We start from the raw sequence: 423,728 nt of genomic DNA on the forward strand, positions 1-423,728 counted from the left end.
TGTTGTTTCCGTAGATTAATGAACCTGCTACTGGTTCGCGGATGCCGTCGATGTCTACGGGGGGAGCGGCGATGAAGGCGATGATGAAGCAGGTGGTTGCTGCTAGTAGGGTGGGGATCATGAGAACGCCGAACCAACCGATGTATAAACGGTTGTTGGTGCTGGTGATCCACTCACAGAATTTGTCCCATACGTTGGCGCTGGAGCGCTGTTGTAAGGTTGCTGTCATGGTTTTATAAGTGCGTTTGGTTGTGAATGAATTAGGTAGGCAAATTTGCTTACCTATGTTTATTACATTAGAAGCAAAATTGATATTTGTAAAGAAATATTACATAGGTATTAATTATGAGAGTGATTCATTTACGTGATGAATCGCATCTCTAAACGCGATTCATCAGGTTTTATCAACCAGGGGGCCAGTTCAACTGCCGTCCTCCTAGGATATGCAGATGTAAGTGAGAAACAGTTTGACCACCGTCATCACCAGTATTGATGACAACGCGATAACCGTTTTTCAATCCAGCTTCTTCGGCAACACGTTTAGCGGTTAACAAAAGATGCCCTAACAGAGCATGATCCTGAGATTCGGCATCAGATAGTTTGACAATGGGTTTTTTAGGAATAACTAGGATGTGAATCGGCGCTTGCGGATGGATGTCTTTAAATGCCAGCGCTAAATTATCCTCATAAACAATGTCAGCCGGAATTTCCCGCCGAATAATTTTGCTAAAAATCGTGTCTGTGGTTTCACTCATGCCAATTTACCAATTCATCTGCTAGAGATTCTAAAGGTTTAGGGCTGTAGAAGAAATGCTTGCCAGAGTTTGGAGTGCATCAATTGTGGGCATCGATGCCGTTAAAGTGGGTGTGGAAGTCGATATATCAGGGGGACTACCAGGAATTGTTGTCTTAGGATTACCAGATTCAGCGATTCAGGAATCTAGAGAGAGAGTCAAGGCAACACTGAAGAATGCAGGCTTTGCCTTTCCGATGCGAAAGATTGTGATTAATTTAACTCCAGCTGATTTACGCAAGGAAGGCCCCTGTTTTGATTTACCAATTAGTGTGGGAATTTTAGCGGCTTCTGAGCAAGTTAGTGCTGATTTGTTGGGAGATTATCTATTTTTAGGGGAAGTTTCTCTGGATGGGACTCTAAGGCCTGTGGCTGGCGTCCTACCGATCGCTGCTAATGCTCAAAAGATGGGAATTGCAGGTTTAGTTCTTCCTGCTGATAATGCACAAGAAGCTTCAGTAGTGCAAGGATTAGCTGTTTACGGCTGCAAACATCTGTCTGATGTAGTTAATTTTTTAAGTAATCCAGGACGTTACAAACCTGTGCAGATGGATGACACTGTAGAGACGTTACATATAACGTCTCTACATTCCGCAGATTTACAAGATGTGAAAGGACAAGCTCATGCTCGACGTGCTTTAGAAATTGCTGCTGCTGGCGGACATAATTTAATTTTTGTGGGGCCGCCTGGTAGTGGCAAAACGATGCTAGCGCGACGCTTACCAGGAATTCTGCCGCCTTTGTCATTTGCTGAATCTTTGGAAGTGACTCGTATTCACTCGGTGGCTGGTTTATTGAAAAATCGCGGTTCATTGGTACGCGATCGCCCTTTTCGCAGTCCGCACCACTCAGCATCCGGGCCATCTCTGGTCGGTGGTGGTACTTTCCCACGTCCTGGAGAAATCTCATTATCTCACCGAGGTATTCTTTTTCTTGATGAACTCACGGAATTTAAACGCGATGTGCTGGAATTTCTGCGCCAGCCTTTAGAAGATGGCTACGTAACGATTTCCCGCACTAAACAATCAGTAATGTTTCCCGCTCAGTTTACTTTGGTGGCGAGTACCAATCCTTGTCCTTGCGGTTACTATGGCGATACCATTCAACAGTGTACTTGTTCACCACGACAACGTGAGCAATATTGGGCAAAGCTTTCTGGGCCGTTAATGGATCGAATTGATTTGCAAGTGGCGGTGAATCGCTTGAAACCAGAGGAAATTACCCAACAACCTACAGGAGAAGCATCAATATCAGTGCGTCAACGAGTACAACAAGCACGCGATCGCGCAATTACTCGTTTCCAAGAAGAAGTAAATCTGCGTTGCAATGCCCAAATGCAAAGTCGTCATCTCCAAAAGTGGTGTAAGCTTGATGACGCTAGTCGCAATTTATTAGAAGCAGCAATTAGAAAATTAGGTTTATCAGCAAGAGCTAGCGATCGCGTTCTCAAAGTAGGGCGTACTATTGCAGATTTAGCTGGAGAAGATGAGCTAAAAGCCAATCATGTGGCGGAAGCAATCCAGTATCGCACAATCGATAGAATGCAGTAAAAGCATAGACTCTACTAAATTCTTCCTCAAGGAAGCTACACAAACACCCTTGGGATGATGACACAACTTATGAGATCAGTATCAAATATATCAGGAAGTAAGCGAAATTCCCTGAGAAGGAGACTGATTGGATGAGTTTGCAGGCAATTTGGAAGTTGTTACAAGAAACATTTAAGGAATGGAATGAGGATAAAGCCTCACGATTAGCGGCAGCACTTGCTTATTACACGATTTTTTCTATCGCACCGTTGCTAATTATTGTAATTGCGATCGCAGGCGCAGTATTTGGAGAAGAAGCAGCTAGAGGCGAAATTGTTCAACAAATTCAAGGTTTAGTCGGCAGAGACGGAGCAGAGTTTATCGAAACAGCCATCCAAAATGCTAACAAACCACAGACAGGAGCGATCGCCTCCATCATTAGTTTTTTAGTTTTGATATTAGGTGCTACTGGTTTATTTACCGAGTTGCAAGATTCCCTTAACACAATTTGGGAAGTAAAACCTAAACCTGAACGCGGTATTGTCAACATCTTTCGCCAACGCTTTTTATCATTCACAATGGTTATAGGTATTGGCTTTTTGCTTTTAGTATCACTGGTAATTAGTACAGCATTAACAGCGCTGGTGACATACTTTAGTAACATGATACCTGGTGTTGATTTCATATGGCAGATAGTCAACTTTATCGTTTCCTTTGCTATAACTACATTGCTGTTCGGATCAATATTCAAAGTTCTGCCAGATGTCAAAATTACTTGGAGTGATGTTTTAATTGGATCTGTTATTACTTCAATTTTGTTCTCAATTGGTAGGTTTTTATTAGGACAATATCTAGGTAATGGTAGTTTTGGTTCAACCTACGGCGCTGCTGGTTCACTGGTAGTTATCTTAGCCTGGGTTAACTATGCCGCGCAGATTCTTTTCTTTGGTGCAGAATTTACCCAAGTGTATGCCAGAAGATACGGAAGTGGCATAGTCCCAACTAAGAATGCCATGCCTATCTCAAATAACACTAAACCCAATGATAATAACCAGAAGGAACAGCCTCCTTCTAATAAAAAGCCATCTTCTAGCTTGATTAACCGCTTAATCCGGTATTTTCGCAAACCCAAGCGTTCAAAACAAAAAAGGAAAAATCAACGATTTTAATTACTAAATGCTAGATATTGATGTTTCCCTAATCGGTGAATATTGAATGATTCAATTTCTTGCAAAATTTAGTTATGTGATCAAATCACAGATAATCTCATCCCGGATTTTGACCAAAACTTTATTCCAGAATGAATAAAATAATCGCTAATGGAAAAATGGTTGTTTATTGATTGGCAGGCTATCTTTATTCCTAGCATCAGTGTTTTTGAGTTAATTATACGCGGGTCGCTAGTCTACTTGGCGCTGTTCTCAGTGCTACGTGTGCTTCCTAGCCGACAACTAGGAACCCTAGGAATTACTGATTTACTTGTAGTTGTGTTATTTGCAGAAGCCGCCCAAAATGCAATGGCTAGTAACTATACATCGATTACGGAAGGCGCTATTTTGGTAGGAACTGTGATTTTTTGGAGCTACTTACTTAACTGGTTAGGCTATAAACTACCTCAGTTTCAGCGTTTTCTCAATCAACCACCACTGCTGCTGGTAAAAAATGGTCGGATGATTGAGCGCCATCTCCAAAAAGAATTGATCACCGAAGATGAGCTAATGAGCAAATTACGTCAGCAAGGTGTGGAATTTTTGGCTGAGGTAAAGTTTGCATATATGGAGGCTGACGGTAGCATTAGTATCATTACATCTGATTTAAAAACTAGTTCCATAGCTAAGCCAAAAGCAGAGTTAAAAAGTGATGTACATTAATTAGACTGTAAAATATGACGGTTGTATTCTGTGCCGAACTGTGATTGAGCGTTATACTTTGCCTGAAATGGGTAATCTGTGGAGTGAAGCCTATAAGCTAAAAACTTGGCTGCAAGTAGAAATTGCTGTTTGTGAGGCTCAAGCTGAACTAGGTTACATTCCATCTCAGGCGGTTGAGGAAATTAAGACCAAGGCAGATTTTGACCCGAAACGGGTGTTAGAAATTGAGGCTGAAGTCCGTCACGATGTAATCGCTTTCTTGACAAATGTCAATGAATATGTCGGTGATGCAGGACGCTATATTCACCTGGGTTTAACCAGTTCGGATGTGCTGGATACGGCTTTAGGACTACAATTGGTTGCCAGTCTGGATGTGTTGTTGCAACGCCTGGAAGATTTGATTAAGGCGATTCGCCACAAGGCACAGGAACATCGTCATACAGTAATGACTGGCCGATCGCATGGAATTCATGCTGAACCAATCACCTTTGGTTTCAAGCTGGCTGGATGGTTGGCAGAAGTGTTGCGACACCAAGAACGCCTGAAAATTCTGCGCGAAACTATTGCTGTAGGTAAGATTTCCGGTGCGGTGGGAACCTATGCCAATATTGAACCACGTGTGGAAGCGATCGCCTGCCAAAAACTCGGACTCAAACCCGATACGGCCTCAACACAAGTCATTTCCCGCGATCGCCATGCCGACTACGTGCAACAATTAGCCTTAGTAGCGGCATCCATTGAGCGCTTTGCCGTAGAAATTCGCAATCTGCAAAAAACAGACGTTCTGGAAGTTGAAGAATTCTTCGCCAAAGGTCAAAAAGGCTCCAGTGCCATGCCACATAAGCGCAACCCCATTCGTTCCGAACGGCTGACGGGAATGGCGCGACTTGTCAGAAGTCATGCCGGTGCAGCTTTAGAAAACATCGCACTTTGGCACGAGAGAGACATTTCTCACAGTTCTGTAGAACGGGTGATTTTGCCAGATGCTTGCATTCTGACGCACTTTATGTTGGTAGAAATAACCGATTTGGTGAAAAACCTGCTGGTCTATCCTGAGAACATGGAACGAAATCTCAACTGCTATGGTGGTGTCGTCTTCAGCCAGAAAGTGCTACTCGCTTTGATAGACAAGGGAAGCAGCCGCGAAGAAGCTTATGCGATCGTCCAGCAAAACGCTCATGCTGCTTGGAACAAGCCAGAAGGCGATTTCCATGATTTGGTTAGTAAAGACCCACGTGTTACCCAAAAGTTGTCTCCAGCAGAAATAGAGTTGTGTTTTGACCCCCAGCAACATCTACGGCATTTAGAAGAGGTTTACAAAAGACTAGAAATTTGAGATTAATTTGCTTGTAGTGAGCGCTTAAGCGCTTAAGCGCTCACTACTAACTTAAGACTTATCTTAATTTGTGCTGGAAAAATTACAAACAATGGGTAGTATAAATAACAAATCTTGGCTTATTTGTTAGCCTTTAGGATGCCCTGATGATTGAAATCCTAGCAACACTTTCTGCTTCTGCGGCAGCAGGAATGAGAATAGGCATACCTCTGCTGATTATTGGACTGTTGCAGGGCAGTAACTTTTGGTCGCAAGTTCCAATCTTATCTCACATTTCCCCACCAGTCTTGTTAGGCTTGCTAACTAGTTGGTCGTTAGTTGAATTATTTGCCTCAAAAAAGCTAGTGGGGCAGAGAGTAATCCAACTGATTCAATTATTATTATCTCCCCTAGCAGGGGCAATTATGGGGTTAGCAGTAGCTTCGGCAACAGCAACGCCAAACTGGCTAATTGCCTGTATTGGGGGTTTGTTGGCTTTGGTACTCCAGCTAGTTCAAGTCGGTTGGTTCTATCGTTTGCGTGGCTTACCATTGTGGGCAGTCTTCCTTCAAGATACCTTGGGTGTTGCTCTAGTGCTTTTTGCCTTTGATGCTCCGTGGCAAGGAGGATTAATTGCTTTAATCCTGCTGTGGTTTGCAGTTCGTAGTGCTAAGCAGTGGTATGACTGGTATTGGCAAAAGAAAAGTTAAGAATGAGCATCCGTGGCAAGTTGAAAACGAGTACTTGTTGTTAATGAGTTAAGAATAGTGAGTCGAATAGTTTTAACAACGATTGGTAGCCTTGGCGACCTTCATCCTAAAATTGCGATCGCATATTGGTGCTGATGGTTTGTGGCGGGTAACTTATGTAAAAGAGGAATTTCGCTCAAATAATTTAGAATCTGTGCGGCGGTTGGGAACCAGAGGATATCAGCAAAAATCAGGATGGCAGTGGTTTTGATATGTATTTCATCCCCTTTTATTGTGGTGTAGAACAAAATGGATATAGGTTTGTAGACCAGCCAGCGAACAAAAACGGGAGATACTGCTATGACAGCACTTACATTAAACCTCAATTCTGTAATTAAACTGACAAGAGAGCAGTTTTATCAATTATGTAAAGAAAATCCCGATTTAAAATTAGAACGCAATGCCCAAGGAGAGTTGATTATAATGCCACCTACGGGAGGGGAAACAGGAAAAAGTAATTCTACTATTAACGCTCAAATATGGTTCTGGAACGATCAAAATCAATTAGGCGAAGTTTTTGATTCATCAACTGGATTTACTTTACCTTCGGGGGCTGACCGTTCTCCTGATGTTTCTTGGGTAGAAAAATCTCGTTGGGATGCTTTGAATAAAGAACAAAAAGAAAAATTTATTCCTCTATGCCCTGATTTTGTTATCGAGATACTTTCACCTAATGACAGCTTGAAGAAAACTCAAAATAAGATGCAAGAGTATATCGAAAATGGTTGTCGTCTAGGTTGGTTGATCAACCGAAAGAAACAGGAAGTAGAAATTTATCGTCCAGGACAAGATGTGGAAGTTTTAAAATTTCCTCAAACTATTTCCGGGGAAAGTATCTTACCTGGTTTTGTACTCAATATACAACGAATTTGGTAAAAGTTCGTAGTGTAAACTTCTGTCATCATATACTTATAAAAAAGATAAGGACTAAAGTCTTTACTATAAACGTTTACTAAATAGCAATAAACCAATGACAGACCATCGGCTAATTGAAGGCTTTATTCCCATACGTGAAATTTCTATTGAAGCAGCATGAGAAAAATAGACCTCTTGCAAAAGTATGTATATTTTTACACTTTTGGGGAAAAGGAGAGAGGTTAAAGGGAAAAGGGACTCACAACCTTTACCCTGATTTTTGCAATAAGTCTAATCTATTAGAAAAGGTCATATTTATACACTACATTTATGGTATGCAAGACGACCTTATGACTATCAGAATTGAAGTGCAGGCAAATACGCAAGATAAATTTGATCTAAACTCGATACATAATGCTATTGAAGAACGACTAGATGAAATGGATATTCAAGCTTCTACACGTTTGGAATAAGAAAGACGTTCTTGCTATTAACTACACTTTGTGCAGAAACTTCCTATATGGCAGTGAGGAGCTAGGAGTTAATTATTAGAAACTCCTAACTCCTCAAAGCTTTTACAACAGTCCAATCATGTGCAGCAGACCTTGGCCAGTAATTAGCTCAATGATCAAAGCAATGAAGCCCAGCATGGCAATACGACCATTCCATACTTCAGCGCTAGTAGTCAAACCCCATTCCCAACGCTCTTGGGGATACATTTTCACCCTTTTCTTCATTTGAGCAGCTTGGGAAAGCTTGAAACTGGGGTTTTTCAGTGCATCAATCACTAAGTCTGCCAGTGCATTAATAAATACTGGATGAGTGTTGGGAGCAGGTACGCGACGGAAGTTGTGAATTCCTGATTCTTCAGCTACTTCCCGATATTCAATATCAATTTCTTGTAATGTCTCGATGTGTTCTGAAACAAAACTGATGGGGACGACAACCAAATCTTTAACACCTTGTGCGCCTAGTTCTTTCAGCGCATCCTCGGTATAAGGTTGGAGCCATTCTACTGGGCCGACGCGACTTTGGTAAGCCAAGGTGTGGGCGTTAGGTCGATTGAGGGTCTGCATAATCAGCGCAGTACATTCCTCAATTTCTTGCTGGTAGGGATCGCCTGCTTCTTCAACGTAGCTTTTAGGAACACCGTGAGCGCTGAAAAAGATATGAACCTCATCGGGATTAGGAAACTGATCAAGTTCTTGAGCTACGAGTTCCGCCATCGCTTGCAGATAACCTGGTTGCTTGTACCAAGAAGGAATGACGGTGTATTCAATGCGTTGAAGTTTAGGGTCTTCTTGCCAAAGTTTTTCTAAAAGCCGGAAGCTAGAACCACTAGTACTGATAGAAAATTGGGGGTACAGTGGCAGAATCACTAGACGTTCGATGTTATCTTGGGTAAGTTGAGCGATCGCTTCTTCGGTATAGGGATGCCAATAACGCATTCCCACGTAAATATTGGCTTCTTGCCCCAAATCACTTAACTGTTCTTTTAGGGCTTCTCCTTGCGCTTCTGTGATCCTTCGCAGTGGAGAGCCGCCGCCGATTTGTTTATAGTTTTCTTGGGATGTTTTGGTTCGCCGCGAGGCAATGAACCAAGCTAAGGGTTTTTGCAACCAGCGAAATGGTAGGCGAATAATTTCCGGATCAGAAAATAGGTTATATAAAAACGGACCGACATCCTCTAATTTGTCGGGGCCACCGAGATTGAGTAATAAGACGCCTACACGACCCATAGCAATTATTTTCCCCAAATCTTATCAGCTTTTTTACTAATGTTAACAATATATCTTTATTAAATAAAGTTAAACGGGGAGGCAAGATGCAATGGCAACAATATTAAGAGACTGGAGTTACCAATATCAGTGGTTATATGATGCAATCTCACGTTTAGCAGCCTTAATTGTAGGTGGTGAAGCCCGTTTTCGGGAACTAGCTTTACAAGGCTTAACGATTCACTCAGATACTCAGATTTTAGATTTGTGCTGCGGTAGTGGGCAAGCGACGCAATTTTTAGTGAAATATTCAGAAAATGTAACGGGATTGGATGCTTCGCCCAAGTCTTTGCAACGAGCGCGGCGGAATGCACCTGAAGCTGACTATGTGGAGGCTTTCGCGGAGGAGATGCCGTTTGCAGATCATCTATTTGATGTGGTACATACCAGCACTGCATTACACGAGATGCAACCTGAGCAATTGCGAAAAATTATTAAAGAGGTTTATAGGGTATTGAAGCCAGGAGGGATATTTGTGTTGGTGGATTTTCATGCTCCTACTAATCCTGTCTTTTGGCCTGGATTATCACTGTTTTTGCTGTTGTTTGAAACACAAACAGCTTGGCAGTTGTTGAAAACTGATTTAGCTGAATTGTTAACTGAGACTGGGTTTGAGGTAGATAAATCAACTTTGTTTGCAGGTGGAAGTCTGCAAGTCATACAAGCGTGTAAATAGAGAGAAGGGCAGAGGGGTAGGGGGGCAGAGGAGCAGAGGGGCAGGGGGCAATGAGAAAATTATTGACTCTTGACTCTTGACTCTTGACTCCTGACTCAGCACTCATTTCTCCACTCCCCGCATCGCCAACAAAGCCGTTCCGTAAGCTGCTTCTGTATAAACCGACACTGCTACAGGAACTTGCAAATGACGTGCTCTAATTGCAGTCCAAGTGTCATTTGCCGCGCCACCCCCAGCAGTATAAACACGGCTCAACTTGTCAGCGCCCATTTTTTGCAATAATTCATACCCTTGTGTCTCTATACGGGCGATGCTTTCTAGTAAACCATGCAGAAATTCAACGGAATTATTTGGGCGTGTTTCCAAGCGTGGGGGCAGATTGGGGTCGTTAATTGGAAAGCGATCGCCTACTTTCAACAATGGATAATAATCTAACTCGCTAGCTTTTGATCCATCAATTTCACGGCTAAGGCTTTCTAACTCAACATCACTAAAGAAGTGCTTGAGTACTGCACCCCCTGTATTAGAAGCACCGCCAGTTAGCCACAAATCACCCAATCGATGACTGTAAATTCCATATCGCGCATCTTCAATACAAGTATGACTCAAAAGTTTTAGTACCAACGTTGAACCCAAGGAAGTCACTGCCTCACCAGGCAATTTTGCACCACTGGCCAGAAAAGCAGCAATACTATCAGTCGTACCAGCACATACCAGGCAATCATGACGCAAACCAAATTTAGCTGCAATTTCAAAACGCACTTCACTAATTGGAGTACCAGGAGGTAAAACTTTAGGTAGCTGAATTGATAGTTGCATCTTTTCCAGCCATTCCGGGTATTTTAACTGTTCCACGTCATAACCCAGCTTTAAAGCATTGTGGTAGTCACTAACACCTAAATACCCATGCAAAAGAAACGCCAGCCAGTCGGCTTGATGTAGAAAATATTTAGCTTCGTTAAAAGAGGGTAATTGCCTCATCCACAAAAGTTTGACAAGGCTGGAGGTGGCGCTTAACACGTTATGATTGGGGGGTGCTACGCTCCTCAACTGCTCTCGCATAGATGAACCCCGCGCATCGTCATACAACAGTGGTGCATCTACAGGCTTACCAATAGCATCACATACCAACACTGTAGAGGATGTACCATTGATTGCGATCGCCCTAATTTCTCGCCGCAATTCTTGAGGTATTTGCTCTAAAAGCTCAAATAAAGCTTTCTGCCAAAAGTCTGGCATGTCACAGATAGATGAATCCTCAAAGGCATAACGTACCTCAACCTGGATACAAGCTTCATCGTCAATCACTATACCGCGTGCGCCAGACGTCCCGAAGTCGATACCCAGATACATATCCATGAGTTTGATAAATTTTGCTAATAAAGAATAACTGGTGACTACAGATTAAATAACTGCTTTTGTTGCATCTTGTAACAAGATATTCCCCAATCTTGGCAAAACAAGGAAAAGTAGTAAACGAACTGTTCAAAATCTATTCAGTTTAGGAGGTTTCAAACCATGCCTATTTTAGATACTTTGTACCTCGCTCAAGTGTCTTCCATATCAGATACTCAAGTGTACATCGCTTTAGTTGTGGCGCTGATCCCAGGAGTTTTGGCTTGGCGGTTAGCTACAGAACTTTACAAATAACGCCCAATGTAAAACGGTTATAAAACCAATCATCCTGGCAGTACGGGGTGCATCCAGACACTTGTGGCTTTATGTCGTAAGTTATGCTGAAAAACTTGCACGTACGTAGGCCAGGTTCTTTTTAAAATCATGCGATACGTGTAGCAATTTCCAAAAAATGAAGTAATATGGCTGCTAAATCAAGCAGTAATTAGTGCCAGGGTGCTTTTTACCGTGCTTCCCTTGACTCAGAGAGGCTTTTTTTAGCATCATGAACGCGATTCAACCGTCCAGACCCCCAGTAAAACCTATACAAAAACGTCGGGTTGTTCCTCGACCAAAGCGCCACCTTCGTCAACGTTCTTACCAAGTAATGGCACTGGAAGGTACAGCAAAGATAGCGGTTAACCTTGTAATTACAGCAGCAGCAGCGTCCGCCCTAGCGCAACTTTTACCTTATCACTGGTTACAGCAAGGCAAGTTGCGAGAAATCCAGACTGAAGTCAAGCTGATGGAAGGACGTGTCAATAATCTACAGGCGCAATTTAGCCGTAACTTTGATCCGCACCAGGCTAAAAGTATTATGCAAGAACAGAGCTACCGTTTCGACCCTAATCAGCGTCGGATTGCTTTTCCTAAAGAGACGACAGAAGTTGAATCAACAGAGTCATCACCCTAAAGAAAATATTAAATTTGGATTTGAAGTTGTTTAGGTTTCTGTGATTCTGGCTACGTATGTAGCGTTTCCCAGCCGACTGAGGTATAAATCTATCTGTGGTTAATTATTTCTTCTGTGTATATCATTGAAGTGAGAACCGCTATAAGCTGGGTGTAATTTATATAATTGCTAATAAGTAATAGTTAGTAGCTAATTTTTGAGTAGCTATGCAGTTATCATCTATTAGCCATCAGCGATAAAATGTCACTGTGCTACCGCAGTTCAAAACCCATAGACGCAGTTAAGCCGTGTCCCCGTAGCTTATCTCGTAAGGGTACAGCTCAGTCTCTCCAATTTAAAATCCAAAATAAAGAATCACTTTTTTGAATCTTGAATGCTTAAAGAGGTTAATCTACGAGTTGGAATGCTGAGGAGATAGCAGCTCGTTGAGCCAACTTTCGAGTTGTAAATGCAAGCGATAACTAGTAACATCCCTACTGTTGTCAGCGCAGGACAGTTGAGTAAGAGCGCGATAATAATCAGCGATCGCAAAATTCCAGTCACCCCAAAGATGATAAGTCCTACCGCGTTCTGCCCAAATATGACCTTCTAGTTGACCAAAAAGCAGTGCTATCTCAAAATTCTCAATAGCTTCTTCGTATTGCCCTAAGTCACGTAAGGTAATACCTCGGTTAATCCACGCCCGAACATGGCTAGGATTCAAGTCTAGCGCCTGATCGTAGTCGGCGATCGCTGCTGCTAATTCACCACAGGCTGCGTAGTAATTTGCCCGATTATTATAAGCACTAGCCAACTTGGGATTAAGTTGTAGTGCGGTGTTGTAGTCACAAAACGCTTTTTGTGTATCACCACTTTGAAAATAAATCAGCCCGCGGTTGTTGTAATCAACAGCATTGTGAGGACGGCGGTGAATTAGTTGGTTTAAGAGTGCGATCGCCTCAGTATAATCTCCTTGTTGAGCTGACCTCAAAGCACGAGAGCGTAAGTAACTGTCTTTTGAAGCAGATTCGCCGCTACTGTTTGCCCCATTCTTTTGAAGATTATTTGTATGATTTGTAACAAATTTATAATAGTCACTTTGCGGGACACCAGAAGCTAAAAATGAGTGATTATTCATATTATCTTGCCTGATTTACCTACTCTGTGAAATCAAACTGTAGTTTTTTCCGGCTCGTGGTTTTACCACTTTCTTAAACTTATAAAGTATTTTTCACTACTTAAAACCTATCTTAATGCTGAGTTTAATTGCTCAAATTAGTTGAGGTCTTCGCTGCACATAAACAATTGATCCTCCAACCTAGTAATAGATACTTCATCCCCAAGTTGAATTCCAGAAATAGCAAATATCAATCTTAAAGACTAGTCAATTAGTAAGAGCGACAACTTGGTAGAATGCCAACAAGCCGTTCATTAGAGATTGAAAAGAGAACACAGGGGCAAGGGAACACGGAGAATGCAAAAATCATCTCTGTGCTTTCCCTAGTCTCCCTAACCACGCCAGTTAAACACCACTACCCTATGGGATCTCTGTGCAACATGGTGGATCCTATCTACTGAATTTTAATTTTTTAAGTTTTGAGAATTTTTCTTATGACAACTACAATTTCTTATCCCAATGCCCCCGATTTAGCAGCTGATGATTATATTGCGATCGGCTTGGCGACTTGCTTCGTCAAGGAAGATGGAGAAGTTCATCAAATCGAAGTTATAGAACCTATCCCCTCCGCAGCTTTGGAAGCACTGTTAAAGGGCATTCCTACGTCCTATAAGCTGGCTTTTGCAACAACTTTGGGAGATGTACTAGACAGCGATACACTGCACTTACCAGATGGTTTTCCAGAGTCGGCTCAGTTCGGGGAAGAATTTGTACCACGAGCGTTTGCAGCAGCTCGTACCTACAAGCGTCGTGAATCTGCAAAATCTCTGATTCCCTTGGGTACAACCTACTCTGAGTTTAAGTATTCCATTGAGCGCAAACGAGTGCTAAATGCTGCTAGAGTTGTTACCAAAGAAGACAACGTTAAGCAGCATTCCCACACTCACAAAGTTCTTTAGTTCTAAGTAATTATGCTGAAACTATATGGCGGCGCTCGTAGTCGCGCATCAATTGTTCACTGGTATTTAGAGGAACTAAAAGTTCCTTACGAATTTGTCAAGCTGGATATGCAAGCAGGTGAACATCGGCAACCTGAGTATTTAGCAATTAACCCCATTGGTAAAGTGCCAGCAATTGTTGATGGAGACTTTAAACTTTGGGAATCAGGAGCAATTTTGCTGTATCTTGCCGATAAGTATGGTAATCCAGTTTCGCCAGAGGAGCGGGCTGTATTTTCTCAATGGGTATTGTTTGCCAATGCTACTCTTGGCCCAGGGATTTTTACGGAAGCAAATCGGGAGCGGGAAATGCCCATCTTGTTAACTGCGTTAAATAAAATTCTCGGACAGCAACCTTTTTTACTGGGCAATGAATTTACTGTTGTTGATGTGGCAGTGGGGTCTATCCTGAGTTACATTCCCATCATGCTGAATCTAGACCTCAGTTCTTACCCAGCCGTGTTGAACTATATCAGGCGAATGTCTGAGCGTCCGGCATTTCAAAAGAGTATTGGTGCAAAGGCATAATTAATTGATGGAATTGGTGGGCAATTGCCCACCCTACAGATTTTTTAACGATAATTTGTAAACTGCAAAGCAACAGGGAAGTCTTCTTGCTTTAGCCGCTGGATGACAGTTTGTAAGTCATCTTTATCTTTGGCAGAAACCCGCACAACATCGCCTTGAATTGAGGCTTGTACCTTTTTGAATTCGTCGCGAATCAATTTGGAAATTTGCTTGGCAATTTCCTGGCTGATACCTTTTTTGAGTTTGATTTCTTGACGCACGCGATTACCGCTGGCCGATTCAACTTTGCCAAAATCAAAGATTTTTTGGGACAGATTCCGCTTGGCGGCTTTTTCCCGCAGGATGTTGTGGACAGACTCTAAGGTAAACTCGCTGTCGGTGCTAACATTAATGCTTTGTTCAGCTAACTCGACAGTAGTTTTAGTATCTTTGAGGTCGTAACGGCTTTTAATGTCACGCGCAACTTGGTCAACAGCGTTAACCAATTCTTGTTGGTCAAAGTCGCTCACAATGTCAAAGGAATAAGTAGAAGCCATAGCAAATGTTGGATTATTTAGATGTTGGATTTTGAATAGGGACTAAGATATAGGCGTTGGCAATAATCCCATTCCCCAGTCACCCTTCTCTACGAGAGGCTGCGCCAAAGGGTTCGCAGTCGCCTGGGTCGGGAAACCCTCCCCGAAGTTTGGAGCGGAGGCTTCCTCCGATCCAAACTTCTCTTCGCAGCGATGTCTCACCAGTCCCCAATTCCCAGTCCCCAATTAACTAGTGGCTTGGATGATGCTCAGAAGGATAAGAGTGCCAGAGCTCAGAGAGCCAATGGCAAACATGAGCGATCGCAAAAGGGGTATATTCACAATATAAAAAATCGAGTATAACAAGCGAGCTGCAACAAAGGCGATCGCAGCCACGGCTGCTGTAGAAGAATTTACACTCGTTACATAAGCCATTAATGCAGCTGCGGCAAAAATCATAAATGCTTCAAAGGAGTTCTGATGTGCCCAGGTAGCTCGTTGAGCGTATGGTGGCAATTTATCAAACATAGCGCGAGGAGCAGAGGTATCATACCCAACACGCGCACGGGCATAACCTACTACCAAAAATGGTAGATATATCAAAACGGCAGCAGCAGCAATAGAATACAAAAAAATTATCATTAGTTATTAGTCATGGGTTACTAGTCATTGGTCATTAGTCATTGTCATTGGTCAAACACATAGACACACCAGCGGTTTCCCGCAGGGTAAGACAAAAGACAAATAATAAATGACTAATCAAAGTAGAAAAGCGTCACCACTTTTCTTTGTTCTTCTGCATCTTGGCAAGTTTGCAATAGAGTGCGACTGTCGTGAAATGCAAAGCAGATTAGTTGCTGGCAGCGGGAAACAATCTCCTTATTGCACAGGTAACTAGCTTCAGCAAGGGACAGATTATCATTACTGGGATTTTCCACTAAATGCATTACCTGTTCTAGTTGCTGGCGCGATTCCAAAGGCTGGCGTTCCAAGCTTTGGGGTAGGATTACCGTTAACAAATTGGCATCAGCCCGCATAGCTCCCTTGATGGCAGCTGAATTAGTACCGATAGCCCCGGAGGTAATGACCCGATTCCCTGACAAAACGAGGGCATAGGTCATCATTTCAATTAGATTCTGATGTGTAATCGGCACATGGCGAGAACCCAGCAAGGCAATTCGTTTAGAACCTGTTTGCTGGATTGTCGCTAGTTCTTGCGCTAATGTATCGAGGTTAATAAGGTCTATTGACTGGCTCAATGATGAACATAATCAGATTAAACGACCCAGATATTTTACCAAACAGCGTGTAGGTGCGAAGCCAACCTGAGTTAGACAATGCTACAATTTCTCGATTGTTCTGCTCAGTAACCGGATTGCTTGGTCACACCAAGTCAGCCAATACGTTTCATAAGCAATGCCATTCAGCAGAGTTAGATACTGAAACCTTGCAGGTTCTGGCAGTTCTTGCGGATTCTGAAAATAACGCTGTTCTAAATTTTTGTAAGTAGACAATTTTTCTTGATGGGCTTTTTGATGATGCTCTAGCTCCGCCAAGATAATCTGGCTAGGAGCAATATACCCAGCAAAGATTTTAACAAGTAAATCATCTTTAATCGGTGTGGGTTCACAAGGTTGAGCAATCCACTCTTTTAATTGCTGTGCTCCCAAATCTGTAACTCTGTAGAGCTTTTTATCTGGGCGTGCCACTTGGAGAATCGTCTCGCAACTAATCCACCCTTGATCTTCTAGCTTCGACAACTCTCGATAAATCTGCTGGTGACTTGCTGACCAGAAAAAGCCTACAGAGCCATCGAATCGCTTTGCTAAATCATACCCACTACATGGAGCTTCAACCAAAGCAGCCAGTATTGCGTGCGCTAAAGCCATAATTTTTAATTCACTACTTGACTTATGCAATTAATTGCATAACAATATTTATATTCAACTAGTTGCATATTAAACTAAAACAGTAAGGAGTCAATAGTATATGCCTCAAGTAATACCAGGGCGATTTACTGCCGAGATTGACGAACCCTTTGTCATATTTTTGATTGGGATGCGAATCAATAAATTTTTTGCTTTCTCCAAATGGATTCCCACAGCGAGGGCGATGTCACCGATGCTACGCAGCCTTCGTCAGAATCCAGACAAGGGGTTTTTAGGGGGAGAAACGTTTATCTACTGGCGAGGCGTGGGATTGATTCAGTATTGGCGATCGTTCGAGGATTTGGAGCGTTTTGCTAGAAATCCATCTGAAACACATCTAGAAGCTTGGCAAAGGTTTAATCGAGCTATTGGTGCTGATGGCAGTGTCGGCATTTGGCACGAAACTTATTTAATCGAGCCGGGAAGATATGAGGCGATTTATGGTAATATGCCTGTTTTTGGGTTAGCTGCTGCAACTAAGCACGTTCCAGCTATGGGGCAAAGAGAAACAGCACGCCGTCGCCTAGGAGGTGACAACGTGCCAGCTGTACCCTCACCGCCAACAGAGCCTTTTGATAACTGAGCATGGATGCTCTCAATTGTTTGAATTGATTGGGCTAAGGTAAGGCTGCTGCGGGAGTTAGACCTAATTTAGATAACAGGCGGTCAATGTCAAAATGCTCACTCATCAACTGGCGAATGCACTGAACTTTAATTGGCTCGTGGACACGCACTTGACCAAAAGTGCGATCAACGATTTCGACAGTGGTGAGGGTATCGAGGTCAACAGACAAAATGGGGATTTCTAGTTCTTCAGCGCGACTGAGAATGAATGGGGGAGGTGGTAGTTGCCCGGTGAGGATCAGGCATTGGGTAGAAGTTTCCAAAGCAGCTTGCTGAATTTCCACGCGATCGCCCCCTGTCACCACTGCCATATTCCGGCGTTTGCGGAAATACTTGACAGCAGAGTTGACATTCATCGCGCCAATTGCTAGACTTTCCACCATCAAATCCAGGCGATCATTGCGACACAGAACATCGGCATTTAACTGCTTTACCAGTTCGCCAACGCTGACGCTGCGGAGCAAATCACTGTTTGGCAGCATTGCCAGCACAGGAATACCCTGCTGTTCCAAAAACGGGCGCAAGAGAGTGTCAACGGCTTCCAGTTGTTTGGTGGGGATATCATTGATCACAACACCAATCAAGCGATCGCCCACACGCTGTTTCGCAGATAATAGTGCCTCAACTGAAAGCAGCGATTTGTAACGGGCTACTAAAAGCACAGCAGCATCCAATACCTCAGCCACTTGCAGCAAAGACAAGTCAAACAAATTGCCTTCTGACAAATCGCCAGGCCCCTCTAGCAAGACCAAATCTCCTCGGCACATTTGCAAATATTGCCGGATGAGGGACTGCTGATAATCGGTTTTGTCTTCGCCGTATAAGCGTTTTTGCACATTGGCTTCATCTAAAGCCAGCATTATGGGTGCAATGCGGTTTTCCGGCAGATTGAGACTAGAAGCAATGAACTGGACATCTTCCTCAATTACGCTTCCATCAGATGCATTTAAACAAGTACCTAGCGGTTTACCGTAAGCAATGTCCAGTCCTTTTTGCTGTAGCTGATGAGACAAACCCAGAACAGTTGCAGATTTACCGCTGTAAGTCTCGGTTGATCCAATCAGCAAATATTTAGGGGATTTTGGCACACATGCACTCCTAATTTCAAAAGTCAGAAGAACCCAGTTCGGTGTTTACTAATTCTAGTTTGTTCTGGCGAAAGCCTTCTGCTCTGCAAACCGGGAGTAGAATGGAACTTTCATTAATCAAGAAAGCGATCGCTTCAGAATTTCCCAATGTTTAAGCCACCATACCTATATGGGCAGCGACGATATGCCAAGTTCCGCTCGAAGAGACAGCCCAAACTCGCGTGAAACGAAAGTCACCATTTGCAGGGCTGCCATTATAACTACCAGACAATTGCATTCGGACTGAAATGATCGCCACCTCTCCATGTATTTGAATATACTGCTCAGAAGGTTTCAACTCGTGTATCTTAATCAAACCGGATTCATGGGCGGCTAGATCATCTTGTTTTCCTAATAATTCTCCAAGATGACTGATGATGATAATTTCGGGGGCTAGTAGTTCATTCAAAACGCTGACATCAGAAGCAAGCATTGCCTGTCTGAGCTGTTTTTCGACGTTGATAATCTGAGTTTCAACTGTTTCAGTCATGGTGCTTCTAACTTGAAAATCAACAAACTTGCCTTGCGATCTCACCCCGACCGAGGACTCGCGGTATAACTATTAAATCTGCTTGCTCTGTAGATTCTTTCTAGTAATTTCTTAACAAACCAAATACAGCAGCAAACACCATACACCAAAAAAACTTTTTAGTTCTTCCATAACTACTTAAAAAAGTAATATGATACATTGCTTTTTTAAGTAATGATGAATCACAGGAATTGGAGTTAGTTGAGAGGTTACAGGTTACAGATGGTCGGAAATAATCTGTCCCTTATAACCTGTACTCTATTCCCTTATTCTTCTATACGCAGTAGTTTGCGGTAAAACCCTTGTGAAAAATCAGTTATGCGATGGCGCTTATAGTTGTCCATAAGTTCAATTAAAAAATTAATAAACTCGAAACTGGCCATCATCAGTTCGTAGTTAAGGTCAGCATTACCATCAAACTGAACTCGGCAACGCGTCAAGTCTGACGGTAGAGTTGCAACATTCCAGGTAGCAACAAAGGGAATATGCTCACTGGCTTCTATTTTTCGATGCCCTTCCAAGACACCTTTTTGATAAAGACTGATGGCATAGGGTAAGAAATTGCGCCTAGCGCCCTGAATGTAAGGTAAGTAGACACTAGCTTGTTGTTGAGTGGCTGGCTGGATTTGCTCTATAGACATTGTTGAATATTCCTCAAGTTATTTGACAACTGGGGATATTAGTAGTTCTCAATAGTGTTCCCAAAAAATGTGTATTTGCACACAGCCCAGGGAAGAGAGTAGAGGAGTACAGAGAAGTTCGATCAGAACTTCGCAGGTGGCATAGAGGCAGGGAGTAAATAAATACTGACTTTTAGCTCTTGACTTTTGATACCAATGACTAATTACTGAAGTTACTACTAAGAAATATAAAAATGTCGGTTACAATAAGGCTTGCATTGGCTTTTATCGAAGCTAGGGGTAATGACGCTAAAAACCTTCGCTGAAAAACGATGGGTATTGTTATTACTTTATATCCCAACAGCAAGCTACTGCTACCTTGCTATAACTTTGCCTAACCCAGATTTCCCAATTAATGGGCGACTTTACTAGGTTTATCGTGATTTTAGGAGGTAAACAATTATCACCAATCTCACGAAGGTTAAAAGTTTGTGAAGGTTGCAAAACTTGGTGTTGTATAATTTCTAGCTTCTTTATGGGTGTAGACTAATACTGCTTTTTGCATCAAGTAACCTATGCCAGCGAATTCCTGGCCCGAAAAAGATTCTTACAAAGAGCTTGATCCGCTCAACTCCTTGTTGTCTGACCTATCAGCAGATGAGGAGTCAATGATAGAGACAGATACCGTGTCTCTAACATCCCGGTTTCAAGGTCGTAGACGTAAAGCCGCTCTAGTTTTGACAATCGTCTGGAGTGGCACGATCGCACTGCATTTAGCTTCTTGGGGTTCTATATTTATCTTGGGATTAACCACCATTTTAGGACTTCATGCCTTAGTGGTAGTGTTTACCAGACCTCGCCATTATCCTAAAGAAATGCAAGGAGATTTGCCTTATGTTTCTTTATTAGTGGCAGCAAAAAACGAGGAAGCGGTAATTGCTAAATTAGTCAAAAATCTCTGTAATCTGGAATATCCAGATGGGCAGTACGAAGTATGGATAATTGATGATTACAGCACCGACAGCACGCCACAGTTATTAGCAGAACTGGAGCAGCAATACGACCGACTTAAGGTACTTAGGCGCTCAGCCGAAGCAAGTGGCGGCAAGTCGGGGGCTTTGAATCAGGTACTCCCCCAGACAAAAGGCGACATTATAGCAGTGTTTGATGCTGATGCCCAAGTGACACCAGACTTATTACTACAAGTAATACCTTTATTTCAAAGAGAAAAGGTGGGGGCGGTGCAGGTGCGAAAAGCGATCGCCAACGCCAAAGAAAATTTTTGGACTAAGGGTCAAATGGCAGAAATGGCACTTGATACCTGGTTTCAACAACAGCGGACTGCCCTTGGTGGAATCGGCGAACTACGGGGCAATGGTCAATTTGTGAGACGCTCAGCTTTAGATAGCTGCGGTGGTTGGAATGAGGAAACCATCACCGATGATTTGGATTTGACAATCCGCTTGCATTTGGAGAAATGGGATATTGAATGTGTGTTCTATCCAGCGGTGCAAGAAGAAGGAGTGACGACGGCGATCGCACTCTGGCATCAGCGTAACCGTTGGGCAGAAGGCGGATATCAGCGCTATTTGGATTACTGGGGTTTGATTCTCAAAAACCGCATGGGAGGGCACAAAACCTGGGATCTGTTAATGTTTATGCTGATTATGTATATCTTGCCCACAGCAACAGTACCAGATTTATTAATGGCGATCGCCCGGCATCGTCCCCCAATGCTCACTCCAGTAACTAGCTTATCAGTCACTATGTCAATGGTCGGGATGTATACAGGTCTGAAGCGGATACGTCAAGATCAGAAATTCCAGGTTTATACGTACTTTCTGTTGCTGCTTCAGACACTACGTGGTAATTTATATATGTTGCACTGGTTATTGGTTATGAGCAGTACCACAGCCAGGATGTCGGTAAGACCAAAGCGGTTGAAATGGGTGAAAACTGTGCATACGGGGACTGAGAATTAGGGACTGACGACTGGGGACTAGGCAAGAAGCAGAGGAGCAAAAGAATAATTTTCTTTCCCAATACCCAGTTCCTAGTCACCAATGCCCTTTTACTCGTCATCAACTTCTGATTCCTCTGCCCACTCAGGTGTAGTCATGGAGTCAGAAAATTCTGTGGTATCTTCTGTGAAGCGGATGACTTGTCCGTTGAAAAATTCTGCTAAGCGCTGAGCTGCGATCGCTACTTCGTCAGGTTCCCAATTAGCAGGGGGTGTTTGGGGTTGCGCTTGCGGCAAAGTTTTTATTGCACTTCCACCATTTATCGCCATCGGCTCAGTTATTGTTGATGCTTGCTTGGCTGGTTGCGGTACTGGTGCTGGAGGCGGGATTTGACTGTCGTAACTGGGAGTAGGTGGTTGCTGAACACGAGTAGAGTCTTTTGGTAGAGGCTCTTTTCTGGCTGAGGTAGAGGTCGAAGAAATTCCTTTTTCTAGATTTACCTTGACTTCATGTTGGAAAGTCTGCTGAAAAGCCGCCACAATCATCGGTAGATCAGATTTAACTTTTTCATACCATACTTGTTTGACCGCAATACAAGCTACAGCACCATCAAACTCAATGAGATGGCACATTTGACGTAGCAGTTCTCGCCTTGAGATTGGCTGGAGGTTAGTAAGCACCTGTTGCCAAACCTGAGTTAAGTCATATTGTGATGTCTCAACCACTTCTGAGATTACTGGTTCAATTCTTGCAGGTGGCGGAGGAACAGATACAGGTTCTAGGCTTGGTAGTGATGAGTTACCAGCATTGTGATTTGTTTGCGGCTCATCTGGGAGAGATGAAGTTACAGGGTGATTTTGGGCAACTGCTAGATGATGGTTTAGGGATGCAGAATTGTGATTTGTTTGCGTCTCATTTAAAGGCAAAGAAGAGACTGCGTGATTTTTAGCAACTGCTGGAGGAGATGAAGATACAGCAGGTGTATTGACTCGCGGTGAAATACTTGAGACTTGTGGCTGAATATTCGTTGCACTGGGTAACAATCCGAGTAATGTTACCTCTAACCATAAACGTGGCTGGGTGGTGTTTTTAATTTGTACTTCAGCTGTTCGCAGGTGTTGCTGTCCCGCCAAAATTGCACTCATGTCCAACTTTTTGGCAAACTCAACCAGTGCTGTCCAGGTTTGGCGAGTGCAAGCAACTAAATCGTGGCGGTTAGGTGCAGTTTGAGCAATCAGTAAATCGCGGTAGAATGCGGCGAGATTTTGGAGAATAGTTAACGGTTCTCGACCAAGATCTAGGATTTTACGGGTGCAGTCCAGAACGGCTTCTGGATTATTTTGAGCGATCGCATCTAAAAGCGCTAGTAAGTCCCGTTCGCTGACTGTACCGACTAAATCCCAAACTCGGTCTGGTGTCACCTCACCCGAAAACAAAGCTAATTGATCGAGTAGACTTTCAGCATCCCGCAATCCTCCCTGAGCAATTTGCCCTACCAAGGTAACAGCGTCAGGCGAAATAGTAATGTTTTCTTTAAGAGCGATCGCGCTTAAATGTCTCACCATCGCTTCTAATTGAATACGTCTAAAATCAAACCGCTGACAGCGCGAAATAATAGTTGGTAATACTCGCTGGGGATCGGTTGTCGCCAATACAAAAACTACATGCCTCGGTGGTTCTTCTAGTGTTTTTAGTAACGCATTGAATGCCTGGGTACTGAGCATGTGGCATTCATCTACCACATAAACCTTGTAGCGACACTGCACAGGAGCAAACTGCGCCTTTTCAATTAGTTCGCGGATGTTATCGACACCAGTATTGCTGGCGGCGTCGATTTCAATTACATCTAGGGAGTAACCCTTGGTGATTCCCTGACAAACATCGCACACGCCGCAGGGTTCAGCAGTAGGCTTGTCACTTTTCAAACAATTGAGAGATTTGGCCAAAATGCGGGCACTAGAAGTTTTCCCTGTACCTCTGGGGCCAGTGAACAAATAGGCAGGGGCGATTTTGGCTGTACGAATTGCGTTGGTGAGGGTGGTAGCGATCGCCTCTTGGCCCACCAGTTCAGCAAAACTCTTGGGGCGATACTTGTGGTGCAGGGGTTCGTAAGACATGGAGAAATTGACTTCAATGCCTTTTAACGTGTTGATTAGTAGCACCGAGTCGAGTTTGGTATTGCACTATTTTAACTAATTCCACCAGAAGTCTGCCGCTATAAATATACTCACTTGGCGCTGCTTTGTAGATGTTGTCATACCCTAGAAGAGATCAGGAAATTTCCGTCTACACATTTTATTGACGGGAGTAAGGTTATGATACATTGCGATCGCTACAATCTTAGGGTAAGCAATACTCAATGGTGCAGCAAATGCTCAGGCGGCTAGTTCAGTGGCTCAAAAGGCTTTTTCAACGCTTGTTTGGTAAAAAACAGACTGCCTCGAAAGTTAGGAGGGATGTGCAAAGAGAACCAGCACCACCTCTAACTGATACAGATTTGGAATTTCTTTTCAATGAACTTCTACAAGGAGTACATCAGGCAAGAGGACAAGCGTGGGCACTGAAGTGGCTGCATAATATTGAACATCGCATTCCAACTGAACGGTGGGTCGAATGGTTACGGCGCTTTGGTGAAAGATTGCTAGCATCACCCACGCCTAATAATGAAATAGCTGCGCGGTTGGTGCAACTGGGCGAGTTGAGCATCGGCGAAATCGGAGACGTTGCCTATGATATTGGTATGCAAATGCTGACGCGTAATCAAAGCGAACCAATTTGGGAATACGAAGGCCCAGATCATCTCAGCATGATGCCGCTTGAAGAAACCTCACCAGTAATCACTGAGATAGATGGTACAGAAAACCTACCAGAGGAAGAATACCAAAGCGTCACCCTAGAAGAATTATTTATGATGTTGCAGCAAGATGAGAACTTACGCCAGCAGATGGCCCAACAACTAGCAATTGAGACAGATGATCCACAAATTATTGTCGATGCATTGTTGAATCAGTTCTATACTGCTGGCCAATCAACTACAGAGCAAACAGAAACTTGACCAAATCGGTGAACGTTTAGGAGTGCTGAGTTAGGAGTGCTGAAGCGCAGTAGCGAGGCGTTTAGCCCGTCCTGAGTCAGTATTTATTCTCCCCCTGCCCTCTTGCCCCCTTGCCCACTGCTCCCCTGCTCCCCTCAGCAGGACGACTACTAATTAAGTTTTGTGTATTTTTTGCCAGTTATGATGACAGCGTTGTCCATATATAGTGGGTTTTTACGTAATTCATGATTTTTTTAACACAACGATGGCTACAATCTAGTAGAAACAAAATCCAAGAGTGCGGCAGATGCTCAGGCGGCTATTGCATTGGCTTAATAGATATTGGAAGCGCCCCTTTGGCAGTAAGCAGACTCGTTCTCTAAAGGGTGCAAGGCGGCACAAGCTCGTAAGATCACTACCAGAACTAACCAATGCGGATCTGGAACAATTGTTTGCCCAGTTGTTGGAAGGCGTGCATCAAGAACGAGGACAGCAATGGGTATTGAGTTATCTGCGGCGATTAGAAAATCGCGTTCCGGCTGAGCGCTGGATAGATTGGTTGCAGATGTTTGGCGAAAAATTGCTAAATTCATCTACACCAAATCATCAGTTAGCAACGCGGATGGTGCAATTGGGTGAATTAGACGTTGGTAGAATAGGCGACCTTGCCTATGACATTGGTACACGGTTATTAATGCAAAACTTACCCGCAGAAAACTTACTACCTATAGAGTATGAAAACCATGAGGCGCAAGATAGTGTCGCAACCACTATGCCTGAAGATACCCTGTCTAGCTCTCCTGGGCAAGAATTGATCCGGAACTTGGGCGAACAATCATGGGAATATGATGAGCAGGATGATGTTGTCGAAACCATAGCGCCTGAAGAAATCCTGCCAACATCTCCTGGGCAAGAACTGATTCGCAACTTAGGCGAACAGTTATGGGAATATGATGATCAAGTTGCCGAGACAGTAGCATCAGCACCAGAAAACACTGCTGTTGAGGAAAGATTGACCGATAACTTGGAAAAAGTAAGAGGGGAGTATGAACAGAAAGATGCCCAAACTACAGAACCAGCAGGTTTCCTCGTCCCAGCACAAGAAGATTCAATCACCAACTTAGGCGAACTCAGGTGGGGATACGAAGAAGAGAATACCCCAACTACAAGATCAACAAAAGCAGCAAATCTCATTACTCCCACTGAGCCAATCTGGGATAACTCATTGGTAAATTTAGAACCAGATGTAGCGTACACTTTAGATGAGTTGTGGATAAGGTTAGATCAGAGTACGAATTTAGTCCAACAACTGGCTTCTAATCTGGCAATTCAAACAGGCAATACCCCAAGTATAGTTGAGCGACAAACTCATCAATCAAATGCGGTTGCACCAGATCAAGCATGGTTTTACCAAGGTCTTCAGCAAGCTAAAACTGGCGATTTGTTGGGAGCGATCGCCTCTTACGACAAAGCTATAGAACTTCAGCCAAATTATCACGAATATTGGTTTAATCGAGGCTTAACGCTATTTCATTTAGAACGTTTTACCGAAGCGATCACGGCCTACGAAACAGCCATAGAACTGAAACCCGATTTTTACAAAGCTTGGCACAAACATGGCGGAACTCTGGGAGAATTAGGAAACTTTGAAGAAGCGATCGCCTCGTTTGATAAAGCCATAGAAATCAAGCCGGATTATCAAGAAGCTTGGTCTAGTCGGGGTTTAGCACTGCTGAAATTAGGATGGTTGAGAGAGGCAATTTCTAGTTATGACCAAGCCCTAAATCTGCAACCAGAAGACCAAGAAAACTGGTATTACCGGGGTATCGCCTTGGCTGTAGGCGAGCAATATGAAGAAGCGATCGCATCTTACGACAGAGCGCTAGAACTTCAACCGGAATTCCACGAAGTTTGGATAGACCGGGGTGTAGTACTGTTTAATTTAGGGAAATGGTCAGAAGCGATCGCCTCTTGGGACAGAGCGCTCTCAGACCAACCCGACTTCTACTTAGCTTGGTTTAACAGAGGTATAGCTTTAGACAACTTGGGACGCCGTGAAGAAGCGATCGCCTCCTATCGCAAAGCTATAGAAATTAAACCCGACTTTCACTTGGCTTGGTATAACCAGGCGATCGCCCTGTTTCATTTAGAACAATATGCCGAAGCGATCGCCTGCTATGACAGCGCTTTGCAAATCAAACAGGACTATTGGGAAGCTTGGATTGGTCGAGGAACTGCTGCGGGACATTTAGTTAATCCCGACGGGAGTACCGCCCTGCAACAGGGTGGCTATGAGGGAAAATTAGCCAGCTACGAGGAAGGATTGAAACATCTGCGCCCAGATACCCACCCAGAAGGTTGGGGTAGATTGCATCTGGCGATCGGCAATACTTACTACGAACAAGGAAAGAAAAATCCTAAACCCCGCGATGATTGGCGCAAAGCTGTAGCTGAATATCACCAGGCGTTGTTAACCCTCACATCAGAAGATTTTGCTCCGTTGCATCTGGAGGTTTTGCAATCTCTGAGCAAAGTGCTTGTGGGTTTGGGACAAACAACACAAGTACCAGAATTACAACAACGCGGCACAGATTTATTGCAACAATTGCTAAGTGAAGCAACTCGCTCTGATGAAAGTAAAAAACAACTAGCTTTGAAATTTTCAGGCTTTGGTCAATTAGCAGTTGATTTAGCTGTGGAGTCGGGCGATTTAGTCGAAGCTTGGGAAATGGCAGAACAAGGCAAAAATTCTTGTTTAAACTGGCTACTTTTTGGTTGGAGTAACGAGATTTCCTCACTCAATTATGGTGCAGTTCAACAACTACTCAATCCCACAACAGCAATTGTTTACTGGCATATCAGCCCAGCTGCCTTACACACTTTCATTCTCAAAGATGGAGCGCCATCACCAATTTTACTCTTTACACCCATACAAGATGTAGGAACAATATCTTCAGGTGAAACTGCTGTACGTCTCAATGAATTGCCCCTACCCGAAGCGGCGCGACGTTTAGTTGAATTTGAAGATTGGCTGGAAGATTGGCATCAACAATACCAGGGATATAATACCGCTCAAGATAAAGAAAGTAAAGCTAAGCATTCTTGGCGAGTGGATATGGAACAAAAGCTGTTGCAGCTGAAAAACATCCTGAATATTTCCACAATTGTACAAGAACTTGAAGGTGTCACCCAACTGATTTTAATTCTCCACCGCGACTTGCACAGATTGCCTATTCACGTACTTTTCCATCTCTCTTCTCCATCTCAGGAAGAGTTACCGAATATGGGGGCGAATTTTACAATTACTTATTTGCCTAGCGCTCAAGTAGGTTTATCAATCAAAACCGAAGATATTAAACAGTGGCATAATCAGTTGTTACTTAGTGTTGAATATCCCGATAGTGTTGGTTATTCTCAACTTAAGTTTGCTAAACTTGAATCTGAAATTGTTAGTCAGATGTTCGATAATACCCAGCGAATCCAGGGAACACAAGCCACAAAAAATATTGTAGAAAATGCTTTTGCTGATTACAACATATTTCATTTTACTGGTCATGTCACTAACAATTTGAGTGAGCCTAAAAAATCAGCATTGGTCTTAGCAGGTGAAGACAAACTAACTTTAGAAGAAATCCATCAAAAAAATCTCGCAAGTTTTAACCTTGTTACCCTGTCTGCTTGTGAAAATATAAGTACTATTAACCACAATATCAGCACTGAATATGTAGGTTTAGTCAGTAGTTTTCTGAGTGGAGGAGTTCCTCATATCGTTAGTACCCTTTGGACTGTAGAATCATCTGCTAGCGCCTTGGTGATGATAGAGTTTTACCGAAAGTTACAGCCAAATAAATCGGCAACTACTGCCTTAGCAGAAGCAACAATATGGCTGAAAGAACTAACTGCTGGAGAACTGACAAAATGGTATGAGGATTTATTGAATAATCTGCAACCAGAGGAGTTAAGAATTAAAGCTTACTTGGCAACCCAGTTATATAGAAGTAGTAAAATGGTATTAGAGAAAAAGCTTTATAATCATCCTTACTACTGGGCAGCATTTATAATCACGGGTAAGCCGAATTAAAGTTTTTAGATGTTAAATAGCGGTTAAAAATTTGAAAACTGTTAAATTTAATCGTGTTAAATTCTTCCAGTCTCAAATGTGATAAAGAATAATCTCCACCTATATAACTTTACAGAATATTACGCTATGTTAAATATTCCTGTTGTGTCACCACAGGCTAGCAATAAACATGAAATCAAAAAAAATAACGAAAACCAATAAAAGACACTATTTATATGTATTATTTTAGACAATATATCTAAAATAAACTACAATCTAAACTTTTAATTTTTTTGTTCATTTAAAATTAAAATTTGAAAAGTTTTCTCCTATAACTTTTGAGAGAGACAAAACTTATTCCAAGAGGCTGATGAGAATTAGAGTAAAAAATGTAGAAATGGTATTATTACATTTGTACATTTGTGAAGAAATAGTTTTTTCTTATAACCTATGGAAAGCCAAGTACAACAATCAGAATTCGTCGATGTTACCTCACCAAAGAGTATGACAATGGTTCAAACTTCAGAACCAGGAAATTTGTCAACACTACCAAGTGCTAATAAATCTAGCGATAAAGCGTCAGAAATAGGCAGAAAAATTTCTAACTTTTTGGAACGCTTACCGGAATACGTAGTCAACTTCTTCAATGAATACAAGTTACCAGTTATTAGCTTTGCTTTGCTTGTGGTGGGGGTTACTGGACTCAGGGTACTATTGGCAATAGTAGATGCAATAAATGATATTCCGCTTGTGTGTCCATTTTTTGAGTTGATTGGAATTGGTTACGTAACTTGGTCTGTTTTTCGCTATTTTCTCAAAGCTTCTACTCGCCAAGAATTAGCCGCAGAAATGCGCTCTATTAAAGAGCAAATTGCAGGCGAAAATGTCTCAGAGCCAATGAGTTAAACGTAGCATGGTAGTGACTAAAAAAGTTTGTACTTTTTTGCAAAGTTTCTCTGTATATAATTGCTGCGAAATCTGGTTGAAAATGGCAGTCAATAAAGCATGTCTACCTTAGAAGCTTGGTAAATGAGCTGGGTTGACGTGCTTTTGTATCTGTTTTATTGAAAGTAGATTACTAATTGCGATCTCGCCATATCTGCATTTAGCTGCTTCGTTTCAGGATAGTGTTTTGCTCACTAGCAATTTGCAGAAATTAGGTTTTGGGTTTTAGTCTCGAATTTTGGCATTGCTGATTGAGAAGATGGATTTTGTCTCACACAGAGGCGCAGCGAAAAGTATGTAGCAAGTGGCTTCTGGCGATAGCGTAGCGGTAGCGAGTCATCGTACTACGCCTTGCTTGGTCTTGTAGAGAAGGACTCATAGACGCGGTAGCGGCTTGCCCCAGGGTAGGACGCAAAGAGAAGCAAGAAATCAGAACTTACGCACTCAGATCCCCCAACCCCCTTTTTAAGGGGGCTTTACACGTTCCCCCCTTAAAAAGGGGGGTTAGGGGGGATCAGGGTTTCAGGCTTCAGTGCGTAAGTCCTAGAAATGCTTAACTGAACTGTATTGAGATATAGCCGTAGTCACATAGGTTATGACTGTGTTGATTGCAACAGAGCAATAAGGCAACTAGGTTTATACGGGCTAAACGCCCCGCTACTGCGCTTCAGCACTAGTACCTCAACAGATTAGGAAATGCTATATATGATTCTGACTTAAGAAAGACGCTAAAAATATTATTAAATTACAAAATATTTTTATTAATTTATAGTATAGGAACTCCCTTCAATGGGTGAAACACAAAGTTTAATTGAATTTAAGTTGTTTGCTCCTCGGAATCAGGGAGCAAATTTAATTGGGTATTTTTCTAGTTGGCAAGAAATACCAATGCAAAAGGGTGAAGATGGGTATTTTCGGACTCAAGTAAAACTAGAAGACGGCGTTTATGAATACAAGTTTCGCGTTCAAAGCAAAAGTCCAAATTTTGCACCTGATGAATGGGTAGATGTGATTGACCCCAACACAACAGATGTTAATGAACAAAAAAAACTTGGACTATTGCGGATAAAAGATGGGCAACGCATTGTTGATACTTACATTTGGCAGCACGACGAAACATCGTTACCTGATAATCGAGAATTAGTTATATATGAAATGCACGTTGCAGATTTTACAGGTGATGAGGTTGATCCAGACAAACGAGGTAAATATTTAGGAGTAATTGAAAAGTTAGATTATCTCTGTGAATTGGGAATTAACGCAATTGAATTAATGCCAGTCAATGAGTACCCTGGTGATTATAGCTGGGGTTATAAAGTGCGTCACTTCTTCGCTACAGAATCTAGTTATGGTTCAACAGAAGATTTAAAGCAGTTGATTGACGAGTGTCATGGTAGAGGCATTCGCGTTTTCATGGATGGAATTTATAACCATACAGATGAAGAATGCCCTTTAATGTTGATTGATCAGAATTACTGGTACTATGAACATAAACATTATCCAGAAGACCCAGATAATTACTGGGGCCCAGAGTTTAACTATAATAATTACGATGAAAAATTAGATGTTAAGCCTGCATGGAAATATGTTGGGGACGTAGTGCAATTTTGGATTCAGGAGTATCACATTGATGGAATTCGTTTTGATGCAGTCAGCCAATTAGCTAACTTTGAATTTTTAGACTGGCTGGCTAAGCAAGCGAAAAACCACGCAGCACCCAAGCAGTTTTATAATATTGCCGAACGTATTCCCGATACAAGTACTGTAGTCAAGCCAGACGGCCCCCTAGATGCTTGTTGGCATGAGAGTTTTCACTACTTTATAGTGCCACTGATTTGTGGAGAAAAATTTGAATTAGAACAACTCAAGCAGGTTTTAGATCCCAAACAGCAAGGATATGCGATCGCCCTAAATGTGATAAATTATTTGGCAACCCACGATCGCCAGCGTCTATTTCGAGAATTAGGCAATCATGGTGTCTTTGATGCAGCTGCGTTTGGGCGAGCGAAGTTAGCAGCCATCCTCTTAATGACAGCGATGGGTATACCAATGCTGTGGATGGGAGAAGAGTTTGGCGAACACCAACCCAAAAGCGAAAGTGTGACTAAGCCGCAGAAAATTACTTGGTCTTTGTTGGAAGACAAGCAGAATCGAGATTTACTTGAGTTTTACAAAAAACTTATTGCTTTACGCAAAGAAAATTTAGCCCTGCAAAGTGACAATATAGAATTTTTCCACGAAAACACCGATGCTAAAGTGCTAGCGTACGCCCGCTGGGATGAGCAGGATTCTTATGTTGTCGTCGTAGCAAATTTCTCCGACCAAAATTTAAATAAATATGAAATTTCAGACTTCCCAACAGCTGAATACTGGCGAGACTGGTTTGGGAACTGTGAAGTAGAAGCTGGGGAGGATTGTCTAATCACAAACTTGCCAAGTTATACAGCCAAGATATTTGTTTCTCAGTAGTAGCAACAAAGTTGATTCCACATCCAGCTTGAGGGCTGTGATATTATGGGAGACTGCTGCATACATTTAGAAAACTAGAAATTAAATCGATCATGGCTCTGACGCAACTGCGAAAACAGGAAATAATCTCCAACTACCAAGTTCACGAAACCGATACCGGCTCTGCCGAAGTCCAGGTTGCCATGTTAACTGAGCGTATCAACCGCCTCAGCGAACATCTCCAAGCAAACAAGAAAGACCATTCTTCCCGGCGGGGACTTTTAAAGCTAATTGGTCAGCGCAAGAGTCTTCTAGCTTATATCCAGCAAGGAAGCCGGGAAAAGTATCTAGCTTTAATTGCTCGTCTCGGTATTCGTGGATAGGAGCGAAAGCTTATGTCTACTGAAGAATCTGAACGCAGTCGCTTGCCTTTTGAACCAAATAAAAAGCGCCAAAAACCCGCAAAAACTCAAAATAAGCCCCCAGCAAAGTTAAAGACTTCTGAGGAACAGGCTCGCAAGCAACCGCCTTACACCAAAGAAGAAATGACAATCCCCCAAGTCGTCAGTCAACGGATGATTCGACGAGTGGCTGGATTCTGTGGTATCCCAACAGCTTTGGGCATTACTACCCTAGTTGTCAGCTATCTACTTGCCATCTACTCTGACATCACACTACCTCCCATCGCCGTGTTGTTGGTCAATATGGGATTATTTGGTTTGGGGGTGTTAGGGATAACTTACGGCGTTCTCTCTGCCTCTTGGGATGAAGAAAGAGTTGGAAGTCTAATGGGTTTTGGCGAATTCAGCATCAATTGGGGACGAATGGTGGCAGTTTGGCGCGAAACTCGGCAAAAGAAAGTATAGTTACCAGCGCTCAGGCATCAATTAACTGCGAGATTGGGTAAATTTTAAAGTGAATGTTGAAGTTGAAACCTTATAACTTCAACATTGCTAATTAAAATTTTATAATTATTTTTGTACCCAATATTCAGTTACTAAGTATTAAAGTGACTGAGCGCTGTATCTTATTTTAATTATTTGTAATTAAGCAGATAGGCAACAATAAAGTTATGCCTCTTTACTAAAGAATTTACTTTAATAATTAGGAACTTTCGTATGATTGTCGTAATGAAAAGTGGTTCCCCTGAAGCGGAAATAAATCGCATTAGCGAGGAACTGACCAGCTGGGGATTAACACCAGAAAAAATTGTTGGTCAACACAAAGTAGTGATTGGTCTAGTAGGTGAAACCGCTAGCTTAGACCCGCTACAAATTCAGGAAGTTAGCCCCTGGATTGAGCAAGTATTGCGGGTAGAGCAACCTTACAAACGGGTTAGCCGCCAGTTCCGCCACGGGGAAGCTTCTGAAGTTGTGGTTGACACTCCCAATGGAGTAGTTGTATTTGGTGAACACCACCCTTTGGTAGTCGTTGCAGGCCCCTGCTCCGTAGAAAATGAAGAAATGATTGTAGAGACGGCGCGGCGCGTCAAGACAGCTGGAGCAAAATTTTTGCGGGGTGGGGCATACAAACCCCGAACTTCTCCTTACGCCTTTCAAGGACATGGCGAGAGTGCTCTGGAATTATTGGCGATCGCACGAGAAGTCAGCGGACTAGGTATTATTACAGAAGTGATGGACGCCACCGACCTAGATAAAATCGCAGAAATTGCTGATATCATCCAGGTAGGCGCAAGGAATATGCAGAATTTCTCCATGCTGAAAAAGGTGGGAGCGCAGTCCAAACCAGTTCTCTTGAAGCGGGGAATGGCGGCTACCATTGAAGACTGGTTGATGGCAGCAGAGTATATTCTGGCAGCGGGAAATCCCAATGTAATTTTATGTGAACGGGGAATTCGCACCTTTGATCGCCAGTATACTAGAAATACACTGGATATATCAGTAGTACCAGTGTTGCGAAAGCTAACTCACCTGCCAATCATGATTGACCCCAGCCACGGCACAGGCTGGTCTGAGTTTGTACCTTCAATGGCAATGGCTGCGATCGCAGCTGGCACTGATTCCCTGATGATTGAGGTTCACCCCAATCCCGCTAAAGCCTTATCCGATGGGCCGCAATCTTTGACACCAGACCGTTTCGACAACCTGATGCCAGAATTAGCAGTGATTGCTAAAGCAGTAGGACGCTGGCAACAACCAGCGGTGGCGATCGCTTAAAATTCGGTGAGTAACTTCATTTATAAAGCTAATTAAGGAGCATCTATCATGCTAGATGCTTTTTATAATTTTGGTTAGAACAGACAACATCTTGCACCAAGAGCTAATTAAATCTACTAGTTTATATGAAACTTGAGAACTAACCCCAGGCAATAACAATAAAAACGGCAATTAGCGAAACCAAACCAAATAGAATAATTGAACCAACAGTAATGGTCATCAGATTATACGAGCGAATTGGTCTATATAAATAGTCATTTCGCTTCAGTGATTGAACCGCCACCAGGTATATAAATATAGCTATAATTAACAGAAAAATGCCTAAAGCAATTACACTCAAACCAATGATGTGAGTCCATCTTGCGTTAATAACTGTACTATTATCAGGAAACGCTTGATGGAGCGCACTAAAAATCCGATCAAAAGCAATACCAAATCCAATCAAAGATAAGCAATTCTGAATCCAGCTTGTTAAGGTTCGTTCAGCAGCAGCGCGATTGCGCTCTTTAGCTAATTCGTTAGTGAGATTAGTGAGTTTCTTGAAAGGGTTAGAACTCATGAGCAGCTTTTTGGACTGAGCAGAATTGATAGCAAACGTAAGAATTCCATAAGCAAAATTAAAAAGTTGCCTTTACCAAAATCCCCACAAATGCAAAAATACCAATGCAGACTAGTGCGATCGCAACAGTCAATCCCAAAGAGCGGCGAGGGTTATAAAGATATTCCTCGTGACTCTGGATATGACGTAGTTCTTTACCGTGTTCTATTGCTGCAACGATCATGGCATACGTACCCAGAATAATAAAAGCAATACTCAAAATACGAGAAAGACGCACAGGATTGATGTTTTTAGCCACTTCCAAGCTATAGACAGCACTCACTATCGCATCAATCCCAAAGCCAAAGCTGATTAGGGTAAGACAGGTGCGAATCCATGCCATCAAAGTACGCTCAGCCGCAGCTCGGTTGCGCTCTTTGGCAAGTTCAGCTTGAATATTAATTGGTTTGCGAGTAGGGATAGGATCATTCATTTTGAATCAGCTAAATTTTAGCAAATTTCCTCACATTTTATCTCTCATGAAAACATAAATATAATCTATTAAATATTGGAAGAATTAATTTCAGTTTGAATTAATTATTATAGAGATTTAGTAACTGTATAACTTATTTTTTTTATCTATATTTTGTCAATTTACGTCCTACTTAAACTCTTTTGTAGACTTTGAACCAATACTGTGTAATAAATATTAACGTATGCGTTAAAACAATTATGAAGTTACTGATTTACTTTGTAACAACCGTAACAAAATCGATGTCACTTAATAAAGGAAAATCTGTTTGATAATCTGCAAACACCTGCATAATTTTTTGACCTTCGAGCGATCAATCAATACAATACCCATGTGCATGAGAAGCTTTACCTAGGCTGTCATGCAACAACATTGAGGAATGCACAATGTCAAATAGCCCAGGGTTGTATATTCTACTAGTTAGTGTTCACGGTTTAATTCGCGGTAACAATTTAGAATTAGGACGAGATGCTGACACCGGCGGACAAACGAAATATGTGCTAGAACTCGCTCAAGCCTTAGCCGCAAATCCACAAGTAGAGCGTGTAGACCTAGTAACCCGTTTAGTTAACGATCCAAAAGTTAGTCCTGACTACGCCCAACCTCTAGAAATTCTTTCTGACAAAGCTAGAATTATTCGCCTTAATTGCGGCCCGCGTCGCTATCTCCGCAAGGAAGTTTTGTGGCCACATTTAGATAACTTTGCAGACGAGTTACTCAAGCACCTACGCCAAATTGGAAAATTACCCCATATAATTCATACCCATTACGCCGATGCTGGATATGTGGGTTGTCGGGTTGCTGGTTGGTTAGGCATACCACTTGTGCATACTGGTCACTCTCTCGGACGTGTGAAACAACAACGACTGTTAGAACACGGAACCAAATCGGAAACTATTGAAAATAATTTTCATATTAGTACCCGAATAGAAGCCGAAGAAACTACGCTGGCGAGTGCATCATTGATCATTGCCAGTACTCATCAAGAAGTGACGCAGCAGTACGGTATTTACGACCACTATCAGCCAGAACGCATGGTTGTTATTCCTCCTGGGGTAGCCTTAGAACGCTTCTACCCAGTCCCAAAAAATTGGCAGGAACCACCCATCTATGAGCAATTAAAAAGATTTCTCATAGACCCTCAAAAGCCAATTATTATGGCGCTTTCTCGTGCAGCGATGCGTAAAAATGTTGGCACTCTTGTTAAAGCCTATGGCGAAGATTCACAGTTGCGTCACTTGGCTAACTTAGTCCTCGTGCTAGGAAACCGAGATGACATCACCACGATGGAATCAGGCCCGCGCCAGGTACTTACAGAAATCTTCCAGCTGATAGATCGCTACGACCTTTATGGATACGTTGCTTATCCCAAGCATCATAGCGCCGACGAGGTGCCTGAGTTATATCGATTGATGGCCAAAACACGGGGAGTTTTTATCAACCCGGCATTAACCGAGCCATTTGGTTTGACCTTAATTGAGGCTACAGCTTGTGGCGTGCCAATTATTGCCACATCAGATGGTGGGCCGCGAGATATCCTAGCGGCTTGTAATAATGGGATGCTAATTGACCCTCTCAATATAAAACAGATCCAAGATGCTCTAAAAATAGCGCTAACTGATACAGAACAATGGCAACGTTGGTCTACTAATGGCTTGAATAGTGTGCAACAACATTTTTCTTGGGATAGTCATGTAGAGAAATATCTTGAACAGGTGTTGCAATTGCCGCAACGACGAGTCCAACCTCGACTCAGTCCCCTACCAAAAGCTCCAGCAGCCGACCTACCTGATTGGAATGTACCTGATAAAAACCGCTTACCAACCGCAGATCGTTTTCTCGTTTGCGAAATCGATAATACTCTATTAGGCGACCAGGAAGCTCTGCAAAAATTAATCGAGCAACTGCGTAATAAAGGCAACAATATCGGTATGGGAATTGCTACTGGGAGAAACCTGCAAAGTTCTTTACAGATGTTAGAAGAATGGCGGTTCCCAATGCCAGATTTACTAATTGTTTCGACAGGTAGCGAAATCTACTACGGGCCTCAGATAGTCACAGATACGAACTGGCAAAGACACATTAGTTACCATTGGCAAGCTGACGCTGTTCGCAAAGCCATGGAGGAACTGCCTGGAGTGGCAATGCAACCCCCGGAAGTCCAAGGTAAGTTCAAACTTAGCTACTTTATTGATGAAACCAAATCAATCAGCTTTAAGGAAATCATGCGTCATCTGCGACGGCATCAACTCCACGTTAAAGGCATATACAGCCATAATATGTATCTTGACCTGTTACCAATCCGAGCTTCCAAAGGAGACGCCATTCGTTATTGTGCCTTGAAGTGGGGATTGCCAATCAAACGTTTTTTAGTGGCAGGTGCATCAGGTAATGATGAATCAATGCTGGCTGGGAATACGCTAGGTGTAGTTGTGAGCAACTACAGTCAAGAAATTGAAAAGTTACGTAATTATCCACAAGTTTACTTTGCTCAAGGACAGTACGCATGGGGAATTTTGGAAGCACTAGATCGCTATGACTTTTTTGGTACTCTATCTCACACAGAATCGGAAATGATAGCAGTGTAAAAAAATTTTCACTTTAACTCGCCAAACTTGGGACTCCACCAGCCTTTCGCTGTAGTGAAATAAACTGCATCTTGATGCTTTCGGTCATTCCGGGACTGAGGATCAGAACACCGGAGCATTGTTTTGCTCTGTCCTTCTTTGGCGTAGCTATACTCCTCCAAGGGTTTCTTACATACTGGACAGGGATATTTTGTGAGCTTGACTGGAAGCTTTTGAGGATTTTCACTCTTAGCTGCCTTAGATCGAGGTGGTTCCCAAGTTTTGTTGAGATCGCTCCAAAATAAGACAGTATCTTCACAGCCGCTAATACATTTGAGAAAGTATTTCTTTTTGACCTTAGTGCTGGGAATTTTGGCTAGAAAGTTGTTGCATTGTTGGCAGCGAGTCTTAGAAGTTTCATATTTGCGCTCTCCTACTGGTGAAGCTTTTTTGGGATCTGAGGAACTAATAACCACAGTCTTGGCTTTTGCTAAAGCTGGCGCAAAGTAATTTTGATTCCAATCTGTAAGGTAATGCTGCCAAGAGTGTTTTCCTTGGGCGATCGCATCTAGGGCATCCTCCATCTTGGCAGTAAATTCTGCCTCCAGCAAATCCGGTAATGCCTTGACCAAAAAAGCATCAACTTCTAACCCCAAAGTTGTTGGTTGTAAATGTTCTTTTGTTAACTGCACATAACCACGATTTTTGAGAGTTGAGACAGTTGGTGCATAGGTACTAGGGCGACCAATTCCTTTACGTTCCATTAGCTGCACCAGTTTGGGTTCACTGTAACGGGGTGGTGGCTGTGTCTGTTTTTGCTCATGTCCGGCATTTTCCAGAGTGAGCGCCTGCCCTTGCTGCAAGGAAGGTAGAATCGTATCTTTACTGAGGTTATTCCAATACCGAGCATAACCAAGAAACTCTACCACTTGCCCACGAGCAAGCCACAGCAAAGAACCAGATTGAGTAATCACTTGAGTTTTACGCAGTTGAGCAGCACGACACTGAGAAGCAACTGCCCGTTTCCAAATCATGACGTATAAATTAAATTCCGAAGCCGAAAGTTCCTCTCGCAATTCGGCTGAAGGACGAAATACATCTGTGGGGCGAATCGCTTCGTGTGCTTCCTGCGCTGTTTTGGCACTGCGATGTTTAGCAACCTGCTGCGGTACATTTTGCGGATCATGCTGTTCCAACCACTGTTTGACACTGGCACAAAACTCTGGACTCAGCATTACTGAGTCTGTCCGCATATATGTAATTAATCCTGCCTCATACAGCTTTTGGGCTAAAAGCATGGTTTGATCTGGAGCAAATCTCAGCTTTGAACCGGCTGCTTGTTGAAGAGTGGAGGTGGTAAAAGGTGGAGGTGGTTGGCGAGGAACAACTTTTCCTTCAACCTGAATTACTTGATGAGGATAGCGCCGTGCTTCCTCAACTAAGCGTGTTGCTTCTGCTGCCGAAAGAATCCGTTTGGACTCTGGTGCATCCTTGCTATTACTCGCTGCATCATCATGAGCTTCTACTTCTTGCTCCGGTGCATCTGAGCGAGTATTTACCGTTCCTTTGTAAAAAGCACGGAACCCCAGAGCGTAATCTACCCAAACACTCCAGTAGTCTTGAGGGACAAAAGTCAAAATCTCTGTTTCTCGCTGACAAATTAGGTGTAATGTTGCACTTTGAACTCTTCCAACACTTTTAGCCCCGTTGTTTAGCGCCCAGACTAGGGGGCTTCCTTTGTACCCAACCAACTTGTCCAGACAATCTCGGCACAATCCCGCACCTACCAAGTTGAGGTCAAGCTTTCTCGGATTGGCGATCGCTCCTCGAACCGCTGATGCGGTAATTTCAGTATAGATAACTCGTTTGGGTTCTCTTAAACCCAGCACCTCTTTAAGATGCCAAGCGATGGTTTCTCCTTCCCGATCTGGGTCGGTTGCTAATACAACCTCATCAACCTGCTTGGTAACTGCCTTTAGTTGCTGAATCGTTTCCTTGGCTCGTTGATCACGAGGGACATAATTGCATCGTATACTCCTGCCATCCATAGTGAAGCCTAATGAAGACTCACCCTCATCACTGAGTTCTCGGATGTGTCCACAACTGGCACGCACAATCCACTCTGAACCCAGAATTTGACTGAGCTTTTTGACTTTACCAGGAGATTCAACGACTAAAAGGCGTTTCGGCATAGCACCTGCTTTTTGGGATGTTAGATAAAAGTAGGTAATTAACTATTTATAGTACACTTTAGTATTTATGTACTACAAAAAACACGTTTTTATGACCTAGAATACCGATTCAGTATTCAAGATAGGGGCGAGAAAAACCGATTATTTCGTAGAGACGTTGCAATGCAACGTCTCTACAGTCAATGAGAATTGGTCGTTTTACCGAAAATAAATCGGGTTTTTGCAATTACTGAATCGATGCTCTAGGATAAGAAAAAAATATCCGAATTCCCAGGTTAATACTGTAATATTTAAAACTTAGTATTCGATTTTTAAACTTACCATGCAATAGACATCTATGAGCAAAAGTGTTTATTAATATTGTCCGTAATGCGTGCGAGGCAGTTACAGCTGGAGATGTCGTCAAGTTGCAAGTAAATGGCTCTCTAGCAGATCAAGTCTCCATTCATGTCAACAATGGCGGAGAACCTATTCCCGCAGAAGTTCTTGCTAAGCTTTCACAGCCGTTTTTCTCTACCAAACCTTGTGGCACTGGACTAGGACTTGCTATTACCAAACGCATGGCGTTGCTGAATCCAGGTATGAATCTATCTCACGCAGAGACGCAGAGGCGCAGAGAGTAAGAGTTTAAGATGTTAAGTTTTTAAATTTCATACTTCAATTCAGCAATGCCATTTTATTTAATGTTTACTTGAACACTGCTAATATATTTCACTATGCCGGAAGGGAAAGAAATGGCGCAAGGGAAAATATTGCTGAAACCTGGCACTTTGTGGACAAGTGTTAAAGAGCGAACTAAACATGCTTTGCAATGCGGAGCACTGCTGTCAATACCAACAGAGTTTGAATTTGTAGAACAGGATGAAGTACGCTTTTTGGTGCGAATTTTATCCAATCTTGCTCGTAAGGATGCAGCTAAGCAGAAACAGAAAAAACAAACTGTTTCCTCTGGCAAAGACTTCAATCCATTTCTTCCCTACGAGGAGGATTTGTTTGTTGCGGATATTTCCGATACTCATGTATGTATTTTAAATAAATTTAATGTTGTTGAATATCACTTACTAATTATTACTCGTGTCTTTGAGGAACAGGAAAGCTTACTCACGGTAGAGGATTTTGTAGCTATGTTGGCGTGTTTGGCTGATTTCGATGGTTTAGCATTTTACAATAGTGGCAAAATTGCAGGTGCTAGTCAGCGACACAAGCACTTACAAATTGTACCTTTACCACTGACACCATCAGGAGTGCAGATACCCATTGAACCGCTCTTAGCATCGGCAAATCAGGACTTGATCGCAACTATACCAGTATTTCCTTTTGTACACGCTTTTGCAACTATAAACCCCCATTGGGTAAAGTCTCCGTTAACAACGGCTGAGGCAACTTTGGAGTGTTATCACAAGTTATTACGTGCTGTGGGTTTAGATGCAGTTGATGGCAAATCTGGTGCTTACAATCTTTTAGTGACGAGAGAATGGATGTTGATTGTACCGCGATCGCAAGAGCATTTCCTGTCTATATCTGTTAATTCATTAGGATTTGCGGGTGCTTTGCTAGTACGAAATGAGCAACAAATGCAGATTCTCAAAGACCAAGGGCCAATGACTATACTCAAGAATGTTGCTTTCTCAACTTAATAGGCGATGCTGTTGGTTTAGATATTGTATTACCACAAAGACACTAAGACACTAAGAATTTAAAGAATCAGGCGTTGAATGCCGTCTTTGATGAGAGGAACATTGAAGTTGATTAGTAGACCAAGACGATAACCAGAGAGCTTCAGATATGTCAAAAGCTGGGCTTTGTGAACTGGAATGAGTGCTTCTACAGCTTTAAGTTCCACAACCACAGATTGCTCAACTAGCAAATCCAGCCGAAAGCCACCATATAAAGTATTAAAACCACGAAGACACGAAGACACAAAGTTAACTTTCCTCTTGGCGACGGTGGTTAGCAGCTTGTAATAACAGAGATTCGGCAAAAGCGATCGCATCTGTTGCAGATTTACCACCAGCTAACTGCGCTAGTTCTTCCCGGCGAGTGGTTAAATTATCTAAAGTAGTGACTCGCACAACGGTACGCTGTTCACCGTTACCATTGTTAGCTTTTTTACCCTTACTTTGATTGATAGTTTGCTTATCCACACGGAAATGACGGTCTGCCATTGCAGCAACTAAGGGCTGGTGGGTAACACATAATACTTGATTGCGCTGACTCAGTTGATGTAATTTTTCGGCGATCGCCTGGGCTACTCGTCCCGAAACCCCGACATCAATTTCATCAAATACCATTGTCCCAGCAGTACTGGCTTGAGAAAAACAAGCTTTCAGTGCTAGTAAAAAGCGGCTCATTTCACCACCAGAAGCAATTTCTGTCAAAGGTTGTAGCGGTTCTCCGGGGTTAGGACTAAATATAAAAGTAATTTTGTCTGCTCCTGTAGCAGTTGGAGAAGTAGGCAGAATCTCTACTTGAAACTGTACCTTTTCCATCGCTAGGGGTTTGAGTTCGGACAGCAATCGTGATTCTAAATTAGCAGCAGCTTGACGACGTAATTGAGTTAACTGATCGCTGGCTTGGGTAAGTTTTTCAAAACACGCCTTTTCTTGCTGTTCCAAATTTTCGATAGATTGTTCACTATCGTTTAGTTCCGCTAATTCTGCTTGGATTCTTTGGTAGTAGGCGATCGCTTCTGTAAGAGTTGGGCCATACTTGCGGCAAATTTGTTTTAATTCCTGAATTCTTTCTTCTACTTCCTCCAATCGCTGAGGATCGGCTTCTAAATCTTCTCCATAAGCATTAATCTGTCTTCCCACTTCCATCACCGCAGTTTGAGCGTCTCTCACCAAATCCAACAGCGGTTGCAGTTGAGCATCGTACTCCACCATGTCATTTAATGTAACTTCGCTGTCACCTAACAAATCAGCTGCGGCTGGAGTTTCATGATCATTTTGATACAAAGCCTGGTAAACTTTGTAACTCATCTGTTGCAAATCAACGACATGATTCAGGCGTTCCCGTTCTTGCGCCAATTGTTCCAATTCATTAGGTTCGCTGAGGTTCGCGGCTGCCAATTCTTGAACTTGATAGGTGAGTAAGTCGAATTGTTGTAAACGTTCTCGTTCTGATGTCCGGCGTTTTTCTAGTGCTAGATGGGCTTGTTGGTAAGAAGTGAAGCTAGTGGCTACCTTTTGGCGTTGCTGCATCGGGGCATTACCGCCATATAAGTCTAACCAGTCGCGGACTTGGGCTGATTGTCCCACTTGTACAGTTTGACCTTGGGCTGTGATTTCTACCAGGCGATCGCGTAGTCCACCCATAATCTGGCGATTTACCAACACACCATTTACCCGCGATCGACTGCGGATATTACTAGCGGTGGCTGTGATTTCCCGGCTGATAACTACGGAATTCTCATCGAGCAAATCAATTTCCTGTTCGCTCAACCAAGCAGTTAAGGGGGGATTTGAGGTGAAGGTGGCTTCTACCATTGCCCGACTTGTCCCAGTACGGATCACTCGACTGGAGACTTTACCGCCCAAAACAGCATCAATCGCATCTAGGATAATCGACTTTCCGGCGCCGGTTTCACCTGTCAATACATTTAATCCAGCGCCAAATTCTAATTCCAGTTGGTCAATCAGAGCAAAGTTTTCAATCCGTAGGCAAAGCAACATCAAGCCTAATTCTCCGTGAGGGCAGATGCCGAATACTTCTAACTTACAGGACAATAAGTATAATCTTTCATCAACTAGCAATACCTACTACTATTGGACTAATACATCCATTGATAAGTTTAGCAAACCTCTTGATATTGGGAGCTGGGAAGAGACAAGGTAGAGACTTGTTCAATGATTCCTCCTTGTCCCCAATCCCCAGTTCTTCATCATATTGTTACAATACTTAACATGATCGTTCTGACCGGTGGCTTTCTTCATGATTGTTAAGACACTTCCCCCTAGTTCCCGACCGATTCAGGAAGACAGTCGTGGCGGCACAGACCGCCCAGACGAACTGTATGATACTGAAGTAGTTCCACAAAATGGTACACAGACTTTAGTCGTGAGATCGCCAAGACTCTTGGCTACTCAAAATCTCACGACAATAGCCGAACCTGAGACGCGTTACGATCCCGTAGAGATAAAGGCGTATTACCAAAATAGACCCCTGCAAGTTTTGCGGCGGATTTTCGCAGTTTTGGGGCCAACGCTCTCCTTAGCTTTTGGACTGTGGTGGGATAGCCGTCGGGGAATTGTCGTCAAAAATGACCGCCGCCGAGCCAATCAGCTACGAGAATTGCTGACACAACTGGGGCCTGCTTACATCAAGATTGGACAAGCTTTGTCCACTAGACCAGATTTAGTTCCTCCCGTGTACTTGGAAGAACTAACTAGGCTACAAGACCAATTACCGCCTTTTCCCAACGAAATAGCTTACCAGTTTATCAAAGAAGAATTAGGAGCGCCTCCAGAAGAAGTTTACGCCGAACTTTCGCCTCAGCCAATTGCGGCTGCCTCCTTGGGACAAGTCTACAAAGGTAAGTTAAAAACTGGTGAGGAAGTCGCCGTTAAAGTACAACGCCCCGACTTAAGAGAGCGGATCACTATTGACTTGTACATCTTGCGCCACCTCGCTGCCTGGGTGCAGAGAAAAGTCAAACGAGTACGGAGTGACTTAGTTGGTATCTTGGATGAATTGGGCGATCGCATCTTTGAAGAAATGGATTACATCCATGAGGGCGAAAACGCCGAGCGTTTTTTCCAGCTATATGGACATATAAAAGACATATATGTTCCGAAAATATACTGGGAATACACCAATCGTCGTGTCTTGACGATGGAGTGGATTAACGGCACAAAATTAACCCAGACAGAAGAAATTCGCGCCCAAGGTATAGATGCTCGTTATTTGATTGAAGTGGGTGTGCAATGTTCCTTGCGCCAGTTGCTAGAACATGGATTTTTCCACGCCGATCCTCACCCTGGTAATTTATTAGCCATGCCTGATGGTAAATTGGCTTATCTCGACTTTGGGATGATGAGTGAGATTAAACCACCGCAGCGTTATGGTTTAATTGAGGCGATCGTCCACGTCGTTAACCGTGACTTTGAAGGTCTAGCAAAAGACTACGTTAAGTTAGATTTCTTATCTCCAGAAACAGACTTAACACCAATTATCCCAGCTTTTTCGAGAGTGTTTGCTGATGCTCAAGGAGCCAGCGTAGCCGAACTCAATATCAAAAGCATCACTGATGAACTATCGGCTTTAATGTATGAGTATCCTTTCCGTGTACCTCCCTACTACGCTTTAATTATTCGCTCTCTGGTAACGCTGGAAGGTATCGCCATATATATAGATCCCAACTTTAAAGTCCTTAGTGAAGCTTACCCCTACGTTTCTAAACGCCTGTTAACCGATCCTGCACCGCAATTAAGAGCATCGCTACAGGATTTGTTGTTTAAAGATGGGAGATTCCGCTGGAATCGTTTGGAAAACTTGTTACGTAATGCCCGTAATAGCCAAGACTACGACTTAAACTTGGTGTTGAATCAGGGAATAGACTTTTTGGCTTCCGAACGCGGCGCTTTTATTCGTGACAAGCTAGTAGATGAATCTGTTAATGGACTCGATGCTTTAGGTAAAAACGTTTTGCATAACTTCACCTATTTGCTGCGGGAACGGGTAGGCTTGACAGCAGTCAACGCAACTCCTGCGGCGACAGTCGAGCAACAACAAACCTTGGAGCATATTAAACGTATCTTGACTATTCTCCAAGAAACTCGTGGCTTTGACCCAGCACAACTTGCACCTCAAGTTGCTCAGTTATTGGTAAATCCAGGTGTGCAGCGTTTGGGTCAACAAGTTGCTAGCCGCTTCACGCAAAAAGCTGTAGCAAGGTTAATTCGACAATTGTTGGCGGCATAATAATTCGTCATTCGCAATGACGCTCGTTCCTCTCTACGAGATGCTGCGCGTAGCTTGCTTCCCCGTAGGGGTACGCTACCGCTTCGCTCTAAGCGAAGCTATGCCGCAGGCTTTACGTAATTTGTAATTAGGGGTTTTAATTACGAATTATTGGGTGAAAGAGATGCAAGAGCGCTTTTTGCTTCATGCTTCATCTTTGTGATAACCATTTTTATCGCGTTTTAGGGTTTCCTCTAGGGCTTGAATTTGTTCCCGACGGGCTTCTAATTCCAAGGAACGACGCGCCAAGTCTTGGTTTTGTAACGTCAGAGATTGTCGCCAATGTTCCGCTCGCTCGGCTTCTTGCTGCAAGAATTCTGGAGTAATGCCGGTCGTGAGGTAATTTTCTATTAGACCGAGTACCCAGCCGGTAGCGTCTTCTATTCTTTCAATATCGCCTGTAGGGGAAAGTTCTACTAAAACAAGTAATTTCTCACTCATGGTGTTTCCTTTGCCCAGTAAAATGAAAGCCTCTTCTGGAATTATGACCCAGAAGTTTTCGGCTTCCTGACGCGCCAACAAGCGTAACTGGTGTTGGTCTAAAAAATCGTTTTTACGCACCTGGGCTAGATATAGCATGACAGTCGTGCTCCAATTCAAAATTCGTCTAGGAAAGTTGAGTGAGACAGAAACCGACATCGCCCAACTTTCCACAAAATTAAAAAAGATTTTTAATTTATTTTTTGGGGATAGTTAATTTGTAATGGGTAATTGGTAATCAAATTATGAATTATTAATGATGAAGTATAAATCTAATTCATAATTCAGCATTTATAGTTCATATTTTTACTTTTACCCATTGCAACTATCCTAAACTACGTAGTCAATGCCTACACCAGCCCCTTGAGGCGATCGCGCAAAATTTCTGCTTGTTTTTCAGCTTCTACTAGAGCGTCCCGCGTTGCTTGCACTACATCAGCAGGTGCTTGTTCAACAAACTTAGGATTGCTTAATCTGGCACGTAGCCCGTTAATTTCTGCTTCTACTTTGCTGATGCGTTTTTGCAGTTTGGCACTGACTGCTTCGATATCTACCACACCAGCCAGGGGAATTAGCACTTGGATTGTACCAATTACACCAGCGATCACATTTTCCGGTTCTTGTAGTTGTTGTGATTCTGTCTGTGGGAAGAACTGTCTCCAGAACTTTTGTCTAGCTTCTGTACTCAATAAATTTTGGCTTACAAACCAAGCTGTGTAACCAAAACCAATTATTTCAAAGAAAGTTCCTACAACAGGAATATCATCAATTGCATTCCCCGCAGCTAAGCCCAACCTAGCAAAGACAATCCCCACAATAATCAAGCCAATTGTCTTCAAACCCTTCTGAGGTTTTTTAGCAGCAACCGTTTGACTCTGTGGTTCGGCGGTAATGGTTAAAGTCTCGACCTTAGCCAAATCTTTAATGTAAGATTGTCCCGCTGTAAGGATTTGCTGTTCTTTTTCGCTTGCAGTTTGCAAATTTGCTGTCACTTTTACCCCTGGCTTGATATCCGCCTCAGCTCGTAAGTTCCGAATTGTGCGGATAGTACCAATCAGCAATTCAAACTGTTCTTCTAGCGCTATATTAATTATGTTTGCATCTATCTGGGGATAGATTTGCAATGGTAAAGTTTGCTGAGCATCTGCTGGTTGTTGAGTGAGAGTCTGCCAAATTTCTTCGGTAATGTGCGGCATAAAGGGATGAAGTAGTTTCAAAATCCCTTCCAGCACGTAGGCGAGGGTTTGCTGTGCTGCCTTTCGGGATGCGGGATCTGCATCGTTTTGGAGGCGAGATTTAACAAGTTCAATATACTGGTCGCAGAAATCACCCCAAATAAATTCGTACAATCCCTTGGCTGCTTCCCCTAGACCGTAGTTGTCAATGTAATTAGTGGTTTGCTTAACAACTTGATGATACCGCGAGAGAATCCAGCGATCGCTCAATTCGTTGCTGAATGGTTGACCCAATTGTTGTGGCGTCTGTCCATCCAAATTCATCATCACAAAGCGGGCGGCATTCCACAACTTATTAGCAAAGTTACGGGACGCTTCCACTGAAGATGATTCATCCTTTTTGCGATCATACTCCAACCGGATATCTTGACCTGCGCCAGCTACTTCTCTAATTAGGGTGTAGCGCAGGGCATCAGTACCATATTTGTCAATCAATAACAGCGGGTCAATGCCATTACCTTTGGTTTTAGACATCTTCTGACCTTTTTCATCCAACACCAAGCCGTGGATGTAAACTGTTTGGAAAGGCATTTCACCCGTAAAATGCCCACCCATCATCGTCATTCTGGCAACCCAGAAAAAGATGATGTCAAAGCCTGTTACCAAGGTAGTGGTGGGGTAGTAAGTCGCTAAATCTTGAGTTTGTTCCGGCCAGCCCAAAGTCGAAAACGGCCAGAGTCCAGAAGAAAACCAGGTATCTAGCACATCTGGATCTTGTTCTAACTTGACATTTTCCCCAAAATGTGATTTGGCTTTTTCCCAAGCTTCAGCTTCATTTTGCGCTACGACAAACGGTGTGTTATCGGTAATTTGCCCACCCGTTTCACTCACAGCATACCAAGCAGGGATTTGGTGTCCCCACCACAGTTGGCGAGAGATACACCAATCTTTGAGTTTTACCAGCCAATCACGATAGACCTTTGTCCAGCGCTGGGGGACAAACTCTGGAGAATTTTTCTGGTCGAGGAATTCTAGAGTTTTGTCAGCTAGGGGGCGAATTTTGACAAACCACTGAGTAGAAAGGAGGGGTTCAATGGGTACTTTACCGCGATCGCTATGAGGAACGCTATGCTTATAATCTTCTATCTTCACCAAAAAGCCATCTGTTTCTAGGCGAGAAACCACATTCTTTCTAGCAACAAAGCGGTCTTGTCCTTGAAACTCCTGAGCATTTTCGTTGAGCGTGCCGTCTTTATTCATAATATTGATCAACGGCAGATTGTGACGCTTACCCATTTCAAAATCGTTGAGGTCATGGGCAGGTGTCACCTTCACGCAACCTGTGCCGAAAGTGGGGTCAACAAATTCATCGCCAATGATGGGAATTTCTCGGTGTAAAATTGGCAGAGTTACAGTTTTGCCAATTAGGTGTTTGTAGCGATCGTCATTGGGATTAACTGCCACCCCAGTATCGCCCAGCATTGTTTCTGGTCGAGTTGTCGCCACCTCCACATAGCCAGAACCGTCCGTTAGGGGATAGCGGAAGTGCCAAAGATTACCATTGACCTCTTGTGTTTCCACCTCCACATCAGACACAGCCGACTGAGTAGCCGGACACCAGTTAACCAAATACTCACCACGATAAATTAAGCCTTCTTCATAAAGGCGAGCAAATGCTTCTACAACAGCTTTGGATAAACCCTCATCTAGGGTAAACCTCTCCCGTGACCAGTCTACCGATACGCCCAAGCGTCGCAGCTGATTAAGAATAGTTCCCTCAGACTCCGCCTTCCACTGCCAAGCACGTTCTAGGAATTTCTCGCGTCCTAACTCGCTACGAGTTTTCCCCTCTTTCTTGAGTTGCCTTTCCAGCATCGTATGCACAGCAATACTGGCGTGGTCAGTTCCGGGCAGCCACAGGGTATTACACCCCTGCATCCGGTGGTAGCGTACGAGGGTATCAATCAACGCACTCTCAAAAGCGTGACCCATGTGCAAACTGCCAGTGACATTAGGCGGTGGAATGACGATGCAATACGGTTCACCACCTTTGTTGGGGTCAGCTTTGTAAACTTGGTTTTCTTCCCAGAATTTTTGCCATTTGGCTTCTGTGGAAAAGGGGTCGTAGAGGCTGGGGAGATTGGGGATATTTGCGGACATGCGGGGCAAACTAACTATGGAAGGACTCTAATAAATTTTGCCACAGGGTTGGAGAGGGTTTGATGGGAACGAACCGCAGAGGCGCAGCGTTTCGCAGAAAATGACGCAAAGTACACAAAGGAAGAGGAGGAAGGTAAGATGAGGCAACCAAGTGTTCAACTAGAAAACTTGGCTTATGGGGTGATTGGGGCGGCGATTGAGGTACATCAAGTACTAGGGGCTGGGTTTTTGGAGGAAGTGTATCACAAGGCGCTTAGAGAAGAATTTCTGATGCGCGAGATACCTCATAAGTTTGAGCATCGAGTACAAGTACACTACAAAGGTCGTCCCCTAGGTGAAGGCAAATTAGATTTTTTGGTTGGAAACTCTCTAATTATTGAATTAAAAGCTGTGCAAAATTTAATTCCCATTCATGAAGCTCAAGTCCTCTCCTACCTTAAAATGACTCATTACTCCCTAGCCCTCCTCATCAACTTTAACGTCCCCCTCCTCAAAGACGGCATCAAACGTATTATCCTCTCTTCTTAATCTTCTTTGCGCCCTTTGCGTCCTTTGCGGTTCGTTTACCCAATCTATGCAAAACCAAACAACCTCTCCTTTTACTTTCATCCCCACCCTATACTTCGCCTCCGGCATACCCTACGTCATCATCAACACAGTTTCCGTTATCTTCTACAAAAAACTAGGAATAGATAACACTCAAATCGCCTTATGGACAAGTTTCCTCTACCTACCCTGGGTCATCAAAATGTTTTGGGGCCCAATTGTCGATATCTACTCTACCAAACGCAAATGGATACTTTATACCCAATTTGCCACATTCTGCTGTTTAGGTTTAGTAGCTTTCTGCTTACAACTACCAAATTTCTTTTTCATCTCCCTCACAGCATTGACAATAGGAGCATTTATTTCCGCAACTTATGATATTGCCACAGATGGCTTTTACCTACTAGCTTTAAACCCAGAACAACAAGCCTTCTTTGTTGGTATTCGCTCACTTTTTTACAGACTTGCTGTTATCTTTGGCTCTGGAATTTTAGTAGTCTTAGCTGGTCAGCTTGAGGTATCTCTCAACAACATTCCTTTAAGCTGGACTCTAGCTATTGGCTTCTCATCTTTAATTTTAGCAATACTTTTTGTCTTCCACCGCCTAATCTTACCTTTACCTGAATTAGATCACCAAAGGCAATCACAAATTACAGAAAAGATACCATTTTGGTCAATTATTACTTCATATTTTACTCAGCCTAAAATTACAGCTATCCTAGCATTCATCTTGCTCTACCGGCTTGGCGAAGCAATGCTTGTCAAGATGGCCTCTCTATTTTTATTGGACAAACCAGAAGTAGGTGGCTTAGGTCTATCAACATCAGATGTTGGATTAGTTTACGGAACATTTGGAGTACTTTCCTTAATTTGCGGCGGTATTTTAGGAGGATTGCTGATTTCTAAATATGGGTTAAAAAAATGTCTATTCCCTATGGCTTTAGCGTTAAATTTACCTAACGTGTTCTATGTATATATGGCTTACACAAAACCGTCACTTACATTAGTGTATCCTTTGGTTTCTTTAGAGCAATTTGGATATGGTTTTGGGTTTACAGCTTTTAGTGTTTATTTAATGTATATTTGCCACGGCGAATATAAAACTTCTCATTTTGCTATATCTACTGGCATCATGGCTTTAGGTATGATGCTTCCAGGATTAGTTAGTGGTTATCTGCAAAAAGCACTTGGATACCCATTATTTTTTGTCTTAGTCTGTTTACTCACTATTCCTGGTATGATTGCTCTCTTTTTTATTCCTTTAAAAGAAGAATCGAAGTATCAAAATAATTAATATTAATCCAGTTTATGAGTTATGTTTTGGGAATAGATGGCGGCGGTAGTAAGACTGTTTGCGTGTTGATGGATGATTTGCATAAGATACTAGGTCGCGGTGAAGCAGGCCCATCTAATTATCAGAGTATAGGCATTAAAGCAACTTTACAATCAATTGAATCTGCTATTTATTCTGCTGTAAATCAGGCAGTAGAAATTACAAAATTTATAAGAGTTGAAGCGATATGCTTAGGTTTAGCAGGTGTAAGCCGTGTAGCAGATATCGAAGTAGCAAAAGGTTTAGTTCAACAGTTACAAAATAGCAAAATTTTGCCTATGATCTGGGCATTAAAACCATCTAATATTGTTATTTGTAACGATGCCTTGATTGCTTTAGTGGGTGGAATTGGTCATGATGTGGGAATTGTAGTTGCCGTAGGCACTGGTTCGATAGTTCTCGGACGAAATCATCAGGGGAATACCAAGCGAGTTGGCGGCTGGGGGTATATTTTAGGAGATGAAGGTAGTGCCTATAAAATTGCTGTTGCTGGTATGCAAGCAGCATTAAAAGCTCATGACGGGCGTGAGATACCAACTAATTTGATAGAAGTTTTTAAACAGTATCTTGGTTTGAAGAATATTGAAGATTTAATAGAAGTAATATATCGGCGGGGATGGGGAGTTAAACAGATAGCTGCCTTAGCACCAATTATAGATTTTGCCGCAGCGGAAGGAGATGAATCAGCTAATAAAATTATTGATGATGCCGTGCAAGATTTGGTAAAAGCGACTTCTACAGTAATTGATACTATTTTTATTTATGACTCAGCATTAGAAGTAGTCACAACTGGAAGTGTATGGAAGGGAAGATCCAAGATACATGAGAGATTTGCAGCATTTCTTATTAAGAAGTTTCCTGATGTAAAAGTGATTTTTCCGAGGTATGAACCTGCTTATGGTGCTGGTTTATTGGCGTTGCATAGGCTAGTGGAGTAAGGAAAATGAGAAAGCGATGTCTGACAACAAACCCCCAAATAAAAAAATTTACGTATAATACTTTGACTGAGCAGTCAAGACTTTATACTTAGATGTAACTGCGATCGCACTTGCTTGATTACTGCTAAAATTTGCAGAATGCGAGAACTTTATCCAGCGCTCAAACCTTATTTAGAAGATAGTTTACAGGTTTCCGACCTTCATACTATCCATTTTGAAGAGTCTGGCAACCCATTAGGCCAGCCAATCGTTTTACTGCATGGTGGCCCCGGTGGTGGATGTCCACCCTTTTATCGACAATATTTTCACCCAGAAAAATGGCGGTTAGTCATGTTTGATCAACGTGGTTGTGGTCAAAGTACACCCCATGCTGAACTACGAGAAAACACCACTTGGGATTTAGTAAATGATATTGAAAAACTGCGCGAACATTTAGATATAGAAAAGTGGGTCGTCTTCGGTGGCAGTTGGGGCAGCACTTTATCATTAGCCTATAGTCAAACCCATCCCTCTCGATGCGCGGGATTAATTCTTCGTGGCATCTTTATGCTGAGACAAAAAGAGTTGCGATGGTTCTATCAAGAAGGTGCTAGCTATATTTTTCCTGAAGCCTGGGAAGAATATTTAAAACCAATTCCCATTGCTGAGCGGGATGATTTGATTACTGCATATTACAAACACTTAACCAGTCCAGATTTAGAAATTCAATTGGCAGCAGCACGTGCTTGGTCAATTTGGGAAGCTAGTACAAGTAGACTTTTTTTAGATCCAGATCTCATGCAAAAGTTTGGTGAGAGTGAATTTGCCTCAGCTTTTGCGCGAATTGAATGCCATTATTTTATTAACAAGGGATTTTTTGAAACAGAAAATCAATTACTTTTAAATATCGACCGCATCCGCCATATTCCTGCTGTAATTGTTCAGGGACGTTATGATGTAGTTTGTCCGATGATATCAGCTTGGGAATTACATCGCGTTTGGCCGGAAGCAGAATTTATTGTAGTTCCTGATGCCGGACATTCCATGAGTGAACCAGGAATTACTAGTGCCTTAATTGAGGCAACTGATAACTTTTAACTCCTAGTTTGGAAAGTGCTGAGTCAAGAGTCAAGGGTCAAGGGTCATTAATTATTCTCTCCCTCTGCTCCCCCTGCTCCGGTTGTTGAGCGGCTTGTCCTGAGCGTACTCCTACGGGGAAGCAAGCTAGGCGTAGCGTCTCGTAGAGAAGCCAGCCGTTGGTGTTGGCAAAGCCTCTCGTAGAGAAGCCTCCCATAGGGAAGGAAGTCGAAACACTGCTTCCCTGTCTCCTAACTCATAACTCCTGACTTCTGCTGACTGCTAACTTCTAAAGGCAAGAAAATAGTCAACACTTCGCCATAGTGTGGACGCTGGCGTACAATGAGTTTTCCGCCGATCGCCTGAAAAAGATGCTTAGTGGCAGCAATATTTAAACTAATCGTACCTGTTTCCGGTTGGAACATCAGCAGTTGACCAAGAGCTTTACGAATTGGCGGCGGTGCGGGTGTAGCAGGTTTACTTGTGTCTTTGCACTGGAGAGGCGATAGTTGTAACTTTAGTTGATCTCCGGCTGGGATAACCTGAACTTGAATATGGCTACCAGATGGTAAACTGCGGGTAAAATTCTCCATCAAACCAGTGAGTACCTGATCTAGCATGGTGGGATTGCTCACCACCGTCGGTAGTTGTTGAGGTAAAACAACATCCAAAGTCAAGTTTCGCCGATGTGCTGCTTGTTGCCAACGGGGGATGCTCTGCTGTAACACTTGATCCAAAGACATTGGTGTGAGTTGAGTTCTTGAAGATTTTGTTGAGGCAGAAGTTTCCAGTTCCGCGGCTTTAAACAGCAACTCCATCCGGTCAATTTGCTCAGTACACTCGTGATCAATTATCTCTAAGCGACTCAGCACATTTGCAGGTAAGTCCCGCCGTTTCAGCAGTAGGCGAGTCATGGTACGAATCGTTGTTAAAGGGGTGCGAACTTCGTGAGCAAAGGCTTGGAGCAATTCGACATCAGGACGAGGAGAGGAGTGAGAGGAGAGGGAGACAGGGGGAAGAGGAGAAGGGGGGACATTCCCGGTGTCGGCTTCTGGTTCTGGTAATTGTTGAAGTAGTAATTGACTAAACTGGATTACAGTACGGTAATCTGGTGCGACTGGGCAATACTTTTGTACTAGTGTATCTAAATCGACAAAAAATTCTGGATTAGTCAGCATGACCCGCGCTCCTAGTGATCGCCACGCCTGCTGTACTACTTCTGGCTCAAAGGAAAATGAAAACGTTTTTTTGCCGTTTCTGTGTTCTGCTAAAACTAGCACTAATCTAAATTTTTCTGTAAAAACTAAGCAAAACTGCTCAGACGCCAATGGATCGGCAGGTAATAAACCGAGTACCGATTCTTGAGGAGCTATTTCATCTACAGTTGCGTTGGCGTAGCCTACCGCAGGCATTGCAACTGGCATTTGAAATGGCATTAGTGCCAAGGGGTTAAATGGTTTTGCTGTAAAAGTTACCGTCTGCAAGCTTTGAGTCAATTTTGGCTGACTAAACAGGGGTGCTGGTGCAGTTAAAACTAATCCTTGGGTGGCGTCAGGTGAAACAGTTGCTAAAGTATTTAATAGCAGATGTTCTGTCGCTGCTAGGCTAATGCGCCATTGTTGCTCTGCTTTAGCAGATGAACATTCAACCACGCTTGATTGACTTTCGGCTAAAACTTCACTCAGACTCGGCAATATCCATTGGTACACAGATTTTCACCCCTTGACTCAACAGCGGCTAACAGCATATAGGGTAGGCATTTCACTACTACTTATGAGGTTATAGTCATTTGTGTACTCGTGACAGTCGTAGAACCGAACAATTCGGGCGCAATTTCCCCTGTTATTAATCATTAGTCCAAAGTTCATTGAAAGCGGCGCTAAAGCTCCTCTGTTTGTGAGCATGGGACATGGGGCATGTTTTTTGATTAAAAATGCTAAAATCGCTCCAGCACTAATGCTTTCAGGCATCTTTGATGACTTTCGACGTTCCCGAATCCCTTATTTTCGATACCGCGCTTTCAGTAGCCGGGTTAACTGACTATATCCGCCTGCTGTTAGAGCAAGATGAGCAGCTACGGCAAGTTTGGGTTACTGGCGAAGTTTCTAGTGCTAACCACCATCGCAGTGGGTTATTTTTTACGCTGCAAGATACTGATGGAACAGCAGGAATTAAGTGTGTGGTGTGGAATAGCCAAGTAACAAAACTCGCGCAAATGCCGATTCCTGGTGAGCAGTTAATTATCTTGGGTAGTATCCGAGTATATCCACAAAGGGGAGAATATCAGTTATCAGTTTGGCAGGCTTTACCCGCTGGTGTTGGTTTGCAAGCGTTGCGTTATCAACAACTGAAAAATCGCTTGTTAGCTGAGGGGTTGTTTGACGCTCAAAGAAAGCGATCGCTCCCAACCCACCCCCAAACGATCGCCGTCGTCACTTCACCGACTGCTGCGGCTTGGGGTGATATTCAAAAAACCCTCAAGCAAAGGTATCCCGGTTTACACGTTTTATTTTCTCCCGCTACAGTACAAGGCGAGCAAGCACCAGAATCTATAGTGAAAGCAGTTGAGCGGGTAGAACGAGATGGACGCGCCGAGGTGCTAATTTTATCGCGGGGAGGTGGTGCAGTTGAAGAATTAGCTTGCTTTAATGATGAGCGGGTGGTGCGATCGGTTGCTAATTGTTCGATTCCGGTAATTACTGGTATTGGTCATCAACGGGATGAGTCTTTGGTAGATTTAGTTGCAGATGCGTGTGTGCATACACCAACTGCGGCGGCGGAGAAGGTTGTACCGGCACTCTCAGAGTTGTATGCTGAGCATCGGCAGCGAGTTGCGGCTTTGCATCACGCGATGCTTTTCTCTGAGGAAACTGCTCTTAATCAACTGCAAGTGTTACGCAACCGTTTGCGACGTTTGCGTTTAGATCGACAAGTGCAGCAAGAGGCGCAGCAGCTAGCTTGGAAGCGTCAGCAATTGGTGCAAACGACAATGGGGCGATCGCAGCAAGCAACACAACATTTAGAAATGTTGCGGCAAAAGTTGGCAAGTCTTGACCCGAAAGCAGTCTTACAGCGTGGTTATGCGGTGGTAAGACAGGAAGATGGGGCGATCGCTCGTTCTGCTGCTGAGTTGGCTGTGGGGCAAGATTTGTTGATTCAATTGGCACAAGGTGAGGTTAAAGTGAAAGTTACGGAAGTTAAGAATTAATTCGCCGCCATCGCGCAGCGTCTGTCTGCGACACGCTGCGCGAACGTAAAGAAGGATGCCAAGGGTTGAATGGTTAAACGTAAGAGTGCTGCAAGTTCTGATTCAATGGAGGGTTGGAATTATGAAGCTAAGGTGGTAGAAATAGAAGCAATCATTGCTCGCATTGAAGCGGGTGAGTTGGAACTTGCAGAGGTGTTTGACCAATTTGCGAACGCTGTTGAGTATTTACGTCAATGTGAAACCTTTTTGCAGCAGCGACAGCAGCAGGTAAATTTGTTGATGGAAACGTTGAGCGATGAGTAGAGATATTCTAGTTACTTTTCAACCAGCGATTATTCTATTTGCTAAAACTCAATTAAGCTGCTAAAACTTGGATTTCTTCAAGTTGATTAATTACTACGTCTGCACCTTGGACATTCTCTGACTTACCTACCCAAGTGATACCAATACAACCTGCGGCTTTGGCGTTACGCGTCATTTGCATGTCCCCAACAGAATCTCCTACCATCAATGTAGCGCCCGGTTCAACCCCTAAAGCTTGACAAGCTTGCAAAAATAGTCTGGGGTCTGGTTTACTCGGCCCCTCATCTACTCCCATCTCCAGCTGGATGTAATCACTTAATTGGTGATCTGCAACAAACTTACGCACTTCCTGAGTTGTCGCCGCTGAGAGGATGCCAAGTTTGAGTCCTCTTTCCCGGAGATATTTCAACACCTCCAAGCTACCTACAAACAGAGGTGAAGGAGTTCTTCCAATGTATTTTTCAGCTTCATCCAAAGCTTGACGAGCTATTTTTAATGACTCAAACCATCCCCTACCAGTTTCAGCAATATATGCCGCAGCAGCAACTTCAGTTTCACGACGACTCGCCACCGAGATTAAACCCGCTGGATCTAAATTATTAGCATTGATGCCGAATGCCATTAATAGGGGTTCGCCAATTCCAGGAATTTGAGCATCTATTAACCGTGCTGCTTTTTGTGCGAGCGATCGCAAATACGTTTCTGAATCTTCTAGAGTACCGTTTTTATCAAACAAAATTGCCTGGATATTTGAAAACGTGATCTTTCCACATTTAATAGTTACCAAAAGATTCTACCCCGCTGATTAATTTATAAGGTTTTATTCCTAATTTTTAACAATTTTATATCATAAAAAAAGAGGGTAAATCCCTCTTTCTACTATGTTTTGATACTTTTAATTACAGACAAGTAAAACTATAAATGTATTACTCTTCAATAGCTACTGGAATTTCTTCTTCAGTTTCGGTTGCAGTTGGAATTTTTTCAATAGCTACTGGAATTTCTTCTTCAGTTTCGGTTGCAGTTGGAATTTCTTCAATAGCTACTGCTGAAATATTTTCTTCAGTTTCGGTTGCAGTTGGAATTTCTTCAATAGCTACTGCTGAAATATTTTCTTCAGTTTCGGTTGCAGTTGGAACTTCTTCTTCAACTTCTTCCATTGCAGATGGAATATCTTCTTCAGCGATAGCGTCAGCTTCCGCAGGTGCAGCAGGTGTAGCTGTAGTACCTTGCTGTTTAGCTAGCAGCTGTTCCCGATACTTAGCAGCCATTTCTTCGGCTTTATCATAAACCAAATCGCGGTTCTTAATCATGTCACCGGGTTCTGGTTCTAACTGCTTGGTAGAAAGGGAAATTCGACCTCTCTCTGCATCTAAGTCAATGATCATCACTTTTACTTCATCATTGACATTGAATACGCTGTGAGGTGTATCAATATGTTCGTGAGAAATTTCAGAGATGTGCAGTAGACCACTGACACCGCCAATATCAATAAACGCACCGTATGGTTTGATGCCACGAACCGTACCAATTACTACTTCGCCGACTTCCAAGCGGTTCATCTTGCGCTCAACTAACGCCCGACGATGAGATAGAACTAGGCGGTTACGTTCTTCGTCTACTTCTAGGAATTTTAATGGTAGTTCTTCACCTACCAATTCTTCTTTAGGTTTGCGAGTGCTGATGTGAGAACCGGGGATAAAGCCACGTAAACCCTCAATTCTTACCAATGCTCCCCCACGATTGGTAGCAAACACGCCAGAACGGACAGTCGCATCTTCTGCTTGTAACTGCCTTACGCGCTCCCAAGCCCGCATGTATTCAATACGGCGAATGGAAAGGGTTAATTGACCATCTTCGTTTTCATCGGTGAGAATGAAAAATTCTCGCGTTTCGTTCGACTGTAAAACTTCTTCCGGGCTGTCTACCCGGTTAATAGACATTTCCTGTATAGGTATATATGCTGCTGTTTTAGCACCAATGTCAATCAGAGCGCCGCGCGGCTCTATACTGAAAACTGTTCCTGGCACTATATCACCAGGGCTAAAATGATAGTCGTATTTGTCAAGTAGAGCAGCGAAATCTTCGTGAGTAAATCCAATTTCTGTAGCGGTTAAATTCTGATTGACCATGCTGATTTGTTCCCGGTTCTAGTCTCCGTAAAGGTTGTGTAACAAGCGCTATGTATATGCAAGCGTCTTTATGGTAGTCTACACTCACATCTTTTTCCATCCTAGCGCACAAAGGCTAGTATTAACACATAATAACTCCCAGATGGAAAATTATATCACATATCAAATGATTGCTCGTTGGTTAGTAGTTAGTAGTTACAACTAAACAAACGACCAAAAATGACATAAATAAAAATATCCGCTGCTACAACAATTAATAGCAGCGGATATTTATAGATTCGCTTAAAAATTTGGCAATAGAGAATTATTTATCTTTCTTTTCAAAGCGGGGGGGTTCGCGAAATGCGATCGCAAAAAAGAGAACTCCTATTGCCAAGGTCAAAATCAAAATGTATGCAACGCTTTCCATATTACAAGTTCCTACCTATCCAGCCAGTAATGATATTGTACCAAGCTAGGGGATTAGGTATTGGGTATTGGGTACTGGGTATTGGTAAAGAGCTTTTTCCCCAATCCCCAGTCCTCAGTCCCCAATAATTAGAGAGCTTCCTTCCGGCGGGTTGACTTATCACCCACTTTCTGGAACAGACCCCACTCTACTTGTTCTTCTAGATCCGCATCAACACCAGCAAACACGTCTCGGTAGATTGTCCGAGCGCCATGCCAGAGATGACCAAAGAAGAATAACAGAGCGAATACGGCATGTCCGAAGGTAAACCAACCTCTAGGACTGGTGCGGAATACACCGTCAGAGTTCAAAGTTTCCCGGTCAAATTCAAAGATTTCACCGCCTTGAGCCTTACGAGCATATTTCTTCACATCAGCCGGCTCTGTAAAGGTTTGACCATTCAGATTACCGCCATAAAAGCTAACGGTAACACCAGATTGCTCAAAGCTGTACTTAGATTCTGCCCGACGGAAAGGAATATCAGCGCGGACAACTCCATCCGCATCAGTCAAGATTACTGGGAAAGTTTCAAAGAAGTTGGGGAGACGACGCACGGTCAATTCCCGTCCTTCCGAATCTTTGAACACTGCGTGTCCTTGCCAAGACTGGGCAATACCATCACCCTTGTCCATAGCACCTGTACGGAATAGACCACCTTTGGCAGGGCTATTGCCGACATAATCAAAGAAAGCTAGTTTTTCAGGAATCTGCGACCAAGCTTGAGAAAGAGTTGCACCTTGGGCAACACTAGTTTGGACGCGGCGCTCTATTTCCTGACGGAAGTAGCTTTGATCCCATTGGTAGCGGGTAGGGCCAAATAGTTCAATGGGGGTGGTAGCGTTGCCGTACCACATAGTACCCGCTACGACAAAAGCGGCAAAGAATACTGCGGCAATACTGCTAGAAAGTACAGTTTCAATGTTCCCCATCCGCAGGGCTTTGTAGAGCCGTTCGGGGGGTCGTACTGTGAGGTGGAATAAGCCTGCAATAATACCAACAACGCCAGCAGCAATGTGGTGAGCCACAACGCCACCAGGGTTATATGGGTTAAACCCATCTGGGCCCCATTCTGGTGCTACTGCCTGGATGCTGCCAGTGACTCCATAGGGGTCAGAAACCCACATTCCCGGGCCAAATAGTCCGGTAAGGTGAAAAGCACCAAAACCAAAACAAAGTAGACCAGATAAGAACAAGTGAATGCCAAACATCTTTGGCAAATCTAGGGCGGGTTCACCAGTCCGAGGATCTCTAAAGAGTTCCAAATCCCAGTAAACCCAGTGCCAGACGGCAGCTAGGAATAATAGACCTGAAAGAACAATGTGAGCTGCGGCGACGCCTTCAAATGACCAGAAACCTGGGTCGGTTGCTGGGCCACCAGTAACGTTCCAACCACCCCATGATTGGGTAACGCCTAAACGTGCCATGAAGGGCAGCACGAACATTCCTTGTCGCCACATTGGATTGAGAACAGCATCGCTGGGGTCAAAAACGGCCAGTTCGTACAGTGCCATTGAACCAGCCCAGCCTGCCACCAACGCTGTGTGCATCAAGTGTACAGAAATCAGTCGCCCCGGATCGTTCAGAACTACTGTATGTACTCGGTACCAGGGTAGTCCCATCGACTACGCTCCTCCTCGATGAGTTAGTTTACAAAGCAATTTTCTTACTGAGGCTATAAGTAACGAAAGCCGTCACTCATAAAACTCTCTCTTGTTTTTTGTTATTGCCACCAGAGTCTTACCACAACTTAGTCTTAATAAGTTAGACAGTGTGGGTAGTTTGGCAACGCTTTACTCGCTTCGGGAGTTATACCCCGTAGGGTAGCCATCGCCAAGCAAAAATGAGAATGTTTTAAAAAGTGTAACTATTGATGGAACTGTTTGCAAGCGTGTAAATTGATGCGATCGCGTAGCATGTTCCTGATATTTCGCTACCCGTCCCAGTTCAAGATCTAATTTGCGTATGTTTACGGGGATGATTAAAGGGAGGCAGAGGGGCAGAGGAGCAAGGGGGAAAAGGTGAGGCCAGTGCTGCGGGAGGGTTAGCCAGACCCAGGCAATTGGCGTTAGCGTTCGCATCTCGGAGAGAGGAACGAGCGTCCGTAGGAGCGTCACCCGAAGGATTAAAGGTTAAGGGGATGGTTTTTTCCTTTACCCTTTCCCTTTCCTCAATGCCCCATCTCTCACTGAACCACTGATTGAATATTTTGCAAATGACACTTCGTCTCAGCCGTACCTAGGCGTTCAATTACCTGTTCGGCACTCATTAGACGCTTAAGTACTACTTGACCAATGGTCTTACTGGCGATTACTGGTGTTGTTGGCTTCACTTCAACGGTTAAAATAGCCTCTTCGACTCGATAAAGCCATAACAATTCGTTTTGTTCTACTAAGCAAATATTCATTCGCTGAATATCTGGTTGGCGTCGCCATGCAGTGATTTGCCAGAGTCCATCAGACGCCCATACTCTGGCAACTGTCCATCCCTCAGATAGAAAGAAATACTTCACGGTCTTAATCCCACTATGTTAGACTTTCAATCTGTTGTTCACAATATATATCGCGATCGCTTCAATCACTGATGTATAAACACGATATTTGTAAGTAAAGTCATGCAGCCGACGCTCTCTATGAGAAACTGTCTTGTGGATGACACTGCGTTGATTTGAAGAAATCTGAGTACCGGAGGCTGGCGCTCAGAAACTCGGATTAAAAAAGTTTAGGCAAGTGTCCGTGGCGTCTACGCCCAAGCAAGCTGCAACAGGCAAAATTTTAATGTAAATTACTTGGGTTACGGTCAAAGCTTAACAAAGCTATTCCCCAGTAATTATGAATTTACGATAAATTTAATTAATATTTGAGATTTTAATAAATAAAAATGTTTACGTGCTCAATAAATATAAAACTCTATATTTTTGTCAATGTTTTTTTGTAACAAAATAGTACTATCTCCTAATGGGAATAAGCTTGACTAGGAATTTTAATATCCACGAAAAATCTTTGATTTAGACATCTAAACTCTATAAATAAAATAGTGTAGAAAAATTTCTCTCTACCAAGGGCAAGTTATATTTATTTCTACGTATCTGCTTACCCCCAGGTATTACTGAAATTAATTGTAAAAATTTAACATGATGGACAAAAACATAATATAATTGCTGACCGCTAATTTCAAAAATCTTGATGATATGACCTGGTTTTCCTTGTCCGTAAGACAGTGGGGTCGGATTACACAATTCCTATCTTTGTTCTGTCTATGTTTATTGTTAGTTGTAAGTTGCGCTCCTCGCCCACAGACAACTACCTCACCTTCTGGTTCTGTGAGTAGCCCTACAGGTGACGGTCGCATTACTGTAGGTACAACAGCGAAGCCGAGAACCCTCGATCCGGCGGATGCTTATGAGTTGGGATCTTTGGGTTTAGTATTTAATATGAGCGATCGCCTCTATACTTACGAACCAGGAAGCACCGAAATAAAGCCTCAACTAGCTACAGCGTTACCAAAAGTAAGTCAAGATAGTTTAACTTATACTATCCCCCTACGTAAGGAAGTAGTTTTCCACGACGGGACTCCCTTTAACGCCAAAGCAATGGAGTTTAGTATCCAGCGCTTTATCGAAAATAAGGGTAAACCTTCCTTCTTACTTGCTGATACAGTGGACTCAGTGAAAGCCACAGGTGAGTCTGAGTTAACAATTAAGTTGAAAAAGCCTTTTGCTGCCTTTCCCTCACTGTTAGCGTTTTCTGGAGTATGTGCAGTTTCGCCCAAAGCTTATGAAATTGGCGCGGGTAAATTTAAGCCAAATATTTTTGTAGGGACTGGGCCTTACAAGTTAGCGCAGTATGGCACTGATTCACTACGATTTGATGTGTTTGACAAGTATTGGGGAGAAAAACCAGCTAACAAAGGTATTAACGTCCAAATCCAGACTAGTCCAGTTAATTTATTTAATGCCTTCCGTACAGGTGCAGTAGATGTAGCTTATTTATCTCTGCAACCAGATCAAATTCGCAGCTTAGAGGAAGGTGGTAAGAAAGGGGATTGGCAAGCGATCACGGCGCAAGGTAGTGTAGTAAGTTATTTCGTGTTGAACCGGAATCAAAAGCCTTTAGATCAACCAGAAGTTCGAGCTGCGATCGCCTCAATGATTGACCGTCCACTAATTATGCAGCGAGCTTTGTATGGTCAAGCTGATCCACTTTACAGCATGATTCCCACTACGTTTAATGTTTCCCAGCCATTATTTAAAGATAAATATGGTGATGCTAATTTGGATAGGGCAAAACAATTGTTAACTACTGCTGGTTTCTCTAAAGAAAATCCCGCAAGAGTACAAATTTGGTATCCTTCTAGTTCACCTACTCGTAGTTTGGCAGCACAGATACTTAAATCTCTTGCTGATACAAAGATGGATGGAATATTACAATTTGAAGTTACCCCTGCGGAAGGCCCTACTTTCTTCAAAGATATTTCTAGGGGTTTATATCCAGCAGCTTTGCTTGATTGGTATCCAGATTTTTTAGATCCAGATAATTATGTACAGCCATTTTTATCTTGCCAGAAAGGGTCAGATGCTAAAGGATGCGAAGATGGAGGCAGTCAAACTCAAGGTTCGTTTTACTATAGCGAAACTGTAAATAAGCTAATTGACCAGCAACGCCAAGAGCAAAATCCTGAAGCACGGAAGAAAATTTTTACAGAAATTCAAACGCAGGTAGCTAGTGACGTTCCTTATGTTCCTCTATGGCAAAACAAAGACTATGTATTTGCCCAAAAAGGCGTTAGCAATACACAACTTGACCCCACTCAAAATCTGATTTACAAGACAATTAAAAAGTAGTCAATAGTCATTTGTCCTTTGTTTTACAAGACTTTTCCTGATAAGCATTTCTTATATTCTTGGTGCTTTGGGAAAAGTTAAAGGGTAAAAGGTGAGAGCTAAATTTCAGCTTTCCCTTTTTCTCTTTCCTCGTTAACCGAAAGGTATTGCTTTGTTTTATTCATGACAAATGACAAATAACAAATAACAAATGACAAATAACTGAAATATGTCTCGCTCTAAAGCTTTACAATATTACATCGTCTCTCGTTTACTCTTAGCGCCACTTCAGTTGTTAACGATCATCACTATCGTATTCCTTTTATTAAGAGCAACACCAGGAGATCCCGCAGATGCAATTCTCGGCGGACGTGCGCCAGAAGCGGCTAAAGAGGAATTGCGAAAACAATTGGGTTTAGACCTTCCACTGTGGTTACAGTACTTGAATTATTTAGGAAACATACTGCGCTTTGATTTAGGAACTTCTTTAATGAGTCGAGGACAGTATGTTTGGGACATAATTGGGCAATATTTTCCAGCGACGGTGGAATTAGCTGTGTTTAGTATGGCGGTTGCACTTATCGTCGGAATTTTGGTTGGTACTCTTTCGGCTTCTCGTCCTGGAACATATTTTGATGTAGGCGGGCGATTGTTTGGGATAATCACATACGCACTTCCGATGTTTTGGGCGGGAATGCTTTTGCAGTTGATTTTCTCAGTACAATTGGGTTGGTTTCCCAATTCCAACCGTTTTCCGCCAAATCTTCCGGCTCCTTCTCCTATCACTGGGTTGTATACAATTGATAGTTTGTTGAGTGGTAACTTCAGTCAGTTTTTCACATCTTTGCACCACCTCGCCCTTCCAAGTCTTACCCTAGGAATTTTGCTCAGTGGGATTTTTGAGCGGATTGTGCGAGTGAATTTAAAACAGACCTTACGAGCAGATTATATAGAAGCAGCTAGAGCTAGAGGCATAGCTGAAAACAAGATTTTAGTCTCCCATGCCTTAAAAAATGCCTTAATTCCAGTAATTACAGTCTTGGGATTAACTTTTGCTTCGCTCTTGGGTGGGGCGATTTTGACAGAGGTGACATTTTCTTGGCCTGGGTTAGCCAATCGACTGTATCAAGCCATTAGCGATCGCGATTATCCCACAGTCCAGGGAGTACTAGTATTTTTTGGTGCGATCGTTGTGAGCGCCAGCATTTTGATTGATATTTTAAATGCTTATGTAGACCCACGAATTCGCTATTAGCAAAAATGGGTACTGGGTATTTAGTATTATGTGTTATGAATAATCCCCAGTTCCCAAACAGATAAAATCAAGACTAACTCCTAGACTGAATTTGCTTGACTAACTCGTAAAAAGGTTGCCAGTTATCTTCTTGAGCAATCGCTTCCCAAGTAGATTCAATTACAGGTCTGAGTAAAACTGTTTTGGGATTTTGATCAGCTAGAGTTTGAGCAATTACATCAATGCGATCGCAATCAAAACCATTCAAAATTTTATGGTATAGTATGCACCAATTATCAAAAATTGCTGATGCCCCTGGTACTGGCACAATATCTGAATTATTCAGTACAAAACCGGGTTCATCGCGCCATTTAGATGAAAAAGTGCGAGCCATCTCATAAAAAAATTGGTGATAACCAACTTGGCTATCTTGCAAAAATTCAACTGTTAGATTTACAAGCTCATTAGCTTCTGGATTTTGCAATTGCTCAAAACCCAACTTTTTCAACATCAAGGAACTGTATTCAGCATAATAATACTCATCAAAACTTGCTAATCCAGCTTCCAACTCACCTTTATCAATAATTGCCTTTAAAGGTTCTTGAAGCATTTCTAAATTCAACTTGCAAATACTTGGTTGATGGCTGTAACAGTAGCGTCTATAGTAGTCAAAATATGCAGCGGTAAAGTACGGGTCATAAGTAGGAATAAACGCATAAGGGCCATAGTCAAAACTCTCTCCTGTAATTGACATATTGTCAGTATTTAGGACTGCATGACAAAAACCCGCCGCCATCCACTGTGCTGCAAGTTTCGCAAATCGTTCAACTAATTCAGCGTAAAACAAAACATATTTATCTTGTTGGGCGTTTAAGTGTGGGTAATATTGCTCAATTACGTGGTCTAGCAACTTTTTAGTTAAATCTGGACGCTGTAAATAGTGCAGTCGCTCAAAAGTGCCAAACCGAAGATGAGAACTACTCATTCTGACCATCACACATGAGCGAGTAGGTGAAGGTTCATCACCCCGCCAAAGGGATAAACCTGTTTCAATCATAGTTAGACAGCGGGAGGTACGTACTCCCAAGTAGTGAAGTGCTTCCGCTGCTAAAACTTCCCGCACCCCGCCTTTGAGTGTGAGCATACCATCACCACCACGGGAGTAGGGCGTCCTACCCGAACCTTTCGTACCAAAGTCGTACAATTCGCCATCACTAGCGCGTACTTGCCCGTAGAGAAAGCCTCTGCCATCACCCAACTGCCGATTATATTCACCAAATTGATAGCCGTGGTAACGTAGTGCTAATAAGGGTTTGCGCCCTTGAAATTTGCCAAAGGCTATGATGAAATCTTCGTCTGTGACTGCTTCGGGGTCTAGCCCTAAACGAGGTAGCAGTGCATCGTTACGCCAACGCAAGATGTGTTGAGGAAATTCCGCCGCTGCAACTTCGTCATAGTAGTCATCGCCTAGAGATTCCAAGGCGCTTTCGTAGTTGAGGGTAAGAAAAGGATTGCTAGAATTCTTGTAGTTTGGAGTTTCAGCCAGAGTCATTACGAGCAAAGCTTAATTCATTCTTCCTTTAATACTACCTCTGGCATCGGCATCAGCATAGACGAAGAAAGCGACCCATATCTCAAATATGGCAGCGCCACCATCATAATCGGAACGCATAATGAATAAAGTTTTGCAATTAAAGAAAAACTTGACTCAATTAGCAATTTTAGACGCTACATTTCAAGTTTTTGGCTCAGAATTACACCAGTATCAACTCAATTCTTGCTTGAGTGACACAGATATTCAAAAGTTTGAATCCAAATACGATATCACGCTACCCAGTGACTATCGCAACTTTCTATTAGAAGTTGGCAATGGTGGTGCTGGGCCTGGATACGGTTTATACAGACTGCCAGGAATTGAATATGAAAATGTCATTCCAGAAACACCATACCCAAAAAAATCTGAATTTTTCTCTCAACCATTTCCTTTAACACAGGCATGGAACAATTTGGATTTGATTACTGAGAATAAAGGTGGTTCTTTTGTACCCAAAGATGCTTACTTTAATGATCGATTTACTCAGGGTACTCTTACCATTGCAAATTATGGTTGTGGAATTTATGCGATGTTAGTCATTAACGGAGAACAACGCGGAAAAATCTGGATAGATGACCGTACCAATGATAATGGAATATATCCCGCTTGTTTAAGTTTTTGTCGTTCTTTTCATGACGCCGATACTGATGATTTTCATGCAGATAGTAATGAGGAGGTACCTTTGAGTTTTTATGATTGGTATGAAGACTGGCTTAATCGAAGTTTGCATCAAGTTCGCCAGTCTTAATACTGAATTTTTTAGTTTTTAATAGGAGTGCTGAGCGCTAAGTGAGGAGTCAAGGGTCAAGAGTCATTTGTATTTTATTATTCTTCCCCTGCTTCCCCTGCTCCCTCTGCTATTTCTTCTAAATACGACAATACTGCAAACTAAATGCATCAACTTAGTTAATATTGATCTGGTTGCCAGTTAGGATTTATAAGACTTGTAAGGATATGATCTTCCCATTGTCCATTAATCAACAAATAGTCTCTAGCGTATCCTTCAATAACAAAACCGAGTCTTTTGAGCACATTACCACTGCGGCGATTATGAGGCATGTAATTTGCCATGATGCGGTGAAAATTTAATTCTTGAAATACATATTGAGTTGCTGCTTTTAGCGCCTCTGTCATATACCCTTTACCTTGTTTAGCTTCGGCAAGACTATATCCCACATAGCAAAAATGAGCTGCTCCTCGGATAAAATTACTAAAATTAACAGTTCCAATAATGACAGTTGGATTTTTTTTTGTGTAAATAAATAGCTTTAATGATTGGTCATTAATAAATTCTATAAAACTACTTTCTACCTGATAATGCCAATACTTTTCAGTGAAAAAACTATCAGCCCAATGAGGGTAAAATGGAGTGAGATAGGTTTTGTTATCAGTGAAATATTTAATGATTTGGGGGATATCTTCTAGGATCGGTACTCGTAATAATAGGCGATCGCTGGTAATTATTGGCAGTTCTGATCTCATAAACCCCATCTCATCAAGCATTGGTCAAAGTTTGAGGGGAAGACTAATTTGAAAGGTTGAGCCTTGACCAAGTATACTCTTTACGGTGATTTGTCCCCCGTATGCTTGCACAATTTGTTGAGCGATCGCAAGTCCGAGTCCAAAGCCGCCTGTTTGGCGAGAGCGAACGGTGTCTACGCGGTAGAAACGATCAAAGATATGCGGCAAATCAGTGGGGGGAATGCCAATACCATTGTCGATGATCTGAATCACAGCCCGGTGGGACTGAGTAAATAGACGCAATTGTACTTTACCACCCGTTGGCGTGTATTTTAAGGCATTACTCAGTAAATTGATTACGGCTTGTTTTAGCAAGTTGGCGTCAGCTTGTAGCATGACGGGTTGCTCTGAAAGTTGAGTGCTGAAATAGAGGTTTTGAGCAGAACATTGAGTGATAAACTCTTGAGCAAGCGATCGCAGCAGTTCGTTCAAATCAACGGGTTTTAGTATGGTTTCCGCAAGCGATGCATCATAGCGCGAAAGAAAAAGCAGATTATTAATTAGCGTACTCATGGACTTAGCAGTTTCCGCAATCTTTTGCAACCGAAATCGTTGCTCAGATGGGTCTTCGGGCGGCATTAGGGCAACTTGGGCATTGCTCAATACTGTTGCGACAGGTGTACGTAGTTCATGAGAAGCATCGGCTGTAAACCGCTGCAATTGCTGATAAGCACGGAGGGTTGGTCGCATTGCTAATCCGCCCAAAAACCAACCTGTAATCCCAATCACGCCAAATGTAACGGGAACACCCAAAGCAAAAAACAAGCGAGCTTGATTCAAGCTGCTGCGTAGGGAATTCATCGGAACTGCTGTTTGGAAGTAGCCAACCAGCACCTTATCTTGTAAAACGGGAAGAGTAAGTTGGCGAACCCAGGTTGTTGTAGTGGGGATATCTGAGCTAATTGGCGCTTGCACGGTTTTAAATCCGGGTTTTGTGGTCAACTGTTTGCCACCCGATGAACCAATAAACTGTACTATTTGTTTGTTAGCGTTATACCACCGAGCATATATCAATCCGCCATTCAAAGATCCCCCATTCTCTAGACGAGTCTGGCTGCGCTGATTTTGCCATTGACTTTGATAAAGCGAGTACTGAGTTTTGGCAGCAAAGGCTTTACTTTGTGAAAATAGTTCGTCATCAAAAAACCGCAACTGATCTTCCACATTCAGACAGTAACCTACTCCTGCAAAAGCAAATAAAATTCCACCCATTGACAGGGCAAACCAGTGAGCCAGATTACGGCGACTACGATCAAACACTTTGGGGACTGGGGATTGGGGGTTGGGGAGTGGGAGCAGAGGAGCAGAGGGGAATTGGGAGAGAAAATTGCTTGACCCTTAAAAATTCATAATTATGTAACAGAAAAGGAACTGTTACCCCACCTGAAACAGCGCTGGGATGTGGAGGCAGAGGAATCAAACCCTTTTTAATTATGAATTATGAACTAATAATTATTAATTATGTTGACTCTTGACCCTTGACAAATGACAAATGACAAATGACTAATTTGGCGGATTCAATCGATAACCCATTCGATGCACCGTTTCTATCCAATCTTTAGCATCAACTGTTTGTAGACGTTGGCGCAGACGGCGAACCAAGGTTGTAACTGCGTTACTTTCGGGTTCGTCTCCCCAACTCCAAATGGCTTGCTCAATTTGGTGATGAGATAAGACTTGGCGGGGATGACGCATCAAATATTCCATCAATTGAAACTCACGGCTGGAAAGTTGAGTCGTTAACGAACCACGTTCGATTGTCAAATTGGATAAATGAAGTTGCAAATCGTCCAAGCTGAGTATATCGCCTTGCCACATTGGCGATCGCCGTCCCAATGCCCGCACTCGTGCCAACAACTCCAGCACATCTACAGGCTTTACTAAGTAATCATCGGCTCCTGCATCCAAACCCGTTACTTTATCCAAAACTGTATCTTTTGCCGTCAGCATCAGCACAGGAGCCAATTTACCAGCCTGTCGATACACCTGACAGATTTCTACTCCACTAACCTTAGGCAACATCCAATCTAGAATCAATAAGTCATAGTCTTTGCGAAAAGCAAACCATTGCGCTGTTTCTCCATCTTCAATCGCATCCACTGTATGCCCCACTTTCAACAATGCTGTCCGCAGTGGCTCTAGCTGCGATGGGTCATCTTCCACCAGTAAGATCAACATCCCATTTGCTCAGCTTGCTGTGATTTCTGCTTCTCTAATTCTAAGATTAAGCTAAAAGAGTGACATAGAAGTGACAGTAAACAATGCTGAGTGCTGAGTTGGTAAATAAGTGAGCAATTAACCCCATATTTTTTATGCGCCAACTTAAAATTTTTCAGGTGTTGCGATCAATCGGCTTTGTGTTTTGGTTGTCCTTACCATTGGTTGGGTTGGTGTTTTGGATAGGGAGCGGCTTTGTGGGAGATCGGATTTTGAGCCGCACCTACGACAATAACAAATACCTGCAAGCGGATAAGCAATCGGCACGGCAAATGATGAAAAGAATAGTGGCGATTAAGGTGGAAATTCGGCAACAAGATGGCGTTTCCCTGGTGAATGTAAAAACGGATAACTCAGTCCTTAAAACCATCGCGTTTGAGTTTCCAATAACGGAGCCGAGCCAACTTGAAACTACCCTCAGTCAAGAGTTGGGCTTACCACGCGATCGCATTAAGGAACTAATTCGTTATTAAGCGCTTAATTAAGTCTTCTACTTACTCGTTTAATTTATACAAAAGTATCACAATGTAACTAAAGTTACCGTTACAAAAACTGTAACAGTCCAGTCTTTCTATCACCGCAAATGCAATAGTTAACAATTGATGCATGATTAGCGTCAATCTTGAGTTGCAAATCAAAAAGCTTTGGCAAGCGAGGTGGTAGAATGAATCGGCAAAAATTTAGTGGTATGAAAGAAAATTTCCTGCAAAGACGTTACGGTGTTAGTCTGGGAAGACGTTACGTTTTAGCAGCTGCAAGTGTTGTCTTATTGGGTGTATTAGGGTGTTCTCAGGTCAATAATAGTACAAATGCCCTTGCTCAATCTGGTTCGCCTCAGCCAGAATCTCCATTGCCCAAAAAAATAGTCAACTCTAATCCAAAGATTGTTGACGCTAACAATAAGTTTGGCTTCAAACTCTTTTCAGAAGTTCAGAAAAACGATAGTACTGAAAAGAATGTTTTTATCTCACCTACGAGTGTAGCGATCGCTCTAGCCATGACATACAACGGTTCTAGCGGCTCGACTCAACAAGCAATGGCAAAGACCCTAGAATTACAGGGTATGAATTTGCAAGAGATTAATTCTTCTTACGCAGCCTCAAAAAAGCTTCTAGAAAACCCAGATGCAAAAGTTCAGATAACTATTGCTAACTCCCTTTGGGCAAACCAAGATGCTAATTTCCAGCCAGACTTCCTCCAGAGAACTCAGGATTTTTATCAAGCAAAAGTCAGCAATTTAAACTTTAAAGATACCGCAGCAGCCAATACTATCAATAACTGGGTCAATGAGAATACACGCGGAAAAATCAACAAGATTGTGGAAACAATTGAACCAGACCAGGTACTATTTTTGATTAATGCCATATATTTTAAAGGTAATTGGAGCCAAGAATTTGATAAAAGCCAAACTACTCAACACCCTTTTTACTTAACATCTGGCAGGCAAAAACAACACCCAATGATGTCTCAAAAGGGTGACTACAGATACTATGAAAACCAACAATTTCAGGCAGTTAGTTTACCTTACGGTAAAGATGCTAAGGTCAGCTTTTATATCTTTCTGCCTAAACAGAACTCTAATCTCAAAACCTTCTATCAAAACTTGAATGTTGAGAACTGGGAAAAATGGATGACTCAGTTCAACAAACAAGCAGGTTTTATTCGCTTGCCTCGTTTTAAAACGGACTATGATGTTACGCTTAACGATGCACTGAAAGCTTTGGGTATGGAGGAAGCTTTCAGTAGTAAAGCTAACTTTTCTGGCATGGGTAAAAATTTTGCCATTAGCCAGGTTCAGCATAAAACTTTTGTTGAAGTGAATGAAGAAGGCACCGAAGCTGCTGCGGCTACTTCAGTGGCAGTAGAGGCGGTATCTTTGAGACAGCAACCACAACCATTTAAAATGATCGTTGACCGCCCCTTCTTCTGTGTCATTAGGGATAATCAAACAGGGAACATTTTATTTATGGGTTCAATTTTTGAGCCGCAGTCATAAAGTCAAAATTCCTTCATTATTAAATTGCATCTTTAAGGTAATGTCGCTTCAGAAACGCTCAAAGAATTTTTGGCGTCAGCTTTTGAGGACTCCCCTGCTGCGACGGGTGCAGCTATCTCCTCAGTGGCGCTATCGTTCGTCTGGCTGCTTAACGGCTCAGGACGTAGAGCGCTTAAAGCAGTCTTAATCACAACAGCCGTAGGTACTGCCACAATTACACCCAAGAGTCCACCAATTCTCGCCCCTGTTAAGACTGAAATGAGAATCCAAACAGGGTTTAAACCAGTAAAACTACCTAAAATACGAGGGGCAATTAAGTTTTCGAGAATTTGCTGTACGATTACTGCTGCCACCAACACCCGCACCCCCATTGAGAAATCTTGCAGTGCCACTAATAGGGTAGTCATAGCGATACCTACAGAACCGCCAAAGGGAACGAGAGCCATGATGCCAATAGTTAAGCCAAACAGCAGACCAAATGGCACTTTCAGCCACAAAAATGTCGGAATCAGGGCTGAGGCCATACAGGTAGATAAAATCAACTGGGTGATGAAGAAATTTTGAAAGCTCAGGCGCACTGTTCGAGAAAAAGGATCTCGAAATTTAGTGGGTAGCCATTCAACTAAACTTTCCCACAGTTCATCTCCATGCTGTAAAAGATAGAAAGTCAAAACCATCGTCAAGAGAAAATCCAACAGGCTAGTGACTGTGACTACAGCCAGATTTAAAACTTGTCCGGCAATCGCCTGCAATTGTCCCTTGACGCGATCATTGATTTGCACTACCAAGGCATCAAGGTTAATCGGTAAACCAAAAATCTCAGCTTTCTCGTTTAATAACATTAACTGAGAGCGTCCAGAGTCAATTAACTCCGGTAAACGAGCCACTAGTTGCTCAGCTTGAGTCAGGGCTAACGGAAAAAGGGTAACACCCAAAGCCAATAAAATCGATAAAGCCAACAGAAATACTAAAATAGCAACTTGCTCTCGCCTAGCACCGTGATGCTCCATCCAGCTCACGGGGTAGTTGAGTAGAAATGCTAGTACTGAGGCTCCGACTAAAATGACTATTAGAGAATGGAAGTAATTAAAAATTGCCGAAATTGCCCAACTATTGAGAACTAGCAACGGAGCGAATAAAGCGATCGCCCCGATTCGCGCTATTGGTGTGAGTGTTTGCCACCAGTCGAGAAGCTTGCGTGTCTGCATTTTGAGCTGATTGCGGGATAGAACTAAATTGAATCCTTCTTTACAGCTTATTATCTCTAACTACATGAATCTCTTTCATCCTTCTAGTTTAGGAGTTAGACTAAGCCAAATGGAAAATCTTGAACCAAAAGACACAAGAGACTTGCTCTCCAGTACCCAATCACGCCACTTGCTTTACGATGTAGGGCGACAGGAACGCAGTAGCTCCTCAATCCCTAATGAAGACGCAAATACCTCAAAAATACAGTTAATTTTGTATTTGATTCCGGTTATTGGCTTTTTCCCATCCCTGTGGACTCTCTATCGCCGTCAGGGAAGCCGGGAACAACTTGCCACTAGTCGTCTGTCTATTACTTTGGCATCAGCTTGGCTCTTGGGATACCTATTGTTAGCAACCGGAGCAGCAACTTCAGATTTATTCACACTGCGTCTATTCATCCTTAATAGCTTTCTCACTTCTGGTTACTTTTTAATAAGTGTGTGGTTAATTATTCGCCTGCTCCAAGGTAGATCTAAGCGCTTACCTGGGTTTAGCAACTTTGCTGAACGTATGCTAGGCAAGTACTTGTCTTAATTAATTTGCAGAATTCACGGTATTTTTACTCATCTTTTTGCAAATCACGGATGATTTCCCATGTAGCTGGTCAAATCCAGTTTATTATTGCCATACTTCAATAAAAACATTTCTAGATTTGCCCAAAAAAAGAATAAATGCTGCTATAAGTGTTTTGGTTGAAACAATAGGGAAAAAGTTAGCACTAATAATTAAGAGTTAGCTATTATGGGTTGATTTATCTACATATTTTGAGTCTGTAAATTTACCGAATTTGATCAGTAAGTGTGAGGAAGTTTGTGACCATTCAAAGAAGTTCGGCAGAAGAAAACCAATCGGGAAAAGCCTCAAAGTCCAGCAAGAAAAATTCCCAGAAATCAAAATCAGGACGTTGGCTGTGGTTTTGGGTAGGTATGAGCGGGATTGCAATGGTGTCAGCAACAGCAGGGGCACTATTGGCAGTATCTTTGACTAGTACCCCTTTGCAACAAGCTCAGCTAAGTCCACAGGAGGAGGCGGTATTTGATAGCGATCGCATCTCTGGAGGTGGACTGCGATTTTCGGAATTAACTCGCCCAGTCAATCTTTTAGTTATGGGGATGAGCGTACTCCCACCAGATGTCCAAAACCCTCCCACCGAAACCCAAAATCTCGGATACCTGCCCCAGGTAAACTCCTTTGATGGTCTTGCCGATGTCATGCTCTTGCTGAAATTTGATCCAGAGACTAAAAAAGTAGTCATGCTCTCCATTCCCAGAGATACCCGTACAGAAATAGAAGGGTATGGAGTCAAAAAAATTAATGCTACCAATATTGATGGCGGGCCAGCTTTGAGTGCTAAAACTGTCAGTAATCTCTTGGGTGGGGTGGGAATTGATCGCTATGTCAGAATTAACGTTCTGGGAGTTGCCAAGTTAATCGATGCTTTAGGTGGGGTAACAGTGTTCGTACCCAAAGATATGAAGTATCAAGATGATTCTCAGCATCTATATATCAATTTGAAAGCAGGCAAGCAACATCTCAACGGTGATCAAGTACTGCAATTACTACGGTTTCGCCATGACGAATTAGGAGATATTGGGCGGATTCAGCGGCAACAAATGGTGATGCGTGCTTTGATGGATCAGACGCTCAACCCCGCTACTGTGGCGCAATTGCCGAAAGTTCTCGACGTAGTTAAAGAACATATCGACACCAATTTGACGGTCGAAGAGTTAGTCGCGCTAGTGGGTTTTGGAGTGCGAACAAATCGCTCTAATATGCAGATGCTAATGCTACCAGGTCGTTTTAGCGATAAAACTGAGTATGATGCTAGCTATTGGCTGCCAAACAACGATAATATTGCCAAACTCATGGCTCAGCATTTTGGTTTAGAATCAGAGCAAGGACAGCAGATGGTTGATCCAGCTTCTTTGCGAGTAGCAATTCAAGATAGCACAGGTGGCGATCGCTCTAACCTCCGACCATTAATTAGAGCTTTGGAAAAAGCTGGATATCGTAACATCTACGTGTCTAAACCTTGGGGTGAACCTTTAGAAGAAACTCACATTGTCGCCCAACAAGGAGATGGCGACAGCGCCGAATCAATTCGTAACACTTTGGGATTCGGTGAGGTGCGAGTGGAAAGTACTGGCAATATTGGCTCGGATATCAGTATCCAAGTGGGTCAAGATTGGTTGCAACAAAAAGCTATCTTTGACAAATCTACTAACCCTTAAGTTTTGTCTCTACTGGACATTAAAATTAGACTCTTGCTGTGGGGAAAAGGGGAATGGGAAAGGGATTGAATTTTTTCCTTTTCTCTCTTACCACTTCTTGCAAAAGTACCTTTTGCAAGAGGTCTATTATCTAATATCAAAATTTGTAAACAAAAAGGCGTGAGGTTTTCCTTACGCCTTTATCTTACTCACTTATTAAAATATCATTTATTGCTGTTATCGCATCAGCATCTACCAAGCATCAGCTTTACCTTCTTTGTAAGGTTCACCTGTAAAAGGTTGTACCCCAATTACAGGATAAGCATCATCAGTAGGGCCAAAAATCCGCATAAAGGCTTCAGAAATATACTGGATTATGCTAGCAAGCATTTTGGAAAAAGCCATAATATTAGACTCCCTTGTTGAGCCAATTTAATTCTGATGTATATACTTTAGTTCTAATATTCTTGGCTAGCTATCACTCTCAACAAATTGAGAATCTCTGCAATGTTTATTCAGATAACTTTGTAATACTTTAAATTGTCAAAAAGTCACATTTTTCTCTTTGATTATACATGATATGCCATGCCCACAGTAACTATCTGGTGAATAAAAGTTATACGCTAAGGAAATCAATACTTCCTGGGACATAGTGATATTAAACACACTGAAAAATATCCTAGGTTAAATGCCCAATACTTCTTTAATTTAGATTGGGGAGATTTGTGGAATTTTGACCATGTGCGATCGCACCTCATATCACTGTCCCAAAGCCTGATTTATTCGTCGTTCACTCTGATTATTTCAATGATTTTTTGAATTGATTGTTCACCAGATGCTTTAACTACTATTCTAGATGGAATAAAACTCTGGTCATCATATTCGGGACAAGCCTCATAGCTGGTTATCTTGCCTTGTTTTGCCAGCCTACCTACTTCTGCATCAAAAGCCTTTTTCTCTGCTGCCGCTGGCGATGAGACGTAAACAACGTTAATTTCAGCATCATCCCCACCGAACTCAATCGGGAAGAGATATAGCTTCTCTAATTCTCCAGCTTGGTAGGCTGCAACTGCTGCCTCACGAGAATTGACTCTTTCAGCAATTGATTGAGTGAGATTTGGCTTGGTTGACAACTGACTTAATGTCACCTGATCGAACGTTATGAAAACGAGAGTTGAACCTGTTGGACATCGATACCCACCCTGTGCCTCACAAAGCTTGCAGGCAAGTGCTGTAAACTCCCAAGCTTGGTTTTCTGTACAACTGAGCTTCTGGGTAGTGAGATATTCAATACCATGCTTCTCTCCATAGGTTCTGACTTGACGTGCATGTTCCTGTAAAGCAGAGATAACGGATGGATGGTTCCAACCCCACAACCAACTGCTGTCTATTGTGTTGTAAGTGCCGATAATCTGCATTGAACATCTGGCAGTAATACCATCTGGACGAGTGAAGACAACCGTACCAGCGTCTTGATCGATGTCCCATCTCGACTCACCGAGCCGCCAAGCACTATTGTGAGCTTCTGTTTTTAATCGCAATTCCTCCATACTCTGCTCAACTAAAGTATGAAACTCTGAAAAATTATCCGATTTTCCTGCGCCAAATAGCTTATTGAAAAAATTCATATCTCTAGCTGTTTAAGGACATCCTGCCATTATTTTGCACAGTGATCTCATGTAGAACAAATATTTTGGCAATCAACATCTATGTCTGACAAGCTAAATCACGCAGCTTATTGCCGAAACTAACTATTAAGCAATATTAAATAATTGATTAACTTAGTATTAGTTTATCTGTAAATATACTGTTTTACAGCAATATCTCAGATAGGTTCTTTAGTAGTTGACATTATTTATGGTAAATCCTACCATAAACAAAAGAAGCATTCTTGTAAGGAAGCTCTTGCATGACAACTTTCCCAGATTTGGACTATGTATATACCAGTGATCAGCAACAGCAAAGCCATCAGAACCAGGAGATGAACCTATCTGCGGATGACTACAGCCTGCTGACTGACCTTTACCAGCTGACGATGGCAGCTTGTTATACTGGCGAAGGTATAGAACAACGGCGGGCAAGCTTTGAGTTGACTGTTAGGCGCTTGCCAGAGGGTTTTGGTTATTTAATTGCAATGGGGCTAGCACAAGCTTTGGAATATTTGGCAAAATTCCGCTTTAGTCCCTCTCAAATCGCTGCTTTGCAGGCGACAGGAATTTTTGCTCATGCTGGCGATCGCTTTTGGTCATTGCTAGCAGAGGGACACTTTACCGGGGATGTTTGGGCAGTACCGGAAGGGACAGCCGTGTTTGCAAATCAGCCAATATTGCGAGTAGAAGCACCACTTTGGCAAGCGCAACTAGTAGAAACTTATCTATTAAATACCATCAACTATCAAACTTTGATTGCCACAAGGGCAGCAAGATTGCGTGATGTTGCAGGAGAGCAAGCAACACTCTTAGAATTTGGCACAAGACGGGCGTTTAGTCCCCAAGCTTCTTTATGGGCAGCGCGGGCGGCTTTGGCAAGTGGTTTAGATTTTACTTCCAATGTGTTAGCAGCGCTACAACTCGGACAGAAGCCAAGTGGTACGATGGCACACGCTTTAGTGATGGCGCTGTCAGCAATAGAAGGATCTGAAGACCAGGCTTTTACTGCTTTCCATCGATATTTTCCGGGTGCGCCATTGTTGATAGATACTTACGATACAATTGCTGCTGCCCAGCGCTTAGCTGAAAAAGTAAATTCTGGGGAAATGAAATTAACGGGAGTCAGGTTGGACTCAGGAGATTTAGTTACCTTGTCAAAACAGGTGCGATCGCTCATTCCTGATGTGCCAATTTTCGCTAGTGGTGACTTAGATGAGTGGGAAATTGCCAGGCTAAAAGCAGACGGAGCCGAGATTGATGGTTATGGATTAGGGACGCGACTAGTTACAGGTTCACCTGTGAATGGAGTTTATAAACTCGTTGAAATAGATGGTATTCCAGTCATGAAACACTCTAGTGGCAAAGTGACTTATCCAGGGCGCAAGCAGATTTTTCGCTCGTTCATAGCAAATAAAGTCAAAGCTGACAGGCTGGGACTAATGAGTGAAAGTTCCCTTGAAGAACAACCTTTGTTGCAGTTGGTAATGCAGGATGGTCAACGGATGCAACCGCTAGAGAGTTTGGCAGCAATTCGCCAACGTAGTGCTGCCTCAGTTGCCAGTTTGCCACAGGAGACACGGCATTTGAGGAATCCTGTGGGGGTGCAGGTGGAAATTTCTACCATGTTGCGGGTTTTGACTGAGGAGACTAAGAAACGAATCGCATTCGCGCAGCGTCTCGCAGAGAAGGACGCAAAGTTAAGATGATCAGAATTGCATTATTTGGTACTAGTGCTGATCCACCAACTGCTGGACATCAAGCGGTTCTGAGTTGGTTATCTGAGCGTTATGATCGGGTAGCAGTTTGGGCAGCGGATAATCCATTTAAGTCGCATCAAACGCCTTTAGAACATCGCGCAGCAATGTTGCAATTGTTAATTGCGGATATCGATGCGCCACGGCACAATATTGCTTTGGAGCAGGAATTGAGTAGCTTTAGAACACTGGAAACAGTGGAGAAAGCGAAAATGAATTGGGGTGAGGATGCCGGGTTAACGTTGGTAATTGGTTCAGATTTACTGAGTCAATTACCACGTTGGTATCGCATTGAAGATTTGTTACAGCAAGTGCAACTACTAATTGTGCCGCGACCGGGATATGCGATAGATGAGTCTAGTTTGGAGGCAGTGGAAAAGCTGGGAGGAAAGATTGCGATCGCCTCTCTTACCGGACTAGATATTTCCTCAACAGCGTATCGCGAACATGGAGATTCTGAAGCCCTCCCACCCCCTGTAATTGCCTATATTCATCGAGAGCATTTGTACAAGTGCCAGGACGCAACCAAAAAAAGATTTCAACTGCGCTAAACCAACAACTTTTGGCCGATTTCAAGGTTGGGGTTGATAATGTAATTTTTTCTGTAGATACTGCACAAAATCGGCTGTTAGTTCTATTAGTAATGCGACAGCAAGAACCATTTTTAAATCATTGGAGTCTTCCCGGTACTTTGGTGCGTCCAGGAGAATCTTTAGAGGATGCTGCCTATCGGATTATGGCGGAGAAAATTCGAGTAAAAAATCTTTATTTAGAACAACTGTATACCTTTGGGGGCCCCAATCGCGATCCACGAGAAGCAATCGATAGTTATGGTGTGCGTTATCTATCAGTTAGTTACTTTGCTCTTGTGCGATTTGAAGAAGCAGAATTGATCGCCGATCGCGTTGCTGGTATAGCTTGGTATCCAGTGAAACAAGTGCCGCAATTAGCTTTTGATCATAATGAAATTCTGGCGTATGGACATAGACGTTTACGAAATAAGTTGGAGTATAGTCCGGTAGCTTTTGAAGTGTTGCCAGAAATGTTTACCTTAAACGATTTATATCAGTTATACGCCACAGTTTTAGGGGACAATTTTTCCGATTATTCTAATTTTCGGGCGCGTCTACTCAAGTTAGGTTTTCTATGTGATACCGGAATTAAAGTATCACGGGGTGCTGGTCGTCCGGCTAGTTTATATAAGTTTGATGCCGAGGCTTTTGCTCCCTTCAAAGATAAACCTTTGGTGTTTATTTAATAAAATAACCTCTTCGCAAAGTCAAAAGTCCAGAGTGACTTATTTAGAGACTTGACTAATGACTCTTGACAAATGACCAATGACTAATGACTAATGACAAACAACATGAAAATTGCGATCGCTCAAATTAATCCGACAATTGGTGACTTACCAGGAAATGCCCAAATAATTTTGGAAATGGCACAACGGGCAGCTGCAAAAGGTGTGCGTTTGTTGTTGACGCCAGAACTTTCTTTGTGTGGCTATCCACCAAGGGATTTATTGCTAAATCCCAGTTTTGTGGAGGCAATGGGTATTACCTTACAACAGTTAGCCAGAGATTTGCCACCTAAGTTAGCTGTTTTGGTGGGAACTGTTGAACAACATACAAAAGCCCACATAACTGGTGGTAAAACATTATTCAATAGCATAGCTTTATTAGAGAATGGTCAAGTCAAACAATTCTTTTATAAGCGGCTTTTACCTACTTACGATGTCTTTGACGAAAACCGCTATTTTGAACCAGGGTTGCAAGCTAATTATTTCACCCTAGATAATATCCACATTGGCGTAACTATTTGCGAAGATTTGTGGAATGATGAAGATTTTTGGGGCAAACGTAGTTATGCTGTGAATCCAATTGCTGACTTAGCAATTTTGGGTGTGGATTTGATTGTCAATTTATCTGCGTCACCCTACAGTGTTAGCAAACAGCAGTTTCGAGAAACATTGCTTAGTCATAGTTCGGTGCGTTTTCAACAACCAATTATCTATGCTAACCAAGTTGGCGGAAATGATGACTTAATTTTTGATGGTCGTAGTTTTGCCTTGAATCGTCAAGGAGAAATTATCTGTCGCACCCGTGGATTTGAAACGGATTTAGTATTAGTTGAATTTGATGAAGCCCAGCGGGATTTGCAGTTAGGTTCTGTGACACCTGGATATGAATCAGAAGATGAAGAAATCTGGCAAGCTTTGGTTTTAGGAGTGCGAGATTACGCCCGTAAGTGTCGCTTTTCTAAAGTAGTGCTGGGTTTAAGTGGGGGAATTGACTCTGCATTAGTAGCAGCGATCGCAACTACTGCACTCGGTAAAGAAAATGTCCTGGGTGTGCTTATGCCTTCCCCCTATAGTTCTGAACATTCGATCAGCGATGCTTTAGCTTTAAGCGAAAATTTGGGGATAAAGACCAATATTTTACCGATTGGGAATTTAATGCAAGGCTTTGATCAAACCTTAGCCGACTTATTTGCAGATACCGAGTTTGGACTAGCAGAAGAGAATATACAATCCCGAATTCGGGGTAATTTATTAATGGCGATCGCAAATAAATTCGGTTATCTCCTGCTATCTACTGGTAATAAGTCAGAAATGGCAGTTGGTTACTGTACTCTCTACGGCGATATGAATGGCGGTTTGGCGGTAATTGCTGACGTTCCCAAAACCCGCGTTTATTCACTTTGCCATTGGTTAAATCGCAATAGCGAGATTATTCCGCAAAACATTCTGACTAAAGCACCCAGCGCTGAACTCAAACCTGGTCAAGTAGATCAAGACTCTCTACCGCCCTACGAAATTTTGGATGATATCTTGCAACACCTGATTCACAACCACCAATCAACACCACAAATTGTTGCAGCTGGACACGACCCAGTGATTGTAGACAGAGTAATCCAGATGGTTGCGCGTGCTGAATTTAAACGGCGACAAGCACCCCCCGGATTGAAAATCACCGATCGCGCCTTTGGTACAGGTTGGCGAATGCCTATTGCTAGTAACTGGGTTGCTGTCAAAAATGCTTACCAGATAAAAACAGTTCCTAAGCCTACCTTAGTCTGCTGGGATGGACAAGATGCTCATCCGCGAATCAAGTAATTAGACATCTGGCAAAAATCCTGGTTGATTTGGAACCACACATGTAGACGCGTTGTAGCTTCCCGCAAATACACCGTTGAACACAGCGAAAAGTTATGTAGGCAAGTTTCCCAACCTAGGAAACTTTTCAAGACAGATAATTCATCGGTGTATATCTGCGGTTGACGAATCCATAATCACCATATTTTGCCTAAGTACAAAATTTCTTAAATTCGTAGTGCAATTTAAAAACTCTGCGTTTACACGTTCGCGCAGCGTTTCTGTGCGTTTCAATTTAAACCCTCAATTCGCCACAGTTTTATGCAAAGCTATACTAAGTATCTTGAAACTAATTCATTTCTTTTTTGAGTTTATTTTAGACAAAATATTAACTTTTTTAGAGTGTATAGTCAAAATTTTGACATCTTCTCCTGTATAAGAGTATAGTTTCAAACAACATCAATCTCCAAAATGATGTTTGTACCTAGGAGTAGATAAATGAAGACAGGTGCAATATGAAACTACAAGATTTTTTGGGAAAAGAGGAAAAATGGGGATTTGAGGCGATCGCTCAAGATACAGATTTAACTCGTCAGATTCAAATTCTGTTAATTGGCTTGGGTCTCTTAGAACCTCCAGCTGATGGCAAGTTTGGCCCAGTTTCGGTAGCTGCCCTCAAAAAATTTCAAGACTTAACAAAGACTGAAGAAAGCGAATTTTTGGGAGCAGTTACAGCTAAAAAACTGATTGAAACTAAACCAGAGGAACTACCTAAACCACCTTTAAAATTAGGCAGTGACATTGCCAGCAAGATTATTAAATATATGCAGGCAAAAAATTATCAGGTGTTTACCAACCTTAAAGAATACAATATTGTTTACATAGAAGGAATCAATGAAAACTGGAGCCTCAACAGTGATCCACCCAATCAATTTAATGATCGGCGGATTGTTATTGAAGTAGTAGATGGTATTCCCAAAATTGTGAATCACTGGCAAGCTACCACTGAACCAGGTAAATACTATACCTTCAACCCCATGAATTCTGGAGGAGCTGCCAGAATTAAATTTGGGCAATATAAAGCTTGGGCTGTGGGGTGGCACGGTAATGCAGATCGTCATCAAGCATTAGTGCAAGTTGCGCCCATCACTGTTCACCGAGATTTCAACAAAGACTTTCAGCGAACTGGCGACAAACTTGATACAGGCCTTTTCTTAGTAAATCAACACTGGGGTTATGATGCGCCTGCAAATGATATCAAGAATGCCAGTGCAGGTTGTTTAGTAGGACGTAGGCGTGAAGGACACCGAGAGTTCATGGCGATCATTAAACAAGACCGCCGTTATGTAGCCAATAATGATTATGTTTTTTATACTACAGTAATTTCTGGAGATGATTTATTGAAGACATTCCCACGATAAGGTAACGGGTAATGGGTAATTAGCAGCTAATCCATTACCTATTACTAGCCAGCAGCTTGGGAGAACGAAACTATGCCCTTTGTGACGCTTTGTGGCGCTTTATCCACCAGCCCATAATCCCAGCAACTACTGTACTTGCTACAGTAAAAGGTTCGGGAACCAGTTCGCTTCTACCAGATGCAATGTTAATTTCTTCACGTTTTGGAAAAGAATATAATATCTTGCCTGGCTCTAAAATTATTTCAACTTCATTGTAGGAAAAACTCGGAAAGTCAAGGTTAGGTATAGTTGCCCCTACAAAATTTTGTGTATCAAAAGTTAAGTTAAATAATGCTGAATTAATGTTGTAAGCATTAATATCTTCTAACTTTTGATAGAGGAAGTTAAAAGCAAGAACATTACTAAAAATATCGCCACTAATCGCCAAGGAATTTGCATAGAAAGATTCGTTATTGGAAGCTAATGTGTATACAAGACTCCCCAAAGAGTTTCGTAAATTAAAATTCCAATTTGTCACACTCCCTTCATCATCAAGTTCACTTATTTCAAAAGTCCCATCAAAAAAACCATTTTGCAACTGCGAAGCTATTCCTCCCTGACTCACAATAGCTTGTGGGGCAAATTTTCCTGAAACCCTGAATTGTGCAGCACTAACGGGAGCAATCCCCATACCACTCAACATAACAACTCCTAGGGTTGCGCTTGTAGTTGCCATTGATAATTTCATGAGTAGATTAATAGTCATTGATTTGATTTCTCCAAAACAAAAGTACACAAACTACAGCAATGCGTTAGCCTTTCAGCAGCTAGCAATGCCAGGAAATGCACCCTGATTAGTTGAAAAATCACTTATTAACAGTATTTAAGTAAGTAGAAATAATTAAATAGAAAATGTTTTTTAGCTTGTAGTTGTCGCTGTCTTCGCTAATATACCAACTACAAATAATGCCTACCTATTTAGATACACTGTCTAAGTTGAGTGCTTCCGCCGAAAGTATTTGTATGTCGGTCAAATGCTGTGTAATTCTATGGTAAACAACGGCAAATATTCTAAACTTATGATTTTTTTGAACTCTTATTCATTATCAAAATGCCAGTAACGTTTAAAAAAAGCAACAGATATCAAAGTTCTTTATAAAAAACATACATACTATTTATAATTTTTTTATCTATAGAATTAATTTGCTAATAACTTATAGCAGGAGCCTAATGAAGCTTTATACCTTGATATTTATTGCAGATGTTTTGTATAAAAATTCAAGCAATCATATTTCTAAATAATAACTATTTTTGTCTTCTTAACGTATTTATGTACACAGCAGGCTAGCAAGGAGCGATCGCATCTGACACAATAATCTTACTGTGACTAATCAACTTTTTGAGCCAAGAGATAAATGACTACTGCTGTCTTGCTTGAAAATATTTACAAGTTCTACAACAACGTCCCTGTAGTGAATGACCTCTCATTCACCATTGAAGCCGGGGAGATATTTGCTCTACTTGGCCCGAACGGTGCGGGTAAATCAACTACAATTCGGATGTTAACTACACTGACAAAACCGTCCCAAGGACGGATAGAAGTCGGTGGTTATGATGTAATAAATCAAGCCATACTGGCAAAACAGACTATTGGCGTAGTCTTGCAACAAACTAGTGTAGATACTGATTTAACCGTATGGGAAAATATGGAGTTGCATGGGAGACTACATCACATAGTCAACCCGCAGCGACAGCAACTAATTCGTCAATGGCTAGAGTATGTTGAGTTAGCAGACAGACGCGATGATTTGGTAAAAACCCTGTCTGGAGGTATGAAACGACGCTTACAAATAGCGAGAGCTTTATTGCATCAACCGCAAATTCTGTTTTTGGATGAACCAACGGTAGGATTAGACCCTCAAACCAGACGACGCCTTTGGGAAATTATTCGAGATTTGAATAAGCAGGGAATGACGATGCTACTCACGACGCATTACATGGATGAGGTGGAGTTTTTGTGTGATGCTTTTGGTTCTACTCAGCCAGGACGCATCGGTATTATGGATAGCGGTAAACTGATTTCCTTGGGAACGCTAAAACAGTTGCGCTCTGCTCACGGTGAAGGTTTGGTAATGAAGCAGTTGGGTATTACCGAAGCGGAAAGTGATAGCGCACGTAGCTGGGAATATCTGTTTTTCCCTTCTTTGGAAGAAGCGAACAACTATTTGAATGAACAGCCCGATAAAACCGGAATGATGGCGCGTTCCTCTAACCTGGAAGATATTTTTATGGAATTAACGGGACGCCAGTTAGATTAAACCTCATCTTCCTAACTGTCTAAGCATGGCTTCTACTCTGTCTACACCGTCTGGATCATTACGTCGCTTGTATAAGTCACGGGCTTTTTGAAGCATGCTGCTCGCTTGTTTGGTTTGTCGTCGCTGTTTATACATCGACCCCATCAACTCGTAAGTCTGGGCATTGTTTTTATCTAGGTTGACTGCTTGCTCGTATGCCCAAGCGGCTGCACCATAGTCTCCTAAACGTGATTGCGTCACACCCAATCCTAAATAGGCATTAACGTTGTTGCGATTTAGTTGTATAGCACGACGATAGCCTTCTTTTGCTCCAGCCGTGTCTCCCAAATTGGCTTTGATATAACCCACCGCGTAATAAAAATCACTATTGTTGGGGTTGATGGCAATAGCACGACGATAAGCAGTTAAAGCGGCTCGGTAATTTCCTTGTTGAGCGTATAAGTAACCAATACCAGAATGAATTTTGGCATTCTTAGGAGCTAGGGTAGCTGCTTGTTGATAAACAGCGATCGCGCCACCATAATCGCCAGTATCTACTAACCTCCGTCCGTCCTCTAGTAGTTGCTTTAACTCTGGGTTTCTGGCTTGTACCACCAATACTTGAGCCTGTGCGATCGCTGGTATAGTCACAGCAAAACATCCTGATAAGAGAACACTAAATACTAATGATTTCGGCTTGTACACAGTAAATTTCCCGATATTGTAGTGAATTTTTTTCTTGTACATTAAAACAAAAATATTGAGCTTTGAAAACTGTATTTATTCGCATTTATGAAATGTTAATAATTCATCCTATCTTTATCCTTGTTTACAGACAGTAATATCTTCAGAGTTTTTACTGAAAGATTCAGTATAAGGTATAAACAATCAAGTATATCCTCCAAGTTGGTTCAGGGTTCTGCCAAAAATATACTTTGTTTAGCCAGTAGTTATACTTGCTATCTGGATCAACTCAATAGGTATCTCACTTACTTTTAGATAGACGAGACGCTTATCTATAAAAGTATTCAGCATTCATTCTTGTTGATGATTCATGTTGATTATTTAACTTAATAATTTACTAACTCTGTATCCAATTTTTCCACATTTTTAATCATTTATACCTGATCATTTTTTAATCATTAAACGATAAGATAAATCCAAAAAGCAAAATGTTCCTTTAAATTCTAAATCTTTGCTCAAGATGACTCTAAAAATGAGATTATAGTGACAAGACTAATTTCCAATTTTATGGAATAGTGTTGATAAAATCTGTCTGCTTCTATACTCATCGAAGGCATCATCTCTACAGATCAAGTCTAGTAAGCCAGGCTTGATTGAGATTTTTAAATTTGCACAAGTAAATTTTGTATGTGCGATCGTGAGTTACAGTTGCTCAAGAATTTTTATAAACACTTGACAAAAACATCAACTTATATAACGTTTATGAGGCTAAATCGTGATTATAACTACTACTGATGTGATTCAAGGAGCCGTTATTGACTCATATCTAGGCATTGTGACGGCGGAAGTAGTTTATGGTAGTAATTTTCTACGAGATTTTTTAGCTAGCATTCGAGACATTATCGGCGGGAGAACTGCTAGCTATGAACGTCTATTTGAACAGGGTCAAAGAAAGGCATTAGAAGAATTAGAACAACGGGCACAACGTTTAGGAGCAAATGCTGTGATCGGTATTGAAATTGATACTGGCACAATCAATATTGATCAGTCAGGAGTTTTACTGCTGATTACTGCTACGGGCACTGCTGTGAAGATGCGTTAATCTTTATCTTTGTTTTCTAATTAGTTTGTTTTTAGTTTTTATGAAAAATATCTACGTTTCCCATCTATTCAGAATTAAAAGTGATTTGCTACAGCAGTTGATAAGTGTATTTAAGTTTGCAAATTTATATGAAGAAAATATAAAAAGCTAAGATGAACTTAAAGTTAAACTGAAAGTTTTTAAATCCATATAGATAATGGTTATTCCTAGAGATATAGTTATTAATTATTTCTATTGATAGATGTTAAAACTCCTGATAACAATTTATTTTTGAACAATGAGCATTAATGTACAAAACAAAGAAAGTTTGCTGAAGTCAGCAACGGAGAAAATAGACTATGTCATACGCAAATAGGGTAGGAAATTCCGATGTTGTTCCTCCTGACCCTGTGGTAGTGGGTCGAGTAGCTGAATATCATGATCTTGTTCGCTGGGGGCCGATTATTTCTGGTCTACTGGTTGCATTAGCCACTCAATTAATTTTGAGCGCTATTATTGGTGCAGTTGCAGCCGGTACTGTTGAAGGTTCAGGTGCGCCTAGAACAATTGCACCTGATGCTGCTGGTAATGCAGGGCTTTGGTCAACAATCGCTTTGTTGATTTCTCTGTTTACTGGTGGTTGGGTTACAGCTCGTGCTTGTGGGCCGATGAACCGCAACACAGCGCTTCTCAACGGCGCGATTCTTTGGGCCACTACTTTGGCTGTTAGTTCATGGCTACTTGCAAGCGGAGTATCGGGTGCTTTCGGTGTTGCTGCTTCCAACGCTGGGGAAGTGATAAACCAGGTACAACAGCAAGGTGGTGTTAATGTACCACAAGCAAACGTAACTGCCCAACAAGCTCGTGAAGCAGCAGCTAATTTACGTTCAGGATTGTGGTGGTTTGTGTTCGGTTCCTTGCTAGGTTTAATAGCGTCAATGATTGGAGCCGTAACTGGCGCTCGCAGTCCACGTGCTAACACTTATAACACTTAAAAATCGCCTGGAAATGCAAATTTTACGAATTTTAAAAGCACCTTTGAGGAGGTGCTTTTTTTATTTAAACTTAACATTACCATTTGAGATATGAAGCTTCGATTCCTTGCTCTCTCCTAATCTTGCCATCTTTTTCAAACCAGTCAATTACTTGCTTTGCTGTCAAATCCTCAATGGCAGTATTGTACTCTTGAGCAATATGCTTCAAAAGCTTCAGTGATGAAATCGTCAATCTTGTTAAAAACTTTTCTGGAGAAGACAACAAAGCGGTGTCTACTTTTGCTGATTCGTCCAGGGTTAAAAACTGTGTTGACGGTTGCTGTGATGGTAAATCCATAAAATAAATTTTATCTAAAACTTAGAGGTTCATAAGTAATAGGTAATAGCTAATTAAGTAATAGTTACCACTTAGTTATTACCTGTATCCTAAACTGGATATGAACACGAATTTAGTCATTACACTTTTGCTTTCGAGCTTGCACCAAATAGCCACAACGATGTTCGCCGTTGATAATCCAGTGGGTACGCTCGATTGTACAATCTGGTAGGACGGCGGCAAACATTTCTAATTCATGACCGCAAATGCTGGGAAAAGACTCGGCAACGTTGGAAATCGCGCAGTGATGCTCAGTTAAGATAAAGCGATCGCCTAGCTTGTCCCCAGAATCACTTTGTGAGGAATCAGTGTCTACAGAGTGACACTCTGCCATAAAACCTTCAGCTTTTCTGAGTTCGACTAACTTGCCAACACGCTCTTGTAGTGAACCGTTACCCAAGCGATCGCGGTATTCTTGAGCTTTACGTTCCCACTGTTTTCGTAAAATTGAGCTAACTTGGTCACGCCCTACGGTTTCTGCTAATGTATCTAGCAGAGAAACGGCAAATTCGCCATAGCGATCGCCATAGTTACCGTTCATTGTCCGTTGCAGGCGATCGCGTCCCTGACGACTCAGGTGATAAACGTGCTGCGGACGCCCCATCCCTCGAACTTCAGGTCTTTGTAACTCGGCACTTTGAGTTTTATGTGCCTGCACCGACGAGTACAAAACTAGCTCCTCCGCCTCTAAATCCTTGAGATGGCGACGAATTGCTTGGGGGCTAACATCTAAAACTTCGGCAAGCTCAAAAGCCGTTGCTTGTGAGCGTTTCAGGAGATATTCTAGGATATCTTGCTTAGTTGAGGACTGGTGAGTAGTCGCCATGTTCTCTGCGAGACGTTCCGCGAACGTCCCAAAAATTTCTGGAAAAATTTGACTTTAACAACATTGTTGTTGTTAATTTAGCGTAAAATGAAGATACATTAAACAACATAGTTGTTGTTTTACTCTCCACCACCATTCTAACAGCCGTGTAACCATTCCGTAACGCGAGATGGGAATCGGCTAAATCCAAACCCGTCTTCCATCCTTAAAAGGCAGGCAGCGCGTTCCTTTAGTTTCCAAAGTTGTAGCGACTGCCATAGAGATTCAACCGAACACAGAACGTAAGAGACTATTACCGATGAGTGCCACTGTCAAAACCTTAGTCAACCAACCCTACAAGTACGGCTTTGTCACCGACATTGAGGCCGACACTATTCCGCGTGGACTAAACGAAGACGTTATCCGCTTGATCTCCGCTAAGAAGAACGAGCCAGAGTTCATGCTGGAGTTTCGCCTCAAAGCTTATCGTCAGTGGCAAAAAATGACAGAACCAACTTGGCCTAGTGTCAAGTATCCACCAATAAATTATCAAGATATCATTTACTATTCAGCTCCGAAACAAAAAAAACCAAAGCTGAACAGTTTAGATGAAGTTGATCCAACCCTCTTGGAAACATTCGAGAAGTTAGGCATTTCTCTGTCTGAACAGAAGCGACTGTCAAACGTCGCCGTTGATGCGATTTTCGATAGCGTTTCCGTTGCCACAACTTTTAAGGAAAAACTGGCTGAAGATGGAGTTATTTTCTGTTCAATTTCCGAAGCACTACAAGAACACCCAGAACTAATAAAAAAATACCTGGGTAGTGTTGTTCCGGTTGCAGACAACTACTTTGCTGCCTTGAACGCCGCCGTATTCAGCGATGGTTCCTTCGTCTATATTCCTAAAGGGGTCAAATGTCCGATGGAACTGTCTACTTACTTCCGCATCAACTCAGGTGATACAGGACAATTTGAGCGGACTTTGATTATTGCCGAAGAAGGTAGCTATGTTTCCTACTTGGAAGGTTGCACAGCGCCAATGTACGACAGCAACCAACTGCACGCCGCCGTCGTGGAACTTGTTGCCCTCGACAATGCTGAGATTAAATACTCCACCGTGCAAAACTGGTATGCTGGAGATGCTAACGGGAAAGGCGGTATTTACAACTTTGTCACCAAACGCGGTTTGTGTCAGGGCGTAAATTCCAAAATTTCCTGGACTCAAGTAGAAACAGGTTCAGCAATCACTTGGAAATATCCCAGCTGTGTGTTGGTAGGTGATAACTCTGTGGGTGAATTCTACTCGGTAGCGCTGACAAATCATAAGCAGCAAGCCGATACCGGCACTAAGATGATTCACGTTGGTAAAAACACTCGCAGTACAATTATCTCTAAAGGAATCTCCGCGGGTAACTCTAGCAATAGCTACCGGGGTTTGGTGAAAGTAAATCCGAAAGCGCAAGGGGCAAGGAACTATTCTCAGTGCGACTCTATGTTGATCGGGGATAACGCCCACGCGAATACTTTCCCCTATATCCAAGTGCAAAATAATACTGGAAGAGTGGAGCATGAAGCTTCTACTTCCAAAATTGGGGAAGATCAGCTGTTCTACTTCGCTCAACGCGGCATTTCCTCAGAAGATGCAATTTCAATGATGGTTAGCGGTTTCTGCAAAGATGTTTTTAGTCAACTCCCGATGGAGTTTGCTGTGGAAGCTGATAAGCTGTTGAGTTTGAAGTTAGAAGGCAGTGTCGGGTAATGTTGAAGGTTTACCTCTGTGTCTTTGTGTCTTTGTGGTGAAGTGAACCACTAAGACACAAAGGCACAAAGAAACAAGAGAAGAGAGAGAATATGATTAGAGAAAATAGTGGAGTTGTGCTGTCAGTCAGAGATTTGACGGCTACAGTTAATGGGACACCGATTCTTAAGGGTTTTAATCTTGAGGTACGTTCCGGTGAAATCCATGCAATTATGGGGCCGAATGGTTCTGGGAAGAGTACCTTTTCTAAGGTATTGGCTGGGCATCCGGCGTATGAGGTGACTGGTGGTGAGATAATTTTCCAAGGACAAAATCTGCTGGAATTGGAACCAGAAGAACGAGCAAGATCTGGCGTATTTCTGGCGTTTCAATATCCGCTAGAAATTCCCGGTGTCAGCAATTTGGATTTTTTGCGAGTGGCTTACAATTCCCGCCGCAAGGCACAGGGTTTAGAGGAATTGGATGCCTTTGATTTTGACGATCTAATCGAGGAAAAGCTGGATGTGGTGAAGATGAATCCCGCTTTCCTCAGCCGCAGTTTAAATGAAGGGTTTTCTGGTGGCGAGAAGAAGCGCAACGAAATTCTGCAAATGGCGCTGCTGGAACCGAAATTAGCAATTTTGGATGAAACTGATTCAGGTTTGGATATTGACGCTCTTAAGATTGTAGCAAGCGGGGTAAATCAGTTGGCAAGTCCAGAAAATGCCACAATTTTGATTACTCACTATCAACGCTTACTTAACTATATTGTTCCTGACTACGTGCATGTGATGGCAAACGGGCAGATTCTTCTGTGCGGCGGTAAGGATTTAGCACTAGAGTTAGAATCTCGTGGTTATGACTGGATTTTGAAAGATGCTGCAACTGAGGTCGGTGTGTGATGACTATTCAAGTATCTCCTAGTCCCATTCCTAACTCTGATGCCGTCAGTTTGACATCTATGCTGGATAAAGATGTTTATCTAACTGGATTGTTAGAGCAGGTAATAGCAACAAAAACAGAGGGTTGGTTGCAGGAATTACGCGATGGCGCTGCTAATTGGGTACGTCATTCAACTATTCCTACCACTCGTGAGGAAGAATGGCGATTTACTGATTTGTCATCTCTGCGACAAGTTCAGTTTCAGGTAAAGGCGCAATCAATACCAGCCGATATTTCGGCGCTGATACCAGAAGCTATTAACAGCCGTTTGGTGTTTGTTAATGGCGTTTATGCGCCTGAGTTATCAGCAGTTGCAGATTTGCCTGATGGTGTTCTGGTAAGTAATTTAGCTGGGTTGTCTGAATCTGATCAGGAGCGTGTTAGGCAGTATTTAGCTCAAGCTGAAGGAGCGCAGGAAGTATTTACTGCTCTAAATACGGCTGGGATAACTGATGTAGCTGTGGTGTGGGTGGCGAAGAATGTAGTAGTTGAGACGCCTATTCATCTGCTGTTTATTTCGGATGCTGGTGAGATACCGACGATTTCGCAGCCGCGTTGTTTGGTGGTGGCGGAGATGGGTAGTAGTGTGACGTTGGTTGAAGAGTATACGAACCGCAGCGGAAAGTCTGAGCGCCGGCTTCCGGCGAACAGAACTTTCCAAGACAGAGGCGCAAAGAGCGCGGAGAAAGAAGAGGTTTATCTCACCAATGCGGTTACAGAGATTTGGGTTGGTGATAATGCCCAGGTGAGTCACACTAGGGTTGAGTGGGAAGGTGCAGAGGCTTTTCATATCGGGAAGACTGCGATCGCTCAAGCTCGTGATAGTCGATATACTTGTCATGCAATAACTTTAGGTGCAAAGCTATCACGGCACAATTTAGAGATTTTGCAAACTGGTGAGCAAACAGAAACTATTCTCAACGGTTTGACGATGATCTCTGGTAAGCAGCTGGCGGATACTCATAGTGCGATCGCTCTTAATTATCCTCACGGTATAAGTAAGCAATTGCATAAGTGTATTGTAGGCGATCGCGCTCATGCGGTGTTCAATGGCAAAGTTTTTGTTCCTAAGCCGGCGCAGTTGACTGATGCAGCTCAGTTAAATCGGAATTTGCTGCTATCATCTAAAGCCAGAGTTGATACTAAACCTCAATTGGAAATTACGGCAGATAATGTTAAATGCGCTCACGGTGCTACTGTAAGTCAGTTGGAGGATGATGAAATATTCTATCTGCAAAGCCGAGGAATCGATGAAAACGATGCTCGCAATTTGTTAATTAACGCTTTCGCGGCCGAAGTTATCAACAAAATACCAGTTCCATCTTTGCAAGAAATCCTGTTAAGTACTGTCAATAGTCTGAAGTCTCTACTTAATGACTAATGACTAATTATTAATTACTATTTCATTACCAATGACTTTCACTCCTACAAAAACCCTTGCCGATAAAGTTCGCGCTGACTTCCCGATATTGCGTCAGGAAGTCAATGGGAAACCTTTGGTTTATCTCGATAATGCTGCGACATCGCAAAAACCTTTGCTGGTATTAAATACCCTGCGGGATTACTACGAGCAATATAATGCTAACGTGCATCGGGGCGCTCATACCCTCAGTGCCAAAGCTACTGATGCTTATGAAGGTGCGCGAGACAAAGTTGCCAAATTTATTAATGCTGCATCGCGTCAGGAAATTATTTACACCCGCAACGCAACTGAGGCGATTAACTTAGTAGCCTATAGCTGGGGAATGAATAATTTGCAGCAGGGCGATGAAATTATTCTGTCGGTGATGGAACACCATAGTAATATTGTACCGTGGCAGTTTGTGGCACAAAAGACGGGTGCCGTATTGAAATTTGTGGGACTGACACCAGAAGAAACTTTTGATTTAGAACAGTTTAAGAAGCTGATTTCTAACAAAACCAAATTGGTTTCAACTGTGCATGTTTCTAACACTTTGGGTTGTATTAATCCAGTGCAAGAAATTGTTGCGATCGCTCACCAATACGGTGCTAAAGTTTTAATTGATGCTTGCCAAAGTGTCCCTCATATACCTGTTGATGTGCAGCAGATAGACTGTGATTGGTTGGTTGCTTCCGGTCACAAAATGTGTGCTCCAACTGGGATAGGATTTTTGTATGGCAAGTTGGAATTGTTGGAATCTATGCCACCGTTCTTTGGTGGTGGTGAGATGATTGCAGAGGTATTTTTAGACCATTCTACTTATGCAGAATTACCGCATAAATTTGAAGCTGGTACACCTGCAATTGGGGAAGCGATCGCTCTTGGTGCAGCAATCGATTATCTTAATAACATAGGTATGGATAAAATCCACGCCTACGAAGCAGAATTAACAGCTTATTTATTTCAACAATTAGAGCAAATTCCTCAAATTCGGATTTACGGCCCTAAACCGAATGCTCAAGGAGAAGGTAGAGCAGCTTTAGCTGCATTTACAGCGGGAGAAGTCCACGCCAATGATATATCTACATTATTAGATCAAGAAGGCGTTGCTATTCGTTCTGGGCATCACTGCACTCAACCATTACACCGTTACTTAAGTCTTGCTGCAACCGCACGAGCAAGTTTATCTTTCTACAACACCCACGAGGAAATTGATGTTTTCATCAAAGCGTTGAAGGAAACCCTTGACTTTTTTGCTGGTTTTTCAAGTTAAATATAGACAATGTTTAGATGCTAATTGTGCCAATTATAGTTACTTATAGTTGGCATAATTTAACTACCTGGGTTATTTACAGGAGCAGCTAAAATGTCATACAGTGATTTCACTCTAGACAAAGTTAGAAAAACTTTTAGTCTAAACTATTGCTGATAAAACTGATATATTTGTTTGCATCTTTACCTGAAATAGAGTGTCCACTATTACTTGCAGAAGTATTGCGTGAAAGTGTACCTTTAGCTCTTGCTACTAATACTGAAAAAGCTCGTTCAGAGATGATTATTGCACCTATTTTAATTGCTATTAGAAAATATTTGAATAATCAAATAAGTTTATTTTCAGGCATAGATTTTAGTGTTGATATAGCACTAGGCTTAAATGGAAATTGCGATTTTATTATTAGCCGTTCACCAGAATTACTAATTCTTAACGCACCAGTTGTCACAATTGTAGAAGCTAAACAAGAAAATATCAATGCAGGATTAGGTCAGTGTGTAGCGGAGATGTTAGCAGCTAAATTGTTTAATGAACGTGAGGGCAATAATATTCAGACAATTTATGGTACTGTTACCACTGGAACTAACTGGAAGTTTTTGAAGCTGATTGGACAAGTAGTTGAAATTGACTTGAGTGAATATTATATTAGTGACATAGATAAAATTTTAGGAATTTTATCTAACATCCTGACGGAAGAAGTATTTGAATATGCTTGTCAAGTCAACGCCTGCTGAACAAAGAACAGTGCTACATAACATTAGCTGGGAAACCTTTGAAGCCTTGCTGAGAGATACAGGTGAAGATAGAGGTTCTCGGTTTGCTTATGACTGCGGCACTTTAGAAATTATGACCCCACTTTTTGAACATGAAAACCCCAAAATTCAATTTGACCGCTTTATATTCGCTTTAGCTGAAGAAGTGGGAATAGAAATTAAAAGTGCTGGTTCTACAACACTAAAGCGTCGATTAGCACGTCAAGGTATAGAACCAGATAACTGCTACTACATACAAACTGAATCGAGAGTCAGAGGTAGGAGAACGCTAAATTTAGAAAATGATCCGCCGCCTGACTTAGCAATTGAAATTGACATTACTAGCAGTTCAGTTAACAAATTTGGTATTTACGCAGCGTTAGGTATAACTGAACTTTGGACATATGATGGACAAAATTTAAAATTTTATCAGTTGGTAGAGGAGCAATATATTGAGTGTAAGTTTAGTATTGCTTTTCCTTTTGTATCGATGAGTGAGATAAGCAGATTTATCGAGCAAAGTAAAAACATGGGGGAAATTGCTTTGCTGAAAACTTTTCGAGCTTGGGTGAGGGAGAAGATAGGATAAGTTAGTAAATATTTTTACTATAAATACTGGATGTAACCATTAAAATATAAATAAAATTTTATTTTTTTTGTTGAATATTCTATGTTGAAGTTCACCTTTAAAAGTTGTTGTCTCACCTGGTTGCAGCAGGATATTCTTTACAAAGACTTTATTGGATTCACAGCGATCGCCCAACAACACTCAACTCAAAGCATCTGGATCTATACCCAACCTTCGTAATTCTTCCGCCAGCCTTTGAGCACGTTGTTCAGCATTAGTGGCGCGTTGTTCAGCAACACTAGCCCTTTCTTCTGGTGTCAGATATCTGACTCCTTGTACGTCATACCAATACAACCAGTCCCGCGTGATTCCTTGATAGGTTCCACGTTCATAACCAATAGCTAAACCCACCTCGTTTAACCAAACAGGATTTCCTGGCTGCAATACATATTCACCATTCTCTAAGCGATAAACTTCTAAGGGCGGTTTTTTGCGACGTTGGGGATTATAGATAACGTAATATAAAATCTCCATCTCAGCATAAAGTTTCTTTTTGCTGGTGTATTCACTACGTCGCCTGTGGGAAACAACTTCTAGCGCCATAATTGGCATCACCTTTTCTTCCCACAACACATAACTTAAGCGCAAGTTCTCATCAAAAACTCGCTTGACTCCCAAACTCAAAAATCCATCTGGCACAATTGGTGGTTGTTCAGGATCGTAGTAAATACCCATATCAACGCCAAAAAACCAATCCATCCGGCTTGCCCATATCCAAGCCAAAATAGCTTTGAGCAAACTAGGAATCAAATCTTGTAGTTCATTATCCACAGGTTCATCGTCAGAGTCAGGCAGATCCTCGGCTGAGGGCAAGCAGTGTAATGGGTTGTAATTTAGCATGGTAGGAGCGATCGCTAAAAGTTAACGCAGATTCATAATATTGATAACATTTATCCACCTCTGACTTTTTCTTGCGATAATTCCCAATGGGGACGCGCTCTCCACTGGTTAGTCAAAGGGGGATAGATGACAATCAAGCGGTTGCTTTTAATTGTAATGACGCTGATAGCGATCGGTTCTTCTGGTGTTTCTTTATTTAGCAGTTGGCAAGAACCTCAGTTCCAAAGCCGCCTGGAACTTTACCAAACAAATATCGGACTGCAAGCACAAGCGTGGCGAGCAGAAGGTAGTAACAACGATAATTTACAAGGAATTCAAGAAGCAATACTGGGCGATAAACCTCTAGAAAACGCTACGAAGCAGTATCAGGAGGCGCGTAAATCTGTTCAAACTAATTTGGACAAAGCCAAAAACCAACTGACAAAATTGAGTTCTCAATCTCAGGCTACTCCCACACCTCCTAAACCTCTACCGGAAGTCCCTCCTGCGACTAATAGCTCTCGCCCAATCCAACAGCAACAGATAAAGCAGTCACTTCAACAACTACAAAAATTGCTGGGCGAGTTGGACTTGCGGCTGGGAATTTTACAAGCACAGCAAGGACAAACGAATACAGCCCTTAAAACTTGGACGGATTTGCAGCAACGCTCAGATATCAATCCAGAATTTAGGGAAACAGCAGCCGTGTTGCTCGGATTGTGGAGTAATTCCCCCCGTCTTCTACCAAATGCACAACAACTGATTCAAAAGAATTTAGAAGGTTGGTTTCGCGCTACTGCTTTGGTTCAACTATACCAACTCCAGCAACGTCAAGAAGCGCTATCAGCAGTAAAAGCCGCAGAACAAGAAGCCGCAACCCAAGCTTTGTTTAAATTAGCAATTATTGGCATTATCCCCACATTGGCAGCTTTGATTGGGATGATGCTGCTAATCTTTTTAGTTGGGCAGCGCTTAGTTAAGGGAAAAGCCGCTTTATTGGCTCAAAATGCTGATGTAGCTTGGTCTACGCCTTGGGATGGAGAAACGATTTTACAGGTTTTCGTCCTAGGCTTTTTCTTGATGGGGCAACTTTTTGTACCCTTAGTTTTGTCTTTGATCCCCATCCCGCGTCCTGTTGCTAATGTGCGAGTTCAGGCTGTTTATGTCTTAGTTAGTTATTTGCTAGTGGCGTCAGGGGCGCTGTTAGTACTGTATTTCTCCATTAAGCGGTTTTTTCCATTACCAGAATTCTGGTTTCGTTTTCGATTCCAAGGCAAGTGGTTTTTGTGGGGACTGGGGGGCTATTGCGCGGCTTTACCCATAGTTGTGGTAGTGTCGTTGATTAATCAACAATTATGGCAAGGACAAGGTGGTAGTAATCCTTTGTTGCAGCTGGCCTTAGAAAGCCGAGATAGTGTAGCACTTGGTATATTTTTCTTTACAGCTGCGATCGCAGCTCCATTTTTTGAAGAACTTCTTTTTCGCGGCTTTTTGTTACCTTCCCTAACTCGTTACTTACCCGTCTGGGGAGCAATTCTTGTAAGTAGTTTGCTGTTTGCCATTGCTCATCTGAGCTTGTCGGAAATTCTGCCACTGACCGCATTGGGGATCGTGTTGGGAATAGTTTACACGCGATCGCGCAACCTCTTCGCTCCCATGCTCCTCCATAGCCTTTGGAATAGTGGTACATTACTGAGTCTATTTCTTTTGGGAAGTAGTAGTAATTAATACTTTGTATCACTGTTGCCAAAAATTAAAATATCTGATTTTATCTGCATATGTAGTAACAATTTACTGATTATAATTAGTAATAAGTATCATGAATGCTAAGTTAGCGCCAAATACGCTAACGACAAAAGCAACTCAAACAATGCTGTTAAATAGATAGATAACTATCTAACCAAGTACTTAGTCTTATCTAAGTAAATTTAACCATTGTCAGAATACTATTGCCTTGTCAAGCTATTTGTGAATTTTGTAATTTATATGGATTGCAAATTCTGTTTGCACTCATGTAAATCGGAATAGGCAACCTAAGAGGAAGTGACAGATTAAAGATACATCTTGCGTATCTATGTTTGTACTTCCTACAAAGGCTATTCTTCTAATTGCTACAACCTCAAAAAAAAGTCCGGAAATAATACTGATGGACTTGTAGACAGTGGCAGAGAATTTTTGCCATCTTCTCAAGATACTCTTGCCTGAAAATCGGCAAAACTGTTATACCAAGGTTTGCGATTAAATCTACAAACAGTCACATAGAAGTGCAAGAGTTTCAAGCGATATCAGACGTTTTTTTCTGTCCCATTTACTCAAAGTTAACTTTTGAATAGTGGCACGCTGGGTTTGATAGTTTATTTTAGGCTTTTAGGACATCCTTACTCCTGCAAAAAAGTGAAATTATATTCAATTGGCAAATATATTTACTTGCTTGCATCAAAATGAAAAATTTAATTTTATACCTCACTTATCAAGGAGCAGCAATCAGATGGCAAATCTTAACCCTAGTCACCCTACCAAACAACTTCTAGCTGGATACTGTGGAATTATCTTCGGTGGTTTTGGTGTTCATAAATTTATTTTAGGATACGCCCCAGAAGGCTTCATCATGTTAGCGATTTCTGTAATCGGGGGTTCTTTTACCTATGGTTTTGCCCTGATAATTATGCAACTTGTTGGTTTGATTGAAGGTATGATCTACTTAAATAAGTCTCATGAAGAATTTGTTGATACTTACTTTGTGAATAAGCAGGGCTGGTTTTAACAAATTCAAAACTCAAAGTCGTTAAAACAAATAGTAGTAAGTATTCTTAATATTTATAATCTTTAATGTTTATCAGCTATGTAATTTACTTGAGGGGACGACACATATTAAGAGACTTCTTGCAACAGTAACCGCTACCTGAAGTTATAGTTATACTTTTAGGTATAAAATTATGCTCATCTTTAAACCTAAACAGCTTGCCTGGGCCATGTTTTTGTTATTGGGCTTAGGATATTTCAGTGCAATGTCTCATTTAGAAATTAACTATTTCTTAAAAAGCCTGATTGTCTTTATGCCAATACAGGTTGGAGCTATTGTTTATGTGACTTATCTGCGCTGGAGCGATCGTTGACGCTCAGCTAAAATTCCATAACTTAATAAAGTTAATATAGTTTACATTCAGTCGTAGTTCGATATTTCGCCTACGCTCGAATTAGAGACGCTTTTCGCAGGCGTTGAATTTTCGTAGCGAACCTAAACACTTGCCATGCAACTTGTCCCAAAAACTAAGCTTGCCCCAGAAGATGCCCCAATCCCAGAGAAAATCATTCTGGATGTTGGGGGGATGAAGTGTGCTGGGTGCGTGAACGCAGTAGAGCGACAGCTAACCCAACATCCAGGAGTTAAAAGCGTCTGTGTAAACCTGGCGACGGAGGTAGCAGTTATAGAGTCGGAAGTTGGTACGGTAGACGCCAATGCACTGGCCAAGGGATTGACAGCCGTTGGCTTTCCGACTCAACCCCGAATAGCTAGCGGCAATCTAGCAGATGAGACATCTGCCTTACAAGATCCAGCAGAACGACAACGCCAAGAAATGCGTTCTTTACTGAGGCAGTTGGTGATTGCTGGGATACTGCTAGTATTTTCTGGAATCGGACATTTTGGTAGCTCAGTGCTGCCAGTGTTGAATAATATCTGGTTTCACTTTGGACTGGCAACGGTAGCGCTGCTAATTCCTGGTCGCCCTATTTTAGTAGATGGCTGGCTAGGTTGGCGGCGAAATGCACCCAACATGAACACCCTAATAGGATTGGGAACGTTAACAGCTTACGTTGCTAGTGTGGTGGCACTGCTCTTTCCCCAGATGGGTTGGGAGTGCTTCTTTGATGAACCAGTAATGATGCTGGGTTTTATTATTTTAGGAAGGACATTAGAGCGACAAGCTAGAGGTCGCGCCGCCGCTGCATTTAGGCAATTGCTGGCACTTCAGCCACAGGTAGCCCGCTTGATTGCCAACCCAGAAAAAGTAGAAGCGGGGTCTTCTAGTGTAGAAATTCCAGCTGAACAAGTGCGTGTTGGTGAATGGTTGCAGGTACTACCAGGAGATAAAATTCCCGTTGATGGAGAGGTGGTAGCTGGTCAAACAACGGTCGATGAGTCAATGCTGACTGGGGAAGCAATGCCAGCGATTAAGCAACCAGGAGATATGGTGACAGCAGGGACGCTAAACCAGTCAGGAGCGATCGCTATCCAGACAACGCGCACCGGAAGTGATACAACTTTAGCTCAAATTGTCGCCCTGGTAGAAGCCGCCCAAACCCGGAAAGCTCCAGTACAGAAATTAGCAGATACCGTAGCTGGTTACTTTACTTATGGAGTGTTGGCAGCTGCAATGCTGACATTTACCTTTTGGTACTTTTTCGGTACTCACCTCTGGCCTGATGTCACTATGTCTGGTGGCATGGAAATGGCTCATCACTCCTCACTCATTATTCCCCACTCACCACTCCCCACTCACTACTCCCCACTTTTAGTCAGTTTAAAACTAGCGATCGCAGTTATGGTAGTCGCTTGTCCCTGTGCTTTGGGACTTGCCACACCAACAGCCATTCTTGTAGGGACTGGTATGGGTGCAGAACGGGGCCTGTTGATCAAAGGCGGCGATGTTTTGGAAAGAGTACATCAGCTAAACACAGTAGTATTTGATAAAACTGGCACTCTCACCACAGGTAATCCTACAGTTACGGATTGTCTGCTAATTGGCGAAGTAGGGAAGTGCGAGAGTGGAACACAAGATGATGCCTTAAGTATTTCTCCCCTTCACCCCCTAACTTCTTCTGCCCTCCTCCAACTAGCAGCAGCAGTAGAAAGCGGCACTTACCATCCCCTGGCAAAAGCTATTCAGCAGGAAGCGCAGCAGCGACAGTTACCTATCCTGGATGCTACGAACTTTCACACGGAACCAGGGCTGGGGGTTTCTGCTGTGGTCAAGGATACATGCGTACTTTTAGGAAACTGGGACTGGTTAAGTTGGCACGGAATTGCTATTAGCGAAACTGCACATCAACTGGCACAAGAGCTAGCAGCAGATGGTAAAACAGTCGTTTGTGTGGCCGTTGGAGGAACTTTCGCGGGACTAATTGCTGTTCGTGATACCCTCAGACCAGATGCCCAAGCTACCGTAGACAAGTTACGCCAGATGGGTTTACGGGTAATGCTGCTTAGTGGGGATAGATTAGAAGCAGCTAGTACTATTGCTAAACAACTGGGGATAGATAGCACTGATATAATCGCAGGTGTTCCCCCAGCTAAAAAAGCTGCTGCAATTGAATCTCTACAAAGAGAAGGAAAATGGGGAACTCCTCACGGGCTACACCCCGCTACGCTAACAGCACTTCCCACACAGCACTCAGTAGTTGCAATGGTAGGTGATGGTAGCAATGATGCTCCAGCTTTGTCTCAAGCAGATGTAGGAATTGCTTTACACTCAGGAACGGATGTGGCAATAGAAACTGCTGAAATTGTCCTAATGCGGAATTGTTTAACTGATGTAGTCGAGTCAATTACGCTAAGTCGTGCCACTTTCAACAAAATTCGCCAAAATTTATTCTGGGCTTTTGCATATAATACAATTGGTATTCCTCTAGCAGCGGGTGTTTTGTTGCCTAGTCTGGGTTTTGTCCTTAGCCCATCTGGCGCCGCTGCGTTAATGGCTTTTAGCTCTGTTAGCGTCGTCACTAACTCAGTGTTATTACGGCTGTTAGCGCGTCATTCGTAAAATACTCTCTTGGAGGTAAGATTCCCAAAAAATTTTAGTTATTTCCATTTACAGGTCAAACTGAGTCCCTCGTTAGGTGTTAAGCATCTCACAAAACCTGTTGAGACTCCTCCCAGAGATATTGTAGCCACTGGAGTAGAACATAGTTGCTCTACTCTTTCAAGATAATATGCAATTTCAAGGCTTATTTAGATTAGTACCACAGACTATAGTGCGCGAGAATGGCAGGAAACTATACTAAACAAATCTTGATTAATCACAGTTCAACCGATTTTAGCAACGATTTGTCAATGGCAGCAGAAACCAATGAAAACCATCTATTGATTATTGAAGATGATCAAGGTCGCAAAGAATTTTCTCTAGAGCAGCCCGTCTATTCTATAGGTAGAGACCGCGAGTGTAACATCCGTTTGATGTCGCAGTTTGTCTCCCGCCGTCATGCTACATTAGTGAGATTGCCAAGAGAGCATAATAGTCCCAGCTATTATTACCGAATTGTAGATGGCGATGCTAAAGGGAAGCCTAGTTCTAACGGTTTGATGATTAATGGGCGCAAGATGTCAGCTCACGATCTCAAAAATGAAGACGAAATCGTTTTTGGCCCCCAAGTACGTGCTATTTATTACTTGCTAAAAAATACTCAGCGTTCGGGGCAAACTGATTCTAGTGAATATGACATTACATTAATAAACCCCGGTATGACCGAGGATATAGAGGACTGACGACAACATACTTGAATTGTTTTATGCTGAGTTTAGGCGATCGCAGCGGCTAGTTTTAGACATTAGCTGCCGCGATCGCCTTTACAGTAAGCATTAATAGTTATTGCAATTATCCTGCAAGACTTTCAATCAAATGCCAATGGCGGCTATTTTCAATTGCCTGTTTGACGAATTCAAACATTTGTCGGCAATGATTATCCAGTTGGAGTGGCAGTTCCTCGTTTTTAATCACAATACTCATCCGGGTTTCGGTTTCCGTGGCTGTTGATTTATCAACTAGTACTTCCACTTTGACTAATTTGGAAAAGGAAGCGCTACCAGGAATCTCACGAGCCATAATATAATCGCCCATGTAGTATTGAATATCAAACTCACAGTCCTGTAAAAGTTCTACAAGTAACGGCTGGAGATGGTTAACCGGAACAGAAACAATAAATGAACAAGTATAGCGAGCCATAAAAGCCCCACACCATGCAACACTCCGTCCATCCTATAATAGTTCGTGAAAAAGAAGATAGATATAATTAACTACTTCATTTTGTAAGCTTTTACCCTGACTAGCGAAACTACTTTAATGTCAACTAGTTGAGCCTTGTAACTCAGTTAAGTCGTCTAGTCTATGATAATAGCAGGTAGCGAATTTCTGGTTTGAACAACATCTAGATTAATACTGTCTTAAACTAAAAACTGTGGCTAATTATCAGTCTGTCAATTTTATTGTTAACTAGCTCAGCAATAATAACTTGGCTAGTTGCATCGAAGTAATAATTAACTTTAAAGTTACGCTTTAACCAAAGTCTGTCTACCCGCTTAGAATTTTTCTGTTATTGTAGTAAACTACAGCGCAGTCTAAAATTCCACTGATTACAGAACTTGGCATTGTAGATTTAACCACTAACAACTAACGCGACATAGCTAATAGCTAGTAAAATAATGGTTTGGGCAAAGGTGCATTATGAAAGTAGCAATTACTGGAGCGACAGGATTCGTTGGTAGTCATTTAGTACAACGACTCCACGGGGAAGGTCATCAAATACTTGTGTTAACTCGGAATACTGCCTTTGCCCACAAGGTTTTTCCATCTGATGCATTTCCTAATTTAGAAATTGTTGCCTATACACCAACTGCGTCTGATACTTGGCAAAGTGCGTTCGCTGGTTGTGATGGTGTAGTGAATTTAGCAGGAGAACCCATCGGAGAAGGACGCTGGACACCGGAACGCAAACAAGCAATCCTCAATAGCCGTAAACTAGGTACACAAAAAATAGTAGAAGCAATAGCTAATGCCAATCCCAAGACGGCAGTCGCTACAAGGGGAGAAACCCCCGCAACGCACTGCCTTCCCAGTGTATTAGTCAACGCTTCGGCTATTGGCTACTATGGCACTAGTGAAACCGCAACTTTTGAGGAAACCAGTCCCTCTGGTAACGATTTTCTTGCCCAAGTCTGCCAAACTTGGGAAGCAGAAGCGCAAAAAGTAAAAGAGGCTGGTGTGCGACTGGTAATTCTACGTTTTGGTATTGTCCTAGGCAATGGTGGTGCTTTGGGCAAAATGATTACGCCTTTCAAATTGTTTGCCGGTGGCCCTATTGGCAGTGGCCAGCAATGGTTCTCATGGATTCACATAGACGATATAGTTAGCTTAATTCTGCAAGCTTTAACCAAATCAGAAATGGAAGGTGTATATAATGCTACTGCCCCTAACCCTGTTCGGATGACAGATTTAAGCCAAACTTTGGGGCAAGTGATTAATCGTCCTTCTTGGTTGCCTGTCCCAAGCTTTGCTATTGAGGCACTTTTGGGAGATGGAGCAATAGTAGTTTTAGAAGGTCAAAAAGTCCTGCCAAAACGCACTTTAAATAGTGGATTTAAATACCAGTATCCCAATTTACAGCCTGCATTGGCAGAAATTCTTAAATAGAGTCAATAGTTAATAGTAGACCTCTTGCACAAGTCAAACAGTTAGACATGTCATTGTGTTCGCGCAGTGTTCCCGTAGTGGAACGCAGTGGAGAGTATCCCTGCGGGGAAGCAAGCTACGCCTTGGTTCTGCTCAGAATGAATCTCACAGATGTTTCGCTCCGCTCAACATGAAATTTTAAGCATTTATGCAAGAGGTCTAGTCTAAGAGTTTTTAACTGTTGACTATTGACTAGAGAGAAATTTTCTTGAAACCCAACTGATAATACCGCTGAGAATAGCACCACCCATCAGGATGCCAATAGCTGGGTTAAATACAGGTTGCCAGAGTTTGTGCCATAAATCCAGACCTAAGTTGATTCCAGCCGCATTACCAATTACTGCGATCGCTAACCAGCCAAAGCCAAATAAAACTAGAAAAACATCTGCAACTAAAACCAGGTTTAGCCAGTTTAACAATTTATCTTTCATTTTCAACTTGCATAAAAAATTACAATGGGCAATAAGAAATAGGAATTTGATCATAATTCCTATTTCCTATTCCCAATTCTTAATTATTCTTCAAACAGCCACTTTTTGACTTTTACCAAACTCTGCCAATCTGGTTTTCTACTTAAACCATCTTCAATACTGTTTTTGATTTCATGCTGCCATTCTGGGTTGACAAAAATTAACTGTTGTGCAAAATCAATATGTTCCCGCAAACCTTTTTGTCCTGTTTCCAGCATTGCTAGAGCGAGATTAACTCTGGCTTGTGGGTCTTGTGGATTTAACTTTACTGCTTTTTGTGCAGCTTTGTGAGCCAAGCTAGGTTTGTTATCGAGTAGATATAACCACGCCAAACAAATCCAAGCCGAACTAGTTTTAGGAGCGCGATCGCACACTTCTTTAAACACAGGAATTAAAGAATCTGCTGCTTCTCCAGCTTTATAACGTTCTAAACCTGTATCAAACAAGGATTCAACTGTTTGAGTCATAGTAAATTAGTCATTAGTTATTAGTCCTTAGTCATGAGCCAAATACAAACAAAAAGTGACAAATGACAAAGCGCAAAGTCTGAGCGGAAGCTTCCTCCGCTCAGAACTTTGCAAGAGAGGACAAATGACAATATTACACACCAAACGACTTCCCGCAACCGCAAGTTTGATTGGCATTGGGGTTAGTAAATTGAAAGCCGCCTCCAATCATGGCATCGCTATAATCAAGCATTAAGCCATAGAGATATAATAAACTTTTGCGATCGCAAATAATTTTGAAACCCTCATAGTCAAAAACTTCATCCTGAGGGGTGATCCTGCTTGCGTCTTCAAAGTCCATCATGTAAGACATCCCAGAGCAGCCACCTTGACGCACTCCTACGCGTAAGCAGAGGTCTTTACCTTGCCTATCTTGGAGTGATTTTACCTGGCGCAATGCTGCTTCGCTCAACTGAATTCCGCGTTGTTGAGGCTGAGTTGCTTGTATCATCTGCTTTTTCAACTCCTTAAGTAGTCTAATTAGTAAACTTTGTAGGCTTTTTATTGCCTCTGGGTTGCTTTTGGTGTTTTTGTATTCATTCTAGCGGTATTGACAGCGCTAGATGCCAAATTGTAAACACTCCGTCAAAAGCAGCCAAAGATTTTTATTCTAGAATTGAGAGATTCGGTATTTTCGGAGTTCACAGCCTTGCAGCAACCTGAGCAGCAACCACCCTTCAGGAGCAGCCAGGAAAATTTCATCCGAGGCTAGCCATTCCCCCAAAGTTTACGAACATATTGCTTCTTTTGATTAACTTACTTTATGACAAGTTTTAATCGCTCTACCAGTCGTCGGTTGAAGAAACTAACTCAAATTCCTTCTGTGTGGGAGGGCGATCGCCGTCCGTTATCATCATCACCAACCCAACCGAAAGACTCGGAGGCAAATGGTGAATGCATTCTTTGGGTGGATGGCTCGCAAGGTATTGTCCGAGGAATGGACGTGATCGCTCCAGACATTGGGCCAGAAGCAATTGTTCGCACTTTAATGCGAGCAATGGAGCATCCCCACAGTCCAGCCAAACCCGCTAGACCTCAAAGAATTGTGGTGCGAGACCGCGAGATCCAATTTTACCTGCGCGGGGTACTCCAAGATTTGGATATCGCCATTGATTACGCACCCGAATTACCTTTAATTGATGAACTATTTCGTGGGTTTTCGGATATCCTCGATAGCCAAATCCCCGATTTGCCCCCACAGTATGCACAAATCTTACGAGATAAAGCTTTTGCAATTTGGCAAGCAGCTCCTTGGGAATTTTTAGAAGAACAGCAAATCTTGTCAATCGAGATCAATAAGTGGGATGTTGGTACACTCTACGCCTCGGTGATGGGAATGCTGGGGATGGAATATGGCATTTTGTTTTATCGCTCCGAAGATTCGTTGAAGCGTTTTCGCGCAGCAGTTTTAAGAGATGACGAATCAACCCAGCGTTTGGAAGAAGCTTTTCTCAAGCAAGATTGCTTGTTTCTGACTTTTGAGCAAGCCGACGATACTGACGAAGATGAAGATGAAATTGATGACTTAGCAGATTTGCCATTATCAGAAATTGACCCTACTTTCGGCAATATCCATCCCTTAGAAGGACTACGGTCTGTTTTGTATGACGAAGAAGCACTTGTAGTTTTAGTTGCTTTAGAAAGCCTAAGCCGCTTTCTTCGCGATCATCGTCGTCAACTTCATGGAGCTACCTTTCCCACCCTTAGCCGTCGCTATCGCATTTCTATCCCGCAGTCAGAAGAATCAACTAAATCAGTCTCTATTACTGTCTCTACCATGCCGCAAATGGCAGCAGAACTAGAGGAAATGGCTGGCTTTGGTGTCGAAGCTCAGGAAATTGAGGATTCTGACTCGCCAACGTTCCGCTCATTACGAGATGACTTAATACCAGAAGATTCATTCCTGAGTTTGGGTGTGGTTTCATGGGAGATGTTGGAGTATTTATATAAGGGAGTTAATTGCCATAAAGCTGGTGAAATCAAACAAGTCGGTGACGGCTTACCCGTGATTTTAATTCAGACTTCCCGGCCTAAAGCTAAGACTGTAATTGAAAATCTTGAGGCAGCTGGTGGGCTAAAAGCAATTTGCTTTAATCCCGGCGCTGATCCCTTTGATAATAATCGTTACGACCTGGGTTTATTACAAACTCAAAATGACGAATTGTTCCTGTTCGGTGAATTTTTAGATGATGATCCAACTCATGTAGAAGCTCGGAAAAAGTGGAATCAGCGGTGTAAAAATACTAAGGGATACTGTGGTTTAATCATTGCTAAGGGGCTGACGGGAGCTTCTCGTGGCAATCCCCAGTTGAAAGATATGATGGCTTTGTTTGAAGCGCGATCGCTTTCACCCAAAGATTTAGGCGTCGGCACGCTCCAACTTATGCCCCAACTTCAATTTGAATAATTGTCCACATAATAACCACGAGATCAACTTATAATTTAGACAAATCGCAGTTTGTAGCTTTTAATAAACGCCTGAAGAAATGTTCCTAGATAATCTTCAGGCATTTTAGTAAGTATTAATCTCAAATTCGAGATAAATTTATACTACAAGCTCGCATAGTTGTAGTCATCATATCAGATTGCAACTAGCTGGGTATTTTGAGCAATATCCGCTCGCTTTGATAGTGCTTATTCCATATTTTAGTTGACTTTATCTTAATTTCATGAAGTACCTGTGTTCCCATATTTTTACACCAACTTCTACCTTGTTTCATTAGTATAAATAAACACTAAAATACTTAAAATATTTCTCCAAAGGTCAATTTGTTTAACTTTAGCTGATGCAATTAGATATTTAAATCTTTTGTTTAATAAATTTTTGATATCAGCATCTTGTTATATATCAATATTGTTAAGCAGAAGTTGAAGTGAATATCTCTTTCTTTGTAATTACTTTATAAAGGAGGATAAACAATAAAATCTAGCCTTTTAATGAAGATTATTTAAAGCACTTAAATAATAGCTATAATGAACACACTCCCGAAAACATTGAGGTGTGTAGTACTTTTTATAGGTAGCTTTGCCAATAAATATAAATTGCATATCAAAAGTTGATCGGCAGTAACTTCAAGTCAATTTTAGGTATAAGAAATTAGAGCAATGTCGAATTTTTAGCACAGTAATGGGTAAGAAAGTATTTACAAAGTTCTAAATCAATGAATCCGACAATAAGTCTGAGTAAAGTAAGTTTCCAACCAGAAATTTGCAAAATAAACAAATTGTTCGTTGGGCTTAAAAGAAATTGTATCGTTAGAGGGAGGAGAAAGAATAGTCTAAAAATTAAAAGTATCTTTACGTGGAATTAGAGTACAAGTTTTGAATCAGATATTATTTGTGCAAATGCAGGGGTAATGAGAAAATAGTACACCAACTCTAACCTCTAGTTGATGTCGCTGGCTAAACACCTACATCAATCACTTTCGCTCTAGAGCGATCACTTTGGCTACTTTCAAATGATTAATGACTATCTACGTATACCATTGCAAACTGGGAGTCAACAGTTAAACACGAGAATAGTTCTGAAGCTATACTTTCAGATTTTTTAGCAGATGTTCTCCTCAGGGGTTTTTGTCAAACTTGAGCGAAAGAGAAGATCAAATGCTTTTGATGAAGAATAATTTTGGAAATATTGATTGAGTTAATAGTATGTATCTCAAATTAACTTATAAAATTTAATTGTTAGGCTTTACTCATCTTATTGCTAGGGTTATTATCTTCAAGAGCAAGTATGTGTTCTTTCTCTTGTGACAAAAATAACAAATAAACTGTAGTTTTTAGATTACGAAATGATGAATAATTTGACAAACGGAACAACTTTGATATTAATACTATTACTTGTTTCCTGAGACAAACTCTGATAATCTAATCGTTTTCCTCTTTAGTTAGACCTCTTCTGACGACCTTAACATACATCAAATAGCATGATAATGACAAATAAAAAATGGGCCGTAAAACGTATAACTGTCAATCTGGCAACACAGGAAGCGGAAAAACTGGAAAAATATTGCCAGCAAACAGGTAGACCCGCAACCGATGTTATTCGTGAATTGATTAGAAGTTTGCCTGTCTCCGACGACAGCAAAGATGGAAGTAAGTAGAAAGGTGTTTTCAGGGTGTACCAAATCACTGCTTTCCTACAAAAAAAATAGCCATAACATCTGTTTTGAGTCCGTCTTTATAGACCAGAGTTTGTCTGACTGACTACAGACGCGAGAAACATCGCGTCTGGTCAATTGTTAGAACGACAAAGAGTCGTTAAAGGGTTTTAGTATCGAAATTACCATGCCTTGATACGCTAGTAGAGTTGATACGAATAGCAAATTCCGACACCAACCCAGTTACAATCTGTAAAGAAGCTGAAAAGGAACGACGGAATGCGCGTTGCAATCATAGGTGCGGGGCTGGCGGGACTAGCGACCGCAGTGGATTTAGCCGATGCTGGCTGTGAAGTACAGATTTTCGAATCTCGTCCGTTTATTGGTGGTAAAGCCGGCAGTTGGGTTGATGGGAATGGCAACCATGTTGAAATGGGGTTGCACGTATTTTTTGGCTGCTACTATCAGCTGTTTGACTTGATGAATAAAGTGGGGGCACTCAAAAACTTACGCCTCAAAGAACATCGCCACACTTTTATCAACAAAGGGGGACGCACTGGTGCTTTAGATTTTCGCTTCCTGACTGGTGCGCCTTTTAATGGGTTAAAGGCGTTTTTCACTACTTCTCAACTTTCATTGCAAGATAAATTGCAAAATGCGATCGCTTTGGGTACTAGTCCGATAGTTCGTGGCTTAGTAGACTTTGAAGGGGCAATGAGAAACATCCGTAACCTAGACAAAATCAGCTTTGCTAACTGGTTTCGTAGTCATGGCGGTAGTGAGGGTAGTATTAAACGCATGTGGAACCCCATTGCCTATGCTTTGGGATTTATTGATTGCGACAATATTTCTGCCCGTTGTATGTTAACAATATTCCAGTTGTTTGCAGCCAGAACTGAAGCCTCTGTACTGCGAATGCTGGAAGGTTCTCCCTATGAGTACTTGCATAAGCCCATCTTGGAATATCTGGAAGCTAGAGCAACCAAAGTTTACACACGCCGACAAGTGCGGGAAATTCAGTTTACTGGGACAGGGGAACAAACCCATGTCACAGGCATAGTAGTTGCCGAAGGTGACACGGTAGAAACTATAACCGCTGATGCCTATGTCTGTGCTTGTGATCTGCCAGGGATTCAGCGCGTTCTACCCCAAGAGTGGCGTCAGTGGTCAGAATTTGACAATATTTACAAACTAGATGCTGTACCTGTCGCAACCGTGCAGTTAAGATTCGATGGTTGGGTGACAGAACTGTACGATGGAGAGCAGCGTAAACAACTAAATCAGGCAGCTGGGATAGATAATTTGCTGTATACAGCCGATGCCGACTTTTCTTGTTTTGCCGACCTGGCTTTGACTAGTCCTGCTGATTATTATCGCCAAGGACAGGGGTCATTATTGCAACTAGTGCTGACACCGGGAGATCCTTTTATTAAACAAAGTAATGAAGCGATCGCTCAGCATGTCCTCAAGCAAGTGCATGAACTTTTCCCCTCGTCACGAGAGCTAAATATGACTTGGTACAGTGTGGTAAAACTTGCTCAGTCTCTCTATCGGGAAGCGCCAGGTATGGATGTATACCGTCCTAATCAAAAAACACCAGTGAATAACTTCTTCTTAGCAGGTAGTTATACGCAACAAGACTACATCGACAGCATGGAAGGAGCGACGATTGCTGGAAGGCTTGCGGCAAAGGCGATTTTACAGAGTGTGAAGAGTTAACATGCGTTGTGTTAGACGCCAAGAAGGCCAAAGAGGAAAAATAAAGAATGTCAGATTGGTTAGAGCATAGTGTGCAGGTGGAAGTAGAAGCTCCCATAGACCTAGTATGGGGCTTGTGGTCTGATTTGGAGCAAATGCCCCGCTGGATGAAGTGGATTGATTCAGTAAAGATTTCGCCAGATAATCCAGATATATCTCTTTGGAAGCTTAGTACTGGAGGTTTAGAATTTAACTGGAAATCTCGTATTCTCAAAGTTATTCCCAACCAAATTATTCAATGGGAATCTGTTGATGGCTTACCGAATCAGGGAGCGATTCGCTTCTATGATCGCCACAATAATAGTATTGTCAAAATGACCGTTTCCTATGCAATTCCCGGTATTATTGGCAAAATTATGGATAACTTATTTTTGGGACGAGTAGTGGAATCGACAATTCAAGCTGATTTGGAAAGGTTTAAAGAATACGCTTTAAAAGCGAAATCTAACTAACGACGGTAGGGATATCTACGTCTTGACAAAACTACTCAAAAAACTGTAGTGCGTTCCCATCAGATACACTATTGAAAAAATACTTAGTATTTGAATCTGAAACTACGCAACATTATAAACTGTTGGTTCTGGAAGTGGATCACCTACAGCTTCATAGGCAATAATTAGAGACTCTAAAGCTTCAATTCCATTTTCTACAGCTGTTTCGTAAGTATTTCCATGAGTCCGCCAGCGTTGCCCTGGAAAATCGGGGAATCCTACCAAGAAGCAATTATCTTCCTCTGACCATTGAATAACCATTTGGTACTTGAGATTACTCATCTTGTTTCTTGCCTTCTACTTCCTCAATTGCCCGTTTCACTTCCTTTTCTTGGTAGCGTTTAGCATCTGCTCCATCTTTGCCTGAAATTGTAATTTTTCCAGCATATAAGCAATGCACCCAGTTAGTATGACTTCCTTTACCTGGGATCTCTGTAAAGCCCGCTTGAGAGAGCATTTGCTTCAGTTCCCGGATTTTCTTGGGCATTAATTGTTTAGATGATAAAAGATGCGATCACCACTTTCAAAACTTTCATTCACAACTTTCAAAAATTTACCCTTGTAGTTTTCCTCGGATTGACAAGCTACCAAGTTGGATCGCTAAACAGATTAATCGTCAATTCTTCACGTCCTGCTGGGACTGCTGTGATACAAGCGCGGATGATATCTCCATCTTCTAATTCCACGGTGCAAGCGTGACACGACCCCATAAGACAGCCAGTGGGAATAGACACCCCAGCTCGATCTGCTACATCCAATAGGGCTTCTCCCACTTCGGCATCAACAGTGACATCATCTGGTAAAAAGCGGACGCGAACAATCATCAAATACTAGCCTAGCTTAGCTGTTATGCATTTAACTTGTGTACTGACTTGTAAAGGTTGTCCCTTGTCATTAGTCATTTAGATTTACAAAACACAAAGGACTAATGACTAATGACGGTCTTAAGGAAAAAATGTGCAATTTTGACGGACTCTAGCTTAAGACAAAAACGGAGTTAAATCCAAATGACTTTCAACTTCAGTAGCTAGAGAATCCAAAATATGCTCTCTTTGTTCCCGGTAGTTAGAAACACCCGTAGGCAAAGATTTCAAACCCCGCTGTTGACGGAGACGATTTAACCAAGCACGTCGCCAAGGGCCATTGTCAAAAAGCCCGTGGAGATAAGTACCCCAAACTGATTGACAACTATCCACTAACCCTAAATTAACATCGTCAAATAAAGGTTGGAAAGCTTGGCTATCTGCTTGTTGTTCTATGCGCGATCGCCCTTGATGGATTTCAAATCCGGTTACTGGCAAGCCCTGTTGAGGATAATTCGAGCTAACTTGGCGCTGACGGGCTATTTTTTGTCCGGTGATTACGGTTCTGATTGGTAATAGATTTAACGCTTGAAATCTCCCAGCTTGTCCCTCTATCCCTTCTGGGTCAGCGATGATTTGACCCAGCATTTGGAAGCCTCCACAAATACCCAAAACTGTTCCACCAGAGGCAGCATAGTGTTGGATCGCTTCTGCCATACCGCTTCTTTGCAGTAATAGCAAATCAGCGATTGTGGTCTTGGTTCCTGGAATGATCACAGCATCAGGGTGTCCCAAATCTTGCTTGGGACTAAGGTATTTCACTGAAACTGTGGGTTCTGATTCCAGTGGGTCAAAGTCAGTAAAGTTGGCAATTCTCGGTAAGCGGATGACAGCGATGTTGAGGTCGGTTTGGACTTTATTCGATTGACGTTCTAATAAGTCCAAAGAGTCTTCCGCTGGAAATACTTGTTCTAAGTATGGTATGACACCAACAACGGGGATACCTGTGCGTTCTTCTAACCATTTTATCCCTGGTTCTAGGAGCGATCGCTGTCCTCGGAACTTGTTAATTACCACACCCTGAATTAGAGCGCGTTCTTCTGGTTCCAGTAATTCTAAGGTTCCTACTACGTGAGCAAAAGCACCACCTCGATCAATATCAACTACTAGTATGGTTGGCGCATTCAAATGTTTGGCTACCCGCATATTAGTTAAGTCGCGGTGCTTGAGGTTAATTTCTGCTGGACTACCCGCACCTTCACAAACCAGTAAATCAAATTCTGTTCCTAAATGCTGTAGCGATTCTTCAATTGTGCGCCAACCTATTTCAAAATATTGCTCGTAGTAATCGGCTGCACTGACTTTGCCTACAGGTCTGCCTTTGATTATAACTTGGGAAGTCATATCTCCTTGAGGTTTGAGTAAAATTGGGTTCATTTCTACCCAAGGGATGACTCCAGCCGCCCAAGCTTGCACCGCTTGGGCATAGCCAATTTCTCCACCACTAGCAGTAACATAAGCATTTAAAGCCATATTTTGACCTTTAAAAGGAGCCACTCGCCAGCCACGCCGTGACAGAATTCGACAAATAGCTGTAGTTAAGAGTGATTTCCCTGCATGGGATGTTGTCCCCACCACCATAATTGATTTCATAGGTCAGTCAGTATCAGTTTTTCAAGCTAAGCGTTGAAATAAAAGGGGTGAACGGTAATATGCAATCCGCTTGCCAAAGTTAAAAAGTTAGGGAAGGTTCCAGAGGCAAAATTTGAAGCATTCAGCCTCTTGTTACCTCATCTCTCTTCTGTAACCTTCCACACCTCACGAATCATAGTTAACAGTAAAGATTTCATGAAGGGGGTTGACGCTTCCGTATATATTGTTCCCTTTTACTCCCTTATCCTAACCTTCACTTTATCAATTCTATAAGGGTAGTCTAAACCAACGAATTACAGCATTGTATAAGCGATCGCTCCAAGAAGGAGTACGCCAATTTTTTCCTTGATATTGTTCTACCAATTGGCGACCTAGGGGAGTGAGGCGAAAACTATCTGTAATTCCCTGTCCATCAACTTCTCGCCGCAGTACCCCCACTTGGATCAACCACCCCAAGGCGTTGTCAGATGCCAATTCTGATAAAGGGCGTTTAGTATAGCCCTGTTTGATACCATTTTCCAGGGCGATCGCATTCAATGACACACTCTGATGTCCCATCACTTCAAATAAATGTAGATTGAAGGGTGAACATACTAGCGATCGCTCGGCTCTTTCTACTGTGCTACGAGGATAGACGAAAATTTTCGGTTTTTGGGAATCAACAGCAGGCATTGGGGACTGGGTATTGGGGACTGGGGACTGGGAAAGAGTTTACTTAATTCTTAATTTTCAATTCTCAATTGAATATTGATTTAAAAATATGTTTGTTATTGTTTTTGCTACCTCGTTTCAGAAAAATCGTTTTTCTGAAAATAGTTATGCTGTTTTATTGCAATTATATTTAATCATTGTAAATTATTGTAAAATTTCAAGTGCATCAATAATCTCAAACAGGAAAGGTTCATTATGCCTCTAACAGTTGGTACGGATGCACCTGCATTTACCGCTAAAGATACTAACGGCAACACTGTCTCATTATCTGATTTTGCGGGTAAGACGGTCGTTTTGTATTTTTATCCCAAAGATGACACGCCAGGTTGCACCAAACAAGCCTGTAGTTTTCGGGACGCCCAGTCTGAATATCAAGGTAAAGATGTTGTAGTGCTGGGAGTCAGTGCAGATGATGAAGCCGCTCATCAGGCATTCACAGCAAAATATAATCTGAACTTTCCCCTACTGGCAGACACCGACAAATCCCTCATCAAAGCTTTTGATGTAGATGGCGGCGGTTATGCTAAGCGCGTCACCTACGTAATCGATCCCAACGGCAAAATTATCCATGTTGATGCCAGTGTCAACACAAGCACCCATGCTAAAGATGTTTTAACTACACTTGGGCTGTAGGTTTTTACCTGATAATTTAGATATTCTTTTTTGTCAGCCTAACTTCAACCCCAACCCTTTTGAGAGGTTGGGGTTTTTAGTTTAAATTCAATTGCCTGAAGGCTGTATAATCGCTGGTGGTGTAGCTGACGGCAATGTAATTGTTGGCGAATTTGGTGTAGGCTGCTGCTGACCTTGAATTCGTTGTTGTTGCCTTTTTTTAAACTCTACTGCTGCTGAGTCTAATTCTTGGTTCTGTTGTTCAGAATTCCAGTTGATAGCCCCAAAATTTGCCCGATGAATCAGGTCAAACATATTGAAATCACCTGAGTTCCGGGAAAAAGGATCAGTATTTTGATCTGAATTACCGCCACCGGGAAAGGAATCCACCTGGTTGATTTGAGCCAAGCTAGGTTGAGCTGTGAGCAAGGAGACAAAACCAACTCCTGCCACAGTTGCTACAAAAAGCTTGTTTACTAGTAAAAATGGTTTTTTCATGGAGTTTTGACCTTAAAAACGCTTTAACGCAATCATGCTTCCATCTTAAGCAAGAGTCCGCCGTAGTTGGGGTTGAATGCTCAGCAAGGCGACAAGGGCAAAGCCGAGCAAAATCAGTAACGCTCCGCCAAATGTAACATTACCCCAAGGAGCCTGCATTACAACACTACCTAATTCCCAATTGGTGTGGAGATAGAGATAGCGAATTGGTTCAATAGCGTAGCTTAGGGGATTAAGAGTAGCTACAATCTGTAACCACTTAGGCATGAAGGATAAAGGAGCTAAAGCAGTACTAGCGAATAGCAGCGGTAGAGTAGAGACAAAAATTACCGCGATTAGTTCAATGTGACCGGGTAAGGCAAAAGCTAAGCCTAGAGAAATGGCTGTTACGCCTAAAGCGAGGAGGAAAACAATTAGGGCGATCGCACCTAAACCCGCTGCATCCGGTAGACCAGCCCCTAAAAACGCTGCTGCTGCTACAATCACGGTTGCTTGCAACAAACTTTGGCTAATAATAAAGATTGCCGAAGCAAACACAATTGAAAACCGTGATGCGAGAGGAGCCACTAGCAAACGATTCAAAAAGCCAAACTCTCGGTCAAACATTACAGGTAATCCAGCATTCAGTGCTCCAGCAAATGCCGTAAAAACAATTATGCCAGCGGCTAAAAACTGACCGTAATTTGTCGTATTACCAAATATACCCTTGGGAGCATTTTGGAACAAAGCACCAAATAGCACCAACCACATCACTGGCTGAATGATTCCAGCAACCAAAGACGAGGGACGGCGTTGCAACTGAATAAACAAGCGACGAGTTAAAGCCAGCGTCTCTTGGACTAATTCACCAAAAAAATTGTGAGGAGCATTAGCATCCGCTTGGGACGATGCTATTGGCTGCCAATTGATATCAGATTTAGGAGTAACACTCATAGTAATTTTAGATTTTGGATTTTGCGGAAAGTCTGAGCTAAGGCCTCCTTAGATCAGAACTTTCCAAGACAGATTTTGGATTGGGTAATAGGGATTGCGTGGTAATTCCCCAATCCCCAGTTCCTATCTCATATTCTGCTTTTTTTCAGCTTTAGGATCGCGAGTCGCAACTGCTGCTAGTTCCGCATCCATGAGCGTGCGTCCCGTAGCAGCGAGGTAAACATCATCGAGACTAGGACGAGATTGAGCAATGCCAAAAATGGGCAAGCCAGCAGCATTTAATGCTTGCTGTATGCTAATGAGAACATCATTTTGGGGTGTTACTACCAAGTTAAGGGAATTACCTTGAGCACTGTTGATAATCACCTCTTGGACAAACGGCAAAGGTTGCAGGAGGTTTTTGGCTTTTTCCGCTTCTTCAATGGGAGAAAACTCGCGGATTCGCAAAGTGATGCGATCGCCCCCTACTTGATCTTTCAATTGTGAGGGTGTACCAGCTGCAATTACAACGCCACGGTCAATAATTGCTACGCGATCGGCTAAGGCGTCAATTTCTTCTAAATAATGGCTGGTAATCAGTACTGTTGTTCCAGAAGCGCGTAACTTCCGCAAGAAATCCCATACTACAAAACGGCTTTCTATGTCAAGCCCTACCGTTGGCTCATCCAGCACCAAAACATCTGGTGCATGGAGCAATCCGGCTGCCAAATCAAGACGCTTGCGTAAACCACCAGAGTATGTTCCTGTCTTTTTATTGGCGTATTCTTGTAAACCAAGTAAATTCAGTACTGTATCAATACGCTGTTTGGCTACTGCACTTGGGAGGTGATAAAGTGCTGCTTGCAGTTGCAGTAATTCTCTTCCAGTTAGCACTTTATCTGGTGCAACTTCCTGAGCTACGTAGCCTAGCCTTTGTCTTGCCAGTCTAGGTTTATCTAACACAGAAATACCAGATACTTCGATTTTGCCAGCATCCGGTGTGGTGAGAGTACACAAAGCACGCAGAGTTGTGGTTTTGCCAGCACCGTTGGGGCCGAGTAAACCAAAGATTTCTCCTGGTTCTACCTGAAAGGAGACATCTTTGACGGCGACTACAGTACCGTAATGCTTTTGCAGATTTTGAATTAAAACAGCGGGAGCCATGACAGCTAATCCCTAACGATACAAATCTCAACAAAGTCTATCTATATTGTAGTTGAGTAGTGTTATGTGAAGCGATCGCTTAGATACTGCTTCTCAATCTTATGGCTCGGTTTGAGGTAATTTACTAAATCATTTTGGCTGTTGAAATCCCACAGCGCCTCCCGAATCTCTTTAGAATCTCCAAAACTTACATGGCTCTAATTTGTCCAACAACTTCTATTTTGTTTTTTCTATTAACTCGTAATACAACTGATTCTCCAGATTCGGGGTAAATATCGCTGGCGATCGCTCTAATATTAACCTCGTGGGTAATCATCACAATTACACCCGGAGTGTTACGGTTATTCAAAATCAACTGACGCACTTGTGCTGTTTGCTTAAATTCTGTTGTGTGATCAAGAAAAAAAGAATTTAGGGGCGGAAAAGGCTCAACTGCACCCAAATTCATCAGTTTTGCTGTCTCCAAGCAGCGACACCACTGGCTCGATAAAACTCTAGAAACTTGAATATTCCTATTTTTAAAAGCTTTTCCAGTTCGTATTGCCTGTTTTCTACCTTCATCTGAGAGGTTTCGTTGCGTAGAGCAATCATTGAGTCGGAAATCAGGCGGATCACCAATTCCTGGCGCTAAAGCATGGCGCATGAGTACCACATAGCCTCTTCCCTGCTGAAGAACAGACCAAATCGCTGCTTTAGAACTAGCAGAAACATCAGTTGTAGAGGGTGAGGCTGAATCTTGGTTCGGGAACAGAGATTGTTGAGGTTGCTCTACAGGTGCTACAGCTTGCTTTTGTTTATCAGGATTATATAAACGTTTGAGTATTAAGGACAGTGCCACAGCACCCAAACTAAAAATAATATGGCGACGCGTCATGATATAGTGTTACTTAGAAATACAGATGAATGATAGCGTACTACAAAAAAGCAAGAAACTTCTCACCCTAGCACCGCCTATCCCAATCGTTTCAGAAGCTGCAAAACTTCATCCAACTTGTGACAACGGGGAAATAGGGAAAATGTTTGTGGTAAGTCGTACTGTAGAGCGTCTGTTAGAGGATGTTTGAGAAACAGGCTTGACCGAAGAAGCAGAGGGGCAGGAGGGGAGCAGAGGGGAAAGAAGAAATATCCTCTGCAAGGGTAGATGGGAATGTATTTATTATTTATGGAGAAAAAAAATTGTGTCGAAACACGTAGTGCGAGACACAAAGCATCCTTGTATCAAGCCCTAACATTTATGTATGGGGTTTCCCCTCCGCTCCTCCTAGACTCTTGCTCACGTTACTCAGATGGCTTAATTCTATTGATGATTTCTTGAATGATTTCTACGTTTTCTGCTGACTGTAACTTTTGCGCTACATTTAAAGCTTCGTGCAAATAATTTAAACCTTCCTTAGACTTTCCTTGTATCGCTAAGAGTTGACCTAGTGATCCTAACGTTGCTGGTTGCAATTCTAGATAATTAATATTTCTCTGAAAATCTAGAGTTTTGATGAAAAGATTAATTGCTTCTTCAATATAACCATTCTCAGCTTCAGAGTTTGCTAAATTATACTGTCGAATTGCTTCATCTTGCTGCACAATATATATAATTTCTGGAATTTTCTCTATTACTTCCAACTCTTGTTGTTGGTTAATAGATAGAGCAGTTTGCAAATAGTTAATTCCTATTTTATAGTTGCCTTGGGCGGCTATGACTTGACCTATAAATACTAAAATTATTGATTGCCACTCTATATAACTATTATCTCTAGCAATCGACAGACATCTTTCAGCAAGCGAGACAGCTTCTTCAGCTTCTTGTTCTTTTAACTTATCTTGAAATAATTGATACAGCTTTGCAATTTCTTCATTCAGTACTTCATCAAGAAATGGTTGCATTAATTCCTTGCCTGGAAAATTTAATTCTTGAGACATTTTTATAGCTTTTCTAAGCTTTTCTAATCCCGTCTCAAAATCTCTTTCTATCAAAAGCTGTCCCATCAAGAACAATATCGCTGCTTGTCCTTGAATATGACATATTTCTTCTGCAAGCTCTAAAGCTTGCACGCAAATGTCAAGCGCTTCTGCAATACAATCCTGGCTGGCTCTTTCTTGTGCTACTTCACCCAATATATTTACCTTCTTCCATTTGGCATTGATAATTAATACTTGGACTCTCTCTGTATCCTGAGTACCAAAGGTCTGATATATACTTAGTGATTCTTTTAAATAAACTATAGCTTGGTCAATTTCTCCTTGATGAGTTAGTAATTCACCAAGTAATTCCAATATTCCTGCTCTATTTTGCAAATTAAGAGTAAGCTTGCTTATTTCAAGGGCTTGCTGAAGAAAAGCTCTCGCCTTCTCAAAATTCTTCTGCTTACTGTAAACAAATCCAAGTTTTCTTAGTACTGATGATTGACCCTCAAGATTACTGGTATTATTATTTAGTTCAAGAGCTTTCTCTAGCTTTGGTAATGCGTCACTTAAGTTATTCTGATCAATTAAAATTGAGGCTATCCACTTTAAAGCATCTGCTTGACCTTCAGTATTACCTATTGACTCATCAATTCGATATGATTCCTCAATTAATTCAATTGCTTTGCTAAAGTCTTGTTGCTTACTGTATAAAACTCCTAGCTCACGCGTTGTTGTAGCCTGACGTTTAATATTTTTATTAATTTTATGTATCTCAAGAGCTTGCTTGTAGAGTATTAGAGCTTGTTCTAGTTGTCCCATTTCAGAATAAAAAGTAGCAAAATTGTGCAATATATCTGCCTTAACCCAAGTGTCATCATTTATATCTAATAGTCGATTAATCTCTTGATAAATTGCTTGTACTTCTTTAATTCTTCCCTCCTTAAATTTGGACATTGCTATATTATTAAGGAGAACTATCTTATCCCGAATATTAGTACTACTATTGGTAACCTCAAAAACTTCAGAAGAAATTTCATTCCAAGCATCTAGTTTTCCAAGCTCAACTTGAAGAAGTGCTATATTATTTTGTATAGCAGCTATATGGTGACTATTACTGCCTTGTTTAGCTAGCTCATAAGCGTCTTGATAAATCCGCAGTGCCTCTTCCCTTTTTCCTTGATTGTGTGTAATACCAGCTAGTAATCCTAATGACTTGGCTTTTCCTGCCTTGTTGTCAAGTTTTTCATCAACTTCAATAGCTTGACGACATAATTCAAGGGCTTTTTCATTATTGCCTTGACTTGCATACAAATCTGCAAAATCATGAAGTACAGCAGCCCTCTCTGCTTCACAGTATTCTGGTAATAAATCTAATGCAAGTTGGTAGTGCTGAAGGCACTCATCAACTTTACCAAGTTTCTCTTCTGCTTTGGCTAGACAATAAAAAAGTCTTGGTGAAGCTATACCATGCATAAGGGTTAATTGACATAGTTGAGCAACTGCTCTGTATTGCCCCTTTTTATTCCATCTCATTCCGAGCATAAAATTAGCTCTCAAAAGTATTTCTAACTCTTTACCTTCCGAAGCCAGTCGATATATTTCTAAAAGCCTTATCTCAGAGATTCTTACACTTACCAAATCGGTAAGCTCTCCGCTCATATCATTAGTAGTACCTTGAAGAATCTCGAATAACCAGAATTTTTCGAGATGTTGAGCAGCTGTGCTGTAAAGAGCTTCTGAATCTTTTGGAAAATCTAGTAATGCTTCTAAGATACGTGGAACTCGATAGAGAGTTTCACCTTGGAAATTGCTAACTTCTAACAAACCAAGGGATATAACGTGAGGAATATAATCATCTAAATTGAAAACTTTTGGACAAACGGCAGTAATAGCAGATTTAGGCACTGGCAATTCATAAACTAAAGAGAATGCCAGCATTCGTCTAAGGTTGACTGGTTGTTGCTTGAGCAATTCCTCTGCAAGAATGCTTTCGCGGAATTCATCAGCAGCTTTTTCTGTTCGCTCTAGTATCTGAGCATGATTTACCTGCTCTGCTTGCAGAATTTTGTTTAGCCATTCCAACAAACGAGGGTTTCCGTCAGCAATTCGTCGAGCTTTAAATTGGAGTTCTGGATTAATTTCTGACTTAGAAGAAAATGAAGACAGCCGATTACATTTCTTCTGCAAATCTGCTCCACTCAGGGCTGTCAACAGTTCTCTATGTAAACGATGATTAAGTTCTGAGACTTGAAAATCATAGCGACATGTGATGATAAGGCGGTGAGGCAACCGAGACTGAGAAATAGCTTTTAGTAAGGACAAGAGTGCTTCTACTGCCTCTGGTTTTAAGACCTGTACACCATCAGGTCTAATCTCTATATTTGCTTCAAAATCATCAAGCACAAAAATAAATCTCTGCTCTGCTTGGTTTAGCCCTTCGCGTAAAAAATTAGTTAGACATTGAGTTAATGCTAACTTTCCTTGCAATATCTCTTTTCCAGCCTCTGAAGTGCATTGTTCAAAAAGCTGTTTTAGAAGCTTGTCTTGATCCAGTTCTCTGTAAATAAATATCTTGTCATAACTTGGTAGGCGTTCTAATAATCTCGCTGCTACTGTACTTTTCCCTACGCCACCCAAGCCATGTAAGATAACTCCTAACTTTGTCGATGATCTGAGGCCCTTTAAGCTATACTGCAATACCCTTCGTCTGCCAACAAATTCTTGTGGTGTTGCTACTCGAACTTTGCCATCTGGATCTAAAAACTGTTCATGAATAGGTTCATTAGGTATCCAAATTTGATCGCCTAAAGGCTCTACAAAAGCTTCTGGACATTTTCCTCGAACGTACAGCCTAAGTAAATGCCAGTCTGCAAAATTCTCATTCAGTAAATGCTGATATGTACTGGCAAGAGCTTCTGAGAGTTTATAGCCTGCGGCTAGTTTACTGTAAAGGTAAGTTGCAGTTGCTGTAGCTGAAACATCTAAAACAGGTCTGCCCCAACCTAATACTGCTCTACATCCCTGTTCAACCAGAGAAGCAGCTAGCGACGGTATTACTCCATCGCTTAGTGCTTCTCCTGTGCGACAACCGGACAAAAATACTAACTGTGGTAGACGAAATCGTAGAGCTGCTGCTATCTCTTCGACTTTAGCTGCATGACGCTCTCCAGTTTCCGTCTCCGTTACAAAGTATGGCTGGTTGTTTTGAATAGAAGCATGACCAGTAAGATGGAACACATCAAACGGTTCACGATAGCGACTCCAAAGCTTTCCCAACTAAGCAATACAGCCACTTTCTTCGACTCGCAGAACCAATGGTAGATCCTGAGTCGCTGACAAAATTTGCGCTTCTTCCCTTTCAAAGTCTAGTTGTGACTCAACATTTTCAGGAGCAGTAGCCATGAACAAAATTCGTAAAGGTCGCTCTTGAGCCAAGCTTTCCTGCACGGGGGCATCTACCCATCGCACTGGCACTACTACTGGATTGGTACGTTCCACAAGAAACTGAGTACCATCATGCAGAATTTCCCAAGGTAAGTAACTAAGGCTTTGACTGCTATCAATCGCCAGAATCAGACCTTCCTCTGTACAGTTAGCGATCGCTTGGCTTAACCATCTTCCATGTGCGTCTAACCAAAAGAACAACTGCTGCCCCATTCCCTTTAAGTCAGGTAGCGGCATGTAGTAACTTCCTTTTGCTTGCTTAATTAAGTCTTTGATCGCAGATAAATTAAGTTTCTGTGTTTCATATTTAGCAGGCTGTTGCAGTGCGTATCGTAGCTGAGCAAAGCCACTTTCAAGTAACTTCAGCTTTATATAAAGAGTCTGCACTTTATTTACTTTTCTAAAGCTTTGAGGACTTCATAAATTTCCCCTATTGTGGCATCTTCCATCACAACTCGACCACTAGACCCAATAATCACTACGTCAAATTGCTTGTCTGCATGAGATTGCTTATATTCCTGATACCACTTGCGAATTTGTTCAGCTATGGCGATACCACCTCCTACAATTCCAACAATCGTACCTATCACTGCTAAAGTCCCTTCTTTATGGGGAGAATGTTCTGATGTTAGTACCCAACTTCACTCTAGTCCTTCAATTGTGAAGAGTTCTTCGGCCGCAGTATTTGCATATTGACTTTCAATTGAAATTTAATTTCTGTCATAGGTTTACCTAATCTGTATAAATAGTGCTGACAACCTTACCTAACTGGTTTGACAACATAATCATCTGCTACTCATCATCACTAACTGAACTTTCCGCTTCCCAAGGGTCATTAACTTTGGTAAATTCATCGGATGTGGGAGATTCAGAAACTATTATAAACTCAGTATCTTTTTGATGATTATTTCCCCATTCATCTAAAACATCTTTAATCAAAACTTCTTGCATCCAAATTTTGGCAACAACAGTCAGTGGTAACGCTAGAAATAATCCTAAAAAGCCAAAGAAAGTGACGAAAAATAACTGAGCAATTAAAGTCACCGCTGGTAGCAATGAGACTTGATGTGCCATAACGATGGGTGTGATGAAATTGCTCTCAACCTGTTGAATAATCAAGTAGAGAATCAAGACAGCAACAACTTTCCAGGGACTATCTAACAAAGCGATCGCCATTGCTGGTACTACACTTAACGTCGGCCCCAAGTTGGGAATTAAGTTCAAAAATCCTGCTAAAATCCCTAAAGCGAGTGCTGCCTTCACACCCAAAACTGATAAGCCAACCACGCTCATCAATGCCACTACACTCATAGCAATGAAAGCGCCAGTTATCCATCCTTCTAAAGAGACTTCACATTGATTTAAAATTCCTTCTACCCGCCGCCGATAAAACGAGGGAAACAGTCGTACAAATACTTTTCGGTAAGCTATGGGGTCAGCTAAAATCATCCCAGTTAAAACCAGCACTAGCAAAACCTTAAGCAGGACTTCCAATGAGCCAGAGACAAAGGCAAAAGAGTTTCCTAGCGCCCGATTTATAATGGGCTGTGCTTGTTGAATGAGGCTGTTAATATCCGGGATGTAGGGAACTAACTGGTTAGGAATACGAGTTCTGAGTGCGTCTAGCCAATTATTAAAACGCTCAAACCCCTGTGGGACTCGATACGTTAGTTCTTGGAACTGCTGTGCAAAAGGTGGCACAATTAGCCAGAAAAAACCTGCGACGCCAGCAAAAAAGATAGCTACTGATAGCAAGACGGCGAATCCGCGCGTCATACCTGAACGTTGGAACCGTTTTGCTAAACGATTTAAGGTTGTGGCTAATACAACTGCGGCAAACATCAGCAAAAGCACTTCCCGAATTTGCCACAATATGTATAAAGAAAGAACTATGGCGATTAAACCGATCCATTGACCAAGGTTCACAGACTAACTCCCAATAATTGGCGAGATGCAATTTCCAGACAATTCAGCTAGGTTAGCCGATTTTAGCAACTTCAGTCTAGATAGTTTGAGTCAATTTTGTTTCTGTCCTTGGAATCGCCATAGTAAAGCGATCGCTACAATCACTGGCGGCAATAAAACTATAATCAGTGCGTTACTCGCCGTTGCCGGAATTGCTAAACTCGGAGCTGCATACTTAATCAATAGTGAGAGCAAAGCTGAGAGTAGAAGCAGTTTCAGAATAAAATCCATTTTATTTTCTATAAAAGTACGGCAATACACATTTTTCTGTAGTGTATACACTAATTCGGACTGCACTGTCTAGTTTTTACAATAGGTTTAACCAATACAAACCTTTCCAAACCACAACTGCCACAATCAATATTTAAGCAACTATTAAGTTTGTTGCTTCACAATACTTAGAAAAATAAATATTACATTCCCTAGTTTCTAATAGTTTCCCATAAAACCTTAGTTATTTGTCCTTGGCAATTTGTAAGAACAAAGGACTAATGACGGGAGACAAAGGACGACTTCAAATTTGGAGGGTACATCAAAATGCCTGTTGAAACTAATAACAAAAGCCAGATCAAACCGCCCAAGATGCGGCAGTTTGGCGGTAGCTTCCTAATTTTACTGACTCTTTTGTTACTGCTTAACTTTATCGTTCCGAGTTTTTTTGGCCCCCAATCGCCACAAGTTCCCTATAGTACGTTTATTGCTCAGGTAGAAGCAGGTCAAGTAGATCGGGCAATTGTGGGTGGCGATCGCATTCAATATTCACTTCATAGCCAAACCCCAGATGGCAAACCCAGCGAACAGGTATTCGTTACTACACCTGTAGCCATTGATCTAGATTTACCCAGAATTCTCCGTGAACATAATGTTGAGTTTGCTGCACCACCGCCAAACCAAAATGGCTGGATTAGTACTTTAATTAGCTGGATTGCTCCACCGTTAATTTTCTTTGGTATTTGGGGCTTTTTAATGAGTCGTCAAGCTGGTGGTCCCGCTGCTCTAACGGTAGGTAAAAGCAAAGCCCGGATTTACTCTGAAGGTAGCACCGGTGTAAAATTTACTGATGTAGCTGGCGTAGATGAAGCCAAAGCCGAACTAGAAGAGATTGTTGATTTTCTCAAAAATGCTGGTAAATACACCAATTTGGGTGCAAAAATACCCAAAGGTGCGCTGTTGGTAGGGCCTCCAGGAACAGGTAAGACACTGCTAGCAAAAGCGATCGCAGGTGAAGCTGGTGTTCCCTTTTTTAGCATCTCTGGCTCAGAATTTATTGAACTATTCGTTGGTGTAGGTGCTGCAAGAGTCCGCGACTTATTTGAACAAGCCAAACAACAAGCTCCCTGTATCGTTTTTATCGACGAGTTAGACGCACTCGGTAAATCTCGCGGTGGTGCTGGTGGTTTCATAGGTGGTAACGATGAGCGAGAACAAACCCTCAACCAGCTACTTACCGAAATGGATGGCTTTGATGCCAATACAGGTGTAATTATTATCGCCGCTACTAACCGTCCCGAAGTCCTCGACCCTGCCTTACGCCGTCCCGGTCGATTTGATCGCCAAGTTGTAGTCGATCGCCCTGATAAAATCGGTCGTGAAGCAATTCTGAAAGTTCATGCCAGAAATGTCAAGTTGGCTGAGGATGTCAACTTAGGCACTATCGCTATTCGGACTCCTGGCTTTGCTGGCGCAGATTTAGCCAACCTGGTAAATGAAGCCGCACTATTAGCAGCAAGGCAAAATCGCCAAGCTGTGACAATGGCAGATTTCAATGAAGCCATTGAGCGCTTGGTTGCTGGCTTAGAAAAACGCTCTCGCGTCCTGAATGAAACCGAGAAGAAGACCGTAGCTTATCACGAAGTTGGTCACGCGATTATCGGTGCATTGATGCCCGGTGCTGGTAAAGTCGAAAAAATTTCCGTTGTACCCCGTGGCGTCGGAGCCTTGGGTTATACAATTCAAATGCCAGAAGAAGACCGCTTTTTGATGGTGGAAGATGAAATTCGCGGACGCATTGCTATTCTATTGGGTGGACGTTCTGCTGAAGAAATCATTTTTGGCAAAGTATCTACTGGTGCAAGTGACGATATTCAAAAAGCCACTGACTTGGCAGAACGCGCTATTACTCTCTATGGAATGAGCGATAAACTTGGGCCTGTGGCGTTTGAGAAGAGTCAACAGCAGTTTATCGAAGGTTACAGCAACCCGCGTCGTGCTATCAGTCCCAAGGTGGCTGAAGAAATTGACCGCGAAGTCAAGTTGACAGTGGATAATGCTCACCACATTGCCTTGAGTATTCTGCAATATAACCGCGATTTGCTAGAGCAGACCGCAGAGGAACTGTTGCAAAAAGAGATACTTGAAGGTTCTCAACTTAGAGAACACCTCAACCAAGCCAAAGCACCGGATGAAATGGCAGAATGGTTGCGAACAGGTAAGTTATCAGAAGATAAACCGCTGTTGCAAACACTTTTGGTCTAACAATTTTAGTTGAAATTGAAAAGCGATCGCTTTTGAAGTGGGGCGATGCCTTCTCTACAAGACGCTGCACGAACGGCGGGCTTTCCTGCGGAACGCTACGCGAACGCCTACGCTTTTTTCTAGACTCGAAAAAGTTACTTTTGCTCTAGAAATGGTTCCGCTTTCATTTGAATCTCAACTCAAACTCAACCAGCCAAAAATCTGTTCAACCGTCAATTCCAATTCGATACCCTCCAGGATGGGTAATTTATTAGCAGCCTCGTATAATTCCACTCGCTGTCCAGGAAATATCTCTAGCACACTTTCATCTTCTGGGTTGATTAACCAGCCTAGTTCAGTGCCATTGCGCGAACAATGTAATAACTTACTTAACACTTTTTTTAACTTTTGGTCTGGGGAAAGAATTTCTATTACCCAGTCAGGATGAATTTCAACGCGATTAGCAATTCTGCCAGATGAAGTTTTAGGGATTCTATCCCAGCAAAACATTGCCACATCAGGGACGATAGAAGCACCGCCAAAAGTGCAGCGCAGTTCTGGTAAAGCGTAAGCAATTTTTTTGCTTCTAGCTATGCCGTTAATTGTTTCGCAAAGAGTAGCTTGAAGCAAACTATGTTCACCTTGAGGCATAGGTTTTTGAATAATTTCCCCGTTGATAAAGTCTGATGCTGGTTCAGTTTCCGGCGATTTGAGGAAGTCGTCTAAAGTTAGTTGGGGTTGAGTTGCGATCGCCATAAGCAAATAGCATAGAGGGGATAGTTTAATTATGTGGGTTAGCGATCACCTACGGGGGAGCAAGCTACGTCTGGCATCCTTCGTTTCTGATAGGTGCTAGAAATTATATTTTGGGGAAACCCACGAGGCGATGAACTTGGACGGATACATCAGGAAAGGCTAGAGAGGCAATAGTACCTGTAGGAGGGTGTTAGATTTCAAGCAAAGGCGCAGAGAGTTTTTAAAGTTTGTTGTCCACGAGTAAGTAGCTAGGCATAAATAAATTAAAGTTTGTAGTCGGGACTTTAGTCCTGATAATCCTTGTTTTGAGCGATAAATCGCTCACTACGAACTAGGATTTTATTTTATGTTAATTATGCGTACCTACTTATTAAAGGCTTATTAATGCAGATCAAAGGCTTATTAATCAAGTTCAAAGGCTCATTAATCAAGTTCAAAACTAGGAAATTTTAACTTCGTTGCCAAATTTTAATTGTTTTATCCAAACTGCCGCTAACCAACATCTCGCCCGAAGCAGTGAAGGCTAGTGCTGTAACTGTGTTGGCGTGTCCAGTAAAAGTACCCAGCAGTTCACCTGTTTGTAGATGCCACAGCTTGATAGTTTGATCAGCGCTGCCACTGGCTATAATTTTCTCATCGGGACTTAAAGCGATCGCATACACTCGATCTCTATGTCCCTTAAGAGTGGAAATCAATTCCCCTGTATCCAACTGCCAAATTTTAATGGTTTTATCCCAGCTACCACTGACGAGCAATTTAGCATCTGCACTCATAGCCAGAGAGCTAACAATATGAGAATGACCCATGAGGGTGCATAGTGGTGGTGTATCCTTGAGAATTTTTCCTGGTGCTTGGGGTAAGGTGTGCCAGACTTTGATTTTGCGGTAACTACCCGTGACTAGAGTTTCCCCATCCTGGCTTAAAACTAGGGAGTGAGCAGCGGTATCATCTAAAGAGAGAGCGATCGCTACTCGACGTTGCATCAAATCCCAAAACAGAATTTTCCTGTCATCTCCACCAGTCGCTAACATCCTGCCATCTGGAGTAAAGGCAACACATCGCACTATCCCATTATGCTTGTGCAGGATATCTATTAAGTCTAGTGCGCCTACATGCCAAATCTTTATTGTGGAGTCTGCACCGCAACTTACCAAAGTCTGTCCATCGGAACTAAAAGCCAAAGAATTCACTTCATCCACCAGCCCAGACATCACCCAAGGATACTCAGACAATGTATCTATTAATTCACCCTTGCTTAAATCCCATAGTTTCGTCTCTCCAAGACTGCCACTTGCCAATATGGGCATGGTTTTGCCATTCTTACACCCAGAATTGAAAGCAAGACAATTAATTCCTCTGTTGTGACCTTTCAAAGTTTGCCAGCATTCCCAGTCACCTACTATACATTTAAGTGAATGCTCTGGTGGCAAAGTCTGAATTGTCTCAGCCATTATCCTCTCATTAATTGCTGGTATTAGTGGCGCAGCTTTTTTAGTGGTAAGTGATTCTAAATACCAATTCAATCCCCCTGCATACAATAAGTTACTCGGATAGATGTAAAGTTTTGGTTCAGTAAATTCAACTTGATTCGCAGGTAAAAACCCAGTGATTACAGTTTGTTTTTCGTAGCCTAATTTACCTGCAAATGGATAAAACAAGCATAAGAAAATTAATACTTGGTGATTTTTTAAATCCTCTTCAGTAACCGACCATCTAATTTTGTTTTTCTTAATACCGTTAAAACTTTCTCCATCAGCAACGCAAACTTGAATACTCAGCTGAGGATTATCTTTAAGCACGTAAGAAAATTTACTTTCGCCGCGCAAATTGCCCTCATCATCTAAAATTATGTTTCGCAAGCTGTCTTGTGGCACTTTTTTTACCAATTTACCCAAGCGTTCAGTCATCACCTGTTCGACCACTTGCTCTCGCAAAAGATAATCTTCTGCTTGCTGCTGGAAGTATTTGGAAAAGGGTATCGTCCAGTCAGGAGGTTCAGGATACTCAGGCGGCGTAGGCGGCGGATTTTTGGCCAGAATTTCTGCTTGTTGGCGAGAAAATTCCAGGAGTTTTGCCAATGGCTCTCCCCAAAATGCCATAATTTCAGTGTGGCAACCTTTGACTTGACTTTCTAGCAAAGATAAGTCGTAAGTCTTGGGTTTTCTCACACGTTGAAGGAAGTCAGCTTGTTGAGATCTTAATAAGCTAATCCAATCCATCTGCATTCCTACAGCACAATATTGCATACCTACGGTAAGCTACACCATCGCAATTACTCAAGTCCATAACCTTTAGTTAATTAAAAATCTAGTAATTTTAACAGTCTAATAAAACACAGCTAGTAGCATACATTGACAGCAAAGATACACCTGAATAGGACTTAGGCATTTCATTAACTAATGCAGCTGAGATATGGATAATTAGATGATGTTAGTCAATTTTATCGAACCTGGACAACGAGATACTGTTTTGTTTCTACAATTTCAGGACAAATATCTCGCTTACTCAACGTTTCCTGTCTCAGTGATTTATAAATAACAGTAGCGTTAACTACTATCCTCTAAAAACAGTTCTATCTGTAAAGGAGAGGATGATTTGCGAGTGACTCCAAAGGTATAGCAAAGTGGGGAGTGCTGTTAGCGGTAATATGCAGAGGCATATTTAGCAGAGTATGACAAAATTCCTACATCAAAGTAGCCTGCTGCATCTAATGCTTGACGAATTGCTCCCACTCTGGAATCATTATGCCGGAAGATGCAACAAAAGTCGCTCCAGCGGTTGCTTGCGAAACTGCCATTTTCACTAATACTTCGACAGTAAGGTCATTTAAGATGATGCCTTTTTCATCCACTAAACCATCGTTAGCGATCGCATCACTCTCAACAAAGCACAGCACCATCACCCTTAACAACGAGTGCCAAGCTAGTAACTTCACTGAGAAACTCTCACGCAAGGTGCTTCATTAGCCGAGGGAGGATCAGGGAAAATTGCTAAAGTGTGATATCCGGGATTACTTTTTTCGTATATCACCCGAAAAGTATACAGCTTGGTTTTACCTTGTTTTTCGGTAACAACTGTTAAAAGTGTATTGTTAGTAGCAGGAAGTCCAGGAATATTGAGTTTTTGAATTCGTCTAAGTTGCATGACATTCGCTGCTGAATTTTTACAATCTCCTACATTAGTATTACGGTCTTGACCAAACTGCATACATACCGGGCCATCAAAATCTATAGTTACCTGTGATGGATCGTTTAACCAAACTTTTTTAATTACTTCTCCAGCCTGAATAAAACTTAAGTTTGTTCCTTGCTGATACGAAATATTAATGGTAGGTGTTGCTCCTCCTAAACCTTGTGCTTGACAAGAAAACATGGAACGGAGAACAGCATTATTAGCTATGGCGCGGCCTGCCAGTAATAACATAGCAGCTGAGAAAAGCAAGGAAGCTAGATGTAAGAAATAAGAATTATTTGGAGACTTTCCTGGTAAGTTTATATTGTTTTTCATGGATGCAACTTAGTATCACTCACTACTCCTAAAACTGTATAGATTGATTGACATATATTTCAACATTTTTGCCAGCTGCCACAAACCAAACGTTAGTACGTTGCATCATTTGAGAAATAGCCTGTTGATTGCGTTGTGCAATTTGAGGAACTACAGTGTTCATCCCACCTTCTAGCAACCCTGCCAAAATGTTACGTCTGTTGTCGCTACTCTGAAAGCAATACCTATCTCTGTAAGTTTGATTATTAGAATTCTCGTTAGAATTAGTATTAGTATTAGTATTAGTATCTAGAGTAGGAGTATTAACACATTCGACTCTGGTATCAGGACGATTTAATACCTCTCCTACTTTACCAACAGCACCTAGGGCAAATAGTCCTATATCCATCCCCGTAATTGCTCCTCCTTGATTGGGAAATTGCTGTGCTAGTAAAGGTCTACCTTGGGGAGCGCGAACAATTAGGGCATTTTGCGGTAGGCTCCTTTCTGTGGGAGTACCATTATTTTTTACGATAACTTTGACTATATTTAGCTGTAATAAACCCTGTTCGGAAATAGAACGAACTTCAGTTAATAACTCGGTATTGGCAGGTAGCGCGATCGCACCATCTACAGCTTTGAGTGGTTCTTTCAAACGCACAACAAATACATTTTTGTTTTCGTCGTTGTCGTCGTTGTTTCTTGCTTTAGTAGTTTCTCCAAATACAGCTGTTGCTAATACAGCTTTGACGCTAGTCCCTACTGCTACGGATTTTTGGCTCTGTTGTTGTCCTTGGTTGGCTACAGAAGGCTCCTGGGGTGGTGTTTGGTTAGGATTGGGGTTTGGTGGCTGTTGCGCGACTTGGGTATTTTGTGGAGGTTCAGAGGTAGCTGCCATGACATTAGGTTTATCACTGACATTTACCTGACCATAACTACCCAACTTTGCTAACCTTGACCACTCATCAAGTGGGTTTGGTGGAGGTGGTGGAGTTACATTGACGGTTGGTTGCACAACTGGTAATGGTTGAGAAACAACAGGTCTTTGTGGAGGAGATGGTACTGTGACTACACGAGGCACATAAACTGTTCGTACTGGTGCTGGTGTTGTTTGTGGTACTACCTGCGGTCTATTTCTGGAAGAAACTGCTGGTGGCTGTAAAGCTACCGCAGGCGTTGGTTTTGTCGTTCTGAGCTTTTGTTGTGCCGCTTTTACCAACTCAACTTGTTCAGTCAGAGCTAACTTTGTTTTGAGAGTCTCTACTTCTGCTGCTAGATTTTGAGAAGGAGATTCATTTACAGGTTGCGATCGCACTTGGGGAGGAATCTCACTTTGTGGTTTTTGATTACCACTATTCATCAGCTGGGATAAAAACCCGCCAGCTAACAAAACTATAGATAAGGTAGCCATCCCCACTAAGCCTAATTTAGCAAAGGGGTTAGATGAGAGGGGTTGCTTAGTCTGAACTTCTTGCGGCTGTTCAGGTGACGGCTGTATAGCAGGTTCTTCTACTTCTTGGATGCTAGGAGGAGCTTCTTCAAAGCCAACCAATCTTGCCATCCGCGATTCCCAATCTAGAGATTCTACTTCTCGTTGGCGATCGTCGGTAGTTAAAGTAAATAGATTTTGTGCAGGAGTTTCTGATGGAATTGAATATCGAGTCATAGTACAACTTATGTTTTAATTGACAGAACAATTTTTATCTTGAATTTCACAGACATTATAAATTTCTAGTCTAGCTTCACCTAGGCGATAAGCTGCCAAGTGTAACGGAATTGCTGCATTTGGTAGTGAAGTTGCTGGTTGGTTTATTGCTCTGACTAAAATTTGTTTATTAAATGAAATTGATTTTCCTAGCTTATCAGAACTACTAAAAACTAATTGATTGGCAAGTATCTCCACTTTCCACTGTCCCTCACCTATCTTTGTCGGTTGAGAAACTCTTTGGATTACTAATACATTTTCAGTTCCTCTATTTACAGAGTCAAATTGACTCTCTGGGTTTAAATTAGTAAGTTCTAACTGAAATTTTTGCTTAAAATCTTCAGCTACCAATTGAGAACTGATGTCCCAGACTGTTTTTGGCGGTTGTTGCTGCGACCAGGTAAGCATTAAGCTCATACTTTCACCGACAAAGCGCCGAATAGTCTCTGGTTGTCGCTCTAAATTTTGTTGGGGGTCTACTGTGATGGCGCGACCATCAATAAGTTGCACTAAACTTTGAGGTGTGAGTTGCTGACTTAATTGCTGCAACATAGACCCGTGAAATACTAGTAACAGTAAGGTTAACAAATGTAAACCAAATGTTCCTACTGCCAACAGTGGTAAAAAGCTATTTTTCTTGTTTTCGGGTTTAAGTAATTGCATTAATAATTATCTATATAAATTACAATATTTTCAATTTTGAGAACCGATTATCTTAAGAAATTATCAGGCTTTTTTATAGTTCCGCATTGCTTTAATTGTTCTTCGTTCAGGTTGTTATATTCGTCTAACAAACATAAATTGCGAATTTCGTAAATTTCTAGTTTATCAGTCCGAATACTATAAATTGCTTTTTGGAGGGTAGTGGCATTGTTGGCTTGTGGATTAGCGAAATAATCGACTGAACGCACAAGTAAATCTTTATTGAAAGGCGTGATAATTCTTCTATCATCAGCTTGTTTATTTTGAATTAAATCAGCTACCATACCCACGCGCCACTTACCTGGGGCAATTTTTTTTGGTGGATAAACCCGTTTAATAACTAACTGTGATGTCATAGCTTGGCTGGGATTTTCAGAAAACACTTCTGGCGGTGTTATTTCTGCAATTGTGCTTAAAAAACCCTTGCGAAAATCTTCTGATAAGGCAAAACTAGCTATCCAACTACTGGTGCTAATTTTTTGGCTACCGCCTTGTGTTGTTCTAATTAGTATTCCTAAATCTGATTTGGGGTTTGCGACTTCTTCAATAGTTTGTGGTGGTAGATTTCCAGACCAGTTAAACACCGATATCATCGTTTTACTGATGAATTGGCGAATTGCTTCTGGTTCTCGTTCCAAATCATCAGTAATAGCTACTGATTTACCATCTATCAATTGCACAAAGTTGGGAGGTTTTCTTAAACTGAGTTGGCGAATTTTAATCCCTTGGAATAGGAATAAAAGTAAAACTAGTACATGCAAACTGAAGGTAGCGATCGCAAAAGCTGTTAATATACTTCCTGTTCGTTGTCTTTTTTCCAGTAACCGTACCATTTACTCATCTCCCAACCCAACAGTGAGCGCTTATTTAACTTGTACTTAGTGATGAACTAAAATGCTTCTCACGACTGAATTTATTTTTAATTACTTATCAATCTTCCCCAGTTAAAGACTTATATTCTATCTTTCACTAGAGAAGCCGTATTGCTAATAGCATTAAAGACTGCAAACCCCCCAGCCGCAGCCACTAATAAAGATAAAATCGGAGCCAAAACTCCCAGAAAAATTATGAACCACATTAAGTCTGGATCAACATTAGCATTTTGCCCAGGCCCATTAACAATAACTGCGGCAGTTAGCACAGCAATAATATTAAATGAAATTTTAGCGATACCAATAGATAAAAATCCGGTAAGCCATGCAAAAATCGGTTTACCAGCTACAGGTAGCAAAGACCCACCTACAGCCAGCGGCCCTAAAGTTGCTATCAATAACATAGTCGCTTCTATTAAATTCTGGAAGGCATATTGTAAAGAGACTAAAAAATTCTTGATGCTCGTTTGGACTGTAGAACCCAGTAAAGAATTAAATGCGTTTTCAGATACATTGCCTGTGTTATATGTAATCTGATTTACCTTATTTTCTAGTCTATCTATCCAAGTTCTATTACCATATAAATTTCTGTATTCTTGCCAAAGTTCATTAGCTTTTTCTGAGGCTTTGACAAAACATTTATTTTGTTGTTCGCCAGTAAGTGACTGACAAGGACGCAGCAAAGAACCTGCCACTTCTTCAGCAATACTCATATTCAGTGCTTGCTGGTAAATTTGGTCAGTGTTTGTTGTTACTAGTACTTGCTGATTCACAGCATTTACCAAATTCCGTACTCCTAATGTTAAATTAGAAAGTATGCTTCCATTGCCTGAGTTACTTAACAGTATTACCACCAGGAAAGGCCAAATCAAAGCTGATATAGGGCGGGCATATTCGCTATATATCAAATCTTTGAGGAATTGTAGCATAAAAAACAGCAAGGTTCCTACTGCAAAGAACACACCCAGATTTGTCAGTGCTCCATACAAGTTATTACTGGTATTATTTTGTAATAAATCCAGCCATTGATTGTCCCAACCTTCGGCAATACTTTGGGCAGTTGTAGCACCATTACCGAGAATTTCATCTATGCCTATTTGGGCAAAAATTGGTAAAGTAGCAAGCTGCATTTTGATAGTGGCTGTTTTTAAAAGAAACAAGTTTTCCGTAGTTAAATGGGAATCGGGATTGTTGATTTTGAATTCTAATTATCAATTCTTGTCCCAAACAAATCCATTTGAGAAGTAGCTCGCAAAAGTCGCGCCGCTTCTGTAGATGTATCTACTCTCCGAGCACGATTTTCCTCTTCCATTTGTTGAGAAATATTGGCTAAGTTTAAGTTTGAGTATTGCAGTGCTTGATTTGTTTGTAATGTCTGAGCAAATGTTTCAGCTACAATTTTTGATTGCTCCTGTTGAATTTTAAGGCTTTGCAATTGGTTAGCATTGAGTAATTTTGACAAACTCGAAATAGCATTATTCACAGGATTGGCTTTACCAATGATATTGCTAATTTGACTGAGTAAATTGTCGCTTTCGTCTTCTGCTTGTTCAGCAAATAATGCAATATCTCTTAAAGATTTTTCTGTATCGATTAATTTCGTTTTTGTCCGAATCTGCCCAGCTTCTCCTAAAAGCCCTGCCACGGCTCCACGGGTAATTAGACGATTGATTTCATTGCTAACTAAATTTGAGCGGACTACTGAATTATTCTCAAAGCGGTCTGATATGGAGTTGATAAAAATATCATCACGAATTCTCTGTCCAGCAGTGATTGGATTAGGTATATTCAATTCTCCTGTAGCATTAGTAATAGCACTTCTACTTTGTGGTTCTACAGGCTTTAAGTTTTCGCTCAAATTATTTTGCAGGTAGTTTTGCAAATCTACAGAATATGATTGAAAATCAGTCCAAACTTCACCTACTTGTCCAGTCTCGCCTAATTGTGCCATTACTGGTAGGATTGCTAGGGATAATAAAGTAAGAGTCAAAACCGTAGTTTTTTGCATATATCTGTGTTTGGGAACGGTGGACAAATTTGTTGAAATTAATAAATTTATTTTTTGCTCACGCAGAGGCGCAGGAAGGAGTTTTAAGTTAGGACTTTGGTAATATGTTTAATACAGTATTGTGCAAATAACATAACTTTTGGCTTTGTTCATCTGTGATTAGTTATTTATGTAGCTTACTTAAGTGAGAACCGCTATAAGTTTTAGAGAGGCTGTTAACTACTACGTAGTGTAGCCACTAACTGACGTGCAAATGTAGAAATTGCTTCATATTTATCGGTGTGAAGTTGCATCATTTGACTGCGCGCGGCTTGTTCATAGGGGTTATTAGCAACTGCTGCTAATTGTTCATAACCTGGATAGTAGCGACAAAATGTATAAATACCGTTATCATCTAACAGCCATTGACTATAAATGCCTTCTTTGCGGGGGAAAAAGCTTTCTGAGGCATTACGAGAAATAATGTTGCGGGGATATTTTAAGATATCTGCAAAACTATCTACTGCAACTGGCTGAATGCGTCCAATCAATCTTGTTGTCAAGTTTTGCAAAATTTTAGATGCAGCTTTGGATTTGGCGATGGTATCAGGGTCTTGTGCTGATAAAATAACTCTGATGCCAGCTTTAGCGCCGTTGGCACAAACTCTGCCAACTAAGTCAGAAATTTGCTCGAATTCAAATAAAATCGGTGCTTCGTCGATGAAGAATATGGAAGCTGGACTGCTTAATGCACGTCGTAACGCCGCTGAATAGGCGCTTAAAGATAGTACTGCTGCATCTTCATTATCTGATAGGTTTCTGAGAGCAAAAACCAAAAGTTGGGCATCGGTAGGAAAGCTAGATGGTGCAGAGATGGCTTGTCCGACGCGACTAGAAAGCCAAAACCGCAAGCGCAGCTGAATTTGGCTTAAGGCGTCTTCAACTCTCCCACTTACAGAATTTAACTGTAGATGTTCTGGTGAACAGAAATAGAGAAAGTCTTTTAAGGTAGGGGTTTTTGGCCAAGCCGCAGAACCAAATCCCCCTGCTATTGCTTTTCGATATCGCTCTTTGATACCCTCATCTGCAAAGAAGGCTTCTAAAGCCAAGTTGAGAAGCGATCGCACAGTTTGCGATAGAATCTGATTCTCAGCAGATGACCCTAAAACCATTGTCATCAAAGCTGATTCTAAAAAAGATATATAATCGAGTGTGCGATCGCGTTGTTGTTCTGGATCAAGCGATCGTAGATCTGGCTGTTCAAACAAATTATTCGATTGTTTAGAGATATCAAAATACGCCCCATTCCCCTCCATAAACTCTGTATAGTCAGTAAAAGTCGATGTTCCATCAGGTTTGGGGAAGTCTAACGCCACTACAGGAATACCATGCGCCAAAGCCTGAGTTAAAATCCCTGATACTAACACCGACTTCCCAGCACGAGTTGTTGCAAACAGCGCTAAATTTTTATGTTGGTTAAATAAATCTAGATGTATCGGTGTTCCGCCTTCTTCCGCAATCAACTCGAAGCCTTGATTATCACCTTTTTTAGTTAGTACTAAAGGCATTAATCCTGGAACTTCACTTGTTAAATATAGTTGGCGACGATTGAAAGGTTTTGCTAACAAACCCTCCCAAACTATTGGTAAAGTTTGCAGCCAAATTTTCCATGCATATTCTGTTTCCCTAATCACCCGTGCTGGACGTTGAAAACAGTTTTCAATATATCTTGTCGCTTCCTCTAATTTTTCTATACTTGGACGATGTACTAAAATCGCTATACCTGTATAAATAGGTACTGCACCTTCATATAATTGCTCTTGTGCTGCTACGGATTTTTTTAACTTTAATTGAGCGTTAACATCAATTGTTTTACTTTTTTCTTGAGCCATGATAGTAGTCATATTTGACTGCTTCAGCACTCTTTGCAAGGTAGTTTTCACAAATGCTGGATTTGCAGTAGTTAATTCACAAAATACTTCTGTATCTACTACCGTTTCCCTTGCTAGCAGTTCCCATATATAACGCAACTGAGTGGATTTATTTGACCAACCTCCGGGTTTTTCTAAAAATGTCATTACGCCAATATAGCGATTCTTCACATTAACCCAACGACGGTCAGCACAAGGTATACCAGACTCCAGCAGCAAAGTTGTACTATGGATATTTTCTATGAGTAATTTACTACTTGCTAAGTCTGAATTGACTTTTTCATGTAGTCCATTTTCATCTAAAGTAATCAATTGGGGAATATCTATTGGCTGCGTATCATTAAATCTTCTCCAGGTTTCCTCCCAAAGTTCATTAGCAGTCAAAGGCTTGATATCCAACCCCATTTTATTAGCTAAAAGTTGCTCCCAACGGAGAAAACCTTGTTTATAAGCATTAGTGATGATAGTTTCGAGGCGCTGGTATTCTACTTCTGATAGTTCGCCTTTGAATTTCAACCACCATGATTCAGCTTTTGCTAAAAGTCTCTCTATCCAATCATCAGCATTAGTATTGGTAGACTCAACAGTATAAGTGACATAAATACGCAAAAATTTTGGCTTACGAATTCCAGAAATAGTCAGTTCTTTGACTCTGGCTCGTTCTGCCATCAACAAATATTTTATATCTCGTGATGGCGCATTTTTTATCAATGATGCAAGTTCTTGCTGGCGGTTTTTATCTGAACTAAAAGACCCCAAATGTAGCGTCATTCTTTCATCGCTAGGGATATCTTTTAAACCCGCTTCAATATTATTGACAATTGTATCGATTTGTTCAGATCTTAAAGTGGTATGGATACCTCGACATTCAAAACCGAAGACGAAGCAAAACCTATCTTTTTGTGTTCCTTTCGTCAAAGCGTAAGCGCCAATATCACGTCCATTTAGTGAGACGCGCAGCATTGTCGCTAAGTGTAAAGCGTCTTCAAATGGTGTTAATCTAGTTTCATTTCCTGCGATATCGACGCTTTTTTTTCCGATTTTTTGCTTCATGGTTAACTTCCAGCAAGCTTTGATAACGAGCAAAGCCTCTTGTCCAAGTGGGAACACCTACAAATTTGCTTAAAAAACTCCAACTCCTACCACCAGTTAATATCCACCAAGTCCCCATTCCCCAACCAGCAATTAGTACTGTCCATAACCATTTTTGAAACTCCTCTTGGAAAATCCCCCCAAAAATTCCGTTGATGATAAAGTATGAAGTTAGGGAGATTAGCGTCCAAGGAAGAATTTGATCGGCAGGTATTGGGCCTAATGAAGGTTGGCTTCCTAGAATTTGATTGACTGGACGAAATTCTTGTTCACGCTCTTGAGACATTGCAAATAACTTAGTTATTCTTCCTCTGAAAGAATAGAAATGAATTATCTACTGCTATCGCCTATCACAAAACCTGTGAGTACATCAGCAATGGTAACAGCAACAACGACTAATAGGGGAGTTCTGGCAATACTTTGCCAATCTTCATCTTTACGCACTGCGTTAATCACACCAATTAGGGCAACGGCTATATAGAGTAGATAAAGTGCCCGTAATACGTTGAATATTAAACTCACTGCTGCTTGGGTGTTACTGTTAGTTGTTGCACCTTGGGTTAAAGTATTTTTAAAAAAATCTTCAGCTTTCTTAAAAAATTGCGCTTGTGCAGGGGATGCAAAATAATCTAACCAAAACAAACTTAAGATAACGGCTACTGCTAAGATTTGTAATGGGATGAGCGATCGCTTGGGTAAATTTACCTGCTGACCAATTTGCTGCACAATTACTGTAATTAAACTACCAACTAGTAAACAAAAAAGCAGAATCGGACTTTTCAGGCTGATAACGCTTACAAGTACAGCACAAGCAATTAAAAAAGGTACAGATTCAATCAGAATAGCCAGACATGATTCTACTGTCAGTCTCAACTTATGGGATTTTTTCACCGCACTACCAGTTAAAGCTTTGAAAAAGTTACTCTCATGAGAACTTTGTCTAGACATTTGCCAATTTCCCTACAATGTATTATAATTATACGTTGATTTTAGTGTTACAACTATCACAATCTAACACGATTTAACATTATTTTTTAATCAAATTATGAACTTGCAGTAAAAAATTTTATACATAACTATTAATCTTGATTGAGTTAAGTTAAGAAAATATTAACGTTTATTTAATAAGCAAAACTTTAATAAATTGGCTTTCAAACATCGACTTAAAATTGCTACAATTTAAGCGATTAATTGCCTCAATTACAGGTTATAAGTTCAGTGATCATTCAAAAGTTATTAACAATAAAGACTAATTGACATATAAAATAGCAAAGCGATTTGATCTAAATGTTTAAAAATTAAAGTCTTGATTATGTTGGCGCTGTAAGCGTTGACGCGTTTTAACAAAACTCCCGAAATATATGTTGGTTTTTAACTGAACTGTATTAAATTATAAACCGAACCTATTCCTCTCCTATTTGCGCGTATAACGATGCTTTACCCCAATAGGAAAATATTCGGGATCACCTGTTGGAGCTAATGCAACTTGTGGCATTTGATATTCTGAGGGAACGTAGTTAGCAAACTCGCTGTTAAGACGCACTAGCTGCGAGAGTATGGAGAATGCTATGGTTTGCTGCTTATCTTCATTACCCTCCACCCCCGGTGCTAACTCCACAACCACAGATAAAAATCGATTTTTGTCAGCATCTTCTCTTACCTGCAACACAAATTTACCCGTCACCCATTCTTGAATTACTGGTTGCTCTAATCCTACTGTGACATTTTCTGGGTATATATTCGCTCCAAAGTAGGAAACTGTAAAGTTAGAGCGTCCGAAGACATAGACGAAAGGTAGCGGATGAATACCTCTGGGTGAGTTTTGAGTATAAGATTTAGTGACATCTGTGGATGAGTGTTTTAATCCTTCATTTTGTAACGCTGCAACGGGATCAAATCCCCATTGTGCCAAAAACTGGATCATGGCATCGTAGCTAATTAACCCACCAGTATCTAAGATGTCATAACGGATCAAGGGTATGCCATTATCGCCAGAAAACAGTAATGCCCTATCTTGAACTTCAAAATAGCGACTTATGGGATCATACTGTAGCAGCGTAGGTAAACGAGATTCCCCGAATAAAGCTCTAGCTGCATCTGGATTGTCTGCTAAAAAACGGCGAATGCAGATACTTAAGGGTGTTTCATTACCCAATACACCCGCATCCGCAGTACCGTAGAGTGATGCAAAATCGTAGCAGGGATTTTGGGAACCAACTCTTTCGCCAACTAAACTACGCCATTCTTCGCTGAATACCTCTCCCGCCATAACTAACTTAATCTGATTTTGCTGCCACTCTACACCACGAGCAATACCAGTATCAATAACATCTTTCAGAAATGGTGGGTATCCCAACAATACAACTTGCTCGAACGCTGAGCCGAGTTCTTGCACAACCCGCAAGATTTCTTCTTTGTTGTTACCAGGAGTAATTACAGTGATAGGATAACCTTTGCTGGCAAGATAGCGACAGCAATTAGTAGTGAACATCCCACCTACCCAAGTGCCTAAAGTGAAACAAATCACAGCTAGGGTACGTCTAGTATCTGCATAAAAACTGTCGTGAAAAATCTGCTCAAAGCGTGTAGCGATTTGCAGTTCATCTGTAAAGAAACGGGGCCAAAATGTTGGTTTACCTGTGGAACCAGAGGAAGCGGCTATCATATCGCACGCTTGCAACTGTCCGTGACGGCACAAGTCAGCCAGAGGATAACGCAGTATATAATTTTCTTTGGCGATCGCAGGAAGTTTCTGAAACTCCTCCAAGCTTTGAATAGCAGTCGGATTAATTTCTCTTTCTGCCAAAAAAGCCTTGTAAGCGGGTACATTAGCAGCCACATCGTGAAATAAACTCAAAACTGCTGCTTCACCTGGGGTATCTAAATGCTGTTGTAGTAACGTTTCTAAGGGGGTAGACAAAAAATCTTCAAATGCTCTAATTACTCGCTGCTGTTGTGATTTGCAGTTCATGACACTTATTGCTCATCCTGAAGTAAAACTAACACCACCGTTACTTGCTCTCAGTATTTTAGCGATTGTCCCGTCCTCTCAAACCTCATTTCCTAAATAAGGCAAACAAACTCTCCCCCAGTGCAGTTGTTCGGAAAGAACCGATAATCTGACAATAGTCAAAAGCCATAAGCCAAAAGGTTTCTTGACTCTTGACCCTTGACCCTTTTCCGTAAATCAAACTGCATCCGTTGTAGTAACTTATAAAAACCTAATTCATCCTTCAGCACCATGCAGGTTTATTGCAGTAAACAACACACAAATAATGGTAGTAACCGCTTTTGTACCCATTGCGGTGAGCCATTACCTCTTGCTGTTGGGCAGGTTGTGGATAATCGCTATCAAATTATACGTCAACTAGGGCAGGGCGGCTTTGGACGCACTTATTTGGCGGAGGATAGAAATAAATCCAATCAAACATGCGTGCTGAAGGAATTTGCACCCCAAGTACAACACCAGCAGGATTTACAAAAAGCTAAAGAGTTATTTGAGCGAGAAGCAAGTGTGCTGAAGAGACTCCAGCATCCGCAAATTCCGCGTTTTCACGCCTCGCTACAAGTGAAAATCGGTAGTAAAGACTTTTTCTTTTTGGTGCAAGATTATGTAGATGGTGATAATTTTGACCAATTATTAGAGCAGCGACAGAGCCAAGGAAAAACCTTTAGTGAAGAAGAAGTAGTTACCCTACTGCAACAGATTTTACCCGTGCTATCCTACATCCACTCACTAGATGTAGTTCACCGTGATATCTCTCCCGATAACTTGATTTGGCGGCGTTCTGATAATTTACCAGTGCTGATTGATTTTGGTGGTGTCAAACAATTACCAGCTTCACAAGGGTTTTGGCGCACCAAGTTGGCAGTAAATCACACTTTGTTAGGTAAAAAAGGCTACGCACCAGAAGAACAGCTACGCCAGGGAAAAGTATTCATTAATAGCGATTTATACTCTTTGGCGGTAACATCACTAGTGTTGCTCACGGGTAAGGAACCGCAAAAACTATACGACAGCTTTCAGGGAATTTGGTACTGGGGAAAGGAAATCAACGTCAGTCCCAAATTAGAAACTGTGTTAAAAAAGATGTTGTCTTATAAACCGAGCGATCGCTATCAACGAGCCGATCAAGTTCTGAAAGATCTACCATCACCAAATGCTACCAAACCTTCAGCCACTCATACTACCAAACTTAAAACGATGGTAGTGTCTCCTGGACGACAACGCGCTAGTGCGATCGCTAGTAAAATCCACAATAAGACGCAAGCAATTACTAAAGCGATACCTCTGCCGGTTTGGATTCGTCCTTTTGCTGTTAGTCTTGGGGGGACTGCTTTGGTTGTCTTAACTGGTGCAGGTACTTGGGCGGTGGTAAATGCAGTCATTCGCAGCGTAACTTCCATCACCGTACCATCAATCTCGTTACCACAAATCCCCCAGTTACCCAATCCTCTTAGTCAACCAGTGAGCGACAGAAACACAAGTCGCAACCCCCAAGAAATTTTCAGCCGTCGTCAACAACTAGAAATTCCAGAAGTATTTTTTACACGCTTAGTAGACAATTTATTTTATACTAGTAAGCCCGAATTAAAGGGACGTAGCCTCACCCCTAAATCCGAAGACGCGGCTTTACGCGATGAATGGTACGGTATTGCTGACAACTTGTTGAATAAACTAGAACAAGCTAATCTCAGTACGTCAGCACGTCGAAAACTCGGAAGTTATAGTACAAAAGATTACGATAATTGGAGACGGCAAGCACGTGCAGGGCAGTTTGGAGACTATACCATCAGTCAACTAAATAAAGATACAAATGAAAAATTTGAGCAGTTGTTTCCCGACCAGCGGCGTGAGAAACTGAGTCAACAAACTTTGGTTCAAGTTTGGTATGCGATCGCAGCTGATCAAGTCAATAAAGTTCAATCTGACAAGTAAAGGGACTGGAGACTAGGGACTGGGAACAGAGAATAATTCAATAACCCTTGACAAATGACAAATGACAAATGACAAAATTATATTGTTCCAAAGGACACGAAAATTCCCCAGGTAGTCGCTTTTGTCTCCAGTGTGGTGAGCAGTTGGATACGCCCGTGAGTTATGGTATCAAACCGGGATTAACTTTAGGCGATCGCTATGTAATTGTGCGTCAAATTGGTCAAGGGGGATTTGGACGTACATATTTAGCCGAAGATGTCAACCGCTTCCGCGAACTTTGTGTTTTAAAAGAATTCTCTCCTCAAGTTCAGACTGCTTACGTTGTCCAAAAAGCTGGAGAACTATTTGAGCGAGAAGCAAGCGTTCTCTACAAGCTGCAACATCCCCAAATTCCCCGCTTCCGGGAACTGCTACGCATCAACTTACAGGGCAAAGAATACCTGTTTTTGGTGCAAGATTATGTAGAAGGGCAAACTTATAATTCTTTATTAAATGACCGAATCCAGCGGGGTTTGCGGTTTACAGAAGCGGAAGGACGCCAGCTGTTACAGCAAATTTTGCCAGTTTTGGATTACATCCACTCACTTGGTGTCATTCATCGGGACATCTCCCCAGATAACTTAATTCTTCGCAACGTTGACCAACTTCCAGTATTAATTGACTTTGGCGGTGTCAAACAAGTAGTAGCAACCGTAGCTTCCCAATATTATCAACCTGGCGAAGTTGCGCCTCCTCCATCACCAACCCTATTGGGTAAAGTAGGATTTGCTCCCCCAGAACAGATGCAAACGGGGATGGTGTCTCCCCACAGCGACTTGTATGCTTTGGCGGTAACGGTGCTAGTTCTACTGACAGGGAAGCAGCCGCAAGACTTAATTGATACTTATACCCTATCCTGGCAGTGGCGACGAGAAATTAGTCTGAGTTCCAATTTGGGACAGGTATTAGATAAAATGCTATCTCCTAGACCGAGCGATCGCTACCAATCAGCCCGCCAAGTATTAGAAGCCTTAACTGCACCCCCAGTTAGCTACGCCCCAACTCAATATCCCACCCCACCAGAACCCACCTCTGGTACTGTCGCCATCTCTCCCCCTCCGCCCCCCCGCCCCTCTGCCCCTCTGCCCCCTCCTGCTTGGTGGACACCAACAAAAACCTTTCTCGCAACACTAGTATTGATTAGCACCGCTGGACTAGTTTGGTGGGGAGTCAGTAGAAGCAATCGCAATCCAGAGGAAATTAAGCCTACACCAACCGCAACTGTTACCCAGCCAGTTGATCCCTTGGCGAATTATTCACCAGCAGAACGTCAGCGCAAAGAAGAATTAAGCGATCGCCGTCAACAATTGGGTATTAACGAGAACTTCTACGTGAATTTAGTAAATCAAGTCTTCTGGGACACTAACCCCAGTTTACGAGGACGCACTCTCAGCGATGGGCCCGAAGATGAAAGTTTACGGGCCCAATGGGATAAAACTGCCGCCGAATTACTAGAAAAGCTCGCCTCACTGAGTGCCAACGCGCGCAGGCAACTGGGAACTTACACAAATGCTGAACGCGATCGCTGGAAAGTGGAAGTTAACCGAATTAACGTTGGTAGTCGTTCTCTATATGATTTGGGTGATGCTGCCTTCTTCAGCAAATTTCCTGAGCAGCGTGGTAAAAATTTCCAAAACCAGTCTATCGGACAAGTTTGGTATGGGTTTGTTAGCGATAAACTCAGTGCTATCCTCGCTGGTAGCGCTTTCCAGAAACTTGTCTTTGATCAAGGCGCAACTAGCAAAACAGTCAGCGGTACTCTCAAAGCCGGTGATGGTAAAGTTTTCATTGCTGAACTTGCCAAAGAGCAATCTATGGAATTAAAGCTACAAGCAAATTCCCAAGTTTTGCTCTCAGTCTATTCCCCTTCTGGCAAAATCGCATTTTTGGAAGATTCTAAACAGCGTACTTTGTCAACTAAATTACCAGAATCGGGATTTTATGAATTTGTCGTCGTCTCTACAGCATCAAAACCGATAGATTATCAACTCAGCATCACAGCGCAAAGTCCCGCACCTCTCCCTACGCCTACACCAACTCCGACGGAAACTACCACGCCTACACCTACACCAACTCCTACAGAAACCGCCACACCCACGCCTACACCTACTGCTGAGATAACGCCTCAGAGTAATTAAACATTAAAAATATAGTCCATCAAGCTCGGAACTCGGAACTTCGTGCTCAGAACTCAAAACTTCGTGTTCGTAACTCGGAACTTCGTGCTCAGAACTCAAAACTTCGTGTTCGCAACTCGGAACTTCGTGCTCAGAACTCGAAACTTCGTGCTCAGAACTCGGAACTTCGTGCTCAGAACTCGGAACTTCGAGATCAACGCCAGAAATATTAACCTCTTAAAGAGAATTACTTAGATATTTTCTGTACTCCCGACACTCGCGCCTTAACTTTCGGAAATTAAAAAATAAATCCACGCCTTTGCTGCTTAGTCTTGGCGTTTTTTTTAACTATTAAGGGACTTCCAAGTAAAAAAATACCCAACTATAGCAGTCCTAAATCATTTGTGAAAATTATATATCTCTTTTTTCTTTCTTCCCTTTGTGCCCTTAGCGTACTTTGCGGTTCGTTTTTTTATTTATATTTTTCACGAATCAAATAGAACAGCTATATTTATTGTGATATGAGTGTCTCGTCCGTCCTATGAACTGAGCAGGGTAGAAGCCTACTCCATAAAATTAGATAATTTATTTGTTGGAGTTACCTAACCATGATGTAACTACCAGTTTTGGTAAAGGCTACTTCCTAATCGAAATCTGTCGGTAAATCTGGTTGACGGTAATGCTGAAAAATTCGGTTGATTTGTGCTGGTGTTACACGTCCAATTGAAAGTTCTGGTAACGCATCTTCAGGAAAGAAACCCACTTCCTCAGTTTCAATACTCGGTGATGGAGAACCGCCGATAATTTCGCAGTGAAAAAACAACTTATAGACATAAAACGGAAACGGTGGATGTCCTTGTTTGTCTCTGTCGTAAACTGCCAGTAGTTTGATAGCGCGTGTTTGATATCCAGATTCTTCAAATACTTCTTTAACAACTACCTCACTGGGAGACTCGCCAACATCAGCCCATCCACCAGGTAAAGTCCAGCAGCCGTCAGATCTTTCCTTGACTAACAAGATAGTATTATCCTGAAAAATTGCTCCCCGCACATCAACTTTAGGAGTTGCATATCCTACTTCACGAGCAAACAAATCAAGGACATAATTGTGTTCGACATTTGAGTAAGTCGCCATAATTTCCGTTGCGATCGCCCGCAATTGTTTATAGCGTTCAATATCAAAAACACCCTCAGAATACGTTAGACCATTTTGGGCGATCGCTTGTAACTTTTGCGCCCACTCCAGCCATTTAGGTTCCATATATTTTTCTCAGGATTGGACATTGGGAAAAGGGAAAGGGTTAAGGGGGAAAGGGAAAAACCATCCTCTTAACCCTTTCCCTTTAACCTTTTCCCCCTCTTAAGAGTCCCCAATCCCTACTTACGCTTCATCTAAAGCCGCGATCCCAGGCAATACCTTGCCTTCGAGCAACTCCAAGCTAGCGCCGCCGCCGGTGGAGATGTGGCTCATTTGATCGGCTAAACCAACCTTTTCCACAGCCGCCACCGAGTCGCCGCCACCGATGATCGTGGTTGTACCAGTTTTGCTAATATCAGCGAGAGTATGAGCGATCGCTTCTGTACCCACCGCAAACTTATCAAACTCAAACACACCCATCGGGCCGTTCCAAATCACCGTTTTACAATCAGCAAGGGCATCTTGGAAGACTTTTACAGAGTCGGGGCCAATATCCAAACCCATCCAACCATCAGGGATGTTCTCAATACTAACGGTTTGAGCATTGGCATCTGGAGCAAAGTTATCTGCCACTACCACATCTGTGGGAAGCAATAAAGCAACACCGCGTTCTTTCGCCTTGGCTTCCAAAGACTTCGCCAGTTCTAGCTTGTCTTCTTCCACCAAAGACTTACCAACATTCAAACCACGAGCTTTGTAGAATGTAAAAATCATCCCACCACCGATGATCAACTTGTCGCACTTCTCCAGCAACGTTTCAATCACGCCAATTTTACTAGAAACTTTGGAACCACCGATAATTGCCGCCAAAGGACTTTGGGGATTTTCAATCGCGTTTTGCAGATATTGCAATTCCTTCTCAACCAAATATCCAGCCACAGAAGGACGCAGGAATTTAGTCACACCCTCAGTGGAAGCATGGGCGCGGTGTGCAGTGCCGAACGCATCATTTACATAAAAATCCGCATTAGATGCCAATTTTTTGGCAAATTCTGGGTCGTTCTTTTCCTCTTCCTTGTAAAAGCGGACATTTTCTAGTAGCAGTACTTGCCCATTTTGCAACGCTCCCACTTTGGCAGCAACATCATCGCCAATACAGTCATCAGTCTTAACGACTTCTTGCCCCAACAACTCCGAGAGGCGCTTGGCAACCGGGGTTAAGCGCAGTTTGTCATCCACACCCTTGGGACGACCAAAATGGCTTGCTAGAATGACCTTAGCTCCCTTCTGCGTCAAATCTTTAATAGTTGGCAGAGCGGCGCGAATGCGAGTATCGTCAGTGATGTTACCTTGGTCATCCACAGGCACATTAAAGTCAACCCGCACTAAGGCGCGTTTTCCAGATACATCGGCGGCAGATAAATTTGCTAAAGTTTTTTTGGACACACCAAACCCTCCTGATTGCCTTTTTGTTATTGTTTTGAAAGTAGAACCATCCAGATTTTACCGGAGTCAGGGGTGCAGAGGAGACACAGATGTTCAAGACAGTATTATTTCCAATCGATCAAAGCCGGGAAGCGCGGGAAGCTGCTGACGTAGTTACCAATGTCGTGCAAAAGTACGGCAGTCGCCTAGTACTGCTGTCTGTAGTTGAAGAACCTTCCCCAGAGGAGCCTAGTGCAGATCCAATGGTGTCACCAGAGGTAGTAGCCAAACTGCTAGAAAATGCCCGAAATTTATTTTCTCAGCAAGGAATTCAAGCCGAAGTTTTAGAACGACAGGGCAAACCAGCGTTTACCATCTGCGATGTCGCCGATGAAATCGAGGCAAATTTAATTATCATGGGTTGTCGGGGGCTAGGTTTAACTGAAGAAGGCGCAACTGATAGTGTTACCACGCGCGTGATTAACCTTTCCCCTTGTCCAGTATTGATTGTGCCTTGAAAAACTTGTAGCGTGCGTTAACGCAGTGTAACGCACTGCCAAAAACTACTTTGATGACTTTATTGTTTATTTGGCAGTATCAAAGTCATCTAGCAGCAATATCGGTAATTCTGTGATGCGCCTGAATGTAACATCATTGGTTAAAAAAGCTTCACAGCCTGTAGATAAAGCTACGGCAATTTGAAAAGCATCAGGTAATTGTAGATTGTATCTGGCTCTCTTTTGAGCAGCATCTATTGCTAGAGTTTCGTTAGCAAATGGCACAAATTCAATGTTGTCATTGTCAGTCATCAGCTCAATAAACTCTTGCTGTAATTCCGTTTGTCCCAAACGATAGGGTTGAACTAAGCATTCAGCTAAAGTAATAGGTGAAACAACACCTATCAGCGGCGTGTTATGAAGTGGCTCAAACACTGTTCTAACCAAACAAAAGTATTGTGGGTATTGTTCCACAAAGTAAATAACTGGTGCTGTATCCAGAAATAAGCGCCTCACACCTTGTAAACTGTAGGTAATGTTCACTCTTCTTTCCCTGATTGCTTTTCGGCAATTTCTAAATCAGGGAACTCCCCACGCCTTATGCGAGTGACATATTCTTGAGCATCCATTCCTCCCATAAGATTGGGTGCTATTCCCGCAAACTCCATCAAGTTGCGGCTTGGTTTCCGCTTGATTTCGCAACGTTGCAGCTTTTGAGTTAGATAGGCAATTAGCTGCAATTGTTCGTCGGGTGTGAGTTGTTTAGCAAGTTCCTTAACTTCGTTTAATTCTTTAGACATTTTATAATTTGAAGTATCCTTACTTTATTTAATATTATCAATTGATTCTTAATCTCCTGTTGCATCTTCCTCATACTGCTGGACGATTGACTCGAATTAATTTACCTTTTAAGCTTTCTTCCGCAGAAATAGCCTGATTAATGCGAATTGCTAGTTGTTCAAAATCTGGGTCTTCTGTGCAGATAATTATGCCAGCATGGTTTGCTTGTAACCGATGCAATCGAATAAAATCACGGCGATTGCGTGTCAAAACTGCTCGCTCATTATTCGCAGCGAAAGCTAATACATTTTCATTAGGAATCCTTAGATTTGCATTCCCTGCATTCATAGCTGTTAATACATCATGACCAAAAATGCGTAGAAATTCCACCACTGGTAATGGGAAGTTTTCATCTGTATAAAGACGTGCCAATTTTTAATATTCCAAATTTTAGAGCATTACTTCCTCATTTTCTCGGATTGCTTGTTCAATTTCTTCTAGGTTTGCATCCGCATAAGCCCAAGCATTTACTAAGTCAGCGGCGGTAAGATGGGGAAATGCCTCTAAAATACGAGCATCACTCATACCCAAACGGCGATCATTCACTAACGACCAAACTGGAATGCGAGTGTTTGCAATACAGGCATCACCACCACACACGCCAGGAGTTTTGGTAATTCCTAGTGAACCGTTGCTTAAAGTTTTAGTCAATATTTGTATTGCCTCTGCTTTCTCAGTTAGATTTAATGCCTGAAGTTGTGTTTCTAATTCTTTAAGTGTCATAGTTAATATTGCCTTGACTATAAAGTTAATCTATTAGCTATATCCGCTGCCGATGCTTTTCAATTTTCTGTTATGGTGCCGTCACCCCAACTTCTCAAATAACTCCGCTAACACTACATTAGAAAACAAAAACCCTTGGGGATCACTCAAACGCAACCTTCCCCTCACAACTTCCACCCAACCTTTTTCAAAATAAGGTTGCAAACACTTGTAAATCTCCTCTACCTTCTGTTCCCCAAACTTTTCTGCTAACGTCGCCAAACTCACACCTTCCGCTAAACGCAACCCCAACATTAAAGTTTCTAACAATACTTCCTCTGGAGGAGTTACTTCACAATCAATCACACCACCAGCTTGCACCCATTGGTAATACTCCTTAGTCTTACGCGGACGAGTAAAGCGTTTCCCTTCTACATAACTCGCTGCACCCATACCAAAGCCATAATAAGGGCGATTTTCCCAATAAACCCGATTATGCTGACACTGATGGCTAGGCTGGGCATAATTGGAAATTTCATAATGTTCATAACCTGCACCAGTTAAAACTTGCTGCGCCATTTGGTACATTTTGACTGTGGTTTCATCCGTTGGTAAAGGATTATCACCAGGCTTGTAGTAACGACTAAACGCTGTCCCAGCCTCAATGGTAAGGTCATATATGGATATGTGAGTTGGTGTTATTGCTACCGCTTTTTCTAAAGAATTCTGCCATTGATCTAAAGACTGATGCGGTAAGCCAGAAATCAAGTCTAAACTAAATTCGGGAATCTCAACTTGGTGGATTAATTCCACAGCTGCAAAAACATTATCAACCGAGTGCGATCGCCCCGCAAGTTGCAATAATTTTTCCTGAAACGCCTGTACACCCAAACTCACCCGGTTCACACCTAAGTTACGATAGCCTGCTATATGTGCTAAATCAAATGTGCCTGGGTCGATTTCCATTGAAATTTCTGCCGTAGGAGCAACACCAAAACGCTCCTCAAGTGCTCCCAATATACGTTGCAACTGCTCTATTGATAGCAACGAAGGAGTACCACCACCAAAGAAAATTGTCTTTAAGGGTTGACCAAAAGCAGGTGTAATGGCAATTTCTTGACACAATACCTCAACATATTGGGAAATCGTACCAGATGTTTCGCCTCGCAAGCGATCGCCCACAACAGACACAGGGAAATCACAATAAAAGCACCGCCGTCTGCAAAAGGGAATATGTACGTAAGCAGAACTTGCAATACCAAAAACACTAACTTTTTGACTCATTTTGAGAAAGAATTAAATTAACCCAATTACTAATTACAAACAATGAAAATAAATAGTTTGTTTACGATTTTTTATCGTTTTACAACAAAACAATGAAAAATATTAAGATAAAACTCTTTAGTTATAATGATTGCAGATATTGCCTGCCTAAACCCTTAGTGTAAGTCAATATTGAACTGATTAATCTATCTTACCGATGAGATAAAAAATACTTGAGTCTATCGGTTAACACAGTTGCAGGAAACCAAGACAACCATGCTTGACGCCATTATTATTTTCTCATTTATCTTAGCAGCGTCGGGAATAGGGTTCTACAGCATTGAACTGCTACCGAATGGAACCCTAGACCGAGTGACGAATCTCGAAGCTTTACGTTTAATTGTTGCTGTTTTTGCCGCTATAATTGGCGGTGCGATCGGGCTGAGTTTCCAGACGACATATCGTCGTTTAGAGGCACAAGTCCGAGAAATGCCACTTGAAATGATCTTAACTCGTGCCATTGGTTTGGTGATTGGGCTATTGTTAGCCAACTTAATGCTAGCACCGTTATTTTTGCTACCTATACCCGCGGATTTCGGATTTATTAAGCCGCTAGTGGCAGTTGTTGGCAGTATTATACTTGCCGTCACCGGCATGAATTTGGCAGATACCCACGGACGCGGCTTATTGCGGTTTATTAATCCCAACACGGTAGAAACGATGGTAGTGGAAGGGACGCTAAAACCTGCCAATACCAAAGTTTTAGACACCAGCTGTATTATCGATGGTCGTATTGAAGCACTATTAGAAACAGGCTTTCTGGAAGGGCAAATCATTGTACCGCAGTTCGTTCTCCAAGAACTGCAACAGGTAGCTGATGCTAGCAAAGACCAAAAGCGGGTACGGGGACGGCGAGGGCTAGAGATTCTCAACCGAATTAGGGAAACTTACCCCGATCGCATCCTGATCAACGCAGTTGACTACGACGATATTCCCACAGTTGATGCAAAGTTAGTGCGCTTCGCTCAAGAAATCAGTGGCACACTGTTAACCAATGATTACAACTTATCAAAAGTTGCCAGTGTTCAAAAAGTGCCTGTTTTGAATGTTAATGATTTAGTGAACGCCGTCCGTCCTAGCTATTTACCTGGTGACAACCTTGACCTAAAGATTCTCAAGGAAGGTAAAGAACCAAGTCAAGGTATTGGCTACCTAGATGACGGCACAATGGTTGTTGTTGAGGAAGGTAGTAGTTATGTGGGTGGTGAATTACGAGTAGTAGTCACGAGTGCTTTACAAACTACAGCAGGACGCATGATTTTTGCCAAACCTCAAGCTTCTGCATTGGCATAAGGCAAATGCCAGGTAAGATTAGAATAAAATTATGCGTACGCGCAGCGTCGGCGCAGCTATCGGTGCAGTCAACCTGCACCGATTATTTATTTGGACTCACCAGACTCAGTTACTTGCAAATACTGTAACTGCTCAATTGATAGCCCTGTCAATCTTGCTATCTGTTCTAATGGTATACCAGTATTAAATAGATTACTTGCCACTTCAAGTAAAGCTTCAGCTTTTCCTTCAGCCCTCCCTTCAGCTCTCCCTTCTTGTAAAATATCTTGATAAATTGCTGACTCGCGCATAATATCTGACCTCAAAACTCGTCTGATAACCTCTTTATCTAATACTAGACTAGCTAAAATCGCCGTGGAAGCAGCAATATTACTTTGAGTTCTTGATTCTGTAATACCATTAATTTCACGTGCTACTTCGTTAAGTATAACTTCTGTATCAATGGTACTACTTAGCACCGCCAAAGGTAAAAGTCCAGGTGTTCTCAGAAATACTTCGGTTGGTTGTTCCCAAAGTCTAATAACTGAAAATTCATGGCGCGTTCCAGAAATTGTAAATGTATTTTGCTGCACCAAATCTGAATTTGTCTGCTTGAGGTAAATTACGACTTGATGCATTGCTTTGTCTGGAAAACGACGATATACTCGCAATCGATAGTCAATCATCCGAAAAGGAATTTCTACATCGACTTGGGTTTGAAATTCCAAATGTAAGATATTTTGCTTCGACTGTAGCAGAATTAGAGCATCAGCGCGAATGGGTTCAATAGATAATTCTTTTGGACTTAGTTCAGTTAAAGTAATGGGTTTACCTAATAACCAAGTGGCAAAGTCACTGGAGAAATTTTCAGCTAAAAATTTGCAGATATTGTCAAACATTTGAAAATTTTACCAAACAGCTCTCTCATTTGCTATTTATCTGGAATTATTTAATCCAAATATTTATATATTCTAATTTTCATAAATTTCTAATGGTAAATTATCTGGATCCCTAAAAAAAGTAAATTTTTTATCTGTGATTTCATCAATTCTGATATTTTCTACCTCGATCCCGTGGGATTTTAAGTAAAAAACAGTTTGCTCAATATCATCAACTTTAAAAGCAAGATGTCTTAAACCACAAGCTTCTGGATTGCTGGCTCGTGGCGGAGTATTTGGGAAGGAAAATAGCTCTATTTGAGTATTTTGTGCAACTTTTAAATCTAATTTATAAGAATTTCTCTCTGCTCGAAAAGTCTCTTGAATAATCGAAAAACCTAAAACTTCTACATAAAAATTTTTTGAGCGTTGATAGTCAGAACAAATAATAGCTACATGATGAATGCCAGTTGTTTTCATGTGTACTTCTCAAGCTACCAATCATTTACCTGTAGCACTTTTAGCAGAGCTTTGCTAGTTTTTGCAAGATAAGGGCTTTAACAAAGTGCTAATGTTGAAAATGCAAACCTTGATGCCACCAGTTTTAATGTAGATTCAGATCAGAACTGCTACATTTTGGCATAAAGCAATATACGACAATGATTTTCGTAAGGAGCTAGGGTTACTTCCATGAAATTAGATCGGATCACCAGCAATCCCAATCGCATGAATGGACAGCCTTCTATTCGTAATCTTCGCCTTACCGTTCGTCGGGTGATTGAGTTATTAGCTACCTACCCTAATCGAGAAGAACTGCGCCAGGAGTTTCCCGAATTAGAAGATGAAGACATTTAGCAAACCTTAATCTTTGCATCTTCCTACTTGGACGATCGCATCATTGAACTACCTAACCGCTATGAAACTGTTGTTTGATCAGGAATTACCATGAAAATACTTTACACGCTTACCGTTAATCAGCAACGCTGGATTACTATTCCTGTAAAACGGTTTTTGATACAATTCTAGTTTTTTTGCGATCGCTTTCCGAAAGTTCTTCACCAGCTTGCAGGCGAGTAGCAGAAGTTTGCAATACTGTGGCTGCGCTTGTATCTCCTATTTGGAGAGCGGTTTTAGCAGCTGTTTGCAGTAATGTTGCAGCGCCGATGTGATCGCCTTGTTGTAATTTCGCCTCGGCTAGCTGGGTTTGCCGATACTTGGCTAATGTCAAAATAGATTGTTGCACTTGGGAATCAGTTGCAGGCTGATAAACCCGAACCACATTCGCATACACTGGCATAATCGGGGAAAGTATGCCTTGTTTATTCTCTGCTGGGTCAGCATAGCGAATTTGAAGATGCCCAATTACCTGTTTACCTTCTGGTAACTGTCCCAGATAAATATTAGCCAAAACTACCCGTTTCATATCCTTCATCAAATCTCCCAAGCGCACCGCAAAGCCTCCATCAGCTTCTTGTTGCACTGGTAACTCAATTGTGTCTGGAGCAACTTGAGCAATGGGTTTAAGTTCTGCTAGTCGGACATTGGGCACTAAAGACAGTAACAGGTAGGCATTGGTTAGCCCAACAGACTGAATGCGTTTAAATAAACGGCTAAACTGCTCAACTGCTTGTTCAGGACGCTCAATGTGGGCTAGAGTACCACCACTGACATCGGCGATTTTTTCTAATAGATCCTGATTCCAGCTATTACCAAATCCCAGAGTGTTAATAGTGAGGTTGAGCTTAGCAGCCTTTTGGGCAAGTTCCAGGCAACGCTTGTGATCATCTGCCCCAATCTCCCACTTCCAAATCCGCAAGCTGCTTTCACCATGACCATCAGTTAGAAGAAATGCCTGGGAAACATTCCCCTTTGTACCCTTCATCAATTCTGTGATCCCCAACGCCAAACCATCAGCAATTACCGTGCCGCCGCTAGCATTCAGCTTGCTTTTTATTTGAGATTTGATGTCTTCAGGGTCTAAAACAATTTGGTTAGGGATAATGACTTCAGTAGAACCAGCAAAAGCGACAACTGAGATGCGATCGCCTACTTTCAACCGATCTATTAATCCTTCTACTGCCTGGATTACAGTTTTAATTGGTTGCCCATGCATGGAACCACTCTTATCCAGAATTAAGCAGAGGTTGAGTGGCAAATTTTGGTCAAGTTCACCAGCGATCGCCGAAATCGAAATTGCCAGTTGACGTTGGCTACTCGCTTGAGATACATCAACATTCGTATCATTTAGCGCCGATAGCAATTTAACTTTCATTTAGTAGGAGGGGTATCTTGCAACACAGTTTTTGAGACAATCCGAGTTTTCTTGCGATCGCTATCGGATAAATCTCCACCAGATTGTAACTGTGTGGCAGAAGTTTGCAACACTGTTGCTGCCCCTGTATCTCCCATTTGCAGCGCGGTTTTGGCAGCTGTTTGCAACAAGGCGATCGCACCGGTGCGATCGCCTTGTTGCAATTTCGCCTCAGCTAACTGGGTCTGTCGATACTTAGCTAATGCCAAAATAGATTGTTGTACCTGGGGATTGAGGTCTGCTTGGTAACGCTCAACTACATTTGCACAAACTGTAATATTTGGCGTCAATAAATTTACCTGGTTGGCGGCTGGGTCATCGTAGCGGACTTGCATATTAGCGATCGCCTGTCTACCTGTTGGCAATTGTCCCAGATAAATATTAGCTAAAATTACCCGTTCTACATCTTTCATCAAATCTCCCAAGCGCACAGCAAAGCGTCCATCTGCTTCTTGTTGCAGTGGTAACTCAATTGTGTCTGGGGCAACTTGAGCGATGGGTTTAAGTTCTGCTAAGCGAACATTAGGCATTAGGGAGAATAGCAAATAAGCATTAGTCAATCCCACCGTTTGCATCCGGCTAAACAGGCGACTAAACTCTTCGATTGCTTGATCAGGTTGTTGAATGTAAGACAAAGTACCTAAGCCCGCATCAGCAATCTTTTCTAAAATATCTTGGTTCCAGTTATTACCAAATCCCAAGGTGTTCAACGTCAAATTATAGCTAGCAGCCAATTGGGCAAATTTTAAGCAGCGATTATTATCACCGTGTTCATTTTCTCCATCAGTTAATAAAAATGCTTGAGAAACAGTGTCTTTTTTTCCCTTCGCCAACTCTTCGATGCCCAAGCGCAATCCTTCATCGATCGCAGTTCCACCATCGGCAGTTAGGCGATTGATTTGCTGTTTAATGTGTTCTGGGTCTTTGATGCTTTGATTGGGTACTAAGACTTTGGCACGGTGATCGAAAGCTACAACACTCAGGCGATCGCCACTCTTGAGTCGATCAACTAGACGAGTCGCTGCTTTTTTGACATTTTCTAGCGATCGCCCATTCATCGAACCACTATGGTCAAGAATTAAGCATAAATTAAGTGGGACTTTGCGATCCAGAGTTTCGGCAATCGCCGAAATCGAAATTCCCAACTGACGTTGACTGCTCAGTTGATTCGCATCTAAATTACCATCATTCAAGGCAGGCTGCAAGCTAACCTTCATAACCCAAAGTTCCTATCCGGAATATACATATTTATCAATAACTTCAAAGCACAACTTTAGCGCTACGGAAAACTTATCCAACACAAATACATTAATATATTCAGAATATCTTAGAAGCCAAGCATTGGTAGATGCTAAGTCTTCTGAAGCATTAGGGAGAAATCCACACCTTGAAGAGAGCGAGCATCGCGCTAGGATGTATTACAGTTAACGGCATAGTTTCAGGCGATCAGTTGCTATGGACATTTCCCCCATCAAGGCTGTTCAAGCCCCATATTACGGCGATAATTTCTACCGGACACCGCCGCCAGATTTACCTTCCCTCTTACTGAAGGAGCGAATTGTCTATCTGGGAATGCCCCTGGTGCCTGCTGTCACGGAATTAATCGTCGCTGAACTGCTGTATTTGCAGTCCGACGATCCCGAAAAGCCGATTAAAATCTACATAAACTCTACCGGCACCTCCGGTTACAGTGGCGAACCCATTGGCTTTGAGACTGAAGCCTTCGCCATTTTTGACACAATGAAATATATCAAGCCTCCTATCCACACCATCTGCATCGGTTCCGCGATGGGTATGGCAGCGATGCTTCTCAGTGCTGGCACAAAAGGTTGCCGCGCCAGTCTGCCCCACGCCTCTATTATCCTGCACCAGCCCAAGAGCTACGCCCAAGGTCAAGCAACGGATATTCAAATTCGGGCGAGGGAAGTTCTGGTAAATAAAGGAGCGATGATTGATATCCTGAATCGCACCACCGGACAGCCTCCAGAAAAAATTACCAAAGACATGGATAGGTTGTTATATTTAACACCCTATGAAGCCAAGCAATACGGACTAATTGACCGAGTTTTTGAAAAAGAAGAACTCGCCAATCCCCCACTACCCGCCAGTGTTCTTTAAAGAGTCAAAGAGTCAATAGTCAATAGTCAAAAAACTTTGGACTGTGAACTTTGGACTATTGACTAAATAATTAATTACAAACGGAGTCACGAAAATGCCTATAGGCGTTCCTAAAGTTCCTTACCGGATGCCCGGAGGGCAATACACAGATTGGATCAGCATCTATGATCGCCTTTACCGGGAACGGATTATTTTCTTGGGGCGAGATATTGATGATGAAATTGCCAATCAAATTATCGCTGTGATGTTGTATCTGGATTCAGATGATCCAGGTAAGGATATTTATTTATACATCAATTCCCCCGGTGGGATGGTTACTTCTGGCATGGCTATTTTTGACACCATGCAACATATCAAATCAGATGTAGTAACTATTTGCGTAGGTTTAGCTGCTTCAATGGGGTCTTTTCTACTAGCAGCTGGCACCAAAGGCAAACGGATGGCATTACCTCACTCGCGGATCATGATTCACCAGCCTTCTGGCGGTACTCGTGGGCAAGCAACTGATATCGAAATTGAAGCCAGAGAGATTCTGCGGATTCGTCACCAGCTCAATGGGATTTATGCTGATAAAACAGGTCAGACCATAGAAAAGATTGAGAAAGATATGGACCGTGACTTTTTCATGTCTGCCGAAGAGGCTAAGGAATACGGTTTAATTGACCGTGTGATTGAAGAACGTCCGTAGAATTGGGGCAGGGGGAGTAGGGGAGGCAGGGGAAGCAGGGGAGGTAAAGGAAGCAAAATAATAATATTACTTACTACTGACTCCTACTCTTGACTCTTAACTTTTGCCTCCCCTTCCCTAGACAAACTGTCAAAACTGAACTTTAAATTAGAAAATTAGTCTTTATAATTAACAGTCCTGGCTTTAAGCTAATAGCTGGGTATTTGATAGCTGATAGCTCAAGATGGATCTTGGAGATTGCTACCGTTTATTGGGTTTAAGGTCGGGGGCCTCATTTGCTGACATCAAAGCGTCGTATCGACGACTGGCGCAGCAATATCACCCCGATATTAATCCAGATGACAAAAAGGCGAAAGATAAGTTTATTGCCTTAACCGAGGCTTACAAGCTCTTGCTGACAGTAGTACTGCCAGAGGAAATAACTAAAGAGTTAAATAAGTCATCAACTTTTGAGTCTGATGATGTCAAAGCAACGCGTCGGGAAAAAGCACCAGTAACAACGGTGACACCCCAACAGCAGCCAACATCAAAGCCGCCTAATCTTTTGGAAATAGAACAGCGGCTAAAGTGGAAGACTTATGAGCAACTACAGCGGTTTTTGCAAGAAAGACGGTTTCCACAAGCGATCGCCCTAGCAGAAGCTTTAGCAGAAAGATTATCAGAAGATGCGGAAGTACGCCAATGGCTGGCAGTTGCCTATCAAATTTGGGGACGGGCGCTAATTGCTGAAAACCAACTACTCAAAGCCAGAATTTATCTCAAAAAAGCCCTAAAGACAGATCCCCATAACAAAACCCTCTGGCATGAGGTACAGCGTGATTTTCAGCGCTTAGAGCAGATTTTATAATTAAAGTATATAAATTTTCTTAAGAATAGGGCAGGTTCAGAAAAGCTTTTTTGCTAAATCTATTTTGAGGATCTATGAAAGATTGTATTAGTTGTTTTAATACTCAATATTCATATTCTCATTTTTCGATGAATTATTAATTATCGATTATGAATTATTTTGACTGAATATTATGCCCAGAACTTAAGTTCTGGGCTAATAGATCAAATCCACGAAATGTGGACTGAAATTTTCCCTTTGACAGAGTTTAGCCATCGACATTGCTTAAAATCTTATATTTAGTCCATTAAGCGTGGATTTTAGCTATTAACCTGGAAATAAATTCCAAGGCTCTCTAGCAACGAAGCGGAAGATTTAAAAGATGTTGGTAATGACAAGGGCTAAAGCATAGGGAATTCTTAGTTCCCTTATCTTCAATTACGGAAACTTCTCTTACGCTGTCTGTGCTTAGCAACTTCTTTGCGTTTACGTTTTTGCTCTGGTGTTTCAAAATGACGATGCTTTTTCATATCTGAAAAAATCCCAGCTTTGGAGACTTGCCGCTTAAATCGACGCAAGGCTGACTCGATTCCTTCATTTTCGCCCACAACTATTTGGGTCATTTTGTCTCCTACTTAAATTAGGTATTTGGCAATGTTAACTTATCCAGTAGACTGGAGCGTAAAAAGGGCAGACAACAAGCCTGCCCTGAAGACGTTAAAGTTAAATTTTTTATTTCAAACTTTAGTAACGTTGAGAGTATCCTCCACCGTTGTTCCCCCGTTTACCCCCAGAGGAACCTCTGTCTTCACGTGGCTTAGCCTTGTTAACTTTGAGGTTGCGTCCCATCCACTCAGCACCATCAAGAGCATCAATGGCAGCAGTTTCTTCGGCATCTGTACCCATTTCCACAAAACCAAAGCCCCGTAGCTGACCTGTTTCACGATCAGTAGGTAGCTGAACCCGCTTTACAGAACCATATTCTGCAAACACAGCAGTGAGAGTATCCTGTGTAACCTCGTAAGACAAATTGCCTACGTAAATTGACATAGATTGTTTCCAAAATCAGAGGTTTGTAGAGATTTAGATTTCGGGGAAAAGCCTGTAAATACCAAAAGGTAGAAGCCTATTAATACTAAAAACAAAAGCTACAACCGAATTTTTTTCTCATCTACTACCTTAGCATAGCATCCAGTTTTCACTCACCGTAACATATTAAGCATTAGACGAAAACTACTGCCAAGCTTCAAATTAACTTTAGTATTTTTTTATCCAGCAAGAATACAAGTCCAGGTATATTGTGAAATTCTGTCTAGCTAATTACCCGTAATATTTGCAATCCCACTCCCAATCCCTCTCTTTAGTAAAAAGACGGGGTGGGATAATTTTTTTTATGGGCAATTAGGCCATAACATGACTCGTCGGTCTATAACGCTTATGTATTAGCGCCCATACACCCCTAAAATATAAAACTGCTCTGGGGCAGATTCAGAGCAGTGTTGAAAAAGAGGAGTTTTACATAGGGGCTTCATGGTTTTGATGCCCCATTTCAGGTATAAACAATTCGATACTATAGTGCTATACAGCTTTGTTTAAGCAATATCCGGAAAAAAGCGAAAAGAAAATTTTAAAAGTAGCGTTGCATTAAGCTTGGAAGGATTCTCAATGAATGATATATCTGTAGTATCCTCATCGATTTGGTGATTCAAGCAATTATTGACTGCATTTTGGTAAAGCTTATTATCAAAATGCAGTTTTTTTTTATTATGGAGTAGCTGTTTATAGCGCAACCGAACTATATTGCTCTAACTTATATTTTTTAATCCTGCGATCACTTGTTAGTTTTGCTGTAAAGCAATAACACAGAGGAGATTAGTTTTAGATCTCATATATCAATTAATACTTGTAATTATTTGAGTAACATTTGGTTAAGTTTCATCAACTTGATTGTATCTATTTTTATGATTTTCACGTCTAAGTATTTAATAATCATGAATCAACTGTTTTTGAGTTAGATGCATGGCAATTCCTTTCTCATAATAAGCTGCTTCATTAATGAATATGGGATAAATAGTGGATGCTCCATCATAAAAAATATCTTTCCCTTCAAAAGTCAGAAATACTGGATCACCTGGATTCAACGGTTCATAATCTCTAAATTGAAGCTGAGGATGAATCATGGCTTCAATTTCTCCGTGTTCATTCCTAGGATAATCAATGACACCAGTATACTGATAAAGTGTAAACGTGCTGTTTTTCTGCAAGATTTTTCCTTGATTGTATGCTTCAAAATAGTCCAAAACTGCATAAACAAGTTGCTCAGTTTGTCGAAATAATTCAGCATCTAAAACACCTTGAGGCACAGCACCAACTTCTATAACAAAACCCAATTCGCACATAGAACGGAGAAAGCCACTTCCTCTAAGTTGCTGATGAAAATATACTTTTACTAAAGGGTTTATTGAACTCAGATAAGCTGCTAACTGTAGTAATAAAGGATGCATATTACTCAGGAGAAGACTTAACCCCATATTGGCAGTTGTGCTGTGCAAATCAATAATTACATCTACGAAAGGCTGATTTTGTGGGTGTAGCAACTGTTGAATTTCTTTTGCTCGTATATCTTCGTAACTTGATAGTAATGAATTTTGCAAACCTTGATGAGTGAAGCAACGATTTAAATCTTTGTCAATGTATCGTCTACCTTTTTCGATGGCTTTAGGATTGCCGAGTAATACCAATGTTTCAAAAGTTGATCTATTGATTAAATTTGGATACTGCTGAAATTTTTTGACTAAATACACTCCTGTTAACTCATTACCGTGGCTTCCTCCAATGATCGCGGCTCGGTTGATGTGAGTCATAAAAACCTCGTGTGTAAAAATCTTATAAAAAAAGTGCAATACTTCTGCCAGTTTTTTGGGAATGCATAACTGCACAGACGTGTGTGTTAGTGCTAAAGAGTTCTATCACCCACCCTTTAGTATGTTGTAAGTGAAAAACTTTAATTTAGTAAAGGTCACTCGTTTGATGAAATAGGCGATATGAAGTGAGGCACTTTTCACTGTCTATCACTTCTTGTAACAATTACAATAAACAAAATGCTACTATATGTCCAATATTTTTTTGATGACTAAAGTATATTTTAAAAATATAGTAGTCATTATGATAGAACTTCGACATCTACGATACTTTATCGCTGTGGCTGAAGAATTAAACTTTAGCCGTGCGGCTGAACGCTTGCATATTGCTCAACCACCTTTGAGCCAACAAATCCAAGCGTTAGAAGCTAAATTAGGACTACAACTATTTGAACGGAAAAAACGTCCGCTACAGTTAACTACTGCGGGACAAGTCTTTTTAACAGAAGCACGTTTAGTGTTCCTTCAGTTGGAGCAAGCAATTACCTCCGCGCAAAAAGTTAGCCGGGGTGAAATTGGACGCTTAGTGGTGGGAACTAATAGTTCTTTTGCTAACAGCATTTTGCCAGATATTTTGCAAGTTTTTCGCCCTTTGTTTCCAGAGGTGATACTGGTATTGCGTGAAGTAAGTTCTTCTCAGCAGGTAAACCAACTACGCGATCGCCAAATTGATATTGCTTTTGAAAGTTTGCCTAATCCCAATTGCTACGACAGCGCTTTAAATTTTCTACCGATTTTACAAGAGCCTTTGATTATTGCTTTGCCAGAAACGCACCCTCTAGCAGCCCAAACCGAAATTCCACTCAAGGCACTGGCAGAAGAACCTTTTGTTTTACCTCCACCCGACTTAGTACCATCATACAGTCAGATTATTAACCTTTGTCAGCAGGTGGGCTTTTCGCCGAAAGTTGTACAAGAAGCAACATGGATGGTGACTGTACTCGGCTTGGTTGCAGGTGGAGTGGGTGTAACATTGCTTCCTGCAAATGCCCAAAACCTACAGCGAACTGGAGTTGTCTACAGACCAATTCAAGGACAAAATTTAACTCTACAATTAGCTGTGGTGTGGCGGCGCGATGATTCATCTGTAATTTTGCATGAGTTTTTAGAAGTGACAAAAAGTGTAGCGCGACAAAAATTTAACTAACTTCTGCTAAGATGTTTCGCTCCGCTCAACATGACAATTTACAGCAATATTTCATACCTTTAAATTAATCTCATTAGCTATAAACTTAAGCACCAAAAGTTTGCTTCATCTCCGAAAGCAAATTTGATATATACTCCCCGCGAATAATAGAACCATGCATTGTTGCAAGATATTTAATCGGTAGCTTTTCTACTGCCTCAATTCCGCGAGTGAAGCTTCTGCCTTCAGACATGAACCCAACTTTTTGCTGAAACTTGATAATGGATTCTGTAAGATCTTTTTCGGTAACAGGCTCCTCAAATTGACCAGGGTGAGCTGCAAGATCGGAACAAAAAAGAATTTTTTCTTGCGGTTGATAAAATATACAACTCTCCCATCCATGAGGAAAATGGGGAGTCTCAATAAGTATAATCTCTCTTTTGCCCAAGCAAAGAGCTTTGTTGTTCTTAAGAACTGTTGAGGGTCTCAATGCAAAATCATCTATGTTCGATTTATTAAGACGACTCACAATTATTTCTGCTTGCGGAGCTACTTCAAGCCACTGATTAAGGGAGCCGCATTCGTCAGCCTCAAGGTGACTGAAGGCAATATATCGAAGCTTTGAAGCGTCGCACACAGATGAGACAAGTTCATATACTTGATCAAACCACTCTGCTCGACCCGTATGAATGAGCATAGAATGTTCATCAAGGATGAGGAATTGACTAAAAACAAATTTTTTATCATTTGATACAGAGAGCTTATATATACCATGAACTATCTCATCAATGCGCGTGAACTTAGCCTTGAGACGTGTAAACATACTTTCTTATTAAGGTATTCAAAAAATATACGTACTTTTTTACTATAGAATTAATAAAGGTCAAAATGCTTTAGAAGTGAACAAGCACAGCCATTTGAATGCAACTACCTCCTGAAACTAAATAAATATTCAAGTTTTCCTAGATAACATTAAATACTAACTCATATTAATAACTATACAAATTATATGTCTTTGGAAACAAGACTATAGCTATACAAATTTGATTTAATTAATCAGTCAAACTAATTAAATAGTAATCAATATTCCTCACTAAGTAGCTAGTTGTCAGTCAGGCGGATGTAGGGCTTTATCCAAGATAACAATTTAATATATAAAATTTAGTAATATCAAAAAAATATATGTTTTAGTAAGAAAGCTAAAGGAAAAATATTTTATTTCACTCTAAATATTTTTTATAAATGCATAGAACAGAATTACAATACCAACAACTCGAAACTCATAAAATTACTATATATCTCTTTACAAAGAGAACATCTTATGTATTAAATATATTAACGGCTTTTGGTCATTTAAAATTTTTGACGATTATCTTTATATGGCCTGCACAGACGCTAAGCAGCTTTGAGTAAAGCATCGCTTGCTTAATATTGGACAAATCAAACGTTAATGCCTAAGAATCTCCATCTCATATTTAATACTTCCTGTCAATACCTAAGTTTTACTTAAATCTCTATTAAAACTTCATCATGTCAATAAGCATTTATACATAAAGTTCATACTTTTTTTGATATGAATATTAAGTAATTAACTGAAAAAATGTAAGGTTTTTTATTAACTTAGTGATGATTAGTTTCATATTAACTATGTTTATGAGATTAATCTTGATCAAAAATCACACAATTACTATATTTATCTCAAAATAATGCAACTCTATACACCTATTGAAATCGAACAAATCCAACAGGATATTCCCCACTTAATTGAAATCATGGAGTGGGTTAAAAATTTTTTAGGAAGGCATCATCCTGATTTAGGTAGGCCTGGGCCAGTTTGCCCTTTTGTGCCTCACGCTCTCAAATCAAACAGTATTCAAATGGCGGTTATTCGTGCAAAAAATTTAGATTCACAACAATTAGAAGAGATTGTTAGACGTTACCGGGATATTTTTCTAGAGATAGCTCCAAAAGAGAAAGAATTAGCTTTAAATAAGGCATTTTTACTGATTTTCCCTGATGTTCAAATTCAGGAAACCTCTAATCTAATTGATGGGATTCAGCAAAAACTTAAACCCTCGTTTGTCGAGTCAGGACTGATGATTGGGGAATTTCATAAGCGGAATGAGAGTTCTGGACTGCACAACTCAAATTTCCGTCCGCTTCGTAGCCCGATTCCCTTACTGGCTATCCGTTTTATGGTTGAATCTGATCTGCCTTTTCTTTTAAGTCCAGATAGTCCATACTTACGTATTAGGTATCTCGAAGCTTATTTAAAGCATTTTGCTCATCAGCTAATAGATAAAACAAAGTTAAACGCTGCTTATCAAGCATTAGCATTAGCTAAAGAACAACTGAAGGAAGAAAGTTTAGTGAAATATTGACATATATAAAATGAGTATCACAATTAGAGATTCAGAACATAAAGAAAATATTCAGTTAGATACCTTGACTCACTTCATCGGCAGTCAAGTCATACAGGAATTGAATTACACTCAAATACTTGATTACCAGAATTTGTGCATTCATCAAATGTTTGAGATTCAGGTAGAGCGATCGCCTGATACAATCGCCGTAGTATTTGAAAACACCCAACTTACTTATCGTCAGTTAAACCAGCGAGCAAATCAGCTAGCACATCACCTACGTACCTTGGGCGTTGAACCAGAGGTACTGGTTGGTATTTGTCTAGAGCGCTCTTTAGAAATGATCATCGGACTGTTGGGAATTCTTAAGGCTGGAGGAGCGTATGTACCTTTAGACCCGGCATATCCTTCAGACCGCTTAGCCTTTATTTTAGAAGACACTCAAATACCAGTAATGCTGACCACACAGCAATTGGTAAAAAGCCTAGCTACTCATGGAATACAAGTCGTTTGTCTAGATTCAGATTGGGAAATTATCACCCAGAATAGCCAAGAGAATCTGTTCTGTAATGCTACACCTGATAACCTGATCTACACAATCTACACTTCCGGCTCTACAGGACAGCCCAAAGGTGTCATGATTCCTCACCGTGGGATCTACAACCAACTCGAATGGCGGCAAACAACCTTTAAATTAACTTCAGCAGACAAAGTTTTACAGACCATTTCTTTTAGCTTCGACCCTTCGGTATGGCAGATATTCTGGCCATTGTGCTTCGGAGCGCAATTGATTATGGCTCGCCCTGGTGGACATCAAGACACCGCCTACCTCGTTAAGCTGATAACCGAACAGCAAATCACCGTCATTGGTTTAGTACCTTCAATACTCCGTGTATTACTGGATGAGCAGGGAATTGAGAATTGTCAATCACTCAAACACATTACCTGTGGTGGTGAAGCTTTACCTGTCGAACTTATAGAGCGTTTCTTTACCAAATTGAACTTAGATAATGTTCTATATAATTGCTATGGCCCGACAGAAGCCTCCATTGATGCAACTTTCTGGAGATGTCAGCGCGGCAACAATTATATTATTGCTCCTATTGGTTGCCCCATTACCAATACACAGATTTATATCCTAGATGAGGATTTACAGCCTGTACCTGTTGGTGAATCTGGGGAATTGTATATCGGCGGTGCTGGACTTGCTCGCGGCTACCTCAAACGTGCTGACTTGACCAAAGAAAAATTTATTCTCAACCCTTTCAGTAAAGAGCTAGGAGCGCGACTGTATAAGACTGGTGACTTAGCGCGTTATCTGGAAGATGGCAACATTGAATATATTGGTCGCCTTGACTCCCAGATCAAAATCCGAGGCTTCCGCGTCGAACTAGGCGAAATTGAGGCAGTACTATCTCAACACCCCGCCGTGCAGCAGTCTGTGGTGACAGCACGAGAGGATGTCCCTGGAGATAAGCGCCTAGTAGCTTATGTTGTTCTCGACTCTGAGCAAGCAGCTACTATTGATAGACTACGGCATTTTCTCAAACAGAGATTGCCCGACTATATGGTTCCTTCAGCATTTGTGATGTTGGAAGCCTTGCCAATGAATCCTAACGGCAAAGTAGACCGCCGTTCTTTACCAGAACCCCCTCAAACCAGACAAGAAATAGAAGCAATTGTCGCTCCTCGCGATGAGGTGGAACTCCAACTAGCAAGCATTTGGGAAAAAGTTTTAGGTATTGAGCCGATTGGCGTCAGAGATAACTTTTTTGATTTAGGAGGGAACTCTCTGCTAGCTTTGCGCCTGGTTGCACAAGTTGAGAAAGCCTTTAAGAAAAATTTACCCCTAGCTACGTTTTTCCAAAATCCGACTATTGAGCAACTAGCCAGAATTCTGTGCCAATCAGGATTGCCAAAATCCTTATCCTATTTAGTACCAATTCAACCCAATGGTTCCAAACCACCTTTATTTTTATGTCAAGGTGTTAGCTTATATCAACCTCTAATTTCTTATTTAGGTTTAGACCAACCTGTTTATGGGTTGATAGCAGAGGATGGGCAAGGAAGACCAGTTTATTTAAATCGGATAGAAGAATTAGCAGCTCACTATATTGAAGAGATAAAAACTCTCCAGCCTGAAGGCCCTTATCTTCTGGGAGGTCTATCTTTTGGAGGTGTTATAGCATTTGAAGTTGCTCAGCAATTGATCTTACAAGGTGAGCAGGTAGCTTTATTAGCTTTATTTGATTCCTGTCTACCAGGCGCACAAAAAGTATTACCAATGCCAATGTACAAGAGGCTTTCGCATCACTTGAATCAGTTTTTACAAATTGGCCCTACTTATTTCTTAGAAATGCTCAAGCGGAAAATGAGCATTTCTTATGGAAAAATTGCTTTAAAAAATGAGTTTTTTAGGATTAAAAATCTCGAACATCTAATTAGGCGAGAGGCATACAACCAAGGAGTAAAAAAATATTCAATCAACTACGTACCGCAAATTTACCTCGACCGTGTGACTCTGTTCAAGGCTATTGATAGGGATATTACTAACGTTGAGGTTGTTGAAGTTGAGCCGGGACTGGGTTGGACTAAGTTGGCGGCTGGAGGATTGGAGATCCATGAAATTCCTGGTGATCATCATGGTATTTTGAAAGAGCCTAACGTCCAGTTGTTGGCTGAAAAGTTGAGGCTCTCCATAGACAAAGGTATAAAGTAGCTATTAATACTATTAGTTAAAGCATAGGAATAGTGTAACGTTATGATTACAGCTACTCCTCGTATGCTCTATATTAAACCTGTTACATGAGTATTTGTCTCACGCAGAGGCGCGGAGGCGCAGAGAGAATGAGGAGTTTTAAATCCCAAAACATCAATTTTATCTCTTGTTTATGCAACACCATCTACGAAACACTTGGTATCGCAGAACGGATTGTATTAATAAAGTTTTGAGCATAACGCTGCGTGGAGAAATCGCAGGCACGTTGTCGCGCTGCTAGTCCGACATCTTGGGCAAATTCTTGCTCATCAAGATAGCGGAGAATGGCGATCGCTAATTTATCCGCATCGCCGTAAGGTGTTAATAGTCCATTAACGCCGTCAGTAATAATCTCAGTCGGCCCCCCAGCATTACCAGCTATAATCGGTTTACCCAATGCCATCGCTTCAATAATCACAATTCCAAACGGCTCTTTATCTGATGCATGTACAAATACATCCATCGCCTGTACCCATTCTGGGATGTTACGCTGTAGCCCAGCCATGATCACTCGCTCTTTCAACCCTAAAGCTGCTATTTCTGCTTTTAAAAATTCCTCATAATCTGGTTCCAAATCGTGCTTACCGCCAACCACTACACAATGGGCATCGGGATATTTTTGCAAAACTTGGGGCATTGCTTGTACCAATACGTGCATTCCCTTCCATCGTTGCAATCGCCCAACAATTCCAATCAACGGCCCATGCAATGGTAAGTCTAACTTGCGGCGTGCTTCTTCAGCAGAAGGTAAAGCAGCAGGCTCGAATCTGTCTAGGGCGACACCAGGATAGACTAAAGGTGTTGGTCTGTGGGGCCAAATCTGCGCTTGTGCTTGCTTGCCATCTTTAGAGAGGGTGACGATCGCACGAGCGGGTATTAAAGTAGCAAGTCGTACTAACCAAGTTTTATCACTAGGTACTTCTAGTTGATACCACACAGCAGGCAACCCCGCTAGCATCGCCGCTAAACCCCCAGATATATGAGTGATCCACATCCAATTAACAATCATATCTGCACGTTCGCGGCGGGCGATCGCAGCTATCTGAAAAACAGCGGTAATAAAACGGTGAACTTGGCGTAGACGACCGCTTTTGACAATTCGCGTATCAATGCCGAGGGACTTTACTTGTTCTACCATCGGGCCGTCTTCCAAAAATATCACCAACCACTCGACGCCAGCATTACGTCCTTGATGCATCAAGTCCCAAAGCATCATTTCACCGCCGCCTTTTTGCTCGGCTAGTGGCATCACAACTATAACTTTCATAATCTATATCAATCCTATTTAAGTTGTAAGATTTGGTTTTTTAACGAACCACAAAATAATTGCAAAATTCAGATTCCCAACTTCTTAAAAAAGTCGTGAATTTTGATGTTGATAATACTTATGTGCTGCCATAGTCATGGCTAAAAAGCCCCAAAGAATCATGCCTGCTACACTCAACATGCCACTACCAATAAGTAGCTGTGTGGAAGCACTAATACCAATAGCACGGGCAGCACTGACAAAACTATCAAAACGGGCTTCACTATATTGACTAACACTGAAAAGCATCAAGATTAATCCACCCATGTAAGGTATGGCTCCGAACCAACCTAGGGTGAAAAACATATCTAAAATGCCACTGTCAATCACAACAACTTCTATTTGACCGGTTTTTTCGTTCACCTTCCAAATATTTCCTAAACCACTACCTAGAGCATTGGAAAGGGCTAGGCTAAGGTTTCTGTCATAACTCCCCGATCTATCTTTAAAACTGCCATCTTCTTGAAGATTATAAAAAGTTTCCAACCGACTACCAATAACTGTAGAAAGTGGTTCAATAGTTGCTAAGGGGATAACACACATTGCCATCACTAGAATTATTGTAATTAGGCGCATTTGAATACGAGCTTTAACTGAACCCATAATCATAATTACTCCTAATAACCAACCGCCCCAGTTAGTACGCGCTTGTGCTAGCAAGAACGACAAGTAGCCAACAGCTGAGGCAGGAAAAATTAATTTTCCCGAACTGGTAAATAACAACAGCAATCCAGCTTGCATGACGGAGCCAAACGGCCCGACTGAGTGCAATGTGCTCCATACGCGCATCCCAAAAGGTACTGGATTTCCCGAACTGGTAAACAGTTTTGACTCGATCAGCCAATACCGATCCCACTCAGGAGCTACCACAAATTGATATATGCCATAAGCTCCTGTAATTAACACGCACCAAAGAAATGTGCGCTGAATATTCTGGCGATAACTGGGATAATCTCGCCAGTTTGTGAATAAGTGAAAAGCGAAGATAATTGGACTTAGCCAATCCAGAAGACCACGCGCTACAGGAATCGGTGAGTTGTAAATTAGTCCTACCAAAAAGCCATAGAACACGCCGACAAAACCCAAAATAAAAGGTAAGCCACCCTGACGATAAGCACCAGGAAGGTTGCGTAAGAAGCTCCCTATAGTTACAAACACCACTAAATAGGGGGCGATGAGCATCTGACGGGTAGGATCCCAGCCAACTCGATAGTCAACTAGGCGAGTAGCTAAGGGCGTGAGAAACCATATCCACCACGTAAAGCCGATGTAGAGAATGGGATGCCGCAAGTATAAAAATACGGCTACAAGTAAAGCTGTTACTGGATAAATTAGGCGCAATAAGGCAGCAGCGCCAGCAAAATAGCAAGCTACAGTTACGAATAGAAAGCCCAGGATGACAATCCAACCTTGTGGCGATCGCTCTTTAGGAGAAAAGTTTTCTTTTAAAAAACTATTGAAAAGTATCTGCTTGGAAATCACTATACATCTCCACCATGCAGGTAGTTGATTGAAAAGTTGAAAGCGCCTTGAGGATTATGCTGACTACAAGTGAAATTTCACTCTTAAGCACTTCAGTGCTTACTACAAACCATTGCTCATTTTGAATTGCCGATATGCTTGCCAACGCCCACGCCAGGATGCTAGCAACTTTTTACCTGCTAGCTGACCTTGACTGGGTAAAAGTCTTAGCCATTGTACTAAGCCCAAACTATCGCGTGTGCCAACTAATACGGCCCAGAGCAAAAAGACGGCACGGCGGATAGACGGCAGATGTTCTAATAAAACTAGAGTTTCGTTATGAACTAAATTAATAAAGGCAATTTCATTAAAGTTGTTTCGCTGATCTTCATCAAAACGTTGAGCTGGATAGTGATCTACAGCTACCTGGGGGTCGTAAATTATCTGCCAACCAGCCCGTTTGAGAGTCAGAGTGAATGCCATTTCAAAGTGTACTTGTGCCCCTGTACCTCGCATCCGCTCATCAAAGCGCAATTGTCCGTACGCCTGAGTACGAAAACTCATGTTCACGCCCTTGAGAATATCGACTTTGCGGGGTTCTCCAATTCCCAGGTGATGGTTGCCAATCACTCGCCCAAACCACTGCAACTGCCCGACTACTGGGCGGGAATCGTCTTCTAGCTTGCTACCGTGGTGTATCCAGTCACGCCCACCCACGCCACCGATGCGACTATCACAGATAAAGTGAGCGGTGATGCGCTCTAACCAATCTGGGTGAGGTGCGGCATCATCATCAGTAATTGAAACAATATCGCCCTCTACTGCTGCTAGCCCAGCGTTGAGGGCTGCTACTACTCCCGGTTGCGTTACCTTCACAATATGTAGTGGCAGGTTGTGCGCTTTGTATTGATCGAGAAATTGCCGTGTTTCTGCATCCGTGTCACGCACAACTACTATCACCTGAGAGGCTGGTTTAGTTTGCTCCTGTAGCGCCGAAAGGCAACGGCAGAGATCTAGAGGACGGCGATAGGTCGGGATGAGAACGGTGTTCTGCATTGCTTAACTCCTCGAATAGATCCACATAAGTTTGCGCCATAGTAGTCCAGCTATGTTGTTCTGCTACAGAGCGAGCTGCTTGACCCATCTGCTGCATTAAGATGCGTTCGCCCTTGGCGTTGGCGGAGCCATCGCTCACTAACGACAACAGTGCTGCTGCTAAAGCATCGGCATCGTCTGAGTTGGGCAAGACGACTCCACATTCTGGTGTCACTAATTCTGCACCCCCTGTTGCAGTGGCAGTAATTACAGGCAATCCAGAGGCGAGTGCTTCTAACAATACAAGTGTGCAAGCTTCATAACGGGAAGGAAAAACGAATAAATCTACTGCTCGCATAATTTCGGCGATATCACGTCGATATCCGACAAAATGCACGCGCTCAGTTAATCCTAGGGATGCTGCTAGTTGGGGAAAGGGGCTACCTTCGGTGTTACCCACCACTACTAAATGTAAATCGGGAACTTTTACTAAGGCGTGCAACACAGTATCTAAGTTCTTCCTGGGTGTGCGGATGTCTCCGGCAAATAATGCTAGGGTGACATTTTCTGGGAGTCCTAATTTTTGGTGAGATGCCGTACCAGGAGCAAATTCTTGTAAATCAACTCCATTGACTATTACCCGAATTCGAGAACGGGGAACGCCAATATCAACTAATTCCTGCGCTACTTTTTCGGATACAGCTACGACGACTTTCGCAGTTTGAAAAGCTTGCTTTTCCCAACGGGCATTTAAAGCGGTAAAAAGCCACTGGTAAAGACCATATAAATCTCGGCGATTGCGGGAAATATGAACAGGCGATCGCAACCATGAACTATGGACAAAATGTACGGCATTCACATCAGCGGCAGCCATACTAATCGCCCCATTAACTTTGACTAAATCAATGCCACGAGATTTTTTTAACAAATCTGCGCTTTTTTTAGCAAAGATGAAATTACGAATTAATTCAGTAGGATAACCATTAACTGGAATTTTTATCCAATTAACTTGGCTATCATTTTCTAGTTCTGGCGCAATTTCACTTGCTAATAATGTCAGGTGATGACCGCGATGAATTGCTTCTTTGGCAACTTCATAATTTACTCGACCTTGACCATCACCTCGTTTAACTTTATGAGTAACGATACATAGTTTCACGTCCCACCTCTACCAATATCTGAAGTTTAATCAACTCAATTATTTCGATATTTCTAGTAGTTTACTTACCAAGAGTTGCGGAGTAAAGCTGAGAGTGAGCGCTGCTAGAGTTCGCAAATTAAATCTTTGTTTATTCAACACTTGCCAAAAATAAGGGCGTGCGGCTGTTGTCTGATTAATTCGCAGTAAACCAATTCCCAAAGTAGTATTAGCAGCTAACCATTGTTGTTGAAAGTACGTTTTAAATTCTTGTAAACGCGTGTCTTCCATAAAAACTTTGTAGCAAAACATTTCGCTTTTAGCTTTGCGAATTTTGGCTTGCACATCTCGACCACCACTAAGCATGGTGTCAGTTTGTTCATGGACACGATATTGCGTGAGTCTTTCTGGATAATAGTAAGCAGCACGCCCAGATATACAGCAGAGATAAGTTAAATATAAATCCCACATTCCGCCAACTTCTGAAGGAATACTATCCCAATCAATAACATCATTGCGAATCACGCAAGCAGCAGCGGTGGCTATGCTTTTATTTATTAGCCCAATCTTAAAGAAAGATTGATGAATGCCTTGTACGAGTTTGTCTCGTTTATAAGCGCGTGTATTTTCTTCAGTTCCAACATAATCAATGTTGCTATATGCATCTATGATGTATTGATCACAAAAAGCCAGAACTAATTCAGAATTTTTTTCTAGAATTGGCACAAGCTTTGCTAAAAAGTCTTCATTCCACATATCATCATCATGCAGGCTAGCAACGTATTTACCTTGGGCCATTTTGAAGCCATGCTGCTGATTAGCGAACATACCGACATTTTGTGGTTGCCTCCACAATTTGATGCGTGAATCCCCAAAAGATTCAACAATATTTTGGGGATTTTCTGGGCTACAATTATCAGAAACAATAATTTCAATATTTTGATAAGTCTGTTTAACAGCACTAGCGATCGCTAGCTTAAGATATTCTGGTCGATTATAGGTTGGAATAATAACACTGACTAAAGGTTGTTGACATTCTTGATTCGATAACATGTTTGTACTCTGTATTTTGTCCGGTAAAAGTTATCCCCCAAAACAGCCAATTTGGCTTGATTTATTTTAGTAGCTTAGTTACTTCAAATAGAAAAATCATATATGATTTTTTCATAAATCTCTTGTAGATGTTTTACATGAACATCCATTGTAAGTTCTTTCATCAAAAAAGCATGACCTTGTTCGCCAATCTGGCGACTTTTTTGATAATCTGTGTCCAATTCATTGATAGCCTCAGCCAGCTTTTTAATATCATTAGCTGGAACAAGAATACCTGTTTCTCCATCTTTTAAGTGTTCTGGAATACCTCCAACTGCACTAGCAATTACAGGTCGATAACGAGCATAAGCTTCAAGAGTAACAAGTCCAGCAGGTTCAGGCCAAACACTAGGAAATATGACTGCAAAACACCGTTGATAAAGTGTATTTAATTTATCACCCTCACACCAACCGTGCCAAGTGATCCGGTTATTCAATCCTAGTGAACTAGCTAATCTTTCTAATCGAAGCTTATCCCATCCTTCACCTGCGATATCAAGATGAATTTGCGGATTTGTATGTACTAAAGTTTTTAGCAACCATTCCAGGCCTTTGTCAGGTACAATCCGCCCAGCAAAAAGAATTCTATGATTTTGATGAATTTCTAAACTTAGGGGTTTTGTGCCAATTTGAGGTACTGAAGTCCCACAACGCAGAGTAATAATTTTCTCAGATGGCACACCGTTTTTTATCAACTGTCCCCGGACATAATTGCTATTAGCAATAACTGTAATTTTTAGATTATTTAAGATATTTAACACCTGCTGAGAGTGCTGCAATTCCTTAATCACTTTTTGAGGTCTGCGGCTACCACAGCCATCTACTACTTTGCCCCAAGTACATCTCAAATATGAGAAATTTCGCTCACAAACTACACCCTGACCTGCTAAATATTTTGTGCCACTAGGACAGTAGGTTGAATGATTATGAACAGTGAAGACTGCGGGACATTTACCTGTAAGTCCTAATAATAAATCTGGACTGTGAATGTGGACGAGTCTAAGCTGGCTTTGGTCAATATTCTGAAGAGATTTGAGAACGCGATCGCTTACACCAGGTAGGCGATAATTAATTAGAGACGTTAAATAAGTTTCAGCTCCTCCACTACCACCAACATCAAAGCCAGAACATTGGTAAATTAATCCTTTTTCAAAATTTTCCTGTGTTAATTTTTTCTGGTTTTGTCCCGTATATGTTACTAAGTTCGCCATTATTACCCTACACTTATTTTCAAACTCAAATAGATATTATTAATTAGTATCTAGTATTTCAGTTGAGCAATTACTGAATTCTAAATGTTTGTCGCACCTGTTGCTTATAACCAGGAATTTTATAGGCAACAACTGGAGTTCGATATAACTAAGTTTCTGTTGGAGAGCAGTTCGATCAAACATCAGGTGAAAATCAGAAATTGCTGCTGCTAGTTGAGCAATTACTTTGCTCATTACCTCTGTACCTGTGGGTTCAACTAACCACACTCCAGGCTTATCTTGTAAATAATTCCAGTTTTAATTTTAGGTACTGCTACCAAAATTGGGTAATTTGTCATTAAATATTTGTAGTAGCGTGGCAAGGCTAAAATGTTGCAATAAATTTTCTTGTAGTGTGGTCTTCTAGCCAGCACCGGACGTGCGAGACGCCCATCCCACAAGAGGAAAGCTAATGCACTATTTTAGCTGTGCCACGCCAGTAGGTTTTACATCAAATACGTCGGCTATAAGTTCCATCGGGACGATTTGCTGATTTGTTAGCTAATCTACTCGACTCACTTCATACTGCATCTGGTGATATTTCCAAAGCTTACCTTGAAGCTCAAGTAGTTCTTGATAGTTACCCTGTTCTACGATCCGTCCTTGTTCTAGCACCACAACCTTATCTGCTTTGGCGATGGTAGAGAGACGGTGAGCGATCGCAATTACTGTTCTACCAATAGATAGCTTTTCTAATGAATCTTGAATTAAACGCTCAGATACAGAATCTAATGCACTAGTTGCTTCATCCAAAATCAAAATTTCTGGGTTCCTTAGTAAAGCCCGTGCAATAGCAATTCGCTGTCTTTGTCCTCCAGATAATCTGACACCCCTATCTCCTAATTGAGTGTTAAAACCTTCGGGCATTTCTAAAATAAATTCTAGTGCATTCGCTAGTTTAGCAGCTTCCTGAATTTCATCTTTAGTGGCTTCTGGAGTACCGTAAGTAATATTCTGCCAAACAGTAGTGTTGAAAATAAAAGTATCCTGACTGACGACAGCTATTTTATGACGTAAGGAGTTAATTTCAAACTTCCGCACATCGACTTCATCGATATAAATATTTCCCTCTGTAGCATCGTAAAATCGGGGAATTAAATCGGCAAGTGTTGTTTTACCAGCACCAGATGCTCCCACTAGCGCTGTCATTTTTCCCTTTTCAAGAGTAAGAGTAATATTATGTAGCACTAAATTCTGATTATCGTAGCCAAAATCTACAGACACTAAATCTATTGATCTTTTTAAACCCTTAAACTTAATTTTGCCATTTTTAAAGTAATATTGATTATCACTTTTCAACAGATTTTTAATATTATCTGCTGAGCCATGTAAAGTACTGAGAAATGCTCTTGTACCATTAATATCTTGGACGAACGGGACGAAGCGAAATAACACAAAGAAAAAGGTTAGCAAGGAAGCAACTTGTAGCGTTCCATTGCTAACAAGGCTGGTGAACGCCAAAATAATCATCCCGACTAATACTGTAGTCGCTACCCCTTCAGCAATTGGTTTGACAAGTGTCCAGGTAAACACAACTTTAGTAGTAGTACTTACTACCTTGTCGCTAGCTTTGTAGTAACGCTGACGCTCAAATTCTTGAGTACTATAAGAGTGAACAGTGCGAATACCATTAATAAATTCTACGGCTGCTGATGTAAAATTAGCGTTAGCAGTTGTCATGCCAAAACTTGACTCTCTAACTCTGGCATTCAAATTAGACAACCCCACGCCTAAAAGGGTAAACAATAATGCTGAAATCAGTGTCAGTTGCCATGATATTAAAAACATTGATATTAAGTAGACAAAAGTTGTCAGTCCTCTAGTCACTAAAAAGGCTCCGCCACTGAAACTCTGTCTTATCCTTTCTATTTCTGTGGTAATTGTGTTAATTAGATCACCCGAACGAGTTTTAGCAAAATAACTTAGCGATAAGGCTTGTAACTGCTCAAAAATTTGCTTACGTAAGCGATCAGCAAGATGTAGTTGAGATAATTCGGTGTAAACTTGAGAAAAATAATTGAAGGTTGCACGTAACCAAGTACTCAATAAAATTAATATAGAGACGCGGTACAAACGATTAACGGCCGATGTCTTAGCTCCCAAAACCCAAATATCAAACCAGTCTATTCCTGTCTGGACAGGTTGGGCATCAGGACTAGTTAAACTCTGCAAAAATGATAGTAAAAAGCCAATGCTTACACCTTCAAAAGTTGCCGCTAAAAATGAAAATATCAAGGCAAGTATAGCAATCTTACGAAAGTGCTTAAATTCTCGTAAAATCAAATAGTTGTTCTGCCAGAAGCTAGTGGCTTTGAGCCAAGTTTGGAGTGGTCGAGATTGGAAATGCATGGATTTTCAACAATAGTTTCAGAAATTAAATAGACATTTGTAGATGCTATGCAAATATTTTTGCAGATATAGTGCGGTAAATGAACTAATCAATTACCGCACTAAGTCTTAATAGTTATTTTTGCAGAATTGAAAAGAGGAAGAAAAACTTGAGCAGATTGTAATTAGCCCTAAAGCGCCAACTACGAACTTTTAGGAGCAAATAAATTACAGTGTTGAGCTATCTAAATGCAACAGGTTGGGCTGTGTATCTATCTCCCATGAACCAGTAATTTCTGATAGTTTATTTAGCTGGCGTTTTCCTTGTAAACTCAGCTGCACTGCTTCTTCTAAAGTCCAAGAACGAGATCCCATCAAACTCATTTCACCGCGCAATACATTCAATAATTGGGGCAGATTATCCAGATCATATTTACGCATCCAATGTCCTAACGGTGTTATTTTATGCTTTGCAGTTGTGCAAAACTTGATTGCTTGAAAGAGTTTACCCCGTTCTCCAACATGCCACTCACGAGAAAAAAGTGACTCTGGCGAATCAAATTGCATCAACACAACCAATATCAGCATAATTGGACTCACTAATAGTAGTAATACTAAAGCAGTCATCCAATCAATTAGTCGTTGCAACCAGTTCAAGGGATAGCTACCTTTCGGCAGATTGCCAGGACGGATGCGTAAGAATATTGGCTTATGAGCTTGCTCACACGCATCTGCCCAAAACCTCAGCAAAGTCTCACCGAGTTTTGGATCTATACTCACCAAATTTACTGGAGAATGTTTTAAACAATCTACTAATAATTGCTCATTATCTAATGAAGGTAGATATGGTTGTTTCACTTCTCCACAAGGTTTTACCACCAGCTGACCCCGCCGCCACTGAAGCGTGCAGCGTGAGGAGGGATTAACTTGGTGTTGCTTGGTAACATTATAAAAGTTCTGTAGAGTTGGAATTATTGAAGTTGTCATATGTCTTTGGATTTATACAATAGTGAATTGCTGAAGTGTTATCAAAGACTATCAAGATCAAAGACTCAGTTTGAATCCTTTTCGCCCCGAAAAGCTGTCGATAATTGTGTGCAAAATATGCTATTTTTGCTTGTCCTCTAGGCAAGTACACATCTTGCATAATGATGCTGGTTTCAAGAGATACTAAGCAGATAAATAACAATAAACGTAACTGAAAAGCTTGGCAGGAGATTAGGTATTTCCTCCTAGAATTAATGATAGTGGGGAGATACAGAGGAAGTTCACCTGATTACTTTATTGCTTTATACCTACATTTAATTGCGCTTATCTACTTATTTCAATTGGTCTAACCAAACCAGTTTACTCTTGCTTCCTAGTTTTCTTTTGGAAGAGGCTTTAATCTCTAGAATATAAGACTATGTAGGAATAACTAATGCTCAAATAAATTCTTTATTGACTCTTTAAATAAATAGCAATTTCTTTAGATAATTATAAAGCTGTTATAAATATACTTACATTTTTATGATAGTAATACAACTAAATTGTGACACTAAAAAAGTTTATTTATTACAAATAATTTAATTAATTAATTTTTAAACAAGTCATTGTAGAAACATAATATATTGTGCCCCTACTGTGTTGCTTTTGTATTCTATTCAGTTGCCAACTGCTATATGTGCGATCGCATCCCAACTAGTGCGATCGCACAATCTACAAAATATGCCAGAGTTTGACACCAAAGGCATCCACTCCAATTAAAAATCCTCTAAAAGCACGATATGTTATGTGGAAATAATCTAACTATTTTTCCACAGCTTGTTTGAGGGCTAATCGTTGTTGTTTTGCATAAGGTACATAAGTATGAGCAGTGTTTGATACTCCATCTGCCACAACCCCAATTAGGTTTAATCTGCTCAGCATAGTTGTAGCTTGGGCTAGCTGGGTTCGCGTCACGCCACCAATGCTTGCTACCAGTACTACACTACGACAAGATGATGCGGTGAGCATAGCATCTACCAAGCCGAGAACTGGAGAAGCATCTATGAGTACCAGATCATAGTTATCCTCGAATGTTGCCATCAATTGCATCATCCGAGGGGAACTCAAGAGATTAGCTGAATCAGCAGGTGTTGGGCCGGCGGTCAAAATATCGATGTAGGCTGAGCCTGAGTACTGAATACTAATCTGGTTGGGTAGAGTGACATCACTCGCCAATAGAGTTGAAAGTCCCTGTTCATTGGGAAGATTAAGCTGTTTGTGCAGACTAGGATCTCTTAAATTGGCATCAATTAACAGTACTCGTTTGTGCAAACGAGCAGCACTCATTGCCAAACCCAATGCTAAAGCTGACTTACCCTCATCGGGCAAAGCCGAGGTGATCATCAAAGACTTTAAGCTGGTTACAGAATTTAAAAGTTCAATATTTTTATAAATTAGATCCAGTGATTCCCAACGCGGTGGGGATTGCAACACCTGAATTGTCCAAGGTGCGAGAACTTCTGGCTTGCCAAAAGGCAACTTGATCATTGATTCTCTAGTTTTGGCAGGCGATAACTTGGGAGTCGTACCCAACAACGGCAAAGCAACCTGCTTCTCCAACTCAGCAGTGGTATGAACAGCATCATCAGCTGCTTCTCGAATAAAGGCAGCAACACTTCCTAACATTAAGCCAACCACTGCACCCAACAGAAGATTCTGCTGGAGGTTAGGGCCCAACTTTGCACCTATTTGAGGATCTTCTACAACTTCCCAATTAAATCCACCCTTGGAAAGTTCTTGCCGCAATTGCTGCTCTGCTCTTAAAAGTTGCTCCAACCTTTCACGGCTAAATTGTAATTGCGGTAACATGCGATTGTAATAAGCCAACAGAGGAGGAAAGCGTTTGAGTTCCAAGCGCAGCTCGTTCTGTTTCTGTGTCAAAGTTTGATCGCGAGCGCTTAAAGCAACTATAGTTGTCTGCGTTTCTACTAGCTGACCAGCAAGGCTGAGGTCAATTTCACCGAGCTGTCCTTGTTCAAGAAGAGATTGTCCAGCAGAGAATGCACCTGTAGGCTGTTTGCCTAAAGTCCTTCCTACTTCTTGTTGCAATAATATTTTCTGGCTTTGAAGTTGTTCCTTGAATTTTTGTACACTCGGAGTCTCATCAGTGAAACGTAAGCGTTCTTGTGCTAGAGCCAGTTCTGTTTTTTGGATTTCGTTCAGTAAGCCTTGATAACGAGTAGACTGACTAAGACGAGAAGAAACTAGAGCGTTTTGTGGAGAACGGTTAAGTTGTTCTTCCAAAGATTTTTGACGTGCAAAAGCCTCTTGATACTGAGAACGAGTTGTCTGTCGCTCTTGCTCAATAGTATTTAAAGCTGTCTCAATTGCTTTAGCTTGTGACTCTGGATCGATTAAATTTTGGTTTCTGCGAAAACGTTGTAAGTTTGCCTCAGACGCGTTTACTTCTTCACTAGCTTTACTCAACTGTTCCCTGATAATTTGCAGACCTTTCTGCAAACGCGAATCCTGCTGTTGTTTGTTGTATTCTAAATAAACTTGCCGAATTGCATTCAGAACTTTTTGTGTCTTCTCTGGATCTATATCGATATATTCAACTTGAAATATTTTAGTAACGACATTATCTTCTTTAGTTCTTAATTGATTTAAGACCAAAGAACTTTTAATTTCAGCTGTTGTTATATTCGGATAGTCAGACTGAAGCTTATCAACCGCTTTTTGAATAAGTCCAGAACTCTGCATCAAGTTAAGCTGGGTCGCCGTATCAATTACAACATTAGAGTCGGTAAACTGATTTTCTGGCCCAATTCCTTCTTTCTTCCCTTGATAATTAGGTTCTATTAGCAGTTGCATCGAACTTTTATAAGTAGGATGTGTCCTAGAAGTTACTATACCTGCAATAGCAATTGAACTAATAAATACTGCTAAAAACCAGGGAAATCGCCGCACAAGTATTGCAAATAATTGTCCGTAGCCTGGTTCAGTTTCGGGGGCTGTAGTTATATGTGGATTTAGACTATTTTGAATCACTTTTATTATCCTTCTCTTCTCTTTGTGACGCTGCCGAAGTTCTGAGCGGAGGCTTCTACGGCTCAGACTTCTGTTTGCGTAGCTTGCTTTGCCGTAGAGGTACACCCAATAAATCAAATGAATGACTGATGCACGCCACGCGTTTGACCAATAATTTTCTCGACTTTACTAAAGAATGCTTTTTCAGAAAAATTTGTCACTGCATGATTACGGATATGATCGTAATTCCAAGTGATTTTTCCTGCTTCTAGTAAAGCAGCTTGCAAAGATTCGGGTGTCTGTCTTTTAAAGAAGACCCCTGTTTCTCCAGGTATTTGAGTATCTAATACTCCACCTGCGCCATAGGCGATGACTGGTGTTCCACTAGCATTAGCTTCTACTGGAACTAAGCCATAGTCTTCTAAAGCTGCAACGATAATAGATTTAGCTTTAGAAAATAAGTTTTTGCGTGTTCCATCACTTACGTGTCCTAAGAATTCAATGTTATCTAATGCTTTGGACTTTAACCGTTCTTGTTCTGGCCCGTCACCTGATATTAATAACCGCCACCCTAACCAATTAAAAGCTTCGATGATTATATCAAGACGTTTATAGCTAATCATTCTAGCTGAGGCCAGATAATATTCATCTTTTATATCCGAAAAAACAAAGTTACTAGTATCAATTGGATAGTTGACTACAATTGCGGGTTTACCATAAATACTTTGAATGCGCCGGGCGACAACACTCGAATTAGCTATGTACAAGTCAGGTTCCTGAGCATAAGTCAGGTCTACGTTTCTCATTAATTGGAAAATATATTCGATTAAAGGAGCAAAGTATCGATAGTCTCCGTATTCCCGTAAATAAGTTTCTGTGTCCCACAAAAAACGGGTGACATTATGACAAAAGCAAATGTGGCGGGCATTTGGGCGTTTGCGTACTGCTTTTGCGAAGCTGGTACTACTACTGATAATCAAATCGTACTCTTGCAGATTCAATGCTCGAAAAGCCGGGAAATATAGGGGAGCAATCAGCCTGAAATACTTTGCTGCACCTGGAATCTTTTGCAGAAAAGTTGTGTTAACTACACGCTCACCTACATCAATAGTTTTTTGGCGATCATACAAAGATGTGAAAATATCGGCTTCGGGGTAGCGCTTACATAGCAATTCAAACACGCGCTCTGCCCCACCGAGCTGGGTTAAATAATCATGGACTAGAGCAATTTTCATTAATCTTACCTAAAGTTATAATAAAGCTTTTTTGAAAGTTATCCAATAAGTTACTATCAACAAATTTAGTATTGATTAGAATAACTTTCTCAGAAGTAGATGTAATTAAACTTTGTTTGTAACGAGCAATTTATTGCTCTAGATAAGGTTTGAAAGAGTTAAAACTCTTCCTACTAGCTCTCGTTTAATTCAGCACTTTTACTTATTAGACTTCTTGCAAAATTCCGAAAATTATTAGTGTCATTCTGACCAGAACGTAGCGGAGGGTATCCCTACGCTTAAGCAAGCTAAGCCTTGGTTCCGCAGGAAGGAATCTCCGAGATGTTTTGCTCCGCTCAACATGACAATTTAAGCATTGATGCAAGAGGTCTATTCTTTAGGAGGATATTTGAGAAGTAACAAATATTTCTTAGATACCCACAATCAATTTAAAAATGAGGGTTAATAGATTATCAAAGCATTTGGTGTTTTACCAGCAACTTTTCAAATATCCTCTAAATCTTGCTAGAAATACCTACACTGGTACTATAAAACATTCACAATCTATTGATGATTGAGACCAAAATATTAGATAATAGTAGTAAACCCTTTTCTGAGGATAATGACATCATAAGTTTTTGATAAACTTGTTCTGATTTGAGAGCAGGTAGTTAACTCTTGTGATGACCACACATGAAAAATAGTTACTACTAATATCTATAAAAGTCTAGAATTTACCCAACTGCTGCCAGAATTTTTTCTGAAGCAAAATAAGCGTTTTGCTCAGTTCGTAGTTGGTCACAGAGTCTACCTTTGGGCAATTCTACATCTTCGTAAGTGAGGACTTGATCCTTAAGAATATCTCGCTTCAAACGACATCCTTCAGCTAAACCAATTGGTAGAAGATTTTGTTCTTGGACGATGTGGGAATTTTCACATTGTCCGTAGGTCATGTAGTAACCGATGCCGTCTAAGGTTTCCTCTGCTTTTAGGTCGATTTTGGCAGTGGTGACAACATCCACGAGAGGGCCAGCCAATGGAGACATAACAGCATCTTGGAACAGGACAGCACGCGCGACAGATAGTGGAACTTCAAAATGACAGAGGTGATAGGGAGTATAGAAGCTGTAAAGAGGGCCTTCACCTAGTTTGTACAAGTTGAGGTAGTGGCGTTGCTTGGGGTCATCGTGAGTAGCAAATACATACACGCCAGGCCCAGGTTTTGCTCCAACTACATAATCGACGATACCGCCTAGTTGCTTGAGTTGTTCAACATCGTACAGATGGGTCATTTCTTCAACATAACCGCTGAAGTCATATCCCAGCATCCCGCGTTTGGCGACTTTCATACCTGTGGCATTGGCAACGATCGCCTGCTCAAAGGAGATTTTTGTTCCGTCGGCAAAGCTAGCTACCATGTGGGGTTTTTGACCCCAACGCTTGGCAAATGCTTCTTGGGTGGTGGGATTACGATAGGGGTCTTGAAGTCCTTTAATGTTACCGCACAATAGCGGAGTTAAACCAATGCTTTTCACAAATCGGTAAAGATTCATTTGCACTCCTGGCTGATCGCCATCACAAGCGCTGAGAATCACTCCAGCTTTATCGGCATACACTTTGAGGATAGGGCCGATAGTGCCGTCGAGTTCGGCATTCATCATAATCACATGTTTGCGATGGGCGATCGCTTCTAACACGATATGAGCGCCAAACTCTACAGCACCCGTGACTTCGATTATGGCCTCGATTCCTTCGGCGCGGCAAAGTAAGTTGGCATCTTCTGTGACGGCACACTTGGAAGAGGCGATCGCATCTTCTAGTTCGCTGACACTAGCAACAACTTGAATCTCCTCAATTCCTGCTTCTGAATAAGCTTGCTTGGCGGCGTCAATCCCACGGTTAGAGATAGCAACTAACTCCATCCCCGGAACTGAATTGACAATCTGATTGGCAATTCCTCGACCCATAAAGCCAGCACCAATCATCCCTACTTTGATGGGATTCCCTGCTGCTGCGCGGGTTTGTAAGGCGCGATCGATAATAATCATTAACTAAATTCCTTTATAGAACTGTTTGTTGGTATACCAATTCTCTATATCAGTTATCAGTTATCAATTAATTCCTATAAATCAAGAAAACTGATAACTGTTTAGTGTTCACTTATTAGCTATAACTACTAACTGATTGTTTGCTAGATTCAGTGAAAGATGCTTGTTGTTTCTGTCTATGGTTTTCTATCATTTGCTCCACAGCATTTCGGTAAGCCTCAGCAAACTTTTCTTTGGTATGATTTTCTCTTGCATATTCCCATGCTTTACGGGACATTAGTTTTAAGTCTTCTCCAGGTAAATTGGCAATTTTTCTAACTGTTGCCTTAATTTCTTCAAGAGAATAGTTCTTTAGAATTACACCAAAATCGTGAACATCTACACCAGACTCGTAGGTTAAAATCGGAATTAACCCGGCTTGCAGACTAGTTATTACGGCTCCTGCCTGCCCCTCAGAAACAGAAGGATAAACAAGTCCTAAACAGTTATTTGTAATTTCTAAAAACTCAGGACTGCTAACATCAACCCAACCATGAGTATGAATATTTGGTGTTTCATACAACTCTTTATAGAATGCTTTTTCAAATTCTTTGTCGTTACTGACAGGGCCGCAAACCGTTAAGTGGTATTCTGGCATTTGAGCAAAAGCATCTAAAACTAAGTCTAATCCTTTGAGAACTAAAGCACTACCACCAAACCACAGAAAACGCTTTCTTATCGCTTCAAAGTCTTTCTTGTCGGGACAGGGATAAACGTGTGACGAAGAAATAGGAATACGAAACATCGGTTTGTTAGCGTATTTAAATGTATTAACTGTGAAATCGTTGCCCAACACAGTAGCATAATCGGCATATTCAATTCCCAAGTTAGGCGTTTCAAACCGCTGCGGACGTAAAGTAATACCTCTACGCTGTTGTAGTTCTAAAAGCCTGTTACATTCAGCCGCATTGCGAAACACCATATTAGCAATGTCAACGTGAAAAATTTTGATGCAATCTTTATTAAGTAATGGTGTAAGTGCTTCTAGCCGATGACGTAAATCAATAAAAAATGCGTAGTCTTTTTGAGGAACGAATTCATCATTGTGGAATTGGATAACATCAACGCTATAACCAAGGTCTAAAAAAGTTTGCGCGATGAGCAGACACTCCCAATTCCAACTTTGGTCATTGGGCACAGGTTGACCTGGTTTTAACAAGAATGGTTCAATTCGATAAGAAAGAAGTACATTTCCTTTAGAAGGTTGGTTTGGTTTTAGGGAAACAACCTGCAACGTTTTGATGTAATTGATGCGAGTGTTTACCTTTTTGATCAAAGAAGAGATAGAAGTAGCAAGATGAGATATAGTATTGTTTGGCATTTTGTATTTTCCAATTTTATTAGACTCAATAAAGAGGATTTAGCAACTGCTTTTCAGTTTTTAATTGCCAAATGAAGATGATAAAAATAGAGGGCGATCGCAAACTATTTAAAAGCTATATTTATCTGGAACTTGTACCTCCAACAGTCATCATTCTCAACAAAGGCCAATTTAAATCTTTCTCAGAAATTTCAGTCACATCTAGAGGCCAATCAATATTAAAAAATGGGTCGTCATAGCGTAGACCTTTCTCATACCCAGGCGTGTAAAATTCACCCACTTGATAGACAACTTCAGTCTCATCCACGAGTGCTTGATAGCCGTGAGCAAACATTTCTGGAACATATAAGGCGCGGTGGTTGTTTGCTGTGAGTTCTACACCGATGTGTGATAAAAAAGTTGGCGACTCAGGACGCATATCAATAATTACGTCATAAATAGCACCTTTAGTACAGCGAATTAGTTTCGTTTCTGCTGCTGGGAGAGTTTGATAGTGCATTCCCCGCAGAGTACCTTTTTTGTAGTTAAAAGATAGGTTACATTGAGCTACTGTTGGCTTTAACCCGTGTGCTGCAAATTCTTGAGCGCAGAAAGTCCGCGCGAAAAAACCACGGTGATCTGGCTTTTCTTCTAAATCAATGATGAATGCGTCTTTGAGTGCGGTTTCGGTGAATATCATAGATAACAAGGGTTAGTATTAACAAAAACTTGGCAATTAATACACTAGCGGCTATTTTCTAGCTGTTGCTTTAACTCTATTCTGGGATAAGTATCATCCCAGTATTGAGTACAAAGGTCTGGGCGTTCTGGAGGATTAGCTGTATAACAAAAAAATAAAGCTGAGCGGTCTTCTGTGCGTACTGTTCCGTGATGGAAAGCATTTTTTGTATCTACAATAATGACTGTTCCTGCTGGCCCTGTACAGGATTTCCAAGCTGATTTGGGAATGACTTCTTTTACTTGTTCATCATTAATACCTAAATAGCTTGACTTCAAAAGCTTGTAGTAAATTCGCCAATAATTCAAACTAAATAAGGAGGTTAAGGAACGCGGAATGTATTCAAAAGGCCCGGTCTTTTCATCAACATCATTTAAGTAAATAAAGATTTTGATAATCCGGCGGTCTTCTGCATCACTATGCCAAAGCAGTGTACCAAACTGATTATCGCTCTTGAAATCTTTGCGTAAGTGTACACCGTGAAAAGTAATAGGAAGACCAATATAATTTTCGATGATGTTGAGTAGTCTTTTCTCCCTTCCCCAGGTAGAGATTTCTGGTAAACCTGTAACTGTGTAAATTTGCGGCCACTTTTTATCTAGATGTTCGTTATTTAACTCTTCCATCTGAGATAATTGCACGTAAGCAGTTTTGAGCAGTTCGGAAGTAGAATTTAATCCTAATTCGGCAAGTGTTGTGATATAAACGCCGTCTTTTTTAAGAGCATTAAGAATTAGGCGATCGCTTTCTTCCAATGCAGGCAAATTAGCAGCATGTTTCAAAACAGCTAATCTATAAACTAACTCAGATCCTAGTGAAGCTATTTTGTCTTTAATGTTGTTAAGCATGGTAAAATCACTTTGTTTTTAATGCAGCTTTAGTACCAAAACGTTTATTATTAGCTCGCATTTCTTGAGTAGATGTTTCACTAGCTTCGGAGATTTTAAACTCTTTAAAAGCCATGAGATCAAATGCTGAAAAGCTAACTAAAGCTAAAAACGGAATGACTATTTTAATAGCAGACAAAGGCCATCTTCTTAAAGCACCTAAGAAGACTTTTAAATTTACTTCTTTACCATTTTGCAAAAGCATCCGCCTGCAAAACTGCTTAGAATATCCACTCTCCTCCAGTTTTAAAATCACTTCCGGTATATGTTTGTATTGCATTAATAGTGCAGACTTGGGTTCTTTCTGCCAATAACTCACACCGACAATACATTCCAAATAAGTCTCTTTAGTAACAATTACACTACCATTAGCTGCACAATAACCAGCTAAATAGGCCAAAGATATCCAGTTATTCTCAGCATCTTGCCAAATTTGTAGAGCGCGTTTTACTAAGTCGGTGCGGTACACCGTAGCAGTCAAAAATATAACTGCACCAACACTTTTAGAAAAACAATGCTCAAATATTGCTTTACCATCACCACAAGCATCTTCGCTATCAACATCAAACCAGCGATTATCAACTATTGTTGGTGGATGTACTGGTTCTCCAGTAATTTTATTCCGGCCAGAAAAGTTGAGAAACAGTAATGATAAATCTTCGTGTTGCTTGAGTTTGTCGATGACATAACTAACGGCTCTTTCCTGAATTGGGTCATCATCGCCAATTGTCCAAACGTATTTTGTTGTTGCAGAGTTGAGGCAATAAATAATATTTTTAACTACGCCTAAATTTTTAAAGTTTTTATTTATTTTAAATGTGATTGAACTAAGTTGAGTTTGCCACTTTTTTATGACATACTGAGTATTGTCGGTAGAACAATTGTCAGAAACCAAAATTTCACAATCAGACTCAAAACCTTTAATAGCCTGAGTCAGCCATGCTAGCTGTTTATCAAGTAACTCGGCACGATTATAAGTAGGGATGGCAATGGTTAGTAATTTATTCATGGTGAGAAATAAAAATCAGTTTTTGTAGAGTTCGCTATACTTTGCAGTCAGATGTAATATCTTAATTTTCAATAGAAAAGCATCGTTCATAAACTACTTCATCTGTTGATGTACTCAGCCAGGAAAAATTTAAAATTAATAGTGCTAAATTACGATTTTTTTAGTTATTTACCAAACAGTTCTTTTATGAATAATTTCAACTAAAGAAGCAGTGTAAATTTTTACTTACACTGCTTTTATTTGCAAATTACGATACTACGGATAGCAAATCCCGTACAGGTAACGAATAAACTTGAACTTCAGGAATTGGCACTACAAACTGTCCACCCCACTCGCTAATAAATGCCATTTGTTCCATAATTTCTTCCTTGAGATTCCAAGGTAAAATTAGTACATAATCTGGTTTAGTTTCGCGGATTGTGTCTGGATGAAAAATGGGAATATGAGTTCCAGGTAAAAATAATCCCTGTTTATAGGGATTGCGGTCTACTGTGTAATCGATGAAATCTTTACCAATACCACAGTAATTGAGTAACGTATTACCTTTAGCAGGCGCACCATAACCGGCAATTGATTTACCCTTGGCTTTAGCCGCTAGGATAAAACTTAACAGCTTGTGCTTTGTCTCTTTGACTTTTTCTCCAAATGTAATGTAAGTTTCTATCTGGTGTAATCCAGCAGCAATTTCTTTTGCTTTGATTTGGCTAACTCGTTCGCTAATTATGGGATTATCAGCATAGTCATGTTTGGCGTAAATTCTTAAAGAACCGCCATGAGTTGATAATTCCTCCACATCAAAAAGTTTTAAATTGTGCGCTGCAAAAATTTTTTCTACAGTGAGGAATGAAAAGTAAGAAAAATGCTCGTGATAGATAGTGTCAAACTGATTTTGTTGAATGAGTTGTAAAATGTGAGGAAACTCCATTGTCAAGATACCATTCGGCTTGAGAAGGAGTTTTATCCCGGCGATAAAATCATTTAAATTTGGAACGTGAGCTAAGACATTGTTGCCTACTAAAAGATCAGCTTGTTTTCCTTGTATAACTAGTTCTTTAGCGGTTTCAACTCCAAAAAACTTGTTTATACTAGGAATACCTTTTTCTTGGGCTACCTTGGCTATATTCGTTGCTGGTTCTATTCCTAAAACTGGGATTCTTTTCTCTACAAAATATTGCAGTAGATAGCCGTCGTTGCTGGCAATTTCAATAACTTGAGTGTGATGATTTAAACCAAACTTTTCTACTATCATATCGGTGTAAGCCTTGGCGTGTTTTAGCCAAGTTGCCGAGTAAGAAGAAAAGTAAGCATAGTCACCAAAAATCTGATCTGGAGTTTCAAACTGTTCTAATTGAACCAATAGAGTATCTTCTGAGATATAAGCGTGGAGTGGATAAAATTTCTCGGCACTATTTAGCTGTTCCGCTGTTAGATAAGCGTTGGCTAAAGGTGACATCCCTAAATCAACAAACGTATGGTGTAAATGTTGACGACTAAAACGACATTGTGCAATTACCATAAATTAAAGTCTCGCTAAAGGAAAACAACTTGATAGATGAGATAAATCCGAATCAAATATTGTTGATTCGGAAATTGGCATCTGTTTATTTACTACTATTAGGCTACTTTAACTACTTTTTTTCCAAAAGAAATCTTGGTCAATTTGCTCAGTACGAATTAGATACTCTAGCTGCTTTAAGCGTGTAAATCCTCTAAATAAGAAAGTATCTTCAGCCATATCTATTTGATTGAATAAATCAAATAACTGTTGAGCACCGGACTGGGCATTCCAATCACACTTAAATCCGGGTAGTGTTGTGTTGATTTTCTCGAAGGAGACTCGATAACTGCGGTTGTCTGCACCGTTGTCACCAAAGGACAATTTGCAATTTGGGAAAATAGCAGCAATAATCTCAGCAATTTCTTTGACGCGATAGTTGTTCGCTGTATCTCCCACGTTGAAGATTTGATTATGTACAATATCTCGTGGCGCTTCTAAAGCGCAGACTATGGCTTTGCAAATATCCAATGCGTGGACTAATGGACGCCAAGGTGTACCATCACTGGTCATTTTGATTTGTTTTGTAGTCCATGCCAAGCCTGCCAAGTTGTTTAAAACAATATCAAAGCGCATTCTCGGAGAAGCACCAAAGGCTGTGGCATTCCGCATAAAGGTAGGAGAGAAGTCATCGTCGGCTAATAGTTGGACATCCCGCTCTACTAAAGTTTTACATTCTGCGTAGGCTGTTTGGGGATTAATAGGAGATGCTTCTGTGACATCACCTTCGGTAGCAACACCGTAGACACTGCACGAAGACATATATATGAAGCGGCGCACACCTATGGCTTTAGCTAGGTTAGCTAGACGAACTGAACCTAGATGATTAATTTCGTAAGTGATATTGGGTGCTAACTGTCCGGTGGGGTCGTTGGAGAGTTCTGCCATGTGAACTATTGCTTCCACGCCTTGCAAATCTTCCGGTGTGATGTCACGGATATCTTTGTTGAGGGTTTTGGCTGTCACTTCAGTACCGTTGTACAGCCAACCAACTTTATAGAAACCAGTATCGATGCCGAGAACTTCGTGTCCTCGTTCGATTAACAGAGCAGGTAATAACGAACCAAGATAGCCTTCTGTTCCGGTTACTAATATTTTCATTGTTGTCAAATTCTCTGTATTGATGAGTTCAATTCCATTCGGCTGAGCAATTACTCTGCGGGTACACCAGCCGCAATTGAGTAAGGAGGAATGTTTCTATTGATGACTGCTGCGACAAATTGTGGCATCATGTATGGCTTGTTACCCCATGACTCCGCTAACTGCAACAAATCCTTTGGTAGAGACGTTGCAATGCAACGTCTCTACAATGGTCTATCTGTCACATACTTTTTTTTAATTGGTATAACTTCTTGTGGGAATTTTGTGGGGTCTAATACCAACACCACTACTTTCAATTGAGATATCAGTAATACCGGAAAGTTTCACATATATATATGTCAATGCAAACGGTTTTGTATAACTGATAAAAAATTGGAGGATATAGTTACTTTTGCAAGCAGAAATCAGCAGCGATCGCATTTCCTGATAGTGTAGATGTTGAGATTCAAAGCTGAGTTATTTTGAAGTTGCGATCGCTTGTTCCTAATTCTACTTGCATCCACCCAAGAAGCACAAGCAACTATCTCTTAAGCTACTACAGTCTCTAAATGTAACGGTTGAGGAATTTGTGCCACAATCGCTTTACCAATTTCTAAAGAAGATGTCGCAGCAGGAGAAGGAGCATTGCAAACATGGATGGAGTTTTGACCTTGAACAATCAAAAAGTCATCCACCAAAGAACCATTGTTCATCAAAGCCTGAGCGCGGACTCCCGCATGGGTGGGAACTAAATCCTCTGCTTGCACTTCTGGAATTAGTTTTTGCAAGCTGCTGACGAAGGCGGCTTTACTAAAAGAACGAATGATTTCCTGAATGCCTTCATCAGCGTGTTTGGCTGCTAATTTCCAGAAACCGGGATAGGTTATGACTTCCAGAAAATCCCCTAAGTTAAAGTCGGTTTTTTGATAACCTTCGCGCTTCAGGCTGAGAACTGCATTTGGCCCTGCATGAACGCTGCTATCAATCATCCGAGTAAAGTGAACACCCAAAAAGGGAAAATCTGGATTAGGAACCGGGTAAACTAGCGTCTTGACTAGATAGCGTTTTTCTGGGACAAGTTCGTAATATTCTCCCCGGAATGGTACAATTTTCGCTTGAGGGTCAACTTGACCTAACTTGGCTATGCGATCGCTATGCAATCCTGCACAATTAATCACAAAGCGCGTTTCAAAGCTACCATTCTTTGTTTCTAGTACCTGATTTTTACCACTTGGGGAGATTTTTAGAACCTTTGTATTGAGGTGTAAATCTCCACCTTGTTGATGAATTAACTCAGCGTATTTCAAACAAACTTGCTTGTAATTAACAATACCAGTTGAGAATACTCGAACTCCACCTACACATTTCACATGAGGTTCAATTTCTTTGACTTCCTCTGGGCTGATTCTCTGGACTGCTATGCCATTTTCTAAGCCTCGCGTGTAAAGCTTTTCCAGGCGTGGTAGCTCTTGTTCTTCTGTGGCAACAATTACTTTACCGCAAACTTCATGCTCAATTCCATGCTCTTGGCAGAATTCTACCATCGAGCGACTACCGTCACGACAAAATTTAGCTTTGAAACTCCCCGGCTTATAATAAATACCAGAATGAATCACTCCACTATTATTACCGGTTTGGTGAAAGGCCCATTGGCTCTCTTTTTCTAATACTAAAATGCGTGCATTGGCATAGCGTTTGCCTAAAGCTAATCCTGTGGAAAGTCCGACTATTCCCCCGCCTATAATCGCAAAATCATACATTAGTACTATCGCACCTGAAGCCAGAGTATTGAAGTGTTTTATGCAGATAAAATTTACTATTATCTACCATACTTTCCAAGGAGCCTGACTGTTCTTCCATAGCTCCTCTAGATAGTTTTTATCACGTAAAGTATCCATCGGTTGCCAAAAACCATGATGTTTGAAAGCAGATAGCTGTTCCATATCAGCTAGCTTCTCTAATGGCTCTTGCTCCCAAATAGTAGAATCATCAGCAATTAAGTTAATTACTTCTGGTTCTAGGACAAAATAACCACCATTAATCCAAGCACCATCACCTTCAGGTTTTTCCCGAAAGCTAGCAATTTTAGTTTGCTCATTTCCTAAAGAAATAGCACCAAAACGCCCTGCTGGCTGAACTGCGGTGAGTGTTGCCAAGGTATTTTGTTCTTGATGAAATTTAATTAGTTCTGTGATATTTACATCACTGACACCATCACCATAAGTGAAGCAAAAAGTGTCATTACCAACATGTTCGCTAATGCGCTTTAAGCGTCCACCTGTCATTGTGTTATCACCCGTATTCACTAAGGTGATTCGCCAGGGTTCAGCATAACCAAAATGTACATTCATCTGATTAAATCGCAAATCAAAGGTAACATCTGACATGTGTAAGAAGTAGTTGGCAAAATACTCCTTAATTATGTAACCTTTGTAACCGCAACAAATAATGAAATCATTAATGCCGTGGGCAGAGTAAGTTTTCATTATATGCCATAGAATTGGTTTGCCACCAATTTCAACCATCGGCTTGGGTTTGATACTAGTTTCTTCACTGAGGCGTGTACCAAGCCCTCCAGCCAAAATCACCGCTTTCATGCAATTACCTCGGAGATTTGCAGGTAGATTATTATTTGACTTTTACGATATGAAGAGGATGCACTTGGATAGAGAAAAATTGATTTCTAATTTATTTTTCTCCGTAAATAATCTAACGAAGATTTTATTCAAAATTATGAAGGAATGATAAATTAAAATCTTTTGTCTGTGAAAGCTTTATAAATATATATAAACCGGAAAATTTTATATTAATTGAAATACAAAATCTATCTCAAAAACAATCAGGGTTAGCTGAAGCTAACCCTGATTAGGACTGATTTTTCTCAATCAAAACCCATATTTACTAGTAACAAAATTTACTTTTTGTTGTTAGCTTTTTCTAACATACTTGAGCTTTGGAATAAACTGTCACATTTGTTTTCTACGACTACGCACATATGGCTGAGTGCTTGCTGGTAATTATCCATATCGTCCTGCTCAAGAGAGATTTTAGCAGCTGTTTGTAAATCCTCAATAGCTTGCGTACGGTTTTGGTTAGATTTAGTGCCACTATATTGTGAAAGTTCATAACGAACCATACCTCGTTTGAGATACACTTTCGCTAGCTTGGGATTGAGATTTAGTGCTTGGTTAAAGTTGGCTATTGCTTCTTTGTATTCTTGAGCGTAATCGCTGCTATATTGGGCGATTTGATAATAGGCAACACCGCGCTGAAAGTAAGCTTCTGTTTTAGAGGAATTGAGGTCTATTGCTTCGGTAAAATCTGCAATGGCTCTTTTATAACCTTTTTGAGAATCACCGCTGTATTTGGCAATTTGAGCGCGGACAATACCTCGCCTGATTAAAGCTTCTACTTCATTACTGTCAAGGCGTAGGGCATTATTAAAGTCTGCGATCGCCAGGTTATACTCTTTGTCAGGGTCGTTACTATATTCAGCGAGCATATAGAGAGCATTTCCCCGATTCACAAAAGCTTTTATTTCTTTAGGATTGATTTGTAGAGCTTGGCTATAGTCAGTACGCGCTCCTTCATAGTCTTTCAAGTTGTAGCGGGCATTACCCCGATTGACGCGAGCTTTCGCATTTTTGGGATCTTTTTCTATTGCTTGGCTAAAGTTTTCAATTGCTAGATCATAGTCTCGCACTTTGTAAGCAGCATGACCCTGTTTATAATAATCTGCGAAGCTGAGAAGATCTTTTTTAATTGTTTGAGGAGGCTTTAATGTTTGTTGAGTATAAGCATTTTGGAAAACAAACGGACGAGTAAATTTAATCATTACGTCCAAATATCCCAAAACACCAAAACCCAGCAAGCAACAAATAATCGGGTATAATTTTGGTCTTCTGGAAGGTTGATAAGGCGCAACACTTTGGATAATTGGCTGCCAATAATTGACTGCGTGCGTCGGTATGCCTGGCTGTGGTGAACGTGGAGTTTGATTGTAGCGTCTTTTCGATTTGATTCGCGGTTGTAGATGTTCTCTACTTTCAATAGCCCGATGGGATGGAAAGGGGTCACGTCCACCTAATCGCGATGTCCGTTCACACCAGGGACAGCTTTGCAGATGATTGTTGTAGCGATGCTGGGGATTTACAGTACAGCTAATCAGGCTATCTTCGGCTTCAGCTAGTGCCGATAGCCAGGTTTGAGCGCTGGGGCGCAGGTGTGGGCTGTTATGACTTTCTTCAAAACAACGCACAAATAATTCTTGTAAGCTGGGATGGAGAATTTCCCAAGCGGGTGCAATTGGGGTAGGCAGGTAAGGTACGCGTCGCTGTTTACTGTAAGTGAAATGTCCAGATGCAATGCGTGCTTCATAGGGCGGTGGCTCAACAGCGCCTTGAAAAATACCAGAAAATGGGTGCGTGCCTTCCATTAATAGTTGAAATACCAGCACTGCTAACCCAAATAAGTCGTGGGAAATTTCGCGATCGTGTTGGGCAAAAGTTTTATTCTGTAGTTCTGGTGGGGTAAACTCTGGTTTACCCACTGAGCAGCGGTAAACAATATTGTTGTTTGGGTCGCGTACTTGGAAAGAGTCTGTGTCTACCAAGGTGACGAGTGCTGTGTCGCTGACGAGGATATTTGACTCATTCACATCGCCAACGCAATATCCACTAGCGTGTAGAGCAGCGAAAGCCGCCGCTAGGTTCCGAGCCGTGCGGAGTAGGTACTGATAATTGAATAAAGGACAGTGTTGGCGACGGGTTCTGGGGTTGTAAAAGTCGATGATTGGACGCATCCCCTGAATGCGTGGCATTAAGAATCCGATGACGCCACCGCTGCCATCTGCCGATCGCAATAAAACTTCTGGCCAAGCGATGGAGATATGCCCTAAACTCGCTGTAGGGTTTTCCGGCGGGTTGGCAAGCATCGCCTGGAGTTTGTCAGCATGGGCAACAGTTGGCTTGTGATAAATCTTTGCCACCATATTGCTATCGGATGGCAGTGCATAGACACAAGCTTCACCGCCACGCCCCAGACTGACACTGAGGTTGAGAATTTCTTGCTTAGGAAGACAACGTAGTACCTGCATGGTGAATTACCGCTAACGGGAGTTGTTTAAAATGCCAAACACTAAACTATTGCTCATGAGTCGCTCAATGCAGCAATAATGAGTGTTAAATCGTCATCAGTGCGTTGCGTAATCCGCTCTGAGCGTAAAAAGCTTACCAACTGTTCTTTTGCCACGGTCTTATCTTCAGAATTCGCTACAAACTCAAACAGAGGAAAAAAGAACGGTTTATGAGGTTCACTAACAACCATATTCAAAGCCAGCATTTGTAGTCCGTCGGTAAGGACACCAACATTGATTATGTCTTCACGCCATAATCTCATCTGCGCTGTATCTAAAGCACTGGCCGAAGTCAAAAAAGTGGTTTCGTTGATGTATTCGCCGCTGTCAGGCATGGTAAGTGCGAGGAGGTTGCCCATGCTATCTTTGGCTACGGCTAAACCATCACCTATCTGTGCCACAGCCACAACTTCTGGCGTGGCAACCAGAATAATTAAGGTAGTTGCTAAATCTTGAGGTTGTTTCTGACAAGCAGCCGCCTCATCTTCCACAGCTTTTTTGGCGGCTACCATCGCCTCGCTCAAGAGCGATCGCACATTGGTATCATCAGTCAAGAACTTCCGGGTGACTTGTTTGATGGAAATGCTTTCTATTGCTGTTTCCACAGCAACCATCGCCCCCACTTTCCCCTGGCTGGCTGAACCTGCACCATCTGCTGCCGCTATGACTAAAACATTATCTGATAATATCTGCCAGTGGTGAGCATCTTGACACAACTGCTTGTTCTTTAAGTGGCTTGTACCACATACAGACGCAGCTACTACCCGCCATTGAGCAATCTGTTTTGATGTGTTCATAGATTTTATTCCAACAGCCCGCTGTCGTTAACATCAAGCTGCCATCTTTAAATTAAACAGCCCCCCAGCCAATTGGTGGTAGTGCCACCTGTTCGTCTACCTGTGAGTGAGAAACAGCTGACATACTAGCTGACAGCCAGACAAACATCTCAATAAAGTTTAGACCTTTGAGTTTTAGAGGAGTACGCACAGTAATTTGATTTAAGCGCGTCATATTCGCATTTTCTACACCGACAGTAAAAAAAGCTACGCGTTTGTTTGCTTCATCTCCTTGTAGGCGCTGCGCTGCTTGCTCTACCACATTATCTTGCTCACCCTGTGGCTCTCCATCAGTAATCATAAAGACCCAAGGACGATAGTAAGCAATGCCGTTAGAACGATACTGAGATTTGCGCTCTTGAATTATGTCCAAAGCTTTATGAATTCCCGAACCCATCGTAGTTAGTCCCTGTGCTGTCAAAATGGGGGGATTGAATTGATCAGCAGTCACAAAATCTTGCACTACGTTGACATTGCTATCAAAGGTAACTATCGCTACCTCTACCCGTCTTGCTGCCAAAGAATTTTTTACTAATTCATCTTTCAGACTCAGCAAACCCTGATTTAAAGCCTCAATCGGCTCTCCTTGCATTGAGCCAGATGTATCTAGTAGTAGCACGCACGGACAACGCGGTTCTGGATTTTCCGCAAACTCCACAACTTCATCAAGTCTTAATGTATCATGCATAACTTCTTGTGTTATGTTATAGTCCAAAGCTTTATTGACCTCGTTCTCAAAGTATATAGTTTTTGATGCCGACACAACTACAGATATGATGTTTGGCAGCAGATACTTTAATTTTTATTAAACAGAATATTTTCACAAGAATCTCTACATATTTAAGGAACTCTTAATCACAACTAGACTGCGTTTAATAAATAAAGAATTTATCAGGAGCTAACATTACCTGTTGTAGTGGATCTACCAAAAATTCTATCTCTTCATAACTAGGATACAATAAATACGTAAATTTTCCTAGATAAGTTTTTAAAGATTTCATGTAGTAAAACCTCCATTTTATATAAAAGTAATTAATCCTAATTAAGACTATCAGACTTCAAAGTATACTCACGTAACTGTGTGAACTTTACATCAAAATTGCTTAGTAAGTAACTGGGGCGTAAATAAACATAATTGTTAAGGACTTGAGTTAATAGTTATCGTTAGGGAGGGCAACTGACAACTAAACTGACGCCCGCTGAAATAGTCATGACTAATATTTACATTTTTTGTGTCCACTTAACTTAACTTTTCAGACTTGTTGTCAAACGTGCCGAATGTAACAAAAAAGTTATAAAAATTATAATTTGTAATATATATACATATTTTAAAAAATAATTTGTGTCTAGAGAAATATTAAAAAGAAGAGAATACTTCATAGCCGATATTTCCCATTTACAAATATTTAGTCGCTGATCCGCAAAAAATCGAAAAATATGAATAACTCAGGTACATTTACTAAATTACGTCCTCAGAGTTTGTTAAAACAGTTATTTAATTGTTCTGAGAGTATTTGTTTACAAGTATTTAGCAACTCAGTTTCCTGGTGGATTTATTTAGAGCAAGGCAAAATAATTTATGCTACCCATTCAGTTGAACCCTTTGATCGACTAGAACGTCATTTGCGTCGCCTCAGCCATCAAATTCCATCACTTACTAATGAAGTTCGTGTTCAATTACGTCTGATGTTTGAATCAGATACACATAGTCAAGTAGTAGAACATGAGAGTAACTCTAGAAATCAGCCTCCTGAATATCAAGCTATACAATGGCTTGTTAGTCAACAATATCTACATTCTACACAAGCAGCAGTACTGATTCCAGAATTAGTTAAAGAAGTGCTTGAATCATTTTTACTGATCAAAGAAGGTACTTATGAACTAACAGAACCACTTAATAGAATGCCAATCATTTGCAGATTGAATGTAGAAAATATTTTAGAACGCTGTCAAGCACGATTAGAGAGTTGGAAGTCTTTCGAGCCTCAAATTTCTTCTCCCTATCAACGTCCATATCTGTTAATTACTGGTAAACCTGCTAAACAAAACTTACCAGACCTCCAGCCAAATTTAACTAACTGGATGAAGGGTTTCAGCCTACGTCATCTTGCTGTGATTATGAATCAAGATGAAATCGAACTTACTCACAATTTATACCCTTACATCATCCAGGGAGGAATTATATTGCATGAGCCAGACCCACCATTTGATCAGTTACCAAATACATTGGAAGAATTTGCACAATCTTCTAAATTGATAACATTAGTTAATCAGAAATCAGTTAATGTTGCAGAAGAACTAAGTACCGCTAATACCAAAGCTTACCCAGATATTCTTGAAGAGAATAAAATTCCTATTGAGCGAGTACCACAAATTTCTAAATCTTTAAAAGAAAACATTCAGAAATTAACAATAACCAATAATATAAATCCTACTCCTGAAAGAGTAACTGCTACTACTGTAACTAGCAAAAAAACCTACAAAATTGTTTCTGTAGATGATAGTCCTACAATTCTCAAAGAAATTAGCCGTTTCTTAGAAAATGAAAACTTTTCTGTTGTGACGATTAACGAGCCACTAAAGGCTGTGATGTCGATTATTAGGCACAAGCCAGACTTAATTTTGTTGGATCTTAACATGGTAGGAATTGATGGATACGAGTTGTGCCAAATTATACGAAATAACTCGCTATTTAAAGAGATACCCATTATTTTTGTAACAGGTAACAAGGGGTTTGTAGATAAAGTAAAAGCAAGATTAGTAGGAGCATCTGGATATCTCACTAAACCTTTTACTCGCGCAGAATTATTAAAAATAGTCTTTATGCATCTGACTTAGCCCTTTCAAAGTGTAATGTATTTTTCTTGGTGTCTTGGCATCTTTGTGGTTCAAAAGTCAATTTTGGAACCACCCTCCGGGTGATGCCTCCGGCACGCCTGCCGTAGGATGCCCAAAGGGCTGTAAGGCGAACACCAGTCGCCTACAGCGCTGGTTCACTAAGGCACTAAGACACGAAGGTAAACAGCCGAAAATTCGGGAATATGTACATGGCTATTAATCTAGAAATCGACGAAAACTTAATTCAGGAAGCCCTCGAACTGGGTGGTAATCGTACTAAGCGTGCCGTTGTTGAAGAAGCATTGCGAGAGTATGTGCAGCGTCGAAAGCAACTGAAAATAATAGAACTATTTGGCACGATTGAATACGATGATGATTATGATTACAAGCAACAGCGCCAGAGAGGATGAAAGTCATTGTTGATACTTCAGTTTGGTCTTTAGCTCTCAGACGCGCTAGCAAAGCTGACGACTCACCTTATATTGCATTGTTTCATGAATTAATTACGGATGGTCGAGTTGCTTTGCTGGGTGCTGTCCGGCAAGAGGTACTTTGCGGAATTCGTCACGCTAACCAATACAATCGGCTTAAAAATTATCTCCGCGCATTTCCAAATCTTGACTTAGATATTGAAGACTACGAACTTGCTTCTGAGTTTTATAATACTTGCCGACACAATGGCATTCAGGGTGCAAACACAGATTTTCTCATTTGTGCCGCAACCGTTCGGAGAAATTTTAGTATCCTGACTACGGACAACGATTTTAATAATTTCAGTCAGCATATTCCCATAACTTTAGTTGAATACTAGGTTTAAGTTGATCAGATAATTGATACAAGTTATTTTTTAACGTAGACCCAGAGCGATCGCAGCCTACTGCCAAGACGCCAAAAACCCAACACAAAGATAGCAAACAGAGATTATTCTGGCAGTTCAACGTAGTAGGATTGTTCAAGTGGAAGGGTGTGTCTTGCGGGATGAGTAGCCATCGATCGCTAATTGACACCCTAAAATTAGAGCAAAAGACGATTTCAAAAACCAGCACACTCCATGCGTATTTCTCTAAATTGGCTGCGAGAACTAGTAGAGATAAAACTGAGCCACGAAGAATTAGCCGAAACCCTAACAATGGCTGGGTTTGAAGTAGAAGATATTGAAGATCGCCGCACTTGGGCAAATGGCGTTGTTGTGGGAAGAGTGGTTGAGCGTCAACCCCACCCCAACGCTGATAAATTGAGTGTTTGCCAAGTAGATATCGGTGCAAATGAAACTTTAAATATTGTCTGTGGTGCTTCCAATGTGCGGGCAGATATTTATGTGCCAGTAGCAACTACAGGTACTTACCTGCCAAACATCGATTTAAAAATTAAACCTGCAAAACTGCGTGGCGTCCAGTCTCAGGGGATGATTTGTTCTTTAAAGGAACTCGGTTTACCTACCGATGTAGACGGAATTCATATTTTTCCTCAAGAAATGCCATTGGGTAGCGACGTGCGTCCATTGTTGGGTCTAGATGATGTAATTTTAGACTTAACTGCCACAGCTAATCGCGCTGATGCTTTGAGTATGGTAGGTGTCGCGCGAGAAGTTGCAGCTTTGACAGATGCAAAGTTGAGCATTCCTGAACCGGGTGAGGTATCGATTACCAAAGGTACTGGACATTTAGCTTTAAAAATCTCCGATCCGCAAGCTTGCCCTGCCTATATTGGTACAGTAATTGAACAGATCAAAATTGCGCCATCTCCTGATTGGTTGCAACAGCGCTTGCGGGCGGCTGGAGTCAGACCAATTAATAATGTAGTGGACATTACTAACTATGTTTTGTTGGAATGGGGACAACCACTACACGCCTTTGATCGCGATCGCCTAAAATCAGTTGCAGGTGAAAAAAGTTTAACCATCGGTGTTCGCTTCGCCACAGTTGGGGATACCCTCAAAACGCTGGATGGACAAACTCGCACCCTCACAACCCAAAATTTGTTAATCACCGCTAATGATCAACCTGTTGCACTAGCAGGAGTCATGGGCGGAGAAGAAACGGAAGTGCATGAAGGTACTCAAAGCCTAGTTTTAGAAGCAGCGTTGTTTGATTCTGTAGCAATTCGCCGTTCTTCCCGGAGTGTGGGGTTAAGAAGTGAGGCTTCTGGTAGATACGAACGAGGAGTTAACCGGGCTGAGTTGGAAGTAGCCAATCGCCGCGCCTTGGCGTTGATTAGCGAGTTAGCCCAAGGCGTGATTGTCCAGCAGGAAATTGCCGATACCCGCCCCGATCCATCTACCTGGAGTCGTTCCATTGTACTGCGCCTAGACAGAGTTAATCAAATTCTCGGCCCAATCGACTTGGCAGAGGATACAGGAGAACTGGAAGCAAAAGATATTGAACGGATCTTGACTGCACTGGGATGTCAGTTAACTCCTTCAGGAGAAGGTACTTGGTCTGTTTCCGTACCGCCTTATCGTTACCGTGACTTAGAACGCGAAATCGACCTGATTGAAGAAATTGCCCGTCTCTATGGCTATAACAAGTTTTGCGATACCCTACCAGACAAATCGGAAGCTGGTTATCTGCCTTTAGATCAAGAACTGATTCGCAAGTTACGCGCATACTTGCGGGCGGAAGGATTGACAGAATTAATCCACTACTCTTTAGTTAAACCAGGGGAAACCGGACAGATAGTATTGAGTAACCCTTTATTTGTAGAATATTCGGCACTACGAACTGATTTAATTGCTGGGTTAATTGATGCTTTTCAATACAATTTAGAGCAGGGTAATGGTTCTCTCAATGGCTTTGAAATTGGGCGAATTTTCTGGCAAGAAGACGGTTTACAAGAAGGAGAAGCGATCGCTGCTATCATTGGAGGCGATCGCACCGTTGGCAAATGGTCAAAAAGTGGTCGTGAGCAACCCCTAAACTGGTTTGAAGCCAAAGGCATTTTAGAAAGTGTATTTCGACAACTTGGTTTGCAAGTAGAATATCAACCCGATTGCCGTGATGAACGCTTGCATCCAGGATGTACCGCCTCACTCTGGGTAAGAGGTAACAGACTAGGGATTTTTGGACAACTCCATCCCCAAGTGCGACGCGAAAAAGGCTTACCAGATTCAGTCTACGTTTTCCAGCTAGATGTAGATGTGCTCTTGGATTATATGGAGCAAGATGAAATCCTCACTCCGATATTCCATCCTTATTCCACCTATCCAGCTAGCGATCGCGATATCGCCTTCTTCGCACCAGTCAAAATCTCAGTCGCCGAAATTGAAAAAGTAATTAGCAACGCTGGTAAAGGACTACTAGAATCAGTGGAATTGTTTGATCAATATCGCGGCGAAAATGTCCCACAAGGACAACGAAGTTTGGCATTTCGGTTAATCTATCGAGCCAGCGATCGCACCCTCACCGAAGCTGAAGTTGAACCAGTTCACAATCAAGTCCGCGAAGCTTTGGTAGAAAAATTCGGCGTTAACTTGAGAAGTTAATAGTCACGAGATTTCTAGTTCCCAGGCTGAGATAGACCATGTAGAGACGTTGCAATGCAACGTCTCTACTCTTAACACAATATATTCTTAACTAATAGTACTAACAAAAATTATGACTAAATATATCCTCTGGGGAACTTACTGCGAAGACGTTTTGGAAAAGCGCACCCCTTACCGTCAAGCACATTTAGATGGATTAGCAAAACAGAAAGAATCTGGTGTGCTAATTACTATTGGCCCTACCAAAGATGTCACCAAAGTTTTTGGAATTTACGAAGCTGAAGATGAAGCCACCATCCGTAATTTGATTGAAAATGACCCTTATTGGAAAAATGGCATCTGGACAGAATATTTTGTCAAAGAGTGGATTCAGGCTATTTAAAAATCATATAGTCCGTTAATCAGCAAAACTTATCAGTCTAGAGATTCTCAAATTCACGCCTTTAGTAGATGCAATTGGAGTTTTATTAGTGTCATCATAAGAGTGCTATCAAACAAAAATCGTTGCTGTTATCTAGACTAAAAATCAGATAAGATCATCTGCGATGATCGCAACAACTCCGATTTTTCTCCAAGTGTTTGAATTTTTAAGAGGGTTCTACCATGAATCGAATTCTAAAACGTGCGCTTTTACCTGGTATCATGGCTGCAAGTTTAGCTGGTGTCACCTTAGTTCCTGTTAAACCAGCTGCCGCCGATGACCAAGTACTAAGAGATGCAGCCATTGGAGCTGGTACATGTGTGGTAACTGGAGCTATTAGAGGACGTGGCACAGTATTACGCAATGCTGCCAAATGTGGCGCTGCTGGCGCTGCTGTTAATGGAGCCAATGGGCTAAGACGCAATCCCAAAAAACGTAGCTTAGGTCAAGATGCCGCAGTAGGTGCAGGCGCTAGCGCCGCAACTCGTGCTGTCCTTGGTGGTCGTGAAGATACCGCTGGTGATTTACTTGATGGTGCAGCAGCCGGTGCAGTCATCAATATCCTCACCAAATAGAAAATAATTTGTAATTCCACATTGGGAATTTAAAACCTCCCAAACCTCGTTTCCAGTCTATGACTGGAAATGCTCTCTATAAGGCTCTGCTGCGAATTCAAGAGGCGGAGCCTCGCAAACAAACACAGATGAACGCATATAATTAACCGATGTTTATCAATGTTCATCTGTAGTTCCTTTTTTACTTATGCGCATTTTTGCAAGAAGTTTATTAAACACCAATCTCTTTGATTAACTTTCCTGCATATTCATAACGATGTACTGGAATTAGCTAAAAATCTAACAGTAATCGCGTTTGATAGCGGAGAATATCTAATTGACTATTTAGTGATTCTAATTGTGCTAGTTTCTGCTTGGCATAGCGAGCAATAATTAAAATCTCTAGCAAATCATACAATTTATTTGTCATTCTATCTCCTAAATTGAATTTATGAGATTTAGGTAGGCGATTGAGAATTGGAACATACCAATGAATCAAATCATAGGTCTTTTGAATAATCGGTAATTCATCCATTATTGTTTTGGGAAGGCTATCAATTAGAAACTCGGTTTGTTGGATAATTGACATCCTAAATCAAATGCGCTAAGCTTGAATAATACATTATACAAAATTAACAAGCAGTAAAAACAAGCTCATAACAACTGCTAACTATTCTCAAAAAAAAATTAGATCGCTCCGCTCTGCTTCGCTTACAGAGGGCAAAATAAAGAAGGGAAAAAGGGCAAGAGTACAAAGGGCTAGTAAGTCCTCGCCGTACCACCGCACACCACCCGAAACCCGATGTCGTCGTAGTCGATGTCTGGGTTGCCCCTGCCGCGATAAGCAGAACGGCAGTATCCAGGACTGTAGTCCCAAGAACCACCGCGCAGCAGCCGATAATGATTATCATTGCTACTACCACTTATTAGCCAACTTAGTCCGTTATTTGGCGCACCCTTGTAACTATCGTGCCAATGGTCAGCACACCACTCCCATACATTACCGTGCATATCGTATAAACCAAAGGCGTTAGGTGGAAAACTGCCTATTGGCGTCGTTTTACCTAAAGATTGACCTTTTGGTGCAGAGGCGTATGTATTGGTTCCGTCGTAATTTGCTAACTCCGTCGTAATTGTCTCACCAAAATGAAATGGTGTTGTAGTCCCAGCACGACAGGTATATTCCCACTCGGCTTCGCTGGGCAAGCGGTACTCGCGTCCTGTCTTCTTGGAGAGTCTTTTACAAAACTCTATAGCATCATACCATGAAACGCCTTCTACAGGAAGGTTATCACCTTTAAAATGAGAAGAATCTGGTTTAAGTTCCCGCTCGACTTTAGCTAAAGAAGCGACTGCTTTCCATTGGGCTTGAGTAATTGGATATTTCCCCATGAAACAGTCTCTAACGCTGACTTGGTGTTGAGGACGTTCATCGTCACTACTTCCTTTCTCATTTTCTGGTGAACCCATCAGAAACGTCCCACCAGGAATAGCAACCATATCCAATGCGATACTATTTCCCAAATCTTCAGTGAAATATCTAGCTTGACTATTTTTTCTCTGAGTTTCCTGTCCCTGAGCGTTAACGGTGATAACCTCAAATTCCAAAAATGGCAGCGCTTTTTCTATTCTACAAACAGCAAATTTTCTAGCTAGTGCAGATAAAATTTCTTTGGTATTTGCAGAAGAATTTGAATACCACAAACGAAACAGATACCCTAGTGGCGTTCCCCCTACATTTCCCCAAATACTAATTTGCACCCCCAACCCAAAGCGCCCTTGAGAATATTGCAGCCAAAGTTGTTCTAAAGTTTGAAGAGATTGACAATCAATCGACTCTATTGCAGCAATATCAAGCTCACGTTCTCTTTCTCGCCTAGCCATTTTAAATATTACTAACTCTGTTTCTTGGCTGGCTTTTTCCCACTCTGCTGCTGCGAGGTAATTGACAAGCTTGCTGAAATCATTAGGAACTAAAGCTCTAACTATTCGTATACCTTTTTTTGTGCTGCTTATATCGCTTGCTCCTATCGTCCAACATTCTAATCTCTCTCTAGCTGGATGCTCTTTAACTTCAGTTGCAGTCGGTAATCTATAATAATAAGCAGCCTTGTTCTCATCTTCATTCCTAATTAGCAATGGAGCATTTACACTGAGCCAAGTGCAAAACTCCAAAGCATTCTGATAGCTAATGCCAGTAATTATATGTTTAGCATTGCCAGACTGGAAACATTTTGTTGAATTTAACTGGTCGTCAAGAAAAAGTTGATATTCAGCATAAGTAATATAATTGCGGTCTATAAAACATCTTCCATCAACGTCTAATAACTGATTCAGCCGACTGGATAGTTTGACTTTAGCAGCTATTTGAGCAATTTTTTGGTCTGAAGATTCTAAGCCTTCTTCTAGGATTTTAGTGAGTTTATTTTTAGTTTCTTTTTCTACTTTATTCGGATTCTCTTGTAAGCAAGAATACGCTAGAGTTAAAGACTTAACTTCTTCTTGTCCATACTTTTGCCAACGTTGAAGGGCTTCTAGAATCAGTCTAGTTATATTATTTACATCACTCAACCCAGCATAAAGATAAATAGTCTCCGCCCACTGAGTCACATGGAAATTTTGAATTAAAATATTTTCTTGTTTTAATTTTTCTACCTGAACAGCGGCTAAATATTCTTGAAAACTCAAATGAGCAAATTCATAACTCCCCTGTTCTTTTTCGACAAGTAAGCCAACATCATTTTTAATAGTCTCTAGCCATTTTTCAGGGGTAAGCGTATTCCCTGCTTCTTGCTCTAATTTGTCTTTAATTAGCAATTTACCTGCTTCTAAGGTGAACTTTTGAGTTCCCCGCTGCATCAAATTTAGGGCAATTAACTGGAATATCGACTGATTTTGTTGGGCATTGAGAGGCAGCCGAATTCTTTTAACACTTGGTCTTCTACCTAACAAAACATCACAAATTTCTTTATACAGTTCAACTCTTTTGCCTGGCAAAGTATAGTCTAAGTAGTGAACTGTCGCAATCATCGTCACCAGCAACGGGTTGCTTGCCATCTTGCGGATAGTTGGATTCTGAAGTAGTGCTTCTATTAGCTCGTCCGCTTCTTGTTGAGCTTCTTGTTGCACCGTCAGCGATTTGCGTCCTTGTTTCTGAATTTTTGTTTGCAAATACCAGCCTTGGATAAATTGCTTCATCTGCGCCAGAGTAAAAGGCTGGACTTCTAGCACTGTATTCACCTTCTCACCCAAAATTTCGCTCTCGCTTTCATAGCCGTGGCGACGAGAGGTAAGAATAAAGGTAGATTTAGGATATTTCCCCATTTGCTGCGTCACCCATCGGCTCACAGTAGAACGTTCGCTATCATTGGCGACTTCATCCAATCCATCCAACATCACCAAACACATACCGTTATTTAAGCGGTTCTCGAACCAATCAGTAGGTAAATTGACTTTCGCAAGCAGAGGTAGAAGTTTGATTTGCTCTTGAATGAGTTCGTTAAGACTAGGAGGTTCTGGCTTGATGAGCATTTCGCGCACATCCCGCAAACGCAAAAGCACAGGAATCAAGTTAGGAGCTTTATACTTGCGGTAAGCTTTGCGAGCGTAGGTTAGAGTAATGTACTGTAGGAGGGTAGTTTTACCTGAACCTGATGGTGCAAGTATGGCGATACATCGTTGCTGAGAATTTGGGGTTAAGAAATGCCAAATTTCATTACCTTGTTGGGTATCTGGTTGATTTTTTGCAGTAATCCCTCCAGAGATATTCCGGTAGCTTTCACTCGCTACTTTGAGCGGAACAAATACATCTTCTAGATTCGGTGTCGTTGGCGCAAGATTGAATCCTTCAGTTTTCAACGCAATATACTTATCTATTAAGCTTTCATAATATTTGTTCTGAAACTTGGACAGCTTCCAACGCAGTTTGTTAGGTAACTTGTCAGCTTGTGTCAAAACAAATTTTGCCGTTGTCTTACCGCGTTCATTGACTCCTGCTTCCATTTCTTGCATGAAGCCTTCGCTGAACTTAGCCCATAGAGACAAGCCAGCAGTTACCGCCGCTGAGATAATAGCATTTTTGCCTTCACCATTGAGGAGAAAATGACCCGTAGTCGCACCAGCAACACCTGTAGGAAACTATTTGACTAATTCAGTAAGCCATTTTGGTGATTGCTGCATTGTTAAACAACCGGGTTAATAAAATTTAGGAGTGAGCCAGGGTTTTTACCTAAATCAGCCCAAAAATTCGTATATTTACCATATTATAAAGCTAAAGTCTCCATAAACTGCTTAAATAAATATGATTGCACTTACCAAAGCTGAGTATTGATCACGGATGTGGAAAATTTGTAATTGATAAAGTGCGTAGTTTACCGCCGTAGGTATTGCTCTCTCAAAACTTTCCCTAAAACTAAAAATTTCCGAGAAAAATAGACATTGTTCGTAGTTAACACTAAAGCGCTAACTACGAACCCATCAAATCAACAGTATCTTTAGCCCTTCAAAGCCTTTCTAAAATTTCGACGATAGGATTGATTAGTAATAAACAAAGCTGGCCATAACAAAGATAAACCAATGCGATTAGGCAAACTTGGACTAAAATTAGTCCGTTCAAACCCACGCCAAAACTTCCAAACGCCACCAAAGTAAACTACTATCAAACCAAAAATAATTAATTTACCCATTCCCATCAACTCCGTTAGTAACTGACAGAATTTAAACTAAGTTTTTCTACACCATACTGAGAAGGCATGGCTAAACCCTTCAGTCTTCGACATCCGAGTCAGTTGACGATACATTCTCCTAATTCCAGTGTAAAGTAGCCTTACGCATCACAGCCAGTTAGTATTTAATCAACAGAAGTCTCCAGAACTTACGCACTCAGATCCCCCAACCCCCTTAGAAAGGGGGCTTTAGACGTTCCCCCCTTAAAAAGGGGGGTTAGGGGGGATCGGGGTTTCAGGCTTCAGTGCGTAAGTCCTAGTCTCTATCGTCAGCATAGAACACGAGCAAAAGAAAGGCTAATCAGAGACTAAGTAAAAGGGCTTAATTAAATCAGAGCTAGTAGTAAGCGGCTCTAGCCCTTAAGAATCTTATATATAGCTATAGAGCGATAAATCGCTCACTACGAACAAAAGTTTTATTTTATCTTAATTTGTAGCTTTGTAATAGCTCTTGACAAATGTCAATAATTTAGTAACAATAGGAAATTGTCGCTCAAAAACAAATACCAGCGGAACTGGCGGAATTGGCAGACGCGCTAGATTCAGGTTCTAGTGCCGCAAGGCTTCCGGGTTCAAGTCCCGGGTTCCGCATATCAATTTTGGATTTTAGATTGCCGATTTTGGATTAATCTAAAATCTCAAATCCAAAATCTAAAATCGTGTTGACCAGTTTACAGAATTCCCTAGTCAAACAAATCCGCAAACTGCACTCTACCAAAGAGCGGCAGAAACAGCAGTTATTTTTACTAGAAGGGACGCACCTGTTAGAAGAAGCTTGCGCGGTTAATTACCCGCTAGTAGCGGTGTGTTGTACCCCAGATTGGCAAGCAGCCCATCCCTCACTGTGGCAAGAGGCTTTGAGCCGATGCGATCGCGCAGAAATCGTTAGTGAAGAAGTTTTAGATGCGATCGCTACAACAATCCAACCAGATGGTGTAGTTGCAACGGCAAAACGGGATGCTCGCCAAACTCAAGTGCCATTTACTGGTATAGTCCTAGCTTTAGAAACTATCCAAGATCCAGGTAACTTGGGGACGATGATTCGCACGGCGGCGGCGGCTGGAGCATCGGGGTTATGGGTAAGCGAAGATAGTGTAGATCTAGACAACCCGAAAGTTTTACGTGCTTCTGCTGGACAGTGGTTTCGTCTAGCAACGGCGGTAACTGAAGATTTAAAAGCTACAGTTGAACAAAGTCGGCAAGCTGGAATGCAAGTAGTGGCAACTATGCCCAGTGCAACTTTGACTTATTGGGAAGTGGACTGGCAAAAACCCAGTTTGATTTTACTGGGTAACGAAGGTGCTGGTTTATCGGCAGATTTAGCAGCGATCGCAGACAAGCGAGTAAAAATTCCTCTAAGTCCAGGAGTAGAGTCTTTGAATGTAGCGATCGCAGCCGCTTTAATGCTGTATGAAGCCCAGCGGCAAATGACTGCTAAGCAATAAATTGTAACTTTTTACTTCTATTTAGATTTTGTTTTTTCTTCCAGATATTGTTCAATATCAGCAACAGCGTCCTCAAAAGCCGCTAGATCAATTTCTGTCAAATTTTCCAATAGTTCGGGATCATTGGTACTATCAGTATTCAATTCTGGTGTTTCTTCATCCTCAGTCGGATTCTCTTGCAAAATATCCTCCAATTGATCGAGTGACTGAAAAAAATCTTTCGCGGCGGCGTGGCGATGTGTTTGCTGACTTTGCTCCATAATCTTGGCTTGAGAATCTTGAATTTTATCGCGTAATCTTAATTTGCAGTTCCTACTTGAAATTTTGCATACATAACATCATATTCGTAGTTATCTGCAAAGAGTCAGGTACTACTTTATCAACTTTACACACTAAAAGGCTTGACAGCAAAATCAAGAGTCAAGAGTCAAGGGGAGCCAGTGCCGTGGTGTTAGCGTAGCGGTAGCGACTGTGCGTAGCGTCGGCAGTCCGGTCTTCTCCCTTCGCGTAGCGTCTCGTAGAGAAGGGGAGACGCCCGCCGTAGGATGCCCAAAGGGCTGTAGGGCGATAGCGTTCGCGCAGCGTCTCGTAGAGAAGCGGTAGCGAGTCATCGAGCGTCTGGGGGTTTCCACGCCAGTTGCTACCCTACGGGAACGCTAAGAGCGAACAAGTCGGCAGAGCCGCAAGGGCGCACTGGCTCCCCAGGAGGAACTGCCGTTAGCGCAGCGGTAGCGACGTAGGAGCGTCAAGGTTTCCCGCGCCACTTGCCACAACGGGGGGAACCCCCGCAAGGCAGTGGCTTGACTTGAGGCGACTGACGTTCAAGGGTCAGTAGCTATTCCCCTTGTCTCTCACCCCCCCACTCCCCCACTCATCTGCCAATATCTGAGTGTTGGATTTGCAAAAATTTGTCTAACATCACACTGGGAATTGGTCGCGGACGCATTATTTTGGCATCTACCCAAACCCACAACGCCTCAGCAGCGACTAACAAGTCCTCTTGATTGTGTTTGCGAATTTCGTAACGTCGGAGAGCACGCGTACCACGCATATCCTTCAACCAGGTAGTGACTTCCAGGGTATCACCTGCCACGGCTGGGCGCAGATAGTCAATTTCTACCCGCCGCATGACAAATACGCCGCCTAATTCTTGGTATACATTCAAATTTAAGCCCAAATATTCTGAGTGTTCAACGGCTGCTTGTTCCAAATAGTTTTGGTAAACAGCGTTATTGACATGACCAAGAGCGTCCATTTCATAGTGTCGAACGCGCAGTAAAGTCTTGAATGCTTGCATGGGTTAGTTGGTATGCGGCGCTGTTTCAGTTTATATTAGTTTTTCTATCTTCGTGTTCTTGCCACGTCTAAATTAGTTCTGGCGCTCTTTAAGGGACACACCATTGAGATATTGGTTCAATTCTCGCCTGCTGCATCAATTCCAATACTTGCGATTGATTACAACCGTAGGTAGATGTTAACAATTGCTCTCCTTGATTTTTTGCCTCATTAGCAGATACACCAAAGGTGATAATTTCTTCGTCTTGGTTGCCCGTAATCCTATCAACTGGAATGATACAGATATATTGCGGTTCATTATGTCTTATTTGTTGCACCATTGCTCACCCACCAATTTTGCTGAGAATAACCGTTTACTTTCAATATATTCATAACCGCAGATTACAACATTTATGAAAATAAATTTATGTACATCTTGCGTCATTTTGTAATTCGATTAATACAAATTTCTTTACAAATTAAGACAACGTTAAGAATCTTTTCAAAATTAGAGAATTTTAGAAGTGTAAACAGTTACTCATGGGAAAATAAAGTTAAACATCAACAAATATCTTTTTGTAAATTTCTGTTTTGTATTCAACAAGAGAATGCGCCTATGGAAACGCGTTTTCCATTATGAGATTGATTGATTTAAATGTTTGTTAATTGGTTTTAAGGTGTGAGTCCGAATAAGTAAACTCGCGGCTACAAGAAATAGGCTTGCGATGGGCTACGCCCCGCCATAGGCGATCGCGCTGCGCGTATCTTACTACGAGGGGTTTTAAAGTCAAATAGCCTATAGTCTCAAATATTAACTTTACTTTACTTAGTGCAGGCTTGATTAATCGAGTCTTGTACAAACTTACTAAAAATTGGAGGTTATAAAATGGCAGTACGAAATAACTTAGTTAGCAATTTATGGCAGAGAGTGCGACAAGATTCTGTGAGTTGGGGATCTTTAGCTCTTTGGGTTACTTCATTAATTGTACTTTTAGTAATGCTAGCAATGTTTTCTAACGCTTGATCTCAGCAAGATTATTTTAGTTTCTGGGCAGCAGCCTAGGAACTAAATTCTGATGGACTGTCGTCTCTATAAAACGAAACTTGAGACATATCAACTTATGAACTGCAAAATGGCAACAGTCATAATTTTAGCTATTAGTGGCTTAGTTTCTTCTGTTAAAGCTCAAGAATCTCCTAATAAGACTCCAGTCAAATCAGATCAAGTTGTGAATGCTTGCGTTCAAAACCATGCCCAGACTTTACCAAATCCCTTTAGCGATGTGCCATCAGACCATTGGGCTTTTAAAGCAGTCATGACTATGCACTACTGTGGAGCTTTTCGCCAAGCGACACCACCTGCTTTACTTGAGAAGCTTCGACCTACCGAAAGCCAGCAGCAACCACAGAGAGAATACAATAACAAAAGATAAAATTTGATTCCTGACTTTGTATAAAAAGAAGTATTCAAGAAAGATAGAAAAGAATCCACAAATATAGTATCTTGGCTGCGATCGCGTAAATTCAAACGATTAAAAATACTTGTGCAGTTACACAAATTAGCCGGCTAATTCATCCACAGCTTGGGGTTAGCCGGACTAATCTTCGTATATTCTGTAATCAATAGATCAGTTAAGCAACTATCAACTCAGAATCGTTTTCTGAAGGTACACCATCCTGAACTAAAGAACGGGTTTCGCCGTTGCGTTGGAGAAGACCGCCAACCATTGCTAATAAAGCATTTACTTTGCGAGTACGCCACTCATCCACCAATTTTTGCACTTGAGTAGCAGGCATCCGCCGCATCATTGCTTCGTAAAGATAAGCTGCATGACCAGTTTCATCTTGAGCAACACTTAACATTCCTAACTTGAGGTTGCGAGCGGTTGGCTCATCGTCAGGTAACACATTCGCCATACGAGTAAAGTCTTTGCTCGCATCCAACTCCAGAATGTAAGTGCTAGCCATAAAAACATCCCAGTCAATGGCAGCCGGTTTTAGCTGTTCTGGGGTGTAACCTTGAAAGAATGCGGCAAAGAATGGACTACGCTGCTGTTGTGATTTATTTGCAGATGTGGTTTGGGGTTGACGCTTGAAATCTATAACTTGTTTATTTAGCTGTTTTAAGGCGTGGGCAAAAATTTGACCATGCCTAGTTTCGTCTGATGCATGTTTTGCTAGTTTCTCTGCTAGCCATGTATCGCCTTCGGCGGCGGCGCGATCGCTAAGTGCAGACAAAAACGGCACAGAGCCAGATTCCGCCAACTGAAACCCCGCCAGAACGTTGGGGCGAGTTTTAGAGTCGCGGATCTGAGCAGCTGAGTAATAAGCCACAGCACCCGAACCTGCTAAATGCATGACATAAGTCAAGAAATTCATGAAAGATTCCCGCTGACTGTTGGAAGTTTACATTTCTTATACTATTCTGCCTTTTCTATTCGGTTAAATTCGGTTATTCAGTGACGAGATTGTATTTGAATTAGATCTTAAGTAAAACTTTCTGCTTATACAGGTAAAGAACTCTGGCTAACTGTTTGCTAATTATCGGTGGCAGTATGTCAACACCTAACAAAAAGATATTTTCATTTTGCTACTATCATCCCTCAGAGGTAGTTTGGTGAGTTTGGATGGAGAAATCAACTAAGCAAGTACAATTTTGGCTTTGTGCAACTATCATCCTGTTGGGTTTGATAGGCTGCGATCGCCTGGTTGGTAATTCTGGAAACGTGGTTGAGCGAGTTAGTGATGGCGACACTTTGGTAGTGAGAGACACCAATGGTCAAAATGTCACCGTGCGCTTTGCTTGTGTTGACGCGCCGGAAGTAGCCCATTCTAACAGGGAAAAACAAAGTAGACGCACTAGCGATCGCAATCAATTTACTTGGGGTGTGAGAGCGCAAGAACGGGTGAGGGAACTGGTGAGACAAGGAGGCGATCGCGTTAACTTGAATATCACAGATAGCGATCGTTATGGAAGGCAAGTTGCAGAAGTCCGCCTGAGAGATGGGACTCTTGTGCAAGAAGTGTTAGTGCAAGAAGGTTTAGCAAAGGTGTATCGTCCTTATTTAAATAAATGTCCCAGTAGAACCTTAGTGCAACAAGCAGAAGGTGAGGCGAGACAACAACGGCTTGGTGTTTGGGGTGATTCTAGGTTTGTTAATCCTTGGGAGTACCGCAGTTTTAATAAGATACAAAAGTAAGATGCGTAATGCTTACCATTATTAGACCTCTTGCGAAATTCCAAAAATCAGGAATGTCATTCTGAGTGTAACGCAGTGGAGAGAAGAATCTCACTCAGATGTTTCGCTCCGCTCAACATGACAATTTAAGCATTTATGCAAGAGGTCTATTGTTTGTAGTAGGTATTATTCAGATCATACTTATACTATGCGTCACATTTTTTGACGACTTGTGGCTATGGTTTTGACGCTGATTTAGAAGCGTTACTAAATAACCAAGATACAAGATTAGGAATTGTTGCAGCCCCAAAAGAAAACAGCGCAATAATTGCATCACGAGGTAAAACGCCATCTAACCAGCTACCCTGGATTCTGGAAACAGGAAAATCTTGATCTAGACCGATTTGAATCTGTTTTGTTCTCCCAGAAAAGCGGGCTTCTATGCCTTTTTTAGGCACAATTTGCAGATGACGTATTAGTTGAATATTTAGAGGTGTATCAGGATTTTCTCCCATGACAAATTGATTTTGTTTAATTTCTTGTTCCTGCCCTACCATGCGAATTTTGCCTTCTACAATAGTAGAAACATCTAAGTCATCTCTGAGATCGCTGCCATTTCTATCTACATCTATAAACTGAACATTTTTGGTTTTTATCTTGCCTCTAAACCATTGTTCTGATTCATATTTGGCAGGTTTGGCTAAGGTAATATAAATATCGTTATTTTGGGGAATCTCTAAATTGAATTCTTGATTATCTGGATTTAAAATAAATTCTAGAGGTGTTTGATTATCTAGTTGGTTTTGTAAATTTGAATCTAGTAATTCATAACCTTCTACTATAATTTTGATTGATTGTTCGCCTAAATAGAGTTTTAATAGATTCGGGTTGTTTTTTAGGTCTAGTTTAGGGTTTCGCTGTAGCGAAAAAGCCAACTGATTACGATAAAAATCATAATTTAACTCAGTTACTTTTGTATTCGGTTGTAGCCGCAGTTCATTCAATTCGATTTCGCTCGTTACTTCGGGATTAGCTGGAGCAATAATCCATTTACTTTCGCGGTCTTTGAGTTGGATTTTTAACGACTTTGACTGATTAAGTTGGGGTAATAATTGACTTTGAAACTTGCCTGTGAAAGTTAAGGTTTGGATGCCTTCACTTTCCAGTTCTTTGATGCCACGAATATTTTCGATAAAACGTTTGGGTTGCTGTCCATTATAGACAAAGCTCATTTCTTGAGAAATGATATTACCTTCAAATGTATGAGTGCCAGGTGCGATCGCAGCAAAGGTAACGAGAGTCAAAAATAAAAGTAACAGCAATACCAAAAATAATTTTTGATGCTTTGAGATAGTCTTGAGTAAGCGCTTTAACGCTGAAGCACTAACTATAAACCCAGCAACTAGATATCTTTTCAGAGAATTCAACCATTGGCGAATCTTGATGAAGTCGGGAAATTGTTTGGCTTTTTGCCGAGATGCCATGATTTATTTCAACCAATTTGGGTTATGTTCAAATACAATTCGCCTTTCGATGCGATCAGGATGTTTATCTCTTCGCTCAATCTTAGCAACGTAGTGCAGTTCATAGCGCCCAGATGGGGCATTACCATCCCAGGTAAAAATAGTTTCACCGTTTTTAAGGTTAAGGCGGGAAGTTCTATAGATTGATTTTTTACCTTGGGTGAGGATTTCAAAGGTGGTAAATTTGACTCGACTCTCGGAATAAAAGACAAATTCATACTTACCAGAAGTTTGTCCCAGGATGACTGGAACATAGACAGGTTGAGATCCAAAGCTATAGGATGCCAAAGCACGGAGTTTTTTTGCTGGTATTTGGGCTTGCCTGAGAACGTAAGTATCCCAGCTAAAGCTAAAACGCGAACCATTATCAGACAGTAACAAGTCATCCATTTGATAGTGATAATTAGCGTCCAATGATTTCACTTTTATTTGAAGGTTTTTACCACTATTTATTTGGGGAATTTGTAGTGTGAGAGTTTTGCCGAAACTGGCAAGGTTGCGGGTAGCAATAGAAATTAAGCTCAAGCTATTTCCGCTTATTGGTTCTTCTTTGATACCTTCGCATCGGTCGGGTGATTTGCGGCGGATGTAATCGGTAGATTGGGGGTCCCCTTCAGGGCAATAAGCAGCAGCCGGAAGATGACTGACGCTGAGGATTAATAGGCTGGCAAGAATAATTTTATAATTCATAGCTTGTTTAAGGAATGCTCCAGGTAAGCAGTTGTTTTTGAATTTCAGACATAGGATAAGCGAAATCTCGGTCTTCACCTTTTTTACGGGCAAAGACAATACCTAAAAGTTGATTTTGCGAGTCAAGCACAGGACTGCCAGAATAACCAGGTGTGAGTGCAGCTTGAGATATTTCTAATTGCTGGTTTTGATAGTTACTGATTTGTCCTGATTGCATAGACCAAAATTTATCTTCACGCCTTTCAGCAGAATGACCGATAATCCGAATGGGCATTTTCGAGGCGATCGCAGTTGAGGAGATGGGTAAAGGCTGGATATCTTCTGGCAGATTATCAGTAACTTCCAAAACGGCTAAATCGAGTTGTTCGTCAACAGAAGTCACTTTGAACAATTTGGCATCTCGCCGCATTCGCACTCGGTTGGGTGGCGGTGAACTGAAAAATTCAACTTGAATATTTTTACCCTGCTCATTGCCATCAAAAATGATATGACGATTGGTGAGGATTAATGTCCGGTTGGCTTCTCGCTTAATAACTATACCAGTACCACGCTCAAATCCCTGGCGTTCACGGCTACTAGAAACAGAAAAATCTGCAGTGATAAGTACTACAGAACGCTTAACGGGTACGTTTAGATCATCTTTAGGCAACCATTGGCGATCGTCTTCTACACTACCTAGTTTATTCTCTTGCTCTATCAATAACCGCTCTGCTTCTCTATAGTTGTTACCCGAATAGACAAAATTGGAGTCAAGGTTTTCTGCTTTGTCAAACTGTTCAATGGCTTCTTTTAGTTCTCCTTTTAGTTGGAACACCAAACCCAAGCCATTATGAGCAAGAGTGTGTTCATTTGGGGAAATTGTAGAATCATCTTTTGGTAATTTAAGAGCTTTTTGGATGGTAGCTACGGCGGCATCGAATTTATTCTGTCGTAACAGCGAAAGACCTAAACCGATGTAAGCCTTAGCAAAGTTGGGGTTGAGTTGAATTGCTTTTTGGTAGGCAGCAACTGCTGCATCTAATTTATTCTGCTGGCTCAGGGCATTGCCGAGATTGCTGTAAGCATCAGCATAGTTAGGGTTGAGTTGAATTGCTTTTTGGTAGGCGGCAACTGCTGCATCTAATTTATTCTGGTCACTCAGAGCAATGCCGAGATTGTTGTAAGCAGTAGCATAGTTAGGGTCGATTTGAATTGCTTTTTGGTAGGCAGCAACTGCTGCATCTAATTTATTCTGGTCTTTGAGGGCATAGCCAAGATTGTTGTAAGCCTTAGCATAGTTAGGGTCGATTTGAATTGCTCTTTGGTAGGCAGCGACAGCAGCATCTAATTTCTTCTGGTCATAAAGCGCAATGCCGAGATTGTAGTAAGCAGTAGCATATTTGGGGTTGAGTTGAATTGCTTTTTGGAAGGCGGCAACTGCTGCATCTAATTTCTTCTGGTCACTCAGGGCAGCACCAAGATTGTTGTAAGCATCAGCATATTTGGGGTTAAGTTGAATTGCTTTTTGGAAGGCGGCAACTGCTGCATCTAATTTCTTCTGGTCATAAAGCGCAATGCCGAGATTGTAGTAAGCCTTAGCATAGTTGGGGTTAAGTTGAATTGCTTTTTGGAAGGCGGCAACTGCTGCATCTAATTTATTCTGGTCATAAAGCGCAATGCCAAGATTGTAGTAAGCATCAGCATATTTGGGGTTAAGTTGAATTGCTTTTTGGAAGGCGGCAACTGCTGCATCTAATTTCTTCTGGTCTTTGAGGGCAATGCCGAGATTGTAGTAAGCCTTAGCATAGTTGGGGTTAAGTTGAATTGCTTTTTCGTAGGCGGTTACTGCTGCATCTAATTTATTCTGGTCACTCAGGGCATTGCCGAGATTGTAGTAAGCATTAGCATAGTTAGGGTCGAGTTGAATCGCTTTTTGGTAGGCGGCAACTGCTGCATCTAATTTCTTCTGGTCACTCAGGACAGATCCGAGATTGTAATAAGCAATAGCATAGTTAGGGTCAAGTTGAATCGCTTTTTGGTAGGCGGCAACTGCTGCATCTAATTTCTTCTGCTCATCAAGCAAATTGCCGAGATTGTTGTAAGCAAAAACATAGTTAGGGTTGAGTTGGATTACTTTTTGGAAGGCGGCGACAGCAGCATCTAATTTATTCTGATCTTTCAGGGCAATGCCGAGATTGTAGTAAGCAAAAGTATATTTAGGATCTAGTTGAATCGCTTTTTGGTAGGCGGTAACCGCAGCATCTAATTTCTTCTGGTTACTCAGCACATTGCCCAGACCGTTGTAAGCAGTAGCTAAGTTAGGGTTGAGTTGCAAGGCTTTTTGGTGAGATGCTAATGCCTCCTCTAATTTACCTTGAGCATTTAGCACATTCCCTATACCAACGTAAGCTTCCGCATCATTAGGATTGAGTTCTAACGCTTTCTTGTGCGCTCCTAATGCTGCATCTATTTTCCCCTGTCGCCGCAAAGCATTCCCCAAATTGTTATAAGCTTTGCCATTATTTGGTTCAAGTTGCAAAACTCTACGCCAAATCGTCTCGGCTTGGGAGTTGTTACCGACGACTTCGGCAGCTTCGCCTTGTTGAAATAGCTGTTCAATACTATTTTGAGCGACTACAAACTGGGGTGTCGTAGCTAGAGATAGAGTTAAAAATAAAGTAGTAAATATACGGTTGTGCATAATAATGCTAATAAGTTCTCAGATTTTACCAGGACTTACCCGAAAATCGCCAAAAACCGGATAAATCTTTGATACATCCGGATAAATCTTTAATACATACTCGTGAATGAACCTCAGAGCTTTGTGAATGAACCTCAGAACTTCGTGAGTGAACCTCAGAGCTTCGTCGATGAACCTCAGAGCTTTGTGAATGAACTTCAGAGCTTCGTGAGTGAACCTTAGAGCTTTGTGAATGAGTCTTTAAACTCCGTTAATGAGTCTTTGATACTCGTAAATGAACCTCAGAGCTTCGTCGGTAAACCTCAGAGCTTTGTAAATGAGTCTTTGATACTCATGAACGAGTCTTTGAACTCCGTCGATGAACCTCAGAGCTTCGTGGACTATGATATTTTTCTTAAAGTTTTATTTATTACATCGAAAAGCGATCGCATAAACTAAGATACAAGGTTGGGTTTCATTCCGCTCGTCGAATTTTTACCCCTTCTAGACGGGGTTATATGGCTAAATTATTAATTTTTACTAGCCTTGATAATTTCTTCTCTTTCGATTTCTGTTTTCATATTTAAAGCCAGAAATGTTGAATGTAGTTACATTCTATTGTAGTGACAGTAGTCTGGGAGCAGGGCGATCGCTACAATTGAGATAGTAGACTTCAGCCACAAAACTATGCACATCCCCTTAACTCCAGAACTCGAACAGTTGATTTACGATAAGGTCAACAGTGGTCGCTACCCCTCTGCTGGTGAAGTCATTCGAGAAGGATTAAGATTATTGGATGAACGCGATCGTCTTGCTGAAAAACGTTTAACAGAACTAAAACAGAAAATTCAAATCGGTATTGAAGAGTTAGATCGAGGTCTAGGAATTGATGGAGATACTGTATTTGTAGAGTTAGAGTTAGAAATTCAACAAGCAGAAGCGCAAATCCAGTTAACCGAGGAATCTGCATGAGTCGGTACATCTTCGCTCCTACCGCCAAGCAGGATCTTGCAGAGATTAACCGCTATTTGATCAAATTTAGTCCTGCTGCGGCTAGACGGCTGAAAGAGAAAATACAACGACAGTGCAAGCTGCTAGTCGATTTTCCGGCGATGGGAAAAAGGCTGATAACCTCCAATCAGGGTTAAGAAGTTTTCCTATAGAAGACTATGTAATTTTTTATCGTCCATTAAACAACAACATAGAAATTGTCCGCATTGTCAGCGGCTATCGTGATTTAGAAGTTCTGTTCTCAAGCGAAGAATGATCAATCATCTTCTTAATTACGAATTACGCTTAACCGGATTCATCCACACTTCTAAGCGACTAAACGCCTGTGAAGAAAGCACCGTCAAACATAAATAAACCACCGCTACAGCCGCGTAAATTTCAAAGGCGCGATAGTTATCTGCGACAATTAACTGTCCTTTGCGTACCAACTCTTCAAATCCAATTACAGAAACTAAGCTCGTATCTTTTAACAAACTAATAAACTCATTACCCAACGGTGGAATCATCCGCCGAAAAGCTTGAGGAAAAATCACGTAGCGCATAGTTTGCACAGAACTCAAACCTAGTGATTCTGAAGCTTCTGCTTGTCCTACTTCAATTGATTGAATCCCTGCGCGGACAACTTCAGCAATATATGCAGCGCTATTCAAACTTAAGGCAATTACCCCAGCAGCTAAGCGATCAAAGGTAAAAGTTAAACCAAGTTCTTGCAAAATTGCAGGTAATCCAAAGTAAATCATAAAAATCTGCACTAGCAAAGGCGTTCCCCGGAAAAAATCCACATACGCCCGCGCCAGCCAACGCACAGGTGCAATACGAGAAAGGCGGACAATTCCAATCAAGGAACCCCCAACTAAACCCAGCACCACAGAAAGTATTGTTAATTGCAGCGTCACCAAAGCACCCTGTAATAGAGCCGGAAGAGACTGCACAATCACGCCAATTGAGGTAAATATTCTAGGTGCATCAGCGCCAGTCTGATTCTCAAATGGCGATTGAGCTGGTAATGATGGCGGCTCAGCATTAAACCATTTTTGGTAAATTTGGGAATAAGTGCCATTTCCCAGCACCCTATCCAAACCATTATTTATCAGTGCCAAATAAGGCGAGTCTTGAGCTGTAGCAATCCCATAAAACTCCTCTGTTAGCAGTTGCTCTACTACTTTAATGCCCTTGAGATTGCCCGTATTAATGGCATATAAAGTAACTGGTGCATCATTAATTACCGCATCCACATTACCATTGAGCAATTCTTGCAGAGCTAAAGGTGCAGAATCAAAGCTGCGGATTTGCACACCGGGAATACTCTTAGCTTTTGCAGCGCCAGTTGTGCCAATTTGTACTGCAATTTTTTGATTGTTGAGACTATCAAAGCCAGTAATATTTTGATTATCTGCGCGGATTGCGATCGCCAACCCAGCCTTAAAATAAGGACGGGAAAAAGCAACAGACTTCGCCCTTTCCTCTGTAATCGTAATCGAACTAATCGCCGCATCTACCGTCTTGCCTTGCAAAGCTGGGATAATGCCATCAAAAGGCAGACTTTGAAAATCCACTTTGAAGTTAGCAGCAGTTCCTATTGCATTCATCAAATCAAAAGAAAAACCCTGCAACTCACCATCTTTACCTTGAAACTCAAAAGGTGGAAAAGCTGGTTCCGTAGCAACCCGCAGAGTCTTCCCTACACTAGAATTCACACCACAGCTAACCAATAACAAACAGCTAAAACCTACAACCACAAACCAGCGCAGCCAACACCCAAAACCAAATTTAGCCATATTATTTTCTCTTTCCCTCTGCGCGACGCCAGTTGCTACAACGCGGAGGCAGCCGCGTGGGCGGGTTTCCCGACTTGAGCGGACTGCCGTGGGAACCCGCGCAACGCACTGGCTCCTCTGCGGTTCGTTAAAAACACTACAATCAACTCTAGAGCAGCTTGACAGATGCAATGAACAATACCACCCCCGCCATAATTTTTGAAACTATCGAAAAAAACTTTGGTTCCCTGAAAGTCCTCAAAGGAATCACAGGCGAAATCAATCGGGGAGAAGTCGTTGCAATTATCGGTTCCTCCGGCTGTGGGAAAAGTACCCTACTACGCTGCTTCAACCGCTTAGAAACCATTAACAACGGGCGCTTAATAGTCAACGGTATCAACTTATCTCGACCTACAGTTGACTATAGCCAACTGCGGCAACTGCGGACACAAGTAGGCATGGTTTTCCAGCAATTCAATCTGTTTTCCCATCTTAGTGTCTTAGAAAATATGACACTCGCTCCCCGTAAAGTCCTGGGTAAAACACCGAAAGAAAGCGCCCAACTCGCAGGATTATATCTAGAAAAAGTTGGCTTATTTGACAAAGCCTCTAGTTATCCCGAACAACTTTCTGGAGGACAAAAGCAACGAGTAGCCATAGCCCGTAGCTTGTGTATGAACCCCCAAATCATGCTATTTGACGAACCCACCAGCGCCTTAGATCCAGAACTCGTCGGCGAAGTTCTGCAAGTAATGCAACAATTAGCAGCCGAAGGCATGACAATGGTGATTGTCACCCATGAAATGCAATTTGCAAAAGAAGTAGCAAATCGGGTGATATTTTTAGATCAAGGTATTGTAGCAGAACAAGGCCCAGCTAATGAAGTTTTGAGCAATCCGCAAAGCGATCGCCTACGTCTTTTCCTCAGTCGCCTCAACGCCAGATAGAGGAGCAGGGGGAGCAGGGGGAGAGAATAATTAATAACTCTTGACTCTTGACTCATCACTCAGCACTGATTCAAAGATATTCGCGCAAGAAATCAAAGGGGTCGTCTTCCCAACATGGTTCAGGTGTCAGCCATAGCAAATTGCTGTTGATGTCGGCTTCAATTTCATCACCGTCGTCCCTGTCAAATAGATCTACCAAAACTTTCCAATCACGATCATTCAGGGACATTAACGATGGGGCATATACCTGTAGATTGTTTGAGTAATTCACGCGCGAAATTATAGTTGACTGCCGCAAAAGATTAGTCTCACGGTTTGTAAATCATCATATTCTAGCTTTGACTAAGAAGTAGTCAGGAGCCAAGAGTCAAGTTTCCTTGGCAGATTACTAGTGTATGATCGAACAAGGTCATTCGGTTCTGGTGGGGGTCAGTCACCAGAGGTAATGGGGAAAGTTCGGTGCAAATCCGCCGCTGTCTCGCAACTGTGAACCAATTTGAGATTTGAGATTAGCGAACTAAGTAATCGAAAATTGAGTAAGTCAGGATGCCCACCGAAATAGACTTATCAGTTCTACACATCTGCGAGGTACAGATGACTGCTGCTGCAAATATTTCTACAACCAGTTGCTTGGTTGATAGTTACCATAGTTTATTTGTTTGTAAAACTTGTGCCAGTGTATGGGAAAATGGAGAGCGCTTAGGTGAAAGTGGTGGTCAAAAACTACTACAGCAGCTTCAGCACCTTGCACAAGATTGGGACTTACGAAATAAATTCTTAATTAAAGAAGTTGAATGCATGAGTGCTTGTAACCGTTCATGCGTCGTCGCTTTTGCTGCTAAAGGCAAATTAACGTATCTGTTTGGTGATTTGGCAATTGATGGCAGTGCATCCGCTGTGCTGGAATGTGCTAGTCAATACTATGCCAATCCTGATGGTTTACTGCCTTGGTCAGAGCGACCGGAACTTCTGAAAAAGGGGATTTTAGCCAAGATTCCGTCTATACCCGTAGAGAAAGTTAACACAACAGAAATTTAATCAATAAGACTGAGGACTGAAGTAAGGTTGAGGATACACGTTACAGATTATTCCCTATCACCTGTAACTTGTCACCTCTCCCTTAATCTCCAATGCCTAATAAACTGCAAAAAAACTTTCATCAATCAAAATGATGAGAAGCACACAGAAGTTATTGCAGCGGCTTGGGTTATTGCCTCAGTAAAACGCAGAGAAAACATTATGATGCGTGTTTTGATTCTCGGCGGAACGGGAGAAGCAGCAGAACTAGCTGCAAGAGTGGCTACTATCCAAGGGGTAGAGGCAATCACATCTTTAGCAGGTCGTACTAGTGAACCGTCAGTGCCGTTAGGCGATCTGCGGATTGGGGGTTTTGGTGGTGTGGCTGGACTGGCTAGCTATCTTCGTCAGATGGGAATCGACTTACTAATCGATGCAACCCATCCTTTTGCTACTCAGATTTCCTTCAATGCGGCGGCGGCTGCAACTGAAGTTGGAGTACCCCGTCTGATGTTGATTCGCCCTCCTTGGGAAAAGGTAAGTGGCGATCGCTGGATCGAAGTTGACACTATTGAAGCTGCCGCCACAGCCCTGCAAGACCAAGCACAGCGGGTTTTTTTGACAGTTGGTAGGCAAGAACTAGCTGCCTTCGCACACCTGAAGGCAATTTGGTTTCTGATGCGAATGATTGAACCACCTACCCCCGATGCCTTGATACCGCCAGGAGTGGTACTGTGCGATCGCGGCCCCTTTGCCGTCAATAAAGAGAAGGAAATCCTGATTCACAACAACATTGATACCATTGTCAGTAAAAATAGTGGTGGCAATGCAACTTATGCCAAGATTACCGCAGCGCGGGAACTGGAACTGCAAGTTATTATGGTGAATCGTCCAGCCATACCACCAGGTGAGCAGGTGAAGAATATTGATGATGTGTTGGCGTGGCTGCTTGAAAAATTGCACGGCTCGCTTGGAACTTGAAACTTCGTGCTCGGAACTCGGAACTTCGTGCTCGGAACTCGGAACTTCGTGCTCGGAACTCGGAACTTCGTGCTCGGAACTCGGAACTTCGTGCTCAGAACTCGGAACTTCGTGCTCGGAACTCGGAACTTCGTGCTCGGAACTCGGAACTTCATGCTCGGAACTCGGAACTTCATGCTCAGAACTCGGAACTTCGTGCTCGGAACTCGGAACTTTTAAAATTTACAAACAAATTACTAGGACTTACGCACTGAAGCCTGAAACCCCGATCCCCCCTAACCCACGCCAGTCGCTCCACTTGGGGAGACCCCATCGCATGATTGCGTCTCCCCTTCTCTACGAGACGCTACGCGAAGGGAGAAGACCGCGCTGGCTCCCCTTAAAAAGCTACGGTGTACACACAAGTCTTTTAGAGTTGCCCTACAGGCTTTTGATCCCCCCAACCCCCCTTCAAAAGGGGGGCAAAAACCTCTCAAAGTCCCCCTTTTGAAAAGGGATTTAGGAGGATATACAACGATTTTGGTTTTGTACACAGATGTGTGTACACCGTAGCCTTAAAAAGGGGGGAACGTCTAAAGCCCCCTTTCTAAGGGGGTTGGGGGATCTGAGTGCGTAAGTTCTGATTACTTATTCTTGATTTGATCCATAAATAAATAATGGTGCAGGTATCTTTTTGTGGAGCTAGATTCTTGCTCTATACCCTCATACCCCTATACTCTTACACCCCGTCCAAAGGATTTGGTCACTGTTTTACAGCTATCCATTGCGTAACAGGTGTCATTGCTCGCCAGCCCAAAAATTTACCAATAGGTTCCGCTCTTTGAATGGCAATACGGGTTAAATTGCCTCCAACTTGTTCACGCCATTTAAATAACGTTTGCTCGCCCTCTACTGTCACAACATTTGCTACTATACGTCCACCCGATCGCAGTGCTTGCCAGCAGACATCGAGAAGTCCCTCTGCTGTCACCCCACCACCAATGAAGATAGCATCGGGTGTAGGCAAGTCTTTGAGAGCATTGGGCGCTTTATCTTCAATAATTTGCAGGTTTGGAGTACCTAAAGCTGCGGCGTTGTCAGCAATGTAACCCAGCCTGGACGAGTTTTGTTCGATCGCGATCGCCCGACACCGGGGATGACTCCGCATCCATTCGATAGAAATGGAGCCGCAACCCGCACCGACATCCCACAGTAGTTCTCCAGGTGTGGGAGCTAAGGTTGCTAAGGTAATTGCCCTAACCTCGTGCTTGGTTAGCTGTCCATCGTGCTGGTAGGCATTGTCTGGTAGTCCTGGTAGTCTGGGTAAAGGGACAACCCCAGCATCGGCAATACAATTAACTGCGATCGCATTGAGAGTAGCGAGTTCACCACTCCAGGATACAGCCGTATCTTCAACAATCCGTTCCTGACTGCCGCCCATGCGTTCTAATATAGTAATTTTGCTACTACCATAGCCGCGATCTATCAAGAGTTGGGCAACAATTGCGGCTGTATCCTTACCTTCACTCAAAATCAATAGCCGTGCTCCAGGATAAATGTATGACTGGAGCAAAGAAGGTGGACGACCATTCAAACTTAAGGTTTCCACGTCAGTTAAAGACCATCCTAATCTGGCACAAGCAAGGCTGAAGGTTGAAGGTGCAGGGACAATCGTCATTTCAGACACAGGAATTCGCCGCGTTAAAGTGACACCGATGCCGTAGCACATAGGATCGCCGCTTGCGAGTACGCAGATTGACTGACCCCGACGGCGGATGATTTCATCTACCGAGGCGCTAATTGGCGAAGTCCAAACTATTTTCTGACGTTGGTCATCTGTGGGCAACATTGCTAAATGGCGATCGCCTCCCACGAGGATTTCAGCTTGAGCAATTAGAGAATGAGCGATCGCGCTCAATCCCTGTAACCCGTCTTCGCCAATCCCTACAATAGAAAGCCATTTTCGTGTCATAATTAGCAAACTTTTCCCAATAAAAATAGGCAAATTTCACGCATATTATCGGAAAAACTTATCAGAATTTAGCTTAACCAAAAAATAATGTAGTATTTGACATCAAACCCGTCCCTGCTAAATTTGTGGAGAAAATTGAGAATGCACCTTCGACAAGTTTTTACTCAAGTGTGCCGTACTTTGTTCTTAACTTCGCTACCCCTTACACTTGTAGCTTTTATTCCGTCAGCAGCACAAGCGGCAATCTTTAGCCGCATATATGCCTTCGGTGATAGTCTTTCTGACACAGGTAATTCCTTTGATATCACCGAGAAGACCATACCAATTACTATTCCTCCCAGCGAACTGGGATATTTTAAGGGGCGGTTTGCTAATGGCCCTATATGGTTAGATACTCTAGCAGCTAAATTAGAAATTCCGTTACCCCCAATATCTCGCTCTGTGGGAGGAGCTAGTCCTACAGGTGTTAACTTTGCTACCAATGCGGCAACCACAGGAGATGAGAACACTTTCCCTCTTCCTCTAGATGGTTTCGTAGGTTTACAAGAGCAGGTTGCTCAATTTAAACAAGACAACACTACTGTAGATCCCGAAGCGCTTTACGTCTTGTGGGCTGGTGCAAACGATTATTTGGGTGGTGGTGTAACAGATCCAACCCAGCCAGTTACAAATTTGTCTAATGCAGTCACGACACTTTTTGACGCAGGCGCTCGCAATTTCTTAGTCGCAAATTTGCCATCTTTGGGTGCTACACCAATTGGTCTGCGTCGGGGCGACCAAATTTCTAATCAACTGAACCAATTGACTGCGGGGCACAATTCAGTTTTTTCTCAGGCTTTTGGACAACTGAGTAACTTACCTGGAATTAACTTAAAAACCCTGGATGTAGGTTCCCTGTTTAATACAGCTATCAAAAAGCCAGCAACTTTTGGTTTTACGAATGTAACTTCCCCTTGCTTAGCTAACTCTCCTTTGTTTAATCCCATCTCAGCAGACAACCCGATCTCAGTCTGTGATAATCCAGATGAATATCTGTTCTGGGATGATCTTCATCCTACAAGCGCTGCACATAAAGCTCTTGGAAACCTAGCTTTTGAAACCCTGACAAATCAATCTCAGCCTGTTCCTGAACCTTCACTTATATTGGTTGAGCTAGCATCTGGCGTCTTCCTTGGAACCAAGCTAGTTCGGAAGTGGAAACAAAAAAAAGTAATGGTTCGTTCATAGTAAATGGGCGAATGTCCCTGTAATAGAAACCTATCAAAACTTAGCTTGATTAATAAAGAGAATTCATGCTCAGCTTTAGCTATTAGCCTAGGAATTCATTCCTAGGCAGCTATTTTAACTATTAATCTGCATTACTCTTGTTTTTAGCGGCATCAATCATTTGTTTTGACTGATCTACTCCATGCCAAACACCATCGTATTTGGCTAAAGCTAAAGTGTAATTTCCTGTACCACAAGCTACATCTAGATATAAGCAATCTGATTTAAGTTGAAGGTAATCAGCTAATTGCTTAGCAATTTCAGGGTCAGCATGGCGAGTTAGGTCGTAGCCTTTGCCAATTTGCTCATAAACAGCCATTTTTTGAGTCGCTCAAATATTTTCTAATACATATCTTAATTAACAATTAGCTTATCAAGTTGATTCAAAATATAAAGTGTTCAACGTTCTAACTACCTTCTCATGCTAGATTACTAAAGCCTGGTGTTGGGAAACTCCGGTGAAATTCCGGGACTGTGCCGCAGCTGTGATGGGATTACCCAAGTCAGAATGCCAACCCCAGGGATGTCCTAAAGCCATACTCATTGTCTACTCCCTGCGTAGCACGGGGAAGGAGTTATAGTCTTGTTATCTGGTGCCACTTGTCCTGGCTTGTTTTACTCGACACCTGCCGAAGACGGTATATTATCTCGGATCAGAATACCAGGCGGAATTCTTAATAGTCTACAGTGCCGGGCGATCGCAGATATAGCAGACCATCACGGCGGTGGTTATGTGGACGTGACTAATCGCGCTAACATACAAGTCCGCGAAATCCACACGAAAATCAACGCTCAAGTTCTTAAGCATTTACAGGATATAGGACTAGGTTCTACTAATACTGCTGTAGACCACATCCGCAATATAATGACTAGTCCCACTGCTGGTATCGATCCACAAGAATTGATCGATACCCGCCCTTTTGTTCAAGCCTGGGATAATTATATTGCCGCACATCCTGTCCTATCGGGACTGTCTGCCAAATTTAGCGTTTGCTTCGATGGTGGTGGCATAGTTTCAGTACGCGATCGCCTAAACGATATCACCTTTGCTGCTGTTTTAGTTGATGGTAGTGTTTACTTCCGCCTCTATCTCAGTGTAGGTACAAAGGGAGCACTAAGCGATGTGGGAATTTTGTTGCCACCAGAGCAATGTTTGCAAGTTTTGGCAGCTTTGGCTAATGTTTATCTGGCTCATATTGACACTACAAGCAAGCGCAAGCAACGTCTGCGAGAGTTGTTGAATACTTTAGGTTGTGAAAATTATCTCCAGGAAGTCCAGCAAAGTCTGCGTTTTCCTCTTTTTTGCATTCAAGAGTGTCAAAATCAAATCACACCTGCCAAATATCAGCATATCGGCATCCATCCCCAGCGTCAGCAAGGTTTATTCTATATTGGTGTCGTGCTGCCACTTGGACGACTGGAAAGCGCTCAAATGTGGGGTTTGGCTGATTTGGCAGAAAAATACGGTAATGGAACTTTCAGACTGACTCCCTGGCAGAATTTGCTCCTCACTGATATTCCTCAGCAATGGGTTGTCGATGTGCAAAGTAAACTTGCTTTGTTAGGATTAGATTCCTCGGTAACTAACATTAAGAGTGCATTAGTTGCTTGTTCTGGCAACAAGGGCTGTGCCGCTTCTGCCACTGACACTAAAAGACACGCCTTAGCATTAGCAGAGTATCTCGAAACACGCCTTACACTGGATCGACCAGTCAATATCCACTTCAGCGGTTGCGAAAAATCCTGCGCCCAGCACACTAAGAGTGATATTACCCTGCTCGGTGTCAACGTTGAGGTGGATAATGGAACTGTGGAGGGTTATCACGTTTATGTTGGTGACGGTGATAATAACCAGAAATTTGGTCGTGAACTTTACCAGTATGTGACTTTTGAGGAACTACCTGCACTATTTGAGCAGATGCTAAAGACGTATGAAATCCAACGCAGGAATTCCGACGAATCCTTTGGGGAATTTGCTAATCGGTATGCAATTGCTCAATTAAAACAGTTATTCCCTAGCCAAAATTCTAATTCTCAAATCCAATGCCCGACTACATCCGAGATGCCAATGAAATCTACCGTAATTCCTTTGCCATTATCCGGTCAGAAGCGAACCTAGATGTTCTACCAGTGAATGTAGCAAAAATTGCTGTACGTTTAATTCATGCCTGTGGAATGACGGATATTGTTACCGACTTGGGATATTCGCCAACAGCGGTACAGTCTGGGCGGGCAGCACTGGCAGCGGGAGCGCCAATTTTGTGCGATTGCCGGATGGTTGCCGAAGGCGTTACTAGGCGGCGGCTGCCTGCAAATAACCAAGTTATCTGCACCCTCAACTATCCTGAAGTACCCGAACTTGCTCAGCGTATGGGTACAACGAGGTCTGCTGCTGCTCTGGAATTATGGCGATCGCATCTAGAAGGAGCAGTGATAGCAATTGGGAATGCACCCACAGCACTGTTCCGGCTGTTAGAAATGCTGGATACGGTCGTGACTAAACCTGCTGTAATCTTGGGCTTTCCTGTTGGATTTGTCGGTGCAGCAGAATCGAAAGCAGCATTGGCAGCAGACAGCAGAAATGTACCATTTTTAACATTACATGGACGGCGCGGCGGTAGTGCGATCGCAGCAGCAGCAGTTAACGCCTTGGCAACAGAGGAAGAATAAACATGAAAAGCAAAGGTCGTCTCTACGGAATTGGTGTAGGGCCAGGTGATCCAGAACTGTTGACCCTGAAAGCGCTGCGGCTATTACAGGCTGCTCCCGTAGTCGCCTATCAATCAGCAACAGACAAAGAGAGTATAGCGCGGGCGATCGTCGCGCAGTATTTAACTGGCCATCAAATTGAGGTAGCTTTCCACCTACCCCGTGCCTTAGAGCCAGAAAAGGCACAGTCCATTTACGATAAAGAAGTTCAACCAATCGCTGAACATCTCGCAGCAGGGCGAGATGTAGTGGTGTTGTGCGAAGGAGATCCGTTTTTTTACGGTTCCTTTATGTATGTTTTCACACGTTTATCTGAACAGTACGAAACGGAAGTTGTCCCTGGAGTTTCCTCACTGATGGCTTGTCCGGTAGCCTTGGGCGTACCCTTCACCTATTACACAGATATTCTGACAGTTCTACCCGCCCCACTACCAGCAGAAGAGTTAATTACACATCTACTAGCAACCGACGCAGCGGCTATTATGAAGTTGGGTCGCCATTTTACGAAAGTGCGGGATATCCTGCATCAGTTAGGATTAGCATCACGGGCAAGATACATTGAGCGGGCGACAATGACACAGCAAAGAATTGTACCCCTGGATGAAGTTGACCCAGCAGCAGTGCCTTATTTCTCGATGATTGTAGTGCCAAGCAAAAATCGACTGTAAGGCTTTGGTGAAACATGAGCATGATTAGTCATCTTAAATATGGTGGCAGCCAAATGAACGCGTCAAAATAGAAGACACAGCCTTTAATAAAGACTGGGTATTGGTATTACTTGGGTATTGGTCAAGGGTCAAGGGTCAAGAGTCAAGAGTCAAGGGTCAAGGGTCAAGGGTCAAGAGTTAGGAGGCAGAGGGGAAAGACTTACTGCAACTTCCCCCAGCTCCCCTGCTCCAATCCCCAGCCCCCAAAATTAAGGAGTTTACTAACAGTGGTATTACAAGTACAAACAAGCACCTACGAAGCTAAAACTCAAGAAATTGCTAAACAACTTCTAGCAGCAACACAAGAAAATCGCTCATTTTTTGCTTCTCTGCGCGATCAAATGCGCTGGGATGATAAATTACTAGGCTGGGCGATGAGTAATCCTGGGTTGCGGGTGCAGCTATTTCGTTTTATAGACACACTGCCTGCTTTGCATAGCAAATCAGAAATTGCCTCACATTTACAAGAATATTTAGGAGATGAATCTGTAGAATTACCAGCAGCTCTGAAGGGAATGCTAAACTTTGCTAACCCGGACTCCATGCCGGGGCAAGTTGCTGCTACAACTGTTGGCACAGCGGTAGAGACTCTTGCTCATAAATATATCGCTGGCGAAAATATTAAACAAGTCATTAAGACAGTTGAACGACTGCGAAAGGAAAAAATGGCTTTCACCATTGACTTGCTTGGTGAAGCGGTGATTACCGAAGCCGAAGCGCAGTCTTATTTAGAACGCTATTTAGAATTGATGCAACAATTAGTGGAAGCATCAAAGAATTGGTCAACTATCCCGGCTATTGATGAAGCAGATGGCGAACTGCTACCAAAGGTTCAGGTTTCTGTGAAGCTAACGGCGTTTTATTCCCAATTTGACCCATTAGATGCTAAAGGTAGTGAAGAAAAAGTTAGCGATCGCATCCGTACTCTGTTACGTCGTGCTCAAGAATTAGGCACAGCTGTGCATTTTGATATGGAGCAATATGCCTACAAAGATATAACTCTCGGTATCCTGAAAAAACTGTTACTAGAAGAAGAGTTTAAGCAACGTACAGATATTGGCATCACAATCCAAGCATATCTGCGTGATAGCGAGCAAGATGCTGAAGATTTGATTGCTTGGTTGAAACAGCGTGGTTATCCTCTGACAATCCGCTTGGTAAAAGGCGCATATTGGGATCAAGAAACTATCAAAGCAGCACAGAAACATTGGCCACAGCCAGTTTACAATGACAAAGCTGCAACAGATGCTAACTTTGAAACCATTACTCAGTTATTGCTGGAGAATCATCAATATGTGTATTCTGCCATTGGTAGCCATAATGTGCGATCGCACTCTCGCGCCATTGCCATAGCTGAAAGTTTAAATGTCCCCCGTCGTCGCTTTGAAATGCAAGTTCTCTACGGCATGGGCGATAAAATTGCAAAGGCATTGGTTGACAGGGGTTATCGCGTCAGAGTTTACTGTCCTTATGGTGAGTTACTACCAGGGATGGCTTATCTCATCCGCCGTTTGTTGGAAAATACGGCTAATAGTTCTTTTTTACGGCAAAATCTAGAAAACCGACCAATTGAGGAATTGTTAGCACCTCCAATGTTGCAACAGTCTCCCCCTGCTCCCCTCTCCCTTTCTCCCCCTCTTTCCTTCCTCGGTGTGGCGGATACGGATTATGCGGAGGAGGAAGGGAGAAGGAAGGCGATGCAAGCTTTTCAAGAGGTTCGCCAACAACTTGGTAGAACTTATTTGCCGTTGATTAATGGAGAGTATGTTGATACGTCGGCAGTTGTTGATTCTCTCAATCCTTCTAATTTTAGTGAGGTAATTGGGAAAGTTGGATTGATTAGCGTTGGACAAGCAGAACAGGCTATGCAAGCTGCTAAAGCGGCCTTTCCTGCTTGGCGCAAAACACCAGCTAAGCAACGCGCGGATATTTTGCGGAAAGCCGCTGATTTGATGGAACAACGCCGGGAAGAACTTTCAGCTTGGATAGTTTTAGAAGTTGGAAAACCAGTTAAGGAAGCAGATGCAGAGGTTTCTGAGGCAATAGATTTTTGTCTTTATTATGCCGATGAAATGGAACGGCTAGACAAAGGTGTAAATTACGACATACCAGGCGAGACAAACCGTTATATCTACCAACCACGGGGTATTGCTGTGGTGATTTCTCCCTGGAATTTCCCGTTGGCGATCGCCTGTGGAATGACTGTCGCAGCCTTGGTTACAGGTAATTGTACTCTTCTCAAACCTGCTGAAACATCCTCTGTAATTACTGCCAAACTTACAGAAATCTTGATAGAGGCAGGTATCCCTAAAGGTGTATTTCAATACGTACCCGGTAAGGGTTCACAAGTTGGCGCTTACTTGGTAAATCACCCCGATACTCATGTGATTGCTTTTACAGGTTCTCAAGAAGTGGGATGTAGAATCTATGCAGAAGCAGCAACATTGAAGCCTGGTCAAAAGCACATGAAACGGGTGATTGCTGAAATGGGTGGCAAAAATACCATCATTGTGGATGAAAGTGCTGATTTAGACCAGGCGGTTGTGGGAGTGGTGCAGTCAGCATTCGGTTATAGCGGACAAAAATGTTCTGCTTGTTCGCGGGTAATTGTGCTGCAACCGATCTATGATGCCTTTGTGCGGCGGTTAGTGGAAGCGACAAAATCCTTGAACATTGGAGAAGCAGAGTTACCTAGCACGCAAGTTGGCCCAGTGATTGATGTTAATGCCCGCGATCGCATCCGCGAGTATATTGAGAAAGGTAAGGCAGAAGCGCAATTAGCACTGGAGTTACCAGCACCAAATCAAGGGTATTTTATCGGGCCTGTCATCTTTACGGAAGTACCGCCAAATGCAGTAATTTCCCAACAAGAAATATTTGGCCCCGTTGTTGCAGTAATTCGGGTGAAGGATTTTCAGGAAGCTTTAGTAGTTGCTAACGGTACAAACTATGCTTTAACTGGGGGACTTTACTCCCGCACACCTTCGCACATTCAACAGGCGCAGACAGATTTTGAAGTCGGGAATTTGTACATTAACCGCACCATCACAGGTGCTATAGTTGCACGGCAACCCTTTGGTGGATTTAAACTTTCTGGCGTTGGTTCTAAGGCAGGGGGCCCTGATTACCTGCTACAATTCCTCGAACCGCGCACAGTCACAGAAAATATTCAGCGTCAAGGTTTTGCACCAATTGAAGGTGTAGATTCATAAATTTTTTGTGCCTTTGTGCCTTTGTGGTTCAAATTATTTTTACCACAAAGTCACGAAGACACAGAGGTGCAAGTAAATCAGAAATCATTTTCTCTCCTCTTCTTCTAGAGCCGCTGAATTTGGCAGAAATAAAGTGAACTGACTACCTTCTCCCAAAGTCGATGTCACTGTCACATCTCCACCATGCAAACGTGCTAATTTGCGTGTCAAGGCTAAACCTAATCCAGTCCCTTCATACTGACGATTTAACTGACTATTAAGCTGTTTAAAGGGTTCAAACAGAAATTGAAACTGACTTGAGTCAATACCAATTCCAGTATCTAAAACTGTAAACGTCATCCCTTGGGCTACTTTTTTGACTACCAGGGATACGTGACCTACTGAGGTGAATTTAATCGCATTTGTAAGCAAATTGAGGAGCATTTGCTTGATGCGCCGTTCATCGGCGATGCAAATATCGGCTTCTTTATCAACTTCACACGTGAGTTGCAATCCTTTTTCTGAGGCGCGATCGCTCACTGTTAATATGGCATAATTACATAACTCTGCTACTGATACAGGTAACAACAACAGGTCTTCTTTGCCTGCCTCTACCTTAGATAAGTCAAGGATATCGTTAATCAGTGCTAGAAGGTGTTCACCACTACTATATATACAACTTATATATTCTTGCTGCTTGTCATTCAGAGAGCCAACCATTTCTTGTTGTAGCAACTGCGACAAGCCCATGATTGCATTGAGAGGCGTCCGTAGTTCGTGGCTCATGGTCGCTAAAAATTCACTTTTTGCCCGACTACCGGCTTCTGCTGCTTCTTGAGAAGTACGCAGCTTCAATTCTGTTTGCTTGCGCTCAGTAATGTCCTCAATCATCGCCAGAAACAACTCCGGTTCACCATTTGTACCTGGAATGACAGAAACAGAAATATGAGTCCAAACCAAGTTACCATCTTTATGCAAGCAGCGTCTTTTCATCTCAATACGATTAGCAACAAGCTGCTTTCCATCGCCCTTGGTGTCTCCCCTTGGCAGAAGTTCCGATACTTGGAACCCAACCCTTGTACTTTTCTCTGTATCTACACGAATTTCTGATACCAGTTGTTTGTAAAGTTCTAAATCTCCCCTTTGGATTACGATGTAATCTGTAAAGCTTTGACCGTATAGTTCTTCTTGGCTATATCCCAGGATCTCGCACAGCGCCGGATTGTTATCAACTATCTGTACTTTCATATCTATAAGTGCAATACCGATAGAGGAGCGCTCAAAAATCGCCCGAAATTGTGCCTCACTCTGTCGCAGTGCTTCGTGTACAGTCTTTTGCTTGCTTGCTTCTATGGCCAGGGTCACGAAATCTGCAATCGAGTCAGCAAAGTTCTCTTCCTGCAAAGTCCACTGGCGAAAGTCGCCCACATGTTCATAGCACACTACACCCACCAAACGCTCCCCTAACCAAATCGGTACATCTAATAGGGATGTGATGCCTAACACAGAAAGATGAGATTTGGATAATTCTTGAGTCCTGATATCATTTTTGATATCATACACAGCAATATTACATTCCTCTTCTAAAGCCTGAAAATAAGTAGGATAACTTGCCTTCAAGAGCGACATACCAGATGTATGCTCTTGAGTACACATATCATACAAATCGATACATTCAATTTTTGAGCGGTCTTCATTATATAACCACACACCAACCCGCTTCACTAAGAGTGTCTGAGCAGCTGTTTCTGTGATTTCTCTTAACGCCGCATTCAGATTGCCTTGTTGAAATGTCTTGCTCTTTGCAAGTTGTACTAGCGTCTGGCTCTGTTTTCGCCGACTCCGACCATTTTCTCTTATTTGTAAAGCCTCTTGGGCTTGCTTACGCTCTGTAATATCTCTAACCGCCACCATTTGCATTGGTTGCCCCTGGGAAGAAATAATTTTGCCTTGTAGCTCTACAGGAAAAGTAGAACTGTCTTTTCTAACTACAATTACTTCATAGGGTTTTTCATAACCGGAAAGTATTTTTTTTCTAAATAAATCTTGTGATTTTAGAACAACGAGTTTTAAAACCCTCTTACCAATCAGTTCTCTAACTTCATAAGCAGTTATTTTTGCCAAACTACGATTGGCATCTAAAATAATTTCACAGTTATGTAATATGATACCTTCAAAACCTGCTTCACATAGACAGCACAGGCGGGTTTTAGCATCATACAGGTTAAATAAATGTAAAAACTGTTGTTCGGAACTCCCGTACACTTGAGCAACAGTTATGTCTTATTCCTGGTGTTGAGACAGTTGTTACTGGATGGCACATAGCAACCTCTGTTGCAATAGTTGAGGTCTTGTCTGGCTTTTGACTGAATGTTTCTCTGTCTTCAAGCTAACAGTTTGCCAGCCGCAGACTTTATCTTTGACATTATTGATGAGCATAATTACTAAGTTGAGAGCATTGTCACTAATAGAGTAAAACAGCTTTACAAAAAAGGCTAGGGAAAAAAGCTGTTTCACATGCACCTGATGAAAAACGTATATTCTCCCATAAATGGAAAACAATATTTTATAAAGCTATAAATTTAGTATAAAAATTAGTCACAAACAACAGTTTGGCAGCTGCCACCACGACCAAGACTATTGCAGGGGAAGCGGGAGTATTTTTTATCCAGCATTAAGCATCAGTAGTTAATTAAAAAATTATCTTTATGGATTCAAATATTTTTGTAGTTTTAAAACTCAGAAGTCAAATTATTTAATACTTTAATTACTATTCTAACACGAAAATTATTGAAAAACTGAACATTTCATCTTTAAATATTAGTTATTTTAATCTGTGTAATTGCAATAAGCATTTTTTTTAAGCTAACTATACTGCTCAACTTAATGGCATTAGTTTTTCTCTCATCATAAGTTTATGCTAGCTCCAAACAAAAATCCGCAAATATACCATGTGTTCTGTTAGGTATTTAATTTTATTCTGGTTATTTAAGAAAGGAAAAAGTGGAAGACAGTGATTGCATGGACGAAGTTGAAAAATCTGATTCTTGAGTTGAGTGAACGGTTAGGATTTCTACTAAAAAAACTAGCTTGCTAATTGGGCATATATTACAGGAGGATTTGAGGAACAGGCATGTCAGGAAATGAGCGGGAAAAAATACGCCACTTGTTGGTCGTCCAAGACCCGCAAGGGGAGCGAACTATCCCCTTGAAAGAGGCTACTTATTCTCTTGGGCGGCACAGTGGGAATGCGATCGTCCTCCGTTCCCGGTCAGTATCTAAGCAACATGCCATTTTATTACGGGTAACTCTTCCACAGACTGACCAATATGGCTTTCGGGTTATTGATGGCAACTTCAACGGCAAAGGGAGTACTAATGGCTTATTCGTGAATGGTTCTAAATGCTCCTACCATGACCTCAAACATGGAGACGTTATTGTATTTGGCGATAATCAAGCTCAGGCCAAATATTATGCGATTTCTAACCTATCAGAAAAAGCATTTTCTGAATCTTGTCAAGTTGATGACCTATCTGGTTTCCTGTCGGAGCAAGCTAATCCCGTTAATCCTTTTCAAACCCTAGTTGTCGATCCTAGCTTTGAAGGAGCTAGCGATACAGCCTTAGCTCGCTTAGCATCCTTTCCTGAACTTATCCCCAATGCGATTATCGAGACAGATTTAGAGGGGACAGTCACTTATCTCAATCCAGCTGCATCTCTCAAGTTCCCCAAACTTAGGGAAACTGGTAAGCAGCACCCCATTTTGGCAGGACTTTTGAGTGCGGTTAAGAATTTAGAAAAAAATTCTTTTGTTCGGGAGGTAGAAGTTGGCACAGAAGTTTTTGAACAATCCGTTCACTACCTTCCTGAAAGTGATTTAATTAGAACTTTTATTGTTAGAGATATTACTGAGCAAAAGCAAGCTGAAGCAGAACTACATCAGCGCGATCGCTTGCTACAGGCAGTTGCAGAAGCCGCCAATTATTTGCTGATGGAAATGAATTACGAGACAGCTATTGATAAAGCTCTCGCTACTTTGGGCGAAGCTGCCAAGGTTGATCGTGCCTACTTTTTCCAGAATCATCCCGATCCTGATACAAGAGAGATGGCAGTTAGCCTGCGATTTGAATGGACGCGTCTATCGATTCAACCTTCTCGTCACCATTGGCAGAATCAAGCCTATCAGGTTTCTGGACTAGCTCGCTGGTACACTGCTCTCTCTAGCGGACAGTCCATTAGCGGACTCAGCCAAGAATTTCCCGCAGTCGAACGAGAACATCTTACCCGCGATGGGATACAATCTCTGCTCTTGGTTCCTCTGCGGTTAGATGACGAGTTTTGGGGTTATATCGGTTTGGCAGACTGTACCTGTGAGCGTCATTGGTCAAGGCACGAAGAATCCACGCTCTTGACGATGGCCGCTAGTATCATTGGTGCGCGGCAACGTCAACAGGTGGAGGAGAAAATTCGCTATCAGGCCCTCCATGATCTGCTTACAGGCTTGCCCAATCGTCTGTTATTTAACGAGATGCTTGCCACAACATTACCCAACGCGCGGCGGAATGGCGACAGTTTAGCTGTGATGTTCCTCGACTTGGATCGTTTCAAGGTAATTAATGATACTCTAGGGCACACGCTGGGAGATCAATTGTTACAAAGGGTGGCTCAAAGATTGAGAGACTCCCTTAGAGGCGGAGATACCCTTGCTCGTTGGGGAGGGGACGAATTCACTATTCTACTGCCGCGAGTGAATCATATCGAAGAGGTAGCCCAGGTTGCTCAAAGAATGTTACAAGCTTTAGAGAATGTTTTTCCTCTCCAAGGGCACGAACTTTATGTCAGTGCCAGCCTTGGTATTGCATTGCTTGATCAAAACAGCCCTGATGCCGAAACTTTAATCCAGCACGCAGATGCCGCTCTGTATCATGCTAAGGACAAGGGCAGGAATAACTACCAATTCTACAGCGTTTCTCTGAGTGCTAAGAATCCCGAACTTTTGACTTTGGAGAAAAATCTGCGCTATGCCTTAGAACGAGCAGAATTAACAGTGTACTACCAGCCTAGGGTAAACATTGCCACAGGACAAATTACTGGTATGGAGGCTCTGTTGCGTTGGCAGCATCCTGAGATGGGATTGGTCGCGCCCAATGTCTTCATTCCCCTTGCTGAAGAAAGTGGATTGATTCTCCCCATCGGCGAATGGGTACTACAGACAGCCTGTCATCAAAATAAGGCTTGGCAAGATGCCGGATTGCCACCTTTGACGATGGCGGTCAATCTTTCTCTTAAGCAGTTCCGTCAACCCAATTTAGTCGAGACTATAGCCAGAATTTTAGAACAGACGGGACTAGAAGCCCGATTTTTAGAGTTAGAAATTACAGAAACGACTGCGATCGAGGATTTAAACTTCACCAGAACTGTGCTACAGGAACTAGAGCAGATGGGCGTTTACATCTCCATAGATGACTTTGGTACAGGTCACTCCTCCCTCTCACGCCTACAAATGTTGCCACTCCACAATTTGAAAATTGATCGGTCTTTCATTCGAGATTTAACGACAGATGTCAAAGTAGCTCATATTGTCAAGGCGATAGTTAACTTGGGGCAGAGTTTGGGGTTGAGGCTAACCGCAGAAGGAGTAGAGAAGGAAGAAGAACTAGAATTTTTGAAATCTATCAACTGCGAAGATGTACAGGGCTTTCTATTCTATCGACCGCTTACTGTCCAGAAAGCTACAGAAATTCTTTACAGTCAAAGTACAAAGCTTTAGTAGTCCACTTAGGGAGCTTGGCGAGGTCACGGGTAAAAGGTTATCCTTTGCCCTTTAATGTTTCCGCGCGGAAACTGAGTTTAGGTCAGTTAAACTAAAGATGCTAGTACTTAATAAGTTTTAATAATTCTGTTATGAGTACGGATTCACCTGTTAATTCTCCCGCAAAGTCTGAATCCATATTAGGAATGCGTGTGAGAAATTTCTTAATAGCAATCGTAGCGATCGCCCTCAGCGTTGCTTTATTCTTGGGACTGCGAACTCAAACAACTTCAGTTTCCCTCGCTAAGTTAGATCAGGGTTCCACACCTTTAGAAGTGGCTGTTAGCAATGGCAAACCATCGTTAGTGGAGTTTTATGCTGATTGGTGTACTGTCTGTCAAAAAATGGCACCAGATATTGCCCAACTAGAAACACAGTATGCTGACAAGCTGAATTTTGTCATGCTGAATGTGGATAACAACAAATGGCTACCAGAAATGCTGAAATATCGGGTGGATGGGATTCCCCATTTTGTATTTTTGGGCCAGAGTGGAGAAACCATAGCGCAAGCGATCGGCGACCAACCCCGCACGATTATGTCTAGCAACTTAGAGGCTTTAATTAGCGGTTCGTCTCTCCCCTATGCTCAAGCTAGTGGGCAAGTTTCCAAATTCTCAGCTCCAGTAGCACCAACTGCTAGTCAAGATGACCCCCGCAGTCATGGAAACCAAGTGGTAAATTAGCACCCGTTCATCTATCAGATTAGCTCATCAAATCAAGTACTAGGTACTAGGTACTAAAAAAGTCAGAGTTGTCTACAATAGTAACTTTCGCGTGGTACTATAAATAAGTACCAAGTACTAAAGATATTTAAGAGTTATGTCTAAGAATCAAGTGAAGTTTCTCTTAAATGATAAACAGCTAGCTCAATTTAAGGCACAAGTGGTTGCTTCTGCGTCAACTCAGCAGGAATACATAGTTTCTAAGATACTGACTGAGAGTACACCACCAAGCGCCTTAGTAGAGATCATCAAATCCCAACAGGAAACAATAGCCAGCCTAACAGAGATACTAAAAGACAAGCAAAGTACCTTAAAGGAAGTAGCTCAGGATAGTTTTAAAAGTGCTGATGATACTAAATATCAAGATCAGGATTTAGATTCCTCAGCGACTATTAAGGCAGACCAGTCAACCAAAGATGAACAAGAGATAGCCCCTAAGCCGACTCAGTTGAGCCGAGTAGATCTGATGGAGCGGTATGCTATGAGTGATGGAGACTACAACAAGCTGGTATCCCAAGCTCAAGAGCAAGGTTGGGTAGAACTAGATGGTATGCGGTGGCAAGTATCTGGTAAGAAGACTAAGGCGGTCTGGACAGTCTTAGAACCCCTGGAAGTTCCGGGATAAACTTGAAGTTACCCTTTTAGGCAAGGTAGGAAGCAGAAGTAACCAATGCCATCCAGAGCCTTCACGGGTTAGCTAAGGGTCTTCAAAAATGAGGAGGCTCGTTTTCAAGCCTACAATTATTTAATTTTTATTAGTTGTTATTCTCAATTAATAACAACTAATAACTAGTAACTAATCACTAACCAATAAACTTCTGCCAAGTTATTGCGCCCACAATTCCATCAGCAACTAAACCATTTTGCTTTTGAAATTGCTTAATTGACGCTTCTGTTTGGGGGCCATATACACCATCTACTTCAATACCTAAACGGTGTTGCAAGTATCTGACAACTGGGCCGCCAGCGTGGTTAGGTCTGACGATTCTTTTCGCTAAAATCAGATTTATTGCATTCCATGTAGTTTGATCAGCATTTCCCGTTGATTGAATCCCGGCAATAATCTGAAATTTTTGTACAGCAGATTGTGTGCTGGGCCCAATTGAATTATCTTCTACTAATGTCTTACCATTTTTATCAGTTATTTTTAGTCTATTTAAGGCTTTTTGCAGTCTGAGAACAGTGGTATCTGCATTCTGCTCATCATCTGGTACGGGATTAACAGGTGTACTTGGTACTTGTCCAGTTAAGCCTTTGACGATCGCATTGGCCATTGCTTCGGCGTTAAAAAGATTCATATCTTTTGCCGAATCGATAAAGCAACCTTCTACTAGAATCGCTGGCATATCTGTATTTCTCAGAACATACAAGTGGGAACCGCTCTTAACACCGCGATTAAAAAATCCCAACTTGATGATTTCATCTAATACGGGTTTAGCGATTTTCCTACCCCTCTCGCTAGTCGCAAATACTTCTGTGCCATTAGCTTGCCCGTTGAAAGCGTTAAAATGAATCGACACAAAAATGCCTACATTACTAGCATTAGCTCTAGCACATCTTTTTGAAAGAGAATCGCGTACGCTACCAGCACCATCTGGTTTACATGCTATTACTTCATGCCCTAAAGCTTTTAACTTTGCTATAACTCTATTGCCTACATCTAAAGTTAAATTATCTTCAACTTTGATTCCTCTAGCTCCTGTATCTGGTGGACAATTATGCCCGATATCAATTCCAAATCTCATTTTTTTCTCCTTAAGATATTGTCAGAATAGTTAAAACCTTTTTAGGCTCTTAATAAAAATTTCTATTAATCATTTTGTGGGAGTATTTTTTCGCAATTGGTAATAGGTAATTAGCGTATTGTATGACTCATTATTATTTTAATATATAAAATCTCAATATAAGTAAAACTAATTATTGGTTTTACTATGATAAAGTTTGATTTTTCAAGTAACTATTGTAACAGAAAAGCAAAATTAGCAATATTTATCAGCATTCTAAAGCATCTAATTATTTTTCTATAACTGGAAATGCAGCGATCGCAATTATTCTTCAGATAATAACTCTTCGTAAAAATAGGTAGGTATAATTAACATAAAATAAAATCCTAGTTCGTAGTGAGCGATTCATCGCTCAAAACAAGGATTATCAGGACTAAAGTCCCCATTACAAACTTTAATTTATTTACGCCTAGCTACCTATAATCAAAAAGGGTAACTAAGTACTGGGCAATATTTAATACGCAACTATCTAAATCACTGGGCTGGATACGAGAGGAGCCTGATGAAAAGGAGCGGCTGGCCTGAATCTGTAGGTAGATATTTAACAATCAGCCTGAAAGCATGTTTAAAATCTAAGTGAAGAAATATTTCTTGGCTTACGGGCATGAAACGCATCGTCTTGATTGCTGGATTTGAATCGTTCAACGCTGACTTGTACAGGAAAGCAGCTTTTTTGGCTAACTCTCGCTGTCTAGAGTTGGATATTCGGGTGTTTAGCGATCGCGATATTATCACTAAGCGCCTGGAGGTGGAAGCAGCACTTGATGGGGCTGATGTATTTTTCGGCAGCTTGCTATTTGATTATGATCAGGTTTTGTGGCTGCGCGATCGCATTCCCCAGATTCCCATCCGCCTCGTGTTCGAGTCAGCCTTGGAATTGATGAGTTTAACCAAGCTGGGTGCTTTTGCCATTGGCGATAAACCCAAAGGAATGCCCAAACCAGTTAAATTCATCCTCGACAAATTTAGCAACGGACGAGAAGAAGACAAACTTGCTGGTTATATCAGCTTCTTAAAAGTCGGCCCTAAACTCCTCAAATATGTACCAGTGCAAAAAGTCCAAGACTTACGCAACTGGCTAATTATTTATGGTTACTGGAATGCTGGCGGTTCAGAAAACGTAGCCTCATTATTCTGGACACTAGCAGAAAAATACTTAGATTTAAAAGTCGGTGATATTCCCCCACCCATCGAAACCCCGAACATGGGATTACTCCATCCCGACTATCCAGGATTTTTTGAATCACCGCAAGTATACCTAGAATGGTATCAAACCTCCTGTAGAGACGTTGCATGCAACGTCTCTACACAACCCGTCGTCGGCATCTTACTCTACCGCAAACACGTTATCACCAAACAACCTTATATTCCCCAAATGATTCGTCGTTTTGAGGAAGCTGGGTTAACTCCTTTACCCATCTTTATTAACGGTGTGGAAGGTCATGTAGCGGTAAGAGATTGGATGACAACCGATTACGAAATTCAACAACGGCAACTCGGTAATATTGAAACGCCTTCACTTTCTAATGAAGCAGTTAGAGTAGATGCTGTTGTTTCAACAATTGGCTTTCCTCTAGTGGGTGGCCCGGCTGGTTCAATGGAAGCAGGACGCCAGATAGAAGTAGCAAAGCGTATCCTCACCGCCAAGAATGTGCCTTACATAGTTGCTGCACCCCTGCTAATTCAAGATATTCACTCATGGACGCGCCAAGGTATTGGCGGATTGCAAAGTGTAGTGTTGTATGCTTTGCCAGAATTGGATGGCGCAATTGACACTGTTCCCCTTGGCGGTTTAGTGGGTGAAAATATTTATCTGGTTCCTGAACGGGTACAGCGATTAATTGGTAGGGTCAAAAGCTGGGTTGCATTGCGGCAAAAACCTGTATCGGAACGTAAAATTGCGATTATTTTGTATGGGTTTCCTCCAGGTTACGGCGCTGTAGGCACAGCTGCATTATTAAATGTCCCGCGCAGTCTCCTGAAATTTCTTCACGCACTCAAAGACCAAGGTTACACTGTCAGAGATTTGCCAGATGACGGAGAAGAGTTGATTCGCTGGGTAAAAGAGGCAGATGAATCACACCCAACCAGTGTAGAGACGTTGCATGCAACGTCTCTACCGAACAATAGCGTCAACGTCCGCACATTAGAAAAATGGCTGGGATATCTGCAATCCTCCCGCATTGAAAAACAATGGAAATCTTTGACGGGAACAGGTATTAAAACTTATGGCAATGAATTCCAGATTGGCGGTGTGCAGTTAGGGAATGTGTGGATAGGTGTACAACCACCTTTGGGGATACAAGGCGACCCCATGCGCTTAATGTTTGAACGAGATTTAACCCCTCATCCTCAATATGCAGCTTACTATAAATGGCTGCAAAATGAATTTCAAGCTGATGCTATAGTTCACTTTGGAATGCACGGCACAGTGGAATGGTTGCCTGGTTCTCCTTTGGGAAATACGGGTTATTCTTGGTCGGATATTTTGTTAGGAGATTTGCCTAATCTATATATATATGCGGCGAATAATCCTTCTGAGTCAATTTTGGCAAAACGTCGCGGTTATGGGGTGTTAATTTCGCATAATGTCCCGCCTTATGGTCGTGCTGGTTTGTATAAAGAATTGGTAGCGTTGCGGGATTTGATTTCGGAGTATCGAGAAGACCCACAAAAAAATTATGTCCTTAAGGAAGCGATTTGTAAAAAGATTGTAGATACTGGTTTGGATGCAGATTGTCCGTTTGAGGATGCTAAAAGGTTGGGTATTCCTTTTACTCCAGAAAATATTCGGATGTTTAGCGCTCATGCTTTTGATGATTATCTAGTGAAGTTATACGAATATTTGCAAGTGTTAGAAAATCGTCTGTTTTCTTCTGGGTTGCATACGTTGGGTGAAGCGCCGAATGAGGAAGATATGACGTCGTATTTGGAGGCTTATTTTGGAGACGAACCGCAGAGGCACGGTGAGACAGCGCTGCGGGAGGGTTTCCCTCCGCAGGCGACTGCGAACCCGAAGGGAGAACACGGAGAAGAGGAGGAAAGGCAAATTACAGATTTGTTGATGCAAACTACGGATGAATTAACTAATCTGTTGCGAGGATTGAATGGGGAGTTTATTCCTCCTGCACCAGGTGGTGATTTGTTGCGGGATGGGGCTGGGGTGTTGCCAACTGGTAGGAATATTCATGCTTTAGATCCTTATCGTATGCCTTCACCTGCGGCGTATGAACGGGGAAAAGAAATTGCTCAAAAAATTATTGCTCAGCATTTGGATGAACATGGGACATATCCCGAAACGGTGGCGGTGATGTTGTGGGGATTGGATGCGATTAAAACTAAGGGTGAATCTCTGGGTATTCTGTTGGAGTTGGCGGGGGCTGAACCTGTTAAGGAAGGAACTGGAAGAATTGTTCGTTATCAATTAAAACCGTTGGCGGAAGTTGGACATCCTCGCATTGATATATTGGGAAATTTATCAGGAATTTTCCGGGATAGTTTTGTAAATATCATTGAATTGTTGGATGATTTGTTTCAACGAGCAGCTGATGCTGACGAACCAGAAGACCAGAATTTTATTAGAAAACATGCTTTGGCTTTAAAAGCACAAGGTGTGGAAAATGTATCGGCGAGATTGTTTTCTAACCCTGCTGGTGATTTTGGTTCTTTAGTAAATGATAGGGTGGTGGATGGTAACTGGGAATCTGGCGAGGAGTTAGGCAATACTTGGCAAAGTCGCAATGTGTTTAGCTATGGAAGACAAGATAAAGGTCAAGCTAGACCAGAGGTGTTGAATACTTTGTTAAAAACAAGCGATCGCATTGTTCAAGAAATCGATTCGGTAGAATACGGTTTAACCGATATTCAAGAATATTATGCTAATACGGGCGGTTTGAAAAAGGCAGCAGAAAAACAACGCGGTAAAAAAGTTACTACTAGTTTTGTAGAAAGTTTCTCGAAAGATACGACACCCCGGAATTTAGATGATTTACTCCGTATGGAGTATCGCACCAAGTTAGTAAATCCCAAATGGGCCCAAGCAATGGCGAATCAAGGTTCCGGTGGTGCGTTTGAAATTTCTCAACGGATGACGGCGTTGATTGGTTGGGCTGGTACTGCTGATTTTACCGATGATTGGGTATATGACCAAGCGGCTGATACTTATGCTTTAGATGCAGAGATGGCAGAGAAATTACGCAAGGCAAATCCTGAAGCTTTTCGCAATATTTTAGGGAGAATGTTAGAGGCGCATGGACGAGGTTTCTGGCAAACTGATGCTGATAAGTTGGATAAGTTGCGCCAGTTGTATGAGTTGACAGATGAGGAACTTGAGGGTGTAATAATTAACTAACCTTTTCAAGGATTATAAGGTAAGATAATTTTATTAAATAGGCAATAAAGTTAGAAGCCATGGCTACTAGTTTCACCCCTAGTTCTATTGCCTTCCATAACAAAACCTACAAAAGTTTGTGCCAAGTTTATTTGATTGAGCAAATCTTTATCATTAGCCTTATAAATTACTGAGGGTCGTCACAAACATAATCAGCGCGAACCCAACCACGTCCTCCTCTATGAGAGACATTCCACCACCAATAACCATCTTGACTATACTTACCCCCAGTTAAAACCACTACATCTCCATTAGGAATTTCTTTCACCTTCCGGAAGTTGCGACCGGGTCCATTACGCATAGAAAGGCGACCAGTACCGTCATTAGTACAAACTTGAGCATAAGATTGTGAACGAGATGCAACGCTGTCAGTGTTACCAAGTCCTGGGCCAACTTCTGCATTTACTGGTAGAGCAGCAGTTAGAATAAATACACCAGTCATGATAATTTTAAACATGTAATACTCCTTTTTTAATGAACGAATTATTAAATGCGGACTTCGAGATATTGGGGCTGGTGAGTGCGAACATATTCCAATACTCGATTTAAATCCTGTTTATTAGTTAGTCCAATACATCCGGATGTCCCGTCCTCACCGTTGTTCTTTTCAAAAGACGGGTCATAGTGAATACCTAAAGCTGTGCGACCAGTCTGGAACAGCGGTTGTATGGGAAGGAAACGGTCACCAGCTTCTGGGATAGTGCCGCGAATATACGTTCTTGCAACTTTGTATTTTCCATTTGGTAAGGGTGCTTCCGTTCCAGAACTATCACGGTCTCTATTTTGGGTATATCTTCGCCCAGAAACAGTGTTATACAAACCCTTCAATTCACCGTTAGCGTAGAGGCGAAGCTCATAAATTGGGTTATCTAGTGCATTGAGAACTCCCTTTGGCATTAGAGTCATGTAAGTATTTGACCTGATTGGTACAGTTGAAATTTTTTGAGATTGAAAGTTACCTTTGTTTGACTCGTCATTATCAACACTCCACGCCTTTTTGAAGGATGATTCTATAGATAAAGGATCGTTATTGTCTGCACCAGAATTAGAATTTATCAGAACATTAATCTCACTCCATTTGTTCTTACCTATTGTTAACTTTTCTGTGCTTTGCTTTATATTTCTGCTGGACTGTAGTGCAATTAATTTCTGCGGTGATTTGAATTCAGCATTAGCAACACAGCCTATAAATACTACGCAACTGAAAAATATTAAGGCTAATCGAATCTGCATTCAAACTTTTAATTTTTCTAATTTCTCCGACTTTAAACTTAATTTCCCTGGCTAGACATGGGAAATGACACGGATTTTTTTACTATGTGCTAATTACGTAAAAGTTAGTATCTTGGAGAAAGTTTTTATATTTCTCAACTTTAGATAACACAATGATAAATTTAGGTAATAGTAGCTAAGACAATTTTGGCAAATCTATAACAATAGGCTGAAAGCTAAGTTGTGACATAGCTGCAATCAGTCCTTATAAGGGTAGCTGCTATCAACTTGACCTTGCCAAAAGTGGTAGTGAGCCTTTCACTCGCTACTTTGAACCATTACAAATCAATTCAGTACTTAAAAATACTTATAACGAATAAAACTAAATGTTATAGCTTTCGCCTTTGCCATTGATTAGTAAATAGCAGAATCTAGTAAGCCTTCATCATGTATACCAAGTGAACCGCCATATTCACTTATAAGCTCACTATGTATACGTATAACATCTTCTTTTTTAACGAATTTAGGATTATGCAAGTTTTCTATACACCTGATCCCATTTTTTCGTAGATGCCAAAGAAGTTAGCACAGTTTCCGATTCTTGAGGGGTGATATCTTCTAATTCCAGGGCATCAATTTCTTTTTCAGATAATGCGTTGATTCGTAAACTAGCTCTAATTAGTGATTGTATTTGATGTTTGAGAGATTCTATAAAAACGTATATTTCGTCCTTTTGGGAACTTTGAAAGTTAGCTTCACTCTTGAGTTGTCTATATACATCTACAAAACCTAAAGTCAGTTCTTTGAAGATTTGTCTACCATCTTTATTCAAAAAAAAGTACCAGTACTCATCTACAATCTCTTTGAGCGTAAAATTGCATCTAACACTAAGCAAAACTGCTAATTCACCTTGCTTTACTTTTTCATTCAAACCCTCTCTAAGCTTAGTAAACCTATTCAGCTTGTGCTGAAGCTTTATTATTTCCTCTCTAAGCTGATTAAGAGATATTTGTCTACTATTTACCAACTCAATTATCTCCGCCATTGCTTCATCTTGAGAGTCGGCATCATTCAAGCATCCCTCAAGTATTTCTAACCGCTCTTGAATGCTGGCAATTGTTTCTTGTGGGAGTATGAAGCTGTGTACCATCTTTTATGTACCTGGTGAGTTATGCGCTTCCCCTAAAACTACTCTAGACTCTCAAGTATCTGACGTGCAAATGCGATCGCATCCTCCACAGTAGCCACTTTTCCCTCAGCTTGTGCTACGCTAATCTCTGCTAACAATTTGCCTATTGTTGGTGAAGCCGGAATATCTAATGCTATAATCAACTCCTTCCCACTCACTAAGGGGATGGGATGAGCGACCAGATCATCAGGGTTAAGGTAGCGGTTGAGCAACGGCGCGTAAGTGTGTAGTAGCTTGTCGCCGGACATCACCTCTACCAAATTATCAAGTGCTACAGCTAGCACTGCTGTAGCAGGAAACATTATATCTGCGTCCCGGAACAAAAAATACTGTTCTCGCAAAGGCATGTTACTTACTTTGAGTTGCGGAAACAATCTCAAAGATGTAGTTACACCTCGAATTTCCGCACGGCTATAAGTTAGTTCCTGTAGCTCCAATTCTGCTGCTTCTGGATTTGGGTTGACAAGACAAGCAAGTTTGGCAATACCTAACCAAGTAGTTTTAATGGTATCGCGTACAGACTCTTGCAGTTCCACCCCTAATTGTTGCCAGTTTTGAGCAAGTAAATTCGCTGCTTTATCAACCGCTGCTAGTTTAATCAAGCTTTCACGGGTGGCGTTTTTGAAGAAAGGAGCAAGTAAACCATCTTCCCAAGCACTGGTTATCCAAGGAGTACCCTGAGAATTTGCTAGCAGATAGCCGATTTCTACCCTAACTCGTTCGGTAGCCACTTTGCTGATGTGTGATGCCAATGAGCGAATTGTAGCTTGGGTAGCTGGCTCAATGGTAAAACCCAGTTGAGCGGCTTGGCGATAGGCTCGCATTAATCGCAAAGGGTCGTCTTCTAAGTTCGCAGGTGATACCATTCGCAAAGTAGCCTGTTGTAAATCGGCATAGCCTTGCAGAGGGTCGATAATTTCTTGCGTATGGGGATTATAGGCGATCGCATTTACTGTAAAATCTCTTCTATGCAAGTCAGTTTCTAAGCTAACTCCTTCCTGTTGGGCAAAATCAGCCGTAGCGTGAGGAAACACCACACGAGCAATTCGTCGTTTTGGGTCGAGCAGGACAAAACCAGCTTTATAATGACGAGCGATCGCTCTTGCTACTTTTACCGCATCAGATGGTATAACAAAATCTAAGTCCAGATATTCACGACTTCTGCCGAGAATCGCATCCCGCACAGCACCACCTACCATGTAAGCGGGTTTTGGCAACCATTCCAGGCTAAAAGGCCAATTTTCAGAAGCTAAGGTAGAAGGGACTGAAGGATGCATTGTAATAAAAATCAACCCAGCAGTTAATGAATAACAGTTTGACTTAAGCTAGATTAACAATAAAGGCTCTGGAGTTGGTTCTATTATGTGTATTTGCGTGAATTGCCACTATGTAGACCGCTGTGCAACCTACAATGCCGTAGAAACACAGCACCAACAGCCCCATTTGACCGAAACCCCAGATTTTGATCCGAATGAACCTTCTATCAATGTTAACATCCGTACCAAAGACGATTTCATTGAAATGGAGTGGGATGTTGTTGGTTGTCTCAGCTTTAAGCGGGAAATGGGTAAGTGGTCGAAATTGCGTCCAGGTGAATTAGTACCAACGTGAAAACAAAACAAGATTCCCTACTTCTTTAAGAAGTAGGGAATCTGAACCTTATAAAAATAGATATTTACATTTACTTTGACAACTGACCTAGAACATCTCGAAACAACAAAATACGCTTTAGCACTGCACACCACTACTCCCGAATTGGGTTTAGTAATTAGTAATTTTGCAGGCGAAACCCGCTTTAATATTTGGAATTTGGGGCGAGATTTATCCAGTCATATACATCAATATTTAATTGAGTTTATCAAACCGCAAACTTGGACAGATTTGGCGTTTATTGCAGTAGCAAAAGGGCCGGGTGGCTTTACTGGAACTCGCATTGGTGTTGTCACTGCCCGAACTTTGGGACAACAGTTAGATATACCTGTGTTTGTGATTTCCACTTTAGCTGCGGTAGCTTGGTCAGAAGCAAGCACAAATCAAAATACCAAAACTTTTGCTGTGGAAATGCCAGCACAAAGGGGTAAAATTTTTGCAGCTATTTATCAACTGACACCAGATAATTGCGGACTAATAGCCTTATTGCCAGATACAGTATTCACACCAGAAGCATGGCAGGAAACTTTAGCTAACTGGAATACCAGTTATCAGCTAATTGAAGCAAAATCTGGGTTAGCAGGAACGGCGACAAGTATCCTAGAACTAGCTTATCTTGATTGGCAACAAGGTAAACGTCCTCATTGGTCAGAGGCTTTACCGTATTATGGGCAACATCCGGTAGACATGTGAGAAGAGAGCATAATTGCATTTGGCAGAATATTTTGAACTCATGCTTGTCAACTGCCTTTACATCGGTTTTCTATTAAAGATGTTTCGCTCCGCTCAACATGACATCTTAAATATTAAGGTATTGTTTTTTTATTCCAATAATAAGGATGCTATAGATGGTTGCTCAAACTCAAGAACTTGAAGCCCAGCACTGGGTAAAAACTCGTTCTTCCCTCGATCCCTCCCAATCCACTTTCTTAACCTGGAAAGGGAAAATTTACGCATTTATTCCCGGCGAGAAGAGACAACTCCTGTTTAAAATACTGGGGTTGAGCGTTAGCAGGTGTATTCCCACACAAGAAGGTAGCTGGGATTTTACCTCTAGGGAACTAACTTATTACCTAAACCCAGAAACAGATGAGATTTTGCCCAAATGGGAGAATCCTTGGACAGGTGAGACAGTATCAGTACTCCATGTTGCTAATAATCCTGTGCAAGGTAAATTTCAGGGCAAGTTTCCAGCGCAAGTAGAAGGAGACAACACAACCTTTGTGTTTGATTTATTTCCTACTTACCCCAATCCTCTGGCAGATGATCGCAAATTTGCCGAATACACTCCATATCCAATTTATCAGGCAGCGGAATTGTTTAAACTTACCGTGCCAACCGCAGATTTATTTAACTCAGCACTCCCCTCCGTTTCTCAACTTCAGCTGAGTTGGGATAGAATTGGTCAATGGCTTCCTTGGATGAAAATGGGCGATCGCCCTGGTAATCTGATCTACAGTGCTTTTGGAAGCAAAGTTAGCGGTTTAACAGAATTACCCCAACTGTTGCAAGACGAAATAAATACCCGCATTCCTTTATATAAACAAGCCCCAAAAGCATTTGTAGAAGGGGAAGATATGACATCCTGGTTGTACTTTCAAAAGCACTTTCAGGCTTATTTGGCTGGTGAAACCTTCCCGCTTCCACAACCAGAGGAGGAGTAAATTAGCTTAAAATCAACATTTAACTCTTGGCTGGAGAGATGTGGGAATTTCTCCAAGTTGCGATCGCTTATACTTCAGTCAAGGTAGTAGGCGATCGCTATAATAGTTGCAATCGTTACCAGTGCGCGGATGGGTAGGTGTTGCTCAAGAGGTGATTGAAAAAATGGCTGAATCTCTCTATATACGATAAGTTGAGGACAATAACACTTTCAAATCATTCGCGCACCTTATCAGGACTGACTTTTAGCCATTTGCATCTAGTCAAATTACAACTGCTTATGTTATGATTTCCCCATTCGCGCAACAGAACCTTGAAAACCAAATAAAACAAGGCTTTCAGATCCCGGTGATTTCAATTAACTAAAATCCCTATTAGGGATTGAAACAAGCTCATATTGATAAAAAATCCAGCAATTAAATTTCAATTAACTAAAATCCCTATTAGGGATTGAAACCTATATTGATATGGTCAATGAACAATATCAAGAAATTTCAATTAACTAAAATCCCTATTAGGGATTGAAACTTAGTTAGTGGTAATTCTTCCTTTGCCGTAATCATATTTCAATTAACTAAAATCCCTATTAGGGATTGAAACTTTTATAAACAAGTACGTTGAAGAATCACCACGTACAATTTCAATTAACTAAAATCCCTATTAGGGATTGAAACAGCAAGCGATCGCTGAGTAAACATTGGGGTAGTGATTTCAATTAACTAAAATCCCTATTAGGGATTGAAACTTTATACAACTCTTTAAACTAACTACATATAAATACAATTTCAATTAACTAAAATCCCTATTAGGGATTGAAACCAAGACACCACCATTACCGTTGACGGAATCCTGCAAGATTTCAATTAACTAAAATCCCTATTAGGGATTGAAACAAAACGTAAGTCTAGCCATGCGCTATGAGTCTGACGAATTTCAATTAACTAAAATCCCTATTAGGGATTGAAACCTTACAATCAATGCGTTACCCGTACTGGCAGGCTTAGTATTTCAATTAACTAAAATCCCTATTAGGGATTGAAACAAAAATTCTTAGTTCTCTATCCCAACTACTACCATTTCAATTAACTAAAATCCCTATTAGGGATTGAAACATTAACTCATTCAATTTTTGGGCTTGATAGCTATTATTTCAATTAACTAAAATCCCTATTAGGGATTGAAACTTATTAAAACAGCAAAAATGCAATAGTGCAATACCATTTCAATTAACTAAAATCCCTATTAGGGATTGAAACCTGAACATCTATAGATTTGGCGTTGACTTTTAAGGATTTCAATTAACTAAAATCCCTATTAGGGATTGAAACAACAAACACTAACAAGTTAGCTTTGAGCTTACTTATTTCAATTAACTAAAATCCCTATTAGGGATTGAAACATTTACGCCAACAATACACTGATTGCCAACAACTATTTCAATTAACTAAAATCCCTATTAGGGATTGAAACTCATGAAGAATTTGGTATTACGGTCGTAAAAGATTTCAATTAACTAAAATCCCTATTAGGGATTGAAACTTACCACAGAATCCCTGATTAGATTGATTTAATAATTTCAATTAACTAAAATCCCTATTAGGGATTGAAACAAATCGAATTTTTGCAAGGGCTATAATTGTGGCGATTTCAATTAACTAAAATCCCTATTAGGGATTGAAACTCCGCCACTGATGAACATTCCAGTACTTGCTATAGAATTTCAATTAACTAAAATCCCTATTAGGGATTGAAACTTGAATGAAGGAGCGATGTTTGCTAGCTCCAAAGATTTCAATTAACTAAAATCCCTATTAGGGATTGAAACGTCGCCAATCTTCAGCAACGGAGCTAGGGTATTGGGCGAATTTCAATTAACTAAAATCCCTATTAGGGATTGAAACCCCTCGGAATCAATATGGAGATTTGCAGGATACATTTCAATTAACTAAAATCCCTATTAGGGATTGAAACAATTACAGCAATACTACTTATGTAAGCCATAGAAAATTTCAATTAACTAAAATCCCTATTAGGGATTGAAACGTTAATTCGGAATGCCCAGATTTTTGAGTGGTGTGAATTTCAATTAACTAAAATCCCTATTAGGGATTGAAACTTAGCTGGATCATCGGCTTCAACTCCCTTGATCATATTTCAATTAACTAAAATCCCTATTAGGGATTGAAACTCAATAATTCTTTGGCAGTACACCGGCCCAGAAATTTCAATTAACTAAAATCCCTATTAGGGATTGAAACATCGTGCTAGTATCGCCATCCTTCATGGTGCAAGATTTCAATTAACTAAAATCCCTATTAGGGATTGAAACTTTGGAAAGAGTATCAGTAGTTCTTTCAGCAGCATATTTCAATTAACTAAAATCCCTATTAGGGATTGAAACCTTTGGCGATGTGACGGAGCCTAACTAATGGACGATTTCAATTAACTAAAATCCCTATTAGGGATTGAAACATTTAAGGATGGGGTGACTTATGGCAGCAGAAAAATTTCAATTAACTAAAATCCCTATTAGGGATTGAAACCGAGATACTGCGACAAGAAGGCGGTGGCTGGCAGAATTTCAATTAACTAAAATCCCTATTAGGGATTGAAACAACAACGGAATACCTAGGATCCATGCGGCCGGCTGCAACTGATTTCAATTAACTAAAATCCCTATTAGGGATTGAAACATCCTGATGCAGACATACAAGACTACGCAGACATATTTCAATTAACTAAAATCCCTATTAGGGATTGAAACAATACTCAGTACCTGGGGTGTAATTGTAAACAAGATTTCAATTAACTAAAATCCCTATTAGGGATTGAAACGCTAAAGGTATTTTCCTTTCTATGGAATCTACCCATTTCAATTAACTAAAATCCCTATTAGGGATTGAAACAAATCAGCTAACTCCCAAACTTGCTCGGTTACATTTCAATTAACTAAAATCCCTATTAGGGATTGAAACAGAACAGGAAGCAAAAGATATATGGAATGACTTTTTTATTTCAATTAACTAAAATCCCTATTAGGGATTGAAACTCACTCAGCGCTGGCAGGTCTTTCTATGCCTCAGATTTCAATTAACTAAAATCCCTATTAGGGATTGAAACGCAGCTGATGTTAGTAGAATACTTGGATTGCTTTATTTCAATTAACTAAAATCCCTATTAGGGATTGAAACTTTCTGGTAAATCCGCCGCTGTGGCTGGTGTAGTATTTCAATTAACTAAAATCCCTATTAGGGATTGAAACATGCTTGCTGTATCGCCATCCTTCATTGTGCAAGATTTCAATTAACTAAAATCCCTATTAGGGATTGAAACTAAATTCATCGCGCACTATTGATTTAACTTCTGCTATTTCAATTAACTAAAATCCCTATTAGGGATTGAAACGCATCTTCTGGACGCATTGCCAAAGCTGAGGTGAATTTCAATTAACTAAAATCCCTATTAGGGATTGAAACAAACCATATCGTTACGTATTTTGGACAGAACCATAATTTCAATTAACTAAAATCCCTATTAGGGATTGAAACAACTAATAATTGCAACTAATACTTCGTTGTTTAATATATTTCAATTAACTAAAATCCCTATTAGGGATTGAAACAAAAAGTCAGAATCGAAGAAGCAAGGTTTGGATCATTTCAATTAACTAAAATCCCTATTAGGGATTGAAACTTTACTTGAAATCTCATGGTTTATGTCCTTGTTTTGATTTCAATTAACTAAAATCCCTATTAGGGATTGAAACAGTGCTAGACATAGACTACGCCAAAGGAGACTACCATTTCAATTAACTAAAATCCCTATTAGGGATTGAAACGCCTTGTCTATAATTTGCACCAAAAGCAGTAAAGATTTCAATTAACTAAAATCCCTATTAGGGATTGAAACAGAAAGTCCTTCTATTTGTGCCCAATCAGCATTAGATTTCAATTAACTAAAATCCCTATTAGGGATTGAAACAAAGTGATTGACTTTTGCTTGCCGGAATTCAATGATTTCAATTAACTAAAATCCCTATTAGGGATTGAAACGCTCGTGATATTGATAGCGCGAAAGCATTTGGTGGAATTTCAATTAACTAAAATCCCTATTAGGGATTGAAACCTTACTCACAGTTACTTAGCGCCACTCGCAACACATATTTCAATTAACTAAAATCCCTATTAGGGATTGAAACACTTGCATTTTCTGTTGCGCCGAAGAAAACACCAGGTAAACCCAGAACACTAAGATTTCAATTAACTAAAATCCCTATTAGGGATTGAAACACTTGCATTTTCTGTTGCGCCTCCACTGTTGCATTTCAATTAACTAAAATCCCTATTAGGGATTGAAACCTTGAAAGCGATCGCTTAACACTCCTGCATCAGTGTTCCAAATTTCAATTAACTAAAATCCCTATTAGGGATTGAAACAAGCTATATTGGATGTTTATGATGTTGCTAGAATATTTCAATTAACTAAAATCCCTATTAGGGATTGAAACAGCTTTTGAAGATAGGCAATCAGATGGTGATGGCAAATTTCAATTAACTAAAATCCCTATTAGGGATTGAAACTAGCCGCGAAGGCTGTGAAGATATTCAATGTCTCAAATTTCAATTAACTAAAATCCCTATTAGGGATTGAAACCAATGAGCAGCAATACGCCATCCGCGTAACCTATCATTTCAATTAACTAAAATCCCTATTAGGGATTGAAACACGCAAGCAATATTCCTCGACTTGGTGGGCAAACAAAATTTCAATTAACTAAAATCCCTATTAGGGATTGAAACGCTTATTCAAAAATTTATATAAATTAATAGTCCCATTTCAATTAACTAAAATCCCTATTAGGGATTGAAACTAACTCAAATGCCCGAATTAAAATAATCGGGCATAATTTCAATTAACTAAAATCCCTATTAGGGATTGAAACAAGGAGACTAAATCATGGAAGTTCGTAAGCTTTTAATTTCAATTAACTAAAATCCCTATTAGGGATTGAAACATCGAAGCACACATAAACAGTACCAAACGTATTAAATTTCAATTAACTAAAATCCCTATTAGGGATTGAAACCACTATCAAGTACAATAAGCGGTTGTGCATGGCAAATTTCAATTAACTAAAATCCCTATTAGGGATTGAAACGCTTTTATTTGCTTGTTCCCAATTGCAAGAACGAATTTCAATTAACTAAAATCCCTATTAGGGATTGAAACAAATTTTCCGAAATGGATGATACTGAAAAAGTTGAAATTTCAATTAACTAAAATCCCTATTAGGGATTGAAACTTTGATTATTGCTGGTACTGATCATCGCCCTGACATTTCAATTAACTAAAATCCCTATTAGGGATTGAAACGTCTTTATCTGGTAAAGCTAGATGGTGCGCTCGATAATTTCAATTAACTAAAATCCCTATTAGGGATTGAAACAGCGATCGCTACCCCTATGGGGGTATCCCAAGCAGCAACAGGATTTCAATTAACTAAAATCCCTATTAGGGATTGAAACCTATTAAAGCTTCTTGATAAGTTGAATATCTCATGCAATTTCAATTAACTAAAATCCCTATTAGGGATTGAAACAAATAGTATAGGTAACAGCCTTTCCCCGGTAAGATTTCAATTAACTAAAATCCCTATTAGGGATTGAAACCTCTCATTTCACGAGCTAAAACCTCAAGTCCTTGTATTTCAATTAACTAAAATCCCTATTAGGGATTGAAACGTTACCACCTGCTAGGGCAGAAACTAGAGTTAATCTGTGATATTTCAATTAACTAAAATCCCTATTAGGGATTGAAACACCAAGTCCATCACCAAGTCCAATTTCAATTAACTAAAATCCCTATTAGGGATTGAAACCAAGTAATACCGCAGTTGCATAATTAGCTACTTTGTATTTCAATTAACTAAAATCCCTATTAGGGATTGAAACAGAACAGAGGATACTGTTTTAATAATTCTTCACGATTTCAATTAACTAAAATCCCTATTAGGGATTGAAACTTTTAAAAGCGGCGGGAACTGTTGCGGCGGTTGGTGTAATTTCAATTAACTAAAATCCCTATTAGGGATTGAAACTAGTCGATTGGAGTAGGTAAATGTCTCTTCCAGGTATTTCAATTAACTAAAATCCCTATTAGGGATTGAAACTTATTACTGGTGAAGTTGAACCTTCCGACGAGATTTCAATTAACTAAAATCCCTATTAGGGATTGAAACATCCAGATATGTACATTAGGCACATGAGTTTGAATTTCAATTAACTAAAATCCCTATTAGGGATTGAAACATCTATGGCGTCGGAGTCTAAGTTCTTGTAGAATTTCAATTAACTAAAATCCCTATTAGGGATTGAAACCTTGGAGAAACTGCTGGTGGTAATAGTATCTTTAGAATTTCAATTAACTAAAATCCCTATTAGGGATTGAAACTAGTTTTTTAATAGCTTCAATTACTAAATGTAAAATTTCAATTAACTAAAATCCCTATTAGGGATTGAAACAGCAGCAACAAAGTCATTAACTCATTCGATTTTTGATTTCAATTAACTAAAATCCCTATTAGGGATTGAAACACGTGTAGAGTACGAAAAACTCAAGACTGGAGGTATTTCAATTAACTAAAATCCCTATTAGGGATTGAAACCAGTTGCGTAAGTTTGTAAAGCAAGGGTTTTTGATTTCAATTAACTAAAATCCCTATTAGGGATTGAAACCCAAACTTCGCTATTAGAAGGCATTTCCAACATAATTTCAATTAACTAAAATCCCTATTAGGGATTGAAACCAAGCACCAAGAACTCCTGAAATCATACATCAGATTTCAATTAACTAAAATCCCTATTAGGGATTGAAACCTTTGCCCAATGACGCGGGGACTTGTGGGAACATTTCAATTAACTAAAATCCCTATTAGGGATTGAAACCTATAACCTTCTTCACATGAGTAAGAAATTCAATATCATTTCAATTAACTAAAATCCCTATTAGGGATTGAAACTTGACTTGTGAATGCTCATATAGCCCAAAATAGATGAATTTCAATTAACTAAAATCCCTATTAGGGATTGAAACTTTGAGTAGCCGTGGCAGTGGTCAGCGCTCGGATATCCATTTCAATTAACTAAAATCCCTATTAGGGATTGAAACGAGGCTAAATCAACGCTAGTCGGCTTAACAGTTGGATTTCAATTAACTAAAATTCCTATTAGGGATTGAAACAGCTTGCCATTATCGTCTAACAGCCAGTTAGAATATATTTCAATTAAATAAAATCCCTATTAGGGATTGAAACATTTAATCTCTACAAAGTGCTGTGGCTCTATGCTGCCAAAAATTTCAATTAACTAAAATCCCTATTAGGGATTGAAACAACAAGGTTATGCCTCTTCTTAATTTTTTGGCATATTTCAATTAACTAAAATCCCTATTAGGGATAAAAACATGTAATCAGCGGTAGAGCCAATTTCTTTTCTTATTCCAAATCGAGTGTTGAAAACTCTTATCTTTGCGTCTTTGCGCCTCTGCGTGAGATTAAATTCATACTGCAACCCTTAGCAGTAATACAGTCAATTTATACCCATCCAGACTTGAGAACATGCGTATAAAGCCTTCCAACAAAGTAGAGATGGATTGCCAACTTGAATTTCTCAAAGCCGATAGTGCTTGATTATATATTTTAAGTTATGTACAAAAGAGATGCGATCGCCTCCTGCAGAGTGTAGCCCATCGCACCCATGTGCGACATAAGTTTTTAGCTTCAACTGAATCATAGGGTGGGAAAATAAGGATGAGCAATACTCATTCCCAAACTTGCTGGGTTATTTGCTTAAGACAGATAAACAGAAAATTTATTAATATTTATGACTTCAACCGTTCCCGCTAAAACTCGGAAGTTACCAATCCAAGCGATAGGAGCCAAGATTTTCCACTCGTGTAACATCATTAGCCTGTCGCTCATGGTGACAAGTGGACTACAAATTTACAACGCCAACCCTGTTTTTGGTGGACGTGCAGGTTTACACGTTCCTCCAATATTTACATTAGGAGGTTGGCTTGCGGGAGGTAGACACTGGCATTTTGCAGCAATGTGGTTATTCTCGCTCAATCTCTTATGGTATGGAATTTATGTTTTAATTACCCGACGTTGGCGACATCGATTTGTAGGAGTCAATGACTTCAAAGCATTACAAAAAACTCAAAATTCCCACCGTTTATTTTATGCTTGGCATCGTATTGTCTATACAGCCATTATTCCTATCTTATTACTGGCGTTATTTACAGGAATAGGAATGTATAAACCTGCTCAATTTCCTTGGATTGTGGATATGTTTGGCAGTTGGCAAGCACTGCGTATTGTTCACTTTGCATCAGTACCAATGTTTATCCTCTTTGTAATAATTCACTCTTTATTAGGACGTAAAGCCGGAGGTTCCCAACTTACGGAATCAATGTTTTGGTAAACTTTTTAAATCACACTCTAAAAATGAACTTTTTTGATAAATTGAATGGTAATATCTCACAAAATCAAAGCTTACTATTTGTAGGACTTGATCCAAATCCAGAGATGATGCCTAGCCGTTATGAATCTCAAGATATTATCGCTGGGTTATGGAAGTGGTTGCAATTCATTATCGCTGAGACTGCTGATTTTGTTTGTGCTTATAAACCGACACTTGGCTTTTATGAAGCGTTGGGTATTCCAGGTTTAGAACTACTGCATAAAACTTTAGTAGCTATTCCAGCCCACATCCCAATTATTTTGGATGCTAAACACAGTGACTTAAATACCAGCAGCATTTTTGCTCGTGCTGTGTTTGCAGAATGGCATGTCGATGCAATCACTCTCAGTCCTTATACTGGACAAGATCATGTAGTACCTTTTTTGGTATATCCTGATAAAGCAGTGTTTATTTTATGTTGTACTTCTAATCCAGGAGCAGAAGCTTTACAACAATATCCTCCGAACCAATTACCGCTTTATTTGCAAGTGGTAAAAGAATCAAAAACCTGGGGAACTCCAGAACAATTAGGTTTAGAAGTGGGAACTACAAATCCTGAAGTTTTGGCGCTGATTCGGGGAGTTGCTCCTGAGAGAATTATCATGGCGCGTAGCATCTGGGCTGAGGGCGGAAACCTAAAGCAAATTTTAGAAGCAGGCTTGAATGCTAGTGGTGATGGCTTGCTGATTCCGGTTCCTCAAGATATGTTGGGAAACACACATTTATCTGAGCAAATCCAGTCTTTACGTGCAGAAATTAACCAAATAAAAGCTGAAATTATTCAGGAAAATTCTACGTGTTCTGTATGGTTGCCTAATGTTTGTTTTTTAAATCAGCATCCTCAACAGGATTTGATTTTACAACTTTATGATATTGGCTGCATTATGTTTGGCAAATTTGTCCAAGCATCAGGAGCCATATTTCCTTATTATATCGACTTACGCAAAATCATTTCTAATCCCCAAGTTTTTAGTCAAGTTATCACTGCTTATGAAGATATTTTGAAAAATCTCAATTTTGATAGAGTAGCAGGTATTCCCTACGGTTCTTTGCCAACTGCTACTGGTTTAGCCTTGCGCCTTCACTGTCCGATGATTTTTCCTCGTAAAGAGGTGAAAGCACACGGAACTCGCAGAGTAATTGAGGGGAACTTTCAGCCTGGTGAAACGGTTGTGGTGGTTGATGACATTCTCATCAGCGGCAAAAGTGTCATGGAAGGGGCAGAAAAGTTAAAATCAGCGGGATTAAATGTTAACGATATTGTGGTATTTATCGATCATGAACAAGGGGTAAGAGACAGGTTACAAAATAATGGTTATTGCAGTCATGCGGTTTTAACTATTTCGGAAATTACCACAACTCTATATCAAGCAGGAAGAATAAATGATGAGCAATTGTTAGCTTTTAACGAAAGTTAGAGTAGCGATCGCCTATTACATTGTATCACTCCTAACACTAGTCATCTTTAATGCCCAAGCAGTCCTTGGGCATCAGAATAATTTTGAATTTTGAACAAATTTATGATTTTTTCTCTCAAACAACTACTTAAATGGTTAATTTTAACACTGCTATTTCCTTTAGTTTTTCTCAATGGTTGGCTGGCGTTTCGGCTGTTTCAAAATTTCCAACCCCTGGTAACAATTCTTATTTTAGCTACTTTATTTGCCTTTATTTTAAATTACCCTGTTTCGGTTCTCCAGCAGCGGGGAGTTCAACGTAACTATGCGGTATCTTTAGTTTTTATATTAGCCTTAGTTATTTTAATTGCTTTGGGTATTACTTTAGTACCCATCGTTTTAGAGCAATTTCATGAAATGGCTAAACTACTCCCCCAATGGATTGATTCTAGTGAAGAAAAACTTCAGAGATTAAATGATTGGGCTTTTAGTCATAAGTTAAAGGTCAATTTCAGTCAGATCTTAACACGAGTTACGGATGGTTTACCTGATGAATTAGAGTACCTTTCTGATAAACTTTTAGGCATTATTATAGATACTATTGATAGTATATCTGAAGCATTAATTACAGTAGTGCTGACTTTTTATCTTTTATTAGATGGCCCAAGACTTTGGGAGGGGTTATTTAAAAAATTACCTGGAACTTTTGCTGGGCGAGTTAGCCAATCTATTCAGCAAAACTTTCAAAATTATTTGATTGGCCAAGGAACTTTGGCTTTGCTGATGGGAGTTTCAGAAACATTAATGTTTTTAGCTTTTCAAGTCCAGTTTGGTTTACTCTTTGGGTTTGGAGTTGGGCTTTTGAGCTTAATTCCCTTTGGTGATGTTGTAAGTCTTGTTGTAATAACTTTAATCATAGCCTCACACAACTTTTGGCTAGCAGTCAAGGTTTTTGCAGTAGCTATTATAATCGACCAATTAATTGATCAGGCGATCGCACCACGGCTTTTGGGCAAATTTACAGGGATAAGACCAATTTGGGTATTAATTGCCTTGCTAGCAGGAACTAATGTTGGAGGAGTATTAGGCTTGCTAATTGCGGTTCCTGTAGCTGGTTTTATCAAAGATGCGGCAGATGGTTTTGCTAAATCTGGTTATTCTGAAAATGTAACTGAGAGTGAAGCGACATCAGAATTATTGGCAGAGAAACCAATATCACAATGAGTTGTGGATAAAATGAGACGCCATCTCTGCCGCTAAAGGTAAGTTGCAACGGTATCATTAAGGATGGGGTGTAATTGTCAGGATAGTTATAAACTCCTTGTTCAAATCCGTAATACCAAAAAACTCGAAAAGCCGCAGGTGTTTTGTTTTCTACATAGGCTTCAAAAATCTCTTATCCATTGGGCCCTGATAAAGATTCATATTTGTGAGTATTCAAACTAGGGTGTCGTAGGTTTATTTCCATTAAACCTAACGTTTTTAAAACTTTTTGGTACTTTTTAGAGTCAGTTTGTTGTAGCTTAGCTAGTGCTCTACTAGCCTCAGTTGAAAATATTATCTTAAAATTCACTATTACTCAGTATTGCAGATTAACCTCGTAACAAGGATTATATGTTGAGATCAGTGTCTAGGGCTAGTGTCCTGGTGTCCTCTTTGTGTGGTGGAGACACACTAGTCATCAATTTCTAAATCCGCATACTGGGTAAACGAGCCTAAGTCGTGAAGTTCATCAGAACTTGCCTGTTTCATACCAACTTTTAAGGAGGTATGAGCTACAGAATTTTGCCATATCCAAAGTTCCCTTTCTGGAATGTTTACAACTGGGTCTAGCAGAATTTACCCTGCTTCATTAATAAGGACTCGGTAACTCTTTGCTTTGGCAGCAGTACCCAAGGTTAATCATTCTCTGTCATCAGTTTTGACAGTATCTTTAACTATATGGAAGTTTTGATTTTCAATCATATTGCTGCCATATCCTAAATTCATTATAAGCAGCTGTCATTAAGTGAGTATTGCCCACTAAAAAGGAATTGCATAAAAAAACCCCCAGCATTTCTACTAGGGGTGAGAATTAATACCATTTCACTTTATGTTTGCCGGAGATGCCCCCGTCTAAACCTCTGCTCTAGGCAAGAGGTTGGAGTGTTGATCAAATATTACAGCAAAAGGTGATCAGGTATAAAAGGTATGCATCTTAGCCAACATTTGCTAATAGCAATTCTCGTTTTTCTGATTTTTGGACTCTCACTTGACCGTCATCGTCAACATCAACAATGGCTGTATCTCCATCTGTGATTTGACTAGACAGCAACGCTTCGGCAAGAGAATCTTCTAAAAGGCGCATAATTGCCCGACGCAATGGTCTAGCACCATAGCTTGGGTTATAGCCTTCTTGTACCACAAGCTCTTTGAAGCGTTCCGTTACTTCTAGGGTAATTCCCTTTTCAGTCAAGCGAGTAGAAACATCGCGGAGCATAATATCAGCGATTTGCTTGACTTCATCCTTAGAAAGCTGGGTGAAGACGATAATCTCATCAACACGGTTGAGGAACTCAGGACGGAAGTAAGCTTTCAACTCTTCGTTTACCAGAGTGCGGATGCGGTTGTAACTAGCTTCGGGTTGATTGTCGAAGTCAAAGCCTAAACTACTACCACCTTTTTCAATTACCTTAGAACCGATATTAGAAGTCAAGATGATTAGTGTATTCTTGAAGTCTACTTTCCGACCTTTGGCATCGGTGAGGTGTCCGTCATCCAATATTTGCAGCAGCATATTGAATACATCGGGGTGAGCTTTTTCGATTTCGTCGAATAGCAGTACCGTGTAAGGTTTACGCCGCACAGCTTCAGTAAGTTGTCCACCTTCATCGTATCCGACATAACCAGGTGGCGAACCAATTAGCTTGGAGACGGTATGGCTTTCCATATACTCGGACATATCCAAGCGAATCATCGAGTCTTCCGAACCGAAGAAGTAAGCTGCTAATGCCTTCGCTAGTTCTGTTTTGCCGACTCCAGTAGGGCCAGAAAAGATAAAGCTAGCGATGGGACGATTAGGGCTTTTTAGTCCGACTCTGGCGCGACGGATACCACGAGATACAGCCGAGACTGCTTGTTCTTGACCGATTAGCCGTTGGTGAAGAGTGTCTTCCAGGTGTAATAACAATTCTGACTCTGATTCAGTCAGCTTGTTAACTGGTACGCCAGTCCACGAGGCAACGATTTGGGCGATGTCTTCTTCATCAACGATGGTAGAATTGGCAGGCTTATTGTCTTGTGATGATGTTGCCTGTAATTGTGTTGTGAGTTCCAATTCCTGGTCGCGCAGTTGTCCAGCTTTGTCAAAATCTTGGACTCGGACGGCTGCTTCTTTGGCTTTAGTGACACCAGTCAGTTCAAGCTTGAGTTCTTTATTAGTGGAAATCTGAGAGTTCCGCAAACGAACACGAGAACCAGCTTCATCAATCAAGTCAATTGCTTTATCAGGCAAAAAGCGATCGCTAATATAACGGTCTGACAACTGCGCTGCTGCTACAATTGCTGCATCAGAAATTGTCACTTTGTGGTGTTGCTCGTAAGCTTGGCGCAAACCATAAAGAATCTCAATAGTTTCTTCTACTGAAGGTTCTCCTACCATAATCGGTTGGAAACGACGTTCTAAGGCGGCATCGCGCTCGATATGCTGACGATACTCATCAAGGGTAGTTGCGCCGATGCACTGGAGTTCACCCCGTGCTAAGGCGGGTTTGAGGATATTGGCTGCATCCAAGCCACCTTCTGTGCCACCAGCACCAACTAGCGTGTGGATTTCGTCAATTACCAGAATAATGTTGCCTACAGTACGGACTTCTTCTACGACTTTTTTGATGCGTTCTTCAAAATCGCCTCGGAAGCGAGTGCCTGCAACTAGCGACCCCATGTCGAGGCTAATGACTTGCTTGTCTTGTAAAGTTTCAGGTACATCCTGATTTACAATACGTTGAGCTAGACCTTCAGCGATCGCAGTTTTACCAACTCCTGGTTCCCCAATCAACACTGGGTTATTCTTGGTACGACGCCCCAGAATTTGGATAGCACGCTCAATTTCTTTTTGGCGACCAACTACCGGGTCAAGCCTGCCTTCTTGCGCTAGTTTAGTAAGATTTCTACCAAACTCTTCCATAGTTAGTGTTTGGGTACGCTTTTGACCACCGCTACCACCAGCGAACACAGAGGTATTATCACCCAAACGGCGAACTACAGCACTACGGACACTCTTGAGGTCAACCCCTAGATTTTGCAGTACTTTAGCGGCGACACCTTCACCAGCCTCGGTCAATCCCAAGAGTAGGTGTTCGGTATTAATGTAATTTTGTCCCAGACTATGAGCTTCTTTAAACGATTGCTCAAAGAGGCTTTTCACCTTGGGGGTAAAAGGAATTTCTGGCGGTACAAAGCCAGAACCCCTACCAATTATTTTTTCTACCTCGCGACGTGCGTCTTTTAGTGTCACGCCCAATTCGGTCAGCACTTTAGCAGCAACCCCGGTTCCTTCTCCCATCAAACCCAGGAGAATTTGCTCAGTTCCTACAAAGTTGTGTCCTAGGCGACGTGCCTCCTCCTGAGCGAGCATAATTACTCTAATAGCTTCGGAAGTGAAGTGTTCAAACATAGCGGGTTCTTGCTCCCTTGCTGCTTGGACTTTGGGTGAGATAAAATTCACCCTCATCTAAAGTTTTTTGTATTTTCTTAAGGACAATGTATCTTTATTTAAAGTTGAATGGCAGTGGGGAGAGCCGTAAGAGCTTAGGTGTAGTTGCCGTCTTCAAATAATTCGGGTGAGATGCAAAGACTCTTAACACTTGACTCTTAATAATCCACGTCCTCTTATAGGTATAAAAAATGACTGAAGCAACCAAAGGTAAAGACCAACAACATCCACTTTACAATCGCGATCGCCCCCTTATTGATATTTTACTCGCTCAAGAAGCAACGGACTACAATTTGGCAGAATTAGCTAGACTGCGAATGCGTTATCAAGGTTTTCCAGGGGCCAGAGACATCCAACAAGACTTGGATAAAGTCTTACAGCAGTGGGGTTTGAGCGAAGCTGAACTTTATGAGAGAACTCGCCAAATCCATGACTTGGGAGGTATTTACAAAAGTCGCGGTAAGAAAGAGGAGCAAGACTGGAATTAAGATAGCTGGATGGCGATTTCTGGCAACTTCTCCATTAAGAAATTTAGATCTTCAATTAGTCTATTATTCGGTCAATGCCTTGATGAGCATTAAAACTGACATGTACCAATCTTAATTATTACCCTTACTCGCCTGGAACTTCGATTTCCAGGCTAATAGCCTAACTTTATTAAAGTGGACTAGAAGAATTTCGCTATAAGAGAATTTATTCTCAGGTGGTTGTTGGAACTGTTGCAAGCTCTCAGTTTAAATTAGCTTTGCGATCGCTATCTTTCCTTAAAAAAGTGCAAATACTAGTAAACATACCACATTTACGTTCATCTTAATCATTAAATTTATCTTCTCTGCATGTAAACTTTTGTATCGAAATTTAATATTTCTGGAAGGATGAAATTGCTGCTATTTAGGTTGATATGCATTTAGTTTGCAGTATCGCCGCTAGGGGTGCAGGAGGGCAGAGGAGGAGGGGAGCAGAGGAATTTTTAATTTTAGATTTTGGATTGAACAATCTAAAATCCCGAATTGCAAATCCAAAATTGAATCAGCAGGGGGGAGAAAATAACTCTTGACTCTTAACCCTTGACTCCTATTTCAATAAGCAACCTAAATGCCGATTAGCTTCTTGAACTTTCATCCCTTATCAGCCTTGGTAATTATTTACCCATATTCCGCTTCATTTGTTCCAACTCATCTTGGGTTTCCCAGCGGCGGAACTTGTCTTCTAAGTCGTCGAAACCACTAGAATAACTACTGGTTTGATTCGACCAACCATTGGTTTCCAAACGTTGCTGAGCTTGAGCTTGAGCACGCACTGTCTGCGCTTCCGCAGCTTTGGCTTGCACCTCTTGTCGCCGCTGCTGAATTTTCCGCAGTAGTTCTTGAGATTGGGTGATGCGTTCTTTGAGTCCTTGCATCTGTCCCCAACGCTGATTTCCTTCGCGCAACAAGGCGGCTTCTCGCTCTTGCGCCGGAGTTGCCAAATCTTGTCTACCAGCGTCTTTGGCTTTTTGAACGCGGATATGCCAACGCTGAATTTCTTGAGCAGTGGACAGAATATCCTCTTGCGATCGCTTTTCCTGTAATTTTAAATCTGCTACCAACTTTAAAGTGTCTTCTTCTTGCTCACGCAGCTGTTCTAACAGCGCCTCTAACTCCAAATGTGGATTACTACGCAAGAATTCTTCTAAACGATTTTCCAGAAACCGACTCAAATCATCAAATAAGCCCACTGCCAGAACTCCAGACATCGGGTATGTAACTATTTTATTGTAGTAATTATTATCGTGCGCGGATAGTAGATTTTAATAGTTCAGTTATCAAGCAATTTAAATGGCTGGTATGAAAGTCAAAAACTACGAATATCAATAGAAACCTTGGTATAAAAAATGCAGTTTTATATATTGTTACGCTATTGTTTATATTCTATGTTGTGATATGCAGGTGTAAACATTGGAGCGATCGCTGTTTACATAAGTAAAGTTGATTTCTTACTTATAGTTAACATGAGCAAGAAAGTCCTTTGTATGATTGAACAAGATAGAGTGGGTAGACAAAAACGGTGATTTAGATATGCGATACAAAGTAAATATAAATAAGGCTGATGAAGGATTCGCTATCTGGTGTCCTGCTTTACCCGGATGTTGGTCGCAGGGGGAGACAGAAGAGGAAGCTTTAGAAAATATCAAAGATGCTATTCAAGCCTACCTTGAGACTGTTGAAGAATTAACTAAGTAGACAGAATTTCGTTGAGAGAACAAACTTAAGATTTACCAGTTACGACAGTTTCTTTTAAGTTACCGTTAGAGTGAGTGATAGCTTTCTGGCTCTTATTTAATGAGTTATCTAAGCTTGTATTTAATGTCTCTTTCAAAATCAGTTTGTTGTTATCAATACATAAACTAATATCTTTTCCTTCCAGAGCTTTTTTCACAAAGCTTGTCAATTTGTTGTTATGCTGTTCTCTTTTTTGGTCAAAATCTGGTATTTTATTTCTCAGAATTTGGTGAACTTGAGACATGGGAATACCACCTTGTCTAAGTTGACTAGCTTGCTCATTATTGTGCTTTAATTCCTGCAAAACTTTCTTGGTAATTACATAAATGTCATTATTTAAATTACTATCGTTATTTACTTCAGTAATTTGAATATCCTCTATTTTTGCTTGGGGAGCAGGTATAGGTAAAAAGTGATCACAAACAGACTTGAGAACACGATTAACATTTCCTTCGTAAGCACATCCAATTACAGTCTTTCCATACTCATGGAGCTTTTTAGCTAAGGAAGCAAATGCACCATCACCTGATACAATAACGAAGACTTGCAACGTAGAACGGCTTTGAGCTAATTCCATAACATCAATCGCCAGTTGCATATCTGCTGCATTTCGTTTATGACTGTAATCAAAGATTTGAATTGATTCAATGCCAAGTTCTTGAATTTCATTCTTGAGAAGCCTCAATCGCGAGTCGCTCCAGTCAGTGTAAGCGCATTGAATAGCAACTTTATTAACTAAGCTAATTTTTTCAAGATTTGTTTGAATTTGTTTAAGAGAAAAATTTAAATTTGGGTTACTTCTACCCATTGTTAGGTTTTCAATATCATAAAAAATAGCTGTATTGAACTGCTCAGCCTTAGCTGAAACGTTAGCTTTGGTAGCCAACTGCTCTAAACGATTCTGGCACTGCTTTAGCTCTCTAAACTCAGCTATTAAAGATGACATTTCTGGAGTTAGCTCAGAACTAACTGCTTGCTGTTTAAATTGCGTAATTACTGCTTTTAAGTCATTGACTTGCAGTTTTGCCTGTTGTAATTCTTGCTGAAATTGATTAGTTAATGTATTGATTTGAGCTTGAGTTTGGATAGTTTGCTCGCGGAGTTCACCAATGGTTCTAGAGAGAATTTGCTGGCGTTGTTGATAAGCTATTACCAAAGCTTGCTGGATGATGTCCCACTCTTTTGGAAAAGCCTCGCGGGTAAAAACTTGTCGAACAGCTTCATAACCAGCTATGGCAATTTCTAAATTGCTTACAGGGTTCCCTTGTGTAAACCCTTGAATAGTTGTACTTAACTTAACAATGACATTAGCTATATTAACAGCGTTAGCAGGTTCTTTAGCAAAGCGATCGCTTACCCATTTTCGCAATATCAAAGCCAAGTTATCATTTAGTTTATTTAAGTTCTGTTGCAGAATTGGGTATACTTCCTGATTTTGATAAGTGGCTTTTAATAATTCGAGTAGAAAGGTCTGTTCCTGGTTAGCAACTTCATTTGGCATAGTTATTTTTTGATAATATACTTTTAATTGAGTATTCCCCACTTTGCATTGCATCTAACAATTAAAGCGGTGTCACCCAATAAGTAATACCTCGGACAACTTGATTTTTAAAACCAAATTGAGATAAATTTTCTTCACGTAAACCTATATAAGTCCAATGTGGAATATCGTTTTCTACAGTTTGAAACCAGCCGTTTTGATTAAGAGCTTGTTTTTGCCGTTGATTTGATGCGCGCAAATCAATTGCTAATCCCCAGAGATGTTGTGAAGTTCCAGGAGGTGCAACTAAACCAAGAATCTTTGTTTCTTTACCTTGTTGTACTCTTGCTAATATTTGATTGTTAGCATATTTGTGCCAAAATCTTAAATTCGTTGCAAAACTACGAGTACAATCACCAGAACCATAACCAGATTTTAACGGAATATTTTGTAGCGTTAGCGAAGCTCCTCTATAAGAGGATCGTGCTTTATTTAAGGCATCAGCCGCCGATTTTTGTAAATAACAGTCTTTAGTACCATCAACTTGACCCATTATCAGGGTATCTTGAAATTCTTGAGTTTCCTGTTCGTTAGCAAAAATATCTTTTTGTGGTAGTTTAATTTCTGTATCTGGATTTACAAATGCTGCACCATAAGCTCGTAGCAGAATATATTCAAAAGTACCAGGTTGAGGAATTATAGGTAACTTTCTAGCAATTGTAGACAAAAAACGCTCTTGGTCATTCAATTGCTGGTTGGGAATAAATGGTGTAACCGATATTGTATCTGTACAAATTAATGAATTAGTATTAAAACATCCTTTTAGTTGTTGGAAGTTCTTATTTAATTTGTGATAGCTAATTTCATTACTAGCTACTAAGGTAAAAACCATGAATATAACTATAGTAATAAAAATTGTTTTCCTTAGAGTTCGTTTCATCGCCTTGGACTTAGCATTAAAGTTCAGGAAAAGTAAATATATTTCGTTAATAATTACTACTTATTTTGATAACTTTATTTATCAGAAAGATACATCCATGAAACCACTGGAACAGTTAAAATTGAAAAGAACTCTCAGCTTGCTGATTCTCTAAGTATGACCATGCACAATTCCATAGAATTCCAAGACGCTTTTGATGTTATTGTCGTCGGTGCAGGTCACTCCGGTTGTGAAGCGGCCCTTGCCACTGCACGCCTCGGTTGCCGTACCTTGCTATTGACACTCAACTTGGATAAAATTGCTTGGCAACCTTGTAACCCAGCAGTGGGAGGCCCAGCTAAATCCCAGTTGACCCACGAGGTAGACGCACTCGGCGGAGAAATTGGTAAAGTTGCAGACCGCACCTACCTGCAAAAGCGCATCCTCAACTCTTCACGGGGGCCTGCTGTTTGGGCATTACGCGCCCAGACAGACAAGCGCGAATATGCAGCGGTGATGAAGGTAATTGTTGAGAATCAAGAAAACTTGACCATCCGCGAAGGTATGGTGACAGATTTAGTTCTGGGTGCTAACGATGAAGTTATTGGCGTTCAAACTTACTTTGGCATGGCGTTTGAATGCAAAGCAGTCATCTTAACAACTGGCACTTTTTTAGGAGGCAAAATTTGGGTAGGTAACAAATCTATGCCAGCGGGACGTGCTGGAGAATTTGCGGCGGAAGGATTGACACAAACCCTGAATCGCTTAGGATTTGAAACCGGAAGGCTCAAAACTGGCACTCCAGCAAGGGTAGACAAGCGATCAGTAGACTACAGTAAAATGTTAATCCAGCCAGGTGATGAAGATATCCGCTGGTTTAGCTTTGACCCAGATGTGTGGGTAGAACGGGAACAAATGCCTTGTTACATTACCCGCACAACTACTGAAACTCATCGTCTAATTCAAGAAAATTTACACCTGTCGCCCGTTTATGGCGGTTGGGTGGAAGCCAAGGGGCCGCGTTATTGTCCCAGTATTGAAGATAAAATTGTGCGCTTTGCTGATAAGGAAAGCCACCAAATCTTTATTGAACCGGAAGGAAGAGATATACCAGAACTTTACATCCAAGGGTTTTCTACGGGTTTGCCCGAAAATTTGCAACTGCAAATGTTACGGACTCTCCCTGGGCTGGAAAAATGTACTATGCTCCGTCCGGCTTATGCTGTGGAGTATGATTATCTACCCGCAACTCAGTGTTATCCCACACTCATGACTAAGAAGATTTCCGGGCTGTTTTGTGCGGGGCAGATTAACGGCACAACAGGCTATGAAGAAGCCGCTGCTCAAGGGCTTGTGGCGGGAATCAATGCAGCTCGCTTTGCTCGTGGTCAGGAGATGATTGTGTTTGCACGTGAGCAAAGTTACATTGGTACGCTAGTTGACGACCTGTGTACAAAAGACTTACGAGAGCCTTATAGGATGCTCACTAGTAGGTCAGAGTATCGGTTAATATTGCGTTCTGACAATGCCGACCAACGCTTGACACCTTTGGGACGAGAAATTGGTTTGGTTGATGATCGCCGTTGGAATTTATTTACCCACAAGCAAACACAGATTACCACAGAAAAAGAGCGGCTGCACACCACGCGGGTAAAAGAACATGATGCAACGGGAATAGCGATCGCATCTGATACCCAACAAGCAATTAAAGGTTCAATTACCCTAGCTGACTTACTACGGCGTCCAGGGCTGCATTACGTTGACCTCGACAGGTACGGACTGGGGAACCCCAACCTCAATCGAGCCGAAAAAGAAGGTGCAGAAATCGACATTAAGTATTCTGGCTATCTCGCTAGACAACAGCATCAAATTGAGCAGATTTCCCGTCAGGCACACCGCCACTTACCTGCGGATCTGGATTACACAAAAATTGATACCCTCTCTAAAGAGGCACGGGAAAAGCTCACTCAGGTAAAACCACTCACTATCGGTCAAGCTGCACGTATAGGTGGCGTAAACCCAGCGGATATCAACGCCTTGTTATTATATTTAGAATTGCGTAAAACCAAGAGCCAATCAGGGTTTCCAGCGTTAGCTTAACTCCAACTTCATAAAGACTGAGTATAGTAGTAGGAAGGAGGTTTGGTATGATAGATGACATACACTTTAGTAGTGGCATCATCAACAACCCTCGGATGAAAGTTGAGTTTAATACTACCGCTCAATCAACTCGTCTAAATAAGACGGGGGATTGGATATTTAATTAATAATCCTGATTCCCAGGCAGTAGGGGCGGCGTTTCCCCGTCCTAGTAGCCACAACCCACAACGCCTATGTTACAAGCAGCTAGCACCCATCTCATTATTTCCGAACCATCAGAAGACTTAATCGCCAATGAACCTTGGTCGATAGATATGTATGCTGATGGCTTGATGGATGAACTCTTTGCCGATATAGACTACATTCTGGATGGTAGTGGGAATCTGCCTTCCCAAACCATTAGACAGGGCAACCGGGCCGCGCCACTGCCTCCAGAATACATGCCTGTGCAAACAGTTACGGTGCCGCAAATTGTCTTGCCAAACGCACTGAACCAACCTTCTCAAGGTAGGCACAAGCAATTAAGTACGGTTGTGGTTGGCACTCCAACTGTCAAAGGAGTGAGTGGAAGACCCCAGAAAACCAGACGTGCTTTAGGCAAGCTGCTGATTGTAGGTACAACTTTAGGTGTGGCGATCGCTAGTATTATCTACTTGGTACAGTCTGGAGTTATACATCTTCTAAATACTAAACCGACCCAATCTGATCTTCCAGCATCGCAACCACAGGCACAGTTGCCTACAAGATCAGAAATTGAGGCGGAGTTGGTAGACTACATGCTGGAAGCACTTGCAGTTATAGAGCAGCAAGAAGCAAAAAATCAAAAATCTGTCAGACCTGGATTCTCTAATCAGGAAACTCTTAATCAAACAGCTAGTGTTGCGCCAGCTGGTAATCTACCACCACTTCTAGCAGCTAACGGTATACCACCAGCCCCCAACCGTTCTGGAGGCGTTGTTGAGCGCATCTACATCCCTGTTTATCAAGCGCCGTCGCCAATGCGCTACACGCTCCCCAGTATTCCTGGCAGTCCAAAATTACCACCAGTTGCCACCTCACAGGGTTCTAAACCTAATGTGGTGAAAACCGCCCTAAATACGGTGCAGCAAGCTGCTAAGCCCATAAATGTCAACATGTTGGCTGCTGTGCGCGGAGAACTCAAACCTGTAGCTGTTAAAACCGCACCAATTACCTTACGGCAACCATCTAATCCTCTACCTGCGTTACCAGTTGTCCCATTACGCGCAGCACCCACACCAGAAGCCGCGCCATCAGCACCAACTATCACCCAACATCAAGTATTTTTACCCACTGCTGTTGCAGATGCTCCTAGCGATACCTTAGAAGGATTACTAGAGTTAGGCAACAAATCTGCTGCTTTGTTTAAAATAGATGGCGTAACTCGCCGTGTCGATGTAGGTGAGAATATTGGTTCAAGTGGTTGGACATTAGTAGATGTTAGTAACGGCGAAGCTGTAATTCGTCGTAATGGCGAAGTGCGCTCAATTTATGCAGGGCAGAAATTTTAATGCCTTTAATTAATCAGATGAACTGCCACTGGCGATCGCCAATCGCGGTAAATGTAGGAATGATTGTATTAACCGGAATTTGAGCAGCTGTGGTATTCATTCTGGGTAGTCCTCAAAAATACAAATCACTCCCCCTGCTCCTTGCCCTTCATTGATGTGACTCGGCAGAATTAAAGATTAAGTGTATCAAAGCATCAATCAGGCGATCGCTTTCCATCGGAATAATATCTTTCCCATGCATCACATCCTGAGTAATATGAAAATGAACTAATGTCCCTAAAAGAATCCTCGCTGTTGCCTCTGGGTCAGTTATGTTCAGTTCTGGATGAGCAGCCAAGTATTGACTGAGCGTTTCTAGCAAGGGTTTAATCATCGCCCGAACACAAATCTGAGTTAACTCAGGAAAACGACCAGATTCACCGATTAACACTCGCATAAATGCACAATGTTCTTCGTCTTTAGTCATCTGCTCCAATGCGTTGGTTGCTGATTGGCGCAGTACGATTAGTGGTTCTCCCTCAAGAGGTTCTGTCCCAAAGATTAAGTGGAGCTTTTTGCGTGCTAGCTGCTCTACCAGCGCTTTAAATAATCCTTCTTTATCTTGAAAGTGGCTGTAGACTGTCGCTTTAGAAACACCCGCTGCTACTGCTACCCGATCCATACTTGTGCCAGCGTAGCCTTGTTTGAGAAACTCCTGCATTGCCCCTTGCAGAATTTGTTCGACTTTATCAACGGAATTGTCTTTGTCAACTTCGCCAATTTTGATATGTGCCATTTATTAATCATCCTCTTCTATAAATAATTTTAATAGACGCTGCAAAATACTCTACGCAATTAATCCCAATTGTGATAAGCATTCTGGCAGATAATTCCAGACTAATTCAATGAGTTGTAGCTTTGGCTGTATAGCTTGACTAAACTAGTCCGTTCAGTTTAGCATATTAAAACTGAACGGTTTAGTACGACTTGCTACTGGTAAAAGGGGAATACTATGGCGCAAAATCGGAAGATAGAGAGTTTAAGGTCTTCCCAAAATTTTTTACGATCGCATATTTGGTTAGTAATAATTGCATCTTTAGCTGTAGGGGGAGCTAGTGTTTACACGTTGCTACAGTTGCAGGCTAAGGCTAATCAAAAGCAAGAAGCGCCAGTAGCCGTTCAACCAGTAGTAAAGACAGTCACAGCATTGGGACGGTTGGAACCAAACGAAGAGGTGATAAAACTTTCTGCACCTTCTTCTAATGAAGGGAATCGGGTGGAAAAACTATTAGTCAGAGAAGGCGATCGCGTCAAAGCAGGGCAGGTAATTGCCATTATGGACAGTCGCGATCGCCTTCAAGCGAGTTTGGGTGAAGCACAAAAACAAGTTAAAGTTGCCAAATCCCGCCTTAACCAGGTAAGAGCAGGCGCAAAACAGGGAGAAATTGGAGCGCGGGAAGCTACCATAAAACGTTTGGAAGTGGAACTAGAGGGAAACATCAAAACTCAGCAAGCCACAATTAACCGTTTAGAAGCAGAACTACAAGGACAAAAACAGCAACTAGAAGCAACAGTTGCTCGCGTCGCAGCCGAGAGGCAAAACGCCCAAGCAGATGTTCAACGCTACGAGACTTTATACAAAAGCGGCGCGATTTCCAGTCAAGAAGTTGATAGCAGACGTTTAAGCGCCGAAACTTCCTCTCAGCAGTTAATCGAAAGCCAAGCCACCAGAGCCAGAACTATAGCCACCCTAGAACAGCAGCTTAACGAAGCCAAAGCCAACCGCAACCAAACCATCGCCAGCTTGCAACAGCAAATTAACGAAGCCAAAGCTACCCTGAATCAAACCGCAGAAATCCGTCCCACAGATCTAGCAAACGCCCAAGCAGAAGTAGAAAGCGCTCAAGCCACCGCAGAGAAAATTAAAGCGCAACTAACTCAGGCATATATCCACGCTCCCAAAACTGGGCAAATTCTCAAGATTAATACAAGAGCCGGAGAAACAGTTGGTGAACAGGGAATCGTGGATTTAGGTCAAACCGACCAGATGTATGCAGTGGCAGAAGTCTACCAAAGTGATATTAACAAAGTGCGTCAGGGACAGGCGGTGCGGATCAGCAGCGAGTCTCTACCCAATGAATTACAAGGAAGGGTGGATTGGATTGGTATGCAAGTGCAGCGGCAAAATCTGATCAACAGTGATCCTTCTAGCAATATTGATGCCAGGGTAGTGGAAGTTCATGTGCAACTGAATAAACTATCTAGCCAAAAAGCTTCTAAATTTACTAATCTACAAGTCAAGGCGGTAATTGAACTGTGATTGGATTTATTCAGCAATTGCGGCAACGAACTCCCCTAGGTTGGCTGCAACTGAGTCACGAAAGGGGGCGTCTGTTGGTAGCATTGTCAGGCATTGCCTTCGCTGATGTCCTGATGTTCATGCAGTTAGGGTTTCAAGATGCTCTGTTTGAAAGTAACACCGTGCTGCATCGCAGTATGCAGGGTGACATGTTTGTCATCAGTCCCCAAGCACGTAACTTGGCAAACATGTCTACTTTTACAAGGCGGCGACTGTTTCAAGCAATGGATGTACCAGGGGTAAAGTCAGCAGAAGCCATGTATGTTAACTTTATCGATTGGAAGAATCCCCAAACACAACAGAAGACAACAATATTAGTTATGGGGTTCAATCCTGATCAGCAAGTGTTTAACTTAGCTGATGTGAACCGCCAGAAAGATATGGTTAAGTTACCAGATACCGTTCTTTTTGATCGCGCCTCCAGAGGAGATTATAAAGAAGCGATCGCCCAAATTGAACAAGGAAAATCCGTTACAACTGAAATTGACCGTCGGACGGTTAGCATTGGCGGCTTATTTCCAGTTGGGGCTTCCTTCATTGCCGATGGTAACTTGATCACCAGCGACCAAAACTTTTTGCGACTATTTCCTGGGCGAGAAGCAAGCAGCGTCAGTCTAGGTTTGGTTAATCTGCAACCAGGTTATGACCCCAAGCAGATCAAAGCAACTTTAAACGCTTATTTAGGTCAAGATGTCAAAGTATTGACCCGCGAAGAATTTATTGAATTTGAAAAAAATTATTGGAAAGAAAACACTGCGATCGGGTTTATTTTCAGCTTGGGTGTAACAATGGGATTTTTAGTGGGCGTGATTATCGTTTATCAAGTCCTTTCTACTGATGTGAATGCCCACATGAAAGAATATGCCACCTTTAAAGCAATGGGGTACAACAATCTCTACTTGCTCGGTGTGGTGTTTGAAGAAGCAGTAATTCTGGCAGTATTGGGTTTTATACCAGGGGCAATCGTACCCTTTGGACTTTACCATCTAACTCGCAATGCCACCAATTTGCCACTTTACATGACTTTAGCACGAGCCATTACGGTACTACTGCTAACTATGATTATGTGTATAATTTCTGGTGCGATCGCCACGCGTAAACTTCAATCTGCTGACCCCGCAGATATGTTTTAAAAATTGTCATTTGTCATTATTAAGGATTAAGAACAAATGACGGTCATTATGAGGAATCCGCTTACTTATGACTAGCGAACCCGTTATTTCTATTAAAAATCTTGACCACTATTTTGGTCAGGGTCAACTGCGTAAGCAAGTTTTGTTTGATATCAACTTGGAGATTAACACTGGCGAAATTATCATTATGACTGGGCCGTCTGGTTCTGGTAAAACCACACTTCTTACCTTGGTAGGTGGGTTGCGTTCTGCCCAATCTGGTAATTTGGAGATATTGGGACAAGAACTTTGTGGTGCTAGTGCAGCACAACTTACTCAGGCGCGACGCAGTAACGGTTATATTTTCCAAGCGCACAACCTACACGCTAGCTTGACAGCACTCCAGAACGTCAAAATGGGCTTGGAATTGCACAAAAATATGTCGCTGGCAGAAATGAAAACTCGGTCAGCACAAATGTTAGAGGAAGTAGGATTACAAGAGCGGATCAATTACTATCCCGATGATTTATCGGGGGGACAAAAACAAAGAGTTGCGATCGCTCGCGCTCTAGTAAGTCATCCTAAAATTGTTTTAGCAGATGAACCCACCGCCGCCCTTGACAGTAAATCGGGACGAGATGTGGTAACACTCATGCAAAAACTGGCAAAAGAACAAGGCTGTACTATTCTTTTAGTAACTCATGACAATCGCATTCTCGATATTGCCGATCGCATTGTCCACATGGAAGATGGCAAGTTAGTAAATGATCGAGCCGTTGTCTCAGCAGTTTAGGGGAACCAGGAATGATACAGTATGAGCGTTGTCAAAAACTAATGGCTAATGACTAACGAAATTACTGAAAAGTTAAAACAGTCTTGTGCTGGTTTATTAATGATGAGCGAGTCAGAATACCCATTTGAGGTTTTTTTGTGGACTGGTCAAGCTAACAGTCTGACAACTCAAAACCTACTCCAGCTAACAGACCATCCCCAAGAGTCACCAGTCGAAGAAGTGGCTCTAGATGATTTATTTCGTAATTGTGCCTATGAAAAAGAGTGGCATGACGAACAACAGAAGCAGAATGTTAAAAAATTTCAAACACTTGTGCAGACGCTTAAGGATAATTTGAATGAAATCAAAGTTTATCGCATAGGTACGATAAATATTGATGTTTATATCATCGGAAAGACCCAATCTGGAGATTTAGCAGGGCTTTCCACTAAAGTTGTGGAAACCTAGCAGGCAACTTGTAAATTATATAAAGCCTAATAGGAACGTATAATCAAATAATCATTAATCCGTAATTCGTAATTGGTGATGGGCTACATTCCACTACCAATTACGAATTATGTTGGCAGGCTTTATGGCTTTGATTTAATTACAAATTGTCAACTCTAGATTCAACCACAGATTGAACAGATGTTGAGACATTAGATAATAAATTGAAGCCTGTTTTGAGTTCAATTGAGTCAACAGAAACTCGATATGTTCTCCAATCGTTGTTTCTTATGCCTTGGGTGTTGGGAAGATCAACGCTAATAACCCTCGTGTTAGTTGTAATTCCAGATGCTCCAACACCTGGGTTACTAACTACAATCACCTTCCAGACTCTATTAGGAACTTGAACCCTGCCATTAGTAATTGTATATTTTGTGCCATTCGAGCCAGTTCCACCAATGCCGTATGTGCCAGAAATAATATATAGCTCTCTCCCTTGCCTTACTAAGTCTCTAGAGTAGTTTTCTAGTGAAGCCCACGGCCCCTGATTATTATCGGGTGACTGTGGAATCATATTTGTCATCAGGAATGTTGCAGAGTTATTCGTCACTGTCCTTGTTCTGTCAGCTGAAGGTGTCATGTGTCCTCTATCGAACCCGCTGCCAGAATAATCAGAGCCAGTTACTCGATACCATCCTGTAGGAAGGGTTGTATCTGCGCGGAAGTCGTCTTGTCTTGGTGTTGAACCGAGCCACGAAGAATTTAGTTGCCAAGACACCCAATTTGGAGTTCCTCTATCACGGCTGTAACTCAGCGCATACTGAGCTTTTGATAATAAATAATTATTTGGGGATGAGACGCTTGTTATTGCATTACTGGGATTGCCCAACGTTAAATGCACACTTGAAAATTGTGCCTTAGTTGGGCGTAAATACCCAATCAGAGCTATAGACAGGGTTACAGCTACAGAAGGTAACAGAAATTTAAAAAGCTTAGTTTTTCTCATGATTCTGGTATTCAAAGACACGATTAGTGTCTATGCTTGACGCTCTAAACATCAAGTATTCAGAGATACAAAAAGTATAAAAGCTAAAAATTATTAGGTTTATTTGAGAGCTATGAATACAGAGCTAAATCTTAATTTGTAGGGATAGTGCATATTTCCAGCCAGGGATTCAAGATGCTCTTTTTTGTTACTTCTTTACCCGCCTCTAAAATTTATCTATAAAGCTTGACAGCGAAAAGACGAATTTAATATTTTAGCCATGCATATAATTTTAAATTTCTATGACAAAAATATGATTTGTTAAAAGTATTAACAGTTCTAGTAAATAAGTAGAAATAATTAAATTTAACTATATTATTGCAAGGATGATATATATAATTGCTGTTTTTCATCTGGTTGCGATCACCAGAATTTTGTATTGCCTTGCTACTAAAAACACCAAATACTTTTGCCTATTTGCTTAATTTGAGGCTGATTGTTGGCGCTGTTACAACCTATCATTTTGAAAAAGTTTAATATACCTGAATACTTTCATAAAACAAAAGTAGTTCATTAGAAACATAAGTCTCTCATTCGGTATAAGGGTTTGTTGTTATTCTCTCCAGCTAAATTACGCTATCTAACTAAATTCTCAACAAATCCCATTCTTTTTATGGACTCGGAAGCTATAAATCAACAATAACTGACTAAGAAAATGGAGATTAACAAATAAGCACTAAGAAAAGCCTAATTTTTCAGTTTTTTCTGCGCCACTAGTTAAGAGGTAATCTATGGTGCGAAACTCAAAGCTAGGGTACACATTGTCCCCTAAGTCTATTCTGCGTCCATCCGTTTTTATCGCTATAATCGCATCTTTATTGGTTGGCGGAATCAGCTTTTATACAGTAAAACGCTGGCAAAATTATGCGAATCAAGAGGTACAAACAGCAATCACAAAATTACCACAGTTAAAAACTGTAACAGCCCTAGGGCGGATCGAACCACGAGGAAAGGTAATTAAACTCTCTGCTACCGCGTCTACGGAAGGAAGTCGGGTAGAACAGTTACTAGTGAAGGAGGGCGATAGGGTAAAGCCAGGGCAGTTGATTGCAGTTTTGGACAGTCGCGATCGCTTGCAAGCAGCATTAAAAGAGGCGCAGGAAGAAGTAAAGGTAGCACAGGCAAACCTGATGCGGACGCAAGCGGGTGCTAAACGCGGCGAGATTGCAGCTCAACAAGCAGCGATCGCCCGCCTAAAAGCAGAACTTCAAGGTAGTATTAACGCTCAAACAGCCACAATTGAGCGATTACGAGCTACTGCGCGTAACGCCGAAGCCGAAGAACAACGTTATCAAACACTGTATGAAAAGGGAGCAATTTCCGCTTCCCAACGAGATAGCAAGCGCTTAACTCTAGAAACTGCCCAAAAAAGTCTGCAAGAAGCGCAAGCGCAGTTAAATCGCAGTCAGTCAGCTAGCCAAGAACAAATTAAAGAAGCTACAGCAACACTAGATAAGATTACGGATGTGCCGAAAGTCGATGTAGAGGCTGCCCAAGCAGAAGTTAATCGTGCTGTCGCAGCCATGAACTTAGCAAAAGCAAATTTGCAACAAGCTTACGTGCGTTGGCCGAAGGTCTTGGGGGAGCGATCGCTCCAAGATGGGCAAGTATTCGAGATCCACACTCGCCCTGGAGAATTGGTATCAAATAATGGTATTGCCGATATTGGGCAAACCAGCCAGATGTATGTCATAGCCGAAGTATACGAAAGCGATATCACCAAGGTGCGTCCAAAGCAGCGGGTGCGAGCAGTTGGCGATTTCCTTCCTATTGAGTTAGAGGGAACGGTGGAGCGTTTAGGCTTACAAGTGCGGCGGCAGAGCGTAATTAATACTGATCCTATTAGTAATATTGACAACAGAGTAGTAGAAGTTTATATCCGACTTGACGATGCCTCCAGCTTGAAAGCTGCCAGTTTAACCAATATGCAAGTTAAGGCGGTAATTGAACTTTGAGATTAAAGGGTAGGAGTCAAGGGTCAAAAGTTACAGGGCTTTTCAGGTAAATGAATCATATCTTTTTTATGTCACGCAGAGCCGCGGAGCCGCAGAGAGGAATACATGAGTGTGTAAAAAAATGAAAACTGCTGTGTTATTCTTCCCCACTTTTCTGCTCTCTCTGCTCACGCATCTTCCCTCCATCCTCACTGAGCACCTCGTATGATGAGACTACTCCAACAACTGCGGCGGCGAACACCTCTAGGATGGTTGCAACTGAATCATGAAAAAAGTCGTCTGTTAGTAGCATTGTCAGGCATTGCCTTTGCTGATGTTCTGATGTTTATGCAATTGGGTTTTCAGACGGCGCTGTATGACAGTAACACCAGACTGCATCGCAGTTTACAAGCAGACATTGTTTTAATGAGTCCCCAAGCTCGTAATTTGCAAGGCTTATCTATGTTTTCTCGTCGGCGACTCTATCAGGCAATGGATATACCAGGGGTGAAGTCTGCACAAGCAATGTATTTTAATTACATCACATGGAAAAATCCCCAAACGCGCCGTGAGACGGGGGTGTTACTGATTGGATTCGATCCAGATAAGCCAGCCTTTGACTTATTAGATGTTAACCAGCAATTACAGACGATTAAGCTGCCGAATACCGTTTTATTTGATCGTGGTGCTAGAGGAGAATACCAAAAAGCGATCGCCCAAATTGATCAAGGTAAAACCCTAACTACCGAAATAGAAGGACGTACGATTAATATTAGTGGTTTATTCAAAGTTGGGGCTTCCTTTGGAACTGATGGTAGCTTAATCACCAGCGATCAGAACCTTCTGCGGCTATTTCCTCGGCGAAACTCAAGCAGTGTCAGCTTAGGTTTGATTCAAGTAAAACCAGGCTACGACCCGAAAAAGGTAGCAGCAGTCTTGAAAGCTTACTTGAGAGATGATGTCAAAGTCCTAACCAACGCAGAATTTATTGAATTTGAGAACAACTTTTGGAGAACAAACTCACCAATTGGGTTTATTTTCAGCCTAGGTGTATCGATGGGATTTGTAGTCGGGGTGATTATTGTCTATCAAGTCCTCTCCACTGATGTTAATTCTCACGTTAGAGAATATGCCACTTTCAAAGCAATGGGATATCATCATTACTATTTGTTAGGTGTGGTATTTGAAGAAGCAGTGATCTTAGCCGCGTTAGGGTTCTTTCCTGGAATGGGTGTATCCTTGGCACTTTACCAATTGACTCGCCATGCCACAAATTTACCGATGTACATGACTGCAATTCGGGGATTACAAGTGCTAGTACTGACGATCATGATGTGTGCAATTTCCGGGGCGATCGCTACCCGCAAACTTCAAGGTGCTGACCCTGCTGATATGTTTTAGAAATTTGTCATTTGTCTTCTGTTTAAAAGTTTCCTGCGGTTCGCGTTAGCGTCTCGTAAGAGAGGGAAACCCTCCCCGAAGTTTGCTTGGAGGGAAACCCTCCGACGCTCGATGACTCGAAGAGGTTGCGCTATGGCAACTTCTCTTTGCAGAACTTTTCGCTGTCTTGAAAAGTTTCCTACGATTGGAAACCCACCTACAGAACTTTTCGCTTTGTCCTTAGTCCTTTGTAATCACGAATGACAAATGACAGTCATCAAGACTAATTAACTTACTTATGACTAATAAACCTGTCATTTCTATTAAAAATCTTGATCACTACTTTGGTCACGGTTCACTCCGCAAACAAGTTCTTTTTAACATCAACCTGGAGATTAACGCTGGTGAAGTTATTATCATGACCGGGCCTTCTGGTTCTGGTAAAACAACGCTGTTGACCTTGGTGGGTGGGTTACGTTCCGCCCAGTTTGGTAGTTTGCGGGTGTTAGGGCGAGAACTTTGTAGTGCTAGTGCTGAAATACTAATGCAGATACGACGCCAGAACGGTTATATTTTTCAAGCAAATAACCTGCATGGTAGTTTAACGGCACTCCAGAACGTCAAAATGAGTTTAGAATTACACAAGTATATAGGCTTACAACAGATACAAACTCGTTCAGCCCAAATGCTAGAGCAGGTAGGGTTAGGGAATCATCTTCATTACTATCCAGATAAACTGTCGGGGGGACAAAAACAACGAGTTGCGATCGCTCGCGCTTTGGTCAGTCATCCTAAAATTGTTTTAGCAGATGAACCCACCGCCGCTCTTGATAGTCAGTCAGGTCGAGATATAGTTAATCTCATGCAAAAACTAGCAAAAGAACAAGGCTGTACCATCTTAATGGTTACTCATGACAACCGTATCCTAGACATTGCCGATCGCATTGTTCACATGGAAGATGGCAAGCTTAATTTAAAAGTTAACTCATCTCAAGCCTGAAGGCATTGGGGATGGGGCATTGGGAAGAAAATCCATGCTCCATACTCATGAACTCATCACTCATCACTCAGCACTACTCACACCAGCACTAGCTAAACCATTGTGTCTGAGTAAAGCAACTGTACTTGGTTCACGTCCCCGGAAAGTTTTAAAAACTTCCATTGGATGCTTGCTACCACCAAGTGCTAGTACTGTATTCCGATAACGCCGACCTGTAGCTTTTATAGCTTCCTCATCTTCTAGTCCAGCTTCTTCAAAAGCGGCAAAAGCATCAGCACTTAGTACCTCAGCCCATTTGTAACTGTAGTAGCCCGCAGCATAACCACCCTCAAAAATATGTCCGAAAACACACAAAAATGAATCTTCAGGTAAAGGTGCTAAAACAGTTGTAGTCTTGGCAATCCGATGACGTACATCAGCGGGCGTTTCATCGCTACCGACACGATAGCGGTGGTGCAATTCCAAATCCACAATACTAAAGTGAACTTGTCTCAACATGCCACTACCACTCATATAATTACGCGCCGCTAGCAGCTTTTGATAATAATGCTCTGGTAGAGCTTCACCAGTTTTATAATGCTTAGCCATCCCAAACAAAGTGGGTCGCTCATAACACCAGTTTTCCATAAACTGACTCGGCAATTCTACTGCATCCCACTCCACATTATTGATGCCTGCGGCTCCAGCATAGTTAACCTTGGTGAGCATGTGGTGCAATCCATGACCAAACTCGTGAAACAGAGTCTCAACTTCATAGAAAGTCATCAAGCTAGGTTTGCCATCGACTGGCGGAGTTTGGTTACATACCAAATAAGTCACAGGTAAGCGAATGTTAGTTACGCCATTTTCTGTAATTGTGGCACGATTAATGCACACATCCATCCAAGCACCACCGCGTTTTTCCGCAGGACGGCTGTATGGGTCTAAGTAAAAGTAGGCTATGGGAGAACCAGTTTCATCAGCAATTTGGAAATAACGAACATCTTCATGCCATACTGGGGCTTGACCATCGGCAGGGGTAACGGTAACGCCAAACAGCCGCTTTACAAGTCCAAATAAGCCATCTAATACTTGGGGAAGCGGGAAGTAGGGACGTAATTCTTCAGCGGTAAAGGCAAATTTTTCTTCTCGTTGGCGTTCTGCCCAAAAGCTGATATCCCAGTGCTTTAAATCTTGAGATTCTGCTGCTCCCTTTGTCGCTGCAAAGGCTTTGAGTTCTTCTAAGTCTTTGATAGCAGCATCATAACTGCTACGGCGTAGTTCTTCTAACAATGCTTCGACTGCCTTAACGTTGGGAGCCATTTTACTCGCAAGGCTTAATTCAGCAAAGTTTTTAAAGCCCAGTAAATTTGCAAGTTCTTGGCGTAACTCCAAAATGCGTTCAATTAATGGGTTATTATCTAAATCGCCTGTAGAAGCACGAGTGATATAAGCTTTGTAGAGCTTTTCACGCAAATCGCGACGGGTGCTGTGCTGCATAAAAGGGCTATAGCTGGGGAAATCCAAAGTAATGCGCCAGGGGCCATTTTCTGGTGTGGCGTTTTCTGCTCCAGCAGCACGAGCGGCTTGTGACGCTAAACTCAGTAAGCTATTGGGTAAGCCGTCGGTTTCCTCTTTTGTTGTCAGGGTGATGCTAAAGACTTTAGTGGCATCCAGTATATGGTTAGAGAACTTAGTGCAAAGTTCTGCCAACTCCATCTGAATGGCGTTGAAACGCTCTTTGGCTTCTCCTTTCAAACCGACACCAGCAAGTTGTGCATCGCGGATGGCGGCTTCTACAATGCGTTGCTGGGCTGAGTCTAAAGTTGCCCAAGTCTCATTAGCACGGAGTGCCTTAAAGGCGTTGTAAATGGGTTGGCTTTGACCGAGCTTGTTGATAAACTGTACTACCTGTGGTTGGACGTTTTCATGAGCTTCCCGCAATTCAGGACTATTCTTGACACCCATTAGATGATTTACCACTCCCCAACTCCAGGAAAGCCGTTCTGTAAGCTTTTCTAGTGGTTCGACTAAACCCGTCCAAGTAGGCTGTACATTAGCTTCCAAGGTGGCAAGCTGCTGGTCAAGTTCTCCTAGGAGCTGGTTGAAGGCTGGTACTATCTGCTCTGGTTTAATCTCTGCGAAAAGAGGTAGACCGTAGCCTTGGATTAGGGGATTTTGGGAAATAATGACATTTGCACTCATGGTTTTGCGTGTGATGCGGTTAAATAGCAACGAACAATGATTTTTATTTATATATCTACTAATGTAGCGATCGCCGCGCAATTTCGTTACTAGCTAACTCTATTAAAGCTACTAGTGATCGCCTCACCTCTGGTCAAGGTGCGATGGTGTAAAGCGCTCAGTATAGGCGATTTTAACTTTTCGAGTTTTTCAGTAGTAATTGACAACCACACGAAAACGGGTTTGGGCTTTCTATACGCTCGTCCACAAGTACCTCAATGGCAAGCTTACTGTTGTAAATTAATTCGTCGTAATCCATTAATGCATTCCATTTAATCTTGCCAGTTGGGAAGCCTAATTCTAAAGCTGCATCAGATATTAACTCCTGCCATTTCTGAACCTCCGGGTTTTGCGATTTGCAGTAATCGAGAATGGCGATCAATGCGTTAGGTTTAGTAACCCGTAAAATCTCCTCAAGAGCGCGGACTGGGTTAGCAACAACACACAAGGTAAAGCCCGACGCTGCTGCATCAAAGCTATTATCAGGAAAATCAAGGTTTTGAAGATCCGTGACTTTGAGAGTGATGTCTGCGGATACAGGCTTTTTACGGGCTTCATCCAGCATTTTCTCTGAAAGATCAACGCCTACGACACGTACTCCTTCAGGGTAAGCTGAAAAATTAAGACCTGTTCCAGCAGCAGCATCAAGTACAGTTTGTCCTGGCTGAAGTTGCAAGGAAGCAATAAGCGGTTTGCGATCAATATTCCAGTAACGCAGCATAATCGATTCATAATCCGCTGCTCCCTGATTGTAGGTTTCAATTACCTTCGCTACTTGCATACACTTTCTAATCAATAGAATTACTTAGGTCACTATTTTTCTAACAGTTTAATGCAAGGGGAATCATTTGTTGAATTTGAAGTTAAAAAGACATCATCTCAATAGATAAGTAGAAGGGCTTAATTAAACCAGAGCTCGTAGTAAGCGGCTTTAGCCCTTAAGAACCTTATATAGAGCGATAAATCGCTCACTACGGACAAAAATTTTATCTTACATTTAATTAGGTCTACCTACTTAGGCTTAAACAGGATGAAAGTAGAAGGCAGCCGCTAGTACAGCATAAGTTGCTAGTAGTAGCATTCCCTCTAACCAGTTAGAGCGACCATCCAAGCTAATGAGATTAGCAATGACTACAGCAATGATCACTGCAACAACCTCAAATAAGTTAAAGTTTAAGTCCATTGGTTGTCCAATCACCTGCCCAACTATCACAAGTAGCGGCGCAACCAACAAAGCAACCAGCAGACTCGACCCCATTGCTACGGACACCGACAAGTCCATGTTGTTCTTAATCGCTACTCGAACAGCGGTGACATATTCGGCTGCACCTCCAACTAGTGGTAACAAAATTACTCCGGTAAATAGAGGTGTTAATCCTAGTCCTTTTGTTGCCTCTTCAACTGCACCGACAAAAATCTCGGATACGAACGCTATACCAATCGTTGCCACAAGCAAAATACCAACCCAAAGACTCAGGTTTGGCTTTGAATGTTTATCTTGTGTGGCCTCGTCCTCAGAAATTTTATCTCCTAGTTCTATAACCCCAACATCATAGAGGTAGCTGTGAGTTTTTAAAGAAAACAACAGTGTAAAACCATAAACTACAATTAGAATGACCGCTACAAAAATCGACAGGTTAGTAATAGCGCTTTGCTCGACCACATTAGATGTGGTGATCACCATTGCAGGCAGAACAATTGCAGTCACAGCTAGTGTCATTGTCGAACCGTTAACTCGTGCTGCCATTGGCTGAAAAGTCTGCTCCTTGTAACGCAATCCCCCTAATAGCATAGATAGCCCCATTACCAGTAGTAAATTACTGATAATTGTCCCTGTAATGCTGGCTTTTACAATGTCTACCAAGCCTTCTTTGAGAGCTACTAGACTAATAATTAACTCAGTGGCATTACCAAAAACTGCATTTAACAAGCCTCCTATGGAAGGCCCTAAAACTACGGCAATTTCTTCTGTCGCCGTACTCAACCAAACTGCTAACGGAACGATTGCGATCGCTGAAAGTCCAAATACTGTTAATGCGTCCCAGTTCAACTTATCTGCGACAACAGCAATCGGTAAGAAAACTAGTAAACCTATTGAAATTAGGTTTTTAGTTTGTGTATTTTTCAATGCGGTTGGCATAGGTGTATAGCTCTAATAATGATTATTTGACCAAAACTGAGGGTTTAGGGTGTAGTCTTTCAGGACGCGCCTTTGACCTAGTAGCGATCGCATGACGAAATAAATGTTTGCACAAAAATAGCCTAATTATTCGATTCAACTGCCGCATTGTAGTTGCGCTTATTTGCGGTAGTAAGCTGATGCGCTTCTAGATTGTACATTTTTGTATTAAGACTGTCATAAATTATTGGTCATCTGTCCTTTGAAACACAAATGACCAATGACAACTTTTAGTGAAAGTATTGCTTAAGATTAAGCAATTTTCTGCTCCGGCAACTTAGGCTGAGATTGCCCATCACCCTCTGGTAGCTGCGGGTCGATTAAACAGTCAGCAGAATGACCATTTATCAAGACTTTTAAGCCAAAAGGCGTCACATGTACGATGACGATCCCATTAAATCCTGCCAGCATAACGAATAAGGTAGCGAACAAAACAGAGTAGAGGAAGATCCAAGTATTACGGCTATTGAGATTCACTATTTTTTCTCCTTGTTTACTAGTGATATCCCTATGCCCAAGTTATGATTTATGGCTTAAATAACACAAAAACGGTTAAATGGTACGTCTTTGTGATATCCTTGAAAGAACAAATAATCTATTCGGCTCGAATCCTAAAATTCATAACTTGGGTTCGGGCTTTTTTGTTTGGTGACACGGAATTATCCAGAGTCCCAAAAACAGGCATTATTTATTTTATTAGTGTTCATAACATCTTGATTTCCCACTTTTGCACATATTTGGGCATGACCCAGACAATTAAATTTCAGTCTCATAACTCAGCGCCACTAGATAGTTCACTAAAGACCGCATCGAGTTTGTTTTGAGAAAGATACCAGTTTAGGAGTTTGTTCAGGAGTAGACTCTGAAGTTTGGCGTTGTACTCAATAACTCTAAAAGCACGCTCTGTAGTACTTTGATCCAGGCGACCCAAACGCAAAAGATGAATCCAGCAAAGTGTGCAGTTGAGGGATAACCTGAACTCAACAGAGAGAGCAGACTTGAATTGCTCAAATTGTTGATTAATAAGATCTATATCAAGTGGCTGTTTAGGGTCAAGTTCGTTGGAAGTAAGACGCCAGCTTAAAAGTTTGTCAAGCAGTAAACTCTGAATTTTAGTGTTATGCTCGATGACTTCAAAAGCCTCAACTGTAGCGCTTTGATCAAGTTTGTCCAGATGCAAAAGATGAGTCCAATGAAGTATGCAGTCAAGACACAATCTAAACTCTTTAGAGAGAGGAGAATGAAATTGTTCAAATCGTTGGTTGATGTAATCTGCCTGTACCTTAGTACTGATCGTACTATTACTCATAACACGCTTCTTATATCAAGAATATACGGTATCTGGCGGTAAATAGCGGTATCCGTCGGTATTTATTAATTTACAAGTTTTTTATACTACTGTCTCTCCCTCTGTAAGCAGATTTGTCGAGTATCTTCAGGAGTAATAGCACGAAAAGTTTGATAACACTCCTCAAAATCTGGAGTCATCACCAAGTACCAATTTTTGTCTAGCAGTCAAAGGGAAAAGTAGCTCTTTGAAGGTGTAATGTATTTTTCTCAGTGTCGTCTTATTGGTTCAAAATTGATTTTTTAAACACTAAGACACCAAGACACGAAGCTGAAAAGCCCAAAATTTGGTAATTTTTTAGAATTTTTACCCAATCTACTCAAGCACTGCTACAAGTCTCTTTATAAAGTAAATATAAAAGTAAAGCGTTAGGTAAGAGTCAGCTAGTAATATAAGTATTTATACCTCAAAATACAGTTAATAATCATCCTCAAAATTTACGAAATAGTAAATCTCCAAATTGTACAGCAACTTTTTATTAAAATTGGCTTTATAAATACACTTTAATTTATAGAATATTAAATTATTTAAAATAATAAGAGAGAATAACAATGACAGCAACAGTAGTTGATCCAAAAGTTTTTGAAAAACTCAGACAAGCTTATGCAGAAAAGTTTGGTGGATCGCCAAAGCTTTTAATTATTGAGCTTAATCACGTTTATCAAGATAAAACAAATAACCCAAGAGATGTAATTTCAGATAAAACCATCCGCAACTTCTTCAACAATACTGAACCAATGAAGATGCAAGAGAAGAACCTTAACTTCTTATGCGGTGTATTATTAGAATGCGAAAGTTATCAAGAAGCTTTAAGACAATATGCAACTTTAGGGCTAGCAGAGCAGATACATGGCAATGTAAACGCAGAGTGGCTTCAGCGCTACCAAGAATATATAAGGATAAAGTGCGGCACAATGAAGGTGCTCACGATGACTCAGCCTGTACAGTTAGATAGTATTTATGCCAATGTAAATGTTTTAGAAAGTATTAAAGGTAAGAAGCAAAAGACAATTGAAGATTTACTGGCAAATATATCTAATGAAAGTATCAGTTTTAGCCGTTTTAATTATCGTGTGAGCGATAAAAATATTGTAGCTTTAGACGCAGTAAAGCGTTACCAAAAGCTTTTTTTATGGGGTAGACCGGGAGCAGGTAAAACTACATTTCTCAAGCACCTAGCTATCCATTCCACCACAGAATTAAAAAAGCAAGTTCTCCCAATTTTTATTTCATTAAAGGCATTTGCAGACGCCGACGATAAACCGAACCTGATTGATATAATTAAGCGAGAGTTTCTTACATGTATGGCTGAGCCATCTCAGATTGTTGAGGAATTACTTGAACAAGGTAGTTGCTTAATTTTGTTAGATGGTTTGGATGAAGTTCCAGGTGCAGAAAGCGATCGAGTATATCGAAATATTATTACTTTTGTAGAACAATTTTCCAAAAATAACTTTGTGATGACTTGTCGTTCTGGAGCTTCGGATTATGTATTTGAACACTTCACAGAAGTGGAAATGGCAGATTTTAATGAAGCTCAAGTTTTGAATTTTGTCAAAAGATGGTTTGAATCTAGCGAAGAACCAAGACTAGGAGACAAATTTTTAGAAGAAATAGAAAAAAATAGATCTATCAAAGAGTTAACGACAAGCCCATTGCTCTTAACTATGTTGTGTTTGGTGTTTGAAGATAATTATGAGTTTCCGAGAAATCGATACTCGCTGACAGAGGATGCTGTAAATATACTTCTACGCAGATGGGATGCCAATAGGCGAATAAATCGTGATTCAATTAATAATCTAAACCTCCCATACCAACGAAAAGTAAACTTGCTTAGTCAGATAGCTTATGAAGCTTTTAACCAAGAACCACAAAAGTATTTTTGGCAGCAAAGAGAATTAGAGAAGCTAATTCATAAATATATCGAAAATATTCTAGAGGTTTCACCTGATACTCTCGCTTTTGATAGTCAAGAAATTTTGAAAGAGATTGAAGCCAATCATGGATTACTCATGAAGCAAGCTCAAGATTTATATTCATTCTCGCATCTAACTTTTCAAGAGTATTTTGTAGCACAGTACGTAGTAGAGAGCGGGAATTCTGAAACTTTAGCCGAGGTTATCAAACACTATTTAAAAAATCGTCAATGGCGAGAAGTGTTTCTAATGATTACAGGACGACTCGCAAATACTGATGAATTTTTAAAACTCATGTTTCATCAGATTAATATGTTAGTAGAAAGTAAAGCTCTACAAGATATGTTGACTTGGCTGGATGATGTAACTACCTTACATGGAGTGAAATCTAGTTCATGGAGAGCGTTTTATCTATTTGTTGACCAGGAGTTTGAATTATACATCAATCGACTTTCAAAAAATGATTATACTTTAGTTTTAGCTGAAAAACTCGCCTCAATGTTGAGAGAGTTAAACGAGAAACAGAAGAAAAAGATTCCGCGATCGCAATTATCCAATTTCGCGTTTAATTTAGTTGATACTTATGCTAAAGCTGCTGCTAAAGCTGGTGAAAAAGAATTTAATCCTCAAAAAGTGAGCCAACTACTGAGAGAAGAACTTCCTGTCAGCGATAATTTAGTCACTATTTCTTTACTAGAAAGTGGAGTAACTATTGATAAAGAAAAGGGTGTAATTACCATTAATAAACAAAAAGACGAAATCACCCTTGATAAAGAGCATTTTCATATTCAAGCTGATTTTGTAGATAGAACTGATATTGGTGAAGAAGATATTATCGCTACCGCTAAACAACTTAAATTCGATGATTTAGCAGATGAATTAATGTACTTGAAAGATTGTTTTCCTGCTGATAATGCTCCTAAATGGGAGTGGGAAGAGTGGGCAAAAAAATTGAAAGGGTTAATGAGGCTGTATTTACATATTGGCTTCGATGATGTCAAACTTTCACAACAGGAAATCAAAAGTTTGGAAGATTATTTTTACGCTAACATTCTGCTTATAGAATGCATTAGAGGAGATAGTTACTCTTCTAAAGATTTACGTGACCAACTGATTGCCCATTTGTTATTACCACATAAACGCATTCCTTCAAAACTTTTATCTCCTAGCTATAGGAATAATTAAGAGACTATTTATAAAGTAAATATTAAGTAGGGTGCGTTAGGTTGAAGCCATAACACACCCTACAGTAATTTTATTTTTACTTTATCTGTACTTACGCAAAATCATGAAGAAACGAACCGCCAAGGACGCAAAGGACGCAAAGGAATAAGAGCTTCAGAGAGTTCTTGCTTAAGTTCTATTTATAAATGACCTCTAAGAGCAAGACTACATCAGATTGGCAAGCCTAAAAAAGATTATCAACATTATGTGCAACTTTTGGTATATGAGTTTTGCCCCTTTTTACCGCTTGTTGCCGGAAATTACCTTTTAGTACTATGATGCATAGGTAGACCACAGAATTTAAAAAATGACTATTGTTTATGGGCAAACAAATCAAGAAAGTATGTAAGCACGAACCAGGGAAAGCGTGGAAGGACGGCTGCTGTAGCCCCAAGCCACCACATGAACAAGTGATAGAATCTGTTGTGGAGCACTCTCCCACGGCACAAACAGAGGCACTAAAGCACTGTCTAGATGCTACTGCACTTTAATTCAGGAGATTAAAGAGGTACTTTTAGGTAGCCTTGATAGATCTGTATGTTTTCTATACTCCAGACTTAGCTTTAGCTGGTTTGTCTTGGTTCTTTCCATCAGGAATTAGTCGCTCCAGCCCACGGGCGACTAAAGGTAGAAACCCAATAATTAACGCCACACCCAGCAAGTTAAATATCAACTGTGCATTAGCGATTTGACGAGCAACATCATCCCCAGCCCCCGCCAACCTAGAAACCCACTGGGCAAATCCAGCCAACTGACTGGCAAACAAAATTCCTACTGAGGCAGAAACAACATTAAATAGTAAATGAAAGATACCTGTCCGCACCGCTGGGCGTTCGCGCCCAACAGTAGCCACAAGTGTATCAGCACATGTGCCAACTTCTGCACCCAACACTAAGGCAATACCTGCGGGTAAAGAGACTAATCCTTGACTAGCCAAAGTAACGACAATGGCAACAGTGGCAGAAGAAGATTGAACTAAGATTGTAAACAGCGCTCCAACTCCAGCACCTAGCAAGGTGTTGTTCCCCAAGGTTTCCATCAATTTGATAAATGGCTTGTAGTCCTTGAAAGGTTCCATTGCGTTTTCAATTGTCTCAAGTCCGAAAAACAGCAAGCCTACGCCAAGAGTAATTAAACCGATTTGCTTCCAACGTTCTTGCTTACCAAAAAAAATTAATAAGAAGCCAAGAAACATGGCTATAGGCGCATACTCGCTAATTTTAAAAGCAACAATTTGAGCGCCGATAGTCGTGCCAATATTGGAACCTAAAACCACGCCGAGAGATTCTACAAAAGATAGCAAACCAGCACTCACCATTGCAATCACGATAATGATTGTCACTGAGGAAGAATCCAAGATAGTTGTCGCTACCGTGCCTGTTGCTACTCCAGCAAAGCGATTGGTGGTGAATTTGCTAATCAAGCCTTTTGCCCGATCGCCTGCGATCGCTTCGAGTCCCTCAGCCATTCGCGTCACACCATACAAAAACAGCACAAGTCCAGCTAGCGCACCTGTAACAATTTTGAAAATATTTAATCCTTGTTCTTCTTTAGATTCAGCGTTCTTACTCTGCTGATTATTTTCTTTTTCCTTCCTAGAATTCTGAGCTTGCTGAGTGTTATTTTGTTGTGTTTCTGATTCAGCAGAAGTTTGAGCATTAACACTAATTTCTAAAGAAGGTGCATCAAATAAATGAAAGTTGTTTCCTAGTATAGAAGGTGAAACAACTAAAGCTGAAACTAGAATACTCAAAATCAGCATGTGGAGTATTCTTTTTTGGTAATTTCGTGATAGCAACATAGTTCTCTTAGCCCTTCCATATTTAGTAAAATATTGAATATCAGACCAAAAATATTTGTTTCCAAAATATTAATCACCCTATAAATTAAGATTGGATAACTTGTTTTTTGATAATCTCTAAAAACAAAGAGTGATCGCCAAAAAAATATCTTTAAAAGACTTGATGATTGCTATATAATTTAGGTATTGTGACTTATACCTAATGCAATCTAGATTTTATTAACTAGTAGACATTAAAAATTTACTACGCTTAAAGCTTAGATTAATTGCACCTTCAGAAAGATATTTTTGATTAGATTTTTTAACTTAACTTAGATTTTAATTAAACTTAAACAGATATTAACTTATCTTGGAGATAAGCAATTTTGATAACACAAATTATGTACTTTTTATCAGATTTATAGTGATAATTATCATCTTGGTGTTTTAGTGGTTCACCAGAGTATGCAGAAATACTACTCGATTAAGTATTTCTCACTTGGAATTTGGTTGTGGCAAAAGGTTAAAGGGTAAGGGTCAAAGGTGTTTTCTTGCTTTTTTCCTCTTAACTGAAAAGTATTGGGGTATATAGTTTATTAATATAGATAGAAGTGAGGTGAGTGGGAGGGCTTAATTAAATGAAGGACTGTAGTAAGCAGCTTTTGTACTTGAAATCTTTGTAAAGAGCGATAAATCGCTAACTACGAACAAAAACTTTATTTTACATTTAATTATGTTTACCTACTTATAGTTAATTGTGTTCAGCTTAAATACTTATAACTATTTAGTCACAAAATTTTAAACTGCTTATGCGTGCAATGATTTTGGAAGCACCGCGTCAACCTCTGCGCTTAATTGACCTGCCAGTGCCAAAACCGAATCCTGAGCAAGTGTTGATTCGCGTTCATGCTTGCGCTGTCTGCCGTACAGATTTACACATCGTTGATGGAGAATTGACACACCCAAAACTACCTCTGATACCTGGGCATCAAATTGTGGGTACTATTGAGGCGATCGGCGATGCCTGCGGCAAGCCGCCTGAAGGGCGTCTACGAGTTGATAAATTTACTATAGGTCAGCGGGTTGGCGTTCCCTGGCTAGGTCATACTTGCGATCGCTGCCGTTATTGTCTCTCTGGTCGGGAAAATCTCTGCGATTATGCTGAGTTTACAGGTTACAACCTCGACGGCGGCTATGCTGAGTATACCGTAGCCAACTACCGCTTTTGCTTTCCTCTAGACCCTAGCTATCCTGACTTACAAGCTGCACCCCTATTGTGTGGTGGCTTAATTGGCTATCGTGCTTACAGAATGACTGGTGATGCTGAAAAACTAGGTTTTTATGGCTTTGGTTCAGCCGCCCACATTTTAATTCAACTAGCTCGTTATCAAGGGCGTCAAGTATTTGCTTTTACCCGTTCTGGTGATATTGAGGGACAAAAGTTTGCTCGTCAACTGGGTGCAACTTGGGCGGGTGACTCAGATGTATTACCTCCAGAACCCTTGGATGCAGCGATTATTTTTGCTCCCATAGGGAAGTTAGTACCGGCTGCTTTGCGTGCAGTCGCTAAAGGTGGCGTTGTAGTGTGTGCTGGTATTCACATGAGTGATATTCCCTCTTTTCCCTATGAAATTCTTTGGGAAGAAAGGATGTTGCGGTCTGTTGCAAATCTAACTCGCCAAGATGGAGAGGAGTTTTTGGCGTTAGCACCCAGAGTTCCCATCCGCACAGAGGTGAATTCCTTCCCGTTAAGTGAAGCGAATGCAGCTTTGGATGCACTTCGCAGTGGTAAATTTGAAGGCTCGGCTGTTTTAGTAATTGACTAGGAGTTTGAAAATGAATCAAGTTTTACAAGATTTATCGACACCCAACTTAGTGACAGCCCTCGAAAACAACATGTTCGCATTCTTTACGAACTATGGTCGTGCGCCACATCGGGAAATCTGCTCTACATCTAACTTGATTCGTTTTTGTACTGGTATTTCCTTTGCGTTTTTCAACGGTGTTTTTCGCGCTCAATTCGAGCCTAACCAAATCGATGCTGCGATCGCCAAAACTCTCAACTACTTTACCGCACAACAGCTACCAATGTTTTGGTGGACAGGGCCAGCAACCCAACCGCCTGAATTGGGAAAGTATTTAGAAGCCCACGGATTAAGCAATTCAGGTGAATCACCTGTGATGGCGATTGATTTGTTGACTTTATCTGATGAACAGCCTTTACCAACAGATTTAGCAATCGCCCAGGTTAGCGACAGCGAAACCCTCAAGCATTGGGTACGGATAGCAACAGTTGGCTTTGAAGTTCCCGATACAGAATTCGATGCTTTTTTTGACTTAGAGTTAAGCTTGGGGATTAATTCCCAGGAGTATATACGTTTTATCGGCTGGTGGAAAGGTTTACCAGTTGTAACTTCAGCCTTGTATCTAGATCCACAAGTAGCAGGGGTCTACGTTGTAGCTACAACCCCAGAAGCAAGAGGAAGGGGATTCGCATCAGCACTGGTGCTAGCTGCACTAAAGAAAGCCCGCACCCTTGGATACCGTGTAGCGACATTGCAAGCCTCAAAAATGGGTGTGAACGTATATCGTCGGCTTGGATTTCAGGAGTACTGTAAGACAAGTTTTTATCTTTGGACGGGTAAACCAAATCACAATCAGTAGGGGTGTACAGCTAGCCGTGCGCCCCTAGCGCCTAACTTCAAATCCCCGGAACCCTTCAGGTTCTTCATACTCAACCACAACCTCTTTGACCACAGCAGCAGGTGGCCCAGAGTGACACCAACGAACCATTTCTTCTACAACTTCCAGCGCCCCTTCAAAAACTGCTTCCACACGATCATCGGAGAGATTTCGCACCCAACCAGTTAATCCTAACTGGCTAGCTGTATCCACAGTGGCGTAGCGATAGCCTACTCCTTGGACTCGGCCAGAAATGAATACATGGGCGCGAATTAACTTTGGCAGTGGTGTGGAATTCTGCATACACTAGTCTATTCTTTACGATTCCAGTCTACCTAGTTTATGTATGCACAACCCATTTTTAGCTCACGAAATTAATCGCGGTCTTCGTCGTCCTCGTCATCTTCGTCGTCTTCGTCGTCACGACGTCTGTATTCGCGGTCTTCGTCTTCATCGTCGCGGTATGCAGACTGGTAATCTTCGTCTTCGTCGTCACGACGTCTGTATTCGCGGTCTTCGTCTTCATCGTCACGTCGTTTTTGCTTCCCACCAACTATATTTCCGAACACATCACCTATTCCCATAACTTTTCTCCTAAGTTAGCAAGTCTTTTTATCTATGGTTACTTTAAGCAGTGTGTCTGAGGTTTGTAGCAGATAAATCTTCCAGCAGGTGTAAATCAAGATAAAATCATCCCTATCTTTGGGAGTCTGCCAAAGTAGTGATAAAGTATTTTTTACTAACTATTATGCATTTCATTAGTCAGTGATCAATCATACACACGCATAGCAAAACAACTGACAGTTTTTAAATTGTGAATTGCTTATGTCTAACCTACCACCACTGAATACAGAAACCATTTGGGCAATCCTTGAAGATAAACTTGCTGATGCGATCGTTAACCAGATGATATGGCATTATTTAGGCTATCGCTACAACTCCTCAACTGAAACATGGGATACTAGCGCAGTTACTCCCGAATGGCGGGATGAATACCCACAACCGCCAGATTTTATAGATAGTCGCCCCGCAATAGTCAAGCTAACTCGTTCTATTCCTTCAGAAAATAAACAATTATTAAAAGAAAAACTTGGTTTTAAAGGTTACAAAATCGGTGAATTTGTCCCTCGACAAACTCGCAGAGCAACAGCAGCAAATTGGTTATTAAGTTATCTGCAACAAACTTACACTGAAAATATTTTGTAGCTTGTAGATTAGTATTGTCTTTGCAAAAAGAATAACTATTAACTTTAACTTATTCATGTCTAATTACTTAAATTAAAAATGTCAAAAACAGTTAAAAATAAAAAAATATCCAGTAATAACTAAACATTTATTCCTGAAGATAGAGGTAATGCTTGTTTAACTATTTCCGGCGAGCGATTTCCAAATTTAATTTCTCATTAGACAATACTGCTACCCAGATTTTATATTCCTAACACTTCTATGGCAAAGCCAATTGAATTTAATTTATTTGCACCATACAACAAAGGAGCTTCATTAATAGGTTCTTTTTCTGATTGGCAAGAAATCCAAATGGAAAAAGGTGATGATGGCTATTTTCGCACAACTGTTGATCTAGAAGACGGCACTTATCAATATAAATTCCGTGTTCAATCAAATTCATGGTTTTTTGAACTAGAACAATGGGTTGATGTCACAGATCCTTATGCAACTGATATTGATGAATCAACTGGAAAAGATAATGGTGTTGTAAGAATTAAAGATGGTCAAAGAATTGTTGATACATATATCTGGCAACATGATGACAAACCTCTCCCGGCTGACCATGAATTAGTTATCTATGAACTACACGTAGCTGACTTTTCTGGTGGTGAAGATGACCCTTATGCACGAGGAAAGTATAAACACGTTATTGAAAAGTTAGATCACCTGTCTGAATTAGGAATTAATGCTATTGAGTTGATGCCACTTAAAGAATATCCTGGCGATTACAGCTGGGGTTATAACCCCCGCCATTTCTTTGCAACAGAATCTAGTTATGGTTCTACTGCTGAGTTAAAGCAGCTGATTGATGAGTGTCATGGCCGGGGTATTCGCATAATTATTGACGGTATTTATAACCACTCAGAAGCAGGCAGTCCCTTAACACAAATTGACCATGATTACTGGTATCATCACGAGCCACGTGACCCTGACAATAACTGGGGTCCTGAATTTAATTACGAACATTACGACGAGAAATTAGATACTTATCCTGCTCGTAAATTTATTGGTGATACGATCCGTTTTTGGGTTGGTGAATATCACATAGATGGTATCCGTTATGATGCGGCACGGCAAATTGCCAACTACGACTTCATGCACTGGATTGTTCAAGAAGCAAAAAATACTGCTAGCATGAAGCCTTTTTACAACGTTGCCGAACATATTCCAGAAACTACCAGTATCACCAATGTAGACGGGCCAATGGATGGTTGCTGGCATGACAGTTTCTATCACTGTATCCTCGAACATATCTGCGGTGATACATTTGATTTAGAGCGCCTTAAAGATGTCATCGACTGCAAACGTCAAGGCTTTATGGGTGCGACAAATGTGGTAAATTACTTAACTAACCATGACCACAACCACGTTCTGGTAGAGTTGGGAAATCGTGAGATTTTTGACGAAGAAGCTTTTAGACGGACTAAACTGGGAGCAGCAATTCTCATGACAGCTGTCGGAGTTCCTTTGATTTGGATGGGTGAAGAATTTGGCGAGTACAAACCCAAAACTCCAGAATCAGCCAAAATCGATTGGACGCTGTTAGGTAATGACTTAAACCGAAGCTTGTTTGAGTACTACAAAGGCTTAACCAATCTACGTAAAGATAATCATGCTCTCTATACAGAGAATATTGATTTTATCCACGAAAATCCAGAGGCGAAGGTACTAGCTTATAGCCGCTGGAATGATGAAGGCTCTCGTGTTGTTGTTGTAGCCAATTTCTCAGAAAATTTCCTGGGTGGCTATCACGTTCCTAACTTTCCTAGTAATGGTACATGGCACGAGTGGACAGGTAATTATGATGTTGAAGCTGGTGATGATGGTATCCTGACAGACTTGGGGCCATACGAAGCTAAAGTGTTTGTATGGCATTAATCACTTAAGAAGATTACCAGATTATCAGATTCCCGACTTCTATAAGAAGTCGGGAATCTAACAAAAAAGATAGACAAAATAGTTGCTTTGAAAAAAATTTATAATTCTATATTACATTTTTGTTTAAAATAGAATGGCACAAATTATGAGGACTGCGCCATGCAAAATAAATTATTTAATACTAATATTGATAATGACCACGTTTTATTAACTCCCAATGAAATCAAATCAAAATTACCTTTAACACTATCAGCAGAACAAACAGTTTTAAACTACAGACAGGAAATAGAACATATACTAGATTTTCAAGATAGGCGAAAATTCATAGTAGTTGGCCCATGCTCAATCCATGACCCAAAAGCAGCAATTGAGTATTCCGAGAGGTTGAAGTTTTTGGCTGAGAACGTCAAAGATAAACTGCTATTAATTATGAGGGTATATTTTGAAAAACCTAGAACAACTGTAGGATGGAAAGGTTTAATTAATGACCCAGATATGGATGATTCTTTCCATGTAGAAAATGGTTTATTAATTGCGCGTAGCCTGTTATTAAAAATTACGGAATTGGGATTGCCTGCTGGCACAGAGGCATTAGATCCAATAATACCACAGTATATTAGTGAACTGATTACATGGTCTGCCATTGGAGCGCGAACAACCGAATCACAAACTCATCGTGAAATGGCAAGTGGACTTTCGATGCCTGTGGGTTTTAAAAATGGTACTGATGGTAATATTCAAGTAGCTTTGAACGCTCTACAATCAGCTAGAAATCCTCATAATTTTATTGGAATTAACCAAAATGGACAAGTAAGCGTATTTCAAACTAGAGGAAATGCTTACGGACATGTAATTTTAAGAGGCGGTAATCAACCCAACTTTGATGCAGCAAATATCAAACTGGTAGAAGAGAAATTAAAAGAGGGGAACTTATCACCAAGAATTGTTATTGACTGTAGCCACGGCAATACAAATAAAGATTACAGATTACAAGCTCAAGTCTTGGAAAATGTTGTTCAACAAATAGCAGATGGGAATACATCCATAGTCGGAATGATGCTGGAATCTAATTTGTATGAAGGTAATCAACCAATTACTGATAAGCGAGAAGAATTAAAATATGGTGTTTCTGTAACTGATAAATGTATTAATTGGGAAGAAACTGAAAGAATTATTTTGGCTGCCTACGAAAAGCTTAAGTAATGAAGTTTTGAAACGCAGAGGAATGCAGAGCAACGCAAAGGAGCGCAGCGAAAAGTTATGGAGGAGAGTTTCCCCGACCTAGGAAACTTTTCAAGTTAGAGTATCGCAGAGAAATAACTTTGTCTACCTTTGCGTTAAAACTCTGCGTCACTCTACGTTTAAACAATTACAGAATCGTCCCAGTTTCTTTCAAATAAACCCGCGTAAATGGCTCGTCTTCTCCCAAGGTGTAATCTTCAATTAATCCTTTGCGACGGATAGAGATGTCGTTTTCTTTTCTAATCACCACAGTAGAACCGTCGAAGACATCCCGTACTAGCATCATCTCAATTTCGGTAGGATTATCCAGAACAACCATATTACTATTCTGGTAAAACATACCCTCTTCCTTTAGTACGTCTTCATTGTACTCAGCTATTAGCAAATCAAGTTTTGGATGACGCAGCAAAGTTTGAACGTTGATGTTGTAATCTTTGCTGAATACTTTTTTTGACCGATTCACAAAAACTGCATCACGACAAACAGCGCCTATTGTCCAGTCAGGATGTTGCAAAAGAATATGATCAATCGTTTCTTGCAGCTCCTCAACTGAGATTTTATTAAAGGTGATAATTGGGATTCTGGCATGCGTACCAGTCTCAAAAAATGTTTCTAAGATATGTGAAGGCACATCAACGCTGTCACCAACCGCCGGTTTAAGATGCATTAAAATACCAGGTGCAGCGTTAATTTCCAGGATGGCAAAATTACTGGTTTTCCAAGATTCTGCGAGACTTTTGGTAATAACATCAATACCGAGGCAAGTTAGCTGAAAGTGTTGGGCAATGTCTTGCGCCAAGATAATGTTGTCGTGGTGAACTATATCTGTAGCATTGATGCTCATACCTCCAGCGGAAAGATTAGCGACTTTACGAAGGTAAACAACACGGTCTTTCTTAATAACGCTTTCCAGTGAAAAACCTTGTTCTTCTAGGTAGAGTTGCATCGCCTCATCACGCTGAATCTTACTCATCGGCGAGGTGGGTGTATCCAAACGTCCAGGTTTTCTGTTTTCTTGGCGAATTAACTCTTCAATAGTTGAATTTCCATCACCGACAATCGATGCTGGACGGCGTTCTGTAGCGGCGACGAATTTGCCATCGACACACAGCAAGCGAAAATCTGCTCCTGGAATGCTTCTCTCGACAATTATCTGTGTTGATTGTTCTTCTGGAATTGCTGCCAGTGCCCTATTGTAAGCAGATACCAGTTCTTGTGCATCTTGTACATCAGCTGTTACGCCGATTCCTTTATGACCTACTACAGGCTTAACTGCTACTGGGTAGCCAATTTCTCTTGCTACCGCTAAGGCTCCTTTTTCAGAGACAACGATATCGCCTTCGGGTACTGGGAAACCCAAAGTTTTTAAAAATGCTTTGCAGTCGTCTTTGCGGGTGGTGAACTCCGAATCTAGATGGCTATCACAGTTAAATGTTGTTGCTACCCCCCTAACTTGTTTTTTGCCAAAACCGTATTGCATTAGTCCTTCTTCCCATAAGTAAAAGGTGGGAATACCTTTGTCGTAGGCTGTTCGCAATAAGGCGTAAACAGTGGGGCCGCCGTAGACAGATTGTCGGAATCGTCTTTGAAGCCTCACAAGCTGTTCATCAAAAAGGAAGTCTTCTTTTTGGGTAATGGTTTCAAACCAATCCCAAACAAAGTAAACTACCTCTCTAGTTGTACGTTCATATAGTGATTGAACGCTGATTCGGACAAAATCTGGGTATGGCTTGACACTCCAACGGTTGAGGTGTAAGTCCATATACAGCTTTCCAACTTCTGAAACAAGTTGGGCAAATAGATGAGCATAGGATTCGTAAGTTTGTTCACCTAAATGGGGATAGCGATCGCCAATAATCGAAATATAATCCTCTAGGGGCAGAGGCTCTCTATACTCTGTCAGAGCAAAATCAAATACTAGTGCCCCTGTATTCAAATAGAAATTCGGCCCAATATAATGCTTGAAGTTGAAAATATCGAATACATCAGTTCTTCTCGCATTGATACGGACTGCATCGCTTTTTTGTTGAACCATTGATTGCAAACCTTTGGCTAAACACCCTGAATTTTAAACGCCGAGTTACAGTTACTTAGACTTATTGATTGTAGATTGATTCACATTGCTTTTTAGGAAGCGATAGCTTTGCTATTAATTTTGCCAGCCTTAACTTAACCCTAATACTCAGCATTTTCAACTATCTCAGGGCATAATTCAACCTTTAGAAGTCAGTATAGAAGAAATATCCGTGCGTATAAAATCATTAGGAGTGCTAAAAGATATAACCTTTGAGAGGTGCGAGACTCGTCTCAAATTTGTATAAATAATATTTAGGCTATTAAAAAGACAGCAAACTATGAATAGCACACAAACTGGTCTAAGATATGAAGTTCGACAACTTGCTGAGGAGGCTTTTCACCTCAGGTTGATTTCTGGGCATGGGGATGGGCCAGATTTAAGTGAGTATCAAATTGTCTACCAAGGTAAACCTAGACATCTCCCACTAGAACAGGCTCGCCTTTTCTTAACTAACTTGCTTTACAGAAGTCAGATTCACTAAAGTTTTCAAGTCAAATACATAGCTTAAAATATCCAATTACAGTCGGATAAGATCAATACCAAAATTCAGTTAAAGTTTTCACCTTACTGATTAAAACATTGTGCAACAGTTACATATAATAATAAATTCTTCAAAATTGCACAATGAATACACACTCAAAAAATTCACAACAAATAAGATAAACAATGCCTCTAGATAACAGTTCTAGAGGCTGTTGAATGAGTAATTTAAATTTTGTATATAGAAATACTTTTTAGGGAAATGATGATTTTTATTCTTTTCCTTAAATTTTTCTGCGCCAAATTGCTTTTTGATATTTTACTCTTAAATTTTGTATCGTAATCTACCAAATGGGTGATTCTACAGTTTTAATTGTCATGTTTTATTGAAATTTATCAACCAAATCAGGAGGCATCATTGTGGAAAGTACGACTAAACGGCAACTAGTGATTATTGGAGGAGCTGAAGATAAAGAGAATGATTCCCAAATTCTTAGGGAGTTTGTACGTCGCGCTGGTGGTACGAAAGCAAACATTGTGATTATGACAGCAGCGACAGAACTACCAAGAGAAGTAGGAGAGAATTATATTAGAGTGTTTGAGCGACTAGGAGCCGAGAATGTTCGTATCATTGACACGGAAACCCGTGAAGATGCAACTTCATCCACAGCGTTGGAAGCTATTCACAAAGCAACTGGCGTATTTTTTACTGGGGGCGACCAAGCCCGGATTACCAGCATCCTCAAAGACACTGAAATCGATGCAGCTATTCATAAACGCTTCTCTGAAGGCATAGTTGTGGCAGGCACAAGCGCTGGTGCTGCTGTAATGCCTGATAAAATGATTGTAGAAGGTGACTCCCAGACAAACCCTCGAATTGAAGTTGTGGAAATGGGACCTGGTCTTGGTTTTTTGCCAGGTGTAGTAATTGATCAACATTTTTCCCAGCGTGGACGTTTAGGACGCCTGATTGCAGCTTTGCTGCAAGAGCCTGCTGTTTTGGGATTCGGTATTGATGAGAACACGGCTATGGTTGTTACCGATGACCAAATTGAAGTGATTGGCGAAGGTGCAGTAACAATTGTAGACGAATCAGAGGCTACGTATAATAATCTCGGTGAAATATTGAAGGATGAGCCTTTAGCAATTTTTGGCTCAAAGCTTCATATTCTGCCACATGGTTATAAATTTGACCTCAAAACTCGCCAACCTATCCTAAATAATGGTACTGTGCCAGATGGGTCTGTACCAGTTGGTTCAACAAACACCTAACCTTTAGCAGATGCATTTAAATCAGTAGTTGATATATCTAAATTCGTGATATTCATCTCTTAAATATCCTCCCAACCAACTCGAAAAAGGGGAATATATTCCCCCCCTTTCACAGAATATAAGGGAGGATTATTTATAGTAATTCTTACCTCGGTGAGGTACACAGAAGAAGTAATTAACCACAGATAAACACAGCGAAAAGTTTGCGTGTCCAGGTTTATCGGCGCAAAACTTTAAAGAATATTCAAGCTGCTGAGGCATCAATAGTTGGGTTAGGCGATGTCAGACGGGCTATACCTGCAATTGCTGTCTGAGCTAGAATCCCACGCCTTTAACGAAGTGGAGGTATGGGAGTATGTCAATCAGGAGTAGTTCATTAATCGCTACACTAGATAAATGAAGCGAGTTGCTAAAACACTAAAAGTGGCTTTCAACCTTTATTGCAACTCAGGACACCGCTACAATAGTACCCTAAAGCAGGATTATGCCAAAATAGCGATATTATGACTTCTACTACGACTGTCAAAACTGAGTATGAAGCGATTATTGGATTAGAAACCCATTGTCAGCTGAGTACCAACACCAAAATTTTCTCTACTAGTTCTACAGCTTTCGGTGCTGACCCTAATACTAATATTGACCCGGTTTGTATGGGTTTACCTGGGGTATTACCCGTACTCAACCAAAAAGTTCTGGAATATGCTGTTAAGGCGGGTTTGGCATTGAATTGTCAGATTGCCAAATATAGTAAATTTGACCGTAAACAGTATTTTTATCCTGACCTACCCAAAAATTACCAAATTTCTCAGTATGACCTGCCGATCGCAGAACATGGTTGGTTAGAAATTGAGTTGGTAGATGCTGAGGGAAACCCAATTCGTAAACGCATTGGGATCACGCGTTTACACATGGAAGAAGATGCAGGAAAATTGGTACACGCAGGCAGCGATCGCCTCTCTGGTTCTACTTATTCTCTGGTAGACTATAATCGCGCAGGTATACCTTTGGTAGAAATTGTCTCTGAACCAGATTTGCGTTCGGGACTAGAAGCGGCTGAATATGCCGAAGAGTTACGCCGCATTGTGCGATATCTTGGTGTGAGTGACGGCAATATGCAAGAAGGGTCACTACGCTGTGATGTCAACATCTCCGTGCGTCCAGTGGGACGAAAGGAGTTTGGCACTAAGGTAGAAATCAAAAACATGAACTCGTTCAACGCCATTCAACGGGCGATTGACTACGAAATTGAGCGGCAAATTGCAGCGGTAGAAGCAGGCGATCGCATTATACAAGAAACTCGCCTGTGGGAAGAAGGCGCTCAACGTACAATTAGTATGCGGGTTAAAGAAGGTTCTAGCGATTACCGCTACTTCCCTGAACCAGATTTAGCACCAATTGAGGTGTCAAACGAACAATTAGAGAAGTGGCGTAGCGAACTACCAGAATTACCAGCTCAAAAACGCCATCATTATGAAAGTGAGTTGGGACTTTCAGCTTACGATGCGCGAGTCTTGACAGAAGATCGTCCTGTATCAGAATATTTTGAAGCTGCGATCGCAGCTGGAGCAAATCCAAAAGCTGCAGCTAACTGGATTACTCAAGATATTGCCGCACACCTCAACAAGCAAAAACTTGCTATCACAGAAATTGCTCTGACTCCCATCAATCTCGCTGATGTGATCACTCGGATTGAAAAAGGCAAAATTAGTAATGCCCAAGCTAAAGAAAAACTCCCAGATTTGCTGAGTGGTATTTCTCCTGAAAAAGCTTTTGCTGGTCAGGAATTGATCACTGATCTTAGTGTACTGGAACCTATCGTTGATGAAGTCATTGCTGCCAACCCCAAAGAACTAGAAAAGTATCGCAACGGTAACACTAATCTTAAAGGCTTCTTTGTTGGGCAAGTTTTGAAAAAGACTGGCAAACGTGCTGACCCGAAGCTGACTAACGAATTGGTAGATAAGAAATTGAATGCCTAGTTTTTATTGAAACTCGCATCTTGCATCAGTTGCAATAACCGCTTTAAGAATGCTGACTCAAAACCCTGTGGCTTTAGTCCAAGCAATGAAAGCTGCTAGTAGGCAAAAGGGTAAAAACAAGAACCTCTAAACAGGTGTTTTCCCCGTAATTTCTTCACAAAATGTTTACAAGAAGACCAAAAAGAAGGGTGACAACCCTCATGCCTAAGATGGTATACTGTGGTAAGTAGATGCACCCTGATGATCTGGAGAGCTGCCTAAGTAGCTCTCTTTTTTTGTTTTAGTGCTACATAGGGTAGTATAGTAAACAAAAATTTATCTTTTGGTGATTTTCAAAGCAACTAGCTATTTTTTATAAGGTAATAATTACCGATTATTATGGCACTCTCACTGCACATTACTTAGTCATAAGAAAGGTAAAAAAAATTATGCTAATCGCTAATTGGTGCATTATTATTGCCAACAGTAGAAATGCTTGATTAGGAAGAGTTAGCTATTTAGTAACTGAATAACTAATATCAGTTAAATGTGCTACCTACCCAACCTGATAGTTGTAGGGAAAAATAATGACAGATTGGCAGAAAATTGTTGGTGGTGTCACAGCCCCAAGAGGCTATCGGGCGGCAGGAATTACCGCAGGACTGAAACCTTCGGGGTTGCCAGATTTAGCTTTGATATTATCAGACGTAGAAGCGATCGCAGCTGGTGTATTTACCACCAGCCAAGTTAAAGCCGCCTGTGTAGACTATTGTCGCCAACATTTACGAACCAAACATAGTGCTAGGGCGATTCTCTGCAATGCCGGACAAGCAAACGCCGCTACAGGTACTCAAGGTTGGGTTGATGCTCTAGAATCTGCTATGGCAGTAGCCCAAGCACTAAACATTCCCTCGGAATCTATGTTACTAGCTTCCACTGGGGTAATTGGGCAACGAATTCCTATGGATAAACTCAAAGCAGGAATTCCCAAACTAGTGGCAGCACTATCAGAAACAGGCTCAGATGCAGCAGCCGAAGCGATTATCACCACAGACTTAGTAACAAAATCCATAGCCCTAGAGACAACTATAGGCGACCGCCCCGTGCGGATTGGCGGCATTGCCAAAGGTTCCGGGATGATTCATCCCAACATGGCAACCATGCTAGCATTTGTCACCTGTGATGCAGCTGTTTCACCCACCCTTTGGCAGCAGATGTTAACAAGGGTAGCTGATAGAAGTTTCAATTCCATCACCGTTGATGGTGATACTAGCACCAACGACAGCTTAATTGCCTTAGCAAATGGTCAATCCCGCACCCCAGCAATTACCGAAATGGGGGTAGAAGCAGAAAAATTAGAAGCAATGTTAACAGCAGTATGCCAGCATTTAGCCAAAGCGATCGCTCGTGATGGTGAAGGTGCAACCTGTCTGATTGAAGTGCAAGTAACTGGGGCCCACGATGAACTCTCAGCTCGTCAAATAGCCAAAACTATTGCTGGTTCATCCTTAGTTAAATCTGCAATCTTTGGACGTGACCCCAACTGGGGACGCATCGCCGCCGCCGCTGGACGTGCAGGTGTGCCTTTTGAGCAAGAAAGCCTACAAATTAAGTTAGGTAATTTTTTAATGCTGGATAATGGTCAACCTTTAACCTTTGACCGTGCAGCGGCGAGTGCTTATTTGAAACAAGCCGCGATGGGTGCTTATCTTGAAGAGGATACTGTGTTAATCTCCGTCAGCGTTGGCAATGGTCATGGTACAGGTAAAGCGTGGGGTTGTGACTTGAGTTACGACTACGTGAAAATTAACGCCGAGTATACGACTTAAAGAAATAAACTACAAAGACGCAAATATCACCTATTTCAATAACAGAATAGTAGACTAATAAGGCTTACCACAAACAAACTTTAAACTACCACCCCATCAATGACCTTAAGGTAACTTAAATATGTGACAGTGTATTTATTCAATTATCAAAATACACAATTATGGTTTTTGCAGGTAAACGACCGAGTAATTTAGGTGTTAACAATGGTAAATTAGCACCTTGTCCCAACTCCCCTAACTGTGTTTCCAGCCAGAGTTCAGATGCAACCCATCAAATTGCACCGTTGATTACGTCTAACCCAGAGAGTGCGATCGCAACTCTTAAAGGTATCATTAAATCCCTACCCAGAACTAAAATAATTACTGAAAGTAAGGATTATTTGTATGCGGAATTCAAGAGTGCTTTGATGGGATTTGTGGATGATGTAGAGTTCTATCTAGACAGAAAAGCAAACGTGATCCAGGTTCGCTCAGCCTCACGCTTAGGTCAGAGTGATTTGGGTGTCAATCGTCAACGCATAGAGACGATTAGAGCGCAATTAAACAAAGTTTAGACCGACTAGGTAGCACTGTTAGTTAAACCAACTAAACTGCGGAAATGCCCATTTTGAGCAAATTTCTCTGCTAATATTTGTTGATAAACCGCTTCATAGCCATCAGTCATGTGCTGAATACTAAAGCGGTTTTCAACATACTGCCGACAAGCATAGCGGTCTAATTCTGCGACCTGATTAATAGAACTGACGCACTCTTGAATGTTATTGCAAAGAAAGCCCGTCTTGCCGTGAGAAATTACCTCTTCAGTAGAACCCAGTTTCATCGCAATTACTGGAGTACCCGAAGCCATTGACTCAACCATTACCAACCCAAACGGTTCTCGCCAAGTAATGGGGAATAAAGTTGCTGCTGCACCTCCCATGAGGGCATTTTTTTGCTCATGGTTAGCTTCACCCAAATACTCAATTTGCTCACCGTCAATCAGCGGTTTGATTTCCTTCTCAAAGTATTCCACATCAACAGCATCAACTTTACCAGCCATTTTCAAATGCCAACCAGCTTTTTTGGCAATTTCTATAGCTAAGTGCGTTCCCTTCTCTGGAGATATCCGACCTAAAAACGCTAGGTAGGGAGGATCTTCTGATTGAGCGTAAAACTTATAACTGCTGACATCAATCCCGTTGTAGACTGTCGTTAAATAGTTCAGCCCTAATTTTGGCTCCCGCTGTGCATTAGAAATACTAACGAAGGGTTGGTTTTTCCCATAACTAAATATTTTTTCGTTATCAGGGGTAAAAATACCATGCAATGTATGAACTGTAGGAGTTGTAACAAGCTTCGCACAAGCTAGTGGGCCATGCCCCGTATGAGAGTGAATAATATCAAATTCTTCTGCCCGTTCATACACTGAAGCTAATTGCAGCATCTCATAGATACTGTAATCTTTGATAGTGGAATCTAGTCTTAAAGCACGGGGATGAACTGACAATATTTTCGCCAGACTGATAGAATCTCCTGATGCAAATAGGGTGACTTCGTGTCCTCGTCTGACTAATTCATCAGTTAGTAACCCCACCACTAACTCTATGCCACCATAGGCGGGAGGTGGTACTCTTTCCCACAATGGGGCAATTTGAGCAATTCTCATCACAAATCTCCTAAAGAATAAGAATTGAATTAGAAGTGTTTCTTTCTTGTTTAATTGGTGCTTAGAATCGATTAACTATGGACTAAATACTTAAATTAAAACACCAATTTTATAAGAATCTTCTCCATATCTTATACCTTTACTTTTAGATATTTCGTCTATCTAAGTAGGGAAATTACCCTCCCTGAAGAGGTAAAATATATTTTTACTTTATTAAAATTTGCCACTTTGATGGTATTTTTTTCGCAGATATTTTATTTAAAAATAATTTCATCCAATAGCTGAAATATATGCTGGTAGGCATTATTTATCAAAATAGCTGCGCTAACAGACATCAATTATCCAATTTTCAAATGTCAATTAAATGTCAAAAGATATAGACGCATTCAGGGCGGTTTTCCGTACATTTAAGGTAAATATCTAGATATCAAAAGCTTGTCTAATTGTAGGCTTTTATGAATGATAAACAGCGAATTCTCCGGGAAAAAGCTGAAATTATCTTGATATTTTATCTTTTGCGTTCTCTCTAAGTTTTTAACGGCAAATATCAAACCTTTATGAGGAGATTCAAATGCCATCAAAAAACTATCAGAGTCAACTTCTTTCTACCTCTCGCCACAGGTTGTATTCCCCAGTAGTTAACTACGAGGATAAGAAAAAGTCAGGGTATTGACTTATAAGATTAAGTATGATATTTTTAAATGCCGTAATCAACACATATAAACATGAATATATCTTCATCACTAAAAAAACCGCGTGTTGCATGGCAGGCGGTTTTCTCTCTGCTGATGTTTGTGTTCATGTATTTGCCTATATTAGTACTGGCCTTTTATAGCTTCAACCAGTCACCGTACAGTGCAAATTGGCAAGGATTCACCCTAGAGTGGTATGGCAAGTTGTTCAGTGATGATCGCCTTTTATCAGCTTTGAAAAACAGTTTGATAGTTGCTGGTTGTGCAGTAGGAATTTCAGCCGTACTGGGAACTTCAATGGCTGTAGGGTTGGCACGCTACCAATTTCCTTTTAAAAAATTGTATCACGGTACTGCTTATCTCCCGTTGATTATTCCCGATATTGCGATCGCTGTGGCGACTCTCGTTGTTTTAGCCGCGTTTGCGATTCCTTTGAGTATATGGACAATAGTGGCGGCTCATGTGGTGTTTTGTCTGGCTTATGTCGGACTTGTGGTTTCTTCACGACTTACCAATTTAGATCCCCACTTAGAAGAAGCAGCACTTGATTTAGGAGCTACACCAACGCAAGCCTTCATCAAAGTATTGCTACCGCAATTAATGCCCGGTATTATAGCTGGTTGTCTGTTAGCTTTTGTCCTTAGCTTAGATGATTTTTTGATCGCCAGTTTTACTGCTGGTAGCGGTTCTAACACCTTACCAATGGAAATTTTTAGTCGGATCAGAACAGGAGTCAAGCCTGATATTAACGCTCTTAGCGTCATGCTGATTTTAGTATCTGCGATCGCTGCTTTTGTAGCTGAATTGATTCGCGCTTCTGGAGAAAGATAATTCATAATTCATAATTAACGCCTAATGTGAATTAGAAAAAAAGGCGGGAGAAGTAAGAAGATGAAAGTTACCAGCTTTTCAACTCAGACTTCCCCTATGAGCAGCATAAACTTTGGAACGCTATTAACAACAATCTTTGTAGTGGTAGATGATTGGTATGACAAGCAAGTCAAAAAGACAACACTCTCCAAACCAGGGGTGAAAGCAAGCATGAGCGTGGGACTTAAACGTGACAAGCGATATAGTGATTTTGCCTCAAATGCTACCCCTGGTTGGTGTGCTGCCAGACAAATGCGTTATTTTGGCTACAAACAAACTAGTTATGCTCTCAACGTGGAATGGAATTCTCATTGCTTATGACATAGTGCCTGCTAATACGGATGAAACAATTGCTGCTGAGTCTGTTTTAGAAACAGTTCAATCTCGCAATATTTACGCAGACAAAGGCTTTATTTCTGCCGATTGGCAGGCCACTATTACTCGTCGCACTGGTAATCGCATCTGGACGCTAACCCGTAATAACCAGCATCTTCAACATTCTAATGATTTGAAGCCTTTTATCAGTCGTGTTCGTCAGCGCGTCGAAGGTGTTTTTCACGAAATTCAAAACACCGGACGTAATCTCGATAGCGCAGCGGTAGCCGGTACTCCGGCGTCACGCTTACTCAATAAAACTGTTGATGGCTTTTGTGTCCATATTGCTGCCAAAGTTGCATCTCACACATTACGTTTATTGCTTCGTCGCCGTTTTGGTATTGATGTTCTAACTTTCCAATCTCAACCTATTTAATTCACATTAGGCGTAATTCATAATTCATAATTCGCTCTGGGGCTACGCCCCGCTACGCTAATGTAATTCGTAGCTGTTCGCGTAGCAAAGTAAGTCTTTAGTGATGATCATAATCTTGGTTTATAGCCTCCGTTGAGTAGCTACTGTGTATGGTAGCCTTGGCAAGGGGAGCTTGCTTGATAGCGCCAGTATGGTTTAATACTAATCGCCACGGAGAGTTGGTATAAGTACAGAGTTAAATAATGTTAAGCAACAGTCTATTATATAGACTAACTAAGTTTGTTAGATGATTTATTTAGTAGGTATAAATAAATTAAAGTCAGTATTTGGCGTTTAAGTGCTAAATTGCTAACTACATGCCAAAAAGTATCTTTTGTTTAATTATGCCCACTTACTTTAAAACGAAGCACCAGCTTACAAACAGTTAAATAACAGTTGGATAACTGATTCAAAATATGGAAAGATTAGAAAGCAGATAAAAAAGTTAATAAATAACAGAGTAACAATTAGCAACATGAAACCACCTAAAAGCACGCGAAGGCGGGGATTTGTGCTGACTCCTGTTGGGCTGAAGCGCTTACAAGCGGCGATTTTGGCTATGGAGATAGCAGAGAATAACGGCGAGCATTTTACTCTAGAGCAGCTGGGCGATCGCATGAATGTTTCTACCAAAACACTCAGTCGATTGTGGTCATTGAATAGAAGCGTGGATCAAAAAACTCTGAGACTGTGCTACGAGACTTTCAACCTGGAATTGCGTAGAGAAGACTATGCAATCATGAATGAATCGAACAAGACTCAAACATCTAAAGCTTTCTCACCGAGTTTAGACATCAGAAACAGCGAATCGGTTCAGTATTTACCCGTAAATTCATTTGCTAACGAACACCATGACCAACATGAACACCTTTGGTCATACCCGGATGGCCCTGTATCTTTAGATTCTCCTTTTTATGTTGAACGTCCGGCGATTGAGGAACCAGTCTATCGAGAAGTGATTCAACCAGGCTGTGTGATTCGGATTCGAGCTCCAAGGGGAATGGGTAAAAGTTCTCTTGTGTTGCGGCTGTTAGCCTTTGCAGAAACGCAAGGATATCGCACAGTTAACCTGAATTGTAGTCAGATTGATTCAAACTGTCTGACTGACTTAAATAAGCTATTGCGTTGTCTGTGCTGGCGAGTTGCGAGGGAACTAGGCATTGATCCCAACTTAAATGATCGATGGGATGAAGAAATTGGCTGTAAGTTGGGTTGCAGCCTTTACTTCCAGAGCTATTTGCTCAAGCATATTCAAAGCCCAGTAGTTCTAGTTTTAAACGAAGTTGACCGCTTTTTTGAACACCCTCACATTGCTCACGAATTCTTTGCTTTGTTGCGCTCGTGGTATGAAGAAGCACGGCATGATCTCAACTGGCAAAAGCTGAGATTAGTGGTGGTTTACTCCACAGAAGTATATGTATCGTTGGATATTAACCGCTCCCCATTTAATGTAGGACTACCAATCCGCCTCCCAGAATTCACTCAGCAACAGGTAGAAGATTTAGCAAAGCGGCACGGCTTAGACTGGGCTTCTGGGAGCGAGGCGACTCAACTAATGTCACTCGTGGGGGGACATCCAGCATTGATTCAGATTGCTCTGTATCATCTGTGTTGTCAAGGCATGACCTTAGAACACATGATAAATGAGGCGATCGCTAACGGCGGTATCTTCCGCTATCATTTATGGCGACACTGGGTACTCCTACAAGCAAAACCTAATCTGGCAGAGATATATGCTGGACTTGTGGGAGCAAAACAAAGCATTTATCTTGATCCCATTGATGCTTATAAACTCGACGGCATAGGATTAATCAGCTTTGAGGGCGATCGCATTAAACCGCGTTGCGAACTCTATCGCGCTTACTTTGAAAAACAACTGTCTACAGTTTTTAATAGTAGGGATTGTCAAGCTGTCTAACTGCCTAATTCATCAACTTATAAGTAGTGGCGTGTCAAGGCTAAAGTAGTGCATTAGCTTTCCTCTTATGGGATGGATGGGCGTATCGCCCGTCCGGTGCAGGCTAGAAGCCCAGACAGACTACAAGAAAATTTATTGCAACATTTTAGCTGTGCCACGCCAGTAGATAGGTATAACTAAATATCAAAAATCCTTGTTTTGAGTGATGAATCGCTTAAAACAAGGATTATCAGGACTCAAGTCCTCACCCTTCGGGTTCGTTAGTCGCTCATGGGGGAAACCCCCAAGACCGCGCTAACTCACTACAAACTTTAATTTATTTACGCCTAGCTACTTATTATCTTTGCCGTTAAAGAATCACCCTGAAAGATTGCAGGAAGCAATATTGAGTGAAATTCAGATCAGGATTTTCCCAACCCAAAATCAAAAATGAGATACCAAGTTGGCGGCAGTCTCCACAGTGATGATCCCACATACGTTGTCCGTCAGGCAGATGAAAAACTTTATACCAGCCTGAAAGTTGGCGATTTTTGTTATGTCTTAAACTCTCGCCAGATGGGCAAATCATCCTTACTACAGCGCACAAGTCATCGTCTTAAGCAAGAAGGCTATGAATGTGCTTACTTGGACGTGACCAGATTGGGGAGTGAAGATACCACACCTGAACAATGGTATAAAGGCATCATTATCAGCTTGTACCACAGCTTAAATCTGGCAAAACACATCAACTTTAAGCATTGGTGGGATATGCAAGCAGGCATTTCTCCAGTGCAACAACTACACCAATTTGTAGAAGAAATATTGTTGCCAAATGTTCAAAGCGATTCTCACTTAGGTAAAAGCGAACGCATTTTCATCTTTATTGACGAGATTGATAGCTTGCAGAGTTTGAGTTTTCCTGTCAATGACTTTTTTGCCTGGATTCGTCATTGCTACAATCAGCAGGCATACGACCCGAATTTTCAACGTTTGGGATTTGCCTTGTTTGGAGTAGCCAGTCCATCTGACCTAATTACCGACAAACGCCGGACGCCCTTTAACATTGGGACAGCAATTGAGTTATACGGCTTTCAATTACATGAAGCTACACCATTGCTAAAAGGGTTAGAGGGAGCAGTTAGCCAACCCAAAACCGTACTGCAAGAGATTATTTACTGGACAAGGGGACAACCGTTTCTTACCCAAAAACTCTGTCAGCTAATTGTTCAGACTGCCTTAGAAACATCAAATAGAACAATTTTCCTACCTCCAAAAACTGAAGCATCGTGGGTAGAACAATTTGTGCGATCGCATATTATCCAACATTGGGAAGCCAAAGATGAACCAGAACACCTCCGCACCATCAGAGATCGCTTACTTTTCAATGAACAACGGGCAGGAAGATTACTAGGACTTTACCAACGAGTATTGCAAGCTGAGGTAGCAGAGAATGGAGAACAGACAGACAATCCTGTACCAACCGATGACAGTCGAGAACAGACAGAACTGTTATTATCTGGTTTAGTCGAGAAACACAACGGCTATCTCAAAATTAAAAATCCAATCTATCGGAATATTTTCAATAGCGAATGGGTGATCAGGCAGTTAGACAATCTCCGCCCTTACTCGCAAACTTTCAATGCTTGGGTAGCATCAGGCTTTAAAGATGAATCGCGTCTGTTGCGAGGACAGGCTCTAAAAGATACTCAAAATTGGGCGCTTTTGAAAAGTCTGAGCGATTTGGACTATCAATTTTTAGCCGCAAGTCAAGAATGTGAACAGCTAGCAGTGCAAACGGCATTAGAAGCAGCACGGGCAAAAGAGGTAGAAGCACGACTAACCCAAGAGAAAAGAACGGCTTTATTACAAAGATTTTTGCTAGTTGCAGTGGGTATTGGGTTACTCGTTTCTAGCAGTTTAGGGGTAGGAAGTTTCATTTTGTATCGCCAAGCTAAGAAAAGCGAAAATCAAGCTAGGAACAGCGAAATTCGAGCGCTTGTATCTTCTTCTAAGGGGCTATTTGCCTCAAATCGCAATTTAGATGCGCTCATAGAAGCAATTAAAGCCAAACATAAACTGCAAAAACTAGATAAACCAAATAAAAATATTGAGCGTCAGGTAAACAATGTATTACGGCAAGCAGTTTATGGAGTAGATGAATATAACCGTTTTTCTGGTCATACGGCAGCAGTTCTAGCAGTAGATGTCAGTCCTGATAGTTCGCTGATTGCCTCTGCAAGTATAGATAAAACAATCAAGCTTTGGCGGCGTGATGGTACAGAAGTTGCAACTCTCAAAGGTCATCAGGCAACAGTTAGAGCAGTAGATTTTAGCTCTGACAATCAAAGACTCGTCTCGGCTAGTGAAGATGGTACTGTTAAAATCTGGAAGCTAGATGGGACTTTGCTCAACACGTTTCAAGGTCATACAGCTTCGATTTGGGGAGTAGCGTTTAGTCCCGATGGTCAGTTTGTTGCCTCTGCTAGTTTCGATAGAACGGTGAAACTCTGGAAGCGAGATGGCACGTTGCTGAAAACGTTTCAAGGTTACAAAACAGGATTTTGGGGAGTAGCATTTAGTCCCGATGGTCAGTTCGTTGCTGCTGGTAGTTTAGATGGGGCAGTAAAACTCTGGAAACGAGACAATACGGGCTGGCAAAACGGCAAGCTTCTACAACCTCTCCAAGGTCATACCGGTTGGGTTGTAGGAGTAGCTTTCAGCCCTGACGGTCAGACCCTTGCTTCAGCGAGTGAAGACAAAACTATCAAACTTTGGCAGCGAGACAGCAATGGAAGCTACCGCCTGAATAAAACTCTTAAAGCTCACAGTGCCGGGATTTGGGGAGTCGCATGGAGTCCCGATGGTCAGACTATTGCTTCCGCCAGTCTCGACAAAACAATTAAACTTTGGAACATTGATGGTACAGAATTAAGGACACTCAGAGGACACAGTGCGTCAGTTTGGGGAGTGACTTTTAGTCAGGATAACAACTTTATCGTTTCGGCGGGTGCAGAAAACGTTGTGAGATTGTGGCAGAAAGAAAATCCATTCCAGAAGAGTATCATTGCCCATAAAGCTGGAATTTGGTCAATCGCTATCTCCTCCGATAGTTCAACCATCGCCACCGCCAGCCACGAAAACGCCGCTAAACTTTGGCGTCGCCAAGGTAAATTGCTCAAAACTTTTACTGAATCTGGGAGCTCAATCTTCGAGGTTTCATTTAGTGGCGATGGTAAGTTAATTGCTCTGAGCGCTAATAATGATATTGTAAAACTCAAGAAGCCAGACGGTACTTTGGTCGATACTTACAAAGATCCTCTCGGTAGACTCTTAGCAGGAGTATTGAGTCCAGACGCTCAGACGATCGCAATGGCAAATGTTGATAAGATTGTTCAAATATGGCCGCGTGTTCAGTTTGCACCAAAGCTTCTCAAAGGACATCAGGCGGAAGTTTGGCATGTCGCATTTAGTCCAGATAGTCGGCTTGTGGCCTCAGCTAGTGGCGACAATACTGTTAAGCTGTGGACGCTTGATGGCAAGTTGCTCACAACTCTTGTAGGACACTCGGCGGCAGTATGGAGAGCTGTCTTTAGCCAAGACAGTAAGATGATCGCTTCTGGAAGTGGCGACAATACCGTTAAGCTGTGGACGCTTGATGGTGAGCCAGATGGTGAGCCAGCGCTGAGAGAGGGTATCTCTACCCAGGCGACTGACGCTCGCGAAGCGTATCCGAAGGATTCACCCCGAAGGGGTAAGTTGTTGAAAACTCTCAAAGGTCACACAGCCGCAATTTGGGGAGTTGCATTTAGTCCCGACGGACAAATAGTTGCTTCTGGCAGCGTCGATACCACGATCAAGCTTTGGAAGCCTGATGGTACGGAACTAACAACCCTCAGAGGACATACCGCAGCGATTAGGGATATTGCCATCAGCCGCGACGGCACTTTGCTAGTCTCAGGGGGTGATGACAATATGCTTATTCTGTGGAACTTGCAGCGAATTCTCCATCTAGATGCACTGGCTTATGGTTGCGCTCTGGTGCAAGATTATTTGAAAACTAACATAGCAGTGGAGGAAAGCGATCGCTCTATTTGCAACTTATGATTAGGGAACACCAGCTATATTGAAAGCCTAACAAAATTAATCTTCCTAGTTTATGCAATCAACTAATACCAATTTAAAAAAAGAATGTGACAGATAGACCATGTAGAGACGTTGCAATGCAACGTCTCTACCAAAGGATTTGTTGTAATCATTAATTGAATCGGTATAAGTGTATAAATATATGTTTGCTGAGTTATTTATATATCAAATGCGGATGAAATTTCTCTGATCATGTCGCCGCTTATGTACAATTTTCTAGTTATTAAAATATCTTCAAAATTAGTCAATAATTGGCTATTATCAATAAGTTTTTACTCGAAGATAACGATTTGTCATATTGACATCATCAAAGATTTCGCGTAATATTATATATGTAAAAATAGTTTATTATTTATATCTACTAATACTTAGAAATGCCCTAATACAGATAAACAAAGTTAATTCATATTGATATTCTTGGATAGAGAGAAGTTTTAAGCACATCGAATAATATCCGTGTTCGTTTCTCTACATAACTATTTTCAATTAGATAAAATTGGGGCTAACTTTGGACAAGATGCTATTTCCCCCTCGTTATGCAAATTTGCCAAAATCCCAATTGCTCAAATCCATTCAACCCCGACAGCAATAGATTTTGCGTGAGTTGCGGCCAAAGCAACTTTGGCAAACTTCTCAGAAACCGCTACCGTGTATTGAGACTGTTAGGTGAAGGTGGGTTTAGCAGAACTTATGCAGCCGAAGATGCAGATAGACTGAATGCTCCTTGCGTCATCAAGCAATTTTTTCCCCAAGTTCAGGGAACAGGACAACGTACCAAAGCAGCAGAATTCTTTAAAGAAGAAGCTTTTCGGTTGTATGAATTAGGAGAAAATCATACCCAAATACCGAGATTGCTTGCTTACTTTGAACAAGGTTCTAGCTTATATCTCGTGCAAGAATTTATTCAAGGACAAACTCTGTTCCAAGAAGTTCAGCAACAAACTTATGACGAAACCCGAATTCGAGAACTTTTAGTAGATTTATTGCCAATTCTGGAGTTTATTCATTCTCATAATGTTATTCATCGGGATATTAAACCAGAAAATATTATCCGTCGGGATAGTGATGGCAAACCTGTATTAATTGATTTTGGTGGTGCTAAGCAGGTCACACAAACCAGTTTAGCAAGACCAACTACGGTAATTTACACAATCGGTTATGCCCCAACCGAACAAATGGCTGGATTTGCTTGTCACGCCAGTGATTTATATGCTTTGGGTGTAACTTGCGTGCGTCTTTTAACTAAATGTTTGCCCTTTCAGGATGCTTACGGACAGATTAATGATCCTATTTATGATGCCATGAATGTTAAATGGTTGTGGCGTGAACGGTTACAGGAAAAAGGTATTACTATTAGCGACGACTTAGGAAAAATTTTAGATAAATTGTTAAAACACTTACCAAGTGAAAGGTATCAAACAGCAACAGCAGTTCTGGATGATTTAAAGTCTACAACATCTACTTTGACACCAGTTGCCTTAAAAATTGTGGCAATTCCTGAATCTAGATTATTGCGATCGCCCGAAAAAATAATTGTACCATTACCCCCCCTTGAAACCTTTGAATTTGACGTCGTGACAGTAGACACAGCTGGTAGAGAAGTTAGCCGCGATCAGCGAAATGCAAAATTATTTGCTGAACAATTGAGCCAAACCATCACATTAGAAATGGTATCGATACCAGGTGGTACATACATGATGGGTTCACCAGAGTATGAAGGAGATGCTGACGAACGTCCCCAACATCAAGTTACAGTCGAACCCTTTTTTATGGGCAAATTTCCTGTAACTCAAGCACAATGGAGAGCGATCGCAGCTCTACCTAAAGTCAAACAAACCTTAAATCCCAACCCATCCAAATTCAAAGGTTTAGATAGACCAGTAGAAAATGTATCTTGGCATGAAGCTGTAGAATTTTGTGTCAGACTGTCAGAAAAAACCGGACGCAACTATCGTTTACCCAGTGAAGCTGAATGGGAATACGCTTGTCGTGCGGGAACTAGGACATCCTTCCACTTTGGTGAAACAATTACCCCTGAGTTAGTCAGCTACGCTGCTGAACCCAAAAGCAAATTCCGTAAAGAAACAACAAATGTAGGCAGTTTTGAAGTAGCCAACGCCTTTGGATTGTATGATATGCACGGGTTAGTTTGGGAATGGTGCGCTGATTCGTGGCACAACAATTATAACGACGCACCTTTAGATGGAACAGCTTGGGAACTTGGTGGCGATACTCATCGCCGAGTATTACGGGGTGGTTCTTGGAGTTTCAACTCAGAACTTTGTCGCAGCGCCAGTCGTAGTTGGAACGAGTCTGACGGTGGGTTGAGGATTTGTGGCTTTAGGGTAGTATTTTCCCCAGAAGAGATTATTTAGCCAAAATATTAGCGATCGCTTGGTAAATTCTCATCCAGAATAATTTTCATGTTGAACTTGTTCACGAGCAAGTTTCAGAAAATTCACTGCATCTACACGAGTGACAGATGGGAAATTATCCAAAAACTCCTCAAGAGAAAATCCATCATCTAAATACTCAAGAAGTGATTGGGCTGGAACTCTCGTATTTCGGAATACCAATGTCCTGCCCATCACTTCTGGATCGGAACTTACTGGACTTTGCAGTAAGGTAATCATAATCTTTGTTTTTGCTATTTTTTCGTTCAGTATATCGTTTCTAAACCCTTTGCTAGAGCTACAAAAAAAGGCTGCACGGTAGCAGCCTTTTTTGTGAGCTAGTGACTTCCAGTTTGTGGTCATCAACAGACTTAGATAACAGGTTGAAGTTAAACGAGTCTTAAATCGGGATACTCCGCTAACACATCATCAGATGTGAGGGTATCACCTTCAGCTTGCGGAGTCCAAAGAACTTCAATTGCTAAAAGTTTTTCGCTGGGGATGCTACCAATCTGGCGCAAAGCTTGACGCAGATCTTCAGCGCTATTAACTGTTGGGATTTCAAACTTACCTAATGTCGCCGCTAACAAGGTGACGATAATGTATTCCCCAGGGCCTTCGGTAATTAGACGAGTTGGGTTATCAAGTTCACCAGCAGCAGGTAAAGCATCTTTGGCACGAGCTGCTTTTAGCTGGTTGTTGACATTGGTAAGAGTTTCTTCGCTAAATTTGCTGCGTTCTGCTAGGGATAGGCGGTTGAACTGAGCTTCGGCGGAATTTAAACTTGCTTGTTGGGTTCCACTACCTGCATATACACAGTATTCAGGATGGCGCAGTAAAGCTAGACTAGTTTCTTGGAGAATTTCTGCTCTCCCCTCTGGGGAGTTGGTATCAGCGGTTTCGGCAATATGGTTAAGTTCTGCTTGCAAACCACGAGCCTGAGCTAGCAAACCTACTTGTAAACGAGTTACAGAAACAGACGGGTTGCTGCTATAGCCGACTTCTTCTTCACCACTAGAAACGCGGCGGAAAGATTGGACTAAGAAGTTAGCGATCGCAAAGAAAATTAGAATGGTAAACAGACCGCCAAACCCTCCCCCAATACCCCAAAAAGGAATTAGGAAAGGAAAGCCAAAACCACCACCAAAACCACCACCAGGATAGGGAGCGTAGCCCCCACCAGGAGGCGCGTAGGTGCGCGGTGTGTAGGTGCGGCTAGAAGGCGCTCTAAAAGAACCACCGCCAATCCGACCACCACTACGGGCAGCTAATGCTCCATCGGCGTGACTCAGCGCCAAACCTAACACTAGGCTCAGTACAAAGAAAGTTTTTAACAGGGGTTTGATGGTTTGTTGTAGTTTTTTACGCATAATACAGTCGTTTGAAAAACGCTATTGGTTATAATCTCCTGACGCTGGTAGGAGTGTGCTGTGTGTAGATAACGCCAGCCCGTAACAAGCAAGCGTCTAATTAGCAGTGGCTCTTTGTTTAGGCTACATACTTAATCTACCGCGTCTTATCTTGGGTAGACAGCGATCGCAGGGGGGATTTCTTGAGCAGATAACCGTACCTCAAAACATTTCCCATAGGTCTTTAGTCCCAATTAATTCTTTCTGGCTCCCAGGGTTTTACCAGCTGTGAGAATAATTCATCACTTCCATGTCCTAGGATAGTGCTTTGTGACCACAGTCATGAATTATACAGATGATTTTAATTTTTTGTGATTATTGTGACTGATTTTTTTAATCCTAGTGAGATAAACTTTAGCAGTTGCAGGGAAATAGTTTTAGTTATCATTAGCCTTCACAGGCTAAATTGTGCTCTTACCACCCATGATCCTCAATCAACCTTAGTATGGAGTGGCAAAGTAATATGGCTCTTTTTAAAATTAAATCTCATCTGGGAAATTAGTCATTTAAATCACAGTGATTTCGCAGAAGTTAGATGCGGATATACAGTTGTGATGCCAAATCACTTGCAAAAATATTCTTACGCCTAACAAATGTAGAGACACGATAACTCTCAGATTTATCTACTAAAGCCAGACAAACTCTAGCCAACACATACAAGCTAGAAAATAGATGATATCAAAACCGGATTTGCTACAACCATAAGTTTTTTACATCAGCAATTAAAAATCATTACTAGTTGCTGTAGGTAATTGTTTCCGGTAAAAAGCAAATTTATTGAATGTTCTACTAAGTACTTAGAGATATTCTGGCATTTTGGCACAATAGTACACGGTATTAACGATACTCTATTGAGAGTAGGCGTAGTAATCCAATCTAAGTCGTGAACGTTACGTTAGTTTTACGTAAACGCGTACTTCTGCAAAAAAAGCAAGCTACGCTTTGCGTCTTTGAAATCAGAAGCTACTTCCTTTTCGCTGAAGGCGTCCCGTGTTTCTATGGGAAAGTAACCTATGGCGAGCGTTGACCATAATAGACGGGTAACGTATAGCACTAAAAAAAGAAAAAGAGGATTTCACAAATTATTTAGGACTGCTTATAGATATCCACATTTACACAGCAGCTTTATCAGCGATTATTATTGACTACAAATGCTAGTTGTTAGTTTTTGCAAGTCATATATAAAAATTATTCAATGGGGAAAAATTGATAATAAAGCATGAAATTTACTAAATTTAAAAAACTCATTTTTCCAGACAAAATATTAAATATAATTTTTGATTTTCTTGATTAATGTAATTCAATACCTCACAAATTATTGTGTTTACAAAAGCCTATACAAATAGATTATTTATCATTATCATAAATATTTATATTCTGTTAAAGTTCGTTATGATGTGTGAAAAACAATTACTAAAAACTGCTAATTTTACAAATAGTTTCGTTAGCCAAAATAAAGGATAAAAAATGATAAGACAGTGGAAAATCAAATATAGAGTCAGCGAATTCCTAAGTAAAATCACAAATAAGTATTTTTGCTCATCGCATGATATGATAGATTCTTAAGTCTGTAATAATAAGCAAGTAACACAAGCAGAGACTACCAAGTAAAGTCCTCTTGTTATAGTCCCAGCTTGATTTGTGGCGTATATTCCTAACCTCATACTACTCTAGGTAAAACGCTCTCCAGGCACTACAGACTTCATCCTTCATTTGATTCAAATGCTTTAGCTCAAGCAATGTCAACACTGATAAAAAATTTTAATTAAAAAATGGGATAACTAGGGTGAAAACGATTCGTCAACTCCTATTTCCGGTAGTTAACTAGTGTTAATTTTAGGACTTACGCAAGGGTCATATTTTTTCGTATAGGTTGTTCAGAGTCAAAAGTCAATAGTCCAAATATTTTTGACTCTTGACTCCATAACAGAAAATATATGTACCAGTTAGGTGAGTCCTGAATTTCCTTGGTCTAGTTGACAGTATGAACAAATTAGAAATTATTTGAAGTTTAGTTATCAAGTTGATCATGGAACATATTTCTCAACTTACAGCAAAAATCAGAGAGAAAACTGCATACCCAGACATCCTAGTCATATCCCGTATCTTTCTACCGAAAGAAGCTGTAATTGGGGAATATATTTACAATCGATGTCTCCAAGACCCGGAACGAGTGATTGTATTGGCAGCTGGTTGCTCAGGAGATAAAGTATTTGATCAAACTCAACAGTTTCCTGTATATCGCTGGATTTACCCGGAATACTGGCGTAGTGGTTTTATCGGGAGTATCCTGAAGTCTTGCCTCAATATGCTCTGGTCATTTGTGCTAGCAATTAAACTTTATTTTCGCTATCACTACCGCTATATTGAGTGGGGTCACGGCTATGAGTTTCCTTCGCTGTTGCTATTGAGCTACTTGTTACCTATTCGCTTTTTTATCTACCTGCACGGTAACGACATTATTTATGCTTTACGCAACCCCGTGCTGCGATCGCTATTTAAATTGACACTTCATAGAGCTGAAGGGATTGTTTGTAACAGTTCCTACACACAAGATTACCTCAGAACTACTTTTCGATTAAATACCCCTACCCACGTAATTAACCCAGTAGTTAGACCAGAAAAGTTTGGCACTGGAGCGAATTCAAGCAGTATTGACGATTTACGTGCCAGCATACGTCAAGCTCATAACATTCCAGAAACAGCAATAGTGATTCTTTCAGTTGGCAGCCTGGTCAAGTATAAAAACTTTGACCGAATAATTGATAACATACCACTGCTGCTGACTATTGGCGTCGATGTTCACTATATACTCTGCGGACAAGGGCCTTGTGAGTCTGAACTCCAATCTCAAGCAAATCGCTTGCGGGTAGATAAACGGGTACATTTTGCCGGATATGTACCAGATCGAGAATTAGCTGGCTACTATGCAGCCTGTGACATATTTGCGATGCTGATGTTGGATACAAAAGCTAACAACATAGAGGGTTTTGGCATCGCTCACTTAGAAGCGAGTTACTTTGGTAAGCCTGTAATTGCCTCTCGTTTAGGTAGTGTCCTAGATGCAGTTCAGCACGAAGAGAATGGCATACTGGTTAATCCCAATTCTGGCTATGAAGTTTTTCAAGCTTTTAATCGGTTGTGTAAAGATCAGCTATTGCGTGAGCAACTTGGGCGCAGAGGTAAAGAATTAGCCAAACGCAAAGCTGCTTATAAATGTCTATATAAAGCTGACCACAATTGAGCAAATTTGTGAATAGGCGTGTCCGTGTAGCTCAGAAGGTTATACGGTAAGTCAATTCATCAGATGATCTGCCTTTGATGAACTCTGCATTCTGATTGACTTTGTGCAACTCGAACCCAAGCTTCTCAACCACCTTACGGGAGGCAAGATTATGCTCGTTCACCGATGCGTGTAGTGCAAACAAGCTAAAGCGCCGTTGGGTTTCGGCGATCGCTAGAGAACAGTAGACTGGGGCATATCCCCGTTTCTGGAAATCAACGAATGTCATGAAGCCGATTTCCGCGTATTGGTCGTCAAAAATACCTATCTCGACAACACCTACAGGTTGGTGTTGGGAGATTATAGCAACCCATTTGAGCCAGACCATGGTATGGTTGTCGGGTGATTTTTCTAGCGCGGCAAACTTGAACTTGTGCTTAATCTCCATGAAAGTCGGTATTGGCTCCTCAAGATACTCGTACAGATGCGGATCGCTCATATAGGAGTACAGGAGATCGGCATGCTGTTCTGTAACCTTTTCTAAACGCAAGATCCCCGCATCTGTTGCCATGATTTTTCAGATTCTTCTGTTAGCTTGACCTTATCTATTTCGCAGTTTGTTGCATTAACCACCGCCGACAATAGTTACTACTTCTAAGCGATCACCTGGTTGCACTTTTGTTTCCGGCCAAAACTGGCGGTGTAAAATTTCACCGTTATACTCCACAGCCACCAAACGAGGATTAAAACCCAATTGTTGAAGTAATTCAGGTAAAGGAGTTTGAGACAAACAGGTTTGGTTTTCCCCATTTACCTGAAGTGTAATCTCATTAGACATAAGCGATGTGGGGCATTGCAAACTAAAAGAGGTTTTTATTGTTTGTGGTAGGTAACTGGGTTGTGGGAATTGATCACAAAGTTGTCAAAAATCATCTTGAATTTGGAATTTCTAAAGGCTGTGGTTTAATGCGATTGAGCTGGGAGAGAAAATATTGTGTCACTAAGGTAGGTTGTTCAGCTTGCATAAGCGATCGCACTACCGCCACACGTTCTGCTCCTGCATCAATCACATCATTGATGTTATTGGCATCTATTCCGCCAATGGCAAACCAGGGAATTGAGCAATTTTTGGCGGCATAGCTGACGTACTCTAAACCTGCTGCTGCTTTACCTACTTTCGTGGGAGTTTCATAAACAGGCCCCACGCCAATATAATCTGCACCTTCAGCAATTGCCCCTTGCATTTCTTCTGGATTTGTGGTAGAACGACCGATCAAGCGCTGTGAGCCGAGTAATTGCCGAGCAATGGCAATAGATATATCTTGCTGTCCCAGATGCACCCCATCTGCATCTACCGCCAAAGCCAGATCTACTCGGTCATTGATGATGAACAGAGCACCGTAGATGGAGCACAGCTGCCGTAGTTTCTTGGCTTGTTCTAGACGGAAAGAATCATCGGCGGTTTTGTCGCGGTACTGTAGGAGCGTTAATCCACCTTTGAGTGCAGCCTCAACAGTGCCTAACAAGGTTTCACTAGGAGAAGTAACAAGATATAGATGCGATCGCCACAACAGTTGATGCCGTTGATAACCCATCAAACTACTTTCTAGAGCATAAACCTGATAGCGCATCTGCTTACAAGCTTTAGACATATTTGAGTGATAAAGCTTGCCATATTCTTCCAAAACCCGCAGTGCTTCTTCTGTGCGGCAAAAATTAGCCTGCAATAAAGATTTGATGCTAGCCCGTTTTTCTTCTTGAGGATGGGTTAACTCAGTCCCAGGATCACCTGGTGTATCTCGCGCCGCCCGCAATTCAGATGTATGCCATTTAGCTATCTCTTGCCGCAGGTGCTTGCATTCAAGGGACAACTGTGAATTATTCAACCCAAAACGACACCATTCTTCGATAATTCGCAAACCCTCACGAGCGCGGTCTAAATTGGCGTCTAAAATGCGGTGAATAACTTGCTGTATTTGCTCTTTTTGGCTGTAAGGCTCGACCATTACAACAACCCCATTAGTGCTTTCATCGAAACAGCCAGCCTCTTTCATATTTGTACTGTTTTTCACATTGGTGATTGTTTACAAGATATTAGGGATTGGGGATTGGGTATTGGGGGAAGGGAAATGGGTAAAGGGGAAAGGTAAAAATCATCCCTTTGCGCTTTGCCCTTTAACCTTTTGCCTCCTTCTCCAGTTCCTTCGTTTATTACTCTGTATTAAAAATCCCCAATTGGTCAATATGTGAGTAATATTATCGACATATTAGTGTTTGAGAGTATAAGAATTTATTGTTAGTTATAAGGAGTTGTGTTAAAGATGATTCCTCCTGTTGAATTGTCTCAGTACCGTAAAGAAGATGTCCCGAAAGCATTACTGACGTTTTTGGAATCAGCAATGCTTTCAATTTTTCGTCTTTCAGTATTATCTTTGACCGTAAGCATGGGAGTAGTAAGTATGGCGTTTCTGGGTACAAGCCTTGACAGCGCCATTGCTCAGATTCCATCCGCACCAAATTCGATCCCACCGGGTGAGAAAACAATTTCTCAGGTTAACGTGCTGTTTGTCAACCCAAGTGTCGGAGATGACAGCGCAGGCGACGGCGGCGATCGCGCTCCTTTGAAAACGATCGCTCAAGCGCTGCGATTAGCTAATGCCAATACTGTAATTATCCTCTCCACTGGCACTTACAGCGCTGAGACTGGAGAGGTATTTCCTTTAATAATGAAATCGGGTGTTTCCATTCAAGGTGACCCTAGCAGTAAAGGCAAGGATATTATCATCCAGGGAGGCGGTGGATACCTAAGTCGCAGCTTTGGCGGTCAAAACGTCACAATTGTTGGAGCAAACCAAGCCTTGCTGACTGGGGTAACGGTGACGAATTCCAATCCTCGTGGTTATGGTTTGTGGATTGAATCCAGCAATCCGGTCATTGCAGAAAATACATTTACTGGTAGTACTCAAGATGGAATTTCTGTCAATGGTAACGCTACGCCGACCATTAGCAAGAATTACTTTTATCTAAATGGAGCCAATGGGATCACAATTAGTGGTGGTTCTCGTGCTGAAGTACGAGAAAATGTCTTGCAAAAAACGGGCTTTGGGATCAATATTGCCCAAAATGCTGCTCCTGTAGTGGTAGGCAATCAAATTCAGGACAATAGATCAGGAATTTTAGTACAGGCAAATGCCCGCCCGATTTTGCGGAATAATCTTATTCAAAATAGTAAAGAAGATGGTGTAGTAGCGATCGCTCAAGCAATGCCAGATTTAGGCAACGCCTCCGAACCAGGGGGTAATGAGTTTCGCGATAATGCTCGTTACGACATTAACGCCAGCGCAGCCAAGCAGGTAATTTCTGCCTTTGGCAACAACTTTACTGGTGATAAGATTGCCGGCAATGTAGATATTAAAGGCATCACAGCACCCATCGCCCACAATCAACCTACCCCCGCCTCTAATAATGTGGTGCGAGAAATACCAGCAAATGGAGAAATTTCCTTTTCGGCTCCCAGAGTACCTGAAACGACCAACAGGCAGACACTACCATTACCCAGGAACAGCATTTCTCAAAATAATGGCGCTGCACAATTAAACAGTCAACTGTTGCCACTTTTGCCAGCCAATGCACCGATTTCTGTACCTAGATCGAATCAACAGCCGCCTACCTCAAGAGTTGCCGGGTTTCCTATTCCCAGCAGCTTGGTAGGTAGACAGATACCGAAAGCTACTCCCAAACCAGCAAATCTGCCTGATGTGCCGCAGTTGAATTATGTGCAGATTGATCCCAAGACGATTGAGTTTACTGCACCTCAGCCCCCATCTGATCTAGCACAGGCACAAGTACCCACAAGGGAACAGCAGCTATTACCAACACTAAAAGCTGTTCCCCTTGGCAATTCATTAGTTTTGCCACGCGATCGCAATATCTCCATTGACAACAAAATGCCAGTACCCGAAACTGCAACTGTCGCTTATGGTGGGGATTTGTCGCCTGGTGCTACACAGTTTGGTGTACGTTACCGGGTGATGGTGCAACTAGCAACTGATAATGAACGCGATTTAGTGCGATCGCTCGCCCCTGGCGCGTTTTCTACAGTCTGGCAAGGTCGAAGAGTCATGCAAGCGGGTGTCTTTAGCAGCGAATATAACGCCCAGGAAATGGTCAGAACGCTCAATAGCAAAGGTTTAATAGCTGTTCTTGAACCTTTGAATTGAATCAGTGAAAAAACCTTCATCAACTTAAGTTGATGAAGGTTTGAACAAGTGGATTTTTGCAGTTATCAATTAAGCACAGTAGGAACAATGATTGGCAAAAAATGTTAGGAATAAGCCAGGGGGCAAGTCCTGGCTAGCTATACCTGAACATAAGATGCCTATAAAACGAATATTATCAGTCGCATATTACAACAACAATAGATAAGAAACAGATAGGCAGTATCTATAAAAAGTTCGATTTTTAAACCTTAAGTACCAGTTAACATACTCATAATTCGAGCAATAGTATATCTATAGCTGTTGCCAGGTAAGTAGCTAGGCGTAAATAAATTAAAGTTTATAGTAAATTAGCGCGGTCTTCTCCCTTCGCGTAGCGTCTCGTAGAGAAGGGGCTACGGTGTACACACATCTCTGTACAAAACCAAAATCGTTGTAGATCCTCCTAAATCCCCCTTAAAAAGGGGAACTTTGAGAGGTTTTTGCTCCCCTTTTTAAGGGGGGTTGGGGGGATCAAAAGCCTGTGGGGCAACTCTAAAAGACTTGTGTGTACACCGTAGCGTAGAGAAGGGGAGACGCCCGCCCTAGGATGCCCAAAGGGCTGTAGGGCGATAGCGTTCGCGCTTAGAGCGACGTAGGAGCGTCACCCGTACCCCTACGCTTAAGCAAGCTACGCGCAGCGTCTCCGTTAGGAGAAGGGTAAGGACTTTAGTCCTGATGATAATGCTTGTTTTGAGCGATGAATCGCTCACTACGTACTAAGATTTTATTTTATATTTAAACGTCAGGTGTTTGCTTAAGCGAGTGGTTAACGCTGTTCGCCATACATCGCTTTGAGTTTTGATGTGAAAGACTCAGAGCGATCGCTTTTTTCTGGGGTAAATCGCCCTATGGGGGGATGAATAGCCGCAGGTAGCAGCAATTTTGTTTTAGGAGAGATTGGTGATGTTGTGGGCGGTGGACTCTCTTCAGAAGTTTGCCTGTGGCTGACAGCAGACGCTAACTGTCGCGTTGCCAAAGAGGTAACTTCCCTAGAATGAGGGGACTTCGGGATGCTTTGATTTTCCCTACTTGCTGGCTTTGTTTCTGCTTCGCCTAATGCTGCCTTTTGTTCTCTACTGATCAGTTGCATGGGTGCAGCATTGCTTTGTTGATAGGCGTTACCGACCCTAGCAGGTGGTAGTTGAAGATTCTTGGCTTTCTCAACGGTGGTGTTTTTCGGGACAGGTGGTAGGCTTGGTGCAGTTGATGCAGTTAGGCTTTGAGGAAATTTGCTGCAAATCAGGCGTTCAAATTCCATATTGAAATGATGAGTAGCTTGTCCTCGCCGTTGCCAAAAAACTAAAATTTGCTGTACGGAAACCGCTTTATAACGACCTTGATACAGCGCCTCAATGACTGCAAGATGTAGCCAATAAATTGGGTATTGCGTTTGCCAACGGTTAACTAAATCAACGGCGTTATACCCACCAAGATCAAAACTATAGTGAATTAATAAGGCGGTAGCCAAGTCGGCGAAAGTATCTGGAACTGTTTTTAACATGGGCTATTAGCTTCAGGCAATAGGTATAAGTTTTCGACCCATCGCATATAGCCTAACGTGCTTTTAACTACATGAAAAATTTCCAATAGTTACCAGGCTGATAGGCAGTGTTTCCCATTCTACTTGTCAACTGCTGGAATGCAACACTATGTGGGGTGAATTGATCGCGGGTGTTCGCTTGATGGCAACTAATGCTTGATAAATCATTGCTGCAACTTCAGCACGTGTTGCGGAACGGGAAGGTTCAAGCAGCTTGGAGTCTGGGTAATTAACGATGATTCTTTGTTGTGTCGCAGTCGCAACGGCTGTCTGGGCATATTCAGGAATAGCTTGACGATCGCTGTAGACTTTTAGGGCATTGTTATTAGTTGTTGATAATCCCAAACCATTAACTAGGGAGACAATCACCTGTAATCGTTGCACATTTTGGTCAGGGCGGAAGGTGCGATCGCTAAATCCACTGACAAAGCCGCCGCTAGCCGCGATTTTCAGGGCATTGTACGCCCAAAAGTTCTGAGGTACGTCCGTAAAATCGGGTGCTGGGCGTTTGGGAGTAGGATTAAAGGACACCGCCACTAAAGCCGCATACTGGGCGCGAGTCATGGGTTTATCTGGCTGGTAGCTACCATCGGCAAAACCATGAGTTAAGTCCATACTCATTAATGCGCGAATGAATACTTCTGCCCAGTGTCCCACAATGTCTGTAAAAGATGGTATATCTACCTGGGGATTGACAATATAAGGAGATGTGATAGGATTTTCCTTGCCACTGGCGACTAATGCTTGGTAAATTAATGCCGCAACTTCCGCACGAGTGATATCCCGCAGTGGTTCGAGCTGTTCTGTTTGAGGGTAATTCACCACTAATAGTTTTTGGGTGGCAACGGCTAGAGAATTTGTGGCGTAACTAGGAATTTGAGCGCGATCGCGATATACAGTTAACACATTCGGATTGCCTCCACTCAGCTTTAACCCATTGACAACAGATACTATTGCTTGAATTTTTGTCAAATTTTGCTCCGGTCGAAACGACCCATCGGGAAAGCCGCTGATAAAGCCCATATTTGCAGCACTCAAGATGACTGAAGCCGCCCAATAGTCTGGTTTTATATCCGTAAAATTACGCTTATTATTACTTGCAGGTAACTGAAAAACCTTAGAAACGAGGGCAGCATACTGAGCACGGGTAATTGGAGCATTTGGCAGAAAAGTACCGTTAGGAAAGCCCTTAATTAAACCTTTACTAACTAATGGTTCGACAAAAGTCGCCGCCCAATGCCCATCTAAATCAGAGAAACTAGTACTAACTCCTACTTGACTGGGAGTATCTGCCGTGGTGGCGATAAATTCTACCAGCCCCTTAACTTGAGTAGGATTTAACTGATTGCCAACGGAAACCAACTTTTGTGCTGCAGCATTTTGTAAATCAAATTCACCACTCTCACGAAAGATATTATTTGCAGGATCTTGGGCGCTACCTAAATCGGGGACTGCATTGCCATTGACCAACAGACCGCCTTGGGTATTTTTGGCAATGAGATTCTGACGCAGCACAGGACGGGCGTCTCGTGAAAGTGCGATCGCCGTGCGATTTTCTGATAATTTATTATTTGCAATCAAAGGGGCAGCAAAGTCACTAACGGCAATGCCCAAAGGATTTTTTTGAAATACGTTCCGTAAGACTTCCCCCTTACTATTCCGTGCCATGAACAACCCGCTGGCAAGGTTTTGCACAAACACGTTATCCACAATTGCGGGTTTAGCATTGCCAGTTGTAAAAACACCTTCTCGCCCACAGTTAATCAAAGTATTGTTAGCCAGAGTTGGCGAAGCTGATTCAATCCAGACACCAGTCCCTTTTGCCATAGCATTTGTAACCGTCACCCCCAAGAGACTGGCATTACCTAGTAAAAGCAGCGTGATATTTTGCGTACCAAAGCTGGGACTCTGATACTCACCACTCCCAGAAATTATAATTCCTGTACCTTTGTTAGCTTCATTACCCACCACCGTCACCCCCGGTGGGATGACCAGTGGAAAAACTTCGCCTGTCGCGGCTTTATAAATTCCAGATGCCAGCTGGATGATAGCGGGCGTTTGGGTTGCTTTTAAGGCACGGGTGAGGCTTTTAAACGGACTCAACCGTGAACCAGCATTATCATCATTCCCCGTAACGAGGTTGACATAGATTGTTGCAACGAGGGTAGAGTTCACCATTAATAATTGTGAGTCAAATGTTTAAATTATGACATTCATAAATGACACTACTTATAACAAACTTTTTTCAAGTAGTATCTCTGTGTATAGAAAATATATCCGCCTGATATTATCTTGTCGGCGGCTGATATGTACACATCAGTTATAGACTCTCATGCAACGTTCTGAGTTCATTTCTAAGTTTTAAATTTTAAGTTTGGCATTAATAGCCTTAGTTTTTGCGATTGCTTCGTTCACTTTGGGAATACTGAACTTAGAGCACCCAAGGGAGTATTAAAAATGTCAGACAATCGCATCAGTGCAAATCTTTCCCAAACAGACCGGCTACAAGTAATGCAAGCAATCACTACTATTCGGGAAAAGTTACCATTTTTGATTGATTTGACCGCAGAGGAGCGCAAATCTTTGCCTAAACTAGGCGACAAAAGTCGAGCCTTTGTCAGTAAAGCATTAGAGGTAGCAACCCAAAACCCAGATTTTTTGCCGCGATCGTTTGAATTAGATGAAATGCGTCGGTATGTAGAATTATTTGACGCATTATATCCAGTACTTTTATCTTTAACCCAACTGCAAGAATTGGTAGATGATACTTTGATTGCAACTGGTAGTGAAGCTTATACAGCAGCTTTAGCAGTTTACAACTATGCCAAAGTTAATGGTAATGTATCAGGCTTAGATGCAGTAATTGATGATATGGGGCGCAGATTTAGCCGTAGATCTCGGAAAACTCAACCATTAGCAAACCCGGAAGCTCCAAAATTAACTCAGTAATTCAACTATAGAAAGTAAAACTTTTAGCTCAGAACCTCGAAGTTCCGAGTTCCGAACACGAACTTCCGAGTTCCGAACACGAACTTCCGAGTTCCGAACACGAACTTCCGAGTTCCGAACACGAACTTCCGAGTTCCGAACACGAACTTCCGAGTTCTGAGCACGAACTTTCGAGTTCTGAGCACGAACTTCCGAGTTCTGAGCACGAACTTCCGAGTTCTGAGCACGAACTTCCGAGTTCTGAGCACGAAGTAAAAATATACAGCTTTGTGTCTTAGTGTCTTTGTGTTTAAAAACAGATCCCCCAACCCCCTTAGAAAGGGGGCTTTACACGTTCCCCCCTTAAAAAGGGGGGTTAGGGGGGATCAGGGTTTCAGGCTTCAGTGCGTAAGTCCTATTTATTTATTTGGAAGTCCCTAGTTTTTTCCCAAAACGCCGCCGCATACCCATACCTAACCCAAACACTGCAACTGAACCCAAAAGAGTCCCCGGTTCAGGAACTCGTTCTATGGTGGCATTTCTCACCTCTAAGGCTGATGTAGCCACATAATCATCTATATCCACCACCCCAAAGGCTAGAGTGTAAGTTCCCGGCTGACTAAAGGCATAAGAGTTAATCCCCGTTTCCCGAATAAAGGGACTGGAAGCTTGAGTTGTATCAGTAAAGTCAGCCAACTTAATCAGCGTGCTATCCACCAAGAAAAAAGCAAAATCTGCGTAGCTGGTTTCATTCGTGCGGAAGTTCCAATCGAAACGCAAGACATCACCAGCCGCAACAGTTACCGTATTTTTGATAGCAGACCCTTCCAATGCATCTCCCTCAATATCTAAAGCTTGCGGGACTAAGCCGAGAAAGTCTTGCAAGTCTGGCAAAGGATTTGCCAAACCTGCGGGATTACCAGAGTAGTTGAAAGTTGCATCGGGTTGAGGGAAGTCATCATCTAGTAAAGCGTTATTAGATAGATTTGCCTGACCCAAAGCTGGGGTATTTATATCACCAAATTGCTGCCAGTTACTTAGGTCTAACTGAATAGCATGAGCAGAGGTTGTGTTTATTGGTATCCCAAAGCCGACAAGGCTAAAAAGACCTAGCTTGAAAGTTGAATTGACGAATGTGGAAAGTTTCATGAGATTACTGTTTTCTATGGGTGTACGTTTGGCAAAGAAATAAAACGAGATGTGGTAGCCGCCCAATACCTTTCGGTTAAGGGGGAAAGGGTAAAGGGGAAAATTCCTTCAGGAAAGCTTTGGCGAGAGTGGTAAATGCTCTCGCTGCTACAACTTAGAACAAGAAGTTATCGGCATTAGCTAAAGTCGCTTGGTCTAAACCTTGTACCGTCACCAGAGTAGTGGAACGACCTCGACCCCCTAAGCCATCTGAGTCGATGAGCACAGTGGTATTGCTGCCCTTAGTCCCAAAACTCAAGTAGCCTTGTGTAGTGGCACTTTCGTAGTTGAGGTTGTCGAGATTCAAGCTTTGGAATAGTGTGAGCAAGGCAATCTTGTCTGTACCAGCTACAAAATCAGTAATTTCATCTCCCGCATCCCGGATACTGGTGTAGACAAACTGGTCACTGCTAGCACCACCCGTAAGGATATCTTTGCCTTTGAAGCCAGTGATGATGTCAGTGCCATTGGAGCCAACTAGGGTGTCGCGTCCTGACGTGCCGTTAATTAGCTGATCGTTGTCTGTAATACTGACATTTATAGAATTAATTGCAATGTCGTTGTAACTGGCATCAGCGCTGGCTGCCGTTAGGGTCAGCGTGCTAGTGTGATTGCCTTCTACAACATCATCATCCACGGCTGCCACGGTGATAGTCTGAGCCTGATTCCAATTGGCAGCGGTGAAGGTTAGGGTATTGACATCGGCGGTAACTTGTGCAGTGAAATTGATAGCGATCGCCACATCTGCGGTGGGTTGGCTAGTCAGCGCTACGGTGTAAGTATCCGTTGCTCCGCCTTCTGTGACATTGGTGCTGCCATCTGTTTCCGCAATTATTACACCTGCGTTCAGGGTAGCTAACTCAATCTGCACCACTCGGATGTTGTCCGTTGCATCTGTTTCGCCCTGGATACCGTCCCCAAAATATTCGTTTTCATATCTGCCATACAAGTCGTAATCCGCTACAAAGATCAGGTAGCCATTACTTCCTGCATAATTGGGAATGGTAAGAGTCTGGTTAAGTGTATAGCTAGCCCCTGCTGCTAGTGGTGTTTGCTCCCCTGTCGATGCCTCTACCAGTTGCAAATCAAAGACATCTAAATCATCGTCAGTTGAAAAGAAAATAGCATCGTTCCAATCAGCTGGAGCATATACTGTTCCCTGGTTGGTAACTGTCCAGGACACATCAACTGTCCCACCTGTGACGGCTGGTGTTAAAACTTCAGCATCAGAAAGCACCAAGTTTGGGGCGCTCAGGTTAATTGGTATCGCTTGCAGGATATTGCTCTCTTCGTAGCTTAAAGGTTGGCTAATAGACAAATTATCAGTTGTAATTACCAGGTAGCGATGGCCTAGAAAGTTAAACGGTATGTAAGAGTTAATTTCGTTACGAGGAAGAAAAACATCAGCGCTGGCTGTATAGCTAGCTCCCGGTGCTAGAGGAGTATCCCCTTCTGACAAACGGTGGCCTACACTGAAAAAATTGCTCTCTCTAGGTATTGCTTCTAAGTACCGATCGTATGAAATGTAAATCTCGTCCTTTAAGTCAGCAAAAGCGATCGCATCACCTTGGTTGGTAACAGTCCAAGACACACGGATAGTCTCACCCAACACCGCAGATGTTGGGGCGGTGATATTAGAAATGACTAAATCTGGGGTGCGTAAGGTAATTGGTTGAGCAAATACATTGTTGCCCTCATTTGTTTCGCTCAGGTTGTTAATTCTATCTGTGCTAAAGAGCAGATAGCGGCTATTTTTTCTAGCGTAGTAGGGAATAGTAATATTCTGGGTGATTGTATAGCTATCCCCTGCTGCAAGAGGTGTATTGTTTTCTGAAAATCCGTTGGTGACAGAGATATCGTTACCGTAGTAATTCTCGTAGATATCTCTGTCTAGAAATTCGTCATCTGAAAGGTAAATGTTGTCATACCAGTTAGCGGTAGCGATCCCATTACCCTGGTTGATTACAGTCCAGGATACATCTAAGCTCTCGCCCACGGTGGCAAATAGTGGGGCTGTCACAGAAGACACTATCAAATCAGGTTTAACCATAAATAATCTGTCTCCGATTTATTTAAAAAATCTATTTTTTGCAATTAGTGGAGGTTGAAAAGCCTCTCTGCTTTACAGGCTACGGTGTACACACATCTCTGTACAAAACCAAAATCGTTGTATATCCTCCTAAATCCCCCTTCAGAAGGGGGACTTTGAGAGGTTTTTGCCCCCCTTTTGAAGGGGGGTTGGGGGGATCAAAAGCCTGTGGGGCAACTCTAAAAGATTTGTGTGTACACCGTAGGCTTTACAGGGGGAGGCTTGTGGACGTGTGGATTTTACTGATATCCAACTATTTGTCCTCACACAGCCCTCAGAAAGTTGGTGCTATTGGGATAACGGTTTCATTTGTTACTAGTTTTAACTGATATGGTAAGTTGAGAAACTTGGTATTTACCACTTCTTTATAAAGCTCTAAGTCTATTTGCCAGCTACCAATTATTTGCGATAGCTTAGCCAAACGTTGGCTCTGATTCTCTTGGGCGATCGCGTGACTGAAACTAGCAGTAAATAGAACTATAGGACGTACTGTTTTATCTGGCAGTTGTAGCCCAGCTTCATTGATATCTAAGCTTAGTTGCGCCTCTTCAAGAGTATAATTAAACCGCATTGCAGCTTGTACAGGAGCTTTACCAAACTCATGCCACGGCCCAGGATTCAGCAATGTTTTAAAGATATAGTTACGCGCTGTGTTGTTCTGCTGCTCAAATAAAACATGTCCCCGAAAATTAATCGATACCTCTTGATACTCTAGTTGCGTCAATGTCTCCGAATATTTCCGAGCGATCGCTGGGATTTCTACTTCTTTTAATTCTTTAGTAGCTATTAGTTCGATGAAAATAATCTTGTTGACTTGGGCAATTATATTGATGCCGTTTTGGAACTTCACTTGAGCAGCAGAATTCATCAAAATCGGCGCTTGTGATAGTTTCCAGTCACTAGGAACGATGCCACTATATTTGAGAAAATCTGGAGTTAAAATTATTGGATTGTGCTGTTTAGCTGCGATCGCAATGCTAACTTCCTGGATATTTAGACTTTGATTCATCTGTTTTTTAACTTTCTATAAATTTAATCTGTACAGAAAAAATTAAGTTCAATTCCTATACAAATCTAGGTAGTAAAAATCTGCGGTCTTTTCGACCCCACCATAATTTCAGTCATGTTCTTATTTTTGGAATTTTATTGAGATAACTTCTCAAAATTTTGTAAGTAAACACTAATACAATTTATCTTATTTAATACTTTTTGCTAGCAAAACTACTTAAGTAGTTTATAAGCTATGTGGGTGTAATAGAATCCACTTTAGTGTAAATTTACTCATTTCTTTAAAAAGAAAGCATTTCCTAAAATATTTTCGAGAAAGATAAATTTTTCATAAAGTGCTACTCAATAGTTATTGGAATAAGTATAATTACTTGATAAACTAAAAAAAGTTAAACTAAAAGAGCCGCAAGTTTCCCATTGCTGTCTTTACGTAAAATCTTTAATAAAAACCGATATAGCGTGTATATTTTAAAATAGGCTGTCAAATCAATATTTATTTAGTTGCGAAAAAGGGGTTAGCTGGCCTTAACTCGGCGGACTAACACAAGAGCTCTCACTGAGTGGGCTACAGTATAGCTTCCTTAATGAACCAGTTATTTATATATATATGCCCGAAAGCTAATGACTGAAACGATCCAAATTGGTAATCGTACAATCACAGCTAGTGAACTGATTCCCTTACTGGCAAGTTACCTTATGCTGCCGCACTTGCAGCGGGAATTAATAATTGACGAAGCAATTGAGCAAATCTCACGCTCCGCGAACGCAGTAGTAGTAGAATGCACACCTGAAGAAGTAGCCCAAGCTCAACAGCAGTTTTACGCTGAAAAACAGTTAAATAGTGAAGCTGACATCCAAGCTTGGATGGCATATCAAGGGCTGACTGCCGATCAACTTGAAGCTGTTACTACTCGCAAGCTGAAGATTGAAAAATTCAAGCAAGCTGTTTGGGGTAATAAACTAGAATCCTACTTTTTTCAGTGCAAGGCAAAACTGGACAAAGTTATTTACTCTCTGCTACGAACACAGGATGTGGGAATTGCTCAAGAACTCTACTTTCGGATTCAAGACCAAGAAAATTCCTTTGCCGAAGTAGCGCGGGAATATTCACAAGGGCCAGAAGCCCAAACTGGCGGTTTAGTGGGCCCGATTGAACTGAACGCACTACATCCAGTAATGGTGCAAATGCTTTCTAGCAGTCAACCGGGTCAAATATTGCCCCCGGCTCGTGTCGCCGAGTGGTTTGTGATTGTGCGGTTGGAGAAATTCATCCCAGCAAAACTAGATGAACCCATGAAAGTACGCCTGCTGAATGAACTCTTTGAAACCTGGCTAAAGGAACAGCAAAAGCAAATTATGTCTGCTCCAGCTGATGACAGAATAATTACTAATTCGTAATTCGCCCTGGGGCTAAGCCCCGCTGCGCTAAAGTAATTCGTGAGGCAGCTCGGCCTTGGTGGTTCTCCCAAAGAGGAACTGCTCAACCCGGAGGGTAATTCGTAATTAGTGATTCGTTAATTATGAATTAATTTGTTGAGGTACAACGAAAAGTCGGAGCGGAAAATGCGGTCTTGGGGTCTGATGCCACTTCGGCTTAGTTTTAGCAACGGAAAAATTTTGCGCGTTAAGGCTGAAAAGCTCACAGCATAGTGGTTATAACTAATCAGCCTTTGCTTTTTACCCTTAGCGACTCAGCCACCAGCCGTATGGCTCCCGTAGAACTTTCTTGCTGCACGAGCCGCCCCTGGAGCTGTACGAAGCCAGGGGAGCTTACAGCGCCTGGCTCATGGGCCGGAACAGGATCTCTCGTTCACGTCTACCTCTTCCAGCTGGCCCATGGCGAAGGAGACCGCCCGCGCGAATGAATCAGCAGGATATAGTTATCTGCCTTGCACGTGTTGCCTTGCTTAGTGAGCTACGGAATGCAACCAGAGAACACATTTTTTGCTGCTCAGCGACCGGTCATTTGCTCCAGCTTTTCGGGATACCGAGCGCCTTGCACCGCGATCTTGGAGGCGGCGTCATCGATGTCACGCAGATCGTCGGGCGTGAGTTCGATTGAGACTGCCCCAATGTTTTCGTCCAAGCGATGCAGCTTCGTGGTGCCTGGGATAGGCACTATCCAAGGCTTCTGGGCCAGCAGCCAGGCGATCGCAATTTGAGCAGGTGTCGCTTGCTTCTGTTTGGCGATGTTGCCGAGCAGATTAATCAAGGACTGATTCGCCTTGAGAGCCTCCTTAGTGAAGCGAGGCAGGGTGCTGCGGAAGTCGGAGCTATCGAAGGTTGTGCTTTCATCCATCTTGCCAGTGAGAAAGCCCTTGCCCAACGGGCTGTACGGGACAAAGCCGATGCCGAGTTCCTCAAGGGTCGGTATCACCTCCTTTTCAGGAGTCCTCGTCCACAGCGAGTATTCGCTCTGGAGAGCAGCGATCGGCTGAACCGCGTGTGCGCGACGAATCGTTTGCACTCCTGCTTCAGAGAGTCCAAAGTGCTTCACCTTACCTTGCTGAATCAGTTCCTTCACTGCTCCAGCAACGTCTTCGATCGGCACGTTCGGGTCAACCCGGTGCTGATAGAGCAGGTCGATTGTCTCGATTTTAAGTCGCTTGAGCGAGCCTTCCACGGCCTGCTTGATCTGCTCCGGCCAACTATCCAATCCTGGCGCACCCTTCATTCCACGGGGATCGGAATTAGGACTCAGGTCGAACCCGAATTTGGTGGCGATCACCACTTGCCCACGGAAGGGAGCAAGGGCTTCGCCCACAAGCTCTTCATTCAAGAACGGGCCGTAGACCTCGGCGGTGTCAAAGAATGTAATGCCGCGATCGACGGCGGCCCCCAGAAGAGCGGTCATCTCCTGTATGTCTTTGGGCGGGCCATAAGAAAAGCTCATTCCCATGCAGCCAAGCCCGATAGCCGAGACTTCCAGATTACTGTTTCCAAGTTTGCGCTTCTGCATTTTTTGAACTCCTGTCTTTGAATTAAAGGTGAATTAAAGGTCGCAACTGTCCTACTCTAAGATCAGGTCTGGTATTGTTCGTCGCTGACCTGTTCCATTTAGTCCACGGTCTTGCCGTCGAGTTCTGAATGGCGATGTGCATCATGGACGTGGATTTGACGCGATCGCTAGAATAAACCGTCCGTTGATTTCGATAGCTCTTCATTAGCGCGCGTCGCCTGCAACCGTTCCTCGACAGCCGTTGCGATCGTCGCGAGGGCGTCGCTGCCGGCGACGAATAGCTTCGGCGGATTCTCCATTCCGGCGATTTTGACCAGAGCATCGCCCAACTTTGCCGGATCACCCTGCTGCGTGCCGTGATAAGGCGACCACATCTCTTGGGCGCTGCCAAGAGCCGCGTAGTCCTCAATGACATTGCTTGCCCACCTGGTGTTGCCGGCATCCAGAAGGTTCGTGCGGAAGAAGCCCGGCTCGACCACCGTGATCTTGATACCGAACTGCTCGACCTCGGTTGCCACCGACAGCGAGAGTCCTTCGACCGCGAACTTCGTCGCAGCATAGGCGGCGCAGTGCTTCAGTCCGACCACGCCAGCAACGGAGCTGATGTTGATGATGTGGCCCGACCGCTGCTGACGCATAAGCGGCAGCACCGCGCGCATGACGTACACCACACCATAGAAGTTCGTAGCGAACTGGCGTTCGATGTCGTTCGTGGTCATCTCCTCAAAATTACCAAGCAGGCTGTAGCCCGCATTGTTAACCAAAACGTCGATGCGACCGAACTGCTTCACCGCCTCATCGACGCCTGTTTTCGCCTGTACCTCGTCGGCAACATCCAACTGGACAAATGCAAGATTCTCGCTAGTAACGTCGCGCAAGGCATTACGCACTTTGTCGAGGTTTCTTCCGGTCGCGACTACACGATCGCCGGAGTGCAATGCCGCCTTGACGGTTCCGGTGCCAATACCGCTACCAGCGCCTGTGATCAACCAGACTTTGCTCATAATTATTTTCCTTTTACTCGAACTTAATCAAGCCCTGTATTGTTCATTGCTCGTTATCATCGCCATTGCGGGTGTAATAATCGCCAAAGCAATTGGCAGACAAAAACCTTTGAATGTGCAGTTGATCTTTGGGCGATCGCTCATACATTTGATTGATCGTCTCGCCGAACACAGCTTTTATTAGTTTAAAATCTGCTCAGTCATGGATCTTTCTGGTGCTCAACGCTTTTACGATGGCGGGATCGCGATGGTCAAAGAAGGCGCTTTGCTTGCTATCCAACATCGCAACTGCATCCATGTCGGTAGCCTTGGAACGTTCAGTTCTTTGAAGGTGCCTCTACACCCGAGAAGACCAGCACTGCGTTTGGGAGGCGCGCCCCACGGATCTGGATCGCCGAAACAGACTGGTTCAGTTCGGCAAGTTCGGCAGGTGTGAATCGAACGGCAGCCGCGCCGATGTTCTCGATCATATGCGCCATCTGTGTCGTACCAGGGATGGGCACGATCCACGGTTTCTGCGCCATCAGCCATGCCAGCGAGATTTGGGCGGGAGTGGCTTGTTTTCGCACGCCCCAGCTTTTTATCAAGTCAACAAGCCTCAGGTTGTGGGGCAGATTCTCTGGCGAGAACCGGGACTCAATGCCGCGAATGTCACCGTCAGCGAACCGCGTATTTGCGTCAATGGCGCCGGTCAGAAAACCCACGCCAAGCGGACTCCACGGGACGAAGCCGATGCCCAGTTCCTGGCAGAGCGGGATGACTACATCTTCGGGCCCACGCCACAGCAACGAGTACTCGTTCTGAACGGCGCTAATGGGCAGCACGGCATGAGCGCGGCGCAATGTGTTCGGCCCCATCTCGGATAGACCCCAGTGCAAAACCTTGCCTTGCGCCATCAGATCCTTGACCGCGCCGGCGACATCTTCGATTGGCACCTGCGGGTCAACTCGGTGCTGGTAGAGGAGATCGATGCGGTCGGTGCGAAGGCGCTTGAGCATCCCCTCGACGGCCAATTTGATATGGTCGGGGCGGCTGTTGAGTCCCGGACGGCGCTTGCCCGTTTCGAGATCGATGTTCCAGCCGAACTTGGATGCGATCGCAACCTTGTCTCGGAACGGCGCTACGCCTTCGCCGAGTATCCGTTCCACCTCATGAGGACCGTAAGCCTCCGCCGCGTCGTAAAAGGTGATGCCACGATCAAAGGCTGTCCGAATGATGTTGAACATCTCGGATCGGGTGGGGATCGTCTGTTGATAGGTGCGGCTCATGTTTTGAACGCCGAGTCCGAGGGTCGAGACTTCCAAAGAGCCGAGTCTGCGACGCGCCATTTGCTGTGACTCATTGGCGTTTTGTCCTGTGGCGCCCTGCGCCCCGGTAGTTTGTCCGGCTTGCTGGGCCTGCGCGGTCGTGTCCCGGCGAGCCAGCACCGACGCTGCGGCCAGTCCTAGTCCCGCGCCGAGCAACTGGCGACGATTTGGCATAGGAGGGCCGTCTTCTCTCTTGGGGTCGTTTCGTGTTTTGTTCATGTCAGTGACACCTCCTTTGGGCTGTAGCGCCCCAGTTATCTACAATAAAATCGTTCCGCGTGTAGCCCTTTGTTGTCTTCAGGGGCTTAGGTGTTGCGTTTGGCAGTTCCTAACATTTTCACCATGTCGGGGTCGCGATGGTCGAATAAGCTGCTCTTCTTCGTGTCCAGCGAGATAATCGCATTCATATCTTCGAGACTTAGCTCAAAATCGAAAATGTTGAAGTTCTCAACCATCCTTTCCGTCCGAACGGATTTCGGAATCGCCACCACTCCTCTTTGTGTCAGCCAGCGCAGAATCACCTGGGCAACAGTTTTCTGGTATTTCCCGGCGATCGAAAGTAGTAGTTCATTGCTGAAAATGTTGTTCTTACCTTCCGCAAAGGGTCCCCAGGATTCGATCTGAACCTTGTTTTCCTGTAAAAATTTTTGGGTTTCAATTTGCTGGTAGAAGGGATGGGTCTCGATTTGATTTACCGCCGGAACCACTTCGTTATGAATGATAAGGTCTATGAGCCGATCGGGATAGAAGTTGCTGACACCGATCAACCCTCTCGATACAACTCTTGCATTGCCCGCCACGCACCGTAAACGTCACCGTAAGGCTGATGTATCAGATACAAGTCTAGGTAATCCAATCTCAGCTTGTCTAACGATCGTTGGAAAGCCTTCTTGGTGCTTTCGTAATCGGCATCCTGAATCCAGAGCTTGGTGGTGATGAAAATCTCGTCTCGCGCCACGCCGCTCTTTTGGATGGCTTTGCCGACGGCTTCTTCGTTGCCGTAAGAAGCCGCCGTGTCAATCAGACGGTAGCCGATTTCAATCGCGTCCGAGACGCTTCTTTCGCACTCTTCCAGATCAGTCATTTGGAAGACACCAAATCCCAAAATGGGCATTTCCAACCCGTTGTTCAAGACAACTTTCTGCATAATTTCTCCTTTGAGGTGTCATCAGTTGAAATACATCCGGGTCGTCCGCCCTATCCGGCTGGTAACTGTGAAGCGTCATTTCGAGACTGCTCTTTGATCCGTTGGATCGCAGCGTTGAATCCGTCGGGCGTATTGCTGGAACCTGCGAGGCGATCCACTTTCACCTCGTCGATGCGCTTCCCGACAACGACCACCGGAATCGCGGCAGCAAAGCGGCGCTGCAAGTCGAGGGATGTCGGGTTCGTCGCATGAGGAGTAACTCTGACGCTGGTGATAACGTCGTCGACCAAGGTGACAGTCACCGTGATGGACGAGGGGAGGCCCCCGTATTGACCAGTCGCCGTGAAAACGCCATCTTCGTAGGCGGAGTCTTCACTCATTGCCCATCTCGAACGGCTGACACCGGCACCAGAGGCAGAGGTCGAGCGCTCGACTGCCATATCCGTCGTCGAGCATGAGGCTATGACAAGGGACACGGAGATCCCTGCTATCGTCGTGACTATAATCCGCTTGCTCAGGGTAGTCATACTTTCTCTTTGTGAGTTGGTTGGCTGTGTCGTACAGTCAAGCATTCTGCTGCGGGTTGCGCTTTCACGAGAATATCTCGCCGTCGAAGTTTTGCGATATCTCAGCGCGGCCATCAGCAAACATCCGCACATACGAGAACCGGAAGACCTCTGCCAGATGCTCCGCCCTTGTGAAGAAGAGCGCCGTCGCCAGTCCATCGGCGATCGCAGCCTCGTCGGCGACAACCCACGTCGCGACCACATCGCGCACCGGGACGCCCGTCCGGGCATCGAGCACGTGGTGCAGTTTGTCACCCCAGGCGCGTCTGCTGACCGCAGATGCACACAGGGCGCGGTCTTTCAGGTTGGTCACGCCAATCACCAGATGGGGGGCGAACGGGTGTTCAAGCCCGACTTGGATGCTGGCCTCACCCGAATGACGGAGGTCTCCACTACCGTCGATAACGAACTGGGTGAATCCGGCCTCGCCAAGGATCTCAGAGACGATGTCCACGAGGTAGCCCTTCCCCGCCGCTCCGACATCGATCACGAGTGGACGCCGCGTGATGAGCGATGTGCCGTCCCGGATGATGTCCTTCGACCAGGTAGCTCTCCCTTGATCGTGCGCCTCGGCTCGCACAAGGTCGGACGCGGGCGTAAGCGAGTACATCCGGTCGTAGCCAAGGAGTTCGAGGTCACGGCCAACAAGCGGGTCTACGGCACCTGCGGTAGCCGTGTGGAGCTGTTCATAGAGATCAAAGAGAGCAACCGAGTCGTCGGAGAAGTCGAAGCAACCACCGTCAGAGGTGGCGGCAACCCGAGACACGAGGGAGTCCGGGCAAAACTGCGAGTACGTGGCGTCGAATTGTTGGATTCGATTGAGAATGCACTGCTGCAAGCGACGGGTTAACGGCTTGTACGTTTCGATCTCCCATTGAGTTCCGATGGCCTCGAACGTGAACACGAACCTGCTGACGCTAGCATTAGGCTCAAATGTGACACTGGCTCCAGACGTGCGTGCTGGATCGTGTGCCTCGAGCAGGGGGTCAATGCGTACAGTGCCGATAAAATACTCAGCCGGCCCTTTGGCGGAAGGCTGTGAGCCACTTCTTTTAATGTCCATTTCCTTAATTCCTTCACTTGATGCCAGTTTGGTGGCTAGCAGGCAAGCCTCTTGCCCAATTAAAACTGAGTTTTCTCTTAAATAAAAATCTAGAATGCTGACAAGAAGCCGAAATCATTTTTCCTTGCTTTAGCTTCATTCTAAGAATCCTGAAGAATAAGGAATAGAACGATCGTCTAAGATAGTTGTACAATCCTGCAAACTTAGAAATGAATGCTGCCAAAACGAGTGAAAAGTCCGATATCGATTTAATGAACGACCCGCAGGCAAAGCGCGAGGTAGACAGAGCGCAAGCCAACAGAGACGAACTGAAAGAGCGGATTGCACAGGCTATTCGTCATGATGGGACGATTGAGCCGCTGAAAGGATTACACTTCAACCGCTCCTCCTCGCCTTCGGAATGCATTCATAGTGTCTCTATCCCTGCCTTTTGTGCGATCGCTCAGGGCAGCAAAGAAGTTCTTCTGGGCAGCGATCGCTATCAGTGCGATCCGATGCATTATCTGCTTTCTACGGTTAAACTGCCGATTGTCAGCCAAATTCTGGAAGCGTCAAAAATGAGTCCCTTGCAGTTCCAGAAACAACTGCGGCTCCAGGAGGCTCGCCGTCTGATGCTGGGGAAAACCTTGACGCTACCAGTGCTGCCTACCGTGTGGGGTACGACGATGCCTCGCACTTCAACCGGGAGTACAAGCGGCTCTTTGGTACACCACCGATGCGCGATGTGGAAAGGCTGCGAGAAGCTGCTAGGGAGACTGCTAGTTCAATATGATCTCCTCAAGATGCCCTAATCTTGCCAGAAATCGCTAAAACATTGTGGAGACAGCTCTGTGTAGCGCACCGTATGCTAGATTTTTTTATGCTCCAGATAGTGTCGAGAAGGTGATTCAACAATTGAAGCAAGAAGTACAGTTTCCAGGGGACGAAGAGTTGAAACACATCTGGCCCACTCGTCATGCTCACATCAATATCTACGGGCGGTATCACTTCAACCGAGAGCTTCTTGGTAAGAAGCAGCAACTCCGAGATCTCCGCCAGCGGGGGTTTCAGCCTTAACGACCAAAATTTTTCCGTTGCTAAAACTAAGCCACTTCCTACAACGGAGTGGCTCCCCAAGAGGAATAATTTTCCAAAAGAGCGGTGGTTTACGGCCATCTGTTAGCGCAGCGGGGCGTATCCTATTATTAACTACGAATTAGTCCCGCCAAGTTAACTAAACTGCTGAGCATAAAACCGGGCATAACGGCGTTCCAGTGCTAACAATTCTTCGTGGGTTCCTGATTCGACAATTTGCCCTTGTTCAAGCACTAAAATCCGATCGCATCGCCTAACTGTAGATAAACGGTGGGCAATAATAAACACAGTCCGGTTTTGCATCAGTCTTTCTAGTGCTTCTTGCACCAATGCTTCTGACTCAGAATCTAATGCAGATGTCGCCTCATCTAGAATCAAGATTTGCGGATTCAGGAGAACAGCACGAGCGATCGCAATTCTTTGTCTTTGTCCACCTGATAAGTTTACCCCGCGCTCACCCACCCAAGTATGATAACCATCTGGTAGTTGGCTGATAAACTGATGGGCATTGGCAATTTTCGCTGCTTGTGCAACTGCTTCTAAATCAAAGGAGTCTTGTCCAAAAGCAATATTTTGGGCAATTGTCCCCGAAAACATAATGGTTTCTTGAGGAACAATTCCAATTTGTCGCCGCAAACTGTGAAACTTGACATCCCGAATATCAATACCGTCAATTAAGATTTGACCAGTGATGGGGTCATAAAAACGCGGTAAGAGATTCACAAAAGTGGTTTTACCAGCACCAGAAGCACCCACAAGCGCGATCGCTTCACCTGGTAGAACTAATAAACTGATATCTTTTAATACAGGTTCACCAGGTTTATAAGCAAAAGAAACATTGTGATATTCTACTTTGCCAGTGACAGCAGGTAAAGCGATCGCGTCTGGCTTTTCTACTACCGTCGGTTGAATTGCCATTAATTCAAAAACGCGATCAACAGATGCTTCACCTTGCTTAAATTCGTTGTAGTTGTTGGTAACGTGGCCAATGGGATCAATTAACAACACTGCTGCGGTCAAGTAGCTGAAAAACTCCGCCACCGTTAAGTTACGTTGGGAAATCTGCCATCCTCCCACTATTAGCAACGATAATGCACTCAAGGCTTCCAGAAACCCAACTACAGGAATCTGAATTGCTTTGAGCCGTTCCGCCGAGTATTTCGCTTGCAAACTGCGTTCTGCTTCATGACCAAATCGGGCGATTTCGTAATTTTCAGCAGCAAAAGCTTGTACCAATCGGATACCGCTAAAAACTTCTGTAAGAATTGCTGATAAACCCGACACACGATTTTGACTTCTTAAAGAATACTTGCGTAGCCGTTCACCAAACCAGCCAATTAAAACACCCATCAGCGGTGCAACAATCACCGTTGCAAGTGTCAACTGCCAATTTAGGTAAATCATGTAAATCGGAATTGCCAGCAATTGCAAAACGCAGGGGATAAAGTCGTGAAATACTTTATTTACAACTTCGCCAACTCGGTCAACATCTTCCGTAAGTCGGTAAGATAAATCACCTGCTTTTGCCGTTTCAAAATAGCTGAGATTTAGCTTTTGGAGATGAGCATATACTTGTTGGCGCAGATGAAAAGCAACTCGTAATGAGGCTTTGGCCATGTACATATCTTGTACAGACTGAAAAACACCTCTGATTAGAAATACTAAAGCACAAATCCCAGCTATTTGGGCGATCGCTACTACATTACCTTGTCCAAAGGGAGTTGCCAATTTCCCAGCGAGATTGATCAAAGTCAATGTCGCCAGCACATATCCCACGATACCAACAAATCCCTTGGTGATGGTTTGCCATTGGGGCCGGAGATAGGGCAGCAGTTGCCAGTAATTAGAACGCGTTTTCAAGCTTTAACGTCCACAACGATATTTTTCCTTGTTTGACGCTATCAGCTTTTGGGGAGTTTCTGAACAGTTAACTGATACTGTTGTGAGAATTTGTTGGTGTTTCCCAGCGTAGTAACTTTGGCAACTGCGACAAGTGGACACCATAGTTAAAAATCCAGAGGATAATCTCTAAAATCAATAAATTTCGTACCCAAATTAGTTCAGGTTGAGGATTTAAAAGCGTTAGTCCTTGATAAAGTTGCCAGATGCGGTAAGGCAAGTACAAGCAAGGTATCATCACCCACACGCACGAATGAAATTTTTTTACCGTTAACTTTTCGGATAAAATTTGCAATCCCAGCATGAGAAAGTAAGAAGCTAGCACAATCAGCACTTGATGGTAATTCCACCAGACGCCCCACAAAATCATTGTTAACAGGGGAAGTGCCAAACCTAATACTAATACAATCAAGAACCACACCTTAAACCACGGCGGTAATGGTTCCGGGATGCTGAAGGGTTTAGAATCTCTCCAAACCCAACCAACAAAAGCTAAAAATGATGTTGCACCCACGAAAAACAGGAGATTTTCTAAGAATAGGTAGAGGTTGAAAGAAATCATTATTATCAACGTCAGGAGTATATGTCGTTCATTTTTGCTTTTTAACGACCTAGCCAAGTCTTAATAATGTCAAGAAGGCTGGAACCACCCCAAATCAATGCCAACAAAATCGAAGTAGTCAAAATTGCTCCCATCACACATAAGACTAAACCTCCCAGGCTGATAGCTCCATCATCTTCCAGTAAGCCAAAGCTAGTCACGAAAATCCCCATTGCTGGTAGGGTATTGGTTCCCGGAATTGGAATCATCATCGAAATTGCCATTAAGGCGATCGCACAGCCAAGTATGACTCTACCTGGTAAAGTAGTACAGATATAGCTTAGACGGGGGCGAGCGTAGACGCGTAGACGTGTAGCGGCTTGTCGTCAGACATCGCTTCAATTTTTCGTAACCAAGGAATTCCCGCTTTTAAAAACCCCTGCACTGTCTCAAGTTTAATTGGATGGTCGGTCATTCGCTGAGGTAGCCAAGGGATTTTAGCACCAGCAATCAGCTGTACCGCTAGTAAAAAAATCAAGATACCAAAAGGAACTGAGTATCCTGGTGCTGGAACAGGCAAAGCAGAGGGTAAAGATAAGACAACTAGCAAAAAGCCAAAAATTCTTTCCTTTGCTAGCAGCAGAATCTCTGCCAAAGTTACTTTTGAGGGTCTTTCTTCCTCAAAAAAATAGCGTTGTAATTCGTTTGATAGTCTAGACATAGATTACTTAAAATTTAGTATAATTATGTCAAAAAGTACATCAAAAATTTACCGAATTTTGGGCTTTTAACCTTTGTGTCTTAGTGCCTTAGTGGTTAAAAAACTGATTTCAGAATCCAGTTGAGAAGAGTTGATTTGTTAATTTCATATTCAAATTCACCAACGCCAAAAATAATATTAATACATTAACTTCTTTTGTAATCTTAAAAATGTAATCATAGGCAGTAGATTTTGGGTTATGGATGTAATATGCAAAGATATTTGAAAGTACTTGGACTATTTTGGAGTGCCGCCATAGCAGCTGAGTTGGAGTATCGCGTCAACTTCGTCATAGCTACCCTCAGCAGCTTAGGCAGTCTTGCAGGCAGTCTCTTCGGACTATTTTTGTTTTACCGTACTGGCTATACTTTTAGTGGCTGGTCATGGGAAGCAGCTTTAGTAGTTTTGGGGATTTTTACCTTACTGCAAGGTTTTTCTGCCACTTTTCTCGCCCCAAACTTGAATCGCATTGTTCGCCATGTGCAGGAAGGTACTCTTGACTTTGTATTATTAAAACCTATCCGCAGTCAGTTTTGGCTTTCTACTCATACCCTTTCACCTTGGGGACTACCAGATTTAGTTTTTGGGAGCATCATCATTGGCTATGCAGGTGAACGCCTCGGCATAGGCATAGACGATTACATGCTGAGTGTAGTGCCGCTGTTGTTCGGCTTGGTAATTCTTTATAGCTTGTGGTTTATGCTGGGAGCGATGAGTATTTGGTTTGTGAAAATCTACAACGTCACTGAAGTGCTACGCGGCTTATTAGAAGCTGGAAGATATCCGATCACAGCATATCCCAGTACTTACCGCTTTTTCTTCACCTTTGTAGTACCAGTGGCTTTTTTAACGACTGTACCAGCAGAAGCGATGCTGGGTAGGGGTCAAACTAGCTGGTTGATAGGTGCGGCTGGGTTAGCGCTAGTCCTGTTTTTATTTTCTACCTGGTTTTGGCGGTTTGCGTTGCGGTTTTATACTAGTGCTTCGAGTTAGAGTGAAGCGATGCCTGCGGCGGCAAGCTACACAGATAATTGAAGTTAAAAATCAACTTTTGCGACTCGTAAATTAAGTTTCTGACTCGTAAACTAACTTTTGCGACTCGTAAATTAAGTTTCTGACTCGTAAACTAACTTTTGCGACTTGTAAACTAACTTTTGCGACTTGTAAATCAACTTTTGCGACTCGTAAATTAAGTTTCTGACTCGTAAATCAACTTTTGCGACTTGTAAACCTGTCAATCTCAAAAAATTTCAGCAAATCTAGCCGCATTAATCTTGTTCGCTAATCTCCAGACTCTAAAATTATCGCTCTTAAGTTTTGAAGCTATTTTCAGAGCGATCGCTCCTCTTCATACCGGATTTTTACCTGAATTTTGTAAGTTTTTGTAAAAATATTGAATAAATTTCAGGAAATTTACATAGCGGATATGATGTCAATAGAGAAATCACGCAAATACAGTTTAAAACCAAAAAAAGGTCTAAAATGAGTTCTGAATCTAACGTCAAACTGACGATCGCTCTTGATAATCCAGATTTAGATGCAGAGGAGCAAGAGAAAGAAACACGAAATCTCTTGCGAGAAATTAGAGATTTAGATGTAGAAAGCGCTGAACTTGTAGCAGTTACAGAAATACCCGAAGGCTCAAAGGCGTTAGGAGGTTTCCTACTGGGAGTGTTGCAAGCAGAGGTGAGCTTTGCCAATTTTAAGAAAGTATTGGGATTTGTGGGCGATCGCCTCGGTAACAAAACTATTGAAATGGAAGTTGAGGCTAACGGTAAAAAACTCAAGGTTAAAGCCAGCAGCCAGCAAGAACTAATGAGCGCGATCGCCGCAGCGCAAAACTTTGTAGCAGCAAGCTGAGAAATGCCATAACAGGAAAGAGGATAAGGACATGACGAAGGTAGCACTCCTAATAGGAATTAGTGATTATGAGCCTGGTCTTAATCCATTACCTGCGTCGGTAAAGGATATGCAAGCGATCGCTAAAGTTTTGCAGCATCCAGAAATGGGTGGATTTGCCCAAACGGATATCCAAAAACTGGAGAATCCCGATCCTCAGAAAATGCAGGAAGCGATCGAGACGCTGTTTAGCGATCGGCGTAAAGATGATCTTGTAGTACTTTACTTCTCCGGTCACGGCATTAAAGATGAGAGCGGTAAACTTCACCTCGCCACTCGCCTTACCCGCAAAAATCCCCAAGGGCGACTCATCAAATCAACCACCGTTCCCGCCAGCTTTGTTCATAACATCATGAGCGATAGCCGCTGTAAGCGCCAAGTCGTAATTCTCGACTGTTGCTTTAGTGGGGCGTTTGCTGAGGGGTGGTCAGCCAAAGATGATGGTTCTGTCGATATCCGGGCTGAACTTGGTGGCGAGGGGCGAGTTGTCTTGACCTCTTCTACTGCTAGTGAGTATTCTTTCCAACAAAAGGAAGCAAACCTTTCGATTTATACCCGTTACCTGATTGAAGGTATTGAAACAGGTGCCGCAGATTTAGATAATGATGGTGCAGTTTCGGTTGATGAGTTGCATGAGTACGCCAAAAAGAAAGTTCAAGAAGCGGCTCCCGCCATGCGACCAGAAATTCATGCAGTCAAAGAAGGATTTAAAATCCTGTTGTCTAAAGCACCTATTGGTGATCCAAAACTGAAGTATCGCAAAGAAGTAGAGATTTATGCTAGTCGCGGCGAGATTTCGATTATTGGTCGCAGAATATTAGATGCCCTACGGCAGAATTTGGGATTGCTCCCTGAAGAAACTGCTGCACTAGAAACTGAGGTTTTAAAACCTTATCGAGAGTATCAACAAAAATTGCAGCAATATGAGCAAGCATTAGTAGACGCGATTCGACGCGAGCCGACTTTGAGTGACTATACTCGCAATGATTTGCGACGTTATCAGGAAATTTTAGGACTTAGAGATGAAGACATAGCATCAATTGAGACGAGAATTAGTCCCAAAAATGAATCAGTTCCATTTCCAGATAAAGTTATAGCGTCTAAAAGCATCTCCCCCAAAGATGATGTAACACCAGTTAAAACATCAAACAAAGCTGTTGCAGCAAATCAAACCGATACTCCTACGCCCAATATAATAAAACCTCCAAGTATTCTTGCTACTTCTGTTGGAGTTCTAAGAAACCCCAGAGTCATGATTGGAGCAGGTGTCCTCGCTACTGTGGTTCTAACTTTCTCTTTCTTGGTGAAGCCGCATGATGCTTCAATGACGACACCTAGCCCAGTAGAATCATCTACTCTTAGTGCCACTCCCACTGTCTCGCCTACAACCGAGATGAGTGCTAAAAATTTCTATGATAGGGGACTCGAAAAGTCTACTAAAAAAGACCATAAGGGAGCGATTGAGGATTTCAATGAGGTGCTGCGGCTCGATTCCAATTTTATACTTGCCTACAACAAGCGGGGTGATGCCCGTAGTGCTCTTAAAGATTACAAAGGAGCTATTGAGGATTTAAACCAGTATATTCGGATTAATCCCAACGATGCTAACAGTTACATTAGTCGAGGCTGGGCCTACTATAACCTGTACAATTACAAGCAAGCTATTATCGATTACAACAAAGCGATTCAAATTAACCCCAGGTACGCTCTTGCCTATAATAATCGAGGGGCAGTCTACGCTGACCAAGGTAACTACGAACAGGCAATTTCCGATTACACCAAAGCCATTGAGTTTAAGAATGATCCACTCAAGTGGCCCTACTACAACCGGGGTGATGCCCGCCGTAACCTGGGAGATAATAAGGGAGCGATTGAGGATTATAACCAGGCTATCCGTATCGATCCCAAATATACCAATGCTTACAATAACCGAGGTCTTGCCTACGCTAACCTAAAAGATTATAAGAAAGCAATTGAGAATTATAGCCAGGCTATTCGTATCGATTCCAATTATGTCTATGCTTACTACAACAGGGGTGATGTCCGCTCTATTCTCAAAGATAAGCAGGGAGCGATCGCAGATTATCAAATAGCCGCCAACCTTTATCAGAAACAAGAAAACACAAAGCGATATCAACAGACATTAGAAAAACTCAAAGAGTTGCAAAAGTAGCTAGATTTTGGCAATAATTATCTGCTAAAGATGGGAAGCGATGGCATCTTTAATGCCACATTTATGAATAACTATAAATGTAGTCCAAACAAATCAAAAAAGCCAAAATCCCTCATAAAATATCTGGATTCTCTCCTAATTCTCTTAATCTAGCCGCTAATCGATCTACTTGTGCAACTGCGGCTTCCTCTCTTGCAGCAGCAGCTTGTAACTGTGCAATTGCGGCTTCTTCTGGTAATAAAACCAAATTGCCAGCCACATCATAAAACCGCAACCATACCGCCGTTTCTCTGTCTATTGTTCCCTCGCTCGTCCCCAACCATAAGCCTAAACGCTTACACCATAACCAACCGCGCTCATTTGGCGTTAAAGGCTGATACTGCTGATTATCATCTAAATGCCACCCTTGCAAAGAATTAGGTTCAAAGGGATCATAGACAAAATAATCTGAGGTACGGAAAGTTTGTTCGTAAAGATTTTTCTTAATACCCTTGTCTATTGCTGCCGTAGATGGTGACATTAATTCCACAATGACATCGGGATAGCGACCATTTTCTTCCCACACCACCCAACCTTGTCTAGAGTTATTGCCCTCAACATTCAGCACTGCAAAAAAATCTGGACCACGGAAATCACGATTACGAACTTGGGCGCTACTGTAGTAAATAAACATATTGCCCCCAGCAAAAAAATCATTGCGGTCAGCAAAAAACTGCTGCAATGACCGAATCAGGACATTCATGGCAATACGATGTCGATTTGATTCCAAAGGTTCACCATCATCAAAAATTAAATCTGTAGGTGGCATGGGGGGTTCCCATTCCACAACTGCTGCTGGGTTTTTCTCAGTATTCATGAGCGATCGCCTTTCTCAGAAAGCCTTAAATCTCTATCATAATCTGCCCATAACTTACTCAATTAAGACGTGCAGATTATAAATAGTTATAAATTATTGTTTACCCAATTTCTAAAATTACGCATAGCTTGACTTCTGCCAATGCTTAAACACTGCTGAACATACTCATTGACTAATTCAATAATCGGGATATTAGGGAAATTAGGACTAGATTGAGATTTGATATATTTACCCTGCTGTAGCAACGAAATTTCTAAACCTTGTTTTGTATATCGCCAGAGTTCAGGAACTCCCAAAATTTCATAGTTATCAAATTTAGTGCGGGAGGTAATATCAACTTCGATTGCTAAATCGGGTGGCGGATCTATAGTTAAATCAATACGATTTTTCCCAATTACAGCCGCTTGATTTTGAATATAAAAACTGGTATCTGGTTCTACTGCTTGCCGCATTAGTTCATTTTTCAGTGTTGTGGAACCAAAAGGCTCAAAATCAATTTGGAGTTTGTCTAATAAAATTCTCACTAACTCACCAAAGATTTCTTTATCTTTTTCGTGTTCGGGTAGAGGAACCATAATTTCTAACCAACCATGACTATAAGAAATACGTGCGGCACGCCTTTCTCCCATTTCTTCTAAAATATTCTCTAACTGCTGCCAACTAACATCTTTGAGCAACATTTGTTGGCCTGGTTTGACGATAATTTGTTGTAGTTTTAAAAGCATATCGCCTCACAGAGTAAGTGTAGATATTATTCTAAATCCATTAAGTCAGTGACGCGATCGCCTGGGTTTGATACTTTGCACCGTCACATCTAACTCAACTTCCAACCAATATTTCCGGTAGAATCAATTTCTGAGGACTGTGGATAGGGGGAACTTGGGGTGCCTACACTTGGCGTGAACATTGACCACATCGCCACCATCCGACAAGCGCGGCGGACGGTGGAACCAGACCCCGTGGCGGCGGCGGTGCTGGCAGAATTAGGGGGTGCTGATGGCATTACAGTGCATCTGCGGGAAGATCGGCGGCATATCCAAGACAGGGATGTGCGAATATTAAGGCAGACTGTGCGATCGCATCTGAATTTAGAAATGGCCGCTACAGATGAGATGCTGGCGATCGCTCTCGACATCAAACCCGATTACGTGACTTTAGTACCTGAAAAGCGCGAAGAAGTCACCACAGAAGGCGGATTAGATATCGTTGGGCAAATTGCTAGAATAGGTGAGATAGTTGATAAATTGCAAAACGCTGGCATTCCAGTTAGTTTATTTATCGATGCCGAACCAGCACAAATTGAAGCATCCGTCAATGTAAAAGCAAAGTTTATTGAACTGCACACTGGGCAATATGCTGAGGCTAAGGATGAAACAAATCGTCAGCAAGAATTAGCCGTATTAGCTAAAGGGTGTGAGCAAGCAATTCAAGCCGGGTTGCGAGTAAATGCTGGTCATGGACTTACTTACTGGAATGTTTATCCGGTGGCTGCACTTCCAGGGATGGAAGAATTAAACATCGGTCATACAATCATCAGTCGGGCAGCATTAGTAGGTATAGAAAGAGCCGTCCGCGAGATGAAACAAGCCATACACGGGCATGGGCCATAGGAAATAGAAAACGAACCTATACCCTGTAACCTGTAACCTAGAGGGGTTATCACTGCGAAATCTAGAAATTGAGAGCAAATTTTCAGCAAAAACTTCTATGAGCGCAACACAGTCTAATAACCTGCCGCTTTGGGTACAGGATCGGGATAAGGTGATAGCAGAAGGCACTGATACACAGTGGCGCTATCAAACACCTCCTGATTATTCTCGCTCAAAAGAGAACCTTGCCAACGAGAGTACACGCAATCATCTTGAGGGTACACTAGAGGCGATCGTAGAAAACTTGGTGAGAACCTTCGAGATGGAGGTATCTTTCAAAACTAACCCACAGCAGTGGTTGTCTATTGTGAATGACAAGTTTCGCGTGAGTAATAATGGCGGATTAGAGTATACAGCAGCAGATTTAGCTGCACAAGGTACTTACAATTTGTTTATGGCTGATTCAGAACATTACAAAGCTTCAGAAGAAAGCTTTGAATCATCTGCCAAAGTTTTCCACACAACATTTCCCCAAGGATTTCCGTGGGAAGTGCTGGAAGTTTTCTCAGGGCCACCAAATGTAACATTCAAGTGGCGGCATTGGGGACATTTTAAAGGTGCATACAAAGACTATGCACCGACTGGAGAGACATTAGAAATTATCGGCATGAGCGTTGCACGCGTCACTGATGATTTGAAGATTGTTTCTTTGGAACACTACTTTGACAACAATCTGTTTTTAGAAAAACTGACAGATGGTGGCAAACAGTCAAATAGTGAAAATCAAGGAAGTGCTTGTCCCTTCAGTTCTTGGTTCAAGAAATTCCACAAGAGTTAGTTTGTAGGGGTACAGTACTGTACCATTGGTGTCAACTTAACGTGAAAGCCTAGTCTGATAAGCATTTCAAAGTTTTTCGATGTACCACCTAGACTTGAGATCCCCCCTAACCCCCCTTAAAAAGGGGGGAATTAGAATCGAATGCCCCCTTTTGAAGGGGGTTGGGGGATCTGAAACTACTGGAAATTGAGTGTTTGAGCTGAAGTTGACACCAATGAGTACTGTACGCTGTACCCTTAAATTATTTAATAGCAACCAAAGGATGAAAATGCAAACATACTATTACGTTTTGGCAAGTCAGCGCTTTCTCCTCCAAGAAGAACCCATAGAGGAAGTTTTGAAAGAGCGCACTCGTTACTACCACGAACAAGAAAAACAAATTGATTTTTGGTTGGTTCAGCAACCAGCTTTCTTGGAAGCACCCCAATTTGCAGAAATAAAGGCGAAGTGTCCTCAACCAGCAGTAGCGATTATTTCGACTAATTCCCAATTTATTACCTGGTTAAAACTACGACTAGAATACGTTATCACCGGAGAATTTCAGGCTCCTTCTGAAACAATCCCTGATGCATTGGCATCGCTTTCTACTGTGTCGTAGGAATGGGGCATGAGGCATTGGTAAAGGGTAAAAGTTAAAGGGTAGGGAGATGGTTTTTCCCTTTTACTCTTACCCTTTTCCCTTTCCCCCTCTTAAGAATCCCCAATCCTCACTTTTCTTTAGGGGGAACAAAAGATATTTTTATAAAATCTTGTAAGACACCATCATTTACCCATCTAACTTTTGTGCAGAGACTTAAGATACCAAGTGTTTTAGGATTAGCGATGTCTAGCTTGAAAAGTTCAGATGTCTCCCACAAGCCGCCCTGTGGGCGTCTACAGTGGAAACCACCGCTCCACGCCAGTTGCTTTCCGACGCAAGGCAACAGGAACGCACTGGCTCGACTTTTCGCTACAACGAGCTTTGCTTACGCAGGTTTAATTGGTGGCATGAGTTCTGTCTTTGCCCAACCAGCTATTCCCGCTTGTCAACCTCCGAGTGCGGGTGAGTATCTTTTATTAGTAGTCAGCCCCACAGCAGATAATCAAAAGCAGTTGCGTAGTGCCTTACCGCCTCAACTCAAGACTGCCACCTGTAAATATCTCAACGAGACAGTTACGCGAGTCGGCGGGTTTAACAAAATTGAAGATGCCAATCGTTGGGCGAGGTATATTGGCAATATTGTCGGGTTGTCTGCCATCATCACCACTCGACCAACAGTAGCAAATGTACAGCCATCGCAGCCATTACAGTCATCTCAGCCATCGCAGCCATTGCAGCCACCTCAGCCATCTCAGCCATCTCAGCCATTTCAGCAGCAAACAGTCAGCTACAATCCCCAAGCCTTAGGACAGGGTTATGCAGTGTTGGTGGATTATTTCAACCGTCCCGAACTGGCAAATAATGTGCAGCAAGTGGTAGGGGGTAACGTGGGTTTTGCTTCCTATGGTCAACGTCCTTACTTACTGGCAGTTCATACCACCAACCAAAAAGAAGCATATAGCACATTGCAAACACTGAACGATCGCGGTTTTTTTGCTGTCTTAGTAGATAGTCGTAAAGTAATGCTACTGCGGCCAGTTGTGCGTTTATAGTAATTACCAAGTTACTAGGGTGCGTTTACGTGCAAACATTGATCATCGATAACTACGATTCTTATACATTTAATCTGTATCAGATAATTGCAGAAATAAATGGAGAGCTGCCGCTGGTTATTCGTAATGATCAAGTTGATTGGAGCGAGCTGACAAAACTGGTATTCGACAATGTAGTGATTTCTCCTGGCCCCGGTCGTCCAGAAAAGGCTAAAGACTTCGGTATTTGCCAACAAGTAATCCAAAATGTGGACGTACCCCTGCTTGGTGTTTGTCTTGGACACCAGGGACTTGGCTATCTATATGGTGGAACTGTTATCCATGCGCCAGAAGTCATGCATGGGCGATTAAGCAAGATCTATCACAATGACTCTGAGCTATTCAAAGGAATTTCCAATCCTTTCTGGGTTGTACGCTACCACTCCTTGATTGTTTCAGAAGAATTACCAAGCTGCTTAGAAAAAGTTGCCTGGACTGATGAAGGACTCGTAATGGGTCTGCGTCATCGTCATCTACCATTTTGGGGTGTGCAGTTCCATCCAGAATCTATCTGCACTGAATATGGAAGGAATCTGCTAGAAAACTTTAGAGAAATCACTTGGCAATTTGCTCAAAAAAAAATCAGAACTGGGAAATCACAATGGACAGGATACAAGGGAGTTTCTCCGGTTCCCACTAGCTGTATACCTCAGCAAAGCCAGGAATTTGAAGTGTACAGCAAAAAATTGGATATTTATCCTGATGCAGAACAGGTATTTGTCCATCTTTTTAGCAAAGAACCAAACAGCTTTTGGCTCGACAGTAGCTTAGTGGAACCTGGTCTTTCTCGCTTCTCTTTTATGGGAGGAAGTGGTGGAACAAACAGTCTATTGGTTCAGTACCACACCCAAACTAGAGAACTGACCATTACTAAGTTAGGCAAAGTAACACGTTGCACAGAAAATATTTTCGAGTATCTCAAACGTGAACTTGAGCGCCGACACTGTTTGTCTGATGAGCTTCCTTTCGATTTCAACTGCGGATTTGTTGGCTACTTCGGTTATGAACTCAAGGCATCTGGTTCTGAGCTAGTGCATCCTGCATTACTTCCCGACGCCGTTTTTCTTTTAGCTGATCAAATAATTGCTTTCGACCACCAGGAACAGACTACCTATCTGTTGTATCTTGCCAACAAGGGTCAAACCACATCAGCAGAAACTTGGTTTGAGTCAATGGAGCAAAAACTTCGCCTACTCCCCCCCCTACCTCCGATTGTGCCGCAAGATAGCCAAGACCTCATCACCTTCCGTTTAAGCAGGTCTTACCAAACTTATATCGAAGATATTCAAAAGTGTCTACATGAAATCCACGAGGGGGAGAGTTACCAAGTCTGCCTGACGAATAAGCTTTACACAGATACTACGCCTGAACCGCTGGCATTTTATCGTATATTACGCCGAGTTAATCCAGCACCTTATGCAGCATTTTTACGCTTTGGTGAAATTGCTATTGCTTGCTCATCCCCAGAACGATTTCTTCGCATTGATCGCCAAGGCTGGGTAGAAACTAAACCAATCAAGGGTACTCTTAGGCGTGGGCAGACTGTTGAAGAAGATTTTGTACTGCGTGAAAGTTTGCGTAACAGTGAAAAAGACCGGGCTGAAAACCTGATGATTGTGGACTTGTTGCGTAATGATCTTGGGTTAGTCTGCGAGGTGGGTAGTATCCATGTTCCAAAATTGATGGCTGTAGAAAGTTATGCAACTATGCATCAACTTGTTACCACTGTTCGCGGTCGTTTACGCTCCGACATGAGAGCCACCGATTGTATCCGCATGGCGTTTCCTGGTGGGTCAATGACAGGCGCTCCCAAGATTAGAACTATGCAGATTATTGATCAGCTTGAGCAAGAGGCGCGGGGGGTTTACTCAGGGGCGATCGGATTTTTGGGTCTGAATGGTGCAGCAGACCTGAATATTGTGATTCGTACCGCAGTTCTGACTCCGCATGAAACTTCTATAGGGATAGGAGGTGGTATTGTCGCCTTATCCGATGCTCAAGCGGAATTTGAAGAGACTATGCTGAAAGCAAAGGCTTTGATCCAGGCGATGCTTTTCACTGTCTATGGAGAATCCAAGGGTGAGTTACTTTCTATCGAAGCGAAGAATAAGGGTTTGAGCGATCGCTTTTGGTATTGTGCAAAGTGCGATCATACTAAATAACAGATTGATCTGTATTCAGAAAGTTTTCTTCTTTTCTATTTCGTAAGCCTGCAATAAATATCCACCATTAAAATGAATCAGGTGAGTTGCATCTTCAGCAACCCAAACATCCGTTTCCCAAGCAATCTCTGCCAGATATGCCACCATTGCCTTGCGGCTAAGAAATGTTGTCACCATAACTAGAGGTATTTGAACCCCTCTAAATAAGGCTTCAAGTTCCTTCTTTCGCTTAGGATTGATTGGGTCATGTGAGGTTACAGCTTCAATCAACACTAACCAATTATTTGTTGTTAAATGGATAATGACATCTGGCATTTTGCCGTGGGAATTGACAGTAACGCCCAAATCTGCTAACGCTGTTTCATCAAAGTGGGCAAACTTTTCATCTGTATCACCAACATAAATGAGCTTTCCATTGGGGGTAAAACGAGGAGCAAAATCATTAATAATTTTTTCAATGAGAATATTCTGACCACCTGGCGATAAAGTTTTAATTTCTCCTGCAATCATTATCGGAATACGAGACATTTCACGCTCTTGAGCATACTGTTTTTTTAAGGTTTCAACCGAAGCAAGGTACGTGCAGATGCTCTTTTCCCATTCGTCGGTAGCGTAAGTTCGTAATAGTTCGAGCGCACTCTCTTCAATCTGATATACAGTTTTGGGACTGTTGATAGGGCGGCTCGGATTATCTGGATTAGCAACTATCAAAGCTGCATCCAGAAATTGATGCACTGTCTGGCGGCGAACAGTTTCACGTGTGTTCGGCTTATAGGTTTTGCCATAATGCTCAGCCATGAAGTTCATCATTGGCGTAATTCCTATAAAAGGTGAAGTTGCTAATTGCCAAGAATCTGTCGGCTTTAAATCAAGCAACGCTAGAAGGGTTAATGCTGACCGTTCATTAAGTTGTGCTCGTGGAAAGCCCAATTGCGTCAAAATTTGCAGCGCTTCATCAATTCGAGACTTAATTACAATGGGATTATTACCTGACTGATTCGACATACTCAGTAGCTTATCTTCTATAAGTTCGTCGATTTCCCGTAAAGAAGGAAACTGCTCTTTAATGCCCGTCCCTAAAGACAACAGCTGTTCCAAATTAGGATACTTTAATTTCCGCAAATCTGTTGCATTGACCTGAGTATGCCCATTGAACAACCGAAAAAATAAATCAACCAGGGTTGAATTGAGATAAACAGCAAGCCCACGAGCCAAGGTAAGGCTAAGTCCACGCCCATCTTTGTGAAAGTAATTCAAGTGATTTTCAAAGCCGACATATCCATAATTAAATTGGTCGGCATCATAAACCACTGCAACAATCCGCCTTTTCTGTTCTTTAGACGAGAATCTTTTACATAAAACGTAATGCTCATTTGGAATCAGAAGATTCGCTGTTTCTTCTATATGCACTATGGCTTGGGACTTTTTGGTTCTTTTTGGATGCTCTACATATCCATTCAATAAATTCACTGGATAAATTAAAGGAACGGTATGATTTTCTGGATTTGTTCTTAGGTACTCTTTTGCTCGGAAATCCACTACCCGTCCGGTTGAAACTGTTAGCCCCAGGTCTTGCAATGTGTAGGTAAAAAGTGCCATTCGCTGAACGACTTGCTGGCTAATTTTGTCTGGAAGAATATGAATAAACTGCTCTGGATCATCGGAGTGAACTAAGTCTGCATATGATACAGAGTGTGACATAATAAAGTCATCATTAGCACCAGAACTAGTATTTATGATTACGCTACTAAACTTTTGCTCTTGTTTTTTAGCTTGGATAATGACAGTTTCTTGTAAAACATCATCATCACTAAATGCTTCTTGACGTGACTCAAAAAGATGTACTTGCTGTAAAGCCATCATCTTCAAAAACATCTTCCGAAAGTTACGAAAATACGGCCCATTGCAAAAACTGCGCGGGGTAATCGCTACAAACTCCCCTCTTGATTTTAGAAGTTGCATTGTAGCAGCCATAAAACCAGTGTAAAGATTGCTAGTCTCTAAACCGATGGAACGCAGCAATTCGCGCACCTTGGAATGAGCGTTGATTTTCAAATAAGGTGGATTGAGAATAGCATGGGTAAATTCTGTTGCGTTTTCACTATTCAATAAACCAGCCTGAAGCAGCCTAACTGCATCTTCGATAAAATCAGTTTCACGAATTTCATAATTGAAGGAAATATCCATATACTGACATTCCCTCTCACATAGTTTTAGCGTCTGGTGCAAATATCTGATTAGAAGAGGGTCAATTTCATAGGCTACAACGCGCAAACTTGATGTGTGTTGTTGCTGGCATACTCTTGCTACAAAAGCGGCTACTAATGAACCGATTCCTGCTCCGGCATCAAGCAAGGATATTTCAGGAAAATCTAAACTATCAAACATCCCAGCCATCAATTCCGCTACTGGAGCAGGGGTTAGAAACTGACCCATCGACCCTTGTTTACCTTGCTTTAGCTTTAAACTTGCTACAGCCCGACAAAGATCCACTTCTGCAAGCAAGTTACCACTTGATAGTTCTGCTAGACTATTGAACCCCAAACTCTTGGTATGAGTTGCTATGAATGCTTTACTGCTTGATGGGATGATCACGGTCTGTCTTTTTAAATTGCTATCAAGTTTATTTTATTTGCCTCACGCAGAGGAGCCAGTGCTGTGCGGGGGTCTCCCCCATCCCCACCCCGTTGAGGCGACTGGCGTGCGCGGAGGCGCAGAGAAAGAGCTTAAAATTAAGACTTTTGCAAGAAGTTTACTCAGTACGGGCTATGCTGGCAGCACTTACAAAAGTCCGGCTGATTCATACAGTCGTTTGAGCATTGCTGTAATCTTCGTACCATAATTTAAATCTGCTGCCCAGCGCCCTGATAACTGCTCGATTAATGGCGCAACACCGCGTGTAACAAAGCGGAACCGTGGATCTACTACTTCCTGTACTAGGGGTTCTAGACTAGCGTACGCTTTTAAGTGTTGGATGTGTGCCCTCACGCCAATTCTGGCACTTTCAAAAGACGCTGCCTCCACACCACCACCAATTGCGCCTAAGCCTGCAAAGTTATTTTGCTCAGGTCTAATACCACCGCCAAAGCGTAAAAATCCAGTTTCTACACACATTTGGCAAAAAGCAATGTCATAGTTCACCCCCTCTATACCTGCTTCTTCCCGATAGAGTTTAGGGATGTCAGGAAATTTTACTAAAGCATTTTCATTGTTATTTCTCAGGAATAGTTGCAACTGTACTTCTGAAGTATTACCATTTGACATCACTCGATCAAATTGACCTGGGCAAACTGCCAAATTTGATCGCAAGCTGACGGTACGAGTTGCAGCATCCCAGCTGACTGCAACATTGAAATCCCGCAGTTCGATCGCTTTGACATATACTATTTTGCGATAGGTGATCCGGCGAACATTAGACGCTTTCGATAGGTCAATCCGCAAGCGATCCACTAAATCGATGGGGATGTATGCGTTACCATTAATCAGCACCCCTTGCTCTAAGTAATTCTGCCCGTTAATGTTGATATTAATTGCCGTATAAGTCGGTTCTTGAGGAGATCCAGGACTGGGGTCAATTACACGACTCCAAGATGCTAATCCGTCGGAAATTCCCAAGGCAAAATCGCGGCGGCGAGTTTGCAGCAAAGCGCGATCCTCTGGACTGCTAAGAAAACCCACTTGCATCGATAAAGAAGGCAGCGTTGTCCGGCGACAGAATGCCAAACTACCCAGTCCACTATCTGTATCTGGTTTGACTCCCCGATTGGGTAACTGGGGTACGCGACGTAACAACCCCATTAGCAATAGTTCAGCATTGCTCTTGCGCTCATTATTATTGGCAATATAAAAGACGCTAGCCCCACGCACAGAAGGACTGCTAGCTGCATCAGATTCAATTTCTAGGGCTACATCACCCCGACGACCACGGGAATTTATCCAGGTGATAGTTTGAGCTGCACTTAGATCATCTGGGACTGCCAAAACTTCAAAACTCCGGGCCCTCAGTTCTGTTACAATCAAGTCCCGTAGCAAGATCATTTCTCTAGCTTCGGTTGTATCACCTGCGATCGCACCTGGATCAATTCCTCCAGCTTCCTTGCCTCCGTGAGCCGCCGAAATAAAAATACGTCCCATCTTCAGTATTTCCTCTGATAAAATCAAGCGTAAGCAATTCTATAGATCATTCTTGGTCTAGCAACAAGAATATAATAGCCATCAGAAGTCTTTTGTTATTTGTCCAAAGTCAAAAGTCAACTGTCCAGAGTTAAATGTTTACTTTCCTTTTACCACTTGAACGCCAGCCGCCTCAAGTCAAGCCACTGCCTTGCGGGGGGAACCCCCGTTGTGGCAAGTGGCGCAGGAAACCTGCCCCACGGCGCTGGCTTCTCTTGACCCTTAATCCTTAACCCTTGACCCTTGACCAATATGCAAATTCCCCGCTTGCACCCAGACACAATTGAAGAAGTTAAACTACGAGCTGACATTGTAGATGTCGTCTCAGAATACGTAGTTTTACGCAAACGAGGGAAAGATTTCGTTGGTTTATGTCCCTTCCATGATGAGAAAACTCCTAGCTTCACCGTCAGCCAGACTAAGCAAATGTACTATTGCTTTGGCTGTCAAGCTGGAGGAAATGCCATTAAGTTTGTGATGGATTTGGGAAAGCGCCAATTTGCTGAAGTAGTACTGGATTTGGCGCGGCGTTACCAAGTACCTGTACAAACCCTAGAACCAGAACAAAGGCAAGAATTACAGCGTCAGCTATCTCTGCGTGAACAGTTATATGAAGTTCTGGCTTCGACGGCACATTTTTATCAACACGCCCTCAAACAATCTCAAGGGCAAAAGGCAATTGAGTATTTGCAATCCAACCGCTATCTCAGGAAAGAAACTATTGAGCAGTTTGGCTTAGGTTATGCCCCCGCAGGTTGGGAAACCCTCCATCGCTATTTGGTGGAAGATAAACGCTACCCAGCGCAACTGCTGGAAAAAGCGGGATTGATTAAGCCACGCAAAGAAGGGGGCGGTTATTATGATGTGTTTCGCGATCGCCTGATGATTCCCATCCGCGATGTCCAAGGGCGGGTGATTGCGTTTGGTGGTAGAACGCTCACTGATGAGCAGCCTAAATATTTAAATTCACCCGAAACTGAACTTTTTAGTAAAGGTAAAACATTATTTGCTCTTGATCAAGCCAAAGGTGGGATTTCTCAACGAGATCAAGCAGTGGTAGTAGAGGGATATTTTGATGCGATCGCTCTCCACGCTGCTGGTATTACTAATGCTGTCGCCTCCCTCGGTACTGCCTTAAGCTTGGAACAAGTACGGCAAGTATTACGCTACAGCGAATCGAAACAATTGGTACTCAACTTTGACGCCGATAAAGCCGGAACTAATGCCGCAGAACGAGCGATCAGCGAAATTGCCGAACTAGCATATAAGGGCGAAGTTCAATTAAAGATTCTCAACTTACCTGATGGTAAAGATGCAGATGAATACTTGTATAGCCACACCCCAGAAGACTATCACCAACTATTAGTAAATGCACCACTTTGGCTAGACTGGCAGATTCAGCAAATTATTAAAGATCGTGACTTAAAACAGGCTACTGATTTTCAGCAAGTCACTCAACAGATAGTAAAGTTACTCAAAAATATAGCTAACAGCGATACTCGTAACTATTATGTTTCCTACTGTGCAGAAATACTCAGTTTAGGAGATACCAGACTTATACCTCTACGAGTCGAAAATCTGTTAACTCAAATTGCTCCAACTGCGACGGCTACCTACTCTAAACCTGTGTCAGCAAAGAAAGCATGGGGAGGTAGTGTTTCTCCATCTTCAATCCTTAGCGATCGCAGTCTTTTAGAACACGCAGAGGCATTATTACTGCGAATTTATATGCATTGTCCCGAACAGCGTCAAGCGATTGTTGACGAACTAGAGGAGCGAGATTTACAATTTAGCCTTTCTCACCACCGATTTTTGTGGCAACAAATTTTAGAGTCAACGATGGCTCAAGGAGATTTAGTATCAACTCTGCAAGACAGATATTTAGAATTATCTGAAGAATTGGGATTAGTGTCTCATCTGTTTCATTTAAATGAGAAAAGTAAGAAAGAAATACTTCGCACTCCTCAAGTAGTTCAAGCTGCGATCGCCTGTATGGATCTAGTAATGCGTGAAAAACGCTATCGTCACTTTTTAGAACTATGGCAACAAACCGATCCAGAAGCAGAACCGGAGCGTTATCAATCCTATTATCAAGCTTTTTACACCGAAAAATTAAAGCTTCAAAAAATAGACCGACAACGGCTATTTTCCATCACAGAATTACTGTAGGTTGTTATAACCTTTAATTGTTCACTAAACTCCTGAATTACTTCTTGGTAAACTGATTGTAAACACACTTCCTTCTTCTAATTTTGATTGTACACTTAGGCTACCTCCCATACCCTCTACAAGTGTTTTGACAATCGATAAACCCAAACCAGAACCCCCAGTTGCAGGGCTACGGGATTCATCTACGCGGTAAAATCGCTCAAAAATACGTGATTGGTGTTGTAAAGGAATGCCATAACCTTGATCGCAAATTTGAATAATTACCTGATCCGAAAGCTGATTTAACTTGAAAATTACGGGTGTTTCAGCTTCAGAATACTTAATAGCGTTATCAATCAAATTCAGCAATACTTGTTTGAAACGACTGTAATCAACTTCTACCTCAATTGGGTAAGTTGTTGACTCAATTTTAATTGTGCGATCGCTATACTTTTCTGCCATCACCACAACCTCTTCAACTAAGTCATTCAGCACGTAAGATTTGATCTGAAAGTGCAAATAACCACTATCTGCTCGTGCTAAATCAAGTAAATCTTGTAGCAGACGAATAGTGTGTTCGGCTTCCGATGCAGCAGTTTCTAAAGCTTCCTGTTGAGTTTGAGTTAAGTTATTCTGCCGTCGTAAAACACTTTGCAAATAACCATGTACAATCGTCAATGGTGTGCGTAACTCGTGAGAAACGTTACTTACAAATTCTTGTTCTTGCTCCCAAGATTGAGAAAGACGCGATAGCAGCATATTTAAAGTTTGAGCTAATTCTTTAACCTCGCTAGGTGCATTATTCAGATATAGTTGTGCTCGTCCTAAATCTTCTACAGAAATGACAGAAGTCATTTGGTTTAGCTGGCGCAGAGGTTGCAGAGAACGTTTAATATAAAATGCGATCGCAACCGTTAGCATGATAATTGCCAAAACAGTAGTAATAACCAAACTCCGCACTATTACCATAAACATTGTCTGTTCGCGGGTAATATCCTGGACTACAAATAGCTGACCCAGAAGCTTACCCTGCACTTGCAAAGAACCACCACTCAAAACAAAGTAGCTTTGGTTAACTTTGTAGACTTGAGGTTTAATCGACATCTTAGTAAGGAACATTAACTCAGCCACCGTAGAATCAGATAACAAATCCAAAGTGGCAGATTTCACTAAGATTTTATGATCAGGACTTTTTAGCCATAATAATGTATTACTATCAGCCAAGTTATTAATAGCCTTTTGCAACCCAGTTTCAGGTTGCATCATTTCACTATAAAGTTGCACATCACGCGGCAAGCGTTCCGTAATTTGTTCTATATTTTGCTTATGACTATTAATCAAAATTTGCTGCATTTTCCAACTAGTCCATGCAGCAAGGCTACTTAATATAAAAGCTGAAAAGGCGCCAATACCTACTGTCAGGCGTAACTGTAATGAAAACAGGTCTATATTTATCCAATTTTTTCTAATTTGCTTCACTACTGTTGATTATGTTGTGCGTATTGGATAAGGCTTTATTAATAAATAAGAAGGAAAAGGATGAACTCTTAGCCACGCCGCTTGTTTCTTACTTTTTACTCTTTCCTGTTTCCTCTGAGTCTCATTGATAAAGTTGTACTAAAATTAGAATTTATAATTATAGGTGTTCTAAACTAACTTCTGTTAGATATACAATGACAGTGGCAACTCTTTCAAGAAAAATACTAAATATTTTTATTTCATCACTCTCTCAACTTTTCAAAATTATCTCTAATAAAAATTTAAACGTAATGTTGAGTAACTAAATTAATTTCAGGTGAGAATTACCTTAAACTTTTGCTGTCTAAAAATCTTCCTTATAAGCTTGGGATATGGTAAGAAGGGAAAGGGTGAATTTAAAGCTTTTCCCTTTACCCTTTGCCGTTTACCCTTTAACTAAGAAGTATTGTCTCAGTCCCTAGTCCCCTTTACTGTACTTGAGTCGGGAAAGCCCCAGGTTGCACAGCTAAGTTAAGATTTTGTCCGTTGCGACGCAATTCTAAGCGCAAATCTCCCCCAACTTGGCTCTTTTCAACTGCTCTTTGGACACCGCTAGCATCTGTGACTGATTGACCATTGAGTGTTTGGATAACATCACCAGGACGTATTCCGGCTCTAGCCGCTGGTGAATTTGGCATAACTCTCACAACCAATACACCTTTATCTTCAGCCACATTTAAACCGCTACTGGGGTCTGAGTTGAGATTTTGCTTTAACTCAGGTGTTAGTCCCACCATCTGAATCCCCAAATAAGGATGTTGCACTTTGCCTGTAGCTATCAGTTGACTGGAAATGCGTTGAGTTGTGTTGATAGGAATGGCAAAGCCTATCCCCTGTGCTCCTCGGATAATGGCTGTATTCATCCCAATCACCTCGCCACGGGAATTTAGCAGAGGGCCGCCAGAGTTGCCAGGATTAATCGCCGCATCTGTTTGAATAAATTCAACTCGCTTATCAGGAGCGCCTATTTGATTGCTAGTGCGTCCGGTGGCGCTGATGATCCCTGTAGTGACACTATTATCTAAACCGAGGGGGTTGCCGATCGCGATCGCCCATTCTCCCGGTTGCAGTTGGTCTGAGTTCCCTAACGCCACTGTCGGTAGATTGTTTCCCTCAATCTTGACAACAGCGACATCTGTTAATGAGTCTCTTCCCAAGACCTTACCTGGCAAGGTGCGTCCATCTTTAAGTGTCACTGTCACTGTGTCAGCACCAGCAACTACGTGAGCGTTAGTCAGAATGCGACCATCGGCACTGATGATAAAACCTGAGCCAGTACCCCGTTCTACCCTTTCTCGTGATTCTGGCAATTGCGAGCCAAAAAAGCGGCGGAAAAACGGGTCGTTAAATTCCTCTGGTATCTGGCTTCTGACTGTTCGAGAAGAGTTAATCCGTACCACAGCCGGCCCAACCTTTTGCACAACCCCAATCACAAAGTTAGGATCTGTGGCAATTGGTAACGGAGGAGCTGCATTTACTGGACTCACTGCCAAATTAGAGGCACTTTCAGACACCTTTTGAGGATTAGAAGCCAGATAGCCGCCTGTCAATGTCATCCCCGATCCCAGCAGCACCAGCGATAGAGAGGCAGCAGCCTTTTTCCAGGGAGATTGATTACGGTATTTAGCATCAGAAGTGTTATTTGAAATACTATTTAATTTGTGTTCTCTGTCGCGAGATTCGTTTTGCATTGCTGTCTGGAAGAATATTTAGACTTACTATTAATTGTAGATATGATTTTTGACGTTTTTGTTGCAAAGGTATTGCGCTGGTGTGAAAAATCTGCTATTGAACCGCGTATTTACTTGATTGACTGAGAAATAACCTATACAATTCTTCCAAGAGACTCTTGGCAATACTTGGGCGCTTCATAATGGCAACGAGATCTAATATTCAGGTGACGATTTCCCTGTTTGAACTGGGTTTAGAAGACAAGGAGTTGCAAACAGAGGTGGTTCAAAAGCTCTGGAGGGTTTCTCGTTGGGGATATTGAAGACAGTGGTGCAACCAGCCACGATTAAAGCTTTGTTTGGTCTGGTATATCGCCTTTCTGGAAAATCTATCGAATTAAATGTAGAAGCCAATGGTAAAACATTCAAAGTGTAAACCAGCAGTCTGGCACAGTTAGTAGCAGCAGTTGAACCAGCGCAAAAATTTGTAGGGGGATAGTCAGGCAAATATGGTGAACAAGGTAGCATTGCTGATTGGAGTCAGTGAATATGAGCCTGGTTTTATCCCTCTACTGGGAGCTGTTAAAGATGTGGATGCCATACAACGAGTGTTGGCAAACCCAGAAATGGGTGGCTTTGCTGAGACGGATATTACGGTGCTGAAAAATCCCCAGCGGCAAGATATGGAAGATGCCATTTATCGATTGTATGCTGATCGCCACAGAGATGACCTGGTATTATTTTATTTCTCTGGTCATGGGATTAAGGATGAAAGAGGCAATCTTTACCTATCAACTCGAATTACTCGTAAACAGAATGGCAAACTAGTAAAGCCTTCGGCAGTTGCAGCTAGTTTTCTACACGAAAGTATTAACGATAGCCGCTCCCAGAGACAGGTTGTGATTTTGGACTGTTGCTTTAGTGGAGCGATCGCTCAAGGGATGACTGTTAGAGATGATGATACCGTAAATTTGCAAGAACAGTTAGGTGGCAAAGGACGGGCAATTTTGACATCTTCCACATCTACTCAGTATTCTTTTGAGCAGATAGGATCTGAGCTTTCAATCTATACTCGTTACCTAGTCGAAGGCATTGAAACAGGAGCCGCAGACCATGACGAAGATGGCTGGATTTCGGTGGATGGGTTGCATGAGTATGCCAGCATCAAGGTGCAGGAAGAAGCTCCAGCTATGACACCAAAGTTTTATCCTGTTGAGGAAGGCTACAAGATAAATATAGCTAGAGCACCCGTTGGTGAACCAAAACTGATGTATCGCAGAAAAGTTGAAGAAATCGCTCGTAAAAGACAAGGAAAGATTTCTTTGATTAACCAGATGTCTTTAGAAGAATTACGTCACAGTTTGAAATTGCCATCTGAAGAAGCTAATGCCATTGAGACTGATGTTTTGCAGCCTTACCTTATCCGCGAGCAAAAATTACAGCGTTATGAACAGGCTTTATCGGAAGCAATTCAGCGGCAAAATCCTTTGAGTGACGAAGATTGGAGCGACATGAAAGATTTGCAACAAGTTCTGCGGCTCAGAGATGAAGATGTTGCACCGATTGTGGAACGTTTCCGAAATGAAAAAGTGTCACCGATAGTAATAGAGGTTCCTCTAGAAACCGGAACCTTGACTGAGCAAATATCTTTTAACAACGATGATACCGTCGTTAAAACCCAGTCAGAAAGTCTTTTGTCTCGTTGGAAGTTGCTAGCATTTGGTTTGGTATCTGTCGCTTTGGGGATGGTGATCAACAAAATATGGACAGATAAACCCCTGGATCAACACCCTTTACTTGTTTCTCAACAAACTTACTCTAAAAGCCTTTTTACTGATATTAAAGATGATGTCCCTTCTGGCATATTTAACTATGGTCTTAGTACAACTTGGGCCCCAATTCGTGGCAATGCAGATCAAGAAATTCAAAAAGCATTTCCTAATTTTCAACTCAAATATATAGTATTTCCTCTTGAAGAGACGGGTTCACTCACAAGTATTGAAAAGTTATTAGATAAGTCAGTTGCTTTTGCTCAGTACTCTTATCCACTCACAGAACAACAGAAAAAAAAGTTTAAAGAAATTCCTGTAGCTGTTGATGGAGTAGCGATCGCAGTTCATCCTGAATTAAGCATCTCTAGCTTAACCTTGGATGAGTTAAAGCGTATTTACACAGGTGAAGTTACCAACTGGATTAAAGTAGGAGGCCCTGACTTGAAAATTACGCCTTTGTCTCGCAATGTAGCGGGTGGTACTGTCAAGTTTTTCAAAGAAAAGGTTTTGGGCGATCCTGAATATTCATTTGCTCCGCTAATTGTTAAAAAAGTCCAAAGCACCACCCTAGGATTACAAGAAGTATACAAAGACAAAGGTGGCATTTACTTTGCTTCAGCTTCAGAGGTGCTTGGTCAGTGTATGGTCAAGCCTTTATGGTTAGGTAAGGATAGAAATAATCTAGTTCCTCCTCATCAAAAATTAAGTACAGATCAAATTTCTAAATGTCCAAAAAATCCGAATAAACTTTACAAAGCTAATGTGAATGCTTTTAGTGACCAAAGCTATCCACTTACTCGGAAGCTATATGTAGTTGTCAAGCAGGACGGTTCCATAGACCAAAAAGCAGGCGAAGCCTATGCTAAATTGCTGCTAACTCGCCAAGGTCAAGATCTAATAGAAACATCTGGCTTTGGCAGAATTCGCTAATAGGTTTAGCTGATGAATCTTTATTTTTGCAAACTAGAATATTTTTACTAGTTGAAGAAGATATTTTAAAAGCTTATTTTTATTTGTCCTGGCGATTAGAAATCGTGGCTATGCATTATCTATGTTTTAGGTAAAGTGCGATCGCCCTTCTACAACACACTATTAACTATCTCTCATAAACTGCGTAGGCTTAGCCAGTCGTAGACATCGCCTATGCAGCTAATATTATCGTAATAAACTTAAAGTTTTTGGCACTTACGTTAAGCATATCTAAACTAACTTTTTCTATAAACATCTTTCCGATGCTTGCACTGCAAAATTTGTACGAGTTGATTTTCATCATCAATCTCATAACGAACTCTATAATCACCAATTCGGATACGATACTCGTTATCAGAACCTTTTAACTTGACAATTCCATCGGGACGCGGTTCCAAAGCAAGATTTTGTATTTTTTCAATAACACGCTCTATAACATCATTTGGTAAGTTATCAATCTGCTTTTGTACAGACTTTGAAATAACGACCGTGTAACTCATTATCTGTGATCTGAGCGCTTAGCAAGATATTCATCTATAGTCACTGACTGACCATCGCTATACTCAGCGCGAACTGCTTGAATTTCTGCCTGTGTTTCTGCATCGTCTTCGTACAACGCTTCTTCGGCTTCAAAAATCTGTTGCTCAATTAGCTCTTGAAGTTGACGTTTTTCTGTTAACTCAAGGGAAGATATTGCTTCTGCTAAAGTTTCTAAGGAGAGTTGTACTTTAACAATGGCTGGCATTTTTCTCCTATTGGGTGTGTTTTTTTCGCACTTTGACACCATTATGCTGATTTTAACAGTTATATTTTTGTCAAGCCGAAAGTCTTTGGGTTGTGTTTCAGAACAAATGCATCTAAACTTTACTAACTGATAATAATGCAATCTGCCTAGGCTTAGCCAGTCGTAGCGAAAAGTTCTGTAGGCGGGTTTCCCGCCGTAGGAAACTTTTCAAGACAGACATCGCTTACAGCAGACTTTTCCTATGCATTCATCAACTTTACGACATTAGTCATCAACATTACGACATTGGTCATTAACATCGTAATGTTGGTCATGAATATTACGATGTTGGTCATTAACATCGTAATGTTGGTCATGAATATTACAATGTTGGTCATCAACGTTAAAGCGATCGCCACGACACCAGCTTCCATGACAGTCCAACATATTTTATTGATTAAATCAGCATCCAGTGATTAGATTCAGAGAAATCACTGGAATAAGATGAACAATTTATTAGTAAAAATTGTGAGTTCTGCTGAACCATAATACTGCTCATTGAGGCAAGCTAGCTCTATAACTCTCTCAGGAGTAAATTTATGCCTCGAACAAAACGTACATCTCGGATTCTCGAAAAAGCTGAGTTGAGATCCGTTGCACTCAAAGCAATTGATCCAAATATGAATTTTGATAATAATTACAATTTACAAAACCTGACTCAATCAATTGAAGAGTTACGCTCTATGCTTGATGTTTATAATAGCGCTTTAGCTATGGTTGACACTACCAAAACTAAAATTGATGCGATGGAAAAAATCTTAAGCCATCTTTCAGACAAGATGCTGGTGGGTGTTGGTTTCAAGTACGGTAAAGACAGTGGCGAATATGAGATAGCAGGTGGGGTTCGTGATAGCGAACGTATCCGCAAAGGCAGATTAACTCGCTTAAAAGCCAGTGCAGGGGAAGCATCAGTTAAAAATATTAAAACCGCCTAATTCTAGAACACCGATTCAGTATTCAAGATAGGGGCGAGAAAAACCGATTATTTCGTAGAGACGTTGCAATGCAACGTCTCTACAGTCAACGATAATTGGTAGTTTTACCGAAAAGAAATCGGGTTTTTGCGATTACTGAATCGATGCTCTTAGGACTTACGCACTGAAGCCTGAAACCCTGATCCCCCCTAACCCCCCTTTTTAAGGGGGGAACGTCTAAAGCCCCCTTTCTAATGGGGTTGGGGGATCTGAGTGCGTAAGTTCTGGCTCTAGGTCTACGGTAGTGTACCCAAGTCATCGAATTACCCACAAGTCTTAAAAAACTTCACCCTGTCCTACCGGACACCCCTCTTTTTGCTAAGGAGAGGCAAAGATTTACCCACTCAGCACTTTGCTATAACTCAGCACGGGCTAAACGCCCCGCTACCGCTAACGGAACTCAGCACTTTTCATCCACAGGGTAAAGCGAGGGTGAGGCTTTAATTTTTGGGTTGGAAATTTTTTACAAAAATCAAGCGCAATTTTATTGTGGTTAGTTGTGCTTCCTGTTATTGCTATAATTTCTCCATTTCTGTATTCATTTTTATATTCAGCTTTCTCTTCTAATTCCAGATATTCTTCTGGGGTGTAATAACGCTTCTCTGTTTGTAAAACCATATTAATTAACTCACCAAATGTAAGAATGAGTGCGTTATCAATAGCGTAACGCACCCTATAACTAGTCCACAAAGTCAGGTCGTGCCTTCCCTGTTGCTGTCAACTTTTTCTCTAAAGCTGTCCAATTTTCTTGCTCAATTAAGTTAGTCAATTCATCAAGATTGTGGCGATACTGTTGCAGCGATCGCAACAATGCTTGGCGATTATATTGCGCCATCATTACGCCCAACTCTGGATTCCCGCCACCCACACGACTGGTATCCCGAAAACCAGAACTAGCTAGCTTTTGGGCTAATTGCAAAACATCGGGGTCAGTTTCACTAATGCAAGCAGCAATTAACGAGGAACTGACCATTACAGGTAAATGAGAAATCCAGCTAACAGCGCGGTCATGCTGTTCTGGCTGACAATGGTAGATATTTGCCCCAAGCGATCGCACAATTTCCTCTACAACTGTAATTGCCGCGGTTGCTGTTGTTTTGTCTGGTGTTAATACATAGGGTTTGCCAACAAATAAATGTCTGTGTGCAGCTTCAATACCACTGTCTGTGATTCCCGCCATTGGATGACCACCGACAAAATGATCCCAAAGGGGAGAAATTGCTTTGACTATCGGTGCTTTCACCGAACCAACATCAGTTACGACCGTAGTCGGAGACAAATAAGCAATCATTTGCTCAAATTGGGGAACAATGAGTGCGATAGGTGTACAAATAAATACCACTTCTGCGGTTGCCAATAGGCTCATATCAAGTGACGCCTGATCAACACTGCCAAGAGCAACTGCCTTTTGACAGGTTGATTCACGGCGACTCACTCCCAGGACATGATGTCCTTGCGATCGCAAATCAAAACCCAAAGATCCGCCTATCAGTCCAAGTCCTAAAATCCCAATATTCATTTTTGATTTTGACATTTCCATCTCTTACATATTTTCTGCATACTTTACCAACTATTAAAATCGGCATCTGAGGGGTAGCATCCATGACTGTAGAGGAATTGCTGGAAAAATATGCGGCAGGAGTTTTAGATTTTAGTGGTGTTGACCTCTCTGAAGCTAATCTGAGTGGGGCCAAACTTATTGGCGTGAATTTTAGCCAAGCTAATTTGAGTGTAATCAACCTAAGTGGCGCGAATTTGAGCGAAGCCAACTTGAGCGGTGTCAAGCTAAATGTTGCCAGACTGAGTGGTGTGAATCTAAGTAGCGCTATCTTGAATAACGCTAGTCTTAACGTCGCTAATTTGATTCGAGCGGATTTGAGCCGCGCCCAACTCAAAGGAGCAACGCTGATTCGCGCTGAGTTAATTCGTGCTGACCTCAGTCGCGCTGACCTGTTTGAGGCTAATCTCTCCAGTGCTGACTTGCGAGAAGCGACACTGCGACAAGTGAATCTCCGTCACGCCAACTTGAGTGAAGCAATTTTGAGAGGTAGTTCCTTAACGGGTGCAAACTTGGAGATGGCTAACTTAAACGCCACCGACCTGAGTCGCGCTGACATCAGCGGCGCAAATTTGCGAGACGCCGAACTCAGACAGGCAAATCTTAGCCATGCTAACCTCAGTGGAGCCGATTTAAGTGGAACGAATCTCCGTTGGGCAGATTTAAGCGGGGCGAATCTTCGCTGGGCAGATTTAAGCGGGGCAAAATTGAGTGGGGCTAGCTTAATTGGCGCAGACTTGAGCAATGCGAATCTGACGAACACGAGTTTAGTACACGCCGATTTAACTCAGGCAAAGTTAATTAGAGCAGAATGGGTTGGTGCTGACTTAACGGGAGCAATTTTAACAGGAGCAAAACTTTACGCCACTTCCAGATTTGGTTTAAAAACTGAAGGTATGACTTGTGAATGGGTTGATCTCAGTCCTACAGGCGATCGCTCCATAATCCAAAAGTTCCATTCAGAAGACTCACGAGACTTTTTTAATGAAACATCACCAACAATTCGCATAGTTGTTGATGCAGCCCTAGAACACGAAGCCAATTTTGCTCTTGCTGGCGCTTACTACCAAATTGCTCAAGAATATAGAGAGCTAAAACAACCGCCAAGTATGGAAAGCGGACGCCGCCGGACTGTTTTCACTTTCCGCGTAGATAGCGACGAAGCTTTACTTCCTACGGCTTACATCGCAATTCTTCCCTTTTATGATGCGGTATCCAACCAAAAAAATATTTCTAGTATGGTGGAAATGATTAAAAATGAAGTTATTGCTAACCAAAATCTAAAATCCCCCCAGATGGTGAAACAATTAATCATGCTTTTAGAGCAAGCTATGAGTAAAGCTACCACCATTAAACAGATGAAAAGAAATCTGGAAATAGCAGCAAAATTAAACTTTTGTAAAGCGCCTACCCAGACAATCTTAACTAATTCCAGTGCCCATACTTTGATTGTGCATGACAATCCCAACTTTGGTAAAAGATTTATTAATCGCTCTGCTCTTAATGCTTCAGTTTATGATGATAAATTCAATGAAACGACTAACTCTATAATGCCTTCGTTAAATATGGTTATGGATTTTGTTAAAGGATTTCACTACATTAGTCATTAGTCAAGGGTCAAGGGTCAATAGTCAATAGTTCAGGGACTTAATTCATTAGCTTTAGCCAGATAAATTAAGCCTCTTACCAAAGGAAAAAAACAAATTTTCGGAGGAAAAAGATGCGCGATAGTTTTAATAGAATGATTGGTCGAACCCGCTATGTGGTTTTTCGCCTATTTCTGCATTTAGGGGGAGGTGAAGTAGCGCCAATTTTGGGAGTATTAAATAGTGCTGGACGAGATGCGATCGATTCTGAGGGAGACTTGGAAGTTTTGGGAGAAGCATTAGTAGAAATCTGCCAAACTCTGCTGCAATACGATGAGTACTGGCTTTCTGCTGCTAATGAAGGCGATGTATTTTGGGATGAAGGCGAAGCAGGAGATTACGTGAATGAATTATTTACTGACTCCGCCCAAAGATATCTCAGTGAACCAGATTACAGTTATGACTCAGGATTGAATGAACCTTTATCTATACCTGTGACACGCAATGTAGTTGTGATGATTACAGTAGCTTATGAAGGAGAAGTTCCAGAGTTAGAAACTGACTTTTCTAGCGTTCAGGCACTAAAGGAAGGTTTGAAAGCTTTAATCAATTTGCATTACAAACATAAACTCAAGGCAATCCAAGTGCATTTCTCCCCAGCGCAGTTAGGCGATGAACTCACTAGCGACCATTTGTTACAACATTACCCAGAATTGATTCCTTTATAATTTGTTGGGTAGTCCGTACTGACTGTTCACATCGATCACTTGTTAAGCTCGGAGATAGGACAATAATGCAATGCTCATGACTATAGTGCGTAAATTTACAGCCGTTTTTTTAGCCCTGAGTTTATGTGTGACAACTGTCGCTTGTGGGGGAGGAAACCAAACTACCTCTTCTCCTTCAGCTAAGAACGTTAGCCAAACCTCAGCTACCACCAAACTCAATGATGGTCAGTACCAAATACAACAAGCTACTTATGACGATGCAACTGGGGAGTATACGCTGTTTTTGCTCAACAATACGCCCCCAAGGTTTGCAACCGAAAATTTGCAAATGGCACGGCTGACTGATGATGAAATCAAGCAAGGTAAAAAAACTTACTTGAAAGTAGAAAACGGACAGCCAGCTTTATATCTGACGGAAGACTTTAAAATTGAATACGTCCATAACGTTACTGAGAACAAAACTAATCCCCAAACAGGACAACAAGAAACGGTTGTAGTCCGCCAAGAAAATAGCTTCTGGGCCCCCTTTGCCGGGTCTGTAGCTGGTGCTGTGGCTGGCCAGGCACTTGGTAGTCTATTGTTTAGACCCCAGTATTACGTACCCCCTGCTTATCAACCAGGAGGAGTGATGACTGGCTATGGTGGATATGGCAGAAATTATGACCAAGCAGTTAGTAGCTATCGCTCTCGTTACAATGCGCCACCCGCAGCCGTGAGAAATCGTACTGCTTTCCGTAGTACAGGAACAATTAGAAGGTCGTATCCTGGTAATTCAAATGTACGGACTTCACCACGTACCAATACAGGGAATCGTCCTTCTGGTTCTGGTTTTGGCAGCAGTGAACTTAGACCATCTGGTCGGTCTGGCTCAACCAGACGCAACACTGGAACTGGTTTTGGCACTAACCGCCGTTCTTCTGGTAGCCGCTCATTTGGTACTGGTAGACGCCGTTAGTAAATTCTCAGTTCAAAAAATTTAGTTGCTCTTAGATGCTTTGGCGCTGAGTAATTTTCACTCAGCACCAAAGCATTTTTTTGGTGAAGCAATATTACCATTCAGTATTTTGTAAGGTTTTGCGATCGCGATTTTCAGAAATCAAGCGTAGAATGTAGCGAGAATCAACTAAATGGTGCAAGAAAAAGAGCAGAAGCAAGTTCGGTTGAATAGATTAATTTACAGAATATAAAAATTTGCTGAATCTATACCGATTAAGTTAAAAGATGAATCTAGAGTATCAAATTCATCTAGAAGCTGGTTCTAACTAACCCAATCATGAAGCATAAGGGCAAAGTAAGCCAGTGTAGCAGATCCCATGTGCATGTAGATAAGTCAGATAGTAGGAAATACTAAAGGCAAACATTGCTAAGAGAACAGGAATCACCGTACTAAACTCCAACTGCTGTTTTTTTAACATTCCTAAACAAGATATTGGAACTACTAAAGGCCAAAAGATAGTTGTGATCAAAAACATCACAAATGACAAGAATTTATCTTCTGGAGAAGAACTAGGATGACGCAGCGAAAATATTAACCAATTGCTAAAAAAATAGCATGTCATCAATAGATAACTAATTATTAAAGCCACTTGTATTTGATTCATTGTAAACGCTCCTTAAGTTTTATGAGATTCTTCAAACTTTACCTGCATGAAGTTATACAGAGTTGGATCAGGGTAAATTCAGTTGCTTGAACGACGAGAGTTTTCACATTAAATAACGCTGATGCTAATAGGATATTTCGCAATCATTTAAATGTTAGTAGAAGTCTAAAAACACAAAAATCAGTACTTGCACCCAATTTGAAATAAAAACGAGCGAGCTAGCAATTATACTCATTAATTACAGTTAGTCTGCCCTTGGTATGGCGCAAATTTTAAAACGTTTCAAAATCAAATACATATATTACCAGTTGAATAGGGGAATTTGCACCGCTGTATACTTTGAACAACGGCTGTAAATAAATATAAAAGACTTTACACCCATACCAAAAAAATTTCAAGATAAATGCATTTCGCTTTGGCTCACCATTAAAGCCAGCATAGTTTGTAATTTTGCTTTGGGAGTATCAAAGTTACGTACCACTTGGTTCTTCTATGTAGCCTTGAATATTTTCCGGTTCAAATTGACGAAGTAAGCGAGTTGCTTCGCGGATTAAATCTTCATTTCCGTTAACTACAATCAGGTACTTGCCAGCATTCAAACGGTTACGATAGGGTAAAGCATCGCCACTACCAACGACTCCTCCACCAATTAACACAGCACCTAACGCACCGGATGCAGCTCCTAAAAGACCAGCAATAATTTCATTACCAAAGGTAGTAGCCTGGGGAAAAATCTCAATTTGTGTGAGGAAATTGAAGGTATAACCTGCGATAAATCCAAAGGGTACAAGCCAGTATAAAAGACGATTTACCTGTTTATGAGCTTGTTTTTTGGGGTTAATTAATCCAAATTCATCAGCACTCTTATAACCCTTGCCCAAAATATTAACTTGAGACATTTCCAAGCCTGCTTCTTCTAGAGCAGAGTAGGCGGCTTCTGTTTGTCTTTTATCTGGTAAGACTGCAACAAGATAATTCATAATGATAAAGTTTAAAATATACACGCTTGCATCTAAATTTTGTCAAGCTAAATTCAGTTCTAGAAGTGATGCTATCTTAGCTATTCTGGGTTTTTGTGCCACTGTCCATCATCGCCTTTTTCGTAATCGCGCTTTACTGCACTCCAAGCAACACGAAAAGCCCGTTCTTCTTCGCCATATTGTTCTTCAGCGCTGTTAAATGCAGCCCGAAAAATTTCTTGAGCGTGCTTGGGTAAGTTTTCTTTGACTGAATTTGGTAAGTCTTCAATCTGTTTGTAAGGCATACTTAATGTCCCAAAAACTTTTTCTTCCTACCCTCCTGCTTTCGCTGGAGGGCTTGGTCAAAACATTAAGTCTGCATCTGGCTTTGAGGTGGAAAGCCGTGCTGGATTCTGCCGACATCACCATCAAATTTCATGGAAGTTTTGAAGAGTTCAAAACGCCCATCAGCAGCATACTGAGCGCAGCGATCGCGCAAAGCTTGCATTTGTTCTGCTGGCATCGGTTTAAAACTCCGAGCGATCGCCAAATTTTGACGTAATACTTTTAGTGAATCAATACCGCTAACAAGGGTGGCGATCGGTAAACTCAAGACATAACGCAAGGCTTCCTCTGGGGTGATTACACCTTTTTTGATGGCGTCGCCTGTACCGCTAAGGCTTTTCATGCCAATTGCGGCAATTCCTCGTTTGTTGAGTTCTGGTAGTACTTGTTTCTCAAAGCTTCTAAAGCTGGCATCAAAACAATTGAGGGGTAATTGCACCGTGTCAAACGGATAATTGTAAGAGAGCATTTTCAGATGAATGGCCGGGTCTTTGTGACCTGTAAAGCCAACAAACCTGACTTTACCCTCTTTCTTTGCCTGATCCAAAGCTTCAATTGCCCCATTGGGACGGAAGATCCTTTCTGGATCGTTGTCGTAAACAACCTCGTGGATTTGCCACAGGTCGAGGTGATCAGTTTTGAGACGGCGTAGAGATTCCTCAAGTTGCTGCATTGCAACTTGGCGATCGCGTCCGTGGCTACATACCTTCGTCATCAAAAAAACCTGATCCCGTCGCCCTTGCAAGGCTTGCCCCATCCACTCCTCACTACGATGCTGGTTATACTCCCAAGCGTTATCCATAAAGGTGATGTCGTGATCAATGGCTTCTTGGATAAGGCGAATTGTCTCTTCTCGGTTGTTTCCTTGAGCTACAGTTGCACCTCCCAAGGCGATCGCTGATACTTTTACTCCTGTTTTTCCCAGTGGACGATGAGGAATTTCACCAGTAGTTTTGTTATTCATTGGAGTTGCAGATGATTCTTGGACTTGTGCCGCTTCTACCTCGGAATTACCATTTAGGATATGGTCAGCGATAATTGCTCCTGCGCCTGCACCAATAAAGCCTAATCCTTGTAAAAAATGCCGCCGTTTTAGCTCTGGAGAAAGATGCTTTGGGGCGGCTTCATCATTATTGTTACCTGACATTGATTTCTTTAAATTTACTTTACAAGTTCAACCTAGAAATCTCATGACTTATAGGCGTGATAATGTCAATAAATTAATTGTTTGTGGCTTAAAAGTTGATCGACCATCCCAGTAGTCAACCTGATTGATATTTACCTTGAGCAAGGCAATATCAGCTTCGTCTAGCCCTTTCGGAAACCAGGTTTGAAGTTCCGGCTTCCATAGTTCTCGCATTTTGTTGCGGTCTTGCACCAATTGTGCTGTACCCGATATAGAAACGAATCGCTGCTGATCGGGTGATGAGTAACTTACATTGACTTGCTGATGGTGTGCAATATCAGTCACCTTGTGAGATTTGGCATAGGTAAAAAACCAAAGTGTGCCATCAGAATTAATCTCACCACTTGTTGACATGGGGTAACTATGCAAGCTTCCATCATCATTAACTGTAGTAAACATGCCATAATCAATATCTTTGATTAGTTCACGCAGTTTTTGAATTTCTTGCTCGCGGTTTGTAGAAGCTGTCATTGTTTGTACTCTTTTTTCTTTTTTTTCTGGAGTCTAATTTTTGATGACAACCAGTTTTTAAGGCTTATAAAGCTCTTTTTTAGTATTAACGTTTTTTAGTTTTAATTACGTGAGTCTAGAGGTGTAATTCTGATATATTTAGCAATTTTGATTATGTCTATAGAGGGAGATCTTAATTAAGAGTGTTGTCTGAAGACAAAAACTACCACCAATAACTGGAGAGCGTCGCAGCAAATCAAGATTCAAACAAGCACATAGTTAACAAAAATTAGGAATGCAGACATGATTAGAGTCAGCCAAGAACATTTGCAAACTATCCGCACTCATGCCGAAAACATTTACCCTGATGAGTGCTGCGGTATAATTTTAGGCTATATGGGCAGTAAGAGTAAAACTGTAGTTGAAGTCATGCCAACAGAAAATGCCTGGAGTACAGAGGCGGCTGATTTTCTAGGTGAGTACACAGCAGAAAGTGAAAGGCGGCAATATGCGATCGCACCCCAAGTTATGTTACAAGCACAAAAAGCAGCACGCGATCGCTCACTGAACATTATTGGAATTTATCACTCGCATCCAAATCATCCTGCCATACCTTCAGAATGCGATCGCCTATATGCTTGGCAAGGATACTCGTATATAATAGTTTCCGTCCAAAATGGCAAAGCTAAGGAAGTCCAAAGCTGGAGTCTTGATGATACTCATCAGTTCCAAGCAGAGGCAATTGAAATAGTGAACAGTAATCAGTGAAGAACTAATAACTGATAATTGATTGAAAATATAATTTAACGGCTTAAGTTCAAGACAGATATCGTTTTTCGATAGGATTAATATTCCCGCTCTTTCACATTACAACTCTCATGCTCAATCCGAATCTGGATGAAATCCAGTTGACAAAAGACGATTACGAACGCTACTCCCGGCACTTAATTTTGCCGGAAGTAGGAATGGAAGGACAAAAGCGCCTGAAGGCAGCTAGTGTATTGTGTATTGGTACAGGTGGATTAGGTGCGCCTCTGCTTTTATATCTCACAGCGGCGGGTGTCGGTCGCATCGGTATTGTTGATTTCGATGTTGTTGATACTTCCAACCTGCAACGCCAAGTAATCCACGGTACATCCTGGGTGGGTAAACCCAAAATTGAATCAGCAAAGCAGCGAATTCTGGAGATCAATCCCTATTGTCAGGTTGATTTGTACGAAACTCGCCTTACTTCCGAAAACGCTTTAGATATCCTCCGTCCTTACGATATTGTAGTGGATGGTACGGATAACTTCCCCACCAGGTATCTAGTTAACGACGCCTGCGTATTGCTCAACAAACCCAACGTCTACGGTTCAATTTTCCGCTTTGAAGGGCAAGCTACTGTATTTAACTACGAAGGTGGGCCAAATTATCGTGACCTGTACCCAGAACCACCACCACCAGGAATGGTTCCCTCCTGTGCAGAAGGTGGCGTACTGGGAATCTTGCCAGGGATTATTGGTTTAATCCAGGCAACGGAAACTGTCAAAATCATTATGAGACAGGGTAATACCCTGAGTGGGCGACTGCTGCTGTATAATGCTCTAGAAATGAAATTTCGGGAGTTGAAGCTGCGTCCAAATCCCATCCGCCCAGTAATTGAAAAGCTCATAGACTACGAACAATTCTGCGGTATCCCACAAGCCAAGGCAGAGGAGGCGAAACAGCAGATGGAAATTCAAGAAATGACTGTCAAGGAATTGAAGGAATTGCTGGATAGTGGTGCAAAGGATTTTGTACTGCTGGATGTCCGCAACCCCAATGAGTACGATATCGCTAAGATTCCCGGTTCAGTTTTGGTACCTTTACCAGACATTGAAAACGGGAATGGTGTTGCTAAAGTCAAGGAAATACTCAATGGGCATCGCTTGATTGCTCATTGTAAGATGGGTGGGCGATCAGCAAAAGCCCTCGGCATCCTCAAGGAAGCTGGGATTGTCGGTACGAACGTTAAAGGCGGAATTACCGCTTGGAGTCGGGAAGTCGATTCGTCAGTTCCAGAGTATTAAAAGCGAACCACAGAGGAAGCAGATAAGAATAGGGGAGAGGTTAGGAAGAATAATTCTTCGCCCTCTCCCCGATTTTTTAGTAATTGAGCTAGCGATCACATTTTCGAGCATATCAACTGGAGCGATCGCAGAAGCTATCTTTCAGTAGTCTATGCAAATTTATTCCAAATCACGGCGACATCAACGGCTAACTTTTGCCCCAACTTGAGCAACTGTCGGCACTGATGAGTATCTTCGTCATTGGCAAGGATAGTAGCACATAGAGGCGCTATCTGACTGTGTAGACAGCTGAAGTACAGTTCTTGGGATCGCTGTAAGGAGATATCAATATTGAGATGATCCCCAACATCAATCAATCGTTCCAACTGTTGGATATCTGCATTGAAACTACCATTGGCATCATGTAGCAATTGCCAGAGTAACCGCGCAATTAGCTGTTCTAACATTTGCTTGCCTTCGGGAATATTTAACCGACAGCGCAGATGTTTTGCTTCAGTGGCGATCGCCTCCAATTCTACTATGTGATTCCACATCTTTTGGGGTTCGCTGATGTCTTGCTCTAGCGATCGCAATGTGATCATACAGCGATGCCCTAAAGCAATCTCTGCTGCTACCTGCAATTCTTGTGGTACTGCTAGCTCATCCCGATGGAACGCCATTAGAACGCCGTAATTATCACGGTATGCTTGAGTATAAAGCTGACCTAAGCGTGTCAGTGTTTCCTGACTGAGGAGCCGCATGATTCGGTGGCGTTCTTCAGCAAATAGATTTTGCAAGCTGAAAGCCTCTTCCCCAAATAGCTGTGTCATTGCCAAGATAGTATGAGCCGCACTCGCCAGTTGTAATGCTCCAAACAGCTTTTCTTTTAATTGGCCGTAGTCACGCCGTCCGATAAATTGTTGAATGCAGCAGTGAAAATCCCAGCCTCCCAAATGCAGCACAGCAAACACTAAATGCTCGCTTTCCCAAGTAATTTCTGACACCAGCTTCAAATGTCCAACTACCAAAGTCAATGATCCCATCCGTTGCAGTTGGTAATCTAGCTCATTGGCGGTGTAGCAATAAACTCGTTTGTGAGAAGGATGATGTTGGCTAGCCGCATCTTGCCCAGACTGGAAATTACGCGTCTCTGTAGGTTTGTGATTGCCAAACAGGGAAGTAATGGCATAGTGGGCTGCTACTTCCTTAAAACCAACTTGAGCAGTTAGCACCAACTGGCGATATATTTCTGCACCATGCTTGAAGTGCTCGACATTACTGGGAGCTAAACCAAGGCGTTTGAGAAAGCCTTTTTCCAACTGCACACCAGCTACTTCCCCCGCCAGTTCCAAAGCACGGGCGGCATAGCGGAGAATCTGCGTTCCCTCTGGGCGGGAAATTTCTTCAAAAAACCAACCGCAACTGGTAAACATCAGCAAAGCATGACGCTGCATTTCTAATAGGCGCAGGGCGTCTACTTGTTCTGCTGCTGTCAGTTTGCGGGTTTGATGGCGAGATAGAAAACGGCTAACATTGGCAGGAGAGCGATCGCGCATCACTTGGATATATTCATCTCGTGCTTGCCAGGGATCACGAAATAACTGCCTACCATTTTCCTCATATATCTCTATTAGCTGATCCCGCAGCCAATTCAGGGCATCCCGCAAGGGACGACGCCATTTTTGATGCCAAAGACTGCCTTCGCCACCGCAACCACAGTCATCTTGCCATCTGCCGACACCGTGGGCGCAGCTCCATGCTGTGATTGGCTTTAATTCCACTTCCCAAGCAGGAGAATTTAAGCTGAGGTAGTGAGCAAAGTTCGTCACCGTCCACCCATGTTGAGGAAACTCGTTTATGAAGGCAAAGGCTAGAGTTTTTTCGGTTCCCTTCTTGTGGTGTCCAAAGGTTTCCCCATCTGTCGCTACAGAAATTAATTGTGCTGGACGGTGATCCCCACGCACGGCTGAACCGATTCGTCCGGCAAAGTGATGAGAATTATAAACAACATCGCTAAAACCCATATCCCGCGAGATTGGGCCGTCGTAGAAAAAGATATCTATATAAGGCAAGCCTTCTGTATTGCCTTCTTCGTGGGGAGACGAAGAATGGTCAGTCTTACCGTTGTTAGTAGCAATCGCACTCAGAGGTGAAGATGTGCTGAGTGTTGGCTTCAAATAACAACGATAGGGACGAGTGGGATCAATCTGACTACCACCAACTTCGTGCCATTCAGGATGGGGATCATCCTGCGTGGGTAAGAGACGACAACGCTGTGCCTGAGACGGGGCAAGAATAATGAAGCGAATACCCTCGGCAACTAAAGCTTCTAGGGTGGCATAGTCTACACCTGTTTCCGCTAGCCAGATGCCTTCGGGATCGCGTCCAAAGCGGGAACGGAAGTCTTCTTTGCCCCAGCGAATTTGGGTATATTTATCGCGTTCGTTCGCCAGGGGCATGATGATGTGATTGTATACTTGCGCGATCGCATTCCCATGACCATGCAACCGTTGAGCGCTCTTAGCATCTGCCTCCAAAATCCGCTGATAAACCTCTACATCGTAGCGTTCTAGCCACGACATCAGTGTTGGCCCAATATTAAAGCTCAAATACTCATAATTATTCACGATCCCCACTACTTCGCCCCGATCATTTAAGACTCTGGCAAAAGCATTTGGGCGATAACATTCCCAATGAATCCGCTCATTCCAGTCATGGAAAGGTGCAGCACTCGGTTGACGTTCAATCGCGTCCAGATAAGGGTTTTCCCTTGGCGGCTGGTAAAAATGACCATGTACCGTCACGTAAACACCGGTAGCTTTTCTCAGGGGATCAGTCTGTTGGGTGTTTGTAGAATCTGGATTTAATGTGAATGTTGAGCCAGAGCTAGCTGGCATTTCAGCAGAAGTCATGTATATATATCCAAAACAAAAAACTTGCAGTTGCGTCGAAAATATTGTGCGTAGGCCTTTCTACAACAGTTTGTACACAAAATCCGGTATAGACGACAACTATGGGATTTAAGCAAATTTCCAAAGAAGCGGTCTTAGTATAATGGGAAATCTGCGTTATCGCACAGCCTTTTCCCTAAAGGCTTAAAGTAATCAGCCATTGAACGACGCCTCAATTAGGATTTTTTCGTTGGCAGCGCCAATAAAAAATTTAATTGTCTTTTAATACATTAAACCCCATTTGTGGTGTAGTATTTTGGCTTAAATTCATAGTTTTGCAACAAAAGATTGCAAAAACACAATAAAACGCAATTTTATTTTACATATCTAGCATAAGACTGAAAACCGTACAATCTCTGAATGGGTCTACAGACTGTTGAGAGTATCCTATGGGAGTGCTGAGTGAGGAGTGATGTTAGCGTAGCGGGGCGTAGCCCATGCTGAGATTTGAGTGAGTCAAAGGAATCAAACAGTAGCTAGCTAAACATGAATAAATTAAAGTTTGTAGTTAGTGCAAAAGCTCCAATTACAAGCGATGAAGTATCTTTAGTGAATTATGTTTACTTAACACCATTTCCTTACTCTTCACTCAGGACGGGCTAAACGCCCCGCTACCGCTAACAGAACTCGGATAGGATACCTTCAACTCAAGGTGACAAATGTCAGGCAAAAACATTGTTTTTCTCGTTTTATTGCTGTTTATCCCGATTTCTTTGGCAGCCCACTTTCTGGAGTGGGGTGAATTGATAGTTTTCATTACAGCAGGATTAGCAATTCTGCCCTTAGCAGCTTGGATGGGTACAGCTACAGAAGAGATTGCTGTAGTAGTTGGCCCGTCATTGGGGGGATTGTTGAATGCCACCTTTGGCAATGCTACGGAACTGATTATCGCCCTAGTTGCTCTTAAAGCTGGATTGGTAGAAGTAGTCAAGGCCAGTATCACGGGATCGATTATCGGCAATTTACTACTAGTAATGGGTCTTTCCATGCTTTTGGGCGGTCTGCGCCACAAAGAGCAGACATTTCAGCCAATTGTGGCGCGGGTGAATGCTTCTTCTATGAATTTGGCAGTAATTGCAATTTTGCTGCCAACAGCAATGAAATTTAGCTCTCAAGGGATTGGCGAAGAAACGTTGCAAGATCTTTCCGTTGCTGTTGCTGTAGTGTTAATTCTCGTCTACGCCCTAACGCTGCTATTTTCGATGAAAACCCACTCCTATCTATATGATGTGGGTGTAGCAGAAATAGAAGCCGAGGAAATACCTCACGCCAAACCAAATATTTGGTTGTGGAGTGGGGTGTTGCTAGTATGTACCCTGCTAGTAGCAATTGAGTCAGAACTGCTTGTTGACTCTTTAGAAGTAGCTACATCTCAGTTGGGTTTAACGGCACTATTTACAGGGGTGATTCTTGTACCCATTATTGGCAATGCTGCCGAACACACTACAGCAGTAACGGTGGCAATGAAAGATAAGATGGATCTTTCTGTTTCTGTGGCTGTGGGATCGAGTATGCAGATTGCCTTATTTGTCGCTCCCGTTTTAGTTATTGCAGGGTGGGTAATGGGTCAGCCGATGGATTTGAATTTCCATCCCTTTGAACTAGTAGCTGTGGTTGTATCGGTGTTGATTGCCAATAGCATCAGTTCTGATGGTAAATCCAACTGGCTAGAAGGCACATTGCTATTGGCTGCCTATACGGTTTTAGGTTTTGCCTTCTACTTTCATCCAGTTATCGATGGCGTAGGGTAGTCAACTGTAAAAGCGATCGCTTGTTGTAGTTTAACCAAAAGCGATCGCTTTTAATTAAAGGTGATAGCACATCCTACTCTACAAAAAGTTTCTAACCACCATCTGCGGGGGGACAATTTTTTTTGAATCTAGAGTCTATCATTGTTGTCAAACTCTGCATTGATCATTGCTTAAATGAACTGACTTGGTACATCCAGTAGTGTAGTGTTATTGGTCGCAGTATAAACATGCTACAAACCGCATCAGCAGACCAACTACGAACTAAAGATAATTTTGCAAATTTGCTTAATGGCATTTCCATGAGATCACATAGTATGTTATTGTCTAAACCGTTGATTTAGGAGCAATATTTTACAAATTGATGGCTTGATTACAGATAAAAAAAGTACAAAGCCTAAAGCAAAGTAGTCTAATTAAACCGAAGAATGAGGAAAGAAAAGGAGATAATCACAGGTTATCTGAAAAAATTAGTACATATTTTTTAATTAATTCAGTATGCACTATTCCGGAATAGCAGCATTTTTGTTCGTCAAAAGAAATATTGGTCTTAGTAAAATGAACTACCATGACTGAAATTGGCATGCTGATGACGAGCGTGTTAACAACAAGACAAGCATCTGGGCCCAATTTGCCGGAGCAGCAATTATTTCAGATGGAAAATGGCGTGCATCAGTCAACAGAGAGTCAGTTATCTCTAACTGCTCAAGTCACACCACCTGAATTTATGCAGGCAGATGCAACTCCCCAGGCTGCGATGTCAGCGCTCACAATAGAAAAAGAAAATACACTTAAAAAAATCAGAAAAAATAATCAGTCTCTAGGTTCTTCTGGCTTGGCTGAACCCCAGAAGTATTCCCAGTCCGTAGGCAAAAGCCGTAAAAAGGCTGTAGGAAAATTTCAGAAGTTTAGTAGCCAACCTCTGCCAAATCTCTATTTTGGTAGCTCTGGTGTAGCCGTTAGAGCCTTGCAACGATTGTTAATCTCTAACGGCTACACTATCCGCATTGATGGTATTTTCGGGGCACTGACAGAAACCGCTGTCAAGGCCTTTCAAAACCAGCAAAATTTAGCGGTGGATGGAGTAGTTGGTCAACGAACTTGGCGGGCGTTGACAATTTAGTCATTAGTCAATAGTCAATAGTCAATAGTCATTTGTATTAACTAAGGGCAAATGACCATTGACAAATGACCATTGACCAATTACCGATACTTATGCTGTTCTAATAGTTGTTGCGCTCTTGGCTTGTAAATCAAATAGAACAAAGCCTCAATGTAGCGCAACAAATCTTCCCGGTTTTCCTTCGAGGTAAAGTTCCAGAAGCCATAAATTCGTGCTAATGAGAGCAGCTTGGTAGTGTGAATTTTCCAAGTATAAGTGCTATAAACTCGGTCAATTGCTCGCTGAGAAATATCACCCCAGTAGTTAAGATTCTGTTCGCATTTAGTGACAAAATCTACAATTTTTGCGGCTGTCTCTTCTAAATTGGTCGGGTTAATGTAAAATCCATTAACCTTGTCCTGAATAATTTCTAATGGCCCACCAAACTGTGTGGCAAAAGTCGGTATTCCTGAAACCATTGCTTCCAAGATTGTCAAACCAAAAGCTTCAAATAAAGCTGGTTGCACAAAAATACCTTGGTGATCGGCGATTACTCGGTAGATTTCACCAGAATCAGTTTTAGACAGGCGTACACCAAGCCAGCGAATTTTCCCATGAAGATTGTACTCGTCAATGATTTGGTAGAGTCTGATAATTTCGTCACGTTCTTCGTTGTCGCCTGATTCTTCCACGCGCAACTTACCCGCAACTAAAATTAAGTTGCAATGCTCTTGTAGTTCTTGACTTTGGCCATAGCATTCGGCTAAACCTGTGAGGTTTTTGATGCGGTCAAGACGGGCCATTGAAAACAGAGGACGCTTACTGGGATCGTCGAGTTTGCCAAAGATTTGGGTCGGATCTTCTAAGGTAAATAGCGTTTCTGCAAGACGTTGGCGATCGCTTTCAACTCGGTCTTGAGTCTGCGAATAGGGGAAATAGTAATTTTCGTTTACCCCAGGTGGTACAACGTTAAATTTCGGACTAAATAATTCAATCCCATTCACCACATGGTACAACTCCGGCATGGTGAAGCATTTGTATGACTCATACTGTCCCACACTATCCGGGGTTCCAACAATTTCTTGGTAAGTGCTGCTGATGACGAAATTAGCAGCATTCATTGCAATCAAATCAGCAGTAAATTGCAAGGAAAAATGATATTTTTCCTCTAAATCTTGCCAGTAGAGGTTACTGAACAAATATTTAGATTTCTCCAATGCATGGGCAACATTGCACTGGGTGACTTTCATCCGCCGTGCTAGCAAAAATGCCACTAAATTCCCATCAGTATAGTTACCAACAATTAAGTCAGGTCTACCTTGAAATTCTGCTAACAGTTCTCTTTCCGAGTCAATAGCGTAGGTTTCTAGATAAGGCCAAAACTCAAATCGGGAAATCCAGTTTTGAGTCATGTTGGGATTAAATTCCCGCAAAGGTACTCGTAAAATCCAGGCGTTTTCAGTACCGTGGACTTTTTCCAATCTTTGATTACAAAGAGTACCATCACTATTGGGAATCAGACGGGTGAGAATAATCACCTTTGGCTGGACGTTTAGTTTCTCTAAACCAGCTAGAAGCGCATCTTCTTGCAACTGCTTTTCTAAACTCTTAGCCTGATCAAGTACGTAAACCACCTGACCACCAGTATCGGGACGCCCCAAAACACCCTCTTGCCCAAACCAACCGTGGGCTGAAACGAGGACGATTCTAAAAATCATCGGGACGCGAGAGATCAAGGCTTCTAAAGTCTGGGGATCGGGAGAGTCGATCAATTCATCGAGAATATTTAAAGTATCTCGCACGCGCTGGGCTGTATTACCCCAACCCGGTTCAAAACCCATTGTTTGCAATTGGAACCGGAAGTTTTCGTAAGGTTCCTCATTGGGGCGATCGCTAACAAATGTTATCGCTTTTTTAACTTGCTGGGAAAGCTGTTGTTGGGATTGAATGCGATCGTTGACTAATAATTGAACACCGTTATATTGGTGCAGACGCAAGAAATTTAATAAGCTTTCCAGCAATTGTTTGGAGTCTTGAAATATTTTGCTGGATAGATAGCGGTTGAGGAATTGTACCCCCTTCCCAATATTTTTAGGATCGCGGATCACAGGGGTGTAGTCATAAAAAGGCCCAAAATCTAACTCTAGCAGGTCGCCTTCGTTAGGCTGAAACTTGTTCACTAAGCGATCGCGTAGATCCAGTAGATCCTGCACCGTCATTGGTTTTACACTCAAGTCTGATGTCAACCAACAAATTTCTTGACTAGCAATCTTAGGACGGATAATGAAACAGAAGTTTGAGTCCTCCTGAATAATTTCCTGAGTGTAGTAAATTAATTTGCCTAAATCAGAAGTAGTACAAAACGTCTCAGATTTCTGGTACTTGGAGCAGTATTCACTGTATACATTCAATATGTCGTTCCGCAACAAATACTTTTTGTCTTGTTGACGTAATTCACTGATGAAAGAACGCAAATCACTCTTTTCTTCACTATCTAGGACTGCTTGGAATAATTCAGACACGGCAACCCCGCTAGAAAATTTTACATTGTTGGCTATCAAGGCAGAACTAAAAAGCTCCTACCTTGTTTGCATCATATAGAAATAGAAACACGAATCAATGCAGATAAATCATCTTTACCTTTGCATCTAAGGGTAGCTACTTTTTAGCAGAAACCTAGATCGTGTTCTTCTTTACTTAAAGTATCTGTTACTCAGTATTTTTTGATCTAACTAAAGGAATACAATTCTTGTTTCTTTTGATAGAGGTTAGAAAATATTGATACAACGGCACTGAGAGCGCTATCAGTTAAGTCATCAATTGCTTCGTATGTTCATTTACTATATTGTTTATTCGTGTGTATTTTATTGTCAGTTTGCTTACGGTGTCAAGATTTAGTTTATAGCTTGAGTAGACTTGTAAATTAATAACTTTTTGGTTCTTCAGTACATGCTATGCAAATTCCATAAATCTATACTGACTTCCTCGATTTGTTCTAAAAGCTCAACCCCCCATTCTCTAAGGATTTTTTTCACTGCTTCTTGTTTGCGTAGGCGTAGCCTGTCGTAGACATCGCTTAAAATTGCAATTAGTTTAGATGTGTCTAAATCTATTAATACTGCACAGTAATTACCTTTTCCTTTAACTAGAGCTATTTCATCAATTCCAAGTCTTTTGAATGCCGAAGGCTTTGAATCACATAATTCTTGGGAAGCGTCTTTTAACATTCTTTCTATTTCTTCTGTTGTCACTATCCCTTTATTAGCTACACTCTGTATGTCGTTTTCTAAAACTTCTTGTATTGTTTTGTATGCAAGCCGTTTTGTATAAGTCCTTTTCTTTCTCACAAAATCTAGGTCTTCACTAAATGGTTTTTTACATTTTTCACATTTAAATTGTCGTCTATTGATTTCTAAAAATACCTGTTTTTCTCCAAAAGGTAAGTCTTTAATAATATGTCTATGATTTTGATGTAATTTATGACTTTTTGTGCCACACTTAGGGCAAATACTATATAACTTTTCTGATTCAGTTTGTAAAATAATTCCAATCCCAGCATGAAGACGATGTGATATGACTTTTACATCGCCTAAATCAAGAAGCTCTGTTAAAATTTTAATATCTCTTTTGCTAGCCATAACTTTAAATACATCTAAAATGACCCTGATTGTATTTACAGTTAACAATAAATGCTTCTTATCTATCAATAATTATAGTACTTTTATTAATTATTTGACAGACTATTTTATAATTAAAACTAATATTTTTGCATAACAAGTACTGAAGAACCATAATTCTTGAAGTAATGATTCTGGGCATCTCACATCAAAGAACTGAGATTTGTCAGCTGCTTTTGATGAAATGCAGCTTGCATTAAATGTTAATTCTTAAGCCAAAAATCTCCTTCGCTAGTGAGAAGACTTTGACCCATCATTAAATCGATTGACCTACTTGCGCTGGTAGCTTTCTTCTCTACGAGAGGCTGCGCCAACGGGGCGTTTAGCCTGTCCTGTTTGCGTTTAATTTTCTGCCTATTTTTGTGAATTTGCAAGACTCACATACTTGGTATATTTTATTCAAGCAACCCACGACTTACTGCTTAACTTTTGCATACGAAATATCTAGCATTTAAATGTTTAAACATTTAAATGCTAAAACAGATGTTTCAATGTTTAGATGTTTAGGTTTAACAATTAAATGTCCAGATGTTTAGATATGCAGTATGATCTTGGAATTATTTGCGTTTAAATCGAAAATGATCATTACCGTAGCGGCTTTCAAGGGAGGTGTTGGTAGTGCGATTCGTTCTCTCTAAACCTAAGAACCTTTTCTTAGGGGGACGAGAGGCAAGGTCTGAATGGCTTTTATGTCATAGAACCTTGATAACTTAGTGTTTGATGTAGGGCGAGAGTGTAAAGAATATTTACATTTAATTCCCTACCCCCTAGGTGATAGGGGATAGCGACATCCCCATTTTGTGGCTTGACAACCTACAGGGTGAAGCGGGATGTAAAGCGGGTAATCAGAAAGTCGGTAAGAAATCCCCGCAAGCTGGGTGGAAATGGTTAGCAAAAGCGAACCTACGTTTGAACCTCCGTTACCTCCAACAAGCTCACCCGACTTTATGAGCTTGAGTCAAAATGACATGGCTGATGGTGTAAGAAGTTTGCCTAATTCTTACAATCACCCCAATTGCCCGGAGGATAGTAGGAACCTAAACCCACCGCAAAACAACCACTAGGAACGAAGTAACCCGCGTGTACCTCTCAGGATTAGGTCGAAAACCCTGAGAAGCCAGTCAGGTGCATGGGCACGTTGGGCAGGATTGCTTCAGAAGCAAATGCCTTGGGTAATGCCAAGGATACGCAGACGGAAGCACGAAGTTGTGGAGATAGAAAATCTTATATAGAGTTCAAAAGTCATGGACACAGCACCAAAGCTGATGTATGAATGGAAGAACTTACCTTGGCGCAAGTTAGAGGTGCAGGTTTTCAAGCTTCAAAAGAGAATCTATCAAGCCTCAATTCGTGGCGATGTCAAAACAGTCCGAAGACTTCAGAGGCTTTTAATTAAATCCAGGGCAGCTAAATTACTCGCTGTTAGGAAGGTAACTCAGGATAATCGCGGCAAGAGTACAGCATGTGTCGATGGTGTTAAAAATTTACACCATCCACAGCGCCTACAACTTGCCCAAAAACTGAAATTACCTACCAAGGTAATGCCTATTCGTCGAGTTTGGATACCCAAACTTTCGCAAGATGAAAAACGTCCCTTGGGAATACCAACCATTCGAGATAGGGCAGCGCAAGCCCTAGCAAAATTAGCACTAGAGCCAGAATGGGAAGCTCGATTCGAGCCTCACTCCTACGGTTTTAGACCTGGTAGGTCAGCCCATGATGCGGTTAAATATTTGTTTTTAAGTATTCGCAGACAGGATAAATATGTTCTGGACGCAGATATTAGCAAATGCTTTGACCGTATAAACCATAATGCACTCTTATCCAAGTTAAATACCTTCCCTTTGATGAGAAGGGCTATTAAAGCTTGGTTAAAATCTGGTGTGATGGAAGAAAACAATTTATTCCCAACTAATGAGGGAACACCGCAAGGAGGAGTTTTATCGCCTCTTCTTGCAAATGTAGCCCTTCACGGATTAGAGGAATATATTCAATCTGCGTTTCCCAAAAGAAAACTTATCGTTGGGGTTAAGGAAGCTAATTGGAAGCCAATTATTGTCCGCTACGCAGACGATTTGATCATCATGCATCGTGACGAACAAGAGTTAAAGCGAGCCTCATATCTCGCACAAAAATGGTTAGAAAAAATGGGGTTAGAACTCAGTCCGACTAAGACTAGAATCTGCCATACATTCAAGGAAGACTCTGAGGAAAAACCCGGGTTTGACTTCCTTGGTTTCACTTTTCAACAGTACCCTCTTGGCAAGAGAAACAGAAGATTTGTGGCAGGAAATGGTTACAGAAGGGAAGTTCTTCATAAGACCATAATTACGCCGACAGGTAAAGCCATCAAACGACATAAAGCTAAACTTAGTCAAATAATTGATGGGTTAAAAACAGCCCCTCAATCTCGTTTAATTCGAGAATTGAACCCCGTAATTACGGGATGGGCTACATATTACTCAGCAGTAAACTCCAAAGAAATTTTTGGAGAAATTGACCATTGGCTTTTTATCAAGTTGAGGCGATGGGCAAACCGTAGGCATCCAATGAAGTCGAAACATTGGATTGCGGGAAAATATTGGGGTATTGACACTAAAGGTGTATGGGAGTTTACAGATGGGGCTGATTCCCTAAAGAATCATAGAGAAACACCCATACGAATGCACGTCAATGTCAAAGAAGCCCGCAGTCCATTTGATGGGGACTGGACTTATTGGAGTAAAAGAACAGGTGAGTATCCGGGTATTCGACCGATTTTAACTAGTATGCTCAAATCACAGAAGGGAAGATGCCCTTGCTGCAACCTGTACTTCCATAGAGAAGATATTATCGAAGTTCATCACATCGATGGTAATCGCTCTAACAGGAAGTTCGCAAATCTCCAAGCACTACACGGACATTGCCACGATACTCAAGATGGGATTGAGGTACTTTAGCAAGCCATAACTTTGAGGAGCCGTGTGAGGTGAAAGTCTCAAGCACGGTTTTGAAGCCGAGTCAATTTGGCGACAAATTGGCTTAGGTTAACAATCTACAACAGCTTTACACCTAGCTACATACCTTCAGAACAAAGCCGACACATTGCTAGTAGACGGCGATCTCAACCGCAGTGCTTTGGATTGGTCTAACCGAGGTTGCTTACCATTCAAAGTTGCTGACGAAAAGCAAGGGATACGTTTGGCGAGACTTTATGAGCATATCGTGATTGATACGCCAGCCAGGCCCGATCCAGATGAGCTAAAAACTATTGCAGAGGGATGTGATTTGCTGGTAATACCTACGACTCCTGATGCGATCGCTTTGGCTGCAACACTCCAAATGGTTGACGCACTCAAAAAACTAAAGACGAACTATCAAATTTTGCTGACTCTCATCCCGCCAAATCCAAATAAAGCAGGAGAAGAAGCTAGAACATCTTTAGAACAAGCAGGACTACCTATATTCAAGTCGGGAATTCGACGGCTGGCTGTTTTCCAACGAGCTGCTTTAGAAGGTGTTCCAGTCAATGCTGTCAAAGACCCTTATGCTCAAATTGCATGGCGATGTTATGCCGAAGCTGGAAAGGAGATATTACTTTGAACAATAAGAAAAAAACTAGCCGTTTTGATCACCTGATTGATGCTGCCCGTAGTCGTAAACAAAGAAGAGAAATCCAAGGGGTGGCTGACGACCATCAGAACTTTAAAGACAAGCCACACTTAACCGACGATCATCTGACTTCTCAGAGCAAAAGCACCAGCCCCGACTATACCCGTACAACTATATATCTGCCCAAACAACTGCATCGACAACTTAAGGCAACAGCTGCTTCCCAAGAGCGGCAGATGAGCGATATTCTGACAGAGTTGGTTGAGCAGTGGTTGTTATCTAAAAGTCAGGGTCAAGACGGACATTAGTGAACAGTTAACGGGTAGTAGCGAGATAATGACCTAGTTAATCGGCAAATGATAGAGGCGATGCAACATCAAGTTGTTTTGTTATCAAAAGAGTTATGAGACTTGCGTATTAAAAAACTATTTCCTCGCCTTTCTGGGTGAAGCGAACTTCTTTAATATTCCATTGGGGATTACTTGTTAAAGTTTTGCGGAGACTGCCAAACAGAGCAAACTGTTCACAACTAGAAAGAGAGGTAAGTTGCCGCTTTGACTCAGGAGATATTCGCAAATCAACTGTAGCAATGCCATTTTTAATGTTGACACGATATCCAGACAAACTAAAGTCGCTTGTATCTCGTTTCTCAATAATTTTACCTACTGTATTTGTCACAGGTTCTTCAGCCAGTACTGAAACCTTTTGAGGAAGTAGCTCTTGACATTGAACATCACTTGTGTATAATGTGACGTTAGTAGTTTTGTTAGCAGCAGCTTGAGAAGTTGAAGCAGGTGTATTTTCGCTCACGGGTTCTTTGTTGATAGATTTATCTCTCAACTGAGCTACGCTGGGAGTTGGAGAAGTTGCGCTGTTTGGTGTTGTAATCGGCTTTGGTGATGATGTAAAGTTTGGTGTTGTGACTGGTGCTGATGTTTCACTGTCAATGTTACGAACAGTAGGGTTAGAATTACAACTGCTGAGGTTGACTGCGATCGCCACAATAATAAAGGATAAAAGATATCTTCTGCTGGTGTTAATAATTTTACTCATAGTTTTTTGCTACTAGGTTTTCTATCAACTTCAGTGTTGGTAGTATCAGTTCCGCATAAATTTACAAATTTTGAGTATATAAAGCTTCTATCCTAAAACCTACTTGCGAAGCTTTACTTTCTTACTTTATATTGGCTATTTTTATAACCAAGTCAACTATAGACTAAAAGTCTGTAACTACATTGAGAAAGCCTGATAATTCAGGCTTGTAGTCCAGATAGAGAGAAGTTCAAAGGTCGGCTTGTTACCATCAAAACTTCGTAGCAGACTTAGGTTAGTAGCCGCTGGCTTTATGTCACTAAACTAATAAATAATCAGAAACACTTATGCCTACCAACAAATCCAGCACGTCTGATCCCCGTAAAAGCGAATGGGATGGTACACCAATTGAGCAATGGGAGCCATCTAAGTGGAAGCAATGGAAATCTAAACACTCTGCATCAGACGAAGAGGCCAAGATAGAGCGTGAGTATCTTAGGATAAAACACGCTGTTCAGCAAGCTAACTTTGCTTTAAGTCTAGATAGAGTCAAGATTAAACTTAAGCTAACCAGTGATAAATCTATTGGTTTACAAGGGACTTTTCCATGTAAACCTGGTGATATTGGAAAAAATGGTAGTCCTAATAGGCAATATACCATTTCATTTGGTTTTGTTGCTAATGATGCTGGAGTAAAAACTGCTGTAATCAAAGCGCGGGAATTAGATTTATTGCTAATGACAAAGCAATTTCAGTGGACGCCATATTTGCTAGGTAAGCAAGCACAGAAAATAGAGTTACTAGATGAGGAAAAACCCGCTAGACTCATTAGAGAATTAATTGAGGAATATCAAAGGGAATTTTGGAAAACTCATGAGAATAACAGGCAAGGAATACGTACTTGGGAAAGTCATTACATGAGGCATCTTAAAAAACTTCCTCAAGATGTTCCTATGTCTCTAGAGGCGCTAGAGGAAGCACTAAAAAAGACTAAGCCTAATACATCGGCTAGGTTCTTTTTGGCATGGCAACTAAAAAAGTTTTGTGAATTCTGTGGTATTAATGGATTTAAAACAATAAATACGTATGCAACTCCTAAACCTAATCCTACTATTCGGAAAGTTCCGTTAGATGAGGAAATTCTCCAAGGATTTATCAAAATAGGTATGCCATTATCAGCTTATGCTAGTAAGGATAACATGACACAACCCGAACAATGGCAATGGGCGTATGGCATGTTAGCAACTTACGGATTAAGACCACATGAATTATTTGCTGTAGATATAGAAGCGTTCGTAAAAACAGCAAATACTTTTCATTTAGTAACTTTAAATCCTAGGCTTACAGAAGGTACTAAGACTGGTGAGCGGAGTTGTGGTATTCCTCCATTGCATCCCCATTGGGTAGAATTATTTGATTTAAAAAATATTAAATTTCCTTACAATCAAGGAAAACTTAGTAATAAAACTGCAAAAATTCACATAAAATTTAGAACCTCTGATATGGGGTTTAGCCCTTATAATTTACGTCATGCTTATGCAATACGTGGACATCGTTTGAGAGTCCCTATCAAGACAATGGCAGATTATATGGGACATACGGTACAAGAACATACCAAGACTTATCAAAGATGGATGAATGAGGATGCTAACTTGGAAATTTATCAAGAAGTGGTTATCCATAGACAAGGTATAACTAAGGAAGCTCTAAAATCGATAATTAGTGAGTTAGAGGTTGAAAATATTGCGCTCAAGGCTGAAAATGCAACACTCAGAGGGTTGTTAATTCAGCATCAATTAGGTGAATTGCTGAGTTAAAAGGTACATAACTAGGGATATCTGTCAGTTACCAGATTATCGTAGATAAACATTATCAAAAATTATTTTTTTTATTCGATACCTGGACAAGGAGTAGAATTTGTAATTGAGATTTCTATCACTCAGTCAGAAGTATGTAAGTAATATCAAGTTATTCCCAGACAATTTGCAAATTTAAAATAAAACCTTGTAATATATCCTCTCCTGATAATTCTGTAGGAAATTCTAGAACTTCTACTAGTTTGCCTTGGCGATAGATTTCAACTTGCCGTGCTTTACGGTTTATTAACCAGCCAAGTTTGACTTGATTATTTATATATTCTTGCATTTTGGCTTGGGTTTCTTCCAAGCTATCAGGCCAATCTTGGGGAGTAAATGAGTATACAGCGTGAGCGTATTATCCGAAAATAGAAGATATGCTGACTAAATCTAGGGTGTTCACGCTTCCAGGCAAGAAAGAACCTCTTTACAATTACGAGCTTCATCTCCCCCAATCCGAATTTGCCTGAGCGACTTTTACAAGAGGTTTAATGAATTAAACTTAAATAAAGAGCAAACAAATAATTTTTTAAGTGAAGAATATATCTCCTATCCTAAAAGAAATACATGAATTAAAAGAAAAAATTAGACAAGTTTTCAATAAGACAGATAATTAGTATCCGGGAGTCTTTAAACTGGGTAGTGACACATCTAAAATCGTTTGAATCTCTTCGTATAAGTAGCCTTGATAAATCAGTTTGACTGCCAACGCTTTCCTTACCTCACGGGCTTCTGGACGAAGAGCGATAAATTCTTGCAGTTTGGCGATCGCGTCCTGTAGATTATGGTTTATCATTGTTCACTGTTAGACAGATATATCTCTCCGTATTATCTCGTAGTCTTTTTCAAAAATCAAATCGGATTCTTATATGTACTGAAGAGCCAACTAGAGAATAACTCCTGGTAATTTGAGTTAAAAATTAGAAGTGGTACGAATAGCTTCTGCGAAAATATCGTTATTACTGAAAATGTGTCCGGAATCGATGACGACAAAAAAACTAGATTGATCGATATATTTACAGTATTTTCAATGATTATTAACTGAAAAAAGTTACGTATTTATATCTATATTTTAAAAAATTTTACTAGTTAAAGTATCACGATATATGGCTTTTAAGAGTACTTTGGTAAGCACTTCCATAACATAATCTACGCTAAATCATCCCTTATAGCTATACTGGACAAGCTTTTGGAACTAGAGATATTTAGTTAGCAAGAACAGGTATAGATAAATATAATTGTCGTGTATCTCATAAAGTTTGATTTACAGTGGTTTCACTGCACTCAAGTTTATACTAACAAGTATAAAAAGGATATAGAGTTTACATTTTTAGTACTTATGTTTTTGAAGAGGTTTAGTGGTGTAGTAGCGGTGATCGCATTGTCAGTTAGTGGTACAGCGATCGCTCAGACAACTAATAACTATATTTACATTGAAGTGGGTGCAGATAGTCATGGGAATCCAATTACCCTAGATTTGTCATCTATCAAAGGAACCGAGTATATCCTCTTACACAAGCATAATGCTCAAACAGTAAAAACAACTCTTTATGCTTCCTGTAGTGAAGGTAGATTGTTTTCAAAAAGAATTTCTCTTTATACATTAACTGGACGATTAACTAGTGATAATAAAACCGAACGAGAGATTTTTCTAAAGCCTGGAACTGCTGACGCTGGCTCTATGGAGATTGTTTGCCAGGCAGCAGGCATACACAAAGATTACTCAACTCAAAGCCAAAAGTTTTGAGCAAACCTAATTAATTCAGTAGATATAGTAAGTAAAAAAAAGTAAATAAAAAAGGAGAACGTTATCTATAAAAAAGTAGAATACCACCTTTATCTGACTAAATAGTACTAGATTTGTACTATTTATTTACAGCAAAGTGCTGAGTACTATTAGCGGTAGCGAGGCGTTTAGCGCTGAGTATAAACCCAGTTACTTCAAGGTTTTGAGCAATCAACACTGTCCTAACCTATGTGACTACGGCTATAATTACAGTAAATCTTAAAACTTATCCCCTTGACCTGCACTGGGGGTATTTTTGTTTATGAGTGTTTTGTTTTATTTATAAAAATTGTACACATACTGTGCAGGCAAAATTAGACGAATATCTGCCTCTAAAAAAGTATATAAAATTTGTTTATAAAATTATTAAACAGGTTATTTAAATTGAGATTAATACATATTGAAATAAAAGAATTCAATAAAATGTTAATATTTGTTAAATAAATTATAAGAAATATACATAAAAAAGGAAGAGCAGATTACTTTCCCGACTGACTTTTTAACTAATATCAATATCTACAAAAATGCACTTAATGTTTAAACAAAATACAATATAAAACCCCTTGCCTTACTGAAAGATTAATTCCTAATTTTTAAGTGCATTTTTATAGAAAATTGATATAAGCTATTAGCTTTTATGTGTTATTTAATGATCACTGGTAATTATTAAAATGTGAAATAGCTCCAGTTATGGCTGCTGCCTCCACTATAGTTATAGCCTCCACTATGGCTGCTGCCTCCACTATATTTGTAGCCTCCACTATGACTGTGACCGTAGCTTCCAAAATATTTACCTCCCTCGATAGTTTGCATTTCTTGAGTGGCTAGTTCATCAAGAAAGCTTTCGGAATCACGAAACAGATCATAACCAGCAGATTGTAGTTCTGAAATTTTTACATTAGCCATTGGGCTCACTCCTTTACTCTAAAGTAAGTATTTTTACATCACGAGTAAGATTAAACTATGTTTCGTCTAACTCTAGTTCTGATGATTACAAATTGTCTGAGACAAATCAAGTATTTAGAATTGATTGCTTAGACATAATTAATAGAGTTTTAGCTATATATATTTTTAGACTAGCGTTTGAGTTGCCAAAAAAAGAGATTTATTGAAAATTTGCTTAGCTTAATTATTGATTGACCACGGTATGGGTTGTTACAAAGCAGCTTTATCTTCTTAGGGTCGAGATGAAAGTTACAAAAATTGGTGCACTACAGCAAAGTTCTCATTTAGACAATAATTGCTGAGTTTAATTAGCTGTAAAATATACTTAAAAGCCGAATATCAAGCTTTCTTCATTAGGTCACTATTGATATGGTGAGCGATGTTGGCAGCAGTGATGCTAGAATGCCCAAGAGTAAGTAAAAAAGACTATAATCGCCGAGGCAGCAATGTTTACTATTAAATTTCCTATTTATTAATTGTTAATATTTTTACGCAAGTAAATAAATAAGGCATAATTACTTTGATTGTGTCTCACAAGACTATTGTTTTCTGTCAAAATCTTAGAGTTGGATTTATAGTTATTGAAATTTTACAATTGCTCTATCAATCGTGGTTGATGGAAGTCAATTTTTATTAAAAGAAAGCTAGTATTAAGATAATTGCTATAATTCAACAGAAGAAGTTAAATCTCCTGTTTGCCAAGCTATCTTCCTTTTACTCCTTTTTTGAAGGAGTCATTGTAGGCTGGAGAATCAAGTTTGAGCAAATTACGCACAGCCTGCTCTAAATCGTCCTCTTCAACTAAAGATTCTCCCATTAAAACTGCTTGTGTACCAGCCTCAGCTACAAAAGATAAATCAGCAGGTGTATACAGCCCTGATTCACTAACGACCATAATGCCTAAGCTTTGAAGTTGCGATCGCCTAGCTGCTAGTAGTTGCTGAGTGGTACTGATGTCGATGCTAAAATCTTCTAGGCTCCGGTTGTTGATTCCTACTAAACGTAGGTCATCAAGCTTTAATACTCGATCCAGCTCATCTAAGGTATGTACTTCTACCAAAGCATTCATTCCCAAATAGTGAATCACTCCCAAAAAGACTTGGAGTTCTCTATCTGAAAGAATTGCTGCGATCAACAGCACTGCATCTGCACCTGCTGCACGTGCTAAATAGATTTGGCAAGGATCTAAGATGAAGTCTTTGCATAATAGGGGCAACGATACCCGATAGCGGATGGCACGCAAATTCTCAAAACTGCCTTGAAAAAACTTCTGGTCGGTGATGACAGAAATACAAGTTGCACCACCACGCTGATAAGCTCTAGCCATTGCTACTGGGTCAAAGTTTGACCTGACAATTCCTTGAGTTAAGGATGCTTTTTTCACCTCTGCAATGATGCAAGGTCGGTAATAACTTTGTTGTAAAGCAGTGAAGAAATCTCGCACGGTTGGAGCAGCACTCACCTGGCGTGGAAAAGAAGCCCAAGTCATCTCTTGCTGAATCTGTGCGACTTCATGCTTTTTCTGCCACACGATCTCTTTAATAAGAGGTTGCAAACGGCTATTAGGGGTAGTAGCGGAGTAAGTCATAAGCTGCTGTGGATGGGGAGTTCAATATATTGTCTTTCCCAACTTGGCATAGCATCATGTTTGTATTTTTCAGAGATGAAGCCAAGTTGATTTGAGATCAAACGCTTCTACCGTCTCACTATCAGTTTGATTTGGCTTTGAGCTTGTAACTAGGCAGTTGTTTTTGAGCAACCGAATATAAGTACGGTAGGGTATGTAGTCTATCGGGTTATAGCCAACAAAACGCAGGATTAAAACACATGCCCAAGAATATTTGCCCGCAATAATTGCCTTAACAATTTGCTCAATTTGTTCATTATTGATTTTTCTACCCATTTGTGTTTGGTAATCAGTAATGTTTTGAGTCATAGTATGCACCCTTTTGTGTAAATTAAAACTAGTTTATGTCTGACAGAGTTTCTCCTTTATTTACCGAATTTACCTAGCTATTTTACTTCTGTAATAGAGCGAAATATACAAATTACTGCTGAAAACTAAGTAGTCATGTAAATGACAAAGCATAATAAATTTTATCAGAGTCTTTCGACTGAATATAACGCAAACTCTTGATGAGCAAGCCAGTTGCACTATGTGAAAAATAAAATTTTGATACCATAGAATAGGTTAAAAACAAATGACGCTGCTTAGAAAAGCATATGCTTTTACATACGATAAAATTAAGAGTTATTGCCAATCGATATTTTAAGGAGAGGCGGGTTCAACCAGCCTAATAAATATCTAGTTAAACCCACTCTTATAGATAAACCGTATTGCAGAAGCTGCTTCTTCGTTAAGCTTACTTAATTTCAGCAACAGATATATGAACATTTTTTTGATAGATATGTCTATTTTTTAGGTCTTAAAATTTTATTTGTTTTTTAGTAGAGATTAAGTTTGACTTAGTGAACTGGGCTTGGCTATCATCAACGTCTGAATGGTGATGAAACTTTCCTCGTGGTATTTTCACCAGTTGTACTGTCCTCTGAACAAGCCTTTGAGAACATATAAGTAGATATCATTTAAGGACTACATCAACGATAAAGGAACAAGTTGAGGTATAACATAACATAAAGAATCCAAGGAATTTACAATGAATAATTTGTTAATTAACTCGTCCATTTATTCTAATTTTGTTATGGCTGCAATATCTAATTAGGCAACCTAATAAGTTTATGGCTAATGATAGTTATTCTTTATAAGTTTTTCTGAGCTTACATTAATGTAGTTCTAATTAAGTATTAGATAATACAATATTTTGCTTCTGTTGAATAGCAAAAATAACAAATATATAGATTGAAAATACTGAATTAAACCTCAAAAACCAATTTTTTCCTCAAAGTCTGATAGCAATAATAGCAGTGTAGGCAATTGTTTGGAATAATTAGGCAGTTTTGATACTGATTCTAGTCATGTATTTTTGAATACATTTAATTTTAAAATTTACTACTACTTTTGATAGATACTTAAAATCTATACACTTGTTTATTAATAAAAAATATATTCCTTCTGATGGATGACTATGCATATTATTATATAGTTAAATCCCTGAATGAGCAACTTAAGAAAAGTTCAATTTATGAGCAATTATAAGTAAAAATTTGTTTATTTCAGAGCAAATATATCTGAATTAAAATTGACAAAATTATGTTAATGTGAATCCAAGTTTGACTGATGTCTGTTCTCTTTGTTGTTGTAAAAAAGCTACAGCTTGAGTAGCCAGAATCCAAGTTAGTAAATGGTTTCAGATTAGTTGTTATGTTTGGCAATAAAACTTCTAGAAGTTGAGTTAATGGATATGCTGAAAAATCATAGAGTTAAACATGACTCAAAATCATAAGTCACCTAACAATCGCTAGTTTGAAGTTAATTAGCCAAACCATACATAAGACTAATCAAGAGTAAAACTAATAGATATTAATTGTTTATTTTAGTGAGTAATTCAAAAATAAATGAGTTTTTTGATACTCTTGATTGAGGTCAGAATCTTAATACCGTGTTTTATATTAATGATTTTTTGAAATTTAGTAGTAAATCGGTGGGTGTCTAGAATACAGATGTAAAAAGTAGTTATGAACACTAGGAGTAAGTTGAATATTTGAGTATTTACTCATAAGTATCATAGCTATGCTTATTAGTGCTGCATTATTTGACAATATTTTTTTATATTACTAAAGTGCAATATGTCGCTATATTTTTGGTAAAATAGAATTTACAATCATAATCTTTTTTCCTGATTTGTTTTTGGCAAACCAATAATTGAGATCAAGTTTTTAGTAAGCTATAAGTATTAGTAAACTAATACTTATAGATTTAATATATTAACAAGGAGTGATAAAAATTCTGAATGGTGACGAGTTTTAGTGAAATATAAAGTTCACTTAGTTATGAGTTGTTAGTTAATAAATATCTTCAACTCAAAATTTACAGGTCTTGTAAAGAGTATTCGGCACAGAGTTTGGTACTTATTCCCTGCCAAAAATCCTAGTGATGGAAGAATGATGCACGAATCGAAAACAATCCTAGTAATTGAAGATGATACCGATACCCGCAATCTCTTCTTAGACGTTCTTGAGGCTCAAGGTTTTTACACAATAAGTGCTGAAAACGGTATTGCCGGTATACAGCAAGCTCAAAAACATCTACCCGACTTGGTGATTTGCGATATTCTGATGCCAGATATGGATGGTTATAGTGTTCTGACTACGCTCCGTCAAGATCCTGTTACAGCGATTATTCCCTTTATTTTTCTCACTGGTAGCAACACTCAGGCTGCTGTTCGTAAAGGCATGGAGTTGGGAGCAGATGATTATCTTACTAAACCTTCTACTATTGAGGATTTGCTCAGAGTGATCGCTGTGCGATTAGAAAAGCAAGCTTTACTTAGGTACTGGTATGCTACTAACTCTTATCCAACCTCTGAACCACTACCTTTATTGGTAGACTCTGAGTCAATCTTTCCGTTGGTTCCTCAACTACAAGCAGTTTTCGATTTTATTGAGGATAACTATCGCCAAGGAATTACTTTGTCTGATGTAGCTAAGGCAGTTGGTTATTCATCTGCTTACTTGACTAACCGAGTCAAAGAACTAACAGGAGAACCTGTGAATGTTTGGATTGTCAAGCGCCGAATAGCAGCAGCACGTCCTTTACTTAAAGATACTAACCAGACAATTGAGCAGATCGCCACTACACTGGGCTATCAAAATGCGTGTCATTTCTCTCGCCAGTTTCGTCAGCATAACAATGGACAACCTCCTAAGGTGTGGAGAAAACAACATCAACTTCTTCAAGCTACCAGAAACGTGAAGCTGCAACTCATAAAAACTCATGGTAAGGTGGGAAATCTCGTGCCTTTAAGTTGCTCATCAAAAGTAAATTACTAGGCTATTTTGCGTTCAAATTACACATTTTTTCATGGGGAGTACTGCATGAGTTAGGCTCCCCAGCTTGTATTACAGCAAAATAAAGGCGTTAGGAGTCGGGACAATACTACTTAGAGTTTCGCATTTTTAACTCGGAATTTGTGGGGAAAAGGTAAGTCCATTCCTGTTCGCCCTTAGCGTTCCCCTACGGGAAAGTTAAGCTACAAAGCAGCGTCACCCCGAAGAGGTTAAAGGTTATTTGAGTTTACATGCAATTTAAATGTGTAACAGCTTAGTTTTGATTACCTTTATGCTTGGTCAACTTCTGCACTAATAATTGCACTCCTAAAGCCAACAAACCAACAGCTACTATACCAAATACCCCAGATCCTAAGGCAAACACGCCGACAACCAGAGTACGAACAGCAGAGGAAATTTTTACCACTAATGGATTTACTGAATGAATTGGTTTGGTGGCAAAATTTGTAGCGATCGCAATCATCAATGAATATACTGCAAAACACATTCCTCCAGAAATCACCGCTCCGGTTATACAGCGTAAAGGACTCGCTGTAACTTTTACTTGAGCTTCTGTTTGTTGAGTTATATTTGGATCACTCATAGTATTTCAGATTTTAGATTGGGTTATTGGGGATAATTCTTGCCCCATTTTTCATTAACGATAAAGCTTTCTTTAAACTGATGATATTACTTGAATTCCATGTGTAGTCATGCAGGTAACAAATAATTCTAAATCTTCGTCAGGAATGGCTTCCTGCAAATGTAGCTTAACTGCTTTTGCTTGTTGTTCAGATTCTACAAGAGCGAACACTGTTGGGCCAGAACCAGACATCATTGTTCCTAAAACACCTTCTTGAGTTGCAAACACCTCTCGCAGTTGCAAGACTTGAGGATAAGCTGGCAATACTACTCGCTCTAAATCATTATGGAGTTTTTGAGCAATTTCTTTCGCGTCTTTATTCAGGATAGCTTTAACTATTTCTCCTGAATGAACTGCATGAGCACGCGCTGTCAAACTCTCTGTATCTCGAATATAAGAATTGCCAAACTGTTGTCTATAGGTTTTGTATGCCCAAGCGGTGGAGACTTCCAGACTGCGGTATTTTGCTAATACTATATATATATGATCTAAACTTGGCAGGGCAGAAAGTTGCTCACCTCTACTTGTAGCGATTGCTGTTCCACCCGCTATACAAAACGGCACATCTGAACCGAGTGTAGCTCCTAACTCCTCTAATTCTGACTGAGTTAGTCCCAATTTCCACAGTAAATCTATCCCCACCAAAACAGCAGCGGCATTCGTAGAACCACCAGCTAACCCAGCAGCTACAGGAATATGCTTCTTGATGGTAATTTCTACACCTCCATATTTACTAAAAGCTTCAGGAAATTGCGTCGTCATTAGTTCTGCTGCTCGGTATGCCAAATTACTTTTATCTGTTGGCACCTTTGGATGGTTGCAGTGAACACGAATGGTATCGACGCTTATGGAACGCACATCTATTTGATCGGCAAGGTTAATACTTTGGAGTATCATCGCTAACTCATGATAGCCATCAGGGCGATCGCCGATGATTTCCAAATACAAGTTGATTTTGGCAGGAGCAATTAGGGTGTAGGAACGCATGTTCAGTACTGAGTTGTAGCTACTCTAAGGTGAGTAAATTAGTTAGAGTTACCCACTGGTTAACGCTGAGGTCTTCGGCACGGGCTTGAGGATTTATTTCTAATTGTTCCAGTAAGTGGGTCAGGCGATCGCGTTCTACGACTGATTGCAAATTATTTCGTAACATTTTCCGCTTTGCGCTGAATCCCAATTTGATCAAATTTTCCAACCGTCTTGGATCAAGTGCTGGTATTTCGATTTTTCGAGGATACAATCGCACGACTGCTGAATCTACTTTCGGCGGTGGGTGGAATGCTCCTGCTGGAACTGTGCAAATTAACTCGCACGTTGCCAAATATTGCACTCGCACACTTAATGCCCCAAATGCTTTTGACCCTGGTTTAGCATACAACCTTTCTGCTACTTCTTTTTGTACCAACAGCACTATCGAGTCAAACGGTTCAGGGTTGGGGTTGGCGATCGTACCCAGTAGTTTCTCAATGATTGGGCCTGTGATGTTGTAGGGGATATTGGCTACTACTTTATTTGGCTTTTGGAAATTGGGAAATGCTGCTAAATGGGATGGTAAATCTAGGGTGAGAAAGTCTCCTTGTAGCAGGAGAAAATTTTCAGCTTTACCCAGTTGTTTAGCTAAGAGTTTGCATAAGTCGTAATCTATTTCAACTGCGACTAGAGACTGTACCAAGGGGAGTAAACGACGAGTCAGAATGCCGGTTCCTGGGCCAATCTCTAGAGTATGATCGCCTTCTGTACACTCTGCTGCTTTAATAATTGCGTCTAGAGCCTTTTCACTTTTGAGCCAATGCTGAGCAAAGAGCTTGCGCGGTCGTACCATTAATTTTTCTTATTTTGTATATGTTTTAGCTTTTTCCAAAAAACTCGCTTCTTACTTTTTTCTTACTTTTTAGCTGTTACTTTTTCCTAATTTTATATTCACATATGTAGAAAATAGGAATAGGCATCGCGAAAGCACTCTTCAAATAAAGTGCGCTTGCTTGGTAAATAGCATTAGACCTCTTGCAAAAGTGGCTCAGGCAAATTCGGATTGGGGGAGATGAAGCTCGTAATTGTAAAGAGCAGCAATCAGATCAAACCTCAAACCAAATCTTTTTCGGCGATTTCTATAAGTAAGGGATAAAATTTTAAATACTTTCGGCTTCCGATGTACATGCTCACATAAAACCCTGATTTTAGCTAATTCTTGATTACTCTTTTTATCTTCAGAGGTTAACTTACCTGCTCTGGGCTTTTTCTTGGGAATCCGACTCTTCCCATGTAGTTTCTGAATACCTTGATAACCTTTATCTCCAAAGCATTTTATATCTTCCCTCAACCTCACCTTACTGTTTTTAAATATACGAAAATCATCCTCTCTACCTTTGCCATGAGCGGTGCAGATGATTTGACCATTCGCTCGGTCTACCAATACTTGTGACTAAGCGCGTATGCTGTTTCTTTTTCCCACTGTAGAACTTTTTTTGTTTTTTAGGGCGTTTAATCGGACTTTCTGTAACATCAACTACTACGACTTCTAACTGATAATTAGAAGTCGTGAGTTCTTTCTTACCTGGAAGCGTGAACACCCTAGATTTAGTCAGCATATCTTCTATTTTCGGATAATACGCTCACGCTGTATACTCATTTACTCCCCAAGATTGGCCTATATGGAAGTAGGTACGGTACTCTCTCCAGTATTCTAATGTCATTAACAATTGCTCTTCTAAGCTTAATTTACCCAGCCGTCCTGTTTTCTGTTTTCTGTTTTCTTCGCTCAAGCGTAGGCGCAGCCCGTCGTAGACATCGCACTGATACCGTTGGCGAATTCATTGGAGGGGTGATTTTCGGTAACTTTCTTTGACGGGTTTCCACGACAGTACAAGGATTTTCAGCGTTAAGAAATATTTCGCCAACGGTATCCGCACTACCTCTACCATCTCGTTAAAAGTATCTGGACGTACACCACGCAAGCGTTTAAAGTCTTTTGACTTCAGGCTCTTTACCTGTTCGTAGGTCATAGATGCTACCCAACTCGTTGTTTTGCGCGTATCGACTAACTGAGCAGATAAATCGGCAATTTGCTTTACGTATATATTAGTGAGGGTTGCAATCCCACTCAACCGCATAGCCAAGTTGAGAGCTACCCGTTCTCCCATCAGCAGTGCATCAAGCGAACCATCAATTTCCGCCACTATCTGCCCTGGTTCACACATAGCACCTTCACTCACAACAGGCACAAAGGAAATTTTTTGATTCAAAAGGTGAAAGACTCTAGCTGCAACTGGTAAGCCAGCAATGAGCCCTGGAGCATTAGCGATCCACCGGGCTGTTTTCGATGGAGCATCTGGGACTAATAGACTATTAGTAGTGCGATCGCCGCGGCCAACATCCTCCAAAAGCCAGCCAAGCAAGAGAGGGTCTAACACCAGCCAAGGGGGCAAAACAGCAAAATAGCTCATAGTTTCGTAGCTTCCTTATAAATATCTAGGAATACTATAAGCTAAAAAGCTGACGGTGTATGGATTACAGCGATGCCAAAAGTATTTTTCCAGAATAGATGGAAAAACAGTTGACAAGAATAGGGAGGTTCGTTATATTGGATAAGTGCCTGAGAGAGGGCGCTGGAAAGCGCAGTCCCAAAAGGCAACCGAACCATGAAAAGATTATAGTTTGAAAGCCATAATAGAGCAAGTGGCGTGCGTCAATAAAATAAGATAACTAAGCTGAAGTTAAAAAAGAGCAGC

Annotated in this window: 357 protein-coding genes, 1 tRNA gene, 10 pseudogenes, 2 CRISPR repeat arrays and 2 riboswitches; of the genes and pseudogenes, 170 read left to right on the top strand and 198 right to left on the bottom strand. The window is 41.6% G+C overall.

Translation table 11 applies throughout. The features are described from left to right. A pseudogene (locus tag HCR01_RS09130) lies at window positions 1-229 on the bottom strand (photosystem II q(b) protein); the annotation flags it as partial. 175 nt (window positions 230-404) lie between these two features. After that, window positions 405-755, bottom strand: coding sequence for a histidine triad nucleotide-binding protein (locus HCR01_RS09135; protein ID WP_162393959.1), 351 nt, complete (start codon window positions 753-755; stop codon window positions 405-407). Window positions 756-810: 55 nt separating this feature from the next. Here HCR01_RS09135 and HCR01_RS09140 point away from each other — a divergent pair, with 55 nt between their 5' ends. The 8 genes from HCR01_RS09140 to HCR01_RS09180 all read left to right on the top strand — a co-directional run bounded on the left by HCR01_RS09140 (window position 811) and on the right by HCR01_RS09180 (window position 7,585). Beyond that, the gene (locus tag HCR01_RS09140) at window positions 811-2,343 is read left to right on the top strand and encodes a YifB family Mg chelatase-like AAA ATPase (RefSeq protein WP_193195925.1); all 1,533 of its coding nucleotides are present in this window, start codon (window positions 811-813) and stop codon (window positions 2,341-2,343) included. A 131-nt stretch (window positions 2,344-2,474) separates the two neighbouring features. Then, window positions 2,475-3,491 carry a YihY/virulence factor BrkB family protein gene (locus HCR01_RS09145; protein WP_193195926.1) on the top strand — a complete coding sequence of 339 codons (1,017 nt, stop codon included), beginning with the start codon at window positions 2,475-2,477 and terminating at the stop codon, window positions 3,489-3,491. A gap of 150 nt (window positions 3,492-3,641) precedes the next feature. Beyond that, on the top strand, window positions 3,642-4,193 hold the full coding sequence (locus HCR01_RS09150) for a DUF421 domain-containing protein (RefSeq protein ID WP_193195927.1): 552 nt from the start codon (window positions 3,642-3,644) through the stop codon (window positions 4,191-4,193). 40 nt (window positions 4,194-4,233) lie between these two features. Beyond that, complete coding sequence (purB, locus tag HCR01_RS09155) at window positions 4,234-5,529, top strand: adenylosuccinate lyase (protein ID WP_193195928.1); 1,296 nt, start codon at window positions 4,234-4,236, stop codon at window positions 5,527-5,529. Window positions 5,530-5,675: 146 nt separating this feature from the next. Then, entirely contained in the window at window positions 5,676-6,218 is a 543-nt protein-coding gene (locus tag HCR01_RS09160) for a DUF4126 domain-containing protein (protein ID WP_193195929.1), read from the top strand. A gap of 91 nt (window positions 6,219-6,309) precedes the next feature. Then, complete coding sequence (locus tag HCR01_RS09165; protein WP_193195930.1) at window positions 6,310-6,468, top strand: hypothetical protein; 159 nt, start codon at window positions 6,310-6,312, stop codon at window positions 6,466-6,468. A gap of 89 nt (window positions 6,469-6,557) precedes the next feature. Beyond that, a complete protein-coding gene (locus tag HCR01_RS09170; protein ID WP_193195931.1) occupies window positions 6,558-7,133 on the top strand; it encodes a Uma2 family endonuclease in 576 nt (191 codons plus the stop codon). A 314-nt stretch (window positions 7,134-7,447) separates the two neighbouring features. Beyond that, the gene (locus HCR01_RS09180; protein WP_193195932.1) at window positions 7,448-7,585 is read left to right on the top strand and encodes a hypothetical protein; all 138 of its coding nucleotides are present in this window, start codon (window positions 7,448-7,450) and stop codon (window positions 7,583-7,585) included. 102 nt (window positions 7,586-7,687) lie between these two features. Here HCR01_RS09180 and hemH read toward each other — a convergent pair whose 3' ends face one another. Then, the gene (hemH, locus tag HCR01_RS09185; protein ID WP_193195933.1) at window positions 7,688-8,851 is read right to left on the bottom strand and encodes a ferrochelatase; all 1,164 of its coding nucleotides are present in this window, start codon (window positions 8,849-8,851) and stop codon (window positions 7,688-7,690) included. Between the two features lie 91 nt (window positions 8,852-8,942). Between hemH and HCR01_RS09190 the strand changes: the two genes are divergently transcribed. After that, window positions 8,943-9,566 (top strand): class I SAM-dependent methyltransferase, encoded by a 624-nt coding sequence (locus HCR01_RS09190; protein ID WP_193195934.1) that lies wholly within the window; start codon window positions 8,943-8,945, stop codon window positions 9,564-9,566. Window positions 9,567-9,668: 102 nt separating this feature from the next. Here the strand turns inward: HCR01_RS09190 and HCR01_RS09195 are convergent, their stop codons facing one another. Next, window positions 9,669-10,925, bottom strand: coding sequence for an FGGY-family carbohydrate kinase (locus HCR01_RS09195; RefSeq protein WP_193195935.1), 1,257 nt, complete (start codon window positions 10,923-10,925; stop codon window positions 9,669-9,671). A gap of 159 nt (window positions 10,926-11,084) precedes the next feature. Between HCR01_RS09195 and psaM the strand changes: the two genes are divergently transcribed. Both psaM and HCR01_RS09205 read left to right on the top strand, forming a co-directional pair. Then, entirely contained in the window at window positions 11,085-11,216 is a 132-nt protein-coding gene (psaM, locus tag HCR01_RS09200; RefSeq protein ID WP_096538979.1) for a photosystem I reaction center subunit XII, read from the top strand. 250 nt (window positions 11,217-11,466) lie between these two features. After that, a complete protein-coding gene (locus HCR01_RS09205) occupies window positions 11,467-11,874 on the top strand; it encodes a hypothetical protein (protein ID WP_193195936.1) in 408 nt (135 codons plus the stop codon). 391 nt (window positions 11,875-12,265) lie between these two features. Here the strand turns inward: HCR01_RS09205 and HCR01_RS09210 are convergent, their stop codons facing one another. After that, on the bottom strand, window positions 12,266-12,991 hold the full coding sequence (locus tag HCR01_RS09210) for a tetratricopeptide repeat protein (RefSeq protein ID WP_193195937.1): 726 nt from the start codon (window positions 12,989-12,991) through the stop codon (window positions 12,266-12,268). A 473-nt stretch (window positions 12,992-13,464) separates the two neighbouring features. On the opposite strand from HCR01_RS09210, the gene HCR01_RS09215 reads away from it, so the two are divergent. Next, window positions 13,465-13,929, top strand: a complete 465-nt coding sequence (locus HCR01_RS09215) for a hypothetical protein (RefSeq protein WP_193195938.1) — start codon at window positions 13,465-13,467, stop codon at window positions 13,927-13,929. A gap of 12 nt (window positions 13,930-13,941) precedes the next feature. Then, on the top strand, window positions 13,942-14,496 hold the full coding sequence (locus HCR01_RS09220) for a glutathione S-transferase family protein (RefSeq protein WP_193195939.1): 555 nt from the start codon (window positions 13,942-13,944) through the stop codon (window positions 14,494-14,496). 44 nt (window positions 14,497-14,540) lie between these two features. On the opposite strand, the gene HCR01_RS09225 is transcribed toward HCR01_RS09220, so the two are convergent. The 4 genes from HCR01_RS09225 to HCR01_RS09240 all read right to left on the bottom strand — a co-directional run bounded on the left by HCR01_RS09225 (window position 14,541) and on the right by HCR01_RS09240 (window position 16,900). Further along, window positions 14,541-15,032 carry a YajQ family cyclic di-GMP-binding protein gene (locus HCR01_RS09225; protein ID WP_193195940.1) on the bottom strand — a complete coding sequence of 164 codons (492 nt, stop codon included), beginning with the start codon at window positions 15,030-15,032 and terminating at the stop codon, window positions 14,541-14,543. Between the two features lie 225 nt (window positions 15,033-15,257). Then, complete coding sequence (locus HCR01_RS09230; RefSeq protein ID WP_162393973.1) at window positions 15,258-15,653, bottom strand: MAPEG family protein; 396 nt, start codon at window positions 15,651-15,653, stop codon at window positions 15,258-15,260. A 113-nt stretch (window positions 15,654-15,766) separates the two neighbouring features. Continuing rightward, the gene (locus tag HCR01_RS09235; protein WP_162393974.1) at window positions 15,767-16,270 is read right to left on the bottom strand and encodes a DNA recombination-mediator protein A; all 504 of its coding nucleotides are present in this window, start codon (window positions 16,268-16,270) and stop codon (window positions 15,767-15,769) included. A gap of 81 nt (window positions 16,271-16,351) precedes the next feature. Continuing rightward, complete coding sequence (locus HCR01_RS09240; RefSeq protein ID WP_193195941.1) at window positions 16,352-16,900, bottom strand: PadR family transcriptional regulator; 549 nt, start codon at window positions 16,898-16,900, stop codon at window positions 16,352-16,354. 100 nt (window positions 16,901-17,000) lie between these two features. Here HCR01_RS09240 and HCR01_RS09245 point away from each other — a divergent pair, with 100 nt between their 5' ends. After that, window positions 17,001-17,522: a DUF4188 domain-containing protein gene (locus HCR01_RS09245; RefSeq protein ID WP_193195942.1), complete on the top strand. Its 522-nt coding sequence runs from the start codon at window positions 17,001-17,003 to the stop codon at window positions 17,520-17,522. A gap of 34 nt (window positions 17,523-17,556) precedes the next feature. Here HCR01_RS09245 and HCR01_RS09250 read toward each other — a convergent pair whose 3' ends face one another. The 4 genes from HCR01_RS09250 to ebsA all read right to left on the bottom strand — a co-directional run bounded on the left by HCR01_RS09250 (window position 17,557) and on the right by ebsA (window position 19,860). Beyond that, entirely contained in the window at window positions 17,557-18,651 is a 1,095-nt protein-coding gene (locus tag HCR01_RS09250; protein ID WP_193195943.1) for a phosphotransacetylase family protein, read from the bottom strand. A 16-nt stretch (window positions 18,652-18,667) separates the two neighbouring features. Next, window positions 18,668-18,799 carry a hypothetical protein gene (locus HCR01_RS39905; protein ID WP_264299895.1) on the bottom strand — a complete coding sequence of 44 codons (132 nt, stop codon included), beginning with the start codon at window positions 18,797-18,799 and terminating at the stop codon, window positions 18,668-18,670. 3 nt (window positions 18,800-18,802) lie between these two features. Then, window positions 18,803-19,180: a nuclear transport factor 2 family protein gene (locus HCR01_RS09255; protein ID WP_193195944.1), complete on the bottom strand. Its 378-nt coding sequence runs from the start codon at window positions 19,178-19,180 to the stop codon at window positions 18,803-18,805. Window positions 19,181-19,485: 305 nt separating this feature from the next. Beyond that, window positions 19,486-19,860 carry a type IV pilus biogenesis protein EbsA gene (gene ebsA / locus HCR01_RS09260; RefSeq protein ID WP_191759716.1) on the bottom strand — a complete coding sequence of 125 codons (375 nt, stop codon included), beginning with the start codon at window positions 19,858-19,860 and terminating at the stop codon, window positions 19,486-19,488. Window positions 19,861-20,414: 554 nt separating this feature from the next. Between ebsA and HCR01_RS09265 the strand changes: the two genes are divergently transcribed. After that, a complete protein-coding gene (locus HCR01_RS09265) occupies window positions 20,415-21,821 on the top strand; it encodes a glycosyltransferase (protein ID WP_193195945.1) in 1,407 nt (468 codons plus the stop codon). 89 nt (window positions 21,822-21,910) lie between these two features. Here HCR01_RS09265 and HCR01_RS09270 read toward each other — a convergent pair whose 3' ends face one another. Further along, window positions 21,911-23,917, bottom strand: coding sequence for a DNA polymerase III subunit gamma/tau (locus HCR01_RS09270; RefSeq protein ID WP_193195946.1), 2,007 nt, complete (start codon window positions 23,915-23,917; stop codon window positions 21,911-21,913). A gap of 254 nt (window positions 23,918-24,171) precedes the next feature. Here HCR01_RS09270 and HCR01_RS09275 point away from each other — a divergent pair, with 254 nt between their 5' ends. The 7 genes from HCR01_RS09275 (at window position 24,172) to aroF (ending at window position 34,464) form a co-directional block, all read left to right on the top strand. Beyond that, complete coding sequence (locus HCR01_RS09275) at window positions 24,172-24,855, top strand: hypothetical protein (protein ID WP_193196219.1); 684 nt, start codon at window positions 24,172-24,174, stop codon at window positions 24,853-24,855. Between the two features lie 286 nt (window positions 24,856-25,141). Further along, the gene (locus tag HCR01_RS09280; RefSeq protein ID WP_193195947.1) at window positions 25,142-28,915 is read left to right on the top strand and encodes a CHAT domain-containing protein; all 3,774 of its coding nucleotides are present in this window, start codon (window positions 25,142-25,144) and stop codon (window positions 28,913-28,915) included. Window positions 28,916-29,344: 429 nt separating this feature from the next. Then, window positions 29,345-29,800, top strand: a complete 456-nt coding sequence (locus HCR01_RS09285) for a CAAD domain-containing protein (RefSeq protein WP_193195948.1) — start codon at window positions 29,345-29,347, stop codon at window positions 29,798-29,800. Between the two features lie 828 nt (window positions 29,801-30,628). Further along, the gene (locus tag HCR01_RS09290) at window positions 30,629-32,308 is read left to right on the top strand and encodes an alpha-amylase family glycosyl hydrolase (protein ID WP_193195949.1); all 1,680 of its coding nucleotides are present in this window, start codon (window positions 30,629-30,631) and stop codon (window positions 32,306-32,308) included. 92 nt (window positions 32,309-32,400) lie between these two features. Then, entirely contained in the window at window positions 32,401-32,670 is a 270-nt protein-coding gene (gene rpsO / locus HCR01_RS09295) for a 30S ribosomal protein S15 (RefSeq protein WP_191759708.1), read from the top strand. A gap of 12 nt (window positions 32,671-32,682) precedes the next feature. Next, window positions 32,683-33,153 carry a PAM68 family protein gene (locus tag HCR01_RS09300; RefSeq protein WP_193195950.1) on the top strand — a complete coding sequence of 157 codons (471 nt, stop codon included), beginning with the start codon at window positions 32,683-32,685 and terminating at the stop codon, window positions 33,151-33,153. A 252-nt stretch (window positions 33,154-33,405) separates the two neighbouring features. Further along, entirely contained in the window at window positions 33,406-34,464 is a 1,059-nt protein-coding gene (aroF, locus tag HCR01_RS09305) for a 3-deoxy-7-phosphoheptulonate synthase (RefSeq protein WP_193195951.1), read from the top strand. Window positions 34,465-34,603: 139 nt separating this feature from the next. Here the strand turns inward: aroF and HCR01_RS09310 are convergent, their stop codons facing one another. Both HCR01_RS09310 and HCR01_RS09315 read right to left on the bottom strand, forming a co-directional pair. Further along, window positions 34,604-35,023 carry a YidH family protein gene (locus HCR01_RS09310; protein WP_193195952.1) on the bottom strand — a complete coding sequence of 140 codons (420 nt, stop codon included), beginning with the start codon at window positions 35,021-35,023 and terminating at the stop codon, window positions 34,604-34,606. A gap of 58 nt (window positions 35,024-35,081) precedes the next feature. After that, window positions 35,082-35,495 (bottom strand): YidH family protein, encoded by a 414-nt coding sequence (locus HCR01_RS09315; RefSeq protein ID WP_193195953.1) that lies wholly within the window; start codon window positions 35,493-35,495, stop codon window positions 35,082-35,084. A 425-nt stretch (window positions 35,496-35,920) separates the two neighbouring features. Here HCR01_RS09315 and HCR01_RS09320 point away from each other — a divergent pair, with 425 nt between their 5' ends. After that, window positions 35,921-38,122, top strand: a complete 2,202-nt coding sequence (locus HCR01_RS09320) for an HAD-IIB family hydrolase (RefSeq protein ID WP_193195954.1) — start codon at window positions 35,921-35,923, stop codon at window positions 38,120-38,122. Window positions 38,123-38,130: 8 nt separating this feature from the next. On the opposite strand, the gene topA is transcribed toward HCR01_RS09320, so the two are convergent. Further along, on the bottom strand, window positions 38,131-40,293 hold the full coding sequence (gene topA, locus HCR01_RS09325) for a type I DNA topoisomerase (RefSeq protein ID WP_193195955.1): 2,163 nt from the start codon (window positions 40,291-40,293) through the stop codon (window positions 38,131-38,133). A 347-nt stretch (window positions 40,294-40,640) separates the two neighbouring features. Here topA and HCR01_RS09330 point away from each other — a divergent pair, with 347 nt between their 5' ends. Together HCR01_RS09330 and HCR01_RS09335 are read left to right on the top strand one after the other, a co-directional pair. Next, window positions 40,641-40,916, top strand: a complete 276-nt coding sequence (locus tag HCR01_RS09330; protein WP_193195956.1) for an ATP-binding protein — start codon at window positions 40,641-40,643, stop codon at window positions 40,914-40,916. 111 nt (window positions 40,917-41,027) lie between these two features. Then, the gene (locus HCR01_RS09335) at window positions 41,028-41,930 is read left to right on the top strand and encodes an ATP adenylyltransferase family protein (RefSeq protein WP_193196220.1); all 903 of its coding nucleotides are present in this window, start codon (window positions 41,028-41,030) and stop codon (window positions 41,928-41,930) included. Between the two features lie 59 nt (window positions 41,931-41,989). Here HCR01_RS09335 and HCR01_RS38575 read toward each other — a convergent pair. Continuing rightward, window positions 41,990-42,178 (bottom strand): annotated as a pseudogene (locus HCR01_RS38575) (GxxExxY protein); the annotation flags it as partial. Window positions 42,179-42,218: 40 nt separating this feature from the next. Continuing rightward, window positions 42,219-43,967: a DNA repair protein RecN gene (gene recN / locus HCR01_RS09345; RefSeq protein WP_193195957.1), complete on the bottom strand. Its 1,749-nt coding sequence runs from the start codon at window positions 43,965-43,967 to the stop codon at window positions 42,219-42,221. A 259-nt stretch (window positions 43,968-44,226) separates the two neighbouring features. On the opposite strand from recN, the gene HCR01_RS09350 reads away from it, so the two are divergent. Beyond that, window positions 44,227-46,215: an ABC1 kinase family protein gene (locus HCR01_RS09350; RefSeq protein WP_193195958.1), complete on the top strand. Its 1,989-nt coding sequence runs from the start codon at window positions 44,227-44,229 to the stop codon at window positions 46,213-46,215. 183 nt (window positions 46,216-46,398) lie between these two features. Here the strand turns inward: HCR01_RS09350 and HCR01_RS09355 are convergent, their stop codons facing one another. Continuing rightward, the gene (locus tag HCR01_RS09355; RefSeq protein WP_193195959.1) at window positions 46,399-46,833 is read right to left on the bottom strand and encodes a hypothetical protein; all 435 of its coding nucleotides are present in this window, start codon (window positions 46,831-46,833) and stop codon (window positions 46,399-46,401) included. Between the two features lie 251 nt (window positions 46,834-47,084). Beyond that, on the bottom strand, window positions 47,085-50,069 hold the full coding sequence (locus tag HCR01_RS09360) for a valine--tRNA ligase (protein WP_193195960.1): 2,985 nt from the start codon (window positions 50,067-50,069) through the stop codon (window positions 47,085-47,087). Between the two features lie 138 nt (window positions 50,070-50,207). Here HCR01_RS09360 and HCR01_RS09365 point away from each other — a divergent pair, with 138 nt between their 5' ends. The 4 genes from HCR01_RS09365 (at window position 50,208) to pip (ending at window position 53,963) form a co-directional block, all read left to right on the top strand. Further along, window positions 50,208-50,597: a GxxExxY protein gene (locus HCR01_RS09365; protein WP_193195961.1), complete on the top strand. Its 390-nt coding sequence runs from the start codon at window positions 50,208-50,210 to the stop codon at window positions 50,595-50,597. Window positions 50,598-50,643: 46 nt separating this feature from the next. Beyond that, window positions 50,644-51,909: an AmpG family muropeptide MFS transporter gene (locus HCR01_RS09370; protein WP_193195962.1), complete on the top strand. Its 1,266-nt coding sequence runs from the start codon at window positions 50,644-50,646 to the stop codon at window positions 51,907-51,909. Window positions 51,910-51,923: 14 nt separating this feature from the next. After that, entirely contained in the window at window positions 51,924-52,886 is a 963-nt protein-coding gene (locus HCR01_RS09375; protein WP_193195963.1) for an N-acetylglucosamine kinase, read from the top strand. 138 nt (window positions 52,887-53,024) lie between these two features. Further along, on the top strand, window positions 53,025-53,963 hold the full coding sequence (gene pip, locus HCR01_RS09380) for a prolyl aminopeptidase (RefSeq protein ID WP_193195964.1): 939 nt from the start codon (window positions 53,025-53,027) through the stop codon (window positions 53,961-53,963). A 37-nt stretch (window positions 53,964-54,000) separates the two neighbouring features. Here pip and HCR01_RS09385 read toward each other — a convergent pair whose 3' ends face one another. Together HCR01_RS09385 and HCR01_RS09390 are read right to left on the bottom strand one after the other, a co-directional pair. Continuing rightward, complete coding sequence (locus tag HCR01_RS09385; RefSeq protein WP_193195965.1) at window positions 54,001-54,159, bottom strand: hypothetical protein; 159 nt, start codon at window positions 54,157-54,159, stop codon at window positions 54,001-54,003. A 34-nt stretch (window positions 54,160-54,193) separates the two neighbouring features. Continuing rightward, window positions 54,194-55,651, bottom strand: a complete 1,458-nt coding sequence (locus HCR01_RS09390; RefSeq protein ID WP_193195966.1) for a sensor histidine kinase — start codon at window positions 55,649-55,651, stop codon at window positions 54,194-54,196. Between the two features lie 266 nt (window positions 55,652-55,917). Here HCR01_RS09390 and xseA point away from each other — a divergent pair, with 266 nt between their 5' ends. Both xseA and xseB read left to right on the top strand, forming a co-directional pair. Continuing rightward, window positions 55,918-57,150 carry an exodeoxyribonuclease VII large subunit gene (gene xseA / locus HCR01_RS09395; protein WP_193195967.1) on the top strand — a complete coding sequence of 411 codons (1,233 nt, stop codon included), beginning with the start codon at window positions 55,918-55,920 and terminating at the stop codon, window positions 57,148-57,150. A 69-nt stretch (window positions 57,151-57,219) separates the two neighbouring features. Further along, window positions 57,220-57,453 (top strand): exodeoxyribonuclease VII small subunit, encoded by a 234-nt coding sequence (gene xseB / locus HCR01_RS09400; RefSeq protein WP_193195968.1) that lies wholly within the window; start codon window positions 57,220-57,222, stop codon window positions 57,451-57,453. Window positions 57,454-57,505: 52 nt separating this feature from the next. On the opposite strand, the gene HCR01_RS09405 is transcribed toward xseB, so the two are convergent. From HCR01_RS09405 to HCR01_RS09415, 3 genes are all read right to left on the bottom strand, one after another. Further along, window positions 57,506-58,240, bottom strand: a complete 735-nt coding sequence (locus HCR01_RS09405) for an HAD family hydrolase (RefSeq protein WP_193195969.1) — start codon at window positions 58,238-58,240, stop codon at window positions 57,506-57,508. Between the two features lie 139 nt (window positions 58,241-58,379). Further along, the gene (locus HCR01_RS09410) at window positions 58,380-59,585 is read right to left on the bottom strand and encodes a 30S ribosomal protein S1 (protein WP_193195970.1); all 1,206 of its coding nucleotides are present in this window, start codon (window positions 59,583-59,585) and stop codon (window positions 58,380-58,382) included. 304 nt (window positions 59,586-59,889) lie between these two features. Beyond that, entirely contained in the window at window positions 59,890-59,994 is a 105-nt protein-coding gene (locus HCR01_RS09415) for a photosystem II reaction center protein T (RefSeq protein ID WP_071604841.1), read from the bottom strand. Here HCR01_RS09415 and HCR01_RS09420 point away from each other — a divergent pair. Then, the gene (locus tag HCR01_RS09420) at window positions 59,979-60,122 is read left to right on the top strand and encodes a hypothetical protein (protein ID WP_193196243.1); all 144 of its coding nucleotides are present in this window, start codon (window positions 59,979-59,981) and stop codon (window positions 60,120-60,122) included. The two genes, HCR01_RS09415 and HCR01_RS09420, sit on opposite strands and share 16 nt — an antisense overlap. Here the strand turns inward: HCR01_RS09420 and psbB are convergent, their stop codons facing one another. Together psbB and HCR01_RS09430 are read right to left on the bottom strand one after the other, a co-directional pair. Next, complete coding sequence (gene psbB, locus HCR01_RS09425; RefSeq protein ID WP_193195971.1) at window positions 60,123-61,652, bottom strand: photosystem II chlorophyll-binding protein CP47; 1,530 nt, start codon at window positions 61,650-61,652, stop codon at window positions 60,123-60,125. A gap of 563 nt (window positions 61,653-62,215) precedes the next feature. Continuing rightward, the gene (locus tag HCR01_RS09430) at window positions 62,216-62,542 is read right to left on the bottom strand and encodes a hypothetical protein (protein ID WP_193195972.1); all 327 of its coding nucleotides are present in this window, start codon (window positions 62,540-62,542) and stop codon (window positions 62,216-62,218) included. 678 nt (window positions 62,543-63,220) lie between these two features. On the opposite strand from HCR01_RS09430, the gene HCR01_RS09435 reads away from it, so the two are divergent. Both HCR01_RS09435 and HCR01_RS09440 read left to right on the top strand, forming a co-directional pair. Further along, window positions 63,221-64,873 (top strand): ABC transporter substrate-binding protein, encoded by a 1,653-nt coding sequence (locus tag HCR01_RS09435; protein WP_193196222.1) that lies wholly within the window; start codon window positions 63,221-63,223, stop codon window positions 64,871-64,873. A gap of 208 nt (window positions 64,874-65,081) precedes the next feature. Next, window positions 65,082-66,107 (top strand): ABC transporter permease, encoded by a 1,026-nt coding sequence (locus tag HCR01_RS09440; RefSeq protein WP_193195973.1) that lies wholly within the window; start codon window positions 65,082-65,084, stop codon window positions 66,105-66,107. 73 nt (window positions 66,108-66,180) lie between these two features. Here HCR01_RS09440 and HCR01_RS09445 read toward each other — a convergent pair whose 3' ends face one another. Then, entirely contained in the window at window positions 66,181-67,638 is a 1,458-nt protein-coding gene (locus HCR01_RS09445) for a protein adenylyltransferase SelO (RefSeq protein WP_193195974.1), read from the bottom strand. Window positions 67,639-67,759: 121 nt separating this feature from the next. Between HCR01_RS09445 and HCR01_RS09450 the strand changes: the two genes are divergently transcribed. Continuing rightward, a complete protein-coding gene (locus HCR01_RS09450; protein ID WP_193195975.1) occupies window positions 67,760-68,428 on the top strand; it encodes an SMI1/KNR4 family protein in 669 nt (222 codons plus the stop codon). Window positions 68,429-68,586: 158 nt separating this feature from the next. Here the strand turns inward: HCR01_RS09450 and HCR01_RS09455 are convergent, their stop codons facing one another. From HCR01_RS09455 to HCR01_RS09465, 3 genes are all read right to left on the bottom strand, one after another. Then, window positions 68,587-69,162: a GNAT family N-acetyltransferase gene (locus HCR01_RS09455; RefSeq protein ID WP_193196223.1), complete on the bottom strand. Its 576-nt coding sequence runs from the start codon at window positions 69,160-69,162 to the stop codon at window positions 68,587-68,589. Window positions 69,163-69,186: 24 nt separating this feature from the next. Continuing rightward, window positions 69,187-70,461 (bottom strand): sensor histidine kinase, encoded by a 1,275-nt coding sequence (locus HCR01_RS09460; protein ID WP_193195976.1) that lies wholly within the window; start codon window positions 70,459-70,461, stop codon window positions 69,187-69,189. Between the two features lie 243 nt (window positions 70,462-70,704). Continuing rightward, window positions 70,705-71,379, bottom strand: a complete 675-nt coding sequence (locus HCR01_RS09465) for a response regulator transcription factor (protein WP_193195977.1) — start codon at window positions 71,377-71,379, stop codon at window positions 70,705-70,707. 134 nt (window positions 71,380-71,513) lie between these two features. Between HCR01_RS09465 and HCR01_RS09470 the strand changes: the two genes are divergently transcribed. Together HCR01_RS09470 and HCR01_RS09475 are read left to right on the top strand one after the other, a co-directional pair. Then, entirely contained in the window at window positions 71,514-71,891 is a 378-nt protein-coding gene (locus HCR01_RS09470) for a hypothetical protein (RefSeq protein WP_193195978.1), read from the top strand. 191 nt (window positions 71,892-72,082) lie between these two features. Next, window positions 72,083-73,414, top strand: coding sequence for a serpin family protein (locus HCR01_RS09475; RefSeq protein ID WP_193195979.1), 1,332 nt, complete (start codon window positions 72,083-72,085; stop codon window positions 73,412-73,414). A 32-nt stretch (window positions 73,415-73,446) separates the two neighbouring features. Here HCR01_RS09475 and HCR01_RS09480 read toward each other — a convergent pair whose 3' ends face one another. Further along, the gene (locus HCR01_RS09480; protein WP_193195980.1) at window positions 73,447-74,622 is read right to left on the bottom strand and encodes an AI-2E family transporter; all 1,176 of its coding nucleotides are present in this window, start codon (window positions 74,620-74,622) and stop codon (window positions 73,447-73,449) included. A gap of 109 nt (window positions 74,623-74,731) precedes the next feature. Between HCR01_RS09480 and HCR01_RS09485 the strand changes: the two genes are divergently transcribed. Together HCR01_RS09485 and HCR01_RS09490 are read left to right on the top strand one after the other, a co-directional pair. Beyond that, window positions 74,732-75,196 carry a hypothetical protein gene (locus HCR01_RS09485; RefSeq protein WP_320073098.1) on the top strand — a complete coding sequence of 155 codons (465 nt, stop codon included), beginning with the start codon at window positions 74,732-74,734 and terminating at the stop codon, window positions 75,194-75,196. 278 nt (window positions 75,197-75,474) lie between these two features. Then, window positions 75,475-76,893, top strand: coding sequence for an LCP family protein (locus HCR01_RS09490; RefSeq protein ID WP_193195981.1), 1,419 nt, complete (start codon window positions 75,475-75,477; stop codon window positions 76,891-76,893). A 231-nt stretch (window positions 76,894-77,124) separates the two neighbouring features. On the opposite strand, the gene HCR01_RS09495 is transcribed toward HCR01_RS09490, so the two are convergent. Together HCR01_RS09495 and HCR01_RS09500 are read right to left on the bottom strand one after the other, a co-directional pair. Continuing rightward, on the bottom strand, window positions 77,125-77,277 hold the full coding sequence (locus tag HCR01_RS09495; RefSeq protein WP_193195982.1) for a nicotinate phosphoribosyltransferase: 153 nt from the start codon (window positions 77,275-77,277) through the stop codon (window positions 77,125-77,127). A 374-nt stretch (window positions 77,278-77,651) separates the two neighbouring features. After that, a complete protein-coding gene (locus HCR01_RS09500) occupies window positions 77,652-78,500 on the bottom strand; it encodes a DUF6882 domain-containing protein (RefSeq protein WP_193195983.1) in 849 nt (282 codons plus the stop codon). A gap of 281 nt (window positions 78,501-78,781) precedes the next feature. Between HCR01_RS09500 and HCR01_RS09505 the strand changes: the two genes are divergently transcribed. The 5 genes from HCR01_RS09505 to HCR01_RS09525 all read left to right on the top strand — a co-directional run bounded on the left by HCR01_RS09505 (window position 78,782) and on the right by HCR01_RS09525 (window position 84,787). Next, window positions 78,782-80,227 carry a nicotinate phosphoribosyltransferase gene (locus HCR01_RS09505; RefSeq protein ID WP_193195984.1) on the top strand — a complete coding sequence of 482 codons (1,446 nt, stop codon included), beginning with the start codon at window positions 78,782-78,784 and terminating at the stop codon, window positions 80,225-80,227. Further along, window positions 80,224-80,826: a nicotinate-nucleotide adenylyltransferase gene (locus tag HCR01_RS09510; protein WP_193195985.1), complete on the top strand. Its 603-nt coding sequence runs from the start codon at window positions 80,224-80,226 to the stop codon at window positions 80,824-80,826. Before HCR01_RS09505 ends, HCR01_RS09510 begins: the two co-directional genes overlap by 4 nt. After that, window positions 80,787-81,533, top strand: a complete 747-nt coding sequence (locus HCR01_RS09515; protein ID WP_193195986.1) for an NUDIX hydrolase — start codon at window positions 80,787-80,789, stop codon at window positions 81,531-81,533. The genes HCR01_RS09510 and HCR01_RS09515 overlap by 40 nt, the downstream gene beginning before the upstream one ends. A 105-nt stretch (window positions 81,534-81,638) precedes the next feature. After that, window positions 81,639-83,387, top strand: a complete 1,749-nt coding sequence (locus HCR01_RS09520; protein ID WP_193196225.1) for an NAD+ synthase — start codon at window positions 81,639-81,641, stop codon at window positions 83,385-83,387. A 494-nt stretch (window positions 83,388-83,881) separates the two neighbouring features. Next, window positions 83,882-84,787 (top strand): peptidoglycan-binding protein, encoded by a 906-nt coding sequence (locus HCR01_RS09525; protein ID WP_193195987.1) that lies wholly within the window; start codon window positions 83,882-83,884, stop codon window positions 84,785-84,787. Between the two features lie 70 nt (window positions 84,788-84,857). Here HCR01_RS09525 and HCR01_RS09530 read toward each other — a convergent pair whose 3' ends face one another. After that, window positions 84,858-85,532 (bottom strand): hypothetical protein, encoded by a 675-nt coding sequence (locus HCR01_RS09530; protein ID WP_193195988.1) that lies wholly within the window; start codon window positions 85,530-85,532, stop codon window positions 84,858-84,860. Window positions 85,533-86,181: 649 nt separating this feature from the next. On the opposite strand from HCR01_RS09530, the gene HCR01_RS09535 reads away from it, so the two are divergent. Further along, entirely contained in the window at window positions 86,182-87,084 is a 903-nt protein-coding gene (locus HCR01_RS09535) for an ABC transporter ATP-binding protein (RefSeq protein ID WP_193195989.1), read from the top strand. A gap of 3 nt (window positions 87,085-87,087) precedes the next feature. Here the strand turns inward: HCR01_RS09535 and HCR01_RS09540 are convergent, their stop codons facing one another. Next, a complete protein-coding gene (locus HCR01_RS09540) occupies window positions 87,088-87,768 on the bottom strand; it encodes a tetratricopeptide repeat protein (RefSeq protein ID WP_193195990.1) in 681 nt (226 codons plus the stop codon). A gap of 754 nt (window positions 87,769-88,522) precedes the next feature. Between HCR01_RS09540 and HCR01_RS09545 the strand changes: the two genes are divergently transcribed. Both HCR01_RS09545 and HCR01_RS09550 read left to right on the top strand, forming a co-directional pair. Next, window positions 88,523-88,849, top strand: a complete 327-nt coding sequence (locus HCR01_RS09545; RefSeq protein ID WP_193195991.1) for a YbjQ family protein — start codon at window positions 88,523-88,525, stop codon at window positions 88,847-88,849. A gap of 338 nt (window positions 88,850-89,187) precedes the next feature. Then, a complete protein-coding gene (locus HCR01_RS09550) occupies window positions 89,188-89,823 on the top strand; it encodes a hypothetical protein (protein ID WP_193195992.1) in 636 nt (211 codons plus the stop codon). Between the two features lie 76 nt (window positions 89,824-89,899). Here HCR01_RS09550 and HCR01_RS09555 read toward each other — a convergent pair whose 3' ends face one another. Together HCR01_RS09555 and sufR are read right to left on the bottom strand one after the other, a co-directional pair. Further along, a complete protein-coding gene (locus HCR01_RS09555) occupies window positions 89,900-90,160 on the bottom strand; it encodes a hypothetical protein (RefSeq protein ID WP_193195993.1) in 261 nt (86 codons plus the stop codon). Between the two features lie 112 nt (window positions 90,161-90,272). Next, on the bottom strand, window positions 90,273-91,025 hold the full coding sequence (sufR, locus tag HCR01_RS09560; protein WP_193195994.1) for an iron-sulfur cluster biosynthesis transcriptional regulator SufR: 753 nt from the start codon (window positions 91,023-91,025) through the stop codon (window positions 90,273-90,275). Window positions 91,026-91,323: 298 nt separating this feature from the next. On the opposite strand from sufR, the gene sufB reads away from it, so the two are divergent. From sufB to HCR01_RS09590, 6 genes are all read left to right on the top strand, one after another. Further along, window positions 91,324-92,763: a Fe-S cluster assembly protein SufB gene (gene sufB, locus HCR01_RS09565; RefSeq protein WP_193195995.1), complete on the top strand. Its 1,440-nt coding sequence runs from the start codon at window positions 91,324-91,326 to the stop codon at window positions 92,761-92,763. 92 nt (window positions 92,764-92,855) lie between these two features. Further along, on the top strand, window positions 92,856-93,644 hold the full coding sequence (gene sufC, locus HCR01_RS09570) for a Fe-S cluster assembly ATPase SufC (RefSeq protein WP_193195996.1): 789 nt from the start codon (window positions 92,856-92,858) through the stop codon (window positions 93,642-93,644). Continuing rightward, a complete protein-coding gene (gene sufD / locus HCR01_RS09575; RefSeq protein WP_193195997.1) occupies window positions 93,644-95,065 on the top strand; it encodes a Fe-S cluster assembly protein SufD in 1,422 nt (473 codons plus the stop codon). Before sufC ends, sufD begins: the two co-directional genes overlap by 1 nt. A gap of 31 nt (window positions 95,066-95,096) precedes the next feature. Continuing rightward, the gene (locus HCR01_RS09580; RefSeq protein ID WP_193195998.1) at window positions 95,097-96,359 is read left to right on the top strand and encodes a cysteine desulfurase; all 1,263 of its coding nucleotides are present in this window, start codon (window positions 95,097-95,099) and stop codon (window positions 96,357-96,359) included. A gap of 170 nt (window positions 96,360-96,529) precedes the next feature. Continuing rightward, window positions 96,530-97,093: a hypothetical protein gene (locus tag HCR01_RS09585; RefSeq protein WP_320073099.1), complete on the top strand. Its 564-nt coding sequence runs from the start codon at window positions 96,530-96,532 to the stop codon at window positions 97,091-97,093. Further along, window positions 97,068-97,700: a Uma2 family endonuclease gene (locus HCR01_RS09590; protein ID WP_193195999.1), complete on the top strand. Its 633-nt coding sequence runs from the start codon at window positions 97,068-97,070 to the stop codon at window positions 97,698-97,700. The genes HCR01_RS09585 and HCR01_RS09590 overlap by 26 nt, the downstream gene beginning before the upstream one ends. 180 nt (window positions 97,701-97,880) lie before the next feature. On the opposite strand, the gene HCR01_RS09595 is transcribed toward HCR01_RS09590, so the two are convergent. Next, on the bottom strand, window positions 97,881-98,579 hold the full coding sequence (locus HCR01_RS09595) for a Uma2 family endonuclease (RefSeq protein ID WP_193196000.1): 699 nt from the start codon (window positions 98,577-98,579) through the stop codon (window positions 97,881-97,883). A 126-nt stretch (window positions 98,580-98,705) separates the two neighbouring features. Between HCR01_RS09595 and HCR01_RS09600 the strand changes: the two genes are divergently transcribed. From HCR01_RS09600 to HCR01_RS09620, 5 genes are all read left to right on the top strand, one after another. Continuing rightward, window positions 98,706-100,286 carry a CPBP family intramembrane glutamic endopeptidase gene (locus HCR01_RS09600; protein ID WP_193196001.1) on the top strand — a complete coding sequence of 527 codons (1,581 nt, stop codon included), beginning with the start codon at window positions 98,706-98,708 and terminating at the stop codon, window positions 100,284-100,286. A gap of 760 nt (window positions 100,287-101,046) precedes the next feature. Then, window positions 101,047-101,322, top strand: coding sequence for a TM2 domain-containing protein (locus tag HCR01_RS09605; protein ID WP_193196002.1), 276 nt, complete (start codon window positions 101,047-101,049; stop codon window positions 101,320-101,322). Between the two features lie 172 nt (window positions 101,323-101,494). Further along, window positions 101,495-101,674 (top strand): hypothetical protein, encoded by a 180-nt coding sequence (locus tag HCR01_RS09610; RefSeq protein WP_193196003.1) that lies wholly within the window; start codon window positions 101,495-101,497, stop codon window positions 101,672-101,674. Between the two features lie 135 nt (window positions 101,675-101,809). Further along, entirely contained in the window at window positions 101,810-104,320 is a 2,511-nt protein-coding gene (locus HCR01_RS09615; protein WP_193196004.1) for a heavy metal translocating P-type ATPase, read from the top strand. 221 nt (window positions 104,321-104,541) lie between these two features. Then, entirely contained in the window at window positions 104,542-105,042 is a 501-nt protein-coding gene (locus HCR01_RS09620) for an FHA domain-containing protein (protein WP_193196005.1), read from the top strand. A 109-nt stretch (window positions 105,043-105,151) separates the two neighbouring features. On the opposite strand, the gene HCR01_RS09625 is transcribed toward HCR01_RS09620, so the two are convergent. Continuing rightward, on the bottom strand, window positions 105,152-105,499 hold the full coding sequence (locus tag HCR01_RS09625; RefSeq protein WP_193196006.1) for a hypothetical protein: 348 nt from the start codon (window positions 105,497-105,499) through the stop codon (window positions 105,152-105,154). Between the two features lie 498 nt (window positions 105,500-105,997). Here HCR01_RS09625 and HCR01_RS09630 point away from each other — a divergent pair, with 498 nt between their 5' ends. Continuing rightward, on the top strand, window positions 105,998-106,963 hold the full coding sequence (locus tag HCR01_RS09630) for a TIGR01777 family oxidoreductase (RefSeq protein WP_193196007.1): 966 nt from the start codon (window positions 105,998-106,000) through the stop codon (window positions 106,961-106,963). 224 nt (window positions 106,964-107,187) lie between these two features. Here HCR01_RS09630 and HCR01_RS09635 read toward each other — a convergent pair whose 3' ends face one another. The 3 genes from HCR01_RS09635 to HCR01_RS09645 form a co-directional block, all read right to left on the bottom strand. Then, window positions 107,188-107,433, bottom strand: coding sequence for a hypothetical protein (locus tag HCR01_RS09635; protein WP_193196008.1), 246 nt, complete (start codon window positions 107,431-107,433; stop codon window positions 107,188-107,190). 83 nt (window positions 107,434-107,516) lie between these two features. After that, window positions 107,517-107,939, bottom strand: a complete 423-nt coding sequence (locus HCR01_RS09640) for a tetratricopeptide repeat protein (protein ID WP_193196009.1) — start codon at window positions 107,937-107,939, stop codon at window positions 107,517-107,519. A 133-nt stretch (window positions 107,940-108,072) separates the two neighbouring features. After that, complete coding sequence (locus tag HCR01_RS09645; protein WP_191758255.1) at window positions 108,073-108,429, bottom strand: iron-sulfur cluster assembly accessory protein; 357 nt, start codon at window positions 108,427-108,429, stop codon at window positions 108,073-108,075. 312 nt (window positions 108,430-108,741) lie between these two features. Between HCR01_RS09645 and HCR01_RS09650 the strand changes: the two genes are divergently transcribed. The 4 genes from HCR01_RS09650 (at window position 108,742) to HCR01_RS09665 (ending at window position 114,288) form a co-directional block, all read left to right on the top strand. Continuing rightward, a complete protein-coding gene (locus HCR01_RS09650) occupies window positions 108,742-110,385 on the top strand; it encodes a DUF6930 domain-containing protein (RefSeq protein ID WP_193196010.1) in 1,644 nt (547 codons plus the stop codon). A 1,519-nt stretch (window positions 110,386-111,904) separates the two neighbouring features. Beyond that, window positions 111,905-112,081, top strand: coding sequence for a CopG family transcriptional regulator (locus HCR01_RS09655; protein ID WP_191758253.1), 177 nt, complete (start codon window positions 111,905-111,907; stop codon window positions 112,079-112,081). 276 nt (window positions 112,082-112,357) lie between these two features. Next, window positions 112,358-113,797: a 9,9'-di-cis-zeta-carotene desaturase gene (gene zds, locus HCR01_RS09660; RefSeq protein WP_193196011.1), complete on the top strand. Its 1,440-nt coding sequence runs from the start codon at window positions 112,358-112,360 to the stop codon at window positions 113,795-113,797. 47 nt (window positions 113,798-113,844) lie between these two features. Beyond that, complete coding sequence (locus tag HCR01_RS09665) at window positions 113,845-114,288, top strand: SRPBCC family protein (RefSeq protein ID WP_193196012.1); 444 nt, start codon at window positions 113,845-113,847, stop codon at window positions 114,286-114,288. A 102-nt stretch (window positions 114,289-114,390) separates the two neighbouring features. Here the strand turns inward: HCR01_RS09665 and HCR01_RS09670 are convergent, their stop codons facing one another. From HCR01_RS09670 to HCR01_RS09690, 5 genes are all read right to left on the bottom strand, one after another. Next, the gene (locus HCR01_RS09670; protein WP_193196013.1) at window positions 114,391-114,609 is read right to left on the bottom strand and encodes a type II toxin-antitoxin system HicB family antitoxin; all 219 of its coding nucleotides are present in this window, start codon (window positions 114,607-114,609) and stop codon (window positions 114,391-114,393) included. Continuing rightward, on the bottom strand, window positions 114,602-114,814 hold the full coding sequence (locus HCR01_RS09675) for a type II toxin-antitoxin system HicA family toxin (protein ID WP_193196014.1): 213 nt from the start codon (window positions 114,812-114,814) through the stop codon (window positions 114,602-114,604). Before HCR01_RS09675 ends, HCR01_RS09670 begins: the two co-directional genes overlap by 8 nt. Before the next feature lie 97 nt (window positions 114,815-114,911). After that, a complete protein-coding gene (locus tag HCR01_RS09680; protein WP_193196015.1) occupies window positions 114,912-115,151 on the bottom strand; it encodes a 2Fe-2S iron-sulfur cluster-binding protein in 240 nt (79 codons plus the stop codon). Window positions 115,152-115,307: 156 nt separating this feature from the next. Beyond that, window positions 115,308-116,783 carry a cobyric acid synthase CobQ gene (gene cobQ / locus HCR01_RS09685; protein ID WP_193196016.1) on the bottom strand — a complete coding sequence of 492 codons (1,476 nt, stop codon included), beginning with the start codon at window positions 116,781-116,783 and terminating at the stop codon, window positions 115,308-115,310. 267 nt (window positions 116,784-117,050) lie between these two features. After that, on the bottom strand, window positions 117,051-117,455 hold the full coding sequence (locus HCR01_RS09690; protein ID WP_193196017.1) for an Npun_F0494 family protein: 405 nt from the start codon (window positions 117,453-117,455) through the stop codon (window positions 117,051-117,053). Window positions 117,456-117,689: 234 nt separating this feature from the next. Between HCR01_RS09690 and HCR01_RS09695 the strand changes: the two genes are divergently transcribed. Beyond that, entirely contained in the window at window positions 117,690-118,127 is a 438-nt protein-coding gene (locus tag HCR01_RS09695) for a peroxiredoxin (protein ID WP_193196018.1), read from the top strand. Between the two features lie 87 nt (window positions 118,128-118,214). Here HCR01_RS09695 and HCR01_RS09700 read toward each other — a convergent pair whose 3' ends face one another. The 4 genes from HCR01_RS09700 to HCR01_RS09715 all read right to left on the bottom strand — a co-directional run bounded on the left by HCR01_RS09700 (window position 118,215) and on the right by HCR01_RS09715 (window position 121,554). Continuing rightward, entirely contained in the window at window positions 118,215-118,604 is a 390-nt protein-coding gene (locus HCR01_RS09700) for a hypothetical protein (protein ID WP_193196019.1), read from the bottom strand. A 45-nt stretch (window positions 118,605-118,649) separates the two neighbouring features. Continuing rightward, window positions 118,650-119,537 carry an ABC transporter permease gene (locus HCR01_RS09705; protein ID WP_193196020.1) on the bottom strand — a complete coding sequence of 296 codons (888 nt, stop codon included), beginning with the start codon at window positions 119,535-119,537 and terminating at the stop codon, window positions 118,650-118,652. 123 nt (window positions 119,538-119,660) lie between these two features. After that, entirely contained in the window at window positions 119,661-120,680 is a 1,020-nt protein-coding gene (locus HCR01_RS09710; protein ID WP_193196021.1) for an ATP-binding cassette domain-containing protein, read from the bottom strand. A gap of 187 nt (window positions 120,681-120,867) precedes the next feature. Beyond that, on the bottom strand, window positions 120,868-121,554 hold the full coding sequence (locus HCR01_RS09715; protein WP_193196022.1) for a histidine phosphatase family protein: 687 nt from the start codon (window positions 121,552-121,554) through the stop codon (window positions 120,868-120,870). 25 nt (window positions 121,555-121,579) lie between these two features. On the opposite strand from HCR01_RS09715, the gene HCR01_RS09720 reads away from it, so the two are divergent. Continuing rightward, window positions 121,580-121,744 carry a hypothetical protein gene (locus tag HCR01_RS09720; protein ID WP_193196023.1) on the top strand — a complete coding sequence of 55 codons (165 nt, stop codon included), beginning with the start codon at window positions 121,580-121,582 and terminating at the stop codon, window positions 121,742-121,744. Window positions 121,745-121,958: 214 nt separating this feature from the next. Here the strand turns inward: HCR01_RS09720 and HCR01_RS09725 are convergent, their stop codons facing one another. The 5 genes from HCR01_RS09725 to HCR01_RS09745 all read right to left on the bottom strand — a co-directional run bounded on the left by HCR01_RS09725 (window position 121,959) and on the right by HCR01_RS09745 (window position 128,219). After that, window positions 121,959-125,816: a tetratricopeptide repeat protein gene (locus HCR01_RS09725; RefSeq protein WP_320073103.1), complete on the bottom strand. Its 3,858-nt coding sequence runs from the start codon at window positions 125,814-125,816 to the stop codon at window positions 121,959-121,961. 39 nt (window positions 125,817-125,855) lie between these two features. Then, window positions 125,856-126,410, bottom strand: coding sequence for a hypothetical protein (locus tag HCR01_RS09730; RefSeq protein ID WP_193196025.1), 555 nt, complete (start codon window positions 126,408-126,410; stop codon window positions 125,856-125,858). 5 nt (window positions 126,411-126,415) lie between these two features. Further along, window positions 126,416-126,613 (bottom strand): hypothetical protein, encoded by a 198-nt coding sequence (locus HCR01_RS38580; RefSeq protein WP_226889233.1) that lies wholly within the window; start codon window positions 126,611-126,613, stop codon window positions 126,416-126,418. Window positions 126,614-126,815: 202 nt separating this feature from the next. Beyond that, complete coding sequence (locus HCR01_RS09740; RefSeq protein WP_193196026.1) at window positions 126,816-127,949, bottom strand: AI-2E family transporter; 1,134 nt, start codon at window positions 127,947-127,949, stop codon at window positions 126,816-126,818. A 90-nt stretch (window positions 127,950-128,039) separates the two neighbouring features. Then, complete coding sequence (locus HCR01_RS09745; protein ID WP_202928685.1) at window positions 128,040-128,219, bottom strand: hypothetical protein; 180 nt, start codon at window positions 128,217-128,219, stop codon at window positions 128,040-128,042. 306 nt (window positions 128,220-128,525) lie between these two features. On the opposite strand from HCR01_RS09745, the gene ftsH reads away from it, so the two are divergent. Continuing rightward, window positions 128,526-130,463 carry an ATP-dependent zinc metalloprotease FtsH gene (gene ftsH, locus HCR01_RS09750; RefSeq protein ID WP_193196027.1) on the top strand — a complete coding sequence of 646 codons (1,938 nt, stop codon included), beginning with the start codon at window positions 128,526-128,528 and terminating at the stop codon, window positions 130,461-130,463. A gap of 174 nt (window positions 130,464-130,637) precedes the next feature. On the opposite strand, the gene HCR01_RS09755 is transcribed toward ftsH, so the two are convergent. From HCR01_RS09755 to HCR01_RS09815, 13 genes and pseudogenes are all read right to left on the bottom strand, one after another. Continuing rightward, window positions 130,638-131,198, bottom strand: a complete 561-nt coding sequence (locus tag HCR01_RS09755; protein WP_193196028.1) for a Uma2 family endonuclease — start codon at window positions 131,196-131,198, stop codon at window positions 130,638-130,640. 449 nt (window positions 131,199-131,647) lie between these two features. Beyond that, window positions 131,648-133,423: a WD40 repeat domain-containing protein gene (locus HCR01_RS09760; protein WP_193196226.1), complete on the bottom strand. Its 1,776-nt coding sequence runs from the start codon at window positions 133,421-133,423 to the stop codon at window positions 131,648-131,650. A gap of 417 nt (window positions 133,424-133,840) precedes the next feature. Next, window positions 133,841-134,061 (bottom strand): annotated as a pseudogene (locus HCR01_RS09765) (porphobilinogen synthase); the annotation flags it as partial. Between the two features lie 68 nt (window positions 134,062-134,129). After that, window positions 134,130-134,705 (bottom strand): hypothetical protein, encoded by a 576-nt coding sequence (locus HCR01_RS09770; protein WP_193196029.1) that lies wholly within the window; start codon window positions 134,703-134,705, stop codon window positions 134,130-134,132. A gap of 28 nt (window positions 134,706-134,733) precedes the next feature. After that, entirely contained in the window at window positions 134,734-136,350 is a 1,617-nt protein-coding gene (locus tag HCR01_RS09775) for a TrbI/VirB10 family protein (RefSeq protein ID WP_193196030.1), read from the bottom strand. A gap of 15 nt (window positions 136,351-136,365) precedes the next feature. Beyond that, window positions 136,366-137,052: a hypothetical protein gene (locus HCR01_RS09780; protein ID WP_193196031.1), complete on the bottom strand. Its 687-nt coding sequence runs from the start codon at window positions 137,050-137,052 to the stop codon at window positions 136,366-136,368. 47 nt (window positions 137,053-137,099) lie between these two features. Beyond that, a complete protein-coding gene (locus HCR01_RS09785) occupies window positions 137,100-137,924 on the bottom strand; it encodes a hypothetical protein (RefSeq protein ID WP_193196032.1) in 825 nt (274 codons plus the stop codon). Window positions 137,925-138,043: 119 nt separating this feature from the next. Further along, entirely contained in the window at window positions 138,044-139,093 is a 1,050-nt protein-coding gene (locus tag HCR01_RS09790; protein ID WP_193196033.1) for a hypothetical protein, read from the bottom strand. Window positions 139,094-139,167: 74 nt separating this feature from the next. Then, window positions 139,168-139,971: a hypothetical protein gene (locus HCR01_RS09795; protein ID WP_193196034.1), complete on the bottom strand. Its 804-nt coding sequence runs from the start codon at window positions 139,969-139,971 to the stop codon at window positions 139,168-139,170. Window positions 139,972-140,186: 215 nt separating this feature from the next. Continuing rightward, window positions 140,187-142,934, bottom strand: coding sequence for a hypothetical protein (locus HCR01_RS09800; protein ID WP_193196035.1), 2,748 nt, complete (start codon window positions 142,932-142,934; stop codon window positions 140,187-140,189). Next, window positions 142,888-143,259 carry a hypothetical protein gene (locus HCR01_RS09805; protein ID WP_191758230.1) on the bottom strand — a complete coding sequence of 124 codons (372 nt, stop codon included), beginning with the start codon at window positions 143,257-143,259 and terminating at the stop codon, window positions 142,888-142,890. Before HCR01_RS09805 ends, HCR01_RS09800 begins: the two co-directional genes overlap by 47 nt. Before the next feature lie 44 nt (window positions 143,260-143,303). Continuing rightward, window positions 143,304-143,921: a hypothetical protein gene (locus tag HCR01_RS09810; protein WP_193196036.1), complete on the bottom strand. Its 618-nt coding sequence runs from the start codon at window positions 143,919-143,921 to the stop codon at window positions 143,304-143,306. A 466-nt stretch (window positions 143,922-144,387) separates the two neighbouring features. Beyond that, window positions 144,388-145,944: a phenylacetate--CoA ligase family protein gene (locus HCR01_RS09815; protein WP_193196037.1), complete on the bottom strand. Its 1,557-nt coding sequence runs from the start codon at window positions 145,942-145,944 to the stop codon at window positions 144,388-144,390. Between the two features lie 270 nt (window positions 145,945-146,214). Between HCR01_RS09815 and HCR01_RS09820 the strand changes: the two genes are divergently transcribed. Both HCR01_RS09820 and HCR01_RS09825 read left to right on the top strand, forming a co-directional pair. Next, window positions 146,215-147,912: a serine/threonine-protein kinase gene (locus tag HCR01_RS09820; protein WP_193196038.1), complete on the top strand. Its 1,698-nt coding sequence runs from the start codon at window positions 146,215-146,217 to the stop codon at window positions 147,910-147,912. Window positions 147,913-147,980: 68 nt separating this feature from the next. Continuing rightward, the gene (locus tag HCR01_RS09825) at window positions 147,981-150,089 is read left to right on the top strand and encodes a serine/threonine-protein kinase (RefSeq protein WP_193196039.1); all 2,109 of its coding nucleotides are present in this window, start codon (window positions 147,981-147,983) and stop codon (window positions 150,087-150,089) included. 622 nt (window positions 150,090-150,711) lie between these two features. On the opposite strand, the gene HCR01_RS09835 is transcribed toward HCR01_RS09825, so the two are convergent. Continuing rightward, window positions 150,712-151,329 carry an NUDIX hydrolase gene (locus HCR01_RS09835; RefSeq protein ID WP_193196040.1) on the bottom strand — a complete coding sequence of 206 codons (618 nt, stop codon included), beginning with the start codon at window positions 151,327-151,329 and terminating at the stop codon, window positions 150,712-150,714. Window positions 151,330-151,449: 120 nt separating this feature from the next. Then, on the bottom strand, window positions 151,450-152,652 hold the full coding sequence (locus HCR01_RS09840; RefSeq protein WP_193196041.1) for a phosphoglycerate kinase: 1,203 nt from the start codon (window positions 152,650-152,652) through the stop codon (window positions 151,450-151,452). Window positions 152,653-152,741: 89 nt separating this feature from the next. Here HCR01_RS09840 and HCR01_RS09845 point away from each other — a divergent pair, with 89 nt between their 5' ends. Then, window positions 152,742-153,149, top strand: coding sequence for a universal stress protein (locus HCR01_RS09845; protein WP_193196042.1), 408 nt, complete (start codon window positions 152,742-152,744; stop codon window positions 153,147-153,149). Between the two features lie 66 nt (window positions 153,150-153,215). On the opposite strand, the gene HCR01_RS09850 is transcribed toward HCR01_RS09845, so the two are convergent. The 5 genes from HCR01_RS09850 to hemW form a co-directional block, all read right to left on the bottom strand. Then, window positions 153,216-153,671: a type II toxin-antitoxin system VapC family toxin gene (locus tag HCR01_RS09850; RefSeq protein ID WP_193196043.1), complete on the bottom strand. Its 456-nt coding sequence runs from the start codon at window positions 153,669-153,671 to the stop codon at window positions 153,216-153,218. After that, window positions 153,668-153,928 carry a hypothetical protein gene (locus tag HCR01_RS09855; RefSeq protein WP_193196044.1) on the bottom strand — a complete coding sequence of 87 codons (261 nt, stop codon included), beginning with the start codon at window positions 153,926-153,928 and terminating at the stop codon, window positions 153,668-153,670. Before HCR01_RS09855 ends, HCR01_RS09850 begins: the two co-directional genes overlap by 4 nt. Window positions 153,929-153,998: 70 nt before the next feature. Further along, window positions 153,999-154,340, bottom strand: coding sequence for a DUF5615 family PIN-like protein (locus HCR01_RS09860; protein ID WP_193196045.1), 342 nt, complete (start codon window positions 154,338-154,340; stop codon window positions 153,999-154,001). Window positions 154,341-154,358: 18 nt separating this feature from the next. Next, a complete protein-coding gene (locus HCR01_RS09865) occupies window positions 154,359-154,691 on the bottom strand; it encodes a DUF433 domain-containing protein (protein ID WP_193196046.1) in 333 nt (110 codons plus the stop codon). A gap of 81 nt (window positions 154,692-154,772) precedes the next feature. Next, window positions 154,773-155,954: a radical SAM family heme chaperone HemW gene (gene hemW, locus HCR01_RS09870; protein WP_193196047.1), complete on the bottom strand. Its 1,182-nt coding sequence runs from the start codon at window positions 155,952-155,954 to the stop codon at window positions 154,773-154,775. 255 nt (window positions 155,955-156,209) lie between these two features. Here hemW and HCR01_RS09875 point away from each other — a divergent pair, with 255 nt between their 5' ends. Continuing rightward, window positions 156,210-157,286 (top strand): PIN/TRAM domain-containing protein, encoded by a 1,077-nt coding sequence (locus HCR01_RS09875; protein ID WP_191758218.1) that lies wholly within the window; start codon window positions 156,210-156,212, stop codon window positions 157,284-157,286. A gap of 86 nt (window positions 157,287-157,372) precedes the next feature. Here the strand turns inward: HCR01_RS09875 and HCR01_RS09880 are convergent, their stop codons facing one another. Together HCR01_RS09880 and HCR01_RS09885 are read right to left on the bottom strand one after the other, a co-directional pair. Then, a complete protein-coding gene (locus HCR01_RS09880) occupies window positions 157,373-158,164 on the bottom strand; it encodes an Rpn family recombination-promoting nuclease/putative transposase (RefSeq protein WP_193196048.1) in 792 nt (263 codons plus the stop codon). 72 nt (window positions 158,165-158,236) lie between these two features. Beyond that, complete coding sequence (locus tag HCR01_RS09885; protein ID WP_193196049.1) at window positions 158,237-158,623, bottom strand: VOC family protein; 387 nt, start codon at window positions 158,621-158,623, stop codon at window positions 158,237-158,239. Window positions 158,624-158,833: 210 nt separating this feature from the next. Here HCR01_RS09885 and HCR01_RS09890 point away from each other — a divergent pair, with 210 nt between their 5' ends. Then, the gene (locus HCR01_RS09890) at window positions 158,834-158,998 is read left to right on the top strand and encodes a DUF433 domain-containing protein (RefSeq protein ID WP_226889234.1); all 165 of its coding nucleotides are present in this window, start codon (window positions 158,834-158,836) and stop codon (window positions 158,996-158,998) included. A gap of 136 nt (window positions 158,999-159,134) precedes the next feature. Here the strand turns inward: HCR01_RS09890 and HCR01_RS09895 are convergent, their stop codons facing one another. Then, on the bottom strand, window positions 159,135-160,415 hold the full coding sequence (locus HCR01_RS09895; protein WP_193196050.1) for a vWA domain-containing protein: 1,281 nt from the start codon (window positions 160,413-160,415) through the stop codon (window positions 159,135-159,137). After that, on the bottom strand, window positions 160,412-161,671 hold the full coding sequence (locus HCR01_RS09900) for a vWA domain-containing protein (RefSeq protein WP_193196051.1): 1,260 nt from the start codon (window positions 161,669-161,671) through the stop codon (window positions 160,412-160,414). Before HCR01_RS09900 ends, HCR01_RS09895 begins: the two co-directional genes overlap by 4 nt. A gap of 238 nt (window positions 161,672-161,909) precedes the next feature. On the opposite strand from HCR01_RS09900, the gene HCR01_RS09905 reads away from it, so the two are divergent. The 3 genes from HCR01_RS09905 (at window position 161,910) to HCR01_RS09915 (ending at window position 164,107) form a co-directional block, all read left to right on the top strand. Further along, on the top strand, window positions 161,910-162,572 hold the full coding sequence (locus HCR01_RS09905) for an ATP-dependent Clp protease proteolytic subunit (protein WP_193196052.1): 663 nt from the start codon (window positions 161,910-161,912) through the stop codon (window positions 162,570-162,572). 94 nt (window positions 162,573-162,666) lie between these two features. Beyond that, a complete protein-coding gene (locus HCR01_RS09910; RefSeq protein ID WP_191758211.1) occupies window positions 162,667-163,260 on the top strand; it encodes an ATP-dependent Clp protease proteolytic subunit in 594 nt (197 codons plus the stop codon). Between the two features lie 223 nt (window positions 163,261-163,483). Further along, window positions 163,484-164,107: a J domain-containing protein gene (locus tag HCR01_RS09915; RefSeq protein WP_193196053.1), complete on the top strand. Its 624-nt coding sequence runs from the start codon at window positions 163,484-163,486 to the stop codon at window positions 164,105-164,107. Window positions 164,108-164,520: 413 nt separating this feature from the next. Here the strand turns inward: HCR01_RS09915 and rpsU are convergent, their stop codons facing one another. The 3 genes from rpsU to HCR01_RS09930 form a co-directional block, all read right to left on the bottom strand. Continuing rightward, window positions 164,521-164,709, bottom strand: coding sequence for a 30S ribosomal protein S21 (gene rpsU, locus HCR01_RS09920; RefSeq protein ID WP_162397714.1), 189 nt, complete (start codon window positions 164,707-164,709; stop codon window positions 164,521-164,523). 121 nt (window positions 164,710-164,830) lie between these two features. Further along, complete coding sequence (locus tag HCR01_RS09925; protein ID WP_193196054.1) at window positions 164,831-165,136, bottom strand: RNA recognition motif domain-containing protein; 306 nt, start codon at window positions 165,134-165,136, stop codon at window positions 164,831-164,833. Between the two features lie 932 nt (window positions 165,137-166,068). Next, window positions 166,069-166,950, bottom strand: a complete 882-nt coding sequence (locus HCR01_RS09930; RefSeq protein ID WP_193196055.1) for an aspartoacylase — start codon at window positions 166,948-166,950, stop codon at window positions 166,069-166,071. 301 nt (window positions 166,951-167,251) lie between these two features. Here HCR01_RS09930 and HCR01_RS09935 point away from each other — a divergent pair, with 301 nt between their 5' ends. Further along, complete coding sequence (locus HCR01_RS09935) at window positions 167,252-168,154, top strand: LysR substrate-binding domain-containing protein (protein WP_226889235.1); 903 nt, start codon at window positions 167,252-167,254, stop codon at window positions 168,152-168,154. A gap of 85 nt (window positions 168,155-168,239) precedes the next feature. Here the strand turns inward: HCR01_RS09935 and HCR01_RS09940 are convergent, their stop codons facing one another. Further along, window positions 168,240-168,956: a hypothetical protein gene (locus HCR01_RS09940; RefSeq protein ID WP_193196056.1), complete on the bottom strand. Its 717-nt coding sequence runs from the start codon at window positions 168,954-168,956 to the stop codon at window positions 168,240-168,242. A gap of 883 nt (window positions 168,957-169,839) precedes the next feature. Here HCR01_RS09940 and HCR01_RS09945 point away from each other — a divergent pair. Further along, window positions 169,840-170,514: a DUF6875 domain-containing protein gene (locus HCR01_RS09945; RefSeq protein ID WP_193196057.1), complete on the top strand. Its 675-nt coding sequence runs from the start codon at window positions 169,840-169,842 to the stop codon at window positions 170,512-170,514. A gap of 10 nt (window positions 170,515-170,524) precedes the next feature. Continuing rightward, window positions 170,525-173,215, top strand: a complete 2,691-nt coding sequence (locus HCR01_RS09950) for a non-ribosomal peptide synthetase (protein ID WP_226889236.1) — start codon at window positions 170,525-170,527, stop codon at window positions 173,213-173,215. A gap of 184 nt (window positions 173,216-173,399) precedes the next feature. Here the strand turns inward: HCR01_RS09950 and HCR01_RS09955 are convergent, their stop codons facing one another. The 8 genes from HCR01_RS09955 to hepC all read right to left on the bottom strand — a co-directional run bounded on the left by HCR01_RS09955 (window position 173,400) and on the right by hepC (window position 183,851). Further along, the gene (locus tag HCR01_RS09955; protein WP_193196058.1) at window positions 173,400-174,521 is read right to left on the bottom strand and encodes a glycosyltransferase; all 1,122 of its coding nucleotides are present in this window, start codon (window positions 174,519-174,521) and stop codon (window positions 173,400-173,402) included. Between the two features lie 84 nt (window positions 174,522-174,605). Continuing rightward, window positions 174,606-176,042: an O-antigen ligase domain-containing protein gene (locus HCR01_RS09960; RefSeq protein ID WP_193196059.1), complete on the bottom strand. Its 1,437-nt coding sequence runs from the start codon at window positions 176,040-176,042 to the stop codon at window positions 174,606-174,608. 102 nt (window positions 176,043-176,144) lie between these two features. Next, complete coding sequence (locus tag HCR01_RS09965; RefSeq protein ID WP_193196060.1) at window positions 176,145-177,077, bottom strand: glycosyltransferase; 933 nt, start codon at window positions 177,075-177,077, stop codon at window positions 176,145-176,147. Further along, window positions 176,995-178,215 carry a glycosyltransferase family 4 protein gene (locus HCR01_RS09970; RefSeq protein ID WP_193196061.1) on the bottom strand — a complete coding sequence of 407 codons (1,221 nt, stop codon included), beginning with the start codon at window positions 178,213-178,215 and terminating at the stop codon, window positions 176,995-176,997. Before HCR01_RS09970 ends, HCR01_RS09965 begins: the two co-directional genes overlap by 83 nt. A 39-nt stretch (window positions 178,216-178,254) precedes the next feature. Continuing rightward, window positions 178,255-179,247, bottom strand: coding sequence for a glycosyltransferase family 2 protein (locus HCR01_RS09975; RefSeq protein WP_193196062.1), 993 nt, complete (start codon window positions 179,245-179,247; stop codon window positions 178,255-178,257). Between the two features lie 83 nt (window positions 179,248-179,330). Beyond that, window positions 179,331-180,497: a glycosyltransferase family 4 protein gene (locus HCR01_RS09980; RefSeq protein WP_193196063.1), complete on the bottom strand. Its 1,167-nt coding sequence runs from the start codon at window positions 180,495-180,497 to the stop codon at window positions 179,331-179,333. Window positions 180,498-181,037: 540 nt separating this feature from the next. Beyond that, window positions 181,038-182,885 (bottom strand): heterocyst formation ABC transporter subunit HepA, encoded by a 1,848-nt coding sequence (gene hepA, locus HCR01_RS09985; protein WP_193196064.1) that lies wholly within the window; start codon window positions 182,883-182,885, stop codon window positions 181,038-181,040. Window positions 182,886-183,092: 207 nt separating this feature from the next. Next, the gene (hepC, locus tag HCR01_RS09990; protein ID WP_193196065.1) at window positions 183,093-183,851 is read right to left on the bottom strand and encodes a heterocyst development glycosyltransferase HepC; all 759 of its coding nucleotides are present in this window, start codon (window positions 183,849-183,851) and stop codon (window positions 183,093-183,095) included. 636 nt (window positions 183,852-184,487) lie between these two features. On the opposite strand from hepC, the gene HCR01_RS39910 reads away from it, so the two are divergent. Then, the gene (locus HCR01_RS39910) at window positions 184,488-184,610 is read left to right on the top strand and encodes a hypothetical protein (protein ID WP_264299896.1); all 123 of its coding nucleotides are present in this window, start codon (window positions 184,488-184,490) and stop codon (window positions 184,608-184,610) included. A 42-nt stretch (window positions 184,611-184,652) separates the two neighbouring features. Here HCR01_RS39910 and HCR01_RS09995 read toward each other — a convergent pair whose 3' ends face one another. The 9 genes from HCR01_RS09995 to HCR01_RS10035 form a co-directional block, all read right to left on the bottom strand. Continuing rightward, window positions 184,653-186,881: a GumC family protein gene (locus tag HCR01_RS09995; RefSeq protein WP_193196066.1), complete on the bottom strand. Its 2,229-nt coding sequence runs from the start codon at window positions 186,879-186,881 to the stop codon at window positions 184,653-184,655. Window positions 186,882-186,994: 113 nt separating this feature from the next. Next, window positions 186,995-188,095 (bottom strand): glycosyltransferase, encoded by a 1,101-nt coding sequence (locus HCR01_RS10000; RefSeq protein WP_193196067.1) that lies wholly within the window; start codon window positions 188,093-188,095, stop codon window positions 186,995-186,997. A 713-nt stretch (window positions 188,096-188,808) separates the two neighbouring features. Further along, window positions 188,809-190,122 (bottom strand): NAD(P)H-dependent oxidoreductase, encoded by a 1,314-nt coding sequence (locus HCR01_RS10005; protein ID WP_193196068.1) that lies wholly within the window; start codon window positions 190,120-190,122, stop codon window positions 188,809-188,811. A gap of 115 nt (window positions 190,123-190,237) precedes the next feature. Continuing rightward, window positions 190,238-191,482, bottom strand: a complete 1,245-nt coding sequence (locus HCR01_RS10010; RefSeq protein ID WP_193196069.1) for a glycosyltransferase — start codon at window positions 191,480-191,482, stop codon at window positions 190,238-190,240. A 121-nt stretch (window positions 191,483-191,603) separates the two neighbouring features. After that, window positions 191,604-192,161 (bottom strand): dTDP-4-dehydrorhamnose 3,5-epimerase, encoded by a 558-nt coding sequence (gene rfbC, locus HCR01_RS10015; RefSeq protein WP_193196070.1) that lies wholly within the window; start codon window positions 192,159-192,161, stop codon window positions 191,604-191,606. Window positions 192,162-192,205: 44 nt separating this feature from the next. After that, on the bottom strand, window positions 192,206-193,048 hold the full coding sequence (locus HCR01_RS10020; RefSeq protein ID WP_193196071.1) for a phytanoyl-CoA dioxygenase: 843 nt from the start codon (window positions 193,046-193,048) through the stop codon (window positions 192,206-192,208). 7 nt (window positions 193,049-193,055) lie between these two features. Then, entirely contained in the window at window positions 193,056-194,096 is a 1,041-nt protein-coding gene (locus tag HCR01_RS10025) for a glycosyltransferase family 2 protein (RefSeq protein WP_193196072.1), read from the bottom strand. Between the two features lie 247 nt (window positions 194,097-194,343). Continuing rightward, window positions 194,344-195,612, bottom strand: coding sequence for a class I SAM-dependent methyltransferase (locus HCR01_RS10030; protein WP_193196073.1), 1,269 nt, complete (start codon window positions 195,610-195,612; stop codon window positions 194,344-194,346). Between the two features lie 108 nt (window positions 195,613-195,720). Further along, a complete protein-coding gene (locus HCR01_RS10035) occupies window positions 195,721-196,752 on the bottom strand; it encodes an NAD-dependent epimerase/dehydratase family protein (RefSeq protein WP_193196074.1) in 1,032 nt (343 codons plus the stop codon). A gap of 102 nt (window positions 196,753-196,854) precedes the next feature. Between HCR01_RS10035 and HCR01_RS10040 the strand changes: the two genes are divergently transcribed. Further along, the gene (locus tag HCR01_RS10040) at window positions 196,855-197,052 is read left to right on the top strand and encodes a hypothetical protein (RefSeq protein ID WP_193196075.1); all 198 of its coding nucleotides are present in this window, start codon (window positions 196,855-196,857) and stop codon (window positions 197,050-197,052) included. Window positions 197,053-197,279: 227 nt separating this feature from the next. On the opposite strand, the gene lhgO is transcribed toward HCR01_RS10040, so the two are convergent. The 5 genes from lhgO to HCR01_RS10065 form a co-directional block, all read right to left on the bottom strand. After that, on the bottom strand, window positions 197,280-198,491 hold the full coding sequence (lhgO, locus tag HCR01_RS10045) for an L-2-hydroxyglutarate oxidase (protein ID WP_193196076.1): 1,212 nt from the start codon (window positions 198,489-198,491) through the stop codon (window positions 197,280-197,282). A gap of 63 nt (window positions 198,492-198,554) precedes the next feature. Next, window positions 198,555-199,328: a glucose-1-phosphate cytidylyltransferase gene (gene rfbF, locus HCR01_RS10050; RefSeq protein WP_193196077.1), complete on the bottom strand. Its 774-nt coding sequence runs from the start codon at window positions 199,326-199,328 to the stop codon at window positions 198,555-198,557. Between the two features lie 317 nt (window positions 199,329-199,645). After that, entirely contained in the window at window positions 199,646-201,826 is a 2,181-nt protein-coding gene (locus HCR01_RS10055; protein ID WP_193196078.1) for a tetratricopeptide repeat protein, read from the bottom strand. Window positions 201,827-201,879: 53 nt separating this feature from the next. Continuing rightward, window positions 201,880-202,662 (bottom strand): PP2C family serine/threonine-protein phosphatase, encoded by a 783-nt coding sequence (locus HCR01_RS10060; protein WP_193196079.1) that lies wholly within the window; start codon window positions 202,660-202,662, stop codon window positions 201,880-201,882. A 52-nt stretch (window positions 202,663-202,714) separates the two neighbouring features. After that, complete coding sequence (locus HCR01_RS10065) at window positions 202,715-203,389, bottom strand: vWA domain-containing protein (RefSeq protein ID WP_162397688.1); 675 nt, start codon at window positions 203,387-203,389, stop codon at window positions 202,715-202,717. Window positions 203,390-204,138: 749 nt separating this feature from the next. Between HCR01_RS10065 and HCR01_RS10070 the strand changes: the two genes are divergently transcribed. The 6 genes from HCR01_RS10070 (at window position 204,139) to HCR01_RS10095 (ending at window position 210,016) form a co-directional block, all read left to right on the top strand. Beyond that, window positions 204,139-205,539: a response regulator gene (locus HCR01_RS10070; protein ID WP_193196080.1), complete on the top strand. Its 1,401-nt coding sequence runs from the start codon at window positions 204,139-204,141 to the stop codon at window positions 205,537-205,539. 209 nt (window positions 205,540-205,748) lie between these two features. Next, window positions 205,749-205,949 carry a type II toxin-antitoxin system VapB family antitoxin gene (locus HCR01_RS10075; protein WP_193196081.1) on the top strand — a complete coding sequence of 67 codons (201 nt, stop codon included), beginning with the start codon at window positions 205,749-205,751 and terminating at the stop codon, window positions 205,947-205,949. Further along, window positions 205,946-206,350, top strand: a complete 405-nt coding sequence (locus tag HCR01_RS10080) for a PIN domain-containing protein (protein ID WP_193196082.1) — start codon at window positions 205,946-205,948, stop codon at window positions 206,348-206,350. The genes HCR01_RS10075 and HCR01_RS10080 overlap by 4 nt, the downstream gene beginning before the upstream one ends. A 240-nt stretch (window positions 206,351-206,590) precedes the next feature. Further along, window positions 206,591-209,020 (top strand): phenylalanine--tRNA ligase subunit beta, encoded by a 2,430-nt coding sequence (gene pheT / locus HCR01_RS10085; protein ID WP_193196083.1) that lies wholly within the window; start codon window positions 206,591-206,593, stop codon window positions 209,018-209,020. A gap of 112 nt (window positions 209,021-209,132) precedes the next feature. Further along, on the top strand, window positions 209,133-209,402 hold the full coding sequence (locus tag HCR01_RS10090) for a YciI family protein (protein ID WP_162397851.1): 270 nt from the start codon (window positions 209,133-209,135) through the stop codon (window positions 209,400-209,402). A 221-nt stretch (window positions 209,403-209,623) separates the two neighbouring features. Beyond that, window positions 209,624-210,016: a hypothetical protein gene (locus HCR01_RS10095; protein ID WP_162397685.1), complete on the top strand. Its 393-nt coding sequence runs from the start codon at window positions 209,624-209,626 to the stop codon at window positions 210,014-210,016. Window positions 210,017-210,290: 274 nt separating this feature from the next. Here HCR01_RS10095 and avd read toward each other — a convergent pair. The 3 genes and pseudogenes from avd to HCR01_RS10110 form a co-directional block, all read right to left on the bottom strand. Next, a pseudogene (gene avd, locus HCR01_RS10100) lies at window positions 210,291-210,530 on the bottom strand (diversity-generating retroelement protein Avd); the annotation flags it as partial. Window positions 210,531-210,754: 224 nt separating this feature from the next. Beyond that, window positions 210,755-214,006, bottom strand: a complete 3,252-nt coding sequence (locus HCR01_RS10105; RefSeq protein WP_193196084.1) for an SUMF1/EgtB/PvdO family nonheme iron enzyme — start codon at window positions 214,004-214,006, stop codon at window positions 210,755-210,757. A gap of 482 nt (window positions 214,007-214,488) precedes the next feature. After that, window positions 214,489-214,680 (bottom strand): hypothetical protein, encoded by a 192-nt coding sequence (locus tag HCR01_RS10110; RefSeq protein ID WP_162397684.1) that lies wholly within the window; start codon window positions 214,678-214,680, stop codon window positions 214,489-214,491. A 548-nt stretch (window positions 214,681-215,228) separates the two neighbouring features. Between HCR01_RS10110 and HCR01_RS10115 the strand changes: the two genes are divergently transcribed. Together HCR01_RS10115 and HCR01_RS10120 are read left to right on the top strand one after the other, a co-directional pair. Beyond that, a tRNA-Leu gene (locus HCR01_RS10115) sits at window positions 215,229-215,310 on the top strand. 68 nt (window positions 215,311-215,378) lie between these two features. Then, the gene (locus HCR01_RS10120) at window positions 215,379-216,164 is read left to right on the top strand and encodes a TrmH family RNA methyltransferase (RefSeq protein ID WP_193196085.1); all 786 of its coding nucleotides are present in this window, start codon (window positions 215,379-215,381) and stop codon (window positions 216,162-216,164) included. Window positions 216,165-216,181: 17 nt separating this feature from the next. On the opposite strand, the gene HCR01_RS10125 is transcribed toward HCR01_RS10120, so the two are convergent. The 4 genes from HCR01_RS10125 to HCR01_RS10140 all read right to left on the bottom strand — a co-directional run bounded on the left by HCR01_RS10125 (window position 216,182) and on the right by HCR01_RS10140 (window position 217,780). Beyond that, entirely contained in the window at window positions 216,182-216,424 is a 243-nt protein-coding gene (locus HCR01_RS10125; protein WP_193196086.1) for a hypothetical protein, read from the bottom strand. Window positions 216,425-216,577: 153 nt separating this feature from the next. Then, window positions 216,578-216,796, bottom strand: a complete 219-nt coding sequence (locus tag HCR01_RS10130) for a hypothetical protein (RefSeq protein ID WP_193196087.1) — start codon at window positions 216,794-216,796, stop codon at window positions 216,578-216,580. 239 nt (window positions 216,797-217,035) lie between these two features. Beyond that, entirely contained in the window at window positions 217,036-217,461 is a 426-nt protein-coding gene (locus HCR01_RS10135) for an acyl-CoA thioesterase (RefSeq protein WP_193196088.1), read from the bottom strand. A gap of 88 nt (window positions 217,462-217,549) precedes the next feature. Then, a complete protein-coding gene (locus HCR01_RS10140) occupies window positions 217,550-217,780 on the bottom strand; it encodes a hypothetical protein (protein ID WP_193196089.1) in 231 nt (76 codons plus the stop codon). A 545-nt stretch (window positions 217,781-218,325) separates the two neighbouring features. Here HCR01_RS10140 and HCR01_RS10145 point away from each other — a divergent pair. Both HCR01_RS10145 and HCR01_RS10150 read left to right on the top strand, forming a co-directional pair. Beyond that, window positions 218,326-218,463 carry a hypothetical protein gene (locus HCR01_RS10145; RefSeq protein WP_193196090.1) on the top strand — a complete coding sequence of 46 codons (138 nt, stop codon included), beginning with the start codon at window positions 218,326-218,328 and terminating at the stop codon, window positions 218,461-218,463. 109 nt (window positions 218,464-218,572) lie between these two features. Further along, window positions 218,573-218,872, top strand: coding sequence for an S-layer protein (locus HCR01_RS10150; RefSeq protein ID WP_226889237.1), 300 nt, complete (start codon window positions 218,573-218,575; stop codon window positions 218,870-218,872). 199 nt (window positions 218,873-219,071) lie between these two features. Here the strand turns inward: HCR01_RS10150 and HCR01_RS10155 are convergent, their stop codons facing one another. Then, complete coding sequence (locus HCR01_RS10155) at window positions 219,072-219,818, bottom strand: ferritin-like domain-containing protein (protein WP_193196092.1); 747 nt, start codon at window positions 219,816-219,818, stop codon at window positions 219,072-219,074. Between the two features lie 248 nt (window positions 219,819-220,066). Here HCR01_RS10155 and HCR01_RS10160 point away from each other — a divergent pair, with 248 nt between their 5' ends. Continuing rightward, window positions 220,067-220,639 (top strand): thermonuclease family protein, encoded by a 573-nt coding sequence (locus HCR01_RS10160; protein ID WP_193196093.1) that lies wholly within the window; start codon window positions 220,067-220,069, stop codon window positions 220,637-220,639. 215 nt (window positions 220,640-220,854) lie between these two features. Here HCR01_RS10160 and HCR01_RS10165 read toward each other — a convergent pair whose 3' ends face one another. Genes HCR01_RS10165 through HCR01_RS10175 form a run of 3 tightly spaced genes read right to left on the bottom strand, consistent with a single transcriptional unit; the run spans window position 220,855 to window position 225,511 of the window. Further along, window positions 220,855-222,102 (bottom strand): hypothetical protein, encoded by a 1,248-nt coding sequence (locus tag HCR01_RS10165; RefSeq protein WP_193196094.1) that lies wholly within the window; start codon window positions 222,100-222,102, stop codon window positions 220,855-220,857. Between the two features lie 3 nt (window positions 222,103-222,105). After that, window positions 222,106-222,831: a hypothetical protein gene (locus HCR01_RS10170; protein ID WP_193196095.1), complete on the bottom strand. Its 726-nt coding sequence runs from the start codon at window positions 222,829-222,831 to the stop codon at window positions 222,106-222,108. Between the two features lie 7 nt (window positions 222,832-222,838). After that, window positions 222,839-225,511, bottom strand: a complete 2,673-nt coding sequence (locus tag HCR01_RS10175) for a serine protease (RefSeq protein ID WP_193196096.1) — start codon at window positions 225,509-225,511, stop codon at window positions 222,839-222,841. A 666-nt stretch (window positions 225,512-226,177) separates the two neighbouring features. Here HCR01_RS10175 and HCR01_RS10180 point away from each other — a divergent pair. After that, window positions 226,178-226,462 (top strand): type II toxin-antitoxin system ParD family antitoxin, encoded by a 285-nt coding sequence (locus HCR01_RS10180; RefSeq protein WP_193196097.1) that lies wholly within the window; start codon window positions 226,178-226,180, stop codon window positions 226,460-226,462. Next, window positions 226,459-226,757 (top strand): annotated as a pseudogene (locus tag HCR01_RS10185) (type II toxin-antitoxin system RelE/ParE family toxin). Before HCR01_RS10180 ends, HCR01_RS10185 begins: the two are co-directional and overlap by 4 nt. A gap of 16 nt (window positions 226,758-226,773) precedes the next feature. Here the strand turns inward: HCR01_RS10185 and HCR01_RS10190 are convergent. Beyond that, window positions 226,774-228,279 (bottom strand): ABC transporter permease subunit, encoded by a 1,506-nt coding sequence (locus HCR01_RS10190; protein WP_193196098.1) that lies wholly within the window; start codon window positions 228,277-228,279, stop codon window positions 226,774-226,776. Window positions 228,280-228,449: 170 nt separating this feature from the next. Here HCR01_RS10190 and HCR01_RS10195 point away from each other — a divergent pair, with 170 nt between their 5' ends. Further along, the gene (locus tag HCR01_RS10195) at window positions 228,450-229,205 is read left to right on the top strand and encodes an amino acid ABC transporter ATP-binding protein (RefSeq protein ID WP_193196099.1); all 756 of its coding nucleotides are present in this window, start codon (window positions 228,450-228,452) and stop codon (window positions 229,203-229,205) included. 70 nt (window positions 229,206-229,275) lie between these two features. On the opposite strand, the gene HCR01_RS10200 is transcribed toward HCR01_RS10195, so the two are convergent. Beyond that, window positions 229,276-229,434, bottom strand: a complete 159-nt coding sequence (locus HCR01_RS10200; RefSeq protein ID WP_226889238.1) for a hypothetical protein — start codon at window positions 229,432-229,434, stop codon at window positions 229,276-229,278. A 168-nt stretch (window positions 229,435-229,602) separates the two neighbouring features. Beyond that, window positions 229,603-229,778: riboswitch (cobalamin riboswitch) on the top strand. Window positions 229,779-229,799: 21 nt separating this feature from the next. Here HCR01_RS10200 and HCR01_RS10205 point away from each other — a divergent pair. Beyond that, window positions 229,800-230,243, top strand: a complete 444-nt coding sequence (locus tag HCR01_RS10205; RefSeq protein ID WP_193196230.1) for a DUF1636 domain-containing protein — start codon at window positions 229,800-229,802, stop codon at window positions 230,241-230,243. Window positions 230,244-230,447: 204 nt separating this feature from the next. Then, entirely contained in the window at window positions 230,448-231,203 is a 756-nt protein-coding gene (locus HCR01_RS10210) for a cobalt-precorrin-6A reductase (RefSeq protein WP_193196231.1), read from the top strand. Window positions 231,204-231,945: 742 nt separating this feature from the next. Here HCR01_RS10210 and cbiE read toward each other — a convergent pair. Further along, on the bottom strand, window positions 231,946-233,154 hold the full coding sequence (gene cbiE, locus HCR01_RS10215) for a precorrin-6y C5,15-methyltransferase (decarboxylating) subunit CbiE (protein ID WP_193196101.1): 1,209 nt from the start codon (window positions 233,152-233,154) through the stop codon (window positions 231,946-231,948). Window positions 233,155-233,295: 141 nt separating this feature from the next. Here cbiE and HCR01_RS10220 point away from each other — a divergent pair, with 141 nt between their 5' ends. Beyond that, window positions 233,296-234,381 carry an SGNH/GDSL hydrolase family protein gene (locus HCR01_RS10220; RefSeq protein WP_193196102.1) on the top strand — a complete coding sequence of 362 codons (1,086 nt, stop codon included), beginning with the start codon at window positions 233,296-233,298 and terminating at the stop codon, window positions 234,379-234,381. Between the two features lie 121 nt (window positions 234,382-234,502). Here HCR01_RS10220 and HCR01_RS10225 read toward each other — a convergent pair whose 3' ends face one another. Beyond that, window positions 234,503-234,739: a class I SAM-dependent methyltransferase gene (locus HCR01_RS10225; RefSeq protein WP_193196103.1), complete on the bottom strand. Its 237-nt coding sequence runs from the start codon at window positions 234,737-234,739 to the stop codon at window positions 234,503-234,505. A 127-nt stretch (window positions 234,740-234,866) separates the two neighbouring features. Further along, window positions 234,867-234,934, top strand: a riboswitch (cobalamin riboswitch). A gap of 69 nt (window positions 234,935-235,003) precedes the next feature. Between HCR01_RS10225 and HCR01_RS10230 the strand changes: the two genes are divergently transcribed. The 4 genes from HCR01_RS10230 to pruA all read left to right on the top strand — a co-directional run bounded on the left by HCR01_RS10230 (window position 235,004) and on the right by pruA (window position 241,048). Further along, on the top strand, window positions 235,004-236,539 hold the full coding sequence (locus HCR01_RS10230; protein WP_226889239.1) for a NirA family protein: 1,536 nt from the start codon (window positions 235,004-235,006) through the stop codon (window positions 236,537-236,539). After that, entirely contained in the window at window positions 236,464-237,090 is a 627-nt protein-coding gene (locus HCR01_RS10235; protein WP_193196104.1) for a precorrin-8X methylmutase, read from the top strand. The genes HCR01_RS10230 and HCR01_RS10235 overlap by 76 nt, the downstream gene beginning before the upstream one ends. Before the next feature lie 2 nt (window positions 237,091-237,092). Next, window positions 237,093-237,797 (top strand): precorrin-2 C(20)-methyltransferase, encoded by a 705-nt coding sequence (locus tag HCR01_RS10240; protein WP_193196105.1) that lies wholly within the window; start codon window positions 237,093-237,095, stop codon window positions 237,795-237,797. 266 nt (window positions 237,798-238,063) lie between these two features. Next, window positions 238,064-241,048, top strand: coding sequence for an L-glutamate gamma-semialdehyde dehydrogenase (pruA, locus tag HCR01_RS10245; protein WP_193196106.1), 2,985 nt, complete (start codon window positions 238,064-238,066; stop codon window positions 241,046-241,048). Window positions 241,049-241,132: 84 nt separating this feature from the next. Here the strand turns inward: pruA and HCR01_RS10250 are convergent, their stop codons facing one another. Then, window positions 241,133-243,292 carry a PAS domain S-box protein gene (locus HCR01_RS10250; protein WP_193196107.1) on the bottom strand — a complete coding sequence of 720 codons (2,160 nt, stop codon included), beginning with the start codon at window positions 243,290-243,292 and terminating at the stop codon, window positions 241,133-241,135. Window positions 243,293-244,160: 868 nt separating this feature from the next. Here HCR01_RS10250 and HCR01_RS10255 point away from each other — a divergent pair. The 3 genes from HCR01_RS10255 (at window position 244,161) to HCR01_RS10265 (ending at window position 248,186) form a co-directional block, all read left to right on the top strand. Beyond that, the gene (locus tag HCR01_RS10255) at window positions 244,161-246,797 is read left to right on the top strand and encodes an EAL domain-containing protein (protein ID WP_193196108.1); all 2,637 of its coding nucleotides are present in this window, start codon (window positions 244,161-244,163) and stop codon (window positions 246,795-246,797) included. Window positions 246,798-246,931: 134 nt separating this feature from the next. After that, window positions 246,932-247,522, top strand: a complete 591-nt coding sequence (locus HCR01_RS10260) for a thioredoxin family protein (RefSeq protein WP_193196109.1) — start codon at window positions 246,932-246,934, stop codon at window positions 247,520-247,522. A 136-nt stretch (window positions 247,523-247,658) separates the two neighbouring features. Then, a complete protein-coding gene (locus HCR01_RS10265) occupies window positions 247,659-248,186 on the top strand; it encodes a hypothetical protein (protein WP_193196110.1) in 528 nt (175 codons plus the stop codon). Window positions 248,187-248,364: 178 nt separating this feature from the next. Here HCR01_RS10265 and HCR01_RS10270 read toward each other — a convergent pair whose 3' ends face one another. Continuing rightward, window positions 248,365-249,306 (bottom strand): N-acetylmuramoyl-L-alanine amidase, encoded by a 942-nt coding sequence (locus tag HCR01_RS10270; protein WP_191760486.1) that lies wholly within the window; start codon window positions 249,304-249,306, stop codon window positions 248,365-248,367. Window positions 249,307-249,949: 643 nt separating this feature from the next. Between HCR01_RS10270 and bchH the strand changes: the two genes are divergently transcribed. Continuing rightward, a complete protein-coding gene (gene bchH / locus HCR01_RS10275; RefSeq protein ID WP_193196111.1) occupies window positions 249,950-253,696 on the top strand; it encodes a magnesium chelatase subunit H in 3,747 nt (1,248 codons plus the stop codon). A 166-nt stretch (window positions 253,697-253,862) separates the two neighbouring features. Here the strand turns inward: bchH and HCR01_RS10280 are convergent, their stop codons facing one another. The 4 genes from HCR01_RS10280 to HCR01_RS10295 all read right to left on the bottom strand — a co-directional run bounded on the left by HCR01_RS10280 (window position 253,863) and on the right by HCR01_RS10295 (window position 257,413). Next, entirely contained in the window at window positions 253,863-254,192 is a 330-nt protein-coding gene (locus HCR01_RS10280) for an SH3 domain-containing protein (RefSeq protein ID WP_226889240.1), read from the bottom strand. A 29-nt stretch (window positions 254,193-254,221) separates the two neighbouring features. Next, on the bottom strand, window positions 254,222-254,968 hold the full coding sequence (locus HCR01_RS10285) for a L,D-transpeptidase (protein ID WP_193196112.1): 747 nt from the start codon (window positions 254,966-254,968) through the stop codon (window positions 254,222-254,224). A 508-nt stretch (window positions 254,969-255,476) separates the two neighbouring features. Further along, window positions 255,477-256,097, bottom strand: a complete 621-nt coding sequence (locus HCR01_RS10290) for a hypothetical protein (RefSeq protein ID WP_193196113.1) — start codon at window positions 256,095-256,097, stop codon at window positions 255,477-255,479. Between the two features lie 38 nt (window positions 256,098-256,135). Continuing rightward, entirely contained in the window at window positions 256,136-257,413 is a 1,278-nt protein-coding gene (locus tag HCR01_RS10295; protein WP_193196114.1) for a CCA tRNA nucleotidyltransferase, read from the bottom strand. 85 nt (window positions 257,414-257,498) lie between these two features. Here HCR01_RS10295 and HCR01_RS10300 point away from each other — a divergent pair, with 85 nt between their 5' ends. From HCR01_RS10300 to HCR01_RS10325, 6 genes are all read left to right on the top strand, one after another. Continuing rightward, on the top strand, window positions 257,499-257,747 hold the full coding sequence (locus tag HCR01_RS10300; protein ID WP_162394043.1) for a Ycf34 family protein: 249 nt from the start codon (window positions 257,499-257,501) through the stop codon (window positions 257,745-257,747). Between the two features lie 75 nt (window positions 257,748-257,822). Then, entirely contained in the window at window positions 257,823-258,479 is a 657-nt protein-coding gene (gene tsaB, locus HCR01_RS10305) for a tRNA (adenosine(37)-N6)-threonylcarbamoyltransferase complex dimerization subunit type 1 TsaB (protein ID WP_193196115.1), read from the top strand. A gap of 155 nt (window positions 258,480-258,634) precedes the next feature. Next, window positions 258,635-259,450 carry a DUF1838 domain-containing protein gene (locus tag HCR01_RS10310; protein ID WP_193196116.1) on the top strand — a complete coding sequence of 272 codons (816 nt, stop codon included), beginning with the start codon at window positions 258,635-258,637 and terminating at the stop codon, window positions 259,448-259,450. Window positions 259,451-259,799: 349 nt separating this feature from the next. Next, window positions 259,800-265,268: a CRISPR direct-repeat array (repeat unit 37 nt; unit sequence ATTTCAATTAACTAAAATCCCTATTAGGGATTGAAAC). 94 nt (window positions 265,269-265,362) lie between these two features. Further along, window positions 265,363-266,909: direct repeats of the CRISPR family, unit length 37 nt; unit sequence ATTTCAATTAACTAAAATCCCTATTAGGGATTGAAAC. A 419-nt stretch (window positions 266,910-267,328) separates the two neighbouring features. Continuing rightward, the gene (locus HCR01_RS10315) at window positions 267,329-267,928 is read left to right on the top strand and encodes a cytochrome b/b6 domain-containing protein (protein ID WP_193196117.1); all 600 of its coding nucleotides are present in this window, start codon (window positions 267,329-267,331) and stop codon (window positions 267,926-267,928) included. 23 nt (window positions 267,929-267,951) lie between these two features. Continuing rightward, complete coding sequence (locus HCR01_RS10320) at window positions 267,952-269,385, top strand: bifunctional orotidine-5'-phosphate decarboxylase/orotate phosphoribosyltransferase (RefSeq protein WP_193196118.1); 1,434 nt, start codon at window positions 267,952-267,954, stop codon at window positions 269,383-269,385. Window positions 269,386-269,487: 102 nt separating this feature from the next. Next, a complete protein-coding gene (locus HCR01_RS10325; protein WP_193196119.1) occupies window positions 269,488-270,588 on the top strand; it encodes an AI-2E family transporter in 1,101 nt (366 codons plus the stop codon). 973 nt (window positions 270,589-271,561) lie between these two features. Here HCR01_RS10325 and HCR01_RS10330 read toward each other — a convergent pair. Next, a complete protein-coding gene (locus HCR01_RS10330) occupies window positions 271,562-274,018 on the bottom strand; it encodes an ATP-dependent Clp protease ATP-binding subunit (RefSeq protein ID WP_193196233.1) in 2,457 nt (818 codons plus the stop codon). Between the two features lie 230 nt (window positions 274,019-274,248). Between HCR01_RS10330 and HCR01_RS10335 the strand changes: the two genes are divergently transcribed. After that, the gene (locus HCR01_RS10335; protein WP_193196120.1) at window positions 274,249-274,545 is read left to right on the top strand and encodes a DUF3288 family protein; all 297 of its coding nucleotides are present in this window, start codon (window positions 274,249-274,251) and stop codon (window positions 274,543-274,545) included. Window positions 274,546-275,198: 653 nt separating this feature from the next. On the opposite strand, the gene HCR01_RS10340 is transcribed toward HCR01_RS10335, so the two are convergent. Beyond that, on the bottom strand, window positions 275,199-275,774 hold the full coding sequence (locus HCR01_RS10340; RefSeq protein ID WP_193196234.1) for a TIGR04376 family protein: 576 nt from the start codon (window positions 275,772-275,774) through the stop codon (window positions 275,199-275,201). Between the two features lie 340 nt (window positions 275,775-276,114). Here HCR01_RS10340 and HCR01_RS10345 point away from each other — a divergent pair, with 340 nt between their 5' ends. Continuing rightward, window positions 276,115-276,279 carry a type II toxin-antitoxin system HicB family antitoxin gene (locus tag HCR01_RS10345; protein WP_193196121.1) on the top strand — a complete coding sequence of 55 codons (165 nt, stop codon included), beginning with the start codon at window positions 276,115-276,117 and terminating at the stop codon, window positions 276,277-276,279. A 25-nt stretch (window positions 276,280-276,304) separates the two neighbouring features. Here the strand turns inward: HCR01_RS10345 and HCR01_RS10350 are convergent, their stop codons facing one another. Continuing rightward, complete coding sequence (locus tag HCR01_RS10350; protein WP_193196122.1) at window positions 276,305-277,819, bottom strand: NYN domain-containing protein; 1,515 nt, start codon at window positions 277,817-277,819, stop codon at window positions 276,305-276,307. A gap of 61 nt (window positions 277,820-277,880) precedes the next feature. After that, on the bottom strand, window positions 277,881-278,738 hold the full coding sequence (locus tag HCR01_RS10355) for a D-alanyl-D-alanine carboxypeptidase family protein (RefSeq protein ID WP_193196123.1): 858 nt from the start codon (window positions 278,736-278,738) through the stop codon (window positions 277,881-277,883). Between the two features lie 156 nt (window positions 278,739-278,894). On the opposite strand from HCR01_RS10355, the gene mnmG reads away from it, so the two are divergent. Together mnmG and HCR01_RS10365 are read left to right on the top strand one after the other, a co-directional pair. Beyond that, window positions 278,895-280,817, top strand: coding sequence for a tRNA uridine-5-carboxymethylaminomethyl(34) synthesis enzyme MnmG (gene mnmG, locus HCR01_RS10360; RefSeq protein WP_193196124.1), 1,923 nt, complete (start codon window positions 278,895-278,897; stop codon window positions 280,815-280,817). A gap of 233 nt (window positions 280,818-281,050) precedes the next feature. Further along, a complete protein-coding gene (locus HCR01_RS10365) occupies window positions 281,051-282,346 on the top strand; it encodes a hypothetical protein (RefSeq protein ID WP_193196125.1) in 1,296 nt (431 codons plus the stop codon). A gap of 148 nt (window positions 282,347-282,494) precedes the next feature. Here HCR01_RS10365 and HCR01_RS10370 read toward each other — a convergent pair whose 3' ends face one another. Continuing rightward, window positions 282,495-283,121 (bottom strand): TetR/AcrR family transcriptional regulator, encoded by a 627-nt coding sequence (locus tag HCR01_RS10370; protein WP_193196126.1) that lies wholly within the window; start codon window positions 283,119-283,121, stop codon window positions 282,495-282,497. Between the two features lie 216 nt (window positions 283,122-283,337). Between HCR01_RS10370 and HCR01_RS10375 the strand changes: the two genes are divergently transcribed. The 4 genes from HCR01_RS10375 to HCR01_RS10390 all read left to right on the top strand — a co-directional run bounded on the left by HCR01_RS10375 (window position 283,338) and on the right by HCR01_RS10390 (window position 287,036). Further along, the gene (locus HCR01_RS10375) at window positions 283,338-284,645 is read left to right on the top strand and encodes an ABC exporter membrane fusion protein (protein ID WP_193196127.1); all 1,308 of its coding nucleotides are present in this window, start codon (window positions 283,338-283,340) and stop codon (window positions 284,643-284,645) included. Continuing rightward, window positions 284,642-285,817 carry an ABC transporter permease DevC gene (gene devC, locus HCR01_RS10380; RefSeq protein WP_193196128.1) on the top strand — a complete coding sequence of 392 codons (1,176 nt, stop codon included), beginning with the start codon at window positions 284,642-284,644 and terminating at the stop codon, window positions 285,815-285,817. The genes HCR01_RS10375 and devC (HCR01_RS10380) overlap by 4 nt, the downstream gene beginning before the upstream one ends. A gap of 67 nt (window positions 285,818-285,884) precedes the next feature. Next, window positions 285,885-286,589 (top strand): DevA family ABC transporter ATP-binding protein, encoded by a 705-nt coding sequence (locus tag HCR01_RS10385; protein WP_193196129.1) that lies wholly within the window; start codon window positions 285,885-285,887, stop codon window positions 286,587-286,589. A 48-nt stretch (window positions 286,590-286,637) separates the two neighbouring features. After that, window positions 286,638-287,036 (top strand): nuclease A inhibitor family protein, encoded by a 399-nt coding sequence (locus tag HCR01_RS10390; RefSeq protein WP_193196130.1) that lies wholly within the window; start codon window positions 286,638-286,640, stop codon window positions 287,034-287,036. Window positions 287,037-287,175: 139 nt separating this feature from the next. Here the strand turns inward: HCR01_RS10390 and HCR01_RS10395 are convergent, their stop codons facing one another. Next, a complete protein-coding gene (locus HCR01_RS10395) occupies window positions 287,176-288,021 on the bottom strand; it encodes a DNA/RNA non-specific endonuclease (RefSeq protein WP_193196131.1) in 846 nt (281 codons plus the stop codon). Window positions 288,022-288,794: 773 nt separating this feature from the next. Here HCR01_RS10395 and HCR01_RS10400 point away from each other — a divergent pair. The 3 genes from HCR01_RS10400 (at window position 288,795) to HCR01_RS10410 (ending at window position 292,374) form a co-directional block, all read left to right on the top strand. Then, entirely contained in the window at window positions 288,795-290,015 is a 1,221-nt protein-coding gene (locus HCR01_RS10400) for a biotin/lipoyl-binding protein (protein ID WP_193196235.1), read from the top strand. Between the two features lie 207 nt (window positions 290,016-290,222). Then, the gene (devC, locus tag HCR01_RS10405) at window positions 290,223-291,395 is read left to right on the top strand and encodes an ABC transporter permease DevC (protein WP_193196236.1); all 1,173 of its coding nucleotides are present in this window, start codon (window positions 290,223-290,225) and stop codon (window positions 291,393-291,395) included. A gap of 277 nt (window positions 291,396-291,672) precedes the next feature. Beyond that, window positions 291,673-292,374, top strand: a complete 702-nt coding sequence (locus HCR01_RS10410) for a DevA family ABC transporter ATP-binding protein (protein WP_193196132.1) — start codon at window positions 291,673-291,675, stop codon at window positions 292,372-292,374. Between the two features lie 63 nt (window positions 292,375-292,437). Here HCR01_RS10410 and HCR01_RS10415 read toward each other — a convergent pair whose 3' ends face one another. The 5 genes from HCR01_RS10415 to HCR01_RS10435 all read right to left on the bottom strand — a co-directional run bounded on the left by HCR01_RS10415 (window position 292,438) and on the right by HCR01_RS10435 (window position 298,085). Continuing rightward, complete coding sequence (locus HCR01_RS10415) at window positions 292,438-294,558, bottom strand: M3 family metallopeptidase (RefSeq protein ID WP_193196133.1); 2,121 nt, start codon at window positions 294,556-294,558, stop codon at window positions 292,438-292,440. Window positions 294,559-294,730: 172 nt separating this feature from the next. Beyond that, the gene (locus tag HCR01_RS10420; protein ID WP_193196134.1) at window positions 294,731-295,378 is read right to left on the bottom strand and encodes a class I SAM-dependent methyltransferase; all 648 of its coding nucleotides are present in this window, start codon (window positions 295,376-295,378) and stop codon (window positions 294,731-294,733) included. Between the two features lie 240 nt (window positions 295,379-295,618). Further along, window positions 295,619-296,737, bottom strand: coding sequence for a calcium/proton exchanger (cax, locus tag HCR01_RS10425; protein WP_193196135.1), 1,119 nt, complete (start codon window positions 296,735-296,737; stop codon window positions 295,619-295,621). Window positions 296,738-297,028: 291 nt separating this feature from the next. Continuing rightward, complete coding sequence (locus HCR01_RS10430; protein WP_193196244.1) at window positions 297,029-297,253, bottom strand: hypothetical protein; 225 nt, start codon at window positions 297,251-297,253, stop codon at window positions 297,029-297,031. 292 nt (window positions 297,254-297,545) lie between these two features. Continuing rightward, the gene (locus tag HCR01_RS10435; protein ID WP_193196136.1) at window positions 297,546-298,085 is read right to left on the bottom strand and encodes a hypothetical protein; all 540 of its coding nucleotides are present in this window, start codon (window positions 298,083-298,085) and stop codon (window positions 297,546-297,548) included. A 590-nt stretch (window positions 298,086-298,675) separates the two neighbouring features. Between HCR01_RS10435 and HCR01_RS10440 the strand changes: the two genes are divergently transcribed. Next, window positions 298,676-301,225: an NACHT domain-containing protein gene (locus HCR01_RS10440; protein ID WP_193196137.1), complete on the top strand. Its 2,550-nt coding sequence runs from the start codon at window positions 298,676-298,678 to the stop codon at window positions 301,223-301,225. Between the two features lie 583 nt (window positions 301,226-301,808). Here the strand turns inward: HCR01_RS10440 and HCR01_RS10445 are convergent. After that, window positions 301,809-303,065, bottom strand: coding sequence for a Na/Pi cotransporter family protein (locus HCR01_RS10445; RefSeq protein ID WP_193196138.1), 1,257 nt, complete (start codon window positions 303,063-303,065; stop codon window positions 301,809-301,811). A 788-nt stretch (window positions 303,066-303,853) separates the two neighbouring features. Between HCR01_RS10445 and HCR01_RS10450 the strand changes: the two genes are divergently transcribed. Both HCR01_RS10450 and HCR01_RS10455 read left to right on the top strand, forming a co-directional pair. Beyond that, window positions 303,854-304,870 carry a zinc-dependent alcohol dehydrogenase family protein gene (locus HCR01_RS10450; protein WP_193196139.1) on the top strand — a complete coding sequence of 339 codons (1,017 nt, stop codon included), beginning with the start codon at window positions 303,854-303,856 and terminating at the stop codon, window positions 304,868-304,870. A 10-nt stretch (window positions 304,871-304,880) separates the two neighbouring features. Continuing rightward, a complete protein-coding gene (locus tag HCR01_RS10455) occupies window positions 304,881-305,708 on the top strand; it encodes a GNAT family N-acetyltransferase (protein ID WP_193196140.1) in 828 nt (275 codons plus the stop codon). 24 nt (window positions 305,709-305,732) lie between these two features. Here the strand turns inward: HCR01_RS10455 and HCR01_RS10460 are convergent, their stop codons facing one another. Together HCR01_RS10460 and HCR01_RS10465 are read right to left on the bottom strand one after the other, a co-directional pair. Further along, complete coding sequence (locus tag HCR01_RS10460) at window positions 305,733-306,029, bottom strand: acylphosphatase (RefSeq protein ID WP_193196141.1); 297 nt, start codon at window positions 306,027-306,029, stop codon at window positions 305,733-305,735. Between the two features lie 71 nt (window positions 306,030-306,100). Then, a complete protein-coding gene (locus HCR01_RS10465) occupies window positions 306,101-306,310 on the bottom strand; it encodes a polyribonucleotide nucleotidyltransferase (RefSeq protein WP_193196142.1) in 210 nt (69 codons plus the stop codon). Between the two features lie 241 nt (window positions 306,311-306,551). Here HCR01_RS10465 and HCR01_RS10470 point away from each other — a divergent pair, with 241 nt between their 5' ends. From HCR01_RS10470 to HCR01_RS10480, 3 genes are all read left to right on the top strand, one after another. Then, window positions 306,552-306,932 (top strand): DUF1823 family protein, encoded by a 381-nt coding sequence (locus tag HCR01_RS10470; RefSeq protein WP_193196143.1) that lies wholly within the window; start codon window positions 306,552-306,554, stop codon window positions 306,930-306,932. A 240-nt stretch (window positions 306,933-307,172) separates the two neighbouring features. Continuing rightward, window positions 307,173-308,831, top strand: a complete 1,659-nt coding sequence (locus HCR01_RS10475; RefSeq protein ID WP_193196144.1) for an alpha-amylase family glycosyl hydrolase — start codon at window positions 307,173-307,175, stop codon at window positions 308,829-308,831. Window positions 308,832-308,990: 159 nt separating this feature from the next. Continuing rightward, complete coding sequence (locus HCR01_RS10480) at window positions 308,991-310,034, top strand: 3-deoxy-7-phosphoheptulonate synthase (protein WP_193196145.1); 1,044 nt, start codon at window positions 308,991-308,993, stop codon at window positions 310,032-310,034. Window positions 310,035-310,200: 166 nt separating this feature from the next. Here HCR01_RS10480 and HCR01_RS10485 read toward each other — a convergent pair whose 3' ends face one another. Then, window positions 310,201-312,108: an acetate--CoA ligase family protein gene (locus tag HCR01_RS10485; RefSeq protein ID WP_193196146.1), complete on the bottom strand. Its 1,908-nt coding sequence runs from the start codon at window positions 312,106-312,108 to the stop codon at window positions 310,201-310,203. 319 nt (window positions 312,109-312,427) lie between these two features. Between HCR01_RS10485 and HCR01_RS10490 the strand changes: the two genes are divergently transcribed. The 5 genes from HCR01_RS10490 (at window position 312,428) to HCR01_RS10510 (ending at window position 318,243) form a co-directional block, all read left to right on the top strand. Further along, the gene (locus tag HCR01_RS10490; protein ID WP_193196147.1) at window positions 312,428-312,631 is read left to right on the top strand and encodes a hypothetical protein; all 204 of its coding nucleotides are present in this window, start codon (window positions 312,428-312,430) and stop codon (window positions 312,629-312,631) included. Window positions 312,632-313,047: 416 nt separating this feature from the next. Continuing rightward, complete coding sequence (locus tag HCR01_RS10495; RefSeq protein ID WP_193196237.1) at window positions 313,048-313,902, top strand: cyanophycinase; 855 nt, start codon at window positions 313,048-313,050, stop codon at window positions 313,900-313,902. 503 nt (window positions 313,903-314,405) lie between these two features. Continuing rightward, entirely contained in the window at window positions 314,406-315,881 is a 1,476-nt protein-coding gene (gene gatB / locus HCR01_RS10500; protein ID WP_193196148.1) for an Asp-tRNA(Asn)/Glu-tRNA(Gln) amidotransferase subunit GatB, read from the top strand. Between the two features lie 566 nt (window positions 315,882-316,447). Further along, the gene (argJ, locus tag HCR01_RS10505) at window positions 316,448-317,689 is read left to right on the top strand and encodes a bifunctional ornithine acetyltransferase/N-acetylglutamate synthase (RefSeq protein WP_193196149.1); all 1,242 of its coding nucleotides are present in this window, start codon (window positions 316,448-316,450) and stop codon (window positions 317,687-317,689) included. 161 nt (window positions 317,690-317,850) lie between these two features. Beyond that, window positions 317,851-318,243, top strand: a complete 393-nt coding sequence (locus HCR01_RS10510) for a DUF1499 domain-containing protein (protein ID WP_193196150.1) — start codon at window positions 317,851-317,853, stop codon at window positions 318,241-318,243. Between the two features lie 5 nt (window positions 318,244-318,248). On the opposite strand, the gene HCR01_RS10515 is transcribed toward HCR01_RS10510, so the two are convergent. Beyond that, window positions 318,249-319,334, bottom strand: a complete 1,086-nt coding sequence (locus tag HCR01_RS10515) for a glycosyltransferase family 4 protein (RefSeq protein WP_193196151.1) — start codon at window positions 319,332-319,334, stop codon at window positions 318,249-318,251. A 725-nt stretch (window positions 319,335-320,059) separates the two neighbouring features. Here HCR01_RS10515 and HCR01_RS10520 point away from each other — a divergent pair. The 6 genes from HCR01_RS10520 (at window position 320,060) to HCR01_RS10545 (ending at window position 330,101) form a co-directional block, all read left to right on the top strand. After that, complete coding sequence (locus HCR01_RS10520) at window positions 320,060-320,857, top strand: ABC transporter permease (protein ID WP_193196152.1); 798 nt, start codon at window positions 320,060-320,062, stop codon at window positions 320,855-320,857. Between the two features lie 96 nt (window positions 320,858-320,953). Continuing rightward, window positions 320,954-321,217, top strand: coding sequence for a hypothetical protein (locus HCR01_RS10525; protein ID WP_193196153.1), 264 nt, complete (start codon window positions 320,954-320,956; stop codon window positions 321,215-321,217). Beyond that, on the top strand, window positions 321,180-321,647 hold the full coding sequence (locus HCR01_RS10530; RefSeq protein ID WP_193196154.1) for a transposase: 468 nt from the start codon (window positions 321,180-321,182) through the stop codon (window positions 321,645-321,647). Before HCR01_RS10525 ends, HCR01_RS10530 begins: the two co-directional genes overlap by 38 nt. A gap of 514 nt (window positions 321,648-322,161) precedes the next feature. Beyond that, a complete protein-coding gene (locus tag HCR01_RS10535; RefSeq protein WP_193196155.1) occupies window positions 322,162-323,604 on the top strand; it encodes an AAA-like domain-containing protein in 1,443 nt (480 codons plus the stop codon). Between the two features lie 429 nt (window positions 323,605-324,033). Next, a complete protein-coding gene (locus tag HCR01_RS10540; protein WP_193196156.1) occupies window positions 324,034-327,687 on the top strand; it encodes an AAA-like domain-containing protein in 3,654 nt (1,217 codons plus the stop codon). A gap of 575 nt (window positions 327,688-328,262) precedes the next feature. Then, window positions 328,263-330,101 carry a bifunctional serine/threonine-protein kinase/formylglycine-generating enzyme family protein gene (locus HCR01_RS10545; protein WP_193196157.1) on the top strand — a complete coding sequence of 613 codons (1,839 nt, stop codon included), beginning with the start codon at window positions 328,263-328,265 and terminating at the stop codon, window positions 330,099-330,101. Window positions 330,102-330,131: 30 nt separating this feature from the next. Here the strand turns inward: HCR01_RS10545 and HCR01_RS10550 are convergent, their stop codons facing one another. Continuing rightward, window positions 330,132-330,359, bottom strand: coding sequence for a DUF433 domain-containing protein (locus HCR01_RS10550; protein ID WP_193196158.1), 228 nt, complete (start codon window positions 330,357-330,359; stop codon window positions 330,132-330,134). A 149-nt stretch (window positions 330,360-330,508) separates the two neighbouring features. Next, complete coding sequence (locus tag HCR01_RS10555; RefSeq protein ID WP_193196159.1) at window positions 330,509-331,489, bottom strand: DUF1517 domain-containing protein; 981 nt, start codon at window positions 331,487-331,489, stop codon at window positions 330,509-330,511. A gap of 2,068 nt (window positions 331,490-333,557) precedes the next feature. On the opposite strand from HCR01_RS10555, the gene HCR01_RS10560 reads away from it, so the two are divergent. Beyond that, window positions 333,558-334,772 (top strand): glycosyltransferase family 4 protein, encoded by a 1,215-nt coding sequence (locus HCR01_RS10560; RefSeq protein WP_193196160.1) that lies wholly within the window; start codon window positions 333,558-333,560, stop codon window positions 334,770-334,772. A gap of 31 nt (window positions 334,773-334,803) precedes the next feature. Here the strand turns inward: HCR01_RS10560 and HCR01_RS10565 are convergent, their stop codons facing one another. The 3 genes from HCR01_RS10565 to HCR01_RS10575 all read right to left on the bottom strand — a co-directional run bounded on the left by HCR01_RS10565 (window position 334,804) and on the right by HCR01_RS10575 (window position 336,805). Further along, on the bottom strand, window positions 334,804-335,322 hold the full coding sequence (locus HCR01_RS10565) for a GNAT family N-acetyltransferase (RefSeq protein WP_193196161.1): 519 nt from the start codon (window positions 335,320-335,322) through the stop codon (window positions 334,804-334,806). A 54-nt stretch (window positions 335,323-335,376) separates the two neighbouring features. After that, entirely contained in the window at window positions 335,377-335,589 is a 213-nt protein-coding gene (thiS, locus tag HCR01_RS10570) for a sulfur carrier protein ThiS (RefSeq protein ID WP_191758319.1), read from the bottom strand. A gap of 91 nt (window positions 335,590-335,680) precedes the next feature. After that, window positions 335,681-336,805 (bottom strand): thiamine phosphate synthase, encoded by a 1,125-nt coding sequence (locus HCR01_RS10575; RefSeq protein ID WP_193196238.1) that lies wholly within the window; start codon window positions 336,803-336,805, stop codon window positions 335,681-335,683. A gap of 267 nt (window positions 336,806-337,072) precedes the next feature. Between HCR01_RS10575 and HCR01_RS10580 the strand changes: the two genes are divergently transcribed. Continuing rightward, on the top strand, window positions 337,073-338,971 hold the full coding sequence (locus HCR01_RS10580; RefSeq protein WP_193196162.1) for a DUF1565 domain-containing protein: 1,899 nt from the start codon (window positions 337,073-337,075) through the stop codon (window positions 338,969-338,971). An 805-nt stretch (window positions 338,972-339,776) separates the two neighbouring features. Here HCR01_RS10580 and HCR01_RS10585 read toward each other — a convergent pair. Then, complete coding sequence (locus tag HCR01_RS10585; RefSeq protein ID WP_193196163.1) at window positions 339,777-340,511, bottom strand: hypothetical protein; 735 nt, start codon at window positions 340,509-340,511, stop codon at window positions 339,777-339,779. 126 nt (window positions 340,512-340,637) lie between these two features. Then, window positions 340,638-342,728, bottom strand: a complete 2,091-nt coding sequence (locus HCR01_RS10590) for an S-layer homology domain-containing protein (RefSeq protein WP_193196164.1) — start codon at window positions 342,726-342,728, stop codon at window positions 340,638-340,640. 279 nt (window positions 342,729-343,007) lie between these two features. Here HCR01_RS10590 and HCR01_RS10595 point away from each other — a divergent pair, with 279 nt between their 5' ends. Beyond that, window positions 343,008-343,499 carry a hypothetical protein gene (locus HCR01_RS10595; protein WP_193196165.1) on the top strand — a complete coding sequence of 164 codons (492 nt, stop codon included), beginning with the start codon at window positions 343,008-343,010 and terminating at the stop codon, window positions 343,497-343,499. A gap of 402 nt (window positions 343,500-343,901) precedes the next feature. Here the strand turns inward: HCR01_RS10595 and HCR01_RS10600 are convergent, their stop codons facing one another. The 3 genes from HCR01_RS10600 to HCR01_RS10610 all read right to left on the bottom strand — a co-directional run bounded on the left by HCR01_RS10600 (window position 343,902) and on the right by HCR01_RS10610 (window position 347,764). After that, window positions 343,902-344,627, bottom strand: a complete 726-nt coding sequence (locus tag HCR01_RS10600; protein ID WP_193196166.1) for a PEP-CTERM sorting domain-containing protein — start codon at window positions 344,625-344,627, stop codon at window positions 343,902-343,904. A gap of 154 nt (window positions 344,628-344,781) precedes the next feature. Then, a complete protein-coding gene (locus tag HCR01_RS10605) occupies window positions 344,782-346,716 on the bottom strand; it encodes a CARDB domain-containing protein (RefSeq protein ID WP_193196167.1) in 1,935 nt (644 codons plus the stop codon). A 313-nt stretch (window positions 346,717-347,029) separates the two neighbouring features. Further along, window positions 347,030-347,764 (bottom strand): hypothetical protein, encoded by a 735-nt coding sequence (locus HCR01_RS10610; protein WP_193196168.1) that lies wholly within the window; start codon window positions 347,762-347,764, stop codon window positions 347,030-347,032. A 620-nt stretch (window positions 347,765-348,384) separates the two neighbouring features. Between HCR01_RS10610 and HCR01_RS10615 the strand changes: the two genes are divergently transcribed. Next, a complete protein-coding gene (locus HCR01_RS10615; protein WP_193196169.1) occupies window positions 348,385-349,161 on the top strand; it encodes a peptidylprolyl isomerase in 777 nt (258 codons plus the stop codon). Window positions 349,162-349,714: 553 nt separating this feature from the next. On the opposite strand, the gene HCR01_RS10620 is transcribed toward HCR01_RS10615, so the two are convergent. The 8 genes from HCR01_RS10620 to HCR01_RS10650 form a co-directional block, all read right to left on the bottom strand. Then, on the bottom strand, window positions 349,715-350,722 hold the full coding sequence (locus HCR01_RS10620) for an aldo/keto reductase (protein ID WP_193196170.1): 1,008 nt from the start codon (window positions 350,720-350,722) through the stop codon (window positions 349,715-349,717). A 167-nt stretch (window positions 350,723-350,889) separates the two neighbouring features. Beyond that, on the bottom strand, window positions 350,890-351,726 hold the full coding sequence (locus tag HCR01_RS10625; RefSeq protein WP_193196171.1) for an SDR family oxidoreductase: 837 nt from the start codon (window positions 351,724-351,726) through the stop codon (window positions 350,890-350,892). A gap of 43 nt (window positions 351,727-351,769) precedes the next feature. Then, entirely contained in the window at window positions 351,770-351,898 is a 129-nt protein-coding gene (locus tag HCR01_RS39915) for a hypothetical protein (RefSeq protein ID WP_264299897.1), read from the bottom strand. A 145-nt stretch (window positions 351,899-352,043) separates the two neighbouring features. Next, window positions 352,044-353,252 carry an aldo/keto reductase gene (locus HCR01_RS10635; protein WP_226889243.1) on the bottom strand — a complete coding sequence of 403 codons (1,209 nt, stop codon included), beginning with the start codon at window positions 353,250-353,252 and terminating at the stop codon, window positions 352,044-352,046. An 86-nt stretch (window positions 353,253-353,338) separates the two neighbouring features. After that, window positions 353,339-353,833 carry an aldo/keto reductase gene (locus HCR01_RS39920; RefSeq protein ID WP_320073100.1) on the bottom strand — a complete coding sequence of 165 codons (495 nt, stop codon included), beginning with the start codon at window positions 353,831-353,833 and terminating at the stop codon, window positions 353,339-353,341. Continuing rightward, window positions 353,797-354,180, bottom strand: coding sequence for an aldo/keto reductase (locus tag HCR01_RS39925; protein ID WP_264299898.1), 384 nt, complete (start codon window positions 354,178-354,180; stop codon window positions 353,797-353,799). Before HCR01_RS39925 ends, HCR01_RS39920 begins: the two co-directional genes overlap by 37 nt. 50 nt (window positions 354,181-354,230) lie before the next feature. After that, complete coding sequence (locus HCR01_RS10645) at window positions 354,231-354,560, bottom strand: FMN-binding protein (RefSeq protein ID WP_193196172.1); 330 nt, start codon at window positions 354,558-354,560, stop codon at window positions 354,231-354,233. A gap of 211 nt (window positions 354,561-354,771) precedes the next feature. Beyond that, on the bottom strand, window positions 354,772-355,809 hold the full coding sequence (locus HCR01_RS10650) for an FAD:protein FMN transferase (protein WP_193196173.1): 1,038 nt from the start codon (window positions 355,807-355,809) through the stop codon (window positions 354,772-354,774). A 209-nt stretch (window positions 355,810-356,018) separates the two neighbouring features. Between HCR01_RS10650 and HCR01_RS10655 the strand changes: the two genes are divergently transcribed. Together HCR01_RS10655 and HCR01_RS10660 are read left to right on the top strand one after the other, a co-directional pair. After that, window positions 356,019-356,600 carry an AraC family transcriptional regulator gene (locus tag HCR01_RS10655; protein WP_226889244.1) on the top strand — a complete coding sequence of 194 codons (582 nt, stop codon included), beginning with the start codon at window positions 356,019-356,021 and terminating at the stop codon, window positions 356,598-356,600. A 25-nt stretch (window positions 356,601-356,625) separates the two neighbouring features. Further along, complete coding sequence (locus tag HCR01_RS10660) at window positions 356,626-356,865, top strand: hypothetical protein (protein ID WP_193196174.1); 240 nt, start codon at window positions 356,626-356,628, stop codon at window positions 356,863-356,865. A gap of 153 nt (window positions 356,866-357,018) precedes the next feature. On the opposite strand, the gene HCR01_RS10665 is transcribed toward HCR01_RS10660, so the two are convergent. The 3 genes and pseudogenes from HCR01_RS10665 to HCR01_RS10675 form a co-directional block, all read right to left on the bottom strand. Further along, window positions 357,019-358,743: an ABC transporter ATP-binding protein gene (locus HCR01_RS10665; RefSeq protein WP_193196175.1), complete on the bottom strand. Its 1,725-nt coding sequence runs from the start codon at window positions 358,741-358,743 to the stop codon at window positions 357,019-357,021. 67 nt (window positions 358,744-358,810) lie between these two features. After that, window positions 358,811-359,344, bottom strand: coding sequence for a hypothetical protein (locus HCR01_RS10670; protein ID WP_193196176.1), 534 nt, complete (start codon window positions 359,342-359,344; stop codon window positions 358,811-358,813). A gap of 41 nt (window positions 359,345-359,385) precedes the next feature. Continuing rightward, window positions 359,386-360,044: pseudogene (locus HCR01_RS10675) on the bottom strand (exopolysaccharide biosynthesis protein). 249 nt (window positions 360,045-360,293) lie between these two features. Here HCR01_RS10675 and HCR01_RS10680 point away from each other — a divergent pair. From HCR01_RS10680 to HCR01_RS10690, 3 genes are all read left to right on the top strand, one after another. Next, window positions 360,294-361,076: an ABC transporter permease gene (locus HCR01_RS10680; protein ID WP_193196177.1), complete on the top strand. Its 783-nt coding sequence runs from the start codon at window positions 360,294-360,296 to the stop codon at window positions 361,074-361,076. Window positions 361,077-361,565: 489 nt separating this feature from the next. Continuing rightward, entirely contained in the window at window positions 361,566-361,943 is a 378-nt protein-coding gene (locus HCR01_RS10685) for a hypothetical protein (protein WP_162397831.1), read from the top strand. Window positions 361,944-361,974: 31 nt separating this feature from the next. After that, window positions 361,975-364,155 carry a caspase, EACC1-associated type gene (locus HCR01_RS10690; protein WP_193196178.1) on the top strand — a complete coding sequence of 727 codons (2,181 nt, stop codon included), beginning with the start codon at window positions 361,975-361,977 and terminating at the stop codon, window positions 364,153-364,155. A gap of 112 nt (window positions 364,156-364,267) precedes the next feature. Here the strand turns inward: HCR01_RS10690 and HCR01_RS10695 are convergent, their stop codons facing one another. Together HCR01_RS10695 and HCR01_RS10700 are read right to left on the bottom strand one after the other, a co-directional pair. Then, on the bottom strand, window positions 364,268-365,011 hold the full coding sequence (locus HCR01_RS10695; RefSeq protein ID WP_193196179.1) for a Uma2 family endonuclease: 744 nt from the start codon (window positions 365,009-365,011) through the stop codon (window positions 364,268-364,270). 86 nt (window positions 365,012-365,097) lie between these two features. Then, a complete protein-coding gene (locus HCR01_RS10700) occupies window positions 365,098-365,736 on the bottom strand; it encodes a Uma2 family endonuclease (protein ID WP_193196180.1) in 639 nt (212 codons plus the stop codon). A 159-nt stretch (window positions 365,737-365,895) separates the two neighbouring features. Here HCR01_RS10700 and HCR01_RS10705 point away from each other — a divergent pair, with 159 nt between their 5' ends. The 5 genes from HCR01_RS10705 (at window position 365,896) to pabB (ending at window position 371,271) form a co-directional block, all read left to right on the top strand. Further along, the gene (locus tag HCR01_RS10705; protein WP_193196181.1) at window positions 365,896-366,621 is read left to right on the top strand and encodes a pyridoxine 5'-phosphate synthase; all 726 of its coding nucleotides are present in this window, start codon (window positions 365,896-365,898) and stop codon (window positions 366,619-366,621) included. 97 nt (window positions 366,622-366,718) lie between these two features. Continuing rightward, entirely contained in the window at window positions 366,719-367,438 is a 720-nt protein-coding gene (locus tag HCR01_RS10710) for an ester cyclase (protein ID WP_193196182.1), read from the top strand. A gap of 268 nt (window positions 367,439-367,706) precedes the next feature. Then, a complete protein-coding gene (locus HCR01_RS10715) occupies window positions 367,707-368,036 on the top strand; it encodes an MgPME-cyclase complex family protein (RefSeq protein WP_193196183.1) in 330 nt (109 codons plus the stop codon). Between the two features lie 389 nt (window positions 368,037-368,425). Then, window positions 368,426-369,070 carry a hypothetical protein gene (locus HCR01_RS10720; protein WP_226889261.1) on the top strand — a complete coding sequence of 215 codons (645 nt, stop codon included), beginning with the start codon at window positions 368,426-368,428 and terminating at the stop codon, window positions 369,068-369,070. 29 nt (window positions 369,071-369,099) lie between these two features. Next, window positions 369,100-371,271, top strand: a complete 2,172-nt coding sequence (gene pabB / locus HCR01_RS10725) for an aminodeoxychorismate synthase component I (RefSeq protein ID WP_193196184.1) — start codon at window positions 369,100-369,102, stop codon at window positions 371,269-371,271. Between the two features lie 15 nt (window positions 371,272-371,286). Here the strand turns inward: pabB and HCR01_RS10730 are convergent, their stop codons facing one another. Further along, complete coding sequence (locus HCR01_RS10730) at window positions 371,287-373,866, bottom strand: BsuBI/PstI family type II restriction endonuclease (RefSeq protein WP_320073101.1); 2,580 nt, start codon at window positions 373,864-373,866, stop codon at window positions 371,287-371,289. A gap of 186 nt (window positions 373,867-374,052) precedes the next feature. Continuing rightward, on the bottom strand, window positions 374,053-375,405 hold the full coding sequence (locus tag HCR01_RS10735) for an N-acetylmuramoyl-L-alanine amidase (protein ID WP_193196185.1): 1,353 nt from the start codon (window positions 375,403-375,405) through the stop codon (window positions 374,053-374,055). Between the two features lie 291 nt (window positions 375,406-375,696). On the opposite strand from HCR01_RS10735, the gene dnaG reads away from it, so the two are divergent. Continuing rightward, complete coding sequence (gene dnaG / locus HCR01_RS10740; protein WP_193196186.1) at window positions 375,697-377,613, top strand: DNA primase; 1,917 nt, start codon at window positions 375,697-375,699, stop codon at window positions 377,611-377,613. Between the two features lie 24 nt (window positions 377,614-377,637). Here dnaG and HCR01_RS10745 read toward each other — a convergent pair whose 3' ends face one another. Then, window positions 377,638-379,071 (bottom strand): sensor histidine kinase, encoded by a 1,434-nt coding sequence (locus HCR01_RS10745; protein ID WP_193196187.1) that lies wholly within the window; start codon window positions 379,069-379,071, stop codon window positions 377,638-377,640. Window positions 379,072-379,538: 467 nt separating this feature from the next. After that, a complete protein-coding gene (locus HCR01_RS10750; protein ID WP_193196188.1) occupies window positions 379,539-380,801 on the bottom strand; it encodes an HhoA/HhoB/HtrA family serine endopeptidase in 1,263 nt (420 codons plus the stop codon). Window positions 380,802-381,289: 488 nt separating this feature from the next. On the opposite strand from HCR01_RS10750, the gene HCR01_RS10755 reads away from it, so the two are divergent. Continuing rightward, window positions 381,290-383,482, top strand: coding sequence for a caspase, EACC1-associated type (locus HCR01_RS10755; RefSeq protein ID WP_193196189.1), 2,193 nt, complete (start codon window positions 381,290-381,292; stop codon window positions 383,480-383,482). A gap of 275 nt (window positions 383,483-383,757) precedes the next feature. Here the strand turns inward: HCR01_RS10755 and HCR01_RS10760 are convergent, their stop codons facing one another. From HCR01_RS10760 to HCR01_RS10770, 3 genes are all read right to left on the bottom strand, one after another. Continuing rightward, entirely contained in the window at window positions 383,758-384,021 is a 264-nt protein-coding gene (locus tag HCR01_RS10760; protein ID WP_193196190.1) for a type II toxin-antitoxin system RelE family toxin, read from the bottom strand. Then, window positions 384,021-384,266, bottom strand: a complete 246-nt coding sequence (locus HCR01_RS10765; protein ID WP_162397846.1) for a hypothetical protein — start codon at window positions 384,264-384,266, stop codon at window positions 384,021-384,023. Before HCR01_RS10765 ends, HCR01_RS10760 begins: the two co-directional genes overlap by 1 nt. Window positions 384,267-384,530: 264 nt before the next feature. After that, window positions 384,531-384,692 carry a hypothetical protein gene (locus HCR01_RS10770; RefSeq protein ID WP_193196191.1) on the bottom strand — a complete coding sequence of 54 codons (162 nt, stop codon included), beginning with the start codon at window positions 384,690-384,692 and terminating at the stop codon, window positions 384,531-384,533. A gap of 152 nt (window positions 384,693-384,844) precedes the next feature. On the opposite strand from HCR01_RS10770, the gene HCR01_RS10775 reads away from it, so the two are divergent. Next, complete coding sequence (locus HCR01_RS10775; RefSeq protein WP_162397847.1) at window positions 384,845-385,240, top strand: hypothetical protein; 396 nt, start codon at window positions 384,845-384,847, stop codon at window positions 385,238-385,240. Between the two features lie 495 nt (window positions 385,241-385,735). On the opposite strand, the pseudogene HCR01_RS10780 reads toward HCR01_RS10775, so the two are convergent. Both HCR01_RS10780 and HCR01_RS10785 read right to left on the bottom strand, forming a co-directional pair. Further along, window positions 385,736-385,897: pseudogene (locus tag HCR01_RS10780) on the bottom strand (Uma2 family endonuclease); the annotation flags it as partial. A 61-nt stretch (window positions 385,898-385,958) separates the two neighbouring features. Continuing rightward, window positions 385,959-386,798: a prephenate/arogenate dehydrogenase gene (locus tag HCR01_RS10785; protein WP_193196242.1), complete on the bottom strand. Its 840-nt coding sequence runs from the start codon at window positions 386,796-386,798 to the stop codon at window positions 385,959-385,961. Between the two features lie 83 nt (window positions 386,799-386,881). Between HCR01_RS10785 and HCR01_RS10790 the strand changes: the two genes are divergently transcribed. The 3 genes from HCR01_RS10790 (at window position 386,882) to HCR01_RS10800 (ending at window position 390,106) form a co-directional block, all read left to right on the top strand. Then, complete coding sequence (locus HCR01_RS10790; RefSeq protein WP_193196192.1) at window positions 386,882-388,447, top strand: pentapeptide repeat-containing protein; 1,566 nt, start codon at window positions 386,882-386,884, stop codon at window positions 388,445-388,447. A 110-nt stretch (window positions 388,448-388,557) separates the two neighbouring features. After that, a complete protein-coding gene (locus HCR01_RS10795; protein WP_193196193.1) occupies window positions 388,558-389,151 on the top strand; it encodes a DUF1517 domain-containing protein in 594 nt (197 codons plus the stop codon). Between the two features lie 70 nt (window positions 389,152-389,221). Continuing rightward, a complete protein-coding gene (locus tag HCR01_RS10800) occupies window positions 389,222-390,106 on the top strand; it encodes a hypothetical protein (RefSeq protein ID WP_193196194.1) in 885 nt (294 codons plus the stop codon). Window positions 390,107-390,422: 316 nt separating this feature from the next. On the opposite strand, the gene HCR01_RS10805 is transcribed toward HCR01_RS10800, so the two are convergent. The 5 genes from HCR01_RS10805 to HCR01_RS10825 form a co-directional block, all read right to left on the bottom strand. Next, window positions 390,423-390,752, bottom strand: a complete 330-nt coding sequence (locus HCR01_RS10805; RefSeq protein WP_193196195.1) for a hypothetical protein — start codon at window positions 390,750-390,752, stop codon at window positions 390,423-390,425. Between the two features lie 470 nt (window positions 390,753-391,222). Further along, window positions 391,223-391,732 (bottom strand): hypothetical protein, encoded by a 510-nt coding sequence (locus tag HCR01_RS10810; RefSeq protein WP_193196196.1) that lies wholly within the window; start codon window positions 391,730-391,732, stop codon window positions 391,223-391,225. 80 nt (window positions 391,733-391,812) lie between these two features. Beyond that, entirely contained in the window at window positions 391,813-392,016 is a 204-nt protein-coding gene (locus tag HCR01_RS10815; RefSeq protein WP_193196197.1) for a ChaB family protein, read from the bottom strand. 65 nt (window positions 392,017-392,081) lie between these two features. Beyond that, a complete protein-coding gene (locus tag HCR01_RS10820) occupies window positions 392,082-393,203 on the bottom strand; it encodes an aldo/keto reductase (protein WP_193196198.1) in 1,122 nt (373 codons plus the stop codon). A 48-nt stretch (window positions 393,204-393,251) separates the two neighbouring features. Next, entirely contained in the window at window positions 393,252-393,713 is a 462-nt protein-coding gene (locus tag HCR01_RS10825; protein WP_193196199.1) for a pyridoxamine 5'-phosphate oxidase family protein, read from the bottom strand. Between the two features lie 282 nt (window positions 393,714-393,995). Here HCR01_RS10825 and HCR01_RS10830 point away from each other — a divergent pair, with 282 nt between their 5' ends. Then, window positions 393,996-394,460 (top strand): Mov34/MPN/PAD-1 family protein, encoded by a 465-nt coding sequence (locus HCR01_RS10830; protein WP_193196200.1) that lies wholly within the window; start codon window positions 393,996-393,998, stop codon window positions 394,458-394,460. 110 nt (window positions 394,461-394,570) lie between these two features. After that, entirely contained in the window at window positions 394,571-395,743 is a 1,173-nt protein-coding gene (gene moeB, locus HCR01_RS10835; RefSeq protein WP_193196201.1) for a molybdopterin-synthase adenylyltransferase MoeB, read from the top strand. A 149-nt stretch (window positions 395,744-395,892) separates the two neighbouring features. On the opposite strand, the gene HCR01_RS10840 is transcribed toward moeB, so the two are convergent. Beyond that, window positions 395,893-398,634, bottom strand: a complete 2,742-nt coding sequence (locus tag HCR01_RS10840; protein ID WP_193196202.1) for a DUF3536 domain-containing protein — start codon at window positions 398,632-398,634, stop codon at window positions 395,893-395,895. A 698-nt stretch (window positions 398,635-399,332) separates the two neighbouring features. On the opposite strand from HCR01_RS10840, the gene cax (HCR01_RS10845) reads away from it, so the two are divergent. Beyond that, entirely contained in the window at window positions 399,333-400,424 is a 1,092-nt protein-coding gene (gene cax, locus HCR01_RS10845; RefSeq protein WP_193196203.1) for a calcium/proton exchanger, read from the top strand. Window positions 400,425-400,989: 565 nt separating this feature from the next. Beyond that, a complete protein-coding gene (locus HCR01_RS10850; RefSeq protein WP_193196204.1) occupies window positions 400,990-401,544 on the top strand; it encodes a peptidoglycan-binding domain-containing protein in 555 nt (184 codons plus the stop codon). A gap of 80 nt (window positions 401,545-401,624) precedes the next feature. Here HCR01_RS10850 and HCR01_RS10855 read toward each other — a convergent pair whose 3' ends face one another. Further along, a complete protein-coding gene (locus HCR01_RS10855) occupies window positions 401,625-404,045 on the bottom strand; it encodes a sucrose synthase (protein ID WP_193196205.1) in 2,421 nt (806 codons plus the stop codon). Between the two features lie 420 nt (window positions 404,046-404,465). Then, window positions 404,466-405,161 carry a transposase family protein gene (locus HCR01_RS10860; protein WP_226889246.1) on the bottom strand — a complete coding sequence of 232 codons (696 nt, stop codon included), beginning with the start codon at window positions 405,159-405,161 and terminating at the stop codon, window positions 404,466-404,468. An 837-nt stretch (window positions 405,162-405,998) separates the two neighbouring features. Between HCR01_RS10860 and HCR01_RS38585 the strand changes: the two genes are divergently transcribed. The 4 genes from HCR01_RS38585 to HCR01_RS10875 all read left to right on the top strand — a co-directional run bounded on the left by HCR01_RS38585 (window position 405,999) and on the right by HCR01_RS10875 (window position 409,099). Further along, entirely contained in the window at window positions 405,999-406,151 is a 153-nt protein-coding gene (locus tag HCR01_RS38585) for a hypothetical protein (RefSeq protein ID WP_226889247.1), read from the top strand. Window positions 406,152-406,444: 293 nt separating this feature from the next. Then, the gene (gene ltrA / locus HCR01_RS10865; protein ID WP_193196206.1) at window positions 406,445-408,139 is read left to right on the top strand and encodes a group II intron reverse transcriptase/maturase; all 1,695 of its coding nucleotides are present in this window, start codon (window positions 406,445-406,447) and stop codon (window positions 408,137-408,139) included. A gap of 145 nt (window positions 408,140-408,284) precedes the next feature. Continuing rightward, complete coding sequence (locus tag HCR01_RS10870; RefSeq protein WP_413773934.1) at window positions 408,285-408,782, top strand: ParA family protein; 498 nt, start codon at window positions 408,285-408,287, stop codon at window positions 408,780-408,782. Further along, the gene (locus HCR01_RS10875; RefSeq protein WP_193196207.1) at window positions 408,779-409,099 is read left to right on the top strand and encodes a CopG family transcriptional regulator; all 321 of its coding nucleotides are present in this window, start codon (window positions 408,779-408,781) and stop codon (window positions 409,097-409,099) included. Before HCR01_RS10870 ends, HCR01_RS10875 begins: the two co-directional genes overlap by 4 nt. Before the next feature lie 109 nt (window positions 409,100-409,208). On the opposite strand, the gene HCR01_RS10880 is transcribed toward HCR01_RS10875, so the two are convergent. Continuing rightward, entirely contained in the window at window positions 409,209-409,844 is a 636-nt protein-coding gene (locus HCR01_RS10880; protein WP_193196208.1) for a GerMN domain-containing protein, read from the bottom strand. Between the two features lie 326 nt (window positions 409,845-410,170). On the opposite strand from HCR01_RS10880, the gene HCR01_RS10885 reads away from it, so the two are divergent. Next, window positions 410,171-411,640 carry an integrase gene (locus tag HCR01_RS10885; protein WP_193196209.1) on the top strand — a complete coding sequence of 490 codons (1,470 nt, stop codon included), beginning with the start codon at window positions 410,171-410,173 and terminating at the stop codon, window positions 411,638-411,640. A gap of 151 nt (window positions 411,641-411,791) precedes the next feature. On the opposite strand, the pseudogene HCR01_RS10890 reads toward HCR01_RS10885, so the two are convergent. After that, window positions 411,792-411,995 (bottom strand): annotated as a pseudogene (locus HCR01_RS10890) (Uma2 family endonuclease); the annotation flags it as partial. 315 nt (window positions 411,996-412,310) lie between these two features. After that, a pseudogene (locus HCR01_RS10895) lies at window positions 412,311-412,454 on the bottom strand (IS630 family transposase); the annotation flags it as partial. Window positions 412,455-413,018: 564 nt separating this feature from the next. On the opposite strand from HCR01_RS10895, the gene HCR01_RS10900 reads away from it, so the two are divergent. Continuing rightward, complete coding sequence (locus HCR01_RS10900) at window positions 413,019-413,426, top strand: hypothetical protein (protein ID WP_193196210.1); 408 nt, start codon at window positions 413,019-413,021, stop codon at window positions 413,424-413,426. Between the two features lie 705 nt (window positions 413,427-414,131). On the opposite strand, the gene HCR01_RS10905 is transcribed toward HCR01_RS10900, so the two are convergent. The 3 genes from HCR01_RS10905 to HCR01_RS10915 all read right to left on the bottom strand — a co-directional run bounded on the left by HCR01_RS10905 (window position 414,132) and on the right by HCR01_RS10915 (window position 416,346). Next, window positions 414,132-414,371 carry a hypothetical protein gene (locus tag HCR01_RS10905; protein WP_193196245.1) on the bottom strand — a complete coding sequence of 80 codons (240 nt, stop codon included), beginning with the start codon at window positions 414,369-414,371 and terminating at the stop codon, window positions 414,132-414,134. Between the two features lie 742 nt (window positions 414,372-415,113). Beyond that, entirely contained in the window at window positions 415,114-415,998 is an 885-nt protein-coding gene (gene trpC / locus HCR01_RS10910; RefSeq protein WP_193196211.1) for an indole-3-glycerol phosphate synthase TrpC, read from the bottom strand. Window positions 415,999-416,067: 69 nt separating this feature from the next. Next, window positions 416,068-416,346 (bottom strand): HetP family heterocyst commitment protein, encoded by a 279-nt coding sequence (locus tag HCR01_RS10915; RefSeq protein WP_193196212.1) that lies wholly within the window; start codon window positions 416,344-416,346, stop codon window positions 416,068-416,070. A 2,126-nt stretch (window positions 416,347-418,472) separates the two neighbouring features. Here HCR01_RS10915 and HCR01_RS10920 point away from each other — a divergent pair. Further along, on the top strand, window positions 418,473-419,360 hold the full coding sequence (locus tag HCR01_RS10920; protein WP_193196213.1) for a response regulator: 888 nt from the start codon (window positions 418,473-418,475) through the stop codon (window positions 419,358-419,360). A gap of 271 nt (window positions 419,361-419,631) precedes the next feature. Here the strand turns inward: HCR01_RS10920 and HCR01_RS10925 are convergent, their stop codons facing one another. The 7 genes and pseudogenes from HCR01_RS10925 to HCR01_RS10945 all read right to left on the bottom strand — a co-directional run. Further along, complete coding sequence (locus tag HCR01_RS10925; RefSeq protein WP_193196214.1) at window positions 419,632-419,961, bottom strand: DUF3082 domain-containing protein; 330 nt, start codon at window positions 419,959-419,961, stop codon at window positions 419,632-419,634. A 72-nt stretch (window positions 419,962-420,033) separates the two neighbouring features. Continuing rightward, window positions 420,034-420,987, bottom strand: a complete 954-nt coding sequence (ispE, locus tag HCR01_RS10930) for a 4-(cytidine 5'-diphospho)-2-C-methyl-D-erythritol kinase (RefSeq protein WP_193196215.1) — start codon at window positions 420,985-420,987, stop codon at window positions 420,034-420,036. Window positions 420,988-421,006: 19 nt separating this feature from the next. Then, complete coding sequence (gene rsmA / locus HCR01_RS10935; protein WP_193196216.1) at window positions 421,007-421,822, bottom strand: 16S rRNA (adenine(1518)-N(6)/adenine(1519)-N(6))-dimethyltransferase RsmA; 816 nt, start codon at window positions 421,820-421,822, stop codon at window positions 421,007-421,009. Window positions 421,823-422,017: 195 nt separating this feature from the next. Further along, on the bottom strand, window positions 422,018-422,413 hold the full coding sequence (locus tag HCR01_RS40730; RefSeq protein WP_413773935.1) for a transposase family protein: 396 nt from the start codon (window positions 422,411-422,413) through the stop codon (window positions 422,018-422,020). Next, on the bottom strand, window positions 422,361-422,588 hold the full coding sequence (locus HCR01_RS40410) for a hypothetical protein (RefSeq protein WP_320073102.1): 228 nt from the start codon (window positions 422,586-422,588) through the stop codon (window positions 422,361-422,363). Before HCR01_RS40410 ends, HCR01_RS40730 begins: the two co-directional genes overlap by 53 nt. 24 nt (window positions 422,589-422,612) lie before the next feature. Continuing rightward, window positions 422,613-422,762: a helix-turn-helix domain-containing protein gene (locus HCR01_RS40735; protein ID WP_413773936.1), complete on the bottom strand. Its 150-nt coding sequence runs from the start codon at window positions 422,760-422,762 to the stop codon at window positions 422,613-422,615. Window positions 422,763-423,017: 255 nt separating this feature from the next. After that, window positions 423,018-423,443: pseudogene (locus HCR01_RS10945) on the bottom strand (nicotinate-nucleotide diphosphorylase); the annotation flags it as partial. Window positions 423,444-423,728 lie beyond the last annotated feature (285 nt).

It is taken from the genome of Nostoc sp. MG11 (genome assembly GCF_014904695.1).
Taxonomy (GTDB): domain Bacteria; phylum Cyanobacteriota; class Cyanobacteriia; order Cyanobacteriales; family Nostocaceae; genus Komarekiella.

Bases quoted from the DNA above. Each gene is read 5' to 3' on its own strand.
- HCR01_RS10850 (WP_193196204.1), top strand. From the start codon at position 400,990: ATGACTGAAATTGGCATGCTGATGACGAGCGTGTTAACAACAAGACAA.
- HCR01_RS09445 (WP_193195974.1), bottom strand. From the start codon at position 67,638: ATGACTCTGGCTGAAACTCCAAACTACAAGAATTCTAGCAATCCTTTT.
- pheT (WP_193196083.1), top strand. From the start codon at position 206,591: ATGCGTATTTCTCTAAATTGGCTGCGAGAACTAGTAGAGATAAAACTG.
- HCR01_RS10035 (WP_193196074.1), bottom strand. From the start codon at position 196,752: ATGAAAATATTAGTAACCGGAACAGAAGGCTATCTTGGTTCGTTATTA.
- HCR01_RS10580 (WP_193196162.1), top strand. From the start codon at position 337,073: ATGATTCCTCCTGTTGAATTGTCTCAGTACCGTAAAGAAGATGTCCCG.
- hepC (WP_193196065.1), bottom strand. From the start codon at position 183,851: ATGACAACTTCAATAATTCCAACTCTACAGAACTTTTATAATGTTACC.
- HCR01_RS10040 (WP_193196075.1), top strand. From the start codon at position 196,855: ATGACTGCTGCGACAAATTGTGGCATCATGTATGGCTTGTTACCCCAT.
- HCR01_RS10255 (WP_193196108.1), top strand. From the start codon at position 244,161: ATGTCAGGAAATGAGCGGGAAAAAATACGCCACTTGTTGGTCGTCCAA.
- HCR01_RS10645 (WP_193196172.1), bottom strand. From the start codon at position 354,560: ATGAGTGAAGACTCCGCCTACGAAGATGGCGTTTTCACGGCGACTGGT.
- HCR01_RS09720 (WP_193196023.1), top strand. From the start codon at position 121,580: ATGAATGATAGCGTACTACAAAAAAGCAAGAAACTTCTCACCCTAGCA.
- HCR01_RS10920 (WP_193196213.1), top strand. From the start codon at position 418,473: ATGATGCACGAATCGAAAACAATCCTAGTAATTGAAGATGATACCGAT.
- HCR01_RS10830 (WP_193196200.1), top strand. From the start codon at position 393,996: ATGATTAGAGTCAGCCAAGAACATTTGCAAACTATCCGCACTCATGCC.
- lhgO (WP_193196076.1), bottom strand. From the start codon at position 198,491: ATGTATGATTTTGCGATTATAGGCGGGGGAATAGTCGGACTTTCCACA.
- HCR01_RS09675 (WP_193196014.1), bottom strand. From the start codon at position 114,814: ATGCCCAAGAAAATCCGGGAACTGAAGCAAATGCTCTCTCAAGCGGGC.
- HCR01_RS10150 (WP_226889237.1), top strand. From the start codon at position 218,573: ATGGCAACAGTCATAATTTTAGCTATTAGTGGCTTAGTTTCTTCTGTT.
- HCR01_RS10220 (WP_193196102.1), top strand. From the start codon at position 233,296: ATGCACCTTCGACAAGTTTTTACTCAAGTGTGCCGTACTTTGTTCTTA.
- HCR01_RS10365 (WP_193196125.1), top strand. From the start codon at position 281,051: ATGTTACAAGCAGCTAGCACCCATCTCATTATTTCCGAACCATCAGAA.
- HCR01_RS09980 (WP_193196063.1), bottom strand. From the start codon at position 180,497: ATGGCGAACTTAGTAACATATACGGGACAAAACCAGAAAAAATTAACA.
- HCR01_RS10605 (WP_193196167.1), bottom strand. From the start codon at position 346,716: ATGGTTAAACCTGATTTGATAGTGTCTTCTGTGACAGCCCCACTATTT.
- HCR01_RS09555 (WP_193195993.1), bottom strand. From the start codon at position 90,160: ATGGATTTACCATCACAGCAACCGTCAACACAGTTTTTAACCCTGGAC.
- HCR01_RS10055 (WP_193196078.1), bottom strand. From the start codon at position 201,826: ATGCAGGTACTACGTTGTCTTCCTAAGCAAGAAATTCTCAACCTCAGT.
- HCR01_RS09885 (WP_193196049.1), bottom strand. From the start codon at position 158,623: ATGAAAACAACTGGCATTCATCATGTAGCTATTATTTGTTCTGACTAT.
- HCR01_RS10685 (WP_162397831.1), top strand. From the start codon at position 361,566: ATGAGTTCTGAATCTAACGTCAAACTGACGATCGCTCTTGATAATCCA.
- HCR01_RS10470 (WP_193196143.1), top strand. From the start codon at position 306,552: ATGTCTAACCTACCACCACTGAATACAGAAACCATTTGGGCAATCCTT.
- xseB (WP_193195968.1), top strand. From the start codon at position 57,220: ATGGTTAAACGTAAGAGTGCTGCAAGTTCTGATTCAATGGAGGGTTGG.
- rfbF (WP_193196077.1), bottom strand. From the start codon at position 199,328: ATGAAAGCGGTGATTTTGGCTGGAGGGCTTGGTACACGCCTCAGTGAA.
- HCR01_RS09805 (WP_191758230.1), bottom strand. From the start codon at position 143,259: ATGTCTCAAGAGCGTGAACAAGAATTTCGTCCAGTCAATCAAATTCTA.
- HCR01_RS10065 (WP_162397688.1), bottom strand. From the start codon at position 203,389: ATGCATGATACATTAAGACTTGATGAAGTTGTGGAGTTTGCGGAAAAT.
- cax (WP_193196135.1), bottom strand. From the start codon at position 296,737: ATGCCAACCGCATTGAAAAATACACAAACTAAAAACCTAATTTCAATA.
- HCR01_RS09915 (WP_193196053.1), top strand. From the start codon at position 163,484: ATGGATCTTGGAGATTGCTACCGTTTATTGGGTTTAAGGTCGGGGGCC.
- HCR01_RS10390 (WP_193196130.1), top strand. From the start codon at position 286,638: ATGACTAACGAAATTACTGAAAAGTTAAAACAGTCTTGTGCTGGTTTA.
- HCR01_RS09310 (WP_193195952.1), bottom strand. From the start codon at position 35,023: ATGAGTTCTAACCCTTTCAAGAAACTCACTAATCTCACTAACGAATTA.
- HCR01_RS10140 (WP_193196089.1), bottom strand. From the start codon at position 217,780: ATGGTGCAACAAATAAGACATAATGAACCGCAATATATCTGTATCATT.
- HCR01_RS09945 (WP_193196057.1), top strand. From the start codon at position 169,840: ATGCAACTCTATACACCTATTGAAATCGAACAAATCCAACAGGATATT.
- ltrA (WP_193196206.1), top strand. From the start codon at position 406,445: ATGGACACAGCACCAAAGCTGATGTATGAATGGAAGAACTTACCTTGG.
- HCR01_RS09705 (WP_193196020.1), bottom strand. From the start codon at position 119,537: ATGAGTGTTACTCCTAAATCTGATATCAATTGGCAGCCAATAGCATCG.
- HCR01_RS09820 (WP_193196038.1), top strand. From the start codon at position 146,215: ATGCAGGTTTATTGCAGTAAACAACACACAAATAATGGTAGTAACCGC.
- HCR01_RS09610 (WP_193196003.1), top strand. From the start codon at position 101,495: ATGCTCATCTTTAAACCTAAACAGCTTGCCTGGGCCATGTTTTTGTTA.
- HCR01_RS10735 (WP_193196185.1), bottom strand. From the start codon at position 375,405: ATGGGACGTATTTTTATTTCGGCGGCTCACGGAGGCAAGGAAGCTGGA.
- HCR01_RS10615 (WP_193196169.1), top strand. From the start codon at position 348,385: ATGACTGAAACGATCCAAATTGGTAATCGTACAATCACAGCTAGTGAA.
- HCR01_RS10885 (WP_193196209.1), top strand. From the start codon at position 410,171: ATGCCTACCAACAAATCCAGCACGTCTGATCCCCGTAAAAGCGAATGG.
- aroF (WP_193195951.1), top strand. From the start codon at position 33,406: ATGATTGTCGTAATGAAAAGTGGTTCCCCTGAAGCGGAAATAAATCGC.
- HCR01_RS10775 (WP_162397847.1), top strand. From the start codon at position 384,845: ATGCCTCGAACAAAACGTACATCTCGGATTCTCGAAAAAGCTGAGTTG.
- HCR01_RS10815 (WP_193196197.1), bottom strand. From the start codon at position 392,016: ATGCCTTACAAACAGATTGAAGACTTACCAAATTCAGTCAAAGAAAAC.
- HCR01_RS09785 (WP_193196032.1), bottom strand. From the start codon at position 137,924: ATGGTACGGTTACTGGAAAAAAGACAACGAACAGGAAGTATATTAACA.
- HCR01_RS09775 (WP_193196030.1), bottom strand. From the start codon at position 136,350: ATGACTCGATATTCAATTCCATCAGAAACTCCTGCACAAAATCTATTT.
- HCR01_RS10650 (WP_193196173.1), bottom strand. From the start codon at position 355,809: ATGGACATTAAAAGAAGTGGCTCACAGCCTTCCGCCAAAGGGCCGGCT.
- HCR01_RS09375 (WP_193195963.1), top strand. From the start codon at position 51,924: ATGAGTTATGTTTTGGGAATAGATGGCGGCGGTAGTAAGACTGTTTGC.
- HCR01_RS09600 (WP_193196001.1), top strand. From the start codon at position 98,706: ATGACAATCAAGCGGTTGCTTTTAATTGTAATGACGCTGATAGCGATC.
- HCR01_RS09690 (WP_193196017.1), bottom strand. From the start codon at position 117,455: ATGCCTGCTGTTGATTCCCAAAAACCGAAAATTTTCGTCTATCCTCGT.
- HCR01_RS10135 (WP_193196088.1), bottom strand. From the start codon at position 217,461: ATGCAAGCATTCAAGACTTTACTGCGCGTTCGACACTATGAAATGGAC.
- HCR01_RS09205 (WP_193195936.1), top strand. From the start codon at position 11,467: ATGAACGCGATTCAACCGTCCAGACCCCCAGTAAAACCTATACAAAAA.
- devC (WP_193196236.1), top strand. From the start codon at position 290,223: ATGAGACTACTCCAACAACTGCGGCGGCGAACACCTCTAGGATGGTTG.
- HCR01_RS10375 (WP_193196127.1), top strand. From the start codon at position 283,338: ATGGCGCAAAATCGGAAGATAGAGAGTTTAAGGTCTTCCCAAAATTTT.
- HCR01_RS10460 (WP_193196141.1), bottom strand. From the start codon at position 306,029: ATGCAGAATTCCACACCACTGCCAAAGTTAATTCGCGCCCATGTATTC.
- HCR01_RS10070 (WP_193196080.1), top strand. From the start codon at position 204,139: ATGAATAACTCAGGTACATTTACTAAATTACGTCCTCAGAGTTTGTTA.
- HCR01_RS10450 (WP_193196139.1), top strand. From the start codon at position 303,854: ATGCGTGCAATGATTTTGGAAGCACCGCGTCAACCTCTGCGCTTAATT.
- HCR01_RS09810 (WP_193196036.1), bottom strand. From the start codon at position 143,921: ATGTCTAGACAAAGTTCTCATGAGAGTAACTTTTTCAAAGCTTTAACT.
- HCR01_RS09190 (WP_193195934.1), top strand. From the start codon at position 8,943: ATGGCAACAATATTAAGAGACTGGAGTTACCAATATCAGTGGTTATAT.
- HCR01_RS09800 (WP_193196035.1), bottom strand. From the start codon at position 142,934: ATGAAGCAAAAAATCGGAAAAAAAAGCGTCGATATCGCAGGAAATGAA.
- HCR01_RS10635 (WP_226889243.1), bottom strand. From the start codon at position 353,252: ATGAACAAAACACGAAACGACCCCAAGAGAGAAGACGGCCCTCCTATG.
- HCR01_RS09815 (WP_193196037.1), bottom strand. From the start codon at position 145,944: ATGAACTGCAAATCACAACAGCAGCGAGTAATTAGAGCATTTGAAGAT.
- HCR01_RS10095 (WP_162397685.1), top strand. From the start codon at position 209,624: ATGAATCGAATTCTAAAACGTGCGCTTTTACCTGGTATCATGGCTGCA.
- HCR01_RS10125 (WP_193196086.1), bottom strand. From the start codon at position 216,424: ATGGAGCAAAGTCAGCAAACACATCGCCACGCCGCCGCGAAAGATTTT.
- HCR01_RS10915 (WP_193196212.1), bottom strand. From the start codon at position 416,346: ATGACTCAAAACATTACTGATTACCAAACACAAATGGGTAGAAAAATC.
- HCR01_RS10005 (WP_193196068.1), bottom strand. From the start codon at position 190,122: ATGATTATTATCGATCGCGCCTTACAAACCCGCGCAGCAGCAGGGAAT.
- HCR01_RS09900 (WP_193196051.1), bottom strand. From the start codon at position 161,671: ATGAAGGTTAGCTTGCAGCCTGCCTTGAATGATGGTAATTTAGATGCG.
- HCR01_RS09160 (WP_193195929.1), top strand. From the start codon at position 5,676: ATGATTGAAATCCTAGCAACACTTTCTGCTTCTGCGGCAGCAGGAATG.
- HCR01_RS09700 (WP_193196019.1), bottom strand. From the start codon at position 118,604: ATGAAAAAACCATTTTTACTAGTAAACAAGCTTTTTGTAGCAACTGTG.
- HCR01_RS09855 (WP_193196044.1), bottom strand. From the start codon at position 153,928: ATGTCTAAAGAATTAAACGAAGTTAAGGAACTTGCTAAACAACTCACA.
- HCR01_RS09680 (WP_193196015.1), bottom strand. From the start codon at position 115,151: ATGATTGTTCGCGTCCGCTTTTTACCAGATGATGTCACTGTTGATGCC.
- HCR01_RS10170 (WP_193196095.1), bottom strand. From the start codon at position 222,831: ATGAATTATAAAATTATTCTTGCCAGCCTATTAATCCTCAGCGTCAGT.
- HCR01_RS09620 (WP_193196005.1), top strand. From the start codon at position 104,542: ATGGCAGGAAACTATACTAAACAAATCTTGATTAATCACAGTTCAACC.
- HCR01_RS10110 (WP_162397684.1), bottom strand. From the start codon at position 214,680: ATGGGTAAATTAATTATTTTTGGTTTGATAGTAGTTTACTTTGGTGGC.
- HCR01_RS09350 (WP_193195958.1), top strand. From the start codon at position 44,227: ATGATTGTTAAGACACTTCCCCCTAGTTCCCGACCGATTCAGGAAGAC.
- HCR01_RS10315 (WP_193196117.1), top strand. From the start codon at position 267,329: ATGACTTCAACCGTTCCCGCTAAAACTCGGAAGTTACCAATCCAAGCG.
- HCR01_RS09290 (WP_193195949.1), top strand. From the start codon at position 30,629: ATGGGTGAAACACAAAGTTTAATTGAATTTAAGTTGTTTGCTCCTCGG.
- HCR01_RS09790 (WP_193196033.1), bottom strand. From the start codon at position 139,093: ATGCAGCTTGCTACTTTACCAATTTTTGCCCAAATAGGCATAGATGAA.
- HCR01_RS09935 (WP_226889235.1), top strand. From the start codon at position 167,252: ATGATAGAACTTCGACATCTACGATACTTTATCGCTGTGGCTGAAGAA.
- HCR01_RS09760 (WP_193196226.1), bottom strand. From the start codon at position 133,423: ATGCAGATGGATTGGATTAGCTTATTAAGATCTCAACAAGCTGACTTC.
- HCR01_RS09450 (WP_193195975.1), top strand. From the start codon at position 67,760: ATGAATAAAGTTTTGCAATTAAAGAAAAACTTGACTCAATTAGCAATT.
- dnaG (WP_193196186.1), top strand. From the start codon at position 375,697: ATGCAAATTCCCCGCTTGCACCCAGACACAATTGAAGAAGTTAAACTA.
- HCR01_RS09470 (WP_193195978.1), top strand. From the start codon at position 71,514: ATGCGCCAACTTAAAATTTTTCAGGTGTTGCGATCAATCGGCTTTGTG.
- HCR01_RS09905 (WP_193196052.1), top strand. From the start codon at position 161,910: ATGGACATTTCCCCCATCAAGGCTGTTCAAGCCCCATATTACGGCGAT.
- HCR01_RS09950 (WP_226889236.1), top strand. From the start codon at position 170,525: ATGAGTATCACAATTAGAGATTCAGAACATAAAGAAAATATTCAGTTA.
- HCR01_RS09150 (WP_193195927.1), top strand. From the start codon at position 3,642: ATGGAAAAATGGTTGTTTATTGATTGGCAGGCTATCTTTATTCCTAGC.
- recN (WP_193195957.1), bottom strand. From the start codon at position 43,967: ATGTTGCTTTGCCTACGGATTGAAAACTTTGCTCTGATTGACCAACTG.
- HCR01_RS09795 (WP_193196034.1), bottom strand. From the start codon at position 139,971: ATGCAAAAAACTACGGTTTTGACTCTTACTTTATTATCCCTAGCAATC.
- HCR01_RS09300 (WP_193195950.1), top strand. From the start codon at position 32,683: ATGTCTACTGAAGAATCTGAACGCAGTCGCTTGCCTTTTGAACCAAAT.
- HCR01_RS09525 (WP_193195987.1), top strand. From the start codon at position 83,882: ATGAAACTACAAGATTTTTTGGGAAAAGAGGAAAAATGGGGATTTGAG.
- HCR01_RS09240 (WP_193195941.1), bottom strand. From the start codon at position 16,900: ATGGCTTTAGCGCACGCAATACTGGCTGCTTTGGTTGAAGCTCCATGT.
- HCR01_RS10680 (WP_193196177.1), top strand. From the start codon at position 360,294: ATGCAAAGATATTTGAAAGTACTTGGACTATTTTGGAGTGCCGCCATA.
- HCR01_RS09615 (WP_193196004.1), top strand. From the start codon at position 101,810: ATGCAACTTGTCCCAAAAACTAAGCTTGCCCCAGAAGATGCCCCAATC.
- psbB (WP_193195971.1), bottom strand. From the start codon at position 61,652: ATGGGACTACCCTGGTACCGAGTACATACAGTAGTTCTGAACGATCCG.
- HCR01_RS10295 (WP_193196114.1), bottom strand. From the start codon at position 257,413: ATGCATCCTTCAGTCCCTTCTACCTTAGCTTCTGAAAATTGGCCTTTT.
- HCR01_RS09170 (WP_193195931.1), top strand. From the start codon at position 6,558: ATGACAGCACTTACATTAAACCTCAATTCTGTAATTAAACTGACAAGA.
- HCR01_RS09440 (WP_193195973.1), top strand. From the start codon at position 65,082: ATGTCTCGCTCTAAAGCTTTACAATATTACATCGTCTCTCGTTTACTC.
- HCR01_RS10020 (WP_193196071.1), bottom strand. From the start codon at position 193,048: ATGCTTAACAACATTAAAGACAAAATAGCTTCACTAGGATCTGAGTTA.
- HCR01_RS10190 (WP_193196098.1), bottom strand. From the start codon at position 228,279: ATGGCTAAATTTGGTTTTGGGTGTTGGCTGCGCTGGTTTGTGGTTGTA.
- HCR01_RS09580 (WP_193195998.1), top strand. From the start codon at position 95,097: ATGACTTTCACTCCTACAAAAACCCTTGCCGATAAAGTTCGCGCTGAC.
- hemH (WP_193195933.1), bottom strand. From the start codon at position 8,851: ATGGGTCGTGTAGGCGTCTTATTACTCAATCTCGGTGGCCCCGACAAA.
- HCR01_RS10180 (WP_193196097.1), top strand. From the start codon at position 226,178: ATGCACATCCCCTTAACTCCAGAACTCGAACAGTTGATTTACGATAAG.
- cbiE (WP_193196101.1), bottom strand. From the start codon at position 233,154: ATGACACGAAAATGGCTTTCTATTGTAGGGATTGGCGAAGACGGGTTA.
- HCR01_RS09285 (WP_193195948.1), top strand. From the start codon at position 29,345: ATGGAAAGCCAAGTACAACAATCAGAATTCGTCGATGTTACCTCACCA.
- HCR01_RS09845 (WP_193196042.1), top strand. From the start codon at position 152,742: ATGTTCAAGACAGTATTATTTCCAATCGATCAAAGCCGGGAAGCGCGG.
- cobQ (WP_193196016.1), bottom strand. From the start codon at position 116,783: ATGAAATCAATTATGGTGGTGGGGACAACATCCCATGCAGGGAAATCA.
- HCR01_RS10300 (WP_162394043.1), top strand. From the start codon at position 257,499: ATGTGTATTTGCGTGAATTGCCACTATGTAGACCGCTGTGCAACCTAC.
- HCR01_RS09880 (WP_193196048.1), bottom strand. From the start codon at position 158,164: ATGTTTGACAATATCTGCAAATTTTTAGCTGAAAATTTCTCCAGTGAC.
- gatB (WP_193196148.1), top strand. From the start codon at position 314,406: ATGACTTCTACTACGACTGTCAAAACTGAGTATGAAGCGATTATTGGA.
- HCR01_RS10160 (WP_193196093.1), top strand. From the start codon at position 220,067: ATGGAGAAATCAACTAAGCAAGTACAATTTTGGCTTTGTGCAACTATC.
- HCR01_RS10810 (WP_193196196.1), bottom strand. From the start codon at position 391,732: ATGAATTATCTTGTTGCAGTCTTACCAGATAAAAGACAAACAGAAGCC.
- HCR01_RS10270 (WP_191760486.1), bottom strand. From the start codon at position 249,306: ATGAGATTTGGAATTGATATCGGGCATAATTGTCCACCAGATACAGGA.
- HCR01_RS09630 (WP_193196007.1), top strand. From the start codon at position 105,998: ATGAAAGTAGCAATTACTGGAGCGACAGGATTCGTTGGTAGTCATTTA.
- HCR01_RS10090 (WP_162397851.1), top strand. From the start codon at position 209,133: ATGACTAAATATATCCTCTGGGGAACTTACTGCGAAGACGTTTTGGAA.
- HCR01_RS09230 (WP_162393973.1), bottom strand. From the start codon at position 15,653: ATGATAATTTTTTTGTATTCTATTGCTGCTGCTGCCGTTTTGATATAT.
- HCR01_RS10285 (WP_193196112.1), bottom strand. From the start codon at position 254,968: ATGCAGATTCGATTAGCCTTAATATTTTTCAGTTGCGTAGTATTTATA.
- HCR01_RS09225 (WP_193195940.1), bottom strand. From the start codon at position 15,032: ATGGCTTCTACTTATTCCTTTGACATTGTGAGCGACTTTGACCAACAA.
- HCR01_RS09320 (WP_193195954.1), top strand. From the start codon at position 35,921: ATGTCAAATAGCCCAGGGTTGTATATTCTACTAGTTAGTGTTCACGGT.
- HCR01_RS10790 (WP_193196192.1), top strand. From the start codon at position 386,882: ATGACTGTAGAGGAATTGCTGGAAAAATATGCGGCAGGAGTTTTAGAT.
- HCR01_RS10310 (WP_193196116.1), top strand. From the start codon at position 258,635: ATGGTTGCTCAAACTCAAGAACTTGAAGCCCAGCACTGGGTAAAAACT.
- HCR01_RS09245 (WP_193195942.1), top strand. From the start codon at position 17,001: ATGCCTCAAGTAATACCAGGGCGATTTACTGCCGAGATTGACGAACCC.
- HCR01_RS10795 (WP_193196193.1), top strand. From the start codon at position 388,558: ATGCGCGATAGTTTTAATAGAATGATTGGTCGAACCCGCTATGTGGTT.
- HCR01_RS09180 (WP_193195932.1), top strand. From the start codon at position 7,448: ATGCAAGACGACCTTATGACTATCAGAATTGAAGTGCAGGCAAATACG.
- HCR01_RS10175 (WP_193196096.1), bottom strand. From the start codon at position 225,511: ATGCACAACCGTATATTTACTACTTTATTTTTAACTCTATCTCTAGCT.
- HCR01_RS09385 (WP_193195965.1), bottom strand. From the start codon at position 54,159: ATGGGAGGCTTCTCTACGAGAGGCTTTGCCAACACCAACGGCTGGCTT.
- HCR01_RS09535 (WP_193195989.1), top strand. From the start codon at position 86,182: ATGACTACTGCTGTCTTGCTTGAAAATATTTACAAGTTCTACAACAAC.
- HCR01_RS10240 (WP_193196105.1), top strand. From the start codon at position 237,093: ATGAAAAGCAAAGGTCGTCTCTACGGAATTGGTGTAGGGCCAGGTGAT.
- pip (WP_193195964.1), top strand. From the start codon at position 53,025: ATGCGAGAACTTTATCCAGCGCTCAAACCTTATTTAGAAGATAGTTTA.
- HCR01_RS09755 (WP_193196028.1), bottom strand. From the start codon at position 131,198: ATGGCGATCGCAACTCAACCCCAACTAACTTTAGACGACTTCCTCAAA.
- HCR01_RS10205 (WP_193196230.1), top strand. From the start codon at position 229,800: ATGACTGCTGCTGCAAATATTTCTACAACCAGTTGCTTGGTTGATAGT.
- argJ (WP_193196149.1), top strand. From the start codon at position 316,448: ATGACAGATTGGCAGAAAATTGTTGGTGGTGTCACAGCCCCAAGAGGC.
- HCR01_RS10265 (WP_193196110.1), top strand. From the start codon at position 247,659: ATGTCTAAGAATCAAGTGAAGTTTCTCTTAAATGATAAACAGCTAGCT.
- HCR01_RS09890 (WP_226889234.1), top strand. From the start codon at position 158,834: ATGAAATTAGATCGGATCACCAGCAATCCCAATCGCATGAATGGACAG.
- rpsO (WP_191759708.1), top strand. From the start codon at position 32,401: ATGGCTCTGACGCAACTGCGAAAACAGGAAATAATCTCCAACTACCAA.
- HCR01_RS09335 (WP_193196220.1), top strand. From the start codon at position 41,028: ATGGCGCAAGGGAAAATATTGCTGAAACCTGGCACTTTGTGGACAAGT.
- HCR01_RS10445 (WP_193196138.1), bottom strand. From the start codon at position 303,065: ATGTTGCTATCACGAAATTACCAAAAAAGAATACTCCACATGCTGATT.
- HCR01_RS09910 (WP_191758211.1), top strand. From the start codon at position 162,667: ATGCCTATAGGCGTTCCTAAAGTTCCTTACCGGATGCCCGGAGGGCAA.
- HCR01_RS10000 (WP_193196067.1), bottom strand. From the start codon at position 188,095: ATGAAAATTGCTCTAGTCCATGATTATTTAACCCAGCTCGGTGGGGCA.
- HCR01_RS10750 (WP_193196188.1), bottom strand. From the start codon at position 380,801: ATGCAAAACGAATCTCGCGACAGAGAACACAAATTAAATAGTATTTCA.
- HCR01_RS10455 (WP_193196140.1), top strand. From the start codon at position 304,881: ATGAATCAAGTTTTACAAGATTTATCGACACCCAACTTAGTGACAGCC.
- HCR01_RS10060 (WP_193196079.1), bottom strand. From the start codon at position 202,662: ATGAACACATCAAAACAGATTGCTCAATGGCGGGTAGTAGCTGCGTCT.
- HCR01_RS10465 (WP_193196142.1), bottom strand. From the start codon at position 306,310: ATGGGAATAGGTGATGTGTTCGGAAATATAGTTGGTGGGAAGCAAAAA.
- HCR01_RS09875 (WP_191758218.1), top strand. From the start codon at position 156,210: ATGCTTGACGCCATTATTATTTTCTCATTTATCTTAGCAGCGTCGGGA.
- cax (WP_193196203.1), top strand. From the start codon at position 399,333: ATGTCAGGCAAAAACATTGTTTTTCTCGTTTTATTGCTGTTTATCCCG.
- HCR01_RS10330 (WP_193196233.1), bottom strand. From the start codon at position 274,018: ATGTTTGAACACTTCACTTCCGAAGCTATTAGAGTAATTATGCTCGCT.
- HCR01_RS10325 (WP_193196119.1), top strand. From the start codon at position 269,488: ATGATTTTTTCTCTCAAACAACTACTTAAATGGTTAATTTTAACACTG.
- HCR01_RS09655 (WP_191758253.1), top strand. From the start codon at position 111,905: ATGATAATGACAAATAAAAAATGGGCCGTAAAACGTATAACTGTCAAT.
- HCR01_RS10080 (WP_193196082.1), top strand. From the start codon at position 205,946: ATGAAAGTCATTGTTGATACTTCAGTTTGGTCTTTAGCTCTCAGACGC.
- HCR01_RS10655 (WP_226889244.1), top strand. From the start codon at position 356,019: ATGAATGCTGCCAAAACGAGTGAAAAGTCCGATATCGATTTAATGAAC.
- HCR01_RS10320 (WP_193196118.1), top strand. From the start codon at position 267,952: ATGAACTTTTTTGATAAATTGAATGGTAATATCTCACAAAATCAAAGC.
- xseA (WP_193195967.1), top strand. From the start codon at position 55,918: ATGACTTTCGACGTTCCCGAATCCCTTATTTTCGATACCGCGCTTTCA.
- HCR01_RS10785 (WP_193196242.1), bottom strand. From the start codon at position 386,798: ATGAATATTGGGATTTTAGGACTTGGACTGATAGGCGGATCTTTGGGT.
- HCR01_RS09215 (WP_193195938.1), top strand. From the start codon at position 13,465: ATGACAACTACAATTTCTTATCCCAATGCCCCCGATTTAGCAGCTGAT.
- HCR01_RS09550 (WP_193195992.1), top strand. From the start codon at position 89,188: ATGTCATACGCAAATAGGGTAGGAAATTCCGATGTTGTTCCTCCTGAC.
- HCR01_RS10585 (WP_193196163.1), bottom strand. From the start codon at position 340,511: ATGTTAAAAACAGTTCCAGATACTTTCGCCGACTTGGCTACCGCCTTA.
- HCR01_RS10860 (WP_226889246.1), bottom strand. From the start codon at position 405,161: ATGGCTAGCAAAAGAGATATTAAAATTTTAACAGAGCTTCTTGATTTA.
- HCR01_RS10195 (WP_193196099.1), top strand. From the start codon at position 228,450: ATGAACAATACCACCCCCGCCATAATTTTTGAAACTATCGAAAAAAAC.
- sufD (WP_193195997.1), top strand. From the start codon at position 93,644: ATGACTATTCAAGTATCTCCTAGTCCCATTCCTAACTCTGATGCCGTC.
- HCR01_RS09955 (WP_193196058.1), bottom strand. From the start codon at position 174,521: ATGAAAGTTATAGTTGTGATGCCACTAGCCGAGCAAAAAGGCGGCGGT.
- HCR01_RS10480 (WP_193196145.1), top strand. From the start codon at position 308,991: ATGCAAAATAAATTATTTAATACTAATATTGATAATGACCACGTTTTA.
- HCR01_RS09770 (WP_193196029.1), bottom strand. From the start codon at position 134,705: ATGAAAAACAATATAAACTTACCAGGAAAGTCTCCAAATAATTCTTAT.
- HCR01_RS10225 (WP_193196103.1), bottom strand. From the start codon at position 234,739: ATGGCTGTTTATGAGCAAATTGGCAAAGGCTACGACCTAACTCGCCAT.
- HCR01_RS10765 (WP_162397846.1), bottom strand. From the start codon at position 384,266: ATGCCAGCCATTGTTAAAGTACAACTCTCCTTAGAAACTTTAGCAGAA.
- HCR01_RS10290 (WP_193196113.1), bottom strand. From the start codon at position 256,097: ATGGTACACAGCTTCATACTCCCACAAGAAACAATTGCCAGCATTCAA.
- HCR01_RS09510 (WP_193195985.1), top strand. From the start codon at position 80,224: ATGATCAGAATTGCATTATTTGGTACTAGTGCTGATCCACCAACTGCT.
- HCR01_RS10770 (WP_193196191.1), bottom strand. From the start codon at position 384,692: ATGTTGGACTGTCATGGAAGCTGGTGTCGTGGCGATCGCTTTAACGTT.
- HCR01_RS10700 (WP_193196180.1), bottom strand. From the start codon at position 365,736: ATGCTTTTAAAACTACAACAAATTATCGTCAAACCAGGCCAACAAATG.
- HCR01_RS10600 (WP_193196166.1), bottom strand. From the start codon at position 344,627: ATGAAACTTTCCACATTCGTCAATTCAACTTTCAAGCTAGGTCTTTTT.
- HCR01_RS10695 (WP_193196179.1), bottom strand. From the start codon at position 365,011: ATGAATACTGAGAAAAACCCAGCAGCAGTTGTGGAATGGGAACCCCCC.
- HCR01_RS10525 (WP_193196153.1), top strand. From the start codon at position 320,954: ATGAGCAGCATAAACTTTGGAACGCTATTAACAACAATCTTTGTAGTG.
- HCR01_RS09355 (WP_193195959.1), bottom strand. From the start codon at position 46,833: ATGCTATATCTAGCCCAGGTGCGTAAAAACGATTTTTTAGACCAACAC.
- sufB (WP_193195995.1), top strand. From the start codon at position 91,324: ATGAGTGCCACTGTCAAAACCTTAGTCAACCAACCCTACAAGTACGGC.
- HCR01_RS09135 (WP_162393959.1), bottom strand. From the start codon at position 755: ATGAGTGAAACCACAGACACGATTTTTAGCAAAATTATTCGGCGGGAA.
- HCR01_RS09140 (WP_193195925.1), top strand. From the start codon at position 811: ATGCTTGCCAGAGTTTGGAGTGCATCAATTGTGGGCATCGATGCCGTT.
- HCR01_RS10435 (WP_193196136.1), bottom strand. From the start codon at position 298,085: ATGAGTAATAGTACGATCAGTACTAAGGTACAGGCAGATTACATCAAC.
- HCR01_RS10540 (WP_193196156.1), top strand. From the start codon at position 324,034: ATGAGATACCAAGTTGGCGGCAGTCTCCACAGTGATGATCCCACATAC.
- HCR01_RS10510 (WP_193196150.1), top strand. From the start codon at position 317,851: ATGGTTTTTGCAGGTAAACGACCGAGTAATTTAGGTGTTAACAATGGT.
- HCR01_RS10530 (WP_193196154.1), top strand. From the start codon at position 321,180: ATGCTCTCAACGTGGAATGGAATTCTCATTGCTTATGACATAGTGCCT.
- sufC (WP_193195996.1), top strand. From the start codon at position 92,856: ATGATTAGAGAAAATAGTGGAGTTGTGCTGTCAGTCAGAGATTTGACG.
- HCR01_RS09780 (WP_193196031.1), bottom strand. From the start codon at position 137,052: ATGCAATTACTTAAACCCGAAAACAAGAAAAATAGCTTTTTACCACTG.
- HCR01_RS10800 (WP_193196194.1), top strand. From the start codon at position 389,222: ATGCTCATGACTATAGTGCGTAAATTTACAGCCGTTTTTTTAGCCCTG.
- HCR01_RS10165 (WP_193196094.1), bottom strand. From the start codon at position 222,102: ATGGCATCTCGGCAAAAAGCCAAACAATTTCCCGACTTCATCAAGATT.
- HCR01_RS10420 (WP_193196134.1), bottom strand. From the start codon at position 295,378: ATGCAAGTAGCGAAGGTAATTGAAACCTACAATCAGGGAGCAGCGGAT.
- hepA (WP_193196064.1), bottom strand. From the start codon at position 182,885: ATGCATTTCCAATCTCGACCACTCCAAACTTGGCTCAAAGCCACTAGC.
- HCR01_RS09420 (WP_193196243.1), top strand. From the start codon at position 59,979: ATGCAACGCTTTCCATATTACAAGTTCCTACCTATCCAGCCAGTAATG.
- rfbC (WP_193196070.1), bottom strand. From the start codon at position 192,161: ATGATATTCACCGAAACCGCACTCAAAGACGCATTCATCATTGATTTA.
- rsmA (WP_193196216.1), bottom strand. From the start codon at position 421,822: ATGGTACGACCGCGCAAGCTCTTTGCTCAGCATTGGCTCAAAAGTGAA.
- HCR01_RS09645 (WP_191758255.1), bottom strand. From the start codon at position 108,429: ATGATACAAGCAACTCAGCCTCAACAACGCGGAATTCAGTTGAGCGAA.
- HCR01_RS10900 (WP_193196210.1), top strand. From the start codon at position 413,019: ATGTTTTTGAAGAGGTTTAGTGGTGTAGTAGCGGTGATCGCATTGTCA.
- HCR01_RS10235 (WP_193196104.1), top strand. From the start codon at position 236,464: ATGCCCGACTACATCCGAGATGCCAATGAAATCTACCGTAATTCCTTT.
- HCR01_RS10565 (WP_193196161.1), bottom strand. From the start codon at position 335,322: ATGGCAACAGATGCGGGGATCTTGCGTTTAGAAAAGGTTACAGAACAG.
- HCR01_RS10755 (WP_193196189.1), top strand. From the start codon at position 381,290: ATGGTGAACAAGGTAGCATTGCTGATTGGAGTCAGTGAATATGAGCCT.
- HCR01_RS10345 (WP_193196121.1), top strand. From the start codon at position 276,115: ATGCGATACAAAGTAAATATAAATAAGGCTGATGAAGGATTCGCTATC.
- HCR01_RS09505 (WP_193195984.1), top strand. From the start codon at position 78,782: ATGACAACTTTCCCAGATTTGGACTATGTATATACCAGTGATCAGCAA.
- HCR01_RS10805 (WP_193196195.1), bottom strand. From the start codon at position 390,752: ATGAATCAAATACAAGTGGCTTTAATAATTAGTTATCTATTGATGACA.
- HCR01_RS10395 (WP_193196131.1), bottom strand. From the start codon at position 288,021: ATGAGAAAAACTAAGCTTTTTAAATTTCTGTTACCTTCTGTAGCTGTA.
- HCR01_RS10720 (WP_226889261.1), top strand. From the start codon at position 368,426: ATGAGTTCTGTCTTTGCCCAACCAGCTATTCCCGCTTGTCAACCTCCG.
- HCR01_RS10030 (WP_193196073.1), bottom strand. From the start codon at position 195,612: ATGGTAATTGCACAATGTCGTTTTAGTCGTCAACATTTACACCATACG.
- HCR01_RS09265 (WP_193195945.1), top strand. From the start codon at position 20,415: ATGCCAGCGAATTCCTGGCCCGAAAAAGATTCTTACAAAGAGCTTGAT.
- HCR01_RS09270 (WP_193195946.1), bottom strand. From the start codon at position 23,917: ATGTCTTACGAACCCCTGCACCACAAGTATCGCCCCAAGAGTTTTGCT.
- HCR01_RS10825 (WP_193196199.1), bottom strand. From the start codon at position 393,713: ATGACAGCTTCTACAAACCGCGAGCAAGAAATTCAAAAACTGCGTGAA.
- HCR01_RS10145 (WP_193196090.1), top strand. From the start codon at position 218,326: ATGGCAGTACGAAATAACTTAGTTAGCAATTTATGGCAGAGAGTGCGA.
- HCR01_RS10410 (WP_193196132.1), top strand. From the start codon at position 291,673: ATGACTAATAAACCTGTCATTTCTATTAAAAATCTTGATCACTACTTT.
- HCR01_RS09220 (WP_193195939.1), top strand. From the start codon at position 13,942: ATGCTGAAACTATATGGCGGCGCTCGTAGTCGCGCATCAATTGTTCAC.
- HCR01_RS09930 (WP_193196055.1), bottom strand. From the start codon at position 166,950: ATGACTCACATCAACCGAGCCGCGATCATTGGAGGAAGCCACGGTAAT.
- HCR01_RS09280 (WP_193195947.1), top strand. From the start codon at position 25,142: ATGCTCAGGCGGCTATTGCATTGGCTTAATAGATATTGGAAGCGCCCC.
- HCR01_RS09665 (WP_193196012.1), top strand. From the start codon at position 113,845: ATGTCAGATTGGTTAGAGCATAGTGTGCAGGTGGAAGTAGAAGCTCCC.
- HCR01_RS09360 (WP_193195960.1), bottom strand. From the start codon at position 50,069: ATGTCCGCAAATATCCCCAATCTCCCCAGCCTCTACGACCCCTTTTCC.
- sufR (WP_193195994.1), bottom strand. From the start codon at position 91,025: ATGGCGACTACTCACCAGTCCTCAACTAAGCAAGATATCCTAGAATAT.
- HCR01_RS10625 (WP_193196171.1), bottom strand. From the start codon at position 351,726: ATGAGCAAAGTCTGGTTGATCACAGGCGCTGGTAGCGGTATTGGCACC.
- HCR01_RS10075 (WP_193196081.1), top strand. From the start codon at position 205,749: ATGGCTATTAATCTAGAAATCGACGAAAACTTAATTCAGGAAGCCCTC.
- HCR01_RS10620 (WP_193196170.1), bottom strand. From the start codon at position 350,722: ATGCAGAAGCGCAAACTTGGAAACAGTAATCTGGAAGTCTCGGCTATC.
- HCR01_RS09410 (WP_193195970.1), bottom strand. From the start codon at position 59,585: ATGGTCAATCAGAATTTAACCGCTACAGAAATTGGATTTACTCACGAA.
- HCR01_RS10610 (WP_193196168.1), bottom strand. From the start codon at position 347,764: ATGAATCAAAGTCTAAATATCCAGGAAGTTAGCATTGCGATCGCAGCT.
- HCR01_RS10415 (WP_193196133.1), bottom strand. From the start codon at position 294,558: ATGAGTGCAAATGTCATTATTTCCCAAAATCCCCTAATCCAAGGCTAC.
- HCR01_RS09455 (WP_193196223.1), bottom strand. From the start codon at position 69,162: ATGAGATCAGAACTGCCAATAATTACCAGCGATCGCCTATTATTACGA.
- ftsH (WP_193196027.1), top strand. From the start codon at position 128,526: ATGCCTGTTGAAACTAATAACAAAAGCCAGATCAAACCGCCCAAGATG.
- HCR01_RS09500 (WP_193195983.1), bottom strand. From the start codon at position 78,500: ATGAATTTTTTCAATAAGCTATTTGGCGCAGGAAAATCGGATAATTTT.
- HCR01_RS10670 (WP_193196176.1), bottom strand. From the start codon at position 359,344: ATGATTTCTTTCAACCTCTACCTATTCTTAGAAAATCTCCTGTTTTTC.
- HCR01_RS10370 (WP_193196126.1), bottom strand. From the start codon at position 283,121: ATGGCACATATCAAAATTGGCGAAGTTGACAAAGACAATTCCGTTGAT.
- HCR01_RS09195 (WP_193195935.1), bottom strand. From the start codon at position 10,925: ATGGATATGTATCTGGGTATCGACTTCGGGACGTCTGGCGCACGCGGT.
- HCR01_RS09635 (WP_193196008.1), bottom strand. From the start codon at position 107,433: ATGAAAGATAAATTGTTAAACTGGCTAAACCTGGTTTTAGTTGCAGAT.
- thiS (WP_191758319.1), bottom strand. From the start codon at position 335,589: ATGTCTAATGAGATTACACTTCAGGTAAATGGGGAAAACCAAACCTGT.
- HCR01_RS10350 (WP_193196122.1), bottom strand. From the start codon at position 277,819: ATGCCAAATGAAGTTGCTAACCAGGAACAGACCTTTCTACTCGAATTA.
- HCR01_RS09275 (WP_193196219.1), top strand. From the start codon at position 24,172: ATGCTCAGGCGGCTAGTTCAGTGGCTCAAAAGGCTTTTTCAACGCTTG.
- trpC (WP_193196211.1), bottom strand. From the start codon at position 415,998: ATGACTTACTCCGCTACTACCCCTAATAGCCGTTTGCAACCTCTTATT.
- HCR01_RS10385 (WP_193196129.1), top strand. From the start codon at position 285,885: ATGACTAGCGAACCCGTTATTTCTATTAAAAATCTTGACCACTATTTT.
- HCR01_RS09745 (WP_202928685.1), bottom strand. From the start codon at position 128,219: ATGGATTTTATTCTGAAACTGCTTCTACTCTCAGCTTTGCTCTCACTA.
- HCR01_RS09495 (WP_193195982.1), bottom strand. From the start codon at position 77,277: ATGGCTTTTTCCAAAATGCTTGCTAGCATAATCCAGTATATTTCTGAA.
- HCR01_RS09865 (WP_193196046.1), bottom strand. From the start codon at position 154,691: ATGACACTTAAAGAATTAGAAACACAACTTCAGGCATTAAATCTAACT.
- HCR01_RS10520 (WP_193196152.1), top strand. From the start codon at position 320,060: ATGAATATATCTTCATCACTAAAAAAACCGCGTGTTGCATGGCAGGCG.
- HCR01_RS10210 (WP_193196231.1), top strand. From the start codon at position 230,448: ATGCGTGTTTTGATTCTCGGCGGAACGGGAGAAGCAGCAGAACTAGCT.
- HCR01_RS09835 (WP_193196040.1), bottom strand. From the start codon at position 151,329: ATGGAACCTAAATGGCTGGAGTGGGCGCAAAAGTTACAAGCGATCGCC.
- HCR01_RS10485 (WP_193196146.1), bottom strand. From the start codon at position 312,108: ATGGTTCAACAAAAAAGCGATGCAGTCCGTATCAATGCGAGAAGAACT.
- HCR01_RS10535 (WP_193196155.1), top strand. From the start codon at position 322,162: ATGAAACCACCTAAAAGCACGCGAAGGCGGGGATTTGTGCTGACTCCT.
- HCR01_RS09695 (WP_193196018.1), top strand. From the start codon at position 117,690: ATGCCTCTAACAGTTGGTACGGATGCACCTGCATTTACCGCTAAAGAT.
- HCR01_RS09480 (WP_193195980.1), bottom strand. From the start codon at position 74,622: ATGCAGACACGCAAGCTTCTCGACTGGTGGCAAACACTCACACCAATA.
- HCR01_RS40410 (WP_320073102.1), bottom strand. From the start codon at position 422,588: ATGCTGACTAAATCTAGGGTGTTCACGCTTCCAGGTAAGAAAGAACTC.
- hemW (WP_193196047.1), bottom strand. From the start codon at position 155,954: ATGAGTCAAAAAGTTAGTGTTTTTGGTATTGCAAGTTCTGCTTACGTA.
- HCR01_RS10555 (WP_193196159.1), bottom strand. From the start codon at position 331,489: ATGCGTAAAAAACTACAACAAACCATCAAACCCCTGTTAAAAACTTTC.
- moeB (WP_193196201.1), top strand. From the start codon at position 394,571: ATGCTCAATCCGAATCTGGATGAAATCCAGTTGACAAAAGACGATTAC.
- HCR01_RS09640 (WP_193196009.1), bottom strand. From the start codon at position 107,939: ATGACTCAAACAGTTGAATCCTTGTTTGATACAGGTTTAGAACGTTAT.
- HCR01_RS09670 (WP_193196013.1), bottom strand. From the start codon at position 114,609: ATGAGTAATCTCAAGTACCAAATGGTTATTCAATGGTCAGAGGAAGAT.
- HCR01_RS09895 (WP_193196050.1), bottom strand. From the start codon at position 160,415: ATGAAAGTTAAATTGCTATCGGCGCTAAATGATACGAATGTTGATGTA.
- HCR01_RS09485 (WP_320073098.1), top strand. From the start codon at position 74,732: ATGGAAAATCTTGAACCAAAAGACACAAGAGACTTGCTCTCCAGTACC.
- bchH (WP_193196111.1), top strand. From the start codon at position 249,950: ATGAAACGCATCGTCTTGATTGCTGGATTTGAATCGTTCAACGCTGAC.
- HCR01_RS09965 (WP_193196060.1), bottom strand. From the start codon at position 177,077: ATGCAGAACACCGTTCTCATCCCGACCTATCGCCGTCCTCTAGATCTC.
- HCR01_RS10335 (WP_193196120.1), top strand. From the start codon at position 274,249: ATGACTGAAGCAACCAAAGGTAAAGACCAACAACATCCACTTTACAAT.
- HCR01_RS09925 (WP_193196054.1), bottom strand. From the start codon at position 165,136: ATGTCAATTTACGTAGGCAATTTGTCTTACGAGGTTACACAGGATACT.
- HCR01_RS09590 (WP_193195999.1), top strand. From the start codon at position 97,068: ATGCTTGTCAAGTCAACGCCTGCTGAACAAAGAACAGTGCTACATAAC.
- psaM (WP_096538979.1), top strand. From the start codon at position 11,085: ATGCCTATTTTAGATACTTTGTACCTCGCTCAAGTGTCTTCCATATCA.
- HCR01_RS09475 (WP_193195979.1), top strand. From the start codon at position 72,083: ATGAATCGGCAAAAATTTAGTGGTATGAAAGAAAATTTCCTGCAAAGA.
- HCR01_RS09825 (WP_193196039.1), top strand. From the start codon at position 147,981: ATGACAAAATTATATTGTTCCAAAGGACACGAAAATTCCCCAGGTAGT.
- HCR01_RS10515 (WP_193196151.1), bottom strand. From the start codon at position 319,334: ATGAGAATTGCTCAAATTGCCCCATTGTGGGAAAGAGTACCACCTCCC.
- HCR01_RS10575 (WP_193196238.1), bottom strand. From the start codon at position 336,805: ATGAAAGAGGCTGGCTGTTTCGATGAAAGCACTAATGGGGTTGTTGTA.
- HCR01_RS10690 (WP_193196178.1), top strand. From the start codon at position 361,975: ATGACGAAGGTAGCACTCCTAATAGGAATTAGTGATTATGAGCCTGGT.
- HCR01_RS09625 (WP_193196006.1), bottom strand. From the start codon at position 105,499: ATGGCTCGCTATACTTGTTCATTTATTGTTTCTGTTCCGGTTAACCAT.
- topA (WP_193195955.1), bottom strand. From the start codon at position 40,293: ATGCCGAAACGCCTTTTAGTCGTTGAATCTCCTGGTAAAGTCAAAAAG.
- HCR01_RS10475 (WP_193196144.1), top strand. From the start codon at position 307,173: ATGGCAAAGCCAATTGAATTTAATTTATTTGCACCATACAACAAAGGA.
- HCR01_RS10595 (WP_193196165.1), top strand. From the start codon at position 343,008: ATGTCAGACAATCGCATCAGTGCAAATCTTTCCCAAACAGACCGGCTA.
- HCR01_RS10010 (WP_193196069.1), bottom strand. From the start codon at position 191,482: ATGCCAAACAATACTATATCTCATCTTGCTACTTCTATCTCTTCTTTG.
- HCR01_RS10880 (WP_193196208.1), bottom strand. From the start codon at position 409,844: ATGAGTAAAATTATTAACACCAGCAGAAGATATCTTTTATCCTTTATT.
- HCR01_RS09210 (WP_193195937.1), bottom strand. From the start codon at position 12,991: ATGAATAATCACTCATTTTTAGCTTCTGGTGTCCCGCAAAGTGACTAT.
- HCR01_RS09255 (WP_193195944.1), bottom strand. From the start codon at position 19,180: ATGACTGAAACAGTTGAAACTCAGATTATCAACGTCGAAAAACAGCTC.
- HCR01_RS09715 (WP_193196022.1), bottom strand. From the start codon at position 121,554: ATGACGCGTCGCCATATTATTTTTAGTTTGGGTGCTGTGGCACTGTCC.
- HCR01_RS09650 (WP_193196010.1), top strand. From the start codon at position 108,742: ATGACAAGTTTTAATCGCTCTACCAGTCGTCGGTTGAAGAAACTAACT.
- HCR01_RS10820 (WP_193196198.1), bottom strand. From the start codon at position 393,203: ATGTCAGGTAACAATAATGATGAAGCCGCCCCAAAGCATCTTTCTCCA.
- HCR01_RS09520 (WP_193196225.1), top strand. From the start codon at position 81,639: ATGAAAATTGCGATCGCTCAAATTAATCCGACAATTGGTGACTTACCA.
- HCR01_RS09710 (WP_193196021.1), bottom strand. From the start codon at position 120,680: ATGGCTCCCGCTGTTTTAATTCAAAATCTGCAAAAGCATTACGGTACT.
- HCR01_RS10260 (WP_193196109.1), top strand. From the start codon at position 246,932: ATGAGTACGGATTCACCTGTTAATTCTCCCGCAAAGTCTGAATCCATA.
- HCR01_RS10840 (WP_193196202.1), bottom strand. From the start codon at position 398,634: ATGACTTCTGCTGAAATGCCAGCTAGCTCTGGCTCAACATTCACATTA.
- HCR01_RS09145 (WP_193195926.1), top strand. From the start codon at position 2,475: ATGAGTTTGCAGGCAATTTGGAAGTTGTTACAAGAAACATTTAAGGAA.
- HCR01_RS09530 (WP_193195988.1), bottom strand. From the start codon at position 85,532: ATGACTATTAATCTACTCATGAAATTATCAATGGCAACTACAAGCGCA.
- HCR01_RS10155 (WP_193196092.1), bottom strand. From the start codon at position 219,818: ATGAATTTCTTGACTTATGTCATGCATTTAGCAGGTTCGGGTGCTGTG.
- HCR01_RS10710 (WP_193196182.1), top strand. From the start codon at position 366,719: ATGAGCGCAACACAGTCTAATAACCTGCCGCTTTGGGTACAGGATCGG.
- HCR01_RS10715 (WP_193196183.1), top strand. From the start codon at position 367,707: ATGCAAACATACTATTACGTTTTGGCAAGTCAGCGCTTTCTCCTCCAA.
- HCR01_RS39925 (WP_264299898.1), bottom strand. From the start codon at position 354,180: ATGCAGAAAGTTGTCTTGAACAACGGGTTGGAAATGCCCATTTTGGGA.
- HCR01_RS10905 (WP_193196245.1), bottom strand. From the start codon at position 414,371: ATGGCTAATGTAAAAATTTCAGAACTACAATCTGCTGGTTATGATCTG.
- HCR01_RS10105 (WP_193196084.1), bottom strand. From the start codon at position 214,006: ATGCAAGAAATGGAAGCAGGAGTCAATGAACGCGGTAAGACAACGGCA.
- HCR01_RS10590 (WP_193196164.1), bottom strand. From the start codon at position 342,728: ATGGTGAACTCTACCCTCGTTGCAACAATCTATGTCAACCTCGTTACG.
- HCR01_RS10560 (WP_193196160.1), top strand. From the start codon at position 333,558: ATGGAACATATTTCTCAACTTACAGCAAAAATCAGAGAGAAAACTGCA.
- HCR01_RS09415 (WP_071604841.1), bottom strand. From the start codon at position 59,994: ATGGAAAGCGTTGCATACATTTTGATTTTGACCTTGGCAATAGGAGTT.
- HCR01_RS09435 (WP_193196222.1), top strand. From the start codon at position 63,221: ATGACCTGGTTTTCCTTGTCCGTAAGACAGTGGGGTCGGATTACACAA.
- ispE (WP_193196215.1), bottom strand. From the start codon at position 420,987: ATGCGTTCCTACACCCTAATTGCTCCTGCCAAAATCAACTTGTATTTG.
- HCR01_RS10200 (WP_226889238.1), bottom strand. From the start codon at position 229,434: ATGTCCCTGAATGATCGTGATTGGAAAGTTTTGGTAGATCTATTTGAC.
- HCR01_RS09595 (WP_193196000.1), bottom strand. From the start codon at position 98,579: ATGCTAAATTACAACCCATTACACTGCTTGCCCTCAGCCGAGGATCTG.
- HCR01_RS10025 (WP_193196072.1), bottom strand. From the start codon at position 194,096: ATGAATAAATTACTAACCATTGCCATCCCTACTTATAATCGTGCCGAG.
- mnmG (WP_193196124.1), top strand. From the start codon at position 278,895: ATGACCATGCACAATTCCATAGAATTCCAAGACGCTTTTGATGTTATT.
- HCR01_RS10550 (WP_193196158.1), bottom strand. From the start codon at position 330,359: ATGATTACCTTACTGCAAAGTCCAGTAAGTTCCGATCCAGAAGTGATG.
- ebsA (WP_191759716.1), bottom strand. From the start codon at position 19,860: ATGTCTATAGAGCAAATCCAGCCAGCCACTCAACAACAAGCTAGTGTC.
- HCR01_RS10925 (WP_193196214.1), bottom strand. From the start codon at position 419,961: ATGAGTGATCCAAATATAACTCAACAAACAGAAGCTCAAGTAAAAGTT.
- HCR01_RS09315 (WP_193195953.1), bottom strand. From the start codon at position 35,495: ATGAATGATCCTATCCCTACTCGCAAACCAATTAATATTCAAGCTGAA.
- HCR01_RS10490 (WP_193196147.1), top strand. From the start codon at position 312,428: ATGAATAGCACACAAACTGGTCTAAGATATGAAGTTCGACAACTTGCT.
- HCR01_RS09370 (WP_193195962.1), top strand. From the start codon at position 50,644: ATGCAAAACCAAACAACCTCTCCTTTTACTTTCATCCCCACCCTATAC.
- HCR01_RS09465 (WP_193195977.1), bottom strand. From the start codon at position 71,379: ATGTTGATCTTACTGGTGGAAGATGACCCATCGCAGCTAGAGCCACTG.
- zds (WP_193196011.1), top strand. From the start codon at position 112,358: ATGCGCGTTGCAATCATAGGTGCGGGGCTGGCGGGACTAGCGACCGCA.
- HCR01_RS09940 (WP_193196056.1), bottom strand. From the start codon at position 168,956: ATGTTTACACGTCTCAAGGCTAAGTTCACGCGCATTGATGAGATAGTT.
- HCR01_RS09605 (WP_193196002.1), top strand. From the start codon at position 101,047: ATGGCAAATCTTAACCCTAGTCACCCTACCAAACAACTTCTAGCTGGA.
- rpsU (WP_162397714.1), bottom strand. From the start codon at position 164,709: ATGACCCAAATAGTTGTGGGCGAAAATGAAGGAATCGAGTCAGCCTTG.
- HCR01_RS10280 (WP_226889240.1), bottom strand. From the start codon at position 254,192: ATGTTTAAAATTATCATGACTGGTGTATTTATTCTAACTGCTGCTCTA.
- HCR01_RS10440 (WP_193196137.1), top strand. From the start codon at position 298,676: ATGACAGCAACAGTAGTTGATCCAAAAGTTTTTGAAAAACTCAGACAA.
- HCR01_RS09975 (WP_193196062.1), bottom strand. From the start codon at position 179,247: ATGTTATCGAATCAAGAATGTCAACAACCTTTAGTCAGTGTTATTATT.
- HCR01_RS09365 (WP_193195961.1), top strand. From the start codon at position 50,208: ATGAGGCAACCAAGTGTTCAACTAGAAAACTTGGCTTATGGGGTGATT.
- HCR01_RS10355 (WP_193196123.1), bottom strand. From the start codon at position 278,738: ATGAAACGAACTCTAAGGAAAACAATTTTTATTACTATAGTTATATTC.
- HCR01_RS10545 (WP_193196157.1), top strand. From the start codon at position 328,263: ATGCAAATTTGCCAAAATCCCAATTGCTCAAATCCATTCAACCCCGAC.
- HCR01_RS10760 (WP_193196190.1), bottom strand. From the start codon at position 384,021: ATGAGTTACACGGTCGTTATTTCAAAGTCTGTACAAAAGCAGATTGAT.